The organism is Isoptericola sp. NPDC019571, assembly GCF_044389385.1.
Lineage (GTDB): Bacteria > Actinomycetota > Actinomycetes > Actinomycetales > Cellulomonadaceae > Isoptericola > Isoptericola nanjingensis.
Genome location: NZ_JBIRXZ010000004.1, coordinates 110704 through 451562, shown reverse-complemented (window position 1 = coordinate 451562; position 340859 = coordinate 110704). Strand labels below are relative to the sequence as shown.

Annotated in this window: 288 protein-coding genes, 3 tRNA genes, 1 pseudogene and 2 riboswitches (1 of these 294 running past the window's edge); of the genes and pseudogenes, 151 read left to right on the top strand and 141 right to left on the bottom strand. The window is 73.2% G+C overall.

Annotated features, from left to right (window positions below; all coding sequences use genetic code 11):
* The first annotated feature begins 176 nt into the window (after positions 1-176).
* Together ACH443_RS10185 and ACH443_RS10180 are read left to right on the top strand one after the other, a co-directional pair.
* A complete protein-coding gene (locus tag ACH443_RS10185; protein ID WP_430590225.1) occupies positions 177-1388 on the top strand; it encodes an MFS transporter in 1212 nt (403 codons plus the stop codon).
* A gap of 4 nt (positions 1389-1392) precedes the next feature.
* Complete coding sequence (locus ACH443_RS10180) at positions 1393-1806, top strand: YchJ family protein (RefSeq protein ID WP_430590224.1); 414 nt, start codon at positions 1393-1395, stop codon at positions 1804-1806.
* On the opposite strand, the gene ACH443_RS10175 is transcribed toward ACH443_RS10180, so the two are convergent.
* The 9 genes from ACH443_RS10175 to ACH443_RS10135 all read right to left on the bottom strand — a co-directional run bounded on the left by ACH443_RS10175 (position 1779) and on the right by ACH443_RS10135 (position 11941).
* Positions 1779-3152 carry a nucleobase:cation symporter-2 family protein gene (locus tag ACH443_RS10175; protein WP_430590223.1) on the bottom strand — a complete coding sequence of 458 codons (1374 nt, stop codon included), beginning with the start codon at positions 3150-3152 and terminating at the stop codon, positions 1779-1781. The two genes, ACH443_RS10180 and ACH443_RS10175, sit on opposite strands and share 28 nt — an antisense overlap.
* A gap of 157 nt (positions 3153-3309) precedes the next feature.
* A complete protein-coding gene (locus tag ACH443_RS10170) occupies positions 3310-5358 on the bottom strand; it encodes a beta-galactosidase (protein WP_430590222.1) in 2049 nt (682 codons plus the stop codon).
* A gap of 120 nt (positions 5359-5478) precedes the next feature.
* Entirely contained in the window at positions 5479-6255 is a 777-nt protein-coding gene (locus ACH443_RS10165) for a glycerophosphodiester phosphodiesterase (protein WP_429765422.1), read from the bottom strand.
* On the bottom strand, positions 6252-7604 hold the full coding sequence (locus tag ACH443_RS10160) for an ABC transporter substrate-binding protein (protein ID WP_429765421.1): 1353 nt from the start codon (positions 7602-7604) through the stop codon (positions 6252-6254). Before ACH443_RS10160 ends, ACH443_RS10165 begins: the two co-directional genes overlap by 4 nt.
* Before the next feature lie 53 nt (positions 7605-7657).
* Positions 7658-8524: a carbohydrate ABC transporter permease gene (locus tag ACH443_RS10155; RefSeq protein ID WP_430557892.1), complete on the bottom strand. Its 867-nt coding sequence runs from the start codon at positions 8522-8524 to the stop codon at positions 7658-7660.
* Entirely contained in the window at positions 8521-9513 is a 993-nt protein-coding gene (locus ACH443_RS10150) for a carbohydrate ABC transporter permease (protein ID WP_429765419.1), read from the bottom strand. Before ACH443_RS10150 ends, ACH443_RS10155 begins: the two co-directional genes overlap by 4 nt.
* Positions 9514-9663: 150 nt before the next feature.
* A complete protein-coding gene (locus tag ACH443_RS10145) occupies positions 9664-10569 on the bottom strand; it encodes an oxygenase MpaB family protein (protein WP_429765417.1) in 906 nt (301 codons plus the stop codon).
* A 15-nt stretch (positions 10570-10584) separates the two neighbouring features.
* A complete protein-coding gene (locus ACH443_RS10140; RefSeq protein ID WP_429765415.1) occupies positions 10585-10968 on the bottom strand; it encodes a DUF4440 domain-containing protein in 384 nt (127 codons plus the stop codon).
* A 130-nt stretch (positions 10969-11098) separates the two neighbouring features.
* A complete protein-coding gene (locus ACH443_RS10135; RefSeq protein ID WP_430590221.1) occupies positions 11099-11941 on the bottom strand; it encodes a DUF4352 domain-containing protein in 843 nt (280 codons plus the stop codon).
* A 192-nt stretch (positions 11942-12133) separates the two neighbouring features.
* Between ACH443_RS10135 and ACH443_RS10130 the strand changes: the two genes are divergently transcribed.
* The 3 genes from ACH443_RS10130 (at position 12134) to ACH443_RS10120 (ending at position 15263) form a co-directional block, all read left to right on the top strand.
* Positions 12134-13561 (top strand): histidine kinase, encoded by a 1428-nt coding sequence (locus tag ACH443_RS10130; RefSeq protein ID WP_430590220.1) that lies wholly within the window; start codon positions 12134-12136, stop codon positions 13559-13561.
* 60 nt (positions 13562-13621) lie between these two features.
* On the top strand, positions 13622-14260 hold the full coding sequence (locus tag ACH443_RS10125) for a response regulator (protein ID WP_430557886.1): 639 nt from the start codon (positions 13622-13624) through the stop codon (positions 14258-14260).
* A 166-nt stretch (positions 14261-14426) separates the two neighbouring features.
* A complete protein-coding gene (locus ACH443_RS10120; protein WP_430590219.1) occupies positions 14427-15263 on the top strand; it encodes an MBL fold metallo-hydrolase in 837 nt (278 codons plus the stop codon).
* Here ACH443_RS10120 and ACH443_RS10115 read toward each other — a convergent pair.
* On the bottom strand, positions 15260-16396 hold the full coding sequence (locus ACH443_RS10115; protein ID WP_430590218.1) for an FAD-dependent oxidoreductase: 1137 nt from the start codon (positions 16394-16396) through the stop codon (positions 15260-15262). The two genes, ACH443_RS10120 and ACH443_RS10115, sit on opposite strands and share 4 nt — an antisense overlap.
* A gap of 101 nt (positions 16397-16497) precedes the next feature.
* Here ACH443_RS10115 and ACH443_RS10110 point away from each other — a divergent pair, with 101 nt between their 5' ends.
* The 5 genes from ACH443_RS10110 (at position 16498) to ACH443_RS10090 (ending at position 20526) form a co-directional block, all read left to right on the top strand.
* A complete protein-coding gene (locus tag ACH443_RS10110) occupies positions 16498-16800 on the top strand; it encodes a putative quinol monooxygenase (RefSeq protein ID WP_429765404.1) in 303 nt (100 codons plus the stop codon).
* Positions 16801-16804: 4 nt separating this feature from the next.
* Positions 16805-17995, top strand: a complete 1191-nt coding sequence (locus ACH443_RS10105; RefSeq protein ID WP_430590217.1) for an FAD-dependent monooxygenase — start codon at positions 16805-16807, stop codon at positions 17993-17995.
* A gap of 33 nt (positions 17996-18028) precedes the next feature.
* The gene (locus ACH443_RS10100) at positions 18029-19441 is read left to right on the top strand and encodes an APC family permease (RefSeq protein WP_429765781.1); all 1413 of its coding nucleotides are present in this window, start codon (positions 18029-18031) and stop codon (positions 19439-19441) included.
* 54 nt (positions 19442-19495) lie between these two features.
* A complete protein-coding gene (locus ACH443_RS10095) occupies positions 19496-19909 on the top strand; it encodes an Hsp20/alpha crystallin family protein (protein ID WP_429765400.1) in 414 nt (137 codons plus the stop codon).
* Positions 19910-20016: 107 nt separating this feature from the next.
* Positions 20017-20526 (top strand): hypothetical protein, encoded by a 510-nt coding sequence (locus ACH443_RS10090; RefSeq protein ID WP_429765398.1) that lies wholly within the window; start codon positions 20017-20019, stop codon positions 20524-20526.
* Here ACH443_RS10090 and ACH443_RS10085 read toward each other — a convergent pair.
* Positions 20502-20831, bottom strand: coding sequence for a DUF86 domain-containing protein (locus tag ACH443_RS10085; protein ID WP_430557884.1), 330 nt, complete (start codon positions 20829-20831; stop codon positions 20502-20504). The genes ACH443_RS10090 and ACH443_RS10085 overlap by 25 nt on opposite strands.
* Complete coding sequence (locus ACH443_RS10080; RefSeq protein ID WP_430590216.1) at positions 20828-21418, bottom strand: nucleotidyltransferase domain-containing protein; 591 nt, start codon at positions 21416-21418, stop codon at positions 20828-20830. The genes ACH443_RS10085 and ACH443_RS10080 overlap by 4 nt, the downstream gene beginning before the upstream one ends.
* Positions 21419-21492: 74 nt before the next feature.
* Here ACH443_RS10080 and ACH443_RS10075 point away from each other — a divergent pair, with 74 nt between their 5' ends.
* Positions 21493-22719: an NAD(P)/FAD-dependent oxidoreductase gene (locus ACH443_RS10075; RefSeq protein WP_430590215.1), complete on the top strand. Its 1227-nt coding sequence runs from the start codon at positions 21493-21495 to the stop codon at positions 22717-22719.
* An 83-nt stretch (positions 22720-22802) separates the two neighbouring features.
* Here the strand turns inward: ACH443_RS10075 and ACH443_RS10070 are convergent, their stop codons facing one another.
* From ACH443_RS10070 to ACH443_RS10050, 5 genes are all read right to left on the bottom strand, one after another.
* Complete coding sequence (locus ACH443_RS10070) at positions 22803-23567, bottom strand: ABC transporter permease (protein ID WP_430590214.1); 765 nt, start codon at positions 23565-23567, stop codon at positions 22803-22805.
* The gene (locus ACH443_RS10065) at positions 23567-24352 is read right to left on the bottom strand and encodes an ABC transporter ATP-binding protein (RefSeq protein WP_430590213.1); all 786 of its coding nucleotides are present in this window, start codon (positions 24350-24352) and stop codon (positions 23567-23569) included. The genes ACH443_RS10070 and ACH443_RS10065 overlap by 1 nt, the downstream gene beginning before the upstream one ends.
* Before the next feature lie 26 nt (positions 24353-24378).
* Positions 24379-25218: a DUF4097 family beta strand repeat-containing protein gene (locus tag ACH443_RS10060; protein ID WP_429765387.1), complete on the bottom strand. Its 840-nt coding sequence runs from the start codon at positions 25216-25218 to the stop codon at positions 24379-24381.
* A 78-nt stretch (positions 25219-25296) separates the two neighbouring features.
* Entirely contained in the window at positions 25297-25833 is a 537-nt protein-coding gene (locus tag ACH443_RS10055) for a histidine kinase (protein WP_430590212.1), read from the bottom strand.
* A gap of 111 nt (positions 25834-25944) precedes the next feature.
* Positions 25945-26460 (bottom strand): hypothetical protein, encoded by a 516-nt coding sequence (locus ACH443_RS10050; protein ID WP_430590211.1) that lies wholly within the window; start codon positions 26458-26460, stop codon positions 25945-25947.
* A 34-nt stretch (positions 26461-26494) separates the two neighbouring features.
* Between ACH443_RS10050 and ACH443_RS10045 the strand changes: the two genes are divergently transcribed.
* A complete protein-coding gene (locus ACH443_RS10045; protein WP_430590210.1) occupies positions 26495-27256 on the top strand; it encodes a class I SAM-dependent methyltransferase in 762 nt (253 codons plus the stop codon).
* A 19-nt stretch (positions 27257-27275) separates the two neighbouring features.
* Here ACH443_RS10045 and ACH443_RS10040 read toward each other — a convergent pair whose 3' ends face one another.
* Both ACH443_RS10040 and ACH443_RS10035 read right to left on the bottom strand, forming a co-directional pair.
* Complete coding sequence (locus ACH443_RS10040; RefSeq protein WP_430590209.1) at positions 27276-28154, bottom strand: VOC family protein; 879 nt, start codon at positions 28152-28154, stop codon at positions 27276-27278.
* Between the two features lie 56 nt (positions 28155-28210).
* The gene (locus tag ACH443_RS10035) at positions 28211-29134 is read right to left on the bottom strand and encodes a ribokinase (protein WP_430590208.1); all 924 of its coding nucleotides are present in this window, start codon (positions 29132-29134) and stop codon (positions 28211-28213) included.
* A 159-nt stretch (positions 29135-29293) separates the two neighbouring features.
* Here ACH443_RS10035 and ACH443_RS10030 point away from each other — a divergent pair, with 159 nt between their 5' ends.
* A complete protein-coding gene (locus ACH443_RS10030; protein ID WP_430590229.1) occupies positions 29294-30541 on the top strand; it encodes an endonuclease/exonuclease/phosphatase family protein in 1248 nt (415 codons plus the stop codon).
* A gap of 166 nt (positions 30542-30707) precedes the next feature.
* Positions 30708-31862, top strand: a complete 1155-nt coding sequence (locus ACH443_RS10025) for a ScyD/ScyE family protein (protein WP_430590207.1) — start codon at positions 30708-30710, stop codon at positions 31860-31862.
* Positions 31863-32112: 250 nt separating this feature from the next.
* Here ACH443_RS10025 and ACH443_RS10020 read toward each other — a convergent pair whose 3' ends face one another.
* Both ACH443_RS10020 and ACH443_RS10015 read right to left on the bottom strand, forming a co-directional pair.
* Positions 32113-33213 carry a Gfo/Idh/MocA family protein gene (locus ACH443_RS10020; RefSeq protein WP_430590206.1) on the bottom strand — a complete coding sequence of 367 codons (1101 nt, stop codon included), beginning with the start codon at positions 33211-33213 and terminating at the stop codon, positions 32113-32115.
* The gene (locus ACH443_RS10015; RefSeq protein ID WP_430590205.1) at positions 33210-34367 is read right to left on the bottom strand and encodes a Gfo/Idh/MocA family protein; all 1158 of its coding nucleotides are present in this window, start codon (positions 34365-34367) and stop codon (positions 33210-33212) included. Before ACH443_RS10015 ends, ACH443_RS10020 begins: the two co-directional genes overlap by 4 nt.
* 124 nt (positions 34368-34491) lie before the next feature.
* Between ACH443_RS10015 and ACH443_RS10010 the strand changes: the two genes are divergently transcribed.
* Both ACH443_RS10010 and ACH443_RS10005 read left to right on the top strand, forming a co-directional pair.
* Positions 34492-35550 (top strand): LacI family DNA-binding transcriptional regulator, encoded by a 1059-nt coding sequence (locus ACH443_RS10010; RefSeq protein WP_429765372.1) that lies wholly within the window; start codon positions 34492-34494, stop codon positions 35548-35550.
* A gap of 18 nt (positions 35551-35568) precedes the next feature.
* Positions 35569-36690: a threonine aldolase family protein gene (locus ACH443_RS10005; protein WP_430590204.1), complete on the top strand. Its 1122-nt coding sequence runs from the start codon at positions 35569-35571 to the stop codon at positions 36688-36690.
* Positions 36691-36767: 77 nt separating this feature from the next.
* Here the strand turns inward: ACH443_RS10005 and ACH443_RS10000 are convergent, their stop codons facing one another.
* Complete coding sequence (locus ACH443_RS10000) at positions 36768-38036, bottom strand: MFS transporter (RefSeq protein WP_430590203.1); 1269 nt, start codon at positions 38034-38036, stop codon at positions 36768-36770.
* A gap of 143 nt (positions 38037-38179) precedes the next feature.
* Between ACH443_RS10000 and ACH443_RS09995 the strand changes: the two genes are divergently transcribed.
* From ACH443_RS09995 to ACH443_RS09980, 4 genes are all read left to right on the top strand, one after another.
* Positions 38180-39091, top strand: a complete 912-nt coding sequence (locus ACH443_RS09995) for a winged helix-turn-helix transcriptional regulator (RefSeq protein ID WP_430590202.1) — start codon at positions 38180-38182, stop codon at positions 39089-39091.
* A 39-nt stretch (positions 39092-39130) separates the two neighbouring features.
* Positions 39131-39595, top strand: coding sequence for an SRPBCC family protein (locus tag ACH443_RS09990; RefSeq protein ID WP_429765366.1), 465 nt, complete (start codon positions 39131-39133; stop codon positions 39593-39595).
* Complete coding sequence (locus tag ACH443_RS09985; protein WP_430590201.1) at positions 39592-40860, top strand: glycoside hydrolase family 3 N-terminal domain-containing protein; 1269 nt, start codon at positions 39592-39594, stop codon at positions 40858-40860. Before ACH443_RS09990 ends, ACH443_RS09985 begins: the two co-directional genes overlap by 4 nt.
* Before the next feature lie 261 nt (positions 40861-41121).
* Entirely contained in the window at positions 41122-42009 is an 888-nt protein-coding gene (locus ACH443_RS09980; protein WP_430590200.1) for a CHAD domain-containing protein, read from the top strand.
* Positions 42010-42091: 82 nt separating this feature from the next.
* On the opposite strand, the gene ACH443_RS09975 is transcribed toward ACH443_RS09980, so the two are convergent.
* The 6 genes from ACH443_RS09975 to ACH443_RS09950 form a co-directional block, all read right to left on the bottom strand.
* Positions 42092-42391, bottom strand: a complete 300-nt coding sequence (locus ACH443_RS09975) for a hypothetical protein (RefSeq protein ID WP_429765360.1) — start codon at positions 42389-42391, stop codon at positions 42092-42094.
* A complete protein-coding gene (locus tag ACH443_RS09970) occupies positions 42388-43659 on the bottom strand; it encodes an inorganic phosphate transporter (RefSeq protein ID WP_429765358.1) in 1272 nt (423 codons plus the stop codon). Before ACH443_RS09970 ends, ACH443_RS09975 begins: the two co-directional genes overlap by 4 nt.
* 139 nt (positions 43660-43798) lie before the next feature.
* The gene (locus ACH443_RS09965) at positions 43799-44812 is read right to left on the bottom strand and encodes an NAD-dependent epimerase/dehydratase family protein (protein ID WP_429765356.1); all 1014 of its coding nucleotides are present in this window, start codon (positions 44810-44812) and stop codon (positions 43799-43801) included.
* Positions 44809-47556, bottom strand: a complete 2748-nt coding sequence (locus ACH443_RS09960) for an alpha/beta fold hydrolase (protein ID WP_430590199.1) — start codon at positions 47554-47556, stop codon at positions 44809-44811. Before ACH443_RS09960 ends, ACH443_RS09965 begins: the two co-directional genes overlap by 4 nt.
* A 5-nt stretch (positions 47557-47561) precedes the next feature.
* A complete protein-coding gene (locus ACH443_RS09955; RefSeq protein ID WP_429765353.1) occupies positions 47562-48584 on the bottom strand; it encodes a 3-oxoacyl-ACP synthase III in 1023 nt (340 codons plus the stop codon).
* Between the two features lie 185 nt (positions 48585-48769).
* Positions 48770-50995, bottom strand: a complete 2226-nt coding sequence (locus ACH443_RS09950; protein ID WP_430590228.1) for a S9 family peptidase — start codon at positions 50993-50995, stop codon at positions 48770-48772.
* Between the two features lie 239 nt (positions 50996-51234).
* On the opposite strand from ACH443_RS09950, the gene ACH443_RS09945 reads away from it, so the two are divergent.
* From ACH443_RS09945 to ACH443_RS09930, 4 genes are read left to right on the top strand one after another with little or no spacing between them, the layout of a single operon-like run.
* Positions 51235-52746, top strand: coding sequence for a branched-chain amino acid ABC transporter permease (locus ACH443_RS09945; protein WP_430557791.1), 1512 nt, complete (start codon positions 51235-51237; stop codon positions 52744-52746).
* 13 nt (positions 52747-52759) lie between these two features.
* On the top strand, positions 52760-53761 hold the full coding sequence (locus ACH443_RS09940) for a branched-chain amino acid ABC transporter permease (RefSeq protein WP_429765349.1): 1002 nt from the start codon (positions 52760-52762) through the stop codon (positions 53759-53761).
* Position 53762: 1 nt separating this feature from the next.
* The gene (locus ACH443_RS09935) at positions 53763-54761 is read left to right on the top strand and encodes an ABC transporter ATP-binding protein (RefSeq protein WP_429765347.1); all 999 of its coding nucleotides are present in this window, start codon (positions 53763-53765) and stop codon (positions 54759-54761) included.
* Positions 54758-55543 carry an ABC transporter ATP-binding protein gene (locus tag ACH443_RS09930; RefSeq protein ID WP_429765345.1) on the top strand — a complete coding sequence of 262 codons (786 nt, stop codon included), beginning with the start codon at positions 54758-54760 and terminating at the stop codon, positions 55541-55543. The genes ACH443_RS09935 and ACH443_RS09930 overlap by 4 nt, the downstream gene beginning before the upstream one ends.
* A gap of 128 nt (positions 55544-55671) precedes the next feature.
* Here the strand turns inward: ACH443_RS09930 and ACH443_RS09925 are convergent, their stop codons facing one another.
* The 3 genes from ACH443_RS09925 to ACH443_RS09915 all read right to left on the bottom strand — a co-directional run bounded on the left by ACH443_RS09925 (position 55672) and on the right by ACH443_RS09915 (position 59277).
* Positions 55672-56496 carry a hypothetical protein gene (locus tag ACH443_RS09925; protein ID WP_430590198.1) on the bottom strand — a complete coding sequence of 275 codons (825 nt, stop codon included), beginning with the start codon at positions 56494-56496 and terminating at the stop codon, positions 55672-55674.
* A 475-nt stretch (positions 56497-56971) separates the two neighbouring features.
* A complete protein-coding gene (locus ACH443_RS09920) occupies positions 56972-58261 on the bottom strand; it encodes an ABC transporter substrate-binding protein (RefSeq protein WP_430557789.1) in 1290 nt (429 codons plus the stop codon).
* Positions 58262-58422: 161 nt separating this feature from the next.
* Positions 58423-59277, bottom strand: coding sequence for an aldo/keto reductase (locus ACH443_RS09915; RefSeq protein ID WP_429765340.1), 855 nt, complete (start codon positions 59275-59277; stop codon positions 58423-58425).
* A 281-nt stretch (positions 59278-59558) separates the two neighbouring features.
* Here ACH443_RS09915 and ACH443_RS09910 point away from each other — a divergent pair, with 281 nt between their 5' ends.
* Positions 59559-59762, top strand: a complete 204-nt coding sequence (locus ACH443_RS09910; protein ID WP_079576569.1) for a transcription antiterminator/RNA stability regulator CspE — start codon at positions 59559-59561, stop codon at positions 59760-59762.
* A gap of 120 nt (positions 59763-59882) precedes the next feature.
* The gene (locus ACH443_RS09905) at positions 59883-60653 is read left to right on the top strand and encodes a hypothetical protein (RefSeq protein ID WP_430590197.1); all 771 of its coding nucleotides are present in this window, start codon (positions 59883-59885) and stop codon (positions 60651-60653) included.
* Between the two features lie 25 nt (positions 60654-60678).
* On the opposite strand, the gene ACH443_RS09900 is transcribed toward ACH443_RS09905, so the two are convergent.
* Positions 60679-64404 carry a TM0106 family RecB-like putative nuclease gene (locus ACH443_RS09900; protein WP_430590196.1) on the bottom strand — a complete coding sequence of 1242 codons (3726 nt, stop codon included), beginning with the start codon at positions 64402-64404 and terminating at the stop codon, positions 60679-60681.
* A 151-nt stretch (positions 64405-64555) separates the two neighbouring features.
* Between ACH443_RS09900 and ACH443_RS09895 the strand changes: the two genes are divergently transcribed.
* The 3 genes from ACH443_RS09895 to ACH443_RS09885 all read left to right on the top strand — a co-directional run bounded on the left by ACH443_RS09895 (position 64556) and on the right by ACH443_RS09885 (position 67558).
* On the top strand, positions 64556-65218 hold the full coding sequence (locus ACH443_RS09895; RefSeq protein WP_430590195.1) for a GntR family transcriptional regulator: 663 nt from the start codon (positions 64556-64558) through the stop codon (positions 65216-65218).
* A complete protein-coding gene (locus ACH443_RS09890; RefSeq protein ID WP_430590194.1) occupies positions 65215-66405 on the top strand; it encodes an MFS transporter in 1191 nt (396 codons plus the stop codon). The genes ACH443_RS09895 and ACH443_RS09890 overlap by 4 nt, the downstream gene beginning before the upstream one ends.
* A gap of 106 nt (positions 66406-66511) precedes the next feature.
* On the top strand, positions 66512-67558 hold the full coding sequence (locus tag ACH443_RS09885; protein ID WP_430590193.1) for an excalibur calcium-binding domain-containing protein: 1047 nt from the start codon (positions 66512-66514) through the stop codon (positions 67556-67558).
* 10 nt (positions 67559-67568) lie between these two features.
* Here the strand turns inward: ACH443_RS09885 and ACH443_RS09880 are convergent, their stop codons facing one another.
* Both ACH443_RS09880 and ACH443_RS09875 read right to left on the bottom strand, forming a co-directional pair.
* A complete protein-coding gene (locus ACH443_RS09880; RefSeq protein WP_430590192.1) occupies positions 67569-68348 on the bottom strand; it encodes a hypothetical protein in 780 nt (259 codons plus the stop codon).
* On the bottom strand, positions 68345-68878 hold the full coding sequence (locus ACH443_RS09875) for an RNA polymerase sigma factor (protein ID WP_429765326.1): 534 nt from the start codon (positions 68876-68878) through the stop codon (positions 68345-68347). The genes ACH443_RS09880 and ACH443_RS09875 overlap by 4 nt, the downstream gene beginning before the upstream one ends.
* A gap of 121 nt (positions 68879-68999) precedes the next feature.
* Here ACH443_RS09875 and ACH443_RS09870 point away from each other — a divergent pair, with 121 nt between their 5' ends.
* Together ACH443_RS09870 and ACH443_RS09865 are read left to right on the top strand one after the other, a co-directional pair.
* Positions 69000-69746 (top strand): hypothetical protein, encoded by a 747-nt coding sequence (locus ACH443_RS09870; RefSeq protein ID WP_430590191.1) that lies wholly within the window; start codon positions 69000-69002, stop codon positions 69744-69746.
* Between the two features lie 28 nt (positions 69747-69774).
* Complete coding sequence (locus ACH443_RS09865) at positions 69775-70188, top strand: hypothetical protein (RefSeq protein ID WP_430590190.1); 414 nt, start codon at positions 69775-69777, stop codon at positions 70186-70188.
* A 48-nt stretch (positions 70189-70236) separates the two neighbouring features.
* On the opposite strand, the gene ACH443_RS09860 is transcribed toward ACH443_RS09865, so the two are convergent.
* The 3 genes from ACH443_RS09860 to ACH443_RS09850 are packed head-to-tail and all read right to left on the bottom strand — an operon-like array spanning position 70237 to position 72946.
* Positions 70237-71043 carry an amino acid ABC transporter ATP-binding protein gene (locus ACH443_RS09860; RefSeq protein ID WP_430590189.1) on the bottom strand — a complete coding sequence of 269 codons (807 nt, stop codon included), beginning with the start codon at positions 71041-71043 and terminating at the stop codon, positions 70237-70239.
* Positions 71040-72011: an amino acid ABC transporter permease gene (locus tag ACH443_RS09855; protein ID WP_429765321.1), complete on the bottom strand. Its 972-nt coding sequence runs from the start codon at positions 72009-72011 to the stop codon at positions 71040-71042. Before ACH443_RS09855 ends, ACH443_RS09860 begins: the two co-directional genes overlap by 4 nt.
* Before the next feature lie 5 nt (positions 72012-72016).
* Positions 72017-72946, bottom strand: coding sequence for an ABC transporter substrate-binding protein (locus tag ACH443_RS09850; RefSeq protein ID WP_429765320.1), 930 nt, complete (start codon positions 72944-72946; stop codon positions 72017-72019).
* Between the two features lie 126 nt (positions 72947-73072).
* Between ACH443_RS09850 and ACH443_RS09845 the strand changes: the two genes are divergently transcribed.
* Both ACH443_RS09845 and ACH443_RS09840 read left to right on the top strand, forming a co-directional pair.
* A complete protein-coding gene (locus tag ACH443_RS09845; protein ID WP_430590188.1) occupies positions 73073-73948 on the top strand; it encodes an EamA family transporter in 876 nt (291 codons plus the stop codon).
* A 60-nt stretch (positions 73949-74008) separates the two neighbouring features.
* Positions 74009-74434 carry a hypothetical protein gene (locus ACH443_RS09840; RefSeq protein WP_430557778.1) on the top strand — a complete coding sequence of 142 codons (426 nt, stop codon included), beginning with the start codon at positions 74009-74011 and terminating at the stop codon, positions 74432-74434.
* A gap of 111 nt (positions 74435-74545) precedes the next feature.
* Here the strand turns inward: ACH443_RS09840 and ACH443_RS09835 are convergent, their stop codons facing one another.
* From ACH443_RS09835 to ACH443_RS09805, 7 genes are all read right to left on the bottom strand, one after another.
* On the bottom strand, positions 74546-74713 hold the full coding sequence (locus tag ACH443_RS09835; RefSeq protein WP_429765315.1) for a methionine/alanine import family NSS transporter small subunit: 168 nt from the start codon (positions 74711-74713) through the stop codon (positions 74546-74548).
* Complete coding sequence (locus ACH443_RS09830) at positions 74710-76296, bottom strand: sodium-dependent transporter (RefSeq protein WP_429765313.1); 1587 nt, start codon at positions 76294-76296, stop codon at positions 74710-74712. The genes ACH443_RS09835 and ACH443_RS09830 overlap by 4 nt, the downstream gene beginning before the upstream one ends.
* A gap of 112 nt (positions 76297-76408) precedes the next feature.
* Complete coding sequence (locus ACH443_RS09825) at positions 76409-77686, bottom strand: FAD-binding protein (protein ID WP_429765312.1); 1278 nt, start codon at positions 77684-77686, stop codon at positions 76409-76411.
* Positions 77687-77734: 48 nt separating this feature from the next.
* Positions 77735-78886, bottom strand: coding sequence for a winged helix DNA-binding domain-containing protein (locus tag ACH443_RS09820; protein ID WP_430590187.1), 1152 nt, complete (start codon positions 78884-78886; stop codon positions 77735-77737).
* A 4-nt stretch (positions 78887-78890) separates the two neighbouring features.
* The gene (locus tag ACH443_RS09815; protein WP_429765309.1) at positions 78891-79259 is read right to left on the bottom strand and encodes an STAS domain-containing protein; all 369 of its coding nucleotides are present in this window, start codon (positions 79257-79259) and stop codon (positions 78891-78893) included.
* A 121-nt stretch (positions 79260-79380) separates the two neighbouring features.
* Positions 79381-79941, bottom strand: coding sequence for an aminoacyl-tRNA deacylase (locus tag ACH443_RS09810; protein ID WP_429765308.1), 561 nt, complete (start codon positions 79939-79941; stop codon positions 79381-79383).
* A complete protein-coding gene (locus ACH443_RS09805; RefSeq protein WP_430590186.1) occupies positions 79938-82316 on the bottom strand; it encodes a PASTA domain-containing protein in 2379 nt (792 codons plus the stop codon). Before ACH443_RS09805 ends, ACH443_RS09810 begins: the two co-directional genes overlap by 4 nt.
* Positions 82317-82540: 224 nt before the next feature.
* Here ACH443_RS09805 and ACH443_RS09800 point away from each other — a divergent pair, with 224 nt between their 5' ends.
* The 3 genes from ACH443_RS09800 (at position 82541) to ACH443_RS09790 (ending at position 85721) form a co-directional block, all read left to right on the top strand.
* A complete protein-coding gene (locus tag ACH443_RS09800) occupies positions 82541-83317 on the top strand; it encodes a LamB/YcsF family protein (protein WP_430590185.1) in 777 nt (258 codons plus the stop codon).
* Positions 83318-83319: 2 nt separating this feature from the next.
* Positions 83320-85065 (top strand): carboxyltransferase domain-containing protein, encoded by a 1746-nt coding sequence (locus tag ACH443_RS09795; RefSeq protein WP_430590184.1) that lies wholly within the window; start codon positions 83320-83322, stop codon positions 85063-85065.
* Between the two features lie 116 nt (positions 85066-85181).
* Positions 85182-85721 carry a DUF4822 domain-containing protein gene (locus ACH443_RS09790; protein ID WP_430590183.1) on the top strand — a complete coding sequence of 180 codons (540 nt, stop codon included), beginning with the start codon at positions 85182-85184 and terminating at the stop codon, positions 85719-85721.
* Positions 85722-85787: 66 nt separating this feature from the next.
* Here ACH443_RS09790 and ACH443_RS09785 read toward each other — a convergent pair whose 3' ends face one another.
* The gene (locus ACH443_RS09785) at positions 85788-86516 is read right to left on the bottom strand and encodes a TetR/AcrR family transcriptional regulator (protein ID WP_430590182.1); all 729 of its coding nucleotides are present in this window, start codon (positions 86514-86516) and stop codon (positions 85788-85790) included.
* A gap of 122 nt (positions 86517-86638) precedes the next feature.
* On the opposite strand from ACH443_RS09785, the gene ACH443_RS09780 reads away from it, so the two are divergent.
* Positions 86639-87826 carry an FAD-dependent monooxygenase gene (locus ACH443_RS09780; RefSeq protein WP_429765298.1) on the top strand — a complete coding sequence of 396 codons (1188 nt, stop codon included), beginning with the start codon at positions 86639-86641 and terminating at the stop codon, positions 87824-87826.
* Positions 87827-87835: 9 nt separating this feature from the next.
* On the opposite strand, the gene ACH443_RS09775 is transcribed toward ACH443_RS09780, so the two are convergent.
* Positions 87836-88579, bottom strand: a complete 744-nt coding sequence (locus ACH443_RS09775; RefSeq protein WP_430590181.1) for a class I SAM-dependent methyltransferase — start codon at positions 88577-88579, stop codon at positions 87836-87838.
* A gap of 308 nt (positions 88580-88887) precedes the next feature.
* Here ACH443_RS09775 and ACH443_RS09770 point away from each other — a divergent pair, with 308 nt between their 5' ends.
* The 7 genes from ACH443_RS09770 (at position 88888) to ACH443_RS09740 (ending at position 97322) form a co-directional block, all read left to right on the top strand.
* Positions 88888-88977: a potassium-transporting ATPase subunit F gene (locus tag ACH443_RS09770; protein ID WP_429734823.1), complete on the top strand. Its 90-nt coding sequence runs from the start codon at positions 88888-88890 to the stop codon at positions 88975-88977.
* Positions 88977-90650: a potassium-transporting ATPase subunit KdpA gene (gene kdpA / locus ACH443_RS09765; RefSeq protein WP_430590180.1), complete on the top strand. Its 1674-nt coding sequence runs from the start codon at positions 88977-88979 to the stop codon at positions 90648-90650. Before ACH443_RS09770 ends, kdpA begins: the two co-directional genes overlap by 1 nt.
* A 3-nt stretch (positions 90651-90653) precedes the next feature.
* Positions 90654-92825: a potassium-transporting ATPase subunit KdpB gene (gene kdpB, locus ACH443_RS09760; RefSeq protein ID WP_430590179.1), complete on the top strand. Its 2172-nt coding sequence runs from the start codon at positions 90654-90656 to the stop codon at positions 92823-92825.
* A gap of 43 nt (positions 92826-92868) precedes the next feature.
* On the top strand, positions 92869-93495 hold the full coding sequence (kdpC, locus tag ACH443_RS09755; RefSeq protein ID WP_430590178.1) for a K(+)-transporting ATPase subunit C: 627 nt from the start codon (positions 92869-92871) through the stop codon (positions 93493-93495).
* A gap of 2 nt (positions 93496-93497) precedes the next feature.
* Positions 93498-96062: an ATP-binding protein gene (locus tag ACH443_RS09750; RefSeq protein ID WP_430590177.1), complete on the top strand. Its 2565-nt coding sequence runs from the start codon at positions 93498-93500 to the stop codon at positions 96060-96062.
* On the top strand, positions 96059-96757 hold the full coding sequence (locus ACH443_RS09745) for a response regulator (protein ID WP_429765288.1): 699 nt from the start codon (positions 96059-96061) through the stop codon (positions 96755-96757). Before ACH443_RS09750 ends, ACH443_RS09745 begins: the two co-directional genes overlap by 4 nt.
* 73 nt (positions 96758-96830) lie before the next feature.
* Entirely contained in the window at positions 96831-97322 is a 492-nt protein-coding gene (locus ACH443_RS09740; protein WP_429765287.1) for a hypothetical protein, read from the top strand.
* Positions 97323-97390: 68 nt separating this feature from the next.
* Here ACH443_RS09740 and ACH443_RS09735 read toward each other — a convergent pair whose 3' ends face one another.
* Entirely contained in the window at positions 97391-98863 is a 1473-nt protein-coding gene (locus ACH443_RS09735) for a dicarboxylate/amino acid:cation symporter (RefSeq protein ID WP_430590176.1), read from the bottom strand.
* A gap of 434 nt (positions 98864-99297) precedes the next feature.
* Between ACH443_RS09735 and ACH443_RS09730 the strand changes: the two genes are divergently transcribed.
* Positions 99298-100260 carry an arginase family protein gene (locus tag ACH443_RS09730; RefSeq protein ID WP_430590175.1) on the top strand — a complete coding sequence of 321 codons (963 nt, stop codon included), beginning with the start codon at positions 99298-99300 and terminating at the stop codon, positions 100258-100260.
* Between the two features lie 124 nt (positions 100261-100384).
* Here the strand turns inward: ACH443_RS09730 and hutI are convergent, their stop codons facing one another.
* Genes hutI through hutH form a run of 3 tightly spaced genes read right to left on the bottom strand, consistent with a single transcriptional unit; the run spans position 100385 to position 104982 of the window.
* The gene (gene hutI, locus ACH443_RS09725) at positions 100385-101644 is read right to left on the bottom strand and encodes an imidazolonepropionase (protein WP_430590174.1); all 1260 of its coding nucleotides are present in this window, start codon (positions 101642-101644) and stop codon (positions 100385-100387) included.
* A gap of 2 nt (positions 101645-101646) precedes the next feature.
* Entirely contained in the window at positions 101647-103326 is a 1680-nt protein-coding gene (hutU, locus tag ACH443_RS09720; protein WP_430557592.1) for a urocanate hydratase, read from the bottom strand.
* 39 nt (positions 103327-103365) lie between these two features.
* Positions 103366-104982 (bottom strand): histidine ammonia-lyase, encoded by a 1617-nt coding sequence (hutH, locus tag ACH443_RS09715; protein WP_430590173.1) that lies wholly within the window; start codon positions 104980-104982, stop codon positions 103366-103368.
* Positions 104983-105079: 97 nt separating this feature from the next.
* On the opposite strand from hutH, the gene ACH443_RS09710 reads away from it, so the two are divergent.
* Positions 105080-105838, top strand: a complete 759-nt coding sequence (locus ACH443_RS09710; protein WP_429765278.1) for an IclR family transcriptional regulator — start codon at positions 105080-105082, stop codon at positions 105836-105838.
* Positions 105839-105863: 25 nt separating this feature from the next.
* Here the strand turns inward: ACH443_RS09710 and ACH443_RS09705 are convergent, their stop codons facing one another.
* Positions 105864-107129, bottom strand: coding sequence for an amidohydrolase (locus tag ACH443_RS09705; RefSeq protein WP_430590172.1), 1266 nt, complete (start codon positions 107127-107129; stop codon positions 105864-105866).
* Positions 107130-107246: 117 nt separating this feature from the next.
* Here ACH443_RS09705 and ACH443_RS09700 point away from each other — a divergent pair, with 117 nt between their 5' ends.
* Positions 107247-107723: a hypothetical protein gene (locus ACH443_RS09700; protein WP_429765275.1), complete on the top strand. Its 477-nt coding sequence runs from the start codon at positions 107247-107249 to the stop codon at positions 107721-107723.
* A 21-nt stretch (positions 107724-107744) separates the two neighbouring features.
* Here the strand turns inward: ACH443_RS09700 and ACH443_RS09695 are convergent, their stop codons facing one another.
* Entirely contained in the window at positions 107745-108593 is an 849-nt protein-coding gene (locus tag ACH443_RS09695; protein ID WP_430590171.1) for a siderophore-interacting protein, read from the bottom strand.
* A 104-nt stretch (positions 108594-108697) separates the two neighbouring features.
* Positions 108698-109852, bottom strand: a complete 1155-nt coding sequence (locus ACH443_RS09690) for an epoxide hydrolase family protein (RefSeq protein WP_430590170.1) — start codon at positions 109850-109852, stop codon at positions 108698-108700.
* A 147-nt stretch (positions 109853-109999) separates the two neighbouring features.
* Here ACH443_RS09690 and ACH443_RS09685 point away from each other — a divergent pair, with 147 nt between their 5' ends.
* Positions 110000-110968: a helix-turn-helix transcriptional regulator gene (locus tag ACH443_RS09685; RefSeq protein WP_430590169.1), complete on the top strand. Its 969-nt coding sequence runs from the start codon at positions 110000-110002 to the stop codon at positions 110966-110968.
* A gap of 43 nt (positions 110969-111011) precedes the next feature.
* Positions 111012-111455, top strand: a complete 444-nt coding sequence (locus tag ACH443_RS09680) for a hypothetical protein (protein WP_429765264.1) — start codon at positions 111012-111014, stop codon at positions 111453-111455.
* 9 nt (positions 111456-111464) lie between these two features.
* Here the strand turns inward: ACH443_RS09680 and ACH443_RS09675 are convergent, their stop codons facing one another.
* Together ACH443_RS09675 and ACH443_RS09670 are read right to left on the bottom strand one after the other, a co-directional pair.
* A complete protein-coding gene (locus ACH443_RS09675) occupies positions 111465-112406 on the bottom strand; it encodes a D-2-hydroxyacid dehydrogenase family protein (RefSeq protein ID WP_430557585.1) in 942 nt (313 codons plus the stop codon).
* 76 nt (positions 112407-112482) lie between these two features.
* Positions 112483-113379, bottom strand: a complete 897-nt coding sequence (locus ACH443_RS09670) for a LysR family transcriptional regulator (protein WP_429765260.1) — start codon at positions 113377-113379, stop codon at positions 112483-112485.
* 96 nt (positions 113380-113475) lie between these two features.
* On the opposite strand from ACH443_RS09670, the gene ACH443_RS09665 reads away from it, so the two are divergent.
* Together ACH443_RS09665 and ACH443_RS09660 are read left to right on the top strand one after the other, a co-directional pair.
* Positions 113476-114336 (top strand): aldo/keto reductase, encoded by an 861-nt coding sequence (locus ACH443_RS09665; RefSeq protein ID WP_430590168.1) that lies wholly within the window; start codon positions 113476-113478, stop codon positions 114334-114336.
* Positions 114337-114387: 51 nt separating this feature from the next.
* Complete coding sequence (locus tag ACH443_RS09660; protein ID WP_430590167.1) at positions 114388-115323, top strand: aldo/keto reductase family oxidoreductase; 936 nt, start codon at positions 114388-114390, stop codon at positions 115321-115323.
* A gap of 21 nt (positions 115324-115344) precedes the next feature.
* Here ACH443_RS09660 and ACH443_RS09655 read toward each other — a convergent pair whose 3' ends face one another.
* The gene (locus ACH443_RS09655; protein ID WP_430590166.1) at positions 115345-117039 is read right to left on the bottom strand and encodes an acyltransferase; all 1695 of its coding nucleotides are present in this window, start codon (positions 117037-117039) and stop codon (positions 115345-115347) included.
* 142 nt (positions 117040-117181) lie between these two features.
* Between ACH443_RS09655 and ACH443_RS09650 the strand changes: the two genes are divergently transcribed.
* Genes ACH443_RS09650 through hrpA form a run of 3 tightly spaced genes read left to right on the top strand, consistent with a single transcriptional unit; the run spans position 117182 to position 123445 of the window.
* The gene (locus ACH443_RS09650) at positions 117182-118291 is read left to right on the top strand and encodes a substrate-binding domain-containing protein (RefSeq protein ID WP_430590165.1); all 1110 of its coding nucleotides are present in this window, start codon (positions 117182-117184) and stop codon (positions 118289-118291) included.
* 52 nt (positions 118292-118343) lie between these two features.
* Entirely contained in the window at positions 118344-118940 is a 597-nt protein-coding gene (locus tag ACH443_RS09645) for a VanZ family protein (protein WP_430557580.1), read from the top strand.
* Between the two features lie 14 nt (positions 118941-118954).
* Entirely contained in the window at positions 118955-123445 is a 4491-nt protein-coding gene (hrpA, locus tag ACH443_RS09640; RefSeq protein WP_430590164.1) for an ATP-dependent RNA helicase HrpA, read from the top strand.
* A gap of 18 nt (positions 123446-123463) precedes the next feature.
* Here hrpA and ACH443_RS09635 read toward each other — a convergent pair whose 3' ends face one another.
* From ACH443_RS09635 to ACH443_RS09625, 3 genes are all read right to left on the bottom strand, one after another.
* On the bottom strand, positions 123464-125764 hold the full coding sequence (locus ACH443_RS09635) for a hypothetical protein (RefSeq protein ID WP_430590163.1): 2301 nt from the start codon (positions 125762-125764) through the stop codon (positions 123464-123466).
* A gap of 158 nt (positions 125765-125922) precedes the next feature.
* Complete coding sequence (locus tag ACH443_RS09630; protein WP_430590162.1) at positions 125923-126366, bottom strand: DUF4267 domain-containing protein; 444 nt, start codon at positions 126364-126366, stop codon at positions 125923-125925.
* A 62-nt stretch (positions 126367-126428) separates the two neighbouring features.
* On the bottom strand, positions 126429-126899 hold the full coding sequence (locus ACH443_RS09625) for a cupin domain-containing protein (protein ID WP_430590161.1): 471 nt from the start codon (positions 126897-126899) through the stop codon (positions 126429-126431).
* Positions 126900-126983: 84 nt separating this feature from the next.
* Here ACH443_RS09625 and ACH443_RS09620 point away from each other — a divergent pair, with 84 nt between their 5' ends.
* Positions 126984-127481, top strand: a complete 498-nt coding sequence (locus tag ACH443_RS09620) for a MarR family winged helix-turn-helix transcriptional regulator (protein ID WP_430557575.1) — start codon at positions 126984-126986, stop codon at positions 127479-127481.
* Positions 127482-127496: 15 nt separating this feature from the next.
* Here ACH443_RS09620 and ACH443_RS09615 read toward each other — a convergent pair whose 3' ends face one another.
* Entirely contained in the window at positions 127497-128372 is an 876-nt protein-coding gene (locus ACH443_RS09615; protein ID WP_430590160.1) for an endo alpha-1,4 polygalactosaminidase, read from the bottom strand.
* 51 nt (positions 128373-128423) lie between these two features.
* Here ACH443_RS09615 and ACH443_RS09610 point away from each other — a divergent pair, with 51 nt between their 5' ends.
* From ACH443_RS09610 to ACH443_RS09600, 3 genes are all read left to right on the top strand, one after another.
* Positions 128424-129344, top strand: coding sequence for an aminoglycoside phosphotransferase family protein (locus ACH443_RS09610; protein ID WP_430590159.1), 921 nt, complete (start codon positions 128424-128426; stop codon positions 129342-129344).
* Between the two features lie 92 nt (positions 129345-129436).
* Entirely contained in the window at positions 129437-129685 is a 249-nt protein-coding gene (locus ACH443_RS09605; RefSeq protein ID WP_430547669.1) for a PspC domain-containing protein, read from the top strand.
* Between the two features lie 49 nt (positions 129686-129734).
* Positions 129735-130286 carry an O-acetyl-ADP-ribose deacetylase gene (locus ACH443_RS09600; RefSeq protein ID WP_430590158.1) on the top strand — a complete coding sequence of 184 codons (552 nt, stop codon included), beginning with the start codon at positions 129735-129737 and terminating at the stop codon, positions 130284-130286.
* A 43-nt stretch (positions 130287-130329) separates the two neighbouring features.
* Here the strand turns inward: ACH443_RS09600 and ACH443_RS09595 are convergent, their stop codons facing one another.
* Positions 130330-131823, bottom strand: coding sequence for an APC family permease (locus tag ACH443_RS09595; protein ID WP_430557571.1), 1494 nt, complete (start codon positions 131821-131823; stop codon positions 130330-130332).
* A gap of 167 nt (positions 131824-131990) precedes the next feature.
* On the opposite strand from ACH443_RS09595, the gene ACH443_RS09590 reads away from it, so the two are divergent.
* On the top strand, positions 131991-133196 hold the full coding sequence (locus ACH443_RS09590; RefSeq protein WP_430590157.1) for a beta-ketoacyl-[acyl-carrier-protein] synthase family protein: 1206 nt from the start codon (positions 131991-131993) through the stop codon (positions 133194-133196).
* A gap of 20 nt (positions 133197-133216) precedes the next feature.
* Here ACH443_RS09590 and ACH443_RS09585 read toward each other — a convergent pair whose 3' ends face one another.
* Positions 133217-133987 carry an alpha/beta fold hydrolase gene (locus tag ACH443_RS09585; RefSeq protein ID WP_430557570.1) on the bottom strand — a complete coding sequence of 257 codons (771 nt, stop codon included), beginning with the start codon at positions 133985-133987 and terminating at the stop codon, positions 133217-133219.
* 270 nt (positions 133988-134257) lie between these two features.
* On the opposite strand from ACH443_RS09585, the gene ACH443_RS09580 reads away from it, so the two are divergent.
* The 4 genes from ACH443_RS09580 (at position 134258) to ACH443_RS09565 (ending at position 138047) form a co-directional block, all read left to right on the top strand.
* Positions 134258-135544 (top strand): ABC transporter substrate-binding protein, encoded by a 1287-nt coding sequence (locus ACH443_RS09580; protein ID WP_430557569.1) that lies wholly within the window; start codon positions 134258-134260, stop codon positions 135542-135544.
* Between the two features lie 7 nt (positions 135545-135551).
* Positions 135552-136484: a carbohydrate ABC transporter permease gene (locus tag ACH443_RS09575; RefSeq protein ID WP_429765214.1), complete on the top strand. Its 933-nt coding sequence runs from the start codon at positions 135552-135554 to the stop codon at positions 136482-136484.
* A complete protein-coding gene (locus tag ACH443_RS09570) occupies positions 136481-137365 on the top strand; it encodes a carbohydrate ABC transporter permease (RefSeq protein ID WP_429734924.1) in 885 nt (294 codons plus the stop codon). The genes ACH443_RS09575 and ACH443_RS09570 overlap by 4 nt, the downstream gene beginning before the upstream one ends.
* A gap of 64 nt (positions 137366-137429) precedes the next feature.
* Positions 137430-138047, top strand: a complete 618-nt coding sequence (locus ACH443_RS09565) for a DNA-3-methyladenine glycosylase I (RefSeq protein ID WP_429765213.1) — start codon at positions 137430-137432, stop codon at positions 138045-138047.
* Here the strand turns inward: ACH443_RS09565 and ACH443_RS09560 are convergent.
* Positions 138024-138464, bottom strand: coding sequence for a hypothetical protein (locus ACH443_RS09560; protein WP_430590156.1), 441 nt, complete (start codon positions 138462-138464; stop codon positions 138024-138026). The two genes, ACH443_RS09565 and ACH443_RS09560, sit on opposite strands and share 24 nt — an antisense overlap.
* 98 nt (positions 138465-138562) lie before the next feature.
* Here ACH443_RS09560 and ACH443_RS09555 point away from each other — a divergent pair, with 98 nt between their 5' ends.
* Together ACH443_RS09555 and ACH443_RS09550 are read left to right on the top strand one after the other, a co-directional pair.
* Positions 138563-139288 (top strand): ZIP family metal transporter, encoded by a 726-nt coding sequence (locus ACH443_RS09555; RefSeq protein WP_429765210.1) that lies wholly within the window; start codon positions 138563-138565, stop codon positions 139286-139288.
* Between the two features lie 67 nt (positions 139289-139355).
* Positions 139356-139628: pseudogene (locus ACH443_RS09550) on the top strand (GrpB family protein); the annotation flags it as partial.
* A gap of 95 nt (positions 139629-139723) precedes the next feature.
* On the opposite strand, the gene ACH443_RS09545 reads toward ACH443_RS09550, so the two are convergent.
* Both ACH443_RS09545 and ACH443_RS09540 read right to left on the bottom strand, forming a co-directional pair.
* Positions 139724-141607: a glycoside hydrolase family 2 protein gene (locus ACH443_RS09545; RefSeq protein WP_430590155.1), complete on the bottom strand. Its 1884-nt coding sequence runs from the start codon at positions 141605-141607 to the stop codon at positions 139724-139726.
* A gap of 107 nt (positions 141608-141714) precedes the next feature.
* The gene (locus ACH443_RS09540) at positions 141715-142785 is read right to left on the bottom strand and encodes a LacI family DNA-binding transcriptional regulator (RefSeq protein WP_430590154.1); all 1071 of its coding nucleotides are present in this window, start codon (positions 142783-142785) and stop codon (positions 141715-141717) included.
* Positions 142786-142910: 125 nt separating this feature from the next.
* Between ACH443_RS09540 and ACH443_RS09535 the strand changes: the two genes are divergently transcribed.
* The 5 genes from ACH443_RS09535 (at position 142911) to ACH443_RS09515 (ending at position 152481) form a co-directional block, all read left to right on the top strand.
* A complete protein-coding gene (locus ACH443_RS09535) occupies positions 142911-143924 on the top strand; it encodes a carbohydrate ABC transporter permease (RefSeq protein ID WP_430590153.1) in 1014 nt (337 codons plus the stop codon).
* Entirely contained in the window at positions 143921-144850 is a 930-nt protein-coding gene (locus ACH443_RS09530; RefSeq protein ID WP_430590152.1) for a carbohydrate ABC transporter permease, read from the top strand. Before ACH443_RS09535 ends, ACH443_RS09530 begins: the two co-directional genes overlap by 4 nt.
* Positions 144851-144944: 94 nt before the next feature.
* Complete coding sequence (locus ACH443_RS09525) at positions 144945-146255, top strand: ABC transporter substrate-binding protein (protein WP_429762696.1); 1311 nt, start codon at positions 144945-144947, stop codon at positions 146253-146255.
* A gap of 236 nt (positions 146256-146491) precedes the next feature.
* Positions 146492-148822 (top strand): family 43 glycosylhydrolase, encoded by a 2331-nt coding sequence (locus tag ACH443_RS09520; protein ID WP_430590151.1) that lies wholly within the window; start codon positions 146492-146494, stop codon positions 148820-148822.
* A complete protein-coding gene (locus tag ACH443_RS09515; RefSeq protein WP_430590150.1) occupies positions 148819-152481 on the top strand; it encodes an alpha-glucuronidase family glycosyl hydrolase in 3663 nt (1220 codons plus the stop codon). Before ACH443_RS09520 ends, ACH443_RS09515 begins: the two co-directional genes overlap by 4 nt.
* A 72-nt stretch (positions 152482-152553) precedes the next feature.
* On the opposite strand, the gene ACH443_RS09510 is transcribed toward ACH443_RS09515, so the two are convergent.
* The 3 genes from ACH443_RS09510 to ACH443_RS09500 form a co-directional block, all read right to left on the bottom strand.
* Positions 152554-155865 carry a GH92 family glycosyl hydrolase gene (locus ACH443_RS09510; protein ID WP_430590149.1) on the bottom strand — a complete coding sequence of 1104 codons (3312 nt, stop codon included), beginning with the start codon at positions 155863-155865 and terminating at the stop codon, positions 152554-152556.
* A 96-nt stretch (positions 155866-155961) separates the two neighbouring features.
* Entirely contained in the window at positions 155962-157830 is a 1869-nt protein-coding gene (locus tag ACH443_RS09505; RefSeq protein WP_430590148.1) for a glycoside hydrolase family 2 protein, read from the bottom strand.
* Positions 157831-157934: 104 nt separating this feature from the next.
* Positions 157935-159026 (bottom strand): LacI family DNA-binding transcriptional regulator, encoded by a 1092-nt coding sequence (locus tag ACH443_RS09500; RefSeq protein WP_430590147.1) that lies wholly within the window; start codon positions 159024-159026, stop codon positions 157935-157937.
* A gap of 125 nt (positions 159027-159151) precedes the next feature.
* On the opposite strand from ACH443_RS09500, the gene ACH443_RS09495 reads away from it, so the two are divergent.
* From ACH443_RS09495 to ACH443_RS09475, 5 genes are all read left to right on the top strand, one after another.
* Positions 159152-160576 (top strand): extracellular solute-binding protein, encoded by a 1425-nt coding sequence (locus ACH443_RS09495; protein ID WP_430555678.1) that lies wholly within the window; start codon positions 159152-159154, stop codon positions 160574-160576.
* A 16-nt stretch (positions 160577-160592) separates the two neighbouring features.
* Complete coding sequence (locus tag ACH443_RS09490; protein WP_429762703.1) at positions 160593-161555, top strand: carbohydrate ABC transporter permease; 963 nt, start codon at positions 160593-160595, stop codon at positions 161553-161555.
* Position 161556: 1 nt separating this feature from the next.
* Positions 161557-162492 (top strand): carbohydrate ABC transporter permease, encoded by a 936-nt coding sequence (locus ACH443_RS09485; RefSeq protein ID WP_429762704.1) that lies wholly within the window; start codon positions 161557-161559, stop codon positions 162490-162492.
* Positions 162493-162508: 16 nt separating this feature from the next.
* Entirely contained in the window at positions 162509-163567 is a 1059-nt protein-coding gene (locus tag ACH443_RS09480; RefSeq protein WP_430555675.1) for an App1 family protein, read from the top strand.
* 66 nt (positions 163568-163633) lie between these two features.
* Positions 163634-164143 carry a VanZ family protein gene (locus tag ACH443_RS09475; protein WP_430555674.1) on the top strand — a complete coding sequence of 170 codons (510 nt, stop codon included), beginning with the start codon at positions 163634-163636 and terminating at the stop codon, positions 164141-164143.
* Here ACH443_RS09475 and ACH443_RS09470 read toward each other — a convergent pair.
* The 7 genes from ACH443_RS09470 to ACH443_RS09440 all read right to left on the bottom strand — a co-directional run bounded on the left by ACH443_RS09470 (position 164107) and on the right by ACH443_RS09440 (position 169131).
* A complete protein-coding gene (locus ACH443_RS09470; protein WP_430590146.1) occupies positions 164107-164796 on the bottom strand; it encodes a response regulator in 690 nt (229 codons plus the stop codon). The two genes, ACH443_RS09475 and ACH443_RS09470, sit on opposite strands and share 37 nt — an antisense overlap.
* A 65-nt stretch (positions 164797-164861) precedes the next feature.
* Positions 164862-165230, bottom strand: coding sequence for a hypothetical protein (locus tag ACH443_RS09465; RefSeq protein WP_430590145.1), 369 nt, complete (start codon positions 165228-165230; stop codon positions 164862-164864).
* A 7-nt stretch (positions 165231-165237) separates the two neighbouring features.
* On the bottom strand, positions 165238-166536 hold the full coding sequence (locus tag ACH443_RS09460; RefSeq protein WP_430590144.1) for a sensor histidine kinase: 1299 nt from the start codon (positions 166534-166536) through the stop codon (positions 165238-165240).
* A gap of 115 nt (positions 166537-166651) precedes the next feature.
* Entirely contained in the window at positions 166652-167077 is a 426-nt protein-coding gene (locus tag ACH443_RS09455) for a DUF3054 domain-containing protein (protein ID WP_430590143.1), read from the bottom strand.
* A gap of 85 nt (positions 167078-167162) precedes the next feature.
* Positions 167163-167858 (bottom strand): ubiquinone/menaquinone biosynthesis methyltransferase, encoded by a 696-nt coding sequence (locus tag ACH443_RS09450; protein ID WP_429762714.1) that lies wholly within the window; start codon positions 167856-167858, stop codon positions 167163-167165.
* Positions 167855-168502 carry a lysophospholipid acyltransferase family protein gene (locus tag ACH443_RS09445; RefSeq protein WP_429762715.1) on the bottom strand — a complete coding sequence of 216 codons (648 nt, stop codon included), beginning with the start codon at positions 168500-168502 and terminating at the stop codon, positions 167855-167857. Before ACH443_RS09445 ends, ACH443_RS09450 begins: the two co-directional genes overlap by 4 nt.
* A gap of 59 nt (positions 168503-168561) precedes the next feature.
* Complete coding sequence (locus ACH443_RS09440; protein WP_430590142.1) at positions 168562-169131, bottom strand: TetR/AcrR family transcriptional regulator; 570 nt, start codon at positions 169129-169131, stop codon at positions 168562-168564.
* Between the two features lie 110 nt (positions 169132-169241).
* Between ACH443_RS09440 and ACH443_RS09435 the strand changes: the two genes are divergently transcribed.
* Positions 169242-170084: an alpha/beta fold hydrolase gene (locus ACH443_RS09435; protein ID WP_429762717.1), complete on the top strand. Its 843-nt coding sequence runs from the start codon at positions 169242-169244 to the stop codon at positions 170082-170084.
* Between the two features lie 18 nt (positions 170085-170102).
* Here the strand turns inward: ACH443_RS09435 and ACH443_RS09430 are convergent, their stop codons facing one another.
* Positions 170103-171356, bottom strand: a complete 1254-nt coding sequence (locus tag ACH443_RS09430) for an NYN domain-containing protein (protein ID WP_429762718.1) — start codon at positions 171354-171356, stop codon at positions 170103-170105.
* A gap of 154 nt (positions 171357-171510) precedes the next feature.
* Here ACH443_RS09430 and ACH443_RS09425 point away from each other — a divergent pair, with 154 nt between their 5' ends.
* The 11 genes from ACH443_RS09425 (at position 171511) to ACH443_RS09375 (ending at position 184320) form a co-directional block, all read left to right on the top strand.
* Positions 171511-173781, top strand: a complete 2271-nt coding sequence (locus ACH443_RS09425; RefSeq protein WP_430590141.1) for a carbon starvation CstA family protein — start codon at positions 171511-171513, stop codon at positions 173779-173781.
* On the top strand, positions 173765-174019 hold the full coding sequence (locus ACH443_RS09420) for a YbdD/YjiX family protein (protein WP_430555666.1): 255 nt from the start codon (positions 173765-173767) through the stop codon (positions 174017-174019). The genes ACH443_RS09425 and ACH443_RS09420 overlap by 17 nt, the downstream gene beginning before the upstream one ends.
* A 112-nt stretch (positions 174020-174131) precedes the next feature.
* A complete protein-coding gene (locus ACH443_RS09415; RefSeq protein WP_429762721.1) occupies positions 174132-174422 on the top strand; it encodes a hypothetical protein in 291 nt (96 codons plus the stop codon).
* A gap of 20 nt (positions 174423-174442) precedes the next feature.
* On the top strand, positions 174443-176167 hold the full coding sequence (locus tag ACH443_RS09410; protein WP_430590140.1) for a polymorphic toxin-type HINT domain-containing protein: 1725 nt from the start codon (positions 174443-174445) through the stop codon (positions 176165-176167).
* A 3-nt stretch (positions 176168-176170) separates the two neighbouring features.
* Positions 176171-176758 (top strand): hypothetical protein, encoded by a 588-nt coding sequence (locus tag ACH443_RS09405; protein ID WP_430590139.1) that lies wholly within the window; start codon positions 176171-176173, stop codon positions 176756-176758.
* Between the two features lie 340 nt (positions 176759-177098).
* On the top strand, positions 177099-178283 hold the full coding sequence (locus ACH443_RS09400; RefSeq protein ID WP_430590138.1) for a hypothetical protein: 1185 nt from the start codon (positions 177099-177101) through the stop codon (positions 178281-178283).
* A gap of 59 nt (positions 178284-178342) precedes the next feature.
* Positions 178343-179242 carry an NADP-dependent oxidoreductase gene (locus ACH443_RS09395; protein WP_430590137.1) on the top strand — a complete coding sequence of 300 codons (900 nt, stop codon included), beginning with the start codon at positions 178343-178345 and terminating at the stop codon, positions 179240-179242.
* A 93-nt stretch (positions 179243-179335) separates the two neighbouring features.
* Positions 179336-179442, top strand: a riboswitch (SAM riboswitch).
* Positions 179443-179447: 5 nt separating this feature from the next.
* On the top strand, positions 179448-180482 hold the full coding sequence (locus tag ACH443_RS09390) for a methylenetetrahydrofolate reductase (protein WP_429762726.1): 1035 nt from the start codon (positions 179448-179450) through the stop codon (positions 180480-180482).
* Between the two features lie 28 nt (positions 180483-180510).
* Positions 180511-182925, top strand: coding sequence for a 5-methyltetrahydropteroyltriglutamate--homocysteine S-methyltransferase (metE, locus tag ACH443_RS09385; protein WP_430590136.1), 2415 nt, complete (start codon positions 180511-180513; stop codon positions 182923-182925).
* 287 nt (positions 182926-183212) lie between these two features.
* Positions 183213-183728, top strand: a complete 516-nt coding sequence (locus ACH443_RS09380; RefSeq protein WP_429762728.1) for an FBP domain-containing protein — start codon at positions 183213-183215, stop codon at positions 183726-183728.
* A gap of 166 nt (positions 183729-183894) precedes the next feature.
* On the top strand, positions 183895-184320 hold the full coding sequence (locus tag ACH443_RS09375) for an Hsp20/alpha crystallin family protein (protein WP_429762729.1): 426 nt from the start codon (positions 183895-183897) through the stop codon (positions 184318-184320).
* Positions 184321-184359: 39 nt separating this feature from the next.
* On the opposite strand, the gene ACH443_RS09370 is transcribed toward ACH443_RS09375, so the two are convergent.
* Entirely contained in the window at positions 184360-184836 is a 477-nt protein-coding gene (locus ACH443_RS09370; RefSeq protein WP_429762730.1) for an SRPBCC domain-containing protein, read from the bottom strand.
* 16 nt (positions 184837-184852) lie between these two features.
* Between ACH443_RS09370 and ACH443_RS09365 the strand changes: the two genes are divergently transcribed.
* Positions 184853-185194, top strand: a complete 342-nt coding sequence (locus ACH443_RS09365) for an ArsR/SmtB family transcription factor (RefSeq protein ID WP_430590135.1) — start codon at positions 184853-184855, stop codon at positions 185192-185194.
* A 27-nt stretch (positions 185195-185221) separates the two neighbouring features.
* Here ACH443_RS09365 and ACH443_RS09360 read toward each other — a convergent pair whose 3' ends face one another.
* From ACH443_RS09360 to ACH443_RS09325, 8 genes are all read right to left on the bottom strand, one after another.
* Entirely contained in the window at positions 185222-185884 is a 663-nt protein-coding gene (locus ACH443_RS09360) for a GOLPH3/VPS74 family protein (protein WP_429762732.1), read from the bottom strand.
* A gap of 43 nt (positions 185885-185927) precedes the next feature.
* Positions 185928-187424 (bottom strand): aldehyde dehydrogenase (NADP(+)), encoded by a 1497-nt coding sequence (locus tag ACH443_RS09355; RefSeq protein ID WP_430590134.1) that lies wholly within the window; start codon positions 187422-187424, stop codon positions 185928-185930.
* A gap of 10 nt (positions 187425-187434) precedes the next feature.
* Positions 187435-188436 (bottom strand): proline racemase family protein, encoded by a 1002-nt coding sequence (locus ACH443_RS09350; RefSeq protein ID WP_430590133.1) that lies wholly within the window; start codon positions 188434-188436, stop codon positions 187435-187437.
* A 52-nt stretch (positions 188437-188488) separates the two neighbouring features.
* On the bottom strand, positions 188489-189406 hold the full coding sequence (locus tag ACH443_RS09345; RefSeq protein ID WP_429762735.1) for a dihydrodipicolinate synthase family protein: 918 nt from the start codon (positions 189404-189406) through the stop codon (positions 188489-188491).
* Positions 189403-190935, bottom strand: a complete 1533-nt coding sequence (locus ACH443_RS09340; protein WP_430590132.1) for an NAD(P)/FAD-dependent oxidoreductase — start codon at positions 190933-190935, stop codon at positions 189403-189405. Before ACH443_RS09340 ends, ACH443_RS09345 begins: the two co-directional genes overlap by 4 nt.
* Positions 190932-191231 (bottom strand): (2Fe-2S)-binding protein, encoded by a 300-nt coding sequence (locus tag ACH443_RS09335; RefSeq protein WP_430590131.1) that lies wholly within the window; start codon positions 191229-191231, stop codon positions 190932-190934. Before ACH443_RS09335 ends, ACH443_RS09340 begins: the two co-directional genes overlap by 4 nt.
* Positions 191228-192427, bottom strand: a complete 1200-nt coding sequence (locus tag ACH443_RS09330; RefSeq protein ID WP_429762739.1) for an NAD(P)/FAD-dependent oxidoreductase — start codon at positions 192425-192427, stop codon at positions 191228-191230. Before ACH443_RS09330 ends, ACH443_RS09335 begins: the two co-directional genes overlap by 4 nt.
* Before the next feature lie 83 nt (positions 192428-192510).
* Positions 192511-193188 (bottom strand): GntR family transcriptional regulator, encoded by a 678-nt coding sequence (locus ACH443_RS09325; RefSeq protein WP_429762740.1) that lies wholly within the window; start codon positions 193186-193188, stop codon positions 192511-192513.
* A gap of 303 nt (positions 193189-193491) precedes the next feature.
* Between ACH443_RS09325 and ACH443_RS09320 the strand changes: the two genes are divergently transcribed.
* The 9 genes from ACH443_RS09320 to ACH443_RS09280 all read left to right on the top strand — a co-directional run bounded on the left by ACH443_RS09320 (position 193492) and on the right by ACH443_RS09280 (position 205867).
* Positions 193492-195429 (top strand): glycoside hydrolase family 127 protein, encoded by a 1938-nt coding sequence (locus ACH443_RS09320; RefSeq protein WP_430590130.1) that lies wholly within the window; start codon positions 193492-193494, stop codon positions 195427-195429.
* 68 nt (positions 195430-195497) lie between these two features.
* A complete protein-coding gene (locus ACH443_RS09315; protein WP_430590129.1) occupies positions 195498-197225 on the top strand; it encodes an ABC transporter substrate-binding protein in 1728 nt (575 codons plus the stop codon).
* A 3-nt stretch (positions 197226-197228) separates the two neighbouring features.
* Positions 197229-198185: an ABC transporter permease gene (locus ACH443_RS09310; RefSeq protein ID WP_429762743.1), complete on the top strand. Its 957-nt coding sequence runs from the start codon at positions 197229-197231 to the stop codon at positions 198183-198185.
* Positions 198185-199183, top strand: a complete 999-nt coding sequence (locus ACH443_RS09305) for an ABC transporter permease (protein WP_429762744.1) — start codon at positions 198185-198187, stop codon at positions 199181-199183. Before ACH443_RS09310 ends, ACH443_RS09305 begins: the two co-directional genes overlap by 1 nt.
* 10 nt (positions 199184-199193) lie before the next feature.
* Positions 199194-200039, top strand: a complete 846-nt coding sequence (locus ACH443_RS09300; protein WP_429762745.1) for an ABC transporter ATP-binding protein — start codon at positions 199194-199196, stop codon at positions 200037-200039.
* Positions 200036-201040: an ATP-binding cassette domain-containing protein gene (locus tag ACH443_RS09295; RefSeq protein ID WP_430590128.1), complete on the top strand. Its 1005-nt coding sequence runs from the start codon at positions 200036-200038 to the stop codon at positions 201038-201040. Before ACH443_RS09300 ends, ACH443_RS09295 begins: the two co-directional genes overlap by 4 nt.
* On the top strand, positions 201037-202320 hold the full coding sequence (locus ACH443_RS09290) for an alpha/beta hydrolase family protein (protein WP_430590127.1): 1284 nt from the start codon (positions 201037-201039) through the stop codon (positions 202318-202320). Before ACH443_RS09295 ends, ACH443_RS09290 begins: the two co-directional genes overlap by 4 nt.
* The gene (locus ACH443_RS09285; protein ID WP_430590126.1) at positions 202317-203750 is read left to right on the top strand and encodes an aminopeptidase P N-terminal domain-containing protein; all 1434 of its coding nucleotides are present in this window, start codon (positions 202317-202319) and stop codon (positions 203748-203750) included. Before ACH443_RS09290 ends, ACH443_RS09285 begins: the two co-directional genes overlap by 4 nt.
* Positions 203751-203842: 92 nt before the next feature.
* Complete coding sequence (locus ACH443_RS09280) at positions 203843-205867, top strand: RICIN domain-containing protein (RefSeq protein WP_430590125.1); 2025 nt, start codon at positions 203843-203845, stop codon at positions 205865-205867.
* Positions 205868-205903: 36 nt separating this feature from the next.
* Here the strand turns inward: ACH443_RS09280 and ACH443_RS09275 are convergent, their stop codons facing one another.
* Together ACH443_RS09275 and ACH443_RS09270 are read right to left on the bottom strand one after the other, a co-directional pair.
* Positions 205904-206128: a hypothetical protein gene (locus tag ACH443_RS09275; RefSeq protein ID WP_429762751.1), complete on the bottom strand. Its 225-nt coding sequence runs from the start codon at positions 206126-206128 to the stop codon at positions 205904-205906.
* Positions 206129-206192: 64 nt separating this feature from the next.
* The gene (locus ACH443_RS09270) at positions 206193-210290 is read right to left on the bottom strand and encodes a phosphodiester glycosidase family protein (protein WP_430590124.1); all 4098 of its coding nucleotides are present in this window, start codon (positions 210288-210290) and stop codon (positions 206193-206195) included.
* A gap of 173 nt (positions 210291-210463) precedes the next feature.
* Between ACH443_RS09270 and ggt the strand changes: the two genes are divergently transcribed.
* Positions 210464-212323, top strand: a complete 1860-nt coding sequence (gene ggt / locus ACH443_RS09265) for a gamma-glutamyltransferase (RefSeq protein WP_430590123.1) — start codon at positions 210464-210466, stop codon at positions 212321-212323.
* A 129-nt stretch (positions 212324-212452) separates the two neighbouring features.
* Here ggt and ACH443_RS09260 read toward each other — a convergent pair whose 3' ends face one another.
* Positions 212453-212938 (bottom strand): MarR family winged helix-turn-helix transcriptional regulator, encoded by a 486-nt coding sequence (locus ACH443_RS09260; RefSeq protein ID WP_430590122.1) that lies wholly within the window; start codon positions 212936-212938, stop codon positions 212453-212455.
* A 39-nt stretch (positions 212939-212977) separates the two neighbouring features.
* Here ACH443_RS09260 and ACH443_RS09255 point away from each other — a divergent pair, with 39 nt between their 5' ends.
* The gene (locus ACH443_RS09255; protein ID WP_430555648.1) at positions 212978-213934 is read left to right on the top strand and encodes a DMT family transporter; all 957 of its coding nucleotides are present in this window, start codon (positions 212978-212980) and stop codon (positions 213932-213934) included.
* Here ACH443_RS09255 and ACH443_RS09250 read toward each other — a convergent pair.
* Positions 213862-216780, bottom strand: a complete 2919-nt coding sequence (locus tag ACH443_RS09250; RefSeq protein WP_430590121.1) for an FAD-binding and (Fe-S)-binding domain-containing protein — start codon at positions 216778-216780, stop codon at positions 213862-213864. The genes ACH443_RS09255 and ACH443_RS09250 overlap by 73 nt on opposite strands.
* 82 nt (positions 216781-216862) lie before the next feature.
* On the opposite strand from ACH443_RS09250, the gene ACH443_RS09245 reads away from it, so the two are divergent.
* Positions 216863-217492, top strand: coding sequence for an AAA family ATPase (locus ACH443_RS09245; RefSeq protein ID WP_430590120.1), 630 nt, complete (start codon positions 216863-216865; stop codon positions 217490-217492).
* Here the strand turns inward: ACH443_RS09245 and ACH443_RS09240 are convergent.
* The 8 genes from ACH443_RS09240 to ACH443_RS09205 all read right to left on the bottom strand — a co-directional run bounded on the left by ACH443_RS09240 (position 217479) and on the right by ACH443_RS09205 (position 225969).
* Positions 217479-218150: a GAP family protein gene (locus ACH443_RS09240; RefSeq protein ID WP_430555645.1), complete on the bottom strand. Its 672-nt coding sequence runs from the start codon at positions 218148-218150 to the stop codon at positions 217479-217481. The genes ACH443_RS09245 and ACH443_RS09240 overlap by 14 nt on opposite strands.
* Positions 218151-218228: 78 nt before the next feature.
* Positions 218229-218666 carry a (deoxy)nucleoside triphosphate pyrophosphohydrolase gene (locus ACH443_RS09235; protein ID WP_429762759.1) on the bottom strand — a complete coding sequence of 146 codons (438 nt, stop codon included), beginning with the start codon at positions 218664-218666 and terminating at the stop codon, positions 218229-218231.
* Positions 218667-218784: 118 nt separating this feature from the next.
* Positions 218785-219015: a helix-turn-helix domain-containing protein gene (locus tag ACH443_RS09230; protein ID WP_429731230.1), complete on the bottom strand. Its 231-nt coding sequence runs from the start codon at positions 219013-219015 to the stop codon at positions 218785-218787.
* A gap of 250 nt (positions 219016-219265) precedes the next feature.
* On the bottom strand, positions 219266-219634 hold the full coding sequence (gcvH, locus tag ACH443_RS09225) for a glycine cleavage system protein GcvH (protein WP_429762760.1): 369 nt from the start codon (positions 219632-219634) through the stop codon (positions 219266-219268).
* 69 nt (positions 219635-219703) lie between these two features.
* Positions 219704-220867, bottom strand: a complete 1164-nt coding sequence (gcvT, locus tag ACH443_RS09220; RefSeq protein WP_430590119.1) for a glycine cleavage system aminomethyltransferase GcvT — start codon at positions 220865-220867, stop codon at positions 219704-219706.
* A 46-nt stretch (positions 220868-220913) separates the two neighbouring features.
* Positions 220914-224000, bottom strand: a complete 3087-nt coding sequence (gene gcvP / locus ACH443_RS09215) for an aminomethyl-transferring glycine dehydrogenase (protein WP_430590118.1) — start codon at positions 223998-224000, stop codon at positions 220914-220916.
* 149 nt (positions 224001-224149) lie between these two features.
* A riboswitch (glycine riboswitch) is annotated at positions 224150-224257 on the bottom strand.
* A 77-nt stretch (positions 224258-224334) separates the two neighbouring features.
* Entirely contained in the window at positions 224335-224988 is a 654-nt protein-coding gene (locus ACH443_RS09210) for an HdeD family acid-resistance protein (RefSeq protein WP_430590117.1), read from the bottom strand.
* 72 nt (positions 224989-225060) lie between these two features.
* On the bottom strand, positions 225061-225969 hold the full coding sequence (locus tag ACH443_RS09205; RefSeq protein WP_429762764.1) for a LysR family transcriptional regulator: 909 nt from the start codon (positions 225967-225969) through the stop codon (positions 225061-225063).
* Between the two features lie 185 nt (positions 225970-226154).
* On the opposite strand from ACH443_RS09205, the gene ACH443_RS09200 reads away from it, so the two are divergent.
* Complete coding sequence (locus tag ACH443_RS09200) at positions 226155-226475, top strand: CBU_0592 family membrane protein (RefSeq protein WP_429762765.1); 321 nt, start codon at positions 226155-226157, stop codon at positions 226473-226475.
* A 7-nt stretch (positions 226476-226482) separates the two neighbouring features.
* On the opposite strand, the gene ACH443_RS09195 is transcribed toward ACH443_RS09200, so the two are convergent.
* The 3 genes from ACH443_RS09195 to ACH443_RS09185 all read right to left on the bottom strand — a co-directional run bounded on the left by ACH443_RS09195 (position 226483) and on the right by ACH443_RS09185 (position 229226).
* A complete protein-coding gene (locus tag ACH443_RS09195) occupies positions 226483-226980 on the bottom strand; it encodes a DUF6328 family protein (RefSeq protein WP_430590116.1) in 498 nt (165 codons plus the stop codon).
* Entirely contained in the window at positions 226977-227756 is a 780-nt protein-coding gene (locus ACH443_RS09190; protein ID WP_430590115.1) for an endonuclease/exonuclease/phosphatase family protein, read from the bottom strand. Before ACH443_RS09190 ends, ACH443_RS09195 begins: the two co-directional genes overlap by 4 nt.
* A 288-nt stretch (positions 227757-228044) precedes the next feature.
* Complete coding sequence (locus ACH443_RS09185) at positions 228045-229226, bottom strand: aminotransferase class I/II-fold pyridoxal phosphate-dependent enzyme (RefSeq protein ID WP_430590114.1); 1182 nt, start codon at positions 229224-229226, stop codon at positions 228045-228047.
* An 82-nt stretch (positions 229227-229308) separates the two neighbouring features.
* On the opposite strand from ACH443_RS09185, the gene ACH443_RS09180 reads away from it, so the two are divergent.
* From ACH443_RS09180 to ACH443_RS09165, 4 genes are read left to right on the top strand one after another with little or no spacing between them, the layout of a single operon-like run.
* Positions 229309-229860 (top strand): DUF1992 domain-containing protein, encoded by a 552-nt coding sequence (locus ACH443_RS09180; RefSeq protein WP_429762769.1) that lies wholly within the window; start codon positions 229309-229311, stop codon positions 229858-229860.
* 6 nt (positions 229861-229866) lie between these two features.
* On the top strand, positions 229867-230451 hold the full coding sequence (locus tag ACH443_RS09175) for an AAA family ATPase (protein ID WP_429762770.1): 585 nt from the start codon (positions 229867-229869) through the stop codon (positions 230449-230451).
* Positions 230448-231230 carry an HAD-IIA family hydrolase gene (locus tag ACH443_RS09170; protein ID WP_430555638.1) on the top strand — a complete coding sequence of 261 codons (783 nt, stop codon included), beginning with the start codon at positions 230448-230450 and terminating at the stop codon, positions 231228-231230. The genes ACH443_RS09175 and ACH443_RS09170 overlap by 4 nt, the downstream gene beginning before the upstream one ends.
* Positions 231231-231274: 44 nt before the next feature.
* Entirely contained in the window at positions 231275-232123 is an 849-nt protein-coding gene (locus ACH443_RS09165; protein ID WP_430555637.1) for a Nif3-like dinuclear metal center hexameric protein, read from the top strand.
* Here ACH443_RS09165 and ACH443_RS09160 read toward each other — a convergent pair.
* Complete coding sequence (locus ACH443_RS09160; RefSeq protein WP_429762773.1) at positions 232111-232527, bottom strand: RidA family protein; 417 nt, start codon at positions 232525-232527, stop codon at positions 232111-232113. The genes ACH443_RS09165 and ACH443_RS09160 overlap by 13 nt on opposite strands.
* Positions 232528-232634: 107 nt before the next feature.
* Between ACH443_RS09160 and ACH443_RS09155 the strand changes: the two genes are divergently transcribed.
* The 4 genes from ACH443_RS09155 to ACH443_RS09140 are packed head-to-tail and all read left to right on the top strand — an operon-like array spanning position 232635 to position 238279.
* Complete coding sequence (locus ACH443_RS09155) at positions 232635-233978, top strand: amino acid deaminase (RefSeq protein WP_430590113.1); 1344 nt, start codon at positions 232635-232637, stop codon at positions 233976-233978.
* Positions 233979-233989: 11 nt separating this feature from the next.
* On the top strand, positions 233990-235606 hold the full coding sequence (locus ACH443_RS09150; protein WP_430590112.1) for an amidohydrolase family protein: 1617 nt from the start codon (positions 233990-233992) through the stop codon (positions 235604-235606).
* A gap of 15 nt (positions 235607-235621) precedes the next feature.
* The gene (locus ACH443_RS09145) at positions 235622-237052 is read left to right on the top strand and encodes a gluconate:H+ symporter (RefSeq protein WP_430590111.1); all 1431 of its coding nucleotides are present in this window, start codon (positions 235622-235624) and stop codon (positions 237050-237052) included.
* 57 nt (positions 237053-237109) lie between these two features.
* Positions 237110-238279: an alpha/beta hydrolase gene (locus ACH443_RS09140; RefSeq protein ID WP_430590110.1), complete on the top strand. Its 1170-nt coding sequence runs from the start codon at positions 237110-237112 to the stop codon at positions 238277-238279.
* Here ACH443_RS09140 and ACH443_RS09135 read toward each other — a convergent pair.
* Together ACH443_RS09135 and ACH443_RS09130 are read right to left on the bottom strand one after the other, a co-directional pair.
* Positions 238212-238757 (bottom strand): GNAT family N-acetyltransferase, encoded by a 546-nt coding sequence (locus ACH443_RS09135; protein WP_429762778.1) that lies wholly within the window; start codon positions 238755-238757, stop codon positions 238212-238214. The two genes, ACH443_RS09140 and ACH443_RS09135, sit on opposite strands and share 68 nt — an antisense overlap.
* Before the next feature lie 157 nt (positions 238758-238914).
* Complete coding sequence (locus tag ACH443_RS09130; protein ID WP_430590227.1) at positions 238915-239427, bottom strand: low molecular weight protein-tyrosine-phosphatase; 513 nt, start codon at positions 239425-239427, stop codon at positions 238915-238917.
* 80 nt (positions 239428-239507) lie between these two features.
* Between ACH443_RS09130 and ACH443_RS09125 the strand changes: the two genes are divergently transcribed.
* The gene (locus ACH443_RS09125; RefSeq protein ID WP_430555632.1) at positions 239508-240431 is read left to right on the top strand and encodes an SDR family oxidoreductase; all 924 of its coding nucleotides are present in this window, start codon (positions 239508-239510) and stop codon (positions 240429-240431) included.
* 347 nt (positions 240432-240778) lie between these two features.
* Here ACH443_RS09125 and ACH443_RS09120 read toward each other — a convergent pair whose 3' ends face one another.
* Positions 240779-241399, bottom strand: coding sequence for a GGDEF domain-containing protein (locus ACH443_RS09120; RefSeq protein WP_430590109.1), 621 nt, complete (start codon positions 241397-241399; stop codon positions 240779-240781).
* A gap of 544 nt (positions 241400-241943) precedes the next feature.
* On the opposite strand from ACH443_RS09120, the gene ACH443_RS09115 reads away from it, so the two are divergent.
* Both ACH443_RS09115 and ACH443_RS09110 read left to right on the top strand, forming a co-directional pair.
* Positions 241944-245309 carry a DUF5979 domain-containing protein gene (locus ACH443_RS09115; RefSeq protein ID WP_430590108.1) on the top strand — a complete coding sequence of 1122 codons (3366 nt, stop codon included), beginning with the start codon at positions 241944-241946 and terminating at the stop codon, positions 245307-245309.
* A 17-nt stretch (positions 245310-245326) separates the two neighbouring features.
* Positions 245327-246124: an alpha/beta hydrolase fold domain-containing protein gene (locus ACH443_RS09110; protein ID WP_430590107.1), complete on the top strand. Its 798-nt coding sequence runs from the start codon at positions 245327-245329 to the stop codon at positions 246122-246124.
* A 15-nt stretch (positions 246125-246139) separates the two neighbouring features.
* On the opposite strand, the gene ACH443_RS09105 is transcribed toward ACH443_RS09110, so the two are convergent.
* From ACH443_RS09105 to ACH443_RS09095, 3 genes are all read right to left on the bottom strand, one after another.
* Positions 246140-247072: an ornithine cyclodeaminase family protein gene (locus ACH443_RS09105; protein ID WP_430590106.1), complete on the bottom strand. Its 933-nt coding sequence runs from the start codon at positions 247070-247072 to the stop codon at positions 246140-246142.
* Between the two features lie 180 nt (positions 247073-247252).
* Positions 247253-249964, bottom strand: coding sequence for a polysaccharide lyase family 1 protein (locus ACH443_RS09100; protein WP_430590105.1), 2712 nt, complete (start codon positions 249962-249964; stop codon positions 247253-247255).
* A 213-nt stretch (positions 249965-250177) separates the two neighbouring features.
* Complete coding sequence (locus ACH443_RS09095) at positions 250178-251032, bottom strand: DUF3800 domain-containing protein (RefSeq protein WP_430590104.1); 855 nt, start codon at positions 251030-251032, stop codon at positions 250178-250180.
* Between the two features lie 188 nt (positions 251033-251220).
* Between ACH443_RS09095 and ACH443_RS09090 the strand changes: the two genes are divergently transcribed.
* A complete protein-coding gene (locus ACH443_RS09090; RefSeq protein WP_430590103.1) occupies positions 251221-251778 on the top strand; it encodes a small multidrug efflux protein in 558 nt (185 codons plus the stop codon).
* 184 nt (positions 251779-251962) lie between these two features.
* Here ACH443_RS09090 and ACH443_RS09085 read toward each other — a convergent pair whose 3' ends face one another.
* Both ACH443_RS09085 and ACH443_RS09080 read right to left on the bottom strand, forming a co-directional pair.
* On the bottom strand, positions 251963-252739 hold the full coding sequence (locus ACH443_RS09085) for a hypothetical protein (protein WP_430590102.1): 777 nt from the start codon (positions 252737-252739) through the stop codon (positions 251963-251965).
* Positions 252740-253833: 1094 nt separating this feature from the next.
* A tRNA-Leu gene (locus tag ACH443_RS09080) sits at positions 253834-253917 on the bottom strand.
* Positions 253918-254171: 254 nt separating this feature from the next.
* On the opposite strand from ACH443_RS09080, the gene ACH443_RS09075 reads away from it, so the two are divergent.
* The 7 genes from ACH443_RS09075 to pknB are packed head-to-tail and all read left to right on the top strand — an operon-like array spanning position 254172 to position 263383.
* Positions 254172-254891: an FhaA domain-containing protein gene (locus tag ACH443_RS09075; protein ID WP_429762788.1), complete on the top strand. Its 720-nt coding sequence runs from the start codon at positions 254172-254174 to the stop codon at positions 254889-254891.
* Between the two features lie 10 nt (positions 254892-254901).
* Positions 254902-255402: an FHA domain-containing protein gene (locus tag ACH443_RS09070; RefSeq protein ID WP_430555624.1), complete on the top strand. Its 501-nt coding sequence runs from the start codon at positions 254902-254904 to the stop codon at positions 255400-255402.
* Positions 255403-255409: 7 nt separating this feature from the next.
* Positions 255410-256801: a Stp1/IreP family PP2C-type Ser/Thr phosphatase gene (locus ACH443_RS09065; protein WP_430590101.1), complete on the top strand. Its 1392-nt coding sequence runs from the start codon at positions 255410-255412 to the stop codon at positions 256799-256801.
* Positions 256798-258372 (top strand): FtsW/RodA/SpoVE family cell cycle protein, encoded by a 1575-nt coding sequence (locus ACH443_RS09060; protein ID WP_430555622.1) that lies wholly within the window; start codon positions 256798-256800, stop codon positions 258370-258372. The genes ACH443_RS09065 and ACH443_RS09060 overlap by 4 nt, the downstream gene beginning before the upstream one ends.
* Complete coding sequence (locus tag ACH443_RS09055) at positions 258369-259832, top strand: peptidoglycan D,D-transpeptidase FtsI family protein (protein WP_430555621.1); 1464 nt, start codon at positions 258369-258371, stop codon at positions 259830-259832. Before ACH443_RS09060 ends, ACH443_RS09055 begins: the two co-directional genes overlap by 4 nt.
* Positions 259829-261364 carry a protein kinase gene (locus ACH443_RS09050; protein ID WP_430590100.1) on the top strand — a complete coding sequence of 512 codons (1536 nt, stop codon included), beginning with the start codon at positions 259829-259831 and terminating at the stop codon, positions 261362-261364. Before ACH443_RS09055 ends, ACH443_RS09050 begins: the two co-directional genes overlap by 4 nt.
* Positions 261365-263383: a Stk1 family PASTA domain-containing Ser/Thr kinase gene (gene pknB, locus ACH443_RS09045; RefSeq protein ID WP_430590099.1), complete on the top strand. Its 2019-nt coding sequence runs from the start codon at positions 261365-261367 to the stop codon at positions 263381-263383.
* A gap of 81 nt (positions 263384-263464) precedes the next feature.
* Here the strand turns inward: pknB and ACH443_RS09040 are convergent, their stop codons facing one another.
* Together ACH443_RS09040 and ACH443_RS09035 are read right to left on the bottom strand one after the other, a co-directional pair.
* Complete coding sequence (locus tag ACH443_RS09040) at positions 263465-264145, bottom strand: aminodeoxychorismate/anthranilate synthase component II (protein WP_430590098.1); 681 nt, start codon at positions 264143-264145, stop codon at positions 263465-263467.
* Between the two features lie 101 nt (positions 264146-264246).
* A complete protein-coding gene (locus ACH443_RS09035) occupies positions 264247-264978 on the bottom strand; it encodes a DUF881 domain-containing protein (RefSeq protein WP_429762796.1) in 732 nt (243 codons plus the stop codon).
* A gap of 129 nt (positions 264979-265107) precedes the next feature.
* Between ACH443_RS09035 and ACH443_RS09030 the strand changes: the two genes are divergently transcribed.
* A complete protein-coding gene (locus ACH443_RS09030; protein WP_429762797.1) occupies positions 265108-265368 on the top strand; it encodes a cell division protein CrgA in 261 nt (86 codons plus the stop codon).
* 60 nt (positions 265369-265428) lie between these two features.
* Here the strand turns inward: ACH443_RS09030 and ACH443_RS09025 are convergent, their stop codons facing one another.
* Positions 265429-266112, bottom strand: coding sequence for a rhomboid family intramembrane serine protease (locus ACH443_RS09025; RefSeq protein ID WP_429762798.1), 684 nt, complete (start codon positions 266110-266112; stop codon positions 265429-265431).
* Positions 266113-266434: 322 nt separating this feature from the next.
* Positions 266435-266974, bottom strand: a complete 540-nt coding sequence (locus ACH443_RS09020) for a peptidylprolyl isomerase (RefSeq protein ID WP_429762799.1) — start codon at positions 266972-266974, stop codon at positions 266435-266437.
* Between the two features lie 93 nt (positions 266975-267067).
* On the opposite strand from ACH443_RS09020, the gene ACH443_RS09015 reads away from it, so the two are divergent.
* Complete coding sequence (locus tag ACH443_RS09015; RefSeq protein WP_429762800.1) at positions 267068-268090, top strand: hypothetical protein; 1023 nt, start codon at positions 267068-267070, stop codon at positions 268088-268090.
* Between the two features lie 83 nt (positions 268091-268173).
* On the opposite strand, the gene ACH443_RS09010 is transcribed toward ACH443_RS09015, so the two are convergent.
* The 7 genes from ACH443_RS09010 to gyrB form a co-directional block, all read right to left on the bottom strand.
* Positions 268174-268542, bottom strand: a complete 369-nt coding sequence (locus ACH443_RS09010) for a YciI family protein (RefSeq protein WP_430590097.1) — start codon at positions 268540-268542, stop codon at positions 268174-268176.
* Positions 268543-268685: 143 nt separating this feature from the next.
* A tRNA-Ala gene (locus ACH443_RS09005) sits at positions 268686-268761 on the bottom strand.
* A 30-nt stretch (positions 268762-268791) separates the two neighbouring features.
* The gene (locus ACH443_RS09000; protein WP_430590096.1) at positions 268792-268911 is read right to left on the bottom strand and encodes a DLW-39 family protein; all 120 of its coding nucleotides are present in this window, start codon (positions 268909-268911) and stop codon (positions 268792-268794) included.
* Positions 268912-268974: 63 nt separating this feature from the next.
* A tRNA-Ile gene (locus tag ACH443_RS08995) sits at positions 268975-269048 on the bottom strand.
* Between the two features lie 116 nt (positions 269049-269164).
* Positions 269165-270016, bottom strand: coding sequence for a DUF3566 domain-containing protein (locus ACH443_RS08990; protein WP_430590095.1), 852 nt, complete (start codon positions 270014-270016; stop codon positions 269165-269167).
* Positions 270016-272637, bottom strand: a complete 2622-nt coding sequence (gene gyrA / locus ACH443_RS08985; RefSeq protein ID WP_430555615.1) for a DNA gyrase subunit A — start codon at positions 272635-272637, stop codon at positions 270016-270018. Before gyrA ends, ACH443_RS08990 begins: the two co-directional genes overlap by 1 nt.
* 115 nt (positions 272638-272752) lie before the next feature.
* Positions 272753-274864, bottom strand: a complete 2112-nt coding sequence (gene gyrB / locus ACH443_RS08980; protein WP_430590094.1) for a DNA topoisomerase (ATP-hydrolyzing) subunit B — start codon at positions 274862-274864, stop codon at positions 272753-272755.
* 443 nt (positions 274865-275307) lie between these two features.
* Between gyrB and ACH443_RS08975 the strand changes: the two genes are divergently transcribed.
* Entirely contained in the window at positions 275308-276861 is a 1554-nt protein-coding gene (locus tag ACH443_RS08975; protein ID WP_429762805.1) for an LPXTG cell wall anchor domain-containing protein, read from the top strand.
* A gap of 78 nt (positions 276862-276939) precedes the next feature.
* Here ACH443_RS08975 and ACH443_RS08970 read toward each other — a convergent pair whose 3' ends face one another.
* From ACH443_RS08970 to dnaA, 5 genes are all read right to left on the bottom strand, one after another.
* Positions 276940-277434, bottom strand: coding sequence for a DUF721 domain-containing protein (locus tag ACH443_RS08970; protein WP_429763208.1), 495 nt, complete (start codon positions 277432-277434; stop codon positions 276940-276942).
* Between the two features lie 103 nt (positions 277435-277537).
* Positions 277538-278728, bottom strand: coding sequence for a DNA replication/repair protein RecF (gene recF / locus ACH443_RS08965; RefSeq protein ID WP_429762806.1), 1191 nt, complete (start codon positions 278726-278728; stop codon positions 277538-277540).
* Between the two features lie 32 nt (positions 278729-278760).
* Positions 278761-279654 (bottom strand): phosphogluconate dehydrogenase (NAD(+)-dependent, decarboxylating), encoded by an 894-nt coding sequence (gene gnd / locus ACH443_RS08960; RefSeq protein WP_429762807.1) that lies wholly within the window; start codon positions 279652-279654, stop codon positions 278761-278763.
* 43 nt (positions 279655-279697) lie between these two features.
* On the bottom strand, positions 279698-280831 hold the full coding sequence (gene dnaN, locus ACH443_RS08955; protein WP_430555612.1) for a DNA polymerase III subunit beta: 1134 nt from the start codon (positions 280829-280831) through the stop codon (positions 279698-279700).
* A 650-nt stretch (positions 280832-281481) separates the two neighbouring features.
* The gene (gene dnaA / locus ACH443_RS08950; protein ID WP_429762809.1) at positions 281482-282897 is read right to left on the bottom strand and encodes a chromosomal replication initiator protein DnaA; all 1416 of its coding nucleotides are present in this window, start codon (positions 282895-282897) and stop codon (positions 281482-281484) included.
* 406 nt (positions 282898-283303) lie between these two features.
* Between dnaA and rpmH the strand changes: the two genes are divergently transcribed.
* From rpmH to ACH443_RS08910, 8 genes are all read left to right on the top strand, one after another.
* Positions 283304-283441 carry a 50S ribosomal protein L34 gene (gene rpmH / locus ACH443_RS08945; protein WP_013840089.1) on the top strand — a complete coding sequence of 46 codons (138 nt, stop codon included), beginning with the start codon at positions 283304-283306 and terminating at the stop codon, positions 283439-283441.
* A 3-nt stretch (positions 283442-283444) separates the two neighbouring features.
* Positions 283445-283834, top strand: a complete 390-nt coding sequence (rnpA, locus tag ACH443_RS08940; RefSeq protein ID WP_430555611.1) for a ribonuclease P protein component — start codon at positions 283445-283447, stop codon at positions 283832-283834.
* Positions 283831-284154, top strand: a complete 324-nt coding sequence (gene yidD / locus ACH443_RS08935) for a membrane protein insertion efficiency factor YidD (RefSeq protein ID WP_429762812.1) — start codon at positions 283831-283833, stop codon at positions 284152-284154. Before rnpA ends, yidD begins: the two co-directional genes overlap by 4 nt.
* A gap of 57 nt (positions 284155-284211) precedes the next feature.
* On the top strand, positions 284212-285147 hold the full coding sequence (gene yidC, locus ACH443_RS08930) for a membrane protein insertase YidC (RefSeq protein ID WP_430544843.1): 936 nt from the start codon (positions 284212-284214) through the stop codon (positions 285145-285147).
* A gap of 23 nt (positions 285148-285170) precedes the next feature.
* The gene (locus tag ACH443_RS08925) at positions 285171-285701 is read left to right on the top strand and encodes a protein jag (protein WP_429762814.1); all 531 of its coding nucleotides are present in this window, start codon (positions 285171-285173) and stop codon (positions 285699-285701) included.
* Positions 285702-285777: 76 nt separating this feature from the next.
* Complete coding sequence (rsmG, locus tag ACH443_RS08920; RefSeq protein ID WP_430590093.1) at positions 285778-286443, top strand: 16S rRNA (guanine(527)-N(7))-methyltransferase RsmG; 666 nt, start codon at positions 285778-285780, stop codon at positions 286441-286443.
* Positions 286444-286737: 294 nt separating this feature from the next.
* Entirely contained in the window at positions 286738-287679 is a 942-nt protein-coding gene (locus ACH443_RS08915; RefSeq protein WP_429763209.1) for a ParA family protein, read from the top strand.
* Between the two features lie 163 nt (positions 287680-287842).
* Entirely contained in the window at positions 287843-289261 is a 1419-nt protein-coding gene (locus tag ACH443_RS08910) for a ParB/RepB/Spo0J family partition protein (RefSeq protein ID WP_430590092.1), read from the top strand.
* A 2613-nt stretch (positions 289262-291874) separates the two neighbouring features.
* On the opposite strand, the gene trxA is transcribed toward ACH443_RS08910, so the two are convergent.
* From trxA to ACH443_RS08880, 6 genes are all read right to left on the bottom strand, one after another.
* Positions 291875-292207 carry a thioredoxin gene (trxA, locus tag ACH443_RS08905; protein WP_429762817.1) on the bottom strand — a complete coding sequence of 111 codons (333 nt, stop codon included), beginning with the start codon at positions 292205-292207 and terminating at the stop codon, positions 291875-291877.
* 32 nt (positions 292208-292239) lie between these two features.
* A complete protein-coding gene (trxB, locus tag ACH443_RS08900) occupies positions 292240-293280 on the bottom strand; it encodes a thioredoxin-disulfide reductase (protein ID WP_429762818.1) in 1041 nt (346 codons plus the stop codon).
* Between the two features lie 107 nt (positions 293281-293387).
* Positions 293388-295316, bottom strand: coding sequence for a hypothetical protein (locus ACH443_RS08895; protein ID WP_430590091.1), 1929 nt, complete (start codon positions 295314-295316; stop codon positions 293388-293390).
* A 148-nt stretch (positions 295317-295464) separates the two neighbouring features.
* Complete coding sequence (gene murJ / locus ACH443_RS08890) at positions 295465-297294, bottom strand: murein biosynthesis integral membrane protein MurJ (RefSeq protein WP_430590090.1); 1830 nt, start codon at positions 297292-297294, stop codon at positions 295465-295467.
* Positions 297291-299663 carry a DUF6049 family protein gene (locus ACH443_RS08885; protein ID WP_430590089.1) on the bottom strand — a complete coding sequence of 791 codons (2373 nt, stop codon included), beginning with the start codon at positions 299661-299663 and terminating at the stop codon, positions 297291-297293. The genes murJ and ACH443_RS08885 overlap by 4 nt, the downstream gene beginning before the upstream one ends.
* Positions 299664-299673: 10 nt before the next feature.
* Positions 299674-300324: an NUDIX hydrolase gene (locus tag ACH443_RS08880; protein ID WP_429762822.1), complete on the bottom strand. Its 651-nt coding sequence runs from the start codon at positions 300322-300324 to the stop codon at positions 299674-299676.
* An 82-nt stretch (positions 300325-300406) separates the two neighbouring features.
* On the opposite strand from ACH443_RS08880, the gene ACH443_RS08875 reads away from it, so the two are divergent.
* Both ACH443_RS08875 and ACH443_RS08870 read left to right on the top strand, forming a co-directional pair.
* Positions 300407-301909, top strand: a complete 1503-nt coding sequence (locus tag ACH443_RS08875; RefSeq protein WP_429762823.1) for a CCA tRNA nucleotidyltransferase — start codon at positions 300407-300409, stop codon at positions 301907-301909.
* 94 nt (positions 301910-302003) lie between these two features.
* Positions 302004-303359, top strand: a complete 1356-nt coding sequence (locus ACH443_RS08870) for an MFS transporter (RefSeq protein WP_430555604.1) — start codon at positions 302004-302006, stop codon at positions 303357-303359.
* 84 nt (positions 303360-303443) lie between these two features.
* Here ACH443_RS08870 and ACH443_RS08865 read toward each other — a convergent pair whose 3' ends face one another.
* The 4 genes from ACH443_RS08865 to ACH443_RS08850 all read right to left on the bottom strand — a co-directional run bounded on the left by ACH443_RS08865 (position 303444) and on the right by ACH443_RS08850 (position 308575).
* A complete protein-coding gene (locus ACH443_RS08865) occupies positions 303444-304916 on the bottom strand; it encodes an MDR family MFS transporter (RefSeq protein ID WP_430555688.1) in 1473 nt (490 codons plus the stop codon).
* Positions 304917-305366: 450 nt separating this feature from the next.
* On the bottom strand, positions 305367-306710 hold the full coding sequence (locus ACH443_RS08860; RefSeq protein WP_430555603.1) for an MFS transporter: 1344 nt from the start codon (positions 306708-306710) through the stop codon (positions 305367-305369).
* Positions 306711-306812: 102 nt separating this feature from the next.
* Positions 306813-307904 (bottom strand): inositol-3-phosphate synthase, encoded by a 1092-nt coding sequence (locus ACH443_RS08855; protein WP_429762826.1) that lies wholly within the window; start codon positions 307902-307904, stop codon positions 306813-306815.
* The gene (locus ACH443_RS08850; RefSeq protein WP_429762827.1) at positions 307901-308575 is read right to left on the bottom strand and encodes a PadR family transcriptional regulator; all 675 of its coding nucleotides are present in this window, start codon (positions 308573-308575) and stop codon (positions 307901-307903) included. Before ACH443_RS08850 ends, ACH443_RS08855 begins: the two co-directional genes overlap by 4 nt.
* A 311-nt stretch (positions 308576-308886) precedes the next feature.
* Between ACH443_RS08850 and ACH443_RS08845 the strand changes: the two genes are divergently transcribed.
* From ACH443_RS08845 to rplI, 5 genes are all read left to right on the top strand, one after another.
* A complete protein-coding gene (locus tag ACH443_RS08845; protein ID WP_430590088.1) occupies positions 308887-311436 on the top strand; it encodes a transglycosylase domain-containing protein in 2550 nt (849 codons plus the stop codon).
* Between the two features lie 157 nt (positions 311437-311593).
* Positions 311594-311884, top strand: a complete 291-nt coding sequence (gene rpsF / locus ACH443_RS08840; RefSeq protein ID WP_429762829.1) for a 30S ribosomal protein S6 — start codon at positions 311594-311596, stop codon at positions 311882-311884.
* 129 nt (positions 311885-312013) lie between these two features.
* The gene (locus ACH443_RS08835; protein ID WP_429762830.1) at positions 312014-312568 is read left to right on the top strand and encodes a single-stranded DNA-binding protein; all 555 of its coding nucleotides are present in this window, start codon (positions 312014-312016) and stop codon (positions 312566-312568) included.
* Positions 312569-312654: 86 nt separating this feature from the next.
* Positions 312655-312891 carry a 30S ribosomal protein S18 gene (gene rpsR / locus ACH443_RS08830; RefSeq protein ID WP_100422261.1) on the top strand — a complete coding sequence of 79 codons (237 nt, stop codon included), beginning with the start codon at positions 312655-312657 and terminating at the stop codon, positions 312889-312891.
* A gap of 19 nt (positions 312892-312910) precedes the next feature.
* Entirely contained in the window at positions 312911-313360 is a 450-nt protein-coding gene (gene rplI, locus ACH443_RS08825) for a 50S ribosomal protein L9 (RefSeq protein ID WP_429762831.1), read from the top strand.
* Between the two features lie 77 nt (positions 313361-313437).
* Here the strand turns inward: rplI and ACH443_RS08820 are convergent, their stop codons facing one another.
* A complete protein-coding gene (locus ACH443_RS08820) occupies positions 313438-317544 on the bottom strand; it encodes a carboxypeptidase regulatory-like domain-containing protein (RefSeq protein ID WP_430590087.1) in 4107 nt (1368 codons plus the stop codon).
* A gap of 292 nt (positions 317545-317836) precedes the next feature.
* Here ACH443_RS08820 and ACH443_RS08815 point away from each other — a divergent pair, with 292 nt between their 5' ends.
* Complete coding sequence (locus ACH443_RS08815) at positions 317837-318415, top strand: winged helix-turn-helix domain-containing protein (RefSeq protein WP_429762833.1); 579 nt, start codon at positions 317837-317839, stop codon at positions 318413-318415.
* 42 nt (positions 318416-318457) lie between these two features.
* Here ACH443_RS08815 and ACH443_RS08810 read toward each other — a convergent pair whose 3' ends face one another.
* A complete protein-coding gene (locus ACH443_RS08810; RefSeq protein ID WP_430590226.1) occupies positions 318458-319762 on the bottom strand; it encodes an MATE family efflux transporter in 1305 nt (434 codons plus the stop codon).
* A 444-nt stretch (positions 319763-320206) separates the two neighbouring features.
* Here ACH443_RS08810 and dnaB point away from each other — a divergent pair, with 444 nt between their 5' ends.
* The 8 genes from dnaB (at position 320207) to ACH443_RS08770 (ending at position 331859) form a co-directional block, all read left to right on the top strand.
* Positions 320207-322804 (top strand): replicative DNA helicase, encoded by a 2598-nt coding sequence (gene dnaB / locus ACH443_RS08805; RefSeq protein ID WP_429763212.1) that lies wholly within the window; start codon positions 320207-320209, stop codon positions 322802-322804.
* A gap of 811 nt (positions 322805-323615) precedes the next feature.
* Positions 323616-324290, top strand: coding sequence for a TnsA-like heteromeric transposase endonuclease subunit (locus ACH443_RS08800; protein ID WP_430590086.1), 675 nt, complete (start codon positions 323616-323618; stop codon positions 324288-324290).
* Positions 324287-326503, top strand: coding sequence for a hypothetical protein (locus tag ACH443_RS08795; protein ID WP_430590085.1), 2217 nt, complete (start codon positions 324287-324289; stop codon positions 326501-326503). Before ACH443_RS08800 ends, ACH443_RS08795 begins: the two co-directional genes overlap by 4 nt.
* A gap of 80 nt (positions 326504-326583) precedes the next feature.
* Positions 326584-327576, top strand: coding sequence for a TniB family NTP-binding protein (locus tag ACH443_RS08790; RefSeq protein WP_430590084.1), 993 nt, complete (start codon positions 326584-326586; stop codon positions 327574-327576).
* Positions 327573-329042 carry a TniQ family protein gene (locus ACH443_RS08785; protein WP_430590083.1) on the top strand — a complete coding sequence of 490 codons (1470 nt, stop codon included), beginning with the start codon at positions 327573-327575 and terminating at the stop codon, positions 329040-329042. The genes ACH443_RS08790 and ACH443_RS08785 overlap by 4 nt, the downstream gene beginning before the upstream one ends.
* An 8-nt stretch (positions 329043-329050) precedes the next feature.
* Positions 329051-330709: a TniQ family protein gene (locus ACH443_RS08780; protein ID WP_430590082.1), complete on the top strand. Its 1659-nt coding sequence runs from the start codon at positions 329051-329053 to the stop codon at positions 330707-330709.
* Complete coding sequence (locus ACH443_RS08775; RefSeq protein ID WP_430590081.1) at positions 330709-331542, top strand: replication protein RepA; 834 nt, start codon at positions 330709-330711, stop codon at positions 331540-331542. Before ACH443_RS08780 ends, ACH443_RS08775 begins: the two co-directional genes overlap by 1 nt.
* Positions 331539-331859, top strand: coding sequence for a hypothetical protein (locus ACH443_RS08770; protein WP_430590080.1), 321 nt, complete (start codon positions 331539-331541; stop codon positions 331857-331859). The genes ACH443_RS08775 and ACH443_RS08770 overlap by 4 nt, the downstream gene beginning before the upstream one ends.
* 52 nt (positions 331860-331911) lie before the next feature.
* Here ACH443_RS08770 and ACH443_RS08765 read toward each other — a convergent pair whose 3' ends face one another.
* From ACH443_RS08765 to ACH443_RS08750, 4 genes are all read right to left on the bottom strand, one after another.
* A complete protein-coding gene (locus ACH443_RS08765) occupies positions 331912-332526 on the bottom strand; it encodes an HNH endonuclease (RefSeq protein ID WP_430590079.1) in 615 nt (204 codons plus the stop codon).
* Positions 332526-333173 carry a DUF6308 family protein gene (locus ACH443_RS08760; protein WP_430590078.1) on the bottom strand — a complete coding sequence of 216 codons (648 nt, stop codon included), beginning with the start codon at positions 333171-333173 and terminating at the stop codon, positions 332526-332528. Before ACH443_RS08760 ends, ACH443_RS08765 begins: the two co-directional genes overlap by 1 nt.
* Positions 333174-333306: 133 nt before the next feature.
* A complete protein-coding gene (locus ACH443_RS08755; RefSeq protein WP_430590077.1) occupies positions 333307-333684 on the bottom strand; it encodes a hypothetical protein in 378 nt (125 codons plus the stop codon).
* Entirely contained in the window at positions 333681-334844 is a 1164-nt protein-coding gene (locus ACH443_RS08750) for an ATP/GTP-binding protein (RefSeq protein WP_430590076.1), read from the bottom strand. The genes ACH443_RS08755 and ACH443_RS08750 overlap by 4 nt, the downstream gene beginning before the upstream one ends.
* A 124-nt stretch (positions 334845-334968) precedes the next feature.
* Here ACH443_RS08750 and ACH443_RS08745 point away from each other — a divergent pair, with 124 nt between their 5' ends.
* The 4 genes in view from ACH443_RS08745 to ACH443_RS08730 are tightly spaced (at most 2 nt apart) and all read left to right on the top strand, a layout consistent with a single transcriptional unit that may run on beyond the window.
* Complete coding sequence (locus ACH443_RS08745; RefSeq protein WP_430590075.1) at positions 334969-337740, top strand: DEAD/DEAH box helicase family protein; 2772 nt, start codon at positions 334969-334971, stop codon at positions 337738-337740.
* A complete protein-coding gene (locus ACH443_RS08740) occupies positions 337737-338963 on the top strand; it encodes a restriction endonuclease subunit S (protein WP_430590074.1) in 1227 nt (408 codons plus the stop codon). The genes ACH443_RS08745 and ACH443_RS08740 overlap by 4 nt, the downstream gene beginning before the upstream one ends.
* Entirely contained in the window at positions 338956-340458 is a 1503-nt protein-coding gene (locus ACH443_RS08735; RefSeq protein ID WP_430590073.1) for an N-6 DNA methylase, read from the top strand. Before ACH443_RS08740 ends, ACH443_RS08735 begins: the two co-directional genes overlap by 8 nt.
* Positions 340459-340460: 2 nt before the next feature.
* Positions 340461-340859 carry the 5' portion of a hypothetical protein gene (locus ACH443_RS08730; RefSeq protein WP_430590072.1) on the top strand. Its footprint extends 258 nt past the window's final position, so only the first 399 of its 657 coding nucleotides appear in the window; its start codon is at positions 340461-340463; its stop codon lies off the right edge, out of view.

The window sequence follows — 340859 nt, the reverse complement described above, 5'->3', positions numbered from 1 at the left end:
GCCAGACCCTCGACTGGGCCAAGCCCGCCGAAGCACTCAACCGCCTACTCTTGGCAGCCTGACGACGCGTGTTGCGACGACCGCTTGAACCCGCCCGCCCCGGAGCTGTCAGGACCAGGTCACGGTATTCATGCTCCTCGTCCTGACAGCTCGCGCCTACGATCGTCTCGATCCCCATGACCGAGAACCTTCCTCCCGCGCCGGCGTCCGCCATCACGCCACCCGTCGACGAGCGTCGCGCCACGATCATCCTGGTCGCGATGGCGCTGTCGACGTTCCTGTTCGTCACCGTCGAGTCGCTGCCGTCCGGCCTGCTCACCCTCATGGCCCCCGACCTGGGTCGGTCCACGTCCGAGATCGGCCTGCTCGTCACGGGCTACGCGCTGGTGGTGCTGATCACCACGGTGCCGCTGGCGCACTGGGCGCGACGCGTGCCGCGCCGGTGGGTGCTGTCCGCGTGCGCGGGCGTGGCCGCCGTCGCGACGCTGTGGGCCGCGCTCGCGCCGAGCTACGAGCAGCTGATGGCGGCCCGCCTGGTGACGGCGACGGCGCAGGCGCTGTTCTGGGCCGCCGTCGTGCCCGCGACGACCGGGCTGTTCCGGCCCGTCGTGCGCGGCAAGGTGATGACGCGCCTCGCGCTGGGCAACTCGCTCGCCCCGGTGCTCGGCGTGCCGGCGGGCACATGGCTCGGCGAGCACACGTCGTGGCGGTGGACGTTCGCGGCCGTCGCGGTGCTCTCGCTCGTGGTGACGTTCGTGGTCCTGGCGCTGTTCCCGACGATGGCGCCGTCCGAGGGCGGGGCCAGCCGCGCGCCGCACCCGAGCCGACGCCGGTTCCTCTTCCAGATGGTCACGACCGGGCTGGTCCTCACCGGCGCGTTCGGCGTCATCACGTTCGTCACGCAGTACTTCATCGAGGTCACCGGGTTCGAGCAGTCGGACATGGCCCGGCTGCTGCTGCTGCAGGGCGCGGCCGGGGTGGTGGGCACGATCGTGGTGGGCCGGTTCATCGACGCCCGCCCGGTGGCGGTGCTGCTCGTCGCGCTCGCCGTGCTCACCGTCGCCCTCGTGAGCCTGTGGGCGTTCGGCGCGAACCCCGTCGCGGCCGTGGCGGCGCTGGCGCTGTTCGGGTTCTCGTTCTCGTGCGTGCCGCCCGCCCTGTCCCACCGCGTGATGCTCGTGTCTCCCGCGTCGACCAACATGGGGGTGGCGATCTCGTCGTCCATGTTCAACGTGGGTATCGCGGCCGGATCTGGCCTGGGCGCTGCCCTCGTCGCCGCCGTCGGCGTGCACGTCGTGCCGCTCGCGAGCGGCGTCGTCGTGCTCCTGGCGCTGCTCGTCGCCCTCGCCGAGGAGCGCTTCAGCCCGGCCCTGCCGGGCGCGCACTGACAGGATGGCGTGCGTGACCCTCCCGTCCGACGACGACCGCTGCCCCTGCGGCTCCGGCGACACCTACGGCGCGTGCTGCGGCCCGTTGCTGACCGGCGACCGGCCCGCCCCCACCGCGGAGGCGCTGATGCGGTCGCGCTACACCGCGTTCGCCGTCGGCGACGCCGCGTACCTGCGCGCCACGTGGCACCCGCGCACGCGGCCGCCGTCGCTGGAGCTCGACGACGACCAGGAGTGGCGGCGACTCGCGGTCCTCGCCACCCACGCCGGCGGCCCGTTCGACGACGGCGGCGAGGTCGAGTTCGTGGCGCAGTACGTGCAGGCGGCCACGGGTGAGCGGGGCCGCCTGCACGAGGTGAGCCGGTTCGTCCGCGAGGGCGGCCGCTGGTTCTACGTGGACGGCGACGTCGGCGCCTGAGCGGCGGCCGGCTCCAGCCCTGGGTCGGTCGCGGGTTCGGGCGACGTGCCTGACGCCGGCTCCGGCACCCGCCGGAGCTGGTCGCCGTTGAGCAGCAGGTTGAGCAGGATGGCGCTGATCGCGCCGGCGCTGATGCCGGAGTCGAAGATCAGCTGGAACCACGTCGGGAACTCGGCGTAGATCTCCGGGCGCACGGTCGGGAGCATCGCGACGCCGAGGGACACGGCGACCACGAGGATGTTCTTGCTGGTGAACGTCACCTTGGTGAGCGAGCGGACGCCGGACGCCGCGACCATGCCGAACAGCGCGATCCCGGCGCCGCCGAGCACGGCGCTGGGCACGCCCTCCACCACCGCGCCGACCTTGGGCACCAGGCCCAGCACCACGAGGATGCCGCCGGCCATCGTCGCGACGTAGCGCGACGCGACCCCCGTCAGGCTGACGAGGCCCACGTTCTGCGCGAACGCGGTGTACGGGAAGGTGTTGAACATCCCGCCGAGGACGGTCGAGAGCCCGTCCGCGCGCAGCCCGTCGCCGAGCCGCCGCTTCGTCACGGGCCGGCCGGTGATCTCGCCGACGGCGATCATGTCGCCCGTCGTCTCCGTCATGATCACGAGCCCCACGACCAGCATCGACACCACGGCGGCGAGCGGGAACGTCGGCAGGCCGAAGTGGAACGGGGTCACGACGGCGAACCAGCCCGCCTCCCCGACGCCCGACCAGTCGACCTTGCCCATCGGCAGCGCGGCGAGCGTGCCCAGCGCGAGCCCGAGCAGCACGGAGAGACGCGCGACGGCGGGCGGGGCGAAGCGTTCGACGAGCACGATGAACAGCAGCGTCCCCGCCGCGAGCGCCAGGTCCGACGGCGCGGCGGTCTCGCCGTTGTTCGTGATCCACCCCGCGGCGACGTCCATGAGCGAGACGCCGATGATCAGGATGACCGTGCCGGTGACGAGCGGCGGGAAGAAGCGCAGCAGCGCCGAGAAGAACGGCGCGACGAGGATCATGAAGAGGCCGCAGGCGATGGTGGCGCCGAAGACGGCGGTGATGTCGTAGGTCGTGCCGATGGTGATCATCGGGCCGACGGCGGCGAACGTCACGCCCTGCATGAGCGGCAGCCGGACGCCGAACCGCCAGAACCCGAGGGACTGGATGATCGACGCGATCCCCGCGACGAACAGGTCGGCGCTGATGAGGAACGCCAGGTCCTGCGCGGAGTAGCCGAGGGCGCCGCCCACGATGAGCGGCACCGCCACCGCCCCGGCGTACATCGCGAGCACGTGCTGCAGCCCGAGCGGGAAGAGCCGCGCCAGCCTCGGCACCTGGTCCACCGGGTGCGCGGTCACGGGTGGTGCTGTGCTGCGTGAAGCTTCGGACATCGGTCGTCCCCTTCCGTCACCGGGCGCCTGGGCGGCGCGTCGGGACGACCGTAGGGAGCGACGGTTTCCGTGGGATCAAACAGCGTTTCCGGGAGGTGACATCTTCTCGGATGAACCTTTCACGTCATCCGGCCGTGAGGACGACGACGTCGTACGGCGCGAGCGGGAGGGTCGCGGAGGCGTCGTGGCGCGCGTCGGTGAGCACGTCGGTGAGGGCGGCGGCGGCGCGGACGCCGTCGGGCCCGGCTGCGAGCGCCGCGGCGAGCACGAGCGTCGCGGGGCGGTCCGTGTGGTTGAGAGCCACCAGGGTGCCGCCCCGCCACACGGTCTCGACGCCCGGGACCTGGCCGCCGAGAGCGACGCCCGCGTCGTCGAGCGCGGCGCGGAGCACCACCTCGAGGCCGACGCCCGGCCCGCTGAGGTCGGCGCCGACGTACCAGGCGTGGCCCGCGCCGTGCGCGTGCCGCGCGACGGCGACGCTGCCGGCCAGCGGGCCGTCGTCGTAGGTGGCGAGCACCTCGGCGCCGTCGGTGCGAGCTCGCTCTCCCAGGGTCGTCGCGGTGCCGTGGTGCCCGGCCAGCGGACCGGCCCAGGAGACCGCGCTGCCGCCGTCGGGCAGCGGCACCCACTCCTCGGCGGAGACCCCGAGCACGTGCCGCAGGAGCGCGGGCGAGCGGCCCGCGTGCAGGTGGGCGAGTCCGTCCGCGACGCCACCGAACGGCCCCCACACCAGGTGCCCGCCGCCAGCCACGTAGGCGTCGAGCCGGTCGGCGGCGGGCCGCTCCAGCACGGTCAGCGCCGGGGCGAGCACCAGGTCGTACGCCTGCAGCGGGTCGCCGGGCGCGACGACGTCGGCGACGACGCCGAGCCGCCACAGCTCCCGGTGCCAGGCCTGCAGCGTGGCGAGCGGGTCGAGGCGCGCCGTCGGGAGCGCGACCTGGGTGGCGGCCCACCACGACGGCCAGTCCCACAGCAGCGCGACGCGCCGGTGGACGCGCTCGCCGACGAGGCCGCGCAGCGCGCGCAGCTCGGCACCCAGGGCGCGGACGCCCGCGTGCACGGCCGTGTCCGCTCCCGCGACGGGCAGCATCGCGGAGTGGAAGCGCTCGGGGCCGGAGCGCGCCTGGCGCCACTGGAAGAACAGCACGCCGTCGCCGCCGTGCGCGAGCGCCTGGAGCACCTCGGTGCGAAGCCGCGCGGGCGACTTCGTGAGGTTGTGCTCCCGCCAGCTCACGGCGCTCGCCGCCTGCTCCATGCGCAGCCACGACCCGCCGCCCGCGAGCCCGCGCGCGAGGTGGTTGACGAGCGCCGCGTCGGCGGGCGCGTCGGGGGACGCCGGGTCGGGGTAGGCGTCGTCGGCGATCACGTCGAGGTCCGCGCGCCAGTCGTGCGGGTCGATGCCGCCGAAGAACCCCATGAGGTTGGTCGTCACGGGGCGTCCCTGGTCGTGGCGCCGGACGACCGCCTTCTGCTCGCGGTAGAGGTCGAGCAGCATGTCGGAGCCGAAGCGCCGGAAGTCGAGCTCCTGCGACGGGTTGCGGTGATAGGGCGCGACGCGCGGCGGCAGGATCTCGGCCCAGTCGCCGTACTCCTGCGACCAGACCGTCGTGGCCCAGGCCGCGTTCAGCGCGTCGAGCGTGCCGTACCGCGCGCGGAGCCAGTCGCGGAACCGCTCCGCGCACCGGTCGCACCAGCAGAACTGCCCGTACTCGTTGCCCGCGTGCCACATCCGGACGGCGGGGTGGCCGGCGTAGCGGGCGGCCACCCGCTCGGCGATCGCCACGGCCGCCTCCCGGTACGCCGGCGAGGACGGGCAGAACTGGTTGCGCGAGCCGTAGCTCAGCACCGTGCCGTCCGCCGTCGTGGGCAGCGACCCCGGGTGCCGGTGGCCCAGCCACGGCGGCGGCGAGGCGACGGGCGTGGCGAGGTCGACGGCGATCCCGGCGTCGTGCAGCAGGTCCAGCACGTCGTCCAACCAGGCGAACCGGTACTCGCCCGGGCGCGGCTCGAGGTGCGACCAGCTGAAGACGCCGACCGTGACGAGGTTGACTCCCGCCTCCCGCATGAGCGCGACGTCCTCCCGCCAGACGGCGGGCTCCCACTGCTCGGGGTTGTAGTCCCCGCCGTACAGGATGCCCAGCTCGTCCGTGAGCCGTGCGAGACCAGCCGTCATGCCGCGATACCCCCGTGGATCGTCGAAGCGCTTCGATGCGCGCGCCAGCCTACTCACCCCCGAGTTGTCAGGACCAGCGCCACGAAAACCCCGCGCTCGCCCTGACAACTCCGGGAGGCGTCAGCCGACGCGGCCTGCCAGCCAGCCCGCCAGGCGGTCGGGGCGGTCGGTGATGATCGCGTCCACGCCGAGCGCGACGGCGGCGGCCCAGTGCGCGGGCTCGTTCAACGTCCAGACGGCGGTGGAGAGGCCGGCGTCGTGGAGCCGGGCGACGACGTCGGGGTCGTCGCGCAGCACGGTGCCCTGCGGGTTGCACATGACGACGTCGAGGTCGTGGCACCGCTCGACGAGGTCGTCGCGGGCGGCGGTGACGAGCAGGCCGCGGCGCAGCCCCGGGTCGGCGTCGCGCAGGGCGGCGACCGTCTCGGGCCAGAAGCTCTGCGCCACCGTGCGGTCGGCGAGGCCCGCCGCACGCAGCGGCTCGGTCACCCGGCGCACCTCCCGCGCGGACCACGCGCCCTTGACCTCCAGCAGCAGGTCCAGGCCCGGGCGGACGCGCAGCAGGTCGATCACCTCGGCGAACGTCGGCACCCGCTGCCCCGCGTACGCGGGCGAGAACCACGACCCGGCGTCGAGCAGCCGGACCTCCCGCAGCTCGAGGTCCGCCAGCTTGCCGCTGCCGTTGGTCGTCGCGTCCACGGTGTCGTCGTGGATGACGACGACCTCGCCGTCGGCGGTGAGCCGGACGTCGATCTCGAGCGAGTCCGCTCCCGCCCGCGCCGCGCTCTCGAACGCGGCGCGCGTGTTCTGCGGCGCGACCGCGCTGTTGCCACGGTGGGCGACGACGCGCGGCCGGAGCGACCCGTCGGCCTCGCTCAGCCCTGCCGCGCCCGTCACAGGTACGGCTCCACGTTCTCGGTGTACGCCGTCTCGATGCGCGGCGTGACGGCCTCGAACGCCGCCTTCGGGTCGGCGTCCTCGATGACGATCTGCTCCAGCGCCTCGTTGAGCAGCGCGTCGGCGCCCGGGACGAAGACGCGCACGTCGTCCTGCACGCGGGCCTTGTCGGCGAGCTGGTCGACGGCGGTGCGGAACTGCGGCGTCTGCTCGTAGGTCTTCTTCATCGCGTCGCTCTCGACGGCGGACGTGCGCACCGGCATGTAGCCCGTGGCCTGCGAGAACGTGGCCGTGTTCTCCGTGTTCGTGAGGAACTCGAGGAACATCGCGGCCGCGAGCTGCTGCTCCGGCGTCTTCGACGACGGGATGGCGAGCCCGGTGCCGCCGGTCGGCGTGCCGCCGCCCTTCGGGCCGTCGGGCAGGTAGGCCGTGCCGACCTCGAACGACGCGGCGTCGAGGGCGCCCTTGAGCGAGCCCGTGGAACCGATCGTCGAGGCGATCAGGCCGGACGAGAAGTCCGCCATCGCGTCGTCGGCGGAGAGCGTCGCGACGCCGGAGCCGTGGAACAGGTCCCGCACGAACTCGCCGCCGGCGACCGCCTCCGGGGTGTCGAGCGTGAGGTCGAAGCCGTCCGAGTACGCGCCGTCCTGCCCCCAGATCATGTTCTCGAACCACCACGCGCCCCACGACGGGCCGGTGGACAGGCCGAACGTCGAGCCGCCCTTCGGCACCTCCTTCTTCACTGTCGCGTCCCACTCGACCAGCTCGTCCCAGGTCTCGGGGCCGCGGTCGGGCAGGCCGGCCTTCGTCCACAGGTCCTTGTTGTAGTAGAAGAGCGGCGTGCTGCGGGCGTACGGCACCGCCCAGTGCTGGTCGTCGTACTCGTAGTCCGCGTACAGGGCGGGCTGGAAGTCGTCCGCGTCGGCGTCGAGGAACTCCATGACGTCGTCCACGGGCATGATCTGGTCGTTCAGGTGGTACCGGAACCACCACACGTCGGACGCGATGACGAGGTCGGGCAGCTCGTCGGTCTGCGACGCGGCCTGGAAGCGCTGGGCGACCTCGTCGTAGTCGGCGCCGGCGGTCACGAGGTCGACCTCGATGCCGGACTCCGCGGTGAACTCGTCGATGAGCTGCTGCTCGAGCTCCTGCGACTGGCCCGGGTGGTTGCTCCACCAGGTGATCTCCTTCGCGGGCTCGACCTGCGACCAGTCGACGGCCTCGGCGGACGCGTCGCCGGAGGCCGTGGCCCCGACGCTCGGGCCGGCGCAGGCGGTGAGGGTGAGGGCCGAGACCGCGGCGAGCGCCGCGACGGCGGTGCGGGTCCGGCGGGCAGGACGGTGGGACACACGTGCTCCTTGGTTCGGGGTGGTGTTCGGGAAGCGGGCCGGGCGGGACGGGGTCACCCCGTCACCGCGCCCGCGGTGAGGCCGGCGACGAGGCGTCGCTGGAGGATCAGGAAGACGAGCAGGATGGGCAGCGTCACGACGACGGTCGCGGCCAGCAGCACGCCCCAGTTCGACATGCCGTCGGTGTTCTGCAGCAGCGTGAGGCCGACGGGGAGGGTCATCCTGTCGGCGTGGTCGACGACGAGGAACGGCCACAGGTAGTCGTTCCACTCGGTCACGACGGACACCAGCGCGACGGCGGCGAGCGTCGGCGTGCTCATCGGCACGACGAACGTCCACAGCTTGCGCCAGTGCCCGGCGCCGTCCAGCTCGGCCGCCTCGAGGATGGACGCGGGCAGCGTGAGGAAGTGCTGCCGGAACAGGAAGGTGCCGAACGCGCTCGCCAGGCCGGGCACGAGGATCCCCTGGTAGGTGTTGAGCCAGCCGAGGCTCGCGACCAGCGTGTAGTTGGGGATGATCGTGATCTGCGGCGGGATCATCAGGGTCGCGATGACGAGCCCGAACACGAGCTTCTTGAACGGGAAGTCGAGGAAGACCAGCGCGTACGCGCAGGCCAGCCCGAGCGCGACCTTGAGGCCCGCGCCGACGACGGTCAGGCCGATGCTGTTCGCCAGCAGCCGCCCGAGCGGGATCGCGCCCGCGGCCTGCGCGTAGTTGTCGAGGCTCGGCGAGCCGGGCAGCCACTGCAGCGGCACCTGGTACAGCTCCTCGGGCGTCTTGAGGCTGGCGAGGAGCAGCCAGGCCAGCGGCAGGCCGAGCACGACCGTCGCGAAGACCATCGTGAGATAGCCGCCGACCTGCGGCGACCGTCGTCGGGCCGAGCGCCCGGGGATCCGTCGGTCGATCATGACCGCGCTCATGCGTAGTGCACCTTCCGCTGGACGTACCGCATCTGCACCGCGGTGACGGCGAGGAGCACGAGGAACAGGACGGTCGCGACGGCGGACGCGTACCCCGCGCGGCCGCCCACGAAGCTCTCCTCGTAGATCGAGTACATGAGCGTCGTCGTGGATCCCAGAGGCCCGCCCTGGGTCATCGCCTTGATGATGTCGAAGGACTGCAGCGAGGCGAGCATCATCGTGACCAGCAGGAAGAACGTGGTCGGGGTGAGCAGCGGCAGCACGATCGAGCGCAGCGTGCGGGCTGACGACGCGCCGTCGAGCGCGGCGGCGTCGCGCAGGTCCTGCGGCACGGCCTGCAGCCCGGCCAGGTAGATGAGGGCGACGTACCCGAGGTTCTTCCACAGGTAGACGACGATCACCATGACCAGCGGCCACGGGCGCGCGGTGTACCAGGCGGGCGACTCGAGTCCGACCCAGCCGAGCAGCTCCTGCACCAGGCCGTAGCGCGGGTCGAACATGAACAGCCAGAGGATGCCGACGGCGAAGCCGCTCAGCACGTAGGGCGCGAACGCGACCGTGCGGGCGATGCCGCGGCCCCGCAGCCGACGGTTCAGCAGCAGCGCGAGGCCCAGGCCCAGCACCATCGCGCCGCCGACGGTCGCGACGGTGAAGACGAGCGTCGTCGTCACGACGCGGCCCGTGGTCGGCGCGGAGAACCACTCGACGTAGTTGCCGAGCCCGACGAAGCGGGCCGACGGGGAGCCGAGGTTCCACTGCAGCGTCGACAGGTACAGGCTCTGCAGCAGCGGCCGGTAGACGAAGACGACGATGAGCAGGACGTTCGGCCCCGCGAGCAGCAGCGCCCACAGCAGGGCGTTCCGGCGTCGACGGGCGCCGAGGCGGCTGCGCGTGCGGGTGGCGGGTGGTGGGCCCGCGGGCGGGGTGCCCGCCCGGGCCGACGGGGCGTCCGGGAGACCGGACGGCCGTGGGGTCACGACGGTGGTCACAGCCGCGACTCTAGGAACCGCTGCGCCCGATATGTCCGGGTGGGCGGGGCGCCCGGCGAAGCGTTCGGGCAACGTTCATCGGGGCGGTCCCCGCAGGTCACGGGCGCACCGCGCCGGTCACGCGGACGTCGACCGGGCGTCAGGCGGGCGTCAGCCGGGCGTCGTCTCCGGGACACCCGCGCGGGGATAGACCCGGGTCTTCTCCGAGGTGCCCATCCCCCACCGCACGGCGCGGGTGGCGAGGGAGCCCGCCGGCCCGCCGAGCGTGCGGCGGAACCAGGTGTCGACGTCGAGAGCGTCCCGCGCCCAGGCGGGCAGGGTCGAGACGGCGCCCGCCGCGAGCAGCGCGTAGGGGGGCCGAGCCGCTCGCGGCAGCGGCGGCTCGCGCAGCAGGAAGCGCACCGTGTCGAGCGCGGCCTCCGACGCCTCCAGCTCGGGCCGGTAGGCCTCGATCGTGTCGCGCAGCTCGGCGACCGTCCCGGGCACGACGACGGCGCCCAGCGCCCGCGCGACGCGCGCCACCTGCGCGACGTACTCGTCGGCCTCGCCGTCGGTGAGCGGCCGCTCCCCGAAGCGTTGGTGCGCGGTGAGGAACGAGTCGGCCTCCGCCGCGTGCACCCAGGTGAGCAGGTGCGGGTCGCCCGCGCGGTACGGCCGCCCGTCCGGCGCCTTGCCACGCACCCGGTCGTGGACTGCCCGGACCCGGTCGACCATTGCCTGCGCGTCGTCCGCGGTGGCGAACGTCGTGGTCGCGAGGAACGTCGCCGTGCGCTCGAGCCGGCCCCACGGGTCGCCGCGGTAGCCCGAGTGCCCCGCCACGCCCGCCATCGCCAGGGGGTGCAGCGACTGCAGCAGCAGCGCCCGCAGCCCGCCCACGAACATCGACGCGTCGGCGTGCACCCGCCCCACCGGGCTGTCCGGCGCGAACCAGCGCGGGCCGGGCGTCAGGTGGATCCGGTCGCGGACCGCGACGCCGTCGGCGCCCGACACCTTCTCGAACAGCACCTCCCCCAGGCGCAGCCGCAGCCGCTCCACGGGGTTCGTCGCCGTCGTCATCCCGTCAGTATCCGCTCATACGTCCATCGGCGTGAGCACCGCGATGCGCCACCCGTCGTCCGTGCGCACGAGCTGGTAGACGAAACGTTCGGTGCCCTCGCCCGGCCCGTCGTGGTGCCAGGTCACGTCGGCCCACACGCTGTGGGCCGTGACCGCCACGACCCGCACGTCCGACGTCATGCCCGTGACGCCCTCGTACTGGCTCCACGACGACCCGAAGAACTGCTCCGTCTGCGCGCGGCTCGTCACCGGCAGCGACTGCCCGGGGAACAGGATCAGCGCCGGCACCGCGTACAGGTCGGCGACCGCCGCCTCGTCGCGGTCCAGCAGCGCCTGCCGGTAGCGGTCGAAGAACTCTGCGGCCACGGCGTCCGGTGCGTCCGTGCGGTCGGTGGTCATGGCGTCGCCTCCTCGCGAGTCGATTCCGTCGACAGGTCGACCGTACGCGCGACCGCGGACACGAGCCTCTGCCCGCCGACCGTCGGGGAGTGACGGGCGGCGGGCAGAGACGGTCCTCAGGTCGCGGGCGTCACTTCACCGCGACCTCGACACCGCCGGAGAACATCGAGTCGTGCAGCTCGAGGGTCGCCGGGGTGGCGTTTCGGGGGATGTCGAAGACCACGACGCCGTCGACCTTGTTCCCAGGGTTGATCTCGTTGAGGAACGAGTTGGACTCGTCGAGGTAGATGCCGGCCTCCGAGTCCGCCGAGTGCGTGCGGCCCTTCGTGTCGACGAGGCTCTGGCTGCTCCCGTCGAAGTACTGCGCCTCGTCGCCGATGTTCTCCACCGTCATGTGGACGAGCACGAACTGCCCCTGCGCCTCCTCGCCCAGGAACTCGTCGCCGACCTCCTGCACGCCGTCCTCGAGCTTCGTCACCGTGAACTCGAACTTGCCGTCGCGGACCTTGTCACCGACGGCGGGCAGCGTGTCGGCCTTCTCGTCCTTGACGGGCTTCTCGTCCTTGACGGGCTTCTCGTCCTTCTCGGTCTTCGCGCCCTCGGCCGGCCCGTCAGCGGACTCGTCCGTCGCCGCCTCTGCCTGCTGCGCCGTGGCCGTGTCGACGTCGGCGACGGCAGGGCTGTCGTCGCCGCCCCCACCGCTCGCGCTGGCGATGATGACGACGAGGACCACGGCCGTGCCGAGCCCGGTGAGCACCTTGTGGCGGGCGAACCAGTTCTTGCGCTTCTCCGGCGCCGGCGGCATCTGCGGCTGCGGCAACCAGCCCTGCGGCGCGCCGAAGGGCGCCTGCTGGCCGGGCTGCGGCGGCCCGTACGGCTGCTGCGGGTACGGCTGCTGCGAGTACGGCTGCTGCTGCGGGCCGGGCTGCTGCGGCACGGGCTGCTGGGACGGGTCGGGGTGAGGCGTGGACATGAGGACTCCTGAGGGGTGCGGTGCCACGAGGGCCGGGACGTCGATCGGAACGGGACGATCGTCCGGCGCAGGGGCACCCCGGCGGATCCCCTTCGCGGCTCGACCGGCCGAGCCGAAAGGTGGACAGGTTTCCCTCGTCGTCGAGCCGATCGGGGGACGGCGGCGGGCCGGCGACCGCCGTACGCTGCCCGCATGAATCCGCCGCCGAGCCCCGCCGACCCGTACGGCCGCCCGCCGTCGGGCGCGCCCGGCGGTCAGGGGCCCGGCGCGCCTCCCCCGCCGGTGCCGCCGTACGCCCAGCCCAACCCCCCGTATCGTCCCGCCCCCGCCGCGCCCGCGTCGCGCCTCTCGCCCGGCCGACGGTTCTGGAGCATCGCGGGCACGATCGGCGCGATGGTCGTGGCGTGGTCCTGCGCGATCGTCGGGATCGCGTTCGCCACCCCGGTGGACGACCTGGGCGACGCTGACGTCGCCTGGTCGCTGCTGTGGTTCGTCGTCGCGGTCGGCGTCGGGGCCGCGATGTGGTGGCGGACGTCGCACCCGGTGCTGGTCTGCCTCGCGACCGCGGCGGTCGGCGTCGTCGGCCCGCTCGGCGCCGTCGCGCCGCTCGTCGCGCTCCCGTGGGTGATCGCGCGGACGGACCTGCGGCGCAGCCTGCTGTGCGGCGGTGCGACGGCCCTCGCATTGGCCGTGACCTTCTGGCGCGACGCCACGACCGCACCGCAGGTGATCTTCTCGGTGGCGCTGGAGAACGGCTCCACCTCGTACATGTCGCCCGTGGGGTACATCGTGCTGGGCGTGCTCGGGCTCGCCGTCTCGGTCGGTGCCGGGCTGCTGCGACGCCTCGTCACCGCGAACGCGGACGCCGACGCCGCGCGCCAGGTGGCCCAGCGCGCCGACGTCGCGGCCCAGGAGGCGCTGCAGCAGGCGACCGCCGAGGCGCGGCGCGCCGACGACCTCCGGGCCGAGTCCGAGGCGTTGCGCACCGAGCTCACCCGGCAGGAGGAGCGCGACCTCATCGCCCGCGAGATGCACGACACCGTGGCGCACCAGCTCTCCCTCGTCTCCCTCGAGGCGGCGTCGCTCGAGGTGTCGTCCGACGACCCGGGGGTCGGGGACGCCGCGCGGTCCATGCGCTCGTCGGCGCACCGGGCGCTCGAGGAGATGCGCACCCTCATCAAGTCCCTGCGCGACGGCGCCGAGGAGTACTCCGGCGCCGCGCCCTCCCTCGGCGACCTGGCCGAGCTGCTCGACGGCGCCCGGGAGCGCGGCGTCGACGTCACCGCCACCGTGTTCGTCACCGACGCCGACGCCGCGCCCCCCGCCCTGACCCGCGCCGTCTACCGCGTGGTGCAGGAGTCGCTGACGAACGCCGCGAAGCACGCGCCCGGAGCGCGCGTGGACGTCAACGTACGCGCCCGCCCCGGCGCCGGGATGGACGTCGTCGTGCGCAACGGTGCCGGAGCCACGCGCGGTGGCGTCCCCGGCGCGGGCGTCGGCATCCCCGGGATGCGGGAACGGTGCGAGGCTCTCGGAGGCTCGTTCGACGCCGCGCCGACCGAGGACGGCGGGTTCCGCGTGCGGGCGCACCTGCCGTGGGTGGTCACCGCGGAGGACTGAGGCTGCTGACGCTCCCCGGTCACCCTGCGCCGGCGGTACCGCGGTGGCTAGGGTCGGCGTGTGGTCAGGGTGATGATCGTCGACGACGATGCGATGGTGCGCGGGTTCCTGCGGACGATCCTCACGAAGAGCGGGCTCGACGTCGTCGCGGAGGCCGCCGACGGCGACGAGGTGGTCACCGCCGTACAGGCCCACCACCCGGACGTCGTCCTCATGGACCTCCGGATGGAGCGCATGGACGGCATCCGCGCCACCGCCGCCGCCGTCGCGCTCCCCTCCGCGCCCGGCGTCATCGCCATGACGTCGTTCGACACCGAGTCGGCCATCCTCGACGCCGTCCACGCCGGCGCCGCCGGCTTCCTCGCGAAGGACTCCGGCCCGGACGAGCTCGTCGCCGCCGTCCGCTCCGTCGCCGCGGGCGAGGGCGCGCTGTCCCCGCGGGCCGCGCGGGTCGTCATGGAGCAGGTCGGCTCCAGGCCGGCCGCCCGCGGCCGGCGCGAGGCGCGCGAGCTGCTCGCGCAGCTCACCGAGCGGGAGATGGAGATCGCGGGCGCCGTCGCCGAGGGACTGTCGAACGCCCAGATCGCGGAGCGACTGTTCCTCGGCGAGGCGACGGTCAAGACTCACCTGGCCCGCGCCACCACCCGGCTCGGGGTGAACCGCGTGCAGCTGGCGCTGCTGGTGGACCGGGCCTGGTGAAACGGCTGCCAACTCCCAGGACCACCGAGCGGCGGTGATTTTCGCCCGGCGCGTCGGTCACCATCGGCACGGGGGCTCACAGCAGAGCATCGTCGCCACAACCGGACCGGAGACCAACGATGGGGATCACACTTTCGGACACAGTCCTTCTGTTCGGGGCCATGCCGTGCTGACGCGGGTCGCGGACGGTGTGTGGGCGCACCGGAGCGAGCTGCTCCAGAACAACGCGGTGGTCGTGCGCGGCCCGAGCGGCGTACTTCTCGTCGACCCTGGGCTGACACGCGTCGAGATGGAGTGCCTCGCGCACGACCTCCGCGACCTGCGCCTTCCGGTCGTGGCGGGTTTCGCGACGCATCCCGACTGGGACCACGTGCTCTGGCACCCCGAGCTCGGCGACGCGCCCCGCTACGGCACGGCCCGCTGCGCGGCCGAGCTGCGACGCGTGCTGTCGGACCCGGGCTGGGAGACGCGCGTCACCGAGGGGCTGCCGCCCGAGATCTCGGACGACGTGCCGCTCGACGGGTACGGCCTCGTCACCGCCCTGCCGGACGGGACGACGCGGATCCCGTGGGACGGTCCTGACGTCCGGGTCGTCGCGCACCCGGCGCACTCCCCGGGCCACGCGGCCCTGCTGGTCGAGGAGCACCGGGTTCTTGCGGCCGGCGACATGCTCTCGGACGTCTTCGTCCCCATGCTCGACGACTTCGACGACGCGAACGACCCGATCGGCGACTACCTCAGCGGACTGGAGCTCCTGGAGCGGGTGGCCGGCGGCGTCGACGCCGTGGTCCCGGGGCACGGGTCCGTCGGCGGGGCCGACCAGCTGCGTGCGCGGTTCGCGCAGGACCGCGCGTACCTGCACGCGCTGCGGGACGGCCGCGCTCCCGACGACCCGCGGATCGGCCCGAGGGCCAAGCCCGGCTGGGAGTGGGTGAGCGACATCCACGAGGGGCAGGCCCAGAGCGTCGCCCGCCGGCGCGAGGCCCGCGGGTCGCGTGACTAGCGCGCCCCGGCGAACGCGTCGGCGTCAGTCGCCGCGGCGTCGAGGTAGCGCACGATCCGGTTGACGGCGTCCCGGCCGGCGCGGTTGGCGCCGATGGTCGACGCGGACGGCCCGTAGCCGATGAGGTGCACGCGCGGCTCGCCGTCCACCTGGGTGCCGTCCATGCGGATGCCGCCGCCGGCGGTGCGCAGGTGCAGCGGTCGCAGGTGGTCGAGGGCGGCGCGGAAGCCGGTGTTCCAGAAGATGACGTCCACGGGAACGGTCTCGCCGTCGGGCGTGACGACGCCGTCGGGAACGATCCGGGTGAACATGGGCCGCCGGTGGAGCACGCCGCGCGCCTCGGCGGCGAGCAGCGACGGCGTCTTGATGAGGCCGGTGACGGACACGACGCTCAGCGGCGGCAGCCCTTCACGCACCCGGTCGGCGACCATCGCCACGGCGCGCGAGCCGTCCTCGGGCTCGAACGAGTCGCGCCACACGGGCTCCCGCCGCGTGAACCAGAAGGTCTGCGCCACGTGCGAGACCTCCTCCAGCAGCTGCACCGCGGAGATCCCGCCGCCGACGACGGCGACGCGCTGCCCCGTGAAGTCCTCGGCCCGCACGTAGTCGGCGGTGTGCAGCTGGCGGCCACGGAACGTCTCCTGCCCCGGGTAGGCGGGCCAGAACGGCTTCGACCACGTGCCCGTCGCGTTGACGATCGCCCGCGCGACGACGACGCCGGACCGGCCCCCGCCCTCCCACCGGACGAGCAGCCCGTCGTCGTCCGCCTCCTCGACGCGGCGTACGCGCACCGGCCGGACGACGGCGAGGCCCAGCTCGTGCTCGTAGTCGCCGAAGTACGCGGGCAGCACGTCGACGCTCGCCGCCTCCGGCTCCACGTCGGGCTGCTCGATGCCGGGCAGGTCGTGGATGCCGTTCACCGTGCTCATCCGCAGCGAGCGCCAGCGGTGCCGCCACGCTCCCCCGGGCCCGTCCTCGGCGTCCAGCACGAGGTAGGTGCGTTCGCCGGACGCCGCGCCCGCCGCGGGCGCGAACCCGCGCCGCCGCAGGTGGTACGCCGCCGACAGGCCCGCCTGTCCCGCGCCGATCACGACGACGTCCGCCATCTGCGGCACGGCCTCGGTCGTCGTCATGCCTCTGGCAACACTGCCCGCGACGGCGTGCTTCCGAGGGCCCGTGTGGTGTCGCGCACCCGCCGGGTCCGTGTCCCTGGAGGGGACTACCGTCACGACCCATGACCTACGCCAACGTCGGCACGCTGGGTGCCGCCCCCGGGAAGCGCGACGCGCTGGTCGCGCACCTCACGCAGCGCAGCACGGAGCTCGCGGACGCGGGCTGCCTCCTCTACGAGGTCGGCGTCAGCGACGACCAGCCGGACACGGTGTTCGTCGCCGAGCTGTGGACGTCGGCGGAGGCGCACCAGGCGTCCCTGCAGCTCCCCGCCGTGCAGGCGTCGATCGCCGAGGCCCGGCCCCTGCTGTCCGGCGAGTTCGGCGGCTTCCGCTTCACGGTCGTCGGCTCGCCGCTGCGAGACTGACGCGGTGACACGGGGAGAGGCGGAGACGGCCCGCCACACCGCCGTCGTGATCGGCGGCGGCATCGGCGGCCTGGCGTCGGGCGTGGCGCTGGCGCGCCACGGCTGGGACGTCACGGTCGTCGAGCGCGCGATGTCGCTGGACCCGGTGGGCGCGGGGATCGTCGTCGCGCCGAACGCGGTGCGGTCGCTGGACGCGCTCGGGATCGGCGACGCGACGCGCGACCTGGCGGCGCTGCAGGGCGAGTTCGGCCTGCGCCGCCCGGACGGGAGGTGGCTGGTCCGCGGCCGCGCGGAGGGCGCCGAGTCGGTCTTCGGCGACCGCACGCTGATGCTGCACCGCGCGCAGCTGGTGGGGCTGCTCGCGGACGCGCTGCCGACCGGGGCGCTACGCCTCGGCACGACGGCGACCGTCACGGACCCGGGCACGGCCTCGCGCCCCGCACGCGTGACGACCACTGACGGCGCGCGCACGACCACGGAGGCCGACGCCGACCTCGTCGTCGCGGCCGACGGCATCGGCTCCGCCACGCGCACCCGCTGGTGGCCGAGCGCCCCCGCGCCGGTGTCCGGCGGGTCGACGGCGTGGCGGTTCGTCACCCCGCGGGTCCCCGGCGTCGTGGGCTCCGAGATCTGGGGCCGCGGGATCGTCGCCGGGGTCATGCCGCTGGCCGACGGACGCGTCTACGTGTACGTCTCGGTGGCCGACGCCGTCGGCGCCCCGCGCGGCCTCGACGAGCTGCGCGCCCGCCTCGCCGACTGGCACGACCCGGTTCCCGCGCTGCTCGCCTCCGTCGACGACGCCACGGCGCTGCGGCACGAGCTCCGGCACCTGCCCGCGCCCCCGGCATCGCTCGTGACGGGCCGGGTCGCGCTCGTCGGCGACGCCGCGCACGCGATGCTCCCGAACCTCGGGCAGGGCGGGTGCCAGGCGCTCGAGGACGGGGTGGTGCTCGGCGCGCGGGTCCGCCCGGACGACGACGTCGCGGCCGCGCTGCTGCGCTGGTCCGCCGAGCGGCGGCCGCGCGTGGCCCAGGTCATGCGGCTGTCGGCGCGGGTCTCCGGGCCGACCCTGTGGACGTCGCCCGCCGCCACGACCCTCCGCGACGCCGGGATGCGCGCCGTCGGCCGCTGGACGGAGGCGCTGGGCGCCCGAGCCCTGCGGCCGGTGATGGCCTGGCAGCCGCCCGCAGACTGACTTCGTCCTACGCTGGCACAGCCCCCACCCCAGCTGCCCGAGGAGCTGAGTCCCGCGTCTTCCGACCCCCGCCCCACGAAGGACGTTCCCAGCGCTGCTGCGCCCGAGGGACAGCTCCACCGGAGCCTGTCCCTGCGACACCTCGTCGTCTACGGCCTGCTGTTCATCGGCCCGACGGCGCCCATGGGCACCTTCGGGGTGCTGGACGCACGCAGCAACGGCGCGGTCGCCCTCGTGTTCGTCGTCGCGACCGTGGCGATGGCGTTCACCGCGTGGTCGTACGCCCGCATGTCCGTCGCCGTCCCGAAGGCGGGGTCGGTCTCGGCCTACGCGACGGCGGGGCTGGGGCGGCGGCCGGGCTTCATGGCCGGGTGGATGATCGGCCTGGACTACCTGTTCATCCCGAGCCTGGCCGCGCTGTTCTGCGGGATCGCCAGCCACGCCCTGTTCCCCGCGGTGCCGGTCTGGGCGTTCACCGGCGCTGCGGTGCTCCTCATCACGGGCCTGAACCTCGGCGGGGTCCGGCTCGCGGCCACGGTGGGGTTCGTCGCCCTGGTCGTGGAGATCGTGGTGCTCGCCGCCTTCTGCGTCGGCGCGGTCGTCGTCCTGGTGCAGGAGGGGCCGGCCAGGCCGTGGCTGTCCCCGCTGACCGGGCTCGACGGGTTCACGCTCGCCGGGACGCTCGGCGCAGTCTCGGTGGCGGCCCTCGCCTTCCTGGGGTTCGACGCGATCGCCACCTTCGCCGAGGAGAGCACCGGCTCCCCGCGGCAGATCGGCCGGGCCCTGATCTTCTGCCTCGTCCTCGCCGGGGCCCTCTTCGTGCTCCAGACCTACCTGGGCGCGCTCCTGACGACGGCGACGCCCCAGGAGCTGGCCGCGAACCCGGAGCAGCAGGGCACGATCTTCTACACGACGATCAGCGAGGAGATGGGGGCGTGGCTCGGCACCACCGTCACGACGGCGCGCGCCATCGGTCCCGTGCTCTCCGCGCTCGTCGCACAGGCCGCGGTGAGCCGCCTCATGTACGGGATGGCGCGCGACGGACAGCTGCCGGCTCGGCTCGGGTCCGTGAGCCGCCGGACCGGCGTGCCCCGGCTCGCGACCCTCGTCTCGGCGGTCGCCACGCTCCTCATCGCCGTGGCGGCGGCGGTCAGGCCCGACGGCCTCGACCTGCTGTCCTCGATGGTCACGGTCGGCGCCCTGACCGCGTTCGTCTTCCTGCACGTCGCCGTGGTCGGCTACTACGTGGTCGGCGGGCGCACCGACCGTCGGGTCCTGCACACGGTCGTCCCCGTCGTCGGCCTGGCGATCGTCGTCACCGTGCTCGTCCTGGCCAGCCATCTCGCCCTGGAGGTCGCGGCCGGGTGGCTCGTCCTGGGCCTGGTCATCATGCTCGTGCGGGGCAGGCGGCGTGACGCGTCCGCCGTCGGCGAACCCGGAAATTGAGTCGGGGTGGCTCAAGTTGAACCGGTCAGCAGCTACTCACCCGAGGAGGACAGCATGACCACCACCCTGACCCGCACCCCGTTCGCCGACGCGTGGCTCCGCGACCTGTGGACGCCGCGCCTCGCGACCGAGGGCCCCGTGCCCGCCGCCGACGTGTACCGCGACGGCGAGAACCTCGTCGCTCGCCTCGACCTGCCGGGCGTGAACCCGGCCGAGGACGTCACCGTCGAGGTCGAGGGCCGCAAGCTCGTCGTGCGCGGCGAGCGCAAGGACCAGCGCCCCGAGGAGTCCGAGGGCCGTCGCATCTCGGAGGTCCGCTTCGGCGCCTTCCGCCGCGTCGTCACCCTGCCGAAGTCCGTGGACGGCGACGCCGTCACCGCGGCCTACGACGCGGGCGTCCTGACGGTCACCGTCGCCGGCGTCTTCGCCGGCACGACGCCGCAGCGCATCGAGGTCACCAGCGCCTGATCCCAGGCTGATCTCAGGCACCGCCCGACGGCGCCCGGTCGCACCCGCGGCCGGGCGCCGTCGTCGCGTCCCGACGCAGCGCCTGAGGCGTGCTGTTTCCTTGAACCATGGAAGCCATCGCCGCAGCCGTCGCTGTCCTCGGGACGCTCCTTGGAGCGCTCGTTCAGCGACGATTCCAACGCCAGAGCGCCATCGAGACGAATGAACTCGCCCGACTCGAGAGCCTCCGTCAGGAACGCCTGGCCGCCAGCGCGGAGTATGCGGAAGCACTGGCCAAGTACAGGCGCGCCCAGATCGATCGCTGGTACGCACGTGACCAGGCCGGATCGACACCTCCCGAGAACGAACATGAGGTACATCGGCAGCGAGACCTCACTCAGGGGGCTCTGTTCCGCCTTCAGCTCGTATCAGACTCAGAAGAGTTGGCGAGTCTCGCCGACTCGGTCTTTCTCGCCATGAACGCCTTTAAGGCGGCAAGCTCTCGCGATGAGGTGGAAATGGTGCGCGATTCCACGCACGCCATGATCCGTGAATTCGTGCGTGCCGCAGGACGCCAGCTTGAACCAGGCAGCACGCGGCGAGCGCACGAAGGTCAATCGAGATCGTCGAGCACCTGATGGAGCGCGGCTGCGAAGGGCTCCAGGTCGTTCTCCACGGTCGCCCGGACGATAGTCCTGTCGACCGTCGTATAGCCGTGCACGATGCGGTTCCGGGTAGCCCAGATCGCCGGCCACGCCTCACCGAAGGCGAGCACCCGCCCGCTCTCGCTCAGGCGCGAGGCCGCATCGATCGCGGCGACGAGCCGGAGGCACACCGCGTCCACCAGCACCTGCGTCCCCCAGGAGCCTTCGGCGACGTGCTGCCCGAGAATCGCAAGGTGCTCGAGCGACTCCCGTGCCAGCTGGGCGTCGGTGCGCTTCACAGCGCGATGGCGTGCACGGACTCGCGAACAGCCGGCCGCAGCGCCATCTCGCTCACGACGTCGACCGGCCGACCGAGTAGGGCCTCGAGCTCGACCTCGAGCGCGCCGAGAGCGAAGAGGCCGACGCCGTCGTCGAGATCGACGAGGAGGTCGACGTCGGAGTCACCTCGGTGGGTCCCGGCGGCGACGGAGCCGAAGACGCGCACCCGTCGAGCGCCATGCCGCGCGGCGGCGGCGACGATGTCGTCCCGGTGGACACGAAGCACGTCGTCGAGCACAGATCCCGCAGGGCTCGCGCCATCCACGCCCAGCGCCGAACCGGGAGCGCCCGACCTGTCCAGCAACCGCTTGACCTCCGGCTGGCTGCGCCCGAGCGCCCGAGCGATCCTGCGCTGGCTCCAACCGAGGTCCCGTGCCTGGCGCGCACCTCGCTCGAGAGTCGCACGCGCCTCGACGCGAAGCACCTCCGCCTGGTCGGCCAACGCACCGAGGTAGTCGGCGAAGGCGCGCTCGACCGCCGACTCACCCTCTTCCTCACTTGACATACGGCCCCCTCCGATAGGTGATGCTATCGGATGCCTCGTCACACCTCCATCCCCCGTCTCGTCGTCACCGTGAGCAACCGACGAGAAGACGGACGAAGACGGACCGAGGAGACGAGATGTCGCACAGGACGCAGGTCGTGGTGGTGGGCGGCGGGTACGCCGGGGTGATGGCGGCGAACCGTCTGACGGCGCGGGACGACGTGGCCGTGACGCTGATGAACGCCCGCCCCGTGTTCGTGGAGCGGATCCGGCTGCACCAGCGGACCGCCGGGTCGCACGACGCGGTCGCGGACTACGGGGAGCTGCTGGCCGACGCCGTGCGGCTCCGGGTCGCGACCGTCGAGCGGATCGACGCCGACAAGCGGCGGCTCGTGCTCGCCGACGGCGACACCCTCGCGTACGACTACCTGGTGTACGCGGTGGGCAGCACGAGCGCCGCTCCCCAGGTGCCGGGGGCGGCGGAGCACGCGTACCCGCTGGCGAGCCTGGAGGAGGCGGACCGGCTGGCCCCGGCACTGGCCGCGGCCGCCCCCGGCGCGCGGGTGACGGTGGTGGGCGCGGGCCCCTCGGGCATCGAGGTGGCGTCCGAGCTGGCCGAGCTGGGCCGGGCGGTGACGCTGGTCTGCGGCGACCTGCTCGGCCCGTACCTGCACCCGAACGGCCGGCGGGCCGTCGCGGCCGCGCTCGCGCGGCTCGGGGTGGAGGTCGTCGCCGGACCCGGCGCCACCGTGACGGCGGTGACGGCGGACGCGGTGCAGCTCGCCGACGGCCGCGACCTGCCGAGCGACGTCACCATCTGGACCGCGGGCTTCGCCGTCCCGGACCTGGCCGCCCGCAGCGGCCTGACCACCGACGCGGAGGGGCGCCTGCGCACCGACGAGACGCTCACCAGCCTGGACGACGACCGCATCGTCGCCGCGGGCGACGCGGGCACGCCGTCCGGCCTGCCGTACCGGATGAGCTGTCAGGCGGCCGGTCAGCTCGGCGGTGCCGCCGCGGACACCGTGCTCGCCCGGCTCGCGGGGACCGAGCCCGCGCCGGTCGCGGTCGGCTTCCTGGGCCAGTGCCTCAGTCTTGGCCGCGGGGTGGGCCTGTTCCAGTTCGCGAACCGCGGCGATGTCCCGGTGCGGGCGTTCCTCGGCGGCCGGCTGGGCGCGCGCGCCGGGGCCTGGCTCAAGGAGCTCGTGTGCCGCAGCACCGTGCTCCAGCTGACGTGGGAGGCGCGGCGGCCCGGCATCCTCCGGTACCCCTCGTTCGTCGGCGACCCGCGCCGCGCGGCGGCGGTGCGAGACGGGCGGCAGGAGACGGTGGCGCCCGACGTCGTGCCGACGGCCTCGGTGTAGCCCTGTCCCGCGCAGGACGACGGCCGAGCCCCGGCGGTGGACCACCGGGGCTCGGCCGTGCGTGGCGCGGTCGCGCGGCGTCGTCAGCCGACGCGCCGCCGGTACGCGGCGACGGCGAGGGCGTAGCCGACCACCAGGATGCCGACGAGCCAGGCGAGGGCGACCCAGATGTCGCTGCCGACGGGCTGCTCCGCGAACAGGGCACGGATCGTGTCGACGACGGACGTCACCGGCTGGTTCTCCGCGAACCAGGCGACCGGGCCGGGCATCGTGTCCGTGGGCACGAACGCCGAGCTGATGAACGGCAGGAAGATCAGCGGGTAGCTGAAGGCGCTCGCGCCGTCGACGGTCTTCGCGGACAGCCCGGCGAGCACGGCGAGCCAGGTCAAGGCCAGCGTGAACATCGCCAGGATCCCGGCCACGGCCAGCCACGCCCCGAACGAGGCCCCCGTGCGGAAGCCCATGAGGAGCGCGACGCCGACGACGATCGCGACCGAGACGAGGTTCGCCACGACCGACGTCAGGACGTGCGCCCACAGGACGCTCGAGCGGGCGATCGGCATGGACTGGAACCGGTCGACGATCCCGCCCTGCAGGTCGAGGAACAGCCGGTACGAGGTGTACGCGACGCCCGACGCGATGGTGATGAGCAGGATGCCGGGCAGCATGTAGTTGATGTACGACTCGTCCGTGCCGAGGTCGATGGCCCCGCCGAAGACGTAGACGAACAGGAGCATCAGCGCGATCGGCGTGACCGCGGTGGTGATGATGGTGTCGGGACTGCGCAGGATGTGCCGCAGGGAGCGCCCGGTGAGGGTGCTGGTGTCGGCGAGGGCGTGGGTGGTCATCAGGATTCCTTCTCGGTACCGGTCGCGCCGACGAGCGAGAGGAAGACGTCCTCGAGGGACGGCTGCTTCTCGACGTACTCGACCTTGGCGGGCGGGAGGAGCTGCTTGAGCTCGGCGAGGGTGCCGTTCTGGATGATCGTCCCCTGGTGCAGGATGGCGATCCGGTCGGCGAGCTGCTCGGCCTCGTCGAGGTACTGCGTGGTGAGCAGCACGGTGGTGCCGTTGCTGGCGAGCTCCTTGACGGTCTCCCAGACGTCGATCCGCGCCTGCGGGTCGAGACCCGTGGTGGGCTCGTCGAGGAAGACGATCGGCGGGTCGCCGATGAGGCTCATGGCGATGTCGAGCCGACGCCGCATGCCGCCGGAGTACGTCCCCGCGCGGCGGCCGCCGGCCTCGGTGAGCGAGAACCGGGCGAGCAGGTCGTCGGCGATCGCGCCGGCGTCCGGCAGGTGCCGCAGCCTGGCGACGAGCACGAGGTTCTCGCGGCCCGTGAGGACCTCGTCGACGGCCGCGAACTGGCCGGTGAGGCTGATGGACCGGCGCACGTCGCCGGGCTTGGCCGCGACGTCGTAGCCGTGCACGACGGCGGTGCCCGCGTCGGCCTTGAGCAGCGTCGACAGGATCCGCACGAGCGTGGTCTTGCCGGCGCCGTTCGAGCCGAGCAGGGCGAAGATGCTCCCGGGGGCGACGTCGAGGTCGACGCCGCGCAGCACGTGCAGCTCGCCGAACGACTTCTCGATGCCCTGCACGTGGATCGCGGGCTCGGTGGTCTGAGGTGTGGTCATGTCCGTTGCTCCGTTCTTCGGTCGGTTCACGGCCGGCGGACGACGACGTCGCCGAAGCCGGTGCTGGCGTGGATCTCTGCGGTGGTCTCGTCCTCGACCGGCCCCTCGGTGGGGGTCAGCTGGTTGCGGACGGTCCCGCTCTCCGACGAGAGGTCGAGGTAGGCGGCGGTGCCCTCGGGCACCCCGACCTCGATGGATCCGAAGGAGGTCGTGAGGGTGACGGCGCCGGACTCCAGGTTGTTGACCCGGATGCCGGCGTGCGCCGACTTGGCCGTGAGGGTGCCGCGCACGCGACTCACGGCGATGTCGCCGTGCGCCCCGTGCACCTCGAGGGTCCCGGTCACGGAGCCGACGGTCGTGGTGCCGTTGGTCGCGCGGATCGTGCCGTCGCCGAGGACCTCGTCCACGAAGACGGACCCCGCGCTCACCTTGACGTCGAGGGAGCCGGTGACGCGGCCCGCGGTCGCGGAGCCGGCGGAGACCTTGAGGTCGAGCCGCTCGACGTCGTCGACGCGGGCGTTCCCGGCCGACAGCGTCATGTCGACGGCGGCGAGCGAGCCCTCGGCGTAGAGCGAGCCGACCTTGCCGCTCAGCGACGAGCCCTCGGGGAGCTCGACGGTGATGTCGGCGGTGCCGGACGCGAACGGGAGCACGTACTGCTTCCACGAGCCGGGGTACGTGATCGACACGGCGTCGCCGTCGCGGTCGACGCGCACCGACTCGGCGGCGCGTGCGCTGCCCGACTTGGCGTTGGTCGGCAGGACGGTGACGACGACGTCGTCACGCTCCCCGGCGACCACGTGCACGTTGGCGAACGGCACGTCGACGAGGACGGGGACGGGCTGGGGGGCAGGGAAAGTGGGCATGACGGAGCTCCAACAGTGGTGTCGGTGTGGTGTCAGGGGGAGGACGGGGGCGGTGCGGTGCGCGGACGTGCGAAGGGATCAGCGCACCCAGCCGGTGACGCGGCCGGAGCCGCGCTGCTGCGGACGGGCCTGGGCGGCCGGGCGTCCGGTGGACTGCTCGAGCGCGGCGGCGACCGCACGGACGAGCCACGTGTTGACGGAGACGCCGTCGCGAGCGGCGGCGGTCTCGGCCTGCGTCTTGAGGTGGTCGGGCAGGCGCAGGGTGGTGCGGGTGGTGGCGCCGCCCTCGAGGTCGACGCTCACCGAGAAGCCCGGGCCGGTCGCCTCCAGGGTCGGGGCGGACGCCGGGGCCTGCGCCGGCTCGGACGGCCCGGTCGGTGCGGTGACGACGAACTCGGGGGAACCGCCGCGGAGCCGGATGTCGACCGAGCCGGGGGCCAGATCGGCGGAGATCTCCCCCGCCGCGTCGGACAGCGCCTCGAGCAGCACCAGCCGGGCGGCGGCGTCGAGCGGGGCGGTCAGGCGGGAGGCCAGCTCCCGCGCCTCGTCCCCGCCGGCGGCGGCTGCGGTGCCGAGCTGCTGCTGCAGCGCGTCGACGTATCTCGTGAGGTCCATGGCTCCACTATGACACCATCGTGGTGTCACCACAAGCTCTTTGGCGTCATTTCTGGTGTCAATCTGGCGCCGGGTGGTGTCGCGGCGCGCCAGGGCCCGCGTCGTCGCAGGTCAGAGGTGCTGCTCGCGCAGGATGCGCACCGCCCTCGGCCCGACGCCGTGCAGGGCCAGGAGCTCGGCGTCGGTCCGCGCGGCGACGTCGGCGAGGGTCGTGACACCAGCGCCGGCGAGCGCCCGCGTGGCCGGGCGTCCGATGGCGGCGGGCAGGTCGCCCACCTCCCCCGGCTCGGCGGTGTCGGCCGCCGCGAGCGCGGCCGCGAGCCGCCGCGGTGCACGGACGGACCACGCCCGCCGGACCCAGTGGTTGAGCTGCTGCCCGTCCAGCGCGGCGAGCGGGAGCCGCACCCCGAGCAGGGTCGCCCCGCGGGTCAGCGGCTCCGCCCCGGGGACGTCGGCGACGGCCGCGTCGACGTCCTCCGTCGCGAGGTGCAGCTGGACGACGTCGTCCCGCGTCACCGACGCGAAGCCCTTGCCCCGCACGGTGAACGACACCATGCCGGCGCGCGCGCTCTCGGCCGCCTCGGGCAGGGCGAGGGCGGCCTGGCGTAGCTGGGCGACCGTCGTCATCCCGTCACCCTGCCACGACGGTTAGCGTGGCGTCGTGAGCAGACCCCCGCAGGGCCCCGACGACGCCGCGCGCGGCGTGCGCCTGTTCGACGACGTCCGCCCGGACGAGGCGGACCGCGCCTACCTGCCCGGCATGAGCAGCGCGTGGAAGATGCCCTGGTACGACGTGCAGAGCTGGTGGCGGCACGCCGGGCGGCTGCACCGCCGCACCGTCGAGGTGGCCGCGATCCAGCCGGGCCAGCGCGTGCTCGACGTCGGCTGCGGCACCGGCAACCTCGCCCTCACGGTGCTGCGCGCGGTGCCCGACGCCGCGGTGACCGGCCTCGACCCGGACGGCGCCGCCCTGCGCCGCGCGGCCCGCAAGGCCCGACGGCGGCGGGTCGGGCGGCGCGGCTCGCTCACGCTGGTGCGCGGCTTCGCCGACCGGCTGCCGGCCGCCGACGCGGGCATCGACCACGTCCTGTCCTCCCTCGCCCTGCACCACGTGCCCCTGGACGAGAAGCGCCGGTTCGCCGCCGAGCTCGTCCGCGTCCTGCGCCCCGGCGGCACGGTCACGATCGCGGACCTCGACGCGCCCGGGCACGGCGGCGAGCACGGTCACGACAGCGGGCACGACCACGGGCACGGCGGGCACCGTCACCACCGGGAGATCGGGGCGAACCAGCACCGCGACGACAACGCCGACGGCGGGATCCAGCGCCTGCTCACGGACGCGGGGCTCGTGGACGCACGGGAGGTCGCGCGCGCGACGTTCATGGACACCCCCGTGATGTGGGTGCAGGCGCGACGCCCCTGACACCCGACGCCGGCAGGCGTCAGGACTTCCCGGCCTCGGCCTCGGCGGCGACGAACTCGGGCGGCGGGGCGAACTGGGAGAGCACGAGGTCGGCGCCGAACGGGTCGCGGATCGTCGCCTCCCGGGTCCACTCGGTGTCCTCGGTCGCGTGCACGACGGCGCCGGCCCGCTCGGCGGCCTCGGCGGCGGCGTCCCGGTCGACCACCGCGAACACGACCGACCACCGCGCCGGCCCGTCGGCGGGCAGCACCCCCGCCACGACGTCCGAGAACCCCGGCGGGACGAACTCCTGCCGCTCGTGGATGCCGGGGTCCACGGTGCGGGCCAGGTGGTCGCCGTACCCGGGCACCCGCGCCATGCCGGCCCCGAGGTCGTCGCTGCGCTCCCAGCCGAGCAGCGGCCCGTAGAACCGCAGCGCGGCGTCGACGTCAGGGGTGAGCAGGTTGCTGAAGTTCCAGGTGCCGGGCTCGTTGACGCGCTGCGCCCCGGCGCGGGTGCCGGCCCGCCAGAGCCGGCTGGGCGCGCCCTCCGGGTCGACGATGCGCGCCATCCACCCGGCGGCCTGCCCGGGCGGGCCGACCTGCTGCGGTGGCGAGCTCACCACGCCGCCCAGCTCGGCGACGCGGGCCGCCGCGGCCTCGAGGTCGTCCACGGCGAGGTACGTGTGCCACGCCGGCTCGCCGTCGTACCCCGGGTCGGGCGTGGCGACCGCGGCGATCGCCGTCGCGTCGGTGCCGTCCCACGACGCCACGGCGTACCGCCCGGGCGCACCCGGCGGCAGCTTCTCGGTGAACCGCCACCCGAACAGCGCGCCGTAGAACGCGAGCGCCGCGTCGACGTCGGCGACCTCCAGGTCGATCCAGCTCGGGACCCCGTGGGGGTACGTGTGCTGACTCATCTCCCCAGGTTGCACCGGCCCACCGACACCTCGCCCGACGACACGGCTGCCGCGGGTCACACCGCGGGCAGCTCGTCGCCGGCCGACGGGTAGGAGGCCTGCGCGCCCGGGGAGCGCACGGCGTACGCGCCGACGCGGGCCGCCGTGCGCGCGGCGTCGACGAGGCCGTCTCCCCGCGCCAGCCCGTGGGCGAGCGCTCCGACGAACGCGTCGCCGGCTCCCGTGGTGTCGACGGCGCGCACCCGCGGCGCCGGCACCGCCGTCACGTCGTCGTCCTGCCCGACCAGCGCCCCGCGGGGCCCGAGGGTCAGCACGACCGACCGCACCCCGCGCGCGAGCAGGCCTCGCACCAGCACCTCCTCGCTCTCCTCGGCGGGGACACCCAGCGCCCCGGCCACGAGCCGCGCCTCGTGCTCGTTGAGCACCAGCGGGTCGGCGCGCAGCAGCACGTCCTCGTCGACGTCGAGCACCGGCGCGAGGTTGACGACGAGCCGGCCCTGCGCGGTCCGCGCGGCGGCCTCGATGGCCGCCCGCGGTATCTCGCCCTGCAGCACGACGCTCGCGGCGCCCGCGACGAGACCGGCGTGCGCGCTCACCATGGCCTCGTCGACGGCCCCGTTGGCGCCGGGGACGACGACGATGGAGTTCTCGCCGTCGTCGCTCACGGTGACGATCGCGATGCCGGTGCGGCGCCCGGGCGCGACCGCCAGGGCCGTGAGGTCGACACCGGCGGACCGGAGCCCCGCGAGCGCCGCGTCGGCGAACTCGTCGTCGCCCACCGCGCCGACGAACGCGACGTCCGCGCCCAGCCGGGCGGCCGCGACGGCCTGGTTGGCCCCCTTGCCGCCGGACATGACGCGCATGCCGTGCCCGAGGACCGTCTCGCCGGGCGCCGGGTGCGCCGTCACGCCGACGAGCAGGTCCGCGTTGGTGGACCCGACGACCACCACCCGGCCGGTCGAGGACGTCACCGAACCCATTCCCGTCACCTCCTGCGCCGTCGTGCGCCGTCGTGTCCCGTACGTCCCGGAAACGATGACACACGGCGCGTCCGCCCTCACCCCGCGGCCGACGTTCACGCGCCGTTGAGGCGGGCGTCACCGGCCGGCGCTAGCGTCGGCCGGGTGACCACGCCCACGATGCGACGACGCACCCTCACGGCCGCCACGGCGCTCGCCGTGGCCCTCCCCACCGCCCTCCTCCCCCTCGCCGCGAGCGCCCACGGGCACCACGGCGGGCACCACGGCGGGCACGGTCCCGACCGCTCGCTGCGCGTGGCGACGTACAACCTGTCGCTGAACCGCGCGGCGGAGGGCGAACTGCAGGCCGACCTGTCCACCGGCGACGACCCGCAGGCCCGCACGGTCGCGGAGGTCATCCAGCGCGCGGACCCGGACGTCGTCCTGCTCAACGAGTTCGACCACGACGCCGCCCACGCGAGCGTGGACCTGTTCCGCGAGAACTACCTCGAGGTGCCGCAGGGCGGCGCCGACCCGGTGCGCTACCGCTACGCGTACACCGCGCCGTCGAACACGGGGATCCCCAGCGGCGTCGACCTCGACAACAGCGGCACGGTGGGCGGCGGCAACGACGCCTTCGGCTTCGGCGAGTTCCCGGGCCAGTACGGCATGGTCGTGCTGTCGAAGTACCCGATCGACACCCGGAACGTGCGCACCTTCCAGCACTTCCTGTGGAAGGACATGCCGGGTGCGCTGCTGCCCGACGACCCCGCCACGCCCGAGCCCGCGGACTGGTACTCCCCCGCGGAGCTCGACGTCGTGCGGCTGTCCAGCAAGTCGCACTGGGACGTGCCCGTCCGCGTGGGCCGCGAGACGGTGCACGTGCTCGCCGCGCACCCCACCCCGCCGACGTTCGACGGGCCGGAGGACCGCAACGGGCGCCGCAACCACGACGAGATCCGGTTCTGGGCCGACTACGTGACGCCCGGGAAGGCCTCGCGCTACGTCTACGACGACGAGGGCGGGCGCGGCGGGCTGAAGCCCGGCGAGCGCTTCGTGATCCTCGGCGACCAGAACGCCGACCCGCTCGACGGCGACTCGGTGGACGCGGCGATCGACCAGCTCCTGGACCACCCGCGGGTCACGGACCCGCGCCCGACGTCGGAGGGCGCGGTCGAGGCGTCGTCCCTGCAGGGCGGCGCCAACGCGACGCACCGGGGCGACCCCGCCCTCGACACGGCCGACTTCGCCGACACCGCGCCGGGCAACCTGCGGGCCGACTACGTGCTGCCGTCGAGGGGCCTGCCCGTGCGCGACGCCGGCGTGTTCTGGCCCACGCAGGCCGACCCGCTGTCCCGGCTCACCGGCACGTACCCGTTCCCGTCCAGCGACCACCGCCTGGTGTGGGTGGAGCTGCGGGTCGGCTGACCGCGGACACGGCGCCGCGGAGAGCGCGCCGCGGGACCGGTGCCGAGGGCATCCCGAATCACCCGCGCTTCACCCCCGCCGCCGGCACCCCGCCGGTGCGAGCGCCCCCGGGCGGTCGCAGGCTCGACAGTGCTGTGCCATCTCACCGTCGAGCCCTGGAGATCCCATGAGACGCGCCCTCACCGCGGCCGCCGCAGCAGCGACGGCGCTGCTGCTCGCCGCGAGTCCCGCCGCCGCCCACGGCGGCAAGCCCGCACCGAAGCCCCCGACGGTCACCGAGATCGCCTCCGGCCTGGTCACCCCGCTCAGCGCCGCGGTCGGCGCCAAGGGCACCTCGTACGTCACCCAGAACTTCGCCGGCCTGCTCACCGAGGTGGACAAGCGCGGCGACGCCACCGTCCTCTACGCGTCCGCGAACGGCGAGGAGGTGGGCGGCGTCTCCTACCGCGACCGCCGCCTCACGTTCACCGAGACCCTCATCGACGACGAGACGGGTCCCGTCGCGTCGAGCATCAAGACGCTGCGCCTCGACAAGAAGGGCGACCCGACCGGCCCGGCGCGCACGCTCGCGGACGTCCGCGCGTACGAGGACGCGAACAACCCGGACGGCGACGTCACCTACGGGTTCCGCGACGTCGACCAGGCCTGCCTGGACCAGGCACCGCCGGACGGCATCCCGGTCCGGTACGAGGGGATCCAGGACTCGCACCCCTACGCGACCACCCGCGGCTGGGGCACGACCTTCGTCGCCGACGCGGGCATGAACGCGATCCTCTCCGTGAGCGATCGCGGCCGCGTGCGCACCGTCGCGGTGCTGCCCGCGCAGCCGGCCGTCGTCACGGCGGACGCCGCGGCGATGTTCGGCCTGCCGGACTGCGTCGTCGGCGAGACGTACTGGTTCGAGCCCGTCCCCACGGACGTCGAGGTCGGCCCCTGGGGCCAGCTCTACGTCACCACCCTGCCCGGCGGGCCGGAGGACGACAGCCTCGGCGCGCGGGCGGCGGTCTACCGCGTGAACCCCTGGTCGGGTTCCGTGCGGATGGTCGCGGGCGACCTCCTCAGCGCCACGAACCTTGCCGTCTCGCCGTCCGGGGACGTCTACGTCGCGGAGCTGTTCGGCGGGAAGATCACGCAGGTGACGCGCCACGGGAACCGCACCGTCGTCGAGACCGCGCTGCCCGCCGGCCTCGAGTGGGACCACGGTGACCTCCTGGCCACCACGAACGCGCTGCCCGGCGAGGGCGCCCCGCCCGACGGCCACCTCGTGCGCGTCGACCTCTCCCGGTCGCACGGGCACGGCCACGGCCACCACGGCCGCTGACCGTCCCTGGTCGTGGGGGGGGGGGGCGGGGGGGGGGGGGGGGGGGGCGGCCGGCCCCCCCCCCCCCCCGCCCCCCGCCCCCGCGGGGGGGGGGCCCGCGGCGCGCGGGGGGGGGGGGGGTCGCCCGCCGCGGGCCCCCCGGGCCAGCGCCGGGCCAGCCGGGGGGGGGCGGCCGCGGGGGGGGTGGGGGGGGGGGGGCCGGGGGGGCCCCCCCCCCCCCCCCCCGCCCCCCCCCCACGACCCTCGCGGGTCAGGGCGTCAGCACCCGGGCCTGCTGCTGGGCGAGGACGCTCAGCTCGGCGGCCTTGAAGGCGTGCTCCTGCGTCATCGCGTTCTCGGTGCGCTCCAGGCAGTCGAGGATGAGCTGCCCGAAGTAGGGGAAGCCGACCTGGCGGTCCGCGACCAGGTGGTGCTCGCCCTCGCCGTCGACGAGGAACACGTGGCCGCCGCCCTCGCCGGTGCCGACGTTGACGTACTTGCGCAGCTCGATGTACCCCTCGGTGCCGAGGATGATCGTGCGGCCGTCGCCCCACGTGCTCAGCCCGTCCGGCGTGAACCAGTCGACGCGCACGTACCCGGTGGCCCCGTTGTCCATGACAATGCCGGCCTCGCCGAAGTCGTCCAGCTCGGGGTGGTCCGGGTGGTGGTAGTTCGCGATGGCGGCGTGGCTGATCTCCGCGTCCTTCGCGCCCGCGTAGTGCAGCATCTGGTCGAAGTTGTGGCTCCCGATGTCGCACAGGATGCCGCCGTACTTCTCCTTCTCGAAGAACCAGTCCGGTCGCCCGGTGCCGAGACGGTGCGGGCCCAGGCCCATCACCTGCAGCACGCGACCGATCGCCCCGCGGTCGATGAGCTGCTCCGCGAGCACGGCCGCCTCGACGTGGATCCGCTCGGAGTAGTAGACGGCGTACTTCTGACCGGTGCGGGCCGTGGCCTCGCGCGCGGCGGCGAGCTGGTCGAGCGTCGTCAGCGGCGCCTTGTCGGTGAAGTAGTCCTTGCCGGCCTCGATCACCCGCAGCCCGAGCGGCGCCCGCTCGGACGTCACCGCGGCGCCCGCGACGAGCCGCACCTCGGCGTCGTCGAGGATCTCGGCCTCGCTGCGCGCCACCCGCACGTCGGGGAACTTGCTGCGCATCACCTCGACCTTGGCCGGGTCGGGGTCGTACACCCACTTCAGGGTGCCGCCGGCGCCCGCGAGGCCCTCGCACATGCCGAACACGTGGCCGTGGTCGAGGCTGGTCGCCGCGAAGACGAACTCCCCCGGCTCGACGACGGGCGCGGGCACGGGCTCCGGCGCGTACGCGGCGCCGCTCGCGGTGCTCGCCGCGCTGATCGGGCTGCCCGCGCTCATGCCTTCGCCCCCACCGTGATCGCGCCCGGCAGCTCGCCCACCGACGCCGTCTTCTCGAAGAACCGCGGCGCCCGCTCCAGGAGGGTGCCGGTGCGGTAGTAGGGGTCGTCGGGCGACAGCGGCAGGTCCACGGTGCGGCGCTCGATGCCCGCCTCGTAGATGGCGGTGACCAGCTCGATGGCGCGGCGGCCGGCATCGCCGTCGACGGCCGGACGCCGGCGCTCGCGCACGGCGTCGAGCATGTCGGCGATCTGCCCGGCGTGGCCGGTGTGCTCCAGCGGCCGGTGCGCCGCCGCGACGGCCTCGATCTGCGCGACACGCTCCGTGTCGTCCTCGTCGGCGGGGAAGCCGTTCGGGTTGGCCAGGTTCGCCTCGACCTTCCACGGCTGCGAGACGCGCGCGTTCCGGCCCTGCACGACGATCGCCTGCTCCTCGCCGTGGCTCACCACGGAGGCGGTGACCTCGGCGAGCGCGCGGTCGTACTGCAGCACGCTCACCGACAGGTCCTCGACCTCGGCGTTCTCGTGCGCGGCGTTGGTGAGCACCGACGTCACGGCCTTCGGCGAGCCGAGCATCCACAGCGTCATGTCGAGGTGGTGGATGGCGTGGTTGAGCGTGCAGCCGCCGCCCTCGCGCTCCCAGGTGCCGCGCCACCACAGGTCGTAGTACTCGGTGCCGCGCCACCAGGCGGAGCTGACCTGGGCGTGCGTGACGGGGCCCGCGAGGCCGGAGTCGAGCACCTCCTTGAGGGTCGCGATGTCGTCGCGGAACCGGTTCTGCGCGACGACGGACAGCAGGCGGCCGTTGTCCTGCGCGGCGGCGATCATCGCGTCGCACTCCTCGAGCGACGGCGCCATGGGCTTCTCGACGAGCACGTCGACGCCGGCCTCCAGGGCCTGGATCGACAGGGCGGCGTGGGTGGACGGCGGCGTCGCGACGCTGACGAGGTCGAGGTGCTGCTCGGCGGCGAGCATCTCGGCCGCGTCGGTGTAGACGCGGGCGCCGTCGAGCCCGAGCTCCGCGCGCATGGCCTCGGCGCGGCCCGGGGCGGGGTCGCACAGCGCGACGATCTCGCACTCCCCCGCGAAGCGCTGGTAGCCGTCGACGTGCGCCCGGGCGATGCCGCCCGTGCCGACGATCCCGATGGTGAGCATGGTTCCTCCGATGGAACGAGCTGGCTGACGATCCGGCATGATACGTATCATGCAGCGGTGATCAGACTGGCCGCCGGGCAGCGGACCTGTCAAGGCGAGAGGTGAGGGAGGTCATACTGTGGCGGTGCCGAACCCACCCACCAGCCGCGACGTCGCGCGCCTCGCCGGGGTGTCCCAGGCGACGGTGTCCTACGCGCTCACCGGGCGCGGCACCATCTCGGCGGCCACCCGCGCGCGGGTGCTCGAGGTGGCCGAGTCGGTCGGCTACCGGCCCAACCTCGCCGCACGGTCCATGCGCACCCGGCGGTCCGGCCGGCTCGCCGTGGTGACCGGCGCGAGCCTGGACCACCAGGTCAGGCTGCTCACCGGCGCCGGGGAGGTCGCCGAGGCGGCGGGGTACGTGATGGAGACCCACACCGTCGACGGCACCCTCGAGGAGCGCACCGGTCGCGTCCGGGACCTCGCCGAGAGCGGCCAGTACGAGGGCGTCCTCACCCTCGTCCCCGTGCTGCCCGCGGCCCTCGCGGACCCGTCCGGCTCCGCGAGTCCGGACGGGGGCGCGCCCGTCGTCGCCGAGGCCACGTTCGACGAGCAGATGCGCAGCGTCGGCAACCTCGCCGACGCGAGCACCGTCGAGGTGCTGGTCGGGGCGCTCGTGGCCGCCGGGTACCGCCGGTTCGTGCACGTCGCGGGCCCCGACCACTACGCCTCGGCCCGCGCCCGCCGCGACGTGTACCTGGCGTCCGTCGCCCGGGCCGCCGCGGACCCCACCACGGCCGACGTCGTGTCCCTCGGGGTCATCGGCGGCTCCTGGTCGGGCGACGACGCGCGTCGCGCCGTCGCCGAGATCCCCGCGGACGCGCCACCCCTCGCGGTCGTCGCCGGGAACGACTACCTCGCCGCGGGCGTGGTGCGCGGCGCCGCCGAGCGCGGCTGGTCGGTGCCGGACGACCTCGTCGTCACCGGCTGGGACAACTTCGCGATGGGGGCGCTGATGATGCCGTCGCTCACCACCGTCGACGTCGACTTCCCCGAGGCCGGCCGCACCGCGATGCGCCGGCTGGTCGCGACCGTGCGAGGCGAGCCCCGTCCGGCGCCCGGCGCGCCGATCCACCGCATCGTGTGGCGGGAGTCCACCGGCGGGCGCCCCGGTGCGGAGGCCGTCCAGGAACCGCCCCGGTGACGCCCTTACCCTGAGCCCGTGACCGAGCCCCGCACCCTCCCGCCGTTCGCCTCCGACAACTACGCGCCCGCGCACCCGGACGTCCTCGCCGCCGTCGCCGCGGCGAACGACGGGTACGCCGTCGCGTACGGGGACGACCCGTGGACGGCGCGCCTCGACGCCCGCGTGCGCGAGGTGTTCGGCGCCGGGGCGCTCGCGTTCCCCGTGCTCAACGGCACCGGCGCGAACGTCGTGTCGCTCACCGCGCTGTCGCCGCGCTGGGGCGGCGTCGTGGTGTCCGACGTCGCGCACGTGAACACCGACGAGAACGGCGCGCCCGAGCGGGTCGGCGGCCTCAAGCTGCTCGCCTGCCCGTCCGTGGACGGCCGGATCACGCCCGACGACGTCGCGCGCTGGGCGGGGCAGCGCGACGACGTGCACCGCGCCCACCCCGCGGTGCTGTCCCTCACGCAGTCGACCGAGCTCGGCACCGTCTACCCGCTCGAGGAGCTGCGGGCGCTGACGCACGTCGCGCACGACCTGGGGATGGCCGTGCACGTGGACGGCTCACGCCTCGCGAACGCGGCCGCGACGCTGGGCTGCTCGCTGCGGGCCCTCACCACCGACGCGGGCGTCGACGTCGTCTCCCTCGGCGCCGCGAAGAACGGCGGCATGCTCGGCGAGGCCGTGCTGGTCCTCGGGCCCGACGACGCCCCGGACGCCGCGTCCGCCCGCGCGCGGGAGGCGGCCGCCGCCGCCGTGCCGTTCCTGCGCAAGGCGACGATGCAGCTCGCGTCCAAGACGCGGTTCGTCTCCGCGCAGCTCCTGGCCCTGCTCGGGGAGCCGGACGACGCGGAGCCGCTGTGGCACCGCAACGCCGCGCGCGCGAACGCGATGGCCGCGCGGCTGCGCGCGGGGCTCGAGGCGCTGGCCGGGTCGGACGGCGACGGCGTGCGCATCACCCGCCCCACCGAGGCGAACGCCGTCTTCGCCACGCTCCCCCGCCCCGCCGCCGACCGGCTGCGCGCCGTCGCCCGCTTCTACGACTGGGCCGACGGCGAGACGCCCGACCGCGTCGAGGTGCGGCTCATGTGCGCCTGGGACACCGCGCCGGGGACGGTCGACGCGTTCGTCGCGGCGGCCGCCGACGCCCTCGCCTGATCGCAGCGGCAGTTCGGGTTCGGCGCGGCAGTTCGAACTGCCGCGCCGAGCCAGAACTGCCGTTCCGACCGGGACGGTCAGCGGGACGCCGGGGTAGCGACCGGCCGGTCGTGGGCCGCTGCGTCGTGGTCCTCCAGGTTCCGCAGCCTCCGCACGGGGCTGAGGCCCACGATGACGGGCCCGAGCAGCAGCACGAACGCGGAGCCGAGCAGCACGGCTCGGCTGCCCACGTGCGCGGCGAGCACGCCGGCCGCGAGCGACCCGAGCGGGATCATGCTCCAGGAGACGAACCGTACGGTCGCCATCACCCGCGAGAGCAGCTCGGGCGGGCTCGCGACCTGCCGGTAGGTGCGCGTCACGACGCTCCCCGGCACCACGGACGCCCCGAAGACCATCGTGCCGACGGCGAAGCAGAGCCACCCCGCGGCGCCGGCGCCGAGCGGGACCAGCAGCGCGCCGGCGAACCCGACCAACCCGTCGAGCAGCAGCACCCGCGCGGACCCGAAGCGCCGCACGAGCCACGGCGTGGCGGCCGCCGCGAGCAGCGACCCCACGCCGTCGGCGGCGAGCAGCACGCCCACCATCGCGGCCGGGGCGTCGAGGTCGCGCACCAGGTAGAGCGCGAACAGCCCGGCCTGCACGCCGCACACGAGGTTGACGACGCACGCCCACCAGGTGGCGGGCGCGATCACCGGGTGCCGCACCACGAACCGCCAGCCCTCCGCGATCATCTGCCCCATCCCGGGCCGCGCCTGCCCGTCGCCGAGGGCGGGCTCGTGACGCTCGGGCAGCCGCCGCAGCAGCAGGGCCGACACCACGTACGACACGGCGTCGACCAGCAGCGCGGGCACGGCACCCACGGCCTGCACGAGCAGTCCCGCCACCGACGGCCCGCCGAGCTGCGTGGCGGCCTGCGTGCCCGAGACGAGGCTGTTGCGGCTGGTCAGCTCGTGCTTCGGCACCACCGTCGGCAGGAAGGTCGTGTTGGCGGTGAAGAAGAACACCTCGGCCACGTTGACCGCGAGCGCCGCCAGCACGAGGTGGACCAACGAGAGCTCCCCGAGCCACCAGACCAGCGGGACGGCGAGGATCGCGGCGGCGCGCGCCAGGTCGGCCGCCACCTGCGTGGCGCGCAGCGGCAGCCGGTGCACGATCGCGCCGGCGGGCAGGCCGAGCACCACCCAGGCGAGGTACGACGACGCGGCCAGCAGGCCCGTCTCGACCGGGCCGGCGTCCAGCACGGTCACCGCGGCCAGCGGCAGCGCGACGGTCGTGACGGCGGTGCCGACGCCGCTGGTGGTGCTCGCGGCCCAGTAGGTCCAGAACGGCCGTGCACTCGTGGCCACCGGGCCACCTCCTCGTCGATGAGACTCCGCGGGGCCCGCCGGGAACAAGGCGGGGCCGCGTCGTCGTTGGTAAGTTCCAAATTGGAACTTACCCCACGGCGCGGGATGGACGCACACCCCGGCCCGGCGAGAGGATGTGCCCCATGCGCCGCGAGGACCTTGCCGACAGCTCGTGCGGCATCGCGCAGTCCCTCGGCGTCGTCGGCGACTGGCAGAGTCTGCTGATCGTGCGCGAGGCGGCCGCGGGCGTCACCCGGTTCGAGGGCTTCGACCGCGAGCTCGGGCTGTCCCGCCGCGCGCTCACCGAGCGGCTCGGCGGGCTCGTCGAGCACGGCGTCCTGGAGAAGGTGCCGTACTCCGAGCGCCCGCCGCGCCACGACTACCGGCTCACCGCCCGGGGCGAGGGCCTGCTCCCCGTGCTGCTGGCGCTGCAGGAGTGGGGCACGCGGTTCGTCATGGGCGACGGCGAGGTCAGCGGCGCGCTGGGCGACGGCGACCTCGCGCGGGCGCGCGCGCTCGAGGGCACGCACGTGCCCGACGTCGCGCTCACGGCGCACGACGGCTCCACCGTGCGGCTCGTGGACCCCGACCGGTGGACCGCGCTGTTCTTCTTCCCCGGCGCGTACGCCCCCGGCACCCACGGCTACCCGCCGCGCTGGGGCGAGGTGCCCGGCACCGCCGGCTGCACGCTCGAGTGCGTCACCTACGGCCGCCGGCACGCCGACCTCGAGGCTGCCGGCGCACGGGTGCTCGGCGTGAGCACGCAGCACCCCGAGCAGCAGGCCGCGTTCGCCGCCCACGCCGAGCTGCCCTACCTGCTCGCGTCGGACCAGGACGGGCTGGCCGCGTCCGCCCTGCGGCTGCCCGTGTTCCGCGCCGGCGGCTCCGACCGGCTCAAGCGCGTCACGCTCCTGGTGGACCCGGCCGGCGCCGTCCGGCACGTGCAGGCGCCGGTGACCGACCCCGCAGAGTCGGTCGACGACGTGCTCGCCCTCGTGCGCGGGCTCGCGGCCACGACGCCGTCGGGGACGGCGGCGGCGAGGGCCCGGCGCTAGGGTCGGAACCAACCGGAGCCGGCGGAAGGAACCCCCACCATGACCAGCCCCACCAGCACGTCGGAGCACCGCTACCCGCACGTGGCCGAGGCGTCGATCCACGTGACCCAGCCGCCCGAGCGGGTGTGGGCCGAGCTCATGCACCCCGGCGCGCGCTGGATGCTCGGCGCGAACATCGAGACGGACTTCCGGCCGGGCAGCCCGATCACGTTCGAGGGCCACTTCTTCGGCCGTCAGTTCGCCGACAAGGGCGTGGTGATCGCCGTCGAGCGCCCGCGCCTGCTGCACTTCACGCACTTCTCCCCCCTGGCCGAGCTCGCGGACGTCGAGGACAACTACCACGAGATTCGCATTGCGCTCGAACCGGACGAGACGGGTACGGTCGTGTCCGTGAGGCAGGAGAACATCGACACGGCCCAGCACGCGACGAACTCGCAGGCGCACTGGCAGGACGCGCTCGCGACCCTCGCCCACCGCGACGGTGCACCTGCCCGACGCGCGTGACCCGCGGTCGGCCCGCACGGGCCGTCGCCGCCTCGCTCGCCACGACGCTCGTCGTCGTCCTCCTCGCCGCGTGCTCCGGCGCGGGCAGCGAGCCGTCGCCCGGCCCGGCATCCTCCGCCTCGGAGGGCTCGCCGTCGAGCTCACCCAGCCCGTCCCCGAGCCCGACGACCGCGTCCCCGAGCGCGACGGCGCCCCCCACCCCCGAGCCCACCGGCACCCCGACGCCCGACGACGTGCTCGCGGGCTGGACCCTCGAGCAGAAGGTGGGCCAGCTGCTCATGGTCGGGGTGTCGGTCAGCGACCCGGCCGCGGTGAGCGCCGAGTCGGTCCGCGACAAGCACGTGGGCAACGTGTTCCTGCACGGCCGCAGCACGGCCGGTGCGGAGGCGACCCGCGAGCTGGTCGACGAGTACACCGGCCTCGTGTCCCGTCGCTCGACGCACGCCACGCCGCTGCTCGTGGCCACCGACCAGGAGGGCGGCCTCGTCCAGGTGCTGCGGGGCCCGGGCTTCTCCGAGATCCCCAAGGCCACCGAGCAGGCCACGTGGAAGCCCGCCACGCTGCAGGACCGCGCCGAGGGCTGGGGCGACGAGCTCGCCGCCGCGGGCGTCAACCTCAACCTGGCGCCCGTGATGGACCTGGTCGACGAGGACGCCGCCGCGGACAACCCGCCCATCGGCTACTTCGGCCGGAACTACGGCTACACGCCGAAGTCCGTGGTGCGCTCCGCGAACGCGTTCGGCGCGGGCCAGCGGGCCGCCGGCGTCGAGCCCGTGATCAAGCACTTCCCGGGCCTCGGCCGCGTCACGCAGAACACCGACACCGACTCCCGCGTGACGGACGACGTCACCACCCGCGACGACGCGTCCGTGCGCGTCTTCGCCCGGGGGATCGAGGCGGGCGCCCGCTACGTGATGATGTCGAGCGCCGTCTACGAGCGCATCGACCCGGACGAGCCCGCCGTGTTCTCCCCCGTCGTCGTGGAGGACGTCCTGCGCGGCGACCTGGGGTTCGACGGCGTCGTCATGACGGACGACGTGTCGGCCGCCGCCCAGGTGCAGGACCGCTCGCCCGGCGAGCGGGCGGTGGACGCCGTCGACGCCGGCGTGGACCTGGTGCTCGCGTCCGCGGACCCGTCCGTCGCGCCCGCGATGGCGGACGCCCTGGTCGCGAAGGCCCGCAAGGACCCGGACTTCGCGAAGAAGGTCGACGCCTCCGCCCGCCGGGTGCTGGCCGCCAAGGCCGCCACCCTCCCGCCGAGGTAGTACCAGGCTCCGCGAGGTAGTCCCCGGGCTGCCGAGGTAGTACCGAACGCGGCGAGGTAGTACCGAACGCGGCGAGGTAGTACCGAACGCGGCGAGGTAGTACCGCCCGGGTGGAATCTGACTACCTCACGCAAGGGTGCACTACCTCGCCCGTTCCGGTACTACCTCGGCAGCCCCCGGTACTACCTCGGCGGGCTGCGCCGTCGGCGCCGTGCGCGCCTGACCTCGCGCGGCGGGAGCGTCGCCGGGCGAGGATCGAGCATGACCCGCACCGCCGGCGACGCCCTCGGCGCCGCGATCCGCGTCCACGCGGAGACGATCCTGCGCGGGCACGACGACGTGCGGACGGCCGCGGCCCGGGCACCGGGTGCGCCGGACGACGCGCCCGACGCGGTGCACGACGCCCGCGTGGCGGTCCGGCGGCTGCGCGCCACGCTGCGAGTCTTCCGGGACGGCACGGCCCCCGAGCCGGGCACGGTCGGGGCCCTCACCTGGTGGGTGCGCACCCTCGGCGCGGCGCGCGACGCCGAGGTGCGGCGGACGGGCCTGGCGGAGCTCGCCGCGGGCCTCGAGCGGCCCTCGCCCGAGGTGCTCGCGGGTCTGGCGACGCTCGACGGCGCGCTGGTCGCGGCCGACGCCGCCGCCCGGGCGGAGGTGACGGCGGCGCTCGCGTCGGCCCGTTGCCGGGACCTCACCGCGCGGCTCGACGCGCTCGTCACGGCGCCGCCGCTGACCGACCGGTCCGGGGAGGCCGCGGCGACGACCCTGCGCCCCGCAGTCGTGCGCGAGCTGGGACGGGTGGGACGGCACGCCGGGCCGGTCGCCGCCTGGCGGGGTCCGGGGACGGGCGACCGGCCGCCGCCCGACGTCGTGCACCGCCTGCGCAAGGCGGCCCGCCGGGCGCGCTACGCCGCCGAGGTGCTCGCGACGTCCGGCGACCGCGCCACCGACCGCTGGGCCGACGACGTCGTCGCGCGCCACCGCGAGCTGCAGGACCTGCTGGGCACCGTGCACGACGCCGACGTGCTGCGCGCGACCCTGTCGGCGCTGCGCGAGCCGCGCACCGCCGCGGCGGTCGACGCGTGCGAGCGGCTCGGCGACGACCGTGCCGCGCAGGCCCTCGCCGCCGCGGCTGCCGCCGTCCGCTGAGCCGGAAACGCGGCCGAGCACGCGATCCGTCGCGCCATCAGGTCGGATGGTGCGACGGATCGCGTGCTCGAAGGCAGGTCGGTCAGTGGCCGCCGGAGACCAGGAAGACCAGCCCGAAGGCGATGGCCCCGACGACGACGCCCATGCAGGCGATGGCGCCCGCGAGGCGGGCCGGCGACGGGCGCGGGATGGCGACGGCGCGCGACGTCGGGGCGTCGTTCGCGTCGGAGGACGACGGGGAGACCGGACCGCCCGACGCGTCGGCCGGCGTCGTACCGGCCAGCAGCCGCAGCCCGAGCGCGAAGAGCGCGGGGATGCCTGCGCCGACGATCAGGCCGGCCACGAGGACCTGGCCGAGCGAGCCCCACTCGATGAAGTTCATGCTCCCACCTTCGGGTTGGACGGGGCGCTGACGGTGCCCACGGCGGCGACGGCCGGCGCGACGGACGAGGCGGTGGCGACGGCGGGCACGGGCCCGACGCGCTCGCCGCCGGCCTCGCCGGTGGTGGCGGCGACGGGCTCGACGGACGCGCCCTTCTCCTCGTCCCAGGCCTCGTTGACGTTGGTGTGGTCGACGGGCTTGCGCCGCGAGGCGACCCAGATCGCCGCGGACGCCACGACCAGCAGCACGAAGACGGCGATCGTGCCGGCGGCGCCGCCGATGGACGACTCCAGCCAGTGGCACAGCGCGCCGACCAGGCCGGCCGCGGGGAGGGTGACCATCCAGGCCACGAACATGCGGCCCGCGACGCTCCAGCGGACCTTCGCGCCCGGCATGCCGACGCCCGAGCCGAGCACGGAGCCGGTGGCGACGTGCGTCGTCGAGAGCGAGAAGCCGAAGTGGCTGGACAGCAGGATGACGGCGGCGGACGACGTCTCGGCGGCCATGCCCTGGCGGGTGTCGATCTCGACGAGGCCCTTGCCGAGGGTGCGGATGACCCGCCAGCCGCCCAGGTAGGTGCCGACCGCCATCGCGAGGGCGCAGGACAGGATGACCCAGAACGGGACGCCGGAGTCGGCCGGCACGGCGCCGCCCGCGATGAGCGCGAGCAGGATGATGCCCATCGACTTCTGCGCGTCGTTGGTGCCGTGCGCCAGGGAGACGAGCGAGGCGGAGCCGATCTGGCCCCAGCGGAAGCCGCGGTTCGTCACGTCCTGCGGCACGCCGCGGGTCAGGCGGGCCACGAGCCACGTGCCCACGCCGGCCACCGCGATGGCGACCACGGGGGCGATGAGGGCGGGCACGAGCACCTTGGAGATCACGCCCTCCCACAGCACGCCCGACGTGCCGACGGCGGCGAGCACGGCGCCCACCATGCCGCCCACGAGGGCGTGCGAGGAGCTGGACGGGATGCCGAACAGCCAGGTGATGAGGTTCCAGACGATGCCGCCGACCAGGCCGGCGAGGACGACGGGCAGGGTGATCACCCCGGCGTCGACGATGCCCTTGGCGATCGTGGCGGCGACGGCGAGGGAGAGGAAGGCGCCGACGAGGTTGAGGACGGCGGACAGCGCGACGGCGGTCCGGGGCTTGAGGGCTCGGGTGGCGATGGAGGTGGCCATCGCGTTGCCCGTGTCGTGGAACCCGTTCGTGAAGTCGAAGGCGAGTGCGGTCACGACGACGAGCGCGAGCAGAAGCGTCTCGGTCACGGCACCCATCGTGGGGGGTGAACCTGAGCGTTTTCGACCGCCGGTGGGCCGTTCGGTGAACTGTTCCGGGACTGTTCACCTGTTGTTCATCTGACGGCGGCGTGTCGTGCTCGCGCGTGGCGGACGGCCTCCGCGAGAGCTACGGCAGGGGCGGCGCGGAGCCCCCGTAGTGCGCCGCCAGGCGGCGCAGCCCCTCGTCGACGGTCACCGCCGGGACCCAGCGCAGGTCGCGGTGGGTGGCCCGCTGGTCGAACCAGTGCGCGGTGGACAGCTGCTCGGCGAGGAAGCGCGTCATCGGCGGCTCGTCGGCGCCGGGACGCACCCGCCACAGGGCCTCGACGAGGCCGCCGGCCGACCGTGCCAGGCCGGCCGGCACCCGCCACGCGGGCGGGCGGACGCCCGCGGCCCGGCAGATGCCGGACAGCAGGTCGGCGACGGTGCGCGGCTCGCCGTTGGTGAGCACGTACGCCCGTCCGCCGACGACGTCGGGCGCGTCGCCGAGGCGGTCGAGGGCGGCGAGGATGCCGTCCGCGGCGTTGTCCACGTAGAGCGTGTCGATGAGGGCCGCGCCGTGGCCCAGAAGCGGGAGACGGCCGTGGGCGGCGCGGTCGACGACGCGCTCCACGAGCTGCGTGTCCCCCGGCCCCCAGACGATGTGCGGCCGGACGGCGACGACCCGCGGCCCGCCGCCTCGGGCACCGCCGGCGTCGCGCCCCAGCGCGAGCACCTCGGCGGCGGCCTTGGTCCGCGCGTAGTCGCCGCGCGCGCCCTCGGGGTCGGCGGGGGTGGCCGGGGCCCCGACGAGCGACGTCCCCAGGTGCGCGACCGACGGCGACGACACCTGCACGAACCGGCGCACGCCCGCGCGCTCGGCGGCGTCCAGCAGGGTGCGCGTGCCGCCCACGTTCACCTCGTGGAACTCGGCGGGCGCCCCCGCGAGGGACACCTTGGCGGCGAGGTGCACGACGGCGTCGGCCCCCTCGACGGCCCGCGCGACGACCTCCGGGTCGGTGACGGAACCGAGCACGTCGGCCGCTCCGTCGACGCCGGACGGGCGCCGCTGCAGGGTGCGCACGTCGTCCCCCCTGGCCACAAGGGCGCGGGTCACCGCGCCGCCGAGCAGCCCGGACGCGCCGGTCACGAGCACGGTCACGGCTGCCCCACCCGTCCGCCGGTGAGCACCCCGTCAGCCCACCTCGCCAGCCGGGTGCGGTCGACCTTGGAGTTGTGCCGCACGTCGGTGGGCATGCGCGGCACCGCCAGCACGGCGGCCAACGGCACCGACGACGCGGCCCGCGCGGCGGCGGCGAGGTCGTCCGGCGCGAGGCCGGGGCGACGCGTGGTGCTGGTGGTCTCGACGACGGCGACCGCCTGGTGCACCCCCGCGGGCCCGACGCCGACGACGGCGGCGCGCCGCACGGCGGGCACCCGCTCCACGTGCTGCTCGGGGCCCACGGGCGCCAGCGGCCCGTCGGCGGTGCGCAGCACGTGCGCGAGGCGCCCCTCGATCCACAGGCGACCCTGGTCGTCCAGGTGCCCGACGTCGCCCGTGCGGTGCCAGCGACCCGGCGGGGTGTCGCGCTCGGCGGCCACGTCGGTGAGCCAGAGGCGGTCGTAGCGCTCCTTGAGGTGACCGGCGCGCACCAGCACCTCGCCCAGCACGCCCGGGTCCGCGGACGGCGCGCCGGTCGCGTCGCCGTCGTCGTCGAGCGCGCTGACCAGCACCTCGCCGCCGCCGACGGGCCGGCCCACGCAGACGCCGGCGTCCGGCGCCGTGGCCGCGTCCCGGATCCCCTCGAGCGTGATGTCCGTGACGAGGAGGCACTCCGTCATCCCGTACGGGGTGTGCGGGGTCGCCGCCGGCATGAGCGCCGCCGCCGAGCCGAGCAGCTCCGCCGAGATCGGCGCGCCCGTCGACAGGAAGGTCCGCACCCGGGCGAGGGCTGCCCGGTCGGCGTCGTCGAGCGCGTCGGCGGTGTCGACGACGTTGAGGATCGCCGCCGGGGACAGGAAGACGATGCGCGCGTCGGACGCCGTCACGGCGTCGGCGACGGCCCGCGCGGTGAGCGTCGCGGGCGACGACACGTCCATCACCGGCGTCACCGACCGCGTGCCGAGCGCCGGCCCCAGCAGGGCGAACGGAGCGAACCCGGTGACGAGGCCCGTCTCGGGCCCGACGTCGAAGTGCGCGGCGAGCGCGTCGCGCAGCGCCGACAGCTCGGCGTGCCGGTAGACGACGCCCTTCGCCGGCCCGGTCGAGCCCGACGTGAACAGCACGGCGGCCTCGTCGTGCGGGCCGGGCTCCGGCGGCAGCGGGCGCCCCTCGCCCGCCCGGGCGACGTCGACCAGCTCGTGCGTCACCCCGAGAACCCGACGCACGGTGGGCGCCAGCGGCTCGGCCGAGATCCGCACCCCCGGCCAGCCCAGCGCCCGCGCCGCGGCCAGGCCCTTGCGCTGCGCGACCACGAACCGCGGCCACGCCCCCCGCTGCGCCCGCGTCAGCCCGCGCACGCCCAGCCCGGCGTCGGCCACCACCACGACGGCCCCGATCCGCAGGCACGCGTACACCAGCGCCGTCAGCGTCGGGCCCGGCTCCACCAGCAGCGACACCCGGTCGCCCCGCCGCACGCCGATGCCGTGCAGCCCGGCGGCGATGCGCCGCACCTGCCGGTCCAGCGCCCGCCAGCTCGCCGTGAACGGACGCCCGTCCGCGCCGTCCGCCGTCGTGGAGGCCGTCATGTCCAGCACGGCCGCCGCGTCGTCGTCGGCCCGCGCGTCCAACGCCGCCCACAGCGGCACGAACGGTGTCGCGGAGTCGTCCGACGAAGCGGGCGGCGAGGTGATGCTCGAGGCGGAGGGGTCGGGGACCTCGGGCACGGATGTACGAAGTCCCGAAGTGGAGGGCCCCCTGGGGCCCGTGAACGCATCCGTGCCCGAGGTCCCCGACCCCTCCGCCGACAGCGAGGACAGCCACGACAACACCGAAGGAGCCCAGTCGACGTCCTCGGCGATGAGATGACCAGCCTCGCTGAACCGGTGCACGTGCGCGTGCGGCAGCCGGCGCACGAGGTCGTCGAGGTACCGGTCGGAGAAGATCGGGTCGTGCGGCCCCCACAGCAGGACGGCAGGCACGGTGAGCCGCGCGACGCCCTCGGCGATCCGGTCGAGCTCGGGGGCGCTGGGGTGCGCGCCATCGACGGGGATGTCCGCGACGAACCCCTCGATGCCGTCGCGCTCGTGGGCGGCGAGGTAGGGCAGGCGGTAGGCCGCGGCGACGTCGGCGGCCAGCCGCGGGCGGGCCAGCGACAGCGTCGTCTCCAGGAAGGCGCGGGTGGTGCGCGTGCCGAGGCGGTGCACGGGCCCGGCGAGCGCGAGGCGCAGCGGCGCGGGCACCGGCGCGTCGTCGGGCTGGTGCACGGCGGTGTTGAGCAGCGCGACGCCGGCGAGCAGGTCGGGGTGGTCGACGGCCCAGCCGAGCGAGACGACGCCGCCCCAGTCGTGGCCGAGCGTCACGACCGGCCCCGTCAGGCCGAGCGCGTCGGTGAACGCGCCGAGGTCGGCGACGCGGCGGGCGAGCGGCCGGTGCTCGCCGGAGCGCTGGGACAGGCCCATCTCGAGCTGGTCGACGGCGACGACGCGCCAGGCGGGCGCGCCGGCGTCCGCGGCGTCCAGCGCGTCGGCGACGAGCCGCCGCCACAGGTACGACCAGGTGGGGTTGCCGTGCACGGCGAGCACGGTGCCGACGGGCTCGTGCCCGCGCGCGGTCAGCTCGGGCCCGTTGTCGAGGTAGTGCCACGACGCGCCGCGCGCGTCGGTGAGCACGTGGCTGTGGCGCGGGTCGAGGCCGGGCAGGCCCGGCGGGACGGTGTCGGCGGGTCGGGGGGTCGGGGCGGGCACGCCCGTCACCACGCGAGCTCCAGCATCGCCGTGTTGATGCCGGAACCGACGCCCATGAGCAGCACGCGGTCGCCGGCGCTCAGCGAGTCCTGCTGCTCCACGAGGGTGATGGGGACGGACGCGGGCCCGACGTTCCCCAGCCGCTCGTACGTGGTGGGCACCTTGGCCCGGTCCAGGCCGACGGCCTCGACGATGGCGTCGGTGTGCACGCGCGACACCTGGTGGGTGACGTAGCGGTCCATGCGCGCCCAGTCCCAGTCGGCGACCGCGTCCTTCCAGGCGTCGACGACGAGCTCGAGGCCGCCCTCGAGCAGCGCCTTCGCGTCGGTGAACATGCCCTCGGTGCTGCCGACGCACAGGTCGTGGAACTGCGTCGCGGCGCGCGTGACGCCGCCGAGGACGCGGTGGCCCTCCGGATGCTCGTCCGTCCGCCCCAGCACGGCTGCGGCGGAGCCGGAGCCGAGGGTGAGCGAGGCGAACTCCTGCATGAAGTCGTCGCGGCTGCGGTCCTCCTGCAGGAGCCGCTCGATGGTGCGGTCGTGGATGACGTCGGCGTCCTCGCCGTCCACCACGACGGCGTACCGGACCTGGCCGGACTCGATCATCCCGGCGGCGAGGCTCATGCCGTTGATGAAGCCCAGGCAGGCGTTGGCGACGTCGAAGTTCACGGCCGACGACGGCAGCCCGAGCCCGTGGTGCAGCCGCACCGCGACGGACGGCTCGAGGTGCCGGCGCGTCACGGACGTGTTGATGAGCAGGCCGACGTCGGCGGGCTCGACGCCCGCGACGGTGAGCGCCTCGCGCCCGGCGGCGACGGTCGCGTCGTCGACGTCCTCGTCGGCGGCCCAGGCGCGCCGCTCACGCACGCCGGCGACGCGCTCCAGCAGCGTGGTGGGGAGCCGCAGCCGGCGGAGCGCGGGGGCGAGCCGCTGCTGCACGGCGGCCGAGGTCCGCACCCCGGCCGGGATCCTGCTGGTCACGGCCAGCAGGGAGACCCCTGCGAACCTGGTGGTGGCGTTTCCTGACACACGAGCTCCAGACGACCGGTCGTGCGCGAGCGCACGGAGCCGGCTCAGCGACGAGTTGGCGGGGTCGCGCGACCCCGGCCCCGCGACGTTACGACGTCCGGGGCGCGCCCGCCGTTCCAACCCCGCGATGTGGGATCGGCCACGCAGGGTTCACCCGCGGCGCGCACGGGTCGCGCAGCCGTCCCTCACGCCGCGCCGAGGACGTCCAGCGTCCACGCGTGCTCGAACGCGATCTCCTCCCAGCGCGCGTACCGCCCGGAGACGCCGCCGTGCCCGGCGGACATCTCGATCTTGAGCAGCGCCGGGGCGCCGGCGGCCCGCAGCCGCGCGACCCACTTGGCGGGCTCCACGTACAGCACGCGGGTGTCGTGCAGCGACGTCGTCGCCAGCACCCGCGGGTACGCGGACGCGTCGTCGGGCACGTTCTCGTACGGCGCGTACCCCTTCATCCGGGCGTACACCTCGGCGTCGTGCAGGGGGTCGCCCCACTCGTCCCACTCGACGACGGTGAGCGGCAGGGTGGGGTCGAGCATCGAGGTGAGCGCGTCGACGAACGGCACGCCCGCGAGCACGCCCGCGAACAGGTCGGGCGCCAGGTTGAGCGCCGCGCCCACGGTGAGCCCGCCCGCGCTGGCGCCGTCGGCCACCATCCGCTCCGGCGACGTCCAGCCCGTCTCCACGAGGTGCCGCGCGCACGCGACGAGGTCGCTGAAGGTGTGCTCCTTGGCCGCGAGCTTGCCGTCGTCGTACCAGTGCCGGCCCAGCTCGCCGCCGCCACGCACGTGCGCGACGGCGAAGACGACGCCGCGGTCCAGCAGGCTGAGGCGCGGGACGGAGAAGTACGGGTCGATGCTCGTCTCGTACGCGCCGTACGAGTACAGCAGCAGCGGTGCGGGCTCGGCGCGCGTGCCGGAGCCGTCGAGCGTCACCGCGTCGCGCCGCCACACCAGGCTGATCGGCACCCGCGTGCCGTCCTGGGCCGTCGCCCACTCGCGGTGCTGCGCGTAGTCGGCCGGGTCGTAGCCGCCCAGCACGGGCTGCCGCTTGCGCACGTGCCGCTCGCCCGTGGCGAGGTCGACGTCCACCACCGTGGCGGGCGTGACGAACGACGTGTGCTGCACCCGCAGCAGCGGCTGCTCCCACGTGGGGTTCGCGTCGAGGGCCACCGAGAACAGCGGCTCGTCGACGTCGATCTCCCGCGCCGTCCACGACTGCTCGCCCGTCGTGCGCGCCAGGTCGACGACCGCGACCCGCGGCAGCGCCTCGCGCCGCAGGCTCAGCACCACGTGGCGCGCGAAGGCGTCCACGCCCTCGAGGCGCACGTCCGGGTCGTGGGGCACGACGACGCGCGCCGCGGCCGGGTCCAGGGCACCGGCGGCGCCGTCGTCGCCCGCGCGGGCCGGGACGTCCGCCACGACCAGCTCGAAGTTCTCCGCGCCGTCGTTGTGCAGCACGAGCAGCGCGTCGCGGCCCGCGCCGTCGCCGTCGCCCAGCACGGCGTGCTCGACCGTGTACTCGACGTCGTCCCGCCGCTCCCAGACCACGCGGAACTCGCCCGTGGGGTCGTCCGCCTCCAGGACGCGCGCCTCGCTGGTCGTCTTGGACCCGGCCTCGATCACCAGGTAGCGGCGCGAGCGCGTGAGCCCGACGCCGATCCAGAACCGCTCGTCGGGCTCCTCCAGCACCAGCACGTCGTCCGACGCCGGCGTGCCGACCTCGTGCCGCCAGATCCGGTAGGGCCGCCACGCGTCGTCGACCGTGGGGTAGAAGACGTACCGGCCGTCGGGCGTGAGCACGGCGCCCGGGAACGTGCCCTCGACGACGTCGGGCAGGTCCGCGCCCGTCGTCAGGTCGCGCACGCGCAACGTGAACCGCTCGTCGCCCTGGGTGTCGACGGCGTAGGCGAGCCGCGCGCCGTCCTCGGACACGTCGAACGAGCCGAGGGAGAAGAAGTCGTGCCCGTCCGCCGCGACGTTCTGGTCGAGCAGCACCTGCTCGCCGGGCGGCACGGAGCCCGCCTCGATCTGCGGGGGCGCCCACTCCCCCGCGGCGGGCACGCGCGCGTGGATCGGGTACTGCCGGCCCTCCTCGGTGCGCGTGTAGTACCAGGACCCGCCCATCCGCACGGGCACCGACAGGTCGGACTCGAGCGTGCGCGCCTTGATCTCGTCGAAGACCGCCTGCCGCAGCGGCGCCAGGTGCGCCAGCCGCGCCTGGGTCCACGCGTTCTCCGCCTCCAGGTGCGCCAGCACCTCGGGGGAGGACTTGTCGCGCAGCCACTCGTAGTCGTCGACGAACTCGTCGCCGTGGTGCCGGCGCACGGTGGGGCGGCGCTCCGCCACGGGAGCGCGGTCGGGGAGGGAGTCAGGGGAGGCGTCGTCGGCGGCGTCGAGGTCTGCGGGGGCGGTCAGGTCGTCGGGCACCCGGCCAGCCTAGGTCCGCGGCGGCGAGGACCGGATTCCGCCCGCACGATGCCGGACTGTGACCTGGATCTGTCATTTGGGTCACATTTTCGTGGCTACACTCGCGGCACGCTCGCGAAACGCCGCGGATACATGGGGCCTTTAGTGTCCCTGCATCGACGGGGTGAGCGGGTGGAACCCCGGGCTCGCCCCGGGGGAACGACATCGACACACGGAGGACCCGGCCGATGACGACGGACCGACCGACCAGGGCGATCGCGCTGCGCCGCACGGTGGCAGCGCTTGCGATCGCCCTCGCCCCTGCCGTGCTCGCCTCGCCACCAGCGCAGGCAGCCCCAGGAGCGGACGCGGCGCACACCAGCAGCGCCGCCACCAGCACCACCGCTACCAGGCTCGCGACCGACGTCGCGACCGACTGCAAGCCCGACGACTCGACCGCTTGCGTCGCCGTCGTCGTCATGAACGACGCGGGCGACCGGATCGCTGACGCCGAGGTGACCATCACCGGTCCGGGCGGCTTCGACGAGACCGTCACCACCACGGCGGACGCACCCGCGTCGGTGGCGGTGCCCGAGGTCGGCCGCTACACCCTCACGCTCGATCCCGCGTCTCTGCCCGCGGGCGAGCAGCTGCCGGACGGTGCGTCGACCGAGCTCCAGGTCACCGCCCAGACCGGCGGCACCGGACGGGCCGCGTTCCAGGTCGGCGGCGAGGCGGTGGCTCCCGAGAGCCCCAGTGCCGAGGCCACCACGACGGCACCGGGTGGCGACGAGGGCACCGACGCCGGGACCGGCACCACCACCGAGGGCGACGGCGTCGCGACGGCGCCGGAGGGCGACGCCTCCGAGCGGGCGTTCTCCTGGGGCCAGGTGTGGCAGCAGTTCGGCTCCGGCATCCGCTTCGGCCTGCTGCTCGCCCTCGCGTCCATCGGGCTCAACCTCGTCTTCGGCACCACCGGGATGTCGAACTTCGCCCACGGCGAGCAGTTCGCCCTCGGCGCCGCGCTCGGCTTCATCGCCATCAACCAGATGGGCATGTCGATCTGGGTCGGGGGCCTGCTGACCATCGCCGTCTGCGCCCTCACGGGCGTCGCGCAGGACGCCGCCATCTGGCGGCCGCTGCGCCGCCGGGGCACCCCGGTGATGCAGCTGATGATCGTCTCGATCGGCTTGTCGATCACGCTGCAGTACGTGATCCAGCTCCTCATCGGCGGCGGGTCGGAGCGCATCCTGTCGGCCAACCCGCGGCCCCTGACGCTGCTGGGGATCACGCTCAGCACCACGTCGTGGATCTCGATGGCGGTCGCGCTGGTGTGCCTGATCGGCTTCGCGCTCTTCCTCACCCGCACCCGGCTGGGCCGGGCGACCCGCGCCGTGTCCGACAACCCGGCCCTGGCCTCGGCCACCGGCATCGACCCCGACAAGGTGGTCCGCGTCGTGTGGATCCTCGCCACCGCGTTCGCCGCGCTGGCCGGGCTGATGTGGGGCATCTCGTTCGGGTCGTTCAACTGGCAGCTCGGCGTGCAGCTCCTGCTGCTGATGTTCGCCGCCGTGACGCTCGGCGGCCTCGGCACCGCGTTCGGCGCCCTCGTCGGGTCGATCCTCATCGGCCTCGTGGTCGAGCTGTCCAACCTCGTGATCCAGAGCGACCTGCGGTACGCGTCGGCGCTCGTGATCCTCATCCTCGTGCTCCTGATCCGGCCGCAGGGCATCCTGGGCCGCCGCGAGCGGATCGGCTGAAGGGAGACCGACCATGGACGAGTTCCTCAGAATCCTCACCCAGTCGCTCGCCGAGCTCATTGCCCCGACGACGGCCGCGTACGCGCTCGCCGCCATCGGGCTCAACCTGCACTTCGGGTACACCGGGCTGCTCAACATGGGCCAGGCCGGCTTCATGCTGCTGGGCGCCTACGGCTTCGGCATCGCGACGATCGCGGGGGCGCCGTTCTTCCTCGCGCTGCTCGTCGCCCTGGTCGCAGGCCTGATCTTCGCGCTGCTGCTCGGCATCCCGACGCTCCAGCTGCGCGGCGACTACCTGGCGATCGTCACCATCTCCGCCGCGGAGATCATCCGGTGGATCGGGCGGTCCACCTGGCTGCAGGAGTGGACCGGCGGGGCCTCCGGCCTCCAGGGCCGCAACTACAAGGGCACCTTCCAGGACCTGTCACCCCTGCCCGACGGCCGTACCGTCATCGGGCCGCTCGAGTACATCAACACCGGGTCCGACTCCTGGTGGACGCGGATCTTCGCGTGGGGCGTCGTCGCCCTGGCCCTGCTGTTCGTCTGGCTCGTCACCCGTAGCCCCTGGGGCCGCGTGCTCAAGGGCATCCGCGAGGACGAGGACGCCGTGCGGGCGCTCGGCAAGAACGTGTACTCGTACAAGCTGCAGTCGCTGGTGCTGGGCGGCATGCTCGGCGCCCTCGGTGGTGTCCTCTACGTGCTGCCGATCACCATCGCCCCCGACGCGATGGGCCGCACGATGACGTTCTTCGTGTGGACGGTGCTGCTGCTCGGCGGGGCCGCCACCGTCTTCGGTCCGGTGCTCGGCGCCATGATCTTCTTCGGCGCCTACATGTTCATGCGCACCGGGATGCGCGCCCTGTCCGAGAACACCGGGGTGGGGGACGTCATCAGCACCACCAACGTGGAGCAGATCGGCGGCATGCTGGTGGGTATCACGCTGATGCTCCTCGTGATCTTCAGGCCGCAGGGCATCCTCGGGAACAAGAAGGAGCTGGCCTTCAATGTCCGCTGACATGTCCGAAGAGACCACGTCCGGCCAGGCTCACGACGCGGCCGGCCCGCCCGAGTCCGTCGTCGACGCGGCGGCCGCGGCCGCCGTCGCCCCCACCTCGGCCGTCGCCGCCGAGGCGCGCGACGATCTCTCGCAGGTCGAGCCCGTCGTGGGGGCGCCCAAGCCGGACGCCATCCTCGTGGCCGACGACGTCGTGCGCCGCTTCGGCGGCATGACGGCGGTCGACGTCGAGCACCTCGAGGTGCAGCGGGGCGCGATCACGGCGCTCATCGGCCCGAACGGCGCCGGGAAGACGACGTTCTTCAACCTGCTCACCGGCTTCGACACGCCCGAGAGCGGGCGCTGGAGCTTCGAGGGGAAGTCGCTCGCCGGCAAGAGCGGGGCGCGCGTCGCCCAGTCGGGGATGGTCCGTACGTTCCAGCTCACGAAGGCTCTGTCGCGGCTCACGGTGCTGCAGAACATGCTGCTCGCGTCCCCGAAGAACCCCGGCGAGCGCTTCTGGCTCTCCTGGCTGCCGTTCACCTGGCAGGCGCACGAGAAGGAGGCCACCGAGAAGGCGATGGAGATCCTCGCCCGGTTCAAGCTCGACGCGAAGGCCGACGACTTCGCCGGGTCGCTGTCGGGCGGGCAGCGCAAGCTGCTCGAGATGGCGCGCGCCCTCATGACCGACCCGACGATGATCATGCTCGACGAGCCGATGGCGGGCGTGAACCCCGCCCTCGTGCAGTCCCTCCTGGGGCACGTGCAGGCGCTGCGCGACGAGGGCATGACGGTCCTGTTCGTCGAGCACGACATGCACGCCGTGCGGCACATCTCCGACTGGGTGGTGGTCATGGCGGAGGGCCGGATCGTGGCCGAGGGGCCGCCGGCGACGGTCATGCAGGACCAGGCCGTGGTCGACGCCTACCTGGGCGCCCACCACGACACCGACCTGGGCGACGACTCCCTGCTCGACCCCGAGATCCTGGCCCGCCTCGAGGCCGAGGAGGAGAAGCGATGAGCGACACCTCGACACTCACGACCCCCACGCACCCCGGCGGCGTCCCCGAGGGGAAGGAGCTCCTGCTGCGGGCCGACAACCTCGTCGCGGGCTACCTCCCCGGGGTGCACATCCTCGACGGCTGCTCGATCGAGGTGGGCAAGGGCGAGCTGGTGGGGATCATCGGCCCCAACGGCGCCGGCAAGTCCACGCTGCTCAAGGCGCTGTTCGGGCTGGTGAAGATCCACTCCGGCACCGTGACCCTCGGCGGCGACGACATCACCGGCATGAAGGCCAACACCCTCGTGGCGCGCGGCGTCGGGTTCGTGCCGCAGACCAACAACGTCTTCCCGTCGTTGTCGGTCGAGGAGAACATGCGGATGGGGGTGTACCTGCGCCCGAAGGTGTTCGACGAGCGCTGGTCGTTCATCCGCGACCTGTTCCCCGTGCTGCACGAGCGCCGCACCCAGCGGGCGGGCGCCATGTCCGGCGGCGAGCGGCAGATGGTGGCGATGGCCCGGGCGCTCATGATGAACCCGTCCGTGCTGCTGCTCGACGAGCCGTCGGCGGGCCTGTCCCCGGTGCGCCAGGACGAGACGTTCCTACGCACCCGGATGATCAACAAGGCGGGCGTGTCGATCATCATGGTGGAGCAGAACGCCCGCCGCTGCCTGCAGATCTGCGACCGCGGCTACGTGCTCGACCAGGGCAAGGACGCGTACACCGGCACCGGGCGCGAGCTGCAGTCCGACCCGAAGGTCATCTCCCTCTACCTCGGCTCCCTGGCGGAGGACACGAAGTAGCCCGCGAGGTAGTACCGGACCTGCCGAGGTAGTACCGGACCTGCCGAGGTAGTACGCACGAGACACGACGACGGCGGCCGCTCGGGTGAGCGGCCGCCGTCGTCGTCGCGGACGAGCGGGACAGGGGGTCAGGCGGTCAGCCCGAGCAGGGCGCGCCGTCGCGCCGCGAGGTAGGCGCCCCGGATGAGGTGCTCGAGCGCCTCCGGGTCGCCCAGGTCCTCCCACCGGACACGGACGACGATCCATCCCGCGTCTTCGAGCGCGCGCTGCCGCGCGGCCTCGGCGCGGCGGACCTCCTCGGTGTGGTCCTCGTACTTGAGCTCCCCGTCGAACTCGACGGCGAGCCTGACGTCCTCCCACCCCAGGTCCACGTAGAACGTCCCCCGCGCCGTCAGGACCTCGAGCTGGCACCCGGGCCGTGGAAGCCCGGCGTCCGACGCGGCGAGCCTCGCCACCGACTCTCCGGGCGAGCCCGACCGCGGGTCGCACAGGTCGAGGATCTCGCGCGCACGCACGACACCCCGTTTTCCCCGCGACGCCGACATGATGCGCGAGACCTCCTCCGGGTCGGCGCCCAGCCGGAACATCGAGTCGCACGCGACGAGAGCACCGTCGCGCGGGAGGGTGCGGATGCAGTCGACGAGAGTGCGGGCGAGAGACGTCACCGGCACCCCGCGCACCGAGGCGCGGTCCCGGGGAGGCATCGGGGTGTGATGGCGCCGCACCGAGGGCTCGTGGTGCTCGTCCACGTGCGGGTTGGCCTCCCGCGTCACATGGACCAACGGCGGCGTCCGGTAGGTCCATGCACCGTGCAGCATCGCGGCGGTGTCGTGACTGAACCAGAGGGGCGTCGCCGCGCTCTCGGTGAGTTGCCCCACGAGCCCCAGCAGCGCGACGTCGTGCCCCGGCTCGCGGCCGTCGTCGACGTGCTCGAGCGCGAGAGCGTCGGGCACCAGCGGAGGTTGCGCGGCGTCGGCCGAGCGCATTCCGACCAACGGCGAACCAGGCGCCCTCATCGACTCCAGAATCCCCGCGATACGCCGGATCGCCGGGAGGTGCTCGGCTTCTCTCATGGGTAGACCCTGGTCGCTCAGGACCATCCAGATTCGTCGCACGCCTCAGCCTGTGGACGAACCCGTTCTGGGGGCAGGCTGGCAGGCCCGGGGTGCGCCACGACGTCCTTCCGCGTCCTGGGGGAACTACCGCGCCGCCCGCGCCGCCATCTGTACTACCTCGACGAGATCCGTACTACCTCACCAGGATTCGCACTACCTCGGCGCCGGCCGTACTACCTCGGCCGGAGCGGTACTACCTCGGCACCACGGGTTCGACCTCGGCGGCGGCGTGGCGACTCCGGGCACGGCGACGGCCCGGCCGCTCTCTGCGCGAGCGTCCGGGCCGTCGTGTGACGAGGTCAGCGAGCGAGGATCACTCCTCGATCTTGCCCTCGATCTGCCGCTGGTAGGTGTAGGTGTTGTCGGCGCCGTACTTGTAGATGCCGATGAAGGCGGACGTCGGGTCGTTCGACTCGTTGAGCGGCCCGATGCCGGACTTGCCGACGTAGTGGATGTCGTCGCCCGCCTCGAGCGCCTTGACGCCCTCCTCGAAGGTCTTCACCTCGGTGCCGCCGTCGGCACCGGACACCGCGCGGATGTTCTTCGAGATGGTCTCGCCGTCCGTCGCTCCGCCCTTCACCGCGGCCAGCGCGGCGAGGACAGTCGCGTCGTACGACTCGGCGGAGTACGAGAAGTCCTCGAGCTCGCCGTCCTCGTTCTCGGAGTACCAGGTCGTGAGCTGCTCGCGGAAGGCGTCGTCCGCCTGCGCGCCGGGCAGCGTGCCCTGCACTCCGGCGAGGGTGCCCTTGTCGAAGGCGTCGCCGTAGTTGGAGAGGTTGCCGTCCACGAAGTACGTGGTGCCGTCGAAGTCCCAGCCCTGCGACACGAGCTCGTTGACGATCGCGGTGGTCTCCTCGAACGCGACGATCGAGATGGCGTCCGGCTTCTGCGCGAGCAGGTCGGTCACCTGGGCGCCGAAGTTGGTCTCGCCCGGCGCGAACTCGTGGCCCTCGCCGTTGCCGCCGTAGACCGCCTCGCAACCACCGGCCTCGAGCGCCTCCTGGATGTAGTCGCGCAGGCCGTTGCCATAGGCCTCGTTCTGCACGAGGAAGCCGACCTTGCAGTGGCCGTCGCCCATGATGAGGTCGGCGTGCGCCGGCCCCTGGACGGTGTCCGGCGGGGCGGTGCGGGCGAAGAACTCGCCGTACCCCGACAGGTCTGCCGCCGTGTTCGCGGGCGAGATCTGCATGACGCTCGCCTCGGCGAACTGGTCGACCACGCCGAGGGACACGGCCGACGACGCCGCGCCGATCACGACCGAGACACCCTTGCCGATGAGGTCGGTGGCGGTGCTGGTCGCCACCGAGAGGTCGGTGCTGTCGCCGGAGTCGCCCCACTCGACGCTCACGTCGTTGCCGAGGACGCCGCCGGCGGCGTTGATGTCGTCGATCGCGAGACCGACACCGGCGATCTCCGGCGGCCCGAGGAAGGCGAGGGTGCCCGTGACCGGCAGGATCGTGCCGATCTTCAGCGGCTCGGCGGAGCCGCCGCCGCCCTCGCTGCTGTCGCCGCTCCCGCCGTCGGACGAGGCGCAGGCTGCGAGGCCGAGGCTGAGGACTGCCGCGAGGGCCATGCCCTTGGCGGCCGTGGTGCGTCGGATCATGCTGTTCCCCTTTTGGAGGTAGGACATTCGCGGCTCAACACCGCATTCAGTGCCGCTGAACGTAGCGAGACTGTATGTCGCGGACGTGTCGCGCGGGTCCCTCCCGGCAGATCGTGACGAACCTGTAACCTGCGTCACACCCGGCCTCGTGAGCCCCCGCGTCAGGCGCGGAACTGCGTGAACGACGCGGTGGCCGGGTCCGCCCCCGTGCGCCCCTCGACGCCGGCCTCCAGAGCGTCGATCGAGGCGACCTGATCGGCCGACAGCTCGAACGAGAAGACGTCCAGGTTCGTGGCCTGCCGCGCGGCCGACAGCGACTTGGGGATGACGATCCGCCCCTGCTGCACCGCCCACCGCAGCACGACCTGCGCGGGCGTGACGCCGAGCTCCGCCGCCGCGGCGACGACGGCCGGCGCGTCCAGGTCTGCGCCGCGGCCGAGCGGCGAGTACGCCTCGACGGCGACGCCGAGCTCGACGCAGCGACGCTGGACCGCGGCCTGCTGGAACGTGGGGTGCACCTCGACCTGGTTCACGGCGGGCACGACGTCGGTCTCCGCGACGAGCCGGTCGAGGTGCTCCACCAGGAAGTTGGACACCCCGATCGCGCGCACGGCGCCCTCGGCGAGCAGCTTCTCGAACGCGCGCCACGTCTCGACGTACAGGTCCTTGCTCGGCACCGGCCAGTGGATCAGGTACAGGTCGACCTGGTCGACGCCGAGCGCGCGGCGGGAGTCCTCGAACGCACGCAGCGCCTGCTCGTACCCCTGGTCGCCGTTGCGGAGCTTGGTGGTGACGAAGACGTCCTCGCGGCGCAGCCCCGACGCGCGCAGCGCCGCGCCGACGCCCGCCTCGTTGTAATAGCCGGCGGCGGTGTCGACGTGCCGGTAGCCGAGCTCGAGCGCCTGCTCGACGTTGGCCTGGGTGCCGTCGTCGGGCACCTGGAAGACGCCGAGGCCGACCTGGGGGATCTCGACGTCGCCGGACAGGGGGAGGGAAGGCACGGAGGAAGTGGTCATGGCTCCTTTGTATCGGCCCCCGCCGACGCCGCGTCCACCGACGCGACCACCCTGTGGACAGCCGGTGCGGCAACACTGGTGCGCGTGCTCGCGCTCGCGTACCGTTGTCCCCGTTGCAGTGCCTCGCTCGATCCGGACGGTCTCCCGTCCGCGCCACGGCGATCGCGTCGGAAGGACTGATGCGGTCACCCGGCGGACCTTGGTCTCAAGAGTTGACGACGATTCACCGTGATGCGCGATCTCGACGGTCGAGGTCGTCGACACCTCTTGAAGGAGTAAGCATGGCCACCGGAACCGTGAAGTGGTTCAACAGCGAGAAGGGCTACGGCTTCATCGCCCCCGAGGACGGCTCGGCCGACGTGTTCGTCCACTTCTCCGCCATCCAGTCCCAGGGCTACCGGTCCCTGGACGAGGAGCAGCGCGTGGAGTTCGACGTCACGCAGGGCCCGAAGGGCCCGCAGGCGGAGAACGTCCGCCCGCTCTGATCTCACCGCCCGGCCGGCTGACGCCGGCCGCGTGAGTCGCACGGCCCGCACCCCGCTCGTCGGGGTGCGGGCCGTCGCCGTTCCCGGGAACGCCGGCCCCGACGCGATCGTTGGACCGTCATGGGATTCCTCGACCGACTCCTCGGCAGAACTCACGACGAGCGCTCGTACCACGGCGTTCCCGGCCGGCCCGACGACGCCCGGCCGCGCACCGGCGAGGCGCCGGGGAAGCACGGCTACGCGCCGTACCCCGGCCAGCAGCCCGCCGGCCGGCCCGGCACCGGCGCCCCCGCCGCCCACCGCGACCCCGACGAGGTGGCCGTCGAGCGCTACCGCTACCTGCTGCGCACCGCGCCGCCGGACGCGGTCGAGCAGGCGCACGCCGAGGCGTTCTCCCGCCTGACGCCCGAGCAGCGCCGCCGCGTGCTCGACGAGCTCGGCTCCGGCCTCCCGCCCGCCGAGCGCGCGACCTCGGACGACCCGCAGGCCCTCGCCCGCATGGCCACGCGCGCCGAGATGCGGAACCCCGGCACGCTGGAGCAGTCCTTCCGCGGCCAGGGCGGCTACGGCGCGCGCGGTCCGGGCTTCGGGTCGATGGTCGGCTCCAGCCTGCTCGGCACCGTCGCGGGCGTCGTCATCGGCTCGGCCGTCGCGAACGCGCTCTTCGGCCCGGCCTTCGGCGACCCTTCGCAGGACTTCGCCGGCGACGCGGGCTCCGACGCCGGGGCCGAGGGTGGCGACGCCGGGGGTGACGCAGGAGCCGACGCCGGTGGGGAGGCCGGGTACACCGAGGCCGCGGGCGCGGACCCCGGCTACGACGGTGGCGGTGACGCCGGCGGGTTCGGGGACTTCGGGGGCGACTTCGGAGGCGGCGACTTCGGGGGGTTCTGAGCCTCGTCGGCGGGTTTCGACCGGCTCAACCAGCGACCGCCCGCTCGCACAGCCCGAGGAAGGCGCCGAGGCGGCCGAGGCCCTCGGGGGTGTGCGGCAGGTAGTCGGTGAGCTCGGGCGACCTCACGACGATCGCGCACCACTGCCCGCGCGAGACCGCGACGTTGATCCGGTGCCGGGACAGCAGGAACCCGGTGCCGCGGGGCACGTCGTGGGGCGACGACGCCGCGAGCGTGACGATCGCGACCGGCGCCTCGGTGCCCTGGAACCGGTCGACCGTGCCCACCCGCACGCCCCCGAGCCCCGCGTCGTCGAGCGCGCGCCGCACCGCCCACACCTGGGCGTTGTAGGCGGCGAGCACGACGACGTCGCGCGGCTCGAGCGGGCGCGCGGGCCGCCCGGCGCCCGGGGTCCAGGACCGCCCGACGACGGCGGCCGCCTGCCGCACCACCTCCTGCGCCTCCTCGGGCGACGCGACGCCGCGGCCCTCGTGCCGCACGGGCACGTGGTGCACGCCCGGGGCCACGCCGTCGAGCCGCCGTTCGGCCGCGGTCTCGTGGGCCTGCAGCCGGCCCTCGTACGCCAGCTGGGACACGGCCTCGCAGAGCGCAGGGTGCATCCGCCACGACCGCGAGAGGAAGTACCCGAGCCCCGGCGGCAGCACGTCGCGGCCGTCGACGAGCCAGCCGAGGGCGGACCGGTCGACGGGCTCGGGATGGCGCCCGCGGCTGACCTGCGGCAGCTGCTGCGGGTCGCCCAGGAGCAGCAGACGACGCGCGGACCGGGAGACCGCGATCGTGGACGCGAGCGAGAACTGTCCCGCCTCGTCCACGACCAGCAGGTCGAGGTCGTCGTCCGGCCAGCGGCCGGGGTGGGCGAAGTCCCAGGCCGTGCCGCCGACGACGCCGGGGCCGCGGCGGGAGAACTCGGCGAGGTCGTCCCCCGACAGCTCCGCGCAGGGCGACGCGGTGTGCCCCGAGCCGTCCGCCTGCCGCTTCTTGGCCACCCGGTCGGCGGGCACGCCCGCCTTCTCCACCACGGCGCGCAGCATGTTCTCCACGGCCGCGTGCGACTGCGCGACCACCCCGACGCGCCAGCCCTCGGCGACCAGCGCGGCGATCACGTGCGAGCCGACGTGCGTCTTGCCGGTGCCGGGCGGGCCCTGCACCGCGAGGTACGAGCGGTCGAGGTCGCGGGTCGCCGCGAGGACCGCGGCGGTGAAGTCGCCGCCCGGGACGTCGGGCAGCGGGACGCCGCCGGCCAGGCGCGGGGGGCGGCGGCGCAGCAGGTCCGCGGCCGGGCCGTCGGGCAGCGCACGGTCGGCGTCCCAGGCCGCCAGCGCGCGCCCTGCCACCTCCTCGAGCGCCTGCTCCTGCGGGTCGGCGCGCGGGCCGCTCGACGGGGTGAGCGCCATCGGCAGCGCGTCGAAGGTCTCGGCCCCGACGCGCACCTGCTCGCGGAGCAGCAGCACGTCCCGCTCCCCCGCGTCCGTCGGGCGGCGCACCGCGTCGACGATCGTCGCGCCGCCGTGGAAGCCGCGCACGGCGTTCGCCGGCACCGTCACGGCGTCGGGCGCGGGGGCGTCGTAGAGCACGAACGGCACGGAGCCCACGCCGAGCTCCGAGCCCTCCGACAGGCGGCCGACCAGCTCCAGGACCCGCGCCGGCGCGCGCCGCCCGTCCTCGACGAGCCAGTCCTGGACCACTGCCGCGCGTTCCACGTGAAACGTGTTCCGGCGGCCCTGCCACTCGTCCGGCGGCAGCTCCAGCCGCGAGTAGTGCTCGTGCCAGAACGGCTTGCTCTCCCGGCGCCAGTAGCCCAGCGACGCACCGATCATCGCGAGCGCCTGCGCCTCGTCGTCGCGGGCACCGCGGTCCTCGCCGACCCGGTCCCGCACCGCGGCCTCCAGGGCCAGGCGCCGCTCGCGGGCCTCGCGCGTCGCCGCCTGACGGGGCGTCTCCTCGGCCGGCACGGCGCCGGCCTCCTCGGCGCGGTCGGCGGTGGCGCCGGCCGCCGCCGGGGCGCCCTCGCGCGCGTCGACGACGTCGGCGGCGGAGCGCAGCCAGTCGAAGAGCCGCAGCGTGGAGACGCAGTCGTACCGGTTGTAGCCGGCGATGTCGCGCAGCAGGGCGTCGGCCTCGTCGTGCCGGCCGGCGTCGCGCAGGGCCGTGTACTCGGCGTACGCGACGATGGACGCGGCCGCGGTGGTGACGTCGCCCGACCGCAGGTCGTCGCCCATGTACAGCGGCTCGAGCTTCTTGATCGACTTGGAGCGGTCGGAGATCCGCAGCGACGACCGCACGACGGCGTAGAGGTCCACCAGCACGCCGTCGCGCAGCAGCTGGTCCACCTCCTCCTCGTAGACGCCGTGCCGGGCGGCGATGGACAGCAGGTGCACCCGCTCGTACGACGCGTAGTGGTACACGTGCAGGTCCGGGTACCGCCGCCGGCGCTCGGCGAGGTAGTCCACGAAGTCGACGAGCGCCTGCCGCTCCTGGGCGAGGTCGTGGGCCCAGAACGCGCGGAACGGTGGCGCCTCCCCCTCGACGTCGGGCCGCTCCACCAGCCCGAACAGGTAGTCGAGGCCGGTCTGCTGCCCCCACTGCTCGCCCTGCGGGTCGGACCACAGCGGGTCGCCCTCGAAGTCGAAGAAGACGTCGCCCGGGCTGGGGGGCGGGAGCCGGCGCACGGCGGACGTGTCCGGCAGCTGCCACCGGATGACGGCCGGCTCGCCGTGGTCGTCGTAGGCCACCTCGCCGTCCCACTCGCCCGTGCCGAACGCCCCCGTGCCGAGCTGCAGCCGCGCCTGGTCGCGCACGCGCTCGAAGCTGCGGGCCGGCATGCCCGCGGGCGGCTCCTCGGCCTTCGCGAGCTCGTCGATGGTCGTGATGCCGCCCGCGACGAGGCGCGCGCGCTGCTGCTCGTAGACGCCGCCCACCAGCAGGACGTCGCGGTGCTCCGCCGCCTGCTCGGCGCAGGCGGGGCACCGGCCGCAGGCGGTGAACCGCTCGTCGACCCACGCGAGCGGCCCGTCGTCGGCGCGGTGCGCGGCGACGACCTCCCGCAGCCGTGCGCGTCGCTCCTGGAGGACGGGCAGCAGCTCGGCGAGCCGGTGGGAGCTGGTGACGCGGGTGCCGAGCACCAGGTGCACGGCGTCGGTCGGGTCGACGTGCGCGGCGGCGAGCTGGTCGGCGTACGCCGCGAGCTGCAGCAGCGCGGTCACCTTGGCCCGCCGCGCCAGCTTGGTCTCGAGGACGGCGTAGCGCGGCAGGACGCCGGCGGCGTGCTCCCCCGGGCGCCCCGGACCGACGTCGGGGTCGCCCAGCGGGTCGCGAACGAGGAAGTCGGCCCGGCCGTGGAACTCGCCGTCGAAGAACGAGGCCTGGGCGACGACGTCCGCCCCCGACTCGATCGCCGCGAGGGTCGCGCCGTGCGCCGCCTCCAGCCCGTCCCGCGTGAGCCGCGCCGGCGCCCCGACCTCGACGACGCCGCCGGGACCGCCGTCCGAGCGCCCGAAGCGGGCCACGTACTCGTCCAGGACGCGGCGCTCGTGCGCGTCGCCCAGCGCGGCCGTCCGCTCGAGCATCACGTCGGCCTCGCGCTCGCGCCGCGGCACCCGGCCGAGCAGCTCGTCGAGGCGGCGCAGCAGCCGGAACTCGCACTCGGCGGCCACGACCAGGTCGCTCGCGGTGTGCACGACGACGGGTTCGCCGGTGCCGTCGGTGCTGCGGTCCGCGTCCAGGAGGAACATGTCCCCGGTCTACCAGCGGCGACCGACACGCCTCACCGATCGTCGTGGGCGCTCGTGGGGCGCTGGTCCGCCCAGGGATAGCGCCAGACGAGCGCCCACCACTCGTTCCCGGCCTTGCATGCAAGTTGGATGCAAGCGTAGGTTGCCCCGGGTGACCGTCCCCTCGACACCCGCGCCCACCCCGCCGACCCTCAGCGCCGCCGAGCGCGCGTACCAGCACACCAAGGCGAAGATCCTCTCGGGCGAGGCGGCCGGCGGCGTGCTGCTGTCGGAGGGCGACGTCGCGGCGGAGCTCGGCATCAGCCGCACCCCCGTGCACGAGGCGTTCCTGCGGCTCGACGCCGAGCGGCTGCTCGCCGTCGCGCCGCGGCGCGGGGCCGCCGTCGTGCCGATGGCCCCCGACGAGGCGCGCGACGTGCTGGAGATGCGCGAGGCCGTCGAGCGCTCCACCGCCCGCCGCGCGCTCGCGCACGGGCGTCCCGCGCCCGCCGTCGTCGACGAGCTGCGCGCACACCTGGACACGCAGCGGCGGGCGGCCGCCGCGGACGACGTCGAGGCGTTCGTCGTCGCCGACTCGGCGTTCCACGGGGTGCTCGTGCGGGCGTCGCGCAACCAGACCGCGGTCCAGTTCATGGGGCTGCTGCGCGACCGGCAGCTGCGGCTCATGTTCCAGCACCTGCAGGTCGGGGCGGACGAGGTCTCCGCCGCGCTCGCCGAGCACGAGGCGATGCTCGCCGCCGTCGAGCAGGGCGACGCCGACGCGTACTGCGACCTGCTGCACGACCACGTGCGCCGGCACCGGGGCATCCTGTGAGGCGCCCGTGGCTCGGCGCGTTCGCCGCGCTGTTCGTGTCGTCGTGGGCGGGCAACCAGTTCACCCCCGTGCTCCTCATGTACGAGGAGGTGCAGGGCTACGGCGACGCCACCGTCAACGCGTTCCTCGGCGTGTACGTGCTCGGCCTCGCTCCCGCGCTGCTCGTCGCCGGGACGCTGTCCGACCGGTACGGCCGCCGCCCCGTGATGCTCGCGGGCACGGTGATCGGCATGGCCGCCAGCGCGGTGCTGGCGTTCGGCGCGCTCGGCCCCGTCCCGATCTACGTCGGCCGCCTGCTCGCCGGGATCACGGTCGGGACGGCGACGTCGGTCGGCACGAGCTGGATCAAGGAGCTCTCGCAGGTCCCGTACGACCGCGCCGCGGACGCCGGCTCGGGCGCGCGCCGCGCGTCCCTCGCGTTCACGCTCGGGTCGGGCGTGGGCGCGCTCGTCGCCGGTGCGCTGGCGCAGTGGGGGCCGTGGCCCGAGGTGCTGCCGTTCGTGGTGCACGTGGTCGTCACGGCGCCGTTCCTCCTGGTCGTGCTCCGCACGCCGGAGTCGAACGCGTTCGGGGGCGAGGCCGGGCCGTGGCGGCGTGGCCTGCGGGTGCCCCCGGCGGGGCACCGCCGGTTCACGCGGGTGGTCGCGGTCGTCGCGCCGTGGATCTTCGTCGTCGCTGCGCTCACCTACGGGTACGCGCCCGTCCTGCTGCGCGACCAGACGCAGGGCTTCGGCGTGGCGTACGCCACGTTGCTCACCGTGGTCGCGCTCGGCGTGGCCGCCGTCGTGCAGCCTGCCGCCAAGCGGCTCGACGCCGTCGACTCGGCCCGCGGGCTGGCGGTCGCGGCCGGGGCGCTGACCGTCGCGGTGGCGTGCGTCGGGCTCGTGGTCGCGTCGGGCTCCCCGTGGTGGGGCGTGGGCGCCGCCGTCGTGGGCGGCGCGGGCATGGGGATCGGCCTGTCGTCAGGGCTCCTGGAGGTGCAGCGCATCGCCGGGCCGCGCCATCTCGCGGGCCTCACGGGCGTCTTCTACGCCGTCGCGTACGCCGGCTTCCTCACGCCGGCCGTCATGGCCGCCGTCACACCGCCGTTCACGACGACGCAGCTCTTCGCCGTCCTCGTGGCGCTCGGCGCGGTGTCCACGGGCGTCGTGGTCGCGCACTACCGCAAGCACCTCCCGGGGGCCTGACCGGGGCGTCCACGCCGGTCCGCGGAGCGGGCAGGCACGGCGGGCGCATGGACCGACGAGGGCGGTTTCCGCCATAGTGGGTGCCGCTCGACGACGGAGGAGTGTCATGGCTGTGCGTTTCAACCCACCACCGGGGTGGCAGGTACCCCCGGGGTTCCGGCCCGACGCGGGGTGGGTTCCCGACCCCGCGTGGCCGCCCGCACCCCAGGGCTGGGAGTACTGGGTGGACGACGCCGCACGCCCGGCCCGGCCGGAGACCCCCGCCGAGGCGACCACGGTCATGGCGCCCGTGCCCGCCGCCGTCGCGTACGCGCCCGCCGCCGCGACCACCGTCGCAGCCATGCCCCCGCTACCCCCGCTACCTCCCCAGCCTCCCCAGCCTCCCCGGCCGCCGCTGCCCCCGTCGTCCCCGGCCGCGCACGGCGCTCCCGTCGCGACCGTCTCCGCACCGCCTGCCCCGCCGCCCGCGGCGATCCCGGCCGCCGCTCCCCCGTACGGCCACCCCGCCGCCGAGGACGACCGCGGAGCGGTCGCGGCCGTCTCCGCCGCGCTCCGCACCGTCGGCGACCGGATCCGCACCAGCAGCGGCCGGCGCGCGGAGCGCCGGGCCTCCGACCGGGCCGTCGAGGAGGCCGAGGCCCCGGCCGGTCGCTCGCGGTCCGGGTCCCGCGGGCGCGGCAAGCGGGGCGGCCCGCTGATCGCCGGCGTCGCCGTCGCCTGCCTGGCGCTCGGCTGCATCCTCGGCGTCTCCATCTCGATGGTGCGCAGCTCCGACGCCGCGCAGGCCCTCGTGGACGCCGACCGCATGGAGGCCGCGGCCGAGCAGGCCCAGGCCGAGGTGGACCAGCAGCGGAAGGACCTCAGCACCCAGAAGGACGACCTCCAGAAGCGCGAGCAGGCGCTGAAGGAGCGCGAGCAGGCCGCCGAGGCCAAGGAGACCGAGCTCGCGAGCCAGAAGAAGGCGTTCGAGGACCAGCAGGCGCAGAAGCAGCAGCAGGTCGAGCAACAGCAGCAGCAGGACTCCGCCTGGTTCTACTGGGACTGCAACGCCGCCCGTCAGGCCGGCGCCGCGCCCATCCAGAACGGCCAGCCCGCCTACCGTGGCGCGCTCGACCCCAACGGCAACGGCATCGCCTGCGAGGACGGCGAGTAGCCGCCGGGTCTCACCGGTCGACCGCGACCTCCGCGGTGGTGCCGTCGGAGAAGGTCAGCTCCGCGGTGGTCCGCAGCGATGCCTCGCCCGGCGCCCAGACCGCCCACCAGCCGTCCTGGACGGTGGCCTCGACGCGCTCGCCCGAGGTGGTGGTGAGCGCGAAGGACACGACGTCCGCCCCCGCACGCCCGTAGGCGGACGTGAGCGCGCCGTCGCCGGTGTCCCCCTCGGACCAGGACGCGGTGCCGGCCTGGACGGTCGTGACGTCGCGCGGCCCGGGCTCGGCGGGCTCGGAACCCAGCACGGCGTCGCCCGCGACGACGTCGGTCGCGCCGGAGGCCTGCGTCGTGACCAGGCACTCGCCGGTGGCGCCGTCGCCCGTGAGCAGCACGTACGTGTAGTCGCCGCGCTGCTCGGCCAGGACCGGGCTGATCGGCACCTCGTCGATCTGCGGGCCGTCGTCGCCCTCGGCGATCCGGTGCGCCACCGTGCCGCACGCCTCGGCGTCGGCCCCGACCTCGGCCGGCGGGACGGCGGCGGGGACGGCCGTCCACGACGCGTACGCGGCCGGCGACCCGGGCCACCACACCGTGGCGACGCCGGCCACCGCCACCACGGCGGCGGCCGCCGCGCCCGCCAGGGCGGCGGGGCGCGCGCGACGGCGGATGGGGGTGGCCCGCCGCGCGGTGCCGAGGATCGCCTGGAGCGCCTCGTCGTCGGGGCGGCCCGGCGCGCGGAGGTGGCGCGCGGGGTCGAGGTCGGCGAGCTCCGCCATCATGGGGGACTTCATCGCGACTCCTGGAGGTTGCGCAGCACGTCGGCGGTGTCGGGCTTCAGGCCCGAGTAGGCCAGCAGCCGCTTCCGGGCCCGGGTCAGGCGGACCGAGAACGTGGACGGCCGGACGCCGAGGACCTTGGCGCCTTCGACCGCCGTGAGCCCGTCCCACGCGACGAGGGCGATGACCTCCCGGTCCGCGTCGGAGAGCATCTCCCACGCCCGGCGCAGGTCGGTCCGGTCGGCGGCGAGGTCGTCGGTACCCTCCTTGCCCGCCTCCGGCTCCCGCTCGAGCCGCACGCCCAGGGCGCGCCAGCGGCCGTGGGTGCGCAGGTGGGTCGCGAGCACGTTGCGGGCGACGCCCAGCAGCCACGGCTTCGGGTCGTCGGGCACGTCGCCGAGACGGCGCCAGGCGACCAGGAACGTCTCCGACACGACGTCGTCCACCAGCCCCGCCTCCACCCGACGCGCCACGAATCGTGTGACCACCTCGTGCTGCTCCACCCACATCTGCGTCAGCAGCTCACGGGCGCGGGCGTCGTCCACGATGAAACCTTTCCGTCCTACCAGTGGAGTTGCCGCCAACCCCCCGAGTGCTACACCGTAGTCACCGCGCCAGTCGACGACGACGCCGCGATCGCGCGCCGGAGCCCAACCGAGGAGCGACATGAGCCGAGGCAGGACCGTCAGGAAGAACATCGCCGCAGGTCTGGGCGCCGCCGTTCTCGCGCTGGGGGTGGCGCTCACGGCCGCGGCCCCGTCGCAGGCGGCGACCACGGAGGAGAACCTGCCCGGCGTGCCCGCACCCGACAGCCCCGCGAGCGAGTGGGAGACGTGGGCCGCGCAGGAGCGCGCCGACGCCGAGGCCACCGACTGGAAGGCCGACTCCGAGGCTCGCGGGTGCACCCTGCAGGACGTCACGATCACCGACGAGGTCGACCGCGACTACAACCTCGCGATGGGCGCGCCCGCCGACCTGGCGACGCACCGCGTCGACCTGCTCGAGGACTGCGGCGACGCCGCGACCGCCGTCGCCGACGGCGCGACCACGGCCACCCGGTCCGCGACGTCCGGGGCGAGCACTCTGGCGCTGCCGTCCGGCAACCGCTGCGCCTCCACCTCCGGCCCGGGCACGATGTGCCTGTCGAAGAGCAGCGGCCGCATCTACGCGTCGTGGCAGTACCGCGGTTCGGGCTCCGTGACCGGGTTCCTGCGCATCTACCAGGTCTCGTCCGGCGCGAGCGGCTGCCCCACCGGCACCACCTGGCTGACCGGCGCCAGCAGCACGTGGAGCAACGGCGACACCCGCACCATCTCCAAGACGCGCACGTCGGCCGGCGGCTACTCCGCGCACATCTGGAAGAAGGTCACCATCGGTCACACCGACTGGGGCGGCGTCTGCTCCGTGCTCTGACCGACCGGCCGACGACGAAGGAGGCTCGATGACGAGCGACCGGCTGGGCGTGGCGATCTTCGTCGTGTGGACGGTGGTGCTGGTCGCCGTCCCCGTCGTGACGATCGTCCTCGCCCTCCGCCGACGGCGACATGTCGGCGCCGGGCTCGTCGCCGTCACGGTGCTGGCGTTCGCCGTCCTCGGCGTGGGCTGGTGGCTGGTGCTGTCCCCCGTCGTCGTCGACGGGACCACGTGCATGTCGGGGTCCGCGGCGGCGGGCCTCCTCGACGACGGCCTCGACATGACCGAGTGGGCGGTCCCGCCCGCGGACCGCCTGGCGTGCCGCGACCTCGCCCGCCAGATCGTCGGCGGGTGGGCCGCGGCGGCGCTCGCAGCCCTGGCGGTCTGGATCGTCGCCGTCGCGCGGGCGCCGCGCGGGGCGACGGCGTCGTCGGCCCGGTGAGCCCGTCGACGGCGCGCGCCGGCTCCGACGGGCTCGGCCGGCGGGCCGTCAGAGCACGTGGGCCAGGAAGTCCCGCAGCCGCGGCTCGGACGGGTTGTCCAGCACGTCGGCGGGCGCGCCCTCCTCGACGATGACGCCGTCGTCCATGAAGACGACGTGGTCGGCGACCTCGCGGGCGAAGCCGATCTCGTGCGTCACGACGATCATCGTCATGCCGGAGCGGGCCAGGTCCTGCATGACGGCGAGCACCTCGCCCACGAGCTCGGGGTCGAGCGCCGAGGTGGGCTCGTCGAACAGCATGAGCTCCGGGTCCATGGCGAGCGCCCGCGCGATGGCGACGCGCTGCTGCTGGCCCCCGGACAGCTGCGCCGGGTAGAACTCCGCCCGCTCGGCGAGCCCCACCCGGTCCAGCAGCTCCAGGCCCCTGCGGCGGGCCTCCGCCTTGTTCAGCCCGCGCACCTGCACGGGCGCCTCCATGACGTTCTCCAGCGCCGTCTTGTGCGGGAACAGGTGGAAGCGCTGGAAGACCATCCCGATGCGGGAGCGCTGCTTCGCGATCACCTTGGGGTGCAGGCGGTGCAGCACGCCCTTGTCGTCGCGGCGGTAGCCCATGAGGTCGCCGCCCACGTGGATGGAGCCGGCGGTGATCTCCTCGAGCTCGTTGACGCAGCGCAGCAGCGTGGACTTGCCGGAGCCGGACGGCCCCAGCACCACCGTCACGGAGCCGCGCGGGACGTCGAGGGAGACGCCCTTGAGCACGTGCACGGCGTCGTGGCCGCGGCCGAACACCTTGTGCACGTCGCGGACCTCGACCATGGTCTCGGCGGTCCCGGGGGCCTCGGCCGACGCGGTCATGGGGTCACCTCCAGGAAGGGGTCGTCCTTGGTGGTGCCGGACGCGCCGATGAGGTCCTGCTTGCGGGGCTTGCGCCCGCCGCGCGGGCCGCGCCCGCCGCGACCGGTGCGGCCGCCGTCGAACCCGCGGCCGTAGTACCGCTCCAGGTAGTGCTGGCCGATCATGAGCACCGACGTGATGAGCAGGTACCAGAGCGCGGCCACGATGAGCAGCGGGATCGGCTGGAAGATGCGGCTGCCGATCTGGTTGGTGGCGTACGTGAGCTCGAGCGTGAACGGGATCGCCAGCACCAGCGACGTCGTCTTGAGCATGGAGATGGTCTCGTTGCCCGTGGGCGGCACGATGACGCGCATCGCCTGCGGCAGCACGATGCGGCGCAGGATCTTGGCGTCCTTCATGCCGAGCGCCTTCGCGGCCTCGGTCTGGCCGGGGTCCACCGACGACAGGCCGGCGCGGACGATCTCCGCCAGGTAAGCGGACTCGTTGAACGCGAGGCCGATCAGCGCCGCCCAGAACGCCGTGATGACGTCCTGGGTGGTGAACGTCCAGAACTCCGGCCCGAACGGGATGCCGAGGGACAGCCGCGGGTACAGCACCGACAGCAGGCCCCAGAACACGAGCTGCGTGTAGATCGGGGTGCCGCGGAAGAACCAGATCCAGAACCACGACACCGACCGCATCACGGGGTTGTCGCTGCGCCGCATCACCGCCAGCAGCACGGCCAGCACGATGGCGATCGCCATCGAGCCGAACGTGAGGACGAGCGTCCAGCCCACGCCCCGCACGACGACGACGTCGCGCAGGTAGAGCCAGACGGTGTCCCACCGGAAGTTGGGGTTGGTGACGAGCGCGTTGACCGCCATCGCCACGAGGACGAGGACCACCACGGCCGACACCCACCGCCCCGGCCGGGGCACCGGCCGGGCGTGCAGGGGCTCCGGCAGCTGGCCGGACGGTCGGTCTTCCATGCGGGTCAGCCTGCCGGGTTCAGCTCGGCCGTGTCGAGCACGGCCGCGCCGGAGCCCCAGGTGTCGGCGACCTGGGCGAGCACGCCGTCGTCCATGAGCTTCTGCAGCCCGGCCTGGACGGCCTTCGCGAGCTCCTCGTCGTCCTTGGCGACGACGACGCCGTACGGCGCGGCGTCCGTGATCTCGCCGAGCGCCTCGACGGAGCCGCCGGTCTGCTCGACGGCGTAGGCGATGATCGGCGAGTCCGCGTACATGGCCTGCAGCTTGCCGCCCGCGAGGTTGGTCGTGACGTCGGACTGCGAGTCGTAGGGCAGCACGTCGACGGCGTCCTTGCCCTCGTCGGTGCAGGTCGTGCTGATCTCGGCCAGCTCGTCCTGCTGGATGGTGCCGGTCTGCACGCCGACGCTGACCCCGCACAGGTCGTCAGGGGTCACGCCGTCGGGGTTGCCCTTCGCGACGGCGAACTGCGAGCCGGCGGTGAAGTAGCTGACCATGTTGACCGTCTTCAGGCGCTCGGGCGTGACCGAGAACGCCGACATGCCGGCCTCGTACTTGCTGCCGATGGCCGGGATGATCGAGTCGAAGCCCGCGTTCTCGACCTGCAGCTCCAATCCCATCGTCTTGGCGAGCGCGGTCGCGATGTCGATGTCGATGCCCACCGGCGTCGTGCCGTCCGCGTCGAGGAACTCCACCGGCGCGTACTGGAGGTTGGAGCCCAGGGTGAGCGTGCCGTCCTCGGCGACGGCGTCCGGGACGAGCGCGGCGACGGCGTCGTCCTTCTGGATCGCGTCGAGGTCGACGGCGGCGGAGGTGCTGTCCTCGGACGCGCCCGGCGTCTGGCCGAGGTCCTGCGAGGCCGTGGTGCAGCCGGTGAGGGCGAGGGCGGCGACGGCCGAGGTGACGACGGTCGCCGCGAGGGTGTGGCGGGTGCGCATGGTGGGCTCCGAGGATCGTGCGAGGGGTCGATGCATGAGTATGCAGCCCGAGGAATTATTCTCCAAACCGGCTGGTGATCGGGAGGTCGTCACCCCAGTGTGCGTCTGCGAGTACGGTCGGGGCCGATGTCGCCCACCTCGCTCGCGCTCGTGCTCGCCGCCGCCGGGCTCCACGCGATCTGGAACGTCGCGGCCAAGCGTGTCACCGGCGACTCGCGCGTCTTCGTCTGGCTCTACGCCACGGCGTCCGCCGTGCTCTGGGCGCCGGTAGGGCTGGTGATCCTCGCCCGCGAGGGCTGGCCGGACCTGGGTGCGCTGCTGCTGGCGGGCGCGGTCTCCGGCGTGCTGCACAACCTGTACGGCGTGGCGCTCAACACCGGCTACGCACGCGCCGATCTCGGGATCGTCTACCCGACGGCGCGGGGCACGGGGCCGCTGCTGACGATGCTCGTCGCGCTGGTGGTCCTCGGCGAGCAGGCGGACGCCGTCCACGTGGTGGGCGGCCTCGTGGTGATCGCGGGCGTGGCGGTGGTCGCGAGCTCGGGCGCGTCCGGCGTCAACGCCTCGCGCGGCCTCGCGGGCGTGCGCTGGGGCCTCGCGACCGGCGCCGCCATCGCCGCGTACACGCTGTGGGACGGGCACGCCGTCACGTCGCTTGCGCTCGATCCCGTGGCCTACTTCGCGTGCAACGCCGTCTGGCAGTCGCTCACGCTGGCGCCCATCCTGCGTGACCGCGGCCGCCGCGCGGAGGCCGTCCGCATGAGCCGGCGGCACGTGCGCGAGATCGCGCTGGTCGCCGTGCTGTCCCCGCTGGGCTACATCCTCGTGCTGGTCGCGATGCAGACGTCGCCGATCGCGCTGGTGGCGCCGGCCCGCGAGTCGAGCATCGTCATCGGCACCCTCCTGGCCTGGTGGCTGTTCAAGGAGCCGCGCCCCGCCGTGAAGATCGTCGGTTCTCTCGTCGTGCTGGCCGGCATCGGGCTGCTGGCCGTGCCCGCCTGACGACGGGGCGCCCTGCCTGCCCGACATGCCGCGGGGACGTCCCGGCTCTACGCTCCGAGCATGATCAGGTTCCTGCTCCGTACGGCCGTGTTCCTGCTGGCGGCGGTGGTGGGCGTCCTCGTCGCCGCGGGGATCTTCGCCGCCTTCGACCTCGAGACGTTCTCCATCAACTGGTCCGAGCCGCTGGGCTTCGTCCTCGCCGTCGTCATCTTCGCCGTGGCGCAAGCGATCATCTCCCCGTTCCTCACCAAGGCGGCCCGGAACAACGCCCCCGCGCTCGTCGGCGGCGTCGGCCTGCTCTCGACGTTCGTCGCCCTCATCGTCGCGGTCCTCGTCACCGACGGGCTCGACGTCGGCGGCGTCGCCGGCTGGATCGTCGGACCGGTCATCGTGTGGCTCGCCGGGATGCTCGCGGCGTTCATCCTGCCCCTCTTCCTGCTCAAGGAAGGCGTGGAGAAGGTCCGCGAGAACCGCGAGGACGAGTAGCGCCGAGATAGAGAAGCGAGGACCGCGAGATAGAGAGGGGGCGGACCGAATCTGGTTCGGTCCGTCCCCTCTCTATCTCGCGGTCCTCGCTTCTCTATCTCGGCGGGGTCGTCAGGTGTCGCGCTCGGTGATCGCGTCGTCCTCGCGGCGGTCGTCGTCCCCGCCCGGCGGGAAGTCGGCCCGCTCGGGGCGGGCGCGCAGGACGAGGATGCTCACCAGCAGGCCGCCCCAGACGACGGCCAACGACAGCACCATGAGCAGGATCGCGTCGGCGTTCATCGGGCCGCCCCCTTCGTCGTCGTGGTCGCCGTGACCGGCGGGTAGGCGGGCCAGGCGACGAAGTCGTCCGGGCTGCGCCGCCAGCGCGGCAGCGTCAGCAGAACGGCGCCGACGACGAGGACCACGAGCGTGCCCCACCCGACGTACAGCAGGTACGTCTCGTCGTAGCCCTCGTACCCGTTCTGCACGAGGTCGACGATGCGCGAGACCAGCATGTACGCGAGCACGGCCGGCACGATCGCCCCGACGCAGACGTACCACCAGCGGCCCACCTGCACCGTCGAGACGGCGTTGAGGTGGTAGCGCAGCTCGGGGCTCGTCCGCAGCAGCCAGACGAGGAACACGCACATGAGCACCGCGGACGCCACGATGCCGATGTTGTTGGACCAGTTGTCGATCGTGTCCAGGGCGATGAGGCCCGTCGTCGTCGAGAACCCGACCACGGACAGCACGGCCGCCACGCCGCCGATCCACAGCACCGCCTGCCGGCGGGTGAGGCCGAACTTCTCCTGGAAGCCTGCCGCGACCACCTGCAGGATCGAGATGAGCGACGTGAACCCGGCCATCGCGAGCGACCCGAAGAACAGGGCGCCGAACAGGGGCCCGGCCGGCATCTGCGAGACGACGGCGGGGAACGTCACGAACGACAGGATCGGGCCGGTGATGCCCTCGAGGTCCGCGACGGCGACGCCCTGCTCGTGCGCGAGGAAGCCGAGGGCGGCGAACACGCCGATCCCCGCCAGCATCTCGAAGCCCGAGTTGGAGAACGCGACGACCAGGCCCGGCGACGTGAGGTTCGCCCTGCGCTTCCGGTACGACGAGTACGTGATCATGATGCCGAAGGCCACGGAGAGCGAGAAGAAGATCTGCCCGTAGGCGGCGATCCACACGTTCATGTCGCCCAGCGCGCCCCAGTCGGGCGTGAACAGGGCGTTGAGACCGTCGGTGGCGCCGTCGAGGAAGATCGCCCGCACCACCAGCACGCTGAACGCGACGACCAGCAGCGGCAGGAAGATGACGTTGGCCTTCTCGATGCCCTTCGCGACGCCGCCCACGAGGACGACGATCGTCGCGACCCACACCAGCAGCAGCGGGATCAGCACCGCGGGCACGAAGTCGAGCGTGAACCACGCGCCGCCGTTGGCGACGTCGGACAGCTGCAGGTAGTCGCCGGTGAAGAAGCCCGCGGTGTCGTCGCCCCACTTCAGCGTGAAGGAGTAGACGAAGAAGCTCAGCGCCCAGCCGATGATCGCCGCGTAGTAGATCGCGATGACGAAGCAGATCATCACCTGGAACCAGCCCAGGGTCTCGAGCCACTTCTTCACCCGGCGGAACACGGTGGGCGGGCCGCCGCGGAAGCGGTGCCCCAGCGCGTAGTCGAGGAAGAGGATCGGGATGCCCGCCGTCAGCAGCGCGATCACGTAGGGCACCAGGAAGGCGCCACCGCCGTTCTCGTACGCGACCCCGGGGAACCGCCAGATGTTGCCCAGCCCGACGGCGGAGCCGATCGCGGACAGGATGAAGCCGACCTGCCCGGTGAACTGCTCCCGGGGGGGCGAGGTGTCAGTGGTCGTGGTGCTCACAGGCGTCGAACCTCCACGGTGAGGGGCGTCACGTCAAACGTGTCTCACAGACCGATGCTGCCCGACCGCCCGGTCCGTGGCCAGCCCTCGCCGCGGCGGGTCCCCGCCGGGGTCAGCCCGCGAGCAGGCGACCCACCAGCCCGCCGTGCAGGCGGCCGTCGGGGTCGAACCGCGCGGCCAGGCGCCGGAAGTCGTCGAACCGGGGGAACAGCGCCGCCGTCGTCGGTGCGTCCAGCGTGCTGACCTTGCCCCAGTGCGGCCGCGCCCCGAGGGGCACCAGCGCCTGCTCGACGGCGGGCAGCACGGCCCGCACGTCGTCCTCGCGCGGCACCCACGTGAAGTGGAAGCCCACCGACGGCTCGTCGAACGGGCTCAGCCACAGGTCGTCGGCCGCGACGGTGCGGATCTCGCTGGTCTGCAGCAGCGGCGCGACCGTCGGGCCGAGGCGGCGCATCGCCTCGATCGCCGCGACGGCGTGGCGGCGCGGCAGCAGGTACTCCGACTGCACCTCGTCGCCGTTCGACGGCGTGAACTCGAGCTTGAAGTGGCTCAGCCGCTCGTGCCACGGGCCGTCCACGCCGAGCTGCTCGGTGCACGCCGACGGGTCGACGCCCGGCAGCGGGTGGACGGCCACGTCCGACCAGCGCAGGACGTCGGGGGCGAGCCCTCGGACCTCGGGCCGGTCGGCGCGGGCCACGGACTTGAACCACACGTGCCGCACGGCCGGCTCGTCCCAGCTCGTGAAGGCGCTCACCGAGTACGCCGCCGAGGTGATGGCGTCGAAGCTCGCGAGGTACGTGTCCCACGGGACGTCCGCCGCGACGTCCTGCCGCACCACGTACGCCGGGACGGTGCGCAGCTCGACGCGCGTCACGACGCCCAGCGCCCCGAGCGACACGACCGTGCCGGGGAAGACGTCGGGGTCGCTGTCGCGGGTGATGCGCCGCAGCTCGCCGCCCGGCGTCATGATCTCCAGACCCTCGACCGCGCTCGCGAGGCTCTGGTTCGCGTCGCCGGAGCCGTGCGTGGCCGTGGCGACCGCTCCCGCCACGGAGATGTGCGGCAGGGACGCCAGGTTGCCCAGCGCGCGGCCGGTCGCGTGCAGGGCACGGGACACCTCGCCGTAGCGCAGGCCCGCGTTCACGGACACGACGTCGCCCTCGTCCCCGCCGTCCGGCGTCAGCGGCTCCACCGCGGGCCGGCCGTCGTCGAGCCCGTCCACCTGGACGTGCACGCCGTCCGTGTCGGCGACGTCGTTGAACGAGTGGCGCGACCCCAGCGCGCGCACCGGGCCGCCGGCGGTGAGCACGTCGGCGAGCTCCTCCAGCGACGCGGGGCGCACGACGGAGCGTGCGGAGTACGTGAGGTTCCCGGCCCAGTTGAGATGCACGGGACCACCCTGCCATCCGGGCAGCAGGTTCGGCGGCCCGGTCCAGGTTCAGCCCCGGTACGCGTCGAGGTCGGCGACCGCCGCGTCCAGTGCGGCGCGCTCGGCAGGGGTCGGGTCGCGCAGCCACTGCACGTCGACGCCGCCCCGCCCGGCGCCCGCCGGCCAGCGCCAGCGTCCCGCCACCACGCCGTCCACCGCCACGCAGTGCACGAACGCGCCGGACCGGTCCGGCGGCGGCAGCGCCGGGTCGAGGACGACGTGGCGCGTCTCCCGGTAGGAGATCAGCAGCTCGTCGTAGGCCTGGAGCAGGTCGACGACGGGATCGTCGTCGACGCCGTCGCCCCCGCCGTCGCCACCACCGAGCCAGCGGTCCGCCGTCGCGGCGGTCGCGACGAGGACGAGGCCCTCGAGGTCCCCCGTGCCCGCGACCTGGACGACCTCGCCCGCCTCGGTGAGGGCGGCCAGCACGGGCCTGAGGTCGCGGACGGTGACGTCGGCCCACAGCCGCAGGTCGTTGAGGGTCGCGAAGCCGCGCCCTGGCAGGTAGCGACGCCACAGCTCGACGACGGCGGCCTGGGCGTCGAACCGCTCGCCCAGCGGCCCGTAGCCCGCGGGGACGCGGTCGTCGAAGGTCGCGTACGACTGGTGCTGCAGCTCCTTGCCGGCCGGCGGCGGCCCGCTGATCACGAGGCACCGCAGCTCCGCGTGCATGAGCATCTGGGTGAACGCGAGGCCGGGGGCGTCGGGGTCGAGCACGCCGTGGTCGACCAGCTCGGCCTTGATCTCCGCGCGCGTGCGCGGCCCGTCCGCGACGGCGGCGGCGACGGCCTCCGTGCCGGGGCCCAGGTCGCCGAGGTCCCACGCCCGCTCGGTGGACGCCATGAGCCTCTCGACGCGCGGCGCGCTGAGCTCGAGCAGCCAGCGCGCGTCGCGCGGCCGCACCAGGTGCCAGGTGGGGCGCAGCAGGTGGGTACGCAGCAGCTCGCCGTCGGCGAGCGCCGCGTTGAGGGCGGCGCGGCCGGGGCGCGAGGACGGCGCGACCCGCCGGGAGAGGCCCCACAACGCGGGCTGCAGCTCCTGCCCCTGCACCGCGAGGAGCGCGTCGACGACGGCGGTCGCGTCGGGCAGGCTCTGCCCGCGCAGGCCCGTGGCGGCAAGCCGCGCGGCCCGCACGACGGCGCTGTCGACCTGGACGCTCACCCGGTCAGCCGGCCCGACCGGCGGGCTCCGCCTCCGCCAGGGGGATGCGGCCGCCCATGCCGACCATGTCCAGCACCTCCGCGACCGCCTCGGACGGCTGGTACAGGCTCACGGACGTGCCCGTCTCCTGGCCCAGCATGTACACCTGCAGGATGAACGCGACCCCCGAGGAGTCGATGAACGTGACGTCCCGGGTGTCCACGACGATCGGTTGGGTCGTGCCCCGCGCCGCGAGCGCCGCCATCGCGTCGCTCGCCGCCTCGCGCAGCGCCGCGTCGACCTCGCCCCACAGGGTGAGGACGGTGGCCTCGTCGGTGGTCCGGGACGCGATCCCCGAGCTCGGCAGGGGTTCGCTGCTGCTGTCGATGTCCATGTGGTCGAGTTGCTCCCGTGCGTGGGGCCGTGCGGCCTGGGGACGCTGTCTGCGTCCTCTCCGTACAGCGAACGGCCCGCGTCGAGTGTTCCCCCGTCAGGCGGATTCGTCCAGCATCCGGTCAGTCCTGGCGGGTCGACGCCGGACCGGCCGGCGTCGCGCGGGCGGGCCCCGCCGGTCCAGGGTGGTCCAGGTCGGTGACGTCCGCGACCCGGGCGTCGAGGACGCGAGCAAGGTCACCTCCGTCGATCGTCGCCGAGACCCCGTGCCCGCCGCCCCCGACGGACACCGGCCCCGCCTCCGCGATGCGCGAGTCCGCGACCACCGGCCAGGCCGTGAGCGAGCCGAACGGCGTGATGGTGCCGCGCTCGTACCCGGTGACGTCGCGCGCCACCTCCTTGTCAGGCATCGACAGCCGGGACACCCCCAGCAGCGAGCGCAGCCGCGGCCACGCGATCGTGCGGTCGCCCGGCACCAGCACGAAGAGGAAGTCGCCGTCCCCGCGGCGCACCACGATCGTCTTGACCACCTGCGCCGGCGTGACGCCCCGCGCGGCCGCGGCCTCCGCGAGCGAGCGCACCGGGCCGTGCCGCACGATGTCGAACGCGACGCCCGACGCCTCCAGCGCCTCGCGCGTCCGCCGCTCGCCGGGGGTCTCTGCGGGCGGCGCGGGGGGCGTCACTCGGGACCCGTCGACACGACGAGCGTCACGGTCGACCCCGACGGCAGGGTCTCCTCCGTGCCCGACTCCCTCCGGACGACCACGCCTTCCGGCTGGTCGTCGCTCGGTTCCTCGACGACCTCCACGACGAAGCCGGCGTCCTTCAGACGCTGCACGGCCACGGCCTGCTCCTCGCCGACGACGCCCGGCACCTCGACCTGCTCCGGCTCCTCGGGTCCCGACGACACGACCACGCGCACGGCTGCGCCGCGGTCCACCGGTGTCCCGGCACCGGGCTCGGTCCGGATGACGTGGCCCTCGTCGACCGTGTCGCTGTGCTCCTCGACGACTTCCGGGGCGAGGCCGACGTCCTGCAGCGCCCGCTTGGCGGAGCCCGCGTCGCCCTCGACCGCCGGCACCTTCACCTGCGCCGGACCGCTCGAGACGACGATCGTCACGGTGGCGCCGCGGTCCACGCTGGAGCCCGCGACCGGGTCCGTTCCGACGACGTCGCCCTCACGCACCGCGTCGCTGGCCCGCGTCGCGACGCGCTTCGCCGGCACCAGGCCGGCGTCGGTCAGGGCCTGCCGTGCACCCGCCTCGTCCTTGCCGGCGACCTTCGGCACCGCCACCTGCTGCGACGCCTGCTCCGGGCCGCTCGAGACGACGAGGGTGACCGTGGAGCCGGTCCGGACCTTCGTGCCCGCATGCCGGGTCGTCACGACCGTGCCCTCGGGGACGTCGTCGTCCGCGCGCGTCACGGTCGTCACCTCGAGTCCCAGCGCCTGCAGCTTCTTCTTCGCTGCAGCGAGGCTCTGGCCGGCGACGTCGGGCACCGTGACCTTCGCGGGCGTGGCGGGCCGATCGGACGAGTCGCCTCCCTTGCCCGGGTCCGTGGTCCCGCCGTAGGACGTGGAGCCGGGCTTCTTGCCGCCCTTCTCGACCGCCCCGTCCTTCGCCGTGCCGCCCGCGGACTTCGTGCCCTTCCCGTCGTTGCCGTCCTTCGCGTCCTTGGCGTTCTTGTCGGCACGCTCGGCCGGGGCCGTCGGCCCGCCGCCGCCCGCGACGTCGTCGGCCTTCCACGCCCGGTCGGGGATGGGGCCGGCGGCGAAGAACTCGAAGTGCCACGGCTCGGGCTTCGAGCCGGTGGAGCGCGCCCAGGACGGGTTGTCCCAGCCGTAGTCCGGCCCGTGCACGCGCATCCACGCGTGCTCGGCGGACGTGAAGGTGGAGATCGGGTAGCCCAGGTCGACGGCGAGGCCCCAGCCGTGGTTCGACGTGCCCGGCGTCGCCGCCAGCCAGCCCTTGGTGGCCTTGACGCGGATCTGCAGCTCCAGCGAGCGGTACGAGTCGGTCATCGGGATGGGCACCCCGAACTCCTTCTCGTACTCCTTGCTGAGCGCGGAGAGCTGCTCCGCGGCGTCGCAGCGCAGCATGTGCCCGGGCGCGAAGTCGAGCGGGCACAGCGCCGACGCCGGGATGCGCCCGTTGGCGTAGCCCGCCGTGCTCCGACCGTAGCGGTCGACCACCTCGAGCAGGCTCGCCGTCAGCGTGGCGCGCGCCGCGACCGCCCCGTCCGCCCCTGCCGGCAGGATGCCCGCCTCGAGGGTCGTGGTCGCCGGGTCCAGCAGCGTCGCCAGGCGCGTGGCCGCGACGACGAGGTCGTCGAACGTCACCTCGTCGCCGTCGTGCCCGCTCTGGTCCGCGGCCTGCTCGTCCGGTTGCACGGCGTCCAGCTGCACGGCGTCCGGCTGCACGGGATCAGGCTGCTCGGCGCCGGACCGCTCCCCCGTGGCCACAGGGTCGGGCTCGTCGGCGGGGTCGATCGCGGCGGGGTCCGTCGCGATCTGGCGCGCGACGGCCACGGCCCGCGGCTCGTCGGCGGGCGCCGAGGGCGCGACCTCAGGAGTCTGCTCGGCGGGCCCGGTCACGTCGGGCTCGGTCGCGGGGGCCGGGAGCACGGGCGAGGGCACCTCGGCGTCCGCGGCCGCGAAGGGGCGGTCGGACGACCTGGCGGACTGCTGCGCGAGGTACGTGCTGAGCAGCATGCCGAGCTCGGCGGCGGCCTGGTCCACCGCGGGCGTCACCTTCCGGCCGGCGTCCTGGCCGGCGAGCTCCGCGCGCTCGAGGACGCCCAGCACCTCCTGGAGCGTCGTCGGGCCGGTCGACTCCGGCGTCCCGACCACGCCCACGGAGACGCCCTCGCCCACCGGGCTGCCGGCTCCGACGTCGGGGGTGTGCTGGTCGGCGGCGAGGGTCTGGAGGCGGCCGTCGTTCCACGGGAGGCCCGCCACGGGGGCCGCGAGAAACCCCGCCGCGACCACGCACGTCGTCGTCGCCGTCGCGAGCAGCCTGCCGACACGCGCGCCCCGTCCGGTGTCCCTCGGAGACCTCACGACGACGAACCTCCTACATCGGCACTGCTCAGGCGCTCGGATCCTGCCACACCTCGGCGTCGTCGTGTGACACAGGCGACAGGACCGTCCCTTCACTGTGCGGCACGCGCCACGCTCCTGCCACCCCTGCGACGAGAGTTCACGCGACGCTCATCCGCACACCATGACCGGAGCGCCTTGATACGCCCCCGCCCGCAGGGGACGTCGCGCGGCAGACTGGACGCATGACCACCGTCGACCTCAACAGCGACCTCGGCGAGGGGTTCGGACGCTGGACCCTCGGCGACGACGAGGCGATGCTCGACGTCGTCTCGTCGGCGAACGTGGCGTGCGGCTTCCACGCCGGCGACCCGGCGTCGATCCGTCGCACGGTGGGCCTGGCCGCCGCCCGCGGCGTCGCCGTCGGGGCGCACGTCGGCTACCGCGACCTCGCGGGCTTCGGGCGCCGCGACATCGACGTCCCGTCGGCCGAGCTGCGGGCCGACGTCGTCTACCAGGTCGGCGCGCTGCAGGCTCTCGCCGCCACCGAGGGCACCCGCGTCACCTACGTGAAGCCGCACGGCGCCCTGTACAACCGGGCGGCCGTGGACCGGCGCGTGGCGGACGACGTCGCCGCCGCTCTCGCCTCCGTCGACCCGTCCCTCGTGCTGCTCGGGCTGCCCGGCACCCTCTCCCTCGCCGCCGCCGAGGCCGCGGGCCTGGCCACCGCGGCCGAGGCGTTCGCCGACCGCGCCTACACGCCTGCCGGCACGCTGGTGCCCCGCGGCGAGCCGGGCGCCGTCCTGCACGACCCGGACGTCGTGGCCCGGCGGATGCTGCGGCTCGTCACCGAGGGCGTGGTCGAGGCCGTCGACGGCAGCGTGGTGCGCGTGGCCGCCGACTCCGTGTGCGTGCACGGCGACACGCCCGGCGCGGTCGCGATGGCCCGCCGGGTACGCGCGGCGTTCGACGACGCGGGCGTCACCCTCGCCGCGTTCGCCCCGGCGACGTCGAGGGCCTGAGCGTGGGCGGGCCTGAGCGCGTCCCGCCCGTGCGTGTCTTCTCCCTGCGTGTCCTGCCCGTGCGCGACGACGCCCTGCTCGTCGAGGTCGACGACCTCGCGCAGGCCCTGGCGCTCCACGCGTCCCTGCGCGACGACCCCGTGACGGGCGTCGGGCAGCCCGTGCCCGGCGCGCGCACGCTGCTGGTGCCGTTCGACCCGTGGCGACTGCCCGCGGCCCGTCTCGCGGACGAGCTGCGCGCTCGGGCGGCCGCGGCCGGCCGCGCCGCCGACGAGGGGGCCGGGGAGGCTGCGGGAGCAAGCCTCGTCGAGATCCCCACCGTGTACGACGGCGAGGACCTGGCGGACGTCGCACGCCTGCTCGCGTGCAGCCCGGAGGAGGTGGTGCGGCGGCACGCGGGGGCGTCGTGGGTGGTGGGCTTCGTCGGCTTCGCCCCCGGGTTCGCGTACCTGACCGGGGACGACGAGACGCTGGTCGTGCCGCGGCGGGAGTCGCCGCGCACCCGGGTGCCCGCGGGCTCGGTGGCGCTCGCCGGGCCGTACTCGGGCGTCTACCCGCGCTCCAGCCCGGGCGGGTGGCAGCTCGTCGGTCGGACCGACGTCGTCACCTGGGACGCCGACCGCGACCCTCCCGCCCCGTGGGCCCCCGGCGACCGGGTGCGGTTCACGGCCGTGCGCGCGGCGGCCCGCGGCGCCGGGCTCGCTCACGACGGCAGTTCGGGCCCGGCGCGGCAGTCCGAGCTGCCGCCGCGAACCGAGACTGCCGCGCCCACGACGTCGGGCAGGGGTCTGGAGGTGCTGGAGGTCGTGACGCCCGGGCTGCAGGCGCTGGTGCAGGACCTCGGCCGACCCGGGCTGGCGCACCTCGGCGTGTCCGCGTCCGGCGCGGCCGACCCGCGCAGCCTGCGCGCCGCGAACCGCGCGGTGGGCAACCCGGTCGGGGCGGCCGCCGTCGAGGCCGTGGGCGGCGGGCTGCGGCTGCGCGCCCGCACCGACGCCGTCGTCGCGCTCGCCGGGGCGGACGCGGACGCCGTCGTGCACCGCGGCGGCGACCCGGACGACGCCCGCCGCGCACCCCTGGCACGGGCGTTCCGCCTGCGCGCCGGCGACGAGCTCGCGCTGGCCGCCCCCGCCCGCGGCCGGCGGACGTACGTCGCCGTCCGCGGAGGCGTCGCCGCGCCGCCCGTCCTCGGCTCCCGCGCCACCGACACCCTCGCCCACCTGGGCCCCGCCCCCCTCGCCCCCGGCACCCCCCTGCGTGGTGAGCGCGATCTCGGGGCCTGTTCGCGACCGAAGAGTCCCCGGAGTCTTGCTCACCACGTCCTGGCGGTGGCGGTGGACGACGTCGGGGCGCCGGACGTCGCGGCGCTGACCGCGCCGGGAGAGGTCACGACGCTCCCCGTCGTGCTCGGCCCGCACGACGACTGGTTCGCGGACCCTGCCGCGCTCGTCGACCAGGAGTGGCGGGTGACCGACCGTTCTGACCGGGTGGGGCTGCGGCTGGACGGAGCACCCCTGACCCGGGCGGCCGGCGCGCAGGGGCGCGAGCTGCCCAGCGAGGGCTGCGTGACCGGCGCGCTGCAGGTGCCGCCGGACGGCCTGCCGGTGCTGTTCGGCGTCGACCACCCGCTCACCGGCGGCTACCCGGTGGTCGCGTCCGTGGCGTCGACGCACCTGTGGCTGCTCGGCCAGCTGCCGCCGGGGGCGCTGCTGCGGTTCGTGCCGGTCGCGCCTCATCCGTTCGGCTGACTTCCGGCGAGCCCGGCAGGCGATGTGGCGGTCCGGTGCCCGGAACCACGATGGATCCGACGCACCGACACGCCGGGACACCCACCGCCGTCCCGGGCACGAGGGAAGGACACCCCATGAAGCTCACGACGTCGACGAAGCCCGCCACGATCGCCGTCTCGGCCCTGATCGCGCTGGGGGCGCTCACCGCCTGCAGCACGGGCGAGGCCGACGCCGCGGCCGGTTCCGGGACCTCCGCCACACAGGAGGCCGCGGCGGCCGACGTGGCGCAGACGCCGTCCGACGTGCTCGCGTCGACCGCGTGGGAGACCACCGGCGCGACCGACGCCGAGGGTGACGACGTCCCGCTCGACGACGACGACGTGAGCGCCTTCGTCGGCTGGGCGTACTTCGACGCCGCCGGCACGTTCACCATGTACGACCTCGACGACAGCCCGAAGATGCAGGGCGACTGGACGGTCGACGAGGAGGGCACGACCCGCCACATCGTCGCGAAGGACGACGCCGGCGAGGTGCAGTTCGAGCGCGACTCGGACATCGTCACGCTCACCGACGAGGAGTTCACCTACCGCGTGTTCCCCGAGGAGGGGAACACCGACGTGTACTACGACATCGTGCACACCCCGACCGACCACGAGGAGCCGGCCGCGTCCTGAGCCGCCGGCCTCCCGGCGAGCGCCCACCCTCCCCGGGGAGCGGGCGCTCCGTCGTCGCGGCTCCGGTCAGGCGCGCTCGGCCGCGAGCGCCGCGACGCCGGCGACCACGCGCGCGACGCCGAACCGCAGGGCGTCGTCGCGGTCGCCCGGCTCGGCGTCGGAGAAGGCCGCCACGGTGAGCGGGTAGTCGTCCGCGTGCTCGGCGAGGACGGGCCCGAGCCGGGCGGTGAGATCGGCCTCCGGCGACGCGCCGCGCGGCTGCTGGCGCACGAGCGACATCACGTGACCGACCAGGAGCGCGAGCGTGTCGAGCCTCTCCGCGCCGGTGAGCGGCAGGTCCCCGAACGCCGCAAGGCCGGCCTCGAACCAGGCGAGCTCGACGGGGCCGGGCACGTGCGGCCGCTGCGCGAGCTCGACCGACCAGGGCCGCGCGAGCGCCCGCGCGTGGACGCTGCCGGCCCAGTCCGTCAGGGCGGCCCGCCAGTCCGCCCCCGTCGCCGCGGACGGCGCGGCCCCGAGCGCGGCGTCGAGCAGGAGCGCGTCCAGCTCGACGCGGCCCGGCACGTAGCGGTACAGCGCCATCTTGGTGGTGCCGAGGCGTGCGGCGACGGCCTGCATCGTCACCGCGTCGAGCCCGTGGACGTCGGCGATCTCCGTGGCCGCGGCCACGATGCCGTCGACACTGAAGCGCGGCTTGGGCCCGCGGCGGGCCGGCGTCGCGCGCCGCCACAGCAGCGCGACGACGTCGTCGGTACTCGTCGCGCCCGTCCCGGCCCCCCGATGGTCGGCGCCCATCGCTCCCCCTGCCTCCGGCGGCTGCCGGTCTCGCGCGCCCTGAAGTATTTGCGTCCATCGTACGCGGATGCTTACTGTGTCTCTGGGACGCAATTAAGCCTCGGTCACCGAAGGAGCAGTCCATGTCCACCTCGAAGATCCTCGTCTCCGGCGCGAGCATCGCCGGGCCCGCGCTCGTCCGCTGGCTCGGCCGCAACGGCTTCGACGTCACCGTCGTCGAGAAGGCCCCCGCGCTCCGGCCCGGCGGCCAGGCCGTCGACTTCAAGGGCCGCACCCACCGCGACGTCCTGGACCGCATGGGGATCCTCGACGACGTGCGCGCCCGCCAGACCCCGCGGACCGACTGGCGCATGGTCGACGCCCGCGACCGGGTCCGCGCCGTGATCCCGGGCGAGTTCGTCGGCGGCGACCTGGAGGTCCTGCGCGGCGACCTCGCCGCCGTCCTGCACGAGCACACCGCCCGCGACGCCGAGTACGTCTTCGGCGACGAGATCGTGGGCGCGACCGAGACGACGGACGGCGTGCAGGTCGCGTTCGCACACCGGCCGAGCGAGCGGTTCGACCTGGTGGTGGGCGCCGACGGCGTGCACTCCGCCGTGCGGCGGCTCGCGTTCGGCCCGGAGGAGCAGCTCGTCGAGTCGCTCGGGTACTGCTACGCCGTCGCCGACGCCGCGGCGCCGCTCGACGGGCTGGAGACCCGGCGCCCCGACGGCCGCGCCGTCGCCTACGGGTACAACGAGCCCGGCCGGCTCGCGCTGCTCGGCGGGCAGAAGGCGCCGAGCCTGTTCGTCTTCCGCGCGCCGGGCGGCGGGGCACCGTACGACCGCCACGACGCCGCGTCCCAGCGGGCGTTCCTCGAGGCCGCCTTCGCCGGCGCCGGCTGGCGCGTGCCCGCCGCGCTCGACGCCGTCCGCCGGGCCGACGACCTCTACCTCGACGCCCTCGCGCGCACCCGGATGACGTCGTTCACGCGCGGGCGGTTCGCGCTGGTCGGCGACTCGGGGCACGCCAACACCCTCGGCGGCTTCGGGACGGGCCTGTCCCTCGTCGCCGCCTACGTCCTCGCCGGCGAGCTCGTGGCGGCGCGCGGCGACCACGAGACCGCGTTCGCGGCCTACGACCGGCGGATGCGCAAGCCCACCCGGGTCGCGCGGACCGGCAACGCGGGGCCGTTCCTGGCACCGCCGACGAACGCGCGCATCCGGATGCGCGACCGGACCTTCACCACGCGGTGGATGTACCGCTCCATGCTGTGGATGACGGACGTGTTCGCGACCGACACCAACGTCCCGGCGTACGCCCTGCGCTGAGCGCCGCGCTCAGACCCGGCGCGCCAGCAGGCTGAACGCGTTCGGGACGCGGCCGTCCCAGGCGACGGCGTCGATGCCGTCGGGGCGCCAGAACGGGTCGGGGTGCTCCTCGAGGTGCTCGATCTCGAACCCGCCGCGCAGGCAGTCCATGACGGTCTCGGCGAGCGTGCGCTGCCGCTCCACCGCCCCGTGGCCGGGGAACGTGTCGTTGACGTGCGACGCCTCGAAGTACCCCCGGTCAGGGCGCACGCGGAGCTCGTCGGCGTCCCACGCCCACAGCGGCACCAGCGGGTGGGCCTCGTAGACGTAGAACCGCCCGCCCGGGCGCAGCAGGCGGCGCACCTCGGCGAGGAAGGCGGGCAGGTCCGCGACCCAGATGAGCGCGCCCTTGCCGGTGTAGACGAGGTCGGCGCACGCGTCGTCGAGGCCGCTGTCCGGCAGCGTCGCGCGGGTGTACCGGCAGGGCACGCCGAGCTCGTCGGCCCGGCGCTGCGCGCTCTCCACCGGCGCCGGGCTGTAGTCCAGGCCGTGCACGGACCGCGCGCCCAGCCGCGCCAGGGCGACGTCGTCCAGGCCGTGGCCGCTCATCGGGTGCACGACGTCGGCGCCCCGGACCAGCTCCCCGATCGCGGCGACCTCCGCGGGCAGCAGCCGGGTGGTCCTGGCCTGCGCGAGGTGCTCGTCGTACTCGTCGCTGTACTTGCGCGAGGCGACGGCCCACGCGGCCCGGGTGTCGTCGTCGACGGAGTCCATGCGGGGCAGCCTGGCACGGCCGACCGCCGCCACGCGCCGGTTTTTCCGAGGTGGCGGGGCCACGCCCGTAGGGCTTCCGTCAGGGTGCGCCCCGGCGCCGTATGGATCCCGTGAGGACGGGGTACACGGGCTTCCGGCGGGTGTTGCATCGTCGTCGGCACCCGGGAAGGGCGCCCGGCCCGACCTTCTCCGGAGGCCGGCCGTCGGAATCGAAGTGGGGACGTGCTGGTGCTTGACGTCGTCTACGTGCTGGGCGTGATCGCCCTGTTCGCGCTGGTCGCCGGGATCGGGAAGGCGGTGGAGAAGCTGTGATCGTCGTCGAGCTCCTCGCCGCCGCTCTCGGCGTGGCCGCGCTGGTCTACCTCGTGGTGGCCCTCGTGAAGCCGGAGAAGTTCTGATGGGCTGGGTCGGGGCGGTCCTCGCGCTCGGGACCGTCGCCCTCGTCCTCGCGGTCGTCCACCGGTCGTTCGGCGACTACATGGCGACCGTGTACACCACCCCTCGCGACTGGCGCGTCGAGCGGGGCCTGTACCGGCTGCTGGGCGTCGACCCGCGCTCCGGGCAGACGTGGCAGGCGTATGCGCGCGGCGTCCTGACCTTCTCCCTCGCCGGGCTGCTGCTCGTCTACGCCCTGCAGCGCACGCAGCAGTGGCTGCCGTACTCGCTGGGGCTGCCCGCCGTCGCGCCGGACCTGTCGTTCAACACGGCCGCGTCGTTCGTGGGAAACACGAACTGGCAGTCGTACTCGCCCGAGCAGACCGTCGGCTACACGGTGCAGCTCGTCGGGCTCGCGGTGCAGAACTTCGTCTCCGCGGCGGTCGGCATGGCCGTCGCCGTGGCGCTGGTGCGCGGGTTCGCGCACCGCCGCACGGGGACGATCGGCAACTTCTGGGTCGACCTGGTCCGGGGCTCGCTGCGCATCCTGCTGCCGCTCTCGGTGGTGGGCGCGGTGGTGCTGATGATCGGTGGCGTCGTGCAGAACTTCGACGGCTTCACCGACGTCACGACCGTGGCCGGCGGCGCGCAGAGCATCCCCGGCGGGCCGGTGGCGTCGCAGGAGGCCATCAAGCTGCTCGGCACCAACGGCGGCGGGTTCTTCAACGCGAACTCGGCCCACCCGTTCGAGAACCCGACGGCGTGGACGAACGTCGTCGAGGTGCTCCTCATGCTGGCCGTCCCGTTCTCGCTGCCGCGCACGTTCGGCCGGATGGTGGGCGACCTGCGGCAGGGGTACGCGATCCTCGCGGCGATGGGCGTGATCTTCGTGGCGTCGTTCGCCGCGCTGACGGCGCTCGAGTCCGCCGGGAGCGGCACCGCCCCGCAGCTCGCGGGCGGCGCCATGGAGGGCAAGGAGGCGCGGTTCGGCATCGTCGGGACCACGCTCTTCGCGACCACCAGCACGACGACGTCGACCGGCGCCGTGAACGCGATGCACGACTCGTTCACCGCGCTGGGCGGGATGATCCCGATGCTCAACATGATGCTCGGCGAGGTCGCGCCCGGCGGCGTCGGGTCGGGCCTCTACGGCATGCTCGTGCTGGCCGTCATCGCGGTGTTCGTCGCCGGCCTGCTGGTGGGCCGCACGCCCGAGTACCTGGGCAAGAAGATCGGGCCCCGCGAGATCAAGCTCGCCAGCCTCTACATCCTCGTCACCCCGACGCTCGTGCTGGCGGGCACCGCGCTCAGCTTCGCGATCCCGGCGGTGCGCGAGAGCGTCGTCTCGACGACGATCTGGAACCCGGGTGTGCACGGCATGTCCGAGGTCCTGTACGCCTTCACGTCCGCGGCCAACAACAACGGCTCGGCCTTCGCCGGCATCACGGCGAACACGCCCTGGATGAACACGGCGCTCGGCGTCGCGATCCTGCTCGGGCGCTTCGTGCCGATCGTGCTCGTGCTTGCCCTGGCCGGGTCGCTCGCCCGGCAGGACAAGGTGCCCGCCACCGCGGGGACGCTGCCCACGCACCGCCCGCAGTTCGTCGGGCTGCTCGTCGGGGTCGTCGTCATCCTCACCGCGCTCACCTACTTCCCCGTTCTCGCGCTGGGTCCCCTGGCGGAAGGGCTCGTGTAACTCATGACCACCCTGATCGATACCCCGTCGTCCCCCGCTCCCTCGTCACCGGAGGCCGCCCGCACGCCGGGCGGGGTCTTCACCTGGGCCCAGGTGCGGGCCGCCCTGCCGGGCGCGTTCCGCAAGCTCGACCCGCGCCAGATGTGGCGCAACCCCGTGATGTTCGTCGTGTGGGTCGGCGCTGCGCTGACCACCGTGCTCGCCGTCGTCGAGCCGTTCCTCGGCGGGCCCGTGACCTCGGGCGGCACCGTCGTCCCCGGCTCGTTCACGGCCGTGATCGCGCTGTTCCTCTGGCTCACCGTCGTGTTCGCGAACCTCGCCGAGTCGGTCGCGGAGGGCCGCGGCAAGGCCCAGGCGGACACGCTCCGCCAGACCCGCACGGCCACGGTCGCGCACCGCGTCGCCGCCTACGACGACGCGGCCGACCCCGAGGCCCTGCACGCCGCGCTCGCCGACGTGTCGTCGGCCGACCTGGACCTCGGCGACGTCGTCGTGGTCGCCGCCGGCGACCTCGTGCCGGGCGACGGCGAGATCGTGCGGGGCATCGCGTCCGTGGACGAGTCCGCCATCACCGGCGAGTCCGCGCCCGTGATCCGCGAGTCGGGGGGCGACCGGTCCGCCGTCACCGGCGGCACGCGGGTGCTGTCCGACCGGATCGTCGTGCGCATCACCTCGAAGCCGGGCGAGACGTTCGTCGACCGGATGATCGCGCTCGTCGAGGGCGCCAGCCGGCAGAAGACGCCGAACGAGATCGCGCTGAGCATCCTGCTCGCGTCGCTGTCGATCGTGTTCGTCGTCGTCGCGCTCACCCTGAACCCGATCGCGTCGTACGCGGCGAGCCCGGTGAGCGTGGCCGTGCTGGTGGCGCTGCTGGTCTGCCTCATCCCGACGACGATCGGCGCGCTGCTCTCGGCCATCGGCATCGCCGGGATGGACCGCCTCGTGCAGCGCAACGTGCTCGCGATGTCCGGCCGCGCCGTCGAGGCCGCCGGCGACGTCACGACGCTGCTCCTCGACAAGACCGGCACCATCACCTACGGCAACCGGCAGGCGAGCGAGTTCCTGCCGCTGGCCGGCGTCGACGCCCGCGACCTGGTGCGCGCCGCCGCCCTGTCGTCCCTCGCGGACCCGACGCCGGAGGGCGCGTCGATCGTGGCGCTCGCCGTCCGGGCCGGGGTGGACGTGCGGAGCCACGAGAGCACCTCGGTGCCCGGCGAGGTCGTGCCGTTCACCGCGCAGACCCGCATGTCCGGCCTCGACGAGCCGGACGGCACGCAGATCCGCAAGGGCGCCGGCAGCGCGGTCATGGCCTGGCTCGCCGGCGGCGGCGCCCCCGCCGCCCCGGTGGTCGCGGAGGTGGAGGACGCCGTCGAACGGGTCGCACGGTCCGGCGGCACGCCGCTGGTCGTGGCGGTCCGGGCGGCGGGCGGGGCCGGGCGCGTGCTCGGCGTCGTGCACCTCAAGGACGTCGTCAAGGAGGGCATCGCGGACCGGTTCGCCGAGCTGCGCGCCATGGGCATCCGCACCGTGATGGTCACCGGCGACAACCCGCTGACCGCCGCGGCCATCGCCGCCGAGGCCGGCGTCGACGACTACCTCGCCGAGGCCACGCCGGAGGACAAGCTGGAGCTCATCCGGCGCGAGCAGGAGGGCGGCAGCCTCGTCGCGATGACGGGGGACGGCACCAACGACGCCCCCGCCCTCGCGCAGGCCGACGTCGGCGTCGCGATGAACTCGGGCACGTCGGCAGCGAAGGAGGCCGGCAACATGGTCGACCTCGACTCCGACCCCACCAAGCTCATCGACGTCGTCCGCATCGGCAAGCAGCTGCTCATCACCCGCGGCGCGCTGACGACCTTCTCCATCGCGAACGACATCGCCAAGTACTTCGCGATCATCCCCGCGATGTTCATGGGCGTGTTCCCCGGCCTCGAGGCGCTCAACGTCATGGGCCTGAGCTCGCCGTCGTCCGCCGTCGTCTCGGCGATCGTGTTCAACGCGCTCGTCATCGTGCTGCTCATCCCGCTGTCCCTGCGCGGCGTGCGGTACCGGCCCATGGACGCGTCGAAGACCCTCGGGCGCAACCTCCTGGTCTTCGGCCTCGGCGGCATCGTCGCGCCGTTCGTCGGCATCTGGCTCATCGACCTCGTCGTCCGCCTCGTCCCCGGGTTCTGAACAGCACAGTGTTCTGAGCAGAACAGGAAGAAGGAACAGCACCATGAACGCCACCACCCGCAGCACCGGCCGCACCCTCGGGGTCGCGGTCCGGGCGATGATCGTCCTCACCCTGCTGCTCGGCGTCGGCTACACGGCGGCGATCACCGGCGTCGGACAGCTCGTGCTGCCGGCGCAGGCCGACGGCTCGCTCGTGCGCGACGGCGACGGCACCGTCGTCGGGTCGGCCCTGATCGGCCAGGGCTTCACGGACGCGGAAGGGGCGCCCCTGCCGCAGTACGTCCAGCCGCGGCCGTCGGCCGCGGGCGACGGCTGGGACGGCGCCGCGTCATCCGGGTCGAACCTCGGCCCCGAGAACCCCGACCTCGTCGCCGCGATCGGGGAGCGGCGCGCGGCCGTGGCCGCGCTCGAGGGCGTGGACCCGGCGGACGTCCCGGCGGACGCCGTCACCACGTCCGGGTCCGGGCTGGACCCGCACATCAGCCCCGAGTACGCCGACCTCCAGGTCGCGCGGGTCGCCGCCGCCCGCGGTCTGTCCGAAATGGAGGTCTCGGACCTCGTCGCGAGGCACACTGAGGGTCGCGCCCTGGGATACCTCGGGGAGCCCGTGGTCGACGTGCTGGAGCTCAACGTGGCCCTCGACGAGAGCACGGCCGAGCTCGGGAGGTGAGCATGGGTCGCGGCAGGTTGCGCGTCCTCCTCGGCGCGGCGCCGGGCGTGGGGAAGACCTACGCCATGCTCGAGGAGGGCAAGCGGCTGCGCGACGACGGCCGGGACGTCGTGGTCGCGCTCGTGGAGACGCACGGGCGCGCCGCGACGGCCGCGATGGCGGCGGGCCTGGAGGTCGTGCCGCGCGCGTCGGTCGTGCACCGCGGCGTCGAGCTCACCGACCTGGACCTCGACGCCGTCCTCGCGCGGCGGCCGGACGTCGCGCTGGTCGACGAGCTGGCGCACACCAACGCCCCCGGCCTGGCGCACGCGAAGCGGTGGGAGGACGTCGACGCCCTGCTCGACGCCGGCATCGACGTCCTCTCGACCGTCAACATCCAGCACATCGAGTCGCTCAACGACGTCGTCCAGAAGATCACCGGGGTGGCGCAGCAGGAGACCATCCCCGACGCCGTGCTGCGCGCCGCGGACCAGATCGAGGTCGTGGACCTCGCCCCGCAGGCGCTGCGCGACCGCCTCTCCTCCGGCGTCGTCTACCCGGCCGAACGCGTGGACGCCGCGCTGTCGAACTACTTCCGCCTCGGGAACCTCACCGCGCTGCGCGAGCTCGCCCTGCTGTGGCTGGCCGACGAGGTCGACGCGGCGCTGCAGCACTACCGCACCGAGCACGGCATCGACTCCACGTGGGAGGCCCGCGAACGCGTGGTCGTGACGCTCACCGGCGGGCCCGAGGGCGAGACGCTCCTGCGGCGCGGGGCACGGATCGCGGCGCGGTCGGCCGGCGGCGACCTGCTCGCCGTCCACGTCACCAGCCAGGACGGGCTGCGCGGCGCGACCCCGGGCGCGCTCGCCCGGCAGCGGATGCTCGTCGAGGAGCTCGGCGGCACCTACCACCAGGTGGTGGGCGACGACGTCCCCACGGCGCTCGTGGAGTTCGCGCGCGGCGTCAACGCGACGCAGCTCGTCATCGGCGTCTCCCGCCGCGGCCGCCTCGCCGCCGCCCTCAGCGGGCCCGGCATCGGCGCGACCGTGACGCGCGAGGCCGGCAACATCGACGTCCACATCGTCAACCACGCCGCCGCGGGCGGTCGCACCCGGCTGCCGCGGATGGGCGGCGCCCTGTCGGCGAAGCGCCGCCTGGCCGGCTTCCTGCTCGCCGTCCTGGGCGGGCCCTTGCTGACGTGGGGGCTCGTGTCGGTCCGCAGCGAGGAGTCGATCGTCTCCGACGTGCTGTCGTACCAGCTCCTGGTCGTCGTGGTGGCGCTGATCGGCGGGGCGGGGCCTGCGGTCTATGCCGCGATCCTGTCCGGGGTCACGCTCGACTTCTTCTTCGTGGAGCCGATCCACACCATCACCGTGGGCGAGCCGCTGCACGTCGTCGCCCTCGTCCTCTACGTCGTCACGGCCGTGCTCGTGAGCGTCGTCGTGGACCGCGCCGCCCGCACCACGCGCGCCGCCCACCGGGCCGCCGCCGAGTCGGAGGTGCTGGCGACGGTCGCCGGCAGCGTGCTGCGCGGGCAGGACGCCGTGCAGGCGCTGGTGAGCCGGGCGCGGGAGGCGTTCGGTCTCACCGGGGCCCGCCTCGTCGCCGGCGGCGCGGTGCTGGCCGCGGACGGCGGGGACGACCCCACGGGCCCGCGCACGACGATCGACGTCGGCGACCGCGCCGTCCTCGAGCTGTCCGGGGGCGACCTCGCGGCCTCCGAGCGCCGCCTCCTGAACGTCATCGCGGTCCAGCTGCAGGCCGCGCTGGAGCGCAGCGACCTGGCCGAGGTGGCGAGCGAGGTGGACCAGCTCACCGAGTCCGACCGCGTGCGCAGCGCCCTGCTGTCCGCGCTGAGCCACGACCTGCGCCGCCCGCTGAGCTCCGCCGCCGCCGCCGTGAGCGGGCTGCGCTCCGCCCGCGGCGCGCTGAGCGAGGCGGACCGGGACGAGCTGCTGGTGACGGCCGACGAGAGCCTCACCGCGCTGGCCACCCTGATCACCGACCTGCTCGACGTGAGCCGCCTGGAGGCGGGCGTCCTCGCCGTCTCGACCGCGCCCGTCGAGACCGCCGACGTCGTGCTGCCCGCGCTCGACGAGCTCGGCGTCGGCCCCGGCGAGGTGGAGCTGGACCTCGACCTCACGGCGCCGAGCGTCGTCGCCGACTCCGTGCTGCTGCAGCGCGTGCTGGTGAACCTGCTGGCCAACGCGCTGCGGCACTCGCCCTCCGGGCGGCGGGTGCGGGTCTCGACCAGCACGTTCGCCGGCACGGTCGAGATCCGGGTGGTCGACCACGGCCCCGGCATCCCCGCCGACCGGCGCGAGGACGTGTTCGTGCCCTTCCAGCGGCTCGGCGACACCGACAACACGACCGGCCTGGGGCTCGGCCTCGCGCTGTCCAAGGGGTTCGTCGAGGGCATGGGCGGCACGCTCACCCCCGAGGACACGCCCGGCGGCGGCCTCACGATGGTGGTCGCGCTCCCGGCCGCGGTCGCCGCGCCGCACGACCAGCCCGACCAGCCCGACCAGCCCGACCAGCCCGACCAGCCCGACCAGCCCGACCAGCCGGAGGCGACCGCCCCATGAAGATCCTCATCGCCGACGACGACCCGCAGATCCTGCGCGCCCTGCGGATCACGCTCACCGCGCAGGGGTACGAGATCGTCACGGCGACCACCGGGACGCAGGCGATCGCCCGCGCCATCGACCACCGGCCCGACGTGTTCATGATCGACCTGGGCATGCCGGAGCTGGAGGGCATCGACGTCATCCACGCCGTCCGCGGCTGGTCGGACGCGCCGATCCTCGTGGTGTCGGGGCGCACCGGCGCGGCCGACAAGGTCGAGGCGCTCGACGCCGGCGCGGACGACTACGTGACGAAGCCGTTCTCCATCGAGGAGCTCCTGGCCCGGATCCGCGCCCTCACCCGCCGCGTCGCGCACGAGGACTCCGACCCGGTGGTGCGGTTCGGCGACGTCACGGTGGACCTCTCCGCGCACAGCGTCACGCGCGCCCGTGACGGGCAGACGGAGCACGTGCGCCTCACGCCCACCGAGTGGCAGATGCTCGAGCGGCTGGTGCGCAACCCCGGCAAGCTCGTCACCCGCCAGACGCTCCTCACCGAGATCTGGGGGTCGGAGCACGTGACCGACACCGGGTACCTGCGGCTGTACGTGGCGCAGCTGCGCAAGAAGCTCGAGCCCGACCCCGCCGCCCCGCGCTACCTCGTCACCGAGTCCGGCATGGGCTACCGCTTCGACCCGGACGGCGGGGAGTCGTGAGGATCGGGCTCGTCCCCGTATGCGTCCCGTGAGGTCCGGGTCCCGCGGGACCGCCCCGCAGTAGACCGGAGGCATGAGCCTCACGACGCTGTTCACCACCCTGGTCCGCACCCGCCGCCCCGCGCTCGAGGGGTGGCCGGAGGGCACCGAGCTCACCGGCGACGACGTGCTCGTCGACCGCACCAGCCTGGCCCGGCTCGCCGAGCACTACCCGACGCCGCGCGTCTACGTCCCGGTGGGTGCCGACGTCACCCGGGTCGACCGCTACTGGGGCGACCCCACGGCGCGGACGGTCGTCCTCGCCCGCGTGCTGGACGCCGTCCCGCGGCTCGGGGACGACGCACGACAGGCCTGGCTCGACGCCGACCTCGGCGGGTGCGCCGTCCTGCTCGACCGGGCGCGGCTCGTGGGCCGGGCGTCCGCGGAGCCTCGGCGCCCGTTCACCGTGCACCCGGCCCCGGGCCGCGGCGGGCCGGTCGTGCTGCTGCCGCGCGACCTCCGCCGCGGCGACGTCCTCGCCGTCCCCTGCGCCGGGCTGGTCGACGCCGCCGACCTCGCCCGGTAGCCCGCCCGGAACGCGCCGGAGGCCCGGCGGGTCTTCCCCACCGGGCCTCCGTCACGTGCTGCGGGCCGTCAGGCCTTCGCGCCGGCGCCCACCGGCTCGCGGCCGGCGCCGTCCTGCGCGGTCTCGGCCTGGGCGGCGTCGTCCTGCACGTCGTCCTGCGCAGTCTCGTCCTCGTCGAACAGGTGCTCCGACGACGCGGCGCGGTACTGCTCGAGGTCGAGGATGCCCTCGCGCTTGGCGACGATGGTCGGGACCAGCGTCTGCCCGGCGACGTTCACCGCGGTGCGGCCCATGTCGAGGATCGGGTCGACGGCGAGGAGCAGGCCCACGCCCGCCAGCGGCAGGCCCAGCGTGGACAGCGTGAGGGTCAGCATGACCATCGCGCCGGTGAGGCCCGCGGTGGCGGCCGAGCCCACCACGGACACGAACGCGATGAGCAGGTAGTCGGTCAGCGACAGGTCGATGCCGAAGATCTGCGCCACGAAGATCGCGGAGATCGCCGGGTAGATCGAGGCGCAACCGTCCATCTTCGTCGTCGAGCCCAGCGGCACCGCGAACGACGCGTACTCGCTCGGCACGCCGAGGTTCCGCTCGGTGACGCGCTGCGTGACGGGCATCGTGCCCACGGACGAGCGGGAGACGAACGCGAGCTGGATCGCCGGCCACGCGCCCTTGAACCAGGCGATGACGCCGAGGCCGTTGGCCTTGAGCAGCACCGGGTAGACGACGAACAGGACCAGCGCGAGGCCCACGTAGATCGCCACGGAGAACGAGGCGAGCGAGCGCAGCGACTCCCAGCCGTAGGTGGCGACGGCGTTGCCGATGAGGCCCATCGTGCCCAGCGGCGCGAGGCGGATGATCCACCACAGCACCTTCTGCACGATGGCGAGCGCGGACTTGTTGAACGCGAGGAACGGGTCGGCCTTGGCGCCCGACTTCAGCGCGGCGATGCCGATGACCAGCGCGACGACGAGGATCTGCAGCACGTTGAAGCTGATGCCGGTCTCGGCGCTCAGCGCGCCGTCGGCCCCCGCCTCGACCGACGTCTTCGCGCCCAGGCCGAGCACGTTGGTCGGGATGAGGCCGTTGAGGAAGTCGAGCCACGTGCCGGTGCTGGACGGCTCGGCCGCCGCCGCCGTGGTGAGCGTCGTGTTGTGGCCCGGCTGGAACACGAGGCCCAGGCCGATGCCGATCGCCACGGAGATCGCGGCGGTGATGGCGAACCAGAGCAGCGTCTGGCCGGCCAGGCGGGCCGCGTTGGTGACGGAGCGCAGGTTCGCGATCGACGCGACGATGGCCGTGAAGATCAGCGGCGGCACGATCGCCTTGAGCAGGGTGACGAACGACGAGCCGATGGTGTCGAGCGTCGTGGTCAGGCCGTTGGGCGTCTCGCCGTCGGCCTGCGGGCCGAGGGCCAGCGCCAGCCAGCCGAGCAGCACGCCCAGCGCGAGGCCCAGCAGGATCTGGACCGAGAACGACGGGAAGCGCAGGCCCTTGCGTTCGCGCGGCTGCGCGCCGGGGACCTTGGTTGCGGAAGACACAGGTGAACCTTTCGCCTCGGGCGCCCGAGGGCGCCTGGGTGTGGACGACGGCGGCAGGCGGTCGTCCGGATGATCAGGGGGTGCACGAGGGTGCGGGGGACGCGGGCTCGGGGCCGCGTCGTGGAGCGGCGTCGTCGGCGTCGACGACGGTCACCGTGGGGTCAGCGACGCGGGAGGTTCACCGACACAGCGCGCTGGCGACGCGACGGAAGTCGACGTCGAGACGCGCGGTGAGGTCGGTCCTCGCGGGGACGCTGACGGTCACGGGAGCTCCATGCACGATCGAAGGTGGCCGGATCCGGCGATCGAATGATCGACGTGATCGAACGTAGGTATCGAACCCACGAATGCCAGACCCTAGCAGTGGGATACCACGATGCCCAGGGGGTCCCCCGGGTGTGTGAGGCACCTCATGGGAGTCGTACGGTCGGCAGGTGACCTCCGCTCCCCTGCCCCACGACCCGCTCTGGCCGCGCGCCGGCTCCTGGCCTGCACCGTCGCCCGGGGCCCCTGCCGACCTGGCCCTGATCGGCGTCCCCACCTGGCGCACGTCGCTGTCGCCGACCGGTGCTCACGCGACGCCCGCCGCCGTGCGCGCCGCGCTGCGCCGGTACAGCCCCGCGCTGATCCGTGGCGCCGACGGCGCGCCCGTCGACCTGGGCGAGCCGGCCGTCGTCGACCACGGCGACGTCGACGAGCCGGACGGGCCGGACGGCGAGGCCCGCGCGCGAGCCGCGGTGGGGGCGGCGCTGGCGGGGGCGCGCGCCGTCGTCGCGCTGGGCGGGGACAACGCGCTCACGGTCCCGGTGGCCCTCGGCGCCTGGGGGGACGACGTCGCGACCGCCGGCCTGGTCACCGTCGACGCGCACTACGACCTGCGCGACGGCGTCTCCAACGGCTCGCCCGTGCGGCGGCTGATCGAGGCCGGCCTGGACCCCGCGCGCGTCGTGCAGATCGGCATCGCGGACTTCGCCAACTCGGCGGCCTACGCCCGCCGGGCGCGCGACCTGGGCATCACGGTCGTGACGCTCGACGAGGTCCGTCGGCAGGTCCACGAGCGAGGTCCCGGCGGGCCGGGCGACGTCGTCCGCGCGGCCCTGGACGCCGCAGGCGCCGCGGGCGGGCCGGTGCACCTGGATGTCGACGTGGACGTCTGCGACCGCTCCGTCGCCCCCGGCTGCCCCGCGTCCGTGCCCGGCGGGCTGGCGGCCTGGGAGCTGCGCGCCCTCGTCCGCGCGGCCGCCACCGACCCGCGCGTCCGCTCCGTCGACCTCGCCGAGGTGGACGCGACCGCCGACGCCCCCGACGGCCGCACCGTCCGCCTCGCCGCCCTCTGCGTGCTGGAGGTGCTCGCGGGCCTCGCCCTCCGCGAGGTAGTACCGAACCCCGCGAAGTAGTACCAATCCTGCCGAGGTAGTACGGACAAAAACCGCACATCCCTCAGATCCTGGGGGCAGGGCGCTACCTCGCGGATTCTCGTACTACCTCGCGGAGGTGCGTACTACCTCGGCAGGACTGGTGCTACCTCGCGGGGTGGCCGTCCTTCCACACCGCGTGCACGAGCGGGACGCCGGGACGGTAGGCGAGGTGCGTGCGGGACGGGGCGTCGAGGACGACGACGTCGGCGCGGGCGCCGGGCGCGAGGTGCCCGACGTCGTCGCGACGCAGCGCACGGGCGCCGCCCGCGGTCGCGGCCCAGACGGCCTCGGCGACGGTCATGCCCGTCTCCCGCACCGCGAGCGCCACCATGAGCGGCATCGAGCTCGTGTACGACGAGCCGGGGTTGCAGTCGCTGGCCAGCGCGACGACGGCGCCCGCGTCGAGCAGGCGGCGCGCGTCGGGGTACGGCTGGCGCGTGGAGAACTCGACGCCGGGCAGCAGCGTCGCGACGGTTCCCTGCGCTTCCCCACCCCACGACGCCGCGAGCGCCGCGACGTCGTCGTCGGACAGGTAGGTGCAGTGGTCGACGGCGGCGGCGCCGAGGTCGACGGCGAGGCGCACGCCCTCGCCCGGCCCGAGCTGGTTCGCGTGCACGCGGACGCCCAGCCCGGCGGCGGCGCCCGCCTCCAGCACGCGGCGCGACTGCTCCGGGGTGAACGCGCCGGTCTCGCAGAACACGTCCACCCAGCGCGCGTGCGGGGCGCACGCGGCGAGCATGTCGCCGACGACGAGGTCGACGTAGCCGTCCGCGTCGTCGGAGAACTCGGGCGGCACCACGTGCGCGCCGAGGAACGTCACCTCGTCGGTGACCTCCCGGGCGAGGCGCACGGCCCGCTCCTCGTCGGGGACGCTCAGCCCGTAGCCGCTCTTGGTCTCGAGGGTCGTGGTGCCCTGCGCGAGCGCCTGGTCGACGTGCCGGCGCAGCACCGCCCGCAGCCCGTCGTCCGACGCCGCGCGCGTGGCCGCGACCGTGGTGCGGATCCCGCCGGCCGCGTACGGACGGCCGGCCATGCGCGCCTCGAACTCCGCCGACCGGTCGCCGGCGAACACCAGGTGGCTGTGCGAGTCCACGAAGCCGGGCACGACCGCGCGCCCCTCGACGCCGACGACGCGGTCGGGCGCACGCCCCAGCGCCGCCTCGACGCCGTCGGCGCACGCGCTCTCCGGGCCCGCCCAGGCCACGCGCCCGCCGTCGAGCAGCAGCGCGGCGTCCCGGATCACGCCCGTCGGGTCGACCACCGGGTCGACGCCGACGTCCTCGGGGGCGTTCGTCGTGAGCTCGCCGATCCCCAGGATCAGCGTGGCCGGGTGCGAACCGCCCGGGTGCTCCACCTCGCGCATGCCTACGACTCTCGCATCGGCACGCGGAGCCCGCCCCGCGACGCCGCGGCCGCGGCGTCGTCGTACCCGGCGTCGACGTGCCGCAGGACGCCGAGCCCCGGGTCGTTGGACAGCACGCGCGCGAGCTTCTGCGCCGCCAGGTCGGTGCCGTCCGCGACGGACACCTGCCCGGCGTGGATGGACCGCCCCATCCCGACGCCGCCGCCGTGGTGCAGCGACACCCAGGTGGCGCCGGACGACGCGGCGGTGAGCGCGTTGAGCAGCGGCCAGTCGGCGATGGCGTCGGAGCCGTCGGCCATGCCCTCGGTCTCCCGGTACGGGGAGGCGACGGAGCCGGAGTCGAGGTGGTCGCGGCCGATGACGACCGGCGCGCTCACCTCCCCGGACGCGACGAGGTCGTTGAACGCCAGCCCCGCACGGTCGCGCTCGCCGTGGCCGAGCCAGCAGATGCGGGCCGGCAGGCCCTGGAACGCGACGCGCTCCTGGGCGGCGCGGATCCAGCGGTGCAGGTGGTCGTCGTCGGGGAAGAGGTCGAGGACGGCCTTGTCGGTGGCGGCGATGTCACGCGCGTCGCCGGACAGCGCGGCCCAGCGGAACGGGCCCTTGCCCTGCGCGAACAGCGGCCGGATGTAGGCGGGGACGAAGCCCGGGAAGTCGAACGCCCGGTCGAAGCCGCCGCGGCGCGCCTCGTCGCGGATCGAGTTGCCGTAGTCGAACACCTCCGCGCCCGCGTCGAGGAAGCCGACCATGCCCTCCACGTGCCGGGCCATCGACTCGCGCGCCCGGTCGGTGAACTCCTCCGGCTTGGCGTCCGCGTAGTCGTGCCACTCGTCGACGGAGACCCCCACCGGCAGGTACGACAGCGGGTCGTGCGCCGACGTCTGGTCCGTGACGACGTCCACCGCCACGCCCCGACGCAGCAGCTCCGGCACGACCTCCGCGCTGTTCCCCTCGACGCCCACCGACAGCGCCCGGCGCCCCGCCTTCGCCGCCTCGACCCGCCGGACGGCGTCGTCCAGGTCGTCGGCCACCTCGTCGAGGTAGCGCTCGCGCACGCGCCGCTCCAGGCGCGACCGGTCGACGTCGACCACGAGGCACACGCCGCCGTTGAGCGTGACGGCCAGCGGCTGCGCGCCGCCCATGCCGCCGCACCCGCCGGTCAGCGTGATTGTCCCCGCGAGCGTGCCGCCGAACCGCTTGGCGGCGACGGCCGCGAGCGTCTCGTACGTGCCCTGGAGGATGCCCTGCGCGCCGATGTAGATCCACGACCCGGCCGTCATCTGGCCGTACATCGTGAGGCCCTGCGCCTCGAGCTTCCGGAACTCCGGCCACGTGGCCCAGTCGCCCACGAGGTTGCTGTTGGCGAGGAGCACGCGCGGCGCCCACTCGTGCGTGCGCAGCACGCCCACCGGCTTCCCGGACTGGACGAGCAGCGTCTCGTCGTCTGCCAGCGTCGTGAGGGTGCGGACGATGGCGTGGTAGCTCGGCCAGTCGCGCGCCGCCCGGCCGGTGCCGCCGTAGACGACCAGGTCGTCGGGGCGCTCCGCCACCTCCGGGTCGAGGTTGTTCATGAGCATCCGCAGCGGCGCCTCGGTCTGCCAGCTGCGGGCGGTGAGCGTCGTGCCGCGCGGCGCGCGCACGGGGACGGGGGTCCCCCGGTCGTAGGACATGGCGTGGGACATCGTCGTCTCCTTCGGGAGTGGCTCGGGGGTTCGGGAGGGTCAGCGGAGCGGGCCGACGGCGGCGCTCGCGGCGGCGACGACCTCGCCGTCGGCCACGAGCCGCGTCACGGCGTCGATCTCGGGGGCGAGGAACCGGTCCGGCCCGGGGCCGGGGACGGCGGCGCGCAGCAGCGCGTGGACGGCGCCGGTGCCGGCGGCGGGCGACAGGCCCGTCGCGGGGGTGCAGCGCAGGTCGAGGGCGCGGGCGGCGGTCATGAGCTCGACGGCGAGCACGCGGCCCAGTCCGTCGACGGCGCGGCGCAGCTTGCGTGCGCCGGCCCAGCCCATGGACACGTGGTCCTCCTGCATCGCGGACGACGGGATGGAGTCGACGCTCGCCGGCGCGGCCAGCCGCTTGAGCTCCGAGACGATCCCGGCGGCCGTGTACTGGGCGATCATCAGGCCGGAGTCGACGCCCGGGTCGTCGGCGAGGAACGCCGGCAGGCCCTCGTTGCGCGCGACGTCGAGGAACCGGTCGGTGCGCCGCTCGCTCATGCTCGCCACGTCGGCCACGGCGATCGCGAGGAAGTCGAGCACGTACGCGACGGGCGCGCCGTGGAAGTTGCCGTTCGACTCGACCCGGCCGTCCACCGTGACGACGGGGTTGTCGATCGCCGACGCGAGCTCACGCCCCGCGACCGACGTCGCGTGCTCGACGGTGTCCCGCGCGGCCCCGTGCACCTGCGGCGCGCAGCGCAGCGAGTACGCGTCCTGCACGCGGGTGCACTCCGGGCGGCCGTCGGCGTCGAAGGTCCGGTGGCTCGCCACGACCGGCGACCCGGCGAGCAGCGCCCGCAGGTTCGCGGCCGACGCCGCCTGCCCCGGGTGCGGCCGCATGCCGACCAGGTCCTCGGCGAACGGCGCGTCCGAGCCGAGCAGCGCCTCGACGCTCGACGCCGCGGCGACGTCCGCCGTCGCGAGCAGGCGGTGCAGGTCGTCCAGCGCGAGGCACAGCATCCCGAGCATGCCGTCGGTGCCGTTGATGAGGGCCAGGCCCTCCTTCTCGCGCAGCTCCAGCGGCGCGATGCCGGCCGCCGCGAGCGCCTCGGCGGCGTCGACGAGGTCGCCGACGGCGCCCCCCGATACCGTCACACGCACCGGGCCCTCCCCCAGCGCGGCGAGCGCCACGTGCGCCAGCGGCGCCAGGTCGCCGGAGCACCCGAGCGACCCGTACTCGTGCACGACCGGCGTGATGCCGGCGTTGAGCATCGCCGCGTACGTCTCCGCGACCACCGGGCGGGCGCCCGTGCGGCCGGTGGCGAGCGTCGCGAGCCGCAGCAGCTGGAGCGCGCGCACCACCTCGCGCTCCACCTCGGGGCCGCTGCCCGCGGCGTGCGAGCGCACCAGCCCGAGCTGCAGCTGCGCCCGCTTGTCGGTGGGGATGTGGCGGCGGGCGAGGGCGCCGAAGCCGGTGGAGACGCCGTAGTGCGGGCGGGCGTCGTCGGCGAGGTCCTCGACGACGGCGCGGCTCGCGGCCATCCCGGCCAGGGCGCGGTCGGTGAGGTGGACCTGCGCGCCGTGGCGGGCGACCGCGACGACGGCGTCGACGGTCAGCGGGTCGCCGCCGACCTCGACGACACGGTTCTCGGCGACGGCGCGAGTGGTGGTGACGGTCATGCCGCCAGCACACACCGTCCGCGGCGCGCTGGACACGGGTTCCGACGAGGTTCAGTCTGGGATCCCAGACACGACGACCGCGCGCGAAGGGGGCCCGATGGCGGACGTCCCGGCGGCGCGCAGCACGCTGCGGGTGCTGACCTACCTGGCCGCGCAGGCGGGCCCGGTCCCGGCGGCAGCGGTCGCGCAGCACCTGGGCCTGCCGCGGTCCACCGTCTACCACCTGCTGTCCGTGCTGGTGGACGAGGGCTTCGTGACGCACCTGCCGGAGGAGCACCGCTACGGGCTGGGGACGGCGTCGCTGTCGCTCGGGTCGGCGTACGCGCGGCAGGCGCCGCTCGCCCGGCTGGCGCGCCCCGTCGTCGCGCGGCTGGTCGAGACGACGGGCGAGAGCGCGCACCTCGCCGTGCTGCACGGCCGCGAGGTGCTGTACCTCGTGGAGCAGCGCGCGCCGCACCGGCCGAGCCTCGTGACCGACGTCGACGTCCGCCTGCCCAGCCACCTCACCGCCAGCGGCCGCGCGGTGCTGGCCCTGCTGCCGGCCCCGCAGGTGCGGGCGCTGTTCCCGTCGGCCGCGGCGCTCGCCGACCGCACCGGCGTCGGCCCGCGCACGCTGCGCGACCTGCGCGAGGTGCTGCGCGACACCCGCCGTCGCGGCCACGCCACCGAGGACGGCGAGGTCACGACCGGCCTCGCATCCGTCGCGCACGCCGCCCTCGACCACACCGGCCGCCCGGTGGCGGGCGTGGCGCTGACGTTCTGGTCCGACGACGTCGACGCCGCGCGTCGCGACGAGCTCGCCGCCGCGGCCGGTCGCGCCGCCGCCGAGATCAGCCGCCGGCTGGGCGCCCGCTGACCCCGCCGCGCGCATCGAGCGCGGGTCAGTCGAGCCACTCCTGCGCGGCGGCGACGAGCGTCGCGACGCCGAGGTCCAGCGTCGGCTCGGGCTCGGGCGCGAAGAACGGCGAGTGGTTGGACGCAACGCCCTCGGGGAGCCGGCCGGCCTTCAGGTCGACGCCGGCGAACCGGGCCGGGTCGAAGCCGCCGAGGAACCAGTACACGAGCGGCGCACCGGCGTCGGTGGCGAGCTCGCCGACGTCCTCCGACGCCGCCATCGGCGGCAGGGTCAGGACGGCGGGCCGGCCGCCGGCCGACTCGATCAGGCCCCGCTGCCCCTCCAGCGCGGCGGCCAGCACCGGGCGGGTGCGCTCGGTCGCCACCGGGTCGTTGACCATGGCCGCGAAGGTGGTGATCGTCTCGACCTCGGGCGCCTCGCTGGCGCCGGACGCGACGGCCTCGGCCTCGACGATGCGGCGGATCGCACCGAGCACGCGATCGCGCACCGGCTCGGTGAAGGTCCGCACGTTGACGAGCAGCTCGGCGCGGTCCGGGATGATGTTGGGCTGGGTCCCGGCGTGGATCGCCCCGACCGTCACGACCGCCGAGTCGCTCGCCGCGATCTCGCGGGACACGACGCCCTGCAGCCGCTGCACCGTGGCCGCGGCCATGAGCACGGGGTCCACGGTGGTCTCCGGCATCGACCCGTGGCCCCCGCGCCCGTGCAGGGTGATCCGCAGCGAGTCCGTGGCCGACATCGCGACGCCCGGCGTCACGCTCACCACGCCGGCGGGCGTGGGCACGACGTGCTGGCCGAGCACGACGTCCGGCGCGCCGCCGACGGTCGCGTACAGGCCGTCGTCGAGCATGGCCCGCGCGCCGTTGCCCAGCTCCTCCGCCGGCTGGAAGACGAGCAGCAGCGTGCCCGACCAGGCGTCCCGGCGCGCCGCGAGCTCGGCCGCGGCGCCGAGCAGGCAGGTGACGTGCACGTCGTGGCCGCAGGCGTGCATGACGCCGGTCTCCTGACCGTCGGCGGCCGTCGTGACCTGCGTCGACGCGTACGGCAGCCTGGTCCGCTCGGTGACCGGCAGCCCGTCCATGTCCGCGCGCAGCAGCACGCGCGGTCCCGCGCCGTTCGCCAGGACGCCCGCGACGCCTGTCCCGCCGATCCCCTCGTGCACGTCGTAGCCCCAGCCGCGGAGCCGGTCGGCCACGATCCGGGCCGTGCGGTGCTCGGCGAAACCGAGCTCCGGGTGGGCGTGCAGGTCGGTGTAGATCGCCGTCAGCTCGGACGTCGTCAGCGCACTCATGGCGTCATCCTGCCGCCGCGGGGCGTCGCCGTCCTGGGCAGCCGGGACGGTCGCTGTGTGCAAGATCTCCACGGCCCTATAAGGGAATGTTCAGGTTGGCAGTGCAGAATCGTGGCCATGACGTCAGCGACGACGAGCACCACGAAGGGCAAGACGACGACCCGTCTCGCCGCGGCGAGCCTCCTCGCCCTCGCGATGATGCTCGGCGCGTGTTCCGCCCCCGCCGACGTCGAACAGTTCATCGCCGACGCGCAGAGCCAGGCCGAGGCCATCGACTCCGACCTGCAGCGCATCGAGGAGCAGGTGACCGGCATCCCCGACGAGCTCCGCACCGACGTCACGAACGCGATGGCCTCCGCCCAGGCCGCGACCGACGAGGCGCGCGAGGCGCTCGCGCGGGCCGAGAAGTCGCAGGACGGCGCGGTCGTCGCCCTCGAGGACGCGCAGGTGGCGCTCGAGGCGGCATCCGCCGAGGTCAAGCACGTGACGGACGAGGCACGGGAGAACGGCTCCGACAAGGTGGCCGACCTGCTGTCCACCCTGCAGGAGCAGATCGACGCCCTGCGCGGTGAGACGGAGAACGCCGCCGCCTGACGCGGCGCGTCGGCGTCAGGGTCAGTCCGGGTCGCTCGGGTCGATCGGCAGATGGTGGTCGAGGTTGACCGTGCCGCGCCGCCAGTACCCGGAGACGTGCACCTGCTCGGCGGGTAGCCCCAGCTCCCGGCGGAGGTGGCGGCGCACGGGCACGAGGTCGTCGGCCTCGCCGAGCCCGACGAACAGCTCGTCGGGCTCCAGCCCGCCCAGGGAGCGGACGGCGTCCGCGAGCTGCCCCGGGCCGTCGGTGCGGTAGAGGATCTCGACGGCAGCGCCGTCCAGCTCGTCCTCGACGTGCGCCTCGTCGACGTCGTCGCCGATCTCGACGATCGCGGTCACCGGTACGTCCGTCCCGACGGCAGCCACCCAGCGGGCGAGGGCAGGCAGGCCGGTCTCGTCGCCGGCCAGGGTCAGCCGGCCGATCCCGTCCGGCACCCCGACGCTGCCGCGCGGCCCCGCGAGGACGACCTCGTCGCCCACGGCCGCCCGGGACGCCCAGGCGGACGCCGGCCCCCCGTCGACGTGCAGCACCCAGTCGATGTCGACCTCGGCCACCCCGTCGACCGTCCGCGTGGCGCGCACGGTGAGGTCCCGCGAGATGGAGACGACGCCGGTCGGCCGCTGCAGCCCGCCGTCCGCGGCCAGGGTGGGGGCGTGCAGCTCGCCGGTGGCCGGGTCGGGCAGGAACACCTTCACGTGGTCCTCCGGGCCGGGCGCCCGCAGCGCCGCGAGCGACGTCGGGGCGCCCGGGTCCGCGCCGTCGACGTCGCGGAACGTGGTGCGGCGCAGCGTGCCGGTCAGCTCCGTGACGGCGTGCACGCGCACGCGGCGGGGGACCAGGTCGAGGCGGGTGCGGGGTCGCGTGAACACCCGTCGATTCCACCACGACGATCAGTTCGGTACGGAGCAGATCTGTTCGGCACGATCCCGTGCCGAACAGATCCGCTCGTTGCCGAAGTGACGGTCCGGCCGGCTCAGCCGAAGAACACCCGCAGGTCGGCGACGACGTCGTCCGGCACCTCCAGCGCGGCGTAGTGGCCCCCGCGCGAGAACTCGGACCAGTGCTGGATGTTGGAGTTGTCCCGCTCGGCGAGGCTGCGGATGGTCTGGAAGTCGTCCTTGAACACGGCCACTCCGAGACGGCCGGTGCTCACGACCGGCTCCGCCCCGGTCCGCTGCTCGGAGTAGTGGTAGCGGGCGGCGTTGGCGTAGGTGTTGGTCAGCCAGTACAGGCTCGCCTGCGCCAGCACCTGGTCGGCCGAGACGAGCGCGGTGCCGTTGCCGAAGCTCTCGAACAGCTCGGAGTAGGCCAGCGTCGCCACGGGCGAGTCCGCCAGGCCTGCCGCGACGGTCTGCGGACGTGACGCGTTCATGGTGTTGTACGCGCCCACGGACTGGAACCACTGCATGTGCCCGAGCGCCGCGTACTCCTTCGGCCCGAAGCCGTCCATCTCGCCCTCGGCCCCGGAGGGGAACGAGAACAGGTGCAGCACGTGGGCGCCGAGGAACCCGTCGGGCTCGGCGACGGCGAGCTCGCGGGAGATCATCGCACCCGCGTCGCTGCCGTGGATCCCGTAGGCGCCGTACCCGAGCCCTCGCATCAGCCCGTCGTACAGGCTCGCCACCTGGGACATCGTCCAGTCCCCGCCGTTCGGGGCCGGCGCGACCGGGGTCGAGAACCCGAACCCGGGCATCGACGGCACGACGACGTCGAACGCGTCCTCGGCACGCCCGCCGTGGGCGACGGGGTCGACGAGCGGGTCGATCATGTCGAGGAAGTCGAGCACCGAGCCGGGGTAGGTGTGGGCGAGCAGCAGCGGCGTCGCGCCCGGGTGCGGCGAGCGCACGTGCAGGAAGTGGATCGTCTGCCCGTCGATCTCGGTCGTGAACTGCGGGTAGGCGTTGAGCCGTGCCTCCACGGCGCGCCAGTCGAAGGCCTTCCAGCGCTCGACCATGTCGCGCAGGTACGACTCGGGGGTGCCGTACTCCCACGAGTCGCCGGGGGCGGCCGGCGCGAAGCGGGTGCGCTCGAGGCGCTGCTGCAGGTCGTCCAGGTCGGCCTGCGGGACGTGCACGGTGAAGGGGCGGAGCTCGAGGGTGGCGGCTGTCGAGGTGGTCGTCGAGGTCATGGCGTGCTCCCGAGATCGTGGGCCGGGCGTTCTCCCCAGCTCCTGACACCCACCGTAGACAGGGTTCCGGAATACTTCTTTCCGTTATTCTGACCTCGTTCCGACGAGTTTCTGAACGCGTCTCCCCTGTCGCCCCCGGAGGCCCCGATGGGCTCTGCGTCCGCACGACTCCTCGCCCTGCTGGGGCTGCTCCAGTCCCGCCCCGACTGGTCCGGCGCGGAGCTCGCCGACCGCCTCGACGTCACCGACCGCACCGTGCGCAACGACGTCGCGCGGCTGCGAGAGCTGGGCTACCCCGTGCACGCCGTGCGCGGCCCGGGCGGGCGCTACCGGCTCGGGGCGGGAGCGCGGCTCCCCCCGCTGCTGCTCGACGACGGCGAGGCGGTCGCCGTCGCCGTCGGGCTGCGCGCCGCGACCGGCACCGCGGGCTTCGAGGAGTCCGGTCAGTCCGCGCTCACCAAGCTGGAGCAGGTGCTGCCCGACCGCCTGCGGCGCCGCCTGGCCGCGATCCGTGACGCGAGCACCACGGGCCCTGAGAACACCGGCTCCAACGTCGAGGACCCGGGGATCGACTCGGGCACGCTGTCCGCCGTCGCCGACGCGATCCGCGACCACCAGGGGCTGCGAGCTCTCTACCGCGACGAGCCGGTGGAGCTCGAGCCGTACCGCCTGGTCTCGTGGCAGCGCCGCTGGTTCCTCGTCGCGCGGAGCGTCGGCCCCGCCGCAGGCCCCGGGGCCGGCGCCTGGGCACCCTTCCGCGTCGACTGGCTGCGGCTGCGCACGCCGGGCGGAAGGCGGTTCCGGCCGGAGCCGTTCCCCGGCGACTTCTCGGAGTTCGTGGTGCGCGAGGTCGCGCGCACGGGCTGGGCCGTGCACGCCCGCATCGTGGTGGACGCCCCCGCCGAGGAGGTGCTGGCCCGCATCAACCCCGCCGTCGGCACCGTCGAGCCGCTGCCCGACGGCCGCAGCGTCCTCGTCACCGGCGGCGACAGCGTCGCGGTGGTCGCCGTCTGGATCGGCATGCTCGGCCTCGACTTCCACGTCACCGAACCGCCCGAGCTGGTCGAGCACCTGCGCGTGCTGGCGGCGCGCTACGCCCGCGCCGTCCCGGGCTGACGACGTACTCGACCTGCGCCCCGCGCTGCGTCACACTGTGCCGGTGAGCGATCCGCACCAGCCCGGTCAGCCGTACCAGGAGCCGAGCCCGCAGCAGCCCCAGCCCGGCTACGGCGAGCAGCCCTACCAGCAGCACGCGTACCCGCAGCAGGGCTACCCGGCCGGGCAGGGCCAGTACCCCCACGCGCCGTACCCGGCGTACCCCGCCTACGCGCCGGAGCCGCCCGGCAAAACGATGGGCATCGTCGGCTTCGTGCTCGCGTTCGTCATCGCGCCCGCCGGCATCGTGGTGTCCGCGATGGCGCTGTCGGAGTCGAAGAAGGTGGGCTACCCGAACGTCCTCGGCAAGTGGGGGCTGTGGCTGTCCATCGCGTTCACCGCGCTCTGGGTGCTGTACGTGCTGTTCATCGTGCTCGCGGTGTTCGGCGGCCTGTTCGCGTCGTTCGCCACGACCTCGACGCTCGACGGGTACGGGATGTCGGTCTGACCTGTCCGGTCACGTCAGCACGCGCACCGGCGCCCCCGCCGCCCAGGCGGCGACGTCCTCCACGGCCTGGCCGTAGAAGGTGCGGTACGTCGCCTCGGTGACGTATCCGACGTGCGGCGTGAGCACGGTGCGCGGCGCGGAGCGCAGCGGGTGGTCGGCGGGCAGCGGCTCGACGTCGTACACGTCCAGCCCGGCCCCGCCGATCCGGCCGTCGTGCAGCGCGGCGAGCAGGGCGTCCGTGTCCACGAGCGGCCCGCGCGAGGTGTTGACGAGCACGGCGGTGGGTCTCATGCGCGCCAGGTCGTCGGCGCCCACGATGCCGCGGCTGCGGTCGCTCAGCTTGTAGTGCACGGTGACGACGTCGGACGTCGCGAACAGCTCGTCCTTCGCGACGGCGCGCACCCCGGCCTCCTCGGCCGTCGCCGGGTCGAGGCGCTGGCTCCACGCGACGACGTCCATCCCGAACGCCTGACCGACGCGCGCCACGCGCGTGCCGAGTCGCCCCAGCCCGACGACGCCCAGCCGGCGACCCTCCAGGTCTCCGCCCACGGTGTGCTGCCACCCGCCGTCGCGCATCGCCCGGTCCTCGGCGGGCACGTGCCGCAGCACCGCGAGGATCAGCGCCCACGTGAGCTCGGGCGTCGCGTTCGCCGGGGACTCCGTGCCGCACACGACGACGCCGCGCTCGCGCGCCGCGTCGAGATCGATCGCCGCGTTCTGCCGCCCGGTCGTCACCAGCAGCCGCAGGTCGGGCAGGCGGGCCAGTCGCGCCGCGGTGAACGGCGTGCGCTCCCGCATCGCGACGACGACGTCGTACCCCGCGAGCGCCGCGGCCACCGCGTCGTCGTCGGCCAGCGGGTGGTCGAGGACGTCGACCTCGGCCCCCAGGCTCGCCCAGTCCGCGAAGCGGTGGGCGACCCGCTGGTAGTCGTCCAGGACGGCGACGCGCACGATGACCTCCTCGTTCGGCCCGGCTCTCGGGCGGTGCCGACCTTACCCGCGCCACCGGGGTGGTCGGGGTACGACATCAGGCCGGCTGCGCCACGGCCAGGTTCGCCTCCCCGACGAGCTCCAGCAGCCGCGCGGCGGTGGGCTCGGCCGTCGGCGACGCGATGGCGGCGACCACCCACTCGGGCGTCCCGCGCTCGGGCAGCTCCAGCACCGCGAGGCCCGCGGCCTGCGGCTTGGTCGCGACGTGCTGCGGGACGACGGCGATACCGAGGCCGCGCTGCACGAAGTCGAGCAGCGTGTGCACGTCGTCGACGCTCATCCGCACCCGGCGCTCGAGGTGCCGGGCACCGAATGCGTCGTCGGCGAGCCGCCGGATGGCCCACTGCTCCCGGAAGTCGACGAAGTCGCGGTCGACGAGGTCCTCCCACGCGATCTCGGGGGCCGCGGCGAGCGGGTCGGTCGCGTGCGTGAGCAGCACGATCGGGCGGCGGCCGAGCTCGAGCCGGCGCAGGGACCCGAGGTGCTCGGTGGCCGCGACGAATGCGACGTCGAGGTCGCCCGCCCGCACCTGCGCGGTGAGCTCGCGCGAGCCGGCCTGGGTGAACTGGACGTCCACGAGCGGGTAGCGCAGGCGGAAGCGCTCGAGCAGCGGCGCCACGTCGACCACGCCGAGGCACTGCTCGGAGCCCAGCCGGAGCCGACCCGAGAGCTGCTGGCTGGCGCGCACCACCGCGTCACGGCCCGCCGACGCCTGCGCCAGCATCCGCCGGGCGAAGGGCAGCAGGGCGCGCCCGGCGTCCGTGAGGGAGACCTGGCGGGTGGTGCGCAGGAACAGCGAGGTGCCGAGCTCGCGCTCGAGGTTGCGGATCGCGGCGGACAGCCCGGACTGCGTGACCCCGCACAGGGCGGCGGCCCGTGTGAAGTGGCCCTCGTCGGCCACCGCGACGAGGTACTCCATCTGACGCAGCTCCATTGATCACTCCCAGTGCTGGAACCTATGAGGTCAAGTTGTTGGACTCATCAACGTCATCTTCCTATCGTCGGAGGCACCGACGACACAAGGAGTGCTGTGAACGCTCGCACGATCGGAAACCAGTCTGTCAGCGCGATCGGGCTCGGCGGAATGCCGATGTCCATCGAGGGCCGCCCCGACGAGGCGCGCTCGGTCGCCACGATCCACGCGGCGCTGGACGCCGGGATCACCCTGATCGACACCGCCGACGCCTATCACCTGCACGCCGACGAGGTCGGCCACAACGAGGAGCTGATCGCCCGCGCGCTGCGCTCGTGGGGCGGCGACGCGTCGAGCGTGCTGGTCGCCACCAAGGGCGGCCACCTGCGCCCCGGCGACGGGTCGTGGACGCAGGACGGCCGCCCCGAGCACCTCAAGAAGGCTGCCCGGGAGTCCGCCCGCCGCCTCGGCGTCGAGGCGATCGGGCTCTACCAGTTCCACCGGCCGGACCCCGCCGTGCCGTACGCCGAGTCGATCGGCGCGCTGGTCGAGCTGCTCGACGAGGGCGTCATCGTCCAGGCCGGCATCTCGAACGCGAGCGTCGCGCAGATCGACGAGGCGAACGACGTGCTGGGCGGGCGGCTCGCGTCCGTGCAGAACCAGTTCTCGCCCGCGTTCCGCTCCAGCCTGGCCGAGCTCGAGCACTGCGCGTCCCTCGGCGTCGCGTTCCTGCCGTGGTCGCCGCTCGGCGGGATCCGCCGGGCGGGCGAGGTCGGCTCCGCGCACGCCGCGTTCGGACGCGTCGCCGAGGCCCGCGGCGTCAGCCCGCAGCAGGTGACGCTCGCGTGGGAGCTGGCGCTCGCGCCCGTCGTCGTGCCGATCCCGGGGGCGTCACGACCGGCCAGCGTCGAGGACTCCGCGCGTGCCGTCGACCTCGTCCTCACGGCCGAGGAGCTCGCCGAGCTCTCCGGCTCCTGACCCGGCGCACCACCACCGCCGACCCACCTCTCCCCCGATCGAGGAGGATTCATGCGAACCGTCCCCCTGGGCAGCACCGGCCGCCAGGTCCCGAACGTCGTGCTCGGCCTCATGCGCATCCAGCAGCTGGACGACGACGCCGTCCGCGAGCTGGTCCGCACCGGCCGCGACGCCGGCATCGACTTCGTCGACCACGCCGACGTCTACGGCGACGACCTGCACGGCTGCGAGCGCCGCTTCGCCGAGGCGATGCGGCTGACGCCGTCCGAGCGCGAGCAGCTCACCATCCAGTCCAAGGCCGGCATCGTGCGCGAGGGGCCGTACTTCGACTTCTCGTACGAGCACCTGGTCGAGTCGGTCGAGGGCTCCCTCGAAGCGCTCGGCACCGACCACCTCGACGTGCTTCTGCTGCACCGCCCCGACGCGCTCGTGGAGCCGGACGAGGTGGCGCGCGCGTTCGACCACCTCGAGTCGTCCGGCAAGGTCCGCTCGTTCGGCGTCTCCAACCACACGCCGGGCCAGATCGAGCTGCTGAAGAAGTCGGTGCGCCAGCCGATCGTCGCCAACCAGCTGCAGCTGTCCATCACCCACGCGCCGATCGTGGCGCAGGGCGTCGCGGCCAACATGGCCGGCGAGGACCAGTCGCTCACCCTCGACGGCGGCGGCATCCTCGACTACTGCCGCCTGCACGACATCACCGTGCAGGCCTGGTCGCCGTTCCAGGCCGGGTTCTTCACCGGCGTCTTCCTCGGCTCGGACGACTACCCCGAGCTCAACGCGGTGATCGACCGTCTCGCCGCGAAGTACGACGTGCCGCCCATCGCGATCGCGGTCGCGTGGATCACGCGCCACCCGGCGGGGATGCAGGTCGTGCTGGGGACGACGACGCCGGAGCGCGTCGCCGGCGCGGCGCAGGGCTCGGACCTCCCGCTCACGCGGGCCGAGTGGTACGAGCTGTTCCGCGCCGCCGGGTACCGCGTGCCCTGAGCGCCGACCGGCCGGGACCCGTCACCCCTCGACGGGTTCCGGCCGGTGCACCCCGCGCGGGCGGTAGCCGAGCTGGTCGGCCAGCCCGGCGAGGTCGGCGAGCAGCCACACGATCGCCAGCCACATCTCCGTACCCTGCAGGCCCGGCGTCGTCGCCGGGGTACCGGCGGTGGACGGGTGCGCAGCCCGGAAGGCGAAGCCCTCGCCGGCCGACCAGCGGCGCAGCGCCTGTGCGAGCAGGCCCCGCGCCAGCTCGACGACCTCGTCGCCGCGGTGGCCGGTGCCGCGGGTGAGCCACAGCGGGTGGGCGACGTCGAGCACGTCGCACGCGTTCTGGCGCTCCGGCCGGAAGAACCGCGGGTCGCGGGCGTGCTCCAGCACCGTGTCCGTCACCCGCTCCGGGTACGGGACGGGCACCCCGAGCTGCGCGAACGTGCCCCGCGACGCCCGGTAGTAGCCGTTGACGACCTGCAGCAGACCGTCGGGCCCGCCCGGCGTGCCCCACGTCCCCGTGCGCGGGCTCGCGTGCGTCATCAGCCACCCGAGCAGCGCCTCCTGCGCCCCCGGCTTGCCCGCGACGCCGGCGCGGCGGTTCCAGTGCATCGCGGTGCCGAGGATGTCGACCCAGTGGCCGGCCGACCACGCGCCGGCCTCCCAGTCCTGCCGCTCCAGGCCGTCGACCACGTCGCCCGGGGTCGCGTCCGCCACGACGGCGATCGGGTGCGCGAAGGCGCTGCCCAGGAGGTCGAGCGCGTACCCGACGGACAGGACGTGGTAGCCGGCGGCGGGGTCGAACAGGCCCGGGCGGGGCGGCACGGGTGCGAGGTCGGCCCCGAGCTCGCCGACCATGCCCGTGGCCGGGTCCTGCCAGGACCGCAGCCGGGCGACCTGCTCCTCGGCCGGCAGCTGCGGCGGGGGACCGCCGAGCAGCAGGTCCGCGATCTCGACGGCGTCGCACTGGGCCCGGACGGTGGGCGCCGTGCCGGGGGCGTCGACGAACAGCCCGGTCGCGGGGTCCCAGCAGCGGTCGAGCAGCGACCGGGCCTGCTCGCGGGCCGTGTCGGCGAACTCGCGCACCTCTCGCGCGAGCCCACCGGCGGCCGGCGCCGCGGCGGCCTGCGGCACCCGCCAGCGGATCAGCCGCGCCGGGTTGCCACCCACGACGGCGCCCGCCGGCACGTCCTTGGTGACGACCGCCCCCGCGGCCAGCACCGCCTTGTCCCCCACGGCGACGCCGTCGAGCACGACGACGTGGGAGCCGATCCACACGTCGTCGCCGACGGTGATCCCCGCGGAGGTCAGCGGCTGGCGGTGCACCTCCGTGTCCGGGTCCGTCGAGTGGTTGAAGCCGAGCACGGACGTGTGCGAGCCGATCCGGACGGCGTCGCCGAGGCGCACGTCGCCGCGCACCACCGTGTACGGGTTGAGGGTGCAGTCGCGGCCCGCCCGCAGGCTGCCGCTGACGTACGCGCCCGCGGCGACGTAGGTGCGGTCGCCCAGCTCGAGGACCTCGTTCGTCACCGACGCCTGCTCGGACACGAAGCACCGCTCGCCGAGCACGTACCCGCGCTCGCGGCAGAGCTCCGCCTGCAGGGCGAGCTGGCGGTCGCGCCGTTCGTCGTCGGCGTCGGCCCAGAACCGCCAGGGCGTGAAGTCGAGCGCGCTCCGGTCGAGCTCGGCCGTCACCGGTTCCTGCGTGTGCGTTCGCACGGTCATCTCGACTCCTGCTCGTCGGGCTTCGTCGGCCGCCGTCGGCTCGGACGTGCACGAGTGTCGGACGGCAACCCCCCGCAGACACCGTCGTCGGCTAGAAATGAACAGACTCGAACAAGCAGTTCCGGCTCCCCAGGAGGCATCGGTGGCACCCACGCCCGGCCCGGAGCTCAGCACGGCGCGGCGCGAGCACATCATGCGGGAGCTGCGCACCCACGGGACCGTCGCGGTCGGCGCGCTCGCCGCCCAGCTCGGCGTGTCCGCGATGACGGTCCGGCGCGACGTGAACGCGCTGGCCGCGAAAGGGCTCCTCGTCCGCGTGCACGGCGGCGCAGCGCTGCCGGAGCCGTCCGCGGGCGTCGCCCCGGCGCCCGCGCCCGAGCCCACCGCCCGGGGCTCGCGGCTCACGATCGGCCTCGTCGTGCCGCAGCTCGACTACTACTTCCCCCGGGTCGTGGCCGGGGCGCGGGCCGCCGCGGCGCGCGCCGGGGTCCGGCTCGTCATCCGCACCACGGCCTACGACCCCGACGAGGACCGTCACCAGTGCCGGCGGCTCGCGGAGGCGGGGGTGGACGGGCTCGTCGTGACGCCCACGCTGGACGGGCCGGGCGTCGGCGAGCTCCTGGGCTGGCTCGACCGGCTGCGCACGCCGGTGCTGCTCGCCGACCGCCGGCCGCCGGAGATCAGCCCTTTCAAGAGCCTGGAGTGGGTGGTGTCCGACCACGCGTCCGGCGCGGCGACCGCGGTGTGGCACCTGCACGCCCAGGGGCACCGGCGCATCGGGCTGCTGTCGATCGCGGGGACGACGACGTCGCGCGCCCTCGGCCACGGGTGGCACGACGCGCTGCGCACCCTGGGGATCGACCCCGACGAGCAGGTCGTCGGGCACAGCGACGGCTTCGACCGCCCGGGCCGCGCCGAACGGCTCGCGTCGACCCTGGACGAGATCCGGCGCACGGGCACCACGGCCCTGCTGCTGCACTCCGACCCGTTCGCGCTCACCTTCGCGCAGTACTGCCAGGACCACGGCGTCCGGGTGCCCGACGACCTCGCGATCGTCGCGTACGACGACGAGGTCGCCGAGCTGGGCGACCCGCCGCTCACCGCCGTCCGGCCCCCGACGTACGACGTCGGGCGGCTCGCCGTGGAGACCATGGTCGCCCGGCTCACGGAGGGCGACCGCCGCCCGACGCACCGCCTGCTGCTCGACCCGACGCTCACCGTCCGCGCGTCGAGCGTGCGCCCCCGGCGGTGACCGCGGGGCTCCGCATACGCTCCCGCAACATGACGCCTGGTGGGCTGGAGCGATGACCGTCCCCGTGCCCGCGCCCCGCTCGCGGCTCCTGCCCCTGCTGTTCGCGGCGTACCTCCTCCTGCTCGCCTGGACCGTTCTCTGGAAGCTCGACGTCCCCCGGGTCGGCGAGGCGGGCCAGCGCGTCGTCAAGCTCGTGCCGTTCGCGGCCACCGCCCACGCGGGCGCCAGCGAGCCCGTCGAGCTCGTGCTCAACCTCCTGCTCTTCCTGCCCTGCGGCGTCTACCTCGGGCTCCTCGCGCCGTCCTGGCCGTGGTGGCGGGTCGCGGGCGCTCTCGCCGGCGCGAGCGCGCTCCTCGAGACAGCGCAGTACGTCCTCGCCGTCGGGAGCTCGGACGTCACCGACGTCGTCGTCAACACCGCGGGCGGTCTCGCCGGGCTGGGCGTCGTCGTCCTCGTGCGCCGGTCGCTCCGGGCCCGGACGGCCGCGGTCGTGACGCGGTGGTGCACCGCCGGGACGGCGCTCGCGCTCCTCGCGGCGGGGCTGTTCGTCGCCTCGCCCGTGCGCCTCACCGGGCCGCCTCCGGGCGACGTCGTGGTCGGGTGTGAGGACGGCGCGGCGGGCGGGCACGAATCACCTTGCCGAGGTTGAGAGAATGGGACGTCGTGAGCACCGAGCCCAGCCCCGCACCGCAGTCGTCGTCGGACGACGGCGGTGCGCGTCGTCCCCAGGACCGGGGACACGGTCGGGGTCGCGGGCGGGGCCGAGGGCGCGGTCGCGGGCAGGGGCGCGGCCCCCGGCAGGCGGGCCCGCGCCGCGTCAGCCGCGAGCAGCTCGAGAAGGCCGCCGCGCTGCGCGCCGCCGTCGAGGTGCCACCCATCGTCTACCCCGAGCAGCTGCCGGTCTCGGCGCGCCGGGAGGACATCGCCGCCGCGATCCGCGACCACCAGGTCGTCGTCGTCGCGGGCGAGACGGGGTCCGGCAAGACGACGCAGCTGCCGAAGATCCTGCTGGAGCTCGGGCGCGGCCGGAAGGGCCAGATCGGGCACACGCAGCCGAGGCGGATCGCGGCGCGCAGCGTCGCCGAGCGCGTCGCGGAGGAGCTGTCCACCCCGCTGGGCGGCGTCGTCGGCTATCAGGTGCGGTTCACCGACGAGTCGAGCGACGAGACGCTCGTCAAGGTGATGACCGACGGCATCCTGCTGGCCCAGATCCAGCGGGACCCGGACCTGCTCGCGTACGACACGATCGTCATCGACGAGGCGCACGAGCGGTCGCTCAACATCGACTTCCTGCTCGGCTACCTGTCCCGGCTGCTGCCGCGCCGCCCCGACCTCAAGCTCGTCATCACGTCCGCGACGATCGACTCGGAGCGCTTCGCCGCCCACTTCTCGCCGTCGCACCTGGCCGAGATCGGCGGGGCGCCCGAGGCCGTCGTCGACGTGCTGCCCGACGCCGCGCCCGTCGTCGAGGTCACCGGGCGCACGTACCCCGTCGAGATCCGCTGGCGACCCCTGTCCCCGGACACCGACCCCGACCAGCCCAAGAAGGCCAAGGGCGAGGAGAAGGACCTGGTCACGGGCATCGTCGAGGCCTGCGACGAGCTGATGCGCGAGGGCCCCGGCGACATCCTCGTGTTCCTGTCCGGCGAGCGGGAGATCCACGACGCCGCGGACGCCCTGGAGGGGCACCTCAAGGACCGCGTGCGGGACGCCAGGCGCCCCGACCACGTCGAGATCCTGCCGCTGTACTCGCGGCTGTCGGCCGCGGAGCAGCACCGCGTCTTCCAGTCGCACCCTGGCCGCCGCATCGTGCTGTCGACGAACGTCGCGGAGACGTCGCTGACGGTGCCGGGCATCCACTACGTCGTCGACCCGGGCACGGCGCGCATCTCGCGCTACTCCAAGGCGACCAAGGTGCAGCGGCTGCCGATCGAGCCGATCAGCCAGGCGTCGGCCAACCAGCGCTCCGGGCGCTCGGGCCGCGTGGCCGACGGCGTCGCGATCCGGCTCTACTCGCAGGACGACTTCGAGAACCGGCCGGAGTTCACCGAGCCGGAGATCCTGCGCACGTCGCTGGCGTCCGTGCTGCTGCAGATGATCAGCGTCGGCGTCGTGACGACTCCCGACGACGTGGCGAAGTTCCCGTTCGTCGAGCCCCCGGACACGCGGGCCGTGCGCGACGGCGTGCAGCTGCTGTCCGAGCTGGGCGCGCTGGAGACGACGGACGGCGCGACGCGCCTCACCGACGTCGGCCGCACGCTCGCGCAGCTGCCGATGGACCCGCGCCTGGCCCGCATGATCATCGAGGGCTCGAAGCGCGGCGTCGCGCGCGAGGTCGCGATCGTCGCCGCGCTGCTGTCCATCCAGGACCCGCGCGAGCGCCCTTCGGAGTCCCGCGCGCAGGCCGACCAGCTGCACGCCCGGTTCACCGACCAGTCGTCCGACTTCCTCACCGCGCTGAACCTGTGGGAGTACGTCCGCGGCCAGCAGCACGCGATGGGCTCGTCCGCGTTCCGCCGGATGTGCAAGGCCGAGTACCTCAACTTCCTGCGCATCCGCGAGTGGCAGGACGTCGTCGCGCAGCTGCGCGAGATGGCCAAGCCGCTCGGCATCGACATGTCGTTCAGGCCCCGCGCGGCGTCCTCGGTCGAGGACGAGGCGGTCGAGGTGGACCATCGCCTCACGTGGGACGACGACACCATCCACCGGTCGCTGCTGGCGGGGCTGCTCAGCCAGATCGGCATGCAGGACACCGGCGAGATCAAGGCGTCGTCGGTGGCGCACCTGCGCGGCGAGGCCCGCGCCCGCGCGCTGCGCCAGGCCGCCAAGCGCGCCCGCAACGAGTACGTGGGCGCGCGCGGCGCCCGGTTCGCGATCTTCCCCGGCTCGCCGCTGAGCAAGAAGCCGCCGGAGTGGATCATGGCCGGCGAGCTCGTCGAGACGTCCCGGCTGTGGGCGCGCGACGTCGCCCGCATCAAGCCCGAGTGGGCCGAGGAGCTCGCGGGCCCGCTCGCCAAGCACACCTACTCCGACCCGCACTGGTCCACCAAGCAGGGCGCGGCCATGGCCACGGAGAAGGTGCTGCTGTACGGCGTGCCGATCGTCGCCGACCGGCCCGTGCTCTACGCCAAGGTGGACCCGGAGGCCGCGCGCGAGATGTTCGTGCGGCACGCGCTCGTCGAGGGGCAGTGGACCACGCACCACCAGTTCTTCGCCGAGAACCGGCGCCTGCTCGCCGAGGCGGAGGAGCTCGAGGCGCGCTCGCGGCAGCGCGGGCTCGTCGCGTCGGAGGACGACCTCTTCGCCTTCTACGACGAGCGCGTGCCCGACGACGTCGTCAGTGCCGCCCACTTCGACCGCTGGTGGCGCACGGCGCAGCGCGAGACGCCGGACCTGCTGACGTTCACGCTCGACCAGCTGGTCGACGCCGACGCCGTGGACACGTCCGAGTTCCCGGAGACCTGGACGCAGGGCGAGGTCACGTTGCCGCTGACGTACCAGTTCCAGCCCGGCGCGGCGGCCGACGGCGTCACCGTGCACGTCCCGCTGTCGATCCTCAACCGGGTCGCCCCCGACGGCTTCGACTGGATGGTGCCGGGCCTGCTCGACGAGCTGTGCGTCGCCACCATCAAGTCCCTGCCCAAGGCCGTGCGCGTGCAGCTCGTCCCCGCGCCGGACGTCGGCCGCGCCGTCGCCGGCTGGCTGCGCGCGAACACGCCGTCGTGGGAGGACATGACCCGCGCCGGCGACATGGCCGAGCCGTTCCACGCCGCGTTCTCCCGCGCCGTCCGCGCGCTGCGCGACGTCGTCATCCCCGACGACGTCTGGGACGCCGAGCGCGTCGAGCGGCTGCCCGCGCACCTGCGCATGACGTTCCGGGTCGAGGACGCCGCCCCCGCGGACGCGAGGGACACGACGAAGGGCGCACCGAAGGGGAAGGGCCGGAAGGGCAAGGGCCGTCGCCCCGCGCCCGTCCCGCTCGACGAGTCCAAGGACCTGCTGTCGCTCCAAAAGCGGCTCGCCGCGCAGGCCGAGGCCGCCGTCCGCGCGGCCGTGAAGGGCGCCGTCGGGCTGGCTCTGGAGGAGGCGCGACGCTCGGCGGGCACCGCCGCGTCCGCGCCGTCCGCGCCATCCGCGCCGACGCCGGGGCGCCCCGCGCGGACCGCCCCCGCGCCGACCGCGACCGGCGGCGCGAGCGCCGTCGTCCCCGAGCAGACCGGCCTCACGACCTGGCCGGAGGGCCTGCCCGACGGCGCGCTCCCCGCGAGCGTCTCGACCGATCTCGGCGGCGGGGTGGTGGTGCGCGGTTACCCCGCGCTCGTCGAGGAGGAGGACGCGAAACGCGCGCCGTCGGTCGCGCTTCGCGTGCTCGCCGACGCGTCCGGCCGCGACGCCGCGCACGCGCGCGGCGTGCGCCGCCTGCTGCTGGCGGAGACGGCGCTGCAGGCGGGCCGCATCACGTCGCGCTGGACGTCGAAGCAGTCGCTGACGCTGGCGGCCGCGCCGTACCGGAACACCGAGGCGCTGGTCGGCGACCTGCAGCTCGCCGCCGTCATCGCCCTGACCAGCCCGGACGCGGAGAAGGCGCCGGGCACCCCGACGGGCGGCCCGGTCGCCACGCAGGTCCGTGACGCCGAGGTGTACGCGGCGGCGCGCGAGTTCGTCCGCCGGCACCTGGAGGACGAGGTGCACCGGGTCGTGGGGCACGTCGTCGCCGCGCTGGCCGCCTGGCGCACGGTCGAGGGCGAGGTCCGCGCGTCGTCGTCGCTCGCGCTGCTCAACACGCTGCAGGACATCCGCGACCACGTCGCCGGGCTGATCCACGACGGGTTCGTCGCGCAGACGCCGCCGCGCCGCGTCCCGCACCTGGTGCGCTACCTGCGCGCGGCGTCGTACCGGCTGGAGAAGGCGCAGACGAACCCCGCACGCGATGCGGAGCTCGCCTGGCGCGTGCACGACGTCGCCGAGGCCTACGACAAGGCCCGCGCCGCGTACGCCGCCGGCCCCGCCGACCCGGCCCGGGCGGCGGAGCTGGCGGACGTGCGCTGGCTGATCGAGGAGCTGCGCGTCTCGCTGTTCGCCCAGCAGCTCGGCACGGACGGCGCCGTCAGCGAGAAACGCATCCGCAAGGTGCTCAGCCCGAACGGCTGGTGACCCGGCCCCGACGCCGCGTCAGCTGCGGTAGGCCGCCCTCCCGTAGCCGCTGCGCGGCGCGGCCTCGCCCTTCGGCACCAGGAGCACCTGCACCGCCGTCGGCCGCGGGGTGTACGACGACGTGCCGGACGCCGCGCCGTCGTGCGCCCAGCCCAGCCAGCCGACGCCCTGGACGTACGTGCGGTAATAGAGGCGGTAGTGGTCCGCCATGCTTCCCGTGAGGCGCATGCGGTAGGCCGAGGTCGGCAATCCGTAGCCGGTCGACCCGGCCGTCCGGTCGTCGCCGACGTACGCCCGCCATCCGTCGCCCTTGACCTTGGCGGAGACCTGCACGCTGCCGGAGTACCGGCCGTCGAGGTCCACCCGCAGGGCGTTCAGCCGCTGGGGCGCGCTGACGCTGTCGGCGCGCCCCGCCGTCGATCCCCCGCCCATGGGCACGCGCCACACCTTGCCGGGATCCATGAACGCCTCGACGTGCACCTGCTTCTGCGTCGACCGCGAGTAGGAGGGCGCGTTGCCGGTGCCTGACGCCGTGGGCGTCTTCCCGTGGGGCAGCACCTTGATCTGCACCCCCTCGATGCGGCTGCCGTAGCCGATCGTGCCCGACGTGCCGCCGTTCGTCGCCCAGCCCAGCCAGCCGCGCCCGGGTACGTAGACGCGGTAGAAGACGTCGTAGTACGGCGACACCGGCCCCGCCGTGTCGATGCGGATCGCCTCGAGCCGGCGCTTCTCGCCGATGCTGCCGACGTAGTCCATGGAGTCCCGGCGCTTCAGGTCCGTCCAGCCCCGGCCCTGCACGTAGCCCGTCATGTCGAACCACAGCGGCACGTCGTCGGACGGGCTCAGGGCGATGTCGTACGCGCGGGAGTAGAAGCTGGCGGCGAGCAGCTCGACCGAGCGCCCTCCCCCGACGACGCCGGCGGTCGCCCCGTCACGGAACTCCCGGAAGTCGAGGTACTTCACCCATCGATTCCCGATGGACCGCACGCCGTAGACCGCGTGCATCTCGTCGCGGTCGCCCACCAGGACGGGCGACGACGTCACGGAGCGTGGCTCCATCCGCGGGCCGTGCGCGGTCACCTTCACCGACAGCCGGTGGCCCTGATCCGTCGGGACGCCCAGGTAGTCCTTCGTCGTCGCGCCCTTGATCGCTTTCCCGTCGCGCAGCCACTGGTAGGTGTACGACGCCGGAGCGGGCGAGAACGCGGACACCCGGGCCGTCAGGTCGGTGGTCACGCTGACCTTGCCGGTGTCCGAGCCGACCGAGACCTTGCCGCCCCCGAACGAGCACGACCCCCCGCACACGCGCGCCGTCGACACGACGGGCGTGGCCCCGGCGAACTGCCGGTACTCCACCTGCAGGTCGCGGAACCCCGTCCCGAGGGCCGCCTCGTCGACCATCACTCGCTCGGTCGCCGCGGCAGCCGGCACCCGGGCGAGCTCGACGCCGCGGTACCGCAGGACGAACTCACCGTCGAGCCGGGAGAGGTCCCACGCCACGGCCGAGGAGACCGTGAGTTCGAGCGGGAGGCGACCGTCACCCGGGACGCTGTCCTTGGGCTCGACGACGGTCACGGCGGGAGCCGGACGCACCGGGGCACCGGCGGCGACCCGGATCGTCCGGGAGGTCCGTCCCCCTTGCAACCCGGCGGCGTCGACCGGCGCCACCTTGAGGTACTGGTCGCCCTCCACCGCCGGCACGAACGGGATCACCGTCGGTCCCGCCTCGGCCGCGGCGATCCTCGTCGTCCTCTCGGGGAACCCGTCGTACTCCTGCGTGAAGCCGTAGTCGTAGGCGACCGTCTCGTCGTCGCCGGGCAGGACGACGAACGCCCCGCGGGCCCCGACGCCTCCGCCCGCCTGGTCGGACGGGTACACCGCGGGTTCGCCCAGGACCGGCACCGTCGTCGGCTTCGCCGGCCCCTGGTCGAACGCGAAGTCGCACTGCAGCGCCGCACCGTCGGCACCGTCCGCGCCCCGCGCGCGGACCCGGAACGTGTACGTCGAGCCCTCGACGAGCCCGGCCCGGGCCAGCCGCACGACGCGGGAGACACGGCCGTCCTGCTCCAGGTCGAAGTCCTGGTCGAGCGCGACCGTGCCGTCGGCGCGCAGCACCTCGAAGCGAGCCGTGGTCGGCGCAGGGTCGCCGAAGGTCGCCTCCAGCGGCAGAGAGCCGGTGTCGGCGCTCGCGATCGTGGTGGACAGAGGCTCGGGTCCGCACTCCTCCGAGTTCACCCACAACCCCGACGGGGCAGCCGGCTCGCCGGTAGCCGCCGCGGCCGGTCCGAGCCCTGCCGTCACGACCGCCAGGGCGCTCACGCCGACCCACAGCGGTCGTAGCCTCCGGGCCGTCCGCGTCAGACGCTCGCGCGCCCCGCCTCGCTGCTGCATCGTGCTCCCCGCTCCTGGCAGAACACCCGGACGGCGCCGTCCGAGGGCGAGGACGCACGCTCGCCGAGCGGGAGCATAGCGCCAGGTCAACGGCTGCTGGAAGCGCCCTGGGGAGCTGTGGTCGGCGCGATGGTCCGGGTCGCCGGTGCCGGCTTCTCGGTCAGCAGCAGGACGCCGGTGACCACCAGCGCGAGCGCGGTCACGCCGTGCACGGCCAGCGCCGTGACTGTCGATCCGCCGGTGGACAGGATGAGCGCGGTGTCGCTGAGGGGCACGAGGGTCCAGATCGTCAGCACCCAGCCGAGCGCGCGGCGCTGGCCCGTGAGCAGCAGCGCGAGGGGGACCAGCCCGGACGCGAGGTCGCGGGCACCCTTCGTGACGAGGAAGGTGGCCGCGTCGCCCTCGGGCCACACCGCCATGCCGAACTGCGGCGCGGTCGCCGCGGGGAAGAACAGGTAGCTGATACCCACGTAGCCGATGCCGACGGCGAGCAGCACGGTGAGCGTGGTGGCGAGGTGCTTGCGGAACATGGGGATCTCCTGGGTCTGCGGGGTCGGTCAGGGGCGGGCGGCGCGGTCGGGGCGCGGGGGCGTCAGCGGTCGCGACGCGCGAGGGGGCCGAGGACGGCGACGGCGGCACGGGTGACGGGCGACGTCGGCCGCATGACGTCGCGATAGCGGTGCAGGACGCCGGCCAGCGGGACGAGCCCGGCACGCCCCTCGCGCTGCAGCCGGTCCATGGCGGTGAAGAACTCCTCGACGCGGCCGGCGGGCGTGCTGAGCCACCGCAGGACGGCCGGCTCGTCCCCTGGGTTCCACATGTGGTGGGCGGTGCCGCGCGGGACGACGAACGCCTCACCCGCCGCGTAGTCGCGCTCGTCGTCGGCGAACCCCACCCGGACGGTGCCCGAGAGCACCGTGAACTCCTCGTCGTGGTGCGGGTGCACGTGCTTCGGCGGGCGCTCGCCCCGCGGCTCGTAGGTGGCCTCCACCTCGAAGCGGTCGGTCGTGCTCTCGCGCACCACCAGGGACTCGGACCCGTTGAGCGTCAGCGTCGTCGCCATTACTCCTCCTCAAGTTACTTGTGTACGAGTGACTTGAGGCGAAGGTAGACCGCAAGTAACTCGCGCGCAAGCTAAAGTGCCGGGGTGGACGACAACGACCGCATCGACGCCCTGGTCCAGCAGTGGGCCGACCAGCGACCCGACATCGACCGCGACACGATGGCGCTGCTCGCGCGGCTGACCCGCGCGGCCGCGCTCGTGGACGCCCGGACCGAGAGCGTCGCGGCGGGCTACGGCGTGAACCGCGGCGACGGCGACGTCATGTTCGCCCTGCGCCGGTCGGGCGAGCCGTACCGCCTCTCCCCCACCAGCCTCGCCCGGGCGCTGCTCATGACCACGGGCACGATGACGGGCCGGCTCGACCGGCTGGAGAAGCGCGGCTGGATCGTCCGCGTGCCGAGCGCCCACGACCGGCGCAGCCTCGACGTCGAGCTCACCCCCGAGGGCCTGCGCCTGGTGGACGAGGCGGTCACGAAGCACGCCGCCGGCCAGGCCGACGCCGTCGCCCCCCTCACCAGCCGCGACCGCTCCGACCTCGACCGCGTCACCCGCAAGCTCGTCGCGCACCTCACGCAGGGCTGAACCGGCACGACGGCGTCAGCAGGCGTCGTAGGCGTACCCGTCCTCCACGGCAGCGACGAGGTCCCGGTCACGCAGGATCGTCAGCGGCGCGCGGTCGTCCCGCGCGCAGACGTCGTCGAAGGTCAGGCCCGCGTCGTCGAGGGCGTCGGGGTACTCCACCTGCAGCACACGGTCGCCGTAGACGTCGGTGTACGCAGCGCACTCGTCCCACGCGGCGCACTCCTCGGTGACGGCGAGGTCGAAGCCGAGCTCGTCGTGCGCGACCCGCGTGATCTCGGCGGCGTTCTTCTGCGCGACGGCGAGCCCCGCTCCGTGCGCCAGGTCGACGTACGCCCGGGCCAGCGCGTACGCGCCCGCCTCGTCGATCTGGTCGAACCGCGTCCACGTGTCGAGGTTGTCGAGCTCGACGGCGTCGAAGCCGTCCTCCGCGCACCCCGTCACCACCGGGCCGAGCACCCCGAGGATCCCCGCGCGCTGGTCGGCGGTCGACGGGTCCAGCACGTGCTCGTCCGGCCAATCCGGGTCGACGACGAGGTCGCCGTCCGCGTCGTGCAGCAGCAGCTCCTCGCGGTCGGCCCACAGGTCCGCCTGGTCGGGCTGGGTCTGGAAGCCGTTGACGTAGCAGACGGAGTACGCCCCGGGCAGCGGGTCGGCCGTCGCGTCGCGGACGACGACGTCGATCGCCGTCGCGCCCGCCACCTCGTCGTATGCGCCGCCGAGCTGATAGTCGAAGGTGCCGCTCGTGGGCGGCAGCGAGACCTCCGACGGCGTCTCGGACGCCGCGGCCGAGGACGACGACGACGCCGGCCCCGGGGCGCACGCCCCCGGCGCCGCGAGCGCGAGGACGGCCGTGAGCACCGCCGTCGTCCGCCGAGCCTTTCCGCGTGTCACTGCCCGAGTATCACCTGGCCGCACCCGGTCGCGCGCGCCTACGGTCGGCCCATGCCGCTGCACGACGACGAGGTCCCCGTCACCGCCGACGACGTCCGCCGCCTGATCGCGGCGCAGCACCCGCGGTGGGCCGCGCTGCCCGTGACGCCGGTGCGGGAGTCCGGCACCGACCACCTGCTGTTCCGGCTCGGTGCGGACCTGGTGGCCCGGATGCCGAAGGTCGGGTGGTCCGGCGAGCACGCGCTCGCCGACGCGCGGTGGCTGCCGCGGATCGCCCCGCACGTCCCACTGACGGTGCCGGCGCCCCTCGCCGTCGGCGAGCCCGACGACGCGTACCCGTTCCACTGGTCGGTGGTGCCGTGGGTGCCGGGCGCCGCCGCGGCCGACCCGCTCGACCCCGCGACGGGGCCGAACCTCGACCCGGCGCGTGCCGCCGCCGACCTGGGCGCGTTCGTCACCGCGCTGCGCGCCGTCGACGCGACCGACGGCCCCGTGAAGGACGGCACCGGTCGGGGCGTGCCGCTCGCCCGGCTCGACGAGGCCGTCCGCCGCGCCACCGCGGAGTCCGGCGACCGCGTCGACGGGCCCGCCGTCCTCAAGGCGTGGGACCGCGCCCTGGAGGCCGCCGCCGACCCCGTTCCCGGCACCTGGCTGCACGGCGACCTCATGCCGGGCAACCTGGTGGTCGCCGGCGGCCGCCTCACCGCCGTCATCGACTGGGGCGCGCTCGGCGTCGGCGACCCGGCGGCGGACCTGCCGCCCGCCTGGTGGCTGTTCGCCGGCCGCGACCGCGACGCGTTCCGCGAGGCGGCCGGGGCGGGTCCCGGCGGCGACCTCGACGACGGCGCCTGGGAGCGAGGGCGCGGCTGGACGCTGGTGCAGGGCATCATCGCCCTGCCGTACTACTGGGACCGCTGGCCCGCGTTCGCGCGGGCCTCCCAGCGGCGCGTGGCGGCCGCCGTCTCCGACTGATCCGGTCGGGGTCCCTCAGGGTCGGGCTACTCAGGGTCGAACCGGGGGACCACCCGATACCGAGCGCGACGCGCCGCTCGTACCGTCGAAGCATGACCACACCGACCTCGACCCCGTACGTCCAGCCCTCCCCCGCGCCGAAGCGCAAGCTGTTCCGCCCGAAGCACGGCCGCGTGCTCGGCGGCGTCTGCGCCGGCCTCGCCGACTACCTCGGCTGGAGCCGCGGCCTCGTCCGCGTGCTCTCCGTCGCGTCGATCCTCATCCCCGGCCCGCAGGTGCTCGCCTACATCGTGCTGTGGATCCTCATGCCCGACGAGGACAAGGCCCTGCGGACGGCCTGACGTCCAGGCGCCCCTGCCCTCGACCCGCTCGCGACCCCCAGGAGGAACCGTGGAGCTCGTCCTCGAACGCGGCGACCTCACGACCGTCGCCTCGGACGCCATCGTCAACGCCGCGAACTCGTCGCTGCTGGGCGGCGGCGGGGTCGACGGCGCCATCCACGCCGCCGCGGGCCCGCGTCTGCTGGAGGCGTGCCGCGAGCTGCGCCGCAGCACCCTGCCCGACGGCCTGCCGGTGGGCGACGCCGTCGCGACGCCCGGCTTCGACCTGCCCGCCGCGTGGGTGGTCCACACGGTGGGGCCGAACCGGCACGCCGGGCAGACGGACCCCGCACTGCTCGCCTCGTGCTTCTCCCGGTCGCTGGACGTCGCGGCCGACCTCCGCGCCCGGACCGTCGCGTTCCCCGCCGTCGGTGCCGGCGTGTACGGCTGGTCACCGGACGACGTCGCGCGCGAAGCCCTGGAGGCCGTGCGGTCGTGGGACGACGCCAACCCGGCGGCCATCGACGAGGTCCGCTTCGTGCTCTTCAACGAGCCCATGCTGTCCGCCTTCGAGCGGGCGTCGGCGGCCGCGCGAGCGTCTCTGTCGGTCAGGAATTCGTGACGGATCCTGACCGACAGAGACGCTCGACAGCCTGGCGCCGCCGTCAGCGCTTGGGGTAGCCCGCCTGCGGCTTGTCGGCGTCGAGGTCTTCGACGTCCTCGAAGTGGATCTGCTGGTGCTTCACCGTGCGGTTGTACAGCCAGGTGATGAACGACAGCACCAGCCCGACGGCGAGCAGGCCGCCGGCGATGACGTACTGCTCCTGCTGCTCCTCGCTGCGCGCCCACGGACCCGCGAGGAAGGCGCAGGTCACGGCGCCGAGCACCGCGATCCACGTCTTGGTGCGGAAGTGCTCGTGCTGCACGGGCTTGCGTCGCAGCACGAGCAGCGCCACGTTCACCACCGCGAACACGGTGAGCAGCAGCAGCGACGTCGTCCCGCCCAGCAGGCTGATCGCGTCCGAGCCGGCCTCGGTGGCGCTGGCCCGGACCACGTAGATGATGAGCCCGAACGAGATGAGCGTGGTGACGATGATCGACACCCACGGCGTCTTGCGGGTGCGGTGCACCTTGCCGAAGCTGCGCGGCAGCACGCCCTGGTGGGCCAGGCCGTACAGCAGCCGCGACGCCATGAGCATGTTGATGAGCGCGGAGTTCGCGACGGCGAACATGCCGATGAACGGGAAGATCGTGTCGAACGGCAGGCCTGGCGCCCCGGCCGCGACCACCTGGGTGAGGGCGGACCCCTTCGAGTCGTCGGCCAGGTCGCCCACCGGGACCAGCGCGACGGCCGTGATCGCGACCAGCACGTAGATGAGCCCCGTGATCGACAGGCCCGTGAGCATGGTGCGCGGGAAGTCCTTCACGGGGTCGCGGCACTCCTCGGCCATGTTCACGGAGTCCTCGAAGCCCACCATCGCGAAGAAGGCGAGCGTCGTCGCCGCCGTCACGGCCAGGAAGACGCTCTTGTCGTCGGCGCTCTCGAAGACCACCACGCGGGAGAAGTCCGCCCGGCCCTGGGTCATGCCCCACATGCCGACGAAGATCACCATGAGCAGGCCGGACAGTTCGACGATCGTGAGCACGACGTTCGCCTTGACGCTCTCGCCGACGCCGCGGAAGTTCACCAGCGCCACCAGGGTCATGAACCCCAGCGCGATCAGCAGCAGCCCCGCCCCACCCGGCTCGAGGCCCAGGCCGAAGCCGTCGTTGAGGAAGCCCGCGAACGCGTTCGAGGCCGTCGACGCCGACGTGATGCCGGAGCACATCACCATGAACGCGATGATGAACGTGACGAAGTGGATGCCGAACGCCTTGTGCGTGTACAGCGCGGCGCCCGCGGCCTGCGGATACTTGGTGACCAGCTCCAGGTAGGAGAACGCGGTCAGCGTCGCCACCACGAACGCGATGAGGAACGGCGCCCAGGCGGCGCCGCCGACCTCGCCGGCGACCTGCCCGGTGAGGGCGTAGACGCCGGTGCCGAGGATGTCCCCGACGATGAAGAGCAGCAGGAGCTTGCGCCCCATCACCCGCTTGAGGCCCGGTTCGGGGGCGGTGCCGCCCGCCCCGCTGCCGGCCTCGTCGATCGTCTGGCTCATCGCGACCTCCTGGATCCTGGGTGGACCGTCGTTGGCACCACCTCATGGAACCGCGCCGAGGCCTGACCTGCATGGGCGACGCGCGGGAGGGCAGGGCAGAGTGGCCCGCAACAAGGTCTCGCACGGTGCGGGTGCAGGGGGCAACCGGACTGACGAGGAGCACGCGGGTGCGACGAGCGGTGGTCACGGGTGCGGGGGCGGTCACGCCCGTCGGCGGCACGGTCAGGGAGACGTGGGCGGCCCTCCGAGCCGGCGCGAACGGGGCCGGCGCGATCACGGACGACTGGGCCGGCACCCTGCCGGTGCGCATCGCCGCGCGGGCGGACGACGCCTTCGCCGACGGCCTGAGCGTGCCCGAGCGCCGCGCGCGCGACCGGGTCGAGCAGCTGACCCTCGTCGCGGGCCGGGAGGCCTGGTCGTCGGCGGGGTCGCCGGACGTGGACCCCACCCGGCTCGGCGTGGCCGTCGGCACGGCGCACGGCGGCATCGCGACGACCGTCGCCATGCAGGACACCCTCGGCTCGGCCGGGTACCGCAGCGTGTCCCCGCACACCATCACGATGGCGATGGCGAACGGTCCGGCGGCGTACCTGTCCCTCGAGCTGGGAGCCAAGGCCGGCGCCCGCGCGCCCGTGAGCGCGTGCGCCGCGGGGGTGGAGGCGATCGTCCAGGGCCGCGACCTGATCCGCTCGGGGGCCGCGGACGTCGTGGTGTGCGGCGGGGCGGAAGCCAGCATCGTGCCGCTGTCGCTCACCGGGTTCGGCCGGGTCCGCGCGCTGTCGACCCGCAACGACGAGCCGCTGCGCGCCTCGCGCCCGTTCGACGTCCACCGCGACGGCTTCGTCATGGGCGAGGGCGCCGTGCTCGTGGTGCTCGAGGACGAGGAGCACGCCCGCGCACGCGGCGCGACGGTCCTGGGCGCCGTCGACGGGACGTCCCTCACCTCCGACGCGTTCGACATCGTCGGCGGCGACCCGGCCAACCAGGCCCGCACCATCACGCTCGCGCTGCACGACGCCGGCCTGGCACCGGGCGACGTCGGGCTGGTGCACGCGCACGCGACGTCCACGCCGATGGGCGACGTCAACGAGGCCGCGGCCCTGCGCGCCGCGCTCGGCAGCCCGCCCGCCGTGACCGCCACGAAAGCGTCCACGGGACACCTGCTCGGCGCGTCCGGCGCCCTGGGCGCGCTGGTCGGGCTGCTGGCCCTGCGCGACGGCGTCGTGCCCCCGACCATCAACCTCGACGACCCCGACCCGGAGGCCGACCTCGACGTCGTCACCGCCCCCCGGACGACGACGGCGCGCCACGCCCTCGTCGACGCTTTCGGCTTCGGCGGGCACAGCGCCGCCCTGGTGCTCTCACGGGGATGAGCGCCGGAGCCCGCGGGGGGTCAGACGAGCACGGAGGCCAGGAAGCCCTCGACCGCCTCGAAGTAGGCCTCGGGCTGGTCGCGACGCACGCAGTGGCCGGCGTCGGCGACGACGACGGTCCTCAGCAGGGGGTTCTCCGGTCCGGGCTCGGCGGGGGACGGGCCGACACTGTCCCGGTCGGGCAGGACCAGCAGGGTCGGCACCGTCAACCGGGGCACGAGGTCGGCCCAGCTCTCGCGGCCGAGGTGCAACCCTGCACGCAGGTAGTCCCGCTGCACCTGTGGCTTGGACAGCGCCCACGCCTCGACCTCTGGCCGGTTCCACCCGCTCTCGGTGACGAGCGCCTCGAGCTCGCCGCGTGCGACGCGCGCGCTCATGTCCTCGACGAACGCGAGGAACCCGGCAGCGTGCTCGGCCGGGCTGGGGCCGCCGTCGGCGCGCGGTGGGTCCTCGAGCACCAGGGCTCGAACCGCCGTGGGGCGGGCGACCGCCGCGCGCAGCGCGAGCGCCCCGCCCATCGAGTGGCCGAGGAGCACCACCGGCTCCGGCTGATCGTCGAGGACGGCGAGCACGTCGGCGAGCATCAGGTCGGCCGTGCGGCCCAACTCGTCGTCGCGAAACCGCGGCGAGGTGCCGTGGCCGCGCATGCTCGGTGCGACGATGCGCCACTCCGACCGCCAGCGGTCCACCAGGTCGGGGAAGTTGTCGCCCGCGTCGGACAGGCCGTGGAGCACTACGGCCGTGCGAGACGTCGAATCGCCCGCGGTGTGGATCGTCAGCGCTGAGGTCACGGACCGGGAGCCTAGCGTCACCCCGCTGGGTGACGGGGAGTGCGACGGGGGGAGCCGATCGCGACGCCGAGCCCGTCGACGACCGGCGCGGACCGAACCCTGGGTGACATCCGGTCACGATTCGGGCGAAGGTTCCCCTGGCGCCTTGACACCGTGACCGCGCCGGTCGTGCGATGAGAGCGAGACCGGGGCGCAAGGATGCGCCAGGCCGGTGACGCGCGCTGCGCGCACACCGACCCCCACCGGCCCGAGGGCGTAGGGGTGAGGCAGATGCGAGGAGCTCCCAGGACGTCGGCTGTCGCCGCGGTCGCGGCCGTGGCGGCGTTGGCGCTGGCCGCGTGCGGCGGCAACGGCGGTGAACCGGAGAGCAGCGGCAGCGGCGGCGCGGACGAGGTGGAGGTCTTCACCTGGTGGGCGGCCGGGTCGGAGAAGGCCGGTCTGGACGCGCTGGTCAAGGTGTTCGACGAGCAGCACCCGGACGTGACGTTCGTCAACGGGGCCGTGGCCGGCGGCGCGGGGTCGCAGGCGAAGGACCTGCTGCAGACCCGCCTGCAGGCGCAGGACCCGCCGGACACGTTCCAGGCCCACGCGGGCGCGGAGCTGCAGGACTACATCGACGCCGCGCAGATCGAGCCCGTCTCCGACCTCTACGACGAGTTCGGGCTCACCGACGTCTTCCCGCCCGACCTCATGGACCGGCTCACGGCGGACGACGGCCAGATCTACTCGATCCCGTCGAACATCCACCGCGCCAACGTGGTGTGGTCCAACCGGCAGGTGCTCACCGACGCCGGTCTCGACCCGGACGCCACGTACCCCGACCTCTCGGCGTGGATGGACGACCTCGCGACGCTCAAGAAGGCGGGCGTCACGCCCCTCGCCGTCGCTCAGGCGTGGACGCAGGTGCAGCTGCTCGAGACGGTGCTGCTGGCCGACCTGGGTGCGGAGGGCTACTCCGGGCTGTGGGACGGGTCGACCGACTGGAAGGGTCCGGAGGTCACGGCGGCCCTGGAGGACTTCGAGACCCTCATGGGCTACACGAACACCGACCGCGACGGCCTGGACTGGCCGGAGTCGCAGCAGCTCGTCATCGACGGCAAGGCCGCGTTCACCGTCATGGGCGACTGGGCGGAGGCGTCGTACGAGGAGCAGGAGCAGGAGCTCGGCACCGACTACTCGGCCTTCGCCGTCCCGGGCACGGACGGCGTCTTCGACTTCCTCGCCGACTCGTTCACGCTGCCCGTGGGCGCCCCGCACCCCGACGGGGCCAAGGCGTGGCTCGAGACGGTCGGGTCGGCCGAGGGCCAGGAGGCGTTCAACAAGGCCAAGGGCTCCATCCCGGCCCGCACGGACGTCGACATGTCGACCTTCGGCGAGTATCAGCAGTCCGCGGCCGAGGCGTTCAAGAGCGACACGATCGTGTCCTCGCTGGCGCACGGGGCGGCGGTCCCGGTGGCGACGCTCACGGCCATCACGGACGCCACGAGCAAGTTCACCTCGGGGGCGTCCGACCTGGCGGCGTTCCAGTCGGAGCTGGCCGCCGCGAACGCCGGCTGAGGCGCCGATGGCCACCGCCACGCGCAGGCGGGCGGGGGTGCGCCGGGCGGTCCGCCGCGCCGGCGCTCCCCTGCTCCTGCTCCTGCCCTCGCTGATCCTGGTCGGGGTGTTCGTCTACGGCCTCATCGTGGCGAACGCCCGGCAGTCGGCCACCGACAACCACACGGCCGCGCAGGCGACGGGCCAGGCGCCGACGACGGGCGTCGGGCTGCGCAACTACCTCGACCTGCTGGGCAGCGAGGAGTTCCAGCACTCGCTGACCAACCTCGTGCTGTACACCGTGGTGTTCCTCGTGGGCACGATGGTCATCGGCTTCCTGTGGGCCTGGCTGCTCGACAAGCCGCTGCGGGGCGAGGGGTTCTTCCGGTCGATCTACCTGTTCCCGATGGCGGTCTCGTTCATCGCCTCCGGGGTGGTGTGGCGGTGGCTGCTCAACTCCAACCAGGACGAGCAGGCGTCCGGCCTCAACCGGCTGTTCCAGATGATCGGCCTGGACGCGCTGCAGAACAACTGGTGGAACAACGTGTCCGTGGGCATCGTCGCCATCGCGATCCCCGCGATCTGGCAGCTCTCCGGCTACGTGATGGCGCTGTTCCTCGCCGGCTTCCGCGGCATCCCCGTGGAGCTGCGCGAGGCCGCCCGGGTGGACGGCGCGAGCGAGTGGAAGCTCTACCGGCACGTGCTGTTCCCGCAGCTGTCGCCGATCGCGCTGTCCGCGCTCATCATCATCGGCCACATGTCGCTCAAGGCGTTCGACCTCATCATGTCGATCTCCAAGCCGGCGAACTACCAGACCAAGGTGCCCGCCGTGGACATGTACGTGTTCAAGTCGGCCTTCGACTACGCGAACGCGGCCGCCGTCGGCACGATCCTGCTGGTCATCGTGGCGATCGTCATCGTGCCGTACCTGGTCCACACGCATCGGCAGGACAAGCGATGACCGCCGTCGTCGAGGAGGCCGGGCGCCCCATCGACCTCGGCCGCCGCGCCGCGCCCCGCGGCCGGTTCACCGTGGGCCGCACGCTGCGCTACCTGGTGCTGCTCCTCTTCGTGCTCGTGGTGCTGGTGCCGGTGTACGTGCTGCTCGTGACCAGCTTCAAGGGTCCCGGCGACGCCGCCCCCACCCGCGCGTGGAACCTGCCGCAGGTGTGGACCACCGCCAACTGGGAGACGGCGTGGTCCACCCTCTCGCCCGCCATCGCGCGCACCGTGCAGATGGTGGTGCCGGCCGCGCTGATCTCGGCGTTCCTCGGGTCGCTCAACGGGTTCGTGCTGTCGCGGTGGCGCTTCCCCGGGGCGGACCTCGTGTTCACGCTGATCCTGTTCGGCATGTTCATCCCGTACCAGGCGGTGATGATCCCGCTGAACCAGCTCGTGCTCGGGCTGGGCGTGCCGAGCGGCGTCCCCTCGCTGATCCTGCTGCACGTCGTCTACGGCATCCCCATCACGACGCTGATCTTCCGCAACTACTACATGACGGTGCCGCAGGAGCTCATCGAGGCGGCGCGCGTCGACGGCGCGGGGATGCTGCGCACGTACGCCTGGATCGTGCTGCCGATCTCCGTGCCGAGCTTCGTCGTCGTGCTCATCTGGCAGTTCACCTCGGCGTGGAACGACTTCCTGTTCGCCGTGTTCTTCTCCTCCAGCCAGAACGGGCCGGTCACCCTCGCGCTGAACAACCTGGCGAACGGCGCGCTGCTGCAGGACTACGGCGTCTCCATGGCGGGCGCGCTGTTCGCGTCGCTGCCCACGCTGCTCGTGTACGTGCTGCTGGGCCGGTACTTCATGGGCGGGCTGATGTCGGGGTCGGTCAAGGGCTGAGCGGACCGCGCGGGCCTGTGGACGACTGCGGTCGGGTGTCGGGAGCACCGGGCAGGCTGGGGGCATGACGACGACCACCGGCCCGGAGCCCGACGCCCCGCCAGTCACCGCCCGCTGCTTCGGCGACGGCGACCCGCTGTACGAGGCGTACCACGACACGGAGTGGGCCGTGCCCGTGCACGGCGAGGCCGCGCTGCTGGAGCGCATCGCGCTGGAGGGGTTCCAGTCCGGCCTGTCGTGGATCACCGTGCTGCGCAAGCGCCCCGCGTTCCGGGAGGTGTTCCTCGACTTCCAGCCCGAGCGCGTCGCCGCCCTCGGCGAGGACGACGTCGAGCGGCTCCTCGGCGACGCCCGGATCATCCGCAACCGGCAGAAGATCGAGGCCACGATCGGCAACGCGCGCGCCGTGCTCGCCCTGCACGACGCCGGCCGCACGCTCGACGAGCTGTTCTGGTCGTTCGCTCCCCCGCCCCGCGAGCGCCGGCTGGGCGCCTGGGACACCGTGCCGGCCAGCACTCCCGAGTCGGTGGCCCTCGCCAAGGCGCTGAAGAAGGAGGGGTTCCGCTTCTTCGGCCCGACGACGGCGTACGCGGCCATGCAGGCCTGCGGGCTCGTGGACGACCACCTCGCCACGTGCCCGGTGGTCACGGGCCGCCGGTCAGCGGCGGGCGGCGCAGCGTAGGGCGGCGAACGCCCCCGTCGACCACAGCGCGAGCGCGACGAGAGCCGGCTGGAAGAACAGTCGGACGAACCGCTTGGCGTCGGTGTCGAGGCCGAACCCGTCCTTCCGTTCGAGCCACTGGCCGACGTTCCCGGGGAAGATCACGACGAAGAACGCCGCGACGACCAGCCCGACCGCGACCTTCCACCGGGAGAGCGCGACGAGCGACCCGCCCAGCACGATCTCCACGACCCCGGACGCGAGGACGGTGACGTCCTCGTCGACCGGGAACCAGGCGGGGACCTGGGCACGGAACTCCTCGCGGGCGACCGTGAGGTGCGTGATCCCGGCCCCGGCGAGCGCCACGCCGAGCGTGACCCTCCCGATCCGGCGAGGTATCGACGTGGGCTCCGGTCGCACGAGCTCCTGCAGGTCCATCCCGCGATGCTCGCAGCACCGCAGTGATGACGCACCCGCGAGCCCGGCCGGGCGGCCCTCGACGGGCGGCCGGCCGCGCCACCTGGTCCACTGTCCGCATGACCGGGTTCTGGTGGGGTCTGCTGGGCAGCTCGTCGCTGCTGATCGGTGCGGCCCTCGTCCTGTGGCGGACGCCGAGCCGGCGGATCACGGGCCTCGTCATGGCGTTCGGCGCGGGGGTGCTCATCAGCGCGGTCGCGTACGACCTGGTCGAGGACGCCTCCCGCGCGGCGAGCGGCTGGGTGCTGCTCGCGGGGCTGGCCGCCGGGGCGCTGACGTTCTTCGTCGGCGACCTGCTCATCGACCGGCGCGGCGGCCAGGACCGCAAGCGGTCCACGGGCGCGCAGTCCAAGGGGTCGGGTGGCGCGATCGCGTTGGGCACCGTGCTCGACGGCATCCCCGAGTCCGTGGTGCTGGGCTCGACCCTGGTCGGGGGCGGCGGGGTGAGCGTCGCGGTGCTCGCCGCCGTGTTCATCTCCAACCTGCCCGAGGCGATGTCCGCGACCGTGGGGCTGCGGCAGGCGGGCACCTCCATCGCGCGGCTGGCGCTGCTGTGGGGCGGCACCACCCTCGTGTCCGCCCTCGCGGCCGGGGTGGGGTACGCCGTGCTGGGCACCGCGGACCCGGTGACCATCGCCGTCGTGCAGGCCTTCGCCGCCGGCGCCCTGCTGACCATGCTGGTCGACACGATGATCCCCGAGGCCACCGAGTTCGGCGGTCCCGTCACCGGGCTCGTCACCGTGCTCGGCTTCGCGACCGCCTTCGGGCTGTCGGCGCTGGGCTAGGGTCGGGGCCGAAGCCGATCCTCGACCTCGCCGCCCGCGCAGCCCGAACGGGTCGAAGCCGGGCGCCGTGGGCGACGACGTCGCACCCCTCGCCTACCGGCGGATCGCGCACGGCCCGAGGAACCACGGCGTCTCCGTGCGGGAGCGCGACGGCGCGCGCACCCACACCCTGCGCGTCTTCGCCGACGACCTCTGGGAGACGTGCCCGCAGCGACTGTTCCGCGACAGGCTGCTCCACGACGCGACGGCGCGGCGCCGGTACGGCGAGCTCAAGACCCGCCTCGCGGCCGAGCTCACCGACGGCCGGGAGTACACCGCCGGCAAGCGCGCGCTCGTCGAGGAGCTTGCTCAACGCCGAGCGTGCGGACCGCGGGCTGCCGCCGACGGCGGCCTGGGACACGGAGGCCCGGCCGCCGCCGGAGGTCCGCCCGTGCGTCAGACCGCGGCGCGGTCCGCCTCCTCGACGGCGGCGACCTGCTGCTGCACCTCGCGGACGCGGGCGACGTCGAGCTTCTCGGAGCGGTCGAAGCGGTACACGCCGTTCTGCTCCTGGAACACGTCGGTGAGCTGGGTGTAGCAGTAGCCGAACATCAGCGGGTCGCCGAGCAGCACCTCGGTCAGGCCGCGGAACCGGGCGTGGAAATCCTCCTCGTCCGCGACGCGCTGGCCGTAGCCCCACGACTCGGCGGCGTCGTTCCCCGCCGCGGCGGCCGCCGCCTCCGGGTTCCACCAGATGCCGCCGTACTCGGACACGAAGTACGGCTGGCCGCGGTACGGCAGCGACATGACGGCGTTGTCGTCGCGCCGGTTCTCGTACGGGGCGCCGTCGGCGAGCCCCGCCATCTGGACGGCGAACGCCGCCGGGTCCTGCTCGTAGCTGTGCGAGTCCCACACGTCGGTCTCGAGCACGCGGTGCGCGTAGCCGCTGGCGTCGATCACCGGGCGCGACGGGTCGGCGAGCTTGGTCGCGAGGAACATGCCGCGGGTGACGTCGTCGAGCACGGTCATCCGGTCGTGCAGGTCCTGGTGCGTCTCGTTGAGCGGGCACCAGCCGATGATCGACGGGTGCGAGTGGTCCCGCTCCAGCACCTCGAGCCACTGGGTGGTGAACGACGCGGTGGGCTGCTGGTTGTGGCCGACGGTGCCCTGCCCGCTCACGCCCCAGTCGCCGAACTCGCCCCACACGAGGTAGCCGAGGCGGTCCGCGTGGAACAGGAACCGCTCCTCGAAGACCTTCTGGTGCAGGCGCGCGCCGTTGAAGCCGGCCTGCAGACCGAGCTCGATGTCGCGCACGAGCGCGGCGTCCGACGGCGCCGTCATCAGCGACTCGGGCCAGTAGCCCTGGTCGAGCACCAGCCGCTGGAAGACGGCGCGGCCGTTGATCCGCACGGCCTGGCCGTCGATCGCGACGGACCGCAGGCCCGCGTAGGAGTCCACGGCGTCGACGAGCGCGCCGTCGCCGTCGCGCAGCTCCACGCGCAGGCCGTACAGGTGCGGGTCCCCCGGCCCCCACAGTCGCACGCGACCCTCGGGGACGACGACGCGCAGCGCGGGCGCGAGGTCGACGTCGGCGCGCGCGGTCTCGGACGCCACGACGCCGTCGGCGTCGGTGAGCGTCGCGGTGACGGTGTGGCCGGGGCGGTTCGCGGTGAGCGGCAGCACGACGTCGAACGCGCTGCTCGCCACGTGCGGCGTGACGCGCGGGCGGCGCAGGTGGGCGCCGGGCACGGGCTCCAGCCACACCGTCTGCCAGATGCCGGTGGTGCGCGTGTACTGGCAGTGCGTGTTCGCGTACCAGGTGGCCTGCTTGCCGCGGGCCTGCCGGGCCTCGCGCGGGTCGCGGGCCCGCACGACGACCGTCACGGTGTCGCCGGGCGCCGCCACGCCGCGCAGGTCGGCCGTGAAGGGCGAGAACCCGCCGCGGTGACGCACCACCTCGGTGCCGTCCACCCACACGGTGGTGTCGTGGTCGACGGCGCCGAAGTGCAGCAGCACGTGCGTGTCGTCGCCGGCGACGGCGGCCCACTCGGCCGGGACGGTCACCTCGCGGCGGTACCAGACCGCCTCCAGGAAGTCGGTGTTCTCGACGCCGGACAGCTCCGACTCCGGGGCGAACGGCACGGTGATGGTGCCGGCGAGCTCGCGGTCGCGCAGACCGCGCTCCAGTCCCGAGTCGCCGCGGTCCAGCTCGAACTGCCACGTGCCGTTGAGGTTCAGCCAGCGCTCGCGCACCACCTGCGGGCGCGGGTACTCCGGGCGAGGGACGTCGGCGCCGACCTGGGCGGAGGGCGGGTCGAGGTGGGTGAGGTGGTCTGCCATGGCGGCTGCTCCGTCGCGGTCGGCGTGGTCGATGGTCCGGGCTGATTCAACCTCCGTGATCCGAAAAACGCAACGTTGTACCAGCAGGACTCGTCGACGTGGCGCCGTCAGCCCTGTCGACGGGAGCTCTCGCGGACGAGCAACCGATGGGGCACAACGACGTCCTCGGGCGCTCCTCCGGTGCGCTCCACCTGCGCCACCAGGCGGCCGACCGCGGCCTCCGCGACCCCTCGCACGTCCGGCGCGATCGTCGTGAGGCCCGGGTTCGCGTAGCGGCCGTCCTCGGTGTTGTCCCAGCCCACCACGCCGACGTCCTCCGGCACCCGGACGCCGTTCGTGCGAAGCGCGTGCATCGCCCCGAGCGCGAGCAGGTCGTTGCCGCACACGAGGCCGTCGATCTCGCCCGCACGGGGCAGCACCTCCTCGACGGCGCGCGCTCCGGACCGCCGGCTGTAGTCCGCCACCGGGAGTAGCCAGGGAGGCCGCACCTCGAGCCCGGCCGCGCGCAGCTCCTCGACGAACCCGCGCTGGCGGGGGGCTCCGGACCGCTCCGGCACCTCGGGTTCCGCGCCCAGGAAGGCGAGCCGACGACGCCCGGTACCGAGCAGGTGGCGGGTGGCCTCCCGCGCGGCGGCGACGTTGTCGATGCTCACATGGTCCGTGGTCAGCGCCCCGCCGGGGTGCCAGGGCCGCTCGCCGAGCAGCACCATCGGCGTGCTGCCGCGCAGCTCGTCGACGTCGTCGAGGCTGAGGTCGAGCGGGCTGAACACGATGCCGTCGATGAGACGCACGTCGAAGCCGCGCGCCACGAGGCGCTCCGCCTCCGGGACCCCGCGCGTCTCGTCGATCAGCACCCGGTAGCCCCGCGCCGCCGCCACCTCGATCGTCTCGTGAGCGAGGGTCGAGAAGTAGGGCGAGTCGATCTGCGGCACCGCCAGCGCGAGGATCCCGGTGCGTCCCTGGCGCAGCTGACGGCCGGCGAGGTTGGGCCTGTAGCCGAGGTCGGCGATGACCCGTTCGACCCGTCCGCGGGTCGCCGCGCCGACCCGGCCCGTGCCGTTCACGACGTTCGAGACCGTCTTCCACGACACCCCGGCGGCCGCCGCGACGTCCTTGACCCCCGGCGGCTTCGTCGTGGCGGCCGGGCTCCCCGTGCTCGTCGTGCCGTCGTCGCCCACTCGTCCTCCTCGCCGTCGGTCCCGGACCGGGTCCGACGAAAACGGCGCGCCACCCCTTGACGGGAGGTGCCGCGGTAGTTCATCGTGATCCAACGTTAGATCGCAACGTTGCACCATGCTCGACCATGACGTGTCAGCAGACGCTGTGTCGACGACGACCCAGAAAGACGGACCACGTGACAGTGACCGGTGAGACGGCTCCGGCGGCCCCCTCCGCCGCACCCACCCGTGCCAGCAACCCGCGAAGCGCCCGATCCCGCCGCCGTGAGGCGGGTGCGGGGTTCGCGTTCTTGTCGCCGTGGTTGGTGGGTTTCGTGGTGTTGACGGCGTTCCCGATGGTGGCGTCGTTGTATCTGGCGTTCACGGACTATGACTTGTTCCGGCCGCCGTCGTGGGTCGGGATCGACAACTTCGTGAAGTTGTTCGAGGACCCGCGGTTTTGGACGTCGGCGAAGGTGACGGCGATCTATGTGCTGGTCGGCACGCCGATCAAGCTCGCGGCGGCGTTGTTGGTCGCGATGGTGCTGAACATGAAGCACCGGGGGCAGGGTGCGTACCGGTCGATCTTCTACGCCCCGAGCCTGATCGGTGCTTCGGTGTCGATCGCGATCGTGTGGAAGGCGATGTTCATCGATGACGGCATCGTGGACCGGATCCAGCAGCTGTTCGGGCTGCCGGCCGGGGGGTGGGTGGGTGACCCGTCCAAGACGATGCCGATGTTCGTGCTGCTCGCGGTGTGGACGTTCGGCGCCCCGATGGTCATCTTCCTCGCGGGGTTGAAGCAGATCCCGGCCGAGCTGTACGAGGCGGCCGCGGTGGACGGCGCGGGCCCGATCCGCAAGTTCTGGCGGATCACGATCCCGATGCTGTCCCCGGTGCTGTTCTTCAACCTGCTGCTGGAGACGATCGGCGCGTTCCAGGTGTTCGGGTCCGCGTTCATCATCTCCGGCGGCACGGGCGGCCCGGCGGACTCGACGCTGTTCTACACGCTGTACCTGTACATCAAGGGCTTCGCCCAGTTCGACATGGGGTACGCCTCGGCCATGGCCTGGGTCCTGGTCGTCGTGGTCGGCATCATCACCGCGATCCTGTTCAAGACCTCAGGCGCCTGGGTCCACTACTCCGGAGACAACCGATGAGCGCCCCGACGAGCACCCAGACTCTGTCCCAGCCCGCACCCGTGCGCGAGCACGCCACCATCGACACCTCGCTGCGCAAGGCGGCCAAGCGGCGCAAGGGGGTCCGGTCGGTCGGGTTCCACGCCTTCATGGTCATCTGCACCGTGGTGGTGCTGTATCCCGCGGCGTGGATGCTGATGAGCTCGTTCAAGCCGTCGAACGAGATCATCGGGAACATCAGCCTGTGGTCGGACAACCTGTCGCTGTCGAACTTCGCCACCGCGTTGTCCGGGATCGGCGGGGTCGGGTTCTGGACCTTCTTCGGCAACTCGATGATCCTGGCCGTCGCCTCGGTGGTCGGGGTGATCCTGTCCTCGACCGTCGCGGCCTACGCGTTCGCGCGGATCGACTTCCCCGGCCGGGGCATCTTCTTCGCGATCATGATCGGCACCCTGCTGCTGCCGTTCCACGTCGTGATCATCCCGCAATACATCATGTTCAACGAGCTCGGCATGGTGAACACCTTCATCCCCCTGCTCGCACCGAAGTTCCTCGCCGGGGAAGCGTTCTTCGTGTTCCTCATGGTCCAGTTCATGCGCAACCTGCCCCGCGAGCTCGACGAAGCCGCCCGCATCGACGGCGCCGGCCACGGCCGCATCTTCGGCTCCATCATGCTGCCCCTGATGCGCCCCGCCATCATCACCAGCTCGATCTTCGCGTTCATCTGGTCCTGGAACGACTTCCTCGGCCCCCTGCTCTACCTCAAGAAGCCCGACCTCTACCCCCTGCCCATCGCGCTCCGGTTGTACGTCGACCAGACCAGCGTGTCCGACTACGGCGCCCAGATGGCCATGGCCGTCCTCGCCCTGCTGCCCGTGATGATCTTCTTCATCCTCTTCCAGCGCTACATCGTCGACGGCGTCGCCACCCAAGGCCTCAAGGGCTGACGTCCGCCGCTGCTCCTGCACCACCCACCGAACCAGCCCGCGGCGGAACGACCGTCCGGGCCCGACCCCCGCAGAGCTGCGGGACGGAGGAACCATGAAGCTCGCACGACTCTCCGGCGCCGTCGCCGCCATCGCCGTCACGGTCGGCCTGACCGCCGCCTGCGGCAACGGCGGGGCGGACGCCGGCCCGGCCGCCAAGGTCTCCACGGACGAGGACATCACGCTGTCGTTCGCCTGGTGGGGCAACGACGACCGCGCCGCGCGGTACGAGAAGGCGATCGACGCCTTCGAGGAGAAGTACCCGAACATCACCATCCAGACGCAGTTCCAGTCCTGGGACGACTACTGGACGGCGCGCTCCACCGAGGCCGCGGGCAGCGCCCTTCCCGACGTCGTCCAGATGGACGCGGGCTACGTGCGGCAGTACGGCGCCACGGGCCAGCTCGCCGAGCTGGACGGCCAGGTGGGCGTCAACCTCGACGTCGACGGCGTCGACGACACCGCGCTCGCGTCGGGCCAGATCGAGGGCAAGACGTACGCCGTCCCGGTCAGCCTCAACACCCAGTCGATCATCTACAACACGAAGCTCCTCAAGGAGCTCGGCATGGAGCCCCCGGCCGAGGGCTACACCTGGGACGACCTGGTCGCCTGGTTCGGCGACGTCGCCGAGGCCGGCGCGAAGCACGACCCGCAGGTGTATCCCATCGGCGACATGACGGGAAACAGCCCGTGGTTCCAGCAGTGGCTGGTGCAGCAGGGCAAGGCCCCGTTCACCGACGACGGCCAGATCGCCTTCACCCAGGAGGACGTGCAGGCCTGGGCCGACCTGTGGGCACCGCTGCGCGAGTCCAAGGCGTTCTTCCCCCCGCAGCGCGCGGCGCAGCTCGAGCCCAAGACCGGCCTGAACTCGAGCGAGGTCGTGGCCGAGGCGAACTGGGACACGCTGATGCCCAACTATGTGGCCGAGCTCGGCAGCGACGACCTCGACCTCATGCCCATCCCCACGGGTGACGACGGCAAGAAGATGTACTGGCACTCCGGCGTCATGCTCTCGGCGTCGGCCAGCTCCTCGCACCCGGACGCGGCGGCCGCGTTCATCGACTTCATGACCAACGACCCGCAGGTCGGCGAGATCTTCGGTACCTCCAAGGGGGTGCCGGCGACGGACGCCCAGAAGGACGCGATGACGCTGGAGGACGGCTCTCCCGACTCCCGCCTCATCGGTTACGAGGACGCCAACGCCGACGACGTCACCGAGCCCGCGCCGGTGCCGGTCGAGGGCTACGGCGAGATCGAGGCCGAGATGGCCCGGCTCTCCGAGGAGATGCAGTACGGCAAGCTCACCGAGGAGCAGTTCGTGGACCAGTGGTTCCAGTACGTGCAGGACACCGTCAAGGCGCAGTGACCCGACCGCGACGCCCTGCGTCGCACCTCCTCTGAGTCCCTGACCCACCCCACCGATCCCCGGGCCCGGGAGCCGCGCGCTCCCGGGCCCGGCCCGGGCCGTGCCCGGAGACGCAGCACCCCGCACCACCCGCACACCGCACGACGTGGCGGCGCACCGACGCGCCGCGGCGAAGCAACACCCTCACCTGCCCGGGACACAGCGGTCCCGGCCCAGCAGAAGGAATTGTCCCACCCATGTCACCAGCGATGTCACCGGCCCCGTCACCGGCCCCCGCACCCGGGGTCTCCCGCACGACGACGCCGCCCCGACGCCGCGGGAGGGTCGCCGCCCTGCTGGTCGCGGTGGCCGCGTCGGTCGGCCTGGTCGCGTCGTCCGGCGTCACCGCGTCGGCCGACCCCGACGACGCGCCCGGCACGTACCGGAACCACGTCATGGACAACCTCGCGGACGCGTTCTCCGACCCGTCGATCATCCGCGGCAAGGACGGGTACTGGTACGCGTACGCGACCCAGACGAGCATGCGCAAGGACAACCAGGGCGGGCCCTGGGAGAACCAGTACTTCATGCCGATCACGCGGTCGAAGGACCTGGTGAGCTGGGAGTACGTGGGCGAGGTCTTCGGCCCTGACAACCACCCGGAGTGGCGCGACTTCGCCACCACCTACTACTGGGCGCCCGACGTCCGGTACATCGACGGCAAGTACTACCTCTACTACTCGGTGGCCGGCGGCGACGTGAACACGATCGCGCTGGCCACGGCGGACGACCCCGCCGGCCCGTGGACGGACATCGGCCACCCCGTGCTGCCGTACGACTACCAGCACAAGGTGGTCAACCAGATCGACCCGGCCGTCTTCGTCGACGACGACGGCCAGAGGTACCTCTACTACGGCTCGTTCAAGGACGGCGGCATCCAGGCCGTGCACCTGAACGACGACGGCACCGAGGTGGTGGGCGACCCGGTGCAGGTGGTCGGCGCGCGCCGCGGCGAGGCCGCGTACGTCGTCAAGCGCGACGGCTGGTACTACCTCTTCTACTCGGGCCTCGGCTGCTGCGCGAAGGCCGACGGCGCCTACCCGGTGTTCGTGGGCCGGGCCAAGGACCCGATGGGCCCGTTCGTCGACGCCGAGGGCGTGGGCCTCACCGGCCTGCACCTGGGCGGCACGATCGTGAACTCGCCCAACGGCAACCGGTGGGTCTCCACGGGCCACTCGGCGAACGTCGTCGACAAGTCCGGCCAGGACTGGATCCTCACCAACGGCTTCGACCGCACCGAGACGGACCCGAGCTGGGGCGGGCGGCCCGCCGTGATGGACCGCCTCGACTGGATCGACGGCTGGCCCACGGTGCGGGCCGGCGAGTGGACCAGCGACGACGTCGAGACCGCGCCCGTCGGGGCGTGGGACGCGGGCAGCGACTTCACCGACGGGCTGCGCGGCTTCGCCGCCGTCGGCGCCGGGCCCTGGACCACCGGCACGGACGCCGACTCGGGCGGCTTCGCCCGTCCGGTCAGCCGCGGCGCGGACCCGCAGCTGCTGCTGCCCCGCAAGGCGCCGCGCGGCGACGTGCGGCTCGAGGCCGACGTCCGGCTGCGGGACGACGCGGGCCGGGTGGGCCTGGTGCTCGCCTCGGACGGCGAGGACGACCACGCGATCGCCTGGCTCGACGCGTCCGGCCGGCTGTCGGTCGAGCTGACCCGGCACGGCGTCGTCGTGCAGCGGAAGGCGACGCGCCTGTACGACGGCGTCGACCTCGGCACCTGGCACGCCCTCACCGCGGAGGTGCGGGACGGCCGCGCCGACGTACAGGTCAGCGCCGACCTGCTCGGCATCCCGCTGGCGGAGCTGTCGGTCGACGTGCCGCGCTCCTGGGACCGCGGCGGCGCCGCGTCCACGCGGGGCTCCGGCGAGGTCGACAACGTGGGCGTCACGACGCTCTACACCCCGGTGACGGAGAAGGTGGCCGACCCGGAGGTCGGTCCGGAGCTCACGGAGTACGGCGAGGAGTTCGACGACGCGGACCTCGACGGCTGGTCGTGGTTCGGCCCGGCCGACGGCCAGGTCGCGGACGGCGAGTACGTGTGGCCCACGCAGGACGCGGACTTCTCCGGCAAGGGCACGATGGCGTCGGCGCTGCTGCGCGACGCCCCGACCGGCACGTACACGGCGGAGACCAAGCTGCACCTGCCGATCACGGACGCCCCCGACGGCCGCAGCCAGGCCGGCATCATCGCGTTCCAGAGCCCGGAGGACTCCATCCACCTGGCCCCCACGCGCACCGGACCGTCGCGGCAGGTGTTCCTGTGGATCGGCCGCGACCGCGACAGCTGGCCGGAGATGCAGATCGGCCCGTCGGCGGACACCATGTGGCTCCGCCTGCGGCACACCGTGGACCCGGACACCGGCGAGCACCTGTTCCGGGCGGCGACGAGCCGGGACGGGAAGCACTACGTCTGGGGCGGCGTCTGGCACCTGCCCGCCGGGCAGGAGCCGCGGATCGGCCTCGTCTCCCTCGCGGGGACCGGCCTCACCGCCGAGTTCGACTACGTGCGGTTCTACCGATGAGCGGCCAGGGGCACGGGCGGGACCTCTCCCGGCGCACCGTGCTGCAGGCGTCGGCCCTCGCGTTCGCCGCGACGATGGCGCCCTGGGGCGCCGCCACCGCGCTCGCCGCCCCGGCGGGCCTCGCGGACGAGGACGGCTACGACCTGTGGCTCCGCTACCACCTCACCGCCGACCCCGGCCGCCTGCGGGAGTACCGGGCCGCGCTCACCAGCATGGCCCGGCAGGGCGCCGGCGCGGTCATGGAGAACGCGGAGGCCGAGCTGCGGCGGGCGGTCGAGGGCCTCACCGGGACGGCGCCCGCGCGGGCGGGCGCCGCCCGGGCGGCCGTCGTCCTCGGCACGCTCGAGGAGTCGCCGGTCGTGCGCACCAGCGTCGGCCGCGGGCGCCTGAAGAAGGTCGGCGACCAGGGGTTCGTGATCACCACGACCGGGCTGCCGGGTGGCGGCCGGCGCGTGGTGGTCGCGGGCACCACCGACCGCGGCGTCCTCGCCGGGGTCTTCCACCTGGTCCGGCTGCTGCAGCTCGAGACGCCGCTCGCCCGGCTGTCCGCCGACGAGTCCCCGCGCACCCCGCTGCGCATGATGAACCACTGGGACAACCTCGACGGGTCGATCGAGCGCGGGTACGCCGGCACGTCGATCTTCGACTGGGACGCCCTGCCGGAGATCTCGGACCGGGTGGTCGGCTACGCGCGGGCGATGGCGTCGGTCGGGATCAACGCGTCGGTGATCAACAACGTCAACGCGAACGTCGGCTTCGTCACGAGCGACATGCTCCGCCGGCTCACACCGCTGGCCGAGCTGTTCGCGTCGTGGGGGATCTCGCTCTGGGTGTCGGTGAACTACGCCAGCCCGATGCTCCTCACCGCGGACGACGCCGACCCGATCACCACCGCCGACCCGGCCGACCAGCGCGTCCGGGCCTGGTGGCGGGACAAGTGCGCCGAGGTGGTGGCCGCGCTGCCCGGCTTCGGCGGCTTCCTGGTCAAGGCGAACTCGGAGGGCCGCCCGGGCCCGCTGGACTACGGGCGCACCCACGCCGAGGGCGCGAACATGCTCGCCGAGGCGCTCGCGCCGCACGGCGCGCTCGTCATCTGGCGCAGCTTCGTGCACGAGGACTTCGGCGACTGGGCGGAGTACCAGTACCGGCAGTTCGCGCCGCTGGACGGGCAGTTCGACGACAACGTCATCGTGCAGACCAAGTACGGGCCGATCGACTTCCAGGTGCGCGAGCCGGTGCACCCGCTGTTCGGCGAGCTGCGCGACACCCACCAGATGCTCGAGCTCCAGCTCACGCAGGAGTACACGGGCCACGAGATCCACGCGGTCTACCTCGCCCCGATGTGGCGGGAGGTGCTGGACTTCACGACCGGCGGGCCGGGCACGGGACCCACGGTGGCGGACGTCGTGACCGCGGGCCCGGTCCAGGCCCGGCACGCCGGCATCGCCGGGGTGAGCAACGTCGGGGACGACCGGGACTGGACCGGCTACCAGCTCGGCGCCGCCAACACGTACGCCTTCGGGCGGCTGTGCTGGGACCCGGGAGCCGACCCGCGCGACCTCGCGACCGAGTGGGTGCGCCTGACGTTCGGCACCGACGACCTGGTCACGTCCACCGTGGTGGACGTGCTGATGCGCTCGCACGCGACGTACGAGGACTACTCGTCGCCGCTCGGGCTCGGGTACCTCACCAACCCGGGCGGGTCGCACCTCGACCCGGACCCGCTCAGCACCCTCTACCAGTCGCACCACACCACCCCGGAGGGCACCGGGTTCGACCGCACGGCGGCCACCGGCAGCGGGTTCACCGGCCTCTACCCGGACGGCTGGGCGGACGTCTACGGCTCCCTCGAGGACTGCCCGGACGAGCTGCTGCTCTTCATGCACTGGGTGCCGTACGACCATCGGCTGCGGTCCGGCAAGACCATCGTCCAGCACCTGTACGACACCCACTTCACCGGGGTGGAGCACGCGGCCGGGTTCGCGGACGCGTGGAGGTCGCTGGCCGGGAAGGTCGACGGGCAGCGGCACGACGACGTCGCGGCGAGCTTCGCGGCGCAGGTCGCGCACGCCACCCTGTGGCGCGACGTCGTGGTCGGGTTCTTCTTCGACCAGTCGCGCGTGGTCGACGAGCGGCGCGAGTGGCTTCAGGTGGCGCCGGGCGGGTCGCGGCTGCTGCTCGGCGGCCGGCCGAACCTGCTGCCGGTGTCCGTCACCAACGCCTCCGCGCGGGCCCACGACACGACCGTCTCGCTGGCCGCGCCGTCGGGCTGGGTCACCGAGGCGACGACGCGGCGCGCGGCGTCGGCCGAGACCGTGGAGGTGGACGTGCCCGTCACGCCGCCGCTCGAGGCCGACGCGATCCCCTTCGACGTCGCCGTGGCGCCCGCGCTGCAGCGGCTCGACGGGCGCGGCACGACGCTGGTCGTCGCGCCCACGGGCGCGCGCTGCCACCTGGCGCTCAACGGCGGGCCCGCGGGCGGCGTCCCGGCGCCGGGCTACACACCCCTGACGCCGGAGTCGGCCTGGTCCGAGGCGGCCGGCTTCGGGTGGGTGGGCTCCGCCCCGTCCGCCCGCGACCGCGGCGGCGACCCGCTGCTGCGCGACCACCTGTTCCACAGCTCGTCCCGGGTGCTGCGCGTCGCCGTCCCCCCGGGCGCGCACACGGCGCGGCTGCTGTTCGGCGACACCGGCGGCGCGGCGTCGGGCACGGCGGTCGCGGTGGACGGGACCACGGTCGCCACCGGCGAGAAGCTTGACGCCGGCTCGTTCGCCTGGCTGGACGTCCCTCTCGACGGCGGCGCCGCCGGCCGGACGGCGGACCTCACGCTCACGGGCCAGGGCGGCCCGTGGCGGCTCACCGCGCTCACGATCGCCGACCCTGCTGCGCCGGAACCGTCGCTCGTCGCGCTGCGGGCCACCGCGGAGCCGGTGTGGTGGACGGCCCGGTCGAACGAGGTCACCGTGCTGGTGCGCAATACCGGCGCCGAGGACCGCGAGGTCACGGCGTCGCTGGTCGTGCCCGACGGCTGGTCCGTCGAGGACGCCACGGTGACCGTGCCCGCCGGGCAGGACGCCGAGGTGACGGTCACCGCCACTCCCCCGGCCGCGCCCGGGCTCGCCGTCGTCGAGGTGGTGCTCCGCAGCGGCGACGAGGAGATCGAGCGCGGCCGGGCGGTCGAGGTCGTCACCACCCCGCATGCCGACGACGCCGCCCTGGCGTTCGACGCGGGCACGCCGTCCAGCCCGCTCGTCGCCGGGTACACCCGGCTGTCCCCGCAGGACGTGTTCTCCGAGGCCGTCGGCTACGGGTGGACCGGCGCCGTGCCCGACCACCGCGACCGCGGCAACGCGGACGCCCTGCGGCGCGACCTCGTGATGCAGAAGGTGAAGCCCAGCTCGCTGCGGATCCCCGTGCCCGCGGGGAAGCACACCGTGTGGGTGCTCAGCGGCGACTCGCTCACCGACGCGGGGATCACCACGTTCTCCGAGGGCGGTACGGTGCTGGGCTCGTCCGGCGACGCGAGCCTGCCGAGCCAGTCGTTCGTCTGGTTCTCGTTCGAGCTGGACGGCGGCGCGTCGGGCCGCAGCGCGGACCTCGACATCGTGGGGTCCACGCTCAACGGGCTGTGGCGGGTCGCGGCGCTGGTGGTGGTCTGACACCACCAGCGAGACGACGGACGCACGACGACGCCCCCGCGCCGGCTCCTCGCCGGCCCGGGGGCGTCGTCGTCAGGCGAGCAGCTCCAGCTGGGCGAGCGTCAGCGGCCCGTCGCCGGCCGCCTCCGTGACGACCAGCCGCAGGCGCGCGTACCGCCCCGGGTGCGCGACGCCGAACGGCCGCGTCTGCCGTGCCCAGCGGAACGCCTCGCCCGACCGCTCGTCGAGCACGGTCCAGGTCGCGCCGTCGACAGTCCCCTCGAGGCGCCAGGCGGACGGCGCCGCGCCGTCGCCCGAGGTGAGCGTGTACCGCGCGACGACGGGCTGCTCGCCGTCGCCCGTCCATGTGACGGCGGGCGTCCGGGAGACGAAGGTCAGCGCCGTCGCGGACGTGTCGTCGACCAGGGGCGCGCCGTCCGCGGGCGTCCCGCCGTCGTCGACGGCGACGGTGCCGCGCGCGGTCACGTCGCGCAGCGGGGCGGGCGGCGCGTCGCCGCGGGTGAGCGACGGCGGCGCGGCGTCCGGGCCGGTGCCCCAGGCGGACGGCTCGGGTCCCATGACGAGCTCGACGGTGACGCCGCCGACCAGGTCCGCGTGCGCGAGCCAGGCCGCGTCGCGCGGCTCGCCGTCCACGGTCAGGGACTGCACGTGGACGTTCTCGAGCGAGTTCCCGACGGTGCGGACCACCAGGTCGCCGTCGGGCCGGTGGATCGTCACCTCGTCGAACAGCGGCGACCCGACCGCGTACCGCGGGGAGCCGACCTGCAACGGGTAGAGGCCGATCGCGGCGAGCAGCCACCACGCGGACATCTCGCCGTTGTCCTCGTCGCCGGGGTAGCCCTGGCCGATCTCGCTGCCCACGAAGAGGCGGCGCAGCGCCTCGCGCAGGATCCGGTGCGCCTTCCACGGGGCGCCCACCGCGGTGTAGAGCCACGGCACGTGGTGCGACGGCTGGTTGCTCACTCCCCACATGCCGAGGCGCACGTCGCGGGCCTCCGTCATCTCGTGGATGACCTGGCCGTACCCGCCCACGTGCGTGCCGTCCTCCGGGCGGGCGAAGAACTCGTCGAGCCGCGCCTCCAGGCCCGCGGGGCCGCCGTAGAGGTTCGCGAGCCCGCGCGGGTCGTGCGGCGCGTGGAACGCGAAGTTCCAGGCGTTCGTCTCGGTGAACGGTCCGCCCCAGTCGTCCGGGTCGAAGTGCCGGGCCGCGGGCGTGAAAGCGCCGTCCGCGCGGCGCGCGCGGAAGAACCGGACCTCCGGGTCGAACAGCCCGCCGTACTGCGTGGCGCGATCCAGCAGGTAGGCCGACTCCTCGCGCAGCGTCGCGCGTCGCTCGTCCGGCGTGGCCGGGTCGTCCGCGAGCGCCGCCGCCATCGTGCCGATGCCGAAGTCGTTGAGGCAGCCCTCCAGCCCCCAGGACACGGACTCGTGCGTGGCGGCGGGGGTGAAGCCCAGGAAGGCCGACGTCTCCAGCCCCTTGCGGCCGACCGCGTCGTGCGAGGGCGCCACGGTGGCGTTCTTGAGGGCGGCGTCGTAGGCGTCGAGGGCGACGCCGGTGGGCAGCGCGCCCTTGAGGTAGGCGTCGGCGAACGCGACGTCGGAGCTGGTGCCGGTCATGAGGTCGGCGTAGCCGGGCGACGACCAGCGAGAGATCCAGCCGCCGTCGCGGTACTGCTGCACGAACGCGTCGGCGAGCCGCGCGGTGAGCCCTGGGTCCAGCAGCGCGAGCGCCGGCCAGGCGGTGCGGTAGGTGTCCCAGAACCCGTGGTTGACCATCATCCGGCCGTCGACGACGGCGGCCCCGGTGGCCGTGTCGGTGCTGGGCCCGACGGGCGGCGCGACCGGGCTGGCGTGCCGGGGCACGGGCGCCGCCGCGGTGCCCGCGTTCTCGGTGTGCGACGTCGGGTAGAGGTGCAGGCGGTAGAGGTTCGAGTACAGGGTGACGCGCTGGTCGTCGGTGGCGCCGGCGACCTCCACGACGCCCAGCCGCTCCTGCCAGAGCGCCCGCGCCGCCTGCTGGACCTCGGCGAACGACCGCCCGGCGAGCTCCTGGTCCAGGGCGCGCCGTGCCTGGTCGAGGCTCAGGTACGACGTCGCGAGCCGGAGCTCGACGGCGGCCTCCCCGGCGTCGCCGGAGGTGTCGAAGGTCGCGAACCGCGCGTGCTGCCGCCCGCCCGCGGCGGCGCCCACCGCGACCGGCGCCCGGTCGAACGCGCCGGCCACGAACATGCGGGAGCGGCCCACGGACAGCGGGCTGCCGTCGTCGACCCAGCCCGTCACCGTGCCGTCGGGGTGCGCGTCGAGGCGAGCCGCGCCGGCTGCCGTCGTGACCGTGTCGAGCAGCACGTGCCCCGCGCCGTCCGGGGTGCCGGCCGGGAAGCCGAACCGCAGCAGGCCGCCGTGGTCGGTCGGCGTGGCCGCGAGAGTGGTGCCGTTCGCGAAGGTCACGGCGTACAGGTCGGGGCGGGCGGTCTCGTCGGCGTGGTCGAAGGGCAGGCCGCGGGCGACGAGGTCGGCCGTCGGCGTGCCCGGCCCGGTGGCGGGCTGCACGACGAGCTGGTTGCGGTCGCCCATCCACGGGCTGGGCTGGTGGGAGACGCCGAACCCCTGCAGCACGGGGCGGTTCTCGTGGTCGTTCGCCCGGTGGTACTCGTACAGCCAGCGCTGCGAGCCGGCGTCGGTCATCGGCACCCAGAGCGTGAACCCGTTCGGCACCGCGGTGGCGGGGGCGTTGTTGCCCCGGGAGAACTGACCGCTCGACATCGTGCCGCGGCGGGTGTCGACGAGGTCGACGAGATCGGGCCCGGGCGGCCCCGCAGGCTCCGCGACCAGGGCGACGTCGTCGAGCCAGCCGGAGAACGCTCCGCCGGTCAGGTCGTCGGGCGGGTCGCAGCGCAGCAGGACGGCGTCGACCGTGCGGCCCGCGGCGACGGCGCCGACGTCGATCCGCACGGAGTTCCACTGGTCGGCGTAGAGGATCTTGCCCTCGCCCTGGGCGCGCGCGGAGGCGCCGGTGCCGTGGGCGTCGACGGCACGCAGGTCGGAGAGGTACGTGCCGTCGGTGAACGCCAGGTCCAGAGCCACGTACGTGGACGGGTACCGCAGGTCGCCGCGCAGGTCGGGCAGCACGACGTAGCTCAGCCGCGTGCGCGGCCCCACCTCGATCCCCAGGTCCCGGAAGAGCACGTGCGTCGCGGGTCCGGGGCCGTCCTTGAGGCCCGCGAAGCCCAGGGCGTGCAGGCCCGTGAACCCCGCGCGCGGCTTGTGGGTGGCGCCCGACGCCGGGCCGTCGCCCACGCGAGCGACCAGCGGCGCCCGGCGCGCGGTCGGCAGCGGCGCAGGGTCGCCGGGCTCGAACGAGGTGCGGAAGTCGGGTCCGGGCATGTGCTCCACTCTCCTGCGATCACGGCCGCGCGGCGACGGGACCGGGTCCCGCCGCCGCGCGGCTCGGTACGACCTCTCAGCGCCGTGCGCCCGTGCTCAGTCGGCGTCCTTCTCGAAGGCGGCGGGGCGCACCTGGACGGCACGGACCCGGTCGACGTCGAGCTTCTCGGACCGGTCGAACCGGTAGATGCCGTTCTGCTCCTGGAACACGTCGGTGAGCTGCGTGTAGCAGTAGCCGAACATCAGCGGGTCGTCGAGCAGGGCGTCCGTCAGGCCGGCGAAGCGCACGTGGAACTCTTCCTCGTCCGCCACGCGCTGGCCGTACCCCCACGACTCGCTGCGGTCGTCGCCCGCGGCGCGCGCGGCCTCCTCCGGGTTCCACCAGATGCCGCCGTACTCGCTGCAGAAGTACGGCTGGCCCTTGTAGGGCAGGGAGATGGGGTCCCCGTCGTAGCTGTTGGCCCAGGGCTCGTCGGTCGTCAGCCCCGCCATGTCGCGGGCGAACCTCTCCGGGTCCTGCTCGTAGTGGTGGGAGTCCCAGACGTCGGTCTCGAGCACGCGGTGCGAGTAGCCGCTCGCGTCGAGCACGGGGCGCGACGGGTCGGCGAGCTTGGTCGCGAGGAACATCGCGCGCGTGACGTCGTCGAGCTGGGTGATCCGGTCGTGCAGCAGCTGGTGGGTCTCGTTCAGCGGGCACCAGCCGATGATCGACGGGTGCGAGAAGTCCCGCTCGAGGGCCTCCAGCCACTCGGCGACGTACGACGTCGTCGGCTTCTGGTGGTCGTCACGGCGGCCGAAGTCGCCGGAGCCCCAGTCGCCGAACTCGCCCCACACCAGGTAGCCGAGGCGGTCGGCGTGGAACAGGTAGCGCTCCTCGAAGACCTTCTGGTGCAGGCGCGCGCCGTTGAAGCCGGCCTCGAGGCCGAGCTGGACGTCGCGCAGGAGCGCGGCGTCGCTCGGGGCGGTCATGAGCGACTCGGGCCAGTAGCCCTGGTCGAGCACGAGGCGCTGGAACACGGGCTCGCCGTTGATGCGGACCGCCTTGCCCTCGATCGCCACGGACCGCAGGCCCGCGTACGAGCGGACGGCGTCGACGACGTCGCCCGCGGCGTCGTGCAGCTCGACCTCGACGCCGTACAGGTGCGGGTCCTGCGTGGACCACGGCCGCACGCGGTCGGCGGGGACCACCACGCGCACCGACGGCGCGAGGTCGAGGTCCGCGCGCGTCGTCTCGGTCGCGACGACGCCGTCGGCGTCGCTCACGGTGACGACCACATGGTGGCCGCGGCGGTTCTGCGTGAGCGGCACGCGCACGTCCAGCGCCCCGGCGGCGAGGTCGGGCGTGATGCGCGGGCGGCGCAGGCTGGCGCCCGGCACCGGCTCCATCCACACCGTCTGCCAGATGCCCGTGGTGCGCGTGTAGTGGCAGTCCTTGTTGGCGTACAGGCCGGACTGCTTGCCGCGGGCCTGCGGGATGCCGCGGTGGTCGCGGGCGCGCACGACGACGGTCACCGTCTCGCCCGGCGCCGCGACGCCGAACAGGTCGGCGGTGAACGGCGTGAACCCGCCGCGGTGGCGGGCCACCTCGACGTCGTCCACCCAGACCGTCGCGTCCTGGTCGACGGCGCCGAAGTGCAGCAGCACGTGCGTGTCGTCGCCGGCGACCTCGGTCCAGTCGGCCGGGACCGTCACCTCGCGGCGGTACCAGACCGCCTCCAGGAAGTCGGTGTTCTCGACGCCGGAGAGCTCCGACTCCGGGGCGAACGGGACGGTGATCGAGCCTGTCAGCGGCCGTTCGCGCAGGCCGCGCTCCAGGCCGGAGTCGCCGGGGTCGATCTCGAACCCCCACTCCCCGTTGAGGTTCAACCAGCGGTCACGCACCACCTGCGGGCGCGGATACTCCGGCCGCGGCACGGCCGCGCCGACGGGGGCGGAGGGAGGGTCGAGGCGATCGAGGACGGACATCGTGGTGCTCCGTTGCATGGACGACAGTTCCGCGAGAGATTCAACCTTCCTCGCCGCCAGAATGCAACGTTGAATCAGAAAAGTTGCTCCCTGGCCGAGGACGGTCAGGCGCTCCGGCTGCTCTCCCGCACCAGCAGCCGGTGCGCCACGACGACGTCGACGTCCCGCTCGCCGTCGCCGCCCGCAGCCCCCTCGACCTGCGCGATCACCCGGTCCACGGCGGTCTCGGCGATCGCCTGCAGGTCCGGCGCGATCGTGGTCAGCGACGGGTTCGAGTACCGGCCGTCCTCGGTGTTGTCCCAGCCCGTGACGGCCACGTCCTCGGGCACCCGCACCCCGTTGAGCCGGAGCGCGTAGAGCGCACCCAGCGCCAGCTCGTCGTTGGCGCACACGAGACCGTCCACCTGGTCGATGCGTGGCAGCAGGGACTCGACCGCCCGCATGCCGTCCGGGCGCGAGAACTGCGCGACGGGCACGATCCACCGAGGGTCCACCTCCAGCTCCCGCGCGGCGTGGGCCTCCCGGAAACCCTGGAGCCGCGGGGTGCCCGACCGGTCCGCCACGGACTCCGCACCGACGAAGGCGAGGCGGTTCCTGCCCGCCGCGAGCAGATGCTCGGTGACCTCCCGCGCGGCGCGGACGTTGTCGATGCTCACGTGGTCGGTGCGCCAGCGGCGGTCGTGACCAGGGTCGTCGCGCTCGCCGAGCAGCACCATCGGCGTCTCGCCGCGCACCTCGGCGATCTCCGCCGGGCCGAGGGCCAGGGGCGAGAAGATGATCCCGTCGATCGCCTGCACCCGGAACCCGCGCGCCACCTGGAGCTCCGCGTCACGGTCGGTGCGCGTCTCCTCGATGAGCACCCGGTACCCCCGGGCGCCCGCCACGTCGATGACGATGTGCGCCAGGAGCGAGAAGTAGGGCGAGTGGGCCCAGGGGACCGCGAGCGCCAGCGTGTTCGTGCGCCCCTGCCGCAGCTGACGGCCCGCGAGGTTCGGGCGGTACCCGAGCTCGACGATCATGGCCTCGACCTTCGCGCGCGTCTCGTCGCCGACCCGGCCGGTGCCGTTGACGACGTTCGAGACCGTCTTCCAGGAGACGCCGACGGCCGCCGCCACGTCCTTGATCCCGACCCGGCCGGAGCCGCGGCCCGCCCCCGGACGTACCGCCGTCGTGTCGCGCTCGTCCTGTGCTGCCATCCACCGACCCTCTCTCGCCCGACAGGGGCGTCGTCGCCACCGTGTCAGCGGACCTCTTGACGGTCCGCGCCACCTAGTCCATCGTGGTCCCACGTTGGAGCGCAACGTTGCACTCAGGAGGGTCGATGAAGACCAAGCTGCGTACGTCCGGGGGTCTGTCAGGGCCGTGGCCCAGCCGCGCCCAGGGCCGGTTCCCCCGTCGGTCGGGTTCGAGCGGCACGGTGGACGACGTCGGGCTGAGCAGGCGCGGCCTGCTCCAGGCGGCCCTCGTCGGCGCCGGCGGCGTCGCGCTCGGCGGCGCGCTGTCCGGCTGCGCCACGCCGACCGCGTCCGGCAGCGGCCGGACGTCGGTGATGATCTGGGACCTGTTCTCGGGCGGCGACGGCGGTCTCATGCAGGAGATGGTCGGCGCGGTGCGCGCCGGCAACCCCGACCTGGACGTCGACTCGACGACGCTGGCGTGGGGCCCCCCGTACTACACGAAGCTCGCGATGGCCTCGTCCGGCGGACGCCCGCCGGAGGCCGCGGTGATGCACCTGTCCCGGCTCGCCGGGTACGCGCCCGGCGGCCTGCTGGAGCCGTTCGACCTCGACGCGCTCGCCGAGCTCGGCATCACGCGGGAGGACTTCCCCGCCGCGGTGTGGGAGAAGGCGCAGTTCGACGGCCAGCTCTACGCGCTGCCGCTGGACACGCACCCGTACATCAACTTCTACAACCCGGAGATGGTCCGGCAGGCGGGCCTCGCGGACGCGGACGGCAAGCTCCGCCCGCTGGTCGGCGCCGACGCGTTCCTCGACGCCGGCCGCGACCTGGCGGAGGTCACGGGCGAGACCGGGATGTCGTGGGGCTACCTGCGCGACCCGGCCGGCTGCTGGCGCGTGTTCTGGGGGCTGTACAGCCAGACCGGGGGCGGGTACGACCTCACCCCGGGCAAGGCGGCCGAGCTCGACACCGCCAAGGCCGAGGGGGTCTTCGAGTTCCTCCAGGAGATGCTCGACGGCGAGGTCGCCGCGCCGAACCAGGACGGCGGCGCCGCGACGGGGCGGTTCATGTCGAAGCGCACCGGGCTGGTCTTCGACGGCGAGTGGGACCTGCCGATGTTCCGCGACGCCCTGGGGGACAACCTCGGGGGCGCGCCGTTCCCCACGATCTTCGACCAGCCGGCCAACTACGCCGACTCCCACTCGTTCGTGCTGCCGCGGCAGGCCACGCCCGACCCCGAGGCCCGCCAGGCCACCTACCGCGTCCTGGCCGACCTCCTGCGAGAGAGCATGACGTGGGCGCAGGCGGGCCACATCCCCGCGTACCAGCCGATCGTCCAGATGCCCGAGTACCAGGCCCTGGTGCCGCAGAGCGACTACGCGAAGGCCGCGGAGATCGCCGTCTTCGACCCGGACGTCTGGTTCGCCGGCGGCGGCAGCGACTTCCAGACCCGCATCGGCGACTCGATGATGGACACCCTCTCGAGCAAGGCCACCCCCAAGACCGCCGTCGACCGGATGCTCAGCGAGATGAACCGTCTCCTGTCGCAGCCCGACCCTGCCGCCTGACCGAGAGAGGACGACGATGACCGCCTCGAGCACGTCACTCAGCGCCCCCGTCGCGCGCCCCTCCCGGCGCTCCACGGGCACCCGCCCCCGCACGGGGACCCGCGCCGTGAACCACTCGCTCCGCGCGCAGGACCGTTCCGGATACCTGTTCGTCGCCCCGTTCGCGGTGGCGACGGGGCTCTTCCTGCTGTGGCCGACGATCTACGGCCTGTGGATGAGCTTCACCGACCAGAGCCTCACCGCCACGGCGAGCTCCTTCATCGGCTTCGACAACTACGTCGAGGCCTTCAGCGACCCGCAGGTGTGGACCACGCTGTGGCACACCGTCTGGTTCACGCTCCTCAGCACCGTGCCGCTCATCCTGGTGGCGCTCGTCATGGCGGTGCTGGTGCACACCGGGCTGCCCGGCCAGTGGGTGTGGCGGCTGTCGTTCTTCGCGCCGTTCCTGCTGACCAGCGCCGTCGTGTCGTCCCTCGCGAGCTGGCTCTTCCAGCCCGAGATCGGCCTGCTCGACGTGGGGCTCGCGAAGCTCGGTCTGGGGCCGATCGGCTGGCTGACCGACGAGAACGTCGCGATGTTCTCCATCGCGCTCGTCACCGTGTGGTGGACCGTCGGGTTCAACTTCCTGCTCTACCTGGCCGCGCTGCAGGGCATCCCGCAGCAGCAGTACGAGGCCGCGACCATCGACGGCGCCGGCGGCTGGCGGCGGCTGTTCTCCATCACCCTGCCGCAGATGAAGACCATCACCGGCGTCATCGTGGTGCTGCAGCTGCTCGCGTCCCTGAAGGTGTTCGACCAGATCTACCTGCTCACCGGCGGCGGCCCCAACGGCAGCACGCGCCCGATCCTCGAGTACGTCTACGACACGGGCTTCACCAACTACCGCCTCGGGTACGCGTCGGCCATCTCGTACGTGTTCTTCGCCCTGATCCTCGTGTTCACGCTGGTCCGGCTCCTGCCGACGAAGAAGGAGGCCTGACGTGGCCGTCACCGAGTCCGCCCCGGGTTCCGTCGCCACGCTGGTCGCCGCACGCCGGTCGGCCCGGCAGCAGGCCCGGGCCGAGAACCGCACCCTCACCAAGCTGACGATCGGGCCGTCCCCGTGGGTGCGGGCCGCCGCGCTCGCCGCCCTCGTCGTCATGGCGCTGCTGTGGCTGCTCCCGCTCGCGTGGGGCGCCGTCACCAGCTTCAAGCACGAGGCCGAGGCCGCGCTGCCCGCGTCGTGGTGGCCCACCCAGGGCTGGACCCTCGACGCCTACCGGCAGGTGCTCGGCAACAGCGAGCTGCTGGGCTGGATGTGGAACAGCCTCGTCGTCGCCGTCCTCGTGACCGCGCTGACGGTGCTGATCTCCGCGATGGCCGCGTTCGCGTTCTCGCAGACGGTGTTCAAGGGCCGCGGCCTGCTGCAGTTCCTCACCGTCGCGTCCATCATGATGCCCGGCCAGATCCTCATCGTGCCGCTGTTCAAGCAGATGCAGGCCATGGGCCTCGTGGACACCTTCGCGGGCATCGTGCTGCCGCAGATCGTGGCGCCGGTGATGGTGTTCATCCTCAAGCGGTTCTTCGACGCCATCCCGTCCGAGCTGCTCGACGCCGCCCGCATCGACGGGGCCGGCACGTGGCGGCTGTTCTGGACGATCGTGCTGCCGCTGTCGAAGTCGATCCTCGTGGCCGTCGCGATCTTCGTGTTCATCGGCGCGTGGAACAACTTCCTGTGGCCGTTCATCGTCACGACCGACCCGCAGTTCATGACCCTGCCGGTGGGGCTGTCGACCGTGAAGAACGCCTACGGCGTCCAGTACGCGCAGAACATGGCGTCGGCGATGATCGCCGCCCTGCCGCTGCTCGTCGTGTTCATGCTCTTCCAGCGCCGCATCGTGCAGGGCGTGGCGACGACAGGCATGGGAGGCCAGTAGCAGGGACGATCGGGACATGCCCGACGCGCACGCCCCCGCCACGCAGCACCCCGTCGACAGGCCGACGCAGCGACCGCACGTCGCCGCCGTGGTCGAGGACTGGTGGTGCACCGTGGCGGGGGCGTTCCTGCGCCGTCGCGGCTGGGTGCCGCGCCTGGTCCCCTTCACCGGGTACGGCTCGCCGCGGCGGGTCCGCGTGCTGGCCCGCGTGCTGCTGGTGCCGCCGTCGCACGCCTCGGGGCCCCTGGCGGCGCTGCGGCACGCCCAACGCCGCGGCGCGTGGGCCTATCTGACGCTGCCGGCCCCTCGGGAGGCGGTGCGCGTCACGCTGGGCGGCGTGTCCGTCGACGTGACGACCGACCGGGCCGGGTACGTGGACGTCGAGGTGACGCTGCCGGACGACGCGCTCCTGTCGCCCGGGCGGCACGAGGCGACGCTCACGGCCGTCCGCACGGCGGGCACGTCTGCCGCCGCCGCCGTGGACGTCGCGGGCGACGCCACGACGTTCGGCGTCGTGAGCGACATCGACGACACGACGATGATCACCGCGGTCCCCCGCCCCTTCCTCGCCGCATGGAACACCTTCGTCCGCCGCCCGAGCGCCCGCCGCCCCGTGCCGGGGATGCCCGAGCTGTACCGGCGGATCGCCGCGGACCACCCGGGCGCGCCGTTCGTCTATCTCTCCAACGGCGCGTGGAACACCGCCGACACGCTGGCCGGGTTCCTCGACCGGCACGGCTTCCCGCCCGGCCCGCTGCTGCTCACCGACTGGGGGCCGACGCAGACGGGCTGGTTCCGCAGCGGCCCGCAGCACAAGGGCGACAGCCTCGACCGGCTCATGGTCTCCTTCCCGCGGGTGCGCTGGCTGCTCGTCGGCGACGCCGGCCAGCTCGACGAGGACGTGTACGTGCGCGCGACGGCGCGCTGGCCCGGGCGGGTCGCCGCGATCGCCATCCGGCAGGTCGAGCGCGCCCGCCCGCGGCCCTCCCGCGGGCGCCCGGACCCCGACGCCCCACTGGTGCACGGTGCCGACGGCACGGAGCTCGGCGACCGCCTGGCCGACGTCCTCCGCTGAGGCACCACGCCGGATGCTCCTGGACGCGGCACCGCGGGCGACTCGGACGCAGGGAGACTGGGGCCCGTGATCTCGACCGTCCTCGTCGCCCACCCGTGGCTGTCCCCCGTGGCGCTGGTCGTCCTGGCGGTCGTGGGATGGCTCGCCGGCCCGTGGCTCACGGGCCGGCCACGGCTGGCCGCCGTCCTGGCCGCGGTGTCCCTCGTGCCGGTCGCCCTGCTGACGCTGGCACCGGTCGACCGGGAGCTGTTCGCGCGGTGCACCGTGGGCTGGGCGCTGCCGACGCCGGGCCGGGTCGAGCTGATGGCGAACGTCGTCCTGTTCGTCCCGCCCGTCTACCTGGCGGCCGTCGCGCTCCGCCGGCCGGTGCTCGCGCTGCTCGCGGGGTCGGCCACGTCCGCGGCGATCGAGGTCGTCCAGGCGCTCGTGCCCGCGATCGGCCGGTCCTGCGACACGAACGACTGGCTGTCGAACACGATCGGGGCCGCAGCGGGCGCCCTTCTCGCCTCGGTCGCGCTGCGCCGGTGGCGGCGCCGGGCTCAGGCCCGCCCGATCGGCACGAACCCCGACTCGTAGGCACGCACGACGGCCTGGGTGCGGTCGCGCACGTTGAGCTTGGCGAGCACGTTGCCCACGTGCGTGCGCACCGTCTCGACCCCGAGGAACAGCTCGCCGGCGATCTCCGCGTTCGACAGGCCGGCGGCGACGAGGCGGAGCACCTCGCTCTCGCGCTCGGTGAGGCCGGCCGACCGGAGGGCGTCCCCGGCCGAGCCGCCCGGGCCGTGCGCGGCGACGAGGCGCCGGACGGCGTCCGGGAACAGCAGCGAGTCCCCCTGGGCCACGACGCGCACCGCGTGCACCACCTCCTCCGGGCGGGCCCGCTTGAGCAGGAAGCCCTGGGCTCCGGAGTGCAGCGCGTCGAGCACGTGGTCGTCGTTCTCGAACGTGGTCAGCACCAGCACGCGCGGCGCCGGGGCGCCCGGCCGCCCCGACGCGACGACGGCGCGCGTGGCCGCGATCCCGTCCACCGTCGGCATCCGCACGTCCATGAGCACGACGTCGGGCCGGGCCTGGGTCACCACCTGCGGCACCTCGGACCCGTCGCCCGCCTCCCCCACGACCTCCAGGCCGGGCTCCGCGTCGAGGATCACGCGCAGGCCCGCGCGCACCAGCGGCTCGTCGTCGACGAGGACGACACGGACGACGGCGGTGTCGGGAGGCACGGTCACGCCGTCGATCCTGCCGTACGGACCGGCGGTCGAGCCCGTCGAGACCCGGGTCCCCGCCGCTCGGATCAGCGGAACCCGAGGTAGTGCCGTTCCCAGAAGCCGCCGAGCGTCGTGGTCGCCAGCTCGTGCTCGACCCCTCCGACGTCGTCGGGCACCTTCCAGCGTCCACGGCGCGCGACCGCCCAGGTGCCACCGTCGGGGAGGACGAAGGTCAGCCGACCCCGCCCCCGACGCCCGCGGCGGATCGCGACGCGGACGACCTCGACGGCGGGAAGCCCGGCGTCCGGCGGCCAGAGGGCGCAGATGACGTCCTGCTGGCCGTGGTCCTCCTCCTCGATGCAGAGGACACATCCGCGCAGGCCGGCGAGGGCGACCGGGTGCCACGACCACGGGTGGCCGCAGGCCGCGCAGTCCCCACCGAAGAGCTCGTCCATCGCGCGATCATCCCGAGGCACCGCGTTCCCGGTCGACCGGAAATCGCGCCCGCACCACCCACCGGCCGGCGTGCGGCCCGGCGTCGAGGTCGCCGCGCAGCAGCCGGACACGCTCGGCCATGCCGGCGAGCCCGCGTCCGCCGCCGTCGGCGGCGCCCGGGGTCCCCGGCGGCTCGACCGGGTTCGTCACCTCGACCTCCAGGTCACGCTCGCCGACGGCGACGCGCACCGCGACCGGGCGACCGGGGGCGTGCCGGACGGCGTTGGTCAGCGCCTCCTGCACCACGCGGTAGGCCTCGTGCGACGTCGCGCGGGGCAGCGCGCCCGACGCCCCGTCGTCGACGTCGAGCCGCACGTCCGCGCCGGCGTGCCGGGCGTCGTCGACGAGGGCGGGCAGGTCGTCCAGCGACCGGGCCGGGGCGCGCCGCGCGGCACTGGACGACGCGTCGTCGCCCGCGCGCAGCAGGCCGAGCACGTGGTCGAGGTCCGCCATCGCCGACCGGCCGGCCTCCTCGATCGCGGCGAGCGACCGCCGGGCGGCGTCCGGGTCCGACTCCACCTGGCGCGCGGCGGCCGCCGCCTGGAGCGTGGTGACCGTCAGGGCGTGCCCCACGGAGTCGTGCAGCTCGCGGGCGAGGCGGCCGCGCTCGGCGAGCCGGTCCGCACGCGCCTCGAGCTCCGCGATCCGCGCCGTCTGGTCCGGGCCGAGCAGCGGCTCGGCCGACTGCCGCAGCAGGCGTCGCGCGAGCGCCGTGCCGTACGGGAGCGCGACGAGCGCGAGCAGGGCGAGCACCAGCCAGCCGACGGGGTTGCTGGCGAGCGCGGGTCCCCTCTGCACGAGGAACGCCCGGTCGACGCCGAACGCGGACAGCACCAGCTGCGTCGCGAGCGGCACCGCGACCAGCAGCCCCACGGTGACGAGCGCGCCGAGCACGAGGTGCAGCGCGAACCAGGCGGCACCCCGCCAGCGCGTCGCGACGGTGGGCGCCCCGACCGGGTCGGGCAGGGTGCGCGCGTCGACGTCGAGGAACGTCCGCACGGCGGCGATCTCGAGCGCCCGCACGGGCGCGAGGAAGGGCGGCGAGCCCACGATGACCGCGGTGACCAGCGCCAGCACGCCGACGGCGACCCGCGGCGTCGCCGGGTCGGCGAACATCTGCACGAACCCCGCGGCGAGCGCGAAGTACGCACCCGCCAGCACGCCGCCGATGACGAGGTACACGCCCGCCCGCACCGTGGACGCGCTGGTCAGCGGCGTGAGCGCCCAGCGCAGCGTGCGCCGTCCGCTCCCCGTCGTCGCCGTCATGCCCGCCAGTCTGCCCACCGGCCCTGCCCTGCGCCTCCCCCGGCCGGGGGAGGCACGACGCCCCTGCCACGCTCGCACGGCAGGCACGTCGAGGCCGGTGTCCCGTGCTCGTCGCTCAGCGGGTCGGTCCGTCGTGATCGTCCATCTGGACGATGACCCGCGGACGGCTGGGGCGCAGGATCCGGACGACTGCGACGACGCCGCGCCAACCGAGCATCGTCACGGCGAGGAACCCGAACGACACGATCTGGAACGTGGGGAACACGCCGCGCTCGGCCAGGACCCGAAGGACGACACCGACCGCCCAGGTGCATCCCCAGACCACGACGCCCGTCGGCCAGAGGCGCCACGGGGACCGCCAGGCGCGAGACGCGCACCATCCGACCGCCGCGGCGACGAGGAACGGCCATGTCGCCGACAGCGGGCCCACGGGATCTGCGCGGGGAGCAGGACCCGCGACGCCGACCACCGCGAGCCCCAGCACGCAGACGGCGTCGGCGAATGCTGCGAGTGCGATCGTCCCGGTGCGCGCACGGCGCACCGCCCGGCCTCCAGGCGGTCGTGCTGAGCGACGGCCGTCACCGTCGGGCGCGGAGCGCATCCTTCGACGGTACCGCGCGACGTCGCTACGGCTTGCGGGCGCTCACGATCATGTGGGTGCCGAGGAAGCGGCGACGCCAGGTGACGTCGTCGAACCCGAGGCGCCAGAGGATCGACGCGACCTGCTCGGGGGACATGAACCCGAGGGTGGTCTCCTCGAGGTAGGTGTACGACTTCTTGTCGCGGGCCACGAGCTGCCCGAGCAGCGGGATCACGACCTTCACCCCGAGCGCCACCGGGTACTTCAGCAGGCCGCGCGGCGGGCAGGTCTCCAGCAGCGCGAGACGGCCGCCGGGCCGGAGCACCCGCAGCTGTTCGGCGAGCACGCGCTCGGCGTCCTCGACGTTGCGCAGCAGGTAGCCGTGCGTGACGGCGTCGAACGACGCGTCGTCGTAGGGCAGGGCGTTGGCGTCGGCGAACTGCCAGGTCACGGCGTCGGCGCCGGGCTTGGCGCGGGCGCCTTCCAGCATCCCCTCGGAGAAGTCGACGCCGTGGATCGTCGCGCCGGGGTACTGGCGGGCCGCCTCGAGGGCGATGACGCCGGTGCCGGTCGCGATGTCGAGCAGCGAGCCGCCGGCGGGCAGCTGCGCCCGGCGTGCGACGTCGCGGCACCAGGCCGCGTGCCGCCCCAGCGTCATGAGGCGGTTCATCCGGTCGTAATAGCCGGGGACCGTGTCGAAGAGGCGCTGCACCTCCTCGCCGTGCGGCGAGGGCGAGGTCACGCGGCGAGCTCCTGGCCGCTCATCTTGTGGATGGAGGACATCACGTGGTCGGTCAGCTCACGACGCACCTGGGCCGGGCGCGCACCGGCGGTGAGCTGGCGCGACGGGTCGATCGGGGCGCCGAAGTGCACCTGGATGCCGCGCGTCGGGCGGGGGAGCCGCTTGCCGACGGGCTGCACCTTGTCGGTGCCGCGCAGGGCCACGGGGACGACGGGCGCCGAGCCCGCGAGCGCCAGCCAGGCGACGCCCGTGTGCCCCTGGTGCAGCTTGCCGTCGCGGGAGCGGGTGCCCTCGGGGTAGATGCCGAAGGCGCCGCCGCGCTTGAGCACGACGAGCGCGTCGTCGAGCGACCGCTGCCCGGCGCGCGGGTCCTCGCGGTCGACCGGGATGTGGCCCATCGTGGTGAAGAACCAGCGCGAGACCCGGCCCTTGAGGCCGCGGCCCGTCCAGTACTCCGCCTTGGCGATGAACGTGACGTGCCGGGGCACGACGAGCGGGATGATGATCGAGTCGATGAACGACAGGTGGTTGCTCGCGAGGATCACCGGGCCGCGCCGCGGGATGTTGTGCAGTCCCGTCACCTGGGGGCGCAGGAGCACGTACACCAGGAGCGACAGGACGAGGCGCAGGAACCGATAGGTCACCGCACCATTGTGCCCCCTGCTCCGTCGGCCCCCGCCGAGGCCACCCCGCGGGCGTGTGATCAGGGCGTTCGCGCCGCCTCGGCGGCGAGGAGCGACGCGGCGGCGCGGCGCGCCTCGCGCGCGACGTCGGCGTCGTGCGTGATGGCGGCGGTGGTCTGCGCGCCCTCGGCGAGCAGCACGACCTGCAGGGCGACGGCGTCGGGCAGGCCGGCCTCGCGCACGAGGCCCAGCACGTGCGCCCGGAAGTCCTCCTTGTGCCCTCGCACGGCCTCCGCGATGCGGGGCGACGTCGCGCCGAGCTCGCCGAACGAGTTGATGAACGCGCACCCCCGGAACCCGTCCTCCCGGAACCACGCGTCGAGGAAGTCGAAGACGCTGAGGATCCGGTCGCGCGGCGTGGCCGCGCCGGCGGCCGCGCGCGCCACGCCCTCCGTCCACTGCCTGGTCCGCAGCGCGAGGACGGCGACCACCAGGTCCTCCTTGGACTGGAAGAGCCCGTAGATCCGCTTGAGCGACACCCCGGCCTCGGCGCGCACGGCGTCCATGCCCACGGCCTGCACGCCGCGCGCGTAGAACAGCCGGTCGGCGGCCGCGACCACCGCGTCGCGCGCCGCCTTCTCGTCGACCATCGTTCACCCTCCCGTCGCCGCCCCTCCCCTTGCGGGGAGAACCATCGTTCTCTACTGTAGCGAACAGCGGGAGAACGATCGTTCTCCCCTCCTTCGGAAGGGGCACCACCATGGGCTACATCACCGTCGGGCAGGAGAACAGCACGGACGTCGAGCTCTACTACGAGGACCAGGGCTCCGGGCAGCCGGTCGTCCTCGTGCACGGGTACCCGCTCGACGGGCACAGCTGGGAGCTGCAGACCCGCGAGCTCCTCGCCGCCGGGTACCGCGTGATCACCTACGACCGCCGCGGGTTCGGCGCGTCCAGCAAGGTCGGCTCGGGGTACGACTACGACACGTTCGCGAAGGACCTCGACACCGTCCTGACGACGCTCGACCTGCGAGACGTCATCCTCGTCGGCTTCTCGATGGGCACCGGCGAGCTCGCCCGATACGTGCGCAACCACGGCCACGAGCGAGTCGCCAAGCTCGCGTTCCTCGCCTCGCTCGAGCCGTTCCTCGTGCAGCGCGACGACAACCCCGAGGGCGTGCCGCAGTCCGTCTTCGACGGCATCGTCGACGCGGCCCGCGGTGACCGCTACGCCTGGTTCACCCAGTTCTACAAGGACTTCTACAACCTCGACGAGAACCTCGGCACGCGGATCTCCGAGGAGGTCGTGCGGGCGAACTGGAGCACCGCCGTGGGCTCGGCGCCCGTCGCCGCGTACGCCGTCGTCCCCACGTGGATCGAGGACTTCCGGCCCGACGTCGAGGCGGTCCGCGCCGCGGGCCTGCCCACGCTGATCCTGCACGGCACGAAGGACAACATCCTGCCGATCGACGCCTCGGGCCGGCGCTTCCACGCCGCCGTGCCCGACGCCGAGTACGTCGAGGTCGAGGGCGCGCCCCACGGCCTGCTGTGGACGCACGCGGACGAGGTCAACGCGGCGCTGCTCGCGTTCGTCCAGCGCTGAGCACGACCCCGCGAGCGCTCAGCTCGCGGTGAGCAGGTAGTCGTCGGCGTCGTCGTCCCACGCGAGGGCGACGGCGCCGGCGGCCGCGGCGCCCTTCGCGAACTGCAGGAACCCGCGGTAGCCGAGCGCCTTCTCCGAGAAGTCGGGGCGGCGCTTGCGCACCTCGTTCTTCAGCCCGGACAGCGGCGCGCTCCCGCCGGCGTCGCGCACCACCTGGCGCAGCAGGTCGAACGCGCCCTCGGTGTCCTGCTGCGCGGGCAGCGCCACCTCCGGGTCGCCGGCCGACGGGCCGTCCGACAGCACGACGAAGTCGCGGTCGGCCAGGAAGCGCAGGAACTCGCCGAACGTGCGGAAGCCGTAGTCCGACTCGCTGAACGTGGGGTCCTTGCGCACCAGCGTGCGCTTGAGCATCGACGCCGTGACGGAGCCGCTGGTGGAGGCCTGCAGGTCGGCGAGCGTCTGCGCCACCCGGACCTCCATCGTCGCGTCCTCGCCCGCGGGCGCCGCGTCCTCCTGCTCGAGGTCCGTCTCGACCACGGACTCGACGGGCTCGGCCGCGGGCTCGACGGCGGCCTCGGCCGCGGGCGCCTTCTTGCGACGGCGGGTCCCCGACGTCGCGCCGGACGTCGCGGGCGCGGGCTCCTCGGCGGGAGCGGGGGTCTCCGCCGCCTCCGCCGGGGACTCGACCGGGGCGGGGGTCTTGGCCCGGCCCCCGCGGCCGCCGCCGGACCGGCCGGTCCCCTTGCCGCCGCGCCCGGACCGCTTGGGCGCGGACGCCTCGGACTCGTCGGGCACGTCGACACCCTCGAGCCGGTCGTAGAAGAGGAACTCGTCGCACGCGGGGGGCAGCAGGCGGGACGTGGAGTTCTCCACGCCGACGCCGATGACCTTCTTGTCGAGCTCGCGCAGCTTGTGGACGAGGGGGGAGAAGTCGGAGTCGCCCGTACACATGACGAACGTGGTGATGTACTCGCGCTCGAACGCCATCTCGATCGCGTCGACCACCATCTTGATGTCGGCGGCGTTCTTGCGGGACGCGCCCATGCGCTGCGTCATCTCGATGAGCTCGACCTGGTGGCGGGTCAGCATCCGCCTGTCCTCGTCGAAGTACGACCAGTCCGCGTACGCGCGGCGCACCACGACGCGGCCGCGCACCGCGAGGGCGTCCGCGATGGGCTTGAAGTCGAACTGCATGCCGCCCAGGTGGTCGCGGGCGCCGAGCGCCAGGTTCTCGTAGTCGAGGAAGACGGCGAGGCGCTCTTCGGTGTCCATGCACGTCAGGCTACGGCGTCGCGTGCTCCGCCGCGGGCCCAGGGCCGGGTACCACGCCGCCAGTCGCACCGTCCAGGTTCCGGGCGTTCGGTCACCCTTTCTTCACCCTCTATCCTGTGTCGGTCCCGACGACGCGACGCCTTGGAGGCTCACCTTGTCAGCAGATCCCGGAGCCACCACGGCGACGGACGACATCGTCCCCGACCCCGCGCTCCCCCCGACGGCCGTCCCGGCCGAGGACCTCAAGCCCCGCTGGACGCCCGCGAAGATCGCGCTCTGGGCGGCGATCGCGCTGCTCGGCGGGGTCGCCTGGGTGATGATCGCGCTGGTCCGGGGCGAGACGATCAACGCGATCTGGTTCGTCTTCGCGTCGGTGTGCACGTACCTCATCGGGTACCGCTTCTACTCGAAGGTCATCGAGCGGTACATCACCCGCCCCGACGACCGGCGCGCCACCCCCGCCGAGACGCAGGAGGACGGCAAGGACTTCGTCCCCACCGACCGCCGCGTGCTGTTCGGCCACCACTTCGCCGCCATCGCCGGCGCCGGCCCGCTGGTCGGCCCGGTCCTCGCCGCGCAGATGGGGTACCTGCCCGGCACCATCTGGATCATCGTCGGCGTGGTGCTCGCGGGCGCCGTGCAGGACTACACGGTGCTGTTCTTCTCCATGCGCCGCGGCGGCCGCACCATCGGCCAGATGGCGCGCGAGGAGCTCGGGCGGATCGGCGGCGTCGCCGCGATCGTCGCGTCCCTGCTCATCATGATCATCATCGTGGCGATCCTCGCCCTCGTGGTCGTCAACGCCCTCGGCGAGAGCCCGTGGGGCGTGTTCAGCGTCTCGATGACCATCCCGATCGCGCTGTTCATGGGCGTCTACCTGCGGTTCCTGCGCCCGGGCAAGATCACCGAGGTCTCCCTCATCGGCTTCGTCCTGCTGCTCGCCGCGATCATCGGCGGCGGCATGGTCGCCGACACGGCGTGGGGCGCCGACGTGTTCACCCTCGACCGCACCACGATCGCCGTCGGCGTCATCGTCTACGGCTTCGTGGCCGCCGTCCTGCCGGTGTGGCTCCTGCTCGCCCCGCGCGACTACCTGTCCACCTTCATGAAGGTGGGCGTCATCGTGGTGCTCGCCGGCGCCGTCGTCATCGTGCGGCCCGAGATCAACGTGCCCGCGATCAGCGAGTTCGCGAGCGGCGAGACCGGCCCGGTGGTGTCCGGCAACCTCTGGCCGTTCCTCTTCGTCACGATCGCGTGCGGCGCCCTGTCCGGGTTCCACGCGCTCATCTCGTCGGGCACGACACCGAAGCTCGTGGAGAAGGAGCGCCAGACGCGCTTCATCGGCTACGGCGGCATGCTCATGGAGTCGTTCGTCGCGATCATGGCGCTGGTCGCCGCGATCTCGATCGACCGGGGCGTGTACTTCGCGATGAACTCGTCGGCCGCGGCCACGGGCGGCACCATCGAGGGCGCGGTCGCGTTCGTGAACTCGCTCGGCCTCGCCGGCGTCAACCTCACGCCCGACACCCTGAGCACCCTGGCCAGCCAGGTGGGCGAGCCGTCGATCGTGTCCCGCACCGGCGGCGCGCCGACGCTCGCGCTCGGCCTGGCGACGATCATGCACCAGCTCGTCGGCGGCACCGCGATGATGGGCTTCTGGTACCACTTCGCGATCATGTTCGAGGCGCTGTTCATCCTCACCGCCGTCGACGCCGGCACCCGCGTGGCCCGCTTCATGCTGCAGGACACCATCGGCAACGTGGCCCCCCGGTTCAAGGACGTGAGCTGGCGACCAGGGGTGTGGGTCTGCACCGCGATCATGGTCGCGGGCTGGGGCACGATCCTCTACCTGGGCGTCACCGACCCGCTCGGCGGCATCAACACGTTCTTCCCGCTGTTCGGCATCGCGAACCAGCTGCTCGCGGCGATCGCCCTCGCCGTCGTGCTCGCCATCGTCGCCAAGCGCGGCCGCGCCTACTGGGCGTGGCTGTGGATCGTGGCCGTGCCGCTCGCCTTCACGGCGCTCATCACCATCTGGGCGTCGTTCGAGAAGATCTTCTCGGACGTGCCCCAGGTCGGGTACTGGGCGCAGCACCGGGCGTTCCAGGACGCGCTCGCCGCCGGCGAGACCTCGTTCGGCACCGCCCCCGACGTCGCGGCGATGGAGGCCGTGGTCCGCAACACCTTCGTGCAGGGCACCCTGTCGATCGTGTTCGTGGTGCTGTCGATCATCGTGATCATCGCGGCGGTGGTCGTGACGATCAAGGCGTTCCGCGACGGCGGCGGCGAGAACCACGAGGACGCGCCCGTCGCGTCCCGGCGGTTCGCCCCGGCGAACCTCTTCGCGACGGCCGAGGAGAGGCGGATCGAGAAGGAGTGGGCCGACGCCGGCCTGCGGGAGACCAGCGGTGCCGGGCACCACTGACGCCCGCACCCTCGGCGCCACCGCGCGCGACGCCGCCCGGGCACTGGCCCGGGCGGCGTCGGCGGGGTGGACGAACCTGCGCTGGTACGTGCGGCAGGTGATGGGCGACGACGCCTACCGCACGTACGTGACGCACGAGCGGTCGGCCCACCCGGACCGCGAGCCGATGGGCGAGCGGGAGTTCTGGCGCGAGCACTACGCGGAGCAGGACCGCAACCCCGGGTCGCGCTGCTGCTGAGCAGGCACGACGGGGAGTTCTCCCCGTGGTGCATCAGACGTGACGCTGGTTACTCTCTTGCGGGCGAAGGGGGTGAGGGCCGGTGGCGGATCTCCGGGTGGACCTTGATGCGGTGACGGAGCTGGGGTCGAGCCTGACCACGGTGGCGGACGAGTTCGAGAACGCGACGACGCGGTCGGACCGGATCGCGGACGCGGTCGGGCACGACGGCCTGGCGGGCACGGTGCGCGACTTCGCGAGCTCGTGGGACGACACGCGGGAGAAGATGACCGAGAACCTCCGGCTGCTGGCGGACGCGTCGGTGCAGGTGGCGCAGGCGTTCACCGACATCGACTCCGACCTCGCCGACGGCATCAGCGGCGACGGCACCCCCGCCCCGGCCCGGACCGGCGGACCGGTGTGAGGCCGGCGGACTGGTCCCCGGTGGGTCTGGACTCGGACCCGACGCCGGGGGATCCGGTGCTGGTGCTCACGGGCGGGCAGGACTATCTGGAGGTCGCGGGCTCGATCGACGACGCGGCGGGCGCGATGTCCCGCCTGGACGTGGCGGGCACGATCTCCCAGGCGGTCGACGCGCTGATGGAGACCAAGGAGGACACGGTCTCGCAGATCCGGCGCGCGCACTCGCGGTATCAGGCCACCGGGGAGGCGCTGGTCGACTACGCGAGCGCCCTCGAGCGGGTGCAGACCGAGACGCTGCACGCACTGGAGCGGGCGCGGCAGGCGCGGGATGCGGCGGACTCCGCGGCCGGGACCCGGGACCGGTATCAGGACCTGGCGGACTCTGCGACCGACGCGGAGACCAAGCGGGAGTATCAGCAGCAGGCGGACAGCGCGGGCGGGAACGCGGACGACGCGAACGCTCAGGCCGCCTCGGCGCGCTCGGACATCGAGTCGGCGGTGGCCGACCGGGACCGGGCGGCGAACGACGCGGTCTCCCGCATCGAGGACATCACCGGCGGTGATGACCTGAACGACTCGTGGTGGGACGACTGGGGATCGAAGGTGGTGGCCGCGATCGCGGACATCGCGGACATGGTCTCCATGATCGCGGGCCTGCTGGCGGTCGTGGTCGCGTTCATCCCGATCGTGGGCACCGCACTGGCGGGGGTGCTGATCGTGGTGGCCGCGGTCGCGGCGATCGTGTCGGCGTTGGCGAACATCACCCTGGCCGCCACAGGGGAACGGTCCTGGGCCGAGGCGGGGATCGCGATCGCGGGCGCGGCGCTGTCGGTGATCGGTCTGGGCGGTGCGGCGAAGGCCGCCACGGGCCTGTCGAAGGCGGCGTTCAAGCAGGGCGCCAAGCAAGGTGCGAAGAAGGCCTGGTGCAAGGTCGGGTTCGGCACCTGCTTCACCGCCGGGACCCTGGTGCGCACGGTCGACGGCGATGTCCCCATCGAGGACCTCACGCCCGGGGACAAGGTCTGGGCCCACAACCTGCAGACCGGGGCCGACGAGCTGCAGCTCGTCATCGAGACGTTCGTGCGCACGACGACCACGCTGTATCACCTGACCATCGGCGGGTCCGTGGTCACGACCACGGACGAGCACCCGTTCATGGTCGCCCACATGGGCTGGATCCTCGCCCGGGACCTGCAGCCCGGCGACATCCTCGTGACCCCCGACACCGGCGACGGCACGGGCACCGGCACGGTCACCCTGGACCGGATCGACGTCGAGCAGCGCCCCGAGGACGACCCGGTCACGGTCTACAACGTCCACGTCGAGACCCACCACACCTACTACGTCCTCGCGGGCGACCTGCCCGTCCTGGTCCACAACGCCGCGGGGCACGGCAAGGCGGCCAACTCGGTGGGTCTCGCGCGCGAGGAGCGCGTCGCCAAGATCGTCGGTGGCAAGGTCGCCAAGGGCCCCGATGGACAGGACATCAAGATCAAGGTCGACGGTGTCGGCTCGACCGGGCTCGACGTCATTGGGCCCAACGGTGAGTACATCTTCGTCGGGGGCCCTGCCAAGGCGAAGGACCCAGCCAAGTTCGGCCACGCACTGAATGTGAGCAAGGCCGCGGCGGACCGGGACGGCGTCCGCGCCATGTACTACCTCGAAGACGGCACTCCCACGAGCGCGATCGATCAGGCGGGTCGAAAGCTGGGCGTCGACAACGTGTTCACGTTCCCCAAGGAGTAGCAGATGTCAGACGGTTTCCTCACGCTCTACGTCTCCGCCGTCCGCGGCACGTGGATCACCGACTGGGTCACGGGGACGGGCGCTCGACTGACGGCACCGGGCACCGACGGGTTGGTCGCCGTGCTCGACCTGGAAGGCGACCGTCACCTCGTCGACCGTGACCAGCTCTCCGGGCTTCTCGCCGAAAACGCCGACCGGACCTTCCAGACATGGTTGTCCGGGTCCGACGACATGATCGTCACGGTCCGACGACACCGGTACGGCGACGACGGGAGCCGGGGTTTCGTCGGCGTGACCTGCTACCTGGACGGACTGGATCCCGACGACGTCGACGCGGTCTCACGTGCGGCGCAGGAGGTGATCGAGACGTCCACCGCCGACGCCCTGGGTCTCGTCGTCGACCGCCGGGGCACGACGGCCGACGTCGACTGGGACTCGTTCGTGGCGTCACCCGGCGTCGTCCCGGCCGTACCGGACCTGCTGATCCTCGCCAGCCCGCAGGCCGCATCCGCAGCGACCCACGAAGGCCGGTGGAGGCCCGACACACCGGTCGTCGGGTTCAGTACCTTGGAGAACACGGCCGCCGGGTGACGGGCGTACGGAGCGTCCAGCGTCACGACGACAGGCATCGACTTCCGGAGGAGCAATCCGTGAAGGGCGCATTCATCGTGTCCACCGGGCTGCGCCTGTGACTCACCGACGTCTTCTTCATCACCGCGGTCGACGGGCGAATCGGACGTAGCCGAGCTGACACACCTGGACGTCACGTACCTCCATGGCTGTGCCCTCATGACGTTCTCCACGGAACCGATCAGCGAATGGCCCGGGCGTGGGGAAGCATCGAGCACCGCCGGCCGGCCATCGGCTGAACACAGCCCCGCGACGAATGTCGTCATCCAGTACCTGCGAGACACCGAAAGGCATCCTCCTCATGAGCGCGTCGCCAGAAGACCGGACCTCGGGACCGAGCCGCCCGGACCCGGCCGACAGGTCCCGCCCCGCCTCCGGCTCCGCCGTCCTCGCCGCCGCTCTCCTGACCGACGACCGCGACACCGTCGCTCGCGCACTGCGGGACGGCGTGGCGGTGGTGCCGCACCTCGAGCGGGAGGACGGGACGCCGCAGGTGCGGGTCTTCGACGCACCCGTCGGCTCGGCGAAGCCGTACGACGTGTGTCTCTTCTCCTCCCCCGAGGCTCTCGAGACGTTCCTCGGGGACGACCCGGGACGCGAGTTCAGCCTGCGTCGTCGCGACTCGCTCGCCCCGTTCCTCACGCGCCACGGCGCGGTGCTCGAGCGGGTCGTGGTCGACCCTGCCGGGCCGCACCCGATGGTCCTCGGCGTCGCCGAGACTCTGGCCGCCCTGGACCTCGACCCCGACGACGATCCGACGGGTATGTCCGACGACTCCGGGGCGGGCATCAGCATCGAGGGCCTGCACGCCATGGCCAGCGTGGACGAGCCCGGAGGGTCACGCGGCATCGGCATCGAGCTCAACCTGCCCGACCACTGGGCCCTGATCGACCTGGAGGACGAGGCGCAGCGCGACCTGCAGATCCGTGCGATCGTCAAGCAGCAGGGCGCGGGGCTCGGCGACCGCGGGGCAGGGCTGCGGCGCGACCTGCGGGAGCAGCTCACCGCGGTCGCCGCGAAGGCCGCGGCCGCGGGCGGGCAGGTGATGGCCTACCTGGTGCTGCCCGGAAAGGACGCCGCCCTCGCGCTCAACCTCACGCTGTACTGGCACGACCTCGGCCCCGAGGCCGGCGAGGTCACGCACCTGCAACGCATCCACGACCGCCTCCACCCCCGGCTCGGACCCGACGACGAGCTCACCGTCACCGACACCCTCTCGGGGCCGTTCCTGCGCCACGTCCGCGTCGGCCGGGGTGCGGCCGAGCTCGGCGGCCAGGACGTCTCCCTGCTCCTGGTCGACTACTGGGCGCCGGCTCCCGGCGCACGGTCCGTCGCCCGACTCGCGTTCTCCACCCCGCACGTCGAGATCCGCGACGCGATCCTCGGCCTCACCGACAAGGTCCTGTTCGCCACCGAATGGCTCATGAGCGCGCCCGGCGACGTCACGGGCCCGACCGACGCCGACGCCGCACCGGTGCTCCCCTGATCTCGGCCCGGGGCACGAGGACCTCGGTACCGTGTTCCGCTACTGCCTGAGGAGGAGACGTGCGCGCGATCGTGTTCGAGACCCACGGCGGCCCCGAGGCGCTGCACCTCGCCGACGTCCCCGACCCGCAGGCCGGGCCCGGCCAGGTGCGCGTGCGTGTCGAGGCGGCCGCCGTCAACGGCTGGGACGTGAAGTCGCGTGCCGGGGCGACCGGCGGCCCGGCGCCGACGTCGGCCGTCGTGCCCGGGCTGGAGGTGGCGGGAGTCGTCGACCAGGTCGGGGACGGCGTGGCCGGCGTCGCGCCCGGCGACCGCGTGGTCGGGTTCGCCGTCGGCGGCGGGTACGCGGAGCTCGCCCTCACGTCGGTCTTCGCGCGCGTGCCCGACGGGCTCGCCGCGACCGACGCCGTCACCGTCCCCGTCGCGGCCGAGACCGCGACCCGCGTGCTGCGCCTCCTCGACGTCCGGCCCGGGGAGACCCTGCTCGTGCACGGCGCCTCGGGGTCGGTGGGCGAGCTGGCCGTCCAGCTCGCCGTGCGTCGCGGCGCCCGCGTGATCGGCACGGCGTCGCCGCGGAACCAGGAGTGCGTCGCCGCCCTCGGCGCGACGCCCACCACCTACGGCGCGGGGCTCGTGGAGCGGGTCCGCGCCCTCGCCCCCGACGGCGTGGACGCCGTCCTCGACACCACCGGCGCGGGCGTGCTGCCCGACTCGATCGCCCTGCGCGGCGGCACCGAGCGCATCGTCACCATCGCCGACGACGCCGCGGCGGACCTCGGCGTCGAGGCCAGCTGGCGGTCCGAGCGCGACGCCGGCGAGCTCGCCGAGGCCGTCGACGCCCTGGCCCGCGGCGACCTCGTGACCACCGTCGGCGCGGTGCTGCCGCTGGCCGACGCGCCGAGCGCCCACGCGCTCGTCGAGACGGGCCGCGCGGGCGGCAAGGTCGTGCTGGTGCCCTGAGCAGGGCGTTCCCGCCCGATCTGCATCGGCGATCGTCTCACCAGGCGGTCTCATCCTCGCCCGTATCGCGGATGCTGCGTACGATCGCGTGACAAGCCATCCAGAGCGGCCGAGAGTCCTGGCTCGACGACGCCGCAGCAACCCGTTCTCCGACGGAAGCCTCCCGAGGACGAAGGTGCTCACGCCAGGATCGATGGAGTGACGCATGGTCGCAGAGGCATCCCTTTCGCCCACCCCGGCAGCTCAGCCGGCGTTGCCGGCACGCCCGACGGTCTCGTTCGAGCTCATGCCGCCGCGCCGGCCGGACGCCGCCCCCAAGTTCTGGGAGACGGCGCGCCGGCTCGTGGCCGCACGACCGGACTTCGTGTCCGTGACGTACGGCGCCGGCGGCGGTGACCGGGCGACCGCACGCCAGGTCGTGTCCACCCTGCTCGCGGGCACGCCCGTCCTGCCCGTGGCCCACCTGACCTGCGTGGGCGCGCACCGCGAGGACGTCTCCGCCGTCATCGACGACTTCCTCGACGCCGGCACCCGCGCGTTCCTCGCCCTGCGGGGCGACCCGCCGAAGGACCAGCCGGACTGGGAGCCGCCCGCCGACGGCGTCGCGTCCTCGATCGAGCTCGTGCACCTGCTGCGCGAGGTCGAGGCGCGGCGCTGCGCGACCGACCCCGGGGCCGCGCTGCGCGGCGCCGCGCGCCCGATGACGATCGCCGTCGCGACGTTCGTCGACGGCAACGTGCAGGCCGGCACCACCCGGGCCCAGGAGGTCCGGCGCCTCAAGGAGAAGCAGGACGCGGGGGCGAGCTTCGCCATCACGCAGCTGTTCTACGAGGCCGACTCCTACACCGACTTCGTCGCCGAGGCCCGCGCGGCCGGGGTGACGATCCCGATCCTCGCCGGGCAGCTGCCCACGACCGAGCCGCGCCGGCTCCGTCGCGTCGAGGAGCTCACCGGCGTCCGCGCGCCCCGGCACCTGCTGGACGCGCTCGACGCCCTGCCGGACCCGGAGGCCCAGCACGCCTACGGGACCGCGCGTGCCGTGGAGCTCGCCCAGCGCGTGCTCGACGCGGGCGCACCCGGCATCCACGTGTACACGTTCAACAAGTACCGTCCCGCTCTGGACCTGCTCGAGGGTGTCCACCTCGGCGGACCGGCGCCGGCCGACGCCACGTCGGACGGCGCGGACCTGGCCAGAAGGCCGTGGGTACCGAGCATCCCGACCCAGGCTCCCGCCGTCTGACGCGCGGAGCCCGAACTCTGGAGTGCTCATGTCCACCACATCGACACGCCCCACCCCCGCCACGGGATTTCCCGGTGGCACGATCCTCGGCTACCCGCGCATCGGGCGCCGCCGCGAGCTCAAGAAGGCCGTCGAGTCGTTCTGGGCCGGGCGCACCGACGCCGTCGACCTGGAGGTCGCGGCCGGCGCGCTGCGCCGCGAGACGGCCCGCCGCCTCGTCGACCTCGGCCTCAACCCCGACGACGGCTCCGTGCCCGGCGCGTTCTCCTACTACGACCAGGTGCTCGACGTCGTCGCGCTGCTGGGCGCCGTCCCCGAGCGGTTCCGCGACCTGCTCGACGACGCGGACGGCTCGCTCGAGCTCGACGGCTACTTCACCGTGGCCCGCGGCCGCGGCGAGGACGCCCCGCTCGAGATGACCAAGTGGTTCGACACCAACTACCACTACCTCGTGCCGGAGATCAGCGAGACGACGCCGGTCTCGTTCGCCGACCACCGCATCGTGCGCGAGTACGCCGAGGCCAAGGAGGCCGGCGTCACGACGCGCCCGGTGCTCGTGGGCCCGGTGACGTTCCTCGCGCTGTCGAAGGCGGCCGACGAGGCGGGCGAGGGCTTCCACCCGCTCGACCGGCTCGACGACGTCGTCGCCGCGTACGCCGACCTGCTCCGCGCGCTGGCCGCCGTCGGCGTGCCGTGGGTGCAGCTCGACGAGCCCGCGCTCGTCACGGACTCCCTCGACGTGCCGGCGGAGCGCCTGCACGCGGCGATCGCCTCGGCGTACCGCACCCTGGCGACCGACCTCGCGACGGCCACCGACGACACCGCCTCCGAGGACTCGGCGGGCGTGCGGCCCGCGATCCTGTTGACGGCGCCGTTCGGCGGGCTCGGCGACGACGGACTCGCCGTGCTCGCGGGCACCGACGTCGACGCGATCGCGATCGACCTGGTCAAGGGCGCCGTGCCCGCCGGCCCGGTCCCGGGTCTCGAGGACAAGACCCTCGTCGCCGGCGTGGTCGACGGGCACAACGTCTGGCGGGCCGACCTGGCCGCCAAGCTCGACGTCGTCGAGTCGCTGCGGGGCCTCGGCGCCGGGGCCCTCGCCGTCGGCACGTCGACGTCGCTGCTGCACGTGCCGCACGACGTCGAGGACGAGGTCTTCGACCAGCAGGCGGCGGGCACCACGCTCGACCCGCGCCTGCGCGACTGGCTCGCGTTCGCCGACCAGAAGGTGGGCGAGGTCGCGACCCTGGCCCGTGCCCTCGCCGACGGGCGGGAGTCCGTCGCGGACGCGCTCGCCGCGTCGTCCGCGGCCGTGGCCTCGCGTGCGACGGCGGAGGGCGTCGTCGTGCCCGCGGTGCGCGACCGGGCCGCGGCGCTCACCGACGCCGACTTCGCCCGTGGCCCGTACGCGGAGCGCGCTGCCGCGCAGGCCGCGCGGCTCGACCTGCCCCCGCTGCCCACGACGACGATCGGCTCGTTCCCGCAGACCCCGGAGATCCGCAAGGCCCGCGCCGCGTGGACGAAGGGCGAGCTGTCCGACGCCGACTACTCCGCCGCGATGCGGGAGGAGATCGGGCGCGTCGTGACGCTGCAGGAGGAGCTGGGCCTCGACGTGCTGGTGCACGGCGAGCCCGAGCGCAACGACATGGTGCAGTACTTCGCCGAGCAGCTCGACGGCTTCGCGGTGACGGCGAACGGCTGGGTGCAGTCGTACGGGTCGCGCTGCGTGCGCCCGCCGATCCTCTGGGGCGACGTGCAGCGCCCGGCGCCGATCACGGTCGAGTGGTCCGCGTACACGGCGTCGCTCACCGCGAAGCCGGTCAAGGGCATGCTCACGGGCCCGGTGACGATCCTCGCGTGGTCGTTCGTCCGCGACGACCAGCCGCTCGGCGACACCGCCAACCAGGTGGGCCTGGCCCTGCGCGACGAGATCGCGGACCTCGAGGCGGCGGGCATCGGCATCGTGCAGGTGGACGAGCCCGCCCTGCGCGAGCTGCTGCCGCTGCGCCGGGCCGACCAGCCCGCCTACCTCGACTGGTCGGTCGGGTCGTTCCGGCTCGCGACGTCGGGCGTCGCGCCGGCCACGCAGGTGCACACCCACCTGTGCTACTCGGAGTTCGGCGAGGTCATCGGCGCGATCGACGGCCTCGACGCCGACGTGACGTCGGTCGAGGCGGCCCGCTCCCGGATGGAGATCGTGCCGGAGCTCGCCGACGCCGGGTACTCCCGCGGCATCGGGCCGGGCGTCTACGACATCCACTCCCCGCGCGTGCCGTCGTCCGACGAGGTCACCGAGCTGCTGACGCTCGCCGTCAAGGCGATCGACCCGGCGCTCGTGTGGGTCAACCCGGACTGCGGGCTCAAGACCCGCCGGTACGCGGAGGTCGAGCCGGCGCTCGCCCACCTGGTCGCCGCCGCCCGCGAGGTCCGCGCGACCCTCTGACCGGTGCCGTCGCCCGGGTGACGCAATAGACGTCGACCCGGGCGACGGTCCCGTGCCACCATGGAAGGGCCGGTCGTGCCCTCGGGGCGCGAGCGGACCACGACTTTTCCCACGAGCGAGGAGACAGCGATGCCGGGCGTCGCAGGGAGCGGGGTGGGCCACCAGGCCTGCTCGGGCAGTCCCGCCTGCCCCGGCACCGCCTCCGTCTGAGCCCCGTCGGGGCCGGCAGGTGAGGCGGTGCGGGGCTTCGCCCTGCCCACCCCCGCTCACCTGAAAGCCGATCCCCCATGACCCCGCTCACCGAGCAGCAGCTCCGCGCCTCCCTCGTCAACGCCACCCGCAGCGAGCGGCAGCGCATGATCGTCCCCGACCTCGCCGAGGTCGACTGGGACCGCCTCGACTACCTGGGCTGGCGCGATCGCAAGCAGCCCCTGTCCGCGTACGTCGTCATGACGCTCGACGACGAGCCGGGCGCCGAGCCAGTCGGCGTCCTCCTGCGCGCCACCGAGCGCACCGGCCCGCGCCGCGCCGCCATGTGCGCGTGGTGCGAGGACGTCGTCGAGACCCGCGACGTCCAGCTCTTCGTCGCGAAGCGCGGCGGTGCCGCCGGCCGCAAGGGCGACACCATCGGCACGCTCGTCTGCGGCGACTTCCGCTGCTCCCGCAACGTGCGGCGTCGTCCCACCCTTGCCGAGGCGGGGCGCGACGACCCCGGCGTCCGCGAGGCGATCGTCGAGCGGCGCGTCGCCGCCCTGCGCGAGCACACCCGCAAGTTCCTGGACGAGGTGCGCCGCACCGCCTGACCGGCGCGGGCTCCGGCGTTCGCCGAGGGCGATCACCGTGGATCTGGCACTCTCCCATCGAGAGTGCTAAATCTTCTGGTGTAGCCACGGCGGCGCCGGAGGGGCCGGCCCGCCGTTTCGCGACAGGGGCCGCCAGCGCGGCCTCATGACGAGGAGGTGATGCGCGATGGCTACCTACCGGGACCCGTTCCAGGAGATGGACCGACTGTTCGGCTCGCTCGCCCTGAACGGCCGGAGCGCTCCGGGCATGCCGATGGACCTGTTCCGCGAGGGCGACCACTACGTCCTTGCGGTCGACCTGCCCGGGATCGACCCCGGCAGCATCGACGTCTCGTGCGAGGACCGGACACTGACGATCCGGGCCGAGCGCACGCCACGCTCCGCCGAGGGGCAGTGGCTGCTGCGCGAGCGCACCACCGGCACCGTCGCCCGGCAGCTCACGCTCGGCCGCGGGCTGGCGCTGGACCAGATCTCGGCGTCCTACGCCGACGGCGTGCTCACGCTGACCATCCCCGTCGCGGAGGACGCCAAGCCGCGCCGCATCGAGGTGACCCACTCCGCCGCCCCCACGGCGATCGAGGCCGGCTCCTGACCGCACGCCGCGGGCCCGGCGCGCCGGGCCCGCGGCACGTCAGCGGTAGAAGCCCTCGCGGAGGTTGATGCCGTGCTCGACCCACGCCTTGAGCGCGGCGAGCATGCCGGTCCAGCCCTCGCAGTTGCCGAACGCGTTCTTCGCGCCGCCGGCCGTGAGGGCCCAGGACGACTCGGTGATGGTGACGAGGGTGCGGGTGTCGTCGTCGAGCGGCTCGAGCTCGAACGTGGTCGTGGTCGACGCCGACCCGTCGGCGGTGTCCGCGCCCTCCCACCGGATGACGATGCGCCGCGGCGGGTCGGCCTCGACGACGGTGACGGGGAACCGGCCGGGGAAGTCCGCGAAGTCCCAGGACACGTCGGCCCCGGGCTCCAGGCGCCCGCGGGCGCCGCCGGTCGTGAAGTACCGGGACAGCTGTGCGGGGTCCGCGATGGCCTCGTAGACGTCGCGGCTCGGGCGCGAGACGCGGCCCGAGACCGTGAAGGTGAGCTCGGAGAGTGCCTGCTTCTCGTTCATGTTGTATTTTTATCACATGAACTCCTCGGCGCCCAGGGACGACGACGACCCCGCCGACGACGACGCCGTGTTCAAGGCCCTCGCGGCGCCGGTGCGCCGGCGCATGCTGGACGCGCTCAAGGAGTCCACCCGCACCACCGGCGAGCTGTGCGCGCTGTTCCCCCAGCTCGACCGCACCACCGTGCTGCAGCACCTGCGCGTGCTCGAGCGGGCCGAGCTCGTCACCGGCCGGAAGGTCGGTCGCGAACGCCACCTCGCGCTCGCGCCGCTGCCCATCAAGCGCCTCCACGACCGGTGGATCGGCGAGTACGCGCGCGCCGCCGTCGACCTGCTCGGGCGGCTGGACGACGACGCCTGACCGGCGCGTGGCCCCTGCCGGCTCGCGTCAGGTCGCGGCGGGCAGCACCAGCGTCGCGGCGCTGACGACGCCCACGACGGCCGCGGCGACCGCCCCGGCCGCCTCACGGACCACGCTCCCCCGCCACCACGTGGCCGCCAGCTCGCGCATCCGGGCATCGGCCTCGCGGCGGCGGTCGCGCGGGACGCGGGGCCGGAGCCAGCCGGAGCCCTCGGCGAGCGTGAGGAGCGCGGCGGTGCGGTCGCCGGGCGCGGCGCCGTCGAGCAGGACGCCGTGCACGCGACGACGCAGGGCGGCGACGGCCGGCCCGTCCACCGTGCGCCACCGGGTGCTCCGGAGCACGCCCCAGACGGCCCGGTCCTCGCGCCGGAGCAGGCCCTGGGCGACGAGCCCGTCGAGTAGCGGCCGCTCGACGCGGCGCGCCAGCACGTCGACGAGCTCCGTCGCGCGACGGGGGACCGACGCCGCGAGGTCGAGGACGTCGTCGAGCTCCCGGCGCCCGGTCGGCGCGCGGTCGAGGACCACGACCGGTCCCTCGTCGCCGGCCGTCGGGGGCAGTGCGACCCGGCCCGCGATCACCAGCTCGACGAGCAGCGCGCCGGCGAGCCGGTAGGGGGCGTCGTCGAACACGGACGGCCCGGTGCGCAGGTCGTCGTGGGCCAGGAGCAGCAGCTCTTCGGCGATGAGCACGTGGTCGGACCTCCCGTGAAGCGCCTGGTCGTGGCCTCGTTGCCTACCAGTGCGCCGACTCTGCCACACCCGACCGCGCCTGCGGCACCCCCCACGGGTTACCGTCCTGCAACGGCGCGGGCAGCGCGTCCTGCGGGGCGTCCTGGAACGTGACGCCGCGCAGGAACCGGCCGATGGCGGCCGTGCCCACGGACGTCGCGTCGCTCGTCGTGGCCGGCCACGGGCCGCCGTGCTGCATCGCCGGCGTGACGGCGACGCCGGTGGGCCACCCGTCGACGAGCACGCGCCCCGCGTGCCGGCCCAGGGTGGCCAGCAGCCCGGCCACCTCGGCCCCCTCGTCCGGCCCGCGGTGCACGGTCGCGGTGAGCTCGCCGGGGAAGAGCTCGGCCACGACCGCCCCCAGGTCCGTGCCCTCGGGGTAGGTGACGAGCACGCCGAACGGCCCGAACACCTCCTCGAGCACCGTGTCGCGGTGCTCGCGCAGGGTGGCGAGGTCTGTCTCGACGAGGGTGGGCGTCGCGCGGACGACGCCGTCCTCCCCGGCGTCGGCGACGCCCTCGGCCAGCACCGTGACGCCGGGGGTGCCGAGGACGGCGGAGCGTCCCGCGACGTACCCGGCGCCGACGCGCGCGTTGAGCAGCGCGTGCGCGGGCACCGCGGCGGCCGCCTCGGCGACGACGTCCCCGAGGTCGTGCCCCTCGGGGACGAGCAGGAAGCCGGGCTTGGTGCACAGCTGGCCGGCCGAGCCGCTCACGGACCCGACCCATCCCCGGGCGATCTCCGCGCCGCGGTCGGCGAGGGCGGCGGGACGCACGAGCACCGGGTTGAGCGAGCCGAGCTCGCCGTAGAACGGGATCGGGTCGGGGCGCGACGCCGCGGCATCGGCGAGCAGCCGGCCCACGCGCGTGGAGCCGGTGAACGCGGCAGCCCGGACCGCGGGGTGCCCCAGCAGGTCACGACCGGCGTCGTCGCCCTCGACCAGGGCGAACGTGCCGTCCGGCAGCCCGGCGCCGGCGAGGGCCTCGGCCATGAGGTCGGCGACCCGGCGGGACAGCTCGACGTGCCCGGGGTGCGCCTTGACGACCACGGGGCAGCCGGCGGCGAGCGCGGCCGCGGTGTCGCCGCCGGGCACGGAGAACGCGAAGGGGAAGTTGCTCGCCGCGAAGACGAGCACGGGCCCGACCGGCCACAGCGTGCGGCGCAGGTCGGGGCGGGGGCCGAGCACGAACTCCGGGTCGGCGGCGTCGAGCCGCACGTCGAGGTAGGCGCCGGCCTCGACCACCTGGGCGAACAGCCGCAGCTGCACGCGGGTGCGCTTCAGCTCGCCGCGCAGCCGCGCCTCGGCCAGCCGGGTCTCGGCCGCGGCGAGCGCGACCAGCTCGTCCTCGTGCGCGCCGAGCGCGTCGGCGACGGCCCGCAGCGCGTCGGCCCGGGTCGACGGGGGGAGGTCGGCGAGCACCGGCGCGGCCGCGGCGGCGGCTCGCGCCGCCGCCTCCGCGTGCGCGGGGGCGGTCGTCCGGGCATCGGTGGGGGTCGTCATTCTCTGCACCTCAGAACTGGAAGCCGGTGGGGAACGGGTCGCTCGGGTCGAGCAGGTAGGTGCCCAGGCCGGTGACCCAGGCACGGCCGGTGATGGTGGGCACGACGGCGGGGATCCCGGCGACCTCGGTCTCCCCCACCAGCCGGCCCACGAAGCGCGAGCCGATGAACGACTCGTTGACGAAGTCCGTGTCGAGGGCGAGCTCGCCCCGCGCCCAGAGCTCCGCCATCCGGGCGGACGTGCCGGTGCCGCACGGCGAGCGGTCGAACCACCCCGGGTGGATCGCCATCGCGTGCCGGGAATGCTCCGCGGTGGAGCCCGGCGCGATGAACTCGACGTGATGGCAGTGGTCCACGCCCGCGATCGTGGGGTGCGACGGCGGGGCCGTCGTGTTGATCGCGTCCATGATCGCGAGCCCGGCGGCGAGGATGTCCTGCTGGCGGGCGCGGTCGAACGGCAGCTTCACGTCGTCGAGGTCGACCATGGCGTAGAAGTTGCCGCCGAACGCCAGCGAGTAAGGGACGGCGCCGAGCCCGGGCACGTCGACCTCGTCGTCGAGCCGCACGACGAAGCTGGGCACGTTCTCGATCGTCACCGACTCGGCGTGCCCGTCGCGCACCTCCACCCGGGCGACGACCACCCCGGCCGGGGTGTCCAGCCGGATGGTGGTCGTCGGCTCGGTGACGGTCACCATGCCCGTCTCCACCAGCACGGTGGCGACGCCGATCGTGCCGTGGCCGCACATCGGCAGGCAGCCGGAGACCTCGATGTACACGACGCCGAAGTCGCAGTCGTCGCGCGTCGAGGGCTGCAGGATGGCGCCGCTCATCGCGGCGTGCCCCCGCGGCTCGTTGACGAGCAGCTTCCGCACGTCGTCGAGGTGCTCGATGAAGTGCAGCCGCTTGTCGTTCATCGTGGCGCCGGGGATCACCCCGAGGCCCGACGTGACCACGCGGGTGGGCATCCCCTCGGTGTGCGAGTCGACGGCGGTGAAGGTGCGGGACGATCGCATGGTCGGCCTCTCTGGGACGGGCCCGGTGCCGGGCTCGGGTGGTTGTCCAGGCTCAGCGCTGGGCGATGTACGCGAGGGCCTTCTCGGTGTCGGCACGCACGGTGGCCTCCTGCTCCGGGGACAGCGGGCCGCGCGGCGGGCGGGTCTCGATGCCGAACGGGCGCCCCGCGATCTGCGTGGACAGCTTGATGGCCTGCACGAACTCGGTGCGCGAGTCCCAGCGGAACATGGCGACCACGTTCTCGTACAGGTCCCGCGCGTCGGTGATCTTCCCGGCCCGCACCAGCTCGTAGAGCTCGACGGCGACCTCGGGGATCGCGTTCGGGTAGCCGGCGAACCAACCGGTCGCGCCCATCACGAGCGACTCGAACAGCAGGTCGTCGGCGCCGGCGATGACGTCGATGTCGGCCACCTCGCGCAGCTCGGAGATCCGGCGCACGTCGCCCGAGAACTCCTTGATGGCGACCACGTTCTCGAGCTGCGCGAGCTCGGCGACGAGGTCCGGCGTGAGGTCCACCTTGGTGTCGAACGGGTTGTTGTAGACCATGATCGGCAGGCCCACCTCGTTGACGCGGGCGTAGTGCTCGACGATCTCGCGCCGGTTGGCCCGGTAGATCGTCGGCGGCAGCAGGAGGACGGCGTCCGCGCCGTCCTCCTGGGCGAGCTCGGCCCAGTGCTGGGCCTGGTGCCAGCCCACGCCGTGCACGCCCGCGATGACGATGCCGCGGCCGGCGACGGCCTCCACGGCGGTCTGCACGACCTTGCGGCGCTCGTCGTCCGTGAGGGACGAGTACTCGCCGAGCGAGCCGTTGGGGCCCACGCCCCGGCAGCCGGCGTTCATCAGGTGGTCGACGTGCGCGGCGTAGCCCGCGTAGTCGACGGCGAGCCCGGCGGGCGCCGCGGCGTCGGGGGTGAACGGCAGCGTCGTCGCGACGACGACGCCGCCCAGGTCGATCTTCTGGGAGCTCATGCGGTGTGTCCTCTCGGTTCGCGCGCCCCGACTTCGGGGCGCGAGGGGTCGGTGTGGGTGGGGTCGGACCACGTGGGGTCGTCGGGCAGGGTGGCGAGGTCGCCGAGCCGGACGGGCACGACGAGGGGCCGCCGGTCGGGCACCGCGGGCGTCGCCCCCGTGCCCTCGTCGGCCGCGGGCCCCGCGGCCCCGACGAGCTCCGCGACCGTGCGGCCGCAGATCCTCGCCTGGCAGGGGCCGAGACCGGCGCGGCTGGTGAGGCGGACGGAGCGCAGGTCGGTCGACGCGGTGGCGCAGGCGGCGGCGCGCAGCGTGCCGGCGTCGACCTCCTCGCAGCGGCAGACGAGAGTGTCGTCGCGCAACCACGACGTCCAGCCGCTGCGGATGCCGTGCGCGGCCTCGAGCCGGCGCGCGAAGTCGGCGGACCGCCCGCGACGGCGGACGGCGCGGGCGAGCGCCGCGTCGTCGGACACGGCGTCGGGCGCGGCATCGTCGGAAGGGGAGGCGGCGTGGTGCCCGGCCACCCAGCCCTCGGCGAGCGCGGCCTCGGCCCCGCCGATGCCGGTCAGCTCGCCGGCGGCCCACACGCCGGGCGCGGTGGTGCGCTGGCGGTCGTCGACGACGACGAAGCGGTCCGGCGAGATCGCGCACGCCGCCGCGACGGCGAGCTCGAGGCGCGGCGTGAACCCGTGCGAGACGCACACGGCGTCGGCCGCGACGGTCCGCTCGGTGCCCGGCACGGGCGACCACCGCGCGTCGACGCGCGCGATCGTCACCTCCTCGACCCGGCCGTCCCCGCGCACGGCGACCAGGGCCTCGCCGACCCGGTACGCGACCCGGTGCCGGGCGAGCGCGGCGGCGTACCCGCCGAGCTCGCCGGTCTTGTGCGCCGCGCCCAGCAGCCCGGCCGGCCGTGCGCCCCACCCGCGGACCAGCGCCGCCGGGGTCGCGGCCTCGTGCACCGACAGCACCCGCGCGCCGGTGCGCAGCAGCGACGTGGCGACCGGCAGCAGGAAAGGGCCCGCGCCGGCGACGACGACGCGGTCGCCGACGGCCACGCGCTCGGCCTTGGCGAGGGCCTGGGCCGCGCCGGCCGTCGTGACGCCGGGCAGCTGCCACCCGGGGAACGGGAGCGTCCGGTCGTGGGCACCCGTGGCGAGCACGAGCGCGTCGGGGGTGAGGGTGAGGTGCTCGCGCCCCCCGGCGTCGGCGGGGCCGACCAGCACCCGCAGCCGCACGCCGTCGTCGAGCCGCTCCAGCGCCCACACCTGGGCGGACGTCAGCAGCGTGACCCGCGGGTGCCCGGCGACGACGTCGCGCAGCGCCGTGAACGTGCCCCAGCCGTGGTGGAAGGAGGCCTCGTCGGGCGAGGTCCCGCCGCCCGGGAGCACCCGGTGCCGCCAGAACTGGCCGCCCACCTGGTCGGACGCGTCGAGCAGCGTCACGTCGGCGCCCGCGCGGGCCGCGGCGCGCGCGGCGGAGAGGCCGGCCGGCCCGGCTCCGACCACGACCACGGTGCGGCGGCTCACGAGGTCACCCCCGGCAGCGGGTCGTGCTGCGTCTCGACGACGTCCCCGTCCGCGGCGCGCCGCAGGCACGCCCGCACGTCGCGGGCCCCGTTGACGGTGACGAGGCAGTCGAAGCACACCCCGATGCCGCAGAACACGCCGCGGGGGGCGCCGTCGACGCTGGTGGTGCGCCACGACCGCCGTCGGGCGGCCAGCAGCATCCCCGCGATCGTCTGGCCCTCGGTGCCCGCGAAGGGCTCGCCGTCGAGCGTGATGGTCAGCGGGCGTGGCTCGGCGTCCTGGTGGTGCGTGGTCATGAGGCCTCCCCTGGCTCCTCGGAGGGCGAGCCGGCAGCGAGCACCGCCGGGCGGTCGACGCGGAACGGCGCGGGGTCGACCTCGGGCTCCGCGCCGGTGAACAGGTCGGCGAGCAGCTCGCCGCTGACCGGCCCCAGCCCGATGCCGGCGCCCTCGTGCCCGGTCGCGACCCACAGGCCGGGGGTGCGGGGGTCCGGGCCGACGATCGGCAGGTGGTCGGGGACGTAGGGGCGGAAGCCGAGGTAGGTGCGCATGACGCTCGCGTCGGCGAGGAACGGGAACAGCCGCACCGCGCGGGCGGCCATCTCGCGCAGCACGACGGCGCGCAGCCGGTCGTCGAAGCCGACCTGCTCGCGGCTGGACCCGATCAGCACGGTGCCGGCTGCGGTGGACTCGACCACGCTCGACGTCTGCAGCGCGGCGTCGCCGGACTGCGTGGCACCGACGTAGTCGCCGTCGTAGACCTTGTGCCGCACGGCGTGCGGCATCCGGGTCGTCACCAGCACCATCCCGCGGCGCGGGCGCACGGGCAGCGCGACCCCGAGCCGTGCGGCGACGACGCCGGACCACGGTCCTGCGGCCAGGACGACGGCCCCGGCAGGCACGTCGCCGGCGCTGGTGCGGACGCCGACGACCCGGTCGCCGTGGCGCAACGCGCCGGTCACCTCGACGCCGGTGCGCACCCGCGCCCCCGCGCGGCGGGCGGACGCGAGCAGCGCCTCGGCTGCGGCGACGGGCTGCACCTGCGCGTCCTCGGGGTACCAGACCGCGGCCGTGAGGCCGGGGTTGAGGGCGGGCTCGAGCTCGAGGGCGCGGGCGACGTCGATCTCCCGCGCGTCGACCCCGGCGCCGCGCTGCCGGGCGGCGAAGTCGCGCAGCGGCTGCGCACCCTCGGCCGTGGTGGCCGCGACGAGGCCGCCCTTGGGGTCGTACTCGACGGCCGGGAAGCGCGGGCCCAGCTCGTCGGCCAGCTCCTCGACGAGGGTCGGCCAGCGGCGTGCCGCGTGCTGCGCGAGCACCAGCTCGGGGCCGGGCTCCTTGTCGGAGACGAGCAGGTTGCCCTCTCCGTGGGCGGTGGTGCCCGACGCCGCGCCGCCGCGGTCGAGGACGGTCACGGCGAGCCCGCGGCGCGCGAGAGCGCGGGCGCACGCGGCGCCCACGATGCCCGCCCCCACGACCACGACGTCGTCGGTCATCGGCTGCTCCTTGGGTCGATGCTCGGTAATATGTCACATACCAAGGCTGGTGAGGGGCCGGCCACGTCGCCGGCCCTGCCGGGTCAGTCCTCCTCGGGTCGCCCCGCCCACCAGCCGGTGGTGTGGCCGATGTGGCGGCGCATGAGGTCCCGCGCCCCGGCGGCGTCGCCGGCCGCGAGCAGGTCGAGCAGCTCGTGGTGCTCGGCCGCCGACTGCTCCAGGTGGTCGGTGGCGACCATCTGGGACAGGCCGAGCAGCCGCGCGCGGCTGCGCAGGTCGGCCACCACGTCCACGAGCAGGGGGTTGCCCGCCAGGGTCGTGAGCCGCAGGTGGAAGTCCCGGTCGGCCTCGAGATAGGTCACGAGGTCGCCCGAGCGGGCGCCCGTGACGATGGCGTCCGCCTGCTCGCGCAGGGCCGGCAGCGCGCCCTGCGGGAAGCGACCGGCCAGCTTCTCCATCGCCGGCGGCTCGAGCAGCTGGCGCACCTCGGCGATGTGGCTCAGCATCTCCGGCGACACCTCGGTGACCCGGAAGCCCTTGTTGCGCACCGCGGTGACGAACCCGCGCTTCTCCAGGTCCAGCATCGCCTCGCGCACCGGCGTGGCGGACACGGCGAAGCGCGCGGTGAGCGACGGCACCGAGACCAGCGTGCCCGGGGCGAGATCGCCCGAGACGATCGCCGCGGTGAGCGCCCGCGACACGGTCTCGCGCAGGCTCACCGGCGCCTCGATGCGGCGGAACGACGCGACGGCTTCCGACATGAGCACTTCCTCACGGGGGCTGGTCCGGGGGTGGTGGACATCACAGTAGTGCATGATATGTTACCGCCCACATCGGCTGGCAGGTCAAGACGACCCGCCGGGCGACGGGCACAGGGACCGCGACCCGGCACCCGGCCCACCTGCAGGAACGGCGCAGTTCCGGGCATCTTCCCGGGGTGCGGACCACCCGGCGGACGCGAGGACGCGGACGGCGGCAGCAGTACCGGACGACGACGTCACGCCGGCTCGCCCTGGGCGACGTGGCCGTGCATGTGCAATGTGATATACCACCGAGGAGATTTCGTGGCCATCACCCCGAACCTGGCTCCCGTCCCGACCCGCGCCCCCGCCGTCGCGACGGCCGGCCGTGCCGGCACCCCGCTCGGCACGGACCGCGTGCGCCTCACCGGCGGCCTGCTCCACGACTGGCAGCGGCGCAACCGCGTCGTCACCGTCCCGCACGTCGTCCGCGAGGTGCGGCAGGCCGGGAACCTCGACAACTTCCGGCGGCTCCACGACCCGGCGGTCGGCGACTACCGCGGGCGCTACCCGTTCCTCGACACCGACGTCTACAAGACGCTCGAGGGGATCGCCTACGAGCTCGGCCGCGAGCCGGCCGACGAGGGCGAGGCCGCGGCGCTGGAGACGGCCCGCGACTTCTTCGAGGAGTCCGTGGCGCTGATCGAGCGGGCCCAGCGCGCCGACGGCTACCTCGGCACCTTCTACCAGTCGCCGCAGAGCCCGAAGGAGCCCTGGCAGGACCTCTCGTGGGGCCACGAGATGTACAACCTCGGCCACCTCGCCCAGGCCGCCGTCGCGGCGTCCCGCCAGCTCGGCGACCGCCGCCTGCTCGACGTCGCCGCCCGGTTCGCGGACCTCGTCGTCGAGCGCTACGGCCCCGACGGCGAGCCGGCGTACTGCGGCCACCCCGAGGTGGAGATGGCCCTCGTGGAGCTCGCCCGCGAGACGGGCGACCGCCGCTACCTGGAGCAGGCCCGGCTGTTCGTCGAGCGCCGCGGCGCCGGGACCCTCGAGCACACGATCTTCGCGGCGGACTACTTCCAGGACGCCGTGCCGCTGCGCGAGCTGGGCTCCGTCACCGGGCACGCCGTGCGCATGGTCTACCTCGCGGCCGGGGCCACCGACGTCGCGCTCGAGACGGACGACGACGCGCTCCTCGCCCACCTCGAGCACCTGTGGGACGACATGGTGGCCCGCAAGTCCTACCTCACCGGCGGCATCGGCTCCCGGCACTCCGACGAGGCGTTCGGCGACCGGTTCGAGCTGCCCGCCGAGCGCGCGTACGCCGAGACGTGCGCCGCGATCGGGACGGCGCAGTGGGGCTGGAGACTCTTCCTCGCCACCGGCCGCGCCGACGTCCTCGACCACGTCGAGCGGGTGCTGCACAACGCGTACGCGGTCGGGCTGTCGGAGGACGGCGCCGCCTTCTTCTACGACAACCCGCTGCAGCGCCGCCCCGACCACGAGCAGCGCAGCGGCGCCGAGAAGGACGGCGAGCTGCTGCGCCGGGCCTGGTTCGGCTGCCCGTGCTGCCCGCCCAACGTCGTGCGCTGGACGTCGGAGCTCCAGGACCACCTGGCCGTGGCCGACGACGACTCCCTGACCCTCGCGCTGTACGCGAGCGCCGCGATCGACTCCCCCGCGCTCGACGTGGACGTGACGACCGACCTGCCGTGGGACGGCCGGGTCACCGTGCGCGTGCGCCGCGCCGCCGACGGCCCCACGACGCTCGCGCTGCGCGTGCCCGCCTGGGCCGACGGCGCCACCGCCGCGGTGGACGGTGAGCCCGTGGCCGAGCTCCCGGCCGACGGCTGGCTCCGGCTGACCCGCACCTGGGCTCCGGGCGCGACGGTCGTGCTCGACCTGCCCATGCCGGTCCGCGCCGTCACCGCGCACCCGCACCTGGACGCCGCGCGCGGCAGCGCCGCCGTCCTGCGCGGGCCGCTCGTGTACTGCGTCGAGCAGCAGGACTCCCCCGCCCCGGTGGACGACCTGCTCCTCGCCGCCGAGGACGTGCCCCGGCTCGTGGTCGACGAGGACCACCCGTGGCGCGTGCTGCGCGGCGACCTCGCCGTCGCGCCGCCGAGTGGCGACGACCCGTACCCCCCGCTGGGCGCCACGGCGCCCACCACGCACCGCGCGCCGGTGGCCCTCGTGCCCTACGCGCTCTGGGGCAACCGCGAGGTGGGCGCCATGCGCGTCTTCCTCCGGACGTCCTGACCCGCACCACCGCACCACCGCACTCCCCGACCGACCCGTCGCACCATCCCCACCCTGGGAGGTTTTCCATGACACGACGAGTGACCAGACCAGCCCTCCGTGCCGCAGCGTTCGGCGTCGCGGCCCTCCTCGCGCTCGGCGCGTGCTCCTCCGGCGGCGGAGGCGGGAGCTCGACGGCGAGCACCGCCGGCGGCCTCGAGGGCGAGCCCGCCGAGGGCGGCGTCGTGCAGGTGCTGCAGAACGCCGACTTCTCCTACCTCGACCCGGCCAAGGGCTGGGACGGCGGCGTGAACAACTTCTACCGCCTCGTGTACCGCACGCTCACGACGCCGGCGTCGGGCAGCGCGGAGGACCCGAACGAGATCGTGCCCGACCTCGCCACGGACACCGGCACCGTGTCGGACGACGGCCTCACCTGGACGTTCACGCTCAAGGACGGGCTGAAGTTCGACAACGGGGACCCGATCACGTCCGCCGAGGTGAAGTTCGGCGTCTCCCGCGCCTGGGACCCGGAGATCGGCATCGGCTCCCCGTACGCCAAGCAGGTCATCGACGCGCCGAAGGACTACGAGGGGCCGTACAAGTCCGGCGACCTGCCGACCATCGAGACGCCCGACGACACCACGATCGTCTTCCACCTCAAGGCGCCGTTCCCCGACTTCCCCGCCGTCGCGTCGCAGCCGAACTTCGCGCCCTTCCCCGTCGGCTCCGGCGCCGGTGACGAGTTCCTCAACGACATCGTCGCGTCCGGCCCGTACACGCTCGACGAGTACACCCCCGGCAGCGTGATCACGCTCGTGCGCAACGAGAACTGGGACGCGGCCACCGACGAGGTGCGCACCGCCAAGCCGGACGGCTGGAACTTCCAGCTCGGCCTCGACCCGGCCACCATCGACGAGCGCCTGCTGGCCGGTCAGGGCACCGACGTCAACGCCATCGGCGGCAACCTGCAGCCCGCGACGCTCGCCCGCCTGCAGGACCCGAAGTACAAGGACCGCCTGGTCGACTGGCCGGGCGTCTGCACCACGTACATGGGCCTGAACACGACCAAGAAGCCGCTCGACGACGTCAAGGTGCGCCAGGCGATCTCGTACGCGGTGGACAAGGCGGCCGTGCAGAACGGCACCGGCGGCACGATGCTCGCCGACATCGCCAGCACGACGATCCCGGAGTCGGTCGCCGGGTTCAAGGACTTCGACCTCTACCCCAGCGAGGGGAACGCCGGCGACGTCGACAAGGCCAAGGAGCTGCTCGCCGAGGCGGGCTACCCCGACGGCTTCGAGATGACGCTCGACATGCGCACCCAGCCCAAGCTGCAGGCGCAGGCCGAAGCCGTGCAGCAGTCGCTGTCCCGCGTGGGCATCAAGGTCACGTTCAACCCGATCGACACCTCGAAGTTCTACGAGACGATCGGCACGCCCAAGCTGCAGAACGACGCCGCGATCACGGGCTGGTGCCCGGACTGGGCGTCGTCGGCGAGCACCGTGATCCCGCCGCTGTTCGACGGGCGCCGCATCACCGACAAGGGCAACTCGAACCTCGCCCAGATCGACGACCCGGCGATCAACTCCGCCATCGACGACGCGCTCGCCATCACCGACCCTGCGGCGGCGAACGAGGCGTGGGGCAACCTCGACGAGCAGGCCCTCACCGAGGCTCCGATCGTGCCGCTGCTGGTGGAGAAGGTCGTGCTGCTGCCCGGCGAGAACGTCACCGGGGTGTACTCCAGCCCCGGCGTCGCGACCGGCGGGCTCGACTACACCGGCGTCGGGCTCAAGGACCCGAGCAAGGGCTGAGCCATGACCATCAGCATGACCACGCTCGAGGCAGAGACCGGGGGCGCGCCGTCCGTCGGCGTCGCGCCCCCGGCGCCCCGGCAGGGCGTCTGGCACCATCTGCTCCGCCACCGCGGGGCGGTGCTGGCCCTGTCGTACATCGCGCTCGTCGCGCTCCTGGCCGTCGCCGCGCCGCTCGTCGTCAAGCTCTCCGGCTGGGGACCGTACGAGTTCGACCAGACCGCCATCGACCCGAATCTCGGCGGCCTGCCGATCGGTCCGCTCGGCGGGATCAGCGCCGAGCACTGGTTCGGCGTCGAGCCCGGCACCGGCCGCGACCTGTTCGCACGCATCGTCTACGGAGCGCGCACCTCCATGCTCATCGCGCTCGCCGCCACCACGCTCACCACGCTGCTGGGGGTCCTCTTCGGGCTCCTCGCCGGGTACCACGGCGGCAAGGTCGACCAGGTCGTGTCGCGCGTCATGGACTTCCTCATGGCGTTCCCCGCCCTGATCTTCATGATCGCGATCCTGTCGGCGCTCCCCGCGAGCAACCGCGCGCCGCTGCTCGTGCTCGTCATCTCGGTGTTCGGGTGGCCCTACCTCGCCCGCGTGGTGCGCGGCCAGACGATGACGATCACGCAGCGCGAGTTCGTCGAGGCGGCCCGGGCGTCCGGGGCGTCGGGCTGGCGGATCGTGCTGCTGGAGATCCTGCCGAACCTGCGCTCCACGATCATCGTCATGACGACGCTCGCCGTGCCCGGGTACATCGGCACGGAGGCGGGGCTGAGCTTCCTCGGCGTGGGCGTCGTCCCGCCGACCCCGTCCTGGGGGCAGATGATCGCGCAGTCGATGAGCTGGTACGCCGTCGACCCGATGTACTTCCTGATCCCCGGAACCTTCCTGTTCCTGCTCGTGCTGTCCTTCACGGTCCTGGGCGACCGGCTCAAGGACGTCGTCGACGCGGGGGAGAGGCGCTGATGGTCCGCTTTCTCGTGACGAGGCTCGCCGGCATGGTGGGCGTGCTGTTCCTCGTCGTCCTGTTCACGTACGCGATCTTCTTCGCGCTCTCCCCCGACCCCGCGGTGCAGATCTGCGGCAAGAACTGCACGCCGGAGCTGATCGACCAGATCCGCACCAACCTGGGCCTGGACCGGCCGTTCTACGAGCAGTTCCTCGGCTTCCTGTCCGGGCTGTTCGTCGGGACGACGTACGGCACGGGCGCCAACGCGATCGACTGCGCGGCGCCGTGCCTGGGCTACTCCTTCCAGACCGGGCAGCCCGTGCTCGAGATGTTCGAGCAGCGCTTCGGCGTCTCGGCCACGCTCGCCGTGGGCGCGGCCGTGCTGTGGCTGCTCATGGGCGTCTCGGGCGGCATGATCGCCGCGATCAAGAAGGGCACCTGGTTCGACCGGGCCGCGACCGGCGCCGCGCTGGGCGGCGTCTCCATCCCCAACTACGTGCTCGCCCTCGTGCTGCAGTACGTGCTGGTGGTGCGGCTCGGGTGGCTGCCCTTCCCCCAGGCGGTGCCGTTCGCCGCCGACCCCGGGCAGTGGTTCCTCAACTTCGTCATGCCGTGGCTGGTGCTCGCGTTCACCTACGCTTCGATGTACCAGCGGCTCACGCGGGCGAACGTGCTCGACACGCTCGACGAGAACTTCGTCCGCACGGCGCGCGCCAAGGGCCTCGCCCCGCGGCTGGTGTGGCGGCGGCACGCGCTGCGGCCCGCGCTGACGCCGGTCGTGACGCTGTTCGGCATGGACTTCGCCGGCCTGCTGGGCGGCGCGATCATCATCGAGACCGTCTTCGGCCTCAACGGCATCGGCAAGATGGCGTCCGACTCCATCACCAAGAACGACCAGCCGGTCATCATGGGCGTCACACTCGTCGCGGCCTTCCTGGTCATCGTCGGGAACGTGATCGTGGACATCGTCTACACGACGATCGACCCGCGCGTCCGGATCGGAGCGAGGGCATGAGGGGGCAGGCATGAGCACGCTGCTCGAGGTCGAGGACCTCACCATCACCTTCCGGACGGCCCACGGGCCGGTCGACGTCGTGGACGGGCTCTCGTTCACGCTGGAGCAGGGCGCGTCGCTGGGGATCGTCGGCGAGTCGGGCTCCGGCAAGTCGATGACGTCGCTGGCCGTCATGGGCCTGCTGCCGCCCACGGCGAGCCTGCGCGGCCGGGTCTCCCTGGACGGCGCGGACCTGACGTCGCTGCCCGAGTCGAAGGTGCGGCGCCTGCGCGGCGACCGCATGTCGATGATCTTCCAGGACCCGCTGTCGTCGCTGAACCCCTACTACTCCGTGGGGATGCAGATCGAGGAGGCCTACCGGGCGCACCGCCCCGGGGTCACGCGGCGGCAGGCGCGCAAGGTCGCGGTCGAGGCGATGGAGCGCGTGCACATCGCGGACGCCGCGCGGCGCGTGGACCACTACCCGCACCAGTTCTCCGGCGGGATGCGCCAGCGCGTGATGATCGCGATGGCGCTCTCCACCGAGCCGGACCTGCTCATCGCCGACGAGCCCACCACCGCGCTCGACGTCACCGTGCAGGCCCAGATCCTCGACCTGCTCCAGGAGGTGCGCCGGGAGACCGGGACGGCGCTGATCCTCATCTCGCACGACCTCGCCGTCGTGTCGGAGATCGCCGAGGACGTCGTCGTCATGCGGCACGGCGTGGCCGTGGAGCAGGCCCCCGCCGAGCGGCTGTTCTCCGACCCGCAGCACCCGTACACGCGGGCGCTGCTGGACGCCGTCCCCCGGATCGACGACGAGATCGGCGAGCTGCGCGGTATCGACGCCGCCGCCGGCGTGGGAGGGAAGCCATGAGCACCACCAGCACCGGGCAGAGCACCGGGCAGAGCACCGGGGCGAGCACCGGCGAGAGCACCGTCGCCCCCGCGAGCGCGCCGGCGGCCCCGACGTCGCAGTCGTCCGAGCCGCTGCTGCGCGCCACGGACCTGGTCAAGGAGTTCGCGGTGCCCGGCACCGGCGGGCTGCTGGGGCGGGCGGACACGTTCCGGGCGGTCGACGGCGTGAGCCTCGAGGTCCGCGCCCGCGAGACGCTGGCGCTCGTCGGCGAGTCCGGGTCCGGCAAGTCGACGACGGCGCGGATCGTCGCACGGCTGACGGACGCGACGTCGGGCGAGGTCGTCTTCGACGGCGAGCCCGTGACGCGCGCGAAGGGCGACCGGCTGCGGCGGTTCCGCAGCGACGTGCAGGTGGTGTTCCAGGACCCGTACTCGTCGCTCAACCCGCGGCACACGGTGGAGCGCATCGTCACCGCGCCGCTGGTCTACCAGGGGCGCGAGGTGCCGGGCGGCACCCGGGCGTTCACGCAGCAGCTCATGGAGCGCGTGGGCCTGGACCCCGACCACCACCGCCGCTACCCCTCGCAGTTCTCCGGCGGCCAGGCGCAACGCATCGGCATCGCCCGCGCGCTCGCCGTGTCGCCTCGGCTGGTGGTCTGCGACGAGGCGGTCTCCGCGCTCGACGTGTCCGTGCAGGCGCAGATCATCAACCTGCTGCGCCGGCTGCAGCGCGAGGAGGGGTTCAGCTACCTCTTCATCGCGCACGACCTCGCGGTGGTGCGGCAGATCGCCGACCGCGTGGCGGTGATGTCGAAGGGCCGCATCGTCGAGCAGGGCGAGCGCGACGCCGTCTTCGACGACCCGCAGCACGAGTACACCCGGACCCTGCTGGCTGCCGTGCCGCGCATCCGCCCCGAGTGGGAGCGGGCGCGGCGCGAGGCGGCGGAGGCGCGGGCCGCGACGGCCACGCCCGACCGCGAGGCCGAGGCCGCCGGCACCGAGGAGGAGACGACCGCGTGACCACCTATCACCTGCCGGGGCTGCACGTCACGGAACGCACGACGGCGGTCCCCCTCGACCACGCCCGGCCCGACGGCGAGCAGATCGACGTCTTCTGGCGCGAGCTGGTCGACCCCGAGCGCCGCGGCGACGACCTGCCCCTCCTGGTCTACCTGCAGGGCGGGCCGGGCGGCGCGTCACCCCGTCCCCTGAAGCGCGACGGCTGGCTCGACGAGGCCCTGACCACGTACCGCGTGATCCTGCCGGACCAGCGCGGCACCGGCCGCAGCACGCCGCTGGACGGCGAGGCGGTCGCGGCGCGCGGCGACGCCGTCGCGGGCGCCGACTACCTGGCATGCTTCCGGGCCGACTCGATCGTGGCCGACCTGGAGCACGTGCGCCGCACCCACTACGACGGCCGCCGGTGGGCGAGCCTGGGCCAGTCGTTCGGCGGCTGGATCACGCTCGCCTACCTCTCGACCGCGCCGGAGGGTCTCGCGGCCTGCTACGTGACCGGCGGCATCCCGGGGACGCCCGCGAGCGCCGACGAGGTCTACCGGCGCACGTTCGCGCGCGCCGAGGCCAAGACGCGCCGGTACTACGACCTGTACCCGCAGGACGTCGACGCCGTGGCCGCGATCGCCGACCGGCTCGCGGAGGGCGACGTGCGCCTGCCCGACGGCGACGCGCTCACCGTGCACCGGTTCCAGTCCCTGGGGATCGACCTGGGGATGAAGCCCGGGTCCGAGCGCCTGCACTGGCTGGTCGACGAGGCGTTCGTGCGCCCGGGCCGCCTGTCGCACGCGTTCCTGGAGCAGGTGCTGGTGCGCTCGTCGTCGGCGTCGAACCCCTTGTTCTGGACGCTCCAGGAGTCCATCTACGGCGACGGGGCGAACGGCCCGACGGCGTGGGCGGCGCAGCGCGCCCGCGACGAGCGGCCACAGTTCGGGCCCGACGAGCGGCCGCTGCTGCTCACGGGCGAGATGGCGTTCCCGTGGATGTTCGACGAGGTGCGGCTGCTCAAGCCGTTCGCGCCGGCGGTGCACGAGCTCGCCGCGCGCCGGGAGTGGAGCCCGCTGTACGACGTCGAGCGCCTCGCCGCGAACGACGTGCCGCTGGCCGCGGCGGTCTACTTCGACGACATGTACGTGGACTCGGGGCTGCAGCTCGACACCCTGTCCAGGCTGGGCGGCTCGCACGCCTGGGTGACCAACGAGTACGAGCACGACGGGATCGGCGACCCTCGGGTGCTGCGGCGCCTGCGGGACCTGGTCCGGGACGCAGGAGGAGAACGACGATGACGCAGCAGACCCACGACCACCGGCCCCCGCACTCGGGGAACCGCACCCCGCGCCTCACGGAGGTGCCGGCCTTCACCGAGATGATCGCCCAGGGCTGGTCCACCGACGTCGTACCCGCCCGGGTGCCCGACGGCGCGGCCGAGGCCGCCGCGGCGCACCGCGCCCGGCTGGCGGAGCGGCTCGGCGGGCGGACCGTCGTCGTCGGCGCGGGCCGGGCGCCCGTGCGCAGCAACGACACGTCGTACGACTTCCGGGCCGACAGCGACTTCGTGTGGCTGACGGGCTGCCAGCTCGAGGACGCCGTCGTCGTGCTGCACGGGGCGGACGCCGTGCTCTACGCGCCGCCGCCCGCGCGGCCGGGCGACCCGGCCTTCTTCTCCGACGCGATGCACGGCGAGCTGTGGGTGGGCGCCTCCCCCGGGCTCGGCGAGTGGGCGCGGGCGCTCGGCGTCCCGGTGCGCCCGCTCGCGGACCTGGACGACGCCCTGGCGCACGGCTCCGGCTGGTGGGCCGGGCGCGCCGTGCCGGACGACGTCGTGGCGCGGCACGGGCTGGAGCCCTCGGCCGAGCTCGCCCGGGCGTGCGCGGACCTGCGCATGGTCAAGGACGCCTGGGAGGTGGCGCAGCTGCGCGCCGCCGTCGACCACACGGTGACGGGCTTCGAGGCCGTGGCCCGGGAGATCCCCGCGGCGGTGCGGTCCGGCGGCGAGCGCTGGCTGCAGGGCACGTTCGATCGGCACGCCCGCACCACCGGCAACGGGCCGGGCTACGCCAGCATCGTCGGCAGCGGCCCGCACGCCCCCACCCTCCACTGGGTGCGCTGCGACGGCCCCGTGCTCCCCGACGCCGCCCTGCTGCTCGACATGGGTGTCGAGACGACCACCCTCTACACCGCCGACGTCACGCGCACGGTGCCGCCGTCGGGCCGGTTCAGCCCGGAGCAGCGCGCCGTGCACGACCTGGTGGAGAAGAGCCACCGGGCCGGCATGGCGCACGTGAAGCCGGGCGTGAACTACCTCGACTTCCACTACGCGGCCATGGAGGTGATCGCGCAGGGCCTGCACGACTGGGGCCTGCTGCCCGTCTCCGTCGACGAGGCGCTGTCGCCGCAGGGCCAGCATCACCGCCGCTGGCTCGTGTGCGGCATCGGGCACCACCTGGGCCTCGACGTGCACGACTGCGCGCACAGCGACTGGCAGCAGTACATGGGCGCCGACCTGGAGCCGGGCGTCGTCATGACCGTCGAGCCAGGCCTGTACTTCCACGCTCACGACCTCACCGTGCCGCCGGAGCTGCGCGGCATCGGCGTGCGGCTGGAGGACGACCTGCTCGTCACCCCCGACGGCCACGAGGTGCTCTCCGACGCCCTGCCCATCGACGCCGCCGGCGTCGAGGCCTGGACGTCGGCGCTGCTGCCCGCCGCCGTCTGAGGCGTCCCCGCCCCGGCGCCTGCCGGGGCGGGGCCGAGCAACACCCGCGTCACCCCCGTCAGGCAGGACCTCCGCAGACGAAGGGAACTGGTGTGAAGAACGGACGAGACCGGGGCGGGCTGCCCGCCCTGACGGCAGCAGCGACGGCGGCGGCGGTGGGAGCGTCGCTGCTCGTGGGAGCGGGCACGGCGGCCGCGGCCGACGCGCCGCCCGAGATCCCCGTGGCGGCGGACGGCACCGTCGCCGTCGACCCGACGTACGACGGCCCCCAGGTCACCGAGGTCCGCGTGATCAACGAGGGCAGGTTCCTCGAGGTCTCGTGGGACCGGTACGTCGACGAGACCGCGGCGGTGAGCCCCGAGAACGTCACGCTCAGCCAGGGCGGCACCACCGTCGCCCTCACCGCCAAGCCTGCCACCGGGCCCACGGACACGATCTTCTTCGACAAGGACAACCGGCAGATCGCCGCGTCGGACGCGAACAGCATGGCGCGCCTGCCCGACGACCTGCACCTGGCGAGCATCGCGTACACCGGCACGCTCGACCCCGACGAGCCGCTCACGGTCACCGTCGACGGGTCGCAGATCGAGGACGCCGAGGGCCGGCCCGCCGAGGACGTGACGTACACCGGCGTCCCCCGGCTCGACTACTACACGCAGTCCGTGACCACCGGATCCGGGATCGTCGTCAAGGCGAACCCGCGCGTCGACCCCGCCACGCTCGACCTGGCCGCCGCGCAGGTGGACGTCCAGCTCGGCAAGGCCGACAACGGGATCGCGGCGCGGATGGCCGACTTCGGCTGCTCGCTCGCCGTGTACGCGGCGCGCGAGAACGCCTATCTCGTGCCCGAGCATCGCGGCGGCTACGACCCCGAGATGTACGACGTCGAGGGGTACGGCGGCAGCGAGTGGAACGGCTGCGTGTCGTCGATCTCCGAGCGCAACGTGCTGCGCACGCGCGACGACGAGAACGCGTTCCTCAACACGGGCTACCGGAACGAGAACATCCTGGTGCACGAGTTCGGCCACGCCGTGCGGCTCGTGGGCATCGAGACGCTGGCCGACAAGAGCCTCTCCGACGAGCTCTACAGGGCGTACGAGAACTCGTGGTCCACCGGCCGGTGGCCGAACACGTACGCGATCGGCAACATCGACGAGTACTTCGCGACGCTGTCGGCCATCTGGTTCGACGTCATGGCGGAGAAGCCCGACTGGACGGACGGGGTGCGCAGCCCGATCAACACCCGGGCGGAGCTGAAGGAGTACGACCCGCAGGCCTACGCGCTGTTCGCCAAGGTCTACCCCGCGGATCTCACGCTCCCGGCCCCGTGGGACGAGCCGGCGCCCGACGTCTACCACGGCGACTTCACGCAGGTGCCCGAGGCGCCCGAGCGCGTCACCGCCGAGGGCGTCGACTTCGCGACGGACGCGTTCCGGATCGTCGCCGACGGGATCGGCACCGAGTACCAGATCGACCGGTACGCGGGCGACGGCGACCACCCCGAGCGGGACATGGTCGTCTGGTCGAGGTGGGGCGACGGCGTGTGGTCGCTCGCCCCTGTCGGCGGCGGCGCGTACACGATCGCCGCGTCCGACGGCTCCGGCGCGCTCGCCGCGGTCTCGGACACCGAGGTCCGGTACGCCGGCGTCCGGGCGGACGCGGACGACCCGCGGCAGCGGTGGACGTTCGCACCGGACGCCTCGACAGAGCAGGAGCACGACGGGCAGCTCGTCAACGCGGCCACCGGCGGTGCTCTCGACGTCGACGGCCACACCGCGTCGGGCGTCTCGCTCACCCTGTCGGACCCTGCCGCCGCGACCCGGTGGCTGCTGGAGGACACCACCCGGACCGCGGCGCAGGGCGTCGGCGCCTACCTGCTGCCGGACGTCACCGCCCCGGAGGTCACGTCCGCGTGGGCCCACCCGAACCGGAAGACCCTGACCCTCGACGCGACGGACGACGCGTCCGGCGTCGCGCTCGTGGAGTACCGGGTCGGCCGCGGCGAGTGGACCACCTACGGCGGGACGATCCGCATCCACCCGCACGACCGTGTCGAGGCGCGTGCGACGGACCGCGCGGGGAACGTCTCGGAGGTCCTCGTCGTCACGCGGCGCTGACCGGACGACGTCACGACACAGGTGGTGGGCTGCGGGTCAGCCCCGCTCGTGCGCGCCGATCATCGGGAGGCCGAAGGCCAGCCCGACGGCGAGGATGCCGCCGACGACCATGTAGGGGTCCAGGGTCGGGTTCCCGCCGGAGGCGCCGGAGCCGAGCAGCACCAGACCGCCCAGGAAGAGCACGAGCGCGCCGAGGAAACGGCCGAGGACGGCGCCGGTGGGCTCGGACTTGACGCGCGGATTGACCTGGAAGTCGCTCATGGTCCGAGGATATGCCGACCGCGGCGGGCGGGGCGAACGCCCGCCGCGGTCGGTGCCGCGGCGCTCAGCGGCGCACGCGGACGGCCATCTCCTTGCTGCGGGTCTCGCCGGCGGCGTTGGTGAGGACGGCGACGTACCGGTGCGTGCCGGGCTCCCGGTCCGCGAGCACGGTGGCGGCGGACTGCGCCTCTCCCCCGGTCCCCGGGACCAGCTCCTGCCGGTCCACCTCGACGCCGTCCTCGTAGAGGACGTAGCCGGTGGCCTGCGTGCCCCACCACTTGTCCATCGCGACGACGTAGTCCCCGTCGCCGTCGCCGTTGTCGTGCGACAGCGTGGGCGTGCCCGGGTTCGCGTCGGTCACCCGCACCGTGTGGGGGCCGGCGCACGGCGTCGTCCCCGCCGCGTTGACGAGCTCGCAGGTGTACGCGTACCTGCCGTTCTTCTTCCCGGTGACGGGGACGGCGATCCGCTGGGCGCCCGTGCCGCCGTGCGCGAGCTTCTCGGAGTGGATCAGCGCGCCGTCCTCGTACAGCCGCAGGCCGGTGGCGTTCTCGCCCCACCACAGGTCGACGAGCACGCGGTAGTCGCCGTCGCGCAGGCCGGTGTCCCAGCCGTTGTCGTCGCTGATCCGGGCGGTACCCGGCGCCCCGGCGGGCACCAGGACGTCGAGCGTGCCGACGACGCCGTTCACCTCGACCTCGACGGTCGCGCGGCCGGGCGCGACGGCGGTGGCCTCGTGCGTCGCCGGGTCCAGCGCCAGCACGGCGCCCGACGGCGCGTCGTCGGGCGAGCCGACGAACACCCGCTCCCCGCCCCAGCGGGACGACACCGGCCACGCGACCGGCACCTGGCGGGTGCCGTCCTGCGTGAGCAGCGCGCTGACCTGGCCCGACGTGCCCACGGCCAGCTCCTCGGGCCCGCTCACCGCGACGCTCTCGGCGCGCGCCTCGACCTCCCAGGAGAACCAGCCGCCGTCGCCGGTGCCCTGCGCCGCCGGGTCGACGCCGATCATCGACCAGCCGGTGAACCCGCCGTCTCCGGGCGTGCTCGCCGGGCTCTTGCCCGAGTTGCCGTTGACGACGTACGGGACCCCGTCCGCGGTGGCCGCGTGGAAGACGCCCACGTGCGACCCGACGGAGGCGAGCTGCTTGCCCGACGTCTCGCGGAAGTCCTCGAACCAGCCGCGCAGCGTCTCCGCCTCGACCCGGTCGACGAGCTGGCTCGCCCTCGTGGGCAGCGGGTCGTCGAGCGGGTGGTGGAAGAAGGTCACGACGCCCGTCACGGCGTCGTCCGCGGCCGCGTCGTCGAGCGCGTCGCGCAGGGCGCGGAGCTGGGCGAAGTCGCTGCCCAGGCGACCGCTGGACGAGTCGAGCATGACGAGGCGCGTGGTGCCGCCGTCGCCGCGCGGGTCGGGCACGTCGACGACGTGCGTCCGCTCGCCGAACTCGTCCTCGAAGTTCTCGATGGACCCGCCCATGACCTCGTGGTTGCCCGGCAGGTAGTACCAGGGGAAGTCGGCGTCGGCGAGGCCCTCGTCGAGCACCTCGCGGGCCAGGTCGAAGTCGGCGGGCGACGCCTCGTCCACCAGGTCGCCGTTGATGACGAGCAGGTCCGGGTCGGCCGCGACGATCTCCGCCAGCGCCTGCTTCGCGCCCAGCACCGCCCCCGACCCCGGGTCCCGGGCGACGAACTGCGCGTCCGACAGCACCGCGACGCGCAGCGGCGCGTCGTCCGTCGCGCCGTCGGCCACGACCACCGGGTCCTCGACCCGCTCCGCCACCGGCGCGTCGACGTCCGGCGGCACCTGCGCGCGCAGGTCCGAGACGACGACCTCGCCCGTGTACTGCTCCGCCGCCCGCGTCTCGAGGAGGCGCAGGCGCTGCAGCGTGAGCGGGAACGCGACTCCCTCGGGTACGACGACCTGCACCTGGCGCCAGCCCTCCCACGACACGGTCGGGCCGTCGAGGTTGGTCACGACCCCGTCGCCCTGGCGCACCTGGAGCCGCAGCCACGCGCCGTTCCCGTCGCCGTGCACCCACGCCGTGAGCGTGCGCGGCTGCCCGGGCACCACGATCCCGCCGTCCGGCGCGACGGCGTACTGGCCGCGGGTCGCGGTGGACTGCGTGAAGTCGTAGGTCAGCGTCAGGCCCGCCGAGCCCTCGTGGCCCTCGGCGGGGGTGACCGAGCCGCCGGGCGCGCGGTCGTGCGCCGAGGTCCAGCGGTCGGCGTCCGCCAGGTCCGCCACGACCACGTCCTCCAGCGAGACCGCCACGGCGACCTCGACCTGCTCGTCCCCGACCGCGAGCGTGAAGGTCGCGGCGCCCGCGCCCTGCAGCGCCCGCACCGTGAACGACCCGTCGGCCGCCGGCTCCAGCGCGGCGACGCCGTCGCCGCCCGTGACCTCGACGTCGCGCGCCTCGACCGGCGCCGCGTACCCGTCGGCGTCGTGCCCGACGACGGTGAGGGACGCCGTCGCGTCCGCGTCCGGGAGCGTCACGACCGGCTCGGGAACGGTGAGGCGCTCGAGGCCGCCGAGCACCGTGAGCTCCGCGGAGCCCGTCGCCACCCCGTCCGCCGCGGGGGTCGCGGCGCGGACGGTCGCGGTGCCGGCCGCGACGCCGGTGACGCCCCCCGCGCCGTCGTCGGCGCGGGCGACGGCGGCGACCGCCGCGTCGGTCGTCGTCCAGTCGTCCGGACGGGTGTCGACGGGGGCGCGGGACTCGTCGTACCCCGCCGCGGTCAGCGTGCGGTGCAGGCCGGGGAAGACGCGCAGCGCGTCGCCGGCGGGCGCGGCGCCCGTGGGCACGGCCGCGCGCACGTCGAACGCGTGCACCTCGCCGGACCCCTCGGGGGTGAACAGCCCGAGGCCGTTCGCGTCCAGGCGCTCGCCGCCGTCCGACGGGCTGTTCAGCACGCTGGTCCCCGCGTCCCCGGGCAGCCGCGCGACCATCGTCGTCGAGCCGCCGCCGTCGAGGTTGATCGCGTCGTCGGCGCCGAGCTGATCGAGGAACCGGCCCAGCTCGGGCAGGGAGGCGCCGATGCTCTGCGCCTGCCGGCCGTCGACGACCACGAGGTACGCCGTCGTGCCGTCCGCGCTGAGGCCCACCGCCGTGCGGGGGTGCCGGAGCGTGGCGAAGTCGCTGGTGGACGACGTGACCTCGCCGTCCTCGAGCAGCCAGTCGTCGGGGTCGCCGCCGATCGCGGTGCGGAGCTCGCCGAGGTCGTCGCGCAGGCCGTACGCGAGCGTCACCTCGTCGCCGGGCGCGAGGGCCGCCAGCGCGTCGGCCGCGGCCCCGGGCCGGGCGACGACGGCGCGGACGTCGGCGGGCAGGCGACCGGATCCCGGCGCGCCCACGGAGACGACGGTCCCGGCCGCGCCCTCGTCGCTCCCGGGTGCGGTGCGGACCTGCACCTCGACGCCCTGCTCCCCCGCGCCGAGCGGGCGGGTGCGGGCCGCGTCGCCCCAGGCGGCGTCGAAGACGGCGACGCCGCCCGCCGGCACGGCGGTGACATTGAGGCCCGCGACGGGCAGCTCGGGCGCGTCGTCTGCCGTCCCGAGGGTGACGGTGCCCTCCAGGAACAGCTCGGCGAGGCGCGCGACGCCCGACGAGTCGACCGTCAGCGCCTTCTCGCGGCCGGGGGCGGCGGACTTGAGCAGCGTGCCGTCGTCCACGGCCGCGCCGAGCGCGGCGCCGGAGTTGTTGATGTCGAAGAAGTCGCCGTTGATCGCGGCGACGGCGCTGCGGTCGGCGGCCATCTCGCTCACGGTCGCGTTGCCGGCGACGGCGTCGGGGCCGAGGTAGCCGAGGCGCGGCCCGTCGTCCCGGCCGAGGTGCGCGACGAGCACCTCGCCGCTCAGCCAGCCCTCCGCGGAGACGCGCGCGAACTCCGTGAGCTCCAGCCCCGGGGCGATCAGCCGCTCCGCGCGCTCGGTGACGATCGCCGCGCCCGCGTCGTCCAGCGGCAGGTCGGCGACGTCGTCGGAGACCGTGCCCGCCGTGGCGGGCGCGACGCCGGCGGTGGCGAGCGGCAGGTCGGGATCGGGCGTCGCGGCCGCGGCGGCGCCCGCGGGCACCGCCATCGCCAGGCCGAGCAGGAGACCGACCCCGAGGGGCACGGTCCGTCGGGCAGGGGGCAGTGCTCGGCTCTGTGCTCGGCTCACTGGGGGATCCTCCGCTGGTCGGGCCGGGACGTGCGCCGTCGCAGCGTCCCGCGACCAGGTTGCCACCAACTTTCACTCTGTCAACCAGCAGGGAAACTTTTCGCCGTCGAGCGGGCGCCGAAACGCCGCCGCACGGCGCGCGACCGACGTCCGGATCCGCCATGGTGGAACGCATGGACCGCCGACGCTCCTCCTCCCGCCCCGCCCGTCGCACCCGCGCGCTCGCCGCGCTGGGCGCGGCGGCGCTGACCGCGACGACCGCCGTCGTGGGCACCACCGCCGCGTCCACGGCGAGCGCCGCCCCGCGCGACGACGTCAAGGTGCCGACCGCCGTCGGGTACGGCGGCGCGATCAGCACGGTGGACCCGGAGGCGAGCCGCGTCGGCCTGGAGGTGCTGCGCAAGGGCGGCAACGCGGTCGACGCGGCGGTGGCGGCGGCCGCGGCGCTGGGGGTGACCGAGCCGTACAGCGCCGGCGTCGGGGGCGGCGGGTACTTCGTGTACTACGACGCCGACAGCGGCGAGGTGCAGACGATCGACGGTCGGGAGACGGCGCCGGCGGAGATGCCGAACGACGCGTTCGTCGACCCGGCGACCGGCAAGCCGTACCCGTTCACCCCGGACCTGGTGACCAGCGGCGTCTCGGTCGGCACGCCGGGCACGCCCGCGACCTGGCAGACGGCGCTCGACGAGTGGGGCACCTACTCCCTCAAGAAGGCGCTGAAGCCGGCGACGCAGCTGGCGCGGCGCGGGTTCGTCGTCGACCAGACGTTCCACGACCAGACGGCGAGCAACGCCGAGCGGTTCGCCGCGTTCCCCGCCACGGCGGAGCTGTACCTGCCGGGCGGTGAGCCGCCCGCCGTCGGCAGCGTGTTCCGCAACCGCGACCTGGCGGACACGTACGACCTGCTGGCGAAGCGTGGCACCGACGCGTTCTACGGCGGCGAGCTCGCGGCCGAGATGGTGGACGTCGTGCAGCACCCGCAGACCTCGCCGGACACCGACCTGCCCGTGCCGCCCGGCTTCCTCGACCTCGACGACCTGGCCGGGTACGAGGCGCTGCTGCAGGACCCGACCGTCTCCGACTACCGCGACTACGACGTCTACGGTATGGCGCCGTCCTCCAGCGGCGGGTCCACGGTGGGCGAGGCTCTGAACATCCTCGAGACGTTCGACCTGGCCGGCATGGACGACGCCGCCTACCTGCACCACTACCTCGAGGCGAGCGCCCTGGCCTTCGCCGACCGCGGCGCCTACGTGGGCGACTCGGCGTTCGTCGACGTCCCGCTCGACACCCTGCTGTCGGACGACTTCGCCGCCGAGCGCGCGTGCCTGCTCGACCCGGAGGCCGCGGCGACCAAGCCCGTCGCGCCCGGCGACGTGGACGCCGACGACGCGGCGTGCGGGGAGACGATCGCGCCCGCGGACTCCGACACGGAGAACGTCTCGACGACCAACCTCACCGTGGTCGACGGGGACGGCAACGTCGTCGAGTACACCCTGACGATCGAGCAGACCGGCGGCTCCGGGATGCTCGTCCCGGGCCGCGGCTTCCTGCTGAACAACGAGCTCACCGACTTCTCCACCGTGTGGGCGGCGGACGACCCGAACCGCATCGAGCCCGGCAAGCGCCCGCGGTCGTCGATGGCGCCGACGATCGTGCTGCGCGACGGCGAGCCGGTCCTCGCCCTCGGCTCGCCCGGCGGCTCCACGATCATCACGACCGTGCTGCAGACGCTCACCAACCACCTCGACCGCGGCATGCCGATCGGCGAGGCGCTCGCCGCGCCGCGCGCGGCGCAGCGCAACACGGCGTCCGTCACCGCCGAGCCGGAGTTCATCGAGGCCTACGGCCCGGCGCTCGAGGAGTACGGGCACACGCTCGTGCCGTCGGGCGACGCGTTCACCTCCGCCGCCGAGATCGGGGCCGCCACCGCCGTGCAGCTCGGCGACGACGGCCTGCTCACGGCCGTCTCCGAGCCGCGACGGCGCGGCGGCGGCGCGGCGATGGTGGTGCACCCGGCGGACCGGTGAGGCGTCGGCGCTGCAGCCGCGGCGGTTGCTCGTGCTGCTCCAGGAGGGCGGCGACGAGCACGGCGAGCCCGACGCCGGCCAGCACCCCGGGCCGGGTCCTCATGCCCGCGGGCGCAGCGACCTCCGGCGTCAGCCGACGACGAGCTTGCGCAGCAGCGCCTCCAGCTGCTCGCGCTCCCCACGCGAGAGGGGACCCAGCAGGCCCTCCTCGAGCTCGAGGTGCGCGGGGTACGCCTCGTCGATGAGCCGGCGCCCCTCGGGCGTCAGCGTGACCACCCGCCCGCGCCCGTCGCCGGCCCGCGCCTGCCGGGCCACGAGCCCGGCGGCCTCCAGCCGGTCGACCCGCTTGGACGTCGCGCCGGCCGTCACCATGGTGTGCTCCGCGAGCTCCCCCGGGTTGAGCGCGAACGGGTCGCCCGCGCGCCGCAGCGCGCACAGGACGTCGAACTCGCCCTCCCCGATCCCGAACCGCCGGTAGTTCGCGACGAGCGCGGCGGTGAAGTCGTCGGAGATCCGACGCATCCGCCCGATCACCGCCATCGGGCTCGGGTCGAGGTCGGGGCGTTCTCTGCGCCACTGCTCGACGAACGTCGCGACGCGATCGACCTCAGCCATGGGGCCATCCTACTTTCCACGGAAAGTAAGATGCTTTCCATGGAAACTTCTTCCGGGCCGCGCCGGGCCTGGCTGCGCGTCCGCTGGCCCCTGGTCGCGGCCGTCGGGCCGGTCGCGTTCGGGTCCACCTACGTCGTGACCCACCACCTCCTCCCCGGGGGCTCCCCCCTGTGGGGGTCGGCGATCCGCGCGCTGCCGGCAGGCGTCGTCCTGCTGCTGGTCGCGCGCCGGCTGCCCCGCGGGTCGTGGTGGTGGCGCTCGGTCGTGCTCGGCACCCTGAACATGGGGATCTTCTTCTGCCTCGTGTACGTCGCGGCCCAGCTGCTGCCGTCCAGCGTCGCCGCCTCGCTCATGTCGCTCAGCCCGATCGCGATCGCCGGCGCGGCGTGGCTCCTGCTCCGTGAACGGCCCACGCCGCGCGTCGTCGTCGCGGCCGCCGTGGGCGGCGCCGGCGTCCTGCTGATCGTCGGCACCGCGACCGGCGCGCTCGACGGCTGGGGCATCGCGGCGTCCGTCGCCTCGATGGTGCTCTCGTCCGTCGGCGCCGTCCTCACCAAGCGCTGGCAGGACGGGACGCCCGTGCTCACGGTCACCGCGTGGCAGCTCGTCGTCGGCGGCCTCGAGCTGCTCGTCGCCGCGGCGCTCGTCGAGGGCGCGCCGCCCGCGCTCTCGGTCACCGAGTCCCTCGCGTTCGCGTACGTGAGCCTCGTCGCGACGGCGCTCGGGTTCGTCTGCTGGTTCAGCGGGTTCCGCCACCTCCCGGCCGGGGCCGTCGGCGTGATCGGCCTGCTGAACCCTGTCACCGGCGTCACGCTCGGGGTCCTCGCCGGGGGCGAGGTGCTCACCGGGTCCCAGACGCTCGGGATCGGTCTCGTGCTGGCGAGCGTCGCGCTCGTCAACGCGGGAGGGAGGACCAGGCCCCGTCAGGGCGCGCCGGGGACCCCGGGCCCCGAGCCGCGCGTGGCCGCCTCCAGCAGCTCCAGCACGTGCACGTAGTCGCGGCCGGTGGCGCGCGACATCCCCATCTCGCAGGTGCGGTTGGTCGAGACGTAGGCGTCGTACCGGCCGCCGGGCAGTGCCCGCTCCCCCGCCGCGACGTCGGTCGCCTCGGCGTGCGTGGCGGCGGCGGTGAGCTCGGGGTGCAGCATCCCGCGGTCCCCGGCGAAGCCGCAGCAGCCCCACGCGGCGGGCACCACGGCGTCGTCGGCGACGGCGGCCGCGACGGCGCGCAGGTCGTCCACCGCGCCCAGGTGCACCGTCGCACAGGTGGGGTGCACGACGACGCTGCCCTGCTTCTCGATCGCGACGCCCTGCGCGGCGAGGGCGGGCAGCACGTCGGTGCGCACGAACGTCACGGCGTCGACGATGCGCAGCCGGGCGAACCGCTCGGCGTCCTCGCCGGAGAGGTGGTGCGGCGTCTCGACCAGGCCGTGCGTGCAGCTCGACGCGTCGCACACGACCGGCAGCGCCCCGCCGCGCGTCGCCGCCCACAGGGCGTCGAGCACCTGTCGCGCCATCCGCGCCGCGCCGCCCGGCAGGCCCTTGCTCGCCCACGGGGTGCCGCAGCACAGGCCGCCGATCCCCTCCGGCACGGCCAGGCCGATCCCGGCGCGCTCGCACAGCACGCGGAGGGCGTGCTCGGCACCCACCGCGCTCCCGTCGACGTCCGGCAGGCCCCGGGGGGCGGGGGCGAACAGCTCGCCCATGCACGACGAGAACAGGACGGCCCGGGGTGCGCCGCCGGTGGCGGCACGGAGGTCGTCGGCCTCGCGCCGGAGGCCTGGGCCGGGCAGGTCGTCGTCCACGCGCGGCACGACGTCGGTCCCGACGACGCCGCGCGCGATCTCCGAGGCCACGCGCACCACGGGCGTCGGCAGCTTCTCCACCACGCCCAGCGCGCCGCGCAGCACGTCGACGACCGGGCCCCACGACCCCGCGAGGGCCTCGCCGCCCTTCTGCACGACGGCGGGGTTCGACCGCGCCCGGTGCCCCTTCATCACGACGCCGGTGTCGATGCCGACGGGGCACGCCTCGACGCACATCGAGTCCGCGGCGCAGGTCTGCACGCCCCGGTACCGGTACGCCTTCTGCAGCTCCTCGCGCTCGCCCTCGGGCGCGACGGCGAGCTCCTTGAGCAGCGCGATCCGCTGGCGCGGCGTCGTCGTGACGGTCCGCGAGGGGCAGCCCGGCTCGCAGTACCCGCACTCCACGCAGCGGTCGACGAGCGGGGCGTCCTCGCCGCCGGCGGAGGCCTCGACCTTGAGGTCGCGCAGGTGCTCGTGCGGGTCGTCCGTGATGATGACGCCCGGGTTGAGCAGCCCCCGCGGGTCGAACAGGCTCTTGATCTCGCGCATGACGGCGTACAGGTCGTCGCCGTACTGGCGCCGTACGAACGGCGCCATGATGCGGCCCGTGCCGTGCTCGGCCTTGAGCGAGCCGCCGCGGCCGAGCACCAGGTCCACGAGGTCGTCGCTGAACGCCGCGTACCGGTCGAGCTCCGCCGTGTCGCCGAGCCGAGGCGTGATCATGAAGTGCAGGTTGCCGTCCTTCGCGTGCCCGAAGGTCACGGCCTCGTCGTTGAGGCTCCCGTCGTAGCCGTGCCGCGCGAACAGCCCGCCCAGGTCGCGCACCGTGGCGGTGAGGTCGGCCACGGGCACGACGACGTCCTCCAGCAGCGCCGTCGCGCCGGCCGGGCGGGCTCCCGCGACCGCCGTGTACAGGCCCTTGCGCACGCGCCACAGCCGCTCGCGCGTGGCGGGGTCGGTCGTGAGCGTGGCGGGCAGCTCCAGCGCGAGACCGTCGACGACGGCGCGCGCGGCGTCCTGCAGCGGGGCGAGCGCCTCGTCGGTCGCGGCGCGGTACTCCACCAGCAGCGCCGTCTGGCCCGTGATGCCGGCGACCGCGGCCAGCGACCGCATCGAGGGGTCCGCCTTCGGGTCCGCCGCCGCGACCCGCAGGGAGGCGGGGTCCATGAGCTCGATCGCCTCGGGGCCGGAGGCGCCCAGCGGCACGAGCGCGTCCGTGGCGCGCTCGAGGGAGTCGAAGACGAGCAGCGTCGTCGCGACCTGTGTCAGCAGCGGCACCGTGCGGAACGTGACGTCCGCGACCCACCCCAGCGTGCCCTCCGAACCGATCATCAGGTGCTCGAGGATCTTCACCGGGCTGTCGTGGTCCAGCAGCGCGTTCACGGAGTAGCCCATGGTGTTCTTCATCGCGAACTGCCGCTCCACCTCGGCGCGCATCGTCGCGCTGCCGCGCACCCGGTCGCGCAGCTCCGCGAGGCCGCGGTGCAGGTCCGGCTCCAGGGCGGCCAGGCGCGCGTCGGCGTCGGGCGCGCCCGTGTCGACCACGGTGCCGCCGGGCAGCACCACCGTCATCGCCTCGACGGTGCGGTACGCGGTGCGCGTGGTGCCCGACGACATCCCCGAGGAGTTGTTGGCCACCGCTCCCCCGACGGTGCACGCGATCTCGCTCGCCGGGTCCGGCCCCAGCCGCCGCCCGCGCCGCGCCAGGTGCCCGTTGACCAGCCGCAGCGTGGCGCCGGGCTGGCAGCGCACCCGCTCCCCGCCGTCGAGCACCTCCACCCGCGTGAACCGCGTGCGCGTGTCGACCAGCATCCCCGCACCCGACGCCTGCCCCGACAGGCTCGTGCCCCCCGAGCGGAACGTCACCGGCAGGCCGCGGCGGCTCGCCTCCCGCATCGCGGCCACCACCCCGTCCACGTCGTGCGCCCGCACCACCACCTCCGGGCGCAGCAGGTAGTGCGACGCGTCGTGCGCGTGCGCCACCCGCGTCAGCAGGTCCGTCCGCAGCTCGAAGCCGGCGGGTTCGTCGTGCGGCACGGGTGCTCCGTCCTCCGGGTCGACGTCGACCGCGGGCGTGGCTGAGGGCTGTGAGGCGCTGGCGCCACCGTACTCTCGGCGGGTGCCGCACGACGCCCCTCCCTCACCCGTGACCGCCCGCCGGATCCTCGTGGCGGGCACGTCCGGGGCGGGCAAGTCGACGCTCGCCGGGCGCGTGGCGGCCGCCCTCGACCTGCCGTTCACCGAGCTGGACAGCCTGTTCCACGGCCCCGGCTGGACGCCCCGTGCGGAGTTCGAGGACGACGTCCGCGCCGTCGTCGCGCAGGACGCCTGGGTCAGCGAGTGGCAGTACACGCCCGTGCGGCCGCTGCTGCTGGAGCGCGCCGAGCTGCTGGTGTGGCTCGACCTGCCGGTGCCGGTCGTGCTGTGGCAGGTCGGACGGCGCACCGTGCGGCGCAGGCTGCGGCGGACGGAGCTGTGGAACGGGAACGTCGAGCCGCCCCTGCGGACCGTCCTCTCCGACCGCGACCACATCCTCCGGTGGGCGTGGCGCACCCGACACAAGCTCCGCGGGCTCGACCGGCGGCTGGCGCGCGAGGCGCCGCACGTGCAGGTCGTGCGGCTGCGCCGCCGCCGCGACGTCGAGCGCTGGGTGCGCGCCCTGGGTCCCCGGCCTGAGGAGCCGGAGGTCTCCAGCAGCGCGGCGGAGCACCGTCACCGTCTGGTCGGCCGCGGCCTCACAGCGCGCTGATGCCGTCGCCGAGCACCTTGGCGCCGATGACGAGCAGCAGGACGGCCATGATCACGCCGTTGTTCTGGACCATCCACGTCTTCAGCCCGTCGAGCACGTGGGCGGCGCGCTCCCCCATCGCGAGGTAGATGACCAGCGGGGTCACGACGCCGGCGCTGGCGATGAGCGCGAAGACGACGGCGGCCACGACCTGCGCGTTCGTGTCGCCCGGTGCGGCCGAGGCGATGGCGGCACCGCCGGACACGACGAGCAGCAGGTTCTTCGGGTTGACCGCGGACAGGAGGACGGCGAGGCCGAGCGCCTTGCCGGGCGTGAACTGGTCGATGGCCGCCATCCACTTCGGCGTCTCCGGCTCGACGCCCTCGCGCGGCCGGCCGCGCCACTGCTTCACCGCGAGCAGCAGGAGCAGCACGCCGAGCACGATCTTGACGATCGCCGACCACAGGGGCGTGCCCTCCTCGTCGGGGGCGGCCGAACCGGCGAGCACGGCGACGAGCGCGACCACGACCAGGACGGCGACGAACCAGCCGATCAGGAAGGCGGCGGCGTTGGCCTTGGCACGCCGGCTGACCAGCATCAGCACCACGGCGACGATCGGCAGCGGGCTGATGAGGACGCCCACCGCCACCGGGAGGGACTGTCCGATCGCTGCGCCCACCTGTGCTCCTTCGTCCGGGTCTGGTGCGAACGTAGGCGGGGCGGAACGAGACCGCCCGTCGAGTCGCCTGTCGAGGTGTCAGCGCGCGGTGTCGACCCGGTCGTGCAGGACGGCGTCGAGCGCCTCGACGATCCGGACGTCGCCGTCCAGCCAGTCGACGTCGAGCAGCGTGGAACGGTCCAGCCAGCGCAGGTCGTCGTGCTCGACGAGGGGCCGCGGGTCACCGTCGGTGACGACCGCCAGCCAGAGGCGCAGCACGTGCCGGTCGGTGATGATCCAGCCGCCGTCGTCGGGGCCGGGCAGCTCGTGGCCGAGATCGACCCGCACCCCGAGCTCCTCCATGAGCTCGCGGTGCAGCGCCTCGGCCGGCGTCTCCCCCGGGTCCACCTTGCCGCCCGGGAACTCCCACCGGCCCACGAGGTGCTCGGGCCGGCTCCGCCGGGCGGCGAGCAGGCGCGCCGGGTGGTCGAGGTCGTCGACGATCGCGGCGGCGACCACGAGGCGGCGGGCTGTCATGACGGAAAGTCTGCCATCCGTGTCCCGGCGCACCGTGTCGTGGCCGGTCCCCGGACGTGCGAGAGCCCCGCGCCGACGACCTCCCCTGTCGTCGGGCGGGGCTCGCACCTACCCGCTGTCAGCCGACTCCCAGGCCGGCCTGTCGCGCCCATGCGACGGCCTCCGCCCGGTTGGAGACACCGATCTTGCGATACACGCTGCGCACCTGCGACTTCACCGTGTTCCGGGTGACGAACAGCTTGGTCGCGATCTGCTCGAGGGTGACGTCCTCGGACAGGTTGGACAGGACCACGCGCTCGCGGCGCGTCAGCAGACGGTTCGTCACCGGGGCCATTTCGATCGTGCTCATCGTTCTTCCTCCGTCGACGGCCGCCGACCGAAGGTCGACCAGGGGAAGCCGTCATGGATGAAGATGCGGACGGGCCGCTCTCATGACGCGAAATCCTGCGGATTGCTGTCGCCCGAGGACGACGACGGCCGGCCGCGCCCCCTCGAAGGGCGCGACCGGCCATGTCGTCGCAGGTCAGCGCGGTTATCCCAGGCAATCAACGCAATTCGGGCCCGATGGTCACGATTCGGTCACGAGATTCGGGAAAGCGTCAGCCGGCCTGGGCGGCGTACTCCTCGGCCGTCAGCAAGGCCCCGCGGGAGGTCACGTCGACCTTGAAGAGCCACCCCGCACCGAAGGGGTCGGAGTTCACGACGGCCGGGTCGTCCACGGCCGACTGGTTGACCTCCACCACGGTGCCGCTCACCGGCGAGTACAGCTCCGAGACGGACTTGGTGGACTCGATCTCGCCGACGACGGCGCCCGCCTCGATCGTCACGCCCACCTCGGGCAGCTCGAGGTAGACGACGTCGCCCAGCGCGTCGGCGGCGACGGACGTGACGCCGATCGTGGCGGGCGACGCGTCGTCCACCCACTCGTGCTCGGCGGAGTAGCGGAGGTTCTCGGGGAAGTCGGCCATGGGGACTGCTCCTTCGGGTTCTGCGTGCTTGACGACGGTCGGGCTCAGGACGAGGTCAGGACGATCGTCCTACGACCGCTGGTAAAAGGGCAGCGGGACGACGACGAACGGCTCGGCGCGGCCGCGCACGTCGACGGCGAGGGCGGTGCCCTCGGCCGACACCTCGGGCGTCACGTACGCCATCGCCACCGGGTAGCCGAGCGTCGGCGACGGCGCGCCGGACGTCACGTGGCCGACGACGGCTCCCACCGCGCCGTCGAGGCCGCGCTGCACGACGTCGTACCCCGCGCGGGCGGGACGGCGACCCTCCCCGCGCAGGCCGACGAGGACGCGTGCCGGCGCGCTCCGGGCGCGCGCCGCGAGGGCGTCGCGGCCCACGAACGGCAGGGGCTCGCCGTCGGCACCGGTCTTGTCGAGCTTCACGACGCGGCCGAGGCCCGCCTCGTACGGCGTCGTGGTCTCGTCGAGCTCGTGCCCGTAGAGCGGCATGCCCGCCTCGAGCCGGAGGGAGTCCCGCGCGGACAGCCCGGCCGGGACGAGGCCGCGCCCCTCCCCCGCCGCCAGCAGCGCCCGCCAGAGCTCCACCGCCCGGTCGGCGGGCACGAACAGCTCGAAGCCGTCCTCGCCCGTGTACCCGGTGCGGGCCAGCAGCACGCCGATCCCGGCGACCGTGACCTCCGCCGACGCGTAGTACTTCATGCCGCGGACCGTGTCGACGTCGTCGTCGGACGTGAGCGAGGCGACGATCTCCTCGGCCTGCGGGCCCTGCACCGCGACCAGCGCGGTCTCGGCGGACCGGTCGGTGACGAGCGCGTCGAAGCCGGCCGATCGCGCGACAAGCTCGGCCGCGACGCGCGGCGCGTTGCCCGCGTTGGCGACGACGAGGAAGTGCTCGTCGGCCAGGCGGTAGACGATGAGGTCGTCGAGCACCGAGCCGTCCTCGGCGCAGATCATCGAGTACCGCGCCCGGCCGACGCCGATCGCGCTCGCGTTGCCCACGAGCGCCCGGTCCAGCGCCGCGCCGGACTCCGCGCCCTCGAGGTGGATCTCCCCCATGTGCGACAGGTCGAACAGCCCCGCGGCCTCGCGCACCGCGCGGTGCTCCGCCAGGTCGGAGGTGTACCGCAGCGGCATCAGCCAGCCGCCGAAGCCGGTGAGGCTGGCGCCCAGCGCGACGTGCTCGTCGTGCAGCGGCGTGGTCTTGTCCTGCGTCTCCTGCTGGTCCTCGGCCATCGAGGCTCCCTTCGGTGTGTCCCGGGTCGCGTGTGGTGGGCAGCGATCAGTGCGTGGGGGCGGGCTCCGTGTAGGACTCCAGGGGCGGGCACGCGCACACGAGGTTGCGGTCGCCCTTGGCCCCGTCGATGCGGCGCACGGGCGACCAGTACTTCGCGCCCCGCAGGCTGGGCAGCGGGAAGGCGGCCCGCTCGCGGGAGTACGGGTGCTCCCACTCGTCGGCGACGACGCTCGCCGCGGTGTGCGGGGCGTGCCGCAGCGGGTTGTCGTCCACGGTCCACTCCCCCGCCGCGACGCGGTCGATCTCACCGCGGATGGCGATCATCGCGTCGACGAAGCGGTCCAGCTCGGCGAGGTCCTCGCTCTCGGTGGGCTCCACCATCAGCGTGCCCGCCACCGGGAACGACATCGTCGGGGCGTGGAAGCCGTAGTCGATGAGGCGCTTCGCCACGTCCTCCGCGGTCACGCCCGTCTCGGCGGTCATCGGCCGCAGGTCGAGGATGCACTCGTGCGCCACCAGGCCGTTCTCGCCGGTGTAGAGCACCGGGAAGTACGGGTCCAGGCGCTTCGCCACGTAGTTCGCGGTGAGGACGGCGGCCTTCGACGCCTCGGTCAGCCCGTCCGGCCCCATCAGGGCGAGGTACGCGTACGAGATCGGCAGGATCCCCGCCGACCCGTGCGGCGCCGCGCTCACGGGCGCGATGCCGTCGTGGCCGTCGATCCCCGGCGTCGGGTCCGCCGGCAGGAACGGCACCAGGTGCGCGGCCACCGCGACCGGGCCCACGCCCGGACCACCGCCGCCGTGCGGGATGCAGAACGTCTTGTGCAGGTTGAGGTGCGAGACGTCGCCGCCGAACTCCCCCGGTCGCGCCAGCCCGACCAGCGCGTTGAGGTTCGCGCCGTCGATGTACACCTGACCACCTGAGTGATGTACAAGGTCGCAGACCTCGCGGACGTGCTCCTCGTAGACGCCGTGCGTCGACGGGTACGTGATCATGATCCCGGCCACCTGCGGGCCGTGCTGCTCGAGCTTCGCCCGCAGGTCGTCCAGCTGGATCTCGCCGTCGTCCGCCGTCGCCACGACCACCACGCGCAGGCCCGCCAGCGCCGCCGAGGCCGCGTTCGTGCCGTGCGCCGACGCCGGGATCAGCACGATGTCGCGGTGCTCCTCGCCCCGCGACCGGTGGTACCCCTTGATCGCCAGCAGCCCCGCGAACTCGCCCTGCGAGCCCGCGTTGGGCTGCACGGAGACGCCCGCGTACCCCGTGATCTCCGCGAGCTGCGACTCCAGCGTCGACACCAGCTCCGCGTAGCCCAGCGCCTGGTCAGCCGGCACGTACGGGTGGATGTCCGCGAAGCCCGGCCAGCTGATGGCCTCCATCTCCGCCGTCGCGTTGAGCTTCATCGTGCACGAGCCCAGCGGGATCATCGTGCGGTCCAGCGCCAGGTCCTTGTCGCTCAGCGACCGCAGGTACCGGAGCATCGAGGTCTCGCTGCGGTGCAGGTGGAAGATGGGGTGCTGGAGGTACTGCGTCTGTCGGGTCACTTCCGCGGGGAGGTCGACAACCTCTCGCGCGGACGCGTTCACGGGCGCCAGGGCGCCCTCCACTTCGGGAAGGTCTACGTCCGCGCGAGAGGTTGCCGACCTCCCCGCTCCCTGGTGCGTTCCGCCGTCCTGGGGGGTGGCGGCGGCGAAGGTCGCGAGAACGGCGTCCACGTCCGCCGAGGTGGTGGTCTCGTCGCAGGCGATCTGTACATGGTCGGCGTCGGCCTTGTACAGGTTGTAGCCGGCGTCCGCGGCTGCTGCCACGACGCGCCCTGCCTGGCCGGGGACCACCGCGCGGACGGTGTCGAAGAAGACGTCGTGCTCGACCGCGATGCCCTCCGCGCGGAGGCCCGACGCGACGGCCGCGGCGCGGGCGTGGGTGCGCTCGGCGATCGCGCGGAGGCCGTCGGGGCCGTGGTACACGGCGTACATCGAGGCCACGATGGCGAGCAGCGCCTGCGCGGTGCAGATGTTGCTCGTCGCCTTCTCGCGGCGGATGTGCTGCTCGCGGGTGGCGAGGGCGAGGCGCAGGCCCGTGGCGCCGTCGGCGTCGGTCGAGACGCCGACGAGGCGGCCGGGAAGCTGGCGCTCCAGGCCCTTGCGGACCGCCATGAACGCGGCGTGCGGGCCGCCGTAGAAGAGCGGGACGCCGAAGCGCTGGGCCGAACCGACCGAGACGTCGGCGCCGAGCTCGCCCGGGGAGGTCAGCAGGGTGAGCGCCAGGAGGTCCGCGGCCACCGTGACCAGCGCGCCGCGCTCCTTGGCCTCCGCGACCACGCCGCGTGCGTCCAGCACGCGGCCCGACGCGCCCGCCTGCTGCACCACGACGCCCACCAGGTCGCCGGCAGGGAGCGTGCCGCCCGCCGCGACGAACGCGTCGAGGCCCGCCGCCAGGCCGCCGTCGAGCCCGACCACGACCACCGGCAGGCCGATCGCCTCGGCGCGGCCGCGCGTGACCGACAGGCTCTGCGGGAACAGGTCGGCGTCGAGCACGACGTACCCGCTCTTCGCGCGCGAGGCGCGCCACATCAGCGCGACGGCCTCGGCGACGGCCGTGGCCTCGTCCAGCAGGGACGCGCCCGCGATGCCCAGGCCGGTGAGGTCCTCCACGGCCTGCTGGAAGTTCAGCAGCGCCTCGAGGCGGCCCTGGGAGATCTCCGGCTGGTACGGCGTGTACGCCGTGTACCAGGCGGGGGACTCGAGCACGTTGCGGCGGATGACCGGGGGAGTGGCGGTGCCGTAGTAGCCGAGGCCGATCATCTGGCGCTTGACCTGGTTCCTCCCCGCGAGGTCGCGCAGGTGGGCGAGCACCTCGGCCTCCGAGCGGGCGGCCGGCAGGTCCAGCGGGCGGTCGGTGCGGATCGACGCGGGGACGGCAGCGTCCACCAGCGCGTCGAGGCTCGCGTGGCCGAGGGTGTCGAGCATCGCGGCGACCTCGCGGCCGCGCGGGCCCACGTGCCGGTCCGCGAAGACGTCGGGGTCGACGCCGGTGAGGATGTGCGAGTCGTCCGGGAGGGTGGTCACGTCGGAGCTCCGTGGGTCGGGCCGGGCAGGCGGGGGACTGGCAGGTCCTCCCCGCTCTGTCATCGGACGCGCGCGCGTCGACCTGAGAGTTTTGCCGGTCCGCCATGGCGTCGTCGCAGACGTGACCTACGACGTCGACGGGGCGCGCCGACTTGCACCGTCGGTGGGCCCGCCCGTCGCGAGGACGGGGCAGGGCCGCTTTCCAGAGTTGCCTCGCCACGACGGTACGGATGCCTGAGAGATTCCCGGGGAGGGTTGCTCCTTCGGCGCCGGCCGGCCACCTTGCGGGGGCGCGGCGCGAGCTCTCCCGTCGCGGTTCGAGCGGCTATGCGGCAACCGCACCCGGAGGTGCGGCCGCGTTGTGGGCAGCCGGGGCTGCGGTGTGACGCGCCCGATCCTACCCGGCCGCGGCGCCGTCCCGGGCCTTGCGGGCGTCCCGGTCCCGGGTGCCCGTGGCGAACGCGCCCACGACCAGCACCGCGCCGGCGAGCACCAGGTAGAGCGCGAGCAGCTGCGCGCCCGTGGCGACGTCCGAGCTGGGCCGCAGCAGCATCACCAGCCCGAGCACGATCCACAGCACCGCGTTGACGAGCTGCCAGTCCCACGACGTCGTGCGGAGCGCGCGACCCCGCAGCGCGCCGATGACGCCGACCACGCCGGCCGCGCACGCCCAGACCGCCACGACCAGGTACATCACCGGGCCGGTCATGGACGGCCAGACGATGATGACGACGCCGGCGACGAGGCTGACGACGCCCGCGATCAGCCGCCAGCTGATCTCGTCGCCCGTACCCTGCGGACGGCCCGACCGCTTGGTGGGGGCGCCCTCCAGCGTGAGCAGCACGCCCTGGACGACGATCACCAGGCCGACGAGCCACCGCACCCACACGAGCCCGCGGTCGGGGTTCGCGAACAGCACGACCCCCGCGGCCAGGTACATCAGCGCGCGCAGGTACACCAGACCCCAGAGGCGGCGCGCGGCGCCGAACGTGCGGTCGGACAGGGGCGCGGCCCCCGACGACCCGGCGGGCCCCGACGTCGTGTCGCTCATGCTCGCGATGCTAGGAGCGGTCCCGCCAGGTCGCGCGGCGGAGACCTGCGGCGTCGCGAGCGGGAGCGGCCCTCAGGCGAGCTCGAGGTCGCGGGTCACCTCGACCATCGCGTCGACGACGGCGCGCACGGCCGGGCCGGGCTCGTGCCGCGTGGCGCGGTGCCGCGCCACGATCCGGCGGGTGCCGAGACCCGCGAGGCGCGCGACCTCGACGCCCTCGGGCACGTCCCCGCCCTGGAGCGCGAGCGCGGGCAGCATGGCCACGCCCTGGTTCGCCGCGACGAGCGCGAGCGCCGTGTCGAAGTCGAAGAAGCGGTGCCGCTGGCTGACGGTCGTGCCGAGCGTGCGGGCGAGGCGGCGCAGCGCGCGGTCGGACGCCGTGTCGGCCTCGGCGCCGACCCACTGCAGGTTCGCCAGGTCGTCGAGGCGCTCGGGCATGGGCAGCCCGGCGGGCACGACGACGCACCACGGCTCGTCGAGCAGGGGGACGTCGTGCACGCCGCGGGGGGCGGGGGAGTCCATGTCGGCGTCGCGCTCGAGGAGGATGACGTCGAGGTCGCCGGCGCGCAGCATGCGGATCGCCTCGGCCGGCTCGTGCTCGCGCACGTCCACCTCGACGGCCGGGTACTGCTCGGCCAGGTCGAGCAGCATGGGCGCCACGACGGCACGGATCGCCGTCTGGAAGGCACCCAGCACGACCCTGCCGCTCACCCCCTCGCCGAGCCCGGCGATCGCCTGCCGGGCCTCGAGAAGCTCGGCCTCGATCCGCTCGCCGGCCTCGGCCAGCACGCGGCCCGCCGGGGTGAGGGTCACGCCGCGCGGCCCGCGGTCGAGGACGGCGATGCCCTCCTCGGCCTCGAGGCGGGCGATCTGCTGGGACACCGCGGACGGGGTGACATGCAGAAGATCTGCTGCCGCGAGCACGCCCCCGGCCCGATGCACGGCAAGGAGGAAGGCAAGTCTCCGTGGGTCTGTGGCCATGTAGAGATACTAACTGCCGGTCGGAGAAGGATTTGATTGTGCTGAACGCAGGTCGTGCTGCAGAATCGTTTCGACGCCAGCCGGACCTCTCCGGTTCCCGGGTCTCGGGAGCGGCGTCCCCACATCCTCAGCTCTTCCTTCCCGTGGCACACCTGTGCCACGCCGACCCCCCGGAGGTGCCCGTCATGACGATCTCCCTGCTGACCGTGATTACTGCCCTCGGGTGGGCCGGCGCCCTCGCCGGGCTCATCGCCTACGGGATGGTGAGCAAGGGCCGCTGGACCGCGAACTCGTTCGCCTTCCAGATCACCAACATGTGCGGTGCGGTCGTGATGACCGTCGTCGCGGGCGTGAACGGCGTCTGGCCGTCCGCCGCCGCGAACCTCGCCTGGATCGTCATCGGCGCGCAGACGCTGCTGACCGTCAGCAAGGCGCGGGCCGCCGCGCGCCGCGACGCGGAGGTCGCGCCCGTCGAGTCGGCCGAGCAGGTCGACCTCGCCGCCTGACCGCGCGTCACTCCCGGCGGTGCCGCACGAACGCGGGCACCACCGCCCACAGGCCGAGCAGCACGACCGCCGACGCGGCGCCCACGACGATCCCCGCCGTGCGGCCCAGCACGACGTCGAACACGAGCTCCGCCGTGCCCGCCAGCGCGATCGCGAGGAGCACCAGCCCGGCGCGCGCCATCAGGTCGCCACCCGTCACCACCGACCGCTTGAGGTGCTTGCGGAACAGGGCCCGGTGCAGCGCCACCGGGGCGACGAGGAGCCCCGTCGTGGCCACGCACACGAGCACGAGCGTGAGGTAGACCGTGCGCTGGTAGTCGTCCAGGTCCGCGAAGCGGCTCTGGAACGGCAGGATCAGCAGGAATCCGGTGAGGATCTGCACCCCGGTCTGCATGACGCGCAGCTCCTGCAGCAGCTCGTTCCAGTTGCGGTCCGAGCGCTGCTCCGGAGTCTCCTGACGGCCGTGGGACCGGTCGGGCACGCCGCCGGTGGGCTCGTCCGTCATCCCCCGTCCTCACCGGGTGCGACGTCGAGCGCGACGTCGACCACGACGGCGCGGTGGTCGCTGACACCCAGGTCCACGGCCCGCGCGGCGGCGGCCGCGGTGACCGGGCCGTCCGCGAGCACGTGGTCGATGCGGAGCCAGGGCCGCGTGCGCGGATAGGTCGGCACGTGCACGAGCTCGCGCCAGCCCGTGCGCCGGGCGGGCAGGTCACCGCGGGTGTTGAGGTCGCCCAGCAGCACCAGCGGCCGCGGCGCGTGCCGCAGCCGGCGCCGCAGCCGCCGCAGCTGCGCGCCCTTCCACGGCTCGGTCTTCGACAGGTGGGTGGCGACGACGGTCAGCGGGCCGTCGGGGGTCGCCACGGCGGCCGCGACGGCGACGCGCGGCTCGTCCACGCCGAGCGGCGGCACGCCCGGCAGGTTGAGGCCGGGCAGCCGCATGGCGTGCCAGGCACGCACCGGGTGCCGGCTCAGCAGCGCGATCCCGTAGCCGGGCGGGGCGGGCAGGCGGCCGTCGTCGCCCGCGGCCGTGCGGGGGGCCCGGCGGCGGCGCCACGCCGGGTCGAGCGACCCGCGGACCGCGGGGACGAAGCGGTGCTCCGGCATCCCGAGCGCCGCGGCGACCCGGTACGCCTGCGCCTCCCCGTCGGACCGCGCCTGGCCGTGGTCCACCTCCTGCAGCGCCACGACGTCGGCGTCCAGCGCGGCCAGCGCCTGCCCGAGCCGGTCGAGGTCCACCTGCCGCCCGTCCACGAGCGCGTGCTGGACGTTCGCCGTCACCAGCCGGATCATCCGCCCTCCGTCCACGAGGTAGTACCAGCCCTGCCGAGGTAGTACGCACCCCCGCGAGGTAGTACCAGCCCTGTCGAGGTAGTACCTGGCCTGCCGAGGTAGTACGAACCCGCACGAGGTAGTGCGAGCCTCCCGCACCACGCGCCGTCTCGCACCCACGACCGCGGCCTCGGGCCTCCTGCCCACGACCTCGCGGGAGCCCCTTCTACCTCGCGGGAATGCGTACTACCTCGCGAAGGTGCGTACCACCTCGCGAGGGCGGGTTCCACCTCGGCGTCAGAGCGTGCGGTGCCAGGCGACGATGCGGTCGACGGCGCGGGAGACGACGTCGGGCGCGGCGGCGAAGGAGAGGCGCACCCAGTCGCCCCCGCCCACGACGTCGAAGTCCGCGCCTGGGGTGATCGCGACGTCGGCCTCGGCCAGCAGGCGGCGGCAGTAGGTCACCGAGTCGCCGCCGACGGCGTCGCGGAAGCCGGCGACGTTCCCGTACAGGTAGAACGCACCGTCGGCGGGCGCGACGGGGCGCCAGCCGAGCTCGTCCACGCGGTCGAGCAGCGCGGCGCGCGACGCCGCGTACCGGGCCACGTTCTCCGCGGCGGCGGCGTAGCCGGCGGGGGAGAACGCCGCGACGCCCGCGTGCTGCGCCAGCGCCGGAGGCGAGAGGGCCACGTTGCCGGCGAGCGCGTCGACCGGCCCGACCAGCTCGTCGGGCAGGACGAGCCAGCCCAGCCGCCAGCCGGTCATGGCCCAGTACTTGGAGAACGAGTTCACCACCACGGCCCCGGCATCCGTGTACATCGCCGCCGTGGCCTGCTGTACATCGGTCGAGTAGGCGATGCCGTGGTAGATCTCGTCGCTGATCAGGCGCACGTCGTGCTCCTCGCACCAGCGCGCCAGCGCGGCCAGCTCGGCGGGCGGGAGCATCGTGCCGGTCGGGTTGGCGGGGGAGGCCACGACCAGGCCGTCCAGCCCGCCCTCGTAGTACGCCTCCATGAGCTGGGAGACGGTGGGCTGGTACCGGGTGTCCGGGCCGCAGTCGAGCTCCACCACCTCGCACCCCAGCGCGGCGAGGATGTTCTTGTACGCCGGGTACCCCGGGCGGGCCAGCGCGACCCGGTCCCCGACGTCGAAGGCCGCGAGGAACGCGAGCAGGAACCCGCCGCTCGACCCGGTCGTCACGGCGATGCGCGCCGGGTCGACGTCGACGTCGTACCAGCGCCGGTAGTGCCCCGCGATCTCGCGGCGCAGCGCGGGCACGCCCATCGACTCCGTGTAGCCGAGGTCCGCGGTGCGCAACAGCTCCGCCGCCTTCTCCCGCACGACGTCCGAGGCGCCGGTCGACGGCTCGCCCGCGCACAGGTTGAGCACGTCGTGGCCGGCGGCACGCCGCTCGTTGGCGGTGGCCAGCACCTGCATGACGGCGAACGGCGGCACGTGGCTGCGGCGCGAGACCTTCATACGGCCATCATGCCGGGTCCGGTCCCCGCGGCGGTGGCCCGGTCCGCCCTAGGCTGGGAGCAGCCGACCCGAGGGGATGCCGATGTTCCGACGACGCCAGGACACGGAGAAGGACCCGGCGCGCCGGGCCGCGCAGTACCAGGTGGACCGGGAGGCGGCCGCCGACGCCGCGGCCGCGGAGGAGGCGGGCGACGCCGCACCCGACGAGGAGGCCGCCGGCGCGGGCCGGGCCAGGCGCCGGATGGACGACCGCGCCCTGTGGGTGGACACCGTCGTCGACCAGGCCATCCGGCGCGGCGAGTTCGACGACCTGCCGCTGGCAGGCAAGCCCATCCCCGGGCTGCGCGGCACGCACGACCCGGACTGGTGGCTCAAGAACCTCGTGGAGCGCGAGCAGATCACCGGCGTCCTCCCGGCGGCGCAGCTGCGCCGCGACGACGCCGAGCTGGACGAGACGCTCGACCGCGAGCCCGAGGAGCGGCGCGTCCGCGATGCCGTCGAGGAGTTCAACGCGCGGGTGATCGACGCCCGCCGGCAGCTCATGGGCGGCCCGCCGGTCGTGACCCCGACGCGCGACGTCGAGCGCGAGGTGCAGCGGTGGCGCGAGCGCCGCCGCGCCCGCGGGATCTTCTGAGGCACCGTGGGTGACGTCGTCGTGGTGTCGGGACCGCCGGGCTCGGGGAAGTCGGCCGTCGGGGCGGCCCTCGCCGACCTGCTCGACCCGTCCGCGCTGCTCGAGGCGGACTGGTTCTTCGGCCGGTGGCGGCGCGGCGCCGTCGACCCCTGGCTCCCGGAGGCGGCGCCCCAGACCGCGCCCGCCGGCCGGGCCGCCCTCGCCGCGACCGTGGAGCTCGCGCGGTCCGACGCCTGGGTGGTCTATGACGGCGTGCTGCACCGCGACGCCGCCCGGGACCTCGCGGCCCGCGCCGCCGCTGCGGGCATCGCCGTGCACCGCGCCGTCCTGCTGCCGCCCGTCGACGTGTGCCTGACCCGCGTGGCCGCACGCACGGGGCACGGCTTCGACGACCCCGACGCCACGCGGGACATGCACGCGGCCTTCGCCGCGGAAGTCCACGGCGCGCAGGCCGACCCGGCGGCCGATCGCGCCGTCCTGCGGGACGACGGCGCCTCGCCGGCCGACCTCGCGTCGCGGGTCCGCGACCTGCTGCACGCCGGGGCGCTGCGGGTGCCCGGCCCGGTCCCGACCGGGGGAGCGTGGCCGTGACCGGGCACGCCGTCCTGCTCGACCTGCAGGGCACGGTCCACGAGGGCGACCGCCTGGTCCCCGGTGCCGACGCGGCGGTCGCGGCGCTGCGCGACGCGGGGCACGCCGTCCGCTTCGTCACCAACACGGACTCCCAGGACTCGGCGTCGATCGTCGCGCGGCTGCGGGGGATGGGTCTCGGCCTGGACGCGGACGAGCTGTTCACCCCGGTGGACGCCGCCGTCGCCGACCTCGAGGGCACCGGCGCGCGGGTGCACGCGCTCGCCACCTCCGCCGTCCGCGACCAGCTCGCCGCGCGCCTCGACGTCGTCGGGCCGGAGGACGACCCGACGCACGTGCTCGTGGGCGACGTCCACGACGTGCTCGACTACCCGGCCCTGGATGCCGCCTTCCGCGCCGTCCTGGGCGGCGCGGAGCTGCTGGCGCTGCAGCACGGGCGCTGGTTCCTGCGCGGCGGCCGGCCCGCGCTCGACACCGGGTCCGTGGTCGCCGCGATCGAGCACGGCGCCGAGGTGGCGGCGCGCACGCTGGGCAAGCCGAGCACGGAGTTCCTGCGGCTCGCGCTGAGCACCGTCAGCCCGGCGCCGGAGCCCGGGCGCACGTGGGTGGTGGGCGACGACCGCTCGTCGGACGTCGCGATGGGCCGTGCCGCGGGCGTCCGCACGGTGCTGGTGCGCACGGGCAAGTTCGCCCGCCAGGCCGACGACGGCTCGCTGCCGCGGCCCGAGCATGTGCTGGACGACGTCACGGCGCTGCCGGAGCTGCTCCGCCGGGCGTGAGGGCGCCGGGCACGAGCGTCGGCCCCGGCGGTTACCGTGGCGCCGTGACGACGCCCCACGACCCGACCCTCACCGCCGCCTGCCTGGCCTCCCGTGCGGCCGCGGCGCTGGCCGTGACGCGGCGGCCGACGACGGTCGACGGCCTGGTGGCCGGTGACCCCGGCACGGTGGTGCGCGGCGTCGCCGTGACGACGCTGGCCACGCTCGAGGTGCTGGAGCGCGCCGTCGCTGCGGGCGCGAACGTCGTCGTCACGCACGAGCCGCCCGACTACGACCACACGGGCGCCTCGGTGCCCGACCTGGAGGCGGAGGGCGACCCCGTGCTCGCCGCCAAGCGCGCGTTCGTGGCCGAGCACGGCCTCGTCCTGTGGCGCGCGCACGACGCCTGGCACGACCGGCGCCCGGACGGCGTCGACGAGGGCGCGGCCCGCGCGCTGGGCTGGTCGCTCGACCCCGCCGCCGAGGGAGCATCGGTGTGCGACGTCGGCCCGACGACGCTGGGGGCCCTGGCCACGCACGTCGCGACGGCGCTCGGCTCGCGCACGGCCCGCTTCGTGGGCGACCCCGACCAGCCGGTGCGCCGCGTGGGCCTGGACCTGGGGTTCCGCGGCTTCGCGCGCAACCGCGCGCTGCTGCGCCGCGCCGACGTGGACGCCGTCGTCGTGGGGGAGGCCCACGAGTGGGAGACCCAGTCGTACGCCGTGGACGCCGCGCACCTCGGCACGACCGGTCGGGGCGCGCCGAAGGGGCTGGTCGTGGCCGGGCACGTGCCGGCCGAGCAGGCGGGGATGGCGTTCTTCGCCGACTGGCTGCGCGACGTCGTGCCGGAGGTGCCGGTGACGTTCCTGCCCGCGCCGGACCTCGCCCGCCCGGCCGAGGTTCACTCCACGTAGGCGAGCGCGTCGATCTCGACGAGCATCTCCTCGCGGGGCAGGCCGACCATGACGGTGGTGCGCGACGGCAGCACGGCGTCCGGGCCGAGCCGCTCGGTGAGGAACGCGCCGTACGCGTCGTTCATGGCACCGAAGTCGTCGCGGGTCGTGAGGTAGACGCGCAGCATGACGACGTCCGCCATCGTGCCGCCGCCGGCCTGGACGATCGCCTCGACGTTCTGCAGCGTGCGCGTCGTCTGCGCGGCGACGTCGCCCGGGTAGAGGTACTCGTTGGTCGCAGGGTCCACGGGGCCCTGCCCGGAGACCTGCAGCAGGTTGCCGACCCGCACGCCCTGGTGGAACGTGTGGGCCGGGGCGGGGGCCTGGTCGGTGGAGATCGCGGTCTTCGAGGTCTGCTCAGCCATTGGCTCGTCCTTTCGGGGGTGGTACGGCCGCTCTGGACCCGGCGTGCATTTCAGCGGCGTGTGCGGCATCGTCGCACCGTCGACGGGGGAACGAGGAGGGCCTGACGATGGACGGTACCGGAGCCGAGGACACCTGTCGGATCGACCGCGAGAAGGTCGCCGCCCGGGAGGGCGAGCGCGTCGGCCGGCGGCACAAGGCGATCCCGCCCGAGCTGTGGGGGCTGACCGTCGCGGAGGTCCGCGAGCGCCGCCCGCGCCTGTCGCAGCTGCCGACCCCGCTGCTCACGCTGTCCCGGTCCGCGCTCGACACCAACCTCCGCGTGATGGCCGACTGGTGCGCGGAGCGCGGCCTCGACCTCGCCCCGCACGGCAAGACGACGATGGCGCCACAGCTGTGGGCCGAGCAGGTCGATTCCGGGGCGTGGGCGATCACGGTCGCGAACCCGTTCCAGCTGGGCGTGGCCCTCGAGTTCGGCGTGAGTCGCGTGATGGTCGCGAACAGCGTGATCTCGCCGCTGGCGCTGCGCTGGATCGCGGACGAGCTGGCCGCCGACCGGGACCTGCGGGTGCTCGTCTGGGCGGACTCGCCGGTCGCGGTGGACCTCATGCACGACGCGCTGGCGGCGCACGTCGAGGCCTCGGGCTCGCGCCCGCCGATCGACGTGCTCGTCGAGCGCGGCGGCGCGGGCGGCCGCACGGGCGCCCGGGACCTGGACACGGCGCTGGCGGCGGCGGAGCGCGTGGTCGCGTCGCCGCACCTGCGCCTGGCCGGCGTCGGGGGGTACGAGGGCGCACTGGCGCACGACTCGGACGCCCACAGCCGGGACGTGGTGCGCGGCTACCTGCGCGACATGGTCGAGGTGCACGAGCGCCTGGCGGCCGACGGGCGCTACGAGGTGGAGGTGCCCGTCGTGACGGCGGGCGGCAGCGCGTACTTCGACGTCGTCGACGAGGTCATGGCGCCGCTGGTCGCGACGGGCACGCGCGTGGTGCTGCGCAGCGGCGCCTACATCGTGCACGACGACGGCTTCTACCGGCACGTCTCCCCGCTGGGCGAGGAGCCGCGCAGCGGCGGGCCGAGGTTCCGCAGCGCGATGCACGGGTGGGTGCGCGTGAGCTCGCAGCCCGAGCCGGGCCTCGCACTGTTCGACGCCGGCAAGCGCGACCTGCCGTTCGACGAAGGGTTGCCCGAGGTCCAGCTGCGCCGCCCGCGCGCGGCCGGCGAGGAGCCCGCCGCCGTCCCCGGCGTCCAGGTCACCGCGCTCAACGACCAGCACGGCTTCCTGCGCTGGGACGCCACGGCCGGCGTCGACCTGCGCATCGGCGACGAGCTGCGGCTGGGTCTGTCGCACCCGTGCACGGCGATGGACAAGTGGACCCTCGTGCCGGTGGTGGACGACGCCGACACGGCCGACCCGGTCGTCGTCGACCTCGTCCGGACCTGGTTCTGAGGGGCAGCGGCATGGCCGCCGACCTGCTGATCCGCGACGCGCTGGTGCTCGACGGCACGGGCGCACCGGGCGTCGTCGCCGACGTCGCCGTGACCGACGGGCGCGTCACGGCCGTCGACGACCGCCGCTCCGACGCCCGCGCGGCGGGCGCCCACCGCGCGGTGGACGCCGGGGGCCGCGCGCTGACGCCCGGCTTCATCGACATGCACGCGCACTCCGACGTGCAGATCCTCGCGAACCCGGACCACACCGCGAAGGTGAGCCAGGGCGTCACGCTGGAGGTGCTGGGCCAGGACGGCCTGTCCTTCGCGCCCGTGGACGAGCGCACGCGCACCGCGATCCGCGCCCAGATCGCGGGCTGGAACGACGACCCGCCGGGCTTCGCCTGGGACTGGGAGTCCGTGGCCGGCTACCTCGACCGCCTGGACCGCGGGATCGCGTGCCACGCCGCCTACCTGGTGCCGCAGGGCACGCTGCGGCACCTCGTCGTCGGGCCGGACGAGCGCTCGGCGACGCCCGTGGAGGTCGCCCGGATGGGCGAGCTTCTCGCCCAGGGGATGCGCGAGGGCGCGCTGGGCATGAGCAGCGGCCTCACGTACACGCCGGGCATGTACGCCGACGACGACGAGCTCGCCGCGCTGCTGCGCGTCGTCGCCGCGCACGACGGCTACTACAGCCCCCACCACCGGTCGTACGGCAAGGGCGCGCTCGAGGCGTACGCCGAGATGATCGACCTGTCCCGAGCGACGGGCTGCGCGCTGCACCTCACGCACGCGACGATGAACTTCGCGCCCAACAAGGGCCGCGCGGGCGAGCTGCTCGCCCTGATCGACGCGGCGCTGGGCGACGGGGTCGACATCACGCTCGACACGTACCCGTACCTGCCGGGCTCGACGACGCTCAGCGCGATCCTGCCGAGCTGGTCGTTCTCGGGCGGCACGGACGCGCTGCTCGCGCGGCTGGCGGACCCCGCCGACCGCGAGCGCATCGTGGACGAGCTGGAGCACGTCGGCACCGACGGCTGCCACGGCTGCGTCGCGGAGTGGGACACGATCGAGATCAGCGGCGTGCAGAACCCGGCGCTGGCCGGCCGCGTGGGCCGCACCGTCGAGGCGATCGCCCGCGACGAGGGCCGCGCGCCGGGCGACGTGTTCGTGGAACAGCTGATCGCCGACCGGCTCGGCACGACGATCCTGCAGCACGTGGGCCACGAGGAGAACGTGCGCGCGATCATGCAGCACCGCACCCACACCGGGGGCTCGGACGCGATCCTCGTGGGCGGCCGCCCGCACCCGCGCGCGTGGGGCACCTTCCCGCGCTACCTCGCACGGTACGTGCGCGAGCTCGGCGTCCTCACGCTCGAGGACTGCGTGCACCACCTCACGGGCCGCCCCGCGGCGCGGCTGAGGCTGGTCGACCGCGGCCTGGTCCGCCCCGGCTACGCCGCGGACCTCGTGCTGCTCGACCCCGACACCGTCCAGGACGCGGCCACGTTCGAGGACCCGCGCCAGCAGGCGACGGGTATCGACCTGGTCCTGGTCGACGGCGTCGCCGTCATCGACGACGGCGCACGCACCGACGCCCTCCCCGGCCACGCGCTGCGACGCACCGGGAGCGGCACCCGCTGAGACAGGAGGAACCCGATGCACGCGCTGCTGCAGGCCGCGGGGGACGACGACGACACGCTCGCGCTGATCAACCAGCCGTGGTCGGAGCACGACACGCAGGTGCTGGTGGTCACCGCCATCGGCATCGCCGTGGTGGTGCTCCTCATCACGATGCTCAAGATGCACGGCTTCCTGGCCCTGACCATCGGGTCGCTGTTCGTGGCGATCGGGTCCGGCATCCCGCTCGGCGACGTCGCCGGGGTGTTCGAGACCGGCGTCGGGGACGTGCTGGGCACCGTGGGCGTGCTGGTGGTGCTGGGCGCCATGCTCGGCAAGCTGCTCGCCGACTCCGGGGGAGCGGACGAGATCGTCGACAAGATCTTCCGCGGCAGCACCGGGAGCCTGCCGTGGCGGATGGCGCTCATCGCGTTCCTCATCGGCATCCCGATGTTCTTCGAGGTCGGGCTCGTCCTCCTGATCCCGGTGATCATGCTGGCCGTCCGGCGCTCGGGCCTGCCGGCGATGCTGCTGGCCATGCCGGCGCTGGCCGGGCTGTCGGTGCTGCACGGCTTCGTGCCGCCGCACCCCGGGCCGCTGGCCGCCATCGGCAACCTCGGCGCCGACGTCGGCATCACCATGGCGCTCGGCCTGCTCATCGCCGTGCCCACCGTGATCATCGCCGGCCCGGTGTGGGGCCGGTTCGCCGCGAGGCTGGTGCCGATCGGCGCGCAGGGCGGCGGCGGGGGCATCGTCGCCGAGGAGGCGGGCGGCTCCGGGGAGCCGGGCACGGTCAAGACCCGCAACCCCACCTTCGTGCTCACCCTGGTGACCATCCTCAGCCCGGTGATCCTCATGCTGGTGCGCGCGGGCGTCGAGGTCTGGGCCAGCCCGGACTCGTGGTTCTTCCCGTTCGTGTCGTTCATCGGCGAGCCGCTGGTGGCGCTGCTCATCGCCGTCCTGCTCGCGATGATCACGTTCGGCACCAGCGTCGGGTTCTCGCTCGGCACGCTCGGCTCGAAGATGACGGAGAGCCTCAAGCCCATCGCGAGCGCCACGATGATCGTCGGTGCCGGCGGCGGCTTCAAGGCCGTGCTGGTCGAGGGCGGCACGGGCATCGCCATCGGCAAGGCCGCCGTCGCGATGAGCCTGTCCATCCTGCTGCTCGGCTGGCTGATCGCCGTGCTGGTGCGCATCGCGACCGGGTCCGCGACGGTCGCGATCGTCACCGCGTCGGGCATCGTCGCGCCGCTCGCCACGGGCCTGACACCGACGCACCTCGCGCTCCTCGTGCTGGCCATCGGCGCGGGCTCGCTCATCCTGTCGCACGTCAACGACGCCGGGTTCTGGCTGGTCAAGGAGTACTTCGGCATGACCGTCGGCCAGACGCTCAAGACCTGGACGGTGATGGAGACGATCATCGCCGTCCTCGGACTGGTCTTCACCTGGCTGCTCTGGCTCGTGGTGTAGCCGGTCGTCCGGCACGGCCCGGTCGCGCGGGCGGGCCGAGTTCCTTACCTTCGGGTCGTGGAGCAGGCCGGCACGAGCAGCGCGTGGGAGCCCGACGCGCTGCCCGGCTTCGAGCGGCTGACCCTGCCGCTGGAGCCGGACTTCGAGGGCGACGTCGTCGCGACGCTGGTACGGAGGGCCGTCGAGCCCGGCGTCGCGACGTCCGGCCCGCCCGCCGGCGACACCGGGCGGGACGCGGGCATCGACGTCCTGTACGTGCACGGCTGGGTGGACTACTTCTTCCAGACCCACCTCGCGGCGTTCTGGGAGCGGCAGGGCGCGCGGTTCTACGCCCTCGACCTGCGCAAGTACGGCCGCAGCCTGCGCGAGCACCAGACGCCGGGCTTCGTCACCGCGCTGGCGACGTACGACGAGGACATCGAGGCCGCGCTGGCCGTGCTCGGCCACGGCCCGAAGCCGTCGTCGGGCCGCCGGCTGGTGCTCATGGGCCACTCGACGGGCGGGCTGGTGCTCAGCCTGTGGGTGTCGCACCGGCCGGGCCGCGCGGACGCGCTGGTGCTCAACAGCCCGTGGCTCGAGTTCCAGACCCGCAGCGTGGGCCGGTGGATGCTGGAGCCGGGCCTGCGCGCCCAGGCTGCGCTCGCGCCGCGCAGCCACCTCGTGAACGTGGACCTCGGGTTCTACACCCGCAGCGTGTCCCGGCGGTTCGACGGCGCGTGGGACATCGACCCGGCCTGGCGGCCCGACACGGGCTGGCGCACCACCCCGGCGTGGCTGTCCGCGATCTTCCAGGGGCAGGAGCGCGTGTCCCGCGGGCTCGGCATCGACGTCCCGGTGCTGGTGCTGCTGTCCGCCCGCTCGACGGCGCCCGTGCGGTGGAGCCCCGAGATGATGACCACCGACTCCGTGCTCGAGGTGGGCGGCGTCGCGCGCCGGGTGCCCGCACTGGGCAGCCTCGTCACGCTGGTGCGCATCGACGGCGCCATGCACGACGTCACGCTCTCCGCCCCCGCCGTCCGCGACGTCGTCTGGCGCGAGATCTCCCGCTGGGTCGGCGCCTACGTGCCCGCCGCGGCGCCAGCGGCCGAGCCGGAACCGCAGGGCGTGGCCGCCTGGTGGCGCCGCGCCTTCGGCCGCGGCCGCCCGTCCCGGCGGGCGGTCACAGCGCCCGCACCAGCTCGACCTCCTCGCCCTGCTCGAGGACGAAGCGCTCGCCCGACGGCGTGAACCCGAGCTTGCGGTAGGCGGCCTGGGCGCGCGGGTTGTCGACGTGCACGCACAGTCGCGCCCGCTCGACGCCGCGGCTCCGCGCCCAGTCCTGGGCGCCGTCGAACAGCCGCGCCAGCAGGCCGGCGCCGCGGTGCTCGGGCCGGACGAACACGCCCACCAGGTGCACCTGCCGCTGCGTGACCGGCCCGCCCAGGACGTCGGTCGCGCCCGGCTCCTCGACCAGGCCGGTCGTCGTGCCGACCCAGCGCCCGTCGGCGTCGACGGCGACGAACGCCGCCACCGCGTCGCTCGTCGCGTTGCCGCGCGCCCGCTCCTGCCAGAACGTGTCCGGCCGCGCGGCCGCGACGTCGTGCGTCTCGAGGAACGCCACCGGGGCCGCCGGGTCCTGGAGCGCCGCCAGGCGCAGGTCGCGGGTCTCGCGCCACTCGTCCTCCCGGGCGCGGCGGACGGTGAGCAGGGCGGGCGGGGTCGTCATGTGCCGATCCTGTCACCTCGGGACCCGGCACGGCCGCCACCCCGCGAGGCAGGACCCGACACGCCGAGGTGGTGCAGGATCTGCCGAGGTAGTACGGAACCCACCGAGGTAGTACGGAGACTCGCGAGGTAGTCAGGGTCTCCTGCTACCTCACGCGTCACGACGCGCCGAGGACGCGGGCGCGGACGTGCGCGACGACGCCGTCGGCGGCGGCCTCGACCTCCGCCAGGGTGGTCTCGAAGCCGGACTCGTCGCCGTACCAGGGGTCGTCGACGTCGAGCAGGTGCTCGTCACCGCCCGGCTCGACGACGGGGGCGTCGGGGTCGAACGACCGGTACAGGCGGATCTCGGCGAGGCCGGCGGACCCCGCCGCGCCGTCCGCGAGGCGGCGCAGGCGGCGCGCGTGCTGCGCGGTCATGGGCAGGACCAGGTCGTGGTCGGCGAGGTCCGCGGGGGTGACCTGGCGGGCGCGGTGGCCGTCGCCCGTCGGGTAGCCGTGCGCGGCCAGCGTGCGGCGCGCGCGGCCGTCCACGGGGTTGCCGTGCTCCTCGTCGCTCACGCCCGAGGAGTCCACGACCACGCGGTCGCCGAGCCCGGCGGCCTCGAGCCGTTCGCGCAGCACGATCTCGGCCATGGGGGAGCGGCAGATGTTGCCGGTGCAGACGGTCATCACGCGGTACGGGGTGGCGGTCACCGGCCCATTCTCACCTCTCGCCGAGCCCCGCCCCTGATCCGTGCCTACCGTGAGGCATGGCGAGATGGGCGGCGGACGGGCTGATCGCCGTGACCGGCGCGAGCGGGCGGCTCGGGTCACGACTGGCGTTCCGGCTCGCGGCGGAGGGCGCGCGGCAGCGGCTGGTCGTGCGGGACCCGGCGCGCGCGCCGCGGCTCAGCGACGGCCGGGCGCTGCCGGTGTCGGAGGTCGCCGTCGCCGACGGCTTCCACGACGCCGACGCGATGCGGGCCGCGTTCGACGGCGTGCGCACCGTGTTCCTGGTGAGCGCGCGCGAGGCCCCCGACCGCGTCGCGCAGCACGTCGCGACGATCGACGCCGCCGCGGCGGCCGGCGTCGAGCGGGTGGTCTACACGTCGTTCGCGGGCGCGGCGCCCGACGCCGTGTTCACGTTCGCCCGCGACCACTGGCACACGGAGCAGCACCTCGCCGACGTCGCCGCGCGCACCGGGCTGCGCTGGACGGTGCTGCGCGACAACCTCTACTTCCACGCGCTGAGCACGTTCGTCGGGCACGACGGCGTGATCCGCGGCCCGGCGGCGGACGGGCGCGTGGCGGCCGTGTCGCACGACGACGTGGCGGACGTCGCGACCGCCGTCATCCTCGACGAGCGGCCCGCCCGCCACGACGGCGCCACCTACGAGGTGACCGGGCCGCAGGCGCTCACCCTCGACGAGGTCGCGGCGACGCTCGGCCGCGCCGCCGGCCGCGACGTCACCTACCACCCCGAGACCGAGGAGGAGGCGTACGCCTCCCGGGCCGGGTACGGGGCGGAGCCGTTCGAGCTCGACGGGTGGGTCACGTCGTACACCGCCATCGCCGCGGGCGAGCTGGCGCACGTTTCCGACGACGTCGGCCGGCTCGTCGGCCGGCCCGCGCGCTCGCTCGCCCAGTGGCTCGACGACTACCCGGGGGAGTGGGCGCACCTGCGGCGCGCCTGATCCCGGTCGGCTCGTGCTGCGGAGTTCACCCTGAGGAAAACCCTTGGCCTCCCTCGCCGGGCGGGCGTAGCGTCGTCGGCACATGAGAAAGGAGGTGATCGGAGAAGTGAAGACTCTTCGGACCCATGAGGTGGTCGCGCGCTAGTCGCGTGCGCCCTTGAGCGTTTCGCGCTGTCGGCCTGACGACCTGATCATTCGTCGGACCGTTCGGCGCACGGGACGGGTAGCGAGTTCCTCGCGACCACCGGATCCCGCGGGTGCCGTGCCCTCGTCCAGCACGGCAGGAGGTTCGACCTCCGGCCCGCGGGCTCTTTGCTGTCCGGGGGAGGAGTGGTCCTGGGCGGTCGTCAGACCAGCATCGCCGCGCGGCGCTCCCGCAGCAGGCGCCGCTCCGCCTGGGCGACGAGCTGGTCCGTGTCGGCGGCACCGGCCACCGACCACGCGGCGGCCGAGTGCAGCGCCGGCCACGCCACGCCGTCGAGCCCGCCCTCCAGCCCTCCGGACGGCGCGGCGACCTGCGCGAGCAGGTGCTGGCGCAGGGCGTCCGCGGAGGCCGCGGCCTGGATGTCGTCCATCGCCGGCAACGTCGCCAGGACGGCGAAGCCGTCGCCCTCGACACGACCCGCCTCGCAGCCGGCGGGCAGCGCCGCACCGATCCGCGCCGCGAGCTCCCCGAGCACCGCGTCCCCGGTGTCCTGCCCGTGGTCGGCGTTGAGCCTCGCCATGCCCCGCACGTCGAGCAGCACCAGCACCACACGGGTCGCTCCGCCGCGCACGAGCGCGCAGCGGTGCCGCAGCGCGTACCAGGTGGCGGCGCGCCCCGGCAGGCGGGTCAACGGGTCGTGGGTGGAACGCTCGGCCAGCTCGGCGACGACGGCGCGCATCACGTCGGCCGTGCTCGCCGCGCCCCAGCCCGACGGCCCGCTCACCAGGACGTCGTCGTACCGCCGGTCCGCGGTGCGGGCCATCGCGAGCGTCGCGACGTCCGCCAGCGCCGTGCCGGGCTCGACGACGAGGGGCGACCAGTCCGCGACCGCCCCGGTCGGGCGTCGCTCCAGGACCGCGCCCGTACCCGAGGCGCCCGGTGAGCGCCGCCGTGAGACCGGCCCGCGTGACGATGCCGGTGCGGGCGGGCTCCGTGTCGTCCTGCACGGCGACCGATCCCACCTCCGGACGCCGGAAGATCACCTCGAGCTGCCCGACGGGCAGCGTGGAACCCACCACCAGCACCGGCTGCGCCAGCGCCGCGACCGACGCCACGCGCGCCGTCCGGCGGGGGGCGACGTGGCGGGCCAGGCGGGCGATCTCGTCGTGCACAGGCGGAAGTATGGCCACCCGGTGACCCGGTCAGAGGCGCTCCGCGGAGATGTTCGCCGAGCGTTCGCCGGCCGTTCAGCCGGGGCCCCGAAAGCGGCCCCGAAAGTTGGGAGCGCGACCACGCAGCGCCCACGATCGCCCGTCCCTAGAGTGTCGCGAGGGTACGCGATGTCTGTGATGTCTCGGGGGCGACACATGCGAAGGACGAGCACGGCGGTCGGGCGCAGGACGACGAGCGGCCTGCTGGCCGCCGCGCTCGCGCTGGGTGGGCTGGTGGGCCTCGGGGCGCAGACGGCGACGGCACCGCCGGCGGCCGCGGCCGAGGGCGACGTCAACCCGTTCACGTCCGCCGGCGGCTACACCGTCTACGCGCAGCGCGACGCCTTCGCCGGCAACCAGGAGCTCGAGGGCTCGTTGGCCGCGGGCCGGAACTTCGCGCGGACGACGGCCGAGCAGTGGGCCGTGATCCACGTCGCCGCCGGCACCGCCGACTACACGGTCCCCACCGTCGACGGCGACCCGAACCGCCTGCTGATCGGGCGCTTCGACCCCGACACGGGCCGGAACGTCGGCGAGGTCAACGTCACGAGCCGCGGCGCGACCACCCCGGAGAACGTCGGCACGCTGAAGCTGGTGGACCGCGATCTCGGGCCGTACGAGACGTCGGCGCGCGGCGAGAACTGGGTGCGCCTGTCGCAGCCCGGTTCCACCCCTCCCCTCATCGACGCGACGGCCCAGACGTACCCGGCCGACGCGGAGCCCCCGACGGGCGGCAACACGTCGATCTTCACGGCGCAGACGGGCGGCACCCAGGACGTCGTCGCCGGGTACGTGCAGGCGAACCAGGACGCGACCACCGAGGAGAGCGCGCAGTGCCTCGCGGCGATGGCGGACCCCGACAGCCAGGACGCGCACCACGTGACGGTCGCGGAGGACGACGGCGACCGCAAGGTGCTCGCCCCCCTCGCGGCCGACCGCCCGAACGTGGTCGCGTACGAGGACGTCGCGGGTGCGAGCCTGCTCCAGTTCTCGGCGGGCAGCCCCACCCCCGGCCAGGCGAACCCCCTGATCATCCGCGTGCCCGCGGGGACCACCGACGTGCACGGCCTGCGCGTCGACCCGCAGGGCCAGTTCTCCCCGTACATCCTGTGGGACCTGTCGGCGGTGACGGGGAACGTGACGGTCGAGAACACCGGCAGCCGCATCGACGGCTCGATCTTCGCGCCGTTCGCCGACGTCACGGTCGACGCCGCGCCCCTCGACGGCCAGGTCATGGGGCGGGACGTCACCCTGCTGGGCGGCGAGGTGCACTCGTTCCTGTTCGCGAGCACGATCCCGTGCGGCGAGCCGCGGGGCACGTTCGAGGTGGACAAGGAGCTCGACGGCATCACCGCGGGCGACCTGCCGGAGGGCACCACCTTCGCCGTGGACTGGACCGCCACGTCGCCCGACGGCGAGGTGCTGTACACCGGGACGCTCGAGCTGCCCGCCGACGGCTCGCCCGTGCGCCCGACGGCGGTGGACGGCACCCCCCAGACCTTCCCTGTCGGCACCGTGATCACGTTCGAGGAGCAGACGCCGGACGCCGTGCCCGGCTGGGAGTGGGGGGCGCCGTCCGTGGCCCCGAACCCGGTGACCATCACCGCGGACGGCGACGGCGTCGTGGCCACGACGGTGACGAACACCGCGGAGCGCACGACCGGCACCTTCGAGGTCGCCAAGACCGCGTCGGACGGCACCGAGGACCCGCCGACGGTGCCCGAGGGCACCACCGTCACGGTCCGGTGGGAGGCGGAGTTCCCCGGGGGTGGCGTGGGCACGGCCTCCGGCACCATCGAGCTGGTGGCGAACGCGGACGGCACCTTCACGCCGCAGGGCCCGGTGGACGACCAGGGGGACCCGGTGACCTTCCCGGTGGGCACCGTGATCCGCCTCGTGGAGGTCGACGCCGGCGCGGCGCCGGACGGCTACGACTGGGGAGACCCCACGTGGAGCCCGGGCCAGGAGTTCACCATCGAGCGCGGCGGCGAGGCCGTGACGGTCGATCTGACGAACCTGTTGGTGCCCGAGTCGGGGACGGCGTCGTTCAGCGTCGTCAAGGTGCTCGACCTGGACGCGCCGGTCGACCCGGAACCGCAGTTCTCGATCGCCTACACGTTCGACCCGCCGGGCGGTCCGCGCGAGGCCCGGCAGCGGGAGATCGCCGTCGGCGACCCCATCACGATCGACACCCTGCTCGACGGCGAGCCCATCCCCGCCGGCAGCACGGTGTGGGTGCAGGAGCCCGCGCCGACGGGCGACGACGGCATCACGTGGGAGGACCCGGTGCTCACCGTGAACGGGGAGCCGCTCACCGACCCGGACGAGGACGGCTTCTACCCGATCGAGCTGACGGGTGACGAGACCGTCGCGCTCGAGGTGTCCAACGTCGGGCAGGTGGCGACCGGCACGTTCGAGCTGTCCAAGACGCTCGACGGTCCGCAGGCCGAGGACGTGCCCGAGGGCACGGGGTTCACGGTGGGGTGGACGGCGACCTATGTCGACGGCACCACGACCAGCGGCTCCACCACCCTCGCCCCGGACGGCGAGCCGGTGGCCCCGACGGACGCCGACGGCGACCCGCTCGACTTCCCCGTCGGCACTACGGTCACCTTCGACGAGGCGGACCTGCCCGACCTCCCCGGCTGGGACTGGGGCGAGCCCACGATCACGCCGGCAGAGCTCACGGTGGGTGATGGTGAGACCGCCGAGGTCGTCGTCACCAACTCCGCCACGGTGGAGCACGGCACGTTCGAGGTCTCGAAGGCCCTCGAGGGCGCCGACCCGGGCGACGTGAGCGGCGACGGGTTCGCCGTGCCGTGGACCGCCACCCTGCCCGACGGCAGCACCGACGAGGGGGTGCTCACCGTGCCGGCCGACGGTTCCGCCGTCGGCCCGGACCGCGAGTTCCCGGTGGGGACGACGGTGCACGTCACCGAGGACCCGCCCTCCGACGCGATGCTGCCCGACGGCTGGACCTCGGCCGTCCCGACCTGGTCCCCGGGCAGCAGCGTGACGATCGACGAGGGCACCGGCACCAGGGCCTTCACGGTGACGAACTCGGCCGTCCCCATCACGACCCTGCGGGTGGAGAAGCTGGTCGAGGGTGCGGACCTGCCCGACGGCACCCGCTTCCCGGTCGAGTACCGCGTGGACGACGGCCCCGTCCAGGAGGGCGACCTCGTGCTCGGCGACCCGTTCGTGGCGGACGACGTCCCGCTGGGCACCACGGTCGAGATCCGCGAGGCCGACCCGCCCGCCGTCGACGGCAGCACGTGGGCCGCGCCGCGCTGGGCGATCAACGGGCAGACGCTCGAGCCCGACGACGACGGCTGGGTGGTGATCCACGCGAACGACGAGCGGCTCAACGCCGTCACGCTGACGAACACGGCCCGTCCGACGACGCCGGGTGGCACGCTGCCGGAGACGGGGTTCGGCGGCGGCACGCTCCCGCTGCTGGCCCTCGGGCTGCTGCTCCTCGGCATCGCCGTCCGTCTCGTGGCCCGGACGCTCCGCGCCTGACGGGTGAGGATCGTCCCGTGACTCCCGAGCCGGAGGGCGTGCCCGACGTCGCGGCGCTCCGGCGCGGCGCCCACGAGCGCGCCGTCGCCCGCCCGCGGCGGCCGTTCGCGGGTGCGGTGACGGACCTCGCGACCGACGGCGTCGCGCTGCGCCGCTACACGCCCGACCGCCGTCGCCCCGGCGCCGCGGTGGTCTTCCTGCACGGCGGGTACGGGCTGTTCGGCGACCTCGAGCTGCAGGACGGCTGGTGCCGGCGGGCCGCCGAGGCGCTCGGCGTCGTCGTGCTCGCCGTCGACTACCGGCTCGCGCCGGAGGCGAGGCTCGACGACGCCGTCGTGGACGCGCTCGCCGCGCTCGACCTGCTCGCCGGCGACGGCTTCGACCGGCTCTACCTCGACGGCGACTCCGCAGGCGGCGCCGTCGCCGTCCTCGCCGCCGCGCGCACCGCGCACCCGCTGGCCGGCCTGCTGCTCACCAACCCCAACCTCGACCTGTCGCTCGAGACCTACGACGACGACCTGCCGGGCGGGCCGGGCCGCGAGCTCTCCACGTACGCGATGCGCGCGTGGACCGGCATCGAGCCCGCTGACGCGCCGCGCCTGCAGCGCTCCGCGCGCGGGCTGCCGCCCACGCTGGTGGCCGTGGGAGAGCTGGACTCGCTGCGCCCCGAGGCGCGGGAGCTCGCGGACACCTGCCGCCGCGACGGCGTGCCCTGCCGGCTGGTCGAGCTTCCCGGCGCCGAGCACGGGTTCGTCGGCACCGAGCGCGCCGGCACGGTGCTCACCGAGGCTGCGGCGTTCTTCGGCCTCGCCTGAGCACCGCCCGCCGGCTCAGGCCTCGTCCGTCTCCGCGACGCCGACCGCGACGGCGAGGTCCTGCCACGACATGCCGGAGCCCTTGAAGACGTTCGGCCGGTCCGTGGCCCGGGCGTGCCCGCGCACGACGTCGGCGAGCGGCACGAGGTCGTCGACACGCAGGGCGCCCTCGTGGACGGCGAGGACCACGTCGCCGCACTCGCGCATCGCGGTCGCACGGTCCTCGACGACCACGAGCGCCCGCCCCATGAGCCCGGCGTCGAGCTCGCGACGGTCGGGCTCGTGCGAGCCGATGGCCACGACGCACGCGCCGTCGCGCACCAGGGCGCCGTCGAAGAGCGGCGCGCCCGCCGACGTCGCGCACACCACGAGGTCGGCGTCGGCGACGTCGGCCGTGCCTCCCGCGCGGGCCGGCAGGCCACGCGCGACCAGCGCCTCGACGGCCGCCGCCAGGCGCCCCGGGTCGCGGCCGACGAGCGCGACGTCGTCGAGGTCGCGGACCGCCGCCATCGCGACCGCGTGCTCCACCGCCTGCGGCCCGGTGCCGACGACGACCAGGCGCCGCGCGTCCGCCGCGGCGAGGTGGTCGACCGCGACCGCCGAGGTCGCGGGCGTGCGCAGCTCGGTGAGCGCCGACCCGTCGATCTGCAGCCGCGGGGTGAGCGTGGCGGCGTCGAGCAGCAGGTAGGTCGCCTGGATGCGCGGCAGGCCGCGGGCCGGGTTGTCCGGGGCCACGGACGCGATCTTCACCCCGGCCCAGTCGCCGAGCACCGACGGCATGAGCAGCAGGTGCCCCGGGCCGGCGGCCACCGACGACCGTGCCGGGTCGTCGGCCGGGTCGAACCCGTCGGCCAGCGCCCGCTCGACCAGCCGGCGGGCGTCGTCGGGCCCGATCCGGCGGCGGACCTCGTCGCCCGTGACGAACGGCAGCCCCGTCCCGGCGCTCATCTGCTGTCTCCTGGCCCTCGACGTCACGGACGGGGCCAGGATGCCACGGGGCCGCCGCGGGGATGCGCAGGCCGGACGCCCGCAGCACGGGCCGGCCGGCCCGTCGGAGGGGTCGACGGGCCGGCCGGGGTCGGGGTGACGGCGCGCCCGCGCAGGGCGCGCCGTCAGGGGCGGATCGGCTCAGCCGAAGGTCACCTCCAGCGAGCCGTCCGCGGCGAAGGACCAGTCGAGGTCGCCCGCGTAGGCGCCGCACGCGGAGCCGTTGGAGCCGGACCAGAACTGGTTGGTGCCGTCGTCGCTGCCGACGATCCGGTCGTTCGACCCGCTGTCGCACGACACGTTGCCGCTGAACCGGTGCGTGCCCTCGTCGAAGTTGAAGTTGCGCTCCTCGTTGCCGATGCTCACGTTGTCGCTGACCGTGATCGAGCCCGGGTTGCTGTTGTACGTGAGCCCGTGCTTGCCGTTCTCGTAGGCGATGCTGCCCGTGATCACGTGGTCGACGGGGATGTCCTCGCCGCCCAGCTTGTAGCCGTTGCGGTCGCCGCTGCCGGCCTGCGAGCCGTCCGACAGGGTGCCGTTCTCGTAGGAGAGCGAGTCCTCGATGGTCACCACGCCGATGGGGCCCGTGTCGGACTTGGCGTACAGGTCCCAGCCGTCATCGATGTTGTTGTGCGCCACGCAGTCGCGGAACACGTTGCCCTCGCCGACCGTCAGCTTGGCCGCGAAGCCGTCCGCGTCCTCGCCGTCGGAGTCGACGTTGTCGTAGGACTCCGAGCTGAGCACCAGGTTGTCCGACGGCCACTCCGCCTTCGGCGCACCGGCGACCAGGCGGGCGATCTGCAGGCCCGTGTCGGCGTTCCCGCGGGTGACGACGCGCTCGATCACGTTGTCGTCGCCGCCGAGCAGGATGCCGTTGTCGCCCGAGTTCTGCACGGTGATGCCGTACACGTGCCAGAAGTTGCCCCCGATGGCGAGGCCGCGGTTGGCGGAGTCCTCGGCCTGGGCGGAGAAGTCGAGCACCGGCTTCTCGCCCGGGTACGCCGACAGGAGCGTGCGCTCCGACGACGTCCCGTCGTTGCCCGGCTCGATCGTGAGCGTGTCGGCCAGGTCGTACTGGCCGCCGCGCAGGTAGATCGCCCCGCCCGGCTCGACGGCGGCGATCGCCGCGGCGACCGTCGTCGGGTCCGCCTCGGTGCCGGCCGCGCCGGCCGAGCCGTCGGGCGCGGCGTAGATGACCTCACCGCTCGGGGTCGGCGGGTCCGTCGGGTCCGTGGGGTCCGTCGGGTCCGTCGGCGGGTCCGTCGGGTCCGTGGAGCCCTGGCCGGCGTACGTCTCGAGCTCGGCCACCTTCGGTGTGCCGGAGGCGCCGGTGATCTCGAGGTCGAGCTTGCTCAGCGTGGTCGTGGGCAGGTTGACGACCCCCGCGCGGCTGCCGGTCGCGAGGACGGCGCCGCTGTCGTGGTTGACGATGCGGAACGCGGTGATCGTGCCCTCGGAGCCGGCCGCCTCGACGACCTTGGCCTGCGCCACCGTCTGCGGGGCGGCCCACTTGACGGACACGCGGCCCGTGGTGCTCGTCGGCGACCAGAAGGTGCTCAGGTTGCCGTCGGTCACGTTGCCGAAGCTGCTGCCCGACGCCTTGGTCGAGCCGTCCGCGCCGGCGCCCAGGCTGAGGTTGGTGCCGCTCGGCTCCTCCGTCGGCGGGTCGGTCGGCTCACCGGTCGGCGGGTCGGTGGGCTCCTCGGTCGGCGGGTCCGTGGGGTCGGTCGGGTCCGGCGTCGTCGCCTCGCACGAGCCGTCGGACACCTTGAGGCCCTTGTTCGCCCCGGCGGTCGCGGCGACGACGTCCGGCACGCAGCCGGCGTCGTCGAGCGAGTAGTCGTAGGGGATGCTGACCGTCGTCGTGGACGTCGGGTTCGGGCCGGCGGGGTTGTTGTCCTCGCCCGGCTCCGACCACGTGACGTTGTCGAAGGTGTTCCCGGCGACCTGCCAGTAGCCCGGCAGGTCGGTGTAGAACGTGCCGAGCACGTCCTTCGAGTCCTGGAAGTAGTTGTTGTCGACCTTCGCCTTGCCGCCGGCGCGCGCGTTGATCCCCGACTCGTGGATGTCGACGTAGTGGTTGTTGTAGATGTGGGCCGTCGCCCCGCGCAGCAAGGGGAGGCGAGAGTCGATGTTCTCGTAGAGGTTGTGGTGGTAGGTGACCGGCCCGTTGCCCAGGTCGCTGTCGCCCGAGCCGACGAGTCCGCCGCGGCCGGAGCCGCGGAGGATGCTGTAGGAGAGCGTCACGTACTTCGTGTCGCCCTTCATGTCGAAGAGGCCGTCGTAGCCCTCGGACTCGCCGCCCGAGGCCTCGAGCGTCACGTGGTCGGCCCACACGTTCGAGACGCCGGACTCCATGCCGATCGCGTCGCCGCCGTTGGACGTCGGGGAGCCCGACTTCTTGACGTTCTTGACCGTGACGTTCTGGATGATGATGTTGCTGGCCTCGCGGATGTGGATGCCCACCTGGTCGAACGTGGCGCCGCTGCCCACCCCGACGAGCGTGACGTTGCTGATCTGCTTCAGCTCGATCACGCCGTCCGCGGTGTTGCAGCTGTCTCCCGAGACCTTGCTCGTGTTGCCGTGGTTGATCGTGCCCTCGACCTGGATGGTGATCGGGGTGTCCTCCGAGGCGCGGCCGCACAGCGCCTCGTGGATCTGGGTGCCGGTCGTCGCCTTCACGACGGCGCCGCCGGAGCCGCCCGTCGTGCCACCGTTCTGGGTGGCGAACCCGGTCGGGCCGGTCTCTGCCGCCTGAGCGCCGGGGAGCGTCAGGGCGGTCACTCCGATCGCGGCGGCCAAGGACGTCGTCACCCCCGCCGCCAGGAGTCGTCGCGCTGCTTGCCGTCTCATCGTTGCTGCCTCACCTTCGTCGTCGAACGCGGGACTTGCAGCCGGTGCCGAGGCCGCTCCGCACGGCGGTACGACCGCTGTCCGCCACCCACATTGGTTACGAACAGATCACAGCAACCGGTTTCTTGACCGTAGGGGACCGGTTTCCCGGAGCGCAACCCCCAATTTCACCCGGTGCCGGGTGGGGCTGACGGTTGACGGCGCCGCCGGGCGTCAGGCAGCGGGCTCCGCAGAGCTCCGGGCCCACCCGGCCAGGAGGTCGGCGACCTGCACGCGCGGATCGTGGCGGGAGTCCACCTGCCGCACCCCGAGGAGGGGCGGAGGAGCGGGCGACGCCGCGGCGGCGAGGCTCGCGGCCAGGACCGCGGTCCGCTGCCGCGTGAGCGCGCTCTGCTCGTCGTGCACGACGACGACCGAGCGGTAGCCGTCGCTCCATCGCAGCACCGTCTCGGCCAGGGCCGGCACCAGCGGCTCGAGCGGCGGCGGGACGGCGGGGTCGCCGTCGAGCAGCCGGTCCAGGACCGCCACGACGTCCCGCAGGGTCAGGCCGGCCAGCTCCGGCACGCCGTCGGCCACCACGCCCGGGACGAGGGCGAGGAAACGGCCGACGGCAGCAGGGTCCGGCCGGCGCCGGTGCTTGAGGTGCGTCATCGCGACGAACGCGGCGAGGACGTCGCCCCGGCCTCGCAGGACCGCGACCGCGCGGCCGTGGTCGCGGCCGAGGCGCGACCCGTCGAGGTACGACGGCTCGCCCGTGAGCAGGTCGAGCACCCGCCCGGCGACGTGGTCGCGCTTGTCGACGACGTGCACCGTCGAGCGGCCCGCCAGCTCCGCCAGGAACCACTCCAACGCCTCCGGCTGCCCCGGCCGCAGGAGCAGGTGGGCCTTGTGCTCCCGTGTCCGACGGTGGTTGAACCGCGACCGCAGCGTGCCGAGCACCGCCGCCGCCTCCTCGCGGGTGAGGTCCACCCCCGCGTGCGCGATCACCGGCGACGCCGGGTCCAGCAGGTTCGTCCCGGAGAACCCCGACTCGTCGCACGCGATCTCCACGACGGCGGGCGCGGGCATGACGTCATCGTGGCGCGGCCGCCCGCGTGCCACCACCTCGTCCCGCCGACGCCCGCACCGCATGACACATGTCATGGCCCAGACGTGCGGTCGACACAGGAGCCGGTGACGGGGGGCACTACCAGGTGCTCCCCGCCCCGGGTGGACTGGGGACAAGCCCATGACGCCCGACACCCAGGGAGAACACCGTGAACCTCGTCGACACGTTCCAGGACCTGGTCGCCCAGGTCCCCGAGCTCGCCCAGCCGCTGATCGTCGCGGTCGCGGCCATGATCCCCTTCATCGAGGGGGAGGGCGGCGCGACCATCGGCATCCTCGGCGGGATCCACCCCGCCGTCGCGGCCGGCGCCGCGATGGTCGGCAACTTCCTCGCCGTGACCGCCGTCGTGCTGGCCAGCGCCGGCGCCCGCGACGCGGTCGTGAACCGCCGTCGCGCGAAGACCCGGCAGCGCAGCGCCGTCCCGGTGGGCTCCGGTGCCGTGAAGGACGCGACGATCCCGGCCGAGCCGGCGGACGACCGACACAGCGCCCGCCGGGCGAAGTTCCAGCGCGCGTACGAGCGCTACGGCGTCCCCGGCGTCAGCCTCCTCGGCCCGCTGCTGCTGCCGACCCACTTCACGGCCTCGATGCTGGTGGCGTCCGGCGTCGGCAAGGCCCGCGTGCTCGTCTGGCAGGCGGTGGCGATCGTCGGCTGGACCACGGTCACCGCCGTCGTCGCCAGCCGGTTGCTGAACCTCGTCTACTGAACCGTCTCCTGGGACGCCGTCAGCGCACGACGTCGTAGACAAGCTTGACCACGCCGTTCGCGCACGAGAGTTGACGGACACGTCGCGCGCGGAGGCGCTGATCTCGGGTGCGAGAAGGGCCTCCGGCCCGGGGACGTGGGAGGGACGTCCCGGGCCGGAGGCCCTTGCTGCGTGGTGCGACGCGTCAGACCTTCGGGGTCGCGGTGGTCGTGCCGCCCCCGTTGGTCGTGGTCGGAGCGATCGTGACACGGTAGTTGTACTTGTGCGAGGCCGTGAACTTGTAGGTCTTCAGGCCGTACTTGTCCAGGGTGATCGTCTTGCGCGTGTGCCAGCCGGTGGAGTTCTTGTACTGCACCTTCACCTTGGCGTACGAGTACGAGTGCCAGCCGGACGGGGTGTACCTCTTCAGGCCGATCTTGACGGTCTTGTGGCTGCCGCTCGAGGTCACCTGGATGACGTTGCCGTACTTGAGCTTGCCGTCGATCGAGGACTTCATCATGAAGGTGCCGCTGGAGTACGAGGCGTCCTTGAGCGTGACGTCCGGCGTGGTCGAGTTGTAGTCGGTGTCGACCACCACGCGCACGTTCTTCACCTTGAAGGTGCCGCGGCCCCAGGACGACTTCGCGGCGATGTAGGTGTCCAGGCTCTTGTAGTTCTGCGAGGCGACCGAGCCCAGGTCGACGTTCTTCGCGACGCGGGTGCTGCCGCGGTAGACGTCGGCGGAGATGTCGGCCCACCAGTACTGGCCGTAGCCGCTGAGGTTGCCGAGCTTCACGCTCGTGCGGACGTCGTAGTACTTCGTCGCGGAGTTGGTCCCCGTGCTGCCGTTGGAGGGCGTGACCTTGATCGAGGTCACGTCGATCGCCGGGGCGGTGGCTGCGGTCGCGGGAGCGACGGCGGTGCCGAGCAAGAGCGAGGCCGCCGCCACCGTAGTGACCGCGAGCTTGGACAGGATGCGCATGGGGACCCTTTCGAGGGGAGAAGTGAGCCGCGCGGATCCTATTCAGGTGCCCGTGATATGTGCCCGCCGAAACCACCGCCCGGACCGCCCAGGACCTGCAGTAGCGGATACCGGAGAGCGGCCTCGCCGGCGGGCCGACAGGTCGCGCAGGCCCGGGATGCCGGGCCTCGCGGGGGCTGATCGATCGGCCCCCGCCTCCCGCGCCGCCCTCCCGCGCGGCACGCTGCCGTCGCCCGAGGGCCGAAGATTTCACCCGCTCAGCGCACGCTCAGCCGCCTCCGTGGGTGCGCAGAGGGCCCGGGCCAGACAGACACCCGCTTCCTCACCGATCGGTAGGCATGAGGCGTCGGTTCTTCGACCTTCACAGCCTGAAACGGTCCGACGGTCCGAATCGCTGCCTGCTGAGCGGCGTCTTCAGCGGGCGCACGCCGGTCGGGACGGCACCAGCTCGCCGGTAACGACGAAATGCTCTGGCCTGGCGCAACTGCTGAGCCCCGGGAGCGTCGAGCACACCCTGACCGGATCGTCAGACACCCCTGGACCCCGGCGGCACACCAGGAGGGCGTGCAGCGACGACGGTGAGCCGCCAGCCCCGCGACGGTCAGCGTGGCGAGCTGTGTTGCAGCGTTCCGAAGCCGGCGACTCGACGGCGCCTCCACGTGGCCACGCGACCACCGCAGACGGTCGCGGCGTTGCCCCGCCGGACAACTCCATGGGCTGAGGCCATGGCACCCCGTCCTCGCTGTTGGCACATGCTCCAGGCTTCTCGTGGAGGGTCGCCGCCAGGGCGAGCGGGGTCGGCGAAGTAGACCGGCAACCTCGTGGCCAGGGTCAGGGCGCCATGGCGGGCCATCTCGGCGCGGGTGCATGGACAACTCTCGCTCGGAGCACGGTCTACCCGACGACCGCCTCGTCAACGTCATCCTCCCGCTGCCCGCACGACGGGACTTCACCCCGGTTCGACGTCGGGAAGCGGGGCCCGCGCCGTCGCCCAGCCAGATCGCACCCCGCGGAACGCAGAAAGTCCCGGCCAGGAGAACCTGACCGGGACTTTCCGAAGGTGTTCCGACCCTGAAGCCGAAACCCTCCTCACGTGCGCGAGGGGGGAGTTGAACCCCCACGCCCTCTCGGGCACACGGACCTGAACCGTGCGCGTCTGCCTATTCCGCCACTCGCGCGTGCCGCAGAAGATTAGCACGGCGCGGGGGGTGCTCCCCAATCGCCTGGCGAGGGCCTCGCGCACCCCGGAAAGGGCATGGTCCCGCCACTGGTGGCGAGCGTGGCGGCCGTCACCGCACCGTGACCTGCCGGTCCCGCTTCTGCGCCGAGCGTTCGCAGGAAATCCACACCGCGCGGAGGAGTGGTGCTGCGGCGCTGCCTACGATCTAGATAGTCTGCCCGCGGACGTGTCGGGCCAATGGGAGGAGGTGGCATGGGCGCCCTGGATCGCTTCGAGAAAGGCGTGGAGCGCGTGATGAACAACGCGTTCGCGAAGGTGGGTCGCAACAGCGAGATCAAGCCGGTCGAGCTGGCGAGCCGCCTGCGGCGCGAGATCGACGACCGCGCTGCCGTCGTCGGGCGCGACCGCACGGTCGTGCCGAACGAGTTCACCATCGAGCTGTCGTCCGCGGACTTCTCGCAGATCGACGCCTGGGGCGCGGAGACGATGGCCGACGAGCTGGCCACGAACCTCACCGAGTACGCCGCCTCGCAGCACTACGCCTTCGTGGGCCCGGTCAGCGTGTCGTTCGAGGAGCACGAGGACCTGCCGGGCGGTCGCTTCCAGCTGCGCTCCGCGACCGTGCGCGGCAACGTCGCCCCCGCCACGTCGGCGGCGCCGTCCACCCGCCACCCCCTCATCGACATCGACGGCCAGCGCTACCTGCTCACCGGCCCCGTGACGGTCATCGGCCGCGACGCCGAGGCCGACATCGTCGTCGACGACCCGGGCGTCTCGCGCCGCCACCTGGAGATCCGCGTGACGCCGGACGGCGTCGTCGCGACCGACCTCGGCTCCACGAACGGACTGTTCGTCGAGGGCCACCAGGTGCCCGCGGCCACGCTGCTCGACGGGAACACCCTGACCATCGGCCGTACCCGCATCATGTTCTGGACCGGCAGCGCCTCGGGCCAGCAGAACGAAGGCTGGTGATCCCCCCAGGATGAGTGAGCTGACGATCACCCTGCTGCGGCTGGGCTACCTGGTGCTGCTCTGGGTGTTCGTGCTCTCCGCGATCGCGGTGCTGCGGCGCGACCTGGCGCCCCGGGGCGCCCCGCGCGCCTCCAAGTCCGAACGCCGTCGCGCGGAGGCCGCACCCGCACCCTCCGCGGGCGCCGCGGCCGCAGCAGCACCCGCGCCCGCCCGGCGCGGCGGGCCCACGCGCCTGGTCGTGACGACCGGCCCGCTGGCCGGCACGACCCTTCCGCTGTCCTCGGCGTCGATCCTCATCGGCCGGTCGCCGGGCTGCACCCTCGTGCTCGACGACGACTACTCGTCGTCGCGCCACGCCCGCATCTTCCCGCAGGGCGACCAGTGGTACGTGGAGGACCTCGGGTCGACGAACGGCACCTTCATCGGGGACGCCCAGGTGTCGGGACCGCAGCCGCTGGCGCCGGGTGTCGGCGTCCGGATCGGCCAGTCCGTCGTCGAGCTCCAGGGGTGACCGCTCCGTGACCCTCACCCTGCGCTACGCCGCGCGGTCCGACGTCGGGCTCGTGCGGTCCAACAACCAGGACTCCGCGTACGCCGGGCCGCACCTGCTGGCCGTCGCCGACGGCATGGGCGGGCACGCGGGCGGCGACGTCGCGTCGCGCCTCGCGATCGCCGCCCTCGCCCCGCTCGACCGCACCGAGCACGGCCCCGAGGAGGCGCTGACCGACCTCGAGCACACGGTGGAGCGCGCCCGGCAGGACCTGGTGCGCGTCAGCGACGCCGACCCGGAGCTGGTCGGCATGGGCACCACTGTCACCGCCCTGCTGCACACGGGCACCACCCTGGTGATGGCCCATCTCGGCGACTCGCGCGCCTACCTGCTGCGCGACGGCCGCCTGACGCAGGTCACGGTGGACCACACCTTCGTGCAGCACCTGGTGGACACGGGCCGCATCTCGCCGGAGGAGGCGGAGCACCACCCGCAGCGCAACGTCGTCATGCGGGTGCTGGGCGACTTCGACGTCGACCTCACGCCCGACATGTCGGTGCGCGAGGCGCGCGCCGGCGACCGGTGGCTGCTCTGCTCCGACGGGCTGTCCGGGTTCGTCTCGCCCGAGCAGATCACCGAGGTGCTCACCGAGACCGCGGCGCCCGACGAGGCCGCCGACCTGTTGATCACGCTGTCCATGACGGCGGGCAGCACCGACAACATCACCGTCGTCGTCGCCGACGTCGTGGAGGACGGCGACGCCCCCGCGGCGGAGGGCGCGACGGCGGCCCCGGTCGAGGGCGCGACCGTGCCGCAGGTCGTGGGCGCGGCAGCCACGGGCGAGCTCCCCGCGGTCCTCCAGACCCCGGCCGACGACCCGGCCGACGACCCCGCGCCCACCGAGCAGGGCGCGGCCGACGACCCGGACGACCCCGAGGACGACGACACGGACGACGACGCGCGGCCCGCCCGCAAGCGCCGTCCGTGGATCACCGTGCTCGTGGTGCTCGTGGTGCTCGGCGGCGTCGGGTACGGCCTGTGGCGCGCGTACGGGTGGACGCAGGAGCAGTACTACGTCGGCGTTTCCGACGGTGAGGTCGCGGTCTTCCAGGGCATCCCGGCCAGCGCCGGCCCCCTGACCCTCTCCACCCCGGTGGAGCTCACCGGCACCCCGGTCTCCGACCTGCCGGACTACTGGGCGGACCGCCTCGACGGGTCCATCCGGGCGTCGTCCGAGGCCGAGGCTCGCGAGCGCGCGGACCGGCTCATCGCCGAGGCCGCCCCCGAGCCGTCACCGTCTCCCACCCCCTCCGCGAGCCCCTCGAGCTCGCCGTCCCCCTCGAAGAGCACGTCGACCGCGAAGCCCACGAAGCAGCCCGCCGACGCCGACAGCAAGGCCGACGGGGGGTCGAAGGGGTGAGCGTCGACGTCGAGACCCCCGCCGGGCGCACGGTCGAGCCCACCGAACGCCGTCCCGCCCGCCTGGCCGAGCTGTTCCTGCTGATCCTCGCCCTGGCCGCGGGCATCAGCGCGTTCGCGATGGTCGGCCGCAGCGTCACGGGCGAGCTGCCCGGCGACTTCTGGGCCGTCAGCCTGCTCCTGGTGGGCATCGCCGCGGCGGCGCACGTCGTGCTGCGTCTCCGCGCGCCGTGGGCCGACCAGGTGATCCTGCCCGCCGTGGTGCTGCTCAACGGCCTCGGCCTGGCCATGATCCTGCGGCTCCAGCTCGCGGACACCAAGGGCGCCGACGCCTGGTCGCAGATGATGTACACCGCGCTCGGCGCGGTCATCGCGATCCTCCTCGTCTGGTTCCTGCGCGACCACCGGTGGATCCGCCGCCTCACGTACACGGCGATGCTCGTGGGCCTCGGGCTCGTCGTGCTGCCGCTCCTGCCCGTCATCGGGCGGGAGATCAACGGCGCCCGCATCTGGGTGAACATCGCCGGCTTCTCCCTGCAGCCTGCCGAGTTCGCCAAGATCGCGTTCGCGATCTTCTTCGCCGGGTACCTCGTGACCAACCGCGACACCCTGGCCCTCGCGGGCAAGAAGGTGCTCGGGCTGCAGCTGCCGCGCATCCGCGACCTCGGCCCGATCATCATCGTGTGGGCGGCGTCCCTGGCCGTCCTCGTCTTCGAGCGCGACCTGGGCACCTCGCTGCTGTTCTTCGGCCTGTTCGTCGCGATGCTGTACCTCGCCACCGAGCGGTTCAGCTGGGTGCTCATCGGGCTCGTGCTGTTCGCGGCCGGCGCGCTCGTCGCCGCGAGCGTGTTCCCGCACGTCGGCGCCCGCATGGACGTGTGGCTGCACCCGTTCGACAACGAGCTGTACAACGCGGTCGGCGGGTCCTACCAGATCGTGCAGGGCACGTTCGCGCTGGCCGCGGGCGGCCTGTTCGGCACCGGCTGGGGCGAGGGCTACCCGTACCTCGTGCCGTACGCCTTCTCCGACTTCATCTACTCGTCGCTGGGGGAGGAGCTCGGCCTCACCGGCCTGCTCGCGATCCTGCTGACGTACCTCCTCATCGTGCAGCGCGGCCTGCGCACCGCCATCGCCGTGCGCGACGGCTTCGGCAAGCTGCTGGCCGGCGGTCTCGCGTTCGTCATGGCGCTGCAGCTCTTCGTCGTCGTCGGCGGCATCACGCGCATCATCCCGCTGACCGGCCTGACGCTGCCGTTCATGGCGCAGGGCGGGTCGTCGCTGCTGGCCAACTGGATCGTCATCGCGCTGCTGCTGCGCGTCTCCGACAACGCCAGGCGCCCGTCGGCGCTGCCGATGCGCGGCACGGTCGCGCAGGGCGGCGGCATGCACGACCCCATCGTGGTCGGCGCGCACGACGGGACGACGCCGGGCGGCGGCGTCCCCGTCCGGCGGTCGGCCGCGGACGCGCCGTCGCGCGGGTCGACGCCGTCGCACCCCACCGAGGCGTTCGGCGGGCCGCTGGACCCGCGCCGCGACGATCCCCGAGGAACGACTGGAGGTGAGCACCTGTGAACACGACCCTGCGCCGGCTCGCGAGCGTCGTCATGGTCATGTTCCTGGCGCTCATGGTGTCGACCACGTGGATCCAGTTCTTCCACGCCGACGAGCTGAACAGCGACACCCGCAACATCCGCTCGATCTACGCCGAGTACGGGCGCGCCCGCGGCCCGATCGTCGTCGGCGGCGAGGCCGTCGCGCTGTCCAAGCCCGTCGACGACGAGTTCGGCTACCAGCGCGAGTACACGAACGGCAAGCTCTACTCGCCGCTCACCGGGTTCTTCTCGCTGGCCAACGGCACGACGGCGATCGAGCACGCGGAGAACGACTACCTCAACGGGCAGGCCGACGCCCTCTGGGTGGACCGCCTGCAGAACCTGCTCACCGGTAGCGACCCGGAGGGCTCCTCCGTCGAGCTCACCATCGACCCGAAGGCGCAGAAGGCCGCGTGGGACGCCCTGGGCGACCAGGAGGGCGCCGTCGTCGCCCTCGACCCCAAGACGGGCGCCGTCCTCGCGATGGTGTCCAAGCCGTCCTTCGACCCCAACGACCTCGCGTCGCACTCCACCAAGAAGGCCGGGCAGGCGTACACCGACCTGCTCAACGACGACGACGAACCGCTGGTGAACCGCGCGACGTCCTGGAACCCGCCCCCCGGGTCGACGTTCAAGCTCGTCACGACCGCCGCTGCGCTCGAGAGCGGCGACTACACGCCTGACACGGTGATCGACGCGCCGTCCTCGTACACCCTGACGGGCACGAACACGCAGGTCGGCAACTTCGCAGGCACGTCGTGCGCGTCGTCGGGGAAGATGACGCTGGCCGACGCTCTGCGGATCTCCTGCAACACCGCCTTCCTCGGCCTGGGCGGCGAGCTCGGCGCCGATGCGATGAACGAGCAGGCCGAGAAGTTCGGGGTCGGCAGGCGGTTCGAGGTCCCGTTCTCGACCGCGGCGAGCCAGTACGACCCGGACCCGGACGAGATGAACACGGCGCAGGTCGAGCTGTCCGGCATCGGCCAGGGCAGCGTCGCCACCACGCCGCTGCAGGTCGCCATGATCTCCGCGGCGATCGCGAACGGCGGCGAGGTCATGCAGCCCTTCTCGGTGGACACCGTGCGGGACCCGCAGCTCGAGGTGGTCCGTGAGACCTCGCCGTCGAGCCTCGGCCGCGCCGTCTCGGAGAAGACCGCGGGCCAGCTCACGGACATGATGAAGAGCGTCGTCGAGTCCGGGTCGGGTACGAGCGCCCAGATCCCCGGCGTCACCGTCGCCGGCAAGACCGGCACCGCCCAGCACGGCGACAACTCCCAGCCGCCGCACGTGTGGTTCACCGGCTTCGCGCCGGCGGAGGACCCGCAGGTCGCGGTCGCCGTCGTCGTCAAGAACGGCGGCGACCTCGGCGGCCAGGCCACCGGCGGCTCGGTCTCCGCGCCGATCGCCAAGGCCGTCATGGAAGCGGTGCTGAACGGATGAGGCCGGCCACGGGGCTCGCGCTCGGCGAGCGGTACCGCCTCACGCGCCGTATCGCCATCGGCGGCATGGGCGAGGTCTGGGTGGCCGACGACGGCTACCTGGGCCGCGAGGTCGCGGTGAAGGTGCTCCGCGAGGAGTACACCGGCAACGAGGACTTCCTGCGCCGCCTGCGCACGGAGGCGCGCAACAGCGCCGCCCTGTCGCACCCGAACATCGCGCAGATGTACGACTACGGCGAGCAGGACGGCGCCGGCTTCCTCGTCATGGAGCTGGTGCTGGGCGAGCCGCTGGCCGACCTGCTCGAGCGCGAGCCCGTCGTCGCGCCCCGCAAGCTGCTGCCGATCCTCGCCGCCACGGCGCGGGGGCTGCACCACGCGCACCTGGCCAAAGTCGTGCACCGCGACGTCAAGCCCGGCAACATCCTGCTGGAGCACGGCGGCAGCGTGAAGATCACCGACTTCGGCGTCTCGCTCGCCGCCAACCAGGCCCCCATGACGGCGACCGGCATGGTCATGGGCACGGCGCAGTACCTGTCGCCCGAGCAGGCGGTGGGGCAGCCCGCGACGGCGGCGTCCGACGTCTACGCGCTCGGGGTCGTCGCGTACGAGGCGACGGCGGGCAAGCGCCCGTTCACGGGCTCGACGCCGGTCGACATCGCCGTCGCGCACGTCAACGCGCCGGTACCGCCGCTGCCCACGCACGTGCACCCTGGGCTCGCGGACGTCATCGGGCGCATGCTCGAGAAGGACCCGTCGCGTCGGCCCGAGTCGGCCGCCGCCCTCGCGGGGGAGCTCGACTCGCTCGCCCGCGAGATCGCGGAGGACCCGCTCGGCGCCCGGTCCCGGTCTGCGCGGCGTGCCGCGGCGGCGCGCCAGGGCGCCCGCCCGGCGCGTGCCGTCCCCGCGCACGCCGCGCCCACGGCGCCACGACCCGCCGGACCTGCCGCTCCTGCCGCTCCTGCCGGCCCTGGGAGCCCTTCCACCCCGCCGTCGGCGGCGATGCCGGTCGCGTGGACTGCGGTGACGCCGTCCGAGGACGAGCGTGCGACGCCCGCCGAGCCCGCGGCGGTCGTCCCCAGCGACGAGCCCACCCCGCAGACCCCGGTCGACGGCCTCGCCGCCGGACGTGCGTACCCGCGGCGCCGCGAGGTGCGCGCCGGCACCCACGACGCCCGCCGTCCCCCGGTGCGCAAGGCCCCGTCGACCGGCACCCGGAGCCGTTCGACGTCGCGCTCCGCGCCCGAGGCCAAGCCGGCGCGCCGCACGTCGACCTCGACGGGCCAGCGCTTCGGCCCGCTCGGACGCCTCTCCTGGCCGTTGATCGCGCTGCTCGGCCTCCTCGTCGTCCTGCTGCTCGCCACCCTCGTGCAGGCCATGGCGGCCGACGCCGAGGGCCACGCGGCGGCCCTCCTGGTGGGACCGGCCCTCGCGGTCTCCCGCCCCTCCCGCACGGGTGCGCGTCCCTCCTCTGGGATGATGCTCCGAGACACGCCGCGCGCCCCGCGCGCGGCCATGACCGAGAAGGACTTCTGAGTGGTGGACAACACGCCCCGGGTACTCGCCGGCCGCTACGAGGTCGGTGAGCTCATCGGCCGCGGCGGCATGGCCGAGGTGCACATCGGGCACGACACGCGCCTGGGTCGCACCGTCGCGATCAAGGTGCTGCGGTCCGACCTCGCCCGCGACCCGTCCTTCCTGGCGCGGTTCCGTCGCGAGGCCCAGTCTGCCGCCGCGCTGAACCACCCCGCCATCGTCGCCGTCTACGACACCGGCGAGGACACGCACACGGACACGCAGGGCGCGTCCGTGCACGTCCCGTTCATCGTCATGGAGTACGTCGAGGGGCACACGGTCCGCGACATCCTGCAGGACGGCGCGGCCGTGCCGATCGAGGAGGCCGTCGAGATCACGGCGGGCATCCTCAGCGCGCTGGAGTACTCGCACCAGGCCGGCATCGTGCACCGCGACATCAAGCCCGCGAACGTGATGATCACGCCCACGGGTGCGGTCAAGGTGATGGACTTCGGCATCGCCCGCGCGATGGCTGACTCCGCCGCGACGATGACGCAGACGCACGCCGTCATCGGCACGGCCCAGTACCTGTCGCCCGAGCAGGCCCGCGGCGAGACCGTGGACGCCCGCAGCGACCTGTACTCCACGGGCTGCGTGCTGTTCGAGCTGCTCACCGGGCGCCCGCCGTTCATGGGCGACTCCCCGGTCGCCGTGGCGTACCAGCACGTCGGGCAGGCGCCGCAGCGCCCCAGCGAGCTCGCCTCGGACGTGCCCGAGGTGCTCGACCGCATCGTGCTCAAGGCCCTCACGAAGGACCGCGACGCCCGCTACTCCACGGCGGCGGAGTTCCGCGCGGACCTCGAGACGGCGCTGCGCGGCGGCGACGTCACCGCGCCGCTCCTCGGAGCGGCCGCCGCCGGCGCCGCGGCGACGCAGGTCATGGGCCAGCCCCAGGGCACCCAGGTGATGGACCCCGCGAGCACGTCGCAGTGGGGCACCACCGGGGTGCAGGGCGCGAACGGCGAGCCCGACGACGAGAAGAAGAGCCGCAAGGGCCTCATGTGGACGCTCATCGCGATCGGCGCCGTCGCGCTGGCCGCGATCATCACGTTCCTCGTCATGAACGACGCCGAGGCCAAGACGACCGTGCCCGAGCTCCAGTCCAACGTCACCCCCGCCGAGGCGGAGCGCGCGATCACGGCCGCCGGGCTCGAGTACGAGCAGGCGACCGACACGGAGTCCACGGAGCCCGAGAACACGTTCCTCGACCAGAACCCGACCGGCGGCACGGAGGTGGACCGCGGCACCACCGTGACCGTGACGTTCTCCGCCGGCCCGGACACCGTCGCGGTGCCCGACCTCTCGGGCATGACGGAGGACGAGGCCTCCGACGAGCTCGAGAAGGCGAAGCTGACCCTCGGCGACGTCTCGCAGGAGAACAGCAAGGGCGTCGAGAAGGACCACGTCATCAAGTCCGACCCGGCCGAGGGCCAGGCGGTCAGCGAAGGATCGGCCGTCGACATCGTCGTCTCCACCGGGCAGGTCGACCTGCCGAACCTGCTGGGCATGACGGAGGACAAGGCCAAGGAGACGATCACCAACCTCGGGCTCAACTCCGAGACCAGCACGGAGGAGAGCGACAAGAAACCGGGCACGGTGATCCGCCAGAGCCCGCAGGCCGGCTCGGTGCCGCAGGGGAGCGGCGTCTCGATCGTCATCGCCAAGAAGAAGGCCCCGGAGATGACGACGGTGCCGAACGTGGTCGGGCAGACTGCTGCAGATGCCCAGGCCGCTATCAGCGGCGCGAGCCTGAACCCGCAGATCACCTTCGAGCCCTCGGACGACGTGCCGAACGGCACCGTGATCTCCCAGGACCCGGAGGGCGGCGAGGCCGAGGTCGGCTCCGACGTCGCCGTCGTGGTGTCCAGCGGGCCGGAGGCGGGCGAGACGCCGAGCGGTGAACCGAGCGGCGAGGCGACCGACGGCGAGTCCGACAACGCCGGCGACGACGGCGACCCGCTCGGCATCCTCCCCGACTGAGACGAGCGGTCGAGCACCAAAGGAACGGACGAGCCCGTCAGGACATTGCGGTCCTGACGGGCTCGTCCGTGCCCGGTGGCGTCAGCCCTGGTGCACCAGCGGCGCCATGCCGACGGACCGCGCGACCGCGCCGTCGTCGCCGCACACGGCGAGCCAGTTGGCGAGGAGCCGGTGCCCGCCCTCGGTGAGCACGGACTCTGGATGGAACTGCACCCCGTGCAGCGGCAACTCGTGGTGCTGCAGCCCCATGACGACGCCGCTCGCCGTCGCGCCGGTCACCTCGAGCTCGGCGGGCACGGTCTCCGGGAGCACCGCGAGCGAGTGGTAGCGCGTCGCCGTGAACGGCGACGCCAGACCGTCGAGCACGCCGTCGCCGTCGTGCTCCACCAGGCTGGTCTTGCCGTGCATGAGCTCCGGCGCGTGCGCCACCGTGGCGCCGTACACCTCCGCGAGGGCCTGGTGGCCCAGGCAGACGCCGAGCATCGGCGTGCGGGAGCGCGCGCAGGCGCGGATGACGTCCTCCGACGAGCCCGCCTCCTTCGGGGTACCCGGGCCGGGGGAGACGAGCACGCCGTCGAAGGGCGCGCCGTCCGCGTCGTGGAAGACGCCGTCCGCGTCGGGCTCGGGCACCGCGTCGTTGCGCACGACGACGGTGCGCGCCCCGAGCTGGTCCAGGTAGCCGACGATCGTGTAGACGAACGAGTCGTAGTTGTCGACCACGAGGATGCGCGGGCCGGCGGTCGTGGGGGTGGGGCTGGTCATGGCTGTCTCGCTTCGGGGGAGTGGTCAGGCGGGCTGCGGGGCGGGACGGCGGCCACGCCATCGCCGGCCCGGCAGCGCGGTGCTCACGACGGTCGCGGCGCTCACGAGAACACGTCCGTGCCGGCGGGGACGGTCGCGTACTTCATCTCGGAGCTGCCGGTGTAGGCGGGGAGCTCGAGGGTGCCCGCGTCCTTGACCGACCACCCGAGGGCGACCCAGTCGACGTACTGCTGGTAGATCGCGACGCCCGGGTCCGCGTCCAGCGACGCCCGGAGCTGCTGGGGGTCGCCCACGGCCTCGATCACGTACGGAGGGGAGAAGACCTTGCCGTGCAGCAGCAGGATGTTGCCGGAGCAGCGGAACGCCGACGTCGCGGTGACGCGCTCGCCCTGCAGCGTCATCGCCTCGGCCCCGCCCGCCCACAGCGCGTTGATCACGTGCTGCACGTCCTGCTGGTGCACGACCAGGTCGTCCGGCCGCGCCCCGCTGATCGACTGGCTGGACGCGGGCGCGTCGTCGAGCGCCACCCGCAGCCCGGGCCCCGAGACGGGCGCGGCACCCGTGACGACCGACTCGTCGGCCACGAGGTCGGCGCTCCGCGTGGGCAGGTCGGTGCCGGCCTGCTTGCCGAGGTCGTCGATCTCGGCCTCGAGCTCGTTCATCCGGTCGGTGAGTCCCGCGACGCGGTCGGACTCCGTGGTGACGAGCTCGGCGAGGTCCTGCGGGTCGCGACCGTCCTTGGTGTCCGCGAGCTGCGCGCTGGCGGTGAAGAGGAGCCCGGACGCGGCGAGGACGCACGCGACGGTCGCGCTCTGGCGCAGTCGGCGGTTCATCGGCCCTCCGGTCGGTCGCGGCTGTCCTTCTCGAGCCTGCTGACGACTACGCTAGTCGACAGAATCGCCGACGGTGGCGGGCATCCGGCCCGCGGCCGCCGCCCACCCGTCCGGACAGGAGACCTCCCCGTGCCCGAGTCGAAGTCCCGCAAGAAGAAGAGCACGCCCGCCGAGCAGCCGGCGACGCCGAAGGCGAAGCCGCAGGGCAACCCGCGCTGGCTGGTGCCGACGATGCTCACGCTCATGCTGCTGGGCCTCGCATGGATCGTCCTGTACTACCTCACGGCGCAGGGGCTGGGCCTGCCGATCCCGGCGCTCGGCGCCTGGAACCTCGCCGTCGGATTCGTGCTGATCATCGCGGGCTTCGGGCTCACCACCCGCTGGCGCTGACGCCGGGTCTTCCACCCGTGTAGTTCGTTCCACACCTGTGGACAACCCTGTGGGCGGCGCTCAGAGCATCCCCACCGAGGCGTACTTCCACAGGGTCGCGGCGACGAGGACGACGGCCACGCCCGCCGGGACCAGCCACCCCACGAGCGCCTGCCGCTCGCGGGGCGCGAAGGCGAACCCGGCACCCATCGCCAGACCGACCGCCAGGCCGCCCAGGTGCGCCTGCCACGCGATCCCACCGACGAAGAACGGGATCGCCATGTTGATGGCGATGAGCACGACGATCTGCGCGGCGCTGCGCCCGGTGCGCCGCAGGACCGGGATGATCGCGCCGAACAGCCCGAAGACGGCTCCGGAGGCACCCACGACGGCGGTGATCCAGGAGTAGCTCGTCGGGTCGGCGAGCAGCAGGTAGCCCACGGACCCCGCGATCGCGGACAGCACGTAGAGCGCGATGAAGCGGCCGCGCCCGAACGCCTGCTCGAGGAACGGGCCGGTGAGCCACAGCGCGTACATGTTGAACAGGATGTGCAGCGGGCTGGTGGAGTGCAGGAACGCGGCGGTGAGGAACCGCCACGGCTCGTCGAGCCCCACCGAGGGGGCGAAGGCCCAGCGCTGCGTCCACTCGCCGCCCGTGACGAGCTGCAGCACCCAGCTCACCACGCACAGGCCGACGATCGTCAGCGTGACGACCGGCCGCCCGCCACGGACCGTGCCGCCGAACATCGTCCGGGCGCTCGGCACCGCGCGCGACGCCTCCTTGACGCAGTCGACGCACTGGATCCCGACGGCGGCAGGTCGTTGGCACTCGGGACACGTCGGCCGCCCGCAGCGCTGGCAGCGCACGTAGGACACACGGTCGGGGTGCCGCGGGCACACGGGAGGAGCCGTCGGCTGCGGACCGGGAGTTGGGGTCGAGATGGGTCAGCCCTCCGTGAGGCGAGAGAGAGGTCGGGGTCGAGAATCTCGTCGCAGTACGCTCTTTCCCGACGTGGCGCGCCCCCTGGGGGCGCGTGAACGGGACTGCGTCGAGATTCTCGACCCCGACCGTGACCTGGACCGGAGCTCAGTCCTCGATGGTCACGCTGTTGATGACGATGTCCTGGACGGGACGGTCGCCGGGGCGGGTCGGCGTGGTGCCGATCGCGTCGACGACGGCGCGCGACTCGTCGTCGGCCACCTTGCCGAAGATGCTGTGCTTGCCGTTCAGCCACGGCGTGGCGCCGGTGGTGATGAAGAACTGCGAGCCGTTGGTGCCCTCGACGGCGCCCGTGACGGGGTTGCGGCGCTTGCCGGCGTTCGCCATCGCGAGGATGTACTTGTCGTCGAACTGGAGCTCGGGGTGGATCTCGTCGTCGAAGGTGTAGCCGGGGCCACCGGTGCCGGTACCCAGCGGGTCCCCGCCCTGGATCATGAAGTTGTCGATGACGCGGTGGAAGATCACGCCGTCGTACAGGGGGTCGTTGCGCTCGGCGCCCGTGGCCGGGTCCGTCCACGTCGTGGTGCCCTTGGCCAGCCCGACGAAGTTCGCGACGGTCTTGGGCGCGTGGTTCGGCAGCAGCTCGATGCGGATGTCACCGGCGGTGGTGTGGAGGGTTGCGAACATGCCCTCATCCTCTCACTCTCCCTTCCCTGGACTCTCACGACGCGGCCCGCGCGTAGCGCTGCAGGCCAGGGCACCTGGTGGCACAGTGGGTCCATGGTGCGAAAGAACGTGGGCGACAGCGTCAAGGACGCTGCCAAGGACCAGGCCGAGAAGCTCTCCTCGAAGGTCTCCGACAAGGTGAGCTCGACGATCAACGACATCGACACCGAGAAGCTCAAGGGCTCCGCGACCGAGGCGGCCGCCGTCCTGGTCGACGTCGGCGCCCGGGCCGCCGGTGGGGCGAAGGACGCCGCGAACCAGGCCAAGGACTGGGCCGAGCCGCGCGTCGACTCCTTCCTCGAGTGGCTCGTGCCACGCGCCGAGAAGGCGTGGCGCGAGAGCGTGCTCGCGGCGGCGCCGCGGGTCGAGAAGGCCGCCGACAAGGCGGGCCCGCTCGTGGACACCGCGCACGACAAGATCGTGGACGACTACCTGCCGCGGGTCGTCTCCGCGTTCAACGAGGCCGCGACGCGCGCCGGGGCGGCCGCGGGTGCGGCCGGTGTCCTGGCGGCGGACGCCGCGCGCGACGCCGCGGAGAAGGCCGGTCGTGCGGGCAAGAAGGCCGCGAAGAAGGCGGCCAAGGAGGCCGCCAAGGCCCAGGCCGCCGCCGAGAAGGCGGCGGAGAAGGCCGCCAAGGAGGCCGAGAAGTCCGGCAAGGGCAAGGGGCTGTTCTGGTTCCTCGCGCTCGCCGGGGCGGCCGTGGCCGGCTACGCCTTCTGGCGCCGGGCCCAGCCGCAGAACGACCCGTGGGCCGAGCCCTGGGAGCAGCAGTCCGGACCCGACTACGACGGCGCGGCGCGAGACGCGCGGCACGCCGTCGCCGACGCGGCGGAGGCCGTCGGCGAGGCCGCGGGGCACGCCGTCGCGAAGGGTCGCGAGGCCGCCGAGCGCGCCTCCGAGAAGGCCGCCGAGCTCGGCGAGGAGGTCACCGAGGCCGTGGACAAGGCCAAGGACAAGGCGACCGACGCCGCCAAGAAGGCCACGAACCGTACGCGCTCCGCCGCCCGCAAGACGGAGGACGCCGCCGGGGACGTCGCCGACGCCGCGAAGGATGCGGGTGAGGGCGACAAGGCCTGACCAGCTCGCCGTCCCGGGACGGCACCGCACCGATCACCGCAGGGCCTCGTCCACAGGGACGGGGCCCTGCGGCGTCCCCGGGCTCAGACCTGCGGCACGTCCTGGAAGGCGCGGACCTCGACCCGGCCGCCGAGCGCCTCGGCCGCCAGCGTGCCCCACGCGATGGCCGCGGCGTCGTCCGCCGCCTCGATCACCCAGAGGCCGCCGAGGTACTCCGGGGCCTCCACGAACGGACCGGGGGAGACGGTCGCCGGCTCACCGGAACCGTCGATCGTCGTGGCCGTGCTCGGCGGGTGCAGCCCGCCGGCGAACCGGAGCGCGTCCGCGGCCTCCAGCGACTCGTTGAAGGCGCCCACCGCCGCGAGCGTCGCCTCCAGCTCCGCCGGGTCCATCGTCGCCATCGTGGGTTCGCTCTCGGAGTCGTGCGGCACGGACAGCAGGTAGAGCGTCATCGTGACCCCCTCGTCGTGACGGCCGGCCGATCGGCGGCCCACCATCCACCATGCGGGACCGGGCGCCTGAGCTCAACACCTCCGGGCGCGCTCGTCGCCGAACGACGAGACCCCGCACGCCGACGGGCGTACGGGGTCTTCGGTGGTGGAGCCAAGGGGACTCGAACCCCTAACCCCCTGCTTGCAAAGCAGGTGCGCTACCAATTGCGCCATGGCCCCTGGCGGCCTCGTCAGACGGGCCGGGCGTCCTCAGTCGATGGTGTCGGTGACCTCGGACCACAGGTCCCGGTCGGCCGAGTCCTCGTTGAGACGGCGCCAGACCAGGTATCCCGCGCCCAGCGCGATCAGGAGGACGAACAGCTTCTTCATCTTCTGCCTCCTCGTCACGACCGTCGTCGTGCGTCTCGGGCCCGGGCCTGAGGTGGCCTGGAGTGGGGCTAGGAGGACTTGAACCTCCGACCTCTTCCTTATCAGGGAAGCGCTCTAACCGTCTGAGCTATAGCCCCGAGCGCGCCCCCACGAGGGAGCGCGTGCAGCACGGAACATTACCGTACGCGCGGGTCCGTTCCCAAACCGGGAGAGCCGTCACGCGGTGTGACGTCGGTCCCGGTCGGGACGGGGTTCATTCGTCCGTCAGCGTGAGGTGCACGCCGCCGACGAGTGCGGCCGTGATGTTGTACAGGATGGCCATGATCGTGGCGAGCGCGGTCAGCAGCACCACGTTGACGATGGCGATCAGCACCGACAACGAGACGACGCGGTCGAACTCGATGAACTGCATGAGGTTCACGGCCTGCGGGCCGATCGTCTCGCTCAGGAAGCCCTGGATCTTCGCGAACGTGCCCATGTCGTTGAGCACGTACCAGACCACCATCGTCGCGACGACGGTGATGAAGCCGATCGCGACGGACAGCAGGAACGCGAGCTTCATGATCGACCACGGGTCGACCCGGGAGACCGACAGCCGCACGCGGCGCGCGCCGGCACCGGGCTGGACGGCCCCGACCATCGGGCTCCCCACGGGAGCCGCGGCGGCGGGGGCTGCCGTCCCGTGCACGCCGCCGGCCGAGTAGTGCATCTCCGGGCGCGGCTCGGCGGGCTTCGCGGCGCTCTTGGTCGTGCCCGTGCCGCTCGTGCTGCCTGCGCCGTCCTGCCCCTTGCCCTGGGCGTCCGGCATGACCGACTGGACCTTCTTCGCCGCGCTCCGTGCGGCGGCGAGCGCGGCGGCGGCCGCCTTCACCGCGCCCTCCTTGACGGGCGACGCGCCCTGGACGGCGGTGCCGTCCGGGGCGACCGAGGGACCGGGCGCCGGGGCGGCGACCGGTGGGGCGGGCGGGGCCGGCACCTCGCCGACGCGGACGACGCCGATCGGTGCCGCGCCCGCTGCCGGGCTGCGGCGGTGGGTCGACTCGTCGATCTCCGCCTCCCGCGTGGGAGGCGCCGACGCCCGGGTCGACGCGCTGTTCTCCGTCATCAGTCCTCGTCCCCGCTCGTGGTCTGCTCGTCGGCGGCCTGCTCGTCCACGCTAACCGACTCGTCGCCGCTTGCCTCGTCGACGTCCCGACGTTCGACGTTGCGGGCGACGGCGATGATGCGGTCCCCGCGGTCGGGCTTGGCGAACGTCACGCCCTGCGTGGTGCGGCCGGTGAGGTTCACCTCCGCGACCGCCGAGCGCACGATCTTGCCACGCTCCATGATGACCAGCACCTCGTCGTCCGCCTCCGTGACCAAGGCCCCCACGAGGTCTCCACGAGCCTCGACCAGGTTGGCGACCTTGATGCCGTAGCCGGCGCGACCCTGGACGCGGTACTCCGTGATCGCGGTGCGCTTCGCGAAGCCGCCCTCGGTCACGACGAACAGGTCCGTCCCCGGCGTGACGACGTCCGCGTTGAGCAGCTCGTCCTCCTCGCGGAACTTCATGCCGGTGACGCCGGACGTCGCACGGCCCATCGGGCGCAGCGTGTCGTCGTCGGCGGGGAAGCGGATCGACTGGCCCTTGCGGGACACGAGGATGAGGTGGTCGTCCGCGTTCACGAGGCGCGCCGCGACGAGCTCGTCGGGATGCCCCTCGTCGTCCTCGCGCAGGTTGATCGCGATGAGGCCGCCCGAGCGCGGCGAGTTGTACTCGCCGAGGCGGGTCTTCTTCACGAGCCCGCGGCGCGTGGCGAGCACCAGGTAGTCCGCGGCCTCGTAGTCCGGCAGGTCGAGCACCTGCGCGATGTGCTCGCCGGGCTGGAACGCCAGCATGTTCGCCACGTGCTGGCCCTTGGCGTCGCGACCGCCCTCGGGCAGCTCGTAGCCCTTGGCGCGGTACACGCGGCCCAGGTTCGTGAAGAACAGCAGCCAGTGGTGCGTCGTCGTGACGAAGAAGTGCTCGACGATGTCGTCCTCGCGCAGCGCGGCGCCGCGCACGCCCTTGCCGCCGCGCCGCTGCGCCCGGTAGCTGTCCGAGCGCGTGCGCTTGGCGTACCCGCCGCGCGTGATCGTGACGACGACCTCCTCCTCGGGGATGAGGTCCTCGACCGACATGTCGCCGTCGAACGGCAGCACCGTGGTGCGCCGCTCGTCGCCGTAGCGGGCCACGATGTCGTCGAGCTCGTCCTGGACGATGGTCCGCTGGCGCTCCGGCTTCGCGAGGATGTCCTTGTAGTCCTCGATCTCGCGCTGCAGGCCGTCGTGCTCGTCGATGATCTTCTGCCGCTCGAGGGCCGCGAGACGGCGCAGCTGCAGGGCCAGGATCGCGTTGGCCTGCTGCTCGTCGACGTCGAGCAGCTCCATGAGGCCGGTGCGGGCCTCCTCGACGTCGGGGGAGCGGCGGATGAGTGCGATGACCTCGTCCAGCGCGTCGAGGGCCTTGAGGTAGCCGCGCAGGATGTGGATCTGACGCTCGGCCTCGGCCAGCAGGTACTCGGTGCGACGACGCACGACCTCGATCTGGTGCGTGGTCCAGTGCCGCACGAAGGCGTCGAGGCTGAGCGTGCGCGGCACGTCGTCGACGAGCGCCACCATGTTCGCGCCGAAGCTGAACTGCAGCGGCGTGTGCTTGTACAGGTTGTTCAGCACGACCTTGGCGATCGCGTCGCGCTTGAGCACGATGACGAGGCGCTGGCCGGTGCGGCCCGACGTCTCGTCGCGGATGTCCGCGATGCCGGCGAGCTTCCCGTCGTTGACGAGGTCCGCGATCTTGCTGGCCAGGTTGTCCGGGTTGACCTGGTAGGGCAGCTCGGTGATGACGAGGCAGATCCGGTTCTGGATCTCCTCGACGTTCACGACGGCACGCATCGTGATGGAACCGCGGCCGGTGCGGTACGCCTCCTCGATGCCCTTGGTGCCGAGGATCGTGGCGCCGGTCGGGAAGTCCGGTCCCTTGATCCGGAGCATCAGTGCGGCGAGGAGCTCCTCGCGCGACGCGTCCGGGTTGGCGAGGTGCCAGCGCACGCCCTCGGCGACCTCGCGCAGGTTGTGCGGCGGGATGTTGGTCGCCATGCCCACCGCGATGCCGGCGGAGCCGTTGACCAGGAGGTTCGGGAAGCGGGCGGGCAGGACGACGGGCTCCTGCGTGCGGCCGTCGTAGTTGTCCTGGAAGTCGACCGTGTTCTTCTCGATGTCCCGGACCATCTCCATGGCCAGCGGGGCCATGCGGCACTCGGTGTACCGGGGAGCGGCGGCCGGGTCGTTGCCGGGCGAGCCGAAGTTCCCCTGCCCGGCGACGAGCGGGTACCGCAGCACCCAGTCCTGCACCAGGCGCACGAGGGTGTCGTAGATCGCCGTGTCACCGTGCGGGTGGAACTTGCCCATGACGTCGCCCACGACGCGCGAGCACTTCGAGTACGCGCGGTCGGGGCGGTAGCCGCCGTCGTACATCGCGTAGAGCACGCGGCGGTGCACCGGCTTGAGGCCGTCCCGCACGTCGGGGAGCGCGCGACCGACGATGACGCTCATCGCGTAGTCGAGGTAGCTGCGCTGCATCTCCAGCTGCAGGTCCACCTGGTCGATGCGGCCGTGCTGCACCGTCACCGCACCGTCGGTCGTGTCGATCGCCTCGCCGTCCGGGGCGCCGTCCGTCATGTCGGGACCGGGGGTCTCGTCCGTCACCGTCTACCTTCTTCCTGTCCTGCGCCGCCGGGGCGCGGGTTCCGTCGTCCTCGAGATCATGCTCGGCTGGTGTACAACGACGTGCGTACGGGTTGTACGACGTCGTCGTCCGCCGCTAGATGTCGAGGAAACGGACGTCCTTGGCGTTGCGCTGGATGAAGCTGCGGCGGGACTCGACGTCCTCGCCCATGAGCACCGAGAAGATCTCGTCGGCCGCAGCCGCGTCGTCCATGGTCACCTGCAGCAGCGTGCGGTGCTCCGGGTCCATGGTGGTGTCCCAGAGCTCGGTGTAGTCCATCTCGCCCAGGCCCTTGTAGCGCTGGATGCCGTTCTCCTTGGGGATCCGCTTGCCGGCCGCCAGGCCCTCCTTGAGGAACGCGTCCCGCTCACGGTCGGAGTACACGTAGTCGTGCGGCGCGTTCGACCACTTGAGCCGGTACAGGGGCGGCTGCGCCAGGTACACGTGGCCGTGCTCGATGAGCGGGCGCATGTAGCGGAACAGCAGGGTGAGCAGCAGCGTGCAGATGTGCTGGCCGTCGACGTCGGCGTCGGCCATCAGCACGATCTTGTGGTACCGGAGCTTCGAGATGTCGAAGTCCTCCCCGATGCCCGTGCCGAACGCCGTGATGAGGGACTGGATCTCCTGGTTGGAGAGAGCCTTGTCCAGCCGGGCCCGCTCGACGTTGAGGATCTTGCCGCGCAGCGGCAGGATCGCCTGGTTGTGCGGGTTGCGACCACGGACGGCGGAGCCGCCGGCCGAGTCGCCCTCGACGATGTAGACCTCGCAGTCCTCGGCGCGGTTCGACTGGCAGTCCTTGAGCTTGCCGGGCATCCCGCCCGAGCTGAGGATCCCCTTGCGTCGCGTGGCCTCGCGCGCCTTGCGGGCCGCGATGCGGGCCTGCGACGCCTGGATGGCCTTGCGGATGATGTCGCGCGCCTCGGTCGGGTGGGCGTCGAACCAGTCCACGAGCTTCTCGCGCACCACGCGCTGCACGAACGTCTTCGCCTCGGTGTTGCCGAGCTTCGTCTTGGTCTGGCCCTCGAACTGGGGCTCGCCGAGCTTGACGGAGATGACGGCGGTGAGGCCCTCGCGGATGTCGTCGCCCGTGAGGTTGTCGTCCTTCTCCTTGATGATCTGCTTGTCGCGGGCGTAGCTGTTCACCAGGGTGGTGAGCGCCGCACGGAAGCCCTCCTCGTGCGTGCCGCCCTCGGTGGTCGAGATCGTGTTCGCGAACGTGTGCACCGACTCGCTGTACGCGCTGGTCCACTGCATCGCGATCTCGACCGAGATCTTCCGCTCCGTGTCCTCCGACTCCACGTCGATGATCTCGGGGTGGATGAGCTCGGACTTCTTGGCCGCGTTGATGTGCGCCACGTAGTCCGTGAGGCCGTTGTCGTAGCGGTACGTCACCGTACGGACGGGGTTCGCGTCCTCGACGTCGGCGGCACCGTCGGCGGCCGTGACGTCGGTGTCCGCGCCGTCCGGGGCCCGGCCCGCGACCTCGTCGTCCGCGACGGCGTGACCGGCGCGCTCGTCGCGCAGCGTGATCTTCAGGCCCTTGTTGAGGAAGGCGTACTGCTGGAAGCGCGAGCGCAGCGTCTCGAAGTCGTACTCCGTGGTCTCGAAGATCGAGTCGTCGGCCCAGAACGTCTGCGTGGTCCCGGTGGCCTCGCCCTCGGCCAGCGGCTCGAGCTTCTGCACCTCGGTGACGGGCTCGCCGCCGTCGCGGTACTCCTGCTGCCAGTGGAAGCCGTCGCGCTTCACCTGGGACACGAAGCGGGTGGACAGCGCGTTCACGACCGACATGCCCACGCCGTGCAGCCCGCCGGAGACGGCGTAGCCGCCGCCACCGAACTTGCCGCCCGCGTGCAGGATCGTCATGACGACCTCGAGCGTGGGCTTGCCCTCGGTGGGGTGCATCGCGACGGGGATGCCTCGGCCGTTGTCGCGGACCCGGACACCGCCGTCGGCGAGGAGGGTCACCTCGACGCTGTCGGCGTGACCCGCGAGGGCCTCGTCCACAGAGTTGTCCACAATCTCGTAGACCAGGTGGTGCAGGCCCCGCTCGCCCGTGGAGCCGATGTACATGCCCGGGCGCTTGCGGACGGCCTCGAGGCCCTCCAGGACGGTGATGTTGCCGGCGTCGTACCCGTTCCCCGGTCCGGCTGCTTCGTTGGCTCCGTTGGCGACAGTGTCGGGACGGGGGGTGTCGGTTCGGTCTGCCACAGGCGGAGCTGCTCCTCGGTCGTCGTGCACGCGCCGACGCTTCGTGCGGTGTGCAGGCGGCGCGGCTCTCAGGTTCCGGGCTGCGCTCGACCGAGCCGTGCGAGAGGTCGCAGCACGACCCGGAATGACCGTCCCAGTCTACCTGCCGGAGGCAAGGAAACGGCGGATTGACGCCGCTGGAGGGAAGTTCCGCACACGTTGTCCACAGGTCGTGGAAAGCGCGCTCTCCACAGCCTTGTCCACAGGCTTGTCCCCAAGGTTGTCCACAGTTGGGGGGGTGATCGGAGCGGCTCTTCCGGAACGTCGGTTTTTTGTGCTCTGACCGTTATCAACGGCTCTCCCGATTTACTCCAAAAACTGGTGTACTACCCCACGACTCCCCGTTTCGCACGTCGACTGGCGCGCGCCCGTGCACCGGTCACCACCGAAGGGACAACCCCACAGTGAAGAGGACTCTGGCCGGCGTCGCCGCGACGACGCTCGCCGTCGGAGGGATGCTCGTCGCCACCGCGGCGCCGGCCTCCGCCCACACCCCCGGAGCGTCGGCCACTTGCGACACGCTCACCGTGAACCTGGCGGCATACGCCAACGGCCACGACGGCCGGACCAACACCGTGAAGGTGAAGGTCGACGACAAGACCGTGGTCGAGGAGTCCTTCGGGACCGGGTACCACAACGACAAGATCGACATCTCCGGCAGTTCCCGGTGGACCGTCGAGGTCGATGCATGGGACGGCCACAACGGCACCCAGTACGACTGGTCCTACGGCGAGAGCACCAAGGCGTGCCCGGCTCCGGAGGTCACCGACGTCCAGGTCGGCATCTACCTGTACCCGAAGCTCGACAAGGACAAGCCCGCCGCGTGGGAGAACTCCGGCGAGCAGCAGCTCCTCGGCACGACGCCGCTCACCGTTCCCGAGGACGAGCTCAAGAACGACCAGCACTGGTACACCGAGCTCCCGGAGACGGACGCGCTCGACGACATCGACCTGTGCACCGGGTGGGGCATCCAGCAGGACCTGGTGCGCGGCGGCGTGGACGAGTACACGATGCCGGAGACGATCACCTACCCCGACGGCTCGTCCATGGACGGGCACCTGGTCGACTGGCAGCACCAGGAGCTCAGCGACTTCGGCATCGAGCTGCCGTCCGCCGAGGACTGCGCCACCCCGACCGAGCCGGAGGTCCCGGTCGTCGAGGAGCCTCAGACCGTCGTCCCGCAGGCCCCGGACGCCCTCGACGTCTGCGGCGCGGTCGCGTCGGACGTCATCCTCCCCGCGGACACCGCGGACGTCACCTACCTGACCACCGAGCAGGGCGTGCTCGCGGTGCCGACCGAGGGACGCACGTTCGGCGACGACCTGGGCGGCTACACCCGCACCGAGGGTGGCGACGTGATCTTCCCGATCGAGCAGCTCGTCCCGTCGGAGGAGTCGTGCGCGCTGATCCCGGGTGACATCGGTGCCGTGTGCGTGGGCGACACGCCCTACCTCGACTACGGCGTCTCGCTGCCCGAGGGCATCGAGGTCGACGACGAGACCCCGCTGACCATCACGTTCATCCACCCGGAGGGTGGCGAGAACTACGTCGCCACCGACCAGCCGCTGGAGGGCCAGCTGCTGTGGCCGGGTGCCTCGGACACGGCGCCGAAGCAGTGGCCGGGCTGGGAGCAGCAGGACGACGGCTCCTACGCCGAGACGGACGGCAACTACGCCTGGACCCGTGAGGGCGTCGAGGTGCTCTTCGAGGTCAACCCCGAGTACTCGCAGCTCGTGAGCTACCCGGAGGCGAGCACCGAGTGCGCCAACCCGGTCGGCGCCGGCGGCGCGGACGTGGACGTCGTCGCGGACGACGCCGAGGTCCCGCCGGCCGCGGCGGAGACGGCCGACGAGCTCCCGCAGACGGGTGCGACGGTCGGCGTCTTCGCCGGGATCGCCGCGCTGCTGATCGTCGGCGGCGGCGTGCTGTTCTGGCTGCGTCGCCGCATCCAGCACTGACGTCTCGCGAGCACGACGACGGGGCCCGGCCGCACCAGCGGCCGGGCCCCGTCGTCATGTCCGCGCGGTCCCGAACCCTCAGCCGTACGTGTCGCGCGGTCCCGGGCCGCGCACCGTGCGTCGTCCGCGGCGAAAGCCCGGCCCGGCGGGCCCGAGCACGGTGACCTGCTCGACGACGCCCTCGCCGACCTCTTCCTCGAGCCGGCGGAGCAGGGTCGGCACCAGCAGCCTCACCTGCGTGGCCCAGGCGGTCGAGTCGGCCCGCACCACGAGCACCTTCTGCTCGAAGGTCTCCGGCTGACAGTGGTCGGCGACCTGGTCGCCCACCACCTCGCGCCAGCGCCCGATCACGCCGCCGACGGACACGTCCGCCGTCCACCCCTTGTCCCGCATGAGGCGCCCCAGCACCTCCGACAGGAGCTGCGGGTCGCGGGCGCCGGGCCCCTGCCCGGACAGACGTGGCTCTGCGAGGGGGGAGCGGCGCGCCGGCGAGCCGGGCCGGAGTCCCTTGGCCCGCGCCGCCGCCTTCGCGCGGTTGAGGGCCTCTCGCGCGACCGCCGACGGCGGCGTCAGCTCGGTGCGGTCCGTGACCGGGCGCGGGTCCTCGGCGCGGGACGACGGGCCGCCCGTGCTCCCGTCGTCCTCGGGGAGGTCGCCCTCGACGGTCGCGCCGTCGTCACGTCGCACGACGCACCTGGCCGGGGGTGACCTCGTACCGCGCACCGAGCAGCCCCGGCGGGACGTCGTCGGGCACGGCGGCCGTGACGAGCACCTGGCGAGCCGGCGCGACGAGCTCCGCCAGCCGCTCGCGACGTCGCACGTCCAGCTCGGCGAACACGTCGTCCAGGATCAGCACGGGGTCGGCGTCCGTGTCGAGGTCGGGGTCCCAGAACGCGGCGTCCGGCACGTGCTCCGGGTCGTCGCCGCCGCCGAGCAGCCGGTACGACGCGAGCCGCAGCGCCAGCGCGAACGACCACGACTCCCCGTGGCTCGCGTACCCCTTGGCCGGCAGCCCACCGAGGGTGAGGACCAGGTCGTCGCGGTGCGGCCCGACGAGGCTGACGCCGCGTTCCAGCTCCTGGGCACGCGCCTCCGCCATCGCCGCGAGTATCGCCTTCTCCAGGTCCTCCGCGGCGGGCGTCGCGCCGTCCGTGGCGCCGGGGACGCTCGAGCGGTACGCGAGCTGCGCGTCGCCGTCGGCGTCGCTGACCTGCTCGTACGCGGCCGCGACGTGCGGTCGCAGGGCCTCCACCAGCGCGAGGCGCATCGCGAGGATCTGCCCGCCGAGCTGCGCCGCCCGGGCGTCCCAGACCTCGAGGGTGCTGGTGTCCACAGCGCCTGCGCCGGACCGGCGCGCCCCGCGGAGCGACTTGAGCAGCGCCGACCGCTGCCGCACCACGCGCTCGTAGTCGCCCAGCAGGCCGGCAGCGCGGGGGAGGAGCTGCACGACCAGCTGGTCGAGGAAGCGGCGCCGGCCGTCGGGGTCGCCCTTGACGAGCGCGAGGTCCTCCGGCGCGAAGAGCACCGTCCGCAGGATGCCGAGCACGTCACGCGCCCGTCCGAGCTGCCCACGGTTCACGCGGGCCCGGTTCGCCTTGCCGGCGGTGATCTCCAGCTCGACGGTCGACGCCCGGTCCCCGCGCACGATCCGCGTCCGGACCACCGCCCGCTCCGCGCCCGCCTTGATGAGGGGAGTGTCGTTCGCGACCCGGTGGCTGCCGAGGGTCGCCACGTAGCCGATCGCCTCGACGAGGTTGGTCTTGCCCTGGCCGTTGCGCCCGACGAACGCGTTCGGGCCAGGCTCGAGCTCGACGTCGGCCGCGGCGTACGAGCGGAAGTCGAGGAGGGAGAGGTGGGAGACGTACATCTACCCTGCTCGGCGGCCTGCCACCGCCGGCCTCACTGCGCGGGCTTGACCGCGTGCCCGCCGAACTGCTGGCGCAGCGCGGCCACGGCCTTCATCGCCGGGGACTCGTCCTGCCGGGACGCGAAGCGCGCGAACAGCGCCGCGGAGATCACGGGCAGCGGCACAGCGTTGTCGATGGCCTCGTCGACCGTCCAGCGGCCCTCGCCCGAGTCGTCCACCCAGTCGTCGATCGCCGCCAGCGCCGGGTCCTCCTCGAGCGCCTTCACCATGAGGTCGAGCAGCCACGACCGCACGACCGTGCCGCGCATCCACGCCTTCATCGTGCCGTGCACGTCCGTGACGATGTCCTTGGCGGCGAGCAGCTCGTAGCCCTCCGCGTAGCTCTGCATGAGGCCGTACTCGATGCCGTTGTGGACCATCTTCGCGAAGTGCCCCGCGCCCACCTCGCCGGCGTGCACGAAACCCTCCTCGCGGGGGCCCTCGGGCCGCAGCGCGTCGAAGACGGGCATGAGCGTCTCGACGTGCGCGCGGTCGCCGCCGCACATCAGGCCGTACCCGTTCTCCAGACCCCACACGCCGCCGGAGACGCCCACGTCGACGTAGCCGATACCGTGCTCGGCCAGCTCTGCCGCGCGCGCCTGGTCCTCGGGGTAGTGCGAGTTCCCGCCCTCGACGACGACGTCACCCTCGCCCAGCAGCGTGCCCAGCTCCTGCACCACGCCGCGCGTCGGGTCGCCGGCCGGCACCATCACCCACACGACGCGACGGTCCGCGGGCAGCGCGGCCACGAGGTCCGCGAGCGACGCGACGTCCGACACCTCGGGCCGCGGGTCGTACCCGGTGACCTCGATGCCGCCGCGGCGCAGCCGCTCGCGCATGTTGTTGCCCATCTTGCCCAGACCGACGAGTCCGATGTGGCTGACCATGGGTTCCTCCGGGTGCGGTACGGGCGAGCGGGCGGGGACGAGCTCAGCCGGCGAAGCGGATCGGCACGAGCAGGTAGCGGTACTCCGACGAGTCCTCGCCGTCGAGCGACTCCTGGCCGGTGAACTCCACAGGCTTGTTCGGGTGCGTGAACGACAGCCGGACGAAGTCGGTACCGAGCGCCCCGAGCCCGTCCAGCAGGAACTGCGGGTTGAACGCGACCTGGATGTCCTCGCCCACCAGCACCGCCTCGAGGGCCTCGGACGCCTGCGCGTCGTCGCCCTGCCCTGCGTCGAGCACGACCTGACCGTCCGTGAACGACAGCCGGATCGGCGTGTTGCGCTCCGCCACGAGGGACACGCGCTTGGCGGCCTCGATGAGCGGCGCGGTGGCGACGACGGCGTGGATCGGCGTCGCGTCCGGGAAGAGACGCCGCACGGGCGGGTAGTCGCCGTCGACGAGCTGCGACGTCGTGTGGCGGCCGCCGGCCTCGAAGCCGATGAGGTCGACGCCCTGGCCCGTGGACAGGCCCACGTTGACGAGGCCCCCGCCCCCACCGAGCGACTTCGCGACGTCGGTCAGGGTGCGGGCGCGCACGAGCGCGACGGCCGAGTAGCCCGGCGTGGCCGGCGTCCAGGTGAGCTCACGCAGTGCCAGGCGGTACCGGTCGGTGGCGATGAGGGTGATGCGCTCGCCCTCGATCTCCATCCTCACGCCGGTGAGCAGGGGGAGCGTGTCGTCGCGGCTCGCGGCCACGCTGACCTGGGCGACGGCGTGCGTGAGCGCGTCGCCGGTCACCGTGCCGCTCAGCTCGGGCATCTGCGGCAGCGTCGGGTAGTCCTCCACCGGCATGGTCAGCAGGGTGAAGCGCGAGGCGCCGCACGTCAGGACCACCTTCGTGCCCTCGAGGGTGACGTCCACAGGCTTGTGGGGCAGGGCCCGGGAGATCTCGGCCAGCAGCCGTCCTGAGACGAGCACCGTCCCCGGCTCGGAGACCTCGGCGGGGATCTCCGCCCGCGCGGACACCTCGTAGTCGAAGCTGGACAGCCAGATCGTGCCGGCCGTGTCGACCTCGATGCGTACGCCCGCGAGCACCGGTGCCGGAGGGCGCGTGGGGAGCGTGCGCGCCGTCCAGGTCACGGCCTCGGCCAGGACGTCACGCTCAACCCGGAACTTCATCCCACTCCTCGCGTTGTCGACCCTTGTCGATCGAAGCGGACGTGCGGGCGTGGGGCCGGTGGCCCGGGACCGGCCCGGACCGTCGTCATGACCCGACCTGCCTCGTCGTCCGAGCCAAACCCTACGCGAGACAGGGGCTCTTCGGCACGTGATCCTCAGGCTGAGGGGCGGGACCGCCCTGGATCGCCTCGCCGCCCTGATGAAGGTGTGGGGAATTTCTTGATGCTCAAACGTTCGTCATCGTCATCGGGGTTGTGGAATCTGGGGATGACGGACGTTTGTGCAGGTCAGAGGGCTGTTCAGGGTGTGGAGGCCGTGGGGGCGCCGCTGTGGACAACACCTTGTGCCTGTGGGCGACGGAATCTGTACCCACAGCCGTCCACCGATCGGGGCGTCGTCGTCCACGGATCTGCCGCGGTGGTCCACACGCGTCCACAGAGTTATCCACAGGTGTGAATCTCTCCCGTGTCCGCGCAGCGCCGCTTGTCCACGGTATTGCTCCACAGGCCTGGGGACAGATGCAGCGCAACTGGCCGTTTCCGGGCATCTCCCTGTGGGCAGGCATGTGGAGAGACGCCGACGGGCCCGGATCCACAGCCCTGTGGAGAGCGTGGTCGGGCCCGTGAGGCGGTTCGTCGTGCGGAAAGAGGTCAGCCGCGGTGCTGCTGCTTGATGCGGCTCGTGAGCTCGGTCACCTGGTTGTAGGTGGAACGACGCTCGGCCATCTGGCCCGCGATCTTCTTGTTCGCGTGCATCACGGTGGTGTGGTCACGGCCGCCGAACTGCTGGCCGATCTTCGGCAACGACAGGTCGGTGAGCTCTCGGCACAGGTACATGGCGATCTGACGGGCGGTGACGAGCACGCGCGAGCGGGAGGAACCGCACAGGTCGTCGATCGTGAGCCCGAAGTAGGCGGCCGTCTGGGCGATCACCATCGACGGGGTGATCTCCTGCGTGTCGTCGTCGGTGATGAGGTCCTTGAGGACGATCTCCGCGAGGGCCAGGTCCACGGCCTGGCGGTTGAGGTTCGCGAAGGCCGTGACGCGGATGAGCGCCCCCTCGAGCTCGCGGATGTTCGTGGAGATGCGCGAGCCGATGTAGCTGAGCACCTCGGCAGGGACGTCGAGCCGCTCGCTCGCGGCCTTCTTGCGCAGGATCGCGATGCGGGTCTCGAGGTCCGGCGGCTGGACGTCCGTGATGAGGCCCCACTCGAAGCGCGAGCGCAGCCGGTCCTCGAAGCCGTTCAGCTGCTTGGGCGGGACGTCGGAGGTGATTACCACCTGCTTGTCCGCGTTGTGGAGGGCGTTGAAGGTGTGGAAGAACTCCTCCATCGTCTGTTCCTTGCCCTCGAGGAACTGGATGTCGTCGATGAGGAGGACGTCGACGTCGCGGTAGCGACGCTGGAAGGCCCCGGCGCGCCCCTCGCCGATGCTGTTGATGAAGTCGTTGGTGAACTCCTCCGAGTTCACGTACCGCACGCGCACATGGGGATAGAGGTTGTGGGCGTAGTGGCCGATGGCGTGGAGCAGGTGCGTCTTGCCGAGCCCGGAGTCGCCGTAGATGAACAGCGGGTTGTACGCCTTGGCCGGGGCTTCGGCGACGGCGACGGCGGCGGCGTGGGCGAACCGGTTGGACGATCCGATGACGAAGGTCTCGAAGATGTACTTCGGGTTGAGACGGGTCGGCTCGGCCGACTGCTTGGGGCTCGGCGGCAGCGGGGGCGCCTCCGGCTCGTCGGGGATGCCGGGCTCCGGGGGAGCCGTGTAGTCCTGCGACGGTCCGGTGAGGGTGTCGCTGCTCAGCTCCGGGTCCACGGTGATGCCGAAGCGGATGTCGCGCCCGAGCGTGGAGGCCATCGCGGACACGAGCTGGTCGCGCACGCTGGTCTCGAGGTAGGCGCGTGTCTGCTCGTGCGGCACCGCGATGAACACGGTGTCCTCGAGGATGGCCATCGGCTTCGCGAGCTTGATGAACGCGAGCTGCCGGGCGCTCATGTCCGGCCGTGCCTCGAGAGTGGCGAGCGTGTGTGCCCAGACGTCGGTGATGTTCTCGTCCGGCTGGGCCACGGGCGTCGTCCTTCGGGTCGTTCGGGATGGTCAGCGAGGTCGCGAGTCTGCCACGCCAGATCTCCGTCCACAGCGTTGTCCACATGCTGTGGAACCTGTGGACAATGCTGTGGGCGATGACCGGACCGGGCGAACGGCGCGCCATCGCGCCGAGGTGCGTGAGGTCCTCCACATCGTAGCCACCAGCCGGTCCGGGTCGCCCCCGGGCGGGTTTGACCTGAGGGGCCTCCACGGCGTAACGTCGGACAGCCGTTCCAGGTCCTTTCGCGCGCCCTTAATAGGGCTGCCGGTCCTCGGGTCGGCCCGGTCGGTGCTTCCACGTCTCGTACGCGAGCCCGACCTGCGACAAGACCTGCATCGTCGAGGAACTGACGGTGTGCCTCCCCGACGTTTCTTGGAGTACCTCGTGAGCAAGCGGACTTTCCAGCCGAACAACCGCCGTCGTGCCAAGACCCACGGCTTCCGGCTGCGCATGCGCACCCGCGCCGGCCGCGCCATCCTGGCGAACCGTCGGCGCAAGGGTCGCGCCGAGCTCTCTGCCTGACGGATGTTGCCCGCGGCGCACCGACTGCGCCGTTCCGTCGACTTCGAACGGACGGTGCGCCGTGGCACGCGTGCAGGTCGATCGACCGTGGTGGTGCATCTCCTCGTCGACCCCGACGCCGGCCTTGAGGCCGGCGTCGGTGCTGTCGCGGGCGATGCCCCGCCACAGGTCGGTCTTGTCGTATCCAAGGCCGTGGGGAACGCCGTGCACCGGAACCAGGTGAAGCGCCGCCTGCGGCACATCGCCGCGGCGCACCTTCCCGCCATCCCCCCTGGGTCCCGGATGGTCGTTCGCGCTCTGCCCGCCTCGAGCGGCGCCACCTATGCGGAGCTCGACAAGGACCTCACGAGCAGCCTCGAGCGCGCCCTCGCGCGCGCCCGGAGGACGACGTGACCGCCTCGACGTTCGACCGCGGGCGCGACGCGCTGCGGAACCTCCCGGCGACCGTCCTCATCGGCGTCCTGCGCGTCTACCAGTCGGTGATCTCCCCGCTGACGGGGCCCACCTGCAAGTACTACCCGTCGTGCTCCCAGTACGCGATCATCGCGATCCGTACGCACGGGACGCTACGGGGAACCGGCCTCGCTCTGTGGCGGATCCTGCGGTGCAACCCGTGGAGCCTCGGCGGAGTCGACGACGTCCCACCCGCTCGTTCTCGCCATGTCGATGTCGACGCGGCAGGTCACGAGCACCGCGGCGCAGCACACCACTGACCCTCCCGGACCGCGCCGCCGGGGACGCAGACTTTCCGACAGAGGAGACAATTCGGGATGTTCGACACCATCCTCTACCCCATCGAGTGGGTCGTGGCCTGGATCATGTACGGGGCGCACGCCCTGTTCACGACCCTCGGGATGCAGGACGGCCCTGGCTGGGCATGGGTGTTCTCGATCGTCGCCCTGACGGTCGTCATCCGTATCGCACTGATCCCGCTCTTCTTCAAGCAGATCAAGGCTTCGCGCGGGATGCAGATGATGCAGCCCGAGCTGCAGGCGGTGCAGAAGAAGTACAAGGGCAAGACCGATCCCGCGTCCCGCGAGGCCATGGGCCGCGAGACCATGGAGCTCTACCGCAAGCACGGCACGAACCCCATGGCGTCGTGCCTGCCGATCCTTCTGCAGTCCCCGATCTTCTTCGCGCTGTTCCGGGTCCTCAACAACCTGCAGGGCATCGCAGAGGGCACGCACAAGGCCATCGGTCCGATCGACCAGCGGATCGCCGGCGACATCGAGTCGTCGAGCCTCTTCGGAGCGCAGCTCTCCGACGTCTTCCGGACGACCGACTCGATGACGTCGCGCGTCGTCGTCATCTGCCTCATCGTCCTGATGAGCGCCACGATGTTCTTCACCCAGCGTCAGCTCACGATGAAGAACATGCCCAAGGCCGCCCTCGAGGGGCCGATGGCGAGCACGCAGAAGATGATGCTCTACATCCTTCCGGTGATCTTCCTGATCTCGGGCATCAACTTCCCTGTCGGCGTGCTGATCTACTGGGTCATCTCGAACCTCTGGTCGATGGGCCAGCAGTTCTACACGATCAAGAAGATGCCGGCTCCCGGCTCGGAGGCGGAGCGTCTCCTGAAGGAGAAGCAGGCGCGGAAGGCAGCGGCCAAGGGCGCCATCGAGGCGACCCCGGAGCCTGAGCCCGAGAAGCCCCGCGGGCAGCGTGAGCAGCCCAAGCGCAAGAACCGCCAGAAGCGCCGTTGAGCAGCGAGAGGAATCGAACACCGATGACGACGGACACTCCGGTGGAGCACGGTCCCGACCGTACGAAGCGCCTCGAGGAGGAGGGCGAGATCGCGGCGGACTACCTCGAAGAGCTGCTCGACATCGCCGACCTCGATGGGGACATCGACCTCGACATCCAGCACGACCGCGCCGCGGTCGAGGTCGTGGCGGACGAGGACGAGGACCTTTCTGCTCTGGTCGGGCGTGACGGTGAGGTGCTGGAGGCGCTGCAGGAGCTCACCCGCCTGGCCGTTCAGGCGCGGACGGGGGAGCGGAGCCGGCTGATGCTCGACATCGCTGGGTTCCGTGCGGCTCGGCGGCAGGAGCTCACGGCGCTGGCGGAGGACGCGATTCGCACCGTGCGCGAGTCCGGTCGCGAGGTCGAGCTCGACCCGCTCAACGCCTTCGAGCGCAAGGTCGTGCACGACGCCGTCGCGGCGGCGGGCCTGATCAGCGACTCGCGTGGCGTGGAGCCGGCACGGTACGTGGTGGTGCAGCCAGCCGCGGAGCAGGACGGCGCGTCGGAGTCCTGAAGGACGTCTCGAGAGCCCGTTGTTTCACGTGAAACGACGGGCTCTCGGCATGTGGTGGGAATGCAAGGGAGAGATCGTGAGCGACGAGACACAGGTCCCCACGGGCGATCACGAGGACGCGGAGCTCGGTCAGAGCGACGCCGTCCGCGAGTACTTCGGTGACCGCTACGAGCTGGTGGCTCGGTATGCCGCGAGCCTGAGGGACGAGGGCGAGCTGCGTGGCCTCATCGGACCGCGCGAGGTCGCGCGCCTGTGGGAACGCCACATCCTCAACTCGGCCGCCGTGACGCCCCACCTGGGCGACGTCCGTTCTGTGGCAGACATCGGCTCGGGTGCCGGTCTCCCCGGCCTCGTGCTGGCGATCCAGCGACCGGAGCTCGAGGTCCACCTCATCGAGCCGATGGAACGCCGGACGGCGTGGCTGCAGGAGTGCGTCGAGAACCTGAGCCTGGAGAACGTGCTGGTGAAGCGCGGGCGCGCGGAGGAGTACCACGGCGCCTTCGAGGTGGACGCCGTGACCTCGCGCGCGGTGGCGGCGTTGAGCAAGCTCGCGCGGATGAGCCTCCCGCTCGTACGCAAGGGCGGCGCGATGGTCGTGCTGAAGGGTCGCAACGTCGAGCGGGAGATCGAGCCGGCTCGCAAGGTGCTGCGGTCCTTCAAGACCGCTGAGCCGGAGATCCTTGAGGGACGCACGGTCGACAACGTCGAACCCACCACGATCCTCCGCGTGCGGCGTGCCTGACTGTCGCTAGCACTCCGGCCCGTGGACGTTCTGCCTGTCCACGGGCCGGAGTTTTGACCCGTCACGACGCCGGTGAGGCCGTAGAGTGAGCGCGGAGCACCGGGCCGTGGCGTCGTACGTGCGGCGACTCGGGTGCACAGTCCCTGTGACGAACCGGAGGAGTGGCACGTGAGCACGAGTACGGAGCACGTCGACGACGTCCCGCAGAACGATGGGACCGCGACGGGTGATCCGCACGTTTCACGTGAAACCGCGCCAGCTTTGTCCTGGGCGCAGGGTGGGCTTCCTCCTGCCATCGACGGACACAGGGCTGCGCTCGTCGCGTCTGTCCCCGAGGCCGACGAGTCCACGCCTCTCGCCGCGCAGCTCGCGATCGACGCGCGGCGTCGGATCGAGCTGCAGGGACGGCAGTTCCCCCGCCCTGCCCGCACCCGCATCATCACGGTGGCGAACCAGAAGGGCGGCGTCGGGAAGACGACGACCACAGTGAACATCGCCGCCGGGCTGGCCCAGTCGGGCCTGAAGGTGCTGGTCATCGACAACGACCCGCAGGGGAACGCGTCCACGGCGCTCGGCTTGGAGCATCGTGCCGGGACGCCTTCGATCTACGAGGTCCTGGTCGAGGACGAGCCGCTCGCCAACACGGTCCAGGAGTGCCCGACCGTTCCAGGACTCTACGGTGTGCCCGCGACGATCGATCTCTCCGGTGCGGAGATCGAGCTCGTCTCGCTCGTTTCACGTGAAACACGTCTTCGGCGTGCGCTCGACGCCTATCTGGCCGAGAGAGAGGAGCGGGGAGAGGACCAGATCGACTACGTGCTTGTCGACTGTCCCCCCAGCCTCGGCCTGCTGACCGTGAACGCGTTCGTGGTGGGCCGCGAGGTGTTGATCCCGATCCAGTGCGAGTACTACGCGCTCGAGGGTCTCAGCCAGCTGCTCAAGTCGATCGAGCTGATCAAGGCGCACCTGAATCCTGTGCTTCGCGTCTCGACGATCCTCCTCACGATGTATGACGGCCGGACGAATCTCGCGCAGCAGGTCGCGGCGGAGGTGCGGGAGCACTTCCCAGATCAGACGCTCCGTACCACTGTCCCGCGCTCGGTCCGCATCTCCGAGGCTCCGAGCCACGCGCAGACCGTCCTGACCTACGATCCGAGCTCGACGGGATCTCTGGCCTACCTCGAGGCCGCCCGGGAGCTCGCGGAGCGCGCGCCGCAGCGCGCTGACCTGCGATGACGGTCGGGGGCGGCGTGCAGACAGGGCGATTGCGCGCGGCGGCGACGTGGGGCGCCCGGCCCTGCGGCGGGGATGTGGAAGGTTCTCCGCCTGTATGGGAGCGGGGCGGTAACTTCAGCACGAACAGGGAAGCGCGGAGCCAGATGGTTCAGGAGGCTGGGGCATGAGTCAGAAGAAGCGTGGTCTGGGTCGCGGGCTCGGCGCGCTGATCCCTTCCGGGCCGGAAGGTGATCGTCCGGTCGACGTCTTCTTCCCTGCGGGTGAGGGTCGTGACACGACCGAGAGCGGCAGTGCTGCCGCTCTCGGCTATGCCGAGCGTTCGGCAGCTGAGAATGGAGAGGACGGCGGGCGCGCTTCGCGACGGTCTGCGTCGTGGGACTCGGCGATCGCGGGTGGTCGTCTGAGTATCCGGACGGGCGGCGAGCCGCAGGTGAGGGCGCCCGGACCCGCAGGTTCTGCCGCTTCGGCCTCGGTCCTCACCGACGAGCCCGATGCTCCGACCGACGCCGGCGGCCCAGGTGCGGAGCGTGTCGCGGAGGAGTCCCTCGGCGCCGACGGCCTCTCGTTGGGCCTGATCACCAGCATCGAGTTCCCGGATGTCGACGAACCCGCTGATTCAACGGCCGCACACGGAGAGTCGGAAGCGGCAGCGCCCGCTGTGGAGTCGGCCGTGTCGGAGGCTGCGACGTCCCTGGATGTCGGGTCTGCAGACGACGTTTCACGTGAAACGGAGCTCAAGCCGGTGCCTGGGGCCCGGTTCGCTGAGCTCCCCGTGGAGTCGATCCGTCCCAACACCTGGCAGCCGCGGACCGTCTTCGACGACGGCGATCTCGACGAGCTGGTGGCGTCGATCTCGGAGATCGGTGTGCTCCAGCCGATCGTGGTTCGACCCGACGCCTCCGATCCCGAGCACTACGAGCTCATCATGGGGGAGCGGCGGTGGCGCGCCAGCCAGACTGCAGGACTCGAGACGATCCCTGCGATCGTCCGCGAGACCGACGACAGCGACATGTTGCGGGACGCGCTCCTGGAGAACCTTCACCGTGCGGCGCTGAATCCCTTGGAGGAGGCCGCCGCTTACCGGCAGCTGCTGGACGACTTCGGGTGCACTCATGAGGAGCTTGCATCGCGGATCGCCCGGTCGCGCCCGCAGATCTCGAACACGCTGCGTCTCCTGAAGCTGCCCCCGTTGGTGCAGCGACGGGTCGCCGCAGGTGTGCTTTCAGCCGGTCACGCGCGAGCTCTCCTCTCCCTCAGTGACGGCGCGGAGATCGAGCGACTTGCCCAGCGGATCGTGTCCGAGGGTCTCTCTGTGCGGGCTACGGAGGAGATCGTCACGCTGCTGACCAGCGGCGACACCGATTCACCGACGCGGCGCGCGCCGCGCGCGGGTCAGCGCAGCGAAGCGATGGACGAGCTCGCGACTCGGCTTGCTGACCGGTTCGAGACTCGCGTGAAGGTGAGCATCGGGAAGACGAAGGGGCGGCTCACTGTGGAGTTCGCCTCGGTCGAGGATCTGAACAGGATTCTGGGCGTGATGGCGCCCGAGGACCCTGGGCTCCTGCGTTCGGGACCTGTCTGACACTGGTTGCTATGGACGGGCATCGCTCCTCGGAGGAGCGATGCCCGTTCTGCGTGCCAGGGACGACCCAGAACCGCCAGCGGCGGCGACATAGCGCTCGGGTGAGTACCCGGCGAGTCGTCTGGTCCCACGCGCGCCGCATCGTGAGGTTCGGTGGCCTGTCGTGGCTCGTGGTCGGAGCCCGCCGGGATTCACGTTTCACGTGAAACGCGTGGGCGTCCCGGAGTCGGACGAGACCGAGGGTGTGGTCGAGGCAGGGAGCATCGCGAGGAGCCCAGGGTGTGGCCGCGCGGCAAGAAGGCCCGGGAGGCGCCCGGCGGGCGGGGCGCTCGAGGGAGCAGAGACGCAGCCGCGCACGTGAGGGCGAGGCGAGCGGTGTCGAGCCAGGAGCGGGGGGGGTGCCGCTGGCGGGGTGGTGGACGCACCGAAGGTCGGTCGCCGGACCTGCCTTGCCCTCCCAAGGGCACCGCGTGCTGTCTGGCGAAAGACAGGGCCAGAGTCAAGCGCGCGTCTCCTACCCGTAGGAATCGGGTGGGCGGCACGCCGGTTGTCGACTCATCTGGCTGGGCGCCGAAGCGGGTCATTGAGCGGCGACACACGCGCTGTGCACGGCGTGAGCGGGTGACGCCATTTCTGCCGGTCCCCGGCGTGCATGAGGCCGTCGATGGTCGGCGCGAAGGGAGAGGCAGGTCGGCGTCGGCACCTTCGATCGACAGCGCAGCTCGATCTCGACGGCGGGGTCGAGCGTCAGGGTGAGGCGCACGCGTGCGAGGTTCGCCAGGGCCGTTCCAGCGTGCGGAGCGTGGAGCGGCGGATGCACCGGGGTGCGTTGGCGGCGAGCCCAGGCACTTCGGTTCACGACCCGTTCCACGTGAAACATCGATCGGCACCGTACCCAGTGACCCCTGAGGCGACGCGACGCCCGTCACGCGAGAGCCGGCCGTCCCGTTTCACGTGAAACGGCGCGTGGTGTCGACGAGGCCACTTGCGGACGGCGTGTCCCAGATCCACATGGCGAGGGCGCGCCCGCCATCCACGACGGGGAGCGACCCAACGAGAGCGCAGGAGGACGACGCCCCGCGGCGCGCAACCGTCGCTGGCGCGGCCGGTACTGGATCGGGAGGCGAGGATGCGTCGTCCAGGGTAGCCAGGAGCCGCCATAGACCACGGCCACGGGGGCGGGGGAGGGGGGCGCCCGCCACCGAGCGCTGCCTGGTCCACACCAGAGACGGACGTGGCACCACCTCGATGGGGTGGCACCCTTGCTCAGGGTGGAGGGCAAGCCCGCCGCAGCATTGTGCCGAGGTGCCGAGGTAGCAGGGTCAGCGCTGAGGCACGCACTCTCGTCCCGGTGTCCCGGTGTCCCGGTGTCCCGGTGTCCCGGTGTCCCGGTGTCCCGGTGTCCCGGTGTCCCGGTGTCCGGTTCGCCGACTTTGGTGATCCCAGGGTCGCTGAGGACCGGACTGGTCGAACTCAGTGTGGTCTCGGTGCGAGGGTGCGGCGACGTCGACGACGCGGGGTATCGCGCCTTCGATGACGGCCAGGCCGAGGCCGGCATTGGTGCTGGGGGCACATCGCGGACTAGCTCGCCATCAGCCAGGCGCCTTGGATCGTCGCAGGTCACAGGCCTGTTTGCGCACTGAAGAGCGGATATCCACGGTGATCGGCGGCCCGACGTTCGGGCGCCGGGGTCCGAGGAGCGGGGCGGCGCGGGGCCATCGGAGAAGAGCGGGGAAGGCTCGTTCGCCTTGACCGGTCGAGGCGTCGAACGGTCGGAGAATCTCGAGGTCCGGGGCCCCGGGTCGGGACGGCGACATTCCACGGCCACACCGCGTGGAGGGGAGCGTGGACGAGCCAGCCCACGTGAAGTCCGGGCTTCGGCACGTCGCGCACGGTCCGAGGGGTAGCGACACTGGATCGGCCGGCCTCGCTGGGTCGCCCTTGACATCATGTGTGGAGGGCGGATCGAGAAGCCGTCGGGCGGGCGCGGACGCCCCGCCGAGCGGCTGATCCCGACACGCTGCCGGGACGCGGGCCGGAGTCGATCGTCGCGCGACGTGCCGCCATCGCCCGCCACCGCCCCCGCGAGGGCGATGGCCGGGGCGTACCGCGCCATCCGCCACTCTCAGGAGAATCGGAGCGACACGGTCACATCCGGCAAACCAGAACGCGCTCGCTCGGTCGGGCGCAGTCGAGGACTGTCGAGAGTAGACCTGTGCGCTGAGTGGCACGTCAGGTCGCACCCGGATGAGGTGCCGTCATGGGCCCGGGGGCGAGTGACGGGCCCTTGCCGCGGGTCGACCTCACGCTCGACCACGGTGCACGGTGCACGGTGCACGGTGCACGGTGCACGGTGCACGGTGCACGGTGCACGGCGCCGCGGGCCAACGGCACCGGTGACGAACGGGATGCTCACCGTGCCGAAGGGCGCAGTGCGACGGACTTCCGTGGCGTGACCCACGGGGAAACCTTGTCGTTCGGCACGGCGGAGGTGCGGAGGACCGATACCGGACCGGCGAGGCCTCCTGCGCGGTACCCGCGGGCTCTGTCAGCCGGGCATGACGAAGGCCGCGGGCGTTTCACGTGAAACACCAGCGGCCTTCGCGGAGGAGATCAGGCGCTCGGCGCGAGCACCGCCTCGATCTCTTCCTGCAGGGCGCGCTTCGGCCGGGCGCCGATCACGGACTTCACGAGCTCGCCGCCGGAATAGACGTTGAGCGTCGGGATCGAGGTGATGCCGTAGGCCATCGTGGTGGCCTGGTTGGCGTCGGTGTCCAGCTTCACGATCTTGATCTTGCCCTCGTACTCGTCCGAGAGCTCCTCGAGGATCGGGGCCACCATGCGGCAGGGGCCGCACCAGGTCGCCCAGAAGTCGACGAGAACAGGGACGTCGGACTCGAGAACCTCGGCCTTGAACGTGTCGTCGGTGACGGCGACGGTAGCCATGTGTCGCTCCTTAGGGATCGGTGGAGAAAAGGTCAGCCGGCGAGCGCGGCGGGGAGCCCGTCCGGGTTGGGCGCGGCCGGGGTGCCGGCGAGGGACTGCTCGCCCTCGGCGTCGGCCACCTCGGTGAGGTACGACTGCGCGTCGAGCGCGGCGGCGCAGCCGGACCCGGCGGCGGTGATCGCCTGCCGGTAGGTGTGGTCCACCGCGTCGCCGCAGGCGAAGACGCCCGGCAGGTTGGTGCGGGTGGAACGGCCCTCGACGAGGATGTAGCCCTCGTCGTCCAGGTCGATCTGCCCCTTGACCAGGTCGGTACGGGGGTCGTGACCGATCGCGACGAACAGGCCGGTGGTGTCGAGCTCGCGCTCCTCACCGGTGACGGTGTCGCGCAGCGTCAGCCCGGTGACCTTGTCCTCACCGGAGATGCCGGCGACCTCGCTGTTCCAGGCGAATTCGATCTTCGGGTCGGCCTGGGCGCGGTCGGCCATGATCTTCGAGGCGCGGAGCGAGTCGCGGCGGTGCACGATCGTCACCTTGGACGCGAAGCGCGTGAGGAAGGTCGCCTCCTCCATCGCGGAGTCGCCACCGCCGACGACGGCGATGTGCTGGTCGCGGAAGAAGAACCCGTCGCAGGTGGCGCACCACGAGACGCCGCGGCCGGAGAGCTGCTTCTCCTCGGGCAGGCCGAGCTCGCGGTACGCGGAGCCGGTCGCGAGGATCACGGCACGGGCCTTGAAGGTCTCGCCGCCGCCGGTGACGACCGTCTTGATGTCGCCGGCGAGCTCGACCTGCTCGGCGTCGTCCCAGAGCACGCGCGCGCCGAACTTCTCGGCCTGCTCGCGCATCGCCTCCATGAGGTCAGGACCCTGGATGCCGGTGGGGAAGCCGGGGAAGTTCTCCACCTCGGTGGTGTTCATGAGCGCGCCACCCGCGGTGACGGAGCCAGCGATGACCACGGGCGCCAGACCAGCCCGCGCGGCGTAGACGGCCGCGGTGTAGCCCGCCGGGCCCGAACCCACGATGACGATGTCGTGCACGGTGGCCTCACCGGTGGTGTTGGTCGGCTGATCGGTCACGTTCTCTCCTGCTCGTCTGGTGGTCTTTCGCGTCCTGAGGCGCCATCGCCCTCAACATCCCGAGGGGGTGTGGTGTTCCCGGGCGACGGGTCGTCGCCCGGGAACGGTCACGAGAGGACGATCTCGTTGAGCTCCAGGTAGTACTTGTCCCGGGTCTGCGGGAGCTCGGTGACCCAGATGACGAAGGAGTCGGCGACGGTCTCCTCCTTGAGGTCGAGCGTCGTCTCCGAGCTGAACGACCCCTCGGCGAGCACCGGGCCGTCGGTCGGCTTGTCCCGCGAGGTCGCGCGGACCTCGACGTGGCCACCCTCGGAGTTGGTGTTCAGCGTGATCGACGTGACCGGTGCCGGCTCCTCGAGCTCGATGACGTAGCCGAGGCCGCTGCGCAGCCCGGCGAAGTCCGGACCGTTGAACCACTGGGTGTACCAGAACGTCGACGGGTCGCCGTCGTAGGCGAGGTCCACCGCCTCGGGGTGCTGGCCGTCGCCCTCGGGGTCGAGCTGGTCGCCCGACGAGATGACGGGCCGGACCTCGGGGGTCTCCGACGGTTCACTGGACTCGTCGTCCGTGGGCTCCTCGGCCGCGGCGCCGCCGCCCGCGTCCTCGCTGGCGACCGGGCTCTCCGCCACGGGCGGCGGCGACGGCGACATCACCTTGGAGACGGCCCACAGGGCGCCCGCGAGCACGAGCACGACGACGAGCCCGAGCACGATCGGCGTCGGGTTCACGCCGCGACGCTTGGGCGCCGGCGACGACGCGAAGCCGCCGGTGTCCGTGCGGGGCTCGCCGCCCCCTGGCGGCGGAGGCACGGGGGCGTGCGCGGTCTGCTGCTGGACCGGGGCGCCCTGTGCGGTGGGGTAGGCCTGGCTGCCGTAGGCGGCCGCGGGGGCGGCGCCGTACGCCGCTGTGGGCTGCTGCGCGGGGGCGGGCTGCTGCTGGACGGGGGCCATCGCAGCCGTCGCCTGCACGGGCGGCACGGGAGCCTGAGCCGCGGTGGCCGCGGCCGGCGGGATCGCCTGCGTGGACTGCGGTGCCGCGACGCCGGCCGCCGCACCGGCGGCACCGCCGACGGCGGCGGAGCGGGCGATGCGACCGCTGGCCGGCCGGCGGACGGGCGGGGCGGGCGGCGGCGTCCCCGGCAGGGCGGCACCCGCCCCGACCGCGCCCATGACGGAGGAGCGCACCGGCGGCTCGGTCGACGGCTGCACGAACTGCGGGAGCGCCGCGACGACGGAGACCTCGCCCCACGGCGCCAGTGCGGCGACGACGTCGCCGGGCGTGGTGGGTGCGTCGGGAGAGTCGGAGCCGAAGGTCCGCCGCACCAGGGAGTCGAGCTCGGCGTCGACGTGCGGCACCAGCGTCGACACCGGGACGACGCCGCGCTCGTCGCGCTGCGCGGGCAGCGGGCGCACGGCGTCAGGGGCGATCCACGGCTCGTCGAGCGAGTCGCCCGGCCAGCGGGCGGTGAGCGCGTAGTAGGCGAGGGCGACGAGGTCGCGGGCGTCCGCGGCGGCCGCGCCGGCGCCCGTGATGTGATCTCGCCCGCCGTCGACCCCGGCGAGCGCGGCGTCGATGCCGAGCCCGGTGACGACGACGCGGTGGCCGTCGATCCGTACGGCCTCGGGGCGCAGCGCCAGATGGTGCACGCCGCGCTGCCCGGCGGCCTCGAGCGCCGCGGCAGCCTCGCCGACGACGGCACGCGCCTGCTGGGCGTCGACCAGGCCGCCGGAGACGACCTCCGTGAGGGACGACCCCCGGTACGGCTCGGAGATGATGTAGCTGCGCTGGCCCGTGCCGAGGTCGGTGCTGCCGACGTCGAGCACGCGGGAGAGCCGCGGGTCGGCGACGAGGGCGGCCCGGCGCGCGGCGTCGAGCGCTGCGGACGCGTACGGGCCGTCGACGAACGTCACCCGGACGGGACGGTCCAGGATCTGGTCGTGCGCTTCCCACGACTCGGCTGCGGCGAGGTCGGTGGCCGCGAGCTGCACGAGCCGATAGCGATCGACCATGACGGTCCCGGGATGGGCGGTGCTCACCTGTGCTCCTCGGTGGGGGTGCGGGGGGAGAGGGTCCTCCGGTCCATCGGACCATGGTACGGGCGGGCCGGTGCCCGCGAGGTCGCGCCTGGCGGGCGTGCCCGCAGGGCCCTCACGGAACCCCCGCGAGCCGGGCACGCGACCGTCGTCATCGCTTGAGCCGCCGAAGGACGGGGGCCAGCGCGTCGTCGAGCTCGCGCACGTGCAGGACCTTCAGTGCGAGCACGTAGCCGACCACCATCACGATCCCTGCGACGGCCGTGACCAGCACGGAGTGGCCCCACGACGTGACGTCGTAGCCGTCGAGGAGGCGGACGGTCAGCCACCCCAGGAGGGCGGCGATCAGTGCGCCGACCAGGGCGCGGACATAGAGCTTGAGGACGCGCCGGCCGTCCATGCCCTGGAGCTTGCGGCGCATGCCGCGCACGCGCAGCAGCAGCGAGATCCACGTCGACAGCGCGTACGCCCCGCCGGCGGCGACGGCCCACCACTGGGGCGGCAGCACGCGGGTCGCGCCCCACAGGACGACGACCATCGAGACGGTCGCGATGACCTGGATGCCGAAGATCGAGCGGCCGTCCTCGAACGCGAAGTACATGCGGCGGACCAGCACCGTCGCCCCGAGGGCGACGATGCCGATCGACATCGCCTGGATGATCGGCGCGACGGCGCCGACCCCTTCCGCGTCGAGCGACGGCAGCAGGGACGCCGTGAGCGGGACGGCGAGGACGATGAGCGCGACGGCGGAGAACACCGAGAAGACGCCCGCGGACCGCATGCCGAGCGACATGTCGCGGCGCACTCCGGGGAGATCGCCGGCCTGGACGGCCGCCGTCATGCGGGGGAACAGGACCGTGACGATGGAGACGACCACCAGGGAGTGGGGCAGCAGGTAGATCGTCATCGCGTTGGTGTACGCGGCGTTGCCGGCGAACACCTCGTCGAGGTCCGTGCCGGTCTGTCCGGCGGCGCCGAGGACGTTGGTGAGGAACAGGACGCCGACCTGCTCCAGGGCGACGGCGCCGATGGTCCAGCCGACGACCGTCCCGGCAGCACGGAGCCCGATGCCCCGCAGGCCGAGGCGGAACCGCCACTGGAAGCCGGTGCGTCGCAGTGCGAACACGAGCACCAGGGCCTGGGCTGCGATACCCAGGGTCGCCGTGCCGGCGAGCACCGCCGTCTGCGCCGTCGACCAGGTCGACAGGTCGGAGATGCCGCGGGACGGGGCGGTGCCCCACATGGCGATGAAAGCCCCGAAGCCGATCAGGGAGACGATGTTGTTCGCGACCGGGGCGACGCCGTAGGCGCCGAAGCGTCCCTGCGCGTTGAGCACCTGACCGAGCAGCATGTACAGGCCGTAGAAGAAGACCTGGGGGATGCACCAGTACGCGAAGACGACGGCGAGGTGGCGCGCGTCGGCGTCCCAGGCACCGCTGAGCGTCGAGAGCCAGATGATGAGCGGGGCAGCGACGACCAGCACCGCCGTGAGCAGCAGCAGCCCGAGGCCGGAGAGGGTGAGGAGCTTGTCGAGCCGCTCGCGGGCGTTGTGGGCGTTCATCGCCCGCAGGATCTGCGGGATGAGCACGGCCTGGAGGACGCCGGCCGAGATGAGCGCGAACAGCATGTTCGGGAGCTTGTTCGCGATGTCGAACGCGTTGGCGACCGTACCGACGGCGCCGACGCACGCGACCAGCAGCATCGCGCGGATCAGCCCGGAGGCACGGGACGCGACGGTCCCCAGCGTCATCACGACCGAGCCGCGGCCCAGGCTGGTGCGCCGCACGCCACCGGCGGCGCCTCCTTCGGCGCTGCCGGCGCTGTCGGTGCCGTCGTCCTGACCGGCGCGGGCACCGCCGGGGTCGCCGACCGGGTGCCAGCTCGCCCCGGGTGCGCCGGTCGGGCTCGCGGGGTCGGTCGCGTCGCCCTCGCCGGGCAGGTCGGGCCGGCCGTCGTCAGGGAAGGCGGACGTCGAAGTCATGAGGGGTCGGTCTCCGTGGCCTGGGCGGGCGGCGTGCGGGCGGCAGGGATGCCGCCGCCGCCCGGGTCGGTCGGGTCGTCGTCGTGCGGGTCGCGTGGCGGACTGTCGTCGGGTGCGGCGGCGTCGGGGCCCTGGGGGTCGGCGGCGGCGTCCGCGACGCCCTCGTCGGTGGTCCGCGCCGAGGACCGCCCCCGACGCACCGTACGCCAGATGCCCCCGATGAAGAGGAGGGCGACCAGGGCGGCGACGACGGCGGTGCCCGCGGTCTCCCAGCCGGCGCGGACGCGGAGGGAGAAGCTCGTGGGCCCCGCGACGACCGTGCCGCTCGGTGCGAGCACCTCGACCTGCACGGTGACGTCGCCGGAGCCGATGGCGCGCACGGGGACGTGCACGTTGGACGACGTGCCGGCGGGCACGACGACGGTCGGCCGAGACTCGACGACCAGCCGGGACGCGTCGGGCCGGAGCACCACCGTGACCGTGGCGTCCACGGGCAGGTCGTTGGAGACGGTGACGGGCAGCCTGCCGGTGTCGCTGACGAGCGTGACGTTGGACCGGTCCGCGACGCCGATGCCCCGCTGGAGGGCCTCGGACTGCTCCACGGCGAGGTCGACGGCGTTGTCGCGGGCGTCGGGTTCGGTGCGGGCGGCGACGGCGAGGGGGGCGACGAGCGCCTGGTCGGTGTCGCCGCTCAGCTCGACGGGGTCGCTGGCCACGGTGGAGAACGCGGCGAGGTCGCGGTGGGAGTCGAGGAGCCGGCGGACGGAGGAGGGCGCCAGCTCGCCCTTGGACCGACCGGCCCGCTCGCCTCGTGCGGGGTCGGCGCGCGGCGCGCGGGAGGCGGGGGCGGCGACGGTCTCGGACAGCGGCACGACGTCGGCCCACGACGCGTCGTGGAGGTCGCCGAGCACCGTGCCCACCAGGGCCGGGTCGGGCGACCAGCTCCGCGGGAGCGCGGCGAGCAGGTGCAGGTCCTGCTGCCCGGAGTCCTGCTGCTGGAGCGCGACGAGCGCGGCGTCGGCGAGCACGCGGGCGGACGCCTCGGCGGCCGACGGGGCGTCGTCACCGTCGGTGAGGGCGGCGAACGCCGACGACAGTCCCTCGTCGGCGACCAGCGCGGACACCTTGCCCGACGGCGTCTCGACGGCGGTGCGGGCTGAGGCGGCGGCCCCGTCGGCGGGCGCGAGCCCGTCGGCCACCACCACCTGGTCGACGGGCGCTTCGCGTCCGGCGGCGAGGGTGGCGGCGTCGGGCCGACCCTCCGGCCAGGCGACGGTGAGGTCCCAGCCCTCGGGCCGCTGCCAGGCCGCCCCGAGCGCGGCCTCCCCGCCGGTCGCGGCCGCGACGTCCGCCCGGGACGGGTCGGCGTGCGCGACCGCCGCGAGGTCGGGGTCGTAGCCGGGCAGGACGGCGACGTCGGCGGGCTCGCCGGTCGCCGCGGCGCCGGCGGTGCCTGCGGTGCTCGCCAGGCTCGCCGAGGTGCCCGCGTCGGTGGCGTCGGTGGCGTCGGCGTCGCCCGTGACCGGCGCACCCGTGAGCCGGGTCGCCCACGCCCGGGCGTCGTCGTCGTCCGCCCCGGCCGCGGCCGACACGAGGGCCGGGTCGACGGCGAGCGACATGCCGGGAGACGTGCCGGTGACCGACGCGGCGTCGAGCAGGCGGTTCAGCCGTCCACCGGTCGCGGTCGCCGTGCCGAGCTCCAGGTCGTAGCCGTCCGGGTCCAGCGGGTCGACGGCCGGGCCTGTGACAGGGGCGGCGACGCTCACCGAGACCGGGTCCGGCGCGTCGCCCTCCGGCGCGAACAGGAGGAAGGTGTGGACGACGTCGAGCGTGGACCCGCCGCGGGTGAGCGCGACGGACATCTCCCGGGGCCCCCAGGGGTTCTCCGCGCTGAGGCCGAGGGTGTCGACGTCGAGCTCCATCGTGACCTGCGCGCTGTCCCCGGGCGCGAGGCGGTCGACGGGCTCGGCATCCTGGCGCAGCCCTGCGGTGCTGGTGCCGTCGTCGTCGGCCCAGGCAGCCAGGTCCTCGCGCGAGGTGACCGGGCGCCACGAGACGCCGAGGTCGAGCTGGGTGCCGTCGAGCGCCGCGTCGGTGCCGTTGGTGACCCGGAGGACGAGCGTCACGGTGGAGCCCGGGGAGGCGAGCGTGGGCGCGGAGCTCACGAGCTCGACCGTCGCCTTCCCGTCGCGGGCGGCGGGCAGGAGGGACGGCGAGGTGACGGCCGACGCCGACGCGCCGGGCAGCGCGACGAGCGCACCTGCCAGGAGCAGCCCGGCGAGCAGCGTCAGCGCCGTGACGAGGCGGGCCGCCCGGGCGGGCGGGGGCGCGGGTGCGGCTCCGGCACCCGAGGGTCGGGACGTGGTCACGCGGCGGGCCTCACTCGACCGCTCCGAGACCGGGGTGCCCGAGCACCTCGGGCGTGCGGCGCAGCACCTGCTGCGCGACGACGGCGAGCCGCTGCTCGTTGGGGTAGGAGAGCCGCTCCGTCAGCTGCTCGACCGGGACCCAGAGGGCGTCCTCCGCCTCGCCGTCGGGGTCGCCCTCCGCGGTGATGGTGCCGCCCTCCGCGCGCAGGAGGAAGTGGTGCACCACTTTGTGGACGCGGTGGTCCTCTCCGCTGAACCAGTAGTCGATGACGCCCAGGCGGGTGCGGATCGTGCCGAGGATGCCCGTCTCCTCGTGGATCTCGCGGACGGCCGCCTGCTCCGGCGTCTCCTCGCCCTCGAGGTGCCCCTTGGGCAGGCACCACTCGAGGCGCCCGCCGCGGTTGCGCCGCACGATGACGGCGGCCTCGGGACCGGCGGCGGCGACCTGGACGACGAGCCCGCCCGCCGACGTCTCCTCGTTGACCGGCAGGTGCGTCGTCGTGCCCGACGGGGCGACGCCCACGACGGCGGGCGTCGCGGTGCCGCGCGGCCCAGCGAGGCGCGCGGGGTCGACCTTGAGGGGGTGTCCTCCCGGTGGCACGGGGACCGGCGCGGCCGGGCGCCGGCGCCGCGGGCCGGGAACCGGGGCCGGGGATGACATGCGCCCACCCTACCGAGTGGAGACACCCCGCCGGCCCAGCCGCCGGGGCGCCGACGCGCGGGATCTGGGAGGATGGGACGCCGTGTCGACCCCTGAACCCCAGGCCCCTGCCGCGCTGCTGCGCCGCGCCCTCGCCGTGCTGACCGAGATGGCCCCCGCGGCCGTCGAGCTGGGCGAGGTGTTCCGCGCCGCCGGGCACGAGCTCGCGCTGGTCGGCGGGCCCGTCCGGGACGCCTTCCTCGGCCGCGCCAGCAACGACCTGGACTTCGCGACGTCGGCCTCGCCCGACGAGACGCAGGCCCTGCTGGCCCGCTGGGGCGACGCCCACTGGGACATCGGCAAGGAGTTCGGCACGATCGGCGCGCGGCGGTTCGCGCGCACCGGGGGCGGGTCGGGCCCCGGGACCGCGGCCGCGACGGGCGACGTCGTCGTCGAGGTCACCACGTACCGCAGCGACGAGTACGACCCTGCCTCGCGCAAGCCCGTCGTCGCCTTCGGGGACACGCTCGACGGCGACCTGTCGCGGCGCGACTTCACGGTGAACGCGATGGCGGTGCGGCTGCCGGACCTCACGTTCGTCGACCCGTTCGACGGGCTGTCCGACCTGGCCCGCGGCGTGCTGCGCACCCCCATCGCGCCGGAGCGGTCGTTCGACGACGACCCGCTGCGCATGATGCGCGCGGCGCGGTTCGCCGGCCAGCTCGGCTTCGACGTCGAGCCCGCGACCCGGCAGGCGATCGTCGACATGGCTGGCCGGATCGACATCGTCTCCGCCGAGCGGGTGCAGGCGGAGATCTCCAAGCTGCTGCTGAGCGACCGACCCCGCGCCGGCCTCGAGGTGCTGGTCGACACCGGCCTGGCCGACCACGTGCTGCCCGAGCTGCCCGCGCTGCGGCTGGAGATCGACGAGCACCACCGCCACAAGGACGTCTACCAGCACTCGCTCACGGTGCTGGAGCAGGCGATCGCGCAGGAGACCGGGCCGGACGGCCCCGTGCCCGCGCCCGACCTGGTGCTGCGGCTCGCCTCGCTGCTCCACGACGTCGGCAAGCCGGCCACGCGACGCTTCGAGCCGGGCGGGGGCGTGAGCTTCCACCACCACGAGGTCGTCGGCGCCAAGCTGGTGGCCAAGCGGCTGCGCGCCCTGAAGTACGAGAAGCAGGTGGTCAAGGACGTCGCTCGCCTGGTGGAGCTGCACCTGCGCTTCCACGGCTACGGCGAGGGGCAGTGGACGGACTCGGCGGTGCGTCGCTACGTCACCGACGCCGGCCCGCTGCTGGAGCGGCTGCACCGGCTCACGCGCGCCGACTCCACCACGAGGAACAAGCGCAAGGCGCAGCGACTCGCCGACTCGTACACCGACCTCGAGCACCGCATCGCCGCCCTGCGCGAGCAGGAGGAGATCGACGCGATCCGCCCGGACCTGGACGGCTCGCAGATCATGGCGATCCTCGGCATCGCGCCCGGGCCCGCCGTCGGGCAGGCGTACAAGCACCTGCTCGCGCTGCGGATGGAGCACGGCCCGCTCGGCGCGGAGCGCGCGGAGCAGGAGCTGCGCGCCTGGTGGGCGGCCCGCGAGGCCTGACCGACCCTCCCTCGGGGGACGGCCGCGGGTCTATCCTCACGCTTGCGCGCGGGCCCGACGGCGAGCCCCGGAGCGCGACGAGCGGAGGCTGGGCATGAGCGGTTCCGGTATGACGGCGGGTGGTGCGCCGGGCGGGACGGCCGGTGGCGTGAGCGGAGCGGGCGGCGACGCGGGGGCGCGCGACCGGCGGGCGCGCCTCGTGGTGACGGCGTTCTACCTGGTGCAGGGCATGTGCTTCGCCGGACTGCTCGCGCAGGTGCCGACGCTGCAGCACGACCTGGGCATCTCGGACGGCACGCTGACGCTGATCCTGCTGCTGGTGCCGGTCGTGGCCGGTGTCGGCAGCGTGCTCGCCGGTGCGCTCGCCCCGCGGGTCGGCAGCGCGCGCCTGCTGCACGTGTGCGGGCCGCTCGTGGCGCTCGCCGTCCTGGGTGCGGGCCTGGCGCCGACCGTCACGATCCTCTACCCCGTGGTCGCGGCGGTGGGGCTGCTGCTCGGCCTGGTCGACGCGAGCATGAACATGCAGGGCGTGGAGGTGGAGCAGCGGTACGGCCGCAGCCTGCTCAACTCCTTCCACGGCGCGTGGAGCGTGGGCGGCATCCTCGGGTCCCTGGCCGCCGTGCTGGCGCACTCGCTGGGCTGGTCGCTCGCCGCCGGGCTGGGGCTCGTCGCCGCCGTGGGCGTCGCCGTCGACCTCGTGGCGACGGCCGCGGCGTCCGAGGACGGCGCGCCGCGCCCGGACGCGCGGGAGGCGGTACCAGGCGTGGTGACGGCGGAACCCCCGCTGCGCACGGTGACCGGCGTGCCCGAGCCGGCGGGGCCGGCGGGCCGGGAGCGGGCCGACGCCGGCGCGTCGCGCGCCGCCCGCCCGCCGTGGGGCCCGCTGGTCCTCGTCGGGCTCGCCGTGACGATCGTGTACGTCGCGGACTCGGCGACGTCGAACTGGTCCACCAAGTACATCCAGGACGCGCTGGGCGCGGCGGCGAACGTCGCGCCGCTGGGGCTTGCCGCCTACCTCGGGTGCCAGCTCCTGGGGCGGCTCGCGGCGGACCGGCAGGTCAACCGGTTCGGGCCGGTGGCGCCCGTGGCCGTCGGCGGGATCGTGGGGGCGGCCGGCCTCGCCGCCGTGACGCTCGCCCCCGGGCCGTGGGTCGCCGTCGTCGGCTTCGGGCTCACCGGGCTCGGGCTGAGCGTCGTGGTGCCGTTGGCGTTCTCGGTGGCGGGCCGGCTCGACCCCGAGGGGACGGGTGTCGCGGTCGCGCGCGTGAACCTCTTCAACTACGTGGGGTTCGTCGTGGGGGCGGGCCTGATCGGCGGCGTCGCCGAGCTGCTGAGCCTGCGGCTCGCCTTCGCGGTCCCCGCGCTGCTGGCACTCGGCGTGATCGCACTGGCGCCCGCCTTCAAGGTCGCGGCGCGCGACGGCGTCGCCTCTCCTGCCGTCGCGCCCTGACGTCGGGGACGACGACGGGCGGCCACCGTCGTGCGACGGTGACCGCCCGTGGCGGCGCCCCCGGCCCGTGACGGGGCCGACCGGTCAGTGCGCCGCCGGCATGCCCTCGCCCTCGGGGGAGGCGGGCACGCGCCGCAGCAGGAGCGACAGCCCCACCGCGACGAGCATGATCGCCGCGCCCCAGACGAACGCGTCGCCGACGCCCTCCGCCAGCGCGACCTGCGCCGTCGCGCCGTCCTCCAGGAGGGCGACGGACCGCGTCGTCATCACCGCGACGAACATCGCGGTGCCGGCCGCGCCGGCGAGCTGCTGCACCGTGCCGATCGCGGCCGACCCGTGCGAGTACAGGGGCGGGGTGAGCGACGACAGCGCCGAGGTGAACAGCGGCGTGAACATGAACGCGAGGCCGAGGCTGAGCGTCACGTGCAGCGCCAGGATGTACCAGGGCGACGAGTCCGCGTGCACCTGCGTGAACAGGGCCAGCGCGATCGTCACGACGACCAGGCCCGGCGTGACCAGCGGGCGCGGTCCCACCCGGTCGTACAGGCGGCCGACCGTCGGGCCGAGCAGGCCCATGAGCAGGCCGCCCGGGAGCACGATGAGGCCGGTGGCCAGCGGCTCGAGGCCCATCGCGTCCTGCAGGAACAGCGGCAGCAGGATCAGCGAGCCGAACATCGCGAGCATGCCGACCGCCATGATGGCGAGGCCGACCGAGAACCCGCGGAACCGGAACACGCTCAGGTCGAGCAGCGCGCGGTCGTCGCGGGCCAGGAGGAGCTGGCGCCACGCGAAGAGGCCGAGCACCGCGACACCGACGACGATCGGGATCCACGGCGCGACGGGCGGGGCGTGCCGCGCGGCCTCGCCGATGCTGGACAGGCCGTACACGAGTCCGCCGAACGCCACGGCCGCGAGGAACAGCGACAGCGGGTCGAGGCGCGAGTGTGTACGGTCGGCGACGTCCCGGACGTACAAGAAGCCCATGACCAGCGCGAGCAGGGCGATCGGGAGCACGATGCCGAAGACCCAGCGCCAGCTCAGCGCGTCGAGGATGATGCCCGAGATGGCCGGGCCGAGCGCCGGCGCGGCGGCCATGACGATGGAGATGTTGCCCATCACCTTGCCGCGGATCGCCGGCGGCACGACCGTCATGATCGTGGTCATGAGCAGCGGCATCATGATCGCGGTGCCCGACGCCTGCACGATGCGGCCGCCCAGCAGCCACCCGAAGCCGGGGGAGAGCGCCGCGAGGAGAGTGCCCGCGCTGAACAGCGACATCGCGAGCAAGTAGGCGCCGCGGGTGCCGAGCCGCTGCAGCAGGAACCCGGTGGCCGGGATGATGACCGACATCGTGAGCATGAACGCGGTGGTCAGCCACTGGCCGGTGCTCGCCGTGATGCCGAGGTCGGTCATGAGCGGGGCCAGGGCCACGCTCATCGTCGTCTCGTTGAGGATGACGACGAACGCGGAGCCCAGCAGCAGCGCGATGACGGTGAACTGCTGGCGCGTGAGGCGCTGGGGCACCGCCTCGTCGATGACGATGCCGCGGGCGGGCAGCGTCGTGTCGGCCGTGCCGGGAGATGCGGTGGCGGGAGTCGTCAGGGTGGCCTCCGGGGTCTGCGCGTCGGGTGTGACGGTGGTGTCTGTCGGTCGGGGGGCTGGCACTCTGTGCTCCGCTCGCGTCGTGCCGGGGAACCCGGCGGAGGGCAGGGGAGGGCCGACGCCGGTGGGCGCGGCACGTCGTCGTGGTCGGTCGTGGTCCGGAGGTCACCCCGGTGCGATCATCGTGCGGTCACCGGACGGGCGAGACCGTACTGTGTACGACCACGAACCATCCTGCGATATTCCCGCTTCCCGTGACGACCTGATTTTCGGTCGGAACTCGTCGGTCGTCGCGAGAGCGGGCCAGGACGAGCGCGGGACCTCAGCCTGCGGCTCGGGCAGGGGCCGGAACAACGACCGGTCCGGGAACGGTCGTGAACCGTCGGTTCACGATCCGCGCGGGCGTCAGGCGCGCGCGGCGGCGTCCCCGGTGCCCCCGGCCCGGCGGACGCGGGCCGGCACGTCGACGGGCGTGCGAGCCCCCCGCGTCGCCATCAGCAGCGCGGCGAGCACGTAGGCGACGGCGAGGCCGACGAAGACGCCGCGGGACCAGCCGGTGTCCGGCAGGGTGAAGGCGGCGAGGGCGGCGGCGCCGACGAACGCGGCGTTGTAGAGCACGTCGTAGAAGGCGAAGGCGCGGCCGCGGAACTCGTCCTCGGCGTCGCGCTGCACGATCGTGTCCACGGCGATCTTGGTGCCCTGCGCGGCCAGGCCGAGGAGCGCGGCCCCGGTGTAGACGACGGCGCGTTCCGGCGTCGTGACGAGGAGCAGCTGGCTCGCGGCCGCGAGCAGCAGCATGACGGCGATCCAGCCCTGCGGGCCGGTGCGACGCGAGAGCGTCGGCGTCAGCACCATGGCGAGCGCGCCGCCGGCGCCGGTCAGGCCGATGACGACGGCGAAGGTCGCCATCCCGGCGCTCTGGCTACCGGGGTCGAGCAGGTTCCGCGAGATGAGGATCGACGCGATGAACACCACGCCGTAGAGGAAGCGGTGCACGGCCATCGCGAGCAGCGCCTGGCCCGGCGTGCGCCGCGCGACGAGGTAGCGGGCGCCGTCGGCCAGCCCGCGGGCGACCTTGGCGATCTCCCCGCGCAGGTCGGCCTCCGCCGGCTGCTCGGGGCCGAGCTGGGTGCGCCGCAGGCGCGTGGCGAGCAGCGACGCGACGCCGAAGACGAGCGCGGCGCACACGAGCGCGGACGAGTCCTTGACCCGGCCGGGCTCGAACGCCAGGCCGAGGACGAAGCCGATGCCGCCGCCCACGAACGCGGCGCCCGCGCCGAGCGTGGGGGACAGCGAGTTGGCGGTGAGCAGCAGCGGCCCGTCGACGACACGCGGCAGGCCGGCGGACAGCCCGGCGAGAAGGAAGCGGTTGACGGACAGGGCCGCGAGGCCGATGGCGTAGATGGCCCAGCCGACGCCGCCGGCGAGCATGACGCCAGCCATCGCGAGCGTGAGCACCAGGCGTACGGCGTTGCCCCACACCAGCACCTGGCGGCGCTGCCACCGGTCGAGCAGCACGCCCGCGAAGGGGCCGACGATCGTGAACGGCGCGAGCATGACGGCGAACGCGCCGGCGATCGCGGCCGCGGTGCCCTGCGACTCGGGGGAGAAGAACAGCAGGGAGGCCAGGCCCACCTGGAACATGCCGTCACCGGCCTGCGAGACCAGCCGGACGGTGAAGAGCTTGCGGAAGCCCTCCAGCCGCAGCAGCGCGCGCAGCTCGTGCCAGGTCTCGCCGAAGGCTCCCACGTGCCCTACCTTCCCATGCCCGGTTCGTCCCAGGCAGAGAGGCCTTCCCCCGCCGTGACGGGGGGGGAAGGCCTCTCTGTCGCCGTGTCGGTGGTGGCGGCGTCAGCGCTCGACGTCGCCGCGGATGAACGCCTCGAGCTGGGCGCGGCCCGCGGTGTCCTCCATCTGCACGGGCGGGGACTTCATGAAGTAGGTCGACGCCGAGAGGATCGGGCCGCCGATGCCGCGGTCCAGCGCGATCTTCGCGGCGCGGACGGCGTCGATGATGATGCCGGCGGAGTTGGGGGAGTCCCACACCTCGAGCTTGTACTCCAGGTTCAGGGGCACCTCGCCGAACGCGCGGCCCTCGAGGCGGACGTACGCCCACTTGCGGTCGTCGAGCCACGCGACGTAGTCCGACGGGCCGATGTGGACGTTGCGGTCCTCCTTCTTGCCGCCGAGCGGGCCCGCGAGGTTCGAGGTCACCGCCTGCGTCTTGGAGACCTTCTTCGACTCGAGCCGGTCGCGCTGCAGCATGTTCTTGAAGTCCATGTTGCCGCCGACGTTGAGCTGGTACGTGCGGTCGAGCACGACGCCGCGGTCCTCGAACAGCTTGGCGAGCACGCGGTGCGTGATCGTGGCGCCGACCTGCGACTTGATGTCGTCGCCGACGATCGGCACGCCGGCGTCCTCGAACTTCTTCGCCCACTCGGGGTCGGAGGCGATGAAGACGGGCAGCGCGTTGACGAAGGCGACCTTCGCGTCGATCGCGGCCTGCGCGTAGAACTTGTCCGCCGCCTCGGAACCGACGGGCAGGTAGGAGACGAGGACGTCGACCTTCGCGTCCTTCAGCGCCTGCACGACGTCGACCGGCGCGGCGTCCGACTCGTCGATCGTGGCGGAGTAGTAGTCGCCGAGACCGTCGAGGGTGTGGCCGCGCTGGACGGTGACGCCGGTGGGCGGCACGTCGGCGAACTTGATCGTGTTGTTCTCGGAGGCGTGGATCGCCTCGGCGAGGTCGAAGCCGACCTTCTTCGCGTCGACGTCGAACGCCGCGACGAACTCCAGGTCACTCACGTGGTAGTCGCCGAGCTGCACGTGCATGAGGCCGGGGACGGTGTCGGTCGGGGCGGCGTCGCGGTAGTAGTGCACGCCCTGGATCAGGGACGATGCACAGTTTCCGACACCGACGATGGCAACGCGGACGGAGGTCATCCTCGCTCCTTGTTTCTCTGGGCCGGGGCGTCCTGCACCCCGGCGCTGTGGTCGCGGGCGCGGCCGAGAGCACGGTCGCGTTCCGTGGTGATGAGTCCGTCGAGCCAGCGCACCTCGCGCTCGACCTGTTCGAGCCCGTGGCGCTGCAGCTCGAGGGTGTACTCGTCGAGCCGCTCGCGGGTGCGTGCGGCAGACTCTCGGACCGCCTCCAGCCGCTCGGTGAGCCGGGTTCGCCGGCCTTCGAGGATACGGATGCGGGTCTCGGCGTCCGTCTGCGCGAAGAACGCGAAGCGGACGTCGAAGTTCTCGTCCTCCCAGGCGGCCGGGCCGGACGACGCGAGGACGGTCTGGAGGTGCTCCTTCCCGTCCGCGGTCAGCCGGTACACGATCCGCCCGCGCCGGCCCGACAGCGGTGCCTTGCCCGAGGACCTGGCCCCGGCCTGCCGGGATCCCGACGCCCGCGTCGCGGGGGCCGGAGCCTCGCGCTCCGTGGTCTCGATGAGACCGCGCGCCACGAGGGACTTGAGTGCCGGGTAGAGGGTGCCGTAGGAGAACGCGCGGAACGAGCCGAGCAGCAGGTTGAGCCGCTTGCGCAGCTCGTACCCGTGCAGCGGGGCGGAGTTGAGCAGGCCGAGGATGGCCGTCTCGAGCACCACAGACCTGCTGCGCACGAGGGTTCCCCTTCCCGTCCTGTCCCGATGTCGCTGCCGACCCGTCGTCACGACGTATCGAGTCGATACATCGTGAGAATAGGACTCGCCGACATGGTCGTGCAACGGGAAGCGCCCGGCGCGGGCGTCCGGGGAGTTGTGAAGGTTCCGCGGAGCGCAGGCCAGAGGGCTGCGGACGCCTGGGGGCGAACCGTCGCCCGGGGCGCCCGAGGCTCCCGTCGGCCCTGCGGCATCGCCTAGTGTTCCCTGTGGTCCGCAGGCCGGCGCACTCGACGAGCACGACGCCGGTCCCGCACGACGAAAGGCTTGACGTGGCGAGGAGACGTCGCTTCTGGAACTACCCGCGCCCGCACAAGGGCCCGGTGCAGCGCTGGCTGCCGTCCTGGCGCATCGTCGTCGGCACCCTGCTCACCGGGACGGCGCTGGGCGCCGGTCTGTTCGTGGCCGCGTGGAGCACGACGACGATCCCCAAGAACCTCGACGAGGTGAACAACCAGGCCACGACCGTCTACTGGTCGAGCGGCAAGCCGATCGGTCAGTTCGCCGAGCAGAAGCGGGAGCTCGTCAAGCTCGACGACCTGCCGGCGTACGTCGGGAACGCGGTCGTCGCCTCCGAGGACGACACGTTCTGGACCAACAACGGCATCGACCTCAAGGGCATCGCGCGCGCGGCCTACAACAACGTCAAGGGCGGCGGGCGGCAGGGAGCGTCCACGCTGACGCAGCAGTACGTCGAGCGGTACTACCTCAACACCGAGGACTCGTACGCGGGCAAGGCCCGCGAGGCGATCATCGCGCTCAAGGTGGCGCAGACCCAGCCCAAGGAGCGGGTGCTCGAGAGCTATCTCAACACCATCTACTGGGGCCGCAACACCTACGGCATCCAGGCCGCGTCGCAGGAGTTCTTCGGCAAGGACGCCAAGGACCTCACGCCGTCCGAGGCCGCGATGCTGTCGGGGATCATCCCGTCGCCCAACAACTGGGACCCGTCGGTCGACCCGGACCAGGCCAAGGAGCGCTGGAAGCGCAGCATCAACCGGATGTACGAGCAGGGGTACATCACCAAGGACGAGCGGGCGAAGGCGGAGTTCCCGAAGTTCAAGAAGAAGAAGGAAGCCACCAACACCTGGGGCGGCCAGAAGGGCTACCTCATGGCCCAGGTGCGCAAGGAGCTCGTCAGGTCGGACAGCAACCCGGACGGCCCGCTCGAGTCCGAGCAGGAGCTGGAGACGCGCGGCCTCAAGATCACCACGACGATCGACCAGAAGCTGCAGAAGGCGGCCGTCGAGGTCGAGAAGACGCTGCACGAGGACGGCCAGTACGGCAAGGCGAACAAGAACGTCCGCATGTCGCTGGTGTCGATGGACCCGAAGACCGGCGCGGTGAAGGCGCTCTACGGCGGGCCCGACTACGTGAAGCAGTCGCTCAACACCGCCACGCAGGACGTGGTCCAGGCCGGCTCGACGTTCAAGCCGTTCACGCTCATGGCAGCCCTCGAGAACGACCACACGCTCGAGGAGAAGCTCGACGGGAACTCCGGAAAGGTGTTCCCCGACGCGAACAACGGCGAGGACTGGAGGGTCCCCAACTTCGGCGGTGCCAACTACGGCGGCAGCATCGACCTCACCACGGCGACCGCGCACTCGGTCAACACCGCGTACGTGCAGCTCAACGAGGAGGTCGGGCCCGAGAAGACCCGCGAGGTGGCCGAGCGCGCGGGTATCCGCAAGGACGAGAACTACCCGCTGACGGCAGGACTGTCGAACGTGCTCGGCGTCGACTCCGTGCGACCGGTCGACCTCGCGCGGGCCTATTCCACGATCGCGGCGGGCGGCTACCGCACGACGCCGCACATCGTGTCGAAAGTCGAGACGCTCGACGGCACGGTGCTCTACGAGGCCCCGCAGGAGCAGGAGAAGGAGTTCGACGCGGACGTCACCACGGCGGCCACCTATGCGATGACGAAGGTCGTCGAGGACCCGACCGGCTCCGGCCGGGTCGCGCAGGAGCTGGGCCGCCCCGTGGCCGGCAAGACCGGTACCTCGAACGACAACAAGTCGGCGTGGTTCGCGGGCTTCGTGCCGCAGCTCACGACCGTCGTCGGCCTGCGCCAGTACAAGACGCTCGACCTCGAGGCGGGCAAGATCGCCGGGCAGGACGACATCGACGGCTTCGGCGAGTGGCCGGAGATCACCGGCGGTACCTGGCCGGTGCGCGCGTGGACCGACTTCATGCAGGTCGCGACCGAGGGCATGGACGTCGAGGAGTTCCCCGAGTACGTGCCGGCCCAGCCGACCTTCACCCCGTCGCCGACGCCGAGCGAGACCGAGGAGGAGAAGGTCACCGTGCCGGACCTCGTCGGCCAGGACGTGGCGAAGGCGACCCAGGAGCTGCAGGGGCTGCAGCTCGTGGTGCGGACGCAGGCGCGGGACAGCGACGAGCGCAAGGGCCAGGTGCTGGAGATGTCCGGCGTGGGCCAGGAGGTGCCCGTGGGCACCACCGTGACCCTCGTCGTCTCGACCGGGCAGCCGGACAAGCCGGAGCAGGTGGCTGTGCCGAACGTCGCCGGGCTGAGCCTCGAGGACGCACGGAACCAGCTGTACGGCGACACGCTGAACCCGTCTCCCCAGGCGAAGGAGGAGTTCAGCGACTCGGTCCCGGAGGGCACGGTCATCGGGACCGACCCCGGCGCCGGCCAGCCCGTCGACCCCGGGTCGAACGTGACGATCATCGTGTCCAAGGGCCCCAAGAACCAGGAGCCCGACCCGACCGACTCCCCGACCGACGACGGCGGCAACGGGAACGGGAACGGCAACGGCAATGACGACGACCCGCTCGGCATCATGGGCACCGACAACTGACCGATTTCCGGGACGGCCGCAACGGCGGGTATCCTGGTCGACTGGCTGTGCCCACCACCCCGGACCGTTCCGGGGTGGCGCGCGGCCGACGCACGCAAGAACCCTCCTGTCACGGAACGACCGTGACCGCTGAGACCAGAGGAGGTGGGTTGAACACATGCGTCAGTACGAGCTGATGGTGATCCTGGACCCGGAGGTCGAGGAGCGCACCGTGGCCCCGTCGCTGGACAAGTACCTGACGGTCATCTCGACCGAGGGTGGGTCCGTCGACAAGGTCGACATCTGGGGTCGTCGCCGCATGGCGTACGACATCAACAAGCGTTCCGAGGGCATCTACGCCGTCGTCGACTTCACCTCGACGCCGGCCACCGCGAAGGAGCTGGACCGCCAGCTCGGCCTAAACGAGGCCGTGCTGCGCACCAAGATCCTGCGCACCGACGCCCGCTGAGACCTGAACCGAAACTCTGCCCCCGTCGCGGGCGGCGTCCCGGGCCAGCCTGTGGACGCAGACATCGTGAATGTCACAGCCCCGTGATGGGATCCCCTCACGACTCTCGGACGAACGAAGGAGCATGGCATGGCTGGTGAGACCGTCATCACGGTCGTCGGAAACCTGGTCGCGGACCCGGAGCTGCGCTTCACCCCGTCAGGGGCTGCCGTCGCCAACTTCCGCATCGCGTCCACGCCGCGCACGTTCGACCGCCAGACCAACGAGTGGAAGGACGGCGAGGCGCTGTTCCTCGCCTGCTCGGTCTGGCGCGAGGCCGCGGAGAACGTGGCCGAGTCGCTGACGAAGGGCATGCGCGTCGTCGTGCAGGGCCGTCTGACTCAGCGCTCGTACGAGACCCGCGAGGGGGAGAAGCGCACCGTCGTGGAGCTGCAGGTCGACGAGGTCGGCCCGTCGCTGAGGTACGCCTCGGCGAAGGTCACCCGCGCCCAGCGCTCCGGTGGCGGCGGCGGCTTCGGCGGTGGCGGCGGCAACCAGGGGGGCGGCTACGGCGGCCCCCAGGGTGGCGGCGGCCAGCCCGGCGGAGGCTTCGGTTCTTCCGGCGGCGGTCAGAGCAACGACCCGTGGGCCACGGCCGGTCCCGCCTCCTCCGGTGGCGGGTTCTCGGACGAGCCCCCGTTCTGATCGGCGCCAGTCCCCAGATCACCCGTCCTCCGACGCCGGCCCCGGCCGGTGCCTCGTGAGGACAGCACCTGTGAAGGAGCAACACCATGGCGAAGCCTGTGGTGCGCAAGCCCAAGAAGAAGGCCAACCCGCTCAAGACGGCCAAGATCGAGTCCGTCGACTACAAGGACACCGCGCTGCTGCGCAAGTTCATCTCCGACCGCGGCAAGATCCGCGCGCGTCGCGTGACCGGCGTCTCCGTCCAGGAGCAGCGCCAGATCGCCCGTGCGGTGAAGAACGCCCGTGAGATGGCGCTGCTGCCGTACTCGTCCTCGGCCCGCTGACCGGAAGGATCACTGAATCATGTCGAAGCTGATCCTGACCCACGAGGTCACCGGTCTCGGTGAGCCTGGCGACGTCGTCGAGGTGAAGGACGGGTACGCCCGGAACTTCCTCATCCCGCGCCGTCTGGCCACCCCCTGGACCAAGGGCGCCGAGTCCCAGGTCTCCGCGATCCGCAAGGCCCGCAAGGCCCGCGAGATCGCCACGCTGGACGAGGCCAAGGCGGTGGCCGACTCGCTCGCCGCCAAGACGGTCGTCGTCACGGCGAACGCCGGCGAGTCCGGCCGCCTGTTCGGTGCCGTCACCACCGGTGACATCGCCGACGCGGTCGTGGCCGCCGAGGGCCCGCAGGTCGACAAGCGCAAGATCGAGATCGGCCAGCCGATCAAGACGACCGGTGAGTACACCGTGTCGGTGCGCCTGCACCCCGAGGTCTCCGCGAAGATCGCCGTCAAGGTCGTCGCCGGCTGAACGCCTGACGCCTGACGGTCGAAGGCCCCGGCCCCCGCGAGGGGGTCGGGGCCTTCGTCGTTCGTCCTGTCAGGCGATCAGGGCAGCGGCTTCAGGTCGATGTCGTAGACCGAGGTCTGCCCGGCGACGATCTGGGCGGTGCGGACGGCCGGGACGAACCCGTTCGCCGCGACGACCAGCTGGAGCGGTCCGTTGGCCTTGGGCATCCAGTACCCGTACGTGCCGTCGGCCCCCGTGACGAGGGTCTTGTCGGACGCCTTGCCGTCCAGGTGCACGACGGCGCCGTCGAGCGGCCCGCCGTCACCGGTCACCGTGCCGGTGACCTTGCCCCACCCGGTCGGTGCCTTCACCGTCATCAGTGCTGCGACGGTGGGCGCCTCGTACGGGGTGTCCCCGGCCGCGGTGATCGTGGCCGAGTACGCCCCGGGCTGCTCGACCGCGGCGGTGAGGGTCACCGCGGCCTGCACGGACGCCCCCGGCGCGAGGGAGAGCTCCGGCGGCTGGACGTCCAGCCACTCCAGGCCGCCCCCGCCTGCCGCCTCGCCCGAGACGTTCATGACGATGTGCATCCCGGCGTACCCGATGTCCGCCGTGTCGGTGGGCTCCGGGAGGTCGCAGGCCTCCGACCGCAGGTACGACGGCGCCGTCTGGCCGGCGTCGTTGGACCCGATGAAGAACCAGCCGCCGGCCGGCACGTCGATCTCGACGACCAGGGTGCCGTCGTTCGGCACCTCGCCCTCGACAGGCACCGAGACGACCGTGCCGCCGGCGCTGGTGCCGACCGTCGCCTCCGCGCTGCCGATCTTCGTCATGTTGGCGTAGGTCAGCGCCCCGTCCAACGTGTACAGGTTCACGGTCAGCGGCTGCGCGACCTGGGCGGCCTCCACGGCGAACGACACGCTCTTCACGTCGAACGTGCCGTCGATGCCGAAGTCGCTCAGCGTGAACGTGCGCAGGTAGCCGTTGTCCTGGGTGGTCACCTGGTTGGTGCACGCCACCGAGTTGTTGGCCACGACGTCCTGCGACGCCGAGTGGGTCAGGGTCGTCTCGTCGAGGGGGACGGCCGACAGGTCGGGGGAGACGGTGCCCGCCTTCGCCCCGGACGTCGCCAGGCCGCCCTGCTTGCCGTCCGACGTGCCCAGCCCGGGGCCGGCGGGTGTCGTCGACCTCGGCACGGTGGCGTCGTCCGTGACGTGGTTGATCACGGCGCCCTCGGTCCCCTTGACCCCGAGCATCTCGAAGCCGCCGCCGCCCGTGCCCAGCGAGACGTCCACCGGCTCGGTGCCGGTGTTGGTCACCCGGAACGCGCGGCTGGCGGTGGCGCCCATCCCGATCGAGGCGGAGACGCTCTCCTTGTTGACCTCGAGCCGGCCGGCGCCGAGCGCGACGTTCCGCGTCACGACCTGGCCGTCCTCCGTGAGCGCCGCGTTGCGGGTGGCGCTCGCGTACGCGTCCTTCGCGTAGGTGAGGCCGTACCGCTCCAGCGGGAGCCGGGCGGCGTAGGTGCCGTCCGCGCCGGTGGTCACGACCGCTTCGTCGCCGTCGTCCTTCGACGTGATGGTGACGGTGGCGCCCTCCAGCGGCTCGTTCGTGTTGCCGTCGCGTACCGTGCCGGCCACGGACCCCATGCCGGCCAGGTCGTAGGTGACGGACAGGCCCTCGGCCACGGCCGGGGTGTTGTACGAGAACTGCGACGCGACCGCGCCCGCCGCGTCCTCGATGCCGATCGTGGCGGAGTCGCCGCGCGCGGTGGTGGTGTCGGTGACGGGGCCGTAGCCGAGGGTGACCCGGCCGTCGGCGAGGAGGGTGGCGGAGAAGTTGACCCGGTCGGTCTCGGGCCGGTACTTGCGCACGTTGCGCCACTCGACGACGAACGCGTCGACGCCGTCCACCGTCGTCGTGCCGGTGTAGACGGCGGACTCCGCGTCCACGTTGAGGTCGTCCCAGAAGGGGTAGACCGCGGCGTTGGGCGCGGCCGCGCTCGGGAGCGCGCCGTTCGTCAGGCTCGTCGACGAGGCGAGGAAGTTCAGGAACCCGTTGGTCGACACGTACGCGGTGTCGTACGTCTCGCCGTAGAACGGGAAGCCGAACGGCAGGTCGACCGACGCCGCCTTGTCGTCGCCGGTGAGGGCCAGCAGCGTGTCGCCGGTCGCGACGCCGGCGGTCCCGGTGGAGCAGTAGTACCCGTAGGCGTCGATCAGCCGCTTGAGGGCGGCGTCGACGGACTCGTCGCCGTCCACCACGACCTCCGTGCTGAACGGCTCCGCGCACGTGCCCGCCGAGACGGTCAGGGTGTACGTGCCGTCGGGCACGCCGGGGATGGCGTAGGTGCCGTCCGTGCCGGTCGTGACCGGGTCCAGCGGGCCGGAGAGGGCGACGACGGCGCCCGGGGTGGGCGACCCGTCCTTCTCCGTGACCGTGCCGGAGACGGTGCGCGTGGGCGCCCGCTCCAGCGTGATCGGCAGGGTGACGGTCTCGTCCACGACGACGGCGACGTCGGCCGGCGCGGAGGCGAGGAAGCCGAAGGCCTGGGCGCTCACCGCGTAGTCGCCGACGGCGAGCTCGGCCGTGAAGGCGCCGTCGTCGCCCGCGGTGACGGTGCGGTCGCGGTCGCCGTCGAACGTCACCTGGGCGCCGGCGACGGGGGTGCCGTCGGTGGCCGTCACGGTGCCGGTGACGATCCCGGTGTCGCCCACGGGTGCGGCGTCGAGCAGGGCCATGACGTCGAGCTTGCCCTCGCCCCACACGTTGTTGTCGTCCGCGGTGCCGCCGCACGTCGTGTCGTCGACGTCGACCGCGGCGCCGTCGAGCAGCGCCTGCGTCTCCTCGATCTGGCCGACGAGGCTCGGCGCCGCGCTCCACAGCAGCGCGATCGCGCCCGCGAGGTGCGGGGCGGCCATCGACGTGCCGTTGTAGGACGCGTAGCCGTCGCCCGGGACGGACGAGCGCACGTTGACGCCGGGGGCGGAGATGTTCGGCTTGGTCCCGCCGTTCTCCCCGGTGCCGCGCGACGAGAACGACGCGATCGCGCCGGAGGAGTCGAACGCGCCGACCGCGTAGGTGGCCTCGTTCGCGCCGGGCGACGACGTGGACCGGCAGCCCGGCCCCTCGTTGCCCGCCGACCAGGTGCCGAAGATGCCGGCGGCCTCCCACGCCGCGATCTCCTCGGCCATGAAGTCGTCGATGGCGCCCGACGCGTTCAGTCCCCAGGAGTTGTTCACCACCTGGGGACGCTTGCTCGGGTCGGGGTCGCTGCCGTCGGTCCGGGTGGGCGCGAGGACCCACTGCCCGGACTCGAGCAGGTCCGCGTCGGAGCAGGTGGAGCAGCCGTTGGCCGCGATCCAGTCCGCGCCCGGCGCGACACCGATCTGGTTGCCGGCGCCGTCGTCGCCCACCATGGTGCCCATCGTGTGGCTGCCGTGGCCGTCGGTGTCACAGGGGGAGCCACCGGCGCAGGCGTTCGACGAGTCGAACCAGTTGTAGTCGTTCACCACGCTGCCGTCGGCCTGCAGGCCGCGGTAGTGCGGCGCGAGCGCGGGGTGGTCGCCCTGCACGCCCGAGTCGATGTTGGCGACGGTCACGCCCTCGCCCGTGTACCCGAGGGCCCACGCCTCGTCGGCGTTGATGGCCTGGAGCCCCCACTCGACGGACTGCGTGCCGCGGACGGGGGACTTGGTGCGCTCGACGGGCTCGACCAGGTCGAACGTCTGCGGCGCGGAGATCGTCTCGACCTCGGGGGACGCCGCGAGCGAGGTCGCGAGGGCGGCGTCGCCGTCGCGCACCAGGATGCGGTTGGAGATCCAGAAGGACTCGTGGGCGACGCCCGCGGCGTCGAGCTCCTTCAGGAGGTCGGCCTGCGCGTCGTCGGCGACGGCGGTGAGGGTGTCGTAGACGTACCGCCCGCGGTCGTCCCAGTCGGCGATGTCCTTCGCCGCACGCAGGTCGGCCGTGTCGGCGAGGTCGAGCCAGAAGTCGGCGGGGCCGGCGTCGAGGTCCTTCTCGACGGCGGCCCCGATCTTGTCCGTGGGGTCGGGCACGTCGGCGGACGGGGCGAGCGGCGGGCCGTCGTCGGCGAACGCCGGCGCGACCCCGACCGCGGACGTGGCGAGGAGGGCGACGGCCGCGCTCGTCGCGACCCACCCCCTCCTGGTACCGGTCGATGTCCCGTTCGACTCGGTTCGCATCGATCTCGTGCGGATCGGTGAGTGCACGCTTCCTCCAGGTGAGGGAGCCCCCGGGTCCGGGGGCGTCGTGACGGGCGCCCGGTCGGGGCCCACCCTCCAGCCCATCCGGCGTTCCTCCGGCGGACAAGGACGGTCGGCGGCCAGTTTCCGGTCAACCCGGGGGCAGGCCCGGGTCGGTTCCGGGCGTCGTCGGCGGGCGGTCCCGCCTGAACTCTGATAGGCACCTGGGTAAACGATGTCCGCTCAACGATGTCCGCGAACCTGCCCGGAGCGCGTCGGACGGAGGACGGCTATGCCCCCCAAGAACGTGGTCGAGCCGGTCGGCGGTTACGTGCTCTGCATCGGGCTGCCGCTGCAACGGGTGGGCGAGGTGGCCCGCCTGCTGCGCGGCCGGGCGGCCGTGATCGCGACCGCCGACACCGACGGCGCGCGCACGCTCCTCGGCCCGCCCCCGCCCGCGGTGCTGCCCGACGACGAGGGACCGCACACGCTCGAGGTGCACGCCCGCGCCCCCGCCCCGCTGTCCGGCGAGGTCCCGGTCGTCGCCGTCGCGCCGGACCGCGACCCGGCGCGGCGGATCGTGCTCGGCGCGCTCGAGGTCGACCTCGCGGCGCGGGAGGTCATCGCGGGTGGCGTGCCCGTGCACCTGTCGATCCGGGAGTTCGACCTGCTGGTCGTGCTCGCGTCCGCGCCGGACCGCGTGTGGTCGTTCGCGGAGCTCACCAGCACCGTGTGGCGGACCGGCTACCTGGGTGACCCGGACCCGGTGGTGTCCGCCGTGAAGCGGCTGCGCAAGCGGCTGCGCGTGCTGCCCGAGCTGCGCGTCTCGTCCGTGCGCGGCATCGGCTACCGGCTCGTGGTGCCCTCGTGACGGCGTCGCGTCACACGGCGTTCACCGGACGGGCCGGCGGCGTCACGCGCCCGTGACCATCCAGCGGTCGCCGCGGGCGCGCAGGCCGGTCGTGAGGGCGCGGGCGAGCATGAACACGCCGGCGAACGCGCCCCACAGCCACGCCAGCCCGAGCGCGCCGTCGGGCGCCCAGGCCCGGACCGCGAGGGCGAACGGGACGTAGACCACGAGGGTCAGCATCCCGGCCCAGGCGAGGAAGCGGCCGTCGCCGGCGCCGATGAGGACGCCGTCGAGCACGAACACCCAGCCCGCCATCGGCATGAGCACGCCCGTGACGACGAGGCCGGCGGTGATCGCGAGGCGCACGTCGTGGTCGGACGTGAACAGCGGGCCGATCCACCAGCCGGAGACGGCGAACACGACGCCGATGACGACGCCGGCGCCGACGCCCCACTGCAGCGAGCGGCGCAGGACGGCGCGTACCCGCCCCACGTCGCCGGCCCCGAGACCGTGGCCCACCAGCGCCTGGCCGGCGATGGCGAGCGCGTCGAGGGCGAACGCTGCGAGTCCCCACAGGCTGTTGACGACCTGGTAGCCGGCCAGCGCCGTCGCGCCCAGGCTGGTCGCGACCGCGACGGTGAGCAGGATGGCGAGGCGCAGCGACGCCGTCCGGACGAACAGCGGCGCGCCCGCCCGGGCGTTGGCCCAGATACCCGCGTGGTGCGGCCGCAGCGACGCGTGGTGGCGGCGGGCGCCGCGCACCACGACGACGGTGAGGACCGCACCCATGCCGAGCTGGGTGGCCGCGGTGCCGATGGCGGAGCCCGCGATCCCCAGGCCCGCGCCGTACACCAGGACGACCGACAGGATCGCGTTGACCACGGCGCCCGTCGACGCCACCCACAGGGGCGTGCGCGTGTCCTGCAGGCCGCGCAGCACGCCGGTGGACGCCAGGACGACGAGCATCCCGGGCAGGCCGATCACCGACCAGCGCAGGTAGGTGGCGGCGTAGCCCGCGACGTCCGCGCCGGCGCCCATCGCCCCGACCGCCCAGTGCGCCCCGACGGCGAGCACCGCGGCCAGCACGACGCCCAGGCCGAGGGCGAGCCACATGCCGTCGATGCCGGACTGCAGTGCGTCGCGGGTGCGGCCGGCGCCGACGAGGCGCGCGACGGCGGCCGTGGTGGCGTAGGCGAGGAACACGCACAGGCCGACGAGCGTGACGAGCAGCGTGGACGCGACGGACAGGCCGGCGAGCTGCGCGGTGCCGAGGTGGCCGACGACGGCGCTGTCGACGAGCACGAACAGCGGCTCGGCGACGAGGGCGCCCAGCGCGGGCAGCGCGAGGGCGAGGATGTCGCGGTCGATGCGGCGTCGGTCACCCCTGTGGTCGCCCCTGTGGACAACCTTGTGGGCGGAGTCGGCGGGCGGGTGACCCTCCGGCGGCGTCGGTGAAGGAGGGGTGGCGCCGGGGTGTCCGGCGTCTGGATCCGGGGTGCGGTGCACCTCACCCAACTTTCTTCTCCTCCACAGCCTGAGGGTAACGTCGTCGCAGGTCAGGGACCTGCCGAAAGTTGTACACAGCCGATATCCCCAGTTGTGCACATGCCTGTCCACCGCCCGTGCACAGCCTGAGGCGCATATCCACAGGCCCGTCCACACCTGTGTCCACACCGTCGATTGCGCACGGTCGCGGGCGCGCCTAGCGTCGTCCGCGGTGTCAGAGGGCCACGGTAGAACGTGGACCTGACAGCGGGAGTCGATGTCCGGTGACGGACCGGACGCCGGCGACGGCGGGGGAGCGGGGTGAGCATGTCGATCGAGGAGCTCGAGGCGGGCTATCAGGGGGCGCCCGGCGCCACCTTCGACCGCACACCTCCTCAGGACGTCGCCGCCGAGATGAGCGTGCTCGGCGGCATGCTGCTCTCCAAGGACGCCATCGCCGACGTCGTCGAGCAGATCCGCGGCAACGACTTCTACCGCCCCGCGCACGAGGCGGTCTACGACGCCATCATCGACCTGTACGGCCGGGGCGAGCCCGCCGACGCCATCACCGTCGTCGCCGAGCTCACCAAGCGCGGCGAGCTCGCCCGCGTCGGCGGCGCCCCGTACATCCACGACCTCATGGCCGGCGTCCCCACCGCCGCCAACGCCGGCTACTACGCCCGCATCGTGCAGGAGCGGGCCGTGCTGCGCCGCCTCGTCGAGGCCGGCACCAAGATCGTGCAGCTCGGCTACGCCACCGACGGCGGCGACGTCGAGGGCATCGTCAACACCGCGCAGGCCGAGATCTACGCCGTCACCGAGCGCAAGACCTCCGAGGACTACCTGCCGCTCGCCGAGATCATCGGCGGGACGATGGACGAGATCGAGGCCGCCGGCAACCGCGGCGAGGGCATGGTCGGCGTCCCCACCGGCTTCGCCGACCTCGACCGGCTGACCAACGGCCTGCACCCCGGGCAGATGATCGTCATCGCCGCGCGACCGGCCATGGGTAAGGCGCTCGCGCTCGACACCCCGCTGCCCACGCCCTCGGGCTGGACGACGATGGGGGACGTCGCGGTGGGCGACGAGCTGATCGCCGCCGACGGCACGCCCACGCGTGTCGTCCGGGCGACCGAGGTGATGACCGGGCGGCCGTGCTACGAGGTCGTCTTCGACGACGGCACCACGATCGTCGCCGACGCGCAGCACGAGTGGTCGACGAGCACCCGCGCCCAGCGGCGGAAGGTGCACCACGGGCAGGCGCCTGAGTCCGAGATCCGGACGACGGAGGAGATCGCCGGATCATTGCTCTGCGCGACGGCGGATCGTCGGGCGAACCACTCGATCGCGACGGCAAAGGCTCTCGATCTTCCCGACGCTGACCTTCCGCTCCACCCGTACGTGCTCGGTGTGTGGCTCGGTGACGGACACTCGTCGTCCGCACGATTCACGTCAGCAGACCCCGAGATCCCGATGCGGATCGAAGGACTCGGCTACGTCGTCGGCGAGCGCACCTCAGTTCCAGGTGCGGCCAAGCTGTACCAGCTGCAGCTGCCCGGTGACGGCCCGGTCTCCACACGACGCTGCGTCGTCTGTGGCACCGAGTTCGTGCCCAAGCTCGCCCATGTCAAGACGTGCGGACGTTCCTGCGGAGGCAAGTCGTCTGCAGTGTCGCCTCGATCTGCTGCGCCGACCTGCTCGGACTGTGGTGGGCCGAGCTCGGGTCATCGCCGGTGCATGGAATGCCACGAGCATCACGGCAGCGTCTCTGCGATCCTGCGGACCCTCGGAGTGCTGGGCGACAAGCACATCCCCGACGCGTACCTCCGAGCCAGCGAGTCGCAGCGGCGCGAGCTCCTGGCCGGGCTGCTCGACACTGACGGCACCGTGAACCGAACCGGGAGCCCGCAGTTCACCGTGACCAGCCGGAGGCTCGCCGAAGGGTTCCGCGAGCTGGTTCACAGCCTGGGCTACCGCACCGGCTGGTGGGAGAAGACGGTTCGCGGCAGGAGCGCCGGGTCGTCGGTCGCCTACACGATCACCTTCACCACCGACGACGAGGTCTTCGGACTCGAGCGCAAGCGCCTCGTGCACAAGGAGCGCCGTAGGCCTTCGACGGCGAAGCTCACGTCGCGGTTCGTCGTCGAGGTGAGGCGTATCGACTCGGTGCCTGTGCGCTGCGTGGAGATCGAGCACTCCTCGCACCTGTACCTCGCGAGCCGGTCGATGGTCCCGACGCACAACTCGACGCTGGCCATCGACATCGCGCGGGCCGCGTCGATCAAGCACGGGCAGTCGTCAGTCGTCTTCTCGCTGGAGATGAGCCGCAACGAGATCACGATGCGTCTGCTGTCCGCGGAGGCGCGGGTCCACCTGCAGAAGCTGCGCAACGGCTCCATGGGCGAGGACGACTGGCAGAAGGTCGCCAAGGTGATGGGCCGGGTCTCCGAGGCGCCGATGTTCATCGACGACTCACCGAACATGTCGCTCACCGAGATCCGCGCCAAGTGCCGGCGGCTCAAGCAGAAGCACGACCTCAAGCTCGTCGTCATCGACTACCTGCAGCTCATGACCTCCGGCAAGAAGGTCGAGTCGCGACAGCAGGAGGTCTCCGAGTTCTCCCGTGCGCTCAAGCTTCTGGCGAAGGAGATCGGCGTCCCCGTCATCGCGCTGTCGCAGCTGAACCGTGGTCCTGAGCAGCGGCAGGACAAGAAGCCGGCGATGTCGGACCTTCGTGAGTCGGGATCGATCGAGCAGGACGCCGACATGGTGATCCTGCTGCACCGCGAGGACGCGTACGAGAAGGAATCGCCCCGTGCTGGCGAGGCCGACCTGATCGTCGCCAAGCACCGTAACGGCCCCACCGACACCATCACCGTCGCGTTCCAGGGCCACTACTCGCGGTTCGTCGATATGCAGTCCTGACGGGCTGTCGTGTCGACGTGCAGGCGATCCTTCAGAATCTTACAGATGTGCTTCATAAGTGATTCTGAACGGGGGGGGTTCAGTCAGCCTGAATCCTGTCGTACGGCCGGGGACATAGCCCGACCAGCAGGTAGCGCGCCGCCGCAGCAGGGGCGCAACGCTTGAGCTCGGCTCCTGCCCTTGAGTCGCAGCGCACCGGCCGCCATACTGGTTTCCGATACTCGACCTCAGCAATCGAGTTTCCACGACGCCAACCTCGTGAACGCTCGGGCTACCGACCCGATTCGCTACGGCCTGACCAACCGGACCCGCTGGTTCAGTTGATGTCGAGTCCGGAGGGCGCGTAGCGATGGTGGCGAAGACACCAGACCAGGTCGTGATTCCGTCTGCTCGCACGGGCCGGCCTCCCACGCGAGTGCGCGAACACCGTGCGGATGATGCGGTGCGCATCGATACGCAGATCCCCGCAGCGCTAGCCGAGCGGATTTACCGGGCCTCCCGGGACAGCGGCCGTCCCGTTCGAGTCGTCATGGCTGACGTACTGCAGCGGGGCTTTGATGCCGAGGGCGGTGGCCGGATGGGCTGACGCAGGTCGGCGCAGGGCGCCGAGAACGCGAAGCGGGTCCGAGAGGTGCAACTCCCGGACCCGATCGCCTCGCTACAGCGGATTCTGACCTTCCGCTGGAAAGAAACACCCACCGCTCAAATTGGGGGTACTCCTATGTCTTCAGCACGTCCAGAATGCGCTTCTGGCGCCGCATCCGTCAACCAGAACGTCTCGGACTCCGATGCTGGCTGGCGAGTCCGGACTGTGGCCGGCGACGACGTCGTGTGGGACTGGGGTCTCGGTGCCCTAGACATCCGAAACCTGGCTCCGGTCCGAAGAACTGCGGCGGATTCCATGTCGCGACACGCGCCGGTGCGCATGCACTGCCAGACCACGGCGTCGCCGCTGGTCCTGGAGTCAGGGCTGGAGTACGAGCTAGCTCGTGAACTCGATCGGGACCCGAGTGTGGTGTGGATCGTTGCGCAGCCGATGCTCATGACGTTCTCCGACGGCACCCGGCACGTGCCCGACATCGCGTGCGAGCACGCGGACGGTCGGGTCGTTGTCTGGGACGCCCGGCCGTCCGACCGCCGGGACGAGCGCTTCATGCGTCAAGCGAGCCTGACCGAGGAGGCCTGCACTGACGTCGGCTGGGAGTACGCCCTGTACAACGCTGCGGAGGACGCGCGGCGGTTGAACATGCTTTGGCTCGCCTGTTTCCGTCACGAACCTGCCTGGCCGCATCACACCGCTCGGATGCGCCTGCAGAAGGCGTGTCGACGGAGCGCAACGGTCGGGGAGCTGATGGCGCTCGATGACGGTGATGGTCAGACGATCGCCATGATGTGGCATCTGCTGTGGACCGGCGGCCTCACCGTTGACCTGGACGATCGCATTACGGCAGACACTGCCGTGCGTCTTGGCGGAGGGCCGCGATGATCAAGAACAGGGTGGTTCTTCAGGCTGGTGAAACGGTGCTGACCGACGACGGGACGGCGCTGGTCGTCCACGTCGACGTGCAGGGCATCGAGCTGCGGGACATTCGTGGCCAGATCGAGTGGGTGCCCTGGCCCGAGGTCACGATGATGCAGTCCCTCGACACATCGGTCGGCGATGCGCCTGCTTTGTATAGCTTCGCTGCGCAGTGGGAACGTCTTGGCGAGGGTGTGCGCCGCGAGGCGCTCTTCCGGCTGGGCATCGTCCAGGAGATCGTCACTGGCTTCCGCCGGGGACATGCCGATCTTGCACTTCCGGGCGAGCCGAACGGCACTTTCGACCCGGCTTCGGGTGTCAGTCTCACGGCACGGTGTGAGCGGATGGGCAAGCTGCTTCGGCACGAGTCGTCGTCAGAGCGGGCTGGTGGTCGCGACGTCAGTTCGATCTCCGGGCGGACGCTCCACAATTGGGTCAAAGCGGCAGAAGAGGGCGGCCTGCTCGGTCTGGTGGACCAGCGCCGGTCCCGCACGACGGAGGTGTACTCCTCGATCCCGCTGGCATGGCGCCAGGCAGCTCAAGACGTCGTGGCCGAGTTCGACGGGGATGTGTCCACTGTCAACCTTCGCGAGGTTCACCGTCGGATCAAGGTGCGCCTCCACGAGGCGGGCCACAGCATTGTTGCCCCGAAGCGCGCTTCGGGGCGATTCGTCGCCCATCTGATGAAGACCCGCGGCGCCACGACCCGTGCCCAACGCTCCAACAAGCTCCGCGGTGTCTCGGGAACGCAGTCGTACGCGGCAATGGTTCCGGGCCAGATCGTGGCGATCGACGTCACGCGCTCCGATGCGATGGTCTGGTGCCCTGTGCGTGGCGGCGCCTGCTCGGTCGAGATCATCTCTGCGATGGACCTTGCCACTCGCATGATCCTTGCTCTGCGTGTGGTGCCGATGAGCGCCGACTCGCACGATGCCTCGCTGCTCATGTATGACGTCCTGCGCCCCTTCTCACAGTTCGTCGAGGGCACCGAGGTCTCGGACTGGGCGTGGGCCGGGGTCCCGGAACGCATCGAGTTCTATCCCGACGACCCAGACGCCGACCCTGACTGCTCAGGAGTGGAAGTCTCCTGCCCACGGACGTGCCGATCGCTGCGCATCGCACCAGGCATGCAGGGAGAGCACTCAGTGCCCGGGGTGCGGCCGATGGCAGTGCGCGCCGACCACGGTTCGATCTTCGTCTCGCAGGTCTTTCGAGACCTGCTGGATCGCTTCGGGATCGATCTACCCCTGTCACGAACACGGCGACCCATCGACAACGGAATCCTCGAGCGCTACCACGAGACCCTGCAACGAGGCCTGCAGCAGCTGCCCGGATACAAGGGCCGCAACGTCGCCCAGCGGGGCCGGACGGTCGGGCTTGGCGGAATCGACGACGCAGCCGAACTACTCACAGCGCCGGAGCTCGAGAAATTCCTGCGCCGTTGGATCGCTCTGGAATACCACCGCACCCCGCACGACGGACTGCACCCACCGGGCGCCGAACGCACCGACGTGCGTCCGATCGACATGTTCGACGCATTGCTGAAGGTCACCGGCCGACTCCACGTTCCCCAGCGTCCCGACCTGTTGTATGACTTTCTGCCGACACGGTGGGGCACCGTGGGCCAGTCGGGGGTGGAACTGTCCGGACTGACCTACGACAGTCCCGAGCTGGAAGGCCTGCGGTCAGTCCCCAAGGGCACCTTTCGCGCGGAGGACCGGGCCATGCCGTTCCACTACGACCCGCACGACGTCAACCGCGTGTGGTTCCGCCACCCAGACACCGGCCGCATCGTCGAAATGCCATGGCGCAAAGCCCACCTGATCGACGCTCCCATGACCGAGACCCTCGTCAAGCATGTCCGCGCTACGGTCCAACGGCGAGACTCCGGTCTCCGTCTATCACCGACGTCCGTCGAGGACGAGATCATCACCGAGCTCGGCAGCCTGCTCGACACCGTCCCGAAGGACTGGAGGAAGCGCATCTCCGCCGCCACGATGCGCCATGAGTCCGCCCGGCGTGACCACGCCGAAGCGGAAGTCGCACGCACGGTAGCGGACATCACTACTCCGAACCCCGCAATCAGCCAGCCCGCCGCGGAGCTCAAAGGTGAGTCCTACTCGATGTGGGCGGAGTCCTGGCCCTACACGCCAGAAGAGCGCGGGGTCGAAGACCGATGACCGCGCGACTCTGGCACGACCAAGCCCGTAGCGAGCCCTTGGTCGCACCGCCGCCCAAGACGATCGCCCAACTGCGGGCCATGAGCACGAGCGCCCGGACGAGGTACCTGCGGCACCGCCGACGATGGATGCGAAGCCTCCGGTTCGAGACGCCGGCGATCCGGCAGGCGTACCAGACCATGACGGATCTGGTGGAGGACAACGCCGTCAGCCCACCGGGGGCCAAGGACGTCATCGCCGTCACCGCACCGTTCGCCGTCGGTAAGTCCACGCTCGTCCGGACCTGGGCACAAGACCGGTACCGCGACATCATCGGCGACCGCATACACCTCAGCCAGCTGCCGACCTGGAACCGTGAGCCCGGCGTCGTCGCTGACGAAGTACCCGTCGTCTGGCTCGACCTCGAAGCTGCCTCCAAGGTGCGCGCATTCAACATCCAGCTGCTTCAGTACTTCGGCTACCCGATCAGCGGCGCCATCACCGACCTGACCGCCCGAATCCACCGCATCCTTGATGCCCACCGGGTACGGCTACTTGTCGTCGATGACGCCAACTTGCTGAACCTGCGGCACAGGGACGCTCGCGACGTCCTTGATCACCTCAAGCACATCAACACGGTGCTTGGGCAACGCGGAGCGTCGTTGGTCCTGGTCGGAGCAGATCTCGAGGACGGCGCCGTCGTCCGCGACCCCCAGATGGCAGGGCGGCTGCGCACGATCAGCCTGAAGCCGTGCCCTATCGACACGCCCGCCGAGATCACCCGCTGGCAGAACACGCTCGCCGGGATCGAAGACCTCGTCCTGCCCTACCTGCCCGCCGCCCAGCGAGGGATCCTCGCCGGGCACCATGCACCACGTATCTGGAGGCTCACCCAGGGCTATCTCGGCGACGTCGCCCGCCTCATCGCCGAAGCCGCTCACCTCGCCGCCCACGAAGACACCTGGACGCTCCGGATCACCGACTTGGAACGCGCCCAACTGTCCAAGCGCGCCCAGATTGCCGCTCCCCGCCTGCGCGAGACCCCCGCAGGCCGCCCCAGAGGGGCGCCGAGTGTCGAGGTAGCAGCGTCTTGAGATCCCTGCCCGTACGTCCCGCGCCCATGGTCGACGAGATGATCCAGTCCCTGGCCGTACGAACAGCTGCAGCAAACTTTGCGCACCCCAACCAGCTTGGCCTGCCTACGGCACGAGGGTTGCGCACTGAACAGCGGGTGGCCGCCCGCCTGGCCGAACTGCTCGACATGCCGGCCGAGCAGCTGACGTCCTTGACGTTGTCGGCCTACCCGCCGGTGCTGCGCGGCGAGGCCCAGCGGAGTCAGCGCACCTGGTTGCATCGGACGGAGTGGGCATGCCCGCGATGCAGCCGGCTCAACGGCGTGGTGCTGCGCCGGTGGCAGCTCTCCCTACACCCTCTTTGTGTGCAGTGCCCCAGCCTGCTCACCGTCGTCGGCACCCACCGCGAGGACTCGGCACCGCCGGACACGGCTGCACTGGACGCGCAACGACTCATCGCCCAAGACCTCGAACCCGAGCGCCTTCACACCGCCGGAGCGCAGCGCCGATTCGCCGACCTCTACCTTCTGTGCGAACTCGTCTCGGCAACGGCCGACCAGGACTGGCCACGGCTACCCGGCTGGGAACACGACCTGCGAGCCGAGCTTTCGCAACCTCACTCAGAATGGAGTCGCCACCCTCCAGACAGTCCCGTTCGCGCTGCAATCGTCGTCTTCTTGTGCGGCAGGGCACTGGCCAACCCTGCACGCCAGCGACTGCTCCGCGGCGAGGCGATCGAACGCCTCGCCGCACGCGATGACGATGCCGCCCGCACGCTCGTGCGCCGCTTCGCGCCCGGCGCCTTGGACACCGAGCGCCGTCGACCCCAGGTACCCAGCCAGCGAACGCAGCCAGTCCTGGCCTCGATGATCCGCACCATCCAGCGCCTGCAGCGCACCCGCGGACTCCAGCCGCGCCACGTCCCGGCCTGGCCCGTCGACGCCACAGACTCCCTGATACCCACCTGCGACCGGCGCCGAGAACTAGAGCACCGGGCCGTGACACTGCACGTCTTGCTTGCCGGCCGTTGGCACGACCCCAACGCTGAGGTCGACGCACGACGCGACCTCGGATTGCGATCACACCGCCGGCAACGCAACGCAATGCTCGAGGGCGCTGTGGACGCCACACGTGCGGCACACGTCGTGCGGATCGCCGAGCGCCTGATCATCCAAGGCCTCATCGATCATCAGGGTCTGCGCCAACGCCTTGCGACGCCCTCCGGACTGCTCAGCACCGTGCGTCGGCAGGTCGCCGGGTTGCCTGTCACCAGCGACGTGGTCCTTGCCGCGTGGTGTCGACTGCACCAGAGCCCCGGTCCCGTCGACGAGGCGACCTTGGCCAGCATCCGCGTGTTCGACCGGGATCTCGATCCCGAGCTGCGGTTGCGCCTGCGGGAGGTCCTCGACGACTACCTCGAGGGCGTCGATCCCGCTGCGGTAGATACTGCACAGTGTCCATTCGTTGTCGACGGACGGACAGCGTGATGCTCCCCGTGCGAGCCGACCTGCAGTCCGGGCAGAGCATCGAGGACTGGCTCGAGCACCTTGCCACTCTCAACACGATGCCAACCGGGCAGCTGGCCGCCCTGATCTGCGACGATGTTGGACCGATCAGGTTCCTCGGTGTCAAACCCGCCGGCCGTGTGGTGGAACGGATCGGCAAGATCACGGGACAGAGGCCCGCCGACCTGCGATCGGCCACCCTCCAGCGCTTCGACGGCACCGGCATCGTCGATCTCCGCGGCCTTGACCCGGACCAGTGGTCGACCTGGCGACGGGTCGCCGCTCGCGGGTGGATCCACGCCACCGGGTCTGCCGCCTGCCCCCGGTGCCTGGCCACCGAGGGGATCTGGCAGCTGCAGTGGAGACTGCCCAGCAGCACCGTGTGCACCCGCCACGGCTGCTACCTCGTCGAGCAGTGCCCCGGTTGCGGGCGGCGCTTCCTCGACCACCCGCACACGCCGCTACGGCCCGCTCCCGGCACGCACTGCCTCAATCCGCTACCCGGAGGAGGTCACTGCGATGTCGATGTCAGCGCACTGCCCACCGAACCGGCAACCGACGGCTGCGTCGCCCGCCAGCGACGCCACGACCGAGCCCTGAACGGCGATGCGCCGCCGGTGCTCGGGACCTCCTGCACACCAGCGGCGTACCTGCTCGACGTGTGGGCCTTGACCGTCTTGATGCTCCACCTGGTCACCATGCCGGCCGCCGCTGGGCTAGCCACCTGGAGAAACAACGTGCTCTCCGAGACCGCCCGACGCCGGCTGGCATCGGCCGCGGACCAGCAGGATCCGGTCGAGCACACCGGGCCGGTGCGATGGAGCCTGCACCCCCCGTCGTCACCAGCGACGAGATCACAAGCAATGGCCGCCGCCGACGTCATCCTCACCTCGCCGAACCTCGAGTATGCGGCCGCTGCGCTGCACTCCTGGGTCGCCGCAGCACCCGGAACGACGGAATCCCGCCTCGGCTGGCTGGCCGACCGCACCCGAATGACCACGACGCTGAGGCGCCTGTGCATGGCGACCCTCGCACCCCACCAACGCATCAGTCACGCCCTGCGTGCGAGCACCCTGAGGATCCACCTCGACCGGATCCCGCAAGCCATTCCCGAGCCGATCTACCAGAAGAACGCGGCCCACCTGTTCAGGACAGGAGGCGAGACCCCGCGCCACTTCCTCGCTCTATGCCTCGCACGGCGCCACGACTCGACCCTGACCTGGGCAGACGCCGCCGACATCCTCGGCGTCCCCCGGCAACACGGCGCGAACACGGCCCGAGCGATCAGCAGCCGCAACACCCTCGACACCCGCGGCCTCGACCGGGCCCTACGCGCCATAGCAGCCGACCTCTACGAGGACCGCTGCGACCTGGAAGGTCGCGTGCGTGGCATGGCAGGCGACACCAACTGGTTCCGCCAGTGGTCCTCGACGCACCGACCCGGTACGCGGGAGACCTCCCTCCCACACGCCGTGACGTGGCTGTGGTGCCACGTAGCAGGCGGACTGATACGCACCAGCCCAGGAGAGCCAGTCCCTCCCGGGTCGTCGGCGCGGATCGCCTACCGACAGTTCGAAGCCTCGCTCACACCGCCGGCAGCGAACGCCCTTACCGCCCTCGTCGACCCGCCACGCCCATGGAGGCCATAGTGCACGTTCACACCGAACAGGCGAACGGTATGCAGGCCACGGCACCGGGTTACTACCCGGCCATCTTCGCCGAGTTCATGCTCCCCTACAGAGACCCCGGCCCCTTCGCACGATGGCAACAACAGCACGACGGCCGCACCATGACGATCCACCCGATGCCCTCAGCCAGCCCCATGGGCGGCGACCTGTACCCCTACGGAGTTCTACCTCGCCGGCTGCTGGCCTGGATGGCCACGACCGCGGTCGCTACCGGCTCGCGCCATCTCGACGCCGGACCGACGCGTTCCGAGTTTGCCCGAACACTCGGGCTCGCCACGGATGGTCGAACCCAAGAACGGCTCTGGGACCAGCTCGCTCGACTCGTCGGCGCCACCGTCCACATCCAAGACGCGACACTTCGACCCGGAGGCCTCACGGTCACAGGGGCCACCTTCCCCATCGTCGAGCACTACGTCACCGGGATCACCCAGCACCGACATTGGGACGGACAAGACCCCGGGATAGCTATCACGCTCTCCAGCGAGTTCTTCATGTCCCTCACCACCGCGCCCGTCCAGGTCGACCTGCACCGCCTGCGCCTACTCGGCACCTCCCCGCTGCGCACCGACCTCTACGTGTGGACATGCCGCCAAGCCCAGCAGGGCGACCGATCGCAATGGCACACCACCTACGAAACGCTCGCCGAGTCCTTCGGCAGCCGCGCGATACGAGCGCGACGCTTCCGCGAGGCGCTGCGGGCCGCCGCGAGGTCGGTCTCAAACCTGCATCCCCACGTCACGATCACCGCAGACGACGAGGGCCTTAAGTTCGCCGCCCATTCGGAGGAGCCATGACCAACTACATCGAGTTCGCCAACCTCGGTGGCATCGCCCAGGACGCCATCCGCGAGTTCCGGAGTCGTGGCGGGCAAGTGCCCGTCACCCGACTTGGACGGCCGACTGGTGCCTATCTGACCGTGGCGACGCCAGATGCATCCGTAGCGCTGCCCGAAGCAGCGAAGTTGGCGGCCAGGTTGCTCGGTGCCTTCGAGGACACCCGGCCCGACGACATGACCGATGTCTTCTACATCCACGCCTACAACGAGCTTGCGCTCGTCCTGCGGGATTTGCTGAACGCGCTCGGAACCGCCGAACGGATAGGTGGCTACTGACCTTCTACTCCGTCGCGGGCCACGGCCGGTCCCCCCTTCCCTCCCGCGGTCGTCAGGGTGTTCTTGTCGCGCGCATCCATGTCATCTCGGTCTCGCTCAGTTGGGGTCTTCCGACGGCGATCCATGCTGGTTCGTAGAGTTCGGTTAGTCCGCGCCAGTGCGGGTCGGCGGGGTCGCGGAGCTCCCATCCGAGCTCGGTGAGTTGGAGGTCTCCCTTGCGGCGGTTGCAGCCCCAGCAGGCTGTAACGAGGTTGTCCTCGGCTACGGGGTCGCCACCGCCTGCGATGGGTTGGATGTGATCGAGCGTCGCGGAGCGAGAGACGAAGGCGGGGTGTGTCTGGTCGGACTTCCAGTTCGGGTGCATGGGGAACTCGTCCGGGAAGATTCTCGACAGCAGGCGCATGACCGGCGTGAGGATCGTCTTTTCCCCGCAGTAGCGGCATTGGTAGCGGTCCCGAGCATAGATCCTCGCGATGGTCGATGTGGCGGGCCATCGTTCAGTGCGCCGGGGTGTGGGCACGAACGGGATCTCTCGCAGCGCGGTGCGTGCGCCTTCGAGGTTGTGACCAGCCAGTTGGCGTAGCGCCGTCTCCAGTGCCTCGGGGTAGGGGTCGTCGAGCTGGCGTGGACGTGGCGAGCGGCGTTCGCTACCGGATGCTGGCTCCATCAGATGGCTCGCCAGGCAACGGCGTCGAGTAGTCGTAGGTCCGTCAGTTGCGCCATCATCTGGACGTTGCGGTGCTCGTCAGCGGCGAGCTGGGCGCGCATCTCGACGAGCACCTGGGCGTTGCCGTCGTCGATGAGGTCCTCGCGGATGGCTGCCCAGTTCAGGCGCCGAGCGCCAAGGTGCTCGTGGTGGTGTGCTGCCTGGACTGCGCCGGCTGCGTAGACAGCCAGCAGGCGGCTGTCGAGGATCGGGATCAGAGCTGGGCGCTTGAGGTGCAGCACCTTGTGGATCTTGGCGGTCGCCACGCCCTTGGGAGCCGCTGCGCGGAAGTGCTCGTAGAGGGCGATGGCCGCCGCGTACAGCCCATCGGGTTCGGCCGGGTCTGCATCCCCCAGGTTGGCGTCGGGGGGTACTTCGCTCCAAGGTGCACTGCGGCCACGCTCGACGAACCAGGCGCTCTCTGCGGCCGAGATTCGGCTCGCGATGATCCGAGTTCGTGTCACCTCGTCGGCAGTCAGCACGTCGGCGTCGCTGGAACCGCCCAGGTCGTACTTCGTGAGAGTGCCGCCGTATCGACGCGCGTACTCAGACAGCTGTGCGAACGGGTCGGCGATCGTCTTGCCAGCGACTGTCATCAGTGACGGCATCCGACCAGAGTGCCAGGCCGGTCCGACAATGGTGCGACGACGCGATAGTCGCCCGCATCCCTCGTGGTACCTGCGCTGCGGCTGGACGTCGTCGTACCTCGCCGCAGCGGGGTTACCCCATCGCGTCGAGACGTCAGTGCGAGGTCGCAGCGCCGATCAGGTCGTCGATCTGCCTCTGCGTGGGTGCTGTCGGCTGGTCCCAGACGGCGGCGAAGGCTCCGGCCAGCAGGGGCCAGACGCTCGCCATGCCGTCTTGGACGGTGTGGAGGTCGTTGGAGTGGGGCGGCATGACGACGACGTCGTGGGGGATGACTCGTCCCACGTTGTCGCGTCTGCCGTCGGGGTCGGGGAACCTCAGAGCGACGCGACCGTCGATCCGTCGGCACGTGGATTCCACATCGCCGGTCCCGGCGAAGGCCTGCTCGTAGGCGTCCAGAGGGTCGGTGTACCCGCCTTTGAGGAGGAACCGAAATCCCCATGCGCGCCCGCGGGTCGCCCAGATGAGGTTCATCGGTTGCTCTTCACGAAAACGTGGTCCTCCTCGCCTCGCTCGAGATCGAGTCGGAACTGCGAGAGGACCGCGGTCAGGTTGTCGTGCCGAGCCCGTGCGTCGGTGTTGATCTTTTCGATCTTCGGCTTGCTGAGTCGGACCGCCTGCACAAGTACGGGCAGGATGGAAGCCAACAGCGGGCCCGCAATGGGAATCTTGATGATCAATTCCCGGACGGGCCCCGCCCCGACCAATATCCGTGCGATCATCTCGGCGTTGTCCGCGAAGACGTCGAGTAGACGGCGTGGGATGTCGAAGCGTTGCGACCACTGAACCAGCCGCTGGAGAGGCAGGATCGAGGCTATCGGGAGGATGAGGTCGAGGCCGACCCGCTTAGTGACTTCAATCCTCTCGGGTTCGAACTTGGCGGACGAGAGTAGGAGGAAGTCTTCTCCGATCGAGAGGGCCTCGGGGAACTGCACCAGGTCGGTGACGACGTCGCGCAGCGCGGCGATGTCGCCGGCGGCCTTCTGGATGAGGAGGTCCTGGAAGCCGTGGGCGTCCAGTTCGGGGTGCAGGTCGGCCTTGGACAGGGCGAGGATCCACACCCGCGGGAACTCCTTCAGCCGCTCGCCGTCGAGGAGATCCTCCTTGAGCCGAAGCAGCCCGTCGCGCAGGTCCCCGAAAAACGACTTGAGGTACTTCTCCTCGTTCCCGGCGTAATCGAGGAGCTTCTGCCCGTCGACGAGGACCATGGCGACGTCCGAGCGGAGCAGAGACCGGAACGTGTCGACCCGGCGGGTCGCTTCGGTCTCGCCGCTGGGCTCCTGCTCGAACCACTCGCCCGGGTAGTCGTGCCAGACGAGACGCAGCGAGTCGAAGGGCCGGGCCTTGGCAGCCTTGGCGTCCCCCGGGTCCTTCAGCTTGATGGTGAAGGAGTAGGGCACAGCGGCGAACCGATTCGTCGGAGGCGTCTTCGCGTCGTTCTTCATACCTAGGTAGATCTGACGTAGGCGGTGGCCCTGGCCCGTGTCGTCCGCGATGACGTGGAACAGGCTCTCCTTGATGAATGACGGCTCCTGGGTCGCTCCGTAGAACGAAGAGACGAGGACCGTCTTGCCGCTGCCGCTGCCGCCGAACACGGCGATGTGCTGGTCCCGGACTCGAAGACGCGCTGCCATGCGGCGACGATACAGATCGAGTGGCACCCGCTCGCCCTGACGCTGCGCCAACCCGGACGATTGATCGGGTGAACTTGGTAGCGGCCTGCGTGCGCGGCCTGGGTATTTCCCTAAGATCAGGCTGATGGCCAGCGACGATGAGCGACTTCCCGCAGAGGCGCGGGCGCGCGTGAAGATCGATGCCCAGTTGACGGCTGCGGGCTGGGCTGTACAGGACGGCAAGGCACTGAACCTGTTCGCCGCTGACGGTGTCGCAGTCCGCGAGCACGTCATGGCACCCGATCACGGGCGGGTTGACTACCTGCTGTACGTAGACCGCAGGGTCGTTGGGGTCGTCGAGGCGAAGCCTGAGGGCACCACCCTGTCAGGCGTGGAGTGGCAGTCCGCGATGTACGCGACGGGCCTGCCCGAGGCCCACCGCAAGCGAGCCGTGGTGGTCCAAGGCCGCCTGCCGTTCGTGTTCGAGGCATCCGGCTCGGAGACCCACTTCACTAACGGCTATGACCCTGACCCGCGGGCCCGGAAGGTCTTCAACTTCCCCAAGCCGGCCACGCTCGCCCGGCTGATGCGCGACGCAGACGCTGACCCGAAGTGCCCGACGTGGCGAGCGAAGGTCCAGGTCCTTCGCGAGTTGGACGAGGCTCCGCTGCGTCCGGCGCAGATCACGGCGATCAAGGGCACTGAGCTGTCGCTTGCTCAGCAGCGGTTCGACCGGTCGCTGATCCAGATGGCCACTGGTGCAGGCAAGACGTACACGGCCGTCACTCTCGCGTACCGGCTGCTGAAGTACGGCGGGTTTTCGAAGATCTTGTTCCTGGTCGACCGCAACAACCTGGCCGATCAGACGCTCGCGGAGTTCCAGAACTACACGACCCCGGACGACGGTCGTCGCTTCTCCGAGGTCTACAACGTCGACAAGCTGACGGGCGCGGGAATGCTCGCGTCGTCGAACGTTGTGATCTCCACGATCCAGCGCGTGTTCAAAGTCCTGAACGGCAACGACGTCCCTGGCACTGATGACCCGCAGCTCGACGACTGGACGCCGGAGTCGGCGATCGCGGTCTCCTACAGCCCGGGCATGCCGCCCGAGACGTTCGACCTCGTGATCGTTGATGAGGCTCACCGGTCCATATACGGCGTCTGGCGCGGTGTCCTGGACTACTTCGACGCGCACGTCGTTGGCCTGACGGCGACGCCGGGCAAGCAGACCTTCGCGTTCTTCCGTCAGAACCTCGTCTCCTCGTACACGTACCAGGAGTCGGTCGCCGATCAGGTGAACGTCGACTTCGACATCTACCGCATCAAGACCAAGGTGACCGACGAGGGCGCCACCCTGCCCGCCGGCGTGTACGTCCCGAAGGTCGATAAGCGCACGCGGGTGCAGCGCATCGAGCAGATCGACGAGGACTTCGACTACACCGCTAGCCAGCTCGACCGCGCGGTGACCAACCCGAACCAGATCCGTCTGGTGCTCGAGACGTTCCGCGACCGGCTGTTCACGGAGATCTTCCCGGGCCGCTCGGCGGTGCCGAAGACGCTCATCTTCGCCAAGGACGACGCGCACGCCGAGCAGATCGTGACCCTGGTGCGGCAAGTGTTCGGCAAGGGCAACGAATTCGCCGCCAAGATTACCTACGCCGCGAACGATCCGAAGGGCCAGCTCCAGGCGTTCCGCACCTCGGCGAAGCTGCGCATCGCTGTCACGGTTGACATGATCGCCACCGGCACTGACGTGAAGCCGCTCGAGTGCGTGTTCTTCCTGCGGGATGTGAAGACGGCGCAGTACTTCGAGCAGATGAAGGGCCGCGGCGCCCGAACCATCGCGCCCGCCGACTTCCAGGCCGTGACCCCGGACCCGGCTGCGAAGCAGAAGACCCGGTTCGTGATCGTCGATGCTGTCGGAGTCACGGAGCACGACTTCGTCGAGCCGCCGCTGAACCGGCAGAGGTCTGTGTCGCTCGAGCAGTTGCTGAAGAAGACGGCGAACCTGACCATCACCGAGGACGAGGTCGCCACCCTCGCCTCACGCCTGTCCGCCCTCGAACTGCAGCTGACCCCGGACGAGCGCGCCGAGCTCGACAAGGTCGCGGGCGTGCCCCTCAAGCAGATCGTGCGCGGCCTGGTCGACGCCGTCGACGCCGACCAGCAAGCCGCCGCCCTCCACGACGTTGGCGACGACGCCGACCCCGCCCAGGTGATCGAGGAACTCATTGAAGCCGCGATCGAACCCTTGGCGGGGAACCCCGACCTGCGGGCCCGGATCATGGAGCTGCGCCGCACGCACGACCAGATCATCGACGAGTACAACGCCGACGAACTGATCGACGCCTACGGCGTCGTCGACCCCGAACGGGCTAGGTCGCTGGTCGAGGACTGGTTCGAGTACCTGACCACGCACCGCTCCGAGATCACCGCGATCCAGATCATGGACGAGGCCAAGACCCGCCGGGTGCCGTTTGAGGCGATCAAGGAGCTTGCCGACCGTATCGCCCGCCCGCCGCACAACTGGACCCCGGATCTCATCTGGGCTGCATACGAACAGATCGACGGAGGTCACGTACGTCACCGCGACAAGTCCCGCCTCACAGACGTCGTGTCCCTGGTGCGCTATACCCTCGGCGCAGACCCAGAACTGATCCCGTTCGCCGACGTCGCCGCGGAGCGGTACGCAGGTTGGCTGCTGGCCCAGGAGCAGGCCGGGACCCTATTCACCGACACGCAAAGGTGGTGGCTCGACCGCATGGTCGACGTGATCTCCAACTCCGCCGGCATCACCGCCGACGACCTTGGGCAGGCACCCTTCGACGAGAAGGGCGGCATCGACGGCGCCCTGCGCGATCTCGGCGACGGTGCTGGCGACCTACTTGAGCAGCTCAACGAGGAGCTCACCGCGTGACTGCTCGCGTGCGCAGATGGTCCCTCGAGTTGCTAGGCGACCTGGCTCGATTCGAGATGGGTCAGGCGCCGCCAGCGACTTCGTACAACCATGACGGCGTTGGTACACCGTTCGTCCGGGCGGGTGAGTTCGGTCGTTCGCGCCCTCGTGTCGAGTGCTGGACAACGGCGCCACTGAAGTTCGCGCGAGCGTCAGACGTGCTTCTGTGCGTGGTGGGTGCGACAGCGGGAAAGGTCAACCTTGGCGTAGACGCCGCGATCGGGCGCAGCGTTGCAGCAATCAGTCCTGGCGATCGGCTCGACCAGCGGTTTCTTTTCCACCTGCTCTCGTCTCAAACGTTGGTGTTGCGTGGTGGATCGCGCGGAAGTGCGCAAGGTGTCATCTCGAAGAAGGACATGGGCCGAATCGCAGTACCGCTGCCGTCGCTCACAGAACAGCGGCGAGTCGTTGAAATCCTCGACGACCTTCATTCCCGCCTAGATGCTGGCGAAAACGGCGTTAGGGCTGCGATTATGCGTAGTCGCGCCCTGGTCAAAGCCAGTGCTGCAACTCTAGTGGGTCGGGTCGAAAACGACGCAACCGTTCCGACCGTCGGCCTTGCACGCATTGCCACTATCGGAAGTGGCAGCACGCCGAAGCGCGGGACTGCGAAATACTGGGACAACGGGACGATCCCGTGGATTACGAGCGGCGACTTGTCGCAGGGGTTGATCTCCAGGGCATCACAGTTCATTACGGAGAAGGCCCTAGCAGAGACCTCTGTCCGCTTGTGGCCCTCAGGGACACTGCTCATAGCTATGTACGGCGAAGGCAAGACACGCGGAACTGTAGGCGAGCTCGCGATCGACTCGACCACAAACCAGGCGTGCGCAGCGGTGCACCTCCACGACGGCTCAAGCGCCTCTCGCGCGTGGTTGCGTCTGGTCCTCGAGTCCCGCTATGACGCGCTACGCCGCGAATCGAGGGGCGGCGTCCAACCAAACCTGACACTCGGGTACTTCAAGTCCCTCGAAGTCCCATGGCCGGACCCGCCCCTCGCCGCCGCCCTCGTCAAGGAGCATCGCGAGAATGTTGAGATTGCCCGTCGGCTTGGGACAGCTCTGCTCGAGAACCAGCAACGGTCGGCCGCGTTGCGCCGGTCATTGTTCACCGCGGCGTTCACAGGGAAACTGTCCGGCACCGAGTCCGACATCGAGCGAGTTGAGGAGGTGGCCGGTGTCTGACGCACGACGGCTTGTCGACAAGATCTGGTCCTACGCCCACGTGCTTCGTGATGATGGAGTGGGCGTCATCGAATACACCGAGCAACTGACCTACCTGCTGTTCTTGAAAATGGCCCATGAGCGCGCGACCCGGAAACTTAGGCCCGAGCAGATCCTCCCGCCCGCTTATTCCTGGCAGCGCCTGCTGGACGCCGAGGGCGCGGCGCTGGAGACCGAGTACAGCCTGATATTGCAGGGCCTGGGTCGACAGCCGGGCACACTGGGCACGATCTTCCGTAAGGCTCAGAACAGGATCCAGGACCCGGCCAAGCTCAAACGGCTCATCCACGACCTAATCGACAAGGAGCGGTGGTCAGCTGCCGGGTCGGACATCAACGGCGACGCCTACGAGTCGCTACTCGCCAGGGGCGCCTCCGACAAGGGTTCCGGCGCAGGGCAGTACTTCACGCCGCGCTCGGTGATCTCGGCGATGGTGGATTGCGTGCAGCCCACTGTCGTGGACTCCGTCGTCGATCCTGCCTGCGGGACCGGGGGCTTCCTTCTCGGGGCGCACGACTACGCGTCGCGCGGTGCGGAGTCGATGACGCCGCCGGAGCGGGAGCACCTACGCAACGGCTTCGCGCACGGCACAGAGCTCGTCGACGGCACGGCGCGCCTTGCAGCGATGAATCTCCTGCTGCACGGCATCGGTGAGGCCAACGCCGAGTCGTTGATCGAGGTCAAAGACTCCCTGGCCGCGGACCCAGGCCGACGTTGGTCCGTCGTGCTGGCCAACCCGCCCTTTGGCACCAAGTCGTCTCTGACGATGGTCGGTGCGGATGGTCGCGAGGCCACCGATGACAGGGCGGTGGAGCGGCAGGACTTCGTCGTGACGACGTCGAACAAGCAGCTCAACTTCCTGCAACACATTATGACGATCCTGGACATCAACGGCCGCGCCGCGGTCGTGCTGCCGGACAACGTGCTGTTCGAGGGCGGGGCTGGGGAGACGCTGCGGCGCCGGCTGCTGAACGACTTCGAGCTGCACACGCTTCTGCGCCTGCCCACGGGGCTTTTCTACGCGCAGGGCGTCAAGGCGAACGTGCTCTTCTTCGACAAGAAGCCAGCGTCCGAGACGCCGTGGACGTCGAAGCTGTGGGTGTACGACCTGCGGACGAACCAGCACTTTACGCTCAAGCAGAACCCGCTGACCCGCGCGCACCTCGACGACTTCGTCGAGTCATACGCGCCCGGGAAGGCGCACGACGAACGAGTCGAGACGGACCTGTTCAAGTCTTTCACGTACGACGAACTTATCGCGCGAGAAAAGGTCAACCTTGACGTCACCTGGCTGCGCGATGAGTCACTAGAAGACTTAGACGACCTCCCCGCGCCAGAGATTGTCGCCCGTGAGATCGTCGAGGACCTGACCGCCGCTCTTGAGGAGTTCGCGGCTGTGGCAGCGGCGCTCGAGTCAATGACTGACCGTGAGAGTTCAACGGAAGATTCCTTGTGAGAATGACTAGTCCGGCGTGGGTCGACGAGATCGTCGACGCGGTGTTGACGGTGGCCCAACCGACCTGGGCTGACGTACTTGCAGCCGTCGCAGCAATCTTGAGTGCGGTAGTTGCGCTCGTCGCCATCAACATCGCTCGTGGGCAACTTCGTGGGCTACGCGAACAGATCGAGAGGGAAGCGCGACCCTACGTGACCGCGCAGGTTGTACCAGGGCTCCATGGCTCGGGATCGTGGGATCTTGTCGTAGAGAACCTGGGAAAGTCTTCGGCCCAAGGTCTTAAGGTGGACGTCGGCACAATCGAGAAGCGGGACGCCAACGACTACATCGCCGAGCCGCTGCAACGGTTCCTTGAATCTGAACTGACTCTCGTGCCTGGTGCTCGCATTAGGGTCATGTGG

Coding starts and splice junctions, on each gene's coding strand:
- ACH443_RS10185 (WP_430590225.1), top strand. CDS start 177: ATGACCGAGAACCTTCCTCCCGCGCCGGCGTCCGCCATCACGCCACCC.
- ACH443_RS10180 (WP_430590224.1), top strand. CDS start 1,393: ATGGCGTGCGTGACCCTCCCGTCCGACGACGACCGCTGCCCCTGCGGC.
- ACH443_RS10170 (WP_430590222.1), bottom strand. CDS start 5,358: ATGACGGCTGGTCTCGCACGGCTCACGGACGAGCTGGGCATCCTGTAC.
- ACH443_RS10155 (WP_430557892.1), bottom strand. CDS start 8,524: ATGAGCGCGGTCATGATCGACCGACGGATCCCCGGGCGCTCGGCCCGA.
- ACH443_RS10145 (WP_429765417.1), bottom strand. CDS start 10,569: ATGACGACGGCGACGAACCCCGTGGAGCGGCTGCGGCTGCGCCTGGGG.
- ACH443_RS10140 (WP_429765415.1), bottom strand. CDS start 10,968: ATGACCACCGACCGCACGGACGCACCGGACGCCGTGGCCGCAGAGTTC.
- ACH443_RS10135 (WP_430590221.1), bottom strand. CDS start 11,941: ATGTCCACGCCTCACCCCGACCCGTCCCAGCAGCCCGTGCCGCAGCAG.
- ACH443_RS10130 (WP_430590220.1), top strand. CDS start 12,134: ATGAATCCGCCGCCGAGCCCCGCCGACCCGTACGGCCGCCCGCCGTCG.
- ACH443_RS10115 (WP_430590218.1), bottom strand. CDS start 16,396: ATGACGACGACCGAGGCCGTGCCGCAGATGGCGGACGTCGTCGTGATC.
- ACH443_RS10110 (WP_429765404.1), top strand. CDS start 16,498: ATGACCTACGCCAACGTCGGCACGCTGGGTGCCGCCCCCGGGAAGCGC.
- ACH443_RS10095 (WP_429765400.1), top strand. CDS start 19,496: ATGACCACCACCCTGACCCGCACCCCGTTCGCCGACGCGTGGCTCCGC.
- ACH443_RS10090 (WP_429765398.1), top strand. CDS start 20,017: ATGGAAGCCATCGCCGCAGCCGTCGCTGTCCTCGGGACGCTCCTTGGA.
- ACH443_RS10075 (WP_430590215.1), top strand. CDS start 21,493: ATGTCGCACAGGACGCAGGTCGTGGTGGTGGGCGGCGGGTACGCCGGG.
- ACH443_RS10070 (WP_430590214.1), bottom strand. CDS start 23,567: ATGACCACCCACGCCCTCGCCGACACCAGCACCCTCACCGGGCGCTCC.
- ACH443_RS10065 (WP_430590213.1), bottom strand. CDS start 24,352: ATGACCACACCTCAGACCACCGAGCCCGCGATCCACGTGCAGGGCATC.
- ACH443_RS10060 (WP_429765387.1), bottom strand. CDS start 25,218: ATGCCCACTTTCCCTGCCCCCCAGCCCGTCCCCGTCCTCGTCGACGTG.
- ACH443_RS10055 (WP_430590212.1), bottom strand. CDS start 25,833: ATGGACCTCACGAGATACGTCGACGCGCTGCAGCAGCAGCTCGGCACC.
- ACH443_RS10050 (WP_430590211.1), bottom strand. CDS start 26,460: ATGACGACGGTCGCCCAGCTACGCCAGGCCGCCCTCGCCCTGCCCGAG.
- ACH443_RS10040 (WP_430590209.1), bottom strand. CDS start 28,154: ATGAGTCAGCACACGTACCCCCACGGGGTCCCGAGCTGGATCGACCTG.
- ACH443_RS10035 (WP_430590208.1), bottom strand. CDS start 29,134: ATGGGTTCGGTGACGTCCTCGACCGGCCGGGTGGTGGTCGTCGGGTCC.
- ACH443_RS10030 (WP_430590229.1), top strand. CDS start 29,294: ATGCGACGACGCACCCTCACGGCCGCCACGGCGCTCGCCGTGGCCCTC.
- ACH443_RS10025 (WP_430590207.1), top strand. CDS start 30,708: ATGAGACGCGCCCTCACCGCGGCCGCCGCAGCAGCGACGGCGCTGCTG.
- ACH443_RS10020 (WP_430590206.1), bottom strand. CDS start 33,213: ATGAGCGCGGGCAGCCCGATCAGCGCGGCGAGCACCGCGAGCGGCGCC.
- ACH443_RS10015 (WP_430590205.1), bottom strand. CDS start 34,367: ATGCTCACCATCGGGATCGTCGGCACGGGCGGCATCGCCCGGGCGCAC.
- ACH443_RS09995 (WP_430590202.1), top strand. CDS start 38,180: ATGCGCCGCGAGGACCTTGCCGACAGCTCGTGCGGCATCGCGCAGTCC.
- ACH443_RS09990 (WP_429765366.1), top strand. CDS start 39,131: ATGACCAGCCCCACCAGCACGTCGGAGCACCGCTACCCGCACGTGGCC.
- ACH443_RS09980 (WP_430590200.1), top strand. CDS start 41,122: ATGACCCGCACCGCCGGCGACGCCCTCGGCGCCGCGATCCGCGTCCAC.
- ACH443_RS09975 (WP_429765360.1), bottom strand. CDS start 42,391: ATGAACTTCATCGAGTGGGGCTCGCTCGGCCAGGTCCTCGTGGCCGGC.
- ACH443_RS09945 (WP_430557791.1), top strand. CDS start 51,235: ATGACGACGGACCGACCGACCAGGGCGATCGCGCTGCGCCGCACGGTG.
- ACH443_RS09940 (WP_429765349.1), top strand. CDS start 52,760: ATGGACGAGTTCCTCAGAATCCTCACCCAGTCGCTCGCCGAGCTCATT.
- ACH443_RS09935 (WP_429765347.1), top strand. CDS start 53,763: ATGTCCGAAGAGACCACGTCCGGCCAGGCTCACGACGCGGCCGGCCCG.
- ACH443_RS09930 (WP_429765345.1), top strand. CDS start 54,758: ATGAGCGACACCTCGACACTCACGACCCCCACGCACCCCGGCGGCGTC.
- ACH443_RS09920 (WP_430557789.1), bottom strand. CDS start 58,261: ATGATCCGACGCACCACGGCCGCCAAGGGCATGGCCCTCGCGGCAGTC.
- ACH443_RS09915 (WP_429765340.1), bottom strand. CDS start 59,277: ATGACCACTTCCTCCGTGCCTTCCCTCCCCCTGTCCGGCGACGTCGAG.
- ACH443_RS09910 (WP_079576569.1), top strand. CDS start 59,559: ATGGCCACCGGAACCGTGAAGTGGTTCAACAGCGAGAAGGGCTACGGC.
- ACH443_RS09905 (WP_430590197.1), top strand. CDS start 59,883: ATGGGATTCCTCGACCGACTCCTCGGCAGAACTCACGACGAGCGCTCG.
- ACH443_RS09900 (WP_430590196.1), bottom strand. CDS start 64,404: ATGTTCCTCCTGGACGCGGACCGCAGCACCGACGGCACCGGCGAACCC.
- ACH443_RS09885 (WP_430590193.1), top strand. CDS start 66,512: ATGGCTGTGCGTTTCAACCCACCACCGGGGTGGCAGGTACCCCCGGGG.
- ACH443_RS09880 (WP_430590192.1), bottom strand. CDS start 68,348: ATGAAGTCCCCCATGATGGCGGAGCTCGCCGACCTCGACCCCGCGCGC.
- ACH443_RS09870 (WP_430590191.1), top strand. CDS start 69,000: ATGAGCCGAGGCAGGACCGTCAGGAAGAACATCGCCGCAGGTCTGGGC.
- ACH443_RS09865 (WP_430590190.1), top strand. CDS start 69,775: ATGACGAGCGACCGGCTGGGCGTGGCGATCTTCGTCGTGTGGACGGTG.
- ACH443_RS09860 (WP_430590189.1), bottom strand. CDS start 71,043: ATGACCGCGTCGGCCGAGGCCCCCGGGACCGCCGAGACCATGGTCGAG.
- ACH443_RS09855 (WP_429765321.1), bottom strand. CDS start 72,011: ATGGAAGACCGACCGTCCGGCCAGCTGCCGGAGCCCCTGCACGCCCGG.
- ACH443_RS09850 (WP_429765320.1), bottom strand. CDS start 72,946: ATGCGCACCCGCCACACCCTCGCGGCGACCGTCGTCACCTCGGCCGTC.
- ACH443_RS09845 (WP_430590188.1), top strand. CDS start 73,073: ATGTCGCCCACCTCGCTCGCGCTCGTGCTCGCCGCCGCCGGGCTCCAC.
- ACH443_RS09840 (WP_430557778.1), top strand. CDS start 74,009: ATGATCAGGTTCCTGCTCCGTACGGCCGTGTTCCTGCTGGCGGCGGTG.
- ACH443_RS09835 (WP_429765315.1), bottom strand. CDS start 74,713: ATGAACGCCGACGCGATCCTGCTCATGGTGCTGTCGTTGGCCGTCGTC.
- ACH443_RS09815 (WP_429765309.1), bottom strand. CDS start 79,259: ATGGACATCGACAGCAGCAGCGAACCCCTGCCGAGCTCGGGGATCGCG.
- ACH443_RS09800 (WP_430590185.1), top strand. CDS start 82,541: ATGACCACCGTCGACCTCAACAGCGACCTCGGCGAGGGGTTCGGACGC.
- ACH443_RS09790 (WP_430590183.1), top strand. CDS start 85,182: ATGAAGCTCACGACGTCGACGAAGCCCGCCACGATCGCCGTCTCGGCC.
- ACH443_RS09785 (WP_430590182.1), bottom strand. CDS start 86,516: ATGGGCGCCGACCATCGGGGGGCCGGGACGGGCGCGACGAGTACCGAC.
- ACH443_RS09780 (WP_429765298.1), top strand. CDS start 86,639: ATGTCCACCTCGAAGATCCTCGTCTCCGGCGCGAGCATCGCCGGGCCC.
- ACH443_RS09775 (WP_430590181.1), bottom strand. CDS start 88,579: ATGGACTCCGTCGACGACGACACCCGGGCCGCGTGGGCCGTCGCCTCG.
- kdpA (WP_430590180.1), top strand. CDS start 88,977: ATGGGCTGGGTCGGGGCGGTCCTCGCGCTCGGGACCGTCGCCCTCGTC.
- kdpB (WP_430590179.1), top strand. CDS start 90,654: ATGACCACCCTGATCGATACCCCGTCGTCCCCCGCTCCCTCGTCACCG.
- kdpC (WP_430590178.1), top strand. CDS start 92,869: ATGAACGCCACCACCCGCAGCACCGGCCGCACCCTCGGGGTCGCGGTC.
- ACH443_RS09750 (WP_430590177.1), top strand. CDS start 93,498: ATGGGTCGCGGCAGGTTGCGCGTCCTCCTCGGCGCGGCGCCGGGCGTG.
- ACH443_RS09745 (WP_429765288.1), top strand. CDS start 96,059: ATGAAGATCCTCATCGCCGACGACGACCCGCAGATCCTGCGCGCCCTG.
- ACH443_RS09740 (WP_429765287.1), top strand. CDS start 96,831: ATGAGCCTCACGACGCTGTTCACCACCCTGGTCCGCACCCGCCGCCCC.
- hutI (WP_430590174.1), bottom strand. CDS start 101,644: ATGCGCGAGGTGGAGCACCCGGGCGGTTCGCACCCGGCCACGCTGATC.
- hutU (WP_430557592.1), bottom strand. CDS start 103,326: ATGTCCCACGCCATGTCCTACGACCGGGGGACCCCCGTCCCCGTGCGC.
- hutH (WP_430590173.1), bottom strand. CDS start 104,982: ATGACCGTCACCACCACTCGCGCCGTCGCCGAGAACCGTGTCGTCGAG.
- ACH443_RS09710 (WP_429765278.1), top strand. CDS start 105,080: ATGGCGGACGTCCCGGCGGCGCGCAGCACGCTGCGGGTGCTGACCTAC.
- ACH443_RS09705 (WP_430590172.1), bottom strand. CDS start 107,129: ATGAGTGCGCTGACGACGTCCGAGCTGACGGCGATCTACACCGACCTG.
- ACH443_RS09700 (WP_429765275.1), top strand. CDS start 107,247: ATGACGTCAGCGACGACGAGCACCACGAAGGGCAAGACGACGACCCGT.
- ACH443_RS09690 (WP_430590170.1), bottom strand. CDS start 109,852: ATGACCTCGACGACCACCTCGACAGCCGCCACCCTCGAGCTCCGCCCC.
- ACH443_RS09685 (WP_430590169.1), top strand. CDS start 110,000: ATGGGCTCTGCGTCCGCACGACTCCTCGCCCTGCTGGGGCTGCTCCAG.
- ACH443_RS09670 (WP_429765260.1), bottom strand. CDS start 113,379: ATGGAGCTGCGTCAGATGGAGTACCTCGTCGCGGTGGCCGACGAGGGC.
- ACH443_RS09660 (WP_430590167.1), top strand. CDS start 114,388: ATGCGAACCGTCCCCCTGGGCAGCACCGGCCGCCAGGTCCCGAACGTC.
- ACH443_RS09655 (WP_430590166.1), bottom strand. CDS start 117,039: ATGACCGTGCGAACGCACACGCAGGAACCGGTGACGGCCGAGCTCGAC.
- ACH443_RS09645 (WP_430557580.1), top strand. CDS start 118,344: ATGACCGTCCCCGTGCCCGCGCCCCGCTCGCGGCTCCTGCCCCTGCTG.
- ACH443_RS09630 (WP_430590162.1), bottom strand. CDS start 126,366: ATGTTCCGCAAGCACCTCGCCACCACGCTCACCGTGCTGCTCGCCGTC.
- ACH443_RS09625 (WP_430590161.1), bottom strand. CDS start 126,899: ATGGCGACGACGCTGACGCTCAACGGGTCCGAGTCCCTGGTGGTGCGC.
- ACH443_RS09610 (WP_430590159.1), top strand. CDS start 128,424: ATGCCGCTGCACGACGACGAGGTCCCCGTCACCGCCGACGACGTCCGC.
- ACH443_RS09605 (WP_430547669.1), top strand. CDS start 129,437: ATGACCACACCGACCTCGACCCCGTACGTCCAGCCCTCCCCCGCGCCG.
- ACH443_RS09595 (WP_430557571.1), bottom strand. CDS start 131,823: ATGAGCCAGACGATCGACGAGGCCGGCAGCGGGGCGGGCGGCACCGCC.
- ACH443_RS09580 (WP_430557569.1), top strand. CDS start 134,258: ATGCGAGGAGCTCCCAGGACGTCGGCTGTCGCCGCGGTCGCGGCCGTG.
- ACH443_RS09575 (WP_429765214.1), top strand. CDS start 135,552: ATGGCCACCGCCACGCGCAGGCGGGCGGGGGTGCGCCGGGCGGTCCGC.
- ACH443_RS09570 (WP_429734924.1), top strand. CDS start 136,481: ATGACCGCCGTCGTCGAGGAGGCCGGGCGCCCCATCGACCTCGGCCGC.
- ACH443_RS09565 (WP_429765213.1), top strand. CDS start 137,430: ATGACGACGACCACCGGCCCGGAGCCCGACGCCCCGCCAGTCACCGCC.
- ACH443_RS09560 (WP_430590156.1), bottom strand. CDS start 138,464: ATGGACCTGCAGGAGCTCGTGCGACCGGAGCCCACGTCGATACCTCGC.
- ACH443_RS09555 (WP_429765210.1), top strand. CDS start 138,563: ATGACCGGGTTCTGGTGGGGTCTGCTGGGCAGCTCGTCGCTGCTGATC.
- ACH443_RS09545 (WP_430590155.1), bottom strand. CDS start 141,607: ATGGCAGACCACCTCACCCACCTCGACCCGCCCTCCGCCCAGGTCGGC.
- ACH443_RS09535 (WP_430590153.1), top strand. CDS start 142,911: ATGACGTGTCAGCAGACGCTGTGTCGACGACGACCCAGAAAGACGGAC.
- ACH443_RS09530 (WP_430590152.1), top strand. CDS start 143,921: ATGAGCGCCCCGACGAGCACCCAGACTCTGTCCCAGCCCGCACCCGTG.
- ACH443_RS09525 (WP_429762696.1), top strand. CDS start 144,945: ATGAAGCTCGCACGACTCTCCGGCGCCGTCGCCGCCATCGCCGTCACG.
- ACH443_RS09520 (WP_430590151.1), top strand. CDS start 146,492: ATGTCACCAGCGATGTCACCGGCCCCGTCACCGGCCCCCGCACCCGGG.
- ACH443_RS09515 (WP_430590150.1), top strand. CDS start 148,819: ATGAGCGGCCAGGGGCACGGGCGGGACCTCTCCCGGCGCACCGTGCTG.
- ACH443_RS09510 (WP_430590149.1), bottom strand. CDS start 155,865: ATGCCCGGACCCGACTTCCGCACCTCGTTCGAGCCCGGCGACCCTGCG.
- ACH443_RS09505 (WP_430590148.1), bottom strand. CDS start 157,830: ATGTCCGTCCTCGATCGCCTCGACCCTCCCTCCGCCCCCGTCGGCGCG.
- ACH443_RS09500 (WP_430590147.1), bottom strand. CDS start 159,026: ATGGCAGCACAGGACGAGCGCGACACGACGGCGGTACGTCCGGGGGCG.
- ACH443_RS09495 (WP_430555678.1), top strand. CDS start 159,152: ATGAAGACCAAGCTGCGTACGTCCGGGGGTCTGTCAGGGCCGTGGCCC.
- ACH443_RS09490 (WP_429762703.1), top strand. CDS start 160,593: ATGACCGCCTCGAGCACGTCACTCAGCGCCCCCGTCGCGCGCCCCTCC.
- ACH443_RS09480 (WP_430555675.1), top strand. CDS start 162,509: ATGCCCGACGCGCACGCCCCCGCCACGCAGCACCCCGTCGACAGGCCG.
- ACH443_RS09465 (WP_430590145.1), bottom strand. CDS start 165,230: ATGGACGAGCTCTTCGGTGGGGACTGCGCGGCCTGCGGCCACCCGTGG.
- ACH443_RS09460 (WP_430590144.1), bottom strand. CDS start 166,536: ATGACGGCGACGACGGGGAGCGGACGGCGCACGCTGCGCTGGGCGCTC.
- ACH443_RS09440 (WP_430590142.1), bottom strand. CDS start 169,131: ATGGTCGACGAGAAGGCGGCGCGCGACGCGGTGGTCGCGGCCGCCGAC.
- ACH443_RS09435 (WP_429762717.1), top strand. CDS start 169,242: ATGGGCTACATCACCGTCGGGCAGGAGAACAGCACGGACGTCGAGCTC.
- ACH443_RS09430 (WP_429762718.1), bottom strand. CDS start 171,356: ATGGACACCGAAGAGCGCCTCGCCGTCTTCCTCGACTACGAGAACCTG.
- ACH443_RS09405 (WP_430590139.1), top strand. CDS start 176,171: ATGTCAGACGGTTTCCTCACGCTCTACGTCTCCGCCGTCCGCGGCACG.
- ACH443_RS09400 (WP_430590138.1), top strand. CDS start 177,099: ATGAGCGCGTCGCCAGAAGACCGGACCTCGGGACCGAGCCGCCCGGAC.
- ACH443_RS09390 (WP_429762726.1), top strand. CDS start 179,448: ATGGTCGCAGAGGCATCCCTTTCGCCCACCCCGGCAGCTCAGCCGGCG.
- metE (WP_430590136.1), top strand. CDS start 180,511: ATGTCCACCACATCGACACGCCCCACCCCCGCCACGGGATTTCCCGGT.
- ACH443_RS09380 (WP_429762728.1), top strand. CDS start 183,213: ATGACCCCGCTCACCGAGCAGCAGCTCCGCGCCTCCCTCGTCAACGCC.
- ACH443_RS09375 (WP_429762729.1), top strand. CDS start 183,895: ATGGCTACCTACCGGGACCCGTTCCAGGAGATGGACCGACTGTTCGGC.
- ACH443_RS09370 (WP_429762730.1), bottom strand. CDS start 184,836: ATGAACGAGAAGCAGGCACTCTCCGAGCTCACCTTCACGGTCTCGGGC.
- ACH443_RS09365 (WP_430590135.1), top strand. CDS start 184,853: ATGAACTCCTCGGCGCCCAGGGACGACGACGACCCCGCCGACGACGAC.
- ACH443_RS09355 (WP_430590134.1), bottom strand. CDS start 187,424: ATGACGACCCCCACCGATGCCCGGACGACCGCCCCCGCGCACGCGGAG.
- ACH443_RS09350 (WP_430590133.1), bottom strand. CDS start 188,436: ATGCGATCGTCCCGCACCTTCACCGCCGTCGACTCGCACACCGAGGGG.
- ACH443_RS09345 (WP_429762735.1), bottom strand. CDS start 189,406: ATGAGCTCCCAGAAGATCGACCTGGGCGGCGTCGTCGTCGCGACGACG.
- ACH443_RS09335 (WP_430590131.1), bottom strand. CDS start 191,231: ATGACCACGCACCACCAGGACGCCGAGCCACGCCCGCTGACCATCACG.
- ACH443_RS09330 (WP_429762739.1), bottom strand. CDS start 192,427: ATGACCGACGACGTCGTGGTCGTGGGGGCGGGCATCGTGGGCGCCGCG.
- ACH443_RS09325 (WP_429762740.1), bottom strand. CDS start 193,188: ATGTCGGAAGCCGTCGCGTCGTTCCGCCGCATCGAGGCGCCGGTGAGC.
- ACH443_RS09315 (WP_430590129.1), top strand. CDS start 195,498: ATGACACGACGAGTGACCAGACCAGCCCTCCGTGCCGCAGCGTTCGGC.
- ACH443_RS09310 (WP_429762743.1), top strand. CDS start 197,229: ATGACCATCAGCATGACCACGCTCGAGGCAGAGACCGGGGGCGCGCCG.
- ACH443_RS09305 (WP_429762744.1), top strand. CDS start 198,185: ATGGTCCGCTTTCTCGTGACGAGGCTCGCCGGCATGGTGGGCGTGCTG.
- ACH443_RS09300 (WP_429762745.1), top strand. CDS start 199,194: ATGAGCACGCTGCTCGAGGTCGAGGACCTCACCATCACCTTCCGGACG.
- ACH443_RS09295 (WP_430590128.1), top strand. CDS start 200,036: ATGAGCACCACCAGCACCGGGCAGAGCACCGGGCAGAGCACCGGGGCG.
- ACH443_RS09285 (WP_430590126.1), top strand. CDS start 202,317: ATGACGCAGCAGACCCACGACCACCGGCCCCCGCACTCGGGGAACCGC.
- ACH443_RS09275 (WP_429762751.1), bottom strand. CDS start 206,128: ATGAGCGACTTCCAGGTCAATCCGCGCGTCAAGTCCGAGCCCACCGGC.
- ggt (WP_430590123.1), top strand. CDS start 210,464: ATGGACCGCCGACGCTCCTCCTCCCGCCCCGCCCGTCGCACCCGCGCG.
- ACH443_RS09260 (WP_430590122.1), bottom strand. CDS start 212,938: ATGGCTGAGGTCGATCGCGTCGCGACGTTCGTCGAGCAGTGGCGCAGA.
- ACH443_RS09255 (WP_430555648.1), top strand. CDS start 212,978: ATGGAAACTTCTTCCGGGCCGCGCCGGGCCTGGCTGCGCGTCCGCTGG.
- ACH443_RS09235 (WP_429762759.1), bottom strand. CDS start 218,666: ATGACAGCCCGCCGCCTCGTGGTCGCCGCCGCGATCGTCGACGACCTC.
- ACH443_RS09230 (WP_429731230.1), bottom strand. CDS start 219,015: ATGAGCACGATCGAAATGGCCCCGGTGACGAACCGTCTGCTGACGCGC.
- gcvH (WP_429762760.1), bottom strand. CDS start 219,634: ATGGCCGACTTCCCCGAGAACCTCCGCTACTCCGCCGAGCACGAGTGG.
- gcvT (WP_430590119.1), bottom strand. CDS start 220,867: ATGGCCGAGGACCAGCAGGAGACGCAGGACAAGACCACGCCGCTGCAC.
- gcvP (WP_430590118.1), bottom strand. CDS start 224,000: ATGACAGAGCGGGGAGGACCTGCCAGTCCCCCGCCTGCCCGGCCCGAC.
- ACH443_RS09210 (WP_430590117.1), bottom strand. CDS start 224,988: ATGAGCGACACGACGTCGGGGCCCGCCGGGTCGTCGGGGGCCGCGCCC.
- ACH443_RS09205 (WP_429762764.1), bottom strand. CDS start 225,969: ATGGCCACAGACCCACGGAGACTTGCCTTCCTCCTTGCCGTGCATCGG.
- ACH443_RS09200 (WP_429762765.1), top strand. CDS start 226,155: ATGACGATCTCCCTGCTGACCGTGATTACTGCCCTCGGGTGGGCCGGC.
- ACH443_RS09195 (WP_430590116.1), bottom strand. CDS start 226,980: ATGACGGACGAGCCCACCGGCGGCGTGCCCGACCGGTCCCACGGCCGT.
- ACH443_RS09185 (WP_430590114.1), bottom strand. CDS start 229,226: ATGAAGGTCTCGCGCCGCAGCCACGTGCCGCCGTTCGCCGTCATGCAG.
- ACH443_RS09180 (WP_429762769.1), top strand. CDS start 229,309: ATGTTCCGACGACGCCAGGACACGGAGAAGGACCCGGCGCGCCGGGCC.
- ACH443_RS09160 (WP_429762773.1), bottom strand. CDS start 232,527: ATGGCTGAGCAGACCTCGAAGACCGCGATCTCCACCGACCAGGCCCCC.
- ACH443_RS09155 (WP_430590113.1), top strand. CDS start 232,635: ATGGACGGTACCGGAGCCGAGGACACCTGTCGGATCGACCGCGAGAAG.
- ACH443_RS09150 (WP_430590112.1), top strand. CDS start 233,990: ATGGCCGCCGACCTGCTGATCCGCGACGCGCTGGTGCTCGACGGCACG.
- ACH443_RS09145 (WP_430590111.1), top strand. CDS start 235,622: ATGCACGCGCTGCTGCAGGCCGCGGGGGACGACGACGACACGCTCGCG.
- ACH443_RS09135 (WP_429762778.1), bottom strand. CDS start 238,757: ATGACGACCCCGCCCGCCCTGCTCACCGTCCGCCGCGCCCGGGAGGAC.
- ACH443_RS09130 (WP_430590227.1), bottom strand. CDS start 239,427: ATGACCGTCTGCACCGGCAACATCTGCCGCTCCCCCATGGCCGAGATC.
- ACH443_RS09125 (WP_430555632.1), top strand. CDS start 239,508: ATGGCGAGATGGGCGGCGGACGGGCTGATCGCCGTGACCGGCGCGAGC.
- ACH443_RS09120 (WP_430590109.1), bottom strand. CDS start 241,399: ATGGCCCGCACCGCGGACCGGCGGTACGACGACGTCCTGGTGAGCGGG.
- ACH443_RS09115 (WP_430590108.1), top strand. CDS start 241,944: ATGCGAAGGACGAGCACGGCGGTCGGGCGCAGGACGACGAGCGGCCTG.
- ACH443_RS09105 (WP_430590106.1), bottom strand. CDS start 247,072: ATGAGCGCCGGGACGGGGCTGCCGTTCGTCACGGGCGACGAGGTCCGC.
- ACH443_RS09100 (WP_430590105.1), bottom strand. CDS start 249,964: ATGAGACGGCAAGCAGCGCGACGACTCCTGGCGGCGGGGGTGACGACG.
- ACH443_RS09095 (WP_430590104.1), bottom strand. CDS start 251,032: ATGCCCGCGCCCGCCGTCGTGGAGATCGCGTGCGACGAGTCGGGGTTC.
- ACH443_RS09085 (WP_430590102.1), bottom strand. CDS start 252,739: ATGCGCATCCTGTCCAAGCTCGCGGTCACTACGGTGGCGGCGGCCTCG.
- ACH443_RS09075 (WP_429762788.1), top strand. CDS start 254,172: ATGGGCGCCCTGGATCGCTTCGAGAAAGGCGTGGAGCGCGTGATGAAC.
- ACH443_RS09070 (WP_430555624.1), top strand. CDS start 254,902: ATGAGTGAGCTGACGATCACCCTGCTGCGGCTGGGCTACCTGGTGCTG.
- ACH443_RS09050 (WP_430590100.1), top strand. CDS start 259,829: ATGAGGCCGGCCACGGGGCTCGCGCTCGGCGAGCGGTACCGCCTCACG.
- ACH443_RS09040 (WP_430590098.1), bottom strand. CDS start 264,145: ATGACCAGCCCCACCCCCACGACCGCCGGCCCGCGCATCCTCGTGGTC.
- ACH443_RS09035 (WP_429762796.1), bottom strand. CDS start 264,978: ATGAACCGCCGACTGCGCCAGAGCGCGACCGTCGCGTGCGTCCTCGCC.
- ACH443_RS09020 (WP_429762799.1), bottom strand. CDS start 266,974: ATGTTCGCAACCCTCCACACCACCGCCGGTGACATCCGCATCGAGCTG.
- ACH443_RS09015 (WP_429762800.1), top strand. CDS start 267,068: ATGGTGCGAAAGAACGTGGGCGACAGCGTCAAGGACGCTGCCAAGGAC.
- ACH443_RS09010 (WP_430590097.1), bottom strand. CDS start 268,542: ATGACGCTCTACCTGCTGTCCGTGCCGCACGACTCCGAGAGCGAACCC.
- ACH443_RS09000 (WP_430590096.1), bottom strand. CDS start 268,911: ATGAAGAAGCTGTTCGTCCTCCTGATCGCGCTGGGCGCGGGATACCTG.
- ACH443_RS08990 (WP_430590095.1), bottom strand. CDS start 270,016: ATGACGGAGAACAGCGCGTCGACCCGGGCGTCGGCGCCTCCCACGCGG.
- recF (WP_429762806.1), bottom strand. CDS start 278,728: ATGTACGTCTCCCACCTCTCCCTCCTCGACTTCCGCTCGTACGCCGCG.
- gnd (WP_429762807.1), bottom strand. CDS start 279,654: ATGGTCAGCCACATCGGACTCGTCGGTCTGGGCAAGATGGGCAACAAC.
- dnaN (WP_430555612.1), bottom strand. CDS start 280,831: ATGAAGTTCCGGGTTGAGCGTGACGTCCTGGCCGAGGCCGTGACCTGG.
- rnpA (WP_430555611.1), top strand. CDS start 283,445: ATGTTGCCCGCGGCGCACCGACTGCGCCGTTCCGTCGACTTCGAACGG.
- yidC (WP_430544843.1), top strand. CDS start 284,212: ATGTTCGACACCATCCTCTACCCCATCGAGTGGGTCGTGGCCTGGATC.
- ACH443_RS08925 (WP_429762814.1), top strand. CDS start 285,171: ATGACGACGGACACTCCGGTGGAGCACGGTCCCGACCGTACGAAGCGC.
- ACH443_RS08910 (WP_430590092.1), top strand. CDS start 287,843: ATGAGTCAGAAGAAGCGTGGTCTGGGTCGCGGGCTCGGCGCGCTGATC.
- trxA (WP_429762817.1), bottom strand. CDS start 292,207: ATGGCTACCGTCGCCGTCACCGACGACACGTTCAAGGCCGAGGTTCTC.
- murJ (WP_430590090.1), bottom strand. CDS start 297,294: ATGACTTCGACGTCCGCCTTCCCTGACGACGGCCGGCCCGACCTGCCC.
- ACH443_RS08880 (WP_429762822.1), bottom strand. CDS start 300,324: ATGTCATCCCCGGCCCCGGTTCCCGGCCCGCGGCGCCGGCGCCCGGCC.
- ACH443_RS08870 (WP_430555604.1), top strand. CDS start 302,004: ATGAGCGGTTCCGGTATGACGGCGGGTGGTGCGCCGGGCGGGACGGCC.
- ACH443_RS08855 (WP_429762826.1), bottom strand. CDS start 307,904: ATGACCTCCGTCCGCGTTGCCATCGTCGGTGTCGGAAACTGTGCATCG.
- rpsF (WP_429762829.1), top strand. CDS start 311,594: ATGCGTCAGTACGAGCTGATGGTGATCCTGGACCCGGAGGTCGAGGAG.
- ACH443_RS08835 (WP_429762830.1), top strand. CDS start 312,014: ATGGCTGGTGAGACCGTCATCACGGTCGTCGGAAACCTGGTCGCGGAC.
- rpsR (WP_100422261.1), top strand. CDS start 312,655: ATGGCGAAGCCTGTGGTGCGCAAGCCCAAGAAGAAGGCCAACCCGCTC.
- rplI (WP_429762831.1), top strand. CDS start 312,911: ATGTCGAAGCTGATCCTGACCCACGAGGTCACCGGTCTCGGTGAGCCT.
- ACH443_RS08820 (WP_430590087.1), bottom strand. CDS start 317,544: ATGCGAACCGAGTCGAACGGGACATCGACCGGTACCAGGAGGGGGTGG.
- ACH443_RS08815 (WP_429762833.1), top strand. CDS start 317,837: ATGCCCCCCAAGAACGTGGTCGAGCCGGTCGGCGGTTACGTGCTCTGC.
- dnaB (WP_429763212.1), top strand. CDS start 320,207: ATGTCGATCGAGGAGCTCGAGGCGGGCTATCAGGGGGCGCCCGGCGCC.
- ACH443_RS08795 (WP_430590085.1), top strand. CDS start 324,287: ATGATCAAGAACAGGGTGGTTCTTCAGGCTGGTGAAACGGTGCTGACC.
- ACH443_RS08790 (WP_430590084.1), top strand. CDS start 326,584: ATGAGCACGAGCGCCCGGACGAGGTACCTGCGGCACCGCCGACGATGG.
- ACH443_RS08770 (WP_430590080.1), top strand. CDS start 331,539: ATGACCAACTACATCGAGTTCGCCAACCTCGGTGGCATCGCCCAGGAC.
- ACH443_RS08765 (WP_430590079.1), bottom strand. CDS start 332,526: ATGGAGCCAGCATCCGGTAGCGAACGCCGCTCGCCACGTCCACGCCAG.
- ACH443_RS08760 (WP_430590078.1), bottom strand. CDS start 333,173: ATGCCGTCACTGATGACAGTCGCTGGCAAGACGATCGCCGACCCGTTC.
- ACH443_RS08755 (WP_430590077.1), bottom strand. CDS start 333,684: ATGAACCTCATCTGGGCGACCCGCGGGCGCGCATGGGGATTTCGGTTC.
- ACH443_RS08750 (WP_430590076.1), bottom strand. CDS start 334,844: ATGGCAGCGCGTCTTCGAGTCCGGGACCAGCACATCGCCGTGTTCGGC.
- ACH443_RS08745 (WP_430590075.1), top strand. CDS start 334,969: ATGGCCAGCGACGATGAGCGACTTCCCGCAGAGGCGCGGGCGCGCGTG.